Consider the following 461,373-nt stretch of genomic DNA (forward strand, 5'->3'; position numbering starts at 1 on the left):
CAAACCAAGTTTATTGTCGGTTTATTTGAGATTCAACGCTTGGTTATAGCGTTAAAAAGGGAGCTTGTTCAACTAATTGCCGGAAATTACAGCAATTAGTTATTCAGCTCTGTGAAAATTCGTATTGATAGCTTAGTATTGATTTGAGTTTTGTCTTTTGCAGAGAAGCGGAGAATAAAAGTGGTTGTAGAAACCGATGGTTACCTAGCGCTCATTGAACATCTATCTTTCAATCTAGATGTGTTTACCGATGAGGGTGACACGGGTAAAGAAAGTGTGGAAGATGTGGTCACTGACATGGTGGCAAGTAATATCATGGCCATTTTTGAGCAAAACCCAGAATTGCATTCCAGCGTGCGTTTTCAGTTATTGAAAGAAGCTGATATGGTGGTTGCAGATTTAAGTGAAGTGTTGGCGGGTGTTTGGGCCAAATACGCAACGAACCAACAAATTATTTTTCTTGATGAGTACATCGCCTTATTGAAAAATCTGTTTGATTCAGCGGTCGCCACTTACGACTAAAGATGACGTTAGCGTACTGTGTAAGGGCGAGATATCCTGCGAAATTGCCAAAATTTACTCGCCCAGTACGGATTATCCAAACGGGATATAATCACGCCCTTTGATGATGAAGCGTGCATAAAACGTTGATTGCCAATATACACACCTACATGTTCTAAGGTGCTATTGATTCTAAAGAACACCAAGTCACCGTAGTGAGCATCTTTTCGGTTAATCTTTTTCCCAGTATTGCTTTGGCTTTTTGTGGTGCGGGGTAATGAAATTTGCCACGCATCTTGAAAAGCAATTTGAACAAAAGCAGAACAATCCACACCAGATTGCGTGTTTCCTCCCCAACGATAGGGCACACCTTCCCACTGCTGATAAACGTCAAATAACGTTTGCTCATGGTGCTCGTTAAGTTGATGCGCTTGATTTTGGGGAGTGACGAGGGGGATTTCTTGAGGCTCAGATGCACAGCCACTCAAAACTATCCCTAGTAGTATAGTGGAGAGGTAGAGATGAACATCGCGATGTTGAAATAGCGCCTGTGTTACGAATGGTCTTTTTAACATCTGTCCTTTACTCATCTCATCATATCTACTGGCATATCACGCAATCAGGCAGTAAAATCGCCGCCATTCATTATCTTGCGACTATCTAACATGCGAATTCACGGTTTTCATCAACTTTATCAACATCGTTTGGCCTTGTCGACTCGACCTTTTGCGGCGCGTGGCGCAAAGATCGATCGTTGTCCTTATTGTCGCGTCGAAAAACGTGTGTGTTTATGTCCATATCAACCCAATATTGATACCAACATCGCGGTGTTATTACTGTTATCGGATAATGAAGTATTTAAACCGAGTAATACTGGGCGCTTGATTGCCGATACCGTCAAGGAGACTTATGTATATCAGTGGAGTCGGACGAATCCCCAGCCAGATATGCTGTCGTTACTCAATCATCCAGACTATTTCCCAGTGTTGGTTTTCCCGGCAGAAAATGAGCAGGCGCAAGCACGTACCATTGAACCTTCACAACTGTCGGTTGATGGCCATAAACCGCTGCTGATTTTTATCGATGGTAGCTGGCGCGAAGCGAAGCGAATTGTCCGTAAGTCGGCATATTTAGCCTCTTTGCCTATGATTTCTGTTCATCCGACAACCTTATCTGAATATGTGATGCGTAAATCAGACAACGAGCAGCACCTCGCGACAGCAGAAGTCGCCGCTTTGGTATTTGACAGTGTTGGTGAACATCTTGGGGCGAAAACGCTACACTTTTGGTTTGAAGCGTTTAAAGAGAGCTACATGATGGGGAAAAGCCGTATGGCTCATGATGCAGAACGTCCAGCTTTGCAGCGCTACTTAACATTAGAGGCTCATTGAATGCCTAGTGTAGCGTAAGACGAGGAATAACCATGTATTACGGGTTTGATATTGGTGGCACAAAAATAGAGTTCGGTGCTTTTGACGAGCAATTTACACGAATCGCGACTGAAAGAGTCGCGACTCCCACAACAGATTATGCCGAATTTATTGCCCTTATTACTGACATCGTGCACCGTTATGATGTTCAGTTTGCGTGCCAAGGGAAGGTGGGATTGGGAATTCCTGGAATCGAAAGCAGAGAAGGCACGTTATTAACTGCCAATGTACCTGCTGCGTTTCATCAACCCTTTCGTCGAGATATCGAAACTGCATTGTCCAGAACTGTGCAAATTGAAAATGATGCTAATTGCTTTGCGTTGTCTGAGGCGTGGTCGCCACAATGTGCAGGACAGTCATCGGTATTAGGACTGATTTTGGGAACCGGTGTGGGTGGTGGTTGGGTTCACAATGGCAAAGTGTGTTCAGGCTACAATCATGTTACTGGTGAAATAGGACACACGCGCTTACCTGTTGATGCATGGTTAGCATTAGGCGATAAAATGCCTTTATGGCAATGTGGTTGTGGGCAGAAAGGCTGTATCGAAACGTATCTTTCTGGGCGTGGGTTTGAACGTTTGTACCACCATATTGTTGGCGAGGCTTTAACGGCACCACAAATCATGGAGCGTTACCGTGCTCAAGATAAAAAAGCTATCGAGTATGTCGATCGATTTCTTAATGTTCTGGCGCTAACCTTGGCCAATTTGCTAACAGTGCTTGATCCCGATGTGGTAGTGTTAGGTGGCGGTCTATCGAATATTGAATTGCTTTACCAAGAGTTACCAAAACGAATCCGCCCTTACTTGCTGTCGGTGGCCCAGTGTCCACCGATTGTACACGCCTGTTATGGCGACGCGGGCGGTGTGCGAGGCGCGGCACTGCTAAATTATACGCCTGCAGTTTAAGACGTTTTTACCGCAATACGTCATTGGGGAATAAAAGCTATTAAAGCTATTAAAGCTATTAAAGCTATTAATAAAAGCCGTTGCTTAACACTGAGACAATAAAAAAGAGAAACCGTGGTTTCTCTTTTTTATTGCTTGGTTTAATGACAAATTACTCTTTGGGCTTTTTACCCACACCAAAGTTTTCTTTCGCCATCAAGGTGATTTTACCAAAACCCAGTTTCTTAAAATGGTTATCACGATAGTTACGTACGGCTTTACTGTCTGAAATGGCTTCAATCTGTTGCTCCATTTGCAAGTAGGCAGTTAAATCGATGCCTTCAGCTGCTGCCACTGCTTCATGAATATTACGAAACTTTTGGTAGGTAAATGGCAGTGTTTTTTCTTCATCTTTGTACGTATAAATAATAGTGCGTGACATGTTACTTCTCTTGTCTATCGTCAGTGGCTAGATTCTGCCTTGAAGCGGGATGATTGTCACGCTTTCGCCGGCTTTAATCGTATCAATGTGAGGGCCAATTTCGATTAAACAGTTGGCTTGCGACATCGAATGCAATAACGCCGAACCTTGATGCCCCGTGGATTTTACCGTGAGCTGCCCGTGATCATTAACTTGATAGATACCGCGAGTAAATTCCGTCCGACCTTGTTTAGAACGCAAATCAACTTCGGCTACTGCGATCGCTGACATCGGTTGCCAATGCGTTTGTCCCTGCATTTTTGCAATAGCAGGTTGGACAAATTGAATGAACGATACCATCGCAGCGACCGGATTCCCCGGAAGACCAAAAATTGGGGTTTGGTGAATAGAACCAAAGGCAAGAGGGCGCCCTGGTCGCATATTGATTTTCCATAACTCAATGTGTCCCAGACTTTGCATTACCTGTTTTACGTAATCCGCATCCCCAACCGATACGCCGCCGGAGGTGAGAACCAAATCAGCATGACCACTCATCTCTTCTAGTGCTTGACGAATTTTTTCAGGATCGTCGGGTAAAATCCCCATGTCTAACAGTTCGCACTGTTGCTGTTGCAACAAGCCGCGTAAGCTATAGCGGTTAGCATCATAAAGCCCTGAAGTAGAGACTTTAGAGCCGGGCTCAAAGACTTCATCACCAGTGGAGAAGATAGCAACCTTTAATGGGCGTAACACCGAAATGCGTTTAAGCCCCAACGCAGCCAACATGCCTTGCTCTGGCGACTGAATCAACTGACCTTTGGCAAAGACAGCTTGACCCATCTTCAAGTCTTCACCGGGATGACGAACATTTTGTCCAGCTGAAATATGGGCGTTGGGAAAGGAGACGTAGCCGTCTTGTTCAATGGCTTCTTCTCGCATAATTACGGTATCCAACTGTGCCGGAATGGGGGCGCCAGTCATTATCTTGACTGCTTGACCGGCTGCAATGTTCCCTTCAAAGCCATGTCCTGCTAGAACTTGCCCTACTATTTGCCAACGACCTGAGCAAAGGTCGTTATACGCAATAGCATAACCATCCATCGCTGAATTACGAAAGGCGGGTACATTGATTGTTGATGTGACATTGTCACTTAATATCCGTTGTCCAGCGTCCTTTAAATCAACCGTTTCACTGTCTGCTACCGCTCGCACGGCTGAGACTATTCGCTGGCGCGCTTCTTCGACGGAAAGTGTATTAGGATGAGCAAAACTATCACAGCTTGCGCCCTCAACTTTCATTTTTCTTACACGCTTTGACATACTCTGCACATAATCAATCACAAACTGAGCAATGCTGTTGATGTCATTAATATTGAGTTGGGGAAGTTCTGCATCACAATGTGTGTCTGATGCAATGGCGATAATTTCTGCATCATTAGGGTAGAGCCAAGGCTTGCCGGTCGGCTGGCGATGCAGCTCAATTTTAGGAAACGCAATGTTTTTACAGCCTTCAACTAAGATAAGGTCAAGCTCGTCTTGATTAAATTGCTTGATGAGTTGTTCAAACGCAGGTTCGCTCTCTGGTGTCTCGGTAATTTTAGCAAACCGTAATCGCGATGCGATGAGCATTTGGCTTGCACCCGCATGGCGTAATCGGTAACTGTCTTTACCTGGCTTATCTATATCAAAATCATGGTGGGCGTGTTTGAGCACACCAATTCGTAAACCCGCTTGCGTAAGTTTGGGCAATAAGGCTTCAAGAAGAGTTGTTTTGCCAGTGCCTGAATAAGCAGCAAAGCCGAGTAGTGGAACAGAAGAGGAAATCATGAACGTAATTCTCCAAAGTGTGCAAGCTCATCTGGCGTATTTAGATTGAGAAAGCAGTCTGGAGAGTCACTGAAATCGACTTCTATGGTGTGGCATTCGCGAATAAACCACATGAGCTTGCGTTCACTCCGATTGAGGAAGTCGGTTAGTGAAGGTAACAAAGAACGGTTTAGTAGCGTAAATACTGGCTGCTGACTTTCGCCATCATGAGCAACTAATAAGTTGCAATTAGCCGTCGCGGTTTGACAAAAGCGATCAACGAGATCGGTATTGATCAAGGGGCTATCACAAGGAACAAAGCCTACCCACTCTTTTGTACTATGGGTTAAGCCACTGTGCATACCTGCGAGTGGACCGGGGTAATTATCAAACACATCGGAAATGACAGGCGCATATTGTTGGTAGATGTGTTGATTGCGGTTTGCGTTGATCCAAATGTCATTGGTTTGCGGTGTTAACCTCTCTAGGACATGTTCGATTAATGGTCGGCCATTAAGTTTGATAAGACCCTTATCATTTCCATCCATACGACTGGCTTGTCCACCCGCGAGAATAATCCATTGGGTTTGGGAAGGAGTGAGCATGCGGCATAAACCTTATTTAACTATGTGCAACTCAACAGGTTGCTATAAAAAATATCCCATTAGATTACTACGATTGCTTACGGGAGGAAACGTTGTCTCTCATCGATAAAGTTCGTTTAACGTCTGGGTAAGATACTGTTTTCACAAAGACTACTTGACGGAAACCATCCCCATATTGAGCTAAATCAGGCTATCTTTGATTGCCCAAGAATTTTCGATAAAACCATATAGGACAAAGAGTTACACCAAAGAGGTATGGTGTGTTGAGTGGTTGCTGATAGACTCTAACCGTGAAGATAGCGAAAATCCTACACAATTATTCAAACAAATAACGTTATCTCAGCACTGTTAATGGCATGCGAATAGCCCTCGCTACTTATTAATGGATACGTCAAATGGCCTCTACCTTTAATTCGATATTGTTATCTTGCTATGAGATTGATATGAGCTTAGGAACTGAGACCAAACATTTACCTCTCTACCATGCGTTCTCTGTACTGGTTATTCACGGTGAATCAGATGAACTTGGTGGGCTACTTAGAACACTCGATACTTGGTTTACAACGGTTGATTGTGCGGAGACCTGCTTACAAGCACGCAAACAAGCGCATCAAAATCATTATGATTTAGTTCTTGTCGATGTAGGCCTGTTTACGAGCGAGCCTTCACTGTTAGAAGAGCTATCCCATTGGCATCAAAACCGTTCCGACGTGCTGCTTTTAGTGCATCAAAACGAATTGGACCTCGCTATAGCTGCGTTTCGTCATGGTCTGTTTGATTTTGTGCTTAATCCTGTTCACCCAGAGCAAATGGCTCATACAGTGAGACGTTTTATGGATAAGCGTTTAAAAGAACGTCGGCTGTGTGCGTTGCAGCGAGATTTTTCGCGTCATAGTTCGACCCAAATGATAGGTCAATCTGAAAAAACCAAATTGTTACGCCAACACATAGAGCAATATGCGCCATCAAAAGCAAGTGTGATGATTGAAGGGCAACCTGGGACAGGTAAGGAGTTGATTGCTCGAGAGCTCCATGAGCATAGCCACCGAATCGGTCCCTTTGTTCCGTTCAGTTGTACCAAGTCGTCACCGGAGACAATTGAGAAAGATCTCTTTGGTGAGGTCATTACATTAGAAAACGGTAGCCGAAAATTCAATGAAGGCGTGTTTAAAGTCGCCAATGGTGGAACGATCTATCTTGATGAAGTGGCTCATCTCCCAATGCGAATTCAAGAGCTATTGCTCAGTATGCTTGAAGAGAGAACTATTAAGCCAGTGGGAGCAAAATACGAATTTCCGATTGATGTTCGGGTCATTGCTGCCACCAATCAAAACCTCAATGTGTTGGTTCAGCAAGGAAAATTTAGGAGCGATCTTCTCTATCGTTTAAGTGTGCTGAAAATTGAAGTGGCACCGCTGAAAGAGCGTAAAACCGATTTGAAAGAGTTGGTGCCTTTTTTGGCCAATCGTCTCTGTCACGATTTGTGTTTGCCTTTGCCTCGCTGGACTGATGAAGACATCGCTATTATTCGTGACTACGAATGGCCAGGTAATGTGCGTGAGCTGCGCAATTTGATAGAAAATTGTATTCTGCTAGGTAAGTCGCCCTCGGAATACTGGCGTAATCGTAACCACATTAATAGTGGAACACCCATTACCGTCACTGTTTCACATGGTAATCAGATTCCATACTACGATGAAAAGCCTGCTCAGGTGAAACAAGAAGGTTATCCCAATTCATGGACACTACGAAAAGTAGAGCGTTGTCATATTGAACAAGTGGTGTTGTTTCACGATGGTAATAAATCTGCCGCAGCGAGAGCACTTGCTGTGTCACGCAAGACACTCGAACGTAAGTACAAGGAGTGGGATAGCAGCGATGATGATAGTCGCTACACAGAATAATCACTTCCCATAGAGGCCATCAAGGACGATCGCCTTAATTTTGTGCGCCCCAATATGATCCATTGATATCATTTTGGTGCAACAATTGCTTACAATCTCGCCTAGATCAAATTTCTCCCGAAATCTTTCAATTATTAACTCATTGTTATGTAAGGTTTTTACATTTTACTTCGCTTGTATTTCATGATGGGTACGTTTTTTGCCTAACAAAGTGGAAAACAATAAATCACCAATTTGGTGAGTTGATAATTCTAAGTGGCACAGGATTGGTGCGCACAAAACTGATGGAGTAAAACGAGAATGAATCAGACCATGAACCAAATACAAGGAGCTGTTCAGACGCTTACTCAAAGCTCTGACACTTTATTCTTGCTGTTAGGTGCCATCATGGTATTTCTAATGCACGCGGGTTTCGCGTTTTTAGAAGTCGGTACTGTACGTCGCAAAAACCAAGTCAACGCGTTAGTGAAAATATTGGCCGATTTCGGTATTTCTACCATTGCCTACTTTTTCATTGGCTATTGGATTGCTTACGGTCATCATTTCTTTGGCAGTGCAACAGAGCTCGCTCGGGGGAATGGCTATGAGTTAGTGAAGTTCTTCTTCCTACTGACCTTTGCGGCTGCTATACCCGCTATTGTTTCGGGTGGGATTGCAGAGCGCGCGCGCTTCTATCCCATACTTATGGCCACATTTTTTACCGTTGGTGTTGTATATCCTGTTTTCGAAGGGATCATCTGGAATGGTAACTTTGGTCTACAAAACTGGTTTAGCCACCGCTTTGGTGCGCCTTTTCATGATTTTGCAGGTTCGGTCGTAGTGCATGCCGTCGGTGGTTGGATTGCTTTGATTGCAGTACTGTTTCTTGGCATGCGTAAAGGGCGTATTCGTGCTGGCAAACATACTAACTTTGCACCATCTAACATCCCATTTCTTGCCTTAGGTGCGTGGATTTTATGTGTTGGTTGGTTTGGCTTTAATGTGATGTCAGCTCAAACGTTAAACGGCATTAGCGGGTTGGTGGCAATGAACTCATTAATGGCCATGGCTGGTGGTATTTTAGCAGCGTTAGTCGCGGGTAAAAATGACCCTGGTTTTATTCACAATGGTCCGTTGGCTGGTTTGGTGGCCGTGTGTGCAGGTTCTGATTTAATGCATCCTTTAGGCGCTTTGGTAACAGGTATCGTGGCTGGTGTGCTATTTGTATGGTTATTTACTCATTTGCAAAATAAAACCCGTATAGATGATGTGCTTGGTGTATGGCCATTACATGGTGTGTGTGGTGCATGGGGTGGTATTGCCGCGGGCATTTTCGGGCAAAGTAGCTTAGGTGGTATTGGTGGAGTCAGTTTCACTGTTCAACTAATGGGCACGATAGCCGGCATTATTGTTGCAGTAGCAGGGTCGTTTGTCGTTTATGGCACGCTGCACAAAGTAATGGGGCTACGATTGTCCGAAGAAGAAGAGTTTAACGGCGCAGATCTTGCGATTCACCGTATTTCTTCCACCAGTGAAGATTAAGGTTAACTCATTGCACGAAAGCGCATCTTCCGTTATTCAATAGAGCGCGCTTTAGCGCACAGAATAGAATAGCCCACACGAAAAGCGAAGCAGTCTTTGGGCTGCTTCGCTTTTACTGAGTAATAATAGGCATATCATGACCGTGATTGGCATAACACAGGTCACTAAATTTCATCTAAGTCATTCAACTCTATACTATGGTCTAACGCACAGCACTACAGCTCTTGGGGCACAAGTGTTAAGCTGTCAGTAAATCAAAGGAAAGGGAAGTGTCATGAAATTTCCATATTGTAATATCGTGGTTTTAACCGGGGCGGGGATTTCTGCAGAATCAGGCATTCAAACTTTTCGTAGCGAAGATGGGCTGTGGGAGAATCATCGAATAGAAGATGTCGCTACGCCCGAAGGGTTTCACCATGATCCTGACTTAGTCCAAGAATTTTATAATCAACGACGCCGAGATCTTCTCTCCGAACATATCCGCCCTAATGCTGCCCACGTTGCTCTAGGACGCCTAGAAGCAGAGTTAGAAGGGCGGGTCACTATCATTACGCAAAACATTGATAACCTCCATGAGCGTGGTGGCAGTAAGAATATTATTCATATGCATGGTGAGTTACTTAAAGCGCGCTGTGTTGAGTCAGAACAAGTTGTAGAGCAGTTAACCGACTTGCACACTGGCGACTTTTGCCATTGTTGTCAGATTCCGTCTCAGCTAAGGCCACACATAGTCTGGTTTGGGGAAATGCCTTTGCGTATGGGAGAAATATATCAAGCTTTACAAGAAGCGGATCTATTTATCTCTATTGGTACTTCAGGGGTAGTTTATCCAGCAGCAGGCTTTGTTCATGATGCTAAGATGTATGGTGCCCATACCATTGAACTGAACTTAGAACCAAGTGCGGTACAAAGTGAATTTGAAGAAAAACGCTATGGTAAGGCGAGTGTTGAAGTGCCGAAATTGGTTGAAGAAATTCTCGCACTACAAAATGAGTAAATGAACAGAAAGCAAAAAACCACAGCAAATGCTGTGGTTTTTTATTATCAGTAGATGTCTTTACTTATTGATTAACTTTAAGTTTTTGGAAAAGTTCTTCGTAAAGTTCAGCTTTATCACCAACATCATCTTGCCATGCACCATTGTCCATCACATCTTGTGGAGGGAAAATGTTGCTGTCTTCATGGAATGATTTAGGCAAATATTTGTACGCTGTTTTCACTGGTGTAGGGTAGCCGATCTCTTTCGCGATTTTTGCTGCATTTTCAGGGCGTAGTAGGAAGTCGATCATCTTATGAGCCGCTTCAATGTGTTTAGCACCTGAAGGGATCGCTAGGCTGTCCATCCAGAAAATAGCGCCTTTCTTCGGCCATGCAATTTCCACTGGAGCACCTTCTTGGCGCGCCATGTAAGCAGAACCATTCCAAAGCATACCAAGGCTTACTTCACCCGCGATATATGGGTTTGCAGGGAAGTCTGAGTTGAATACCAATACGTTCGGCATCAATTTTTTCAGTTCTTCGTACGCTGCTTGGATCTCTTTAGGGTCTTGCGTATTAGGTGAGTAACCTAATTTGCTTAGGGCAATATGGAACACTTCACGAGCGTCATCCATTAGCAATAGTTGACCTTTGTATTTAGGATCCCATAGATCGCCCCAGCTAGTAAATTTAGTTTTGTCGTAAAAGTCTTTATTTACACCAATACCCGTTGCACCCCAAATGTATGGGATAGAGTATTTGTTTGCTGGGTCAAAAGATTTGTTTAAGTAGTTTGGATCTAAATCTTTAAAGTGGCTTAGTTTAGTGTGGTCGATTTCACGTAACATGCCTTCTTTACGCATCTTTGATACGAAATAAGTAGAAGGAACAACTAAGTCGTAACCGGTGCCTTGAGTTTTCAATTTAGCATACATAGTCTCGTTAGACTCGTATGTTGAATAGATAACTTTAATACCTGTTTCTTTAGTGAAGTCTTGAAGAACCTCTTGAGGAATATATTCTGACCAGTTGTAGAAATACAACTCGTTATCGTCAGCCATCGCGTTTCCGCTAAACAAAGCCACTGCGCAAAGTGCGCTCGCATACAATTTTGTTTTCATTACTTTTCCATGTTTTTATGCAAGAAACTCACTTGGAGTAATTGTACCGATCATCGCAAATTCAAATTGAGAATTACGGTGAGGAGTATTACGAAATGCAATAAGGCACGCATTATAGCAATAAATAAAAAAATAGGCAGCTATTGCTACCTATTTTATTGAAACTATTGAACTATTGTCCCGCTTTTAGTTTTAAAAAGTACTGTTCGTATTTCACGTTTTTATCGCCAACTGCAGCTTGCCATTCAACACGATCCAAATCTTGTTGAGAAGGGAACAGGGCTGGAAGGTCTTTGAATTTGGCATTGGACTCTTTCACACCAGTAAGATAACCTGTGCCATTAGAGATGCGTTCAGCAATATCAGGGCGTAATAAGAAATTGATCATCTGGTGTGCTGCGTCAATATGAGTTGCTCCAGAAGGAATGGCAAAGTTATCAACCCAACCGATACCCCCTTCTTTAGGGAACACGAGTTTAAGCGGTAAACCTTCTTTTTGCGCAGCTGCAGCAGACCCGTTCCAAAGCATACCAACGCCAACTTCACCACTTAGGTAAGGGTCTGCTGGGTTGTCTGAGTTAAATACTAATACGTTCGGCATCAGTTTTTTTAGCTCTTCGTAGGCTTCATCGATCTGTTTTTCGTCGGTCGTGTTACCTGAATAACCCAACTTTTTCAGTGCGATATGGAACACTTCACGCGTATCGTCCATCAACATCAATTGTCCTTTTAGCTCAGGCTTCCATAGATCGGCCCAGCTTTGGAAATCTTTTGGATCGTACATATCCGTGTTAACAGCAAGACCTGTAATGGCAACAACGTGGGGAATAGAATAATTGTTGTTTGGATCAAAAGGCTTGTTTAAATAATTTGAGTCCAAGTTCTTGAAGTTAGGTAGCTTTGATTTATCAATCTTTTGTAGCATACCTTCATCACGCATTTTTGAAACAAAATAGGTAGAAGGAACAACCAAGTCATATCCATTGTTATAGGTCTTCATTTTGGCATACAAAGTTTCATTTGATTCATAAGTTGAATAAATAACTTTAATACCCGTTTCCTTTGTAAAGTCCTCGAGAATATCACTGCTTAGGTACGGTCCCCAGTTCATGAATACGAGTTCTTTGTCCTTGGCCAACGCAGAACCTGATGCCATTGTGAAAGCACATGCTGTTACTGCTAATGCTGCCCATTTTTTCATTATGTTTGATACTCCAAACCATTGCCTAATGGCGATGAGATAGAAAAACAGAATGACTAAGAAAGCCATTCTGTTTCGTGGGTTAAAATAAACTAAAGAAGTTTACTTTATTTTTTCCTTTGCTAACAACTGAGAAAGAACAACTAATATTAAAGATATGATCAGCATTACAGTTGCTAAGGAATTGACTTCTGGTGAAATGCCAACACGTACCATTGAATAAATTTTCAAAGGTAATATTTCGTATGTTGGACCAGTAACAAAAGAGCTAATAATGACATCGTCTAATGACAGAGTGAAACTTAATAGCCAGCCAGCTGCTACTGCAGGTTTTGCTAATGGTAAAATAATACTTTTTAGTATTGTCCACTCGCTTGCCCCTAAATCTTTTGCGGCCTCGAGCATTTTTACGTCAAAACCATTAAGGCGACTGTATACGGTGATAACCACAAATGGCAAACAAAAAGTAATGTGTGCAATCAAAAGGGTTAGTAGACCTAAATGTGCGCCTAAAACCAAAAATAGAGCGAGTAGGGAAATGGCCATAACAATATCTGGCGACATCATTACGATAAACAGCATGGTGCTGACCATCTTTTTCCCTTTAAACTCATAGCGGTATAATGCGACGGCCGTCAAGCTACCGATCAACGTTGCAGCTGTTGCAGAGATAACGGCAACAGTAAGAGAGTGACCAGCCGCTTGAATGAGACTGTCGTTGTTCATCAACGAGTGGTACCACTTTGTTGTAAAACCACCCCATTTAATACCGAATTTATTGTTATTGAACGAGTTTGCAATCAGCACAATAATAGGTAGGTATAAAAAGAGATAAACCAAACCCATAAAACTGAAGCGAATAGATTTACCCATTAGTCCAGCTCCACGTTTTTATTCATTAACTTACCTGCTCTGTAATAGGCATATAACATGACCGCCATAACAATCGTTAGAGCAATACTAGTAGCAGCACCAAATGGCCAATCTCGAGCGTTCAATACTTGGCTTTTAATCACATTACCAATCAGTGGGTTTTTAGCGCCACCCAATAAATCGGAAATGTAGAACATCCCTAACGCAGGTAATAGAACTAATAAACAGCCGCCAATAATACCTGGCATAGTTAATGGCAGAATTACCTTAGTCATGGTTTGGAGCTTATTCGCACCCAAATCACGAGCCGCCTCAATGTAAGTACCATCTAATTTTTCAATTGCAGAATATAATGGCAGAATCATAAATGGTAACAGAATATAAACCAGACCAATCATTACTGCGGTTTCGGAATACATAATTCGAAGCGGAGTATCAATAATACCAATACTAATGAGTATCTTATTTAGAATACCTTGAGTACCTAATACAATTTTGAGTCCATACGTACGAATCAGCGAGTTTGTCCAAAAAGGCACAATCACTAAAAACAGCATAAATGGGCGCCATTTTTCAGGCATTTTGGCAACACTGTATGCAAAAGGATATCCTACTAATAAGCACAAAATTGTTGCGATGATCGCCATATAAAACGAGTGAGCCACAACTTTTGCATATAACGGATCCAACAAGCGCAGGTAGTTATCAAAAGTAAAGGTGAATTCCAGTAAATTGGTTTCATCACGAGTAAGGAAACTTGTACCAATAATCATCAAGTTTGGTACGAGTACAAACAGGGCCAACCAACCAACGACGGTCAGAATAATGACCTTTTGTAGATTAAATTTGCTGGTCATCATCGAGAACTACCTCCCAGCTTTCAACCCAAGTGATCGCAACTTTTTGACCAATTGAGTGGTCAACATCGGGATCGTCCTCGTTAAAGAATTCACTTACCATGACGGTTTCACCGGAATCAAGCTCAATTAAAGATTCTAGAGTCATGCCTTTATAGGTACGATCGCGAACATAACCGATAATGCCGCTGTTTTCATGTTCTGAAATTTCTTCAATACGTAAGTCTTCAGGGCGTAATAAAACTTGGAGTTTTTTACTAGGTTGAATCTCGTGATCGTAATAGACCACGCTATCGGTGCCATTGATGTCTACAATAATCCGTTTCTCATCTAGGCGCTGCTTAGCAATAGCAGAGAACACGTTGATTTCACCAATAAAGCGAGCGACAAAGAGGTTTTTAGGCTCCTCATAAATCTCCCGTGGTGAGCCGTCTTGTTCAATAATGCCTTCACGCATCACGATAATGCGATCTGACATCGATAGAGCTTCTTCTTGATCGTGCGTAACAAAAATGAAGGTGATACCAAGTTTGCGCTGAAGTTGTTTCAGCTCGCTTTGCATTTGTTTACGTAGTTTGTAATCAAGTGCTGACAGAGATTCATCCAACAACAAAACTTTCGGCTTATTCACAACAGCACGAGCTATTGCAATACGTTGTTGTTGACCTCCAGACAACTGGTGAGGTTTACGTTGCGCCATCTCTTCCAAACGAACCATGCGTAGTGCTTCTAGCACACGAGGTTCAATGTCTGAATTAGGCACTTTTTGCATGCGCAAACCAAATGCCACATTCTCAAATACCGTCATATGCGGAAAGAGGGCATAGCTTTGGAATACTGTGTTGACATACCGCTGTTCTGCTGGAACTTGGGTAACATTTTGAGAATCTAGAATGACGTCGCCTGAGTCGACATTCTCAAAACCAGCAATCATTCTTAATACTGTGGTTTTACCACAACCTGAAGGGCCTAAGATAGTTAAGAATTCACCATGATTTACATCTAGGTTAAGGTTCGAAATGATTTCCTTACCATCGAAACTTTTACTGACACCAGCGAGCTGTACCACTGGTTTTTCAACGGAATGCTGTTCGTTCAACTTCTGTTTTTCTCCCACCTTGGTCTGTAGAAATCAACCTACATTTTTGACCGGTTGTTAAGACTTAATTGAGGCGCGCATCATAATAGGCATAAACGCGATTTCATAGTTTTTTCTGGTATGAAACACAAAAAAAAGCACAGTTACATACCTTAACAATTTCAGAGTGTAATAACAGCCTCTTATATAGAAGAATCCTGTTTTATAACTAAAAAATCGCAGAATATGTCAATTGCGATTTAGGTGCTGGTTGCATTCCAGTATAATGAGCAACTACCTTAAAAGTTATAATAGTTGAAATGGATGACAAGACGTTGACTGAAGCGTCCCAATTTCAGATATGAGAGTGAGAAGACCGTTAGAGCAGTTTATGAGTAATGAAATTGAAAAAGACTTTAATTTAGGGGGAACGGTCGAAAGTGCCCTCAGTGGACAGTATGAACTGAGTGTAACTAAGGTGTTTAAAGAAGCTTGGGATTGCACTATAAAGCATTTTTTCTCTTTTACACCTGCGATTATCCTATTGGCTATCCTGCAAGTTGTAATTTTCTTTATTGCCTTAAATATGCAGGTATTTGATATTACGAGTGTATTTGAACAACTTGCCCAAACAGGAACCATTCCAGCGGGTTTCATGCAGGCACTGTACATTGCAAACTTTAGTTATGAAGTCATCAGTGCGCCGTTTTTTGCTGGGGTATGTTTAATGGCTATGAGCCACGCTGCTGGTCTGAAAACCAAGACTCGACAAATAACCAGTGGCCTACAATTTACCGTTATGATCATTTTTGTGACATTAATTAGCTTGCTCTTACAAGGCATCGCCAATTTGTTGTTACCGGTGATTTCAATTTACTTATCTTTGGCTTTTAGTAATGCTGTGCTTTTAGTGTGTGAAAAGCATGTTCGACCTCTTAATGCGTTGCTTTTATCCTTAAGAGCGGTGAATCGGAAGATTTTTCAAATCGCGATCATCTATGCTGTACTTATGGGATTATTTTTGGCTGCTTTGATGTTCTACGGGGTAGGTTTGCTTTTCGTTTTACCGTTTTACTTTCATGTAAAAGGAATAATCTATCGCAATATGTTTGGAATTAGACTGAAAATTGTCACGACAAATCAGCACAATGGTGATGACGATCAAAACAATAATAGCCAGGTGTTTAATGCATAAGTACTTCATTATTGCAGCCGTATTAGTGATGGCCAGCTGCAGTGTTTACTATGCAAAACAGCATGATAGCTGGGGTATCTCATCATCCCAGCAATACAAACGAATGGCCCCCCCGCCAGCGTTCTCAAAGATAAAAGAGATCTCTGAGCGTAAAAAGGCTTTCCTTGATTATTTGGGTAAAGGCGTTACTAGTGAGAATGCGCGCATTAGAAAGGAGCGCGCAATGTTACTAGGGTTGCAGGAACGTGTGGCTAATAATGCTGTCACATCTCGTGACATCGTTAATGCCAAAGTGCTTGGTGAGCTTTATGGGGTTGAATTCGAAGATAAACAGATCACCAAAGCATGGTTAGATAAAATGTTATTGCGCGTCGATGTGCTCCCCAAAGCTTTGGTACTGACTCAAGCTGCGAATGAGTCAGCGTGGGGAACATCACGTTTTGCAGTACAGGCGAATAACTATTTTGGCCAATGGTGTTATCGCACAGGCTGTGGGTTAGTACCAAGGGAACGCAAAAAGGGAATGACTCATGAAGTGGCTAAGTTTTCATCGGTAAGCGAATCGATTCATCGCTATTACATGAATGTGAACCGTAACCGAGCGTATCGAAAATTACGCGTGATCCGGGCAGACCTTCTAAAACAAGGTATTGATGTCACAACGACTGAGGCTGCAATGAAGATGGTTGAAGGACTTAATAAGTATTCTGAGCGTGGCCAAGATTACGTGCAAGATATACAAGCTATGATTCAGCATAATAAGCAATATTGGGAAAAGTAACGCGTATATTTGGAACTATAAAAAAGCCGCTAATGCGGCTTTTTCTTATGATGGATATTATAAATTTGTCACATCCAATTGTAGACTTGGGTCAAAAGACATCACGTTATCTTCTTCATCTACTGGTTGCTGTGGCATTTCTTCTTTGTCAAAACCAATATCGCCACCATTTATCACACCTGAATCACGGTCGATTGATTTAAAATCAAACAACTCAAAATCCGCTAGATGGCTAGGCACCACATTTTGCATGGCGCGGAACATTGTCTCAATGCGACCAGGGAATTGTTTGTCCCATCCATTTAACATCTGTTTGATGTTTTGACGTTGCATATTCGGTTGAGAGCCACATAAGTTACATGGAATGATGGGATAACCACGCATATCCGAATATTTGATAATGTCTTTCTCACGGCAGTACGCTAAAGGACGAATGACTACGTGCTCACCATTATCTGAAACTAATTTTGGTGGCATGCCTTTCATCTTACCGCCGTAAAACATATTCAGAAATAGGGTTTCCAAAATATCGTCACGATGGTGGCCTAGAGCGATCTTTGTTGCGCCAAGCTCTTTGGCCGTACGATATAAGATTCCACGACGTAGACGAGAACATAGCGAACACGTGGTTTTACCTTCAGGTACTTTGTCCTGAACGATAGAGTAGGTGTCTTCTTCAACAATTTTATACTCAACCCCCAAACTTTCTAAATACTCTGGCAATATGTGGCCAGGAAAGCCCGGTTGTTTTTGGTCTAGGTTGACTGCTACAAGTTCAAATGAGACTGGTGCACTTTTTTGCAAACTCATTAGGATGTCTAGCATGGTAAAACTGTCTTTGCCGCCAGATAGACAAACCATGATACGGTCGCCTTCTTCAATCATGTTGAAATCAGCAATGGCTTGGCCGGTATTACGACGAATACGTTTTTGCAGTTTATTAAAATTATAGTGTTGAGCTTTGGTTAGCTCTTGAGTTTGCTCGGTCATTAGCTTGCAGTCTTAATCTTGAAAACAAAATGAAGTGCGTATGATACGCATAAATAGGACAGATTCCAGTTTTTAGCGAAGTAAAACAAAAAAATCCCCGAGCCAAGGCAAGGCTCGGGGAAGTGTTCGGTTTATTTCGCGTTACCGGGATCTAGCGGGCTAATATAGCCTTGTGGCTTCAGGGCGAGAATGTCGCAGTCAATTTTATCGATAACATGTTCTGCAGTGTTGCCGATAAAAACGGCAGAGAGCCCAGTTCGACCGGTTGTGCCAATAATACACATGCCCGCATTCAATTCTCGGGCAGCCTTGGGTATCACGTCTTCGGGAAGACCTTGCTCAACAAGTGTGGACTCTTCACCTAGGCCATGTTTCTGCCTAAGCGCTTTCATCGCCGTTAGGTGATGACCTCTAACTGCATCGGTGTATGCGGTTGGATCAAACTCAGGCAATTCAATAGTGATGTTTGCGGGAGTAACAGGGTAGGCATTAACCAAATAAGGTTTAGCATCTAAGCGGCTGCTCAAACACTGCAACTGCTCGACCATTCTATCGTTAAGGTCTAAGTGCGCTTCTATTTCCGATGCGACATGCACTGAAGCAATAATACTCGCTCCGTTAGGCCATTCCTCATTTTTGACTAAAAGAACTGGTGTTGGACACTTGCGTAACAGGTGCCAATCTGTTGGAGTGAACAGTACCGATTCCAACACATCATGTTTGCGCGTTCCTTTAATGACGATATCGTGTTCACCGCTAAATACCTCACCAATGATCGCCTCATAAGGGCGATTATGCCAAACCACCTTAACATCAAAGTCAAAATGGTCACCAAGATAAGGTTCGGCAATTTTTCTCATCCACTGTTCACGTTGATGGATCACGCCACGTCTCATCGCATCACGCTCATCAGACGATAGCATAGAGGTCATGTCATAAGAAAAATCGTAAATCGACAGGAAGAGGGTAACGTGGCTTCGTGAGCGACTTTGAGCGGCGAGTTGAGTTGCTCTTGCTAGTGCTGGTTGATCATCACGATTGATATCTGCAACCACTAAAATTTTGCTGTAGATACTCATAACATTCTCCTTGTCATTGGAGGAGGACACTAAGATTACTTTAGCTCAGAACTGAGGATTATATTAGAAATAACGAAAGGAAAGGGAAAGAATTATGATGTAGCTCCACAATGAGCTACATCATTGATAATCTTACTAAGATTCTTTTGTGACGCCTGCCATTTCCATCAGAGCATCGTGGTCGAGGATAGTAATGTATTTACCTTTCACACTTAAAATCTCTGATTTTTGGAAACGTCCAAGTAAACGGCTAATGGTTTCAACCGTTAAACCAAGATAGTTACCGATATCACCACGCGTCATAGTTAAACGGAATTCGCGAGGGCTAAAACCTCGTTGAGAAAAGCGTGTTGATAAATTGTATAAGAATGCCGCTAGACGTTCTTCAGCGTTCTTCTTAGACAATAAAAGAATCATCTCTTGGTCGCCTTTGATCTCGTTACTCATCAAACGCATAATTTGTTGACGTAGCTTAGGCATTTTGCCAGACAAATCATCCAAGATTTCATAAGGAATTTCACAAACCATCGAAGTTTCAAGGGCTTGGGCAAAACTTGGGTGTGCATCCCCCGTGATTGCATCAAAGCCAACTAAATCACCTGCAAGATGGAAAGCAGTAATTTGTTCGTCACCTTGTTCGGTTATAGTGTAGCTCTTAATAGTACCGGAACGAATTGCGTAAAGGGACTTTAGTTCATCTCCCGCTTTGAAGAGTTCTTGACCTTTTTGAATCGGCTTTTTGCGTTCAATAATTTGGTCGAGTTGATCCAACTCTGACTCATTCAAAGTAAACGGGATACATAACTGACTGATACTGCAATCTTGACAGTGAATAGCACAACCACCAGATTGAATGCGCTTCGCAGCAGGCTTCTCAGAAATCATAATAACCTTTCACTAATTGATGTACGTCAATATTTTAGCATTACTAAAACATAAAGCATAGTTAAAATAAAATCCATTAAATTCAATTGGTTATAATGACATTCATGGCGTATCCATTCGATATGCATCTGGTAACTTCCAAATCGTAAATTTTGCTAACTCATCTCCATAACAAAAAGAAAAGAGTAAAAATAACTTTATGTTATTAATAGAGAACCTCACAAAGACATGGCAAATAGGTCTGGACTTCTTTCATCTTCACCGTTGAAATGTAATTGAGCAAATGCAAACCACAAATGATTGCACTAATCAAATTTGGCTAATTTTTTTGCATTTAGAGGTAGGTCAATACTGGTCGACTGTCTTGATCAAGGCTTACCTGATAATATTAACACAGCCAAATAACCTCAAGATGCTGTGTCAGTGCCACAACCAATTGATCGCATTTCGTTATTTTTGGTCGATGTTTTATGAATCGCTGTAGAATCACTATTAAGGGTTAATGAATGGCTGCGGAAAAACTCACTAAACAAAGATTGATTCAAATAGTGTTTATGTTGACGATACTGATCATCGCTTTTGTTTGGCGTACAGTAACGTATACCAATGAAACGATACTTGATTGCAAGGGCGAAGTAGTGTGTAGCGTCACTGTCTCTTCCCACACATTAACGATTTCCAAAATCGCCATGAGTACTTATGAGATTGATGGAATACCTAGTCAATGGGAAATCACCAGTGAAGTTGGTGAACTATCACACTTAGACGGAGGAAAATGGAAATTTGCTCTTGATGTTAGCCAAATGGAACAAAAGCCGACTATTCTCATTAACGGGAACACCCGTATAAATATGACTAGTGAGCAACAATAAAAGCAAAAATTTGCGAGCAATATTGAATCCTTTACAGTTTTAGCTTCGTTTCAATTTGGAAATTAGGGTATAAATGCAGCCAAATTCAATACTTAACAAATCGATGCGTTTTCTAACCTCAGTATCTCACGATCTCGATGAAAGGGTTGCTATTTCTCGTTTGAGCGACCATCTAGCTAAAGCTGATCTTGTATCACTGCTTTGTTACTACACCGAAGATTATGTTCCGGATAAGCTTGTTAACGAATTGCGAGTCGCTTTCCCTGGCATTCCATTTATTGGCTGTTCTTCCTGCAAAGGTGTTATGACGGAAACAGGTTTTCATTTAGGACCTGTGATCGCCTTAATGGGGATATATGACAAACACCCATGTGCATACGGCACTGGCCTCATCAATATGGCCTCTTGTGAGGATAAACATCAAATAGCGACAAAAGCAATCGAGCAAGCTCTTGCTAGTGCTGATCGTATTGGTGAAGTGCCGAGTTTAGTCGTTCTACATGCGACACCTGGTTACGAAGAATCATTTATCGATGCTATCGACCAAAAATTTGGAACTCAGGTACCGATTATTGGTGGTAGCGCGGCAGACAATCATATTCAGCAGCAATGGTCTATTATCAGTGACAAAGGTGTCAGTAATGATGGCCTAACGATGCAACTTTTCTTTCCCTCTAAACCACTAACCACAGGCTTTAGTGCTGGTTATTCACCAACCGAGTTTGAGGGAACAATTACTAAATCGCACAACAGAACGATTTATGAAATAGACGGCAAACCAGCCAAAGATGTCTACCGAAAGTGGATTCAACTGCATGCTGGAGAGAATATTTCTGAGCAATATATCTTCGACCATATCGCTCGCTTTCCTATTGGTCGTATTGCAGGAACCATCTATGAACAACCTTATTATAAATTGACTCACCCTCTGCAGCTAACGCCAGAAGGGGGGTTAGAATTGTTCGCTAATGTTGCGGATAACGAATCAATATGTTTAATGACCGGCTCTTTAGACCAGCTCATCTCTCGAGCGTCTCGCGTTATAAAAGAAGCAAATACGAAAAACTATCATGAATCTTTGGTCTTAGGCGCAATCATTATCCACTGTGGTGGCTCAATGCTACGCTTAGGAGCAGAAATTGAGAAAGTATATGCCAAGTTACTTTCTCAAATGAATGGACAACCGTTTATTTGTCCTTTTACTTTTGGCGAACAAGGACGATTCATTTGTGGCGAGAATGCCCACGGCAATCTGATGATTTCATCAGTAATATTTTATGAATCAGAGTAATTAGCGGGTTATGAACTCAGATAAAGCAGAGCTATTAAATGAAACCTTACTTGAGTTAGAGCGCAGTAAGGAACGCGAACAACGCTTAGCAGAAGAAAACCGAGTAATTCTTGCGGCGTTGTCTGCACTCAGTAATGCCGACAATAAGTACAAAATATTCGACGAGTTAAAAAAAGTACTGAGTCGCTATATCGAGTTTGATGATTTTATTGTTATCTCCAAGAGCAAACATCATTCCTCTTTCTATACCTTTTTGACGTCTAACGTGGCGTTTCAAGGTAAGCAATGGCAGCACACCGATAAATTTCAACGTGTATTAGACGGTGAAGGGATCATTTTGTTTGACCCCTGTGAACAGGATGAATTCCGTCACCTTAGTCGACCATTACAAATTCAAATTGGTACGGCCCTAATGACGGGGATTCGTGCTGAAGCCAGTGATTCAGTACTGCTGTTGATAGGAAGAAGGAAAGGGCAGTTTAGTCTGGAAACAAAAGCGACCCTGTTACGTTTTCGCCCTCTATTAGAACGTGCCATTAGTGATATCGAATATAAAGAAGAATTACAGCAACTGGTTAATATAAAAACCCGTGAGTTGTCGATCGCACAGAGACAAGCCGAGCAAGCTAACCAATCCAAATCGCAATTTTTGGCCATGATGAGCCATGAACTCCGCACTCCATTGAACGCGGTGTTAGGTTTTATTGATGTGCTTCGCCAAGAAAGTAATCAAGAGCAATGTAAACTGCTTGAGCAAATGGAAAGCTCTGCAGAGTTATTGTTGGTGATCATTAATGATATTTTGGATTTGACTCGGATTGAGTCTGGGCACTTTATGTTACAGTGTAACTGGATTAGTTTGGAGAAAAAACTAAGCCATTCATTGATGTACCATAGCCAGTTAGCTAAAGAAAAGGGCATCGATTTCACCGTGAATCAGTCACTGTGTTCGTCTTGTCTCTACTGGCTTGATCCAACGCGTTTAACCCAGATTTTGTTTAATGTTGTGGGTAACGCTATTAAGTTTACCAAGCAAGGCGCTGTTAATGTTGATTTGATTACCGACGAAAGTTGGTTGACTATTGTGGTTAGTGATACGGGTATCGGCATGGACGATGCGCGCATTGAACAACTATTTTCTCCATTTATCCAAGCTGATAACTCCATTACAAGAACCTATGGTGGTACAGGCCTTGGTTTAACGATTACCAAACATCTTGTTGAGCTAATGAAAGGCAAGATTGAGGTAAAAAGCCAGCTAAATGTGGGCAGCTCTTTTACAATTCGCTTGCCACTGAGATCTAAGCAAAGCGCAGAAAAAACGGAAGCGGAACCAGAAGTTAAAGCGTCTCAAAGCGAGATAGCAGAACCAATCCTGTCTAATAACCACATATTGGTTGTTGAAGACACCAAAACAAATCAAATGGTTATTAAACTTATCCTAAATCGTCTCGGATATAATGTTTCGTTAGCCGATAACGGTCAAGATGCCGTTGATTTGCTAACATCCGATGATCAATTTGACTTGGTTTTTATGGATGTTTCAATGCCAATTCTCGATGGTATTCAAGCCACTCAGCAGATCAGAAATAAAGGATTAAAGATTCCCATCATTGCCTTAACCGCACACACAATGATGGAAGATAAAACTCAATGCATTAACGCAGGTATGGATGACTTCATTATGAAGCCAATCCGCACTAAAGATCTTTCCCATGTGCTCGCCAAATACATAGTTCGCTAACACATCAAACACAGTTACGAGTCATTGGTCCTAATAATCATATTTTTAATCGAAGATGATAAATATGATTATTAGGTATTTTATGGTAAATACGATTATGTTCAATAAAGACCACTAGACCAGCCCAAAGAGGGTTATCTAAGGGCTAGTCTTTGTCTTCTTATACCTTATTTAACATAATATACATAATACGCACTAAGGTGTTAGGATTTAACATGGCTTTTTAAGCACTTAAATCGGTTCGATTTTACGTTCATCACACGCAAATCATTCAGTTTAAACATCGTCTTTGCTATCTAACAACAACTATTACCATTCACTAGAATAAGTTCTAACATCTCGCTATCGACCAAATCATTATGACGATTACCACAGAACTTACACTGGTAGCTGATGTTCAATTTTGCAATGGTTAACTAAATAATCTATTCCTTCATATCACAGCAGACTTTAATCATTGATGCTTACTAATGATGATGTTGAACACAATACATGTCAGATCTTATATCGTAATTGCTTGAATGCACGCCATGTATTCACTTTGCCTACCGAATAGCCTTTGCTTGTGATTGAAGTTGAAACTTCATCAGTTAGGAATTTGCAACCAATGACGGTCTCTGGTGTTTTAATCTCTCTGTAAGAATGTGTTAGTCACTTTCTCGATTGGAGATAATCTCATTGCATACTTCATACAAACGTCAAACACTCATTAAAAGTGACACTGTCATGATTTAATCATATTCATTTCATAATCACTGTACTTATGTGTCTTAGTGGCAAACTTACTTTCACAGTTCGTCGCTCGATATAAAGTACAATTGCATTGGCAAATATGTTCAACGTCTCCGAGCTGTTCGCTGACTGTGAGGACATGTGGTGATTTACGATGTTGAGCAACCAACACTTGAATGGTCCGGTGTCGTACTAATAACCCAGATGATCTTGAAAGCTATCTAGATATGAGTGTTAACCAGTAGTTAATTAATCTCCAATAGGTATCACACATCGCTTTGTGTGACATTGTCACTTTCATCACGTAAAATAACTAACATCCCAACTTATTGATTAATAGATATTATTTTTCTTTTTAAGCACAAAACACCCTACTTAATTAGTTGCATCACAAAAGGCCCGCTTTTAGCACTCTCTGCTGCCATGCTAATCAACCTACCTATAGGTTAAACCTTTCACTTGTTACCTGATATATAGGTATTTCCATTAGTAACTAGTGACAGTGGTTGTATTCATGTGATAACCGTTTGCCATTTAACAATATGTCTTTGTATGTGTGGCAAAACGTAGGCTTTTGCTATGGCCTGCCTATCGTTTCTAGAATTCACTAAAGGCTACCGCACAAAATGGCTAATATTTATTTAGCTAGTAAGCACCTTCCACTAAATCCATACAGGTTAAGTAATGATGTAAAGGATAGAAAATCGTGAAGAAGATACGGGGAGAGTTAACCAGCTCTAACCATCCGTTAGTTGCTGGAATAAAAAAAGAGCCCAACAATTGGGCCCTTTTTCAATCACTTAGGCGTAATTAATTGTAAAAGAAAAAATTATTTAACTTGGATGATTTTTTGCAGAAGTTCATTAAATTTGGCTTCTGTTAGGGGTTCCTGTTTGTGAGAGCCTGATTCCCAGGTGCATCCGGCGTCATTTAAAACAAATGAAAAACTTGGGGTATTGTTTGCACCACGAAGTTCCATTTTTTCGCGACTTGCAGAACCTTCAACTACGATGCCCTTTGGTGTAAGGAATGCGGTGTGTTTACCCGCAGTGAACTCTAAGGCATTTAGGTGATAAAGCTCTGATTCAGAATCGTGGAGTGTTTCCTGGATTTGATTTAATTTAACTTTATTGCTTTGAACTAATGGATTGACCCATTGTTTGACTTGAGCGTAGAACTTTTCAACATGCTGTGTGTATTCATCAGTTTGCGCTTTAGCTGTTTCTATATTTTTTTGGATTTTTTTCTCAATATTTCCAAGATCATGAAAACTCATTTGAGGCTCCTTTGTTAACTAAGAAACTGATTCGATTGTAGTCCTTTTAAATACAGATGGTTATCCCCTACTCAATCGGCTTATCACTATTGACACTAAACATATTTAATCGATACTTTTGGACGTAAAATACGATTTCAAACTGGGTGTAAGCATAAGGTGCCTATTCTAGAACACGTATTCGTATGTTTATTGAAGGTTGAGCAGACTTTTTTGTTGAATGCAGCAAAATAAAAAATAACCCGCCGAAGCGGGTTGAGCAGTTATGCACTGAAAAAGGATATCAGACAACGTAGATGCTTTGTCTTCACCAACCAATCTAATGGAGTTATTAACACATGCCCAACATAGTTCTCTCTTTTTTCGAGTCATTTCGCGTTTCTGCTGGTAACAAAATGTCGAAATATCATGATAGGTTGATAGCGCCGAGAGTTATGAAAAAACTCCCCATTATAGGTAATTCGCCTAATAGACTCCTTTGAATCAGATTCATGAGTGGTATAGTAAAAAGCAATGTACAACTCATTGTATATTGGCCATTTTTGATGTCTGAACACCAAAAATCGACCTAGACACCTCAATCATTAGGGCAATTAATCTCATGAAAAAAGTCTTGGAAGAAAAAACTAAACTGTCAGATGGCACTGAACGTTACACTTATACCGATGGTCAGAGTTACCTATTGCACCCAGATGGATCTTCAGAAAACATTACACCGCTCAAATCTATCGAACTGCAAAATGGAGTAACAGCAACATCTGACAATAAAGGTCGAGAATCCACAGTAACAACCCGCTTAGGTTCATTAAGAATTCGTAAAATAACCCTGTCAAACGGAGGTTCCGCAACGATAAAAGTACGAAAAAACGGAACCATTAAAGAGTGGCAAACAGATCACGTACAAGCGTTAGCTAAAAATGGCTGCCTATTTTTAGGTTAACGGATTCGATTACGGTTTCATTACCGAACAATTGTTTAGCAAAAAAGCAAATACTGTACATATAGACAGTGTTTGCTTTTTTGCTTATTTATTATCCTGATATTGAGCAATTACCACACAAAACCTCTATAAATTGTTACGTCAAACCTAAAATCAATATTAAACAATGCTGTACATAAATACAGTATTTAAAAATAAACATCCATTACGGTATTGGTTATTTGATCTAAAATGCATATGAAACGACATCGTGAGCTTATTTGGATATATACCCAAGTAACCTCAAGATGCGGTTTCAGCGAGGATGTATTCGCTTATAGGCAAGGCACCGATTTGAATACCTAGTTATTCTACGTAGAAAATCGGTAACGCAGCATAGGAGCGAATACAACTCGCCCCTTGGGAGCTCATCAACAAGGCCATTTCTGCGCCCAATGACGTTGAAAGGGAATGACCATTCCTGCCGTCATTGAGCTTGACCTGTGCTCGTTGATGAAGCTCTGAAGTCTGCATCTTGAGGTCATTTGGGTATACAATGAGAAACAAAATAGCCCCAATAGGGGCTTATTGATGGTTGATAAAAGAAAATAATAAAATGGTTTATCCCAAATCTGCTTCACGCTCTCTAATCTATATGGCATGTTTCGCAGCAATAGTGGCAAGCTCTACAACGATGATGGAGCCTAGATGCCTTTTCTAAAGCGTTCTGAACCGAACTAAAGTTGCCTAAATAGGTTCTTTCACTAGGCAAAGGCATATGGGTACAACCATCTTCATGAACATGGTATTCACCATTGGTTTGGGCATTTTTATCCAGATAATATACAGGCATATTGTTCACCTTATTGGTTTCTCATACCACTTAAAACGTTAGTCGTTTATCCCGTCATTTAGGGTGATTTAGTTTCCAATATTGGTTGTTAGCAATGTGATGCCCCGCTCGAATTTAAAAAGTAAGTAGGTATTAGAGGATTTGACTGAATTTTTATGTACAGGTTCGATGAAGCAAAAGAATATTTCTATGAAATTAAATATAGTTATAGTGCATTAGGTATGTACAAAAAAGCCTTACTTTAAAGCAAGGCTTGAACATTATCGACTCTTAACTTTCTGATTAACGGTTTTAAACCCTTGATGTGGAAAAACATTACGGATACGTTGTTGCACTTTTTTGGGTACTTGAGCAGAAAATACCAGCTTAGAACCTGTACGTAACTGGTAAACTTTGATCATGCCGCTAAATGGTGAATGTTCGCCAATCTCTTTTAGATGGTGCTTAAACGATGGCGGACAATGCCCTTTTACTGGCCCTAATTTGCCATCTTTAACCTGAATTTTAAGAACAGGACGGTCTAGAACCAACCAAACAATGACAACAACTGCAACAATGATCAAATACCACATGGAATCCCCCTAGTCAGAAAGCAATTTGCTTAAATCTTCTTTTAAGTTGGTAACGGTACGGCTTGCTTTTTCACTTCTTGAGGCTTCACTGAGCAAATATTCAATCGCGTCAGATAAGGTGCACCCTAACTCGTTCGCCCTTTGCGATAATTTTTCCCACACTCGATAATCCAAATCGATCGACTTTTTACGAGTATGAATTTGCTCAGCATTAAAATGACGTTTACGTTTCGCACGAATGGCTTGTTTGAGTTTGTTCTCTAATTCAGGAGCCATATGTTTATCAATCCACTCAAGCACCATGGTTGGCTCATGTTCAATGGATCTTAGCTGTGTAATTGCTAACTCAATTTCACTACGATCAATGTGTTGCGTAATCGCCTCTCCAGCTTTCCACTTATTGACTAAGTATTGCCATTTCCAACCACATTCAAGGTTTTCAAGTTGTTGATATTTCATTATTAACAAGTCCGTATCCGTTGATGGTGACAGCGTAACCCAAGGCAGCAATTGTTGCAATTTAAAAGAGAAAAAACTAGAGATAGATCTTATCCCTTAACGCTATTCGTCAAGCCAATTTTTCTATATAATTTAGCCCCTTTTATTCAGTACATCATTTCAATGACACAAGAAATTTGGCGTGCAGTTACGCCTCAATACGACGATTATGCCGAGCACTTCAACAGCTATTCGTCTTTATCAGAAAAAACGCTGCTTGACGTGCAACCACGTCTTTCCATGACGCTTTCTCAGTTTGTCGAAATGGAAGGCTTTACTCGCCTATTACTGATTAATTCGCCTGATAACACGATCTACCGTGGTGAAATTAAATCCAATCTACAGCAGATAGTTGGAGGAAATACCCCAGTTATCTCAACAGAAACGCTTGATATGAAGACCGTGTTTGGTCAACTAGTCACCGAACATGGCAAAATTATTGATTCAATTCCCGGGCTTCTAGATAAAGCGAACGGTGGTTATCTCATTGTTTCGGCAAATTTACTGTTAATTAGTCCAGCGGTGTGGCCGCTATTAAAAGCAGCGGTGCTCGGTGAGGATACCTACCCGATTCTTAGTAATCCTAAGTCACCGATTGCCGAGATGGCCCCCAAACAGTATCAAGTAAAATTAGTCATCATTGGAGACCGAAATCAATTAGGTGACATCGATTACCTTGATGCAGATATCCATTCAGGCCTGTGCTTATACAGTGAAGTGGAATCGGATTTAAAAATCGATGCCAATTCTATTGTCGATTACCTTAGTTACCTCAAATGGATTTGCCATCAATACGATATTCCTGAGCTTACAATCTCGGGAATTCAAGCACTAATGCGTGCTGGGGCTCGCTATACTGAAGATCAGCACTACGCCCCCCTTTGTTTGATGTGGCATCGTGCCATCTTAGTCGAATGCAAACACAAAGCAGCCGGCCGCACGATTGATGAAAACCATGTAGAGGCGGTGATCAGCGACCGTTACTTCCGAGCGTCATACCTTCCTGAGCGAGCTATTGATGATATTTTGGACGGTCAAGTGATCATTGAAACCCGCGGTGCGCAAATTGGTCAAGTCAATGGGCTTACCGTAGTCGATGTGGCCGGTCATCCTATCTCTTACGGTGAACCAGCACGTATCTCCTGCGTGATTCACTTTGGTGATGGCGATATAGCTGATGTTGAACGTAAAGCTGAGCTTGGCGGCAATCTTCATGCGAAAGGCATGATGATTATGCAAGCATTTGTGAGCAGTGCATTAGATCTCGATATGCCGCTGCCATTCTCTGCCTCAATTGTATTTGAACAATCTTATAGTGAAGTAGACGGTGACAGCGCATCATTGGCTGAGCTGTGTTCATTGGTAAGTGCCCTATCTGGTTTACCGATTGATCAACAAAAAGCCGTTACAGGAGCCGTTGACCAATTTGGCCGAGTTCAAGCTGTAGGCGGTTTGAATGAAAAAATTGAAGGGTTTTATCGCGTTTGCGAACATCATGGTTTCACCGGCAAACAAGGTGTCGTCATGCCGCAAAGCAACCTAAAACACCTTGCATTACATCCAGCGGTTGTAAAAAGTATTCAATCTGGAGAATTTAACATTTGGCCAGTGGCAACCGTTGATGATGTGATCCCACTTTTAATGAACAAACCTTTCCGCGGTGATGACGAAAACAGTGTTTTAAGTCAGATCGCGGAACGTATTGATAGTTTTGAAAAACATGAACAGCCAATGTCACTGATCGAACGCTTGAAAAACTGGCTATTTTAGTACTGATCGGACTTGTTTGGCGTACAGGTGTTCACTAAGATCGACCTGTCAAAAATTGGAGTAATTGATAATGCAGAATAAACGAGATTCATATAACCGTGAAGACCTACTTGCCTCAAGTCGTGGTGAGCTCTTCGGCCCTGGTTACCCTCAGCTTCCAGCACCAAACATGCTGATGATGGATCGTGTAACTAAAATGTCTGAAACCGAAGGCGAACATGGTAAAGGTCTGATCATTGCTGAACTCGATATCACTCCTGATCTATGGTTCTTTGATTGCCACTTCCCTGGCGACCCTGTAATGCCTGGCTGTCTTGGTCTAGATGCAATGTGGCAATTGGTTGGTTTCTTCCTTGGTTGGGTTGGTGGCAAAGGCAAAGGCCGTGCACTAGGTGTTGGTGAAGTTAAATTCACTGGTCAGATTCTACCAACAGCAAAAAAAGTGACTTATGAAATTACGATGAAACGTGTTGTTAACCGTAAACTAGTCATGGGTCTTGCTGATGGACGTGTTCTTGTAGATGGTAAAGAAATCTACGTAGCAAAAGATCTTAAAGTGGGCTTGTTCCAAGACACTTCTGCTTTCTAATTTGCACTGAACTAGAGAAAAGCGGCACATTGTGTCGCTTTTTTATTACCAATGGAATTAGTTATAGTGCGTTACAATACTCTAATAAAGCCCCTAATAAGGGGCTTATTTTCCCAATAAAGGGATCATGATGTGTGCTTGCTGATTGTGGACGTGTTATTTATAGAGACCGGTGTGTTTGTCTTCCCTTGCATCTCGCCAACCACCTAACCAGTACGAACGGGCATCCGTTTGTGTATAGGGACATGTTTCTTGCGACCTGCCATTGATACCTGCTTTATATCCTTGAGATTGAGCTCTTTCTAGGCGATCACGCTTTTGTCTCTTCATAATGGAGTCCTCATACATTACTTTGTATTAAACATCGATTAACGATATGTGGCGTTTTTATGACCACTGTTTAAGAATTACCCATTCTGATGTCTTTCTCAAGCACAAAAAAAGCACAAACTCATTTTTGTGAGTTTGTGCCCTTATTGACAAAAAAACTATTTTCTACGACGGAACCCAAACAGACCTAAAGCAATCAAAGTACCTAATCCTAGAGAGCCACCACTACGTGATACTTCTTGCGTATCTTCGCCACGCTCAGAAATATCGGAAGCTGTCGCACCTGCAATTGGTAATAGCTCAACCGCTACTGTGGTTTCGTCTTGATCACCGCCACCACACGTTGCATTGTAAGCGGTGGAATCATACCCGCCGTCACACTTAAGTGCTGTTGCAGAAATAACCCCTGCATTATTGATTCCAGAGGCATCGATTATACGGAATTCATTGTTAGCAGAAGAATATGTCCCACCATTGGTCAAGTTATCTAACCACCATGCTTGATTACTAAAACGAGCTCGACGGGTAGAATCGGTACCTGTACCACTGTAAGGATAGATAAAGGCACGCTTACGGCGAACTTTACCGTCGTTTTCACGCACATTTTCCGCGTCCACTTGACCAACGATTTCGTTATAATCGTTAATCGCTTCCGCTTTACCACCAGCACCACTAAAGAAGATACCACCAGAGAAATACGTCGCTTTCGGCGATGACGCAGAAACATCGCTCACCACAAACATTCGGTTTGCAGCAGCGCCGTTGGAAGGATGGTTACCATCGCGCTTTGCTTCACCAATGGCCACTAAGTTACTGTTCATAGCCGTTAACTTACTGTTACTGTAGATGTAATCGTCGCCATCTTCTGAGGTCGCGTTAGCAACAGATAGTGTGCTCCAATTACCTGCAGTCTCCCAATCAGTATCGCTTGAACCTGTGTATGCTACCTTAAATACCGCAGCATTCATGTAGTTATTGTCATCATCAAACGTACTATAACCGACAGCATAGATTTCATCATTGGTAGTATCGACGTAAAAATCACGAATACTACCTTGTGCGAGACGGTCATCTTCTTCTTGAGTCACTCCACTCGCCCAACCTAGAGAAACGACACTGCTACCGTCTGCAGACCAGAGAGCAGGCTTGCTCGAATAGTAACTTCCATTGTCGGTAGTCGCATAGGTCGCGATACTGCCAGAAATAAACGTGCCGTCGGTTTTCCATGCGCGAACTTGATCGCCGTTATCATCATCAGACGTTGGATCGGAATATGACGAACTTGAACCATATAAACCCGTTACGTCGTCACGAATGTAACCGCCATCACTGTCAGCGTATTGAACAGATCCCGTCGCCAACTTAATCCCTACAGCATTACCACTGCTGTCTAGGCTATTGACCACCGTGTTATAGGTGTTGCTACTGTCGACTAGCGTTGAATCCACAAACGCAATCGCGTTCGGTGTTGTGCTACCGCTTTTTTCATTATTCCATACGTCCCAACGAACTTGCGCCCAACTTTCACAAGTCGCGTACAAAAGCTCACTGTTACAGTAATCTTCAAAGTCGTCTTGATCTTGTATATAGATAAAGGCGTTATCTAGCCCCCAAGGCACTTCTTCCCGGTAGCTAATACCATCAACAGCTTGTCCCGCGTTAATGGCGACAGTGCGCGTTTCCCCGGCAAAAGCAAAGCTAGTTTCATCACAGTTCGTAGCAGAACTATCAAAACAACCCTGACTTAATGATGCAGAACCATCACTTGCATCTCCCGGTTGAATTGCAACACCAAAGGCGCTTTCATAACCGGAGACAGATGGACTCTTTTCAACCACCTGATATAACGCGGCAGATGCCTGAGTTGAGGCCAGCAACACTGCTGCCGAAACTAATGTTCTTTTAAATGTTTTACGTCTCATATCTATTCTTTAACTATCCTGTTGCATTGCTTCTAGCTCTTCCCATCGCTCAAAAGCAATTTCAAGCTCCTGCTCTGTGGCAGCCAACTTATCTAAAATAGGTTGCGTCGTCTCTACAGGTTGTGCAAAGAAGTCAGCATCGTTCACTTGTTCTTGTAAAGTGCCAATAGCGCTCTCTAATTGTTCGAGTTTTTCTGGTAACGCTTCTAATTCGCGCTGCAGTTTATAAGACAACTTCTTCGACTTCGGCTTGGAAGGTTCAGTTTTGGGACTTTCCTCAACTTCTTTTACCTTCTCTTTACGTTCATCAGGTTTACGTGATGCTTTAACCTGTGCGCGTTGCTGTTGAGCATCGTGATACCCACCAACAAATTCTTCGATTTGACCGTTACCTTCAAAAATCCAACTCGTTGTCACTGTATTGTCGACAAATTCACGGTCGTGACTGACCAACAACAAAGTGCCTTGATAATTGGCAAGCAAATCTTCCAAAAGTTCCAAAGTTTCGATATCTAAATCGTTAGTTGGTTCATCCAGCACCAACAAGTTATTCGATTTAAGGAAAATACGGGCAAGAAGTAGCCGGTTCTTCTCACCACCAGAAAGGGCTTTTACCGGTGTACGAGCACGTTTAGGGGCAAACAAGAAGTCTTGTAGGTAACTTAACGCATGACGGGGTTTACCGCCCACCATGACTTCTTGTTTTCCATCGGCAAGGTTATCAATCACCGTTTTTTCTGGATCCAAAATTTCACGATACTGGTCAAAATAAGCCACTTCTAACTTAGTACCACAATGCAAACGGCCGCTATCTGGCTGTTTCTCACCAAGCATCAGTTTCAATAAAGTACTCTTACCGCAGCCATTTGGCCCGATTAACGCAATACGATCGCCTCGCATCACATTAAATGAGAAGTTATCGATAATATTTTTACCATCAATGGAGTACTGCAAGTTTTCCGCTTCAAAGACAATTTTGCCAGAACGTGCGGCATCATCAATTTGCAGGTTAACCTTACCCTGCACTTCACGGCGTTCACTACGCTCCAAACGAAGCTGTTTTAGCGCGCGTACACGGCCTTCATTACGAGTACGACGAGCCTTGATGCCCTGACGAATCCACACTTCTTCTTGAGCAAGCTTTTTATCGAACTCCGCATTTTGCATTTCTTCAACACGCAATGCTTCTTCTTTTGCAACTAAGTAATTTTCGTAGTCACCTGGAAAAGAGCTCAACTGGCCACGGTCGAGATCGACAATGCGAGTTGCCATTGACTTAATAAACGCACGGTCGTGGGAAATAAAGATGATGGAACCCCGAAAATCCTTTAAAAAACCTTCGAGCCATTCAATCGTACTGACATCTAAGTGGTTGGTCGGTTCGTCAAGTAGCAGTACATCTGGATCACATACGAGCGCTCGAGCTAAAGCAGCCTTACGTTGCCAACCACCAGAGAGGTCAGTTAAACGTGTTTCACCGTCGAGGTGCAGAGCAGTTAACACATTTTTGATGCGATCATCGAAACGCCAACCACCAGAATGGTCAAGTTGCTCTTGAATTTTGGCTAACTTATTGATGTTGCTTTCCGATGGGTCTTCAGCAACACGATCTAACAAATCGTGATACGCTTTGAGCTGTTTAGCCACTTCGTCTTGGCCACCAGCAACGTAGTCGTATACCGTGCCTTCTTCATCACGAGGGGGATCTTGTTCCAGGCGAGACACAACGACATCTTGAGTCACGGTCATTTTCCCGTCATCAAGCAAAATATCACCAGCCAGCACTTTCATCAGTGTGGATTTACCCGCACCATTTCGGCCAACTAAACAAACACGTTCATTTTCTTGCAGAGCAAAATCTGCGTTATCGAGCAATGGATGATCGCCAAAAGCAAGCAGTCCATTATTGATGGTAATCAAAGCCATTATTTTGTAACCATTGAATCAATTCGTTAAAGTTAAAAGGCCAACTCAATTGGGCATCTCGATAACAAAGTACAGGAATAGTGACCCCGTAACGTGAAGACAGTTCATCATCATCTGCAATATCGACTGAATTGACCTGTTGGCTTACGCCTGCTTTCACAAGCAGGTCGTAAGCGTCATCACACAGGTGGCAACCCTGTGTGCCATAGAGGGTAAGAGTAACCATCAAGGACTATCCCTGGTGCGTCACTAACCAGCAGTTATGAATCTGTTTATTGCGCTCGAAATCGAGCGGTAAAGTCTGATTGGAAATGTTTTTCGCTTGTAGGCCAAGCTCCGCAAGAGCATCCAAATCCATCTTAAAATGGCGTTTATTGTTAGAGAACACAATGGTGCCACCTGCGCGAAGAATGCGCTTTAAATTGATGAACAGCTCAATATGGTCGCGTTGTACGTCAAAACTCTTCGCCATACGTTTTGAGTTAGAGAACGTTGGCGGGTCGATAAAGATCAGATCATAATCGCCACGAGCCGTTTCAAGCCATTGTAAACAATCCGCCTGCTCAAAACGATGCTGACGCCCTACTTGACCATTAAGCTCCATGTTCTCTTTGGCCCAGTTAAGGTAGGTCTTCGACATATCAACCGTAGTGGTTGAACGAGCACCGCCACAAGCCGCATGCACAGTTGCAGAGCCGGTATACGCAAACAAGTTAAGAAAATCTTTGTTGTTTGCCATTTCACCAAGGCGGCGACGAGTCAATTTATGATCCAAGAACAAACCGGTGTCCAAGTAATCGTATAGATTCACCTGTAACTTCACACCGTATTCATGCACGACCATGGTCTCTGACTGTTGCGCCAGTTTTTGATACTGTGCAGACCCCTTCTGCTTTTCACGCACTTTAAGCACAACTTTATTCGCATCCATATCCAACACTTGGATAGCAGCACGAATAATATCGGTTAAACGACGCTTCGCTTTCTCTTCTGGTACGTCTTTCGGTGCAGCGTACTCTTGAATCACCAGACTATCTTGATAAATATCGATCGCAACGTTGTATTCAGGTAAATCCGCATCATAAATACGGTAGCAATCTAAACCTTCACGTTTCGCCCATTTACGGACTTTCGCTACGTTTTTCTTCAAACGGTTAGCAAAATCTGGCGCAACCAAACTTTGTTGTTGTTCATTGAGCTGTGATGGCTCACGAACAGAAATTGAGTAATTTTTCTGGTGACACGGTAACGCACCATTGTTCAGTTTAAATTGTTTATCAGCACGCATGCGTAAACAACTGAGTAACTCGTCAGAGCTTGAGAAGATAGAGGCTTGGCAACCACCAAATTCCGCTTTTAATTGCCCACCAAAGGCGGTGTATAACGCAATCAAACCAGGATGTGTGCCTAAACGTTCACCGTAAGGCGGGTTACAGACGATAACGCCGTTTTCAAACCCTTCAGGACGTGTGAGCTTAGCTGCATCCGCTAGACTGAAATCAATCAAGCTTTCAACACCAGCGCGGCGGGCATTATCACGTGCAGTTTGCAAGACGCGCGGGTCGTTATCCATACCGAAGAATTTAGTGTCAACATTTTTGACACCACGACGAGCTTGCACATTGGCTTCAGCTTTAATCTCAGCCCAAAGCTCTGGTTCAAAGTCTTCTAACGCTTCAAAGCCCCACTTTTGACGTTTCACGCCAGGCGCCATGTTCGCAGCCATCATCGCCGCTTCAATCAACAATGTACCAGAGCCACACATAGGGTCGAGCATGGGTTTTGATGCATCCCAGCCACTACGAAGCAAAATCGCTGCAGCAAGCGTTTCACGTAAAGGTGCCTTACCAGCTTCAGGACGATAACCACGCATATGCAAGCCACCACCCACCATGTCGATACCCAAAATGGCTTTTTCTTTATGTAAGCGAACATGAATACGCAGATCAAAACGATCTTTATCGATCGATGGACGAGGTAAGTTTTTCTTAGTGAAACAGTCAACGATACCGTCTTTTACCTTCATTGCACCGTACTGGCTGTTACGAATTTCACGGTTTGTACCGTTAAAATCAACAACGAATTTCTTGGAGCTATGAAAGTGATTGACCCAATTCACTGCAGAGGTTGCGAGGTATAAATCCATATCGTCTTGGCAATTGAACTCACTCACAATACGAACAAAACGTGATGCTAAACGACTCCATAAACAGCAACGATAAGCTTGTTCATTTGATGCAGTAAAACGCACCCCTGCTTGCACAGGTTTTGCGTCAGAAATTCCTAATTGGGTTAGTTCTTCAACTAATAGGTTCTCAAGTCCGTTTGAGGTAACCGCCAGATACTGATTCATAGTGCTCTTTGACTGGTAAAAATGGTCTGTGATTATAACTGACATTGGTAACCATTCCTAAATGTAACTGACGCTTTTTACTAAAAATCCACCCAATCGCTTAACCAAGCATCAATTTTTCCACTTCTCACAACAAATAGGCCTCTCCGATTCTCGTTCAACCATTTAATCGGGCTTAGCAGGTAAGTGAATGCTTATTCACTACTTAATTGGTCTATACCAGATGATTAATTTAGGTGTAATTTACCTACATTTCTGCATAAACGGGGAATTTTAGATGAGTATGAAGAGAAAAAATCGCTGAAAACGTGTCACTTTTGCTGGTGGATTGACCGATTAATTTGCACAAACCTCACACAATAACGAAACAGATGCGACAAAAAATACACAGCTTAGAGCAACCTCAATGCGTTAAGTCCGTAGCATCGACGTTTTTCAGACAAAAAAAATCGGCATAAAGCCGATTGGAAAATAAAACAAAGGAACGAAATGACTTAGGGAAAAGAGCTCAACCTTAGCCGACTAAGGCTATGGTTTGAGGAACAAGTATATGGTTTGCACAGGTCATTCTATCGTGCATGACTTTAATGACCTGACCGAATTCTAGAGACTTACTGCCGTTTAAGCTAAACGATTCCAAATCGACCAAAGCGACCAAACTGGCGTTCTCTCCCACTTCAAGTACGATGAAGTGGCCTTGATTGTAGCCGTTGGTCAAACTCACTACATCGCCCATCTGAGGCTCGTAACCATAGCCTTGGTAGTCAAAGAACCAGCTCTTAGGCTGTACAGGCTTATGGAAGCGCTTAGCAGCAACACAGTAAAGGCCCAATTCAGCTTTACGCGGTTCACTCAAAGGTAAATACGCGATTTGTTCTTTGTAAGTTTGATAATCTGAAGCATCGTCAACGGAAAAAGGATGACGTTCGAAAGCACAATCAACTAATAGATTACGACTGAGGTTGGTTCTAAACACCATATCCTCGTCTAGGTCTAACATCAGATAGCCTTCGCCATCCGAGTAGTACCACGTCCATTTGTCACTGGGTTTAAGCATTGTGCCCTCTCTATACGCTCTTCATTATTAGAATTTAGGTAAACGCTTAATTACCTTTGCCAACGAATAGAGGTAATTTTATTAGTGAGTTAGGAAAAAAAAAGAGGAAATGAATTACTCATTTCCTCTGAAAGTCACCCTGTCACATTTATTCTTCGATCGAATATTGCGCAGGTTTTTTTTTGATGGTCTCTATAAATTGGTTACAATATCGCGAACCAAGCCAGGACCTTTATAGATAAAACCACTATAAACTTGAACTAACTTCGCCCCGGCCATCAATTTCTCTTTAGCCGATACGTAATCATCAATCCCGCCAACGCCAATGATAGGGATCTCTTCCCCTAGCTCTTGGTAAAGACACTTAATCACTTCAGTGCTACGGGATGTAAGCGGACGACCACTCAAGCCACCGGTTTCTGATGCAAACTTCATCCCTTCCACTAAACTGCGATCCAATGTGGTATTGGTTGCAATCACACCGTCAATCTTGTTTTTCAATAGTGACTGACAAATTTGGCGCAATTCGTCATCACTTAAATCTGGAGCGATCTTCAATGCTAATGGGACATATTTGTCGTGCTTTTCAGCTAACTCACTTTGTTTCGCTTTCAGCGCAGCCAACAATTCATCTAAGGCTTCGCCGTACTGCAGCGTACGAAGTCCTGGAGTATTTGGAGAACTGATATTCACTGCAATATAACCAGCAAAGTCATAGACTTTATCCATACAAATCAGATAGTCATCTACCCCATTTTCAATCGGTGTATCTTTGTTCTTACCGATATTAATGCCGATGATGCCATCGTATTTGGCTTTTTTCACATTCTCTACAAGAACATCAACGCCTTTATTGTTGAAGCCCATGCGATTGATGATCCCCTCAGCAGGAATCAAACGGAAAAGACGTGGTTTGTCATTACCTGGTTGTGGGCGTGGCGTAACGGTACCCACTTCAACGAAACCAAATCCCATTGCGCCAAATGCTTCAATACACTCACCGTTCTTATCCAAGCCAGCCGCCAAGCCAACAGGGTTTTTGAACGTTAAGCCCATACATTCAACTGGACGATTAGGGAGATGTTGACGATAGAAAAGATCAAGAGGAGTGCCGGTGAAACGTTTGAAATTTTGGATAGCAAGATCATGCGCCTTCTCTGCATCCAATTTGAAAAAGCCAGTTCTGGCTACGCGGTAGAGCATTGTGCCTCCGATAGAAAAAAGCCCCGATTAAACGGGGCGTTATTATTGACGTATTCGAAGCACAATTCAATTATTATTGCGCAACTTGGCAGTTTAAGTTGAGCAACATCAACTCTCGCAGTGCAACAGAGAATTTTGCAAACTCATGAACTGAGCCAACTTTGAACTCATTGAGTATATTTTCCCACCGGTGTAATGAAGTCTCATTGAGCTGTAACCAATTCTCCAGTGCATTCATCACGTCAAGCTCTTGCATTGAACAACCACACGATAGTACTTGGGCGGTCAATTGACGCTGTTGCCAATCAAGATCTTCACGGAACGCCGCGCGAGCAAGTGCCTGCCAATTATTATCAACTGCTTGGCTATTAATTTGCTTCAAGAACCAATGGAGTGACAAACGATCGCCCAACATGAAGTAAACCAACGCGGTCTGTTCCATGGTTTGGCCGTTCTCTTTTGCAACACAAGAGATATCGAGCGCAGAGTACAAACTGGATAAACGCGCAACATAGTTAGCGGTATCACTGTCTATGCCCTGCTCAACCCAGCGCTTGGCCACTTCGTTATGCTCCGTAACCTCTTCTGCAACCAGAACTTGATCAAGTTTTTGTGTTAGCACGGTTACATCACCGTGGAAACGATCAATCAGCTCTTGAACAGACTGTTTACCCAAACGAGATCGCAATAACCAACGGGTTAAACGTCTCAAGGTACGTCTTACTGAGAACAACACATCATATTGTGCTTGAGTGGTTGCTTGATTATCTACAAGGCGCACTTTTTTCAAAATATCCGCAAAGCTAAATATTTCACGTGCCGCCGCGTAGGCATTCGCAATATCCACCACATTGGCGCCCGTTTCATCATGTAATCGTGTCACAAAATTGCATCCCATTTCATTGACCATCTGGTTGGCCAACGCTGTTGCAATGATTTCGGCACGTAGCGGATGATTCGGCATATGGGCTTGGTAATGTTGGCGCAACTCGGTTGGGAAATAATTCACCAACTGCTGTGCGTGGTAATCATCGTTGGCGATGCCGTCACACGCCAATTCCTCTTTCAGTACCATCTTGCCGTACGCAACCAGCACAGCAAGCTCAGGTCGAGTGAGACCTACCCCTTGCTTTTCACGTTCCAGTAAGGTTTCATCATCAGGAATGTATTCTAACCCACGATCCAGATGGCCCGCTTTTTCCATGGTGTGAATAAAGCGAATTTGCTCTTTCATCACCGATACGCCCTGATGCTCAGTAACAGAGATCGATTCGGATTGGCAATAAGCATCATCTAACACAATAACGCCAACTTCCTCTTCCATTTTTTCCAATGTTTCATTGCGCTGTTTAATGGTGAGGTCACCGTTGGCCACCAACGTATTGAGGAAGATCTTAATGTTGACTTCATTATCCGAACAATCAACACCACCAACGTTGTCGACAAAGTCGGTATTCACACGGCCGCCTTTCAGTGCGTATTCAATACGACCACGTTGCGTCATCCCGAGGTTACCGCCTTCACCGACGACTCGAGCATTAAGCTCTCGTCCATCGATACGTAATCCATCGTTGGCTCGGTCTCCGACATCAGTATGGGTTTCAACCGATGACTTAACATAGGTGCCGATCCCACCATTCCAGAGCAGATCAACCTCCATGCGTAAAATGGCTTTAATCAGATCATTGGGTGCAAGACTTGCCTTCTTCACACCCAACATTTTCTGTACTTCACTCGATAACGGGATCGATTTTGCTTTGCGTGAGAAGATACCGCCGCCTTTGGAGATCAAATCGGTTTGATAATCCTCCCAACTGGATCGTGGCAATTTAAAGAGACGATCCCGCTCTTTCCAGCTGGCTTCAGGGTCAGTTGGATTCGGATCGAGGAATATATGAAGATGGTTAAAGGCCGCGAGTAATTTGGTGTGCTTGGAAAGCAACATACCATTACCAAAGACATCTCCCGCCATATCGCCAACACCAATGGCGGTGAAGTCGGTAGTTTGAGTATCTATTCCCATTTCACGGAAATGACGCTTAACCGATTCCCAGCCACCTTTTGCGGTGATCCCCATCGCTTTGTGGTCATAACCGTTAGAACCACCGGATGCAAATGCATCGCCTAACCAGAATTGGTACTCATCTGAGACGGAGTTCGCCAAATCGGAGAACGTTGCCGTTCCCTTATCAGCAGCGACAACCAAATACGGATCGTCTTCATCGTGACGAATCACCTGTTTTGGCCCCACCACTTCGCCTTCAATGATGTTGTCTGTCACATCCAGCAGCGCTCGAATAAAGCGCTTATAACAACGCTGCCCTTCAGCAAATATCTCATCACGAGTGCTTAACAGTGGCTGTTTCTTACATACAAAGCCGCCTTTTGCACCGACCGGCACAATCACAGTATTTTTCACCTGCTGCGCTTTCACTAGGCCAAGAATTTCTGTACGGAAATCCTCTTGTCTATCAGACCAACGCAGGCCACCGCGAGCGACTTTACCGCCACGTAGGTGAACCCCTTCCATGTCAGGTGCATAAACAAAGATTTCGTAAGCTGGTACGGGCGCAGGTATTTCAGGAATATCACGCGGCTTCATCTTTAAAGCTAACCAAGGCTTGGTCTGCTTATTCTCATCGGTTTGATAATAGTTAGTACGCAAAGTCGCTAAGATCATGTCCATATAGCGACGAATGATCCTATCATCATCCAAGCTTTCCACATTCTCGAGCTGTTCGGTCATTTTCGCGATCAACTCTTGCTGCCCTTTTTGCGACCCTTTGTGTTTTGGATCAAAACGCCGCACAAACAGATCCACCAGCCCTTTAGCTAGATCTGGGTAGTGATTCAGTGTTTCCTCAATGTATTGTTGGCTAAATGGGAAGCCAACTTGGCGCATATAACGAGCATAAGCACGTAAAATAGAGACTTCACGGCCTGTTAATGATGCACTGAGCACAAGACGGTTAAAGCCATCACTCTCCAATTCTCCCGCCCACACTTGCGCAAACGCTTGTTGGAATCGGTCGCGCGCTTCACGAAGATCCACCGACTTATCGCTCTTATGTAACATTGAGAAGTCAAGGATCCAATAAGTTTGTAGATTGGTTTTAACCACTTCATAAGGCGATTCACCAATCACACGTAAGCCTAGGTTTTCCAACATTGGCATCACGTCTGACAAGTGGATAGGCTCTGCACGGTGGTAGAGTTTTAAACGTACCGCTTTGGAGTTTTTATGTTCTTCTTGTGCTCGATAGAACAACATACCTAAACGGTTATTCTCATCAAGAGCTTCTAGACGTTCAATATCTGCCACGGCTGAGCCTGGCATAATGTCTTCTTTGTAGGAGCGAGGGAATGCACGCATGTACTCTTTCGATAGCGGCAAGCCATGACTTTCACCAAAATTGGCGATGATCGCTTCAGACAAACGATCATCCCAGCTGGTGGACGCTTCCATCAAATTCTGTTCGATCTTATTGATATTAATTTCCATATTGTTGTCATCAACCCTGACAATGTAATGGGTACGGGCAAGCGGACTTTCTGAAAAATACGTGGTGAATTCCACATCCTGTTGGCAACCAAAATAGCGCTTAAATATTCGCTGAGTTTGTCGCCGTAGTTCGGTGTTATAACGCTCTTTGGATACATAGACCATACAGCTAAAGAAACGGCCAAATGGATCTCGGCGCACAAACAAACGCAGCATGTCACGATCTTGCATTTGCACCACACCCATGCCCACTTCGAGAAGTTCCTCTTCTGTCGATTGCAACAGTTCATCGCGCGGGTAGTTTTCTAAAATATTATGCAATGCTTTGTGAGCATAAGAGGCTTGACGATACCGACTGGCATCAATAATACGTTGCACTTTTTCACAAATAAGTGGGATGCTCTCTACGCTTTGGTTGTACACCGCTGAGGTATATAACCCCGTGAAGCGATGCTCACCAATGACTTTGCCACTGGCATCGAACTTTTTGATACCAACGTAATCGGTGTACGCAGGCCTATGAATGCGCGATTGTTTGTTGCCTTTGGTCACAATCAATAGATATGGTTTTTGCGCTTCAAGACGAGCGGAGTTAGGGAACTGAGATAACTTAACGCCACGAACATGTTGAGGATCGGAAAACAGGCCAAGTCCAACATCCTTGGTCGGTCTTAACTCACTTTCTCCATCCGTTTCAACTAAATCAAACTCTTTATAGCCCATAAACGTAAAGTTATGATCCCCAAGCCACCGGAGAAATGCCACGGTTTCTGCGAAACGATCATCTTCGATCGGAATCTGTTTTCGTTCTTGTTCTAATTGTTCAATAACTTGGTTAAGACGCCCTACCATTGGTTGCCAGTCTTTCACCACTAAAGCGGTATCCGCTAGAATTGAGAGTAGCTCACTTCGAAGCTCATCCATTTCTTCTTGGGTGTTTAGGCGATCAACCTCAATATGAAACAGCGAATGCCAGTGCCCCTTACTCTGATTAATACTCGTAATCGAGCCACGTTTATTACGTGCAATCTGAGTCGGGCCGTTGAGCATTAGGTGGGATGTTAAATCTAAACGACTTAGCGCCATTTTTATCGAATCAACCAAAAATGGCGTATCGGGAACAACGATTTCAACAATGGTATGAGTGGATTGCCAACCTTGGCGACTGACTGTCGGGTTAAATACCCGAACAGATTGTTCTTCCGGTGATTTTTCATTGATGTGATGCCATAAACTGACAATCGCACCATACAGATCAGACTCGTTCCGTGAGACTAAATCGTCCTGAGAAATATTACTAAATAGATGCTGAGCAAGCTGAGTCACTAAAGGCTGTTGGGCAAGCTCTACACGGTCTTGAATCAGTTGATACACTTTTTCAAGTAAAACCGGCATCAGAGTTTCACGCGCGGTCATAGGCAACTCCAAGATTACAATGACGTTTTGTTATTGGTGTGTTGTAAGCATAGCGCTTACATTGGATTATGCCTGCTTATTGTAAATACTTTATTTACATAATGTTAACCACTTTAAATCATTTGTTAGAACAAATAGTTAAATATGTGCGGTAGATAGGAATTTCTCTCTGGAGTGTACGGGCTAATTATAGAATATCTATCCGTTGAATCTTATTATTTTGGTCAGTAACTAGCCTAAACCGCCCTCTTATACCAAGCTGACTAAGATAAGGACGAAGGCGTGCAGCAGGAAGTTGCAAACGTAAGCCATTTTCGGTAACAACAAGCACTGTCGAAGCTTGGCCTGAATAATGGTTTAGAAACGTTTGGTAAGAAATGTTTAGTGAAAAAAAGTATTGATTCATAAATAAAAAAAGTGGCACCGAAATGCCACTTATTGTACGAAGGAATGAACTAAGCTTCTAATGCCTTAGTCACTTTTTCGAATAGATCGCGAGCTAAGTTATCCATCGCTTTCAGCGTTTCCAACTCTTTTTTGATCAGAGCCTGGCGCGCTTCATCGTAGCGGCGGAATTTTAGTAACGGGTCAATAAGACGAGAAGCCACCTGCGGGTTACTGCTGTTGAGTTCACGTAAGATCTCACCAGCAAAACGATAACCTTCACCAGATTTCGCATGGAAGTTCACTGGGTTATTGTTGAAGAAACTCCCAATCAAACTACGAGTACGGTTCGGGTTCTTCAAACTAAACGCTTCGTGGTTCATGGTTTCTTTAATAGTCTGCAGTGCATTTTCAGCTGGGTTCGTCCCTTGCAAAATAAACCATTTATCCATTACCAAACCATCATGCGCCCATTTCTCGCTGTAGTCCGCCATAATCTCGGCACGGCAAGTTAGTTTCGCATTATTGGCCGCGCTCATTGCCGCCATGGTATCGGTCATGTTGTTAGCTGCTTGGTATTGAGCTTTCACCAATGTGTTACCTTGCTCGGTAAACGCCAAGTAACCTAGGCAAGAATTACGTAGTGCACGTTGACCAATTGCAGCATGATCAATCGTATATTCTGCTTGTTTCAATGTGTGGTACGTGGCGCTAAATTCATCTTCCAACTCAGTCGCAAGTTGAACTTTCATCGCATGCAGCACAGTAGCAATCGCATCAACATCGACACATTTGTACCAACCAGAGACCTCATTGTGACCCGGTAACGCTAGCATTTCTGCCACAAATGCAGGTTCAAGCTCATCGCTTAGTAGTACACCGCGGAACGCATCAACCACGGTTTCAGGTAGTTCAACTGCCTGACCATTTTGTACCTTGATAACATTGCTGCGAATGTATTTTGCAAGCAACATTTGACCAGCATCCCAACGAGCAAACTCGTTACGAGCATGCACCATCAAAAAGGTTAACTCTTCATCTGAGTATTCGTATTCCAATTTTACAGGGGCAGAAAACTCGCGTAACAGAGATGGAATTGGCTGTTCAGCAACATTATCAAACACAAATGTTTGCTTCGCTTCTTTCACATCAAGTACGTTATGCACTGACTTACCGTTACGTTGTAACTCAATAACTGAGCCATCGGCTGCATACAATTCAATGTCGAATGGGATATGCAGTGGCTGTTTATCTTTTTGCTCATGAGTTGGTTCGGTTACCTGCTCAACCGTCAAAGAATACGTTTTCGCTTGTGCATCGTATTGGCTTTGAACAGTAAGCGTTGGTGTGCCTGATTGGCTGTACCACAAACGGAACTGTTTTAGATCAACACCAGAAGCATCTTCCATTGCAGCCACAAAATCTTCACAAGTCGCAGCGGTACCATCATGACGTTCAAAGTACAGCTTCATGCCTTTTTGGAATGCCGCTTCACCCAACAAAGTGTGCATCATGCGAATCACTTCGCTACCCTTTTCGTACACAGTTACGGTGTAGAAGTTATTCATTTCAATAACTTTTTCTGGGCGAATTGGATGAGACATTGGGCTTGAATCTTCAGCAAACTGAGGACCACGAATCACACGCACGTTGTTGATACGATTTACTGCACGAGAACCAAGATCAGAAGAAAATTCTTGATCACGGAAAACCGTTAAGCCTTCTTTTAAGCTAAGTTGGAACCAGTCACGACACGTAACGCGGTTACCTGTCCAGTTGTGGAAATACTCATGGCCAATAACAGACTCAATACCTAAGTAATCACCATCGGTAGCTGTTTGGTCATTTGCCAAAACGTATTTAGAGTTAAACACGTTCAAGCCTTTGTTTTCCATCGCGCCCATGTTGAAGAAATCAACCGCAACCACCATGTAGATATCAAGGTCGTATTCAAGGTCGAAGCGTTCTTCATCCCACTTCATCGCATTAATCAAAGAGACCATTGCATGATTAGCACGTTCTAAGTTGCCTTTATCAACAAACACTTCTAGCGCAACATTACGTCCAGATTTTGTTTGGTATTGATCACGACGAACATCAAAGTCACCCGCAACAAGGGCGAAAAGGTAACATGGTTTTGGATGAGGATCTTGCCATTTCACCCAATGGCGACCGTTATCAGCTAGGCCTTCTTCAATACGGTTACCGTTACTTAGCAAAAATGGATAAGCCTCTTTATCTGCAATAACGGTTGTGGTGTATTTGGCAAGAACGTCTGGTCGGTCTAAGTAATAAGTAATACGACGGAAACCTTCCGCTTCACATTGAGTACAGAACGCACCGCCAGATTTGTATAATCCTTCTAATGCAGTATTCGCTTCTGGATTAATCAAAGTCACAATTGTCAGTTCACACTGCGCAGGCAATTCGCGAATTTCGAGACTTGATTCGTCCGCGGTATAATCTGACCAATCGGCACCGTCCACTTTTAGTGCTTCTAATGTGAGTCCTTCACCATCTAAAACGAGTGTCGTTTCATCACCAAGTTGCTTAACGTAAGACACTGCAGTAACGGTAGTTGCAGTATCATGCAAATCGAACGTCAATTCGATATCGGTGATCGTGTGAGAAGGCTGTTTATAATCTTTTCTGTATTTGGCTTGTGGAGTTTGAGCCATTGCCGTAATCCTTTTGACATAATGAAATGTGACTAAATGCCAACAATCTAAGCACACGATACAAACTACACTAAATGGAGAACGGTATCTAACGATGGCAGGCTTAGATTAAATTGGTAATACCGATCTTAGGCTTGTTGGATTGAATAACAACCCCTAGGCAAAAAAAAACGAGGTATTTTCGCTAAATACCTCGTTCGCCTTGAACAGTGTTTAATCAGTTAGACAAATTTAAAGCTGTTGCATAATCACTATTTCACCCGGTCCATCACCGCAAGCATGGCACCATCTTCCACTTCCAGCGTAAGCTTGTTATCGGTGAGTTTGAAGCGAGTATCATGCTCACCCTGCTCATAAAAAAGGACCAAGTGGTCTTCTTCTGTATAGTAAACGCCTTGATGTACCTTCTCTTCACCTTTGGCATCTGTTGCTCTAAATAAGAAGACAAAGTCAGGCTGAAGTAACAAATCCACTCTAGTGACAGCGTCACTTAAATGATCACCATCACTGGTAACATGCTCACTTGACCACATGCCCGCTAAATTATTCGACAATGCCTTGGTGAAATAGAGACCATTCACATAAAGCATATTGTGGTTACCCTTATATTGATATATTTGCGGAGAATCGTTCCCCATATCCAACATAATAGTGTCTTCCGTTGCGGAATAGAGCCCTTCCCAGTGATCTATTTGAAAATCCTGTTTTTGCACATCAATAGAAAACTGATAATTGGAATGAAAGCTCAACTTGATAGCAACAAACTTATCTGGTGCGTTTTCAGGATCGGGATTAATGAAATACCAATCACCTAGCAATAGGGGTTGGTCAAACTGGGTTAAATCCTGTGAATTATCCTCATGACTCCAAACCAACGGGGAAAAAACCACAATGAAGGTGGATAAGATACGCTTAATCCATTTCATGTCCCTCTCCTTATTTCACAATTTACTCATCTAAGCGTAGGAGAGATACGGTGTAGTGCCCTACACCTTATGGGGGATTTGTGTTTTTATGACTCACAAACAATTATGAAACTGACTGCAATATGAGGAAAATGGAACGAATAAATAAGAAAAAAGCGGGCTAAGCCCGCTTTTTGAATGTTTCAAAACACTTATTTCTGATCGTTTACCATGTCGACAGTGATATCCACCGCTTCATCTAGGTAAGCATCTGGTGCTTGATAATCTTTTGGCACATCTTGCAACGTTTTGAAGGTTGCTTTGCCAGCCGCTTTCTCCCGTTCATTAATACGAGATAGGCGTAATTGATCGGCTTCTTCAGATTGTTGCTTGCGTACCTTTTCGTTAAGAGAAAGCGTGTTGTCATCTTTCTCTGCTTTGTACTTAGCAATATCCTGCGCAATAAAACCGAATTCGCGGTCTTTTGCAATACGTTGCTTATGTTGCGCCGTTAATTCAACAATCAATTTCGACTCATCTTGCACCGGTTGATAGTTCGCTTTATCAATGCTATCCCATGGTAGTGCATTATCTTCAACACTTTCCCCGGTATCTTTTGGATCAATCGGAGTTGGGAATGGAATGTCTGGTACGACACCTTTATTTTGCGTACTACCGCCGTTAATGCGATAAAACTTCTGAATCGTGTATTGAACGTAACCTAGCGGTTGATCAAACAGATCATAAATGTGGTTAAGAGAACGGTGTTGTTGAACCGTACCTTTACCGAAAGAGTTTTCACCAACCACTACGGCTCTGCCATAGTCTTGCATTGCAGCGGCAAAGATTTCAGATGCCGAAGCGCTATAGCGGTTAATCAACACCGTCATTGGCCCGGTGTAACTCTCTTTACCATCTGTATCACTGTTTACATTTACGCGACCATAACTGTCGCGAACTTGCACTACAGGACCGCTAGTAATAAACAGACCGCTCAATGCCGTTGCTTCTGTTAGCGCACCGCCCCCGTTGTCTCGTAAATCAACGACGATACCATCAACATGCTTGGCTTTAAGATCGGTAATGAGCTTATCGGTATCTTTGGCAAGACCAACGTAAAAACTTGGTACTTCTAAAACACCGATTTGCTTACCGCCTTGTTTCATGATCTTCGATTTAACCGCTCGGTCTTCAAGGCGAATCTTATCTCGAACAATTGTGACAACGTGACTTTTTGCATCTTTCCCTTCTGGGATAACCTGCAAGTTCACTTTGGTCCCTTTTGGACCTTTAATCAACTGAACAACATCATCAAGGCGCCAACCAACCACATCGACAATTTTCTCGCCGTCTTGACCAACACCAATAATTTTATCGCCTTCAGCAAGTTGCTTACCCTTTTCAGCCGGGCCGCCTTTCACCAAAGAACGAACAACAGTGTAGTCATCAGTATCTTGAAGAACCGCACCAATTCCTTCGAGAGACAAATTCATCTCTGTTTGGAATTGTTCAGCGCTACGTGGTGAAAGATAACTTGTGTGGGGGTCAATAGAACGAGCGAACGCATTCATATACATTTGGAAGACGTCTTCGCTGTGGGTTTGCGTCAAACGCTTAATCGCATTGTCATAACGTTTGGTTAGCGTCTTTTTGATTTCAGGCCACTCTTTGCCTGCGAGCTTTAGGTTCAACGCATCGTATTTGACACGTTTACGCCATAAGTCATCAAGCTCCGCGACCGATTTTGGCCAAGCCTCTTCAGAACGGTCTAACTCGATTGACTCATCGGTGTCGAACTTAATTTCATGATCAAGCAGTGATAAAGCGTATTGGTAACGCTCAAAGCGTTTTTTCTCAGACAAGTTATACAAATCGAAAGCGATTTGGTTCTCACCTGCCTTAAGTTGATCATCCAGTTCCATCGACCAAGTTTTAAAAGAATCGATGTCCGCTTGAGTAAATATGTTGTGGTTGTAATCCAACATATTTAGGTAGCGATCAAAAATTTTCTTCGAAAACGCGTCGTCGAGATTGAAGTGTTTGTAATGAGAACGGGTGAATCGAGAAGTTACTCGCTTGCTTGCAATTTCATGTTGAGCTTGAGGTGCAAGTACAGGCAGATCTGATTCATGAATGGTGGCTTCGACAGCCTCAGCTGAAAAGGCTGCTAGCCAAACGCTAGCAGCAATCAGAGTCAATTTTGAACGGCATTTCATGCGTAGGAATGTCTCCTTTATGCGCGTAGATGCTCCACTTTCACAACCATTTGTAGGCCGTTGCCAAGTTGAACACGCACATCTTCCTTATTGATTTCAACAATGGTCGCTGCCATGTTGCCTTTGCCCATGTTGACATTCACTTGTTTACCAACGATTACTTCATCAGCATTCAAAGAACGAGTTTCCACTGGCTTTTCTGCTTTAGGTGCTGATTTCGCTTGTGGACGACGAGGCTGTTGAGGCTTTTTCGCTTTTGGCGATTTGGCTTTTGCTTCTTCACGAGCTTTTTTGTTTTGCTCTTTACGACGCGCTTCTACACGTGCTTTGCTTTCTGCAAGAGCTGCTTGAGCATGTTCAACATGTTCTTGCTCTAGCGCACCGCTCTCATTGCCATCTAAGTCCACACGTACAGCACCAGGTTTAACACCATGCAGGTAGCGCCATGAAGAAGTATACTGTCTTAACGCAGCACGCAGCTGAGTTTTACTCACTTTCGGGTCGTCATTTAGGCGATCAGCAAGGTCTTGAAAAATACCAATTTTCAATGGTTTTGCTTCACCTTCTAAAGTAAAGCATTTAGGGAAACATTCAGCAATATATGCAATCACTTCTTTGCTGTTTTTTAACTTTTCAGTGTTTTCCATGAGGATTCCTGGTTCGTGCGGCTTAATATCCGCTAAACATTTTGACAAATATGTCCGGTATTATAGTGACCTGTCTAGGAAAAACCACAGGTAAACACCAATTTATGCGTTGTTAGCGTGTGAATTGAGCAGGTTTTCCACTTCAGTCATCAAATTGGTCAATCCTTGTTGATCAATTTCACTAAATCGGCCAATAGATGGACTATCAATATCCAGTACACCTGCAACTTTACCATTGATAGAAAAAGGAATAACCAATTCAGAGTTACTTGCCGCATCACAAGCAATATGTCCTTCAAATTCGTGCACATCATAAATACGTTGCACGCTATTTGTTGACACTGCTGTACCACACACACCTTTACCAACCGGAATGCGAACGCAAGCAGGTAAACCTTGGAATGGGCCTAATACCAGCTCATCATTGTCCATTAAATAGAACCCGACCCAGTTTAGGTCTTCTAGCTCCATATTTAATAAGGCACTGACATTGGCAAGGTTGGCAATAAGATTAGGTTCAGATTCCACCAGAGAAACCGCTTGTTTGGTTAAGCGTTGGTATTGTTCGATATTCATAAAAACTTCCGATTGAAAAAAACAAAGACTTCACTTCGAGTAGTTCGTACAATGTTGCCTTACTTTTTATAAGGATGCATTCCCCACTCTAATGACGTACTCCAGTGACACTATTAACGGTTCTTGGCTGATAACACAAGCGAAAAGACATAAGTCAAAGCTGATTCTCGCCAACATTATTGCCCTGCTTGCTACCGCAGTAAGCGTTCCTGTTCCACTTTTAATGCCATTAATGGTGGATGAAGTTCTATTGGATAAGCCTGGTAAAGGCTTAGCACTCATGAACCAGGTTCTCCCTGGGGCATGGCAAACCGCGACTGGATACATCTTTTTTACACTGTTTTTAGTGGTTCTCATGAGAACCATAGGACAGTTACTTAACATCTTGCAAAACCGCCAGTTTACGTTGGTTTCCAAAACCATCACGTATCAAATGCGCTGCAAGATGATTGATAAATTGGGGCGAATTAGCATAAAACAATATGAGACTCGGGGAAGTGGTGGAATAAACGCCCATTTGATCACAGATATAGAAACGATTGACCAATTTATCGGCACTACGCTGAGTAAGTTTTTAATTGGCTTACTCACTGTCACCGCCACTGCCGCAGTGCTCCTCTGGTTAGATTGGCGTTTAGGGCTGTTTATTTTATTGGTCAACCCAGTTGTTTTATATTTCTCGCGTAAACTCGGCAGCAATGTTAAGTCGCTTAAAAAACGAGAGAATCAAGCTTTTGAGACTTTCCAAAGCCGATTAGTCGAAACACTAGACGGTATCTATCAATTACGTGCAGCAAACCGAGAACGAGAGTTTCTACACCGACTTAAAGCCCAAGCCAATGATGTGAGAATCAACGCAGATAAGTACGCTTGGCAATCTGAAGCCGCAGGCCGTCTCTCTTTTCTGCTCTTTTTAATGGGCTTTGAGCTGTTTCGCGCCATGGCCATGCTCATGGTGCTGTTTAGTGATATGACCATCGGTCAAATCTTTGCGGTATTCAGCTACTTATGGTTTATGCTCAGCCCAGTGCAAGAGCTACTTGGAATTCAATTTTCTTGGTATGGTGCCAAAGCAGCGCTCAAACGCATTAACGACCTGTTAAGCTTAGAAGAAGAACATCGCCCTCAATCGAAAATCAACCCATTTAATGATGAACGTCACGTGGAAGTTCAAGTGAAAGATGTCTCCTTCTCTTATAACGGTGAGAATACGGTGCTCGATCACTTAAGTTTAACCATTCCTGCCGGACAAAAAGTCGCCCTTGTGGGGGCAAGCGGTGGGGGTAAATCCACCCTCATCCAATTGTTAATCGGTGTTTATCGGCAAAACTCTGGCACCATTCGTTACAATGGTGAAACCACAGACGATATTTCGTTTGATGTCATTCGCGATAAAATTGCGGTGGTATTACAACAGCCCGTACTCTTTAACGATACCCTACGGAACAACCTTACCTTAGGAAAAGATTACACCGAGCAGGCCTTATGGAACGCTTTAGACGTAGCACAGATGAACGATGTTATTAAGCAATTAACTAAAGGGTTAGATACGCAAATCGGTCGAAATGGCATTCGCCTTTCTGGTGGGCAACGTCAGCGTCTCGCTATTGCTAGAATGGTGTTATCTGACCCTCAATTTGTCATTCTTGATGAAGCTACCTCCGCCCTTGATACCGCAACAGAAGCGGCACTGCATCATGCTCTGAGTGTGTTCCTACAAGGACGCACAACATTAATTGTTGCGCACCGTCTGTCTGCAGTAAAACAAGCGGATCTCATTTATGTATTAGAAGATGGCAAAGTGACTCAATCGGGCACACATGGAGAACTGGTCAATCAAGAGGGCTTATACCAAACTCTTTATGGTACAGTACAATCTTCACAGTAAATTGATACCCCATATGGGGGGCGACACAGCAACTTACTAAGTGACATTGTCACTTAGTAAAATTAACTACGGACACTGCTTTGCGCAAGAAAGAAACACCACTATATCAATCCTTTACACCTATAAACACCACGATTCGTTTGTGTCAAAGTTGCGACTTACCCGTTGACAGTCTTGAACTTTCATGCGGAAACAATGCGTATTGCCCCCGTTGTGGCACACAGTTAAGCCGTGGAGGCAGTCCATCGCTATCGGGTAACCTTGCACTTGCCATCACCAGTTTGCTGCTTTTCATCCCCGCCTTTATTTTCCCATTTATTTCGATACATTTACTGGGCGTTACATTTAGTGCCACAGTCCCCGAAGGGGCGTGGAATCTAATGCGGCATGGGTTTCCCCTACTCTCTATATTGGTACTATTTTGCAGTGTCATCGCACCAGTTGTACTTTGTGCAGCACTAGTCTTATGTCACTTTGCTCTGCGTAACCATTGGTTTAGCGGAATGAAACTTGGCACCACTATTATTTATCGCCTTAAACCTTGGGCGATGATCGATGTGTTTTTGGTGAGTGTTGCGGTGGCCTGTTTTAAACTGAATGACTATGCTGACATTATCGTAGGGCCAGCCCTGTATGCGTTGATCGTTCTGCAGGTGCTGTGTGTTATGTTGATCAGCCGTGTTAGCTTGCGGCGCTATTGGGAAGCATGGCGACCAGAATACACCTTTGAGCATCAAAGCAAAGAGCGTCATTGTATCGCTTGCCATCTCTCTCAGCCCATTGGAACGCATTGTCAGCGCTGCCACCAGCCACTGCATTATCGTAAGCCGCGCTCTCTCGAACGCACTCTGGCGTATCTTTTGGCGGCAAGTGTGGCGATATTTCCAGCAAACCTCATTCCAATCTCAATTTTGATCACCAATGGGCAACGTTTAGAAGATACCATCTATTCTGGTGTGGTTTCGCTGTTTAACAGTCAAATGCCGGGGATTGCAATCATTATTTTTGTCGCAAGTATCCTTGTACCAATGGCAAAGATATTAGGGTTAGGATATTTACTATTGTGTGCCCATTGGCGTAAAGAAGGATTTCAACGTCAACGGATGAAAATCTATTTTGTAGTCAAACTGATTGGCAAATGGTCAATGCTCGACCTTTTTGTTATTTCAATTATGTTAACCTTAGTCGACCGTGGTCAGATCCTTGATTTTGTGCCAGGACTCGGCGCCGTTGCGTTTGGTTTAGTGGTTTTTCTCACTTTACTTGCCACTGAAAGTTTAGATTCTCGATTACTTTGGGATAGTCATCCCGATTCTCCTATTCATAGCAGGTCTATTAATGAACGATAATTCCTCATATTCACCTGACATTAAGCGCAGCCGTGGTATTTCTCCGCTATGGGTTTTACCCATTATTACGATGCTGCTTGCTGGATGGTTGGTCTTTAAAGCCGTTAATGATGCGGGAGAACATATTCAGATCCATTTTTCTAATGGTCAGGGGTTAGTGGCAGGTCGCACGACAATTCGCTATCAAGGGCTCGAAGTCGGTATGTTACGGGACATCAAGCTATCCCCAGATTTAGAGAGTATCTATGTTGATGCTGAAATCTATCCAGAAGCAAAGAAGCTTCTCTCATCAGACACCCAATTTTGGCTGGTAAAACCCCAAGCCAGTTTGTCGGGTATATCAGGGTTAGATGCCTTGGTATCGGGTAACTATATTGCGATTCAACCAGGCAATTTAGAAAGTTCTGACCACCCCAAGGAATATCATGCGTTAGATAACGCACCCGCTAATCAAATTTCCCACAGCGGCTTGTTATTAACGCTAAAAGCCCGAGACTTGGGCGGTTTATCAGTCGGTTCACAAATTATCTATCGCAAAATACCGATTGGGGAAGTGTTGAGTTATCAGCTTAACAAAGACAATCAGTCGGTGCTGATTCAGGTATCGATCAAAGATGAATATCAACAAATCATCACCAAACAAAGCCGTTTTTGGAATGTGAGTGGCGTTTCCGCCGATGTCGGATTTGATGGTATGGATGTACGGTTAGAAAATATGAGCGCCTTAATTGGTGGAGCGATTGCCGTGGATTCTCCCGACGGTGGCGAGCCAGTTGTGCAAAATACTCAATTTCGCCTCTACAAAGACGTAAAAACAGCTGGTCGCGGCATCCCTATCACCATTCAATTACCGGATAACAGCCAAGTCAATCCTAAAGGCTCACCGGTTGTCTATCGCGGTATCGAAATCGGTCAGGTGACGGCTATCTCCTTTAGCAAAGATCGTAAACAGCTTATCGCCTCAGCCTCAATCGAACCTGCGTTTAGCGATATGCTCAACAGTGGCACTCATTTTGTGGTAGAAGAACCTGAATTGTCGCTAAATGGGATGCGTAATGTAGCAAATCTGGTCAAAGGTAACTTCTTATCAATAAAACCAGGAAACGGTGAGCGAAGTCGTCAGTTTGTGGCTCAGCGAGCACAACTTACCGCCGACGCTCAATCCATCGACATTACCCTAAAGTCCAGCGATTCTTACGGGTTAGAAGCAGGCAGTAAAGTGCTTTATCGCGGCATTCCTGTCGGTATGGTTTCTTCAGTAACACTTGAAAATGATAACGTGTTACTGCATGTCAGTATTGAAGAACAATATCGCGCTCTTATTCGTCAGCATAACCGTTTCTACATTACAGGTACTGCCAAAGCAGCTTTAGATGAAAATGGTGTGAATCTCACCGTCCCTCCAATGAAATGGCTACTGGCTGGCTCAATAAGCTTTATTAGTGAGGGGAAAGACGGCAAAGAAGATCTTTACACACTTTACCCAAATCAATCATTAGCTGAGTTAGCCCAATTTCAACAACAAGGGTCTCAAACTATCGTAATGACATCGCATGCATTGCCGTCTGTGCAAGTTGGCAGTCCACTGCTTTATCGTAATTTGCAAGTAGGCAGCATTACCCGATACGCGTTGTCGACTAATGGTGTAACTATTGAGGCAAAAATTGACAACCAATATCAGCATTTAATCACGCCGAACACTGTGTTTTGGAACCATTCAGGGGTGAAGATTGATGCCTCTCTTGCCGGCGTTTCCGTGCAAACCGCCCCACTCCAAAGCCTAATAAAAGGCGGTATAGCCTTCGATTCAATTAAAGGAGTCGACAATAAAACAGGTAAACAGTGGCGACTGTATGATAGCTACCAGCAAGCCAGCCAACACGGTCGGGAAATCACATTAACCAGTCACACCAACCCTGGCGTGAAAGTGGGCACCGCTCTTGAGTATCAAGGTATTAAAGTGGGTGAGATCAATCAGATAACACCAAACTTTGCTCAAAACAGCGTTACCTTTACGGCGGAACTCAATCCTCAATACGCCGATGCGATTGCTAAGCAAGGCTCAGTATTTTGGCTGCAAAAAGCTCAAGTGAATCTACAAGGGATTGATCATATCGATAAGTTGTTACAAGCCAGTATTGCCGTACAACCGGGCCAAGGCGTGGCTCTTGCCCACTTTGTTTTACACAAGCAAGCACAGCAACCTAGCGGGGTTCGGTTTGTGTTGCAAAGTCGTTCACGCGGCTCTGTTGTGGTTGGTACCCCAGTGTTGTATCGCGATATTGAGGTAGGTCAGGTGGTGGATGTACGGCTCGGCGAGCTGTCAGATCGCGTCATCACAACCATCAACATTGCCCCTAAATACGCCTATTTAATTCGCAATAATACGCTGTTTTGGAATGCTTCTGGTGTCGACGTTTCCATTGGCCTAAGTGGTGCAAATATCAAATCGGGTACTGTGGACAGTTTACTCCGGGGCGGGATAAGTTTCGCAACTCCACCAGACCTACCACTTAAACCCAAAGCACAAGCCGACAGCAGTTTTCTGCTGCATTCTGAGGTTGAGAGCGACTGGCTTACGTGGCAAACCCCAATACCGAAGCCGTAAAGCCAATTCAATCGATATCATTCGCGTACTTTTGCCTAAAACCACCCATTGCGGTGGTTTTATTTTGCCTGGATAAGCCTGCCACCCAGCTTCGTTTTAGGTATAATGCGCGCCAAGTTCAGTAATCGAGATACCATTTTGCATTCCAATATCCAACTTCCAGATGCTTTTATCGCTGCGATGAAAAACATCATGCCAGCTTCCCTCTCTATGGATGAGTTTATTGCTGCCTGTCAGCGACCTCTGCGCAAAAGTATTCGTGTGAACACGTTAAAAATCAGCGTTGCCGATTTTATGCAACGAGCACAACACAAAGGCTGGCAACTTGAGCCCGTACCTTGGTGCGAAACAGGCTTCTGGATTGAGGCAGATGAATCTCAAGTACCACTAGGCAATACCGCAGAGCATATGGCTGGGCTTTTCTATATTCAAGAAGCCAGCTCAATGATGCCACCAGCAGCACTATTTCTAAACGAAAACGATCAATTTAGTGCGGTGCTTGATACTGCCGCAGCTCCCGGTTCTAAAACCACCCAAATTGCTGCATTAATGAATAATGAAGGCGTGTTGGTAGCCAATGAATTTTCTGCAAGCCGCGTTAAAGTACTGCATGCCAATATTGAACGTTGCGGTGTTCGTAATGCCGCATTAACAAATTTTGATGGCCGAGTATTTGGCGGTTGGTTACCTGAACAATTTGACGCAGTTCTACTCGATGCCCCTTGCTCAGGCGAAGGAACCATTCGTAAAGACCCAGATGCAATGAAAAACTGGAGTATGGATTCCATCCACTCTATTGCTCAAACACAAAAAGATCTTATTGAGAGCGCGTTCCAAGCCTTAAAAGTTGGTGGCGTGATGGTGTACTCCACTTGTACGCTCAGTGTTGAAGAGAACCAGCAAGTCTGCAGCCATCTTAAAGACCTTTATGGTGACGCCGTCACGTTTGAATCCCTAGAGGCTCTGTTTACCGACGCACACAAGACACTGACACCGGAAGGCTTTCTGCACATTTTCCCTCAAGTTTACGATTCTGAAGGGTTCTTTGTTGCCAGAATCAGAAAAAATGCCTCAGTACCCAATCCTGAAGTGAAGAAAAAACTAGGCAAGTTCCCATTCGAAAAAGCCGCTAAAAAAATCGACCAAGCCATTCGCGAGCAATTAAACAACACATTAGGTATTGAGTTGCCAGCAACGGGCCAGATTTGGCTAAGAGACAAAGATGTGTGGCTGTTTCCAAGTGCTTTAGAGCCAATGCTGGGTGAACTTCGCTTTTCTCGTATGGGAATCAAGATTGCGGAAACCCACAAACAGGGGTATCGCTGGCAACATCAAGTGGCAACCTGCCTAGCAAAATGGAATGCGGATCACGGCGTTGAACTAAATACAGAACAAGCTCGAGAGTGGTTTATGGGCCGCGACATTCGTCCTGAACAAGCCGCTGGTAAAGGTGAAGTGATCGTCTGTTATGGTAACGATGTGATTGGATTAGGGAAATGGGTTGGGAACCGCGTTAAGAATGGCCTACCACGTGAATTGGTGCGTGATAAAAACCTATTTTAATCGCCCTTATACCCTAGCGACTTCCCCGTGATCGAAGTCGCTATTTTGGCAGCCTGTACTAAACTTGAGTTTAAGAAACAACGCTTCTTCGTATTAGCGCAGGCTCTTAGGAGCCATTCCCCTAGGCCCTTAACCGGCAAGGTTACGGGCCTCTTTTTTTCTGGGGTATTAGGCAAATTTAGTCAGCTTTGACCAAACGAATCCCATCAGCTTCAATCACAAGTAAGCCTTGCTTATAAAGGGAACCAATGGTCTTTTTAAACGTCCCTTTACTGGTACGGAATTCAGCAAAAATCGCTTCTGGAGAAGACTTATCAGATAAAGGAAGAAATCCCCCTTTCTTTTCTAAGGCTTCAATGATTTTAGAACTTAAATCGTCCATTTTAGCGGTGCCGACTTTTTGCAGAGCTAAGTCAATTTTTCCATCTTCACGAATGTGTTTTATGTAGCCCTTAAGCTTTTTGCCAATAAACAGCTTACCAAATACATCCGATGGAAAAATCATACCCCAGTGACGACCATTAATGATCGCTTTAAAGCCTAATTCAGACCGCTCGGCAATGATCAAATCCACCTGCTCGTTACGGGTATAACGCGCGGGAGTTTTATCCAACCACTTATTGAATTTGGTGGTTCCAACAATGCGTCCTGATGCTTTGTCTGTGTATACATAAACGAGGATATTCTGTCCTACAGACAAACGACCCCGTTGTTCACTAAATGGTATCAGCAGATCCTTGCCTTTGATTCCCCATCCGGCAAATGCGCCTGTGCTATTTACGCCTTCGATTTTCATCAAGCCCCACTCGCCTACTTTAGCGACGGGTTGCTCCGTTGTAGCGGCGATTTGGTTTTCAGAATCGAAATAGAGAAACACATCCACTTGTTGACCAATCTCGATACCTTCAGGAACGAAACGATTTGGTAATAAAGTGGTGCCATACTCTCCAGCATCTAGAAAGACGCCAAATTCAGCGATTTTAACTACTTCCAGGCGGTTAATTTGACCTACATTAATCATCTAAAACTGTCTCACATCAAATTTGCAGAGATTATACGTTATCTCTGTTATGCTTTCTCTAAAGAAAAGAGAAATTTATAAGTTTTTGGGGAGTTTTCTTTGATCACGGTAGATAAGCATGATGCAGTGACGCTAAAAATGGCCACACAAGTATCCGAGAGTAAAGAACTCGATCTTGATGTGTATCTGTTTGTCCCCGGTGAGTTAGGCCTTGGGCCAGATATTCTCTCTGAAGTGGAATTTTATCTCAGTTCCATCCATCAAAAACGTGCGTATTACAGTAACCAAATGCATTTGCCTTTGGTACACAGCCGGCTAGCCCAACGCGGCGGCTTATCCAGCACACAATATCGTGTCAGCTTAAGTTTGTATGCGTATCAATATGTTGTCGCACTTGATAAAGCGGTTAATAATATCAAAACAACCGATGAGGCGGATCTTTCCGATGAAGTCGATACTGTTATCGAATTATCAATAGATATTCTTAAGCGCTTACGCCGCACTATTCCTTACGACGAAAGCTTAAAACGCTACTATGCCAATATCGACAACTATCTTTCGTGGTACACCGAACAAAAGTTTCTCTCTATCGTTTCTGGCTTACCGCGAGATCGCGATTACGCGACCATTAAAGAACGCTTGATAACACTAGCAGAAAAAGAGCAAGCTCACCGTGCGCTTAACCACTACAACAGTGACAAAGCCGACAACGACATTACACGCCTGAGTAATAAAATGCGTTTATTACGCCGCTTAATTGAGCACCCTATCGTGCTCAATGAAAAGATCATCTCTCTCGGTAAAAATGTTCAACGAATGGTCAAAGGTGGCGCAACTGGCTTTATCATGATTTTTGTGACCATTTTAGCGGTTACCGCTCGTGATTACCTCGGAGAGATCACCGCCTCATTTATTATCGCCATGTCGATACTCTATGCGATTCGGGAAATATTTAAAGATGAAATGCGCGAATGGCTCTGGCGGTGGGTGCGTAAAGGCAAACCAAGATGGCGTCGCCACTATTTTGACCCTAGTACCAATAAACAAGTTGGACAAAAATACGAATGGCTAGATTACACTAAGTTAGCAGAGCTGCCTGACACCATTCAGGCCATTCGCAAAAAGCGCATTGTGCAAAGAGAAGAGCAGATTTTACACTATCGCTCTAAGGTCACTATGAGTACATCACGCTTTTTAAGTGGCTATGAACAAACCAAAGAAACCATGTTGTTCGACCTACGTGCCATCACTCGCCTGATGGATAAAGGCTCAAACAAGATTTATGTGCTTAATAAGGGACAAGTCAGTCGTGAAAGAGTGGAAAAACGCCACCTAATCAACTTGATCGTAAAAGAAAATGATCATAACTCGGCTCCCCGTTTTTATCGTTGGAAGGTAGTACTTAACCGTAGCAAAATTGTCGATATCGAAGCGATTCCGTTGCCAGATAACCTCCATCCTATCGACAGCTGACTATCAGCGGCTAAATGTGAGTCTTTTCGGCAAAGGCTGAACGCAGATTCCTCCCCTATGGAGTTTCGCTTTACGAATGAAAAAACCAGAGTGCTCACTCTGGTTTTTGCTACTTAACACACTCATCAGTTTTAGATGTTAAACAGACAGGTGTTTGGCTGATTTTCAAGTAGATAAGCCTGAAGTTTTGGATATTGATCCAATGCTGTAGTCAGAATAACCAGTGGCTTATTTGCCTGTTCTGCCGCTTTGGCTGCCATTTCAAACAGTAAGGTTACGGCTTCACTCTCAGGGTTATACAAATGCTCTAACTCAGGGTTTTGCTTATCAATTCCTAAGGTACATTGTGTTAGCAAATCCCAATCAACAACCACACCGTCAAAGTACTTCAGCATACGATCAGCAAGTAACGCAGCCGAAGGCACATTACAGGTATAAGATACTTTTAACCCTTTCAAGCCACGTGGTAGCCCTTGTTCCGCAAGGCGGTCAATAATGGTGGCGGCATCGCTAAGTGTTCGCACAAACGGCACCACAATTTCAATATCGTGACCTTTATCACGAAGTGTTTTGATCACTTTACACTCAAGCGCAAAGCCAGCTGCATAAGAATTCGATGCGTAACGGGAAACGCCACGAAGACCAATGGCCGGGTTCACTTCACTGTTTTCAACACTTCCGCCAATCAATGCCTGAAAATCATGACTATCTGCCTGGCTTAGTGCCACTCGAATATGTTGTTGTGCTGTAATTGCCTGCTCAATCTTTGTAACTAAGGTATTAACAAAATGCTCTTCTATCGATAAGCCGCCTAATATGGCGTCTAATGAGCTTTTTTCCAGCTCAGAGAGACTGTCAGTTGAACACACTAACGTTGGATGATAGAACACACTCTCTGCAATCAGTTCTGACAGAGAGACAAACAGATAAGGACTGTTACTTGGCTGTTGGTCGCCTAATAAGCTATTGCCCAGAACCAATTGTTCATGGATCATGCTTGGATGCTCAAAACTCATTACTGCTCCGTTGTTATCGTTATGATGATATGAATAAAAATACCTATCCAGCGCGATAAACTCAAGTATAAATTTCAATATTTATTGATTTTTATTGCATAACTTTTCATTTTTACACCAAAAATTATCGCCAATTACACTCAAGAGTTTATTCCTTGCACTAAATTCGCTATCTTAACCGCTTCGTAATAAATGGACAGGCACCCCCATGCCACTGAAAACTGATGAATTAAGAACCCGATCACTGGGTCCTATGCCCACCCCGGCTCAATTAAGTGATACTTACCCAATTTCTGACGTCGTCGCGCAACGGATAGCCAAATCGCGCCATCACATCGAACGCATTCTTACTGGTCAAGATGATCGCCTACTGGTGATTGTCGGTCCATGCTCTATTCATGACCCTGATGCTGCAATTGATTACGGACGCCGTTTAAGTGAACTACAAACTCACTATAGCGAAGAACTCTTCGTGGTAATGAGAACTTACTTTGAAAAACCGCGTACCGTTATTGGTTGGAAAGGATTGATTACCGATCCAAACCTAGATGGTTCTTATGCATTAGAACAAGGCTTAAATATGGCTCGTCATTTACTGCTTAAGGTAAATGAAATGGGACTCGCCACGGCGACTGAATTTCTCGATATGATCACCGGTCAATACATCGCCGATTTAATCAGCTGGGGAGCCATTGGTGCTCGCACTACCGAATCGCAAATACACCGTGAAATGGCGTCCGCGCTGTCTTGCCCTGTTGGCTTTAAAAATGGCACCAATGGCAACGTAAAAATCGCCGTTGATGCCATTCGAGCAGCGCAAGCCTCTCACTATTTTTATTCGCCTGATAAACATGGCCAAATGACCGTTTATCAAACCAGCGGGAACCCTTATGGTCATGTTATCCTGCGTGGGGGTGATACAGGGCCAAACTACTTTGCTGAAGATGTGGCACAAGCATGCCAGCGTTTAGCTGAATTTGATTTGCCGCAGAAGCTGATTGTCGACTTTAGCCATGCAAACTGCGAGAAAAAACATCGTAAACAATTGGATGTTGCTGCAAATATCTGTGAACAAATTCGCTCAGGTAGTGATAAAATCGCTGGTGTGATGGCGGAAAGTTTTATCGTTGAAGGTAATCAATCAATGGACGATTTGCAAAATCTGACCTATGGTCAATCCATCACCGACCCTTGCTTGGGTTGGGAAGATACCGCAACGATGCTAGACATGCTGGCGCAAGCCATTAAAGACCGTCGCACTCGTAACTCACTAACAGGACAAAATTGATTTATGCCTTCTTTTGATATTGTTTCAGAAATCGATAACGTTGAACTACGTAATGCTGTCGATAATGCGAACCGTGAATTGTCGACTCGTTTTGACTTTCGTAACGTGCAAGCCAGCTTCGAGCTGTCTGACAGCACGGTAAAACTAGCGGCAGAAGGTGATTTTCAGTTAACCCAAATGATGGACATTCTGCGCGGTAACCTAGCGAAACGCGGCGTAGACCCACGTTCTATGGAGTCTAAAACTGCGACTCAGTCAGGCAAAAACTGGCATAAAGACGTGGTATTCCAACAAGGTATTGAAACCGATGTGGCGAAGAAAATCGTCAAATTGATCAAAGACGCCAAGCTTAAAGTTCAAGCCTCTATCCAAGGTGATAAAGTGCGTGTGACAGGGAAAAAGCGTGACGACTTGCAGTCGGTTATTGCGTTGATCAAAGGGTCTGATTTGGATCTACCATTCCAATACAACAACTTCCGCGACTAATTTATAATTTAGCGAGAGTTTTATAAAAGAAACCCAGCAAAAGCTGGGTTTCTTTTATCTATTTATCTTTTAGTACTCACACTAATTAACACCAATTTCTTGAGACAACTCTTTAATCTGTTGTAAATCCAATTGATGAACATGAATCATTTGATCCAATTGACTTAACCGTGCTTTGGCTTGGTCTTGCTTGTCACATGAATCGGATGTCGCATCCCAAGAGGTGCCAGCAAGATAGACATCACACTCTTTCTTTAAAGCCGCGATCTTAGGAACCAAGGTGTCTCGCTCTTTTTGTAGCGACTCAAGCTCTTGCTTGGTTTTCAACTCTTTTTGGAATAATTCGCGTGAGCGCTCAAAAACCCCGGCCTGAATATCCGTCTTACGCACAAGTTTTGTATTGGTCGCATCAGCTTTGGCCAATTCCTGCTTCTGATCAGTAACTTTGGTATCTAAAGTGGTATTCACTTTCTCAAGTTCAGACACTTGTTTTTCTAACTGCGCGATTTTTTCTGCCTGCTCTGCTTTTGCCTGTGTCACCGCTTCATCAATTTTGGCTTGCAGGGTTTGATTGGCCTTGTCCAAGTCACTTTGCGCTTGCTGAGTTAGATCTGAATTGGTGCTCGTTAGTTGATGATACTTAGCTTCTAAGTTGTTATAGGCACTTTCCCACTTAGATGAAGTCACAGTTGAACCGACCAGCCCACCGAGTGCGAGTCCAAGTACCCCCGCAATACCGATGTACAAATAGCTGCGTTTATCACGCTGTTCAATCACTACGACATCGTCGTTTTCGTCGATATTGTTTTTTGGGTTCACGTTATTCTCCTAGTTATTGCTCAGTGCAATAACTCCATAATGACCACTGATACTGTATATATAATCAGGCCTGCAACCACAGTAATTACAACCCCTTTTTGCAAGCGAGCATTCGTACCATAACGAACCAATAAAAACGCCACTACGAGTAGTACAGCTATTGCGATGAGTCTGGTCATAATCGATGCTCCCAAGATATCCCCAAGTTACCTCAAGATGCGATTTCATCAATGGCCAAATGCTCATTTATTCCGTCATTGGGCTTGACCGATACACGTTGATGAAACGCTCAATTCCGCATCTTGAGCTCTTTTGAGTTAATAACTATTTTATACCACTTAATGCTTAGAATAGGTCAGAAAAAAGTGGATTAAATGGCAAATTCCCTTGCTATTTTGTGTTTCCCACTAACATTTGACAAAAGTTCAATTTGTAGATGACATCACATTGACTTTTGGTTAGTATGCCCAACGCAAATTATCTTATTTTTAGATAATTGTTCCGTTGAAGACTGCAGGAGAGAGGATGTTAACCTATTTTTAACAATTAGGTTAGGCATACCCGCCGAAGAAGTAAATCTTTCAGGTGCATTATCCTTTTACAAGGATAAGCGAGGACTGTAGTTGGAGGAACCTCTGGAGAGAACCGTTAAATCGGTCGCCGAAGGAGCAAGTCCCAAATCGTGTGGGGTGAAACTCTCAGGCAAAAGGACAGAGGAGAGAAAGGCTATGATCAGCTTGCTATTTTATAGCGAGTTGTTCGATCGTTTTTTTCACGACCTACCTTTCCCTCTTCTCCTTAGATGTTGTTTATTAAGGGGAAAAAATGACAAACCTACAACACATACTGCAAACCATTGACCACTTTGTTTGGGGTCCACCGTTACTAATCTTACTTGTTGGTACTGGTATCTACTTTACATTCCGTTTAGGGATGATCCAATTTCGCCATCTGCCAACCGCGTTAAAAATGGTATTCAGTAAAGAGAAATCGTCTCACGGTTCCCAAGAAGGTGATGTATCCCCTTTTGCGGCATTATGTACTGCTCTTTCTGCGACTATCGGTACAGGTAACATCGTGGGAGTTGCAACCGCTATCAAACTGGGTGGTCCTGGCGCGCTATTCTGGATGTGGTTAGCTGCGCTATTTGGTATGGCAACTAAATATGCAGAATGCCTACTGGCAGTAAAGTACCGCAAAGTAGACGATAAAGGGCAAATCGTTGGTGGCCCAATGTACTTCCTTAAAGATGGCGTGGGTTCTGCCCTACTCGCAAAACTCTTTGCAGTGTTTGCGATTGGCGTTGCCTTCTTTGGTATCGGTACGTTTGCACAAGTTAACGCGATTGTTGACGCTACCAATATCTCTTTCGGTATTTCGAAAGAAGTAACTGCAGTGATACTGACTATACTGGTTGCCGTTGTAACCATTGGCGGTATTAAATCGATCTCTAATGTGGCGAGTAAAGTGGTTCCAGCAATGGCGCTTTTCTACTTCGTCGCCTGTCTGAGCATCATTGTCAGCAATGCAGATCAGCTTGTAAATGCAGTACAACTGGTCCTCACTTCTGCCTTTACGACCACTTCAGCAACGGGCGGCTTCCTAGGCGCTTCAATTATGCTGGCGATTCAATCTGGTATCGCTCGTGGGGTATTCTCGAACGAGTCTGGTTTGGGCAGTGCCCCAATGGCGGCTGCAGCGGCTAAAACCAACTCATGTGTTCGTCAGGGGCTTATCTCTATGACGGGTACATTCTTCGATACCATCATCATATGTACCCTAACAGGTCTTGCATTGATCTTAACTGGTGCATGGCAAAGCGATTATGCCGGTGCATCGATGACAACTTATGCATTTGCGGCTGGTCTTAATGCACAGCAAGTTGGCCCTATGCTAGTGTCTGTTGGTTTAATGTTCTTTGCCTTCACAACCATTCTTGGTTGGAACTACTATGGCGAACGTTGCGTGGTCTTTTTGATGGGCACCAAAGCGGTGCTGCCGTACAAGGTTATCTTTATCTGCTTGATTGCATCAGGTGCGTTTTTACAGCTGGATTTAATTTGGATTATCGCAGATATCGTGAATGGTTTAATGGCAATCCCTAACTTGATTGGCCTTATCCTATTGCGTCATGTTGTTGCTGAAGAGACTCGTATCTACTTTAGTCAGCAGCTAAAAAGTCGCTCAGCAGCGATAGAAACAAACGCGTAATCACACCTTAATGGGGTTAAGTGCACAATTTCAAGTGGCGGCCTTTGGTCGCCATTTTTTATTAACACGAGATGCTGTTTTAACTCGATTTTAGTTGCCTAGCCCTACTCACCGACCTCCCCAATGGCAAAGGCATTTCTCTGTTTCCGCTTGGACCACCAATCTGTCTGCCTTTGTGGAAACCCTCAGAAATAAAGCGAAACATGATTGGGCATGCAGAATATTTCTGTCAGTTCATCCTTCATCGTGCCGCCAACGGGACATCCATTTTGATACCTATTTACCCCAACATAACGAGATAACTCATGTCACAACAAAGAAAGTTACCTCTTAGATCGACAAATTCTGATAGAATTCGCGCGTTCCAGGAATCACGTTGATTGCACTGGCATATCGAAACCTTAGGATTCACTTTGACTAATAACGATGTTTTGCGTCTTGTTCGTTCAGCGCTTTTTATAAAAGAAAATCACATTGTAAAAATCTTTGCCTTAGCCAACAGCAACGTTTCTGCTAACCAAGTGGCTCAGTGGTTAAATAAAGATAATGACAGCAACGCAAAAATGAGCGACAGCAAGTTAGCTTCATTTCTAAATGGCTTAATCATTGATAAACGTGGGGCCCGTGATGGTGAACAACCAAAACCAGAAGCTCACCTGAACAACAATATGATTTTTCAAAAGCTGCGTATTGCGCTGAATTTGAAAACCGAAGACATGCTAAACATTTTAGAAACCGTTGGCATCGAGCTTACCAAATATGAACTGGGTGCCTACTTTCGTAAACCAGACAATAAACACTACAAACAGTGTGACGATGAAACCTTACGTGAGTTTCTGTTTGGCGTAAAACTACAAAGTAATCCAGACGCAACATTAGAAGATTGAGATCCCACTAACGTTGCAAGTGTAGAGACAAAAAAGGCACCGAACTCGGTGCCTTTTCATTGAAGCTCAAAATCTTAGCGGCGCTCTAACATCAATTTAATGCCCAGCGCAACCAGAACAAAACCGGTTGTTCCTTCCATCCAGCTCGTAAAATGGCGACTTCTGAGCAGGTTTTTCGCTTTAGTTAATGCACCAGAAAGCGCGCACTGCCACACCATGGCAATCATAAAGTGCACTGCCGCCATAAACAGCGACTGCAACAACGCCGAATGCTCAGGGCTAATAAACTGCGGTAAAAATGCCAAGTAAAATACAGCTGTTTTGGGATTGAGCACATTAGACAAAAAACCTTCACGCAATGAACGACGCACATTCAGGTGTGTGTTAGTTAACGACTCAACCTGCATTCCATTTGTTTGCCCTTTTATAAGCCCTTTCAAGCTGTTGTAACCTAACCAAATTAAATACGCCGCACCAATCATTTTTACCACCTGGAACAGCTCTGCCGACGATGCCAAAATCGCCGAAATACCAATGGCTGAAAAGGTCGCATGTACAAATAACCCACTACAAATACCTAGGCTCGTAACACAACCGTCGCTTATCCCCGCTCTTGAGGTATTACGAATAACCAACGCAGTATCAAGCCCTGGGGTTAAGGTAAGAATGGTGATCGCGATAACAAACGCTTCAAAGTTTTGAATATACATATCATTCCCTGATAACAGCAAACATGTGGTTTCTCAGTTGGTTATACCGCAAACTCAACCAAATGTCTTGGAGAGATTATCGCTGAGTGGGAAAGAGTTAGTGACCGACATTGAAGAAGCGCAACTAATTCGCCGCCTACGTCATTAAAGCGTCAATTAACTGTGTTGCTGTCTTCACTGCTCTACTCTATTTTTCCTTCCTAAACACTGCCTTTTTAGGCAGATAAGGCGTGCTATCAAATTTCGAGGTTTTATTAAAAACAAGAGTCTGCCCTTGTAGACATAATTTCACACCGGCATATTCGCCTAAAAATGCGTCATATAATGTTGAAGTGTAACACCCATCATTGGATTTAATTAACGTATAACCTTTAGTACCACTTTCATTTATTCTCTTCCCATTCATATATATAAACGAATACTTAATATGTTTTTTATTTTGTATAGTTTTAATATCCAAATTATAAACATTCTTTCCATTGTTAGATTGATACCCCCAAACTCCAGTTATATCTTTAGCCCATACACCAGAAGAAACCGTCATCAATAAAATAAGTACAGATCTCACCCCCCCCCCTCACTAAAAAATGATACCATTTTCAATAGGTAATTTTTTGTATAATTAAAAAATCTGTTTAAATAAAGATGATGCAAATAAATTACAAAACAACCACACTGCTAGTATAAACATTATGATTTCAATAATTATTCACAACCTTATATTAATAACGTAAGTTCTCGAGAATAATAAATATTTTATATCATACATCTAGATTATTTTCTTAGTTGAATTGATTCTTTACGAATCCAACTAGTCACTGTCTTTTTGCCTGAAAAAGTGATATTCAACCAATCACCAAGCTCTTCGTTAATAACTAATAAATCGTCTTTTACAAGATACATTCTACTCTTAACAAAACTTTCATCTTCTTTTTATACAAATATACTTTATCATTTTTTATCTTGGCTAAAATTTTTAAATTTAAATAACCAGTGAGATTAACATATGCTAAATTCTTGAAATTTCCATCAAGAGCATAACAATAGCTATTTCCATTAGGAACTCTTGAATAAACATAATAATAATCTCTTTGATAATGAACAGTGTTGCAATCTTTAGTGTCACTAATGAAATAATTTATTGTTTCATCTGGTGTTATACTTAAAACCTGATCATTAATGACAATCTTTGCAGCTTCATCAACTTGATAGGTAATACCATTATTATCATTAATAACAAACTTATTGCTTTGCATTGTACTATTATCAATACACTCCAAATAAGTACCATTGACAAAATTAAGCCTATGGACGCTATCATAATTTTTACACTCTTCCTCAATATCGTTACTGGCGCAGAAAACACATTGAGAAATAGTGATTAAAATAAACAAAATTATAAACTTCATGACGTTACTCTATTCTTATTCTTACTCTTATGAGCCAATCAACTATTGCCCAAGAGAGAGTCACTTATCTACACAACTCCCTCTTTGACAAAACTGGCTAGGAGGGCTAACTATCATGGATTAGAGATAATTTAAGCAGTTATTTAGATAAAAACACCACACTGTAGTTATGCAAAAACATTATCTTTTTAAATAAACACTTTCATTTAATCGATTTTATCAGTTTAATGTTTAATTCTAAACCACTTACTTTATTATAAAGCTCATTGATAATGAAGTCGGTATATTTCTTACTATTGTAATACTCCAAATATCTTATACTATCAGGAACATCTAATTTAACAAGATAATAATCAACCTCGTCGCTATCAAAAGTTATTGTTGACTCTACATAAATGATATCCGTCAAGATTACTTTTTTGAGTTTTTTAATATAATTATACTTCATCAAAAATTTATACCGAGTCACATCATCTTTGTATGTTTCGATTATAAATGAGTTATCATTATTATAAGAATCTAAGTTAAGCGGGTAGCTAAGTTCTAACATAGGAAATATTTGGTTATTTTTGCTATTTAATAGCAAAAATCTGTAATCAATTTTATTCAAAACCCGAGGGTAGTATTCACTTCTATTAGATTTAATGTCAAATGCTTGAGGCGTAACGTCTACACTCTTGTAAAGCTCATCAAATCTGTCATTGAAGTAAAATTTACCATTTTCGTCTTCTTTGATTAATAATTGAATTTTGTTAGAAATAGACAGCGATTTTACTATGCCATTTTCATACGAAACTGCTGCTCCAGGAAGAAGACAAATAATGAGTAAAAATCTATTTATCTTTGAGAATATCATGTATTTATTAAAATTTTTCACACTCAACCACATCGTATTTGGTTCAAAAATAACCATTTACATACTAAATAATATCTAATCAAGATATTATCTATAAATATTATCCAAATATTTTTCAGTATCAAAAAATGAAATTACATAATTCTTTAAATCATATGTTTTTCGTTCTATTTTAGAGTCAGGTCCATCCATTGCGAGTTTTTCATAAACCTTTTTATCTAAAATTAGATCGTTATATTTTTCATTCCAAGAAAAGTACAACAATGTGTCTTCTCCCCACAGTCCACAATGAAATATTACTTCCCCAGTTTTAGGGTTCTCAATGGACACATCAGAGCAATACTCATTTTTGTATGAGAATTTTTTTGTTATCGTGAGTGAAAAGTTAACTTTACATGTAGTTAATCCAACGACAGTCTTATCACAAACTATGCTGTCTAAAATATGGTCACCATCATAGAATCCCTTCATTGTTATGTCACTGAGTGAAGATGAAGAGTATGCATTAAATGTAAAAACAGGCACAAATAATGACATTATTACCAAAATCTTATTCATCATCTATAACCTTCCAATTTTCTCTCGACAGATGGATTATCGTTTAACATAACAAGTATCACGGAAACTGCATGAATGTTCCCGTCTTCAAGGCTTCCGAGAACCTTACTTAAGTAATTTTCGTCCATCGCGTAGCTCATGGCAGCCTTCCATTCAATTAATACGACCCGACCGATTGGAACTCTTTCAAATTGAGTAAACAACCTCTCTTACTACCCTAACAGCTGACAAAATCCCCGTTGAAAAATCGCCATATTGAGAATATATCTTGTCTCATTTCACCAAAATCAACAATAACTTTTCACAAAATTAAGCAAGAAAGCCTTACTGTGTATTCAATAATCGCTTATAGACATATTTGGGAACTTTGTTTTCCTTTCCAGTAGATTTCATAAGATCAAGATAATTAGCGTAATATTTGTTAGCTTTGTTTTTTTGTCCATCAGACCAATAAGAATCTGCGATATTTAGAAATGCAACGATCCTTTTATTGTCATAGTTAATAACACTATCAAGTACATAAATTGATTCTTTATACATTCCTCTTTTATATAAAAAATAACCAAGATTATTATAAATATATTCATTTTCTTTAGTTAATGGATATACTTCTATTAGTTTTTTGTAACGACTGACCAATATTAGTTTATCTTTAGTGTCATCTTTAGCTCTCTTTATAAAATCACCAAGTGAATCAATAATTTCATATTCGTGAACACATTCCACTTTACTGAAATCAAGAATATTGTTTTCGTAAGTTACTCTGTCATCTAACTTCTTATTAATATTTTTCGTGCAATAATCAACTCGATTATCATAATCGAATGGAAATCTGTGAATTTCTGTAATTTTTGATAAATATAAAGCTCCATTATAAGTAAGGTAAACGTCTAACTCTTGTGTATTACTATTTAAAAAACCATATTTTAGTTTTAAAAAATAAGAGTCTGATGATATAGATGTTAATTTATAACCACCATCAAAAGAAAAATCATTTATATTAGCCAGCAAATTATACCCATCAACTGTATTTAGATAAAAATATAGTTCTTTATCAATCTTCTCTATTTTATCCAAACTTCCATCATTATTTACATCTACAGTATAATAATTAATTTGATTTGCTGACACTGATATACTCATTAAAATGCTAAAAGCAATGAATGTAAAAATATGAAAATTTTTCATATTAAAAATATCTCTAAGTATTTCACAATAATGTTTCCTTTCAGGCTATGCGAACTGCCAAACCGATTATATTATAGGCAAAGCTTGATTATAACGCGGTGTTTATGGTGCACACCCCCTTAAAAATACCTAACAATATAATTTATTATAAGGTGCGTTCTTTTATGTATTTTGGTATTTTATTGCTCTTGTAGTTTTGATTCATGAAATATATGTAATTTCTATACATTCTCTGAGCATCACTAGTTTTGCCTAAGGACCAATATGTATCACCTAAATTTAGATATGCCACAGTTCTTTTGGGGAAGATCTGAAGTACATACTCCAATATAAATTCAGCAGATTTATAATTTTCACCATTATATAAATAATAACCTAAGTCATTATATTTAATTACATTGATATTAGATACAGGGTATTTATCTAAAGTATTCAATAATTTACCAATAGTTATATTGTTTCCCAATTTAGCTAAATCATTCAATTCATCAGGTGTGTTTATCTTATTCTTTTCAAGAATTTTACTTTGTCTTGTATTTTTTTCATCACATATGCCAGTTTCAATTAATCTACTGATTATTTCAGATGATGTAATATATGGGTATATAATCCCACTTTCAGTGGTAACATTGCCTTTATAATCTAAAGCGCCGGAATACATCGCGGATAATGTTGACACTTTATTAGGTTCAAATCTAAGTATTTCATATTTATGCTCCATGTAAGTTCCATAAGCTTTTGAAAAATCGCCATATTTAATCATTATTAATAAAATGAAATTGTTATTTTTATCCACACAGTAATCATATTTTATAAACTGCCCATTAGAAGGTATGTTTTTATATACATATGAAAAATTCCCATCATTTATAATTATTGCTATGTTTTGGGTATCATAAATTGACTGTCCTTCAGAGTTAACATATTCATCCCCACTATCTTTTTTTAGCACTTTTATATTAATATCCCCCTTTGGGGTTACATATAAGACATCATCAAATGATACATGTTTAGTATTCATCAAAGCTAAAGCCAACTCGTTAGATGAAACAATCGATGCGCTAGCATAGGAGCTAAAAATACTCACACTAGTAAAAATTAGAAGTTTTTTCATAAGATACTTAGCTACATTGAAAATATCTAGAGGCACACATAATTAAATAGCTGATTACACCTTAATATCACTGACAAATGATTAAGCAGAACGTCATAAAATAGCTTACGCTATCCGGAGAAAAACTAATAGGAAACAACATTAAATGCTGGCGATAAAATTGAATAACAAACATTTAAAAAGAGCACAACACTAAAGCCACAAAAAACAAATTAAAATCATGCTCTTTTTAAAGAACATGATTTTTAACCATCTTTAAAAAATCATTTAATTAATGTGTTTTTAAATAATTTAATATTTTTTCTTTTGTCTTGTATTCACATTTAAGGATTATATTTCTTTCGATATCTTTACCATCAATACAATTCATTAATTTTATAATTGGTATTTGATTGAAATAAATATCATCATCATCTAAATCATAGATAAATGTATTATGGCTTATACCTTCAATACCTGTACTTTTATCAACACTATTACTAGTAAGAAGGAAAAAACTAATGTTACCATGTTCTTCATTGAAAAAAGCATCCGTCATTTTTCTATCTTCACTAATGTAAATTACATCACGTGCTTTTTTAATGGTGTTTTTACTTTTGTTTATTAGGGATACAACAATTTTGTTTTTGCTTTTAAAATTTTCAAATCTAACTGAAACAAACTCATTCCCTCTGTTAGGAACTTTATATAAGTGATTATTTATTTCACTAGAAAATCCCACATTAGAAAAAAATATGAATACTATAAATATCAAACTGAAATACTTCTTCAACAACATGTGTTCTCCATATTATTTTCAAATGTATAAAACGGAAAAAGTAGGTATCTGTATACACGAAGCCTCACAAAAACTCCCGCCATTCAAGGCTGCCGGGAACCCTACTTAAGTAATTGTCATCCATCGCGCAGCACATTCTCTTACACTAAATTCCAGCTTTCAATAAGTAAAAACAAGCACGACGGGTTCTCGATAATTCCTCCGCTCAATCATCCACTCTGATGCTGCATTTATCTTCTCTAAAAACCACGTGTAATTACCTGTACATTGACACCACTAACCAATAGCTTTTGCTCGCATTATGCTATCTATCTGTATTCGCCCATAATCCGTACGGGCGTTCTAGTGAGAGAAGTTCCACGGAATTAGTGAATCGATGTCAGGCTTAGCTGTCGTCAGATTCAGATAATTGGCCATATAGTCATAGAAAATGTATGTTGCTCTTACGATCTTCTGCATTCAATATTTTCGAACTGATTTAGTTGCGTACTGAGACCTATTCTCTTGCGCACGCTCACTTTCTTGCCTTCCATTAAACTCGATGTCAATTCACTTTTTACCTGCCATTCGTACGAAAAGTCTTCGAATACGCGAAAGTCTCAGTCTTCATTCACCAATAGACATCGCGTCTCTAATCAACCATGGCTTTATCCTGACTTGAGTCGCTATCGCCAAGCTGACGGAATACCCGCTGAAAAATCGCCATAATGATTAAGAAAATCTCGTCTCATTTCACCAAAAATAAACAATGCCTTCCCATGTATCTTGTCCCGATAAAACACCCCAAACCGTCAGCAAAATAATGTCTGATAATTTATGGGTTACTTTCCCTGTTTGTCGGTAATCGGTTAAGGCTGAAAAATGCATAAATGGGTTCGCTAAAGTGGTCATGAAAAGGCTCCGTTTTTTAATACGAAACCATGAGAAAACAATGAGAATGATCTACAAATCGATCCTTTGTAAATGTAAAAACATCCGAGAAAGGTCAATAAAAATCGTAGTGATATAAAGAATTCTGTCCTTAGTTCAGCGCTTTAAAATCAAGGATGTTCATGCGGTTTCCCTGACTATCTGACACCGACTCATGGCCATCAAAACCGTGAACAACTAAGAGATCGTCTTCTAAGCCATCGACTTTTATTTTGTCATTCTGTATTGACAGTATAAATCTTAGCTAGTCATCGAAGACGTTAGTAGATCACCTAATATAAACGGGCTAAACGCCCGCTTATTACCCATTTGAAATCAATATAATTGGGCGTTACTTTTTATCTTCCTTGATTTCATCGACATAATCAAAATCATACTTTTCTGCAGTGATATCATCATATTCACGAATAACAGCTTGAACTATGTCATCTTCCCATCGATGGCCGTTAGCATACAGAGCTCGCACTCGGTCATTGACTTCCTTTAGCACCGGACTCATTGGGACCCAATCAGCTTGTGCTACTGAAGAACATAACCTTTCCAATTCTGCTTTTTTGGGATTTTTTTGCGGCAACACATCATTGAGCAATTCTAAGTACCAGCGAACCCAATAAGTAAATGTAAGAATGTTCACTAAGCGCCACAATAAATAGACAGGTAACACTTTTTCTTTTCTATACTCAGCGATACGTTCTTTATAAAAAGCGAGACTATAACTACTCGCTTTATCTTTTAAATAGTTACCCTGTGATGTTTTTAACCTCTCGCAGCCATTTTCTATATAATCACGAATAAATTCATAGGTTGATAACGCTTCTTCACGAGAAAAAACAGGCATTGACAAACTGAAGAAACCTTCTCGCTTCTCTGGCACCTGAATAAAGAAGCACAATCTATGCATGTTGTTCGTTCCAAAAACATGAAAAGACATTCCAGTCTGATATTCAACTCTAACTTTTTCCCATGGAATTCGAGCCAAACGAATTTCGCTTTCCTTCTTATGTCTTAGTTTATAAAAGTAGACAACCCAAGGTTTAATGGGGAATATGAAAAATACAATACCGATTATGGTCATCACTATCCCAAGTTGAATGTCTCCAGAATTAATATCTTGTAAAACAAACATCATACCAATGAGAAAAAAAACAACGCCAAAAGAAAGCAAAAAAATAAAAAATTTGAGCTAGATAAACTAGGTCTTCTTATGTCATCACTTTCAACCCAAGAAAAGATCACATCCCTCATCCGGCAATCAAAGGTTAATGGGAAGTTATTAATACTATTAAACAAACTGTCTTTAACACTAAAAAACACAGGGCCACCAACAAGCACCCCCATACTGATAAAAAGCCCCCAAATAAACACTATTGAAGAATGAAACCCAATAGAAATGGTCATATACATTGCCATCGACATTATGAAAAAAAATATGAAAAATATAAGAGTAATAGTACCTTCGTACCTAATACACTGCCAGAATTAAAATTTAATTCTAATAACCCATTTTTATTAAAACGTAACATCGCACTTTCTTCTATTATCGGTCTACCATTACTAACCGGTAAAGGAGATAGGCATTCTCTTGAGACGATTCCAGATAGGGACTGACCACAATAAATATTTTTATCCGAAGAAGATGTCTGAAAAGTCATGTAGTGAATACTTTATATATGAAGCAAATTGAAGAGACATTGGACCAATGAAATCTGTATAATAATCAAAATAGTACTCTAACTTACTTTCTGTTGTTTCTAAAATTTCTGGTGAGTTATTATTTTTATTAAAGTTTTTAATATCAAGAATGTAATAAACGATTTTTAACCATGAACAAAAATAAGTAATTACTAGTTAGGCTATCAGATCACAAAATTGTAGTAAGGAAATTTATAACTTTACAATCAATTAACTTATTATGATTTATTTTATAAGGTTAAACCGAACGGATATTAAAAATAAAACTTTTCCATAGGCCTTTAAAAACTAGTGGATTAATGCGGTTTTCCTGACACGCCAGGTAATATTTTTGTTTTCAACGCAGGCAAGAAATGAACCTTATAAATAGCCGCGCTCAATATTAAAAGCCGTCTAACATTGAGCGCGAAGGTAGCTTATTTTGATGATAAAAAATAAGATATCTCTATATCAATCTATCTTCCTATCACTATATACTTTATCCATTTCTTTTTTATTGATAGGAAAAAGTTTCACTCCAAAATAATCCGCTCTTTCTTCTATCTTTTTTATACGCCCAGAATCTTCCCAATCCTTCTTACTATAATTATTGTAGTTTTTTTCTACCTCTTCGGTAGTAACTTGGGCATTAACAAATCGATATTGACCTCCGCAAGATAACCAAATCTTTGTCGTTCCATCAGGGAAGAAACCAAAATCAAAAGTTGTTGGGAAGCAACCTTTGTTATTATAATTAAGCTTTTCATTGTTAGGGTAATACATCATTTTATTAATATTAGAAATAATAACATCATTAACATATAGTATAGTTATAAAAAATCGAGCGTTAACTTCTGATGTCCAATATATAATAATCTTTTCAGGCAAAACTTCGCCGTAATCTCCTTGTGAATATTGTGCAGCGAAAGAATGATATAGTGGTATACCAAAACCGTTATAATCAGGGAAAATCTTTTTAATTTTATCCACATTTGTTCTATGAATACCATCATTTAATCCCATTAATACTTTAGTCCAATCCTGTTGAGTATTTATTGCATGGATAGCTTGAATAGTAGCAGGATATAGTGAAGATGAATATAATTCCACCCCCCAAGGGGCAGCCCCCTCGGGAACAGAAAACTGGTCATTTTTATTAAAAAAATAAAAAGTTAAAGATACAGCAATCAATATTACAATTAAAAATATCAAATTAATTCTTTTATTCATGATCCTTTCCTACACTCAAAAACAGTTCTAACGTATCTTTTTTTAGTTTTATCATATGTTGCTTCGTTAACCATCCCATCAGACGCAGAGTGATGAAATCATATTATGACCATATAAAGCAGACAAAAAATTTCTGAATATAAAACCGGATGAACCTCTTCCGTTATTTTTAGATGCAAAAAATTGAGCCTTCTATCGTCACCTAATTAGCCTTATCCCAACGGCCTGGAATGTAAGAGTCACGGAAACCGCATGAACATCCCCGTCATTCAACGCTTCCGAGAACCTTACTTAAGTAATTTTCATCCATCGCGCAGCGCATTCTCTTGCGCTGGATGCCACCTTTCGTTAGCTCATGACAGTCTTTCATCCAATTAATAAAGGCCGATGGGAATTTTTTCGGATTGAGTAAACCCACCAATCTTGCCACTGTATACCCGCTTAAAAATGTATAAATGGATTCGCTAAACTGGTCATGAAAAGGCTCCGTTTTTTAATACGAAACCATTAGAAAACAATGAAAATGATCTACAAATCGATCCTTTGTAAATGTAAAAACATGGGAGAAAGGTCAATGAAAATCGAGGTGATATAAAGAATTCTGTCCTTAGTTCAGCCCTTTAAAATCAAGGATGTTCATGCGGTTTCCCTGCGTAAATAACATGAACGACCCTGACACGTAAGCTTATTAAAAATGTAATCAATTACCAAGCTTAATAGCAGTTTTATGAATCCAACTGGTGATTGTTTTCTTGCCTGAAAATGTAATATTCAACCAATCACCAACCTCTTCATTAATAATCACCGAATCACCATTGATTAAATACATTCCACTTTTTATAAAAATTCCATTTTCCCGATTATATAAATATTCTTTATTATTTTTTATCTTAGCTGAAATTTGTAAATTTAAATAGCCAGTTATATTTATATGTTCTAATTTTCTAAATTTACCATCTAGAGCATAACAATAACCATTTCCATTTGGTATTCTTGAATATACATAATAGTAATCCCTTTGGTAGGTGGTATTTTTACAATCCTTTGTGCTACTTATAAGATAATTTATTACGCCTTCTGTTTTAGCCGCTAGGATCTGATCGTTAATAACAATTTTTGCTGCATCATCAATTTGATAATCAATACCATTATTATCCTTGATGACAAACTTATTGCTTTGCATCGTACTATTATCGACACACTCTAAGAAAAAACCATTTTCGAAATTAGCACTATAACTGCCATCATAATCACTACATTTACTTTGAATATCAACTCCATTTGCGTAAATTTTTTGTGACATAATTGCAACAACAAAGAAAATTAAAAATCGCATATATTACCTTCTACTATTAATCCTAAGTTTTTATTTTCATGCATAGAAGTATATCCACTTTCTATGATCTTAGTTACTTTTTTGTTAAGAATAGATAGTCGTCTGCTTAAACAATCAGCTCTCCATCGAGTGGAAGCACTTTTCCCTCTTTCAGATACAACAATTTCCAAAAATTCTTTTTGAGTTTTTGGCTCTCGCTCTGATATTCTCTCCATAATAACTTGCTTTGATTTATTTATACTACCTTGCTGAACAGATAAATCAAATAACGCTACAAAAGTAACTAACTCAACGCGTTCAAACAGTTTAGGAAGCTGATCTCTCATCCACTCAATCGCACTTATTGCTGAGTCTGAATATTTTTCAATCCCTTCTAATTGTAGTCTATTAAACAGTTCCACTTCGGATAAATTGTTAAATATCTTCACCCACCGTTCACGTTTATTATTTTGCATATCTATTGCCCAGTTTATTTGTTCTGTAATAGATGAGTTTAGCACCTTATTTAATGAAGCAAGATCTTCTTCTTTATCAAAACACCCATTAAATTGTTCTAGGTCTTTCAATTTCATTTTTCTAAGTAATGGGCCTAAAGTATTTTGACCAAAATTGTATTGAATTATCCCCCATGACATTCCTGCACCATCAAAATTGCCAGCTAATGTTCTATAGCTAGGCTCCTTTCCTTCAAATCCTGCACTAACTTTAAGCGCGATTTCTTTAGCCTTTATTAATGGAATACAATTTTTTGAATAAAATACTGGCCACCAGTTCCAAACCGCTGAACTATCACTAAATATTGACGTATTCTGCATCCAAGCGAGCTGATCTGCACGGTCTTTTTCGTGCTGTAGACGATCATTCACTCCAAAAATTCTGTCCAGCTCCTTAAATAAGAAACTGGTGTCCGATTTGTGGTACCACTCGCTAGTGTGCTGCACTACGGTTAACTGGCTGGCAGCTTCAGGAGTTAATACGGACAACACTTGTTCATCTTCTACCGTAATGCCCTCTCGTTCCTCACATGGCACTTCGGATCTTTTTGCACATAATGCGAGATTTCGAAAGAAGTCGCTCAATCCATTTTCAAGTAAGTAACCATGCGATTCATTGTCAGAAGCAAACTGAAGAGACTCTGCTTTTTCGTCTCCGTAGTATGCCTTTAAGAACGCTTGTGGTGGTTTTTCTAAAGACATAAGTTCGTGATGCAACTGATAACGAGTGGTGACAGCGTAACCCTTCTCAGAATCATTCTCTAACACATCGAAACGGCCAAGATAACCAATTGGTTCACCCGCCCTAATCGAAATAGAAGTTTCCGTTACTGGATTCGCATCATTATTAAAATCCAACGCATCTGTTTTACCCGTGATCTTAATATTGTCATTCGTTATTGCGATCCAGCCTAATGTTATTGGAGAGTTGGCTGCATCATTTTTAAATGCCTTGTCGTTTTTAAACTCACATTTAGCCATCAAATATTTTTGGCCATTAATGGTATAAAACTTTAGTGCTCTTTTTCGTTCTAACGTTAGAGTACAACCCGTCATAGCGCGACCAATTATCTCACCCGCTTCCCCATTAGTACTTGGGTCAGAACGAACATTAATATAGTCATCAGCAATGACTTCAGCCGTCAATTTTTGATAAAACCACGTTGGCTCTGGAGCATTTTCTACTGGGCCACCTTTCACAATAAATTGTGGATTTTGCTCTGATGGTGTGGGGTCGTCTGCCAGCCACAAGTTTGTCCCTACCATCGATAAACTTTTAACTAAGCCACAATTGTCTTTTACTGTGTATTTTCTAAAGGTTAACGTTTGACTACCATTGTCGAACTCTCTTGGCTCTGTTTCTTCATCCAAGATAAGTACAGTACCTTTCTTCAACTTAATAAACGTATTGTCAGCATTCTCAATTTTTGGCTGCACCCGTCCAAACCAACTCTGCGCTAAGACATGCTGAACAGGCTCTTCTTCAACTTCTGACTTTTTATCACCTAGCGCAGCCAAGTGCATGTAAAGACTATAAAAAATAAACGTTTTATTTTGGTCACTCTCATCTTTGTAATCAAATTTATGCTCAATCAAGCAAAAATCATTACTGAACGGCAGAGTTCGACCATCATAAGTCGTCTCGGGATAATCATAATTCAAACGACAGGCTACAATTTTTCCATCTGCTATAGCCCGTATAGGGTATTGATTTCTGACCCATGGTGCATTCTTTTTCGTAAAATGCACACCACCATGAAAAGTTGAATGGCTTGGATTAAATCCATACTGACCTATTGTCTCTTGTTTGAGTATTTTTTCGAATTCTTTCGCATTAGCAAATTCTTTGCCGTTTGATGTTTGAATAGGGAATACAAATTTCATGATAAAACCTTAGGCAGAGAAGATGTAATTAAAACCTTGAGCCGCTGTAGACTCTTTCTCACTTGTTTCTGACTCTGTAGCTGATTGAGTAGTATTGTTAGCAACGTTTGTTGCAGTGGAAGTAGCCGAAGCACTACTACTGTTTGTATTGGCCATTTGAGCAGCAGAAGTAGATGCAGTCGACACAGTGCTTGCCGTCGTGGTTGATGTTGCGCTTGACGCTGTGCTTGTGCTGGTAGAACCAGCAATTGGCGCCTCCGGCATCGTAACATCTTCAGCAGTCCCCTCAGTAACAACACCGTCAGTTGTTGTTTTGGTTGCTGTAACTTCGCCATTAACTATCTCAGAAACGGCAATATCACTGGTTAATTTATTCGGAAGAAGCGCCGCCAACCCACTATACGCCGTGCCACTTCCTGCGCTGCCGCCTGAGTTGAGGTTCACGCCTGCACCTGAAAGGTGAACGCCTGCTGGGTCGACTTTGACAAAGCTACCGCCGGCCGTCACGGTAATTTCCGAGCCAGCTTCGATGACCACTTTTTGGCCTGCTTTAATGTGTATCTCTGTGGTGGATTGGTTTACCCACACTTTGCCTGCTTTGATGTGCAGTTCACCATCCACCTTTAATGTACGATTACCCTTCACGCCAGTGCGGCTTTCTCCCGAAACTGTCGTGTGGCGGTTACGATTAATTTTGGTGAAATGTTTTTTATCTATGGTGAGATGTTTATCATGGTGAATCAAACGGTTGTGATCGTTCTCCACAATTCCATCATAATCTTTCTGCGCATGCAGGTAGATTTTTTCCTGCTCTGATTGATCCTCAAAACTCAGCTCATTGTAACCTTCACCTTGATGGCTTTCGGTGCGGATCACAGTTTTTGTCTTGTTATCCGGTAAAACATACGGCGCGATGTTGTTTGCGTTGTAAGTTCCGCCAGTCACAATCGGCTGGTCTGGGTCGCCATTAAGGAAAGTTACGATAACTTCGTGACCAATTCGAGGCACAGCTACCATACCGTATTGGCTACCAGCCCAACCTTGCGCAACGCGTACCCAACAGGAACTTAAATCGTCACTGTTTGAGTAGCGGTCCCAAGGGAAATGCAATTTTACGCGGCCATGTTCATCACAAAAAATTTCTTCGCCGTCCGGTCCAACAACAACCGCAATCATAGGGCCATCAACTTGGGGTTTGGGTTGTGGCGTTGCCTGCCAAAGCTGCGTGCTTGGGATCAATTCAAATTGATTCGCGTAAGTGGTTCCGCCACTGCCCGCCTCTTCTTCCAGCGCTTGGGGTTGTTGACCTTGGCAGTTGAATCTCACAATCAGATAGTCTTGGTTAAACTCATCGTTAAGATGGTCTTCCAAACTAAACTGCATCGCCCCTGCCATCGCCATGTGGTCGCCCTTGCCATGCCATGTTTTCGCTTCACGGCGCAGGTAGGATAAACGAATATCGTTATACGCTTTACCATTGATATCATCTTTGAAACGTCCGGGGGCATCAAAATGCTCATATTGAGTCAGTTGATAGTCGGCATCTACCGCTTCTGCAGTCTGGGCAAAGCTGTAAGTTGGCTTTTTAAAACTGTAATCTTGCGCCGCAGCGGTCGTCACTTCAAATTGGCTATCCGCAAATAACTCGCTAATGTACTGCGTATCGGAAGCGCCACCAGATAATGCGTTGTAAGGCACACTCTCACTCACATAGGTAAAACTTTCTGTTTTATCTGTAAACAGCAAGGTGTGTTTGTTTTTTTCATGCACAAAACCGTATACCAGCCCTTCTTCAGCGGCGATACGGTGCAGAAAATCCAAATCTGTTTCTCGATATTGCACGCAAAATTCACGCTTAGCGCACTCTCTTGCTACAGCAAAAGCAAAGTTGGTGATTTTCATCTCCTGCAATAAAACAGAGATGATTTCGGGAACGGTCAATTGTTGGAAAATACGACTATTTTGGCGCAGAGCAAGTCGCTCTAACGAAGGCACCAGAGTTAACGAGTAAAAACTGAAATGATGACCAATATCGCCCTGAGTAAAACTACGGACAATACCATTGACTCTGCGTACCAGTTCACCATCGCGATAGAGAGTTAACTCTGCGCCGCGATCAACAATTTGTTCAGCGGTGATATTCGATTGTCGGCTAGCTAACTCAATAATGTAACGAAAACCGTAGCAAGGCTCCCCTTGAAATACACTATCTGACACCGACTCATGGCCATCAAAACCGTGAACCACTAAGAGATCGTCTTCTAAGCCATCGACTTTTATTTTGTAACTTAACGTCGCCATCCTGACCGTTCCTATAATATTTTTATATTTTATATATACGTCAAAACCTTAAGCACAAAACATCGGCTCATTTCGGCGCTGATGCCCTGTGCTTAAGGTTTAATGTATCGCCCACCGTAGTGGGCGATAGTGTCGAAACGTGATTACGCTTCAACTGGTTTACGCCAGTCATCAGCACCTGATGTACCTGCGTTAACGTGATCCCAAGTGATCTTACGGTATGTCATAGATACAGTAAGGTTTTGAGTAAAATCAGATTTCGCTGGATCTTGACAGTGTGGCATTTCACATTCGATGTCAACGATAGACGCGTTTTCCAATTTTGTAGTAAAGAAGTTTTCTTGTTTACCTTCGATTGAAGTACGGTACCATTTCAATTCAACGCTCGACATTTTCTCACCAGCAGCAAGTGCGTTGTACAGAAGAGGAACAGCTTTGTTCAAAGTTACTGTAAATTTGAAAGGTTTGTGTACACGTTGGCCTGAAGGCTGACCAGATTGAGGGTCAGTTGGTACTGTGATGATGTGGTCGAATTGTTGAACCAGCATTTCGTCTTCATGACCTTCAACGTATGAGTCACCAATTGAATCTGAAGTACATGCACCAGCAGTGATAAGACCTTGAGTTTGACCTTCAATTGAGATGTAACATGGAGTTGGCATTATAAATTCCTTCTAACGTTGTTTGTAATAGCGCTTTGCGCTTGTTGTTATGTATAGAGCAAGGTCAATGCCAACAATCACCATTAATAAATTCAATAGGTTATATATAGCTACTTGCAAATAAAGCAACAAACTGCCCGTGCCTGAGCAAAAACTTGCTCAGCGGGCAAAGTTAAGTTCAATCAAACGCTTTGCTCAATGGTGTCTTGTACATCGATTTGCTACTATCGAGTTCTCTTATCCTTTCTTTTATAGGTCAAGTCTATGAGTGCATTTGAAAAACTGGTTAAGCATTCCAAAAAAGTTTCCCATTTCCAGCATCTTTATTCCATCTCAAGTTGGGACCAAGCCTCGGTCATGCCATCTGGTGGCGCAGAAGCCCGTGGCGAAGCGATGGCTGAACTCTCTGTTCATATTCATCAGCTGATGACTCAGCCACAATTGGGCGACTGGTTTGATGCAGCTCAAGACGAATCTCTTGACTCAACGCAACAAGCGATTTTACGCGAAATGAAACAGCAGTGGCAGCAAGCGACTGTTCTACCTGACGAATTTGTCGAGGCGAAATCCCTAGCCGGGTCTAAATGTGAGCACGCCTGGCGCAAGCAGCGCACTGACAATGATTGGGCAGGCTTTGCAAAAAACTGGCAAGAGGTGGTCGCCTTATCCCAAGAAGAGGCACAACGCCGTGCGGATGTGAGCGGTTTAACGCCTTATGATGCCATGCTAAACCTCTACGAACCGGGCACCACCAGCGCATCATTGGATGTTGTGTTCGATGATGTGAAATCCTGGCTACCACAAATGATTGACCAAGCAATAGCAAAACAAGCGACAGACAAGGTTATTCAACCAACGGGAATTTATCCAGCACAAACCCAAAAAGCCCTTGGTCAAGAAGTGATGAAGTTGCTGCAGTTTGACTTTGACCATGGCCGCCTTGATGAAAGCGTTCACCCCTTCTGTGGTGGCGTGCCGACCGACGTGCGCATTACAACCCGTTACGATGAAAAAGAGTTTGTGCAGTCCATTATGGGCATTGTGCATGAAACCGGTCATGCCCGCTACGAACAAGGTCTTCCTCGCGCGCTAGCTGGCACTCGCGCTGGAGAAGCTCGTTCGATGGGGATTCATGAATCTCAATCGCTGTTTTTTGAAATGCAGTTAGGTCGCAACCCACACTTCATTCAGCATCTTGCTGGGCTTACCTCGGGCCGCTTTGCCGATGCAACGCCGGGGCTATTTTCAGTCGAAAACCTGCAAAAACTCTACACTCGAGTGAAAAAAGATTTTATCCGCGTCGATGCCGATGAACTCACCTACCCTGCGCACGTCATTTTGCGTTACGAAATTGAGCGTGACTTAATGAATGGCGCTATTTCTTATAAAGATGTCCCAGAGTTGTGGAATAACAAAATGCAGGCCTATTTGGGTCTTTCAACCCAAGGTAATGATCGCCAAGGTTGTATGCAAGATATCCATTGGACCGATGGCAGCTTCGGTTACTTCCCAAGCTACACACTTGGTGCGATGTATGCAGCCCAGTTTATGGCATCAATGCGTAAAACCATCGATGTCGATAGCGTGTTAGATAGCGGTGATTTATCCCCTATCTTCGCTTGGTTATCTGAGAATATTTGGAGCAAAGGTAGCTTACTCACCACCAATGAAATTTTGACAAGCGCAACCGGCGAGACATTAAATCCGCAATTCTTTAAACAGCATTTAGCAACGCGCTATCTTTAAGCCGTTGAACGCGATTGCCGGTATATCACCCATAACAGATTGAAATTAAGACAAAAAAATAGCCGAACAATATCGGCTATTTTTATCTAACGCTTTAAATCACGTCAGCTTATAGAAGGTTGATAGAAACGGTAAGCGAGTAAGTTTTCGCGTTGTCACCATCGATCACATAGTTCATGAAGTTAGCGCCAACAGAAACAGGGCCAAACACAGCGTAATCCGCGCCTACGCCATACATAGTGTCGTAACCATCATCACTCGTGCCATTGTTGTATGACGCATCCCAACGATGCAAACCCGCTTTACCATAAACCTGAAGAGGCCCAAGGTTAATGCTTGGTTTTAGCGCAACATAGGTATCATCGATCTTCGTATTGCCCATGTCGTCAATATCTTGAAACTTGTTGTAACCAGCTTCAACACCAATAATAGGCAAAAGACCAGTACCCACATGTACGTTGTATGCAGTACCAGAGTTACCTTCTAGGTCAACACTACCTACCGATGCGCCGCCGTAAATCCATGAATCGGCAAATGCAGTTGATGAAGCACCGATCAGTGCCAATGCTAATAACGTCTTTTTCATGATTAACCTTCTCTCAGTTGTACAGCAAGGGAAGTAAACGGCCATCCCTTGCCGCAAGTAGCGCCAAATTATAGTGATATGTCAGTTAGATGCAAATACTATACCTACAATTCACTAACATTCATCAATCGCATTCTTAACTCGTTTATCCGATACTGGATAAGGAGTGCCTAATTGTTGAGCAAAATAACTGACTCGTAGCTCTTCCAACATCCAGCGAATCTCTTTCACTTTGTCAGGAACTGCCATTCCCTTCGGAATTTTATTGAGCAACTCTTTATAGTCATTCGCTACAGACTCAATTTTTAGCATGTGTAAACGGTCTTTATTGGGATCAATTGGCAGTTTTTCCATTCGTCTCTCTATCGCTTTCATATAGCGTAGAATATCTGGTAAACGTTTCCAACCGCACTCGGTGGCGAAGCCTTTAAAAATGAGACCTTCGATCTGTGCTTTTACATCCGAAAGCGCAAACGCCATCGTGAAATCGATTTTGCCTTTCAAACGCTTATTAATGTTAAATGCGGTGGTCAAGATGGTTTCCACCTGCTTAGCGATGTCTACCACGGTGTCACCGAGTTCTGCACGGACGTACTCTTTCAACGCATCAAAAGATTCCGGTTGCCACGCCAAACCACCATGCTGTTCCACCAGCTTGTCCACCCCACAAGCGATACAGTCGTCAATCAAGTCCAACACTTTACCGTAAGGGTTAAAGTACAAACCTAATTTCGACTTGTTTGGCAAGTTCGAGTGCAAATATTTAATTGGCGATGGTACGTTCAGTAAAATCAATCGACGTTGACCTTGGCGCATCGCTTGAATTTGCTCTTGCTCGGTTTCAAACAGCTTAATTTCCACACTGTCTTTATTGTCAACCAAAGCAGGATAAGCACGCACTTCAAAGCCACTGCGTTTTTGTTGATACACTTGTGGTAACTCACCAAACGACCATGTGTGCAGGTCTTTATGCTCAATATCGTCATCAGCGACTTTTGACAGCGTCTCTTGCACTTGCTCTTTCAAGCTCTCTTTTAACGCATAGAGGTCTTTGTTCTCTTTGATCTTGCGTTGTTTATGGTCCGTCGCGCGGAAGGTCACTTTTAGGTGCTCCGGCACTTGGTCCCATTTCCAATCGTCACGTAAGATTTCCACACCGCTCATACGACGCAGCTCTTTTTCTAACGAATCGAGCAACGGCAACTCCATTGGTGTCGCGCGCGATAAAAAGGCTTCCGCGTAGTTCGGCGCTGGCACAAAGTTTTTACGCAAAGTTTTCGGTAGTGACTTAATCAAACTCATCACCAACTCTTGGCGTAACCCCGGAATCTGCCAATCAAACCCAGCAGGTTCGATTTGGTTAAGGATAGGCAGCGGAATATGTACAGTGACACCGTCACTATCTTCACCCGGTTCAAATTGATAGGTGAGCTTGAGCTTAATACCGTTCTGATACCAGAAATTAGGGTAGTCCAAATCCGTAATGTGGCTGGCATCCCCTTTTAACAACATCTCTTTTTCAAACGACAGCAAATCAGGCTGTTTTTGACTCGCCTTCTTCCACCACGTATCAAAGTGACGCCCAGAAACCACATCCGTCCCAACACGTTGATCATAGAACTGATACAGCTCTTCATCATCGACCAAAATGTCACGGCGACGAGATTTATGTTCTAACTCTTCCACCTCATGCAGCAACGCGCGGTTTTGTTTGAAGAAGTCGTGTTTGTTGTCCCAATCCCCTTCAACCAGCGCACTGCGGATAAAGATTTCACGGCTCACCACTGGGTCAATATTGCCGTAGTTAACCAAACGTTTTGCGACAATCGGAATACCAAACAGCATCACTTTCTCATACGCCATCACGGCAGCACGTTTTTTCGACCAATGCGGCTCACTATGACTGCGCTTGATAAGGTGCCCAGCCAAAGGTTCAATCCATTCAGGTTGGATTTTCGCCACCACGCGAGCCCACAATTTTGAAGTTTCCACCAACTCGGCAGACATCACCCATTTAGGCTGCTTTTTAAACAAACTAGAGGCAGGAAAGATGTTAAAACGAGCATTACGCGCGCCTTGGTAATCGTTCTTTTCCTGATCTTTTAAGCCGATATGCGAGAGCAAACCGGTCAAAATCGCAGTATGCACACCTTGGTAGCTACCCGGTTCCGAATTCAGTTTGAAATTCATCTCGCGCATCGCTTGGTGCAATTGCGTGTAAACGTCTTGCCATTCGCGAATACGCAAATAGTTCATGTATTCTTCTTTTACATGACGACGGAACTGGTTGTTACTCAACTCTTTTTGTTTTTTCTGCAGGTAATCCCACAAGTTAACAAAGGTTAAGAAATCGGAGTCTTCATGGAAGAAGCGGCGATGCTTATCATCGGACGACTGCTTTTTGTCGCTTGGGCGTTCTCGAGGGTCTTGAATCGACAGTGCCGACGCAATGATCATTACCTCTTTTAAACACCCCAGTTTTGGTGCTTCAAGTACCATGCGAGCCAAGCGGGGGTCAACAGGCAGGTTAGCCAGTTGACGACCCATCGCGGTGAGCACTTTGACTTTGCTCCCTGCTTTGGTTTTTTCATCAATGGCACCAAGTTCTTCCAGTAGGCGCACACCATCTTGGATGTTGCGCTTATCTGGCGCCTCAACAAACGGGAACGCTTCAATATCGCCCAGCCCCAGCGAGGTCATTTGTAAAATAACCGACGCTAAGTTAGTGCGCAGAATTTCTGGATCGGTAAATTCTGGACGTGAGTTGAAGTCTTCTTCTGAATAAAGACGAATACAGATACCCGCTTCCACACGACCACAACGACCTTTACGCTGGTTAGCACTGGCTTGAGAAACGGCTTCGATCGGCAAACGCTGTACTTTAGTACGGTAACTGTAGCGGCTAATACGCGCGGTACCAGGGTCAATAACGTACTTGATACCCGGTACGGTTAACGACGTTTCCGCCACGTTCGTTGACAGAACAATGCGACGCCCAGCATGCGGTTGGAATATTTTATTCTGTTCCCCTGCCGATAAACGCGCATAGAGTGGCACCACTTCGGTATCACGCAATTTCAATTTGGTGAGAACATCCGCAGTGTCGCGAATTTCTCGCTCACCACTCATAAACACCAAAATATCGCCTAATCCTTCATCACAAAGCTCATGTACCGCTTGAACAATGCCTTCCAGTTGATCATGGTCGCTTTCAGAATCTTCCGTACCACCCAATGGACGATAGCGGGTTTCCACAGGATACGTACGACCAGACACTTCAATAATCGGAGCATCATTAAAGTGCTTAGAGAAACGTTCAGGGTCAATCGTTGCCGACGTGATGATCACTTTGAGATCAGGACGACGCGGCAATAACTGTTTTAAATACCCCAAAATAAAATCGATATTGAGGCTACGTTCGTGGGCTTCATCGATAATGATCGTGTCGTACTGATTGAGGTAACGGTCATTTTGAATTTCCGCCAGCAAAATACCGTCGGTCATCAATTTCACTTGAGTTTGATCAGACACCTGATCACTAAAGCGCACTTTATAACCAACAAAATCCCCAAGGGTCGTTTCCATCTCTTCAGCAATACGATTGGCAACCGAACGGGCAGCCAAACGACGAGGCTGAGTATGGCCAATCAAACCGTATTTACCCCGGCCTAATTCTGCACAAATTTTCGGTAACTGGGTTGTTTTACCTGAACCCGTTTCCCCTGCCACAATCACCACTTGGTGCGATTCAATGGCTTTGGCGATGTCGTCTTTTTTCTGGCTGACCGGCAACAATTCAGGATAAGCAAGCTTCACTTGACGTTCCTGACGCTGCTCTACAACCAGCATAGATTGCGCAATATCCAGAGCGATTTCGTCAAACACAGCATGGCGAGCTTTGTCGTTTTTAATTTTACTGGCTCCGCTGATGCGTTTGTTTAGGCGAAAACGGTCTTTAATCAAACATTGGTTTAATGCTTTTTTCAGTGCACCAGCACTGTTTTCCTGCGCTTTCGCAGGAGAGCCTGAGTTGACCTGAGATTGAGTCAAAGCGTTTCCTATTGTTTCTTATCTTAAAATACTGCGCGGATTGTAACACAGACTGAAACGAGCAGAACCACCCTAGTAAGGTTCACACCATGAAAGCGCCATTAAAATTTGTCTCTTGTACCTGTGAATTACATTTTCTTACCTACTTTCTGAGGGTTAACTGATTTCATTAGTCACAAATGCCCATTGTTCGTATTCATTCGATTTTTTTGAACAAGTTAAGCAACTTTACCTACTTAAGCTCCTGCTAACAGACCGCTAATATGAACCTATCGAACAAGACCCCATTCAACGGATAAGGAAACTCTCTATGTCTCGCGTACTTGCACTTAAATCAAGCATCCTTGGTGACTACTCACAATCAAGCAAACTTCTTGATGAATACATCGCAAAATTCGACCAAGAACAATTAACAGTGCGTGATTTGGCTGCAAATCCACTTCCTGTTCTAGACGGTTCTGTTATTGGTGCTTTCGGCGCAGCAGCAACAGGTGAATTGGCTGCTGATCAACAAGCGATTGTTGATCTATCAAACACGCTAATTGAAGAGCTTAAAGCAGCAGACACTGTGGTTATCGCAGCGCCTATGTACAACTTCACAATTCCAACTCAATTGAAAAACTGGTTCGACCTAATCGCTCGTGCAGGTGTAACCTTTAAATACACTGAAAACGGTGTTCAAGGCCTGATTGAAGGTAAAAAAGCGGTTGTTATCACAACTCGCGGCGGCATCCACAAAGATGCACCTCAAGATATCGTCACTTCTTACCTAAAAACCATCCTAGGTTTTATTGGTGTCACTGACGTTGAATTTGCTTACGCAGAAGCGCTAAACATGGGCGACGAAAACAAAGAGAAAGGCCTTGATACCGCGAAACAACAACTTAACTCTATCGCGTTATAATCAGCCGAATTAGTAAGCTCAACACGCTTATGGTTAAGAGTCATCTTCGGATGGCTCTTTTTTTATCAGATTCTTCCTATACATTGCCGATATTTTCGCCACCGTTACCTATTTTGTAGAATTTATCACGCAAAGTTTGCTCAAATGAACGATTAGAGCTTATGTTTATTGAGTTAAAGTCGATACAATGTGTCTTCTCTTATTAAGTAAGCCCAATAATGTGAAAGCCTCTGAACTTAAAATGATTTTAAATACCATTCCATCTGACCAAGACCCAGAATTGGTAACGGGAGAATGGTGGCTGCCTGAACAATTGGTCAATGCGACTCACCATGAAGAATATGTGTTCCTTGACTTTGATAACGCCCCAGAAGAAGACCAAGGCGACGAAGAAGGCCGGGGGTTTGTTGAACACGAAATGGACCTTATTCGCCAACAAATTGCGCAAATATTACATGAAGATAGCGGACAACACGCTAAAACTGAGGCACTATTAGCATTAATGATAGTTGCTCATGAACGTTCAAGTTCTGAGTTTATTGAAATGTTAGGTGCTGTGCTAGATGAAGATGACTAACCGATTCTAGGCCCTCACCGCTAGGGAGGAAGTGTTGTCCCCAGAGACCAATCAATCTTTACCATTCTTGTTGGCTGGCCCCATTGTTAGAAAATGTACGCAACAACAGGTCGCCATCTGGTTGGTAACGCGCGAACCACTGCAAGGACAATTTCATTGGTGGAATCCCCAAAACGGCGACAATAAAACGCTCGACCTTTCGTCCGTTACCCAATATCAAGTCGGCACTCACGCTTGGGTGGCCCTCATAGAGTTGCGTGGTAAATTCTCGACTGGCATCTATCAGTATCAAATCGACACTCCCTATGGCAACTTAATCGACCTCTACCCCCAGCTAATCTACCAAGACGAAACGGCGTTATCAGTTCACCTCTCTGGTGAGGCTAACTACGTCATGCATGGCTCTTGTCGAAATCCTGGCGATCCTTGTAAAGATGCGTTAGCTACGGCAAGTCGTAAGGTGGCACAGCAATCCATAGAGCAGCGCCCCCATCTACTGATGATGAGTGGCGACCAAATCTACGCCGATCACGTAGCTGGGCCATTACTTGCTGCCATTCACCACATCATTGAATGCCTAGGCCTATATGATGAAGAGTTTAGTGAAGCCCCTGTCACTAACAGTCAAACACTCTACGCCAGCCCACATTGCTACTATGGCCGTGACCAGTTATTACCTCAGTTTGATACATCCCAAACACCACTTGCTCGTTCATTTATAGGGCGAACCTTGCTGCGTCAAAAACAGCAAGTCGACATTTTCACTTCGACCGATGCAGATAACCACCTCATTAGTTTTGCTGAATTTGTCGCTATGTATCTGTTGGTGTGGTCGCCAACCTTATGGCATGAATGTCAATTACTGGAACGTACTAACGCCTGCCCAGCACAAGTCGCTCATATGCGCTCACAGTGGGACACAGAGTGGCAATACATTCAGGATTTTGTTACTGGCTTAGATGATGTACAAGCAATGCTAGCGCATTTACCCACCTACATGATGTTTGATGACCATGACGTCACCGACGACTGGAACTTAACCGTCGGTTGGGAATATGCAGCCACAACGCACCCTTTTTCAAGGCGTATTATTGGTAACGCCCTGTTAAGTTACTGGCTTTTTCAAGGCTGGGGAAACGAACCCAACCACTTTGATGACACTTTCCATCAAGCCATGAGCTTATTTTGTGCCAATCCGAGCACAGAGCATCACAATGCGCTCATTGATGGCCTGTATCAGTTTGAAAAATGGCACTACACCACCGAAACGACGCCAAAAATGATAGTGCTCGATACGCGCACCCAACGCTGGCGTTCCGAATCAAACATGAATAAACCTTCCGGTCTTATGGACTGGGAAGCATTGATGGAGTTTCAACAGGAAATCTTGAATCAAGATAAGGTACTGATCGTTTCACCTGCTCCGATATTTGGCGTGAAATTCATAGAAACTCTGCAACGAGTCATGACTTGGCTGGGTAAACCTTTAATGGTGGATGCAGAGAACTGGATGGCCCATCCCGGTAGTGCCAATACCTTACTGAGTATTTTTACCCATAGTCGAACGCCAACCAATTTCGTCATTTTATCGGGGGATGTGCACTACTCTTTTGCCTACGACATTCAACTGCGCTCTCGTAAATCGAGTCCGAATATCTTTCAAATCACCTGCAGCGGGTTCAAGAATCAATTTCCAGAGCCATTATTGACCTACTGTGATTATGCCGACGGATTACTCTACGGGCCGCGCTCACCACTTAACTGGTTTACCAAGCGCAAACGCCTTAAAATTCGCAAACGTCACCCACAAGATAAATCTGTACGTCATCTCGTCAATCAAGCTGCGATAGGAGAAGTCACCTTGCATCCTGATGGCACGCCCGATGTCGTGTCCATTTTGGCCAGCGATGGCACACAAGTATTTTTCCCGGCGACAAAAGCAGCAAATCGGTCAGGATCCCGTTAAAATATTGCCAAACTTATTGCAATATTCGTCTGGAGCCTCTATCTAAATAACAATGGGTCACGTTTTAGCACCCTATGTCCACTTAACCAAGCAAAAGGGTATCGTTTTATGTTTAACGCCTTACATTCTCTCTTTAAACAGCTTCTCGAGGGAACCGACCTTAGCCAACAAACACAGAGCCCGAATTTTGCGATTGCTTGCCTACTCGCTGAAGTGGCAGGGGCCGATCACGACATCAGTGAGCAAGAGCATCATGCCAAGCATGCGCTATTGCAAAAACTGCTTAATATTGATGAACAACAAGCTAACGACCTACTGATTCAAGCCGATGAACAAATCAAACATTCAGCGTCTTTATACGAATTTACTACTCAGTTACGAGAGTTGTCACAAAGCGCGCGCTTTGACTTAATTAAAGCAATGTGGGAAGTAGCGTTAGCCGATGGTGAGATTGATCCATTAGAAGATGCGGTTATCCGTAAAGCGGCAGAGTTATTGTATGTTGACCACAGTGAGTTTATTCGCGCAAAATTGATGGTAACAGAGAAGCGCTAATTATTGCCCCAACAAGCGCAAAGCTCAACTCTTGATAGAGCGGTTATACCGTCTTAATCGATAGAGATAAAAAAAGCGAAAGTGCATGATCAGTGCACTTTCGCTAAAGCCAGTAAATGGGATTTTATTATAATGTCACTCTGACGAGATGTAGTTACGATAACGAGCCACTGTGTCGTTTTAATTAACGTAACAAGTCATTTTAGTGACACTATTTGTGTCGGTAGTAACAAAACACCGATTACAAAATCTTCAACGCTAATTTAGCCAGATTATACGCATCAACATAAGCACTATGTTGACGCCCTTCCCACTCAATACCTAAGTTTTCTTGCGCAGCACGATGACCAATGCGTTTATCTTTCAAACGGTGCTGAATTCGATACAAGGTCGCTAAATTTAAAAATTCTTTAAAGGGCATATCAATGCCTTTATCACGACACTCTTTGGCAAAAATAAGGTCATCTCTTCCCCAGCTAGCATAGATTTTTTTCGAGCCACCAAAGTTTTTGATCATCGATTGAATCACTTCGGCAATCGGTCGACCTTGCTTCTCGATTTTTCTCGGGGTAATTCCGGTGAGTTCCACGCAAAACATCGAAATCTCATCGTGATCTGGCTTAACGTAATATTGCGCACGCTTTACGATTTCACCTTTGCCCAAATCGATTTCAGCCAAACCGACTTCAATGATTTCTCCCGTGCTACCCACTCCGTTTTCATTCCAACAGCACATTTCTAAATCGAAGCATACAACACGGTTATGATTCATTGGTGAATTCATCCCTTTACAACGTTACAAAAAAACACGTTATGTTACCTGACACGAGCCAAATCGCCAATGTTGAGTTGGCTCAATAATACTAACCACTGGCTTTCATGCCGAGTAAATACACAATAGTGAGTAACAAATGATTAAAAGATACCCTATCAACTGAATTTCGTCAGGTTCTCGTGAATTTCTCCACTTCGTTTCACTTGATTATGGTAAGATCGACGCAATTCTATGTGTAATTTAATTCTATCGAGACCAGTCGTATTATTACGACGGGCAGAAAGAGATCTTTTAGAGAATTCCAAATGACCTTCGATTTAAATACCATCCCCGCTACCTTTGACATGCTGCACGCAGGGCTTGCTGCTTCTACCGTGGCTCTATTCATCTTCGCTTTGACCCGTAAAGGCAAAGTGGTTGAGAAAGTCATAGAAAAGCCAGTGGAAAAAATTGTTGAAGTTGAAAAGCCAGTCGAAACCATTGTCGAAGTAGAAAAAGTCGTTGAAGTTGAGAAAGTCGTAGAAAAAGTGGTTGAGGTTGAATCTAAACTCGCAACAGCTCCGACAGATTCAGCGCTGCAATTGCTGGCTCTGTTCCAACACGATGCAAGACTGATCGACTTTCTACAAGAAGACGTTAATCAGTTTAGCGATGAAGAAGTCGGCGCAGCTGCACGTGTGATTCATGCTGGTGGCAAGAAAGTGCTGAATGATTACTTTACCCTCAGCCCAATTCGTCAAGAAGATGAAGAATCACGCATCACAATTGACGAAGGCTTTGATCCACAAGCGATTCGTCTCACCGGTAACGTCACCGGCCAAGCACCATTTAACGGTGTACTGATTCACAAAGGTTGGAAAGCCGACTCTGTAAACTTGCCAAAACTGGCTGAGCAATACGATGCCTCAATCGTGGCTCCAGCAGAGGTAGAGCTGTAATGGATCAACAAGCAAAATTCAGTGTGGGTATCGACCTTGGTACCACTCACTGCGTACTCTCTTATCTCGATTTAGAGCAAGAAGACGCAACCGTTGAAGTGATGAGCATTGCCCAGATGAGTGCACCAGGCACCGTTGAGAGCTACCCGCAGCTGGGCTCATTTCTTTATCAGCCACACGAACATGAAATGTCGCCAAGTTCGCGTCGTCTGCCTTGGACCGACCAACCAACAGCGCTTGTAGGTGCTATTGCGCGTAACCTAGGTGCTAAAACCCCGATTCGCTTGGTATCAAGTGCGAAATCTTGGTTATGTCACGGTGGTGTTAATCGTCGCCAAGCCTTCTTGCCGGCAGGCAGCCCTGAAGACGTAGCAAAAGTATCGCCAATTCGTGCCACAGAGCTGTATCTTGATCACCTGCAACAAGCTTGGAATTACAGTAATCCGCAAGCGCCGTTAGCAGAGCAAGATGTCACCATTACTGTGCCAGCATCGTTTGATCCCGCAGCGCGCGATCTCACCGCAGAAGCCGCTTACAACATCGGTCTAACCAATATTACCTTGCTTGAAGAACCTCAAGCTGCGCTTTACCACTGGATCGATCACACCCAAGATGCGTGGCGTGAACAAGTCAACGTAGGTGAAGTGGTACTGGTTATCGATATTGGTGGTGGTACTACCGATTTATCTTTGGTTGAAGTGACCGAAGAAGACGGTAACTTAGTACTTAATCGCATCGCCGTAGGTGAACATATCCTACTTGGCGGTGACAACATGGACCTTGCCCTTGCCTATCGCCTAAAAATGAAGTTAGCGCAAGACGGTAAAGAGCTGCAACCGTGGCAAATCCAAGCCATGTCCCATGCGTGCCGCGATGCAAAAGAAACCCTATTAAGCGCCAATGATGTTGAATCTGTGCCAATCGTAGTACCAAGTCGTGGCTCAAAACTGCTTGGCGCAACGCTAAAAACTGAGCTGACTCGCCAAGAAGTGGAACAAACTCTCGTTGATGGCTTCTTCCCTCAAGTGACCGTTACCGATCACCCAATGCAGAAACCGCGCGGTGCTCTAACGCAAATGGGTCTGCCTTATGCACAAGATGCTGGTATTACCCGCCATATCGCTGCGTTTTTAACCAAACAAGCCAATGCCCAAGGCCAAGAAACTCAAGACAGCATGCCCTTCAACATGCCAGGCATGCCAGTCGCACCGGCTGAGTTTATTAAGCCAAACAAAATATTGCTTAACGGCGGTGTGCTCAAGTCTGAGTTACTTGCTGAGCGCCTACTGAACACCATCAACCAATGGTTAACGGATGCACAAACCGAATCTGCGACATTACTAGAAGGATCAGACCTTGATCTGTCCGTTGCGTGCGGTGCGGCCTACTACGGCGCAGTGCGCAAAGGCGAAGGCGTTCGTATTCGAGGTGGTATTGCAAGCGCTTATTACGTGGGTATTGAAAGTGCCATGCCCGCCATTCCGGGAATGCCAATGCCAATGGAAGCGTTGTGTGTCGCTCCGTTTGGTATGGAAGAAGGCACAGAATGCAATGTACCAAGCCAGCAATTTGGTTTGGTGATTGGTCAACCGGTGCATTTCCAATTCTACGGTTCAACCGTTCGTCGTGATGATCTTGCTGGCACTCATTTAGATTATTGGACACCACAAGAGCTAGAAGAATTACCAGAGATTCAAGTGACTCTGCCAGTAAGCGAAGGTCGTCGCGAAGGTGAAGTTGTTCCTGTAACGCTTCAATCACGAGTGACTGAATTGGGCACATTGCAACTGCACGCGATTGCGGCAGACAATGGCCAACGTTGGCATGTTGAATTTGATGTGCGCGACGGCCACTCTGATTCTGATGAATCTTCTTCAATCAGCGAATAATCATCGCCCTATTAACGGCGCCTTTCTAGGCGCCGTTTGTTTAAATATCATTCCCTAATGATATTGCAAGCGACCCAACACAATAGCGCTTGCCTAACCCTGATGAGGTCTTCATGTCCAAACCACGTTATCTTGTCGGCATTGACTTAGGAACCACGAATACCGTTGTCGCATTCTGCGAGCTTTCTGAACCACTCAATCAACAACCGATTGAACTGTTTGCCATTGATCAATTAAAAGGACCGGGAGAAGTGGTTCGCAAACCGCTTTTACCCTCATTCCGTTATCACCCGGCGCCAACACAATTTTCTGCATCTAACATGACACTGCCTTGGGAAAACCAAGTTGTTGAAGGTGATATTCCCCATGCCATCATTGGTGAGTGGGCGCGTGACTTAGGCGCGCGCAGTGAAGGACGCCAAGTGTCTAGTGCCAAAAGTTGGTTGTCTCACACTGGCGTGGAGCGCACGCAAGAGATCCTGCCATGGGCTGGTGCACAAGATGTTGAGAAAGTCTCTCCTATTATTGCCAGTGCCAGTTACCTCAATCACATCCGCCAATCGTGGAATCATCGCCACCCAAGCCATCCCCTTGAGGAACAAGATGTGGTGGTCACGGTGCCCGCCTCTTTTGATGAATCGGCACGCAAGTACACCTTAGAAGCCGCTACCCTAGCAGGTTTACACAACATCGCGTTATTGGAAGAGCCCCAAGCCGTGTGTTACGACTGGTATGCTCGTCACCAAGCCAGCGCTGCGAAAGAACTCGCCGAAATTCCACTTATTTTGGTGTGCGATATCGGCGGGGGGACCACAGATTTAAGTTTAATCAGTGCCGCCACCACCTCAGAACAGTTGGCGCTGAATCGTATTGGTGTTGGCGACCATCTTATGCTCGGTGGCGATAACCTTGATCTGGCGTTAGCCCATTTAGCAGAAAGCCGTTTTAAAGGCAGTAATGCGTTAAATGCTACCGCGTTAACCAAGCTAATTCAGCAAACCCGCCAAGCAAAAGAACAACTGCTTTCAAGCCAAGCTCCCGATGAAGTAAAAGTGACATTGCTAGGGAGTGGTTCAAAGCTGCTCGGTGGCACGCGTAGCGTCGCCATTACTAAACAAGAAGTGCACCAAATTGCGTTGGAGGGATTTTTCCCACTCAGCCTCTTAACAGACACGCCAGATCAACGTCGCAGCGCAATGGTGGAATTTGGTTTGCCATACGTAGCAGATCCTGCAGTTAGTAAACATATTGCCCAATTCCTCGCTCAGCACCAAGCGATTGCGCGCCAAGCAGCAGGCCAAGACGGTGATGCGCCATGTGTGCCAGTGGGATTACTGCTCAATGGGGGCGCGTTTAATAGCGACCTCATTACTGGGCGTATCACGCAACTGCTCGAAAATTGGCGTGGATCACCGATTACTCTGCTCGATAACCCGCACCCTGATTGGTCGGTTGCGTTGGGTGCGGTGGCTTATGGCAAAGCTCGCCGCGGCGCACAACTAAAAATTGGCGGTGGTTCACCTCGCTCCTATTTCTTGCATCTGCCAGAAAAAAATAAACGTTCAAAAGCTCTCTGCCTGTTAGCAAAAGGAACTGAAGAGGGACAAGAGATTCGTCTTAGCAGCCGTCGCTTTTCGCTAACCTTGGGAGAACCGGTACGCTTTATGTTGCTTACCTCTCCCTACGACGAGCTTGCGCCCGGTACAACCATCCGTAACGGATTGCTAAGCGACATTGACCCAGAAAAGTTTGCCGCACTTCCGCCTTATGTCACAACCTTAGCAGGTGACGACAACGTTGAACTTGCCGCTAACCAGAAGCAACGCGTTGAGGTGATATTGGCAAGCCAACTCACCGAAGTAGGCACTCTGCAACTTGAATGCGTAAATGGTAACGATGATAGCCAGCGTTGGACGCTAGAATTTGATGTGCGTGGCCAAACACAAAGTACGGAGAATCATAACGATACCAATACCGTATCGAAATCACTCTCAGACTCTCTGCAGCTTATTAGCAAAGCGTACAGTGGCAATAAAAATAGCACTGAAGCCGATACCATCAAAACGCTGACCAAATCCCTAGAGAAAAAGCTAGGCAAACGCGATCAATGGGATTTCGACACATTAAGACAGCTGTATGATGCTTTCGCCCTTGGCAAAAAACGTCGTCGACGCTCCATGCAACATGAACAAACATGGTTACGTTTGACTGGCTACGCGATGCGTCCTGGCTTTGGCGCGCCAACCGATTCATGGCGTATGGAACAACTATGGCCGATATACCAGCAAGGCATCCAGTTTTCCAGCCATGCAACATGGAGCGATTGGTGGACCTTTTGGCGGCGCGTGGGCGGCGGTTTAAACCAAGAACAACAAGAAACCATTCTGGCTGATATTGCGAAATATTTGCATCCTGGTTCTGCGCGAGCAGCTAAAAACCAACAGGAATCCCATGACCGAGGTTATGAAGCCATGGTGCGCCTAGCTGCCTCGCTTGAACATCTTCACCCCGACGATAAAGTATTACTGGCGACATGGTTTTTGAAAAAGGCCACCAGCCAAACCGATTTTGTGTCTGCCCATTGGTGGGCACTGGGCCGTCTTGCCTCGCGCGTTCCGTTTTATGGCAGCGCCCATAATGTGGTAAGTAGAGAACAAGTTCAGCAATGGCTGCCTAAGCTTCTTAGCGAGGATTGGAATGCAGAGCCAATGGCCGGCTTTGCTACCATGATGATGTGTCGTAAAACCGGAGACCGCACCCGCGATATTAGTGAGGATTTGCGCGCAACGGTTATCGAAAAATTACGCAGCAGCAAAGTACCTGACTCATGGGTCGGATTAGTCGCAGAAGTGACACAACTCTCAGAAAGTGAGTCAAAACGAGCCTTTGGTGATGCTTTGCCCAATGGGCTTATTTTAATCAACTAGAAGACCAAGCTCTGCCACTATTCGATTTATCATGCTCGATAAAAACCGCCAAACTGATTCAGTTTGGCGGTTTCTTTATACCAACTTCAAACGCAAACCGTAGTTAACTGACCGTAACTAACTGGTTGCGACCTTCCGCTTTGGCTTGGTAGAGCGCTTCATCTGCTAACCCAAAACATCGGGTTAAGTCGTGCGCTCCTTCCAATTGGGAAACACCAATACTCACCGTGATCTGGAGACTGATGTTGTCTAACATAAACTTATGTTTTGCAACGGATTTACGAAAGTGAGATAACTTAGCAAACACTTTATCGCGACTCTGACGGCAAAAGAGAATCGCAAACTCTTCGCCACCAAAACGGGCCACTAAGTCATTATCGAAAGCGCTTTGTAGGAGAAAAGAAAGTTCTTCAAGTATTTTGTCACCCTGAAGGTGGCCGTATACATCATTCACTGGCTTGAAATGGTCAATATCAATAATCGCAATAAAATAAGGCCCTTGTTCTCTTTCAAACAACAATGCTGATTTATCTTCAAAGAAACGGCGGTTATAAAGCCCGGTCAATTTATCGCGTATCGCTCGCTGATAGTGCCACTCTATCTCATCGAAAAACAGTAAAGATAAAATGGCCCCTAATTGGACAAAAGTCACCACGTTTTGAGCTACGACTATGCCGCTAATAAAGAAAATCATACGCTGGGATAAATCGTAACAAATTGCCGGAACAAAACTCGCAGCAGCCGAGAAAAACAACCCAGCTATCAATAACCTATCGCCTATTTTACCGCGAGTACGATGCTGAATAGCGATATACGTAGCAAAGAGAAAACCGAACGACAAGCTCACCGCGGCGATATTTGCTCGTAATGCAAATGAATCAGGAACATATAACACAAGCCAGTACATTAAGGCAGTGTAGGCCACAATATGAACTGCAGCGAAAATTTGCACGCTGCTGGTTAAGCGACGTTGATACCACTGCATTACCCCAAACAACATCAGATACGTCACCGACTGATAAGTAAAGTTATTTGCCAGCACAATAAAGCGAATATCAAACCAACCTCGCGCCAAACTGATCGCGTAACCGGCACCAAAAAACAGGCTATAAAGCATAAACCAATTAGCTGCGCGTTTTTTGTTCAGGGTGAGCTGATTCCTCGCCATAAAAAGAAACAAAAAGGCGATAAAGCAACATATCAAGTTATTGATAATTGTAGCTAACCGTAGGATATCGATATCAGCGGCGTTCATGAAGATCTCATCAAACAAATGGTTTAGGTGTAGAAGTTCAAACGAAACGGTTGAAAAGCAGGCTAATCATACACGAAAATATGACACCCAATCCATTTAATTTGTTTTTTATTGCAAAAATTATCAATAAAGGCACACTAATAAAGAGCAGGATTGATTATCATTATCTTTAATATACTTTAGGTGACTTGAAGATACTACGTTAGAAACACAATCGCCGTACAGTTTTGTGGGAACGTTACCGATAACAAAAGTGATCTCGTCGGTGCTTTAACACCTTTGAGCCTAATCCGACACAAAAATAAACGTTTGTTTACTCGCAATTTCATGAGTAAACAGTATAGAATGTGCGACCTTGCTCACACCGAGCAAATGAAACTAAGTTAGAATGGGAACCTTAGGCACATATGCCACTCTCATTACTCACAAATTATAAAATGTAATTAAAATGGCCTTTGTCTTTCTGATAAGGGTGTACCGTTTATTAACGATAAAACAAATCCGTTGTAGCCAATGAGTCCAGATAAATTTACCAACGTCTATCGCTTACCAGGCTCCATTCAAGTGCGTATTGCTAAATGGCAAGCAACCTTTCGTGGAACCTCTGATTTAGTGCTTCACAAAGCCCTAACCGAGCGTAACAAACAATATAGTAATCGTGACTTCTTGCCTAAAGGATGGTGTTTAGTCCCTTTTGCGAATGACGATATTTCTATCACGCACCATGGTCGGTATATTCAAACCACTATATTAACCATGCAAGACAGAAAAGTCGCATACAAACGAATCTACTTATCTCGTTTACCATTAGAACAAGCCGAACCGGCTCTATTAGCATTTAAACAAGAGTGGATGGGGAAATATAATCGCGTCGTAAAACGCTATAACCAAATTAAGAAAAAAGAATTTCTTAATCTCGCTCGTGAAGAATTAGAAACGCTCTACCCCTCTATTCCAAAGGGAGAGTTTGACAAAGAGTTATGGAACCGCTTGGTGTTAAGTGAACTAGGGCCTGCAAAAAAATACAGTAACCCTTATTTTGTCAAAAAAGCGGATATCTAACGAACCAACCATACTGATAAGTAGCAGAGTTTCATTTTCTAAGTATCATTTTGGAGATCATCCAAGTTTGATCTCCTCTTCGAGTTCATCCATCAATGCACAACAACAATTTCCTTCGATCTTCATCTTAGCTTGATACATTGCTTTGTCGGCAACACGAATTAACGATACTGCGTCATGTCCTTGAATGGGGTAAAGTGCAATACCTATGCTAGCTCCAACTGATACTTCACAACCATCATCCACTGTTATCGGCTTGCTAAGCACATCGATTAATTGCATTGCTTTCTCTTTAACGCCGCTAAAATTGGTGAGTAAATCGAGACAGACAATAAACTCATCACCACCAAACCGACCACAAAAATCAGACTCTCGTAGATTTTCTCGTAATCGTTCTGCAATCGTTAGAATCACTCTATCGCCAGCATCATGGCCAAAACTGTCATTAATCTGCTTAAACTTATCAAGGTCGATAAAGAGCACTGCTAATTTAAGATGAGTTCGCCTTGCTTGGGTTATCGCTTGGTTAAGATGTTCTTTCAGTGCACGACGATTTAGCAACCCACTTAATGCATCTTTTTCTGATAAGAAACGTAACCGCTCTTTCTGTTTTTTCAATTTGGAAGTTTGGCGTTCAACTTCACTTTGCAATTCTTCTTTACTGTATGTGGTATCTTGCAATGAGATTTTCATCTGGTTAAAGAATTTCGCCAAAATAACAAATTCACTGTCCAAGTTATGATGGGATAAACGACTATCTAAATCACCACGAGCAAGATCTGAGATCCCCTGCTTCATAAGACTGAAACCCCGCTTTTGCCGCTGCAAAATAATGTACGCTATCACACCGACGATCAGGGCAAATACCACTTGTTGAACCAAGGCACTGATGATGGAAAATTGTTGGTTTGAGGCACTTTCATCCAAGACGAGACGTTGAATATAAGACAATTCTTCCGTCATATTCTGCACCAACATGTTGTAACGGGAGTGGAGCAACTCTCTAGCGCCAACAAAGCGGCGTCCAGAGTTGCTTAACAATACTTCATCTTGCTCTGTCAATGCTCTCTCTTGAATTAGCAGAGCGGCAAGATTGCCGTTCATTTTGATCAGGTTATCGACTCTAAATTCAACGTCAGTGGTATTTTGCAGTAAACTCGCCAATTTCTTTTGCGCAAGATAGACCTGCTCTAAACTCTTCTCATCATCATATTGTAAAAACACCCACAGCTGACTTCGTAAACCATCAACACTATGTTGAATCTCGGTAATGCTATGTATCTCGTTTTGCGTTTTCTGCTGTTGCTGCCAAAGTTCAAAAAGAGACAAAACAATAAAGCCAACCAAAAGAGCTGTAGCAGCCAATAACAATGTTAATTTACGTGTAGTAGAGTTAATCATTTGGCAGGCTCCTCAGTCTGAAGAACTTTGGATAAGGCCTGCGAGTCAAAAAAAGAACGATAGTCTGGCATATTTCCCTTTACCAATTTGTTATCTATTGCCCAGCGAGCTTGCAGTTCTAAGTTGGCTAAAAGTGCATTTCCCAAAGAGAGACGGAAAGAATAGTCGTGCCAAGACCATTCTAATTGATGCTGCCTAATGCCTAGATCAGCCGCAATAATCTGCTGTGCTTTATCGGGATACTGATTAATCCAAATAATGGCCGCATGTAATGCTGCTAAAATTTTTTGATGTTGCTCCTTGTGTTGTTCGGCATAACTTCTCATGGTCATCAAATTAAACGAAAGATCATAAATACCGACGAGACCTAAGTTGATTACATCCGCATTTGCTCCCATCTCAGTGCGGTAACCCCATGGCTCCCAGACTGAAATCGCATCCACTTTATGACTAAATAACGCTTGATCCATTTTATCCGGCGCATAGTAGACTCGTTCGACATCTGCTGGGTTTAATCCAGATGCAATCAGAACAGAATCTAAGTAGAACTCGCTAGAACTTGCCTTCACCACCCCTACTTTTTTCCCTTTAAGCCCTGTTACACTTTTGATCCTACCGCTTGATAATGTCAACAATTTCATATCATTATCGGAAGACACAAAGCTCGACAATAAAACAAAATCGTTACGCTTAAAACTGCTAAACATAGCGACAGATTCTGAAGCGGTCGCGTAGTCTACTTCTCCTTTAAACATATCATTACTGCACACCACCCCGCCGTTGCACGGTATTAAGGTGACATTAAGACCTTGTAACTTAAATAGACCCAAGTTACTTGCAACGATCAATGGTGAGGAAAGTGGTGTTTGAGACACGCCTATCCGAACAACACTATTTTGTGCTGTCACTTTGTCACTTGCTGAAGACTCAATCGTGTCTTCCTTTATATTGACTGCTATCAGTGCAACAAGTACAACCGCAGCAAGCCAGCCTAGCTTCGACACGCTCCGCCTATTCATTCACACCTTGCCCCCATAGCAAACATGAAGTGACTTTTATATGCAAAGTGTAGTATTGAATTGGTAAACCGCTACTCCTTAAGAGGCAGATAGGCAAATCTTACGGAACTGAATACGAAAAATAAGACAGATATGCAGAGATAATCACATAATATGTAAAGCCAGTAGCAAATTTGCTACTGGCTCAATTTGACCATTAACGACGTAACACAAGTTAGTGTTCCGTACCGGAAGGATTATCCCCAAAAGCGGCTTTTTCATAGATATCCGCCATGGATTTAGGTTTGGATTTGCGCGCTTGAGTTCGGCGCGTAGATGATTTGTGCGAGTGATTAGGTTCAAATTCCTGCTCAACAAATTTGAGCGTTTCTTCATGCTCTTTTGCTGCAGCAAGGAATTCCGGATTGGACATCGCCTTTTGGCGCAGGCGGTTAACGCGTTCCATGGTTTCCCACAACATAAAGTTACCTCCTCAACCACTGTATATATGTACAGAATACTACTGGACATCATATTGTCAACTAAAAAGCTGTATAAAAAAACAGTATGAATAAAAGGCATCTGTATCCAAAGTGGGTCAATAATGACAAAGCCTTACTCGGGATACACTCTAAGTGTAGTAGTTATAAAGGAATTTTCCAGAATCTCTATTTTCTACGTAGAATAACTACGTATTCAAATCAGTGCGTTACCTAAGAGCGAATACATTCTCGCTAAAACAGCATCATGAGGTGACTTGGGTATACCGAGGAAATGGTAGGGTTGAGGTAGATCTGCGTTTCGCATTTACCTCATTGGCTCACAGCGCAGAACCATGATTTAGTCGTAACAGTTCGTCTAAGAAAAAGCAGGAATCACTCTCATGATTCCTGCTGACGTCAGTCATTATTGGCTGTAATAGAGATTAGAAATCACCGGTTACCAGACCAACAATGCTTTGATCCAAACCACAACAACTGTGCGGCTCGTTATGACGCGTCACATGATCTAGAGTGCCTTGCCACCAAGACCACTCTTCTTCACTTACCGTACTCAGTAACCAATGTTGACAGACATGGTTTGGTATCGTCAAAGCACTTGGCATGCGCTGCTGCGCCGCCTCAATTCGCAGTAACGCCTCAATATCTTGGGCTGTTGGCCACGCTTTCATTTGGCAAGCTTTGGTCGGTTTGGCAGCAATCAAAGCGGCATCCAGTAGCTCAATACGTTGCTGGTGATCCAACGTCAGAATATCCCGCTCCGTTATCCCCAATACCCAACCAAGTTTTGCTAACCGATTGCACCAGTGAAGAATCACCTCAACCATGGTGACATCTTGTCCCCTCGTATTGTCGTCACTCTCCGTTGCTGCGACACGATCCAGATAGACTTGAGGTGTCGTATCAACATGCTGAGCGATCGTCGCGCCTAATTGGGCAGCAACCCAAGCCTGACTGCCGGCTCCCATGACATGCACGGTAGCTTCTGGTTGGATATAGGACTGAATCGCTTGCCAATAATAGTGCGCCGCCGCCTCGACCGTTGTGTGTGGCACATTTAGGCCATTCAAACCACGTGGGCGTAGTGCCAACACGAGGCAATCTTGTCCCCAATTCGACAAGTGCGGACGACGATTGAGCAACAGATCTGTGCTATCAAGTAGGTACAGCACCACATTTGTGACATTGTCACCTTGATGAAGTATTTCAACTGCTGACTCAAAATGCGCGTGGGTAAACGTGTGACCTTGCTCATATTGTGCTTGGCGTGCCAAGATGCCTTGCGACATCGCTTCTGCCATATAACCAATGTATGGCTCAACGAACACATGGTAATGATTGGTCTCTTTGATCATGGCAACCGTGATCTCCTGCGTAGGCATGAAGCGGTCCCAACCTAGATAAGCTGCCATTTCAGCGGATTCTCCCACTGGGCGCTCTTCTGCAATCAATAGATCCATCGCCATCGGCAGAGCTTGATAGTGATAATCGGCCGCTAGAATACCTTCGCGATGCAATAACCATTGACGGTAATACTGCTCACTCCAACCGCTTGGCAGCATTCCCATAGCACTTGCTTCTCGGTAGTAGTCATACCAAGAGATAGAAGGATCTTCCGGCGTCAACTCTTGGTTGAGACTCAAAATATCTGCCGCCAAACCATCAAAGACTTCTTTACTCATCGCCGTCAGTTGCTGCTCATCACTCATTTGTTCGCGCAATTGATGACGTGCTACCTGAGGTTTTACCGCCGATGTATCAACAATACCAACGTATTCCACTTGCTGATCTTGGCCTAGTAATTGTTGGGAAATTTCCCAAGCCAACGTGCCACCAAGGGAAATGCCAGTTAAGCGATATGGGCCTTGAGGCTGGACTTCACGCATCAAACGTGCAAAACGCGCTGCAGCCGCTTCAATGGTTTTAAACGGCGCCTCGTTACGATCCGGTGCCGACAGACCATAAACAGGTATTGCAGGATCAATATAACTTGCCAGTAGTGGCGCATACATCATCTCGCCACTGGCTTCAGGCACAATAAACAGCGGCCGTTCATCCTCTTTTGCTGCACGTAGTGCCACCGCCATATCCGCTTGCTCGCCATGACGCGCAATCATATCGGCAATGTCAGCCAAACGTGATGAGGTAAAGAGCGCCGATAAACTTAATTCATAACCATGCTGACGCGCCTCATTTAAAAATTGCACCGCCAACATCGAATGACCACCCAGTTCAAAGAAACTGTCTTGGCGGCCAATCTGCTGCACTCCAAGCAAACGCTGCCAAATCGATGCGATGGTTTGCTCTATCTCTCCCTCAGGAGGAAGATACGCCTGCTGCGCAAGATCTTGCTGCTGCGGAGCGGGCAAGGCACGGTAATCCACTTTGCCATTCGCCGTTAAAGGCAGAGCATCCAATTTCACATAGGCAACCGGCACCATATATTCTGGTAATCGCGCCGCCAAATAGACTTTCAGTGCTTGAGGCTGCGCTTGCCCAACATAGTACGCCACCAGCGTGGTGTTTTGCTCACAGTTCACCGTCACAGTTGCTTCACTCACGCCGCTGTGAGTATTGAGGCTAGCGCTAATTTCTCCTAGCTCAATCCGGAAACCGCGAATTTTCACTTGGCTATCATTGCGCCCCAAATACTCTAACGTGCCATCTTGACGCCAGCGCCCCAAATCACCACTGCGATAAAGCCGCGGAATCACAGCGCCCGGCTGTTTGCTTATCTCTTGGGTTGTAAACGGATCAGCGATAAAACGCTGCTCGGTCATCTCAGCAAGTTTAAAGTAGCCGCGCGCCACGCCCGTTCCGCCAATATACAGCTCTCCAACCACGCCATAAGGCACCAATTGACCGTAGCTGTCTAAAAGATGGATCTGATTACCTTTTATCGGTTGGCCGATATCAATGACGCTAGCATCACTGATAATGACGCCAGATGTAGCCACCACAGTGGTTTCCGTTGGACCATAGTTATTGACTAATTGGTAAGAGGCATCTGCTGCCGGCACTCGATTGAGGCGATCGCCACCAACCAATAAGTAGCGCAGTGTTGGATGGGTTAACTTACGCTGTATAGCCAGTTCAGCAATCGGAGTCGACAAAAAGCCCACTTCAATCGGGGTATCTTGCCACCATTGCAATAACTGTTCGGGATCTTTTGAGATGGATAAGTTTGGCAGATGCAATTGTGCTCCCACGCACAGTGGTGGCCAAATTTCCCATACGCTCGCATCAAATCCGACTCCCGCAACTGCAGAAACTGGAGTGTGGCGAGTAACGCCAAACGCCGGATTGTGCCAATCGACCAAATGCAATAATTGAGCATGTTCAACCATCACGCCTTTCGGTTTCCCGGTCGAGCCTGAGGTATAAATCATATAGGCAAGCTGATTCCCTTTAATGGTGTTGACCACAGGTTCACTGCTTGCCAAACGCCAGTCGGTCTCTTGCATCAGGTTCCAGACCTTATCGGCTTGAGCATGTAAACGGCTGTCAGGTGACATCGCCGCCAATACGGGTGCAAAATCAACAATGCCATCAGTGAGAATCAAGGTCGGTTCGCTGTTTTCGACCATATACGCCAAGCGCTCTAAAGGATAGTGAGGATCCATAGGAACATAAGCTCCACCCGCTTTTAACACCGCCAACATCGCAATAATGCTATAACGAGTGCGATCAAAGCAGAGCGCCACACGTTGCTCAGCGCCCACGCCAGCGTGAATAAGCTGATGTGCCAATTGATTGGACGCCTGGTCCAATTCACCATAGCTCATTGCTCCAAGTGTATCGAGCAACGCCCTATCGTCAGGATAACGATGAGCATGAGTAGTAAAACGTTGCACCACATTGTCATGTGACTGACACGCCACCACCGAATGACTTCCACCTCGCGCAAGTTTTTGCAACTGCTGCCATTCAGTGTCAGGCACCACATTCAGCTTGTGAATCGGCTCATTAGCCACTTGCGGATCAACCAGATTCGTCAACGCCGTCACCATCATAGCGCCAACCCGCTCACTGCCAACCCGCTTTGCAACTTGAACATCAAGTGAGAAACCGCCTAAGCCGTGATCATTAATTGATAACACCATCGGATAGTTGGTTCGCTCTTCTGCGTACAACAGATCCAGAGATTGTGCTTGAATCTCAGTTTGGCGACTGCCACCATCATAGCGATAATTGATCAGTGCAGTAAAAAGAGGGCTTTGCTTCGCCACGCTGCTGCACTGTTGGGCAAGAGAGAGCGACGCGTGTTCGTAATCCAACATTTCAGCCAAATGCCCTTGGGTTTCGTCAATGGCACTGGCCACCGATTGTGTGCTTAAACTCAATCGCAATGGCAAGGTATTAAGAAACATCCCCAATACACGATTAGCGCCATCGCCGGCCGCCATACGACCAAACAGTACCGTACCAAACACCACATCATCACGACCTGTCGCCGCACGAATCACCAATGCCCATGCAAGATGGAATACCGTGGCAGCGCTTACACCGTGATGTTTGGCTAGCGCGCGAATCTTATCTGCTAAAACCGCCTCTAATGGTAAGTGGTATTCCGTGGTATCACTGCCATCGCCTTGGACATCCAATAATTGAAATGGCGCACATGGCTCATCGATATCCGCAAGGCGACGAGTGAAATAAGCACGTTGCGCTTCAAGATCAACCTGTTGGCGACTTTCGTAAACAAAATCACGAAACGGCAGTGGTGCCGGTAACAAATCCTCTTTGCCGAGCAAATGGGCTTGAACCTCTTCCATCATCAGCTCTAAGGTGGTGTGGTCAAAGCAAAGGTGGTGCATCATCAAACAGAGCAACCAACGTTCATGGGCCGCATCTTCGGTCGCGGCCAGTGCCATCATCGGCGCACGATGCACATTAATGCGTGTTGTTTCAGGAGCAAAATGCGCTTTTAACGCCTCAACTTTGTCTTCCTCAGCCAATTCAAGCTGCTGGACATGCAATGGCGCTTCACGCCAAACCACTTGGACCGGTTCAGGCAAACCTTGCCACAAAACGCTGGTACGTAAGATATCGTGTCGATTGATCACCGCTTGCAAAGCGGCGACAAAACGCTGCATTTCTTGCTCTGTGGTAAACGCTTTGATGGCTCTTGTGATATAAGGGTCGCCCTCTTGCGCAAGCATATGGTGGAACAAAATCCCTTCTTGCAGTGGCGCTAATGGGTAAATCTCTTGGATGTTACTTACCCCACCTGTGGTCTGTGCAACAATCAAATCAATATGCGACTGCTCTAACTCTATGAGCGACAACTCTTGTGGAGTCAATTGGCTCAAGCCAAGGGATATGCGGTTGTGGGGAACTCGAGAACGAGATGGAGCCGCCGTTGAAGAGGCACAAAGTGCCTGACTAAGCTTTGCTAACGTAGGATGAGCAAACAAGGTTTTGATGGTTAATTCAATACCACTCTGACGTAACTGTTCGATAAGCTGCACTGCAAGCAGTGAGTGTCCACCCAGTTCAAAAAAGTTGTCTTGGCGACCAACTTGTTCCACACCAAGCAGTGTTTGCCAAATGTCAGCAAGCAACCGCTCTTGTTCATTTTGAGGCACTTCATAGGTGCGATGAATATAAGCATCAGCACTTGGATGAGGTAAAGCGCGATAATCGACTTTGCCGTTTGCCGTTAAAGGCAATTGCTCTAAACAGACAAACGCACTGGGCACCATATAGATGGGTAAGGTAGCTGCAAGTTGCTCGTGCAGTTCTTCAATCCTAACGGAAGGATTGAGGTCGCTTTGCGCATTCCGCTTTGCCTCTGTGTAATAGGCAACGATGCGTTGATCATTTTGCTCTTTGAGAACTTGGACTGCGGCCATCTCCACTCCAGCGCACTGTTGCAGAGCATGAGCAATTTCGCCCAACTCAATACGGTAACCACGAATTTTCACTTGGCTGTCATTACGACCTTGATAAATCAAGGTGCCATCGTATGCAAACGAAGCAACATCGCCTGTCCGGTACATACGCGCATTCGGTAACGTCGAAAATGGGTCGCAGACAAATCGCTCGGCGGTCTGTTCTGGCAAGTTAAGGTAGCCACGAGCCACCCCAGCACCACCTATGTAGATTTCCCCCGTTACGCCCCACGGTACACGCTGTTGCTGTTCATCAAGCAGGTAAATCTGGGTGTTCGCAATCGGTTTGCCGATGTGTAAGGTTTGAGCACCATTCATCTGCCCAGAGGTGGCCACCACAGTGGTTTCGGTTGGACCATAGTTGTTGACCAAGGTGTAATGGGCATTTTCTGGCACATTGCGATTGAGTTTATCACCGCCCACCAAAAGATAACGCAAGCTCTTTGGCGCAATTTGTGCAGCAAACGCTAATTCAGCGATCGGCGTAGGTAAAAAACTCACTTCAACGTCTTGCGCTTGCCACCAAGCCAATAAGCGCTGCGGATCCCGAGTTGTGGCAAGATCAGGCAAACATAACCGTGCTCCTGTTGCTAACGGTGGCCACACTTCCCATACCGCCGCATCAAATCCCATCCCCGCAACGCTCGAAGCAACACTGTGCTCATTGAGCGAGAACGCTTGGTTATGCCAATGGATTAAGTTGGTCAAAGTATGATGCTCAACCATAACCCCCTTGGGTTTACCGGTTGAGCCGGAGGTGTAAATCACATAGGCTAAATCTTGAGCTGTAGCTGCACGGTGATCGAGGTTGTGCTCACTCTCTTGGTTCCATAAAAGCCTATCTTGCGTAAGATGCACTAACGTCACTGAGTGTTCAAAATTGGCTAAAGCGTCCGCAGAAAAATCGAGAATACCATCGGTCAGCAGCACTTGAGGTTGGCTGTCTTGCAGCATATATTCAATGCGCTCTTGCGGATAAGCCGGATCAATTGGTACATAAGCGCCACCCGCTTTAAACACCGCTAACAATGCCGTAATCCATTGCTCACCTCGGTCGCAACATACCGCGACTTTGCTCTCAGCACTGATACCTAAACGACGTAAATAATGAGCAAGTTTATTGGCTTGAACGTTAAGTTTTGCATAAGTGACATTGTCACTCTCGGTACTGACCGCAATCGCATTCGGAGACACTTCAGCCCGATGTTCAAAAAGCGCGTACGCCGATTGAAACGCGCCAAAGTCAGCTTGCGTCGTATTGCTAATTACCCAATGTTGCTCGTCATCAGCGGTAAGCAAGGGAAATTGACCAACTGGCAAAGATAATTCTTGTTTAACCACTTGCTGATAGAAATTCATTAAGCGCGCAAAGTGGCCATCCAGTTCAGCATCGCTATACAGAGCACGGTTTGCATCAAGACACAGCTCTAGTCCCTTATCTTCTCCACGATCACAAATGTTGATCGCCAAATCATCAATGGGTCCAAGCGCTAAGTTATGTGATTGAACCGCATGACCGGCAAACGTCATGGTGTAATCAAACGGCAAAATATTAACGTGAGTAAGGCATAACACATCGTCGCCATTCACCAAACCAAGGTCAGCGGACAACGCTTCACCACGATAGGCCTGATGGCGTACCGCACTCATCACTTTGCCTTTTACTTGATCCACCAACTGAGCCAAGGTACTCAGTGGTGCAAAGTTGAGCCTTAATGGGAGTACATTCGACATCATACTCGGGCATTGGCGTGCTACTTTATTGCGTCGCCCTGTCATTGGGCATCCTATAACCAATTCTTGTTGACCAGTCATGCGCGCAAGATAAAGCGCATTTAGCGTGATCAGCAGTTGCGGTAACGGCGTGTGAAGTGTGTGTGCTAGAGACAGTAATTGTTGTTGAACGGAGGTGGGCACGTAAGCCTGACGACGCACTATCTCAACACAAGAGGATTGACGAGATGCAAGGCTGATTGGCGCTGGCCTTTGCTTCATTTGCTCACACCAATAATCTTGGTCTTTGCTGTATTGCTTGCTTTGTTGATACTGCTGCTCAAGTTCCAACACACTCGCGAGCGAGGTAAAGTCAGTATGTGGAACCGCCTCCCCTTGGGCTAATGCGGTATAAATATCAGCGACACGAGTTGAAAAAAGTCGCGCACCAAATCCATCGATGACGAGATGGTGGGCCGAAGAGAAGTACCAATAACGATCTTCACTTAACTTTATCACGGCAAATGAACAGAGCGGACCAAACAACGGGTCAAAACGGCGCTCGCTTTCATGCGCGATCCATTCAAGGGCTGCGGCCGCTGGATCGGGCGCTTGACTCACATCGACTTGCGGAACCAAACAACTTCTTGGCGCGTACACTTGGTGCACCTCACCGTGCGATCCCATTTCAAAATTAAACTGAAATGCATCGGTTTCCTGATGGGTTTGAACAATGGCCCGAACCAACAAATCAGAATTAATATGGCCATCAATGTCCATATATTCGATAACTTTGAAGACTTTGGCATTGGCTTCATTATTTAATTGCTGAGCAAACCACATGCCTCTTTGAGCGGCGGATAAAGGTAATACAAGGTTCTGCTGTTCACCGGCATAAATTGATGAACGATTCAGATCAATCATAGATATAAACTCTCTATTACACACACGTAAATATAGCCCTCTACAAATTTAAAAGGCCGCAAATGAACACAATTTTTAACAAAATAAATACAAAAATAAAAATAACCCTATAATGGGAATTACAGGGTTAAGTTTTTAAAAATCAACAATAAAGTACATTCGAAAAAATGAATCTAATAATCAAAATACGTTAATAAGGAACCATATCAGTGAAGTTAACACTCACCACATAAGCAGACTTAACCTTTAAGAAAAGGTATAATACGGTACAATTTAATTGATAGACTACTCCAATTAGGCACTGATTAATACTTGAACTGATGATTATTATTTAGAATATTTGTTTTTGGGATGAATATCCCACTACAATTTAATATTTCATGAAACATGAATATTAGTAAATTATAAAATATCACATCCATTAAAAACCAAGAGCCTAATATAACAATTAGATTCGCACTGTATATACACCAATAGCTAACCTTGAATTATCTGCCATTAAAAACATTGATATTCATTTTTTACAAAGTCGATATTTAAAATATATCAATACTTAATATGAATCAGTTCCATTAATTGATGAACATGGTTTTTCTTTAACAACTGCATATGATTCACAGCTGAATGCGCCACCTCTAATTTGGGTAAATGTTTTAACCAGAGTGTTTGCTCAGAACCAAGCTTGGTTGAATTCAATTGTGCCTCACTCGTTTGGCTCGAGAGTAGCAGCTTAATCGGAGCAGCTGGCCACTGTTCAGGTTGATAACCAGTTCGCAAGTTAGCAGCGAACACACGCACTATCCCAGCAAATTGTGCTGGCGTAGTGTTGGCAGGCAACACACCTTTACTTACCAACTGTTGATACACTTTTTCGATCCGCATCGCAGGTTCTAAGGTTTCTAAGATCTCCCAAGTCATCGGCAGTGAAACCCCGTGCATCTCCATTAACCCCGCCAAATAGGCGATCACTTCTAGGTCGGTATATTCCCGTTGCACGGCCTGTGGTGGCTGAGTATCCGCCATCACCAATTCAACTACCTCAACGCCCTTGGCTTCCAACAGTTGCGTTAATTCGAGCGCAACCCATCCCCCAAAAGAGTGACCAATAATATGAACTTTGCGCCCTAGCGTTTTCTCTCCAATTCCTTGGTCTTTCACTAACAATGGCAAAATGGCGTTAAGGTAACAGTGAGCTGCTGCTTGCACTTGCGTGTGTGCTGGCAAATCGCCCCATAATCCCCGCGGCTGTAATCCATACACCGACATGGCGTTATCCATTTGCTCCACCAGATCAATAAAAGCAAATACATTGTCGCCACCACCAGGAATACAAATGGCAATATCGCCATCACGCGTCCCCGTTTGCAATGGAATCAATGGGTCATAATGGGGTAATCCTGTCACAACAGGCCCATCCAACAAATCACGGTTTAACTGCTCGGCAACTTGATTTGGCGTGATATAAGCCGCGTTCGCGCTACCGATCGTCAATGCCAATTCTGTTACGGCATAATAGTGTTCCCAACCGAGAGTACTGTCAGTGGCTCGCGAAACAAACAGATTTAACGAGAGAGGTAAACGATGAATCTGATATTCATGCTCAATCCAAGCCTGCCCGGTATGAGCATTCAGTAATGGCACCACAGAAACTGGTGAATGTTCGCTAAGACGCAATTGCTGTGCTTGAGTTGTCGCGGCCCAACAATCAATCAGACCTAAGTAACGAACCTCTTGATCCACCCCCATCAGCTGTGTTGCCACTTCATAAGCAATCATTCCTGCTGCACCGCGGCCAATCAATTGATATGGCCCTTGGGGCTGGCACTGACGAATTGCGAGAACGTAGTACTCAGCCAGTTTTTGCAACGTATTCAGTTGGGGCAAAACTTGCTCACCACAACGCAAGCGATAAACCGGAACGCGCGGGTCAAGGGCGATACTCAATTGCTCAAGCCAAGCCTGATTTTCATCATCATCACCGAAATAAAATAGCGGCGTTTGCGTGCCATTTTCACGCATGGGCAAAACCAATTGAGTGAGGTAATCGGGGTGACGATAGCGCTCATGTAAGGCAAGTAATGGCTCTGCTGCCTGTTCAGCGCGCAATCGATGCTGAAGAATGTCTTTTTGTAACGGAGTCAACTCATTGTGCTGGGATGGCTCCAGAACGTCTGGTTGATCGGTATCAAGGCCCTCAATGACCGTCGGATCTAGCACAGAATTATTCACCTGCGTGGCCAATTGCGCCAACGTTGGGTGAGTAAACAGTGCCTTAATCGACAACTCATCACCATGCTGGCGCAGTTGGTCAATCAATTGCACCGCCAGCAGTGAGTGCCCACCTAATTCAAAGAAGTTGTCTTGACGACCAACCCGGTTTACGCCCAGTAAGTGTTGCCAAATCTGCGCCATGCGCAGCTCAACCTCACCCTGTGGCGCTTCATATTCACGCTGAATAAACGCCCCTTCAGTCGGTTTAGGCAGAGCGCGATAATCGACTTTTCCGTTCGCGGTCAGCGGCATCTGCGCCAATTCAACATAAGCCGAAGGCATCATGTAACTCGGTAGTTTTTGTGCCAGCTCTTGATGGAGAGCATTAGGTGTTGGCGTCGACTCGATAGCTTGATTAACGGTAAAATAAGCAATAATACGCTGATCTTGAGCTTCTTTTTCTACCGTGACCACGGCAAGCTCAACGCCTTGACAGGCTTGTACACTATGAGCAATCTCGCCAAGTTCAATTCGAAAACCGCGGATTTTCACTTGGCTATCATTGCGACCACGATATTCCAGCGTGCCATCAGGGCACCAACGCGCTAAGTCACCGGTACGATACATGCGCGCGTAAGGCAAATCAGCAAACGGATCAGGCAGGAATCGACTGGCGGTCTGCTCTGGCAAATTAACATAGCCACGCGCAACACCAGCACCACCAATATAGATTTCGCCGGTCACACCACAAGGTACACGTTTGTGTTGCTCATCTAACACATAGATGCGACTGTTAGCGATAGGTGCCCCAATATGCAAAATATCCGCATTGGTCATGGCACCTGATGTCGTCACCACTGTGGTTTCGGTCGGACCATAGTTGTTCACCAGTTCGTAATGGGCCTCGGGCGGCGCATTGCGTGTCAACTTATCGCCCCCCACCAGTAAAGTTTTCAACGTGGCTGGTGCGACATTCTGCGCAAACGCCAGTTCAGCAATCGGAGTGGGCAAAAAGCTCAATTGAACCGGTTGATTCACCCACCAATTCAATAGTTGTTGCGGGTCGCGCGTTACCTCAAGTTTGGGCGCACAAAGCTCACCGCCAACACAAAGCGCAGGCCACACTTCCCAAACCGTCGCATCAAACCCCATACCAGCCACGCTCGACACTACGCTTGCAGAGGTCACCGCGAATGCTTGGTTATGCCAATGAACCAAGTTGGTTAAGGTGCAGTGTTCCACCATCACCCCTTTCGGTTTACCCGTCGAACCCGAGGTGTAAATGATGTAGGCGAGATGATTAGCTTCATACTGTTCATGGCTTGGGTTTTCTTCACTGCCAAACATCCATAACACTTCATCATCGGACATGTGCAGCACTTCAACCGGGCTTTGCTGCTCTTCAAAGGACACCACGCCATCAGAGAGTAAAAACTGCGGCGCACAATCTTGCATAATGTAGTCGATGCGTTCCATTGGATAGGCAGGGTCAATCGGCACATACGCGCCGCCCGCCTTCCACACTGCAACCATGGCAATCAGCCAATCCCAACTGCGATCACAACACACAGCCACTTTCACTTCAGGGCCTACGCCCCGTTCACGCAAATAGTGCGCCAATTGGTTAGCTCGTCGATTGAGCGCATCGTAAGTGAGCTGCCCTTCTTCAACGGAAAGTGCGATGGCGTGGGGCGTTTGCTCAACTTGTTGTTCAAAAAGACGAAACACCGGCTGATGCGGACCAAAATCTTGCACAGTGTCATTCCAGCGCTGCCATTGAGCTAAGTCTTCGCGCATCATAATCGGGTAGTCGGCTAAACTTGATTGCTGCGATACTTTGGTCACTGCGGTGTAAAAATGCATTAAGCGCTGAAAGTGTCCATCCAGAGTCGCATCATCATAAAGCGTGCGATTAGCATCGATGCACAGCTCTAATCCGTGCTCTGCGCCGCGGTCACAGACGTTGATTGACAAGTCATCGAGAGGCCCCAATGAGACGTTGTTGGCTTGCACAGGCAAACCAGCAAAGGTCATGTCGTATTCAAACGGCAAAATATTAATATGAGTGAGCACTAAGGCGTCGTCGACCTTAGTTAATCCTAACTCCTGACTAAGCTCTTCCCCACGATAATTTTGGTGACGCACCATACTTAAAACACGCCCCTGAACTTGCTCCACTAAATCAGCTAAAGTTCCATTAGGATCAATCGCTAAGCGCAGCGGTAGCACATTCGACATCATTCCTGCATAACGGCGGGCGACTTTGCTACTGCGCCCTGTCATTGGACACCCTACCAGTAGATCTTGCTCACCCGTTATGCGATACAAAAACAGCGCAGTCAAGGCGATAAGCAGTTGTGGCAGAGGCGTACCAAGGTCAGCGGCTAAGCGGCGCAATGCTTGATGTGTTTCTTCAGGCAAGTATGATTGACGGCGAACAATGCCCGTGCACACTGCACGGCGTTCACACAAACTCAGTGGTGTCGGCATTCCCGCCATCTGATCGAGCCAATATTGACGATCTTTCTGGTAGGCATTACTAGCACGATAACGTTCTTCGCTCTCTAACACTTTGCTGAGCGAGGTAAAATCACATTCAGGAATAGGCTCATCAGCCATCATGGCACTGTATACCTGTGCTACGCGAGATGAGAGTAATTGAGCGCCAAAACCATCAATAATCAAATGATGGGCACAGGCGAAATACCAAAAACAGGTTGGACTTAATTTCAACACCGCGAGAGAAAACAGGCGGTCGTAATCCCAATCCCATGCACTCTGGCTTTCATTCTCCACCCAATCGCGGGCCATTTGCTGCGGATCGGCGGCCTCACTGCAATCAATGACTGGAATAACGTAGGGCTGATGAACGACCGTCTGCTGTAACGGCCCCATTTTGCCTGTGTAAAAAATACGTTGGAAAGATTCGGTTTCTTTGAGCGTGTGTTGAAAAGCATTGAGAAGAACCGATACCTCGACTTCTCCATCAATTTGCAAATATTCGGTGATTTTAAACACTTTGGGATTGGCGTCTAAATTCAATTGCTGAGCAAACCACATTCCCTGTTGAGCAGAAGACAATGGCATAGCTAACGTCTCATCACGTAATAGTGACAAACGGTGTTGTTTTTCCATATTTAATAACCCGCATTTTACAAATTATAATGGGCCTTTTTGTATGAAACAAAAAGACAAACAATCAAAGCCTAAACGTTACTTTCAAGTGATGTGGATAACCAAATATTTGGTTATCCATTATTGTTATTTTATTTACATTTATTTACGAAAATATTGGGTCAAAATTAACTTTACTTTCTGACAAACGAATATCCTCAACCAAATGGCCACTTTCGAAGCGCAATAGCTGATCAGCTAATTCAAAATATTTATCATCGTGTGTAATTACTAATACAAGTTTATTTTGACGTTTTAATTGCGGAATAATTTCAGTATAAAAAAGCTCTCTATATCTTGGGTCTTGGTCTGCTGCCCATTCGTCATATAAACAAATCGGACAATCTTCAATATACGACATAACTAACGCCAAGCGTTTCTTCTGGCCTTGAGACAAAGCCGTCGATGAGAAACACCCGTGATACGTAGAAACCTTATTATCCATCTCTAACTGTTGTAGAAACGGCACAATATCTTCGTCTTTTGCCAATTCACCATTTGGTGCAAGCACATGATTAAAAAGATGAAAATCTGAAAATATTGCTGAACATAATCCTTGATAACTCTGCAGTTCATCCACCTGACGTATTGGCTTATCATCCAAACTAATCGTACCGCTGGTGGCTTGATACAAGCCGAGCAGTAATTTAGCGAATGTGGATTTTCCACTGCCATTACCGCCAGTTAAATACACTGCTTCACCCCGTTTAAGTTGAGTTGTAATAGGCCCGACAGAAAAATGATAATCATCAAGACCGCTATTTTCATACTCAAAACAAAGTTGGCTTATTTTAATTTCATTCCACTGTTTTATATCAACTGTATTTGCATCATTCTGGATACGTATCGCAAAATTAGATGAATTATTTAAATCCAGATTTTCGATATTGCGATAAGAAGCAGAGAAATCACTCATTTGATTTAAAGATCCGACCACACTCTCCAGAGGATTAATCATATATAATATGGTTAATACAAAGCTAACTATCGTATTGAGTGATATTTCTGACCAATAATTAGCCGCCCCAAAGACAATCACACCAATCACAAAGAACACTAACGTTGATGCCATGCTATTTAACATCGTAAACAGCACTGAGACTTTAATACTGCGCTCTTTAATATCGGCGAAATTACGTAGCAAAATACTTTGGTAAACAAATTTGCGCCGTTTGGCATTAATGCTGAGTTCCTTCGCGCCATTAACAAGCGTCGTTAAACCATCAAACAGTTCATCTTCATGACCACGTAAGATACGGTAGTGGCGCAAACCGATTCCCAAGAACAGGCGAGCCAGTAACACAATGGCCGTGATCAGCACAAACACCACACTAAACAGTTGCCAAGAAAGAAAGACCAAATAGCCAAGACAAAGCAACACAGTAACAAAACTGTAGATGAAGCCCGGCATGATCAGCAGCCCATCAGAAAGCTTAGCTGCATCGGTTTTCATCGCGGCAAGGATACGATGTCCACCAAGGCGTTCTATGGTCGCATATTGAGTACAGAGTAAGCGTCTAGCTAACTCATCACGAAACTCATACACCACTTGAGCGCTCAATTTCGCCAGCAAGTAACGCGAACCCAACCCAAACAGCAGCACGCCCAGTACCGCAGAAACAAACAGAGCAAAATCATTCCAGTTGATGTGATGAGATTCACTGAGCGCCGCAAGCTGAGTAGTAATAATCTTCAACATCCCTAGGCCCGCTAACGCGCCCAAAATGCTGAAAAACGTTGCCGTTAAAATCGGCCATTTAAAACGTAATAAAATGGATTTAAACATCTTTAACCTCGGTGTTTATCCATAAGGTGCCATAAGGCAACCTCAATGATGGCAACGCTGCCCAGCACGCTGGGCAGCCATAAGCTCGCCTATAACGCAATCAGCTGAGCAAGTTGTTGAACGTAAGGCGCTTTTAACAAACGCACATGATTAGCAAGCGACTGTTCTATCTGAATAGTTGGGTGCCAAGTGAACCAACCCTGATGTTGTCCTTCGGTCGCTTCTTGAGAAAGCAGTAGCCCTATAGGTGCTTGGGGCTGACGTTCAGGCCAATAACTGGTACGAATATTGGTTGCAAAAACGCGGAATATCCCCTCTAAATGCTCAATTCTTGAGGTCGTAGGCATAACACGCTGAGCGATCAAACTCTGATGTACTCGGCGTAAACGCTCACGAAACGACAGTGACTCCAAAATTTCTGCCGACAAATGCAGTTCAACGCCCTGCATCTCAAACAGAGAAACCAATTTCATCATCGCCGCCACATCGGTGTACTCTTGCTGCTTCGGATTGGGTACGCGAGAATCTGCAATGGTCAGCGACGCAACAGCAATGCCCATCGCCTCTAACTGATTGACCAGTTCTAATGCCACCCAGCCACCAAACGAGTGACCCACGATATGCAGCGGTTGATCGCTAAGATGTTTTTGTAACGCGTGACAGTAGAATCTAGCGGCGGCTTCCACTGAGGCATGCGGAGCTTCTTTGCCCCACAAACCGCGCGGTTGCAGACCATAGATACTCACGTCATCGCCTAATTGTTGTGCTAAGTCCATAAAACTAAACACATTATCGCCAGCGCCTGGAATACAGAACACCTGAGCGCAATCGCCTTTACCGAGTTGCAATTTCACCACCGGATCATAGGTGTGATTCGACTGCGCATCTTTGTGATTGGCACGAGCCTGTATGGCTTGGCTAATCGCAGCACCAGTGGTTGCGACATAAGGCTCAGAAATGAGCAATTGGTGTTCTCCAGCTAATGGCATGACGCGAATTGCATCGCTAGGCAGTACCTGATCCCACGCCAGATAAGGATCGTGCAATCCTTGCTCTTCAACGGGGCGTTGCTGGGCAACAAATAGGTCGAGAACCACAGGTAAACTTGGTGCCTGATAATCTGCATGGAGCAAATCTCTTCGATGAATCAGCCAGTTATAATAATATTCTGCATTCCAATCCGCCGGTAAGATACCCATTTTTTGTGCCAGACAGAAATGGTCCTGCCATCGTTCACTTTCCGTCAGTAGCACACGAATGTCCTCGTCGCAGACTCCTGAATAAGTGCCGTTAACCACTTGATATTCGACAATCTCACGACTCATAAAGGCGATTTCTTGCTCAATATCGGCAAAGCGCATGCCTTGGTGATGATCTCGTTCAAACTGCGGCGCTATCGCCCAGCGGTCGATGATGCCCAAAAATTCAATCTGCTCATCTTGACCAATCAATTGAGCGGCAATTTCGTACGCCATGGTGCCGCCAAATGACCAACCCACTAGGCGATAGGGACCATGGGGCTGAGCTTGACGAATCGCGCGAACATAATGCTCTGCCACTTTTTGCACGGTTTTTAGCGACGGCTTGCGGCGATCTGGCGCGACCAGACCATAGACAGGGATCTGCTCATCAATATGAGCCGTTAGCAGCGGGCCATAGAGGGTTTCACCACTCGCTTCCGGCACGATAAACAGCGGAGTCTCATTGCCAGTATCACGAAATGCGATGGTTAAACGATCGCTACCCGCTGGGTTTTGGCTCGCTTGCTCTTGATGAGCCAGTCTCTGTGCTAATTCACTCATCACTGGCGTGCTAAACAAGGTCGCTAAATCGAGATTTAGCCCGCGCTGTTGCAACTGATTGACCAGTTTTACCGCCAATAAAGAGTGCCCGCCCAGTTCAAAGAAATTGTCGAAACGCCCCACCTGCGCAATGCCCAATAGCTCTTGCCACACAAGTGCTAGCATCAATTCCATCTCGGTTTGCGCTGCCACAAATTGCTGACGCACAAACGCCTCTTCCGCTGGCTCTGGCAACGCTTTGCGATCCATTTTGCCGTTTGGCGTCAGTGGAATCGTCTCAATTTGCATCAGTGCCGCTGGCACCATGTACTCTGGCAAACGCTCGCCCATCTGCGCTTTAATCGCTTCAATTGAAAGCACTTGCTCAGCAGTAAAGTAACCCACCAGCTGCTTGTTGGCACTGGTTCCACGAGCAATCACGACCGCTTCGAGCACATCCGCGCATCCTTTCAAGGCAGACGAAATTTCGCCCAGTTCAACACGGAAGCCGCGGATTTTCACTTGGTCATCGTTACGCCCTTGATACTCAATGGTGCCATCCGCCAGCCAGCGTCCAACGTCACCGGTTTTGTACATGGTGGCATTAGGATCTGTAACAAACGGGTCACGCACAAAACGCTCAGCGGTTAAGTCGTCACGGTTCAGGTAGCCACGCGCCACTTGCACGCCGCCGATAAAGATTTCACCTGCTACGCCCAGAGGCGCTGGTTGACCCTGGCTATCAAGAACATACATTCGCGTATTAGCAACCGATGAACCGATAGAGACTCTATCGCCGACTAAATCCCGCGGACAATGCCATTGGGTTACATCGACTGCCGCTTCGGTTGGGCCGTAAAGGTTATGCAGCTCAACATGAGGCAGTGTTTGGTAGGTGCGGCGAATGGTTTCAGCGGGAAGCGCTTCACCACTACAGAACATCAAACGCAGGCTTGGACAACGTGATTGTTCCGTGCCTTCCAAGAACATCTGCAGCATCGGTGGTACAAAGTGCAAAATCGACACATGACGACGTTCAATCAACTCACGCAGATAGCTTGGGTCTTTGTGACCTTCCGGTTTGGCCATCACTAACGTAGCTCCAACCCACAGCGGTGCGAAGAATTCCCACACCGACACATCAAAGCTAAATGGGGTTTTCTGTAAAATCACGTCATCACGGTTAAAGCCGTAGTCATCCACCATCCAGCTTAAACGGTTCACCACGCCGCGATGCTCGTTCATCACGCCTTTGGGTTTACCGGTCGAGCCTGAGGTGTAAATGATGTACGCCAAGTGACGCGATGTAAGTCCCAGCGCGTTAGGGTCGAGGTTCTGCTGTGACTCATTTGCCCACGGTAATTCACCCGCAAAATTAACCACTTGTACCGATGCTGGAATCGAACCTAGGCGGCTACGCAGTTCATTGGTGGTAATCAGCACCACCGGTTGGCTATCTTGCACCATGTATTCCAAGCGATCTTCTGGATAACCGGGATCCATCGGTACATACGCGCCACCGGCTTTTAAAATTGCGACTAACGCCACCACCAATTCGCTGCTGCGCTCAAGTGAAACCGCCACGCGGCTATCGGGACGAACGCCCAGCTTCACCAGCCAGTGAGCCAGTTGGTTAGCGTGCGCGTTTAGCTCAGCAAAGGTTAACTCGGTTGGCAGTGTAAAACCTTGCTCGCTCTGTACCGCCACTTGGTGCGGCAGACGAGCAACGGTCTCTTCAATGCGCCGCTGAATGCAAGTTTCGGTTGGGTAGGCTTTGTCGGTTTGGTTAAACCCTTCTAGCACCCACTCACGTTCTGTCTGCGCCAGCACTTGAATTGATTCAACAGGAGCGGATGTATCGGCAACCAGCTGTTCAAGCGCCGTGATCAGCATTTGTCCAACGCGCTGCGCGCCAACTGAGCGTTCAACGTGCACATCAAGAGAAAAGCCTGCACCAATATGATCGTTGATGTTCATGCTCACTGGATAGCTGGTGCGCTCTTCGCTGAAGATCACCTCACTAGCGAAAGAGGCATCGTTTTGCTCATCGGCAGCCGCTTGGTAACGGTAGTTAACCATGCTGCTAAAGAGCGGCGTTTTCGCCGGCAAACCACTGCATTGCTGCGCTAATGAGAGCGGTGCATGTTCATGTTCTAACAGCTCCGCCAAGGTTTGATGCGTCGCTTTAAGTGCGTGCGCGATACTTTGCCCTTGCAGGTGTAAGCGCACCGGTAAGGTATTTAAGAACATCCCCAAGGCTTTATCGGCCGATTCGCCCGCATTCATCCGGCCAAACAGTACCGTACCAAACACCACTTCATTGCGCCCCACCGCATGGGACAGCACGATACCCCACGCTAAGTGGAACAGAGAGGCGGCACTGATGTGCTGCTCGCTCACTAAAGCGCGAATACGCTGAGCCAAATCGTCGGGCAGCTCGATATGCTGCTGCGTCTCTTGGGCCAGATCCGCCTCAAGCAAACCAAACGGAGCGCATGGCTCATCGATATGGGCGAGTTCACGACGGAAATAAGCTTGATGCACTTCGTCTTCTTGCGCCATGCGCGTACGCGCCACAAACTGACGAAATGGTACAGAAGGAGTCAGTTGCTCTTCTTTGCCACTTAAGATCGCCATCACTTCAGCCACCATCAACTCTAGCGTTGTGTGGTCGTTACACAAATGGTGAATCAACAAGCAGAGTAACCAACGTCCATTGGCTTTATCTTCAACACGATAAGCTTGAATTAACGGCGCGTGATGCAAGTCCATCCGCGTAAATTCTGGAGCAAAGTGACGTTGCAGCGCCAGCGCCACATCCTCTTCACCATCGAGCACCAGGTCTTGAATCGTGATTTCAGCGCTACGCCATACCACTTGTACTGGCTCTTGCAGACCTTCCCAAGCCATTGCCGTACGTAAAATATCGTGACGCGCGACCACTTGATTCAGTGCGCTAACGAATTTTTCCAGTGACTCCTGCTGTGTAAACGCTTGAATAAAGCGACTGACATACGGGTCACCTTGGGTTGCCAACATATGGTGGAACAGCATCCCTTCTTGCAGTGGCGCGAGTGGGTAAATATCTTGAATATTGCTCATGCCGCCAGGCACCTGTTTAGCGATCTGATCGATCTCTTTTTGTGACAATGTCACTAATGGCAGCAGATCCGGCGTAATGTAATGGCAAGTCTGCGGAATCAAGTTCTCGGCGATGACCACTTGTTGGCACTGAGCCACCAAGCTTGTTGCTACGTCGGCCAATACTGGTTGACTAAAGAGCGCCTTGATTTTCAGCTCCCAACCTTGACGGCGCAAGTTTTCAATCAGTTGAATCGCCAGCAATGAGTGCCCGCCCAGTTCAAAGAAACTGTCAAAGCGCCCCACTTGTTCAATACCCAGCAGTTGTTGCCAAAGTGACGCCAATAAGTGCTCTTGCTCGCCTTGCGGCGCAACATAAACCCGGCGCACAAAGGCTTCTTCCGCTGGCTCTGGCAATGCTTTGCGATCCATTTTGCCGTTTGGCGTGAGTGGAATCGCCTCGATTTGCATCAGTGCCGCTGGCACCATGTACTCTGGCAAACGCTCGCCCATCTGCGCTTTAATCGCTTCAATTGAAAGCACTTGCTCCGAGGTAAAGTAACCCACCAGCTGCTTGTTGGCACTGGTGCCACGAGCAATCACCACGGCTTCGAGCACATCCGTGCATCCTTTCAGCGCAGAGGAAATCTCGCCAAGCTCAACACGGAAGCCGCGGATTTTCACTTGGTCGTCGTTACGCCCTTGATACTCAATGGTGCCATCAGCCAGCCAGCGTCCCACATCACCGGTTTTGTACATAGTGGCATTTTCATCAGCCACAAACGGGTCACACACAAAACGCTCCGCAGTTAAGTCGTCGCGGTTAAGATAGCCGCGCGCCACTTGCACGCCGCCGATAAAAATTTCCCCCGCTACGCCCAAAGGCGCAGGTTGACCTTGGCTATCAAGCACATACATGCGGGTATTAGCGACTGAGGAACCGATAGAGACTCTATCGCCGATTAAATCCCGCGGACAATGCCATTGGGTCACATCGACCGCCGCTTCGGTTGGGCCATAAAGATTATGCAGCTCAACATGAGGCAGTGTTTGGTAGGTGCGGCGAATGGTTTCAGCAGGTAACGCCTCACCACTACAGAACATCAAACGCAGGCTTGGACAACGGGGATGTTCCGTGCCTTCCAAGAACATCTGCAGCATCGGTGGTACAAAGTGCAAAATCGACACATGGCGACGTTCAATCAACTCACGCAGATAGCTTGGGTCTTTATGCCCTTCCGGTTTGGCCATCACTAACGTGGCACCTACCCACAGCGGTGCAAAGAATTCCCACACCGACACATCAAAGCTAAATGGGGTTTTCTGCAAAATCACGTCATCGCAATTAAAACCGTAATCATCCACCATCCAACTTAAACGGTTTACCACACCGCAATGTTCGTTCATCACGCCTTTGGGTTTACCGGTCGAGCCTGAGGTGTAAATGATGTACGCCAAGTGACGGGACGTAAGTCCCAGCGCGTTAGGGTCGAGGTTCTGCGTCGATTCACTCGCCCACGGTAATTCCCCTGCGAAATTCACTACTTGGACAGATGCTGGAATCGCCCCCACACGGCTGCGCAGTTCATTGGTGGTAATCAGCACCACCGGTTGGCTATCTTGCACCATGTATTCCAAGCGATCTTCGGGATAACCGGGATCCATCGGTACATACGCGCCACCGGCTTTTAAAATCGCCACGAGTGCCACCACCAATTCGCTGCTGCGTTCGAGTGAAACCGCTACACGGCTATCGGGACGAACGCCCTGTTTCACCAGCCAATGAGCCAATTGGTTAGCGTGTGCGTTTAGCTCAGCAAAGGTGAGTTCAGTTGGCAGCGTAAAACCTTGCTCGCTCTGCACCGCCACTTGGTGCGGCAGACGAGCAACGGTCTCTTCAATGCGCTGCTGAATGCAGGTCTCGGTTGGGTAGGCTTTTTCGGTTTGATTAAAACCTTCGAGCACGGTGTGCTTTTCTTGCTCATCAATCAGCAGCATCTTAGCCACGGTGAGATGTTCACTATCGGCCACTAGTGCATGCAATAAACGCTGCCAACATGCGACATAACGCTCGATCGTGGCACGAGTAAAGAGCGAGGTCGCAAAGTTCAAGAAGCCGCTAATTTCACCCTCGTGCTCATTAAGCATTAAGCTCAAATCAAATTGCGCACTGCGCAGGTCGCTATCGATTGGGGTAACCGTCAGCCCCGGCAGATCAAACTCGCTGCGCGGAAGGTTTTGCAAGCCAAACATCACCTGAAAAATCGGGTTATGCGCCAAACTACGACTTGGTGCGACCGCTTCCACCACTTGTTCAAACGGCAGATCTTGATAATCTTGCGCGCCCACCAAAGTAGCTTTGACTTGGGCAATCACATCGCTGGCAGTGAGGCTATCAGCCACATTGACGCGAATCGCTTGAGTATTAGCAAACATGCCAATCAAAGGCTCCACTTCGGTGCGAGTTCGTCCCGCAACAGGCGTGCCAATCACCACATCATCTTGATTGGCCAGTCTGCCCATTAAGGCAGCCCAACTTGCCATCAAGGTCATAAACAGGGTTGCGCCATGGCGTTTTGCCACATTGTGCAGCCCTTGAGTGAGTTGTGCATCTAACTGCACGGCCACATGGTCGCCTTGGTATTGCTGCTGCATAGGACGAACGAAATCGCTTGGCAGAGTTAAACACTCCGGCGCACCACTCAATTGCGCCACCCAATACTCTTGCTGCGCAGTCAGCTGTTCACCACTCAAATAGTGTTGCTGCCACAAGGCAAAATCCGTGTACTGAATTGCCAGTGGCGCTAGTGCTGCCACCTGTCCACGCAGGTGCGCCTGATAACCTTGGGTCAATTCCGAAATCAAAATGCCCATCGACCAGCCATCGGCAATCACATGGTGTATCGCAATAAAGAGATGATGTTCTTGGTCACTCACTTTGGCTAATTGCGCTGCGACCAAATGCCCTTTATTAAGGTCAAAGTGAGGATTAAACGTGACATTGTCACCTTGCTCCACCACCAGCAAAGGAAACTCTCCTGCCAGCGGATCAACCACTTGCACGGCCTTGCCATCACGATAGTCAATACGAGTACGCAAAGTGCCGTGACGCTGCATAATATCGTTCAGAGCTTGACGTAATGCCATCATGCTCAGGTTACCCACCAAACGTACTCCACCGGAAATGGTGTAAGCCGCTTGCGACTCTGGCTCCATTTGCGCAAGGAACCACAACCGCTGCTGAGCTAATGAGAGCGGAATATCACCCTCATGTGCTGCAGTGAGTGGGCGAAGTGCTAACGAAGTAGCCTCTTGCAATTGATGATTACTGAGCGCCAGTTCGCTCGCTAACGCACTTAATTGGGGATGCGCAAACAGCGTGGTCAACGACAACTCCAACCCAAGCTCACTGCGAATGCGCGCCGCCAATTGCGTCGCCATTAACGAATGGCCACCCAATTCAAAGAAGTTATCCTCACGGCCCACTTGCTCAACACCGAGTAGCACGCTCCAAATCGCAGCCAGTTGACATTCCAGTTCCCCTTGCGGCGCACTGTAGGCGCGGCGCACAAACGCAGAATCGTCCGGTTTAGGCAGCGCTCTTTTATCTATTTTGCCGTTGGCAGTCAGTGGCATGGTGTCGAGTGCGACAAAGGCTGCCGGCACCATGTAATCGGGTAACACCTCATCCAAGGCGCTGCGCAACTCATCAATGTCGAGCTGGCGAGCGCCATCGCCATTGTTAGCAGTAAAGTACGCTACTAGGCGTTGCTGTTGACCGTCGCTTCGCGCCACGACGACCGCTTCTTCAATACTCTGTTGCTGCTGCAATACGGCTGCAATTTCACCCAGTTCAATCCTAAAACCACGGATTTTCACTTGGTCATCGTTACGACCAAGAAATTCAAGCGTGCCATCTTGGTTCCAACGTGCAAGGTCGCCACTGCGATACATGCGGGCATTGGGTTTATCGCTAAATGGATCGACAACAAAGCGCTCGTTAGTCATGTCGGGGCGATTGACATAGCCGCGCGCCACGCCAGCGCCACCAATGTAGATTTCGCCCACCACTCCACGCGGCACCAATTGACCATAAGCATCCAGTAAATAGACGCTGGTATTGGTGAGCGGACGGCCAATTGGCAAACTGCTCTGCTGCGCAGATATCAGGCCAGAGGTGGCAACCACGGTCGTCTCGGTTGGACCATAGTTATTAAACAGCGAATAGGTCGCACTGGCTGGAGCAAGGCGATTAAGCTTGTCCCCGCCAACGAGCAGCGCACGTAATTTTTGAGGTTGAACCTCGCGAGCGAACGCCAACTCAGCAATCGGCGTCGATAAAAAGCCCACTTCAATGGGCTGTGCCTGCCACCAGGTCAGCAGCGCTTCTGGATCTTTCGAGACCGCGAGCGTTGGCATCGTAATGCACGCCCCTGCCGTCAATGATGGCCAAATTTCCCATACCGCAGCATCAAAGCCCATACCAGCTAAGGCAGATGTGCAGGTGCCAGCGCCGACTTGGAACGTCTCTTGGTGCCATTCGATCAAATTATTGAGCTGACCATGTTCAACCATGACCCCTTTCGGTAACCCAGTCGAACCAGAGGTATAAATGATGTAGGCCAAATTATTTGGCGTTAAACCTTCAACGCTCAGATTCTCTTTGCTCGCATGTTGCCAAAGCGCGGCGTCAGTCGTGACATTAACCACTTTGCCGCTAAAGCGCTGTTCCGCATCAGATGCCTGTGCATTGGTAGTCAGCATCTGCGTGATATCCACATAGCCATCGCTCAGCACCAACTGTGGCTGGCTGTCACTGAGCATGTAAGCGATACGCTCTGCCGGATAAGCTGGATCCATCGGCACATAACCTGCGCCCGCTTTGAGTGTCGCGAGCATCGCAACAATCCACTCACAACTGCGGTCAAAGCAGAGTGCCACGCGGCTTTCGCTGCCAACACCTTGTTGAACCATCCAGTGCGCAAGCTGATTGGCGCGCGTGTTCAAATCACCGTAAGTGAGATGGTCATTGTCGGTCATTACCGCAACCGAATCAGGCGATTGGTACGCGTAACATTCCACCTTTTGATGAATCAGTTGCGCGTTTTGTAAAGGGCGAGACAGTGGATTGAGATCACTAAGTAACTGCTGCTTTTCGTTTGCAGAAATAATGGTTAAAGATTGCACTGGCGCAGTAGCGTCGCTTACCATCGCCACCAAAAGCGCTTGCCAATAACCAACCAAACGCTGGGCGGTTTCTGGCGTAAAGAGCGCGCTAGCAAAGCTAAGTTGACCGACTATTTGATCGTCCTGCTCGCTCACTACTAAGCTTAAATCGAACTTCACGGTCGTAACCGGTTGTGCCAATTCACTGATGGTTAAGCCAGGCAAAGTCACTTGCGCTTGCGGCAAGTTTTGCAGGGCAAACATCACTTGGAAAATAGGGCTATGCGCTAACGAGCGCTGAGGTGCAATCGCCTCAACCACTTTTTCAAATGGCAACTCTTGATGGCTTTGCGCCGCCACGGTGGTGGCTTTCACTTGCGCAAGCAGCTCTGCTGCTGTTACAGGCTGAGAAAGATCAACACGCATCGCTTGCGAGTTAACAAACATACCCATCAAAGGCTCGGTTTCTTCGCGCATACGGCCGGCAATTGGTGAGCCGACCACAATGTCATCTTGTCCAGAAAGGCGGGCTAACAGCGCTGACCAACTCGCCAGTAGCGTCATGTATAAGGTGCAACCTTGCGCCTGCGCCAAAGATTTGATGGCGTGGGTTAACTGGCTATCGAGCGCCACATCAACCACCTCACCTTGATAATTTTGCACTGCGGGACGAGGAAAATCGGTCGGTAGAGATAAGCAATCCGGAATGCCCGCAAGCTGGTTTTGCCAATAAGCTTGCTGCTCCGCTAACGCATCTTGACGCGACTCTCGTTGCCACAAAGCAAAGTCACCATATTCAATCGCAAGTGGCGCCAGTTGCGGCGCTTGATTCATTACCAGTGCGCGATAACACTCATTCAGTTCACCGGTAAAAATGCTCATCGACCAACCATCGGAGATGATGTGATGCATCGCGATCTGCAGCCAATGCTCATCTTGTGCGTGCTCATCTTGCTCAATCGTGACTAAACGCGCCGCCACTAATGGCCCCTGCTCCAAATCGAATTTTGGGGCAAACGGCGTCGCTAACGCCGCTGCACGACTCATTTGGATTTGCGTCATTGGAAACTGACGCAACTGCGTATCGATTTTTTGCAGCGGCGTGCCATCGCATGTTTCGATGCGGGTTCTTAAAGCACTATGGCGAATTAGCACCTGATCGAGCGCTGCTTGCAGCGCTCCTTTATCCAACTCACCTTGCAGGCGAATGCCGCCTTCAATTAGGTAGGCACTGTCGCTGGCATCGCCCATTTGTGCCAAAAACCACAAACGCTGCTGCGCCATAGACAAAGGATAGGTATCCAAGTGTGCAGGAGCGATAGCATTTTCTTGCTCCAGTTCCATTTCGGCTCCTTGGCTTTCTAATTGCTCAAGCAGCGCCATCATCTCTTCTGGTGTGAGGTTCTCAAGATCAAAATCGGTCATATCAGCCATTGATTTTCCCCTTAAACAATTTTTGTGCCGCAGAAGCCAGATCCTTCTGCTTAAAGGCAGATAACTTAATCAGTGCCATACGTGTTGCGAGTGCTTTTAATGTTGGATGGTCAAAAAGATCCGCGATCGTCAGTGGGATCGCAGTTTGGGTTTTCACGCGAGAAATCAGTTGAACCGCCAGTAAAGAGTGGCCGCCCAGTTCAAAGAAATGGTCATCACGCCCTACTTGTGGCGTCGCCAGCAACTCACACCAAATGGCGGCTAACTGCTGCTCTAACGCCCCTTTCGGTGCTTGATATTCATGGTGTGCCAACGCATTATCGTCTGGCTCAGGTAAGGCTTTGCGATCGACCTTGCCATTCGCCGTCAGCGGCAACTGGCTAAGCTCAACAAAAGCACTTGGCACCATATAAGCAGGCAGATGCTGTTGCAGCGCCACTTTCAGTTGATTGCTGGTCAGCGCTTGGTGTGGCGTTTTGGTGAAATAGGCAATCAAACGTTTGTTGGCGGCGCTTTCACCTTGGGCAATCACAATCGCATCATCGATTTCAGGCAAGGCTTGCAGCGCTGCTTCAATCTCACCCAATTCAATACGATAGCCACGAATCTTGACCTGAAAATCGTTACGGCCAAGAAACTCTATCGTGCCATCAGCTAAGCGTCGGCCCAAATCGCCACTGCGATACATGCGCGCGCCCGGTTGTTGGCTAAATGGATTCAACAAGAAGCGTTGCTTAGTCAGCTCCGGCTGGCCTAAATATTCCAACGCTACCCCTTCACCCGCGATGACAATCTCACCCACACTACCCATTGGCACTGGATTTTGGTGCTCATCCAGCAGATACACTTGGGTATTGCCAATCGGTTTGCCTAGCGGAATTGAACGGTTTACATCGGTAACTTGCGTGATCTCATGAGTGAGCGCAAAGGTCGTTGTTTCTGTTGGACCGTATCCGTTAAGCAGGTGTTTTGGCGCATGTTGAGTCAGTACGTCGCGAATGGTGTGCGGATCAAGCACATCACCACCGACCATCAAATAGCGCAGTTGAGCAAACGCTTTGCCTAGAGCGCTGGCGTATTGATTAAACAGCCCAACGGTTAGCCACAAGACCGATACTCCTTGTTCGACCAAATGATCAGCCAGTGCATCAGGATTAAGCAGTCGCTCTTTACTGATCACCACAACCGCCGCCCCATTGAGCAGTGGTCCCCAAATCTCCATGGTGGTGGCATCAAATGCTGGGTTAGCAGCTAACGCGACGCGGTCATGGCTACTGAATTCCAAATAACCATTGTTAAGCACCAAACGGCTAATGGCGCGGTGCGGCACAACCACCCCTTTCGGCTGCCCGGTCGAACCTGAGGTGTACATGATATAGGCTGGCGCATCGCCACTGATGGCCGTTGCTACGTTGGCAAAATTGCCCGCACTTTGGGCACTCAGTTGACGACTGACCACCAGATGATCGATGGCTAATTCAGCAGAAGGCAACGGCTGCGTTTTGTCGGCGGGTTGTTCTGCGACCAACAACAATCGTGCGCGGCTATCGCTCACGATAAACTGCTGACGATCCAATGGCGCATTGATGTCCATCGGCACATACACCGCGCCACATTTGACGATAGCCAGCTCGGCAATCACCAATTCAATCGAACGCTCCATACACACTGCCACGGTATCGCCAGAGTGGATACCACGTTGCAACAAGCGATGGGCCAGTTGGTTGGCAAGCACATTCAGGGTTTGATAGGTAAGACGCGTCTCCTCTTCCACCAGCGCAATCGCATCGGGATAACGATTCGCTACGTTTTCAAACCGCTGTGCAATGGAAATCGCGCGGCCAAACTCATGAGTGGTTTGATTGTATTGATAAAGCACCTGTTCGCGCTCAACACTATCCAACATCGGCAAAGCGGTGATTGGCGTATGCGGCGCGGCAAGCATACCTTGCAGCACGGTTTGCCAATAACCAATCAAACGTTCAATGCGCGCAGGGGCAAACAGTGCCGTGGCGTAGTTGAGCTGACCACGCAGTTCTCCTTGCTCTTCACTCACCAGCAGGCTCAAATCACACTGCGCGGTCGTGACGGGTTCATTGAGTACGTCCAGGGTTAGCCCTTTTAGCACAGCACTGGCTTGCGGCATATTTTGCAAGGCAAACATCACTTGGTAGATCGGGCTATGGGCTGGGTTACGCTCTGGAGCCACCGCTTCAACCATTCGCTCAAACGGCAAATCTTGATGCTCTTGCGCATTAAGTGCAGTGGCTTTAACTTGGGCAAGTAACTGCTGCGTGGTGATGGCGCTATCGATGGCCACACACATAGGCTGAGTGTTGACAAACATCCCTAGCAGCGCTTCGGTTTGCGCCGAGCTACGCCCAGCAATAGGCGTACCGATAATCACTTCATCTTGATGCGCCACGCGTGCCATGACCGTTGACCATGCCGACAACAGCACCATGTACAAGGTGCAACCTTGCTCGCGGGCAAATTGGTTAAGACGTGCCGTCAGTGCTGCATCCAGTACCACTGGGCGACTCGCGCCAGCAAAATCTTGTTTTTCTGGACGCGGATGATCGGTTGGCAGATCAAGATAGTGCGGATAGGCAGCGAGCTGTTTTACCCAATAGGCTTGCTGCTGCGCTAACGTCTCTTGCATGGCATCGCTGTGCTGCCATGCGGCAAAATCGCCATAGTTAATCGTCAGTTCTGGTAGGTTAGCCGTCTGATGCTGCACATGCGCTGCATATAAGGCACTCAATTCCGCAATGAAGTTCGCCATTGACCAACCATCGGCGATGATGTGATGCATCGCAATACGCAGTTCGTGGTGTGTCGCATCTAGAGCGCACAGCTGCGCGGCCACCAAATGTCCGGTGGCCAAATCAAAACGAGGGGCAAACTCAGCGCGGCCCTGAGTGATGATCAGCGGGAACGTTTGACGCTGCGTGTCCACTTCTTGATACGCCACACCGGAAACTGAGCTAAAGCGTGTACGCAAACTATCATGACGCAGGTAAAGGGCATTTAATGCCGCTTCGAGCGCAGCAATATCAAGCTGACCCTTAATAGCGACGCCGCTTTTAATCACATAGGCGGCACTAATGGTGGCATCCATTTCACACAAGAACCAAATGCGTTGCTGAGCCAGTGACAATGGCGCACGGCTCTGATCAGCGCGCGGCGTGATCACTTCGCTGCCACCAGCTTGTGTCCGTGTTGTTGATTCAGTCACATCCAACTGCAGAGCAGTAACCAAATCACTGAGGACCGGATGTTCGAACAAGGCGCTAAGACCAATCTCTAATCCGTGCAAGCTACGTGCACGGTGCGTCATTTGCACTGCCAGCAGTGAATGACCGCCAAGTTCAAAGAAGTTATCGCTGCGCCCGACTTGGGCCACGTGCAATAGCTCACTCCACAGATCCGCCAGTGCTTGTTCCGCTTTGCCCTGTGGTGCTTGATACGCATGACGCACCAGCCCACCTTCGCTAGGCTCAGGCAAGGCGCGGCGATCCAGTTTGCCATTGCTGGTCAGCGGTAAACGCTCTAATGCCATCCAAGCTGCTGGCACCATGTAATTCGGTACTACGCTGGCAACGTGATCGCGCAGCGCTTCAATCTCAATATCATCACCAACAAAATAGGCCACCAAACGCTGGTCACCATTGGCGGTTTTTTGCGCCACGACTGCCGCATCGCGAATGTCACCAAAGCCACGAACACAGGCTTCAATTTCGCCCAACTCGATCCGAAAACCGCGGATTTTTACTTGATCGTCGTTACGGCCAAGATACTCAATCGAACCATCGGCTAACCAACGCCCTAAGTCACCGGATTTGTACATGCGGGTAAGGCCATCGTTCACAAACGGATCAAGCAGAAAACGTTCTGCTGTTAACTCAGCGCGATTAAGATAACCGCGCGCCACCCCAGCGCCACTCACATACAACTCACCGGTTACCCCAACAGGTACAGGCTGTTGATGCTCATCCAATAGGTACAAACGCAGATCTTTTAGGCCGCGTCCGATGGGGCTTGCGCCAGTGCGCTGAACATCGTCGGCTGAAAGCGGATAGTACGTGGTATGCACCGTAGTTTCGGTAATGCCGTACATATTGACCAGTTGCGTTGCCCCATTATCAGAGCGAGCATACCAAGGGGCTAAGGCAGAAAGCTCCAAGGCTTCCCCACCAAAAATTACGTAACGCAGCGCATGCTGTGCATCGCTTGGGGCAAACTGCTGCTGTGCGCTAATCAGTTGACGAAACGCACTTGGCGTTTGGTTCAGCACGGTCACTTTTTCGGCACACAACAGTTGATAGAAGGCTTCAGGTGCTCGGGAAATGAGATGCGGTACCACCACCAAACGACCACCAAACAGCAGCGCGCCCCAAATTTCCCACACCGAGAAATCAAACGCATAAGAGTGAAACAGCGTCCACACATCGTGCTCGTTAAATTGATAATCCGCTTGGGTTGCTTCCATCAAGCGCAGCACATTGTGATGTTCAACCATCACGCCCTTCGGTTTACCCGTTGAGCCGGATGTGTAGATGATGTACGCCATGTGCTCAGTCGTCAGCCCCATCGCCTCTGCATCGACGTTAGCTTGAGATTCTTGTTGCCATTGCGGCTTATCAAGCAGAGCTAAAGTAGCGTCTTTTGGCAGTTCGCCAAGTTTGTCGATGAGTGCTGTGGTTGTGATCACCACCTGCGGCGCGGAATCTTGCAATGAGTAGTCCAAACGCTCTTTGGGATAGTTCGGATCAAGCGGGACGTATGCGCCACCGGCTTTCAATGTGGCTAGAATCGCGACCAGTAATTGCTCACTGCGATCGAGGGCAATCGCCACGCGGCTATCTGGACGAACACCCTGTTTTTGTAACCAGTGCGCCAGTTGGTTAGCACTGGCATTAAGCTGCCCATAGCTCAAATGAGACTCACCAAAACTGACTGCAATACGTTGTCCATAGCGAGCTACGCACTGCTCAAAACGCTGATGAATCAGTTGGTTAACCGGTAGAATCTGCTGATTTTGGTTGAACGTTTGCGTTACCAATTCTCGTTCACTGGCGCTGAGCCAATTAACCGCATCGACCGCTTGTTGGTCATTTGCCATCCATTCATTCAGCAGTTGACGCCAACACGCCAGATAACGCGCCATGGTGTCTGGGCGAAATAGCGCAGCAGCAAAACGTAAATCCCCTTCGATGCAGCCGTTATTCCAACCAAGAGAGAGAGAAAGGTCAAACTGAGCCTGAGTCTGCTCGCCATGAATATCAAACACCTTGGTGCGTAGATCACCCAATTGCAATTGCGCTGAGTTGGCATCATGCCAAGCGAACATCACTTGAAACAGGGGGGGGTAAGCCAGTGAGCGGTTCGGTTTTAGCTGCTCAACCACCTGATCAAATGGCAAATCTTGATTGGCCTGTGCTGCGATATTGCGTGCTTTCACTTGCGCCAAATAGTCACTAACGCTTTGTCCCTGCGGATGGGCAATGCGCAGCGCTAACGTGTTGGCGAAAAAGCCAATTAAGCCTTCCGTTTCGCGGCGCGAACGGTTAGCAATCGGCGAGCCAATCACCACCTCTTCTTGCCCAGACAAACGCGACAACAGGGATGCCCAAGCTGCCAGCATAACCATGTAATCGGTCATGCCGTGGCGCTGGCTAAACTGATGCAGTTGCGCGGAAAACTCAGCATCAAACACCACTGGCAAACGACCACCTTGGTAGCTCTGTTTTTCTGGACGAGGAAAATCGGTCGCAAGCAACAGTTGCTCTGGCGCCTCCGTTAAGGTGTCACGCCAAAATTCACTCTGTTTCTGTGCTGCCGCACTTTGTAACCATTCACGTTGCCATACCGCATAGTCCGCGTACTGACACGCCAGTTCCGGTAAGGCTTGGTGGTCGGTGTTGCTTGTCGCTGCTTGCGCATAGAGAGCGCTCAACTCTTGAAAGACAATGCCCAACGACCAACCATCGGCAATCGCGTGGTGCATGCACAAAAACAGCACAGGGTCGCCAGTCGGTGTGGATAACAAGGCGGCGCGAATCAAACGCCCATGCTGTAAATCAAACGGTTGCTGTTCGAGGCGGGCAATCTCATCTAATAGCGCTTGCTCATCCGCGCAATAGAGCCGCTCAAACGGCATACCACTGTCGCTTGGCAAAATATGCTGAACCGGCGCTTCACCCTGTTCAGGGAATTGGGTGCGCAGCACTTCGTGGCGCGCGACCAGTTGGTTCAGCGCTTGGCTGAACGCCGCTTCGTTAAGTGCGCCTTGCACAGTAACTGCGCCACTGATGTGGTAAGCCGACGAAGCGGCTGGGTTCAGTTTTTCAATAAACCACAATCGCTGCTGTGAGAATGAGAGCGGTAACGCTTGCTCGCGACTGACGGCAGTAATGGTTTGTCCTAAGGTGCTTTGGTCGGTTGAGGATGGCGTTTTTTTACCAGCGACAGCGCGTTTTTGCATCATCTGCATCAACGCGGCTAGTTTCTTATCTTGAGGAGTATTCATATTTGTTATTCAGGGGGCTTGCGCCCCCTTTATCCCTATTCGTTATCGGCTAACTGAGCTAACACAAGGTCAAGTTCGGATTCGTCATAGCCAGCAGCACGTGCCATGGCTTTGAGTTCTTCCATGTCGATATCGGCCATGCTTTGCTGCAAAAGATGCTGCGCCAAAGTGCTTAATTCTGGCATCGCAAACAGGTCGCTAATGGCGAGTTCGATTTGGAATGCATCGCGGATGCGGGTAATCAATTTCACGGCGAGCAGTGAATGGCCGCCCAATTCAAAGAAGTTGTCGCTGCGACCAACGCGTGCCACGCCAAGCAGTTCTTGCCATAACTCGGCTAGCTGCTCTTCCACTTCCCCTTGCGGAGCTTGGTAATCTTGCGTAACAAACGCCTCTGGCTCGGGCTGCGGCAGGGCTTTGCGATCGATTTTACCGTTCGCTGTGAGTGGTAAACGGCTCAATACCACATAGGCGACAGGCACCATGTATTGTGGCAATTGCGCCGCCAATTCCATCCGTAAATCGCTCGGTTTAACCGTGCCAACCACATAAGCAACCAAGCGTTTATCCCCCGCTTTGGTGCTTTGTGCCACAACCACCGATTCCACCACGCCGGCACAGCGTTTTAACGCCACTTCAATCTCACCCAGTTCAATGCGGAAACCGCGGATCTTGATTTGATCGTCGTTACGTCCTTGATATTCCAAGGTGCCATCGGGCAACCAGCGGGCTAAATCGCCTGTGCGATACATTCGCGCGCCACTATGAGCACTGAATGGATCCGCCATAAATCGGTCTTGGGTGAGATCTGGACGATTGAGATAACCGCGCGCGACACCTAATCCGCCGATGTAAAGTTCACCGGTCACGCCGCGTGGCACCAATTGTCCATGCGCATCAAGAAGATAGATTTGTGTATTGGTGATTCCGCGACCAATGTGCAGCTCGTTACCGCTAATCACACCCGATGTGGCAACCACGGTGGTTTCCGTTGGACCGTAGTTATTCACCAGCTGATAAGGCGCGTTGGCATGAGGTCGACGAGTCAGCTTATCGCCCCCGACCAGTAAGGTTTTGAGCGTATTAGGATGCACACCGCGGGCAAAGGAAAGCTCTGCCACTGGGGTCGACAAAAAGCCCACTTTAATTGGCTGCTCAGCCCACCATGCCAATAGCTGCTCAGGATCGCGACTAATGGCAAGGCTTGGCAAGGTCAAATAAGCGCCCGCACATAGCGGTGGCCAGATTTCCCATACGGCAGCATCAAAGCCCAGCCCTGCCACACTGGAGACACAATCACCCGCGCCAATATTGAACGCATGGTTGTGCCATTCAATTAGGTTAACTAAGTTGCGATGTTCGACCATCACCCCTTTCGGTTGCCCAGTCGATCCTGAGGTGTAGATGATGTACGCCAATTGCTCGCTGCTATAGGTACTGGTTGGCAAGTTATCGGCAATGCAGTCGGCCCACAGATGACGCCCTTGCAACACATTCACTTCCCGCACGCAAGGAACCGTTTCACCCCACACGGGCACCATGTCGACCGTGCCATCGGTGAGCAACAATTCAGGTTGGCTATCGCGTAACAAAAACTGTAAACGCTCGGCTGGATAAGTAGGATCAAGGGGCACATAGCCAGCACCCGCTTTAAGGACTGCTAGCATCGCCACAATCAGGGTTGGCGTACGGTCAAAACAGAGTGCAACGCGACTTTCGATCGTGATGCCTTGCTGTTGCATCCAATGGGCTAACTGGTTTGCCTGAGCATTAAGTTCGGCGTAGGTCATGCTGCGCTCGGCGCTGGAGAGCGCAATGGCATTAGGATGACGCGCGGCTTGACGCTCAATCAATTGATGAACACAAGAGACTTGATCGACCACTTGCTGCGTCTGATTTAAGCCATTGACCAATTGAGCATATTCGTCATTAGGCAACACGCACAGTTGCTCAACCGGGCGCTCTACCCCAGAAATCAGCTGTGACACCATCTGTTGCAAAGTCGCCAACATCATAGCGCCAAGACGCTCGCTACTGATGCGCTCATCCATTTGCAAATCCAGGGAGAAATCGATGCCTTGATGATCGTTGACCGAAATCGTCGCTGGATAGTTGGTATGCTCTGCGCTGTAGAGAATATCCATCTTACCTGTGCTTGCGCTGCTCAGTTGAGCGCTACCACCGTCATAGCGATAGTTAAGCAAGCTGCTAAAGAGTGGCGTAGAACCCGCAAGACCGCTGCACTGCTGAGCGAGCGCTAGCGATGCGTGTTCGTAATCCAACAAGTTCGCCAGTGCTTGATGAGTACATTGCAGCGCTTGCTGCAGTGACACCTGCGCCAAATTAAGTTTGAGCGGCAAGGTATTAAGGAACATCCCCAACACGCGATCGGCCCCTTCACCGGCCGACATGCGGCCAAACAGCACGGTGCCAAACACCACATTGTCGCGACCAGCCACAGCATCATCGCTCACACTGGCGGTGCTGCTACCCGACACAGCGCGTAGCACGAGGCCCCAAGCTAAATGGAATACACTGGCTGCGCTCACACCTTGGCGTTTTGCCACTGCGCGCAGCTGCTCGCTCAAATGTCTTTCGAGTTCAACATGCTGCACATTCACTTCGTAGTCGTCGCTGCGCTCAATCACACCAAATGGCGCGCAAGGTTCATCGAGCTCTGCAAACTGTTCAGTAAAGAAGCGCTTATGCCCTTCACTGTTAGCATTGAGACGACTGGTCGCAACAAAATTACGAAACGGCAGTGGCTTAGGAAGCGACGCTTGTTTGCCATCAATGTGAGCAAACACCTCTTCTACAAGCAGTTCCATCGTAGTGTGGTCGCTATTGAGGTGGTGGTTAACCAAGCACAATAGCCAACGTTGCTGCGCAACATCTTCGGTTTGATACGCCGCCATCAGCGGTGCACGGGTCACGTCCATCTGGGCGTATTCGCCATTGGCGCGATCAATTAATTCTGCCAACACATCTTGACTGTGGATCTGTAGCGTTACCGCGGCCAAAGGTGCATGGCGCCACACCACTTGCACCGGTTCTTCCAAACCATCCCACGCCATTGACGTGCGCAAAATGTCATGACGATCAATCACCTGCTGCAACGCATCGGTAAACTGGCGCACACTCTGAGCCGAAGAGAAAGACAAAATCACTGGGCTAAGGTAAGGATCGCGCTCTTTAGCCATACGGTGATGGAACAAAATCCCCTCTTGCAGCGGCGCCAACGGGTAAATGTCTTGAATGTTGGTCATGCCTCCATCCACGCCCGCCGCAATGTGGTCCAACTGCGCTTGGGTTAACTCGACCAAGGGCAGCATCTCTGGTGTGATGCGTTCACAACTTGGCGCGATTTGATAGTCCGGCACTTGCCAAGCGCTGTCTTGAGTTTCGGTCAGTAAGTTGGCGAGTTCGCACAGTGTTGGCGATTCAAAGAGCGCTTTGACTGCCAATTGTGTGCCCTGCTGGCGCAGTTTTTCAATCAGTTGAATCGCCAGTAATGAGTGACCACCCAGTTCGAAGAAGTTATCGTGACGCCCTACCTGCGCTAGGCCAAGTAAGTTTTGCCACAACGTAGCAAGTTGCACTTCACGTGGACCTTGCGGCGCAACATAAGTATGACGAACAAAGGCTTCTTCCGCTGGCTCTGGCAAGGCTTTGCGATCCATTTTGCCGTTTGGCGTCAGTGGAATCGCCTCAATTTGCATCAGTGCCGCTGGCACCATGTACTCTGGCAAACGCTCGCCCATCTGCGCTTTAATCGCTTCAATTGAAAGCACTTGCTCAGAAGTAAAGTAACCCACCAACTGCTTGTTAGCACTGGTGCCACGGGCAATCACCACGGCTTCGAGCACATCCGAGCAGCCTTTCAGCGCAGAGGAAATTTCGCCAAGCTCAACGCGGAAACCGCGGATTTTCACTTGGTCATCGTTACGCCCTTGATACTCAATGGTGCCATCAGCCAACCAGCGACCAACGTCCCCGGTTTTGTACATAGTGGCATGAGGATCTGTGACAAACGGGTCACGCACAAAGCGCTCAGCAGTTAAGTCGTCGCGGTTCAGGTAGCCGCGCGCCACTTGCACGCCACCGATAAAGATTTCTCCGGCAACGCCTAACGGCGCTGGTTGACCTTGGCTATCGAGCACATACATACGGGTATTAGCGACTGAGGAACCGATAGAGACTCTATCGCCGACCAAATCCCGCGGACAATGCCATTGGGTCACATCAACAGCCGCTTCGGTTGGGCCGTAAAGGTTATGCAGCTCAACATGAAGCAGTGTTTGGTAGGTGCGGCGAATGGTTTCTGCTGGCAAAGCTTCACCACTACAGAACATCAAACGCAGACTTGAACAACGTGATTGTTCCGTGCCTTCCAAGAACATCTGCAGCATCGGTGGTACAAAGTGCAAAATCGACACATGGCGACGTTCAATCAACTCACGCAGGTAGCTTGGGTCTTTGTGACCTTCCGGTTTGGCCATCACTAACGTGGCACCTACCCACAGCGGCGCAAAGAATTCCCACACCGACACATCAAAACTAAATGGGGTTTTCTGCAAAATCACGTCATCACGGTTAAAACCGTAGTCATCAACCATCCAGCTTAAGCGGTTGACTACGCCGCGATGTTCGTTCATCACGCCTTTGGGTTTACCGGTCGAGCCTGAGGTGTAAATGATGTACGCCAAGTGACGCGATGTAAGTCCAAGCGCTTTAGGGTCGAGGTTCTGCGTCGATTCACTCGCCCACGGTAATTCCCCTGCGAAATTGACCACTTGGACCGATTCTGGAATCTCCCCTAGGCGGCTACGCAGTTCATTGGTGGTGATTAGAACGACCGGTTGGCTATCTTGCACCATGTATTCCAAGCGATCTTCTGGATAACCGGGATCCATCGGTACATAAGCGCCACCGGCTTTTAAAATCGCCACGAGTGCCACAACCAATTCACTGCTGCGCTCTAGTGAAACCGCTACACGGCTGTCGGGACGAACGCCCTGTTTCACCAGCCAATGGGCCAGTTGGTTAGCGTGCGCGTTTAGCTCAGCAAAGGTTAACTCGGTTGGCAGCGTAAAACCTTGCTCGCTCTGCACTGCGATTTTATGCGGCAGATTAGCGGCAGTCTCTTCAATGCGCTGGTGAATACAACTCTCGGTTGGGTAGGCTTTTTCGGTTTGGTTAAAATCTTCTAATAGCAACTCACGCTCTTCTCGCGTCAGTATTTGCCATGCAGCATTTGGAGTGGCGAGTGCTGTCGCAGCGGTGCCGTTTAATGCTTCACGACTTAAGCCATTGGCAAGACCAGTTAATGCATTGATCATCATCTGCGCAACACGCTCACAGCCAATCACTTTGGCGACGTGCACGTCAACGGAGAAACCGCCGCCGATAAAGTCGTTCACATCGAGGCTGATTGGGTAGTTTGTTTGCTCTGCGGAGTAAACCAAATCGACGCGTTTAAGGATATCAGCTTGAGTTTGACTGCCACCTTGATAGCGGTAGTTCAGCAAGCTAGTAAATAGCGACATTTGTGCGGCAACGCCGCTTTGTTGCTGCGCTTGAATCAAAGACGCATGCTCGTAATTGAGCAGTTCCGCGAGAGCTTTATGGGTTGATTTCACCGCTTGTTCGAGGGAATTCGCGGCACAATTGATACGCAGTGGCAAGGTATTGAGGAACATCCCCATGGTGCGACTAGAAGCGTTGCCAGCCCCCATACGGCCAAACAGCACAGTGCCAAACACCGCATCTTGTTGACCTGTGGTGGCTTGCACCACTTTGCCCCACGCAAGATGGAACAAACTAGCGGTGCTAACGTTAAGTCGTTTAGCCTGTTCGCGCAAAGTCGCAGCCACGGAATCATCAAGGGCAACGGTGAGCATCTCAACGTCGGTGGTTGGGTTATCAAGCTTAAGCACGCCAAACGGAGCGCAAGGCTCGTCAATATCCGCTAACTGAGCAGCAAAGTAGTCACGGTCTTGTTGCTCATCTCGCTCTTGAGCCAGTTGCGCGATAAATTGACCAAAAGGTACAGGCTGAGCAAGGCTCTCCTGCTTACCATCCATATGGGCGAACACTTCTTCCACCAAAAGTTCTAAGGTGGTGTGATCGTTAATTAAATGGTGAATCAGCAGGCACAAAATCCAACGCTGATTTCCCTTATCTTCCACGCGATACGCTTCAATCAGTGGCGCTTGCGTCACGTCAATACGAGTGGACGCAGGATCAAAGTGCGCTTGCAATTGAGTGACAACGTCACCTTGTACAGAATCCTCAGCAGAAAGTGTCAGTGTCTCCACCTTCATTGGCGCCTCGCGCCACACCACTTGCACTGGCTTCTCGAGTCCTTGCCACGCCATCGCAGTGCGCAAAATATCATGACGGGCAATGACTTGCTGTAACCCATCGATAAAGCGATCCATTTCCTGTTGAGAGCCGAACGCGGTCATCAAACGCGTTAAGTACGCATCCCCTTGTTGCTCCAGTAAGTGATGGAACAAGATCCCTTCTTGTAGTGGTGCTAACGGGTAGATATCCTGCACGTTCGCCGCCCCACCCTGTACTTTCGCGCATATTTGCTCAATTTGAGTTTGGCTAAGTGCCACCAATGGCAACATCTCTGGGGTGATGTGCTGGCATGGCTGAGGAATGCCTCGGGTGACCGATAATTGCTCTTGATTGCTGCCTAGTGGAGTCGCCTCATTATGGCTTAATGTGGTCGCTAACGCTGCCAAGGTCGGTTGGTTAAACAGCGATTTCACTGCCAGCTCATACCCTTGTTGACGAAGTTGATCAATCAATTGCACCGCCAGCAGTGAGTGTCCACCTAATTCAAAGAAGTTGTCGTTACGACCGACTTCGGCAACACCGAGTAACTCGCTCCATAACGCAGCGATCGTCTCTTCGGCTTTACCTTGCGGCGCAACAAACTGCTGCCGCAACAGGCCATCTTCACTTGGCTCTGGCAATGCGCGACGGTCGAGTTTGCCATTACTGGTTAGCGGTAATACCGCCATTGGCATCCACGCCGAAGGCACCATGTAACTTGGCACCAAATCAGCGACATGGTCGCGCAGTGCATCAACCGCAATCGGGTTTGCCGCATCACTGGATACGAAGTAAGCCACTAAACGGTGATCACCATTGGCGCTCTTTTGTGCCACCACGGCGGCATCGGTAACACCAGCAAAACTGCGCACACAGGCTTCAATTTCGCCAAGTTCGATACGAAAACCGCGGATTTTGACCTGATCGTCATTACGACCTAAATATTCAATTGAACCGTCTGCTAGCCAGCGACCTAAGTCGCCCGATTTGTACATGCGGGTGTGACCATCATTGACGAACGGGTCAGCTAAAAAGCGCTCTGCGGTTAAATCGTCACGATTAAGATAGCCGCGCGCAACCCCTGCTCCACTGACGTACAGTTCACCTGTTACGCCAATCGGCACCGGTTTTTTATGTTCATCAAGGATATACAAACGCAGGTCTTTGAGGCCTTGACCAATTGGGCTTGCCCCAGTATGGCTGACATCTTGCGCACTGAGCGGATAATAAGTGGTGTGTACCGTAGTTTCAGTAATACCGTACATATTCACCAGCTGAGTTGCCTCATTTTCAGCGCGGGCATACCAAGGTGCTAGCGCAGAAAGCTCTAATGCCTCTCCACCAAAAATCACATAGCGTAAGGTATGTTGCACCTTCGCTTGAGCCAGTGTTTGTTGCGCAGCGCTCAACTGACGAAATGCGCTCGGTGTTTGGTTGAGCACCGTCACTTTTTCACGGCACAGCAAGTGGTAGAACTCATCGGGCGCACGAGAAACGAGGTGTGGCACCACCACTAAACGGCCACCAAACAGCAAGGCACCCCAAATTTCCCAAACCGAGAAGTCAAACGCATAAGAGTGAAATAGCGTCCACACATCCTGTTCGTTGAACTGGTAATCCCCTTGGGTAGCCGCCATCAAACGCAGCACGTTATGATGCTCGACCATCACCCCTTTCGGTTTACCGGTCGAACCTGAGGTGTAGATGATGTAGGCCATATGATGCGCGGTTAAACCGATCTCATCAGCATCGATGTTGGCGCGTGATTCGTCCAACCACTGCGGCTTATCTAGCAATGCGAGTGTGGTTTGCTCGGGCAGTTGTCCCAGTTTTTCGCAAAGGTTAGAACGGGTAATCACTACCTGCGGCGCTGAATCTTGCAGCGAATATTCCAAACGCTCTTTGGGATAATTAGGGTCGAGAGGAACGTAAGCACCACCGGCTTTTAGAGTCGCTAAGATGGCAACCAGTAACTGCTCATCACGCTCTAGTGCAATGGCTACACGACTGTCTGGACGCACGCCTTGCGCCCGCAGCCAATGAGCAAGTTGGTTAGCACTGGCGTTCAATTCAGCGTAGGTTAAATGCGACTCACCAAAGCTGACGGCGATGCGCTCTGCAAACTGCTTAACTTGATCTTCAAAACGTTGCGCTATGGTGTGATGCGCAAAGAAATCCACTTTATCACGGTTAAAGCCTTCGACGATTTGTGTCGTATCACGCTCGTTGAGTACAGGCAGCGCCATAATCAAGGCATTAGGTTGCGCCAGCATTTGACGCAATAAGGTTTTCCAATGGGCAACATAGCGACGCACTGTCGCCTCATCAAATAGAGACGTGGCGTAATTCACATACCCTTCTAAGCGCCCGTCCACTTCACTCAAGCCGATACTTAAATCAAACTGAGCGGTATCGCTATCACCAGGTAAAAGATTGAGCTCCACTTGTTCCATGTTGGTCAGTTGATCTGGCGTATTGTGCAGAGCAAAAATCACTTGGAAAATTGGGTTATGCGCCATGCTGCGATTAGGCGCGATCGCTTCAACAATCTGCTCGAAAGGAATGTCTTGATTAGCCTGTGCAGCGAGCGTTGTCTCTTTAACTTGTTCAATCAATGAGACAATATCGCTATTGGGATTAAGCTGAACACGCATCGCTTGGGTATTAACAAACATACCGATCATACTTTCCAGTTCGGTGCGGCTACGCCCCGCAACTGGTGTGCCAATCACCACATCGTTTTGCTTAGCTAAACGTCCCATCAGCAGCGCCCACGACGCCATTAACGTCATGTACAAGGTGCTGTGATGCTGAGCAGAGAATACCTTTAACGCTTGTGTGAGATCCGAATTTAATGCGATAGAGAAAGTACGCCCATCGTAACATTGTTGCTCTGGTCGTATGTGATCCTGTGGAAGTGTTAAACAGTCTGGAACACCATCAAGTGCATCAATCCAATACGCTTTTTGCTCTTCAATCCACGGTCCTTTAACGTGGCGTTGTTGCCAGAGCGCATAGTCTCCATACTGCACGCTTAATGGTGCAGGGAAAAGCTCCGCTCGGTCCGCGACGATAGCGTTGTAATGCTCAACAATATCATTGAGTAAAATACGTACCGACCAACCATCAGCGATAATATGGTGCAACGCCAAACCAAGTTGCCACTCCTGTTCACTTTGCTGGGCTAGACAAACGGAAAACAGATAGCCTTGGGTAAGATCAAATTCAGGCTGCCATTCGCCCAGTGTTTCCGTACGCTCAATCGGAAACGGGGTTAAAACAGGTTGAATCTTCTGTACAGGCTTACCATCAACCACCACGAACTGAGTGCGCAATGGAGTATGGCGTTTGACCACCAAAGTCATTGCATCGGTTAATGCATCCAAGTGCAATGGACCGGTTAAAGCAAGATGATGACGCATCACATACGCCTTCGCTGCGTTGGTATCCAACTGCTCGAGCAACCACAAACGCTGCTGCGCTGCTGAGAGCGGAAACTGAATACAATACTCTGCAGCTTCAATCTCAGGCAAGACATCAGCTTCGGTACGATTGGCAATAAGATTCGCCATACGTTCAAGAGTCGGATGATTAAACAAATCAACCAACTGTAACTCTTGCGCAAAATGATCGCGAATACGCGACAACAATTGCGCCGCCAACAGTGAATGGCCACCCAACTGGAAGAAATGGTCGTAACGACTTACTTGACCACAACCAAGCAGAGCTTGCCAAAGGATCGCCAACCGCTCTTCAAATCCCGTTTGCGGTGCAACGTAATCAATGCGTACTTCACTTAACTTTTCAGGTTCTGGGAGAGCACTGCGGTCGACCTTGCCATTTTGTGTCAAAGGAATGCAGTCAAGCTGGACCAGCGCATTTGGCAACATGTAATCAGGCAATGGCTGAGATAAATGTGCCATGATAGCTTCATGAGTGACGTCGCCATCGGTTACGGTGTAATAAGCCACCAGACGTGTCTGTTGTTCATCGGTTTTCGCGACGACCACAGCACTGTCGATACCGGGACACTGTTGCAACGCCGCTTCAATCTCCCCCAGCTCGATACGAAAACCTCGCACCTTCACCTGAAAATCATTGCGACCAAGAAATTCAATGTTGCCATCAGGCAGCCAACGCCCCAAATCGCCAGTGCGATACATGCGAGAATTTGGTTCAGCGCTAAATGGATCAGGAATAAAGCGCTCTTGGGTCAAACCTTCGAGGTTAAGATACCCACGGGCTACCCCCTCACCACCAATCACAATTTCTCCAACCACACCAATTGGGGCAAGCGCTTGCTGTTCATCAACAATATACACTTGTGTGTTACTTAATGGTTTACCAATGTGAGCAGCAAACGGCTGATGGCGGTCCATCATCACAAAGGTGGAATAGGTAGTGGTTTCGGAAGGTGCGTATAAATTACATAACTTTGGCACAGCCGTTTCAGCAAAAAGACGTTCAGCTAAACCACGTTTTAATGGCTCGCCCGCCACGTTAATCACCTGTACCCCACTTGGAATGGCATGATGTTCCAACAGTGCCGCTAGCGCGGAAGGCACGGTATTAATCAAGGTAAGATCGTAATGACCTTCAAGCAGACTCAAGGCATTTTCAACAATGACCAGAGTACCACCACAGCTCAAGGTGGTGAATATTTCAAAGATGGAAAGGTCAAAGTTAAGAGAAGTAGAAAACAGCGTACGGTGCAATGTTGCGGGCTGATATTCGTTGATTGCCCATTCGACTAAATTCACCGCGTTACGATGCTCAAGCATCACCCCTTTCGGTTTGCCTGTCGAACCAGAAGTGTAAATCAGATAGGCCAATTGGTGCGACGAGAACTCGCTCGCCACCAAGTCTTCGTCACTGTAGGCGCTGCAAGCTCTCAGAACGCGATCAAATTCCACCACCTGACATGGAAACGAAAACTCTTGACGATTAAGGTCAGACTCCTTGGTGGTAAAAATGATGCTCGGTTGGCAATCTTCAACCATATAGCAGCGGCGGTCGAGCGGATAATTGGGGTCCATGGGCACATAAGCGGCCCCAGTTTTCAGCACCGCCATGACGGCAACCAGCAATTCATGATTGCGTGGCAAGGAAAGCGCGACACGACTGTGTGCGCTAACACCATGATCGGCAAGCCAGTGAGCCAATTGATTCGCTTGCTGATTTAGTGCGGCATAAGTCACTTGTGTTGTGCCAAATTCCAACGCTATCGCATTCGGTGTTAAGGCCACTTGCTGCTCAAAAAGATGATGCAAACCAAACTGTTTAGCGAAATACGCTTGTGTCGCATTAAATTCTTCCAGCATGGTAGTACGTTCATGCGGCAGCACCATATCCCATTGATTAACTTGAGCATCTGGCTTATTAACGACACTTTGTAAAAACAGTACCATTCGTGCGAAATGGGTCTCAATGTCATCAAAACTATAAAGAGCACTGTTGGCATCTAAGCAAAGTTCCAATCCCGCCGATTCACCGCGGTCACACACGGTAATTGACAGATCGTCAGTTGGACCAATAGACAGGTTATGCACTAAAGCAAGTGCGGAACCAAACTGCATGTTGTACTCAAAAGGAATGATATTGATCAGCGTAGAAAACAGTGGTTGATGATCACCCAGTAATCCTAAATCGGCTTTGAGACGTTCGCTGCGATAACCCTGATGTTTTAATGCCCCATGAATATTACGTTTAGCTTGATCTAACCCCTCTGCGAGGCAGGATGTGGCACCAAAATTCAACTGAATAGGCATGACGTTTGTCGCCATGAAAGGAACGTTACGTGCTGCCTTGGTACGGCGCCCAGTCACAGGAAAGCCTAATGCTAAAGTTTCTTGTCCTGTCATGCGATACAAGTAGAAACCAAACAAGGTCACTAACAATTGCGGTAACGTCACATTAAGCTGTAGAGCTAAACTGCGAATTTGTTGACTTAACGATGCAGGCAAATAGTTTTGTTGGCGATTCACTTCGACGCATAATGCGGAGTCACGACTCAACGAGGTTGCCACTGGTGGCTTAGACCAACGTTCTAACCAGTATTGACGATCTTTTTCCCACCTTGGGGAACTCAAATAGGTGTTTTCGTCACACATAACATCAGTCAATGAGGCAAAAGAACATTCCGGCAGTTGAGCTTGTTGGCAAATGGCATTGTAAAGCGAGGCCACACGCTGCATGAAAAGATGACTTGCATAACCATCACTAATAATGTGATGAAAGCATTGATAAAGGTAATAACAATCTGGTGCTATTTTGAACAAAGCGAACGAAAATAAAGGGCCATGCTCAAGAGACATATCGCAATTGAGATCTTGCTGCATCCAATCAACAGCCATACAGTGCGGATCTAATGCATCACTGCAATCGATAACGGGTAGTGACCAGTGAACCTCCTGCAATGTAGTTTGCATAGGTCCTTGGTCAGAAGCATAAAAACACACGTTATAGGCTTGTGTATCTGCAATCGTGTGACGTAGTGCTTGCTCCAACGCTACAGATTCAACCACATCATTAATGACCAGATATTCGGCAATTTTAAACACCGAGTTAGCTGCGGTTGGGTTCATCTGCTGAGCAAACCAGATACCCTGTTGCGCCGCAGACATGGGAAGTGAAACCTGAGTATTACCTTGAGAAGCCTCTTTAGGGCTTTTGTTACCGTGCATAAATCCACCACTGATTTATAAAATTGTAGTACCGACTTTTTTTGGGCAAAGCAAATCCGTCCTCAAATTAATGAGGAATAAATTTTTCATGTGAGCAAATAAACACTCTTTACTGTAATGTTACGATTACGTTATTAATAACAAAAATTACAACCATTCAAAGAACAAATAAATTTAGATTTAAAAAAGTGATATTTATTCAATAAGGAATTTACGACGAATATAACAAGAAATGATAAATAAACAAGTAATGAGCTATTTAATAATTAAACGCCATGTGTGATATTGGTCCAAAAAACAAAATGAATCACTGTAACACTTCCCATTTATGGAACCGAAAAGCTATGTCATGGAAGTTTTAAATATAGGTCAGAGTAATCAATACTTTTTTAAATTTTAGATGCATGCTAAATATCTTCATAGAGTAAATATTCTAATTTCCTTCATAAGTATAAATATCATTATTAATAATAATTATAGTGCATTGCTTACTCATACATTCCAATAATGATAATGATTATCAGTACGCAGTGCAGTTAAAGATAATACTTACTCATCAAAAACAGTGACACAAAAGGAACATTTCACTACAAAAAGGCAAATAGACCACATCTATGATGTAAAGAAAGGTAATGAAGCGTTATAGCGCAATAGAAGCATCACAAAGTCCTTTGATTTCTTCACATATAAAAATTGTGGTTATATTGAAGCCAATATATCATAAGGACAAATAACGACCCCAAAAAGGACATAAATTGAGTCATGTTTAAATAGGCATGAAAATGAATAAAAATACACATAGAATAGCCACATCAAACAAAATACTGTTCGTTATATTTTTATAATTAAAATTAAATATAAGATTAATATAATTTTGATATTAATTTAATTCATGTACGTATGTACAAATAGAATCTTCCACAAAGAAATAGCTTACTGTTATTTCTTCTACACCGTTTAATATTTTCTGTAGTTCTACAGAAAATTTAAATTCCATGAAATTATTTTCTAAATCAAATTTATTAATACTAACTACATTAAAGTCTAAGATTTTTTCTATCTGAGGATAGATAGCTTTATAGATACTTTCTTTGGCAGAAAATAAGAGAGAGATAAGGTAGTTGAAAGGTAAAGCACATTTGGACAGTAACGATAACTCGTTGGGTTGAGCAATCATGGTCGAGATTTGCTGTGCGGTCTCCATCGTCATGATGTCTTCACAATCAATCCCTAACCATTTCGCGTGTTGGCTGACAATCGCGACTGCCCAATCCTGAGAGTGCGCTATCGAGCCGACCACAGATGATGGCCACAAAGGTTGACCATGCCTCCCCTTGCCTATTAAAAAGCTTCGCTCTGTGTTAAACAGCGTTTGCAAAGCGCGATTAGAACAGTAGCGACCTGCGAGATGCTCAATTTGGCGTTGCTTTACTGAGTTGAACACCAAATGAGGTTCTACATACGGACACTCCTCCAGCATGTGCGGCTCAAAGTGCTCAACACAATAACGAACCATTGTTCCGTTGACACAGGTGTTAGGCAATAACAGACTGAATTCTTGGCTAAACAGCGTGCTTGTATCCAGCTGAGACTCGAGCAAAATGATAAAATGCCCCACTTATTGCTTATGAAATTGGGAGCACATTAGCACTATTTTTTAATTTTTCATGCTAACTCTGTCTCATTTGTGCAACAGATCAAAAATATTGAACAAGAAACCGCTTATATAGACAAACGCCACTTTATGATATGAGATTTCATGCGTATTTAGTGTAGTAATTAGCTAATCGTTAGCCAAAATAATAAGAGAGGATGCAGGAAGGTGCCACCGAACACTATGCACTGAGTATCGGTGGCAAAAAGAGATTTAAACGGCTACGTTATCGTACACTGGCGTTCCCGTTAGCTGGGTCACCTCATCGATATATTGACGCACAATGCTAGGAAACTCGATACCTTTTACTACTGTTAGATTACGTAGGAATGGATAAAGGTTAATGTCATCATAGCTGAGTTGTTGGTTACGAACCGAAGGTAACTCTAACCAAGTCAGTTGAGTTAGTGCACTGTTTACCTTAGTCAAAAACTCAGGAGTGCGAGTGAGCGCTTCTTCAAAGCTCATTGAAATTAATGCAGTTTTGTTCTTAGTAAACCAAGCTGTGGCTTCTGAAGATTGAAACTCCGGCAACTCAATTTCTAGCCAACGCGGATAAAGTAATGGCGAAATTAACGGCATACTGTCACTCAACCATTGCTTAATTTGCTGGTCATGCTTTGCTGCCGCGATCGCAGGCACTTGAGAATTAGCAGCATCTAAATAAGCAACAATATCAAGGCTTTCTGCCATGTAACTGCCATCATCTTTTTGCAGAATGGGCACCATGTTTGCCCCTACTTTTTCAATACGAGCATCAACATCGTGGTTTTGTAAAAATACCCACTCTACATCCAGTTTTTTATAACCCGCTGCCATCATTGCTTTAACACAAAATGGGCAGTGGTGGAAAAGAAACAGTTTCATTGATAAATCCTTATAGGTTGAGCATAAACGCAGTCTACTCAGTTGCTCCAAAAACAACAAGCGATTATACCCAAGTCCCCCTTATCAATTTTGTTTCTGCTTTGCCACTAAAGACGACATCACATCATCTTTGTGATGCAGGTAATCATCTAATCCCGCCTTACGCAGCTTACATGAAGGACACTCACCACAACCGTCGCCCACAATACCGTTGTAACATGTCAGAGTGTGAGAGCGAACTAAATCCAAAGCTTGGTTTTGGTCTGCAAGGGCCCACGTTTCTGCCTTATTTAACCACATCAAAGGAGTACGGATTTCCAATTCACGGTCCATACCTTGTACTAAAGCACTGTTCATTGCTTTAACAAAATCGTTGCGACAATCAGGGTAACCAGAAAAATCGGTTTCACACACACCAGTTATCACGGTTTGTGCACCAATTTGATAGGCGTAAATACCCGCCAGAGTCAGGAACAGAATGTTGCGCCCAGGAACGAATGAGTTCGGTAAACCATTTTCTTGCAGCTCGCCAGACACTGGAATGTCATCACGAGTCAGTGAGCTTATCGCTAACTCATTAAGCAACCCCACATCCATGACTTTGTGCGCGGTAACACCTAACTGTTTTGCCAGTGCTTGTGCCACTTCAATTTCCAACTTATGGCGTTGACCATAATCGAAAGTGATCGCATGCACTTCATCGAACTCTTTTAGTGCTTGTACTAAACAAGTTGTGGAATCTTGACCACCACTAAACACAACAACGGCTTTTTTCATCACTATGAATCCTTACGCAATACTGAGGTATTTATGAGTTTGAATCGACAAGCGCCAGTTACGAGCAATACAAGTATCAATACATAACTGAGTTGCTCGCGGCTTTTGACTGATCGGCTGCAGCGCAACAACGGTTTCTGCCGACACACGAGCACGCAGTAACAGTTCATCAAGATTCTCAATATCAGAATCGGTCGCCACCGGATGCTTAATTTCATTCGCGCGTTGCAATGCACTGTCCAGCACGGGCAATTTACCTTTCATTGCGACTTTTGGTGACACTGTAACCCATGTATTTGGTGAAGTAATCACTTCACTAGTACCACTAGTTTCAATTTGACAACGGCAACCATGGGCTTCAAAGGCTTCAGTCAGCGGGCGGAGATCATAAATACACGGCTCACCACCAGTAATAACGATATGTTTTGCCGTATACCCTTGCGCTCGATATCGTTCAACAACCTCTTGTGCGGTTGCCGAGCACCATGTCGGACTATCGGCAGTTTTGGTTAAGATACTATCAAAAGAACGTTCATTTTGAGGGGTAGCATCCCAAGTCTGTTTGGTGTCACACCAAGCACAACCTACCGGGCATTCTTGAAGACGAACAAACACTGCGGGAACGCCGGTAAAAACGCCCTCGCCTTGAATCGTCTCAAACATTTCGTTTACTTTATACAAGGTGATTTCTGCCTAACTTATCAATTACAAAAAATGCAGGGAGCAGACCTTAATAGAAGCGTGTGAAGAGGTCAAATTAAACCTGCATTTAAGGCTCATTTTATCCTCTTTCTTACCTCGTTCCTATTATATCCCCAAGAAACCTCAAGATGCTGTTTCAGCGAGTATCTATTTGCGATAAGGCAAGGCACTGATCGGGGTAGACATAACGAGTAACACTAAACACACTGCGTTGTTGGAATTGCGTAGCAGTTACATGTAATATGGAAACGTTTTCTTAATGTCATATGTTTGGTTGTTTTCAATTGGTCACAACCCTCTGATACCCTTTCAATTTCGTTCAGTTTAGTTATTAGGTTTACTATGTATAAAATTATCGCTCTGGATATGGATGGCACCCTGCTTAACAGCCAAAAGCAAATTACACCAAGAACTAAAGAGGCTATCACTAAAGCTCGTCAACAAGGTATTCGCGTGGTATTGGCAACTGGCCGCCCACTTGAAGGGATCGTTAACCAACTTAAAGAGCTAAATATCCAATCCAATGACGACTACGTGCTATTTTACAACGGTTCGATCGTACAAAACGTGGGAACTGGTGAGGTGATTCATCAAGATATCATCACAGGTAAAGACGCCAAAGACATCTATCACATTGCACAAAAACTTGGCGTAAATACCCACGCATTCAGTCAACCATTAGGTCTGATCACACCAAAAAACAGTCGCTACACTGAAGTGGAAGCCACTATAAATGGCATCGGCATTACCGAAATGGACTTCGACACGCTGGAAGATGAACACCCAATCATCAAATCGATGATCATTGATGAGCCAGAAAAACTGTCAGCCGCGATTGCACAATTACCTGCAGAGTTTCATGAACGTTTTACCATAGTGCAAAGCTCACCCTACTTCTTGGAATTCTTAAATCCAAACAGCAATAAAGGTGTTGGCCTTAAAGCGATTGCCGACCACCTAAATATTCCAGCAAGCGAAGTGATCAGTATGGGAGATGCAGGAAACGATCTACACATGCTTCATTACGCCGGTTTAGGCGTTGCGATGGGTAACGCAATGGAAGAAACCAAAGCCGCAGCCGATGTCATCACTCTATCTAACGATGAAGATGGCGTAGCGGTTGCGATTGAAAAATACGCATTGGTTTAATCGCAATATTTGAACCACGTCATTCTTCACGGCTAACTAAAAAGAGGGGCTAAGTATTAGCCCCTCTCTATTTCTGTGTTTCTGTTCTGCGTCCCTATCACTGGCTATGCCCGATTTACGCTAATCGCTCACTCGCTAAGCCGATAACTCGTTGACCCGACTGCAACAGAGCATACGCTTGTGTACCTTGAGGAATGAAAATAACAATTCGCTCTTCTTGTTGCTTAAGTTCCTCTAGGCGCTGACTTAACTCCGTTTCATCACTGAATAATTCGCGCTCTGCATCACGGCGACACAGATCAATAAAATCAAACGGACACTGCTTCGGATAAAGGACACGTTCTGCCTGCTGCATAGTACGCAGCGCTTTAAGAGAGAGACGTTCAACATCTTGAGCAAACTCTACCCACACCACTTCAAGCTCACGTGGCTTATCTTGTTTGAGCAGCTCACTATACGCTTGTTCTAAAACATCGCGGCTGGTTGCCTGCTTCACTGCAGTCAAGGCAAAGAAACGTTCCCAAAATTGACGACGTAAATCCACACTCGGTAACGCTTCTTTTATAGAGTTACGTTTAGATGAACCAAACTCAGCTAGCAGCCCCAGGTTACCGGGTAATACTCCTTCAATCGTCTCGCGTAGATTGCGGACTAAGACAGGGGAAGCACCACCGCTGGAAATCGCAATTTGAATCCGCCCACGGTCAATCATAGAAGGAGTGATAAAATCACAATAGGGTTGGTCATCAACCACATTGACCAATAAACCACGCTGTTTTGCTTCTTTGTGGACTTGGTGGTTTAGCTCTGGATTGTCGGTCGTGGCCCAAACTTGAATAAAAGGTTGGTCTAACACTGCTGATGAATAAAAATTCTTCACCCAGACACATTTGCCATCCTTGACCAAAGACTCAAGGTAAGGTGCAACTTGTGGCGACACGACGGTGACATAGGCTCCAGCCCTTATCAGAGCGTCTATTTTGCGGCATGCAACCTCCCCTCCGCCAACGACTAAGACTGGTTTGTTGTTCAAATCCATAAACAGAGGAAAATATCGCATTTAAATTAACTCACTTCGATCATTCGCTAGAAAACCATTTCGACCTATAAAGGTGCACCAAAATTAGAGAAATAGAAAAATGAAATAATTTATCACTGTATTTTTACTAATATACAGTGATTCATTCCACATCATCACTTTTACAGTGAACTGTACACTAAGAAAAAAGTGAGCAAGAAATATCCATTCTGTTGCACCAAAATCGAGCATAATTGCACTATTTACAATAGCATAACATTTCGCCATTCTAACCACAGTGGCGGTAAGAAAGAATAAACGAAAATCTTTTTAAATTATATGTTTGAGAAAAACTAAAACCTTACCTACGCTTATAAATAGTTGATTTATCAATAGTCGTTTCTTGGTAAAAGCAACGTAAATAACGAATAAAACGCAATATTTTCTGAACCTTGCATCAGGGAAACCTGATCAATCATGGATCATACAGGAAGGATACAAATGGCAAATAAACTAACACTTCTTGCGTCAGCAATAGCGGCTTCTACTGCCCTCGTTGCAACTTCGGCGTCAGCAGCAGACAGTACTTTAGATAAAGTGTTGGCAAAAGGAGAACTGACTTGTGGTGTGAGTACTGGTCTTCCAGGCTTCTCTAACCCAAACGCCAAAGGTCAATGGGAAGGTATCGACGTTGAATATTGTCAAGCAGTGGCAGCAGCCGTACTGGGAGACAAAACCAAAGTTAAATACGTACCACTTACCGCTAAAGAACGTTTTACCGCGCTACAATCTGGTGAAATCGACATTCTTTCTCGTAACACCACATGGACTCTACAACGCGATACCGCACTGGGTCTAAACTTCGCTGGTGTTACTTACTATGATGGTCAAGGCTTCATGGTTAAGAAAACTCTTGGCGTGAAAAGCGCTAAAGAGCTAGATGGTGCATCAATCTGTGTTCAATCAGGCACCACAACCGAACTTAACCTTGCTGACTACTTCCGCAAAAATGGCATGAGCTACAAATCTGTAGTATTCGATACTTCTGCGCAAACAGTGAAAGGTTTTGAATCTGGTCGTTGTGATGCACTAACTACTGACCAATCGGGTCTATACGCTCTTCGTCTAAATCTTGCCGACCCATCAAGCGCTATGGTTCTACCTGAAATCATTTCGAAAGAACCGCTAGGTCCTGTTGTTCGTCAAGATGACGACAAATGGTTTAACGTAGCGAAGTGGGTTCTATTCTCCATGATTAACTCTGAAGAATATGGCATCACTTCTAAAAATGCTGATCAAATGCTGAAATCTGACGATCCAAACATCAAACGTATTCTTGGTGTTGATGGTCCTAAAGGTTCTGGCCTAGGCATTCGCGACGATTGGGGCTACCAAATCGTCAAGCAAGTGGGTAACTATGGTGAGATGTTCGAACGCACTGTTGGTAAAGGTTCTCCACTACAAATTGCTCGTGGCGTAAACGCATTGTGGAATGCGGGCGGCTTCATGTACGCTCCACCAGTCCGTTAATAGAGCCTATACCTAACCATTAATGAGTTGTGGCTAACGAATTAGCCACAACTTTATTTCAACGAAGGTATAACAGGAATGATTTTTCGTTCCTATATCGAAAATGGATATGAGGTTATCGTTGTATGAAACCTACTAATAGTGCGATGAGCAAGCCTTCGGCAAGCTCAGGGAAGAGCACAAATCTATTCTATAATCCAACCTTTCGATCAGTAGTTTTTCAGTGTCTAACTGTCGCTGCTCTGGTCTATTTTTTCTACAGCATCATCAGCAATGTAATGACCAACCTAGACGCACGTGGTATTGCAACCGGTTTCGGTTTCTTAGACCAACCTGCGGGTTTTGGTATTGGTTTAAGTTTGATTGATTACAATGAAACTTATTCCTACGGTAGAACATTCATTGTTGGTTTGCTTAACACAGCCCTTGTATCTGTGCTTGGTATTATCTTTGCCACAGCGTTAGGTTTTGTTATGGGGGTTGCTCGTCTGTCAAACAACTGGCTAGTGAGTCGCTTAGCCGCTGTCTACATCGAAATTTTCCGTAACATCCCGTTGTTACTGCAAATTTTATTTTGGTACTTCGCCGTTCTTCAAGCGCTGCCTTCTGCACGTCAAAGCTTGCACATTGGTGAAAGCGTATTTTTAAACGTACGCGGATTGTACATCCCAGCCCCTGTTTTCGGCCCCGGTAGTGGTTTTATCTTTGCCGCATTTATCATTGGCGTAGTCGCAACCTTTGCGATTGGTCGTTGGGCAAAGAACAAGCAGAAACTGACGGGTCATCAAACACCAATGCTGCCAGTCGGTTTAGGCTTAGTTATCGTGTTCCCTCTCGTGGTTTACTTTCTTGCTGGTTCACCTATTTCGGCTGAATATCCACATTTGAAAGGGTTTAATTTCCGCGGAGGCTTAGCCATCATCCCGGAATTGGTTGCTCTGTGGTTTGCACTCTCTATCTATACAGCAGCTTTTATCGCAGAGATAGTTCGTTCAGGCATTAACGCCGTGAGTTATGGTCAATCAGAAGCCGCCATGTCTTTGGGTTTACCAAAAACGAAAACATTGAAGCTGGTGATTATCCCGCAAGCCATGCGCATCATCATTCCGCCATTGACCAGCCAATACTTGAATTTGACCAAAAACTCATCCCTTGCAACCGCTATTGGTTATCCGGATTTAGTCTCAGTATTTGCTGGCACAACAATGAACCAAACCGGTCAAGCCATAGAGATTATTTCTATGACCATGGGGGTTTATCTCGCATTGAGTATTATCACCTCAATTTTGATGAACTTGTATAACCGCAAAGTAGCCTTGGTGGAGAGATAATATGAAAGCGCAGAAAGTACATCAATTTCAGCCAAGTCTGCCGCCACCAGTAAACACGACCGGTGTTGTCGGTTGGCTTAGAAAGAACCTATTCAATGGCATCATCAACAGCATTGTGACCATTATACTTGCACTGCTTGCCATTCGCGGTATTTGGGCTGTACTCGACTGGGCCGTAATAAAAGCGGATTGGGTTGGAGCTACCCGTGATGCTTGTACCCGCGACGGCGCTTGTTGGGTGTTTATCCGCGTACGTTGGGAACAGTTCATGTATGGTTTCTATCCAGCAGACGAACTGTGGCGTCCACGTGTATTCTTCGCTTCATTGGCGGTACTGATTGCCGCGATGGCTTATGAGAAAACGCCAGGCCGTAAATGGATTTTTGGATTTTTTATTCTGATCTACCCATTCCTTATCGCAGGTCTCCTATTCGGTGGCTACGCAGGTTTACCTGTAGTAGAAACCCACAAGTGGGGCGGCTTGATGGTAACGCTAGTGATTGCACTGGTCGGCATTGTGGTATCACTTCCTATTGGTGTCGTGTTGGCACTGGGCCGTCGCTCAACCATGCCTTTAATCCGCACCCTAAGTACGGTTTACATTGAAGTTTGGCGAGGTGTACCCCTGATTACAGTGCTGTTTATGGCATCGGTCATGATCCCACTGTTTCTAAGTCAAGGTCACGACATCGACAAACTATTACGAGCCTTGATTGGGGTTGCCCTGTTTAGTGCAGCTTATATGGCGGAAGTGGTCCGTGGTGGCTTGCAAGCCATTCCTAAAGGCCAATACGAAGCAGCAGACGCCTTAGGCTTAAGCTTCTGGAAGAAAATGGGGCTGATTATTTTGCCACAGGCATTAAAGATCACCATTCCTTCCATCGTAAACACCTTTATCGGTCTTTTTAAAGACACCAGCTTGGTGATGATCATCGGTATGTTTGACGTACTGGGTGTGGGTCAATCAGCGACTACCGACCCTGCTTGGTTGGGCTTTGCAAACGAAAGTTATGTTTTTGTCGCGTTAGTGTTCTGGGTGTTCTGTTTTGGTATGTCGAGATATTCAATCTGGCTCGAAAACCGACTCAATACCGGCCACAAACGATAAGCAAGATTCAAGGAACGTATTATGACGCAACAAGATACTGATTTAATGATCCAGTTGAAGGACATGAACAAGTGGTACGGTGAGTTTCACGTACTGAAAAACATCAATCTGAACGTAAAAAAGGGCGAAAAAATCGTTATTTGTGGCCCTTCAGGTTCAGGTAAATCGACCATGATTCGTTGCATTAACCGTTTGGAAGAACACCAAAAAGGGCAAATTATTGTCGCGGGTAATGAGTTAACGGAAGATCTAAAAAACATCGAATTGGTGCGCCGTGAAGTAGGAATGTGTTTCCAACACTTTAACCTCTTCCCTCACCTCACCGTTTTGGAAAACTGTACGCTAGCACCAATTTGGGTGAAAAAAATGCCAAAAGAGGAAGCGGAAGCGATTGCGATGAAATATCTCGAACGCGTTAAGATTCCTGATCAAGCGGATAAGTTCCCTGGGCAGTTATCAGGCGGCCAACAACAACGTGTTGCGATTGCTCGCTCACTCTGCATGAGCCCACAAGTCATGTTGTTCGATGAACCAACATCGGCTTTGGACCCAGAAATGGTGCGTGAAGTACTCGACGTTATGGTTGAGCTTGCGGAAGAAGGTATGACCATGCTGTGCGTAACGCACGAGATGGGCTTTGCCAAAGAAGTGGCCGACCGGGTTATCTTTATGGACGCGGGTGAGATCATTGAAGAAAACAATCCAAAAGATTTCTTCGAAAATCCACAATCGGATCGCACGCAAAACTTCCTAGCACAAATATTGCATCACTGATTTCAGTATGCTCCAACCAAAGAAAAGAGGCTCTATGCCTCTTTTCTTTTGCTTATTATATAGTTAACCGTATACTGCCCCTATGGTTTAAAGATGTTTTATCCAATACAGCGTACAAACCATGACATATAGTGTTACAACTTGGTCATACGTTTGTTACCTGAATTTTATTATGATTAAACCGATAAATTTGTTGCCGAAATGGGCTAACCACTTTAATAGTGACGACTGGACATTTATCCTACAATCAACTTGAAAAAGTGTTAAATGACCCCAATTTAATTCGGAAACAGGTGCACTTGCACGGTAGCAGTGCCACACTAAGGCCAGCAATAACAAATAGTTGAACTTTTTGTTGTGGCATGGTCTAAAAAATAAATGGTAACCCTTTAACGAGGAAGAATATGAATAGTCCTATGTACTCACGCTCAAGCACACAAGAAAGTGCTTTGCAAACGAACAAGGTGCTGAGAAATACTTATGCACTACTGTCAATGACTCTACTTTGGTCAGCGATCGTGGCAGGCGTCTCCATGGCGATGAACCTTCCTCGACCTGGCATCATCATCACACTAGTTGCTTTTTATGGTTTGCTTTTCTTAACAGAAAAGAACCGCAACAATGGCATGGGCTTAGTGTTCACGTTCTTGTTTACGGGCTTCCTTGGTTATACCTTAGGCCCAATTCTGAACTATTACGTGGGCGCAGGCATGGGTGATGTAGTCATTACTGCCATTGGCGGTACTGCACTTGCCTTCCTAGGCGCATCAGCGTATGCCCTTACCACCAAACGTGATTTATCGTTCATCGGTGGCTTATTGATGGCAGGTTTTGTTGTACTTCTAGTCGGTACGGTAATTAACCTGTTCTTCTTTATGCCAGCGCTTTACCTAGCAATGAGCGGCTTATTTATACTGTTCTCTACAGGCGCAATCATGCTAACAACACAGCAAATCGTTCGTGGTGGTGAAACTAACTACATCTCAGCGACAGTTACTTTGTTCGTATCGATTTACAACTTGTTCATCAGCTTGCTAAGCATTCTTGGCATCATGAACGACGACTAAACGATAAGAGACAGCAAAAACAGCCCAGGAATTTCCTGGGCTTTTTTATTTTCTGCTTGAGGCAATTACTGCTCTTGGGTACCCTATCGCCCATTACGATTGGGGACACTAAAAATGATTCAATACCAAGGCAAATCAATCGACACGGATCAAGAAGGCTATCTGTTAGATTCTTCTTTATGGGAAGAAGAGATGATTGCAGTGCTTGCAGAAGCAGAAGGCATCAACCTAACCGACGCTCATAGAGAAGTGATCCTGTTTGTTCGTCACTTCTATGAAGAGTTTAATACTTCACCAGCGATTCGTATGCTCGTGAAAGCAATGGAAAAAGAGTACGGCAAAGAGAAAGGCAACAGTATTTATCTGTTTAAGCTATTTCCTAAAGGCCCAGCGAAACAGGCAACAAAATTAGCAGGCTTACCCAAACCAGCGAAGTGTTTATAAACCTTGTAGGGCGCTCTGCCCTACAATATTTCAAAACCGGTATATTCAACGTCACAAGAAACCGCTTCACGTATCACATTATCCACCACAGCGGTTCTTGGCCCTTTAATTAGAAATGTATGTAGTGCATCGAGCTGTTCAGGGCTACCATGCGCCACCACCTCCACACTGCCATCAAACAGATTTTTCGCATAGCCAGTTAAACCTAGCTTCAAACACTCATGGGCGGTGAAATAGCGAAATCCAACAGCCTGCACCACACCTGAAACGGTAAATCTTTCACATGTCATGATGTTCCCTCATAGCCATTTCGTTTCAATCCATTACTAAATTTGTTCATAGATTCTACCTGTGAGCTAACAGAAGAAACCCAATCCAGATCCCAACTTATTAGACGTTGTTTCTTCTTTCTCATATTCATTCGGGTTCGCTTACATTGGTTAATATTCCAGTTTTTTTTAAATTGTTAGCATATTCATCTACCCACAAAGGGTTACATACGTTCAGTGTTGTTTTTTTTAACTCATGCATTAATACAGCTTTTTTATGCGGGTTCATTTGCTTTTCCCTAGCAGTTACATGACAATATCGCCCTTTATTAAATAGCGATATTGAGTAGCGTAATGACTCCTGCAATCTATCTGGCTAAAGGCCGTGACAAATCTGTTCTGCGCCGTCACCCTTGGATCTTCTCTCGTGGCATTCAAAAGGTGGAAGGTGAACCTCAATTAGGTGAAACAGTCGATGTTTACTCTCATGAAGGACATTGGTTAGCGAAAGCCGCGTATTCTCCTAATTCTCAGATTCGTGCCCGTATTTGGAGCTTTACCAAACAACCTATCGACAAAGCGTTCTTTATTGAACGTATCGAGCAAGCGCAAAGCTTACGTGATGAACTTATTGCACGCGATGGCCTAACCGGCTACCGTTTGATTGCGGCAGAATCAGATGGTCTGCCAGGCATCACTATCGATAAATATCAAGATTTCTTAGTGTGTCAGTTGCTTAGCGCTGGTGCTGAATACTGCAAAGAGACGCTTATTGAAGCATTAGTGCACTGTTTCCCTACTTGCTCAATCTACGAACGCTCCGACGTTGCGGTACGTAAGAAAGAAGGTTTGCAAGAGCGTGTTGGTCTGCTGCACGGTGAATTGCCACCAAAATCCGTCGTGATTGAAGAGAATGGCGTGAAAATCAGCGTTGATATCGTCGGAGGTCACAAAACGGGTTTCTACTTAGACCAACGTGATAGCCGTTTCCATTCTATGAAATACGTGCAAGACAAAGAAGTATTGAACTGCTTCTCTTACACTGGCGGTTTCGGTCTTTATGCCCTGAAAGGCGGCGCAAAACGCGTGATTAATGCCGACGTATCTCAACCTGCATTGGATACCGCGAAATTTAACGCCGAACTTAACGAATTTGATATTTCGAAAAAACGCGCTGTATTCCTCAATGCGGATGTGTTCAAACTGCTACGCGAATACCGCGACCAAGGTACGCAATTTGATGTGGTTGTTATGGACCCACCAAAATTTGCCGAATCAAAAGCACAATTGAACGGTGCTTGTCGTGGCTATAAAGACATCAACATGCTCGCAATGCAAATCATCAAACCAGGTGGCACATTACTGACCTACTCATGTTCTGGTTTGATGGATCAAGTGTTGTTCCAAAAAATCATCGCAGATGCTGCAGTAGATGCGGGTCGTACTGTTAAGTTTGTTGAACGCTTTGAACAAGCTGGCGACCATCCTATCGATACGGCTTACCCAGAAGGTTTCTACCTAAAAGGCTTTGCTTGCAAGGTATTATAATTGCAATCACCGTTATCAAGTAATAAAAAGACCAAGCAACTTGCTTGGTCTTTTTATCATTACGCTCCTAACATCGTGATCACTACTTCTAACCACCATTCCTAGTGACCATTCTTAGTGACACGAATCTCCTTCGGTAGCTTCTGTGATGGTGTGATTGACATCCATAACAAGTCCCTATCGCGCACCCTCTAATTGCACATTTAACTCTTTCATTACATCAAGTTTCTGTTAAAAAAACTCACACCGCCAACTACCTCACTACTTCATCATCATTTAGGCATACAATGCATATGAACACGCTTTAATAATAAAAGGAAGTTTATATGAAAATTAGTTTTACTGGCAAAACCGCGCTTGTTACCGCCTCAACTGCAGGTATCGGCTACGCTATTGCCAAATTACTTGGAGAAAGTGGCGCGCAAGTGATCATTAATGGTCGATCAGAAGAGAGCGTTAATCGCGCAATGGACCGTCTCCACACCGAAGTCCCCACTATGCATGTGAAAGGTATCGCCGCCGATCTGAGTAACGACGCTGGTTGTCAGCGTTTAATTGATGCAGCAGGTCAAGTGGATGTATTGGTTAACAACGCGGGCATCTATGGACCTGAAGATTTCTTTGCCACCAGTGATGCGACGTGGGAACAATATTGGCAAACCAACGTCATGTCGGGCGTACGTCTTTCCCGTGCCTTTTTGCCAACCATGGAACAACGAGGCTGGGGACGAGTAGTATTTATCTCATCTGAATCTGCGCGCAATATTCCTGCAGACATGATCCATTATGGCGTATCAAAAACGGCGCAGCTCTCTTTATCTCGAGGTCTAGCTAAACGTGTTGCAGGCACGGGGGTCACCGTCAACAGTGTGTTACCTGGGCCAACACTCTCTGATGGTTTTCGCGACATGGTGAAAGAAGAAATGGAAAAAACCGGCTTAAGCGCCGAACAGATCGCGAAAAACTTCATTCAAGCCAATCGCCCAAGTTCGGTGTTACAACGCGCCGCCACCGTTGAAGAAGTGGCTAATATGGTGGTTTATGTTTGTTCAGAACAAGCATCCGCAACCAGTGGTGCGGCTTTACGTGTCGACGGCGGTGTGGTTGACGACATTTTGTAATTCACTTTATCAGCGAAAAGGAAGTAGAAAATGAAACAAGTAACATTAGGTACAACCGGTTTTGATATTGTGCCTTTGGTCTTCGGTGGCAACGTGTTTGGTTGGACCATCGACGAAAAAGCCAGCTTTGATATTTTAGATACCTTCGTTGATCTTGGCTTCAACGCCATCGATACGGCAGACGTTTACTCCGCATGGGCCCCCGGCAATAAAGGTGGAGAATCCGAAACCATCATTGGCAACTGGCTCGCTTCGCGACCCGCCATGCGCGACAAGGTGAAACTGTTTACCAAAGTGGGCGCTGATTTAGGTCAACCGGGCAAAAAAGGCCTCTCCAAAAAATGGATCATACAAGCGGTTGATGAATCCCTCTCTCGCCTAAAAACCGACCACATTGATTTGTACTTTTCCCACTGGCCTGACGAAGAAACCCCATACGAAGAGACGTTGAGCGCGTATCAAGAACTATTAAAACAGGGCAAAATTCTTTCCATTGGCGCATCCAACCTCAACGCCGCTCAACTGGGCAAATCGCTTACTGCAGCCAAAACGCATCACCTACCCGCTTACCAAGTGCTACAGCCTGAATACAACCTATTTGACCGAGATGGTTTTAATAGTGAACTGCAAACCTTGTGTCTCAAAGAAAACATCGGTGTGGTAACCTACTACAGCTTGGCATCTGGCTTTTTGTCCGGCAAATACCGCACTAAAGATGATCTAAGTAAAAGTGCCCGCGGTGAAGGTATTGCAAAATACCTCAACGCCAAAGGTGAACGCATTCTTACCGCACTTGATCACATTGCAGAACAGCACAACGCAGAACCCGCTCAAGTGGCTCTGGCTTGGCTTATTGCAGAAAAAGCAGTAACCGCCCCAATCGCCAGCGCAACCAAACGTACTCATGTAGAAAACTTCCGTAAAGCGATTGAACTCTCGCTCACTGCGCAAGAATTAGCCCTCTTAACTGAGGCAGGAAAAGCCTAACTAGCTGTTCCCCAATGTAAATCAATTAGGCAAATGCTGAACGAGGATTTGCATAACCCCCTCCATGGGACTCTGATGAGTAAAAATGGAGCATAATTAGGAACGGTTATTTAGTATATCCACTATACCGCCACCTCCCTTCAGGTGGCGGCCTTCGCCTATTTAGTGACAACTCTCTTTGGTCGCGATGACTGACTGTTTACCCTACTAAGCAATGCAGCGCCTGACGCTTTGACAAGAACTACCAATACCAATACCAATACCAATACCAATACCAAAAATAGTCATCTCTCATTTACTATCAGTCAATCGTCATTTTTTGAATCCGAATCATGAGCCGACTTTTTAAACCACACTGGCTAGAACGAGCTTAATATCAGATAGTTAATCAAAACGCCAATTATACCCAAATGACCTCAAGATGCAGACTTCAGAGCTTCATCAACGAGCACAGGTCAAGCTCAATGACGGCAGGAATGGTCATTCCCTTTCAACGTCATTGGGCGCAGAGATGGGCTTGTTGATGAGCTCCCAAAGGGCGAGTTGTATTCGCTTCTATGCTACGTTACCGATTTTCTACGTAGAATAACTATGTATTCAAATCGGTGCCTTGCCTATAAGCGAATACATTCTCGCTGAAACCGCATCTTGAGGTTACTTGGGTATACTAACTGTTTTATCACCAACATAACTTCAAAAAATAACAAACTCAAAAGGGAAGATTTACCTCTAAAGAGCGACTCCAGTGCGACAAAATGGGTCTAAATTAAGTATTGATAAATTTTGGTTACTTTTTTAACCAAATTCTCATTAATAAGACTTAATGATCGACTGTCACTAATCAGGGAATATACGAGGTCGCTATGGCGCTGAAGAAACATGTATCGTCACAGGAATTTGCTACGAAGCTATCCCCCACTCCATCTGCTGCAGGTCAACCGAAAAAAGAGGCAGACGAGTTACGTAAACAAGCTAGAACTTTAGCGCGGAAGCAGCAAGCCGCGGAACGTATTGCTGGTGCAACTGCCGAGCTACTTGCCGGACTTGAAGAAAACTCCTCGGCAATGAACCAGCTACGTTCATCGATGGAGCAAATTGCTGTTGGTGCCGAAGAGTCATCCTCTGCAACCAAACAAAGCGAAACAGCCGTTTCTCAAATGAGCACCTTCATTAGCGAGCAGGCCTCTTACGCTCAGCAGTCCAAGACGATCATTACGTCGGTAGAGCAAGACATTATCTCAGTTGCACAAAAAATTTCAGAAATGGTAGATAACGTGCAACTCTCTTCCGAGCGCCAAAACGACTCCGTAAAACGCATGGAAGATTTAACTCAACAAGCAGCCAAAATTGGCGATGCGGTTAAACAGGTTATTCACATTGCTGACCAAACTAACCTACTCGCACTCAATGCAGCCATTGAAGCCGGACGAGCAGGCAAGCACGGTAAAGGTTTTGCGGTGGTCGCAGATACGGTCCGAACCTTGGCTGAGAAGGCGGAAACCAACGCCGCTAATATTGAAAGTTTGATTAAAGACATTTCAGACGGCGCATCCATGGTGTCTCAAGGGGTGAAATCGAGCTCAGAAAAAGCGGCTCAAGAGGTAGAAAAAGGCAAAGTCGTCAGCAATCAGTTGTCTGAAATACGTAACGAAATGGGCGATTTAGTACGCGATTCTGACCTTCTTCTCAACGCTGCCAACGAAATGTCAACTGCGGCAGAAATGGCATTGAAAGGGGCAGAATCTGTCTCTCATTCGGCTCAAGAACAATCAGCCGCTTGTGAAGAGAGCTTAAAAACGCTCGATCAACAACAAATGGCTCTTGATGGAGCAGTCAATGCCGCTCAAGCGCTTGATGAACTTGCTGACGACCTTCGTACCTCAACCGACATGGAAAAATCTGCCGAAGAAGTTGCCTCAGCAGCAGAAGAGCTTTCCGCCAGTATTGAAGAGATCAGCCGTGCATCCTCTGAAATCATGGGCGCATTACGCCAAATTAACGATGGTGCAAAAGTCATGTCATCCAGCGTTGAAGAAGGCATCACAAGCCTGACTCAAATCGAGCAAGGGGCAAAACTGGGTAAAGAACGTGCTACTAGCGGTCTCACCTCATGCGAATCAATGCTTGAAAGCATCAATAGCAACAAAAATACGGTTGATGAAATGATTTTGGCGATAACCGAATCAACCAATGCAGCCCGTGAAAACTTACGTGAAATGGCCAATATGGAGCGTATTTCACGTCAAATCGACAAAATCGTTGATGGTATTTCCAACGTATCGATTCAAACCGCAATGCTAGCAGTTAATGGCGCGGTAGAAGCCGCACGTGCGGGTGAGTTCGGTAAAGGTTTTGCGGTGGTATCTACCGACATTCAAAACCTAGCTAATGATGCAGCAGAAAACGCCGAGCAGATCAAAGACCAAGTGAAAAATATCCAAGATCAAATCAATGCGGTACGCAAAGATCTATCCGAGATTTTGAATTCCGTCTTAGAAGAAGCGAATAAAGCCGCCCTTACCACCAAACAACTCGAAACGGTAAAAGAGAGCATGAATGGTGTGGTAGACGGTAGTATGAAGATCTCACAAAGCGCAGACGGAATCGAACAATCGATCAACGAAGCTCGTGGTGGCATGCAACAAATTGGTTCTGCGGCAGAAGAAGCCTCACAAGCGACCAATGAAGCATCGGCAGCCGCAAGACAACAAAGTTCAAGCACCGATGAATTGGCTTCAGCCATTGAGAACATTGCCGCCGTTGCTGATGAATTGCAATCCTTCTAATCGAGGTGCTCTATGATAGAACAGACTCAAGAAGCGATCGTGGAAAATGAAGAACACTTCACTCAATACGTCAATTTTGTATTGGGTGACGAGTTTTTCGCTGTCCCCATGAACGACGTAGAAGAAATTATTCGCCAACCGCTGACCTTTACCGTGCCGTTAACACCAGACTACCTTACTGGGTTATCGAACCTTCGCGGGCAAATTTTGCCCGTATTGTGTTTACGCGCCATTTTGGAGCAGCCAGCAACTGAGTTAACGGATGCAACACGCGTTATTGTGATGAATATTGCCAATACTCAAGTCGGCTTTACTGTCGACCGAGTGTTGAATGTCGCAACACCCGAGCCAAGCTCGATAAAAGAGACCAATACCGCCGGTGGCAACATTGACGCAGAGCTCATCACCAACACCATCCATACCGATGACAATATCATCCAAGTATTGAACTCAGAGAAACTGCTGGGCGATTCAATGCAAGGTGAAATTGACCGATGTTCGAAACGTTTTGGTAATGCGGCAATGCAAGCCCACAGCGAAACCGACGTGGATGAAGACGACACCTCAATGCGTCAACTGGTGTGTTGCGTGGTCGACGAACAGGAATATGCATTTTATCTTGAAGACACTAAAGAGATCGTGCGTATTCCAGAAAGTATCACTCGCGTCCCGAAAGCCGCCCCAGCGATTTTAGGTCTGATGAACCTGCGTGACAAAACCTTGCCTTTGGTCAGCTTACGTACCCTTTTTGGTTTACCTCAGGTCGAGTTTAACGAAAGCCATCGTGTACTAGTGGTCAACTTCGTTAATGAAGGACAGCTTATTCCAATTGGCATTGTGATTGACGCGGTACGTGAAGTGATTCGCTTACACGACTCCCTTCTTGATCCAGTGCCAGAAATCATGAAATCGATGGGGAAATCGACCGACATCAGTGCCATTTGTAACTTAGATAATGGTGAACGCACACTAAGCGTGGTGGATGTCAGTAACCTGTTTGACTCCGACACCGTTGGTTCATTGACGGATGTAGTGAAGCAAGAGGGAATAGAAATGAATGACATGGAAGACGATCTGTATAGCTCAGACGATGACAGCACCGATACTCAACTGGTTATTTTTAAGTTGGATAAAGAAGAATTTGGCATCTCCATTCACGCGGTGCAAGAGATCATCCGTATTCCATCCAATATTAGTCGCGTACCACGTACCGATGACTTTATCGAAGGCGTGATCAACCTACGCGGTAATGTATTACCCATCGTTGATTTACGTAAACGCTTTCAACTTGAAGAGATGGAGCGACACGACCGTCAGCGGATTTTGGTCGTGAACTTCGACCGGGTTTCCACCGGATTTGTAGTGGATTCTGTCAGTGAAGTGTTACGTATTCCAGAGTCACAGTTGGAATATGCACCGACACTCAGTGAAGAGCAAGCAAATCTAATGAAGCAAGTTGTTAACTACAATCAGCGGATGATTGGCGTGCTATCGGCAGACCAACTTCTCAGTAACACAGAAATGTACAAACTCTACATGGCAGCCAATGAGGCTGACGGTTTAGACACATAGTCGTTGTTATTATCTCAGGGAGAGAGCCATGAAAATCCTTGTCGTTGATGACTCTGCGTTGATGCGCTACACCATCTGTAACATTTTAAGTGGCATTCCTAACGTGCAACTACAAACGTCACGTGATGGGTTGGATGCTTTGGAAAAATTGCATTCGTGGCAACCCGATGTCATTACGCTTGATATGAACATGCCGAAGATGGATGGTATGACTTGTTTAAGCCATATTATGTCTGACCGTCCGACACCAGTCGTGTTACTTTCCTCTTTAACTGAGGAAGGCGCTTTGGTGACCTTAGAAGGACTCTATTTAGGCGCTGTAGACTTCATATGTAAACCAGGCGGCACCGTATCTAACGGCTTGCATAGCCTCGAAGAAGAGCTGCGCTCTAAAGTCATTCAAGCCGCAGGGAAACAACGCGCGGCAGTACACGCAACAAACAGCCCGCATAGCGAACCTCTTCCTGCCAAAGAACCTAAACCTATTAAGGTGAGCTACGATAAGGCTCAAGGCGTCACTATCATTGGCGTTTCAACCGGTGGACCTGGCTGTGTGGAACGCTTGGTTAGGCAACTACCCGCGGATTACCCTCAACCAGTTATCATCTGTCAACACATGCCAGAAACTTTCACTGCCGCCTTTGCTAAACGCCTTGATAAGGTGCTTGATTTGCCCGTATTGGAAATTACGGGCGCAACCGAACTCAAAGAAAGCCATATTTATGTCTGCAAAGGTGATCGCGACTGCATCATTAGCGAGCGTGGTGGCAAACTTGTCGCAATGCCAACCCCTCTCGATGGCCGTTTTGTCTGGCATCCCAGTGTATCCAAGCTGGTTGAAAGTGGACAACGTACGCTTGGCGGGAAAAATCTTAATTGCGTCATGATGACGGGGCTTGGCAACGATGGGGCGCAAGAAATGGCCAAGGTTGCCTCCCAGCACGGTTTAGTGTTGGCTCAATCGCCTGATTCATGTGTGGTAGATAGCATGCCGAAATCGCTGCTGACGCTGTGTCCAGACATAACCCAAGCACCACCGGAAGAGCTAGGACGCCTACTCTATCACCGTATCCATCGTTTTCCGAAAGAGGTAACCAATGGTGTTAATTAAACAAAACAAAACTTTGGTAAACGAAGAGATTGAACTCGAAGACGTGCAACTTGCGCCCTTAACATCCGTAGCAAACATTCAACCTCAGCTAAAAAATGGCACAGAAGAGGAAAAAATTGCGGCGTTGCATGACCTTGATTTGTTCGATAGCCAAGCTATTTTGCCTCTCCTAGATGACATCATTACGTTGATTGAAAATGAAGAGTCAAATTACCTCGGTGAAGTGGCGTTTTCTTCGTTGCGAAGTCACCTGTGTGACGAAGTCGTGCAGAAACTGACAGGGTTTCTAGCCTCAGAAAGCCCATTTATTCGTAATCAAGCGATAGAGCTTCTACAGAACGCGCCAGAATTGCTCGCACCATACATGAGTGATTTGATACACAACAGCAATCCCGATGTGCGCATTTTTGCCGTCGATATCTTGGGGCTACTTCCTCATGATGGAGTACCAAACTGGCTGAGAGAGATTCTAAGAAAAGAAACTCACGTCAACGTGATCGGTGCCGCTATCGACCGCATCACCCAATTGGCGGATCCCTCGTTGCTAGAGGATGTAAAACAAGCTCAACAACGATTTTCTGCTGTTGCTTACATTCAGTTTGCCTGCAAAGTGGCAATTGACCGGCTAACAAGTGAAGGATGAACCCTATGAATGAGATTCATCTAACAGAAGCAGATTTCTTCCGGTTTCGAGATTTTTTCTATCAAAAAACCGGCATATTCTTTGAAGACAACAAACGTTATTTCGTTGATAAACGTATTGTTCAGCGCATCGAAGAAACGGAACACCATAGTTTTCGTGGTTATTTTACTTTCTTACGCTTTCAATCGAGTGGCGAAGAAATGCAAGCATTGATAAATGCCCTAACCGTGAACGAGACCTACTTCTTCCGTGAAACCGCTCAACTGGAATCACTCGTGGAAGAGACATTAAACGAGTTGGTGCGTGACAACCCGAATCAACTACTTCGGATTTGGTCGATTCCTTGTTCGAGTGGTGAAGAGCCCTATTCCATCGTACTTTATCTTTTGGAGCATTGGCCAAAACTTGAAAGTGTTGACATCGAAATTATTGCTTCAGATATCGACACTGAAATTTTAAAACGAGCACATCAAGGTCGTTTTAGTGCGCGAGCGGTGAAAAACCTCTCGCCAGCGTTGTTAAATCGCTACTTCAAGTTACAAGAAGATGGCTTTTATCAAATCTGTGACGAGATTCGTGAATCGGTTCGGTTTACCAAATTTAACTTAAACAATCGTTATGAGGCCAAAAGGCTTGGCCAAATGGACGTTATTTTTTGCCGCAACTTACTGATTTATTTTGATGATATATCTCGCCGTAATGCCATAGAACTTTTCTATGAGCAACTTAATCCTGGCGGCATATTATTCCTCGGCCATTCAGAATCAATGAGTCGAATTTCATCATCATTTAAGGTTAAGCGCTTTAAAAAATCGACGGGTTACATCAAACCGCTTAAGGAGAACGTGTCATGAAAAAGGTAATGGTCGTAGATGATGCTTCGACAGTTCGCATGTACCACAAGGCCTTACTGGACGAAATTGGCGCGTTTGTCATTGAAGCAGCAAATGGTGTAGAAGCCTTAGAACGTGCTTTGGAGCAAAAGGTGGATCTGTTTTTAGTTGATATCAATATGCCGAAAATGGACGGTTTTACCTTAGTGAAAGAGCTGCGTAGCCGTGAAGACCTCGCGGACATTCCTGTCATCATGATTTCAACAGAAGCGCAAGAAGATGACCAGGTCAAAGCCATTGATGTCGGCGTTAACCTTTACTTGGTTAAACCGGTTAATCCTGAAGAACTGCAACAAACTGTGACTTTAATGTTTGGGGGTCTGTAATGAATCCATTGATGCAAAACTTTATCAATGAGAGCCGAGAACTGCTTGAACAAGCCACCAAAACGTTTCTCGATTTGGAAAATAGCCCTGGCGATGCCGCTATTATCAACGAACTGTTTCGTGGTATTCACACGGTTAAAGGGGCTTCTGGCGTCATTGAGGGAATAGAGCCTTTTACCCAACTCACCCACAAGATGGAAGATTTACTGCAAAAAATCCGCGACGGTAAAATGAGTTTATCAAGTGAACTCATTGACCTATTTTTGGGCGGCTGCGACCAATTAATGCTGTGGATTGACGATCTAGAAAGCCAAGAAAAGCTTGATGAACAAGCAACTTCCATAAGCCAAGCCATGATTGCTCAATTTAAAAACATCAATCATATCGACACCGTCGTGGATACCGAGCCGTCAGGAACAGATGTCGATACGGTTACCACTGTTGCGGTAAACTGGTTAGCCGAACAACTTGGCCGCGACCAACTGTCAGACATCGATAACGTTGAGCAATATGACGATGCCCTGCTCATTGTCTATAAACCGGATCGCCAATGCTTTTTCTCCGGTGACGATCCGCTGGCGTGGATGAAAAGCGTACCTCAAGTGGTCTGGAAGAAAGTGGTGTTAACCCCAGACACAGAGCCGTTCGATATTTATCAATCACAGCTCACCTTTTATGTATTAACGCAAAGTGATGTGGAAGCAGTCACAGCACAACTTGAACCGATTGAGAGCCAATATCAGCTATATCGATTTGCAGAAGAAACGACATCCGATAACACCGTCGATAAGCGTATCGATTACGTTAAGCACATCGTTTCTCATCAAATCCGCTTATTAGAAACCGAGCAAAGCGCTCCAGAGATTCGCCTTGGCACCATTCGCTCTGTCATTCGAGTTTATCGCTCTTTAGCATGCCAGATCATCGACCGCCCAGAGCCCGTCGATGAAACCATGCCACCAGAGCAGATAATCACGTTGCTACAACGTATCATTCAATCGTTTGACGACCATAAAGCGGTGATTGAAACCGAGCAACTTGAACCTACAATTCCAGCCACAACTTCCGTTAACGATCAAATTGAGAAGGTGAAGAAAAAACAGATCAAAACCCTCAAAGTTGACCAAGACAAAGTCGATCTTTTGATGGATTTGGTTGGCGAGCTCATCGTCGCTAAGAACTCGATGCAATACCTTGCTTACCGAGCAGAGAATGAGTTTGGCGTACGCAAACTGGCACAGGACATCAAATCAGAACAAACCGTTATTTCTCGTTTAGCAGAAGATTTACAGTCGGTTGTAATGCAAGTGCGGATGGTACCTCTAGCAACGGTATTCCAACGTTACCCGCGTTTGATTCGCGATATCTCGAAAAAACTGGGTAAACAGGTTGATTTGATTATTGAAGGGGAAGAGACCGAAGCGGATAAAAGCATCGTGGAAGATCTCTCCGAACCATTAGTACACCTGATTCGTAACTCCCTCGACCACGGCATAGAAATGCCAGAAGATCGCGTACGTAACGGTAAAAACCCAACCGGAAAAATCACCTTAAGCGCCTACACGCACGACGACTCTGTGGTCATTAAAATCAGTGATGATGGTAAAGGCATCGATGAGCAACGGGTACGTGCCAAAGCGCTTGAGCGTCAATTGGTTGATGCCAGTAAGCTTGAGCGCATGTCCCAGCAAGAAGTCATTAACCTAATTTTTGAAGCGGGTTTTTCCACTGCCGAACAAGTGAGTGACCTTTCTGGTCGTGGTGTAGGGATGGACGCCGTACGTTCAGCGATTGAGCGCAACGGTGGCACGCTTACGCTCACCTCTGAGGAAGGGAAAGGCAGTGAAGTGACCATGGTGTTGCCTCTGTCGATGACCATTTCACGCGTGATGATGTTTGAATTGGCAGAACAATCATTTGCTATTCCTGTCGAGTCAGTGATCCAAACACTTAAAATCGACCGTAATAAAGATATCCGCCGCGTGAAAAGTTTTGACACCTTTATTCTACGCGGCGAAACCGTGCCCGTTCTCTACCTTAAAGACGTCTTTAATATGGGAGAGCCAAGCGATAAACCCGATATTCAACCGGTACTTGTCGTGCGCGTTGGCGAAGACATTTTGGGATTAGCCGTAGATAAGCTGCAAGAAGGCCAAGATGTCATTATCAAACCATTAGAGGGGGCCCTTGCACCATTTTCAATCTACCGCGGAGCAGCCATCATGGGTGATGGCCGTGTACTACTAGTACTCGACACAGAGGAGGTTATCCGTCATGCCCGTTGAATATAAGACTCGTGTAGCACATTTGATTGACAGTGTTTCAGTAGAGGAAGCTCAAGAGCTTTTTGAGTGGCTAGAGTCTACTCCAGCATCTAGTATTAATTTTAAGCGATGCACTCATATTCACACTGCAGTGTTGCAAACCTTAATGTTTGCCAAGCCCAAAATAACAGCTCTACCCAGCGACGATCTGTTTCTTAGTTGGTTGAGTGCAGCGGAAATTGTTGTACCTGAAGGAGAAAGTAATGGCTAAAATGGTATTTATTATTGATGACTCTAGTACAGTGTTAATGAGCGTTGAATCGATTCTTACTCGCCTTGGTTTCAATGTAGAAAAAGCACGTGATGGTGAGGAAGCACTTAGCAAATTAAATAATGGCCTGCGCCCTAACTTGATCATAACCGATATCAATATGCCACGTATGGATGGCATTACCTTTATAGGTAAAGCTCGTACTTTAGGTGCCTGTCGGTTTACCCCTATTTTGGTGCTAACCACCGAACAAGAACAACAAAAAAGGAATGAAGCTCGAGCGAAAGGCGCCACTGGGTATTTAGTTAAACCCGTTGCAGCTGAACAATTGAAAGCTGTCATTAATCAAGTGTTACCGGGAAGTATTGCGTGAGGTGTTTATGAAGCATCACCTATTCAACTGGCTAGATAAAAAAAATAAAGCAAAGCTTATCGTGTTTTTAGTGACAGGTAGCATAGCGTGTAGCTTAGCTATAGTGTGTGCCGTACCTCTATTACCTGTTTGGGCCTATCTTCCTGTATCGATAGCCGTCGTTTTACTGTTTTCGACCACACTGGTTTTACAAGCAGGTTCAATGGCGATTAGTGCAACCCAACAAGATCATCGCGTTGAGATGGAAAAACACTTTGAAACTGTCTCTTCCATTTGCGATTGGGTTGAAGAATATCGAGACTTAAATCGTGTGGTAGCAGATCACATCGAAAACGTGAACGGAGATGCACAACGAGCTACTGAAGACATTCTCAATCACATAGCCAGTTTAGATGATGCAGCAGGAAACTTTACTCATTACCTTAAAGACATGGAGTTTGATTCGAAAAGCATGGTAGAAACGCTGGACGAACACACCAATGTTATTTCTCACCTAGCAGATAACACGCGCAGTTTGATGGACAATATTAAAACTGAACGTGAAGAAGTGAACAACGTGCTTAACCGCGTGTTGGGTTTGAATGAAATCACGGAGGTCATTTCAAATATCGCCAATGAGACTAACTTACTGGCACTCAATGCCGCTATCGAAGCAGCACGTTGTGGTGAGGCGGGCCGTGGGTTTGCCGTGGTCGCGGATGAAGTGCGTGAATTAGCCCAGCGTGCAGGCAAAGCGGCTGAGCAAATTACCAAAGAAATCGAGAGCTTACGAGAAGATGTTACGACTCGTTTTGAAAATGCGACCAAAGAGAGTTGCGAACAGTCCGACAAAGCCGACCAAATGATCGAGTCGGTACAAAGCTTACGCGAGAGTTTTGGTGCTGTGCGTGAATTGAGCGAAAACCAAATTACCCAAATTATGCTTTATACCAATGATCTAGAGCGAAACATTAGCGGTAGTATGGCTTGTACCCAGTTCCAGGATATTGTGCGTCAAAAGCTAGACAGTATCGAGCATTTAATGCGTGAGCAGCATCTTTTAGTTGGCGACCTATTCAATGGCATGCGAATCAATGACATGCGAACTCGAGAGCTAGAATACACCGAAACATTGCGTAAACTGGCTGACGAATACAAACATGATTTTGAACGCCACTGTAACTATGTTGATAATGGATTTGAGGCAGCCGGATCGACCACTTCAACAAATGGGCTACCAAAAGTCGAATTATTTTAGTCAAAATTTAACCTAAGCAACACTTTCTCTAAACCACCTTAACATGAGGTGGTTTTTTATTTAGGCTAATCCACTCACTGAGTTAGATAAACTATTTGCTTAGTGATTAGTGAAATTAATTTCTATGAAGATTAAATCACTCTTAAATAGATACATCATATTTCTGTCATAAAGAGTCATTATCGTCTTGCCTTAAATAAACACATTGAAGTGGTATAAATGAAAAAGCAGTCTTTATTATTTTCGGCACTTGTTGCCGCGTCTCTATTATCATCACCCTCTTTCGCTGCTCAATCGAGTAATATTTGCCAAGCTAAAAGCTATGAAATGGCACTGCGTTATCAACAGCAGTCTGCTGAAATTGCGGCTCTGCAACTGCAAACTTACCATTTTGCCGAGCAACGCCTTGCAAATATTATCGAAAAAAACAAAGCACCACAAAAACTTGCGGTAGTCATGGACCTAGACGAAACCGTACTTGATAACTCGCCACTGTTGGTGCGTGACATGCAAAATTGCCACGATTACACCAGTTGGGATACTTGGTCTGATTGGGAAAGAAAAGGCAACCCAAACCTGATTCCGGGTGCAAAAGAATTTACCCAATACGCTAACCAACAAGGTGTGGCTATTTTCTACGTATCGGATCGCTACAACGAAAATAAAGCGTACACACTCAAAACTTTGGCTGCTTTAGGTTTGCCTCAAGTAAAAGAAGACCATGTTTTGTTATATGGCACATCAAAAGAAGATCGTCGTAATAGCATCAGCAAACACCACAAAATAGTGATGCTAATGGGTGATAGCCTACCGGATGTTTCCGCTCAATTTAAAAATAAGAAAGACACCCAATATAATCGCGACTTAGTTGAAAAAAGCCGTCAGCATTTTGGTGAAGACTGGATTGTCTTTCCTAACGCCAGCTACGGCGCTTGGACAAAAGCACCGCTAACTACTTGGCAAGAAAAGTAGCAAGTCAGTCAAGGCTCGGGCTCAATAGCCCGAGCTAATCGCAAAATTAAACGTATTCTCTATCCAGTTCTCCCCCTAGCTTTTTCAGGGGGGAGTTGGAGGGGGATCCTGCACACAAGCCAAAAAATCCATCAGAATCATTACCTAAGCCTAAACTGATTTACATCATACTTTTTAGGGAAAACTGCATACCGGGCTAGCGATCGACTAGAGCCAAGCGTATATTGCCCTAAACCATATGAAATAAGTGGTTATTAGGAGACAGTCTTCTCTACTCTCGCAGAGGATGCCAACGCACCTCTACCCTAGTACTTATCACGCTTTTACTGCCCTCTAATAGCTCAGTTACAACGACTTAGAGGTGAATGCTAGTGTCTCACTGCTACTCAACGCGAACCCGCGCCCGTTTACTACTGATTGGCCTTGCGCTGCTCAATGCTGCGATTTGGATCTGGGCATTTTCTGTCTTTGGCGATCATCCCACCTTGATTGGCACTGCGGTGCTCGCATGGACCTATGGCCTACGCCACGCGGTCGATGCCGACCATATTGCCGCGATTGATAACGTAACCCGTAAGATGATGCAACAAGGCAAAGAGCCAGTTGCGGTGGGAGCGTATTTCTCACTCGGACACTCTTCGATTGTTATATTGGCATCCCTTTTAGTTGGCCTTGCCACCGCCCAATGGCGTAACGAACTCAGCTGGTTTCAAGATGTGGGCGGCACAATTGGCACCTCCGTTTCGGCGCTGTTTCTGTTGATTTTGGCGTTAATCAACTTTCTGATCTTTAAAGATGTCTGGAAAAAATATCAGCAAGTCAAACAAGGCAACACCAACGTATTGAGCCATGAGTTAGAAGAGCCATTAGGCGGCGGAATGATGACATGGATTTATCGCCGCCTGTTTCGCTTTATCAACCACAGCTGGCAAATGTACTTAGTCGGCTTTCTGTTTGGCTTAGGCTTTGATACCGCTACCGAAGTCGGGCTGCTGGCTATCTCCGCCACCAGCTCATCCAATGGTTTACCCCTGAGCACCATTATGGTCTTCCCTGCTCTGTTCGCAGCCGGCATGGCGTTTGTTGATTCCGTCGATAACGTCATTATGGTGAAAGCCTACAGCTGGGCATTCGAACAACCGTTTCGTAAGCTCTATTATAACCTCACTATTACCGCGTCATCATTGATTGTCGCCTTGGTGATCGGCGGCTTTGAAGCGTTAGGATTACTTGCCGAAAAAGGCCACTGGCACTCCACTTTCAGCGATTGGGTAATGAACGCCAACGACCAACTCGGCGATATCGGCTTCTGGATTGTCGGCATTATGATCGCCTGCTGGGTGGTGTCGCTGCTGAACTATCGATTGCGCGGGTATCATAGGTTGGTGGGGTGAGGTTTTGGTTGGGGTTTTGGGGAAGGTGAAGCTGGGGCTTCACCTTTTTTGTGGGTGTAAATTGTTTTATAGGGTGATTACAGTTTGTTGTAAGTAGTTTTTGGACATTTCCGTGTTATATGCACTGCTTAATTAGCATTTAGCGGATTACTTGAGGTATAGCAAAACCTCTAATGTAGTGGCCAGAGTCACTATGCCACTACATTAATTACTGACTCCCCACTCAATAATCTACTTTTAAAATATGAAGTTCGCTAACTTTCCATCAAATCCAGGGTAACAATACACACACAGCTTGAATGGTTAATTTAAACACTATATATTGTGTTTATGTCCATCTCCATGCGTACATATGGGCTAGTGAATAGCGTACTGGAGATTTACGAAAAGGTTGTATCTGTTTCAAAAAGAGGAATAACCATATGTCTACAAGAAAGAACCAGCACGTTGTGAAACATCCAGACGGATGGGCAGTTAAAGGCGCAGGAAACAACAAAGCGACGAAAGTTACTAAAACACAAAAGGAAGCGATTGAGAGAGCAGAAGAAATTGCCCGCAATCAACGCACTGACACCAAGATTCACGGTCGCGATGGAAAGATTAGAGCTGGCAATAGTTATGGAAACGATCCTCATCCACCGAAAGACAAGAAATAAGAAGAAAATATGGCTATTACAGAGATGTTCCGTGATTTCTTGCAAAATTTGAAGATCGATAATTCAGATAAGATCAGTAACCGTTACGATGAAATCACAGTTAGCCTCAACAAGAAATTTCGTGATACTGAATCTAAAAAAGCTAATAGTCTCCAAGTAGGCTCATATGGCCGCTGGACAGCGATCAAAGGCATTTCTGACCTAGATATGCTGTATATCATGCCCAAAGGAAAATGGGATTATTATAAAGATGGAAAACAGTCCCAACTCCTCAGCGATGTTCGTGATGCAATCAAAGCTCGATACCCAACAACTGATGTTCGCGTAGATAGACTCGTTGTTACAGTAACATATACGAACTTTCATATTGAAGTTCAGCCAGTGTTTGAACAGGATGATGGCAGTTTCAAATATCCTGATACCTATAATGGCGGTAGTTGGAAAATCACTAAGCCCCGTGAAGAAATCGCTGCAATGACGGAGTTTAGTAGAGAAAAGAACAACAACTTGCGTAATTTATGCAGAATGGCCCGAGCCTGGAAGAATAAGCATGGTGTTGGTATGGGAGGGCTGCTTATAGATACGCTTGCTCATAACTTTCTGAAATCAACAGACTACTATGATGATAAAGGCTTTCTTTACTATGACTATATGAGCCGAGACTTCTTTGAATACCTCTCAAAGCTCCCCAAGCAAGATCGCTTCGCTGCATTAGGTAGTGGTCAGCATGTAAAAGTGAAAAAACAGTTTCAACGTAAGGCCAAAAAAGCTCACGAGTTATGCCTTAAAGCCATTGATGCAGGTGATGCTTCTCACGAGAAATGGAAAAAGGTTTATGGTCGTCCATTCCCAGTAGCAGCAACAGTTACTAAAGCAGTTGCTGAAGCTTTAGAAAGCCGCTCCACATGGCGTAATACAGAGCAATTTATCGAAGACCTTTTCCCAATTGACATTCGCTACCCACTAAGCCTTGACTGCGAAGTGTCTCAAAGAGGCTATAGGGAGCACTTTTTAACGGACATGCTGGCACACAAGATCCCCCTACTCGTAAATAAAAAACTCTTGTTCACTGTTTCTGACATTCAAGTGCCAGAGCCATACCAACTTAAATGGAAAGTTCTAAATCGGGGAGCTGAAGCACAGAAGAGAGACTGCATTCGTGGTCAGATTTTTGATGACGACGGTTACAAAAGACGCAATGAATCAACCAGTTTCAAAGGTGAACATATAGTTGAATGCTATGCCATTAAAAATGGTATCGTTGTAGCAAAAGACCGTATTCACGTCCCGATTCAATGAGATATTTATGAACAAAGATGAGTTGCTAAAGAATATTGCCACAACTGGCTATAACGTCGGTTTTGGGGCTAAAAAGCACTTGGCCACTTATGACATTGTGAGCAAGACCCCTGGATTGATTAGCTTTTTCTCCATGGTATTTGGTATCTATGCTCTTGTTTTAGATGGGCTATCAACTAAATTTTTATCTGCTACATTCATCATCCTTGGTATTGTCAGCCTGTACATTACTATGTATGACTCACAAAAAGATAAATACGAAGAAGCAGGCGTAAAACTAACTCAATATTACAACAAATTGAGAGACTTATATTGTCGTGTGAAATCAGACAATGGCACTGACACTTCTGCTTTTGAGCAAGAGCTATCTGAGATAGAGTCTAGCTACTACAGCGGCAACATTAGTAAACAGATCCTCTTTAGCGATTGGTACGCACACTATAAGTTTTTCTGGCAACACCAGATTGAGTGGGTGGACGAGCAGAAAAATTTCTCACTACTTAGAGACAAACTACCTTTGTCTTTCACTCTGACTATCTGTGCCGTTTTAATTGGAGGGGGTATTGTTCTGAAAAATTGGCATGCCGATAGCAATATGAGCACAGAGCAAGCACTTCCTGAAACAACCACTACTTGCTTCTTAGTTACCGTAAAAAGTCTAGACTCAGCCAACGCTCAGACTCATCGCTGTGAACTCCCTCAACCAACAGAGCCAGGACACTAATCCTGATGCCAAATAGTCAACAAAGGGATGAGACATTCATCCCTTTTTCCCCTGTCATTACTATACTGATATCAATTATGCTCTAACTCATTTGGGGGCACTTTTGCGTTAGAAAGTGCCCACTGTGAAGGTTCTGGACAGAAATGAGCTAGAACTAATGCTCTAAATCGTTTCCGTCAGATTGGGTCAAGTATATAGAAGCCATACTCGTTTGTATGTACTAAAATTCCTCGCGAGTATCACGCTCTTCATATTCTGGGAAATCAATTTCGATGAGGCCGTCATCATTAAGGACAAACAATACGCTTTCATTCATTCATATCAGAGCAACCACGATAGACTTCCCAATCGTATGAATAATCGAGTTGATATTGATTACAGCCCACAAAAGAAATGTTTTCGACTTCTATACCATTAACATTGTGAGCCATATGATCTATATGAGATAGATCCGGGATAAGTTTCTGTTCAAAGTCACTTTTGCTTTCAGATAGAAATCTAGTTAACTCTTCGCACAAGTGAACGCCGTTAACTAAGGGTTGGGATGAACTAGAAAAAAACACTTTCAAATACTCCGAAACCTAATTTAATTTTGGTACTAACGCCGCAAACAGTGGCGCTAACACCAATGCCGCAACAACAAAAAACCTTTAAACCACACACACCCAAGCATTAAGCGTCCATTCATTTGCTTGTATGTCTGTACTTACGGCAAGTCTCTTAACTTTCTAGCCGGATTTCCTGCATAGATCCCTTTCTTGGTAATGTCCTTAGTCACAACACTACCCGCACCAATAACTACGCCTTCGCATATGCTAACTGGCAACACTGTCGCATTAGAGCCAATTGTAACGTTGTTAGCTATCACTGTACGCTCCCAATTATCTGGATTTGGGTCTGGTTTGCCATTCTTGAAAAGATCGTTTGCAAACATAACCCCATGACCGATGAAGCAATCGTCGCCAATGGTGACATACTCACAAATAAAAGTATGTGACTGTATTTTTGTCCGAGCGCCAATTACGGAGTTCTTCTGGATTTCAACAAAAGGGCCAATAAACACGTCATTCTTCAGCTCGCAACCATAAACATTAGAAGGCTTGATAACCGTTACATTCTCGCCACAGATAATATCTTTAACTTGAACTTCTAAAACTTTTGGACTTGGCATTCTACCTCCGAACGCTATAAGACTTTTGTTCACTTTTCACACTCCTATCATGTAACCTTTCCAATCAAAGTTCAATTAATAATCAATAGGTTAATAAGAAATTATGGATGTTAAATTTCAAAATGACGCAGAAGTTCTAAAAAGCTTACGTCGACACTCCCTCAGATAACTACAGGTAAGGCAAACGTACAATCACAGATTATGAGTAAACTTTCGAGCTGAGAAGGAATGGGGCAATTCCGTGCTAGCAAAGATTTCAAAGTAAGCAGAAAAAACACGTTTAAAAGGTTGTTTATGACTAATGTAAAGATGTGTCTTTTCTTTGTCGTTTTTATTAGCAGTGGTACGGATAGTCCATTTGCTTGGCAATCTTAATTCGCGCATCCTTTCCGGCTAATCGCTCAACCAGAAATAATCCCAAATCAATAGAAGACGACACTCCCCTTCCGGTCACTACATCACCTTCATCCACTATGCGGCTATCATGTACAGTTTTGCAGTACGGTGCTAACTCTTCGAATGCGTTAGGGTGCGTGGTTGCGCACTTATCAAAAAGAAAGCCAGCAGCTCCTAATAAAAGAGCACCAGTACAAACCGAAACCTTTAACTTTGCAGACTGACTTGTTCTTAACCATTCAATAAATCCACTATCGTATTGAAGAGTGCGAGTTCCAAATCCACCAGGGACGTAAATCAAATCGTACCCTGCCAATGACATACCAACCTTGGTGGGAATAAAAGCGAGCCCCTTATCATCAGCAATGTCTTGTGTATACGAGCACATATCCCATTCTAAATCAGGCAAAATATTCATAGATTTTAAACGAGTGATCGCATCATAAGCACCGATAAGATCTAATGCTGTCATTTGATTAAAAATGATAAAGGCAACTTTCATAGATATATCCTTTAATCTTGAAATAAACACACGTCATTGGCGTTATCTACTTGCTCAAATCCTGTTACAGCGGCTAAGGCATCGATACGTCTGGCTTAGTTGAGGTCTGATGATGTTGTATTGCTTAATCGTTGGGAAATAGTCCGCCTTTCCAACACCATATACAACTCATATCATAAATAATGTATGTTCATCATCTATCAATCTGATTTCAAAGTGATAAGACTCTTCAGACTGACAAAAAGCACCTAAATAACTTACCTTCAGCGCAAATTCTTTGGCTTCCCCCCTCTAACTCCCCCCTGGTTTGGCGACATCGTCAAACGGGATTTTATTGCAGGGGGGAGAACGGGGTTTGCGCTTGGGGTATAAACACCGAGAGGAAATCAGCAAGGCAGAGTGTGTAATCAAAAGTCAGGACTAGGCTCGTCATCATAGTGAAAGCATACAGCTGAGCATTCGAACAACCGTTTCGTAAGCTCTATTACAACCTCACCATTACCGCGTCGCCATTGATTGTTTCCTTTGTGATCGGCGGCTTTGAAACGCTAGGATTACTTACCGAAAAAGGCCACTGGCACTCCACTTTCAGCGATTGGGTAATGAGCGCCAACGACCAACTCGGCGATATCGGCTTCTGGATTGTAGGCATTATGATCGCCTGTTGGGTAGTGTCGCTGTTGAACTATCGATTGCGCGGGTATCATAGGTTGGTGGGGTGAATAAGCACTTTCCGTTGAAATTTACTGATGGAAATAAGAAGTTAAATTCGGGCCAAATTGATGGTGTTAAACGTTATTTTAATATGCAAGAACAAGCTATTGAACTTGGTCTGTAATCTCTTGAATCGACTCTAAAGGACTATCACCATGTACTTTTATTGTAACGTGTAAAATGCTAACCGGAGATATATCGGAACGCCATTATTGATATTAAAACGATTAATCGAGATTTTTAATACAATTATCACGAGAAAGAAAAACAAGCCAAATATAATTAAAATAAAGGTATTAAAAAAGAAAAATAAATAAATTATGCCTAAGTAATGGATGGCAATAAAGTTGTATCATATAGTCTAAGGTGATATTTAAAATTAGAAACACCAACAATCCTTCAAACAAGATTTATAGCATTTCTAATTCAAAAAATTCAGTTGACTGATTGTTGTAAAAATAATTGGCCTTTTATCAATAATTAATAAAGTTTGGATTAATTTACCTAGATGATTTAGGGGATAAATAATGAACACTCTCCAATTGGATAACATTAATTCTCTTTCCAAATATTTAACCGTAAACTAATTAAATTCACTCACATTGCCATCCACTACAACCTTCATAGTAACTGTATAATTTTCAACTCTAGCTTTAATATTTACTACACCTCTTGATATTGCTGAAATTTTGCATCCACTGACTGAATCTTCTAATAATACTATTTCATTTGCATTTTTTCCCTTTGTTATTGATGTTGGTAATAATTCTAAACATTTTGGTCTCATGTAGCCTTTATATCCATCTGAATATTTCAAAAGTATGTTAGGAAAATCCTTAGACGTTTGACCATTTTCTATAGAAGAATATATCCCCATAGTATCAAAATTAATACGTACACTCATCAGTTTAGATTTAACATGAGTGTGATCAATATCAATAATATTTGATTTGTAACTTTTTCCGTTTATAAATGCTATTGCGTAGAATTTTGTAGTTCCAATCAATAATTTATTTGAATTAATTTCAAAAGCATATGGCTTATAGGTATCTATATAATCAAATCCACTATTAGTCGATAGGAACCTAACTATAACACCATCTGGTATTTTTCCTCCGTCATTATCTATCAATAGGTTAATCTTTACCACTTCATTGTATGAATACGTTTTCTTTTCTGATTCCAGATTTAGAGAAATAGCATTTGAATAACAACTTATAAAAACCATTATAAATAAAATATGTTTTTTCATTTAATATCAATCCACTGATAACGAGGGTCAAGTCTCGCATTTTGATAATCATAACTTTCCGTAGGGCAATCCTATACTAACAAGGTATTCATTAACGATATCGCTAACTTGAAATGTGTAATTCTGTGCGATCGAACATCTCAAATTAAGCAGAAAACACGTTTAAAAGGTTGTTTATGACTAATTTAAAGATATGTGTTTTCTTTATTGTGTTTGTTAGCAGTGGTACGGATAGTCCATTTGCTTGGCAATCTTAATTCGCGCATCCTTTCCGGCTAGTCTTCAACCAGACTAACTCCCCTCTAGTTTGGCTACATCATCAAACAGGATTAGGCACAGTTCCGGTATTAGTGTTAAAAATAGCAACGCTAAATACAAAAATACACCACCTGATAGCAGGTGGTGTAGCGTATTTATCTACAAGGCGGATATTTAGCCTGAATGAATTTCACCATCAGTATGCCCGCAGGGAAATCTTTGAACTTTTGTTGCGCCGGCTGACGTACCCAATCGTACATTTCATCAAACTTTTGCCCCAAGTTCAGTTGGTTATATTGATCATGGCAGTATGACTCAATGGCTGCCGAGGACAACCCCGCTTCAACGCCCCAGAAAAATAGCCTGCCAGAATCGGGATCACCCTTGGAGAGATCCACCCACTGCCCGAATGTCACGCCTATCGCCGACGATGAAAATGATGCAGAACATAGTGATAGCAATAGAACAAACTTAACCAATTTTGAATAAATTTTCATAACAACCTTAACAAAACCTATTTAACTAATTTTTATATTTCAATTACCAGATGAGGAATTAGTATTAATATTCTTCAGGGTTATTAAAAGTAAACGAGTTGCATAGCAAGCGTCAATTACATAATTTAAATTCAATCAGTTAAATACAAGGCAAGCAGAAAACACACCAACATAATAAGACTCTTCGAAAGCCCCAAAATATCTTACCTACAGCGCAAATTCTCTAGCTTCCCCCTCTAACTCCCCCCTGGTTTGGCTACATCGTCTAACGGGATTTTATTGCAGGGGGGAGAACGGGTTTTGCGCTTGGGTTGTAAACACTGAGAGTAAATCAGCAAGATCCCCTGCTTGTTCATCCAACCATAAGGTTCTAGTGACAGTAAGGTCGATTAGCAGGACAGACACCTCAATCAACGGTCAAAGACAACAGACGCCAATTTATAAATTCGATCTAAGATTTCTCTCTTCAAATCCAACCGTGCTGGCTTTTCTTACCAATCAGCGATTTATTTCTGGTTGGAAAAGGGTTATAGATTAAGCACATGAGTTAGTTCACCAGCAAGTTCGATTATGCCTTTAGATTTTTCAGCTTCAATTTGGATTGCCCTCGCCTTGGCGATCATTTCGGTTTTTGTTCGTAAAAATGGCGTCGCCTTGGGTTTACTGGGTGTTGTGTTGGTTTTGGCTGTGCTCTTTGAGCGCCTTACGCTATCAACGGGATTGGGGGTTGGCGTCATACTGTTAGGTGCATGGAAACTGGGTCACCTCGCGCCGCGCTATGCGGTGCCCAGCGCTATATTGGTGATTGTTTGCTGTCTCGCCTTATTTCCCCATCATGTTCCCGGATTTCATAACCTGCTTGTGCTCGATAAGGTGATAACAGGGCCACAAAGCCGACCTTTCACCATGTATTTAAACCTCGATAAACCTTTGGCACTGTTTATTTTGCTATTGGCTTATCCCCAAATTCTTGGTCAACGCGCAGCGCCTAACCTCAGAGCTATCGCGCTCACTGCCCTTTTGCTCTTCTGTTTACTGCCGATTGCGGTATGGTTAGGCGCGCTTAAATATGAATTCTCATTGCCAACATGGTGGTGGCTCTTTGCCATCAATAACTTACTGTTTACGTGCGTGGCTGAAGAAGCGTTGTTCCGCGGCTACCTGCAACAGCAACTTTGCAGCAAATTGGGGTTAGTCGCAGGCATTGGTATCGCTAGTATTCTGTTTGGACTTGCCCACTTTGCCGGAGGACCACTATTTGTGATATTCGCAGCCTTAGCCGGCCTCGGCTATGGCTTGATTTTCTATTGGTCACAACGCTTATGGGCAGCAACTCTGGCACACTTTGCTTTTAACTTTCTGCACTTGGTGTTTTTCACCTACCCGATTGCGATCGGTTAGCACTTCTAGAATTACGTACAAACTTTACAACGTGTACATTGTACACCACCGCATTTATTGCTCAGTTTAATTAACGAAGAAAAAGCCAAACTAAAGCAACTTGTTCTATTAATCAAAGGAGAGGGAAAATGAGCATTTTTAACGAACTTCAAGCCTCCCTTGAAGAAGCTGTAGATATTAGACAAGGTAGAAAAAGCCGGCTCGCGTTACCCGTTACAACGTCGCTGATGTCAAAGCAATTCGTGAGGATTTGCTCAAAGTCACGCAAGCTGAATTCGCAGCAACAATGGGTGTGAGTGTCGATACTATAAAAAGCTGGGAAAGCAAGCGCCGTAATCCAGCAGGACTTGCAGCTAAAGTGCTAGCGACAATAAAAGATAACCCTCAAATCTATTCATCTCTGGCTGCACACTAGTCGTAGCCATGTGAAAAATAACTGATTGTTCGGACCCGAAAGGAGCGCTGCATTTAATTGATGCAGTGCTCCTTTTTATAATGCGCGAACAGTACACACACTTAAAAACTATGAGCGAATACGTTCTCTCTGAAACAGCATCTTTAGGTTACTTGAGTATTAAAGCTCAAAGATAGTTTTCGCTGTTGGGATATCTAAACACAAGAATTAAAAGTTAGGCTTATATTCAAAAGCACTTGCGGCCTTACTATCAAAAAACTCTTTAATATATTTTTTTCTCGTTAGGATAGCATTAACCAGATTATTGGGGAAAACCTGAATACCGGTATTAAAATGCTGAACATTTGAGTTGTAAATTCGAATTGCTGCCCCAACATTTTCTTCTTGCTCACTGATTTCCTGCATCAGAGAGCTATAAATATCGGTAGCTTTTAATTCTGGATAAGCTTCAAAGGTCGCGGTTAAGCCACCTGTCAATGAGTGTGTTGCACTTCGTACCTGTTTCAATAGGTCTGTATTAAACTCTTCGTCTTTACCACTGATATTGGTAAGTGCAGTACGTAACTGGGTGATATTCTTCTGAAGTGAAGATTCAAACTGTTTATACTCCTCACACAACTCAGTTAAGCGCGGTAAAATATTATCTTTTTGACGTTCTTGTGCAATGATATCAGACCAAGCTTGTTTCGCACGGTTATACCTACCAACAATGTCATTGTGAACACCGACTACAAACACCACAAAAACAATGATAATGGCCAAAATGATCAACATATTGCTTCCTTATTTTGTGAAATTATTATCCCAATGTCGAATTAAATCATCGTGCAAATCGAGCAACGGATATAACTCATATAGAGAGGTTTTTCCGGATAATTCCTCGTAAAACTCATTCGGTTTCGACAACCCATACTGAGTTTCTTCTGTGTTAAGTACATCCTTTTTAAAACTAATACACATTAAGCCATTATTTGAAATTTCAATGTTTAAACCGGTATAACGTCGGCTATATCTCATTAATAATTCCATCACCGCTGGTTTTAATAACTTCGCAGCCTCATGATCTGAATTAGCACCAATGTGAAAACGCTCACTAAATTCGGTGTATGATGGGCTGTAGGTAACTGGGTTACCTACGCTACCATCAGTCATCACCGCAAGACCTGCGCCATACTCACAATCAAACACCAGTCCGTATCGGTAATGGTGGCACTCAACAGTCTCCGTGACTCTTTCTCCATCTGCATTCGTGCGATTGCGCTTTTCTTTGACGGTATAATAAAATTTATAATAGTGAAAACTATGGCTGTTACCTTCCATAGAATGGTACAGTTTAGCTATTCCACGCTTATCGGTACTAATACCTCTGCGAAATTCACGAAATTGAGAAATCAGCTCGTTAGATAACGAACATTTAGAATTAATTTCTTCTATAAGATTATCAAGCAAGAAATCCCGTTGAAACAGTTTCTTGCTCAGCTCATTCATGGGTGCTGCACGTAAAGCTATAACTATCAACGGAATAATGAACAGCGCTAAAAAGATGGCATAAATAAGGTAGCGATCAGCTGGAAAAACAAAAATAATCTCAAAATACTGCAATGCCAAAAATATCAAACCACCAAAAAAACCAAGTGCCATTAGCCGACGCATAGCACGATGATCATAATACAACTCACCGTCGAAATCTTTGGCTAGTTGCACTAAAGAAAGTATATCATCATGACTGGTAATGTTTTTCTCTCGTTCAGTCATAACTTTAATCAATTGAGTTAGTTTCTCGTTATGAGTCATACAGTTCACACTTTAGTTAAAACCTATCTTGCATCTTTGCGGCATAGTAATAGGTCGATAAAATAAAGAAAAGTCGCGATTACATCTACTCAAACTATGACTGAGTTTTCTGGAGCAAGTTGGCGTTTTCATAGCTTGCTATACATTTTCTTTCATTCAATTTTTCTAACTTTTTCCTAAAATTACCAGGATACACATCATAAGTGCCAATGTGACAACTTCGCACCGCTCTCAATTACTTTTTAAATATCAATAAGATAAGCATTAATCAACAAAAGATAGTGCGGTAAGAAATTAAGCAGGACACACATCTTAAATGCCAAAGTGACAATTTCACACTTATTTCAATTACTTTATAAATATCAATAGAATAAGTATTGATCAGCGAAAAATAGTGCGGTGTATAACATAACCTTCAGCGTAAATTCTTTGGCTTCCCCCCTCTAACTCCCCCTGGTTTGGCTGCCTCGTCAAACGGAATTCCATTGCAGGGGGAGGATCGGTTTTGCACTTGGGGTATGCCTCGAAGGCTACAATTGGCTGCGCATTTAGTTACAAGAGAACTGCTGAGCTAAAAAGGACAGCCACTCTAAAATGACTTAACTACTTTATAAATATCAATAACATAAGCATTAAGTAACGAAAAATAGTGCGGTGTATAACATAACCTTCAGCGCATATTCTTTAGCTTCCCCCCTCTAACTCCCCCCTGGTTTGGCTGCCTCGTCAAACGGGATTTCATTGCAGGGGGGAGGACCGGTTTTGCATTTGGGGTATGTTCCGGAGGCTAAAATTGCCCTCGCATTTAGTTAAAAGAGAACTGCTGAGCTAAAAAGGACAGTCACTCTAAAAAAACTTAACTACTTTATAAATATCAATGACATAAATCTTGAGTAACCAACAGTTAAAAACGATATGCAGGACAGACACCTCAATCAAAGGTCAAAGACAACAGACACTAATTTATAAACTCGAAGCAAGATTTCCCTCTTCAAATCCAACCTTGCTGGCTTTTCTTACCAATCAGCGATTTATTTCTGGTTGAAAAAGGGTTATAGATTAAGCACATGAGATAGTTCACCAGCAAATTCGATTATGCCTTTAGATTATTCAGCTTCAATTTGGATTGCCCTCGCCTTGGCGATCGTTTCTGTTTTTGTTCGTAAAAATGGCGTCGCCTTCGGGTTACTGGGTGTTGCGTTGGTTTTGGCAGTGCTCTTTGAGCGCCTTACGCTATCAACGGGATTGGGGGTTGGCGTCATACTGTTAGGCGCATGGAAACTGGGTCACCTCGCGCCGCGCTATGCAGTGCCCAGCGCTATATTGGTGATTGTTTGTTGTCTCGCCTTATTTACCCATCACGTACCCGGATTTCATAACCTGCTTGTGCTCGATAAGGTGGTAACAGGGCCTCACAGCCAACCTTTCACCATGTATTTAAACCTCGATAAACCTTTGGCACTGTTTATCTTGCTATTGGCTTATCCCAAAATTCTTGGTCAACACGGAATACCTAACCTCAGAGCTATCGCGCTCACTGTCATTTCTCTCTTCTGTTTACTGCCGATTGCGGTATGGTTAGGTGCACTTAAATATGAATTCTCATTGCCAACATGGTGGTGGCTCTTTGCAATCAATAACTTGCTGTTTACGTGCGTGGCTGAAGAAGCATTGTTCCGCGGCTACCTGCAACAACAACTTTGTCGCAAATTGGGGTTAGTCGCAGGCATTGGTATCGCTAGCATTCTGTTTGGACTTGTCCACTTTGCCGGAGGACCACTATTTGTGGTATTTGCAGCCTTAGCTGGCCTCGGTTATGGATTGATTTTCTATTGGTCACAACGCTTATGGGCAGCAACACTGGCACACTTTGCTTTTAACTTTCTGCACTTGGTGTTTTTCACCTACCCGATTGCGATCGGTTAATGCGCCGTTTATGAGAAGAATTTGTGTATCACTGAATAATTGCGTTGTCGTTTGGGTCACAGAGCACTAGGGCTAGCGTTATCTGCTAGCCCTGTCGAATTGCAGTTTAATGACAATGATAAGGTTTAGAGCCAGCATGACATCCATTCTTGTCAGTGCCACCAGAATGAGCGATTGCTGGCGAAGACATGATTAAAGCGATAAAGAGTAAACCAAGTGACTTTTTCATAGAGATCCTTTTACCAATTAGTTGTTTGTAAGCGTTATTCACAACTGTTTTCGAAAATAAAAATCCAGTTGCATATTAGCTATAGCGGCACTTGGAATGTATGAGCCAACTTCTTAATAACTTTATTGTCAGCATTGTGCGTATAATCACTATTAATATGAAACCAATACAATCATTACTAATGATTATACATTTAACGTAAAACTCGATAGGTACATAACAGCGCGCTGATTCTTTAGCTTCCCCCCTGATTTGGCTACATCGTCAAACGGGATTTTATTGCAGGGGGAGAACGGAATTTGTGCTTATTGGATGTTCAGTTGACTAAGGTTGGCAGCCAGGGCGACCGCATGAGTGTTTAATTTTTGCTCACTGAGTTTAAACCAGCATTAAGGACAGCTTCCAACATCGATGTATTCATCATGCAGCGTTTTTGTTTTCCCACAATGCTCAGTTTGGTTGGCTCAGAGCGCAACATATTTAGACTAATATGACGTAAGCAAGAGAGATTCTCTGCTCCGTGGTCCTTGTAAACCTGACAAGCATCCTCGGCCATGGTGACATCTAAAACCCAATGCATTGACTCTATGCCCCAATGCTCTCTCACTGCATTTGCTGCTTGCTCTGCACTTAGCTGCTTTGAACTAATGTAGTAACGATATTCAAGCTCTGCTGTTTTGCCTTTTGGATAACGGAAATTTTCTACCATCACAATAGATTTTAGTCCCTTCCAACGTGAGAAATTGCCATCGAGAGCTTCACTATTTAATACGTATGCTTGACGAACTTCTATACGACCGTGACCTTGTTCAACCTTTATGCGCTCTGGCGTTGTTGCACGTTGAGTGGCAAAAACGGCTTCAATGGCTTTACGTAATTTACCTTGGTTATTTTTGACCGCAAGTAAGTAATCTGCCCCTTGTCCGACGATTGTTTTCGCTATCTCGGTTTGACATGCCATTGCATCGATAGTGACCAAAGCACCTTTAATATCGAGCAGTTTTATAAGCTCAGGTATCGCTGTGATTTCATTGCTTTTCTGTTCTGTTTTAAGTTGTCCAAGGACTAACTTGTTTGAAGAGGCATACGCACTAATCATGTGGATAGTGCTAGCACGGTCATCTCTGTTGTACGAACCTCGAAGCGTCTTGCCATCAATAGCAACGATTTGACCATCCGTTAATGAATACACCGCTGACATCCAGTTAATAAAGCAGGTGTGAAACGAGTCTGGGTCAATTCTCGATAGGATGCGGGCTATCGTATCATCGACAGGAATATCATTAATAAACATACCATTACGCTTAAACCAATCATGATGACCAAGAATGTATTCTCGAATATCAAACCACCCTTTTGCTCCAGCGATAACGGCACATAAAGAGCCAAACAATACCTCAAATAAACAATAAGTTACCTTGGCAGATTGGCGTTCATCTGTGACTGCGTGGAAATACTCTTTAAACTCGTCAATGTGCATGATGGGAAGCGCTCTAATTTTAAAAGAGCGTATATGATCACAGGTAAATATGATCGTCAACTCGATCATTTCAATCGTTCAAAAAACGTTCGCGATCTTACCCTGGGTTGGCAGCGCATGTCCTAGCAATTTTACAGTTCATTCATAGTCATTCTTCGATTAACGCCAAAATGCAAAAAATTGCATCAAGTTTACCTAAGAGTTAGTTGTCTTTTATCTACTGACTCTTTTACTGCTCTTTAAAATCATTTTATAAATCGCAGTTAAGGATTAAATATTGATGTCATAGCTTAAATGAATCTGTGATTCACAAGCCTTAATATTTATACATAACCCGAAAGTTGATAGACCGAAAACAAAAATGTAGGGATTGCAATTACAGAAAAAGCGAATAATGCGCATCCATTATTAAGTTGCCGAGCTCGTGCTTCACTTTCAATTTTGACTTCCTGATTGTATAACGCCGCAAAATTATCTCTTCGAACTCGGATATCCTCTAATGAAGCTATTGCTTCGCTTTCCGATTCTAAAGGTAACTTCTCAGTGACCAATGCCAGTTCTGCGGTATATGAGTGGACAGAATAACGATAATTTCCTGAGCGAAAGGTCTCTTTTTCATATTTCAGACTTAATATGGCATTCGCTCCGACCTTGTCAGCCAATCCTCTCAAGTGCTTTTTGGCATCTTCCAAATCTTCAAAAAATCGAGTTGCGATGGTAGCTTGATAAACAACATCCCCATATTTAGGTTTACTTGCTTTTGTGATAAAGAAGTCAACTGGCTTGGATGCAAAAAATACTGAAGAAATCGACACCTTTTTAGCAGATAATCCCTTCGGGGTGGGACAAGGCTCAAATTCAACCATAATACCTTTAACAAGCTTTGATTCGTCACTTTTATTAACTAAGCCAGAAGCATGCAAAAAGTAACTTTCACCATCCTCGCCGTTAACGAAACCATATTTTTTACTGGTGACATAGGAAACTAGTCGTCCTTTCACAAAAAACCTCAACCATTACTTGCAGAAAATCATGTAGTTATATCAAATATTGACACTCAATACATTCATAATTTCAATTAATAGGATGAGTTCTGTACTTAAGGTATGTTCAGTTGGCTAAATTAGCCGCACATTTATTTAAACAGAAATTAAGCAGGACACACATCATAAATGTCAAAGTAGCAATTTCACACTTATCTCAATTACTTTATAAATATCAATAATATAAGCCTGAGTAACGAAAAATAGTGCGGTGTATAACATAACCTTCAGGGCAAATTCTTTGGCTTCCCCCCTCTAACTCCCCCCTGGTTTGGCTGCCTCGTCAAACGGGATTTCATTGCAGGGGGGAGGACCGGTTTTGCACTTGGTGTATGTTCCGGAAGCTAAAATTGGCTGCGCATTTAGTTAAAAGAGAACTACTCAGCCAAAAAGTGAGCTAAAAAGGACAGTCACTCTAAAATGACTTAACTACTTTATCAATATCAATAACATAACTATTGAGTAACGAAAAATAGTGCGGTGTATAACATAACCTTCAGCGCAATTTCTTGGCTTCCCCCCTCTAACTCCCCCCTGGTTTGGCTGCCTCGTCAAACGGGATTTCATTGCAGGGGGGAGGACCGGTTTTGCACTTAGTGTATGTTCCGGAGGCTACAATTGGCCTCGCATTTAGTTAAAAGAGAACTGCTCAGCCAAAAAGGACAGCCACTCTAAAATGACTTAACTATTTTATAAATATCAATAACATAAGTCTTAAATAACAAAAGATAGTGCGGTGTATAACATAACCTTCAGCGCAATTTCTTTGGCTTCCCTCCTCTAACTCCCCCCTGGTTTGGCTGCCTCGTCAAACAGGATTTCATTGCAGGGGGGAGGATCGGTTTTGCACTTGGTGTATGTTCCGTAGGCTACAATTGGCCTCGCATTTAGTTAAAAGAGAACTGCTCAGCCAAAAAGTGAGCTAAAAAGGACAGTCACTCTAAAATGACTTAACTACTTTATAAATATCAATAATATAAGCCTGAGTAACGAAAGATAGTGCGGTGTATAACATAACCTTCAGCGCAATTTCTTTGGCTTCCCCCCTCTAACTCCCCCCTGGTTTGGCTGCCTCGTCAAACGGGATTTCATTCCAGGGGGGAGGACCGGTTTTGCACTTGGGGTATGCCTCGGAGGCTACAATTGGCTGCGCATTTAGTTACAAGAGAATTGCTGAGCTAAAAAGGACAGTCACTCTAAAATGACTTAACTACTTTATAAATATCAATAACATAAGCCTTAAATAACAAAAGATAGTGCGGTGTATAACATAACCTTCAGCGCATATTCTTTGGCTTCCCCCCTCTAACTCCCCCCTGGTTTGGCTGCCTCGTCAAACAGGATTTCATTGCAGGGGGGAGGATCGGTTTTGCACTTGGGGTATGCCTCGAAGGCTACAATTGGCCTCGCATTTAGTTAAAAGAGAACTGCTGAGCCAAAAAGGACAGTCGGCAGCTAAAAAGGACAGTCACTCTAAAAGTGAAGCTAAAAAGGACAGTCGCCTTAAAAATCGAACTGATATTAACTTTGGCGATTAAGTAATCATCGCCAAAGTTAAAAAAAGCACCGTCATATGTTCATTAACGAGGGAGAGATATAAGATGAATCGTTTCGCTTACACCGCTAACTCGGCAAAGCGTTCATAGCCCAGTTCGCTAATATCGATCGACGGGGTTTCGTCGTTGGCGAGTTCGGCTAATACAGTGCCGACGGAAGGGGATATACCAAAGCCGTGACCAGAAAAACCGCAGCCGAGAATTAAGCCCGGTAAATCATCGACTTTGCTGATCACAGGCACTTTGTCTTTGGAATAGTCGATAATCCCTACCCAACTGCGCACGACCTTGGCGTGTTTTAAGGCGGGAAGATAACCGAGGATGCCGCGACACGTTGCTGAGGTGGCTTCAATCGGCGTGTGATCAGAGGCTTCATTTACTAAGCTGGCATCCAAGGGGGAGCCGCCGCCAAAGATAAACGATCCGTGAGTGGTTTGATGCCCGTAGAAATCGGCCATTGCTGTGCCGAGCATTTGGTAGAACATTGGTGGCTGTGCGTCGGTGATCAACGTATCCAGTGCAACAGCAGAGATCGGCACATCAATGCCAACGGTTTGAATAATAGGGCGACTTGCTAATCCAGCGGCGACGACAATTCGGTCGGCTTCAAATTCACCGCTTTGCGTCACGACTTTTCGTACTTTGCCGCCAACCATCACCAGCTTTAACACGCTTTGTTCAGTGTAAAACTGAACGCCACGTTGGCGCGCCGCGTTATGAAAAGCGAGTGTGGTTTTGAGCGGGTTGGCGTGACCATCGGAAGGGCACCAACTTGCGCCAATCACTTCATTGGACAGATGCGGACAAATTTCACGTACGTCAGCGCCGCTCACCATGGTCACATCAAGTCCCTGCCCGACCGCCGTGGCGGTTAACCCTTTTAAGATATTGATATGATCGTCGGTTTTGCCTAAACGCAAATTCCCTTGTTGGTAATACTCGACGTCGGTTCCGAGTTCTTCAGAGAGATGCGGCCAGAGATGTTTCACGCCGTACATAGCCAGTGCCAATTCGCGTTTATCGCGCCCCGACTGGCGAACGCCACCACCATTGCGACCCGAACCACCGTAACCAATCACTTTTCCCTGTTCTAACACAATGACTGAGCGACCTTTTTTCGCCAGATAATAGGCGGTTGCACAGCCGATAATTCCTGCGCCAATAATGATGACATCTGCGTTTTTTTTCATTGTCGTTCTCTCTGCAATGCGGCGAAAACCATGCCTAGCTCCTACCATTCCCTATTGCGATTTCGTCCTTGGCAATTCAGCCTTCAGCAATACCATGCTGATACAACTAACCGATTAATTTTTCTCGCTAAATTGCATGGTAGCGTACTGTTCAATACTCAATGGTTTGATTGGCGTACGAACGTGTAGCGTTCCGACCTCTTTGATATCGATGTTGCAACTTGCCGCAATCATTTCTGTGAGCGTAGCGCCACACATTCGGCCTTGGCATGGGCCCATTCCTGAGCGAGTTTTGCCTTTGATTTGCGCTGGATGACGAGCTCCTTGGGCAATTGCCTCACGGATTTGTCCGGCAGTGATCTCTTCACAACGGCAGACTAAGACGTCATCATCCACGGGATTCAGTGTCTGGCGATTAGGCGGGAAAACGTGGTCTAAAAATGGGCGAATCGAGCGATCCCGTTTGAGCTGTTTACGATGTTCAACCGCTAGGCTCTCGCGTTCTTGAGCGGTGATTTTACCAAGTTGGTATGCGGTATTAATCGCCGCTAAATGCCCTCTCGATGCAGCGATAGGACCGCCGCCAATACCCGATGCATCACCAGCAATCGATACTCCATCGACACTGGTTTGACCCCATTCATCCAGTTTTGGTTTCCAGTAACGCTGCGGCTCATACCATTCATGTTCGCAATTAAGAGCTTGGCTCAAACGTAAATTAGGCACAACGCCTTCATGAAGCAGCACAGATTGAGCCACAATTTCATGAGTTTTACCGCGACAGCAAAAACGAAAGCCTTCCGCCTGCTGATCGCCTATGACCTCAAGGTCGCGACAACCTATATAAAGCGGAACGCCTGCACGTTTGAGCTTTAGTCGCATCTGTAAGCCTTTGATAAGGTAATTAACTCGCGGCCAGGCTTGATGAAGAAAAGGCGCTGCTTTCAGGTAATCTTTAAAACTTGCCGTTTCGACCATGGCAGCAATGTGCGCGCCATTATCAACAAGATGGCAAGCCGCAAGCAGCAGTAGCGGACCGCTACCTGCAATCACCACGGGACCTTCGGGAACCATATCCGCTGATTTAAATAGAATGTCGGCCGCCGCCGCGCCCATTACGCCGGGTAGCGTCCAGTTTTTCATCGGCACAGGGCGTTCAACCGCGCCAATGCTGACTATCATGCGCTTACTACAAACTCTATGAGTAATCCCTTTACACAGCAAATCAAGCTCAAACTGATTGGCAATATTAAGCACTGTCGTGCTTGGCATATAGGTCGCATTGGAAGCGCGAAACATCTCCACCAGCGGCTTTCCAGCAAAATAGTCTTTGCCTAATGTATCGATATTTTCTGCTCGGCTACGTTCCATCGAACGATAAATCTGACCGCCCGGCTCTGGCTGTTCATCCACCACCAGTGTATCGAGCCCTAAGTTAGACGCAGTGACTGCCGCAGCCAGCCCGCCGGGGCCTGCACCGATGACGATAAGGTCGTACATTTTATCCATTAGCGGCCACCTTTTTCCCGATCTGACGGTTCACCACCATGCCATCGTGAACTAAGGTGTTACACGCTTGCTGATTAGGAACGCCGTCGATTTCCATCAGGCATTCAAAGCAGACGCCCATCTGGCAGTAACCCGCACGATGCGCGCCGCTGATAGGCGAAGTTCGGTTATATCCCATCCCAGCCGCCATCACTGAGGCTAAAACGGTTTCACCTGCCGGGACTTGCAGCGCTTGACCTTCAAAGGTAATCGTCACCAGCTCCGCTTCAGGTCGATTTTTATGAATTCTTTTCAGCATACTCAACTCCTCAACGCTCCAGAAGAATCCTTATTTCTTGGACTATTCGCTACAAAGTTCGCAGCCGATCATCGCTTCAAGTTCAATTTCAACCAATTGACTAGGGCGATTAAGTTTGGGAGTTTCGACCATGGTAAACAGTGGGCGAACGTCTTTAAAAACCGCACTGTAAGCTTGCGCAACGTCTTTGCCCAAAGCCATATCAGTAATGTAAGCCTTTATTTTGTAGACATCTTTTGCTTCGGATCCAGCGCGTGCTAGTAGCCCAATGAATTTTTCGAAGATAAATTGCGCTTGTTCAAACGCGGTAGAACCGGATACAGAGCCATCTGGCAACACGGCGGTTGTGCCACCAATGTGGATTTGATTACCCACTTTGACCATACGCGAATAACCAGCGATCTCTTCTAACGGCGCACCAGATGAATAGTTAATACGTTGCATAATCTCTTCCCTTATTTGTGTACAGCTCATCCATGATGATTCCACCAACGCGAAAAACATCAGCGCACTCATGTCAAACACGTTCTTATTAACATCGATACTAGGGAGCCGGGTTATGCGTGTATTGTATTTTTGCGACATCTAAGGCTTGTGACGAATTCAAAATTAGCTGTTGAGGTTATGTAACCAGCTGAGCAAAGAAGCGATATTTCCTCAAACGAAACTAATCAATTTGCATATCCAAACTTAACAGCATAGAGTAAATTCAATGAGTTACATCAAAGAGACTAAGGAAGGAATCATGAGTGAATATGGATGCCAATTGATGGCTGAGCCAATGACCCGAGTATTAATGCGACGCCCGGGCAAAAGCCTGTTAGCTGCAGACAAAACGACTTGGCACTACAACGACTATTTCGATGCTAAAAAAGCCATTGTGCAATTTAATGAGTTTGCCAAGTTAATTGAAGCGACTGGCTGTGAGATTTTGTGGTTAGACGATAACGATGATGGACTTGCCGATGCCATGTTTACCCGTGATTCGTCGCTGGTCACCAAGGCAGGAGCTATTGCACTACGTATGGGTAAAAAACTGCGTGCTCCAGAACCTCAAATGCACAAAGACTTTTACGAAACCGCGGGCATTCCGATGTTAGGTGAACTCACTGGTGTAGCGCGTATTGAAGGTGGTGACCTGATTTGGTTAAACGAAACGACACTGCTTGTAGGTATGGGTTTTCGTTCGAATGAAGAAGGGGTAAAACAGCTGAATGCTCTATTAAATTCCCATGGCATTCAAGCGTTAGGATTTGATATGCCTTATTGGACAGGCGAAGATGCCTGTTTGCATTTAATGTCGGTAATCTCTCCTTTAACCGAGACTAAATATCTTGTTCATCCTCCTCTGATACCAGCACGTCTGTGGCGTATACTTCAAGAGCTTAATATTGAACTGGTTATCGCACCAGAAGATGAATTTGCTGATTCTTTTGGTCTTAACCTGAATGTGCTTCCTACCTCACCCGATCACTGCATCATGATTGAAGGTTTTCCTAAAACTAAAGCGGTGGTGGAAGCGCATGGAGTTACGGTAACCACCTTTGCCGGAGATGCCCTTTGTATGGCATGTGAAGGCGGTCCAACCTGCTTAACCAACCCACTCGTGCGCAGTTAATCGACTCCCCGACTAAAACAGAAACAGCAAAGCGACTCTACGTGCTTTACTATTTCCCCCTGAGAAGGGGGATTCTCAAAATCATAAACAAGTTCCTCAAGCGACTACTTATATAGGAATTTTTATTCATCTTTACCCATCAAAGAAATGATATCGATGTGGGGAATAAACCATTAGTGCATAGATGGAAGGAGCGAATATACCATAACGTCCCTACTCAAAACTTACTTGATTATTTCAGATGAAATTGCTACGAGCATCACGCGTAAGGTGCCTTAAAGTTACACGACACAAAAGCAATTGCTCTACTATTAACAAATATATCGTGTAAAAAGGTCATACTTTATGTTAAAGAAAATATTGTGTGTGTCCTCGTTAGCATTATTATCAACTCCCATTTTGGCCGCAATTAATGTGGATCATGAGAGCATCCTAGGAAACAATGACTGGTATGTGTCTGGTGGACTTGGTATTACAATTCCCTTAAATGCTGATTTTTATAATAATGTTGGTAACCGAGGAACATTTGACTTAGATAATTCAGCGAATTTTTCTGCATCTATGGGTTATAAAATCAATAGGTTATTTCGAGCAGAAAGTGAACTGTCGTATAGAAAGAATGATATCAGTCGTGCTAGTTATTCAGGCATTGGTTCTGGCTCTTCTTCAGGTGATATTGCTACCTATATACTGATGCTGAATGGATACTATGACATTTTAACTATCAACCATTTTACTCCTTATGTTTCTTTAGGTTTGGGGATTTCACGCCACCATATTAGTTCAACTCAAGTTGACATTTCTGGAGTAACAGACGGTAAAAGTGATTCGGATACCGCTTTTGCCTATCAATTCGGTCTAGGTGTGAATTACCAACTGTATGATGACCTGCTATTAACTGCAGGCTATCGATATTTGACAACAGAAAATCCAAAATTTGATGTAGGGAATGATGTCGATGTTAAGGCGGATTACGATATCCATGAAATAAAAATCGGTATTATATATGCTTTCTAATTTCGAGATTATAATTATCCTCAAATATAGATAGTTATTAATTTAATAACTATCTATATTTTCAGACTCATGGGCTCTTCCTCTCTTGGGGTCTGCAAATCTCCACCAAAATTATTGACGTAGTCTTTCACCGTTTGATTTGAAAGTCGTTCTGGTAATGACTTTCACTCAGTGTATTGTCCGATCTTCAAATCACTTACTGGCGACGATCTCGCTCAGTGCAATAGTGCTGTACAATTACGGCTCGATTCGTTGGTCATCATCGCCTAAAATAGTGGCTCATTCACATGTACCGAGCGGCAGTTTATCTGCTCGCGCTAAGGTTTCATCATACGCTAAGGAATGCTTTGCAGTTATCCAGCTTTAAACACAAAACCCGCAAAGGCCCCGACTATCGCTTTGGTGAGCAGATGTCGTTTATCGATATTCGTGACACCTTTGGTATCGGTAGCATCCGCGTGGGGAAATGGGTGAACAGTGAAGAGAAAGATCTTGCTGCGAATCTGATATTTGATTCATTGGCCGATCTTGCTTATCTGCTTGCTATTCCCCCATCTGCGATAGGTTTGCGGGGCAATTTAAATCTCGCCTTTGGTACTGGTGGACGTAAAGGTGTACAAGCCCACTATGCGCCGAATTTGCGGGAGCTAGCGTTAGCAAAGAATGCCGGAGCCGGTGCCCTCGCCCATGAATTTTGGCACGCGTTTGATCATCACATCGCGGAAAAGGCGTTTGATATTGGCGACCGTTCCGGTCCGCAGCGGCAGATTCTGTTTGCCAGTGATTGTTGGCTGCACAATGCCAAGCCTTTTGTGCACCCGCTTAACGAAAAGCTGTTTAAAATTTTTGATGTTGCCTTACTAAGCAGTGATGGACAAGAAGTGCACGACTATGTCGCCCGCAGTGTCAAAGCGGATAAAGCCGCTGGTATTCAATACTTTTCTACACCCACAGAGATGATGGCACGCGCCTTTGAAGCCGTCGTGGAATCTTGTTCGGGTATTGAAAATCCCTATCTTGTCGCAGGAACCACCAAAGGCGAGATGCTTCCTGTTTATCCCGACTTACACCACCGAACCCTTATCCATCAAGCGCTACAAGACTATTTTCGCCCTTTAGGTGAAGCGTTAAGTCGTTAGTAAAACAGCCAAATTACCCCTAACACATGTAATGCTTTAACTGTTCACTATCACCATCATGAATCTTTCTCATGTTTCACATTAAGTAATACCATTGTTAATTCTGTAGCACGCCAGTTATAAATTCATCATCGAATTTAAACACAGATGATGACAAATTCATCTAGGCAAAATGGACTCAGGCTATGACTCAGAATTTTACATTTACTATTAAAAGCACTTGTCTTGATGAAAACTACCACCCATCAGACAACACTCGTATCACAACGAACTTTGCAAACTTGGCTCGTGGCGAACATCGTCAACAAAACCTGCGCAATGCCTTGAACATGATTGATACGCGCTTTAACGAGCTAGCTTCTTGGGATAACCCAACCGGCGATCGTTACTCGGTGGAACTGGAAATCATCTCTGCTGACATTGAACTGGATGGAAAGACCATCCCTTCGATTGAAGTATTGAAAACTTACATTGTTGATAACAAAACCCATCAACGCATTGAGGGCATTGTAGGTAACAACTTCTCCTCCTACGTTCGTGATTACGATTTTAGTGTGCGCCTGCTGGATCACAATAAAGATAAGCCTGGTTTTTCTGTACCAACGGATTTTGGAGACTTGCACGGCAACATCTTTAAATATTTCGTTAATTCAGAAACCTATGCACAAAACTTTGCGAAAAAACCTGTTATTTGTTTGAGTGTTTCCGACAGCAAAGTGTATAGCAGAACAGAGAACGAGCACCCTATTCTTGGTTTTGAATACGAGCCAAATGAATCGTCACTAACAGAACAATACTTCAAAAAAATGGGCTTACAAGTGCGCTATTTCCAACCGAAAAACAGCGTAGCGCCGTTTGCTTTCTACTTCTTTGGTGACTTGCTAAACGATTACACTAACTTGGAATTGATCAGCACAATTAGCACCATGGAAACATTCCAAAAAATCTATCGTCCTGAGATCTATTTCGCTCATGAAGTTGCAGGCAAGCAGTATCAACCAAACTTGAGAAATAGTGAACACTCTTTAACAGACATTGTTTACGACCGTGAAGAACGTACTCAACTTGCGATTAAACAAGGGAAATACGCTGAAGAAGTCTTCATTAAACCTTACCAAACCATTCTAGAGCAATGGTCAGCTCAGTACGCTTAATCCTAAACGAGACAATTTAACGGTAACGAACATGACAAAACTATTCCCAACTTCGACTGCAGGTAGCCTGCCAAAACCAACGTGGCTTGCTCAACCAGAAGTGCTTTGGTCTCCATGGAAATTGGAAGGACAAGAGCTGATTGATGGCAAACACGATGCTCTACGAGTCGCATTGCAAGAGCAACTTTTAGCAGGCACCGACATCGTAAGTGATGGCGAGCAAACGCGTCAGCACTTTGTAACTACCTTTATCGAACACTTAAATGGCGTCGATTTTGAAAACCGCCAAACGGTAAAAATCCGTGACCGCTACGATGCGAGCGTACCAAGCGTGGTTGGCCCAGTATCACGTCAAAAACCAGTGTTTGTTGAAGATGCCAAATTCTTACGTTCGCAAACCGACAAGCCAATCAAATGGGCGCTTCCTGGGCCGATGACCATGGTTGATACCCTTTACGATGCGCACTACAAAAGCCGTAAAGAACTGGCGCTTGAGTTTGCTAAAATCCTGAACCAAGAAGCAAAAGAGCTAGAAGCCGCTGGCGTCGACATCATCCAATTTGATGAACCCGCCTTTAACGTGTTCTTTGATGAAGTAAACGATTGGGGTATTGCTGCACTTGAAACAGCGATTGAAGGGTTGAAGTGCGAAACCGCAATTCACATCTGTTACGGCTATGGCATCAAAGCCAACACCGATTGGAAAAAGACATTAGGCAGCGAATGGCGTCAGTACGAAGAAGCGTTCCCGAAACTACGCGAATCGAACATCGACATCATCTCTCTTGAGTGTCACAACTCAAAAGTACCAATGGAACTGCTGGAATTGGTGCGCGGTAAGAAAGTGATGGTCGGCGCAATTGATGTGGCAACCAACGACATCGAAACGCCTGAAGAAGTAGCTGCAACTCTGCGCGAAGCGTTGAAATACGTCGATGCCGACAAACTTTACCCATGCACCAACTGTGGTATGGCGCCGCTTTCACGTGAAGTGGCTCGCGCCAAACTGCACGCACTGAGTGCAGGTGCTGAGCTGGTACGTAATGAGTTTCTAGCCAAATAAACGCGCCTATTTTCTGCCATTCTATTTGGCAGAAAAACAGACTCAATTAAAAAAGGTTACCGGAGAAATTCGGTAACCTTTTTTTACTCAACAAACTTAGCTAAATGCGTTCTAGACCTACGCCATCACTACCTTATGACGCAGACCCGCCGTCATCGCCAATTGCCCATCGGTGGTGATAACAATGGCGTCCATTCCTTCAATTTGCGTCACCGCGTGCAAAATGGCGCGTGGCTCTAAACCAAATAGCTTAGTGGTGTAAAGATCGCAGTCTAAAGAGCTATCCGCAATAATCGTCAGCGAAGCGACACTGTTTTGTACCGGATAGCCAGTTTGACTATCAAAAATGTGGTGATATTGCTGCCCATTATGCTCAAAGGTGCGTTCGTAAATACCCGAGGTCACTACCGATTGATTGGCTATTTTTACCGAGGCCACACAATGCCCTCTTGGTAAAAAAGGATTTTGAATACCCACATCCCAATCCAAACTTTGCTTAGGGGATTCGCCATAGACCAGCAGGTTACCGCCGATATCCACCATTGCAGAAATGGGCAACTTTTGCTTAAAAAACGCCATGACTTTGTCGCTAAAATAGCCTTTGGCGATTGCGCCTAAATCGATTTCTAGTCCCGGCTTGGTAAAGAATATCGAACGTTCTTCATCGTTTAAAATCATGTCAGCAGGATTTAAGCGCTCTAACACCGTATCGATTTCCGCTTGAGTGGGCACTCGCGCCTCTTTAAATCCCACCCGCCACAGTTTAACCAACGGCCCGATAGCAATATTCAAAAAACTCTTTGGATCGACACTATGTTGATGGCCGATTTTGATCAATTCGTATAAATCAGCATCAACCACAACAGGATGATTAGCCGCATTTATTTTCACATCGGCAAGCTGTGATGCATCGCTATTTGCGCTAAACACTTGCTCATAACGCCGTAACATGGCACAAGCTTGCTCGAGACATTGCTCTGCATGTTCGCCTTTAAAATAAAGGCGAATTTTGGTGCCCATCAGTTCGATGAGTTGGTGTGCTTCGGTCATGTCATCTCTCTTACTTTTCAGCATGCGCGCGGTTGTCGTCAGTAGCTTTGCTCATTGATAGCAACATTCTTAATATTCTGCCGTATCTTTATAGCGCATAAAGGCATCCACCAGCCCTTTATCCATCTCAGTGAGATCACGGTTGTAGTGGTGAGCAATAAAATAGTCCGCGTTAAGTTGCTCAACGGGCAACATGTAAATGTTATAGTTTTCTGCACATGGTTCAATCATCAAGCTTTCCGGCACAAACGTCACTCCGGCATCTGCCATGGCCAGATTTTTTACGGTTGCTATCTCGCAGCTCTCTAGCACGATATCAGGCTTTATCTTATAAATATCAAGCAGGTGGTCGACCTGTGTCCGAATTACCGACCCTTTTATCGTTAGTACCAACTTTTGGCTAAGTAACTCATCCATCGCAATACTGCCTTGGGGAATCATCGCTGTGCCTTTTTGGTAGAGTGCGCTCGATTTAGGTATCACCGCATAGTATCGATGGTTTCCCCATGACACCGCTCTAAGATTAGGGTCAAGATGCCTTGAATTTTGTCCCACCCAAAAATCGACTTCACTTTTTAACAGTCTCTTCTCGTTGTTATCTGGCATATCTTCCACCAACTCAATTTGACACAGCGGATAATTCGCTAAAAATTTGGGCAGAAACAAAGGCAAAAGATAAGAACCAATGCTTGGCAAAATACCTATCTTGATGGTCGTTTTATCCATATCGGTGATAGCAGTGATATTACGGCGCATATTGGAATACACCGTTTCTATCGAGCCCAGATAATCGTAGTAAATCTTGCCCTGCTCAGTTAAACGATATGGCAACTCACTACGGTTGATAATTTGGCAATTAAGCTCACTTTCAATCCGTTTGATCACTTGCGTAAGATAAGGTTGCGAAATTTTAAGGGAATCGGCTGCCTTACTGTAATTGCTGAATTTGAGTAACGCATCGATGTAATAGAGGGTGTTTTGACTGCGATATTTTGACATTGCTCAATCTCACTATGCGCTTAAGTGCATTCCTATAACAAATTACTTATCAACCCTTATTTTATAGCTATTAGATAGCAATTGCATACTGTGATACAACTGAACACAGAATTTAATTATGGCTATGACAATTTAGGGAAACCTCTACTATGAACTACTTAGCAATTGTTGGCACCAACTCCAAGGTGTCAACAAATCGTATGTTACTGCAATTCATGAAAGAGCATTTTAAAGACGAAGCCCAGCTTGAACTTTTTGAAATAAAAGACCTGCCCGCTTTCTACGAACCTGACGATAACCAAGCCCCCCAACAAATTGTTGAACTATCAGCAAAAATTCTTGCCGCAGATGGCGTTATTATTGCCACGCCGGAGTATGACCACACCATTACTGCCGCACTAAAAAGTGCGTTAGAGTGGATCAGTTACACAACGCAAGCACTGACGGATAAACCCGTTTTGATCGTGGGTGCTTCCCATGGTGCTTTGGGTTCTTCTCGCGCTCAAGCTCACCTTCGTCAGATTCTTGATTCCCCAGAATTGGCCGCTCGCCTTATGCCGAGCAGCGAATTTCTCCTTGGTAAATCGCAAGCTGCTTTTAATGCTGGAGGGGCTTTAATCTATCCAGAAAAGGTCACAGAACTCGATGAAATTTTTAGAGAATTCATGTTATTTACCGACCTTATTACAAAATTGTTATCAGAGAAGCCCGCAACTCGTAAAGGTAAGAAATTCGCTTGGCAAACTCAGGAGGCAAAATAACATGAAATTTGCAGCTATCGTTGGAACTACGTCTCCAAAATCATACAACCGTACTCTACTTCAATTCATGCAAGCGTATTTCAAAGACAAAGCGGAAATTGAACTGTTAGAGATCAACGACGTTCCTATGTTTAACCAAGATTTGCCATCAAACAACGCGCAACTCTTAGCCATCAATGAAAAAATCAACGCCAGCGATGGTGTGATCATCGCAACACCTGAATATAACCATTCGATTCCATCTAGCCTAAAAAGCGTGCTGGAATGGCTTAGCTATGAGCTACATCCATTGGATGGCAAACCTGTAATGATTATTGGTGCCTCTATTGATTCTCAAGGCTCTTCACGCGCGCAGCTACACCTTCGCCAAGTATTAGATGCTCCTGGTGTTAACGCCAACGTGATGCCGGGTTACGAATTTTTACTCGGTAACGCCAACAAAGCCTTTGATGAAAACGGTAATCTTAACAGCGAAGGCACCATCGACTTCTTAGAAAGATGTTTCTTACGCTTTATGCGTTTCGCCAAAATTTCTAATCAGCTCAACGAAGAAGAGGAATTTTCATTCACTCCGGGCACTTATGATGTTCACGCTCTAGGTCACGGTGGCGCGTTACCGATGAAAGTGGCGTTCAGTGAAAAGCGCATCGAAAGCATTGATATCGACACCGCTGGCGAAACCGAAGGTTTAGCAGACGTGGTATTTGTACGCATTCCAGACAAAATCATTGAAGGCCAAACCCTTAATGTAGATGCCCTATCCGGCGCATCCGAAACCAGTAATGCCGTGCTTGATGGCGTAGCAAAAGCAGTGAAACTGGCTGGTGTAAACCCAGATATTTTAAGAAAACGACCAAAACCAGCAAGCAGCATCAATCAAGGCGATGAAGAGTACACCTGTGATGTGGTTGTGATTGGCGGCGGCGGTGCAGGTTTAAGTGCAGCCGCAACTGTATTACAACAAGGTAAAAGCGCGATTGTTTTGGAAAAATACCCAGCGGTTGGCGGTAACACTATTCGTACTGGTGGCCCAATTAACGCTGCCGATCCAGAATGGCAACGTACCTTCGATGAAAACCCAGGTGAACGTCATACTATTCAACATCTTCTTAGCATTGATGAAAAGGACATTCACCAAGAGTACCTTGCAGATTTTCGCGCCCTTAAAGATGAGTTTGCCAGCTACGAAGCGCAATTTGGCGAAGGCAAAGGTTACCTATTTGACTCACCACTGCTGCACCGTATGCAAACTTACTTCGGTGGTAAGCGTACCGATTTATTGGGTAATGACATCTACGGTCAATATGACTTAGTGAAAATCCTAACTGACCATGCCCTCGAAAGTGTGCAATGGTTAGAAGAGATTGGTGTGGAATACGATAAATCCATCGTGTTTGCCCCAGTGGGCGCGCTATGGCGTCGTGGTCATAAACCAGTGAAAAAATACGGCACGGCTTTTGTGCTGGCATTGAGTCAATACATCGAAAAAATGAACGGTAAGGTCATTACCGATACTCCAGCACAAGAGTTTTTGATTGAAGATGGAGAAATCAAAGGCATTATCGCCACTGGCGTGAATGGCCAGAAAGTGACTGTTCGTGCTAACGCGGTTGTGCTGGCAACGGGTGGTTTTGGTGCCAACACTAAGATGCTTCAACAGTACAATACTTACTGGAGCAGCATTCCTGATGATGTGAAAACCACCAACTCTTACGCAATGACCGGTGATGGTATCGTTCTTGGTCAATCAGTTGGTGCTGGGCTAACCGGTATGGGCTTTACCCAAATGATGCCAGTAGCCGACCCAATTACTGGTGAGCTGTTTAGTGGCCTGCAAGTACCGCCAGAAAACTTCGTGATTGTGAACAAACAAGGTAAACGTTTTATCAACGAGTTTGCTGGTCGTGATGTTTTGACCAAAGCAGCATTGGCAGAAGGTGGCCTGTTCTATCTCATCGCCGATGATGAAATCAAGAAAACCGCAGCAAACACAAGCCAAGAGAAAATCGATCGCCAAGTGGCAGCAGGCACGTTATTTAAAGCCGACACCCTTGAAGAGTTGGCGCTAAAAGTCGGTATGGACCCAGCAACACTGGTCGACACCGTCGCTAAATACAACAGCTATGTTGAAGCGGGCGAAGATCCAGAGTTCCATAAAGATACCTTTAGCTTGAAAGTGGAAAAAGCGCCGTTCTACGCCACTCCACGTCAACCGGCGGTTCACCACACTATGGGTGGTTTAAAAATTGATACCGCAACTCGCGTACTTGATGAGAACAATCAACCAATCAAGAACCTATACGCGGCAGGTGAAGTAGCCGGTGGTATCCACGCTGGTAACCGCCTTGGCGGTAACGCACTTGCTGATATCTTCACGTTCGGCCGCATTGCAGGCAAAACGGCGATGGCAGAAATGGACTAAACCATTCGTTCTCTACGCCGATGATTGTTCGGTAGTAATGAGCAAATGAAAGCCCAAGACCAACCGCAAGGTTGGTCTTTTTACTTTCACCGATTAAATTACTTTCACTGAATAAATTACGCTCACCGATTCAGCAAAGTAAATAACACGACGCCCCGCTATTTGGCTGGATAGGCTGGTGCGACTGACGATGAGCGCGATTGAGTTTTCATAGACAAAGCCAGCAGCACAAGCGTGATAGTGGCAAACATCGTCATCACGCAAGCCATCGAGATCAAGCTGTTCTCGCCAACCAAACCAACCGCCGCTGCCGCAATAGCGCCAAATACCATTTGCAGAGACCGTTGCAGTGCTGCCGCACTACCCGCCACATTACCCAGATCTTTTAAAGCGTGATGGGTCGCAGTTGGCATAATAACTCCTGCGCAGAAATTGCTCACCACAACCAAAGTGGCGCATAAAGCAATGGATTGAACCCCCAGCAACGCAAGCGCTAGTAGTGTAACTGAAGCCATAAAACAGCCCAGTACAGCCACACACAACAAACGCTCAGCGCCAAAACGCGGCGCAAGACGAGCGTTACATGCAGCGCCAAGAATTTCCCCAATCGCGGTTAAAGCAAACAGGCACCCAAATGTTGTCGCAGAAGCGCCAAAGAGGTTCATAAATACCGATGAAGAGCTGGAGATATAAGCAAACATAATGCCGAACGTCGCAGAAAAAAGCCCCGTGGCGATAAGATAGTTGCGATTGGACAACACCTGTCGATACGACCAAAGTGCCGAGCGAAGTACCGTATTTTCCGTTTGCACACGCGAAGCCGTTTCTTGGTAACCCAACCAAACCGACATAAACAAAATAGCCCCAACCACCGTCAGTGCTTCATAGATAGAACGCCAATCGCCAAACGATATTATTGCCGCACCAACAAGTGGGGCAATCAGAGGTGTCACGGCATTTACCATAGCCACGTACGATTGGCGATTTAGTGCCATTTCACCACGAAAGACATCACGCACAATCGCCGCCGGAAGAGAAGCCGCAGCCCCCGCCCCTATCCCTTGAATCACTCGCAGAACGAAGAGGGTTTCAATGCTTGGGGCAAACGCACAGCCTAGCGCCGCAAGGGAAAAAAGTGCAACCCCAAAAAGAAGAATGGGCTTACGCCCGTAATGATCAGACAAAGGACCAAACAGAACCGGACCAAACGCGAAGCCGACCAAAAATAGCGTCAATGTTTGGGTGGCTTGCGCCAGTGTGACATTTAACTCAGCCTGCATATTGGGAATCGCTGGCAACCCAACATCGATACCAAAAGGAGGCAATGCCGACATAAGACCAAGCATAACAATATAAAAGAATGATGTGACGGGAATAACTAAACGTGACATGATAACCAACCTAACCACAATGCAATACACGAAGTGTACCACAATGCGGTACAGAGGCAATAAATGAAAAAAGACTCCGACAAAGGCATTCAGGTAATTTCTCGTGCATCCGCTATTTTGCGCGAAGTCGTCGCCAATTCAGATGGAATGAGCTTGGGACAATTGGCCACAGCAACTGGCCTTGCTCGTTCAACCGTGCAACGAATTGTTGATGCGCTGGAAATCGAGTGTTTAGTACAGGCAGGAGCTGGCGGCGTAAGGCCCGGCTGGGGATTGCGTCGTTTAGGCGATTTAGCTGGACCAAGTATCGCATCTCAACTGCGACCACAACTGTTTCGTTTATTTGAAGCGACAAACCAAACCGTCGATTTGTCGACACTTACCAGCACAGAAGTTCTTTTTCTTGATCGTTTTCTCTCAGAGAACAGTGTCCGGGTAGTACCGGATGCGGGAGAGCATTATCCCGCCTATGCGATGGCAACAGGTAAAGCGCTTTTGGCGGGGCTAACTAATGATGACATCTGCGCCATGTATGGTAACAACACATTGGAACGCCTTACTCCAATGACAATTTCAACCGTCGACAAGCTCATAGCCGAACTTGATACCATCAGATCTGGCGGCTTTGCCTATGATGTTGAAGAGCACGCATTAGGATCATGTGCTATTGGCCTTCCGGTCGGTATTTTTGGTTCCACTCAACTGGCGGTTTCTGTGGTCATTCCAACAGAACACTATGCCGCCCAAAAGGACGCCATTGAGCAAGCACTACGTGTGAGTGCCCGTGATTTTGTACAACGAATTGATGTATTGAATGGGTTAACAGGGTCCAGTAACTGATTGAAAAATTAGATATTGTGGAACAGTTTCAATATCTACAGGGATGAGACGTCAACGCCTCATCCCTGTTTTCATTACTAAAAAGATCACTCTTTAAAATCAGTTTACTGCACGGGTGCTTAACTTAATGCGTAATACGCCAAATCCACCTAACAATAACAACCAAAAGATAGAAAATGCGCCACCTGAATGATCATCAGATGAGCTATTTTGAGTGGATAAGCTTTCAAGTTTAACAATTTGAGCTTCTAATTTATCAAGCTGCTTGTTCAACGTGTCAATGGTTGTTACCTGATCGACATAGACTGTCATCTGCCCTAAAGCCAACACATCAATATCATTGAGTGCGTACGCGATATTAACTAAACGACGGCGTTGATCTTCCATTCCAACACTCACGTTAGCATCGCTAGCGGTTGAATTAAAACCAAGCGCTATCCCGCCATCATTAATGCTCGCATCTTCCAGTAATTTTACACCATTCTTCACCGGTACCGGAGCTGTGGATGTGCCACACTGGGGAGTTTTAATCGGCTCACCTCGTGGAATAACACCATCTGCATTAACATAAACTATGCCCGAATCGACCAGCGATTGATTAACATTATATACTTCAGCGTCATTCGTGTAATAAAAGCATCGATAATTAACAGCAGTACCATCACTTAATAAGGTGGGTGTCTTACTATAGGATTGTTCGAGTGCGAAATAGTTTTGCCCACCATTTGCCGAATCATTCGCGTCGAGGTTCCAACTATTACCGAACTCCGCTATATAGTAATAATCTGAGGAATGAAGTTCGATACTTTCAGCGTTTAACGTGCTGACTTCTAACTTTATCTTTAGATTATTTTCCTTCAACACTAAAGGCGGAGTCGTGAATGTCATATTGCTCGAACAGTCATTGCCAATACAAGTATTATCTTGAATGATACCGTCGTCGGTATAAACCGTATCCGCCACACAAATGAATGAAGCAGAGAGACAAGCAATGAAAAAGAAGATGACTTTTAACATGTCGTCTACCCTATTCTAAGTTTTCAGCTAACGCTTCAACACGGCTAGTCAAATCGTTGATTCTTTTTTGTAATGCCGCCACTTGTTTTTGTACCGTACTCGTTTCAGAGTCCAAATTTAATGTAGCGACATAACTTTGAAATTGCCCAAGCGTCACTGCATCCGTGGCATCAACACCATCCGCAACGTAACTTATACGACGCTCATAACCAGACGAACCAAAAGAAATTGCTCCATCAACCACTTCAGAGCCGCCACCTAACGCAACATCGCCATCAGATGAAATTTGCAATACGTATTGCCCAGCCGTCGAATTCTCAATAAAAAACGCACCAGGATCGTCACTACTACTGCCTTGAACGCCAACCTGCCAGTCAACATTCGGAAATGAAGATGTAGAGCTAGTATCATCAAATACAATCTGTGGAGCATCACTCTTTAATTTTAACGTGTCATAATCAAATACTTCATCCACTTCACAAGATGGACCAGCACATAACGATCCTGGCACGATTAAATCATCCGTAATGACAGTATCTGCATGAGCCACAGTACTAAAATTAAGAAAAATAAAGCTTATTAATGCCTTTTTAATTGTAAGTTTCATATTTACCAATTTAGTCAAGAAAGAGTGAGGCGGCATTCTAGTAATAACTTGACCAAATTAACAACCATACCTATTTAGAGTTATGGTTTATTTTTATATATTAAAAATATTTTCTATAAATTTAAACCATTAAATTAATATAAATATAATTTACAAAACAACCCAAAAATCAAAGTGCGACAAATAGTACCATTTCGTATATTTTTTGGTTAAGTGATGAATTATATGCGTATTTATACACTTCTTATGGTTTCGTAATATTAGTTATGTCGATAAATAGAAAAATCCGGATATCTATGATACCCGGATTGGCTTTTTATCCGATTATATTGCGGCGTTGGCCTTATTTAGATTCAAAAGAACCTAAGTCTGGTGCACTACCGTTGTAATCAAGACCCACATTGGTACCAGCATCAATAAGGTCACTGCCTGATTTCAAGTGGAAAGACTTAACGACTGGCAAACTACCATCGCTTTGGCGGTCAGCCAGTAAGCCATCAATACTTACGCTATTGAAGTCAGATGATGAAGCTGAAAGGCCATTCTGCCAGCTGTTGTTAGAAATGCTGGTTGAACTGCCGCCAAATTTGTCGCTGTTATCCCCACCCAAAGAAACGCTGTTTTTGATAGTCAGTTTCTTCAATTGACGAGAGCTGCCATCACCCAAACCAAAGTTACGGTCATTATCATACGCAACTGCGTTGTAGATAGTAACAGTGCCTCGGTTACTGTTTTGGTCATAGCCATCTGCTGTGTTACCAGCAGAAATAGTATTGATGTACAGACCGTTGTGAGCTAGATCTTTATCGTCACTACCACCGGTTTTAAAGCCGTTACCATCACCAGCACCTTTCACACCATTTTTCTGATAACCGTTTCTGATCATCCAAGTGTATTCTAGAGTGGTGGTTACAGAGCTACCGTTATCACGTAGGTAACCATCAAAACCATCATCTAGGTTATTCCATGCACGACAACCGTAGAAGTAGTTACCAGTCCCTACCGTTAATTTAGCGGCAAAGCCGTCAGCATTTTCAAGTGATGAGTCGGCATTGTAGTAAGAGTCTGAGTTTTTGATAAAGTTATACGCCGCGCCACTGCTGATCTGTAAACCGGTATCGGCGTTTTCATAGAACTTCATAAACTCAATGGTATTGTGAGACCCTGTGAGGTACATACCATTATCGCCTGCTTTAGTGATATCAATACCGTAGATATGCCAGTAATTTGCACTCACTTGGAAACCACGGTTAGAGCTCTTTTCAGACATTGCTTGGAAATTAAATACCGGGTGATCGTCTCCAGGATACACACTCAGTACGATAGCTTTAGATGACGTACCACTGTTTTTTATCTTAATGGTGTCTGAAGGATAGTAAGTACCTTCACGAACGTAGATAACATCGCCAGCGCTGGCGTCATCAATCGCCTCAAGTAAACCAGCCAAGCTAGAGACTACCGTTGCACTGGACTTCTTACTTTTAATAAATGAAGGGTATCCGTTGGTCAAAGGTTCACTGTTCGCCCCAGCACTTTTAGCTGCAGATGCGGTAGGCGCAGCAGAAGAACTTGAGATATCAACAGTTGACGAGCTACCAGAATCAGAATCGGATGAACTGTCTGAATCAGAACTTGTAGAACCACAGGTTCTGGTCACAGGTTCAAGCCACCAGCGCTGAGAACTGCCACCGGCATCGGAGTTTTGATAAACATCAGAACCTTCTGATGAACCCGCAACCGTCATAAGCAAATCGGACTTGGCATTGATGATTTTATACGCCCCTTTATAGGTGCCAGATGTTACCTGCTCCAATTCCCACTCTTGACTTGTCGAACCACTGAAAGGCTTTTGTTGAATGGTGGCACCATTACTTTTCGACCCACCTTCCACCGTGGCAGCATAATCGGTATTAGAAGCCTGAATCGCCCAATATCCATTGCTCTGCTTATTTAAGTAGAATCGTTGCGAATCACTGCCCGTGTTTTTTTCTATCTCTACGTTTGCTTTTTTCGCTGTCGATTCAGCGGCAACAAGCATATCTACACCGGTACTAACAATTTTGTACACGACCCCATCAACAGCCGCATCGGTACAATAATCTGCTGCGTAAACTTGGCTACTGACCATAGCGGAGCCCATTATTCCCGCAATAACAATGGGCAAAGTTTTCATATTGTTCACTTTCACCGTTTTGAGTCCTTCTAGATTCAACATATAAAGTAACACTTTCGATTGTCCATCAGCGATATATCACAACTGCTTGTTGCTGATTCGAATCAATGCTATCAAACTAATTGACCATCAAAATAAAAAGAATTGAAGAAATGGATGGAAAACTAATAAATGAAATAACGTTTTATTTTGTTGAAAATCTTTAGCAGAGTTCACAAAAATATTATTAACAATATGGTATTAAATTATGTAAATGTGTGATTACCGTTCGAAAAATTAATTTGGCAAATAAATGAATTTTGGAAAACCGAACTATAGGATAAATAAAAACAGCTAAAAATGCGTATAAAAACCCAGAATTAAAAATGTGCTCACCTCGACCTTAAGAACTAACACCTAGCGAATGCAATGCATGAAAAAACACTATAAATTAACACCTTAATGACACTCAAGGCAAAAAGTCTTAGCGAGTTTTACATAACCTGCGCTTAATTTCGCCATTAGCACACCTATTTTTCATATCAATTTGGTTTTAAAAAAATTGAAAAACCAAACAATCTATTTGTGTAAAACTAATATTTAACATAATTAACAATAAGAAATACCAGCTCAAAAATTCATACTTTTGTTGTATCAGAATGGACATAAAATGAAGTTATCAAATCAACTATCTTTAATTGTAGGTATCGTTGCAGTAGGTTTTACCATACTGTGTGTTGTCGCTTTAAATTCCCTCAAAACAAACTTGGTTAACGGTTACCAACATGAAATTGAATCGGTATTAACTTACGCCAAAAATCAGTCGATGATTTACATCAACCAATCAGAAAAAGGACTCATTAGCAGAGAAGAAGCCGAGAAAAAAGTTGTCGAGGTACTTTCTGGTGTCCGTTCAGGCACCTCTTACCTGTGGGCCAATGACAACAATGCCAACACTCGCGTACACATCAAAACCCAAAAACTTGGTACATTTCAAAAGTCATACGCGCCAGACTTGGCAAAAATCCAAGCCTCTAAAACAGGCTACGATTTTGATGTTAAATTGAACGCCAAGCCCGGACTCGATCATAAAGTCTATAAAATGAATGGTAAGACTCTCCTTCCTAAATGGAACTGGGTTATCGGCATCGGCGTTTATATGGATGATGTAGATAACGCCTATTGGAGTTTTGCGACGCAATTTATCGTGATCGCGGGCATTATTTTGATCGCCATTATTGGTATCAGTGTGGTAATGGTTCGCACCATACTCAATAAGTTAGGCGGCGAACTCAACTATGCGGTTGAAGTAACACAATCCATTGCCAAAGGTGAATTGGCTAAAACCATCGAAGGCAAATTCAAACCAGACAGCCTATTAGGCGCGATTTCTACCATGCAATCGTCATTAAAGCTTATGGTTGCGGATATTCAAAGCGGGGCTACCCAACTTCGCACGGCGAGTAATGATTTGAACCAACAGTTTGAGAACATCGCGAAGGATTCAAAAGCCTCATCCGATGCCTCTATTTCTACCGCGACCGCAATCACTGAGCTATCTAGCTGCATTAATGAGATTTCGCAAAACTCTTTACTGTCGGAACAAAACTCAGAAAAATCCTCACAACTATGCATTAGTGGCGAAGAACTTGTTCATCAATCCAATGACGTCACCAATGATATTTCGAATCAAATTTCGACCTCAATCGACAATTTCAAAAAGCTTAAACAAAAATCAAGCAGCATTGGCAACATCGTCGATGTGATAACAGAAATTGCCGAACAAACCAACCTACTAGCACTCAACGCCGCCATTGAAGCCGCTCGAGCAGGCGAACAAGGCCGAGGGTTTGCGGTTGTCGCTGATGAAGTAAGAACACTGGCGTCACGCACCGCCCATGCAACAAGGGAAATTACGTCCACCATTCAAGAGATGCAATCGGAAACCGACTCCGTAGAACACTCGCTTGAGTCCATGATACCTAAAGTAGGGAAAAGCGTTGCCAGTGCCGACGAAGTGACCAACATGCTGATCGACATTCAACAAAGCTCGTCTGACACGCTTAACTTAATTCGTGGTGTCGCCAGCTCAACCTCGGAACAGAAGCTCGCCGCCGATGAGTTATCAGAACATGTCGAAAAGATATCGAACATGGTAAAAAGTACCGCCGACGCCATCGCAAGCTGCAAAGAAACGGTTTCCTATCTCGATCAACTGTCGCACAAGCTTACGCAAAATATTGGGTACTTCGCATTGAAATAGAAACATCGATGTTTCTTATCTCAGGCCAAAGTCGCTACTTGATAAACGGAGTGAGCGGCTTGGCCCTTTCACCATACGTTGTGATGAGTGAAATAGCAGCAAGAGAAATAAACACTTAGATCATATCATTGCCTAAGCTCTGCCCCAAAATCGGTTACTTTCCCTGATAACGCAGTGTATTGACCAATGCCTGAAAAGCGGGAGAATCCTGCCTGCGATGAGGATAATATAAATAGTAGCCATCAAAATAGGGACACCAGTCGAGCATAAAAGCAACCAGTTTTCCTTGCTGCAAGTACTCCTCGACATAATACTCGGGCAAATAGGCAACACCTATCCCATCTAAAGCCGCAGCAAGAACATGTGGATTACTGTTCGCGGTGTATTGACCTTTTACTTTTAAATTGAGCTTTTTATCCCCTTTTTGAAATTCCCATGCATATAAGCCACTTTTATCTGAGTAGCGAATATTGATGCAGTTATGACTTAGCAAATCTTCTGGCTTTTTAGGTGCACTGTGGTTACGCAAATACTGCGGGGAAGCCACCAGAACCTGTCGCCAGTCTGGGCTGATTTTTACAGCAATCATGTCATTATTGAGATCTTCACCTAACCGAATGCCCGCATCGAAACGATCTTTAACGATATCTGTCAGGGAGTAATTCACTGAAACCTCAATGTTAACCTCTGGATATCGGCTTAAAAAACGAGGTAACTTAGGCTGGAGAATATACTGTATAGCATCATCTGCAGCGGTGATGCGAATATTGCCCGCAGGTTTATCTTTCAGTTCATTGAGCCTTAGAATGGCATCATCGACTTTGTCAAACAAAGGCGTTAAATCATCAATGAGTTGCCTGCCCGCCTCTGTCGGTGAAACGCTCCGAGTGGTTCGAGCAAATAGTCTCACCCCTAACCGCTCTTCAAGCACTTTTAATGTATGGCTTAAAGCCGAGGGGGTCACACCGAGTTCAGCAGCGGCTTTGGTTAAGCTGCCGTGACGTGCAATCACAAGAAATGCTTTTAATTCATCCAACTTAGCTCTCCTTTTTCGTCGCCGAAGTATAGCATTCGATATTGCTATCGAGACCTCGTGATTCATGAATATTACTAACAAATGAATGAAATTTCAGACTATTAATCTGCAGGTCTCTATTTGGTAGATTAGCTATTGAGTGGCAAAAAATGGAGAACGTAACATATGTTCAATATTTTCATAATGTTAAGAACATAAGCCCACCATTACAAACCCAATTGGCTTGAGCCATCACAGCACAAAAACACGGTATCTATTCGTCACCATTATTGATAACCCAGTATGGAGAAATGGGCATGAATGAAGAGACAGATAAACAGAGAAGAAAAGTATTAAAACTCACAGGAGCGATAGGCGTTGGCGCAATGCTCGCAAGCCCTTTCAATGTTTTCGCCAGCGAGCCGAATCGGCGAATTCCATCGCGTGGTTACGCAGCGTTTGATGAATCTGGTGTACTAAAACCTTGGACCTTTGAACGTCGACCTGTGGGCGATAACGATATTCTTATCGACATCAAGTTCGCCAGTATTTGCCGCTCCGATATCCACCAAGAAAAGGGGCACTGGGGTAAACAGCAATACCCACAAGTACCCGGCCATGAAATCGTCGGCATTGTCTCTGCGGTAGGGAAAAACGTTTCAAAATTCAAAGTGGGTGATCGGGCTGGCGTGGGTTGTATGTGCGGAAATCACTATCACCACCATGCTACCGATGAAGAACAATACAACGCCGATACTCTATTTACCTATGGTTTCCCCGACGATCGCTCGCCGACTGGCATCACTCAAGGCGGGTACTCCAACAATATCGTGGTCGAAGAAGAGTTTGCGGTACACATTCCGCAAAGTGTTAGCTTTCAAGAAGCCGTGCCGCTACTTTGCGCAGGCATTACCACCTACTCACCACTGATGCGTGCCGACATTAAACCTGGCATGAAAGTGGGCGTCGCGGGGATTGGTGGCTTAGGCCATCTTGCCGTGAAAATTGCCGTATCTAAAGGTGCGGAAGTGTACGCGTTCACCACCAGCCCAACCAAGGTCAAAGACATTCTTGCCTTTGGTGCCAAAGAGGCCATCGTGGTCGACGACCTCTCCAAGCTCCAGCCATACCATGGGCAACTGGATTATGTCATCTCCACTATCCCTTACGACTTTAACGTTGCTGCCTATGCAGCTGTGGTGAAACCGTACGGAACATTTACACAAGTTGGGATGCCGATCAATTCAGAAGTCACCATGAACGCACTCTATTTGGCCTTTTCCCGCGTTAATTTCAATGCGTCATTAATTGGCGGCATGAAAGAAACCCAAGAAGTGGTGAATTACTGCGCCAGCCATAATGTGCTGCCGAATATTGAGATGATCAACGCTAACCAAATTAACCAAGCATGGGAAAACGTTGTCGATAAAAAAGCCCGTTATCGATATGTCATTGATGCGAGCACTTTTTAGTTAGCTAGAAAATAAGGAAGGCGAAATGTTTTCCTTATTTTTTTATGACCAAAACTTTTGATTTTGCGTGATTCGGGCGGAATCGGTAATCACATCTCGATAAATCACTGCTGCGCCTGCTCTTCGTTACAAAGCCTATTACTTTTTAACCCAATAATTTCATTCAAAATCGATTATCCCTAACGTTGCGTGTCACTGGTATTTGTGAATTTCACTAACAAATAAATCAAATTTGTAGCTATTAATTCCTCGACGCTTGCTTGGTAAAGTCTTTCTCAACGAAGGCAAAAGGCAAATGCGATGTTTATGAAGCCTCTTTGCCTTTTCATTTTCTTAGTTTCAATAGGTTACTCAATGGAAAACTTCATCTTTCATAATCCGGTTAAGGTGCTATTTGGCAAAAATCAAATCGCACAAATTAATAACGAAGTTCCACAAGACAAGCGTGTCATGATTGTCTATGGCGGCGGCAGTGTGGTGAAAACGGGTGTTCTGCAACGCGTTAAAGATGCATTGCAAAACGACATTATTTTCGAATTTGGCGGTGTTGAAGCGAACCCTCATTACGAAACACTGATGCGTGCCGTTGAGATCGTAAAATCAGAAAAAATCGACTTTTTGCTTGCTGTCGGTGGTGGCTCTGTTATTGACGGAACCAAATTCATTGCTGCCGCAGCAAAATATCAAGGTGATGCTTGGGAAATTGTCAAAAGCTACGGCAATGTTGTGCAAGATGCGCTGCCGATTGGCTGTGTGTTAACCATCGCAGCAACAGGCTCAGAGATGAATAACGTGGCTGTAGTCACCAAAGCGGAAACCAAAGACAAATTGTTCTTTGGCTCTCCTTATGTGCTGCCAAAATTCTCAGTTTTAGAGCCAGAAATTACCTTTACGCTGCCTAAAAATCAGACCGCAAATGGTGTGGTAGATGCATTTATCCACATTCTGGAGCAATACATCACCTACCCTGTTAATGCCAAAATTCCTGACCGCATTGCAGAAGGTCTGCTTAATACGCTAAAAGAAGATGGACCAAAAGCGCTGACCCAACCTGATGACTATGAAGCGCGCGCCAATATTATGTGGTCTGCCACCATGGCATTAAACGGCGTACTAAGCACAGGCGTTCCTGCCGACTGGGCAACACACATGATCGGTCAAGAAATAACTGGGCTTTATGGACTTGATCATGCCCAAACGCTAGCAATCGTATTGCCTGCGCTGTGGACTTTCTGCAAAAAAGAGAAATCCGCGAAGCTTGCCCAATACGCTGCTCGTGTATGGGACATCCCAGTGCAAGATGAACTGGTGATGGCGGAAAAAGCAATTGCATGCACTACTCAGTTCTTTGAATCCATGGGGATTAAAACCCATCTATCCGACTATGGATTAGGTGAAGACATCATCCCGATCGTCGTGGCGAAACTGGAAGAACACGGTCATGTGAATATTGGTGAAAACCAATCCATCACCGCTGAAAGTGCAGCCGAGATCCTTAAACTCGCACTCTAACATTAAGCAAATGGGGGAATGCGTTTGCTAGTGTTAAGAAAATATTTACCGGCATCGTTTCCCCTTATTGTTCAGCCTTCATTAAAAAAGGGAAGTTAATCATGGCACGAATTTTCGTTTCGGGTTCAACAGATGGGCTCGGTTTAGCTACCGCTACAAGCCTATTAGAACAAGGCCATGAAGTCCTTGTTCATAGTCGAAATAGTGAGCGGCTTTCTCAAATTCAGCCCCTATTAAATAAAGGAGCCAAAGCCGTTATTGGTGATTTATCGCAGCTAGCACAACAAATTTCTGTTGCCGAGCAAATCAATCAGCACGGACATATAGATGTAGCCATTCACAATGCAGGAACTACGAACCAACAGGATCTTTTTTCAGTGAACGTGCTCGCTCCCTATGTTTTAAGCGCTTTGGTACCGCAGCCTACTCGCCTAATTTATCTCAGCAGTAGTATGCATTTTGATGGTAGGAAAAACTTAGAGCTTGGGAGTGCAGAACTCACCTACTCCGATAGCAAATTACTTGTTACCACATTGAGTAATGCCATCGCTAACAGATGGCCAGATTCCTACTGTTTCAGTGTTGATCCCGGCTGGGTTCCCACCAAGATGGGCGGCGCTCATGCACCAGATGATTTCATTGAGGGTTATCAGACCCAAGTTTGGCTGGCTACAACTAACATATTAACTTCTCTAACAAGTGGAACTTATTGGCACCACAGACAGTGTGCTAAGCATCATATTGCGGCGGAAGATGAGCAGTTTCAAACACAGCTTCTTAACCATTTAGAAAAGATAAGTGGGATTGTCTTACCTTAACGTTAAGTATCGCACTCCCCATCCATAACCTAACAACATCAATAATTATTTTTACAACAACAAAGTGAGGAACCCTTCGATGGATAACTTTACCCACCATTCACCAACGCGCGTTATAGGTTATCCGGCCTAATTCATCCAAATGATAGTCCCTACTGCAATAAATAACGGACTACTCGTTTCAACTTCATCATAACATTCATTACTGAAAGAGCATGGATTGCATGCTCTTAAAAACACGATTACCTATTTTCGAGATATCCATGACAAAACATGAAAAACCAATGCCTTATATGGCGTTGCTCGCCTTTGCCATGACGGGTTTTATCTGCATTATGACAGAAACTATCCCAGCAGGTTTGCTTCCAGAGATAAGCCATGAGTTGGCGATTCCACTATCGACAGCAGGCCAGTGGGTCACCGCCTATGCATTAGGTTCACTGTTTGCCGCGATTCCGTTAACCATTGCCACCCGCGCTTGGTCTCGCCGCACTGTACTACTTACCACTGTGCTTGGTTTTATTCTGTTTAATAGCTTAACGGCATTATCAACCAACTTAGTGCTCACTTTCACTGCTCGCTTTTTAGCTGGAGCCTGTGCGGGATTAGCTTGGAGCTTACTGGCGAGTTATGCACGCCGCATCGTCGAGCCTTATCAACAAGGCAAAGCGATGGCAATCGCAATGGTGGGCACTCCGATTGCCCTTTCCGCTGGTGTTCCTTTAGGTACTTGGCTTGGGCAAGTTCTGGGCTGGCGTTTAACCTTTGGTGCAATGTCTTTGCTGTCTGCGTTACTGATTGTTTGGATCATCGTGTGCGTACCTAACGTTGCAGGCCAATCAAAACAGATGAAATTGGAATTTAGCAAAGTACTGCATATTAAAGGGGTTAAACCTGTATTGGCGGTGGTGCTGACATGGATGCTTGCGCATAACATTCTTTATACCTACATCGCGCCATTTGTTCAGCCATCGGGAATGAACAGCCATGTGCAGTGGGTCTTGATGATCTTTGGTCTCACCTCTTTAGTTGGCATTATCGTCACTGGTAAATTGATCGACAAATACTTGCGCAAAATGGTGTTGATTTCACTGGCGTGCTTCTTCCTTGTCGCGGTCATTTTCAGTCTATTTATCAAAAGTTCCGATGTCATTCTGATTGGAACCGCCATCTGGGGATTAACCTTCGGCGGCGCGGCCACTCTACTGAATACCGCATTAGCTGATGCAGCAGGCGAATGGGCTGAACTGGCAATGTCTTTAACCGTAGTGAGTTGGAATAGTGCCATTTCCCTTGGCGGAATCGTAGGCGGCGTGCTGCTGCAATTCTATGGCACATCATCACTACCAATGACGTTAGCTGGGCTACTGTTCGTCAGTTTGTTGATCGTAAAAATCAATTCGACGTACGCGTTTCCTCACCGTCGATAAGGCAGTTTTTATCGACAAATACCCACTCGGTTTCACCGTCTTATACAAGATTAAGAGGAACACTCTGGTTATTCGCGTCAATGTGAAACCGTTTATTTAACCATCATTCATTATCAATAGAGGTATCTATGCAAAATATTAAAGATAAAGTCGTTGTCATCACTGGTGCTAGCTCTGGTCTGGGCGAAGCGACCGCGAGATTGCTCGCCGCAGAAGGCGCAAAAGTGGTGCTTGGCGCTCGCCGCGCAGAAAAGCTCGAAGTTATCGTAAAAGAAATTGTTGATGCTGGCGGCATTGCAACTGCGGTAACTACTGACGTCAAAAACCATGAAGAGGTTAAAAAACTGGTCGACACTGCAGTAGAAAACTACGGTCGCGTTGATGTTCTTCTTAACAACGCAGGGTTGATGCCACTCGCTCCGTTTGAACGTTTACAAATTGCGGAATGGAACGAGACGATTGATGTCAATATTAAAGGCGTTCTGAACGGTATTGCTGCCGCGTTGCCACACATGCAAGCGCAAAAATCCGGCCACATCATCAACGTTTCGTCTGTATATGGTCACATTGTTGCTCAAGGTGCGGGGGTTTACTGCGGTACTAAATGGGCGGTTCGCGCAATTTCAGAAGGTCTTCGTCAAGAGGTGAAACCTTACAACCTGCGCACCACCATCATCTCTCCTGGAGCTGTCAATACTGAGTTGCTTGAGCATATCAGTCAGAAAGACATCCAAGAAACCGTGAAGAAAATCGTCGGTGAATTTGGTCTTTCTCCTGATGCCTTTGCGCGTATGGTGGCGTTTGCGATCTCACAACCTGATGAAGTCGATGTGTCAGAAATCTTATTCCGCCCAACAGCGCAGCCGGAATAATAGACATCATTCAATCGCTTAGCTGTTGAATAAATAATCCACTTCAATAATAAAGGGTATCGCCTTGCCCGGGATACCCTTTTCTCCAGCAGATACTATGACTAGACCGACTCTGTATTGACACCACGGCGCTGTGTGAAAGAGATCAAACGAGGTAACAGTAAACCACTAAGAACGACTCCAATCCCGAGTAATTGTATTCCTGTCACGGGTTGACCTAATGCCAAAGAAGTGACAACAGAAAAAATAGGCACCAGATTAAAGAAAACCGAGGCATTTGCAGAGCCCATACGTTGAATACCGCTCAACCAAAGTAAATACCCTAGTACGGTCCCAAATAGTCCGATGTAACCCACCTCCAACACGCTGAACATGGATGCCAGCTTTAGTTCATAGATCGGATGAACAGAAGGTAATGCGAAACAAACCATACCCGTCACTACAGCGCCACTGAACATACCAACGAACGTATAAACACTCGGTAACATCCAACGGCTAATACTCTGACTGAAATAGGTGTAAATACTCCAAGAAAACATGCCACAGAGTATTAATTGATCACCCCAATTAAACCGAAAGGAACGCAGTGTTTCAATATGTCCATTCGTGATGGCTATTAAGACCCCCACAAAACTTATTACTAAGCTAACGCATTGAATCTTTGATGGTAATTTACGTACAGCGACACTGGCAATAACGGAAGTCACTATCGGGCTTAATGCCATAATCAGAGAACCATTGGTTGGGCTGGTATAAGATAAACCAACAAAAACGATGAGGTTGAAGCCAGCAATACCAGATGCACTGATCGCCACCACCCAAATCCATTGATCGAGCCGCAAGCGTGGTATCGGCGTTCGTACGGCACACAAATATAAAATCAAGCAGGTAGATGCAATCACAAATCGCCAAAAGACTAAGGTAAACGCACTCATCTCCTCTAATGCGGTTTTACCTATGGGGTAACAACTTCCCCATAAAAAGGTACAAATAATAAGTGGAACAATGGCTTTCATAATAGAGTTGGAATGCATGATTACTCCAAGCAACATCAAGGATGAGGGTCGTAAATAGGAATGTTTTAATCCCGATCAATCACTTAATGACTGACCGGGATTTCGCTAAAGAGTGGGTATAAAAATATTTAAAGTTGATCAGTTTGATAAGGTAATTAACTCAGACAACTTCTTGATTTGATGACAAAACTCATCAAAGTTATTAGGTTCAAGCCATGCTTGATACGCGGATTTAATGGCATCATATTCGCTATCGAGTAATGCAAACCATGCAGTATCTCTGTTGCGACCTTGAGTAACCTGCAGTTGACGGAAAATACCTTCAAACGTAAAACCAAAGCGTTGTGCGGCGGCTCTTGAAGGTTCATTTAAAGAATCACATTTCCATTCTAAACGGCGATAGCCCAACTCTTCGAAAACATACTTGGATAACAGCGCCATAACCTCTGTTGAAAGCGGTGTTCGTTGCATGCGGGGGGAATACACCACATGACCGATTTCGATTACACCATTGGCGGTATCAATACGCATAAGTGATACCGTACCAACCGCTTTGTTAGTCGAACGGTCAATCACGGCATAGTGAAAAGGATCGCTTAGCCCTTCCATCGTCAGTAAAAACTCTCGGTACTCATCACTTGAGTGAAATGGGCCATAAGGCAGATAAGTCCAGTGGCGACCATCGGGACTATCTTGAAATGCTTCATACAGCTCTTCGGCATGTTGAGCAACATTTAAGCGTTCCAAGCGGCAAAAGTGCCCAGATAACGTTGTTTTTTCTGGCTGCTTTGCTGCCGTCCATCCAGTTAAATCGAAACCAATAGGTTGCTGAAATTCATTAAGTCGTGCAGTCACTTCACTTTCCTGTTTTGTTGTAACAATGCAACTAACATAGAAAAATACTGGTATGATAAAAAGCACCAGTCAGCGCAAATTTTATGGTACCACCTATGATTGATATTACCGGCGTTCTCGACCCTAATGCTAAAACCTCATCGGGTGACAAGATCTCCCTACATAAACAATTAGTCGAGCGATTACAGCAGGCGATTTTATCGGGAAGGTTACCCGCAGACACAAGGCTCAGTTCTTCACGCACTTTGGCTACCGAGCTTGGGGTGTCGCGTAATACTGTTGTTCTTGCTTACGAACATTTAGCCGCCGAGGGCTATATTATTGCCGACCAGCAAGGCACAAAAGTTGCCAGTTTAAGCGCGCAATCTGCTCGCATACGTTCGGTGAAAAAGGCCCAAACAACACCAGTAACCCTCGCTAAGCGGTGGCATAATTTAGCAGATTCAAAACCCACTTCAGATATAAAACAGGCCTCTCTTACTCCGGGAATGCCAGCGCTTGATCATTTTCCCATTGCCGCTTGGCGTCGCTCGTTGGAACGAACGACCAAACAACTTCATCGCCAATCACTATTGAGTCATGAGCCACTTGGGGTTCCAGCGTTAAAGCAGTCAATTGCCAATCATCTGCACATTGCACGAGGAGTAAAATGCGAACCCAACCAAATCGTGATAACGGCCGGAGCACAACAAGCGCTTGATCTCTGCCTTGCTTTAATCACAAATCCAGAAGAGACGGTTTGGATTGAAGACCCATGCTATTTTGGAGCTAAATCGGCACTTAACATTCGCGGTTTAACTGTCGTCTCAATCCCAGTGGATAAAGAGGGAATTGATGCAGTTAACGCAACACAGGCCACCCACACTCACCCACCGAAATTGATATTTACCACCCCGGCTCATCAATACCCAACTGGGGCGGTACTCTCCGTTGCGCGGCGTTTAGCACTTATTGAATATGCTCAGAAAATAGGGGCATGGATCATCGAAGATGATTACGATGGCGACTTTCGTCATTTCGGCTCTCCTATTGCCAGTATGCAAGGGTTAATCGAAGATGCGCCTGTCATCTACATTGGGTCGTTTAGTAAAACCCTATTTCCTGCATTAAGAATCGGTTTTATGGTGCTACCGAAAAACCTCATGAATCAAGCCAGCCCCATATTGGAAACCATGTTAAGCAGCGGTAATCAACTTCAACAACTGGCGTTGGCGGACTTTATGACATCCGGTGAGTTTGGTCGCCATTTAGGACGGATGAGACGGGTTTATCGAGAGCGGCAGAAAGTATTAAAAGCCGCGCTTGTCCAATACTTCCCTCGTGACTGGATTCTTGGTGGCAGCGCCGGCATGCATCTTACTCTAACGCTTTCAGCAGATTTAAACGACAAATCCATAGCAGAGGAGGCAAATCGACAAGGCATTGGCGTGACAGCCCTATCGATCTACTACAGCAACACGCCCGCAAAACGTCATGGGCTGGTTATCGGTTATGGCTACACAGATAAAGAGAAGATCATTCAATCTATAGCCACACTTGCCAAAATAATCCAAGCTCACAGCAGTCATTAGGCTATGAGCCTAATGACTTGTTAACAAGAGCTTACCCCCGGAGCTTTCGCTAGATAGGTATCGCTCTCAATTTGGTCAAACATAAATTTGGCAAGATCTAAGCGACTAAGCGCAAGTTGATGACGAGTTTTGCCATACACGCCGACATTAATGCCTTTTGAATCACTTCGGTTAGTTAAGAAACCCGCTCTCACCATTGTCCAATCACGATCGGATTGGCGAATCACCTGCGCTAGTGCCACGATATCTTGGTAAATACTCGGCATTAGGTACTTAATCAAAATGGCTGGCAGACGAATCTTCATATCATAGCGATCATCAGGGTCAGCAGCTGTCCCAGTCGAAACGGCAATCAAACGCCTCACCTGAGCTTGCGCCATGATGTCTATCATAGCTTGCGTTGCATGAGCAATCGGCTCACCTTTCGGATGAGGAAATTGCGTTGGACCCAGCGCTGACAGCACAGCATCCGCGCCGTTAATCGCTTCATACAGATCAATAGCATCAGTGAAATCGCCGCGTACAATACGCACATTTTCGTAATCAAAGCTACTGGACTGGCGCGCAAATACCGTGATCTCATGGCCTCGCTTCAATCCTTCTTCAATAAGATAAGGACCCGTTTTGCCAGTCGCCCCAAACAACGTAATTTTCATAAAACATTCCAATAATCAGAGTTATGGGTTTAGGGAGCCCGAAAATTTTGGGCTCCTGGGCATGGTTATCGAGCACTATCTATGAGCAAGCCACCATCCGGTGTCATACTGTATCCGGTCATATACTGTGAATCTTGGCTCGCTAAGAATAGCACCACAGGTGCGATGTCTTCCTCGGGTGAACCATAGCGTCCTAACGGGCAAGCAGGCGGCGGAAGCTCTACATCATCGCCCCATGTTTTGGCAACTGGCATCATATTATTCACGGTGATGTTATCTACCGCCCATTCACGAGCAGCGGTACGAGTTAACGCTCGCACTGCTTCTTTAGCCATGTTGTAAGGAGCATACCCTGTTAATCCAGTGACGCCAGCCATCGACCCAAAGTTGATTACTCGACCCGAACCACTCTTTTTCAAATGCGGGTAAGCGGCCTGCATCCAACGTAAATAGGCAATTGGACCGATTTCAAAATTACGTTGTAACTGCTCAACCGAAAGTTCAAGCACGGAAGAAAATGGCGCAGAGGGATCAAACGCATTGTTCACAAGAATGTCGATGCCACCAAAGGTATCAACCACTTGTTGTATTGCGACCTGGGTTTGAGTTAGGTCGCTAATATCGCAGGCAATTGCCAGAGCTTGACCACCTTCTGCTGCAATTTCGTTTACTACTGCATCGACATTGTGTTGAGAACGAGAAACTACAGCTACTAACGCTCCTTCAGCTGCAAACAGTTTGGCCGTTGCACGACCAATGCCCTTGCTACCACCCGTGACAATGGCTACTTTTCCAATTAATCTATTCATGATTTTTTCCTACAGTTTCAGTAATGAAAGAGGCCCCAGCACTATTGGCTGACGGTAAGTTTCGTGCCGCATTCTGGGTCGTAAATGACGCCGCAATAAGCAGAACGCCCACTATGGCTGGTAACGCTTCTTTGGGCTTTTTCACCCCCCAATGCGCTCCAATGGCTAACATCAAATGCAATGTCATCGCCGCATAAGTGAAATCGGTTAAGCTGGCGTTAAACCGAGAAATCACCACGATCACGGCTAACGTCTTACAAAAGATCAAAGGTTTTACTAAATAACTCGGATAACCAAACGCCGTGAACTGCTCCTTTACCCAATTGGTTTTTATTGTGTAAAGGGTTGCTGATGCTAAATACAGCAATGAGAGCAAGGTGGTGCTTATCCAATAGGTGTATATCGTGGTCATAAATCGCCTTAAGTTGTTCGACTTTGCAGCGATAATGTTATGTAATAGAAAAATTAACAAGTAGGATGAATTTCAATGGGTTGGTATTATTTATATGACTAATGAACAAAATCAACGCAATATGCACGAAGAAATGCGCAGAGCATTTTCGCTGTTATCGGGAAAGTGGAAGCTGGAGATTATGTGGCTGCTCAATCAACGCATTTATCGCTTTGGTGAACTACGTAAAGCGATCCCTGGGATAACTCAGCACATGTTGACAACTCAGCTTAGGGAATTGGAAGCCGATGGTTTGGTTTCTCGTACCATCTATCCTGAGGTACCACCACGAGTCGAATATGAGATTACCGACAAAGCGCGCGGCTTAGGGCCAACGATGGAAGCATTGACCAAATGGTGGGAACAATACGGTGATTCATTGCCACTGAGAAATGAAACCAGAGGACGTAAGCCGAACCAAAATAAGTAGGCTTGAATAGAAAAGGAACGATACAGGTAAAAACGCTTCCCCTACTCAACATCAACCACGGTTCGTCCATCGGTTAAACGCTCTTCAATACCAGCACCTTTGAGTTGCATGCCTAGTGGCGATTGGGGCGTAACAACCACCATCTTGCCATCGCTTAGTTTAGTACCACCGCAATCGGGCAAGAGCCAATACATGGAATTGTCATCGAGGGTAATAATTGCTCCAATGGCAATTTCATCCTCTTCGGTAAAATCTCGTAATACCAATGACTTGATACGCGCGATGATCGCATCGCATTCGGCGACTCGCTGCGACTGCCCATGGGCAAGATACGCCGCTTCTAAACCCACGGTATCGTATTGCGTTTCCGGTTTACTTTGCTCGTGAGTGGCTAAATCATGGGCACTGCTTGCCGCATCAAAGGCAATTTGGCGCTGCGCCGCGAGAAGTTCGAGAAGTTGCTGACGTAACAAAGTTTTATCTATCATGACGCTGTCGTATTACCCATTGAAAAATCGCGAAGGAGTCTATCATAGTTCACCAAACTGGCGCGAATGCTGAGCTTCATTAACACCATCACCCACAACGTCTCAGCACTCTACCAACTCTCTTTTCAAAAGAACCCAATCGGCAAATAAAAGTCGAGTTCAAACTGCTCATTTTCATCCAGAAAGTGATTTTTATGATACTGCACATAAGCGGGTGTCGAACGTAACTTAAAACCAGATTTGGGTAACCAATCTTCAAGTATGGCGCTCAGTTGCGGTAAAAGCTCACCATAAATGCCACGCAGTCGAAAAACCGCGTGTAATCCACCGGGGATAACAAATTGGTTCACGACTCCACGTAACGAAATGGGTCTATCGATTTCGATGCAAGCCACATAACGGCAATTGTCCAACGCAACCCAAGCGGGATTGGAATGGTGCAGCCCATATTGAATGGAAAAATCACGCCCTTCACTCATAGCCCACGCCTTCAGTAACAACCATGCATGGGCGATGGAACGGTTATAGCCAGTGTGGCGAACATACGCCGAGGTACGACTTGGCACTTCCACAATTTTGGGATTAGGCAGGAGACGATTTGCGACGCGTTGATATCCATTGGCAATCTCTGGGTCTTTTAGATAGGGCTTTTCACCCATCTGTAAATCGTGTTTACGCCAATCGCGCGGCGACATCGCAAACACACTTTTAAACGCGCGATTAAATGAGGAGGCTGAGCTAAATCCGCACTTATTGACGATATCGATCACGGGGGTATGTGGGTCAAACATCAACTGGTTCGCTGCATATTCCATCCGAATGCGCCGAATGTATTGGTTAACCGATTCGCCAACAACCTGTTGAAAAGTGCGATGAAAATGCTGCTCTGAATAAGAGGCGACATTAGCTAACACGCGCGCCGTTAAATCTCGACTGATGTCTTGATGGATATAAAACAGCACGTCGTTTATCCGTGACTGTTGGAGCTTGTTCATTATTCACACCAAATAGCATAAATGGACATGTTAGTGAGCATATATGGACCGACTTGGTTTGCCAATAGTCATTACTATGACAAAACCATCCACATTCACCATTTGAGAGTTTTATGGAAATTGCACAAGCGGTTCAACAGATACAGCCCTCTTATATAAGAGAAATCCTCGCAGCAGCCAGCGATAAAAAGGTGATTTCATTGGCAGGCGGATTGCCCGACGAACAGACTTTTCCCCTTCATCTGATGAAGCCCACCATTGATGCTTTAACTACCCTGCGCGATGTCTTTCAATATGGGCCGACTGCGGGCTATCCACCACTTATCGAATACTTAACGGCGGCGTATCAACTGCCAGACACACATCAAGTGATCACCTGTACCGGTTCGCAGCAAGGATTAGATCTCATCGCGCGTGCTTACGTTAATCCCAACGATACCGTGGCCATGGAAGCGCCGTGCTATCTAGGAGCCATGCAAGTATTTGGCCTAGCCCAAGCCAATTTAGTTACTGTATCGCAAGATAGATGGGGTCCTAACATTGAGGAGTTAGAGCTCTGTTTTAAAACCGCAGCACCAAAGATGTTCTATGCGGTGCCTGATTTTCACAACCCAACCGGGGTAAGTTGGTCGCTGGAAAGACGCCAGCAAGTGGCAAAGCTGTGTAACCAATATCAGGTTGTGTTCATTGAAGATGCCCCTTATCGAGAGCTACGTTTTGCTGGCACACCTCTTCCTTTAGTTTCTGATTTTTGTCCAGATCTCTCGATTGTCTTACGTTCCATGTCGAAAGTGGCTTCACCTGGCCTGCGCTTTGGCACAGTCAGTGGTAAAAGAAGTTACATCGCGCCACTGATTAAAGTAAAACAAGGAGCTGATTTGCACTCTAGCCTGCCAGTGCAAGCCATCATTTTGGGGTTATTACAACACCCAGAATTTGCCGACCATATTGGCAAAATTCGCGAGTTATACCGTTCTCGCTATGACACGTTGTTTGAGGCGCTGCAAACGTATTTGCCACAAGGATGCCACGTTAACGCGACAGAAGGCGGAATGTTTGTGTGGGTCACCCTACCGCAATGCGATACTTTTGCCTTGGCGAAAACCTTACTCGCGAATCAAGTGGCCGTCGTACCCAGCCCGGTGTTTTATCCACCGTCGAGCCAAGCACCATCGGCGCTGCGCCTTAATTTTACCAATGCCAATCCAGAGGAGCTAGTCACCGCAGTACAGAGGATTGCTGAAGTGTTGGATAAGACAACATTTCCCTTTGCCATCTACTGAAAATCCAACAGGTCTTAACCATGCGTTATTTTATATAATGATTTGAATTTTATAGAGAATAAAAGAGCCTAAAAAAACATAGGCCCTACGTAGAAACAAAAAACGGTAAGGATCGTGTTGCTGCATCTATCGCTGATGAAACATCACTAATAGTGCTGCCACATTACGTGCCGTCAGTTCGAGGTTACTTGACGCATTTTGCAATGCTCCTTGTAGATCGGTTGCCCCAGGTACAACATCGAAAACGGCATCGATACCGTAGTCATGAACAACGGCACAATCAGGAGACAAGCAGCCAGCAATACCTATCACTGGAATGTTGGCGGCTTTACATACCTTAGCGACACCGCTTGGTGTTTTGCCATGAATCGTTTGGCTATCAATGCGGCCTTCACCAGTGATCACCACGTCAGCACCTTGAATCGCTTGTTCTAATTGAGTCGCCTCAATCACAATATCAATGCCCGGTTTCATGGTTGCGTTTAACAAACCGTAAAGGGCTGCACCAAGACCACCTGCAGCACCAGCGCCTGGAATATTTTTCACATCAACGCCCAGTTGCTCTAGAACCACATCAGCAAAGTGAGCAAGGTTGGCATCGAGACGAGTAATCATCTCGGGCGTCGCCCCTTTTTGAGGGCCAAACACATGAGAAGCGCCAGTAGGACCACATAGCGGATTGGTGACATCACATGCAACTTCTAAGGTCACATTGGCTAAGCGTGGATCAAGATTAGAGAGATCAATTTTGTCAAGTTTATCTAACTCACCGCCGCCATAGCCTAATGAGTTTCCTTCTTTATCAAGAAATTGAATGCCTAATGCTTGGCACATGCCCATACCAGCGTCATTGGTTGCGCTCCCACCGATGCCGAGAATCAGGTGATTCACTTCCAAATCTAATGCAGCTTTAATCAACTGACCTGTACCAAAGGTTGTGGTAATCAGTGGATTACGATTTTCAGGCTCTGCAAGATGGATACCAGACGCAGATGCCATTTCAATCACAGCCGTGTGTGAATTGCCCATCAAACCAAAATATGCTTGAACCTGATTACCCATAGGACCAATCACTTTCGCTTTCACAATCGTTCCTTGACTGGAGTCTATCAGCGACTGAACCGTTCCTTCACCACCATCAGCCATAGGAACTTTAACGATCTCTGCATTTGGGATGACTTTGCGAATGCCACGTTCAATACTGTCTGCCACTTGCAACGCGGTTAAGCTCTCTTTGAATGAATCAGGTGCAATAACAATTTTCATCTTTTTCTCCACTCTTACAGGCCAAACACGTTAAATACGCCAAACAGTAATACCGATACAAAACTGATCATTAAGCCGACCAATGATTCATAAGGGACAAGTTTCAATCGTTGACCAATACTCATGTTTACCGCCCCACCTGTTGCATGGAAGAAGCTGCCGTGTGGCATGTGATCCAACACCGTAGCACCCGCATGAATCATCGCCGCACCAGCCAATGCCGGCACGCCCAATTCAAGAATAGTCGAACTGAATACATTTGAAGCGACAGCGGTCCCAGCGGTTGTTGATGCTGTAGCAAGTGACATCAAAGCACCTGAGAAAGGGGCTAATAAGTAACTTGGCAAACCCAAGCCATTTAATGCCTCAATAAGACCTGCCTTTAACCCTGAGTTGGCAATGATACCCGCCAAAGTACCCGTACCGAGCAGCATAATCGCCACGGGTGCCATGCGTGATAGTCCAGACACCGCAAAGTCATTAATCTCTTTGGTACGTTTCATCGCAAGTGCCCCAACAATACCGCCTAAAGGTAGCGCAATCATGGGGTCGACATTGATACCCGCTAAAGGACGAAGAGCCAAGGTGACAATCGCAACGATAGGCGCAAGAATCGCGCACGCAAAATGAGGTAAAGCGCCTCGACTGTGGTTAATGACTTCATGCTCTTGAACTTTGTCGCCTTTGTTAACCAATTTTCTTGCTAGCCAATACGCAAAGACCAAACCGCATAAACCCGGAATAATACCTGCCATCATGACAGAGGTAAGTGGCACATGAAACGCATCCGATGCTGCAATCGCATTTGGGTTAGGTGACATCACGTTCCCTGCTTTACCACCGCCGATCATTGCCAATAAAATCGCTGTTTTAGATAAGTCTGCACGACGACCAATCGCCAGAGCGATTGGCGCTACAGTGATAACAGCTACATCAACAAATACGCCAACCGCGGTCAAAATCATGGTCGCGATAGCAAGCGCCAATAATGCTCGTGTCTCTCCTACTTTGTTGACGATGGTTTCTGCAATCGAAGTGGCTGCGCCTGATTCAATCAATACGCCAGCCAAAACACCCGCCGCAAGAATACGTAACACTGCAGTGACAATACCTTGGGCACCATGAATCATCAGTTGCACTGTATCAATCAGTGACACACCGCCCACAAGCCCGCCAATCAGCGCCCCCAGAATCATTCCGTACGCAGGCGGAACTTTTTTCAATATCAAAACAATCGCAACGATAAGGGCCGTGAAAGCACCTAGTGTTGATACTTCTATCATGGTTATTCCTTTTATGGTGTAGGGTTTTATGCGATGCATGATATTGGGCAGGCCTAAAAGTGCTCAATGTTCAAAGTGACATACACGGACATTCAAATGGCCAAATATTTTGTGTGGTTGCACAAATTGCATTGTGCTTATGCATAATAGTTAATCGCTGCATACATCTTGAACAAGTCACTTAACTTATTGAAATCTAATGATGTTATTTCACCAATGCGTGTTAAACGATATCGAAGTGTATTTCGATGAATACCTAACTTCTTGCACGTTTGTTGCTGATCACAATTCTGCATTAAGTACGTCTTGATTGTGAGAACCAAAACCAAGGTGGGATCGACACTTTCAAGCTCTGTTAATGGATGGCGTAACTGCGCTTTCACCCAAGGTGCATTCTCTAAAGTGCCAAATTGATACTTCACAATATCATCGCTATAACAGACCACTTTTTTACGTGCATCCATGCGGTTTTCGATTGCTAGACGGGCTGTTTGGTACGAGAGCGCAATGCCATCTAACTCAGGGAATCCCCCACCTAACGCCGCTCGTATGGCTAACCCTTTATGATTTTCCATGTAACGCACGAGGTCTTTAATCCATAATGTATTATTTTTATCGCTATTTTTAAGTACTACAATTTCCCGCTTAAACATAGAGAATGTACTCACTAACAATCCTTTATCGTACATGTATATTTCATCAATCAGTTCTTGAAATAATGTTGCCGTCATTATTTCCACATTGCTAATTTTTATAATCCCCACCACTTTATTTCCAGTTAAATCATATTTAATAAACTGAGAAAGATTATCGATGTAATCATTATCTGGATGATTTGGTTTGATAAGCAACTCGAGTAGATCCTCTTTATACTTTCGGTCAGTATGTAATTTTGACACTAGGTCGAGGTTTTCCAATATGAGTTCAGTTGCCATATTGACTAATTGAGCTAGCTCTTCCACCACCTGTATCGGGCCACCAACGCCAATAACTCCGATTATTTCATTTTGAAAGACAATCGGAATATTAATGCCCTCTTTCGCTCCTTGGATAAGTTTTGCAGCCGCCTTATCCAGCTTAACCACATTGCCGGTACGCAACACTTCTACCGCGCCATCATGCACGGTATTAATGCGTTCCAGGTCAGACGAAGCCACAATAATTCCTTTATTATTCATTACATTAATCGGAAAACCAACGATAGCGTAAGAACGTTCAACAATTTTCCCAGCCGTGTATTCATTAAGCTGCATACCCACCTCTCATACTTGTTAAAACAGACTAGAGATACCCTAAAAACAACTTGGATATCATTCAAAATCCATGTTTAGATTGAAGCTTGATTTTTGCGGGGGTGGATAATATACATTCGAACCCATGATACCAAACATATTTACAATGAAATTATAAATATGAAATCTAGATCTCACTTTGTGATTGAAAAAATTAACATGCAAAATAACACAAATATTAACGCACAAAACAGTTATGATTTTAATCAAAAACAACTTGTTATAAATAATCAAAAACAGTAAAGATAATATTATTAATAATACAAATCCGATAAATAAAAAACAATAATAAGATAGACATAAACTCCTAAAATAATAACAAATACTTTTACTTGATTAATATCAGATTGCTTTTTTACAACAAAAAAAATCCCCGCATACAATTATGCAGGGATTAAAAATATTGAACTGAAATAAACTTATTTTGCTTTACGCTGCTGCTCTTTACGGGCCAATTTCTCTTGGCGACGCTGCAAAATCACATCATCGGCGGCACCGCCTACATGCACTTCACCGCGTTGAGTAGCCAATTGCACTTGCTTTTCACGTTCACGAAAACGGGCTTTTTGCTCATCAGAGTGCTTATCAAAGCAGTGTGGGCAACTTACCCCTTTCTCATATTTAGGTGACAAGGTGTCTTCATGCGTAATTGGCAAACGACATGCGTTACACATATCGTAATCGCTTTTCTCAAGCTGATGATTGACCGCTACGCGTCCATCGAACACATAACAATCCCCTTTCCATAAGCTCTCTTCTTCTGGCACTTCTTCAAGATATTTGAGAATACCACCTTCTAAGTGATACACCTCATCAAAGCCCTGCTCTTTCAGAAAAGCGGTGGATTTTTCGCAGCGGATACCACCGGTACAGAACATCGCAACTTTCTTGTTTTTGCTCGGATCCATATGTTCAGCAACATACTGAGGAAACTCACGAAACGATTCTGTTTTAGGGTTGACTGCGTTTTGGAACGTGCCAATCGAGATTTCATAATCGTTACGTGTATCAACCACAAATACTTCTGGATCAGAAATCAGTTGATTCCATTCTTTGGGTTTTACATATGTTCCAACCACATGGCGAGGGTCAATGCCTTCTACACCTAGGGTAACGATCTCTTTTTTCAGTTTTACTTTAGTACGGTTAAATGGCTGCTCTTTATCGAATGACTCTTTGTAAACGATGTCAGCCAAACGAGAATCGGATTTAAACCATGCCAGCAAAGCATTAATACCCTCGCGGGTTGATGCTACTGTGCCGTTAATGCCTTCATTAGCCAGCAGCAAAGTACCGCGGATTTGATGCTCTTCCATCAATGTTTTCAGTGGCTCACGAAGTTCAACATAATCTTCAAGACGTACAAACTTGTACAACGCGCACACTACGTAATCTGTCATTTTCTTACCTATTCGTGCACAGGATATACCGTCCCATGCTCTTTATTTCATTATGGCGAAGTATAGCGTAGCAATGCAGAGACAAACACGGACAGTTGTTAAGGGTAAAGCTTGTCTTTTTATACAACCTTCATTTAAGTCCATATAAATTAGATAGTTATATTTTCTACGTAGAATAACTATGTATTCAAATCGGTTCCTTGCCTATAAGCGAATACATTCGCGCTGAAACAGCATATTGAGGTTACTTGGGTATAAAATGATAACAATTCAGCAAAAAGACATAAGAACTGCACTGAATAGACAGGAAATAAAAGCGAAGGGAGATCGCCGCTCAGAAAAGCGGCGATGTTAATTAGTTAAGAGTTACCCCTTCTTTATTGGTCACAGTAAGATGCACATCGCGTTGTGGGAATGGAATAGACAAGCCCGCTTCTTCAATTTTGGGTTTAACCTGACGCTGAATACTCCAGTACGTATCCCAGTATGTATCGACCGTACACCAAGCTCGCAATTGCAGATTCACTGAACTGTCGGCCAACATTTGTACAAGCACTTTTGGTGCAGGATCTTGGAGTACAGCTTCGTGGCTCAGAGCCAGTTCTTTTAGTACATTTAAACCCGTTTCAATGGAATCTTCGTATGAAATCCCCACCGTGATGTCCATACGGCGACGACTATTACGGGTGTAGTTTTTAATTGTTGCCCCCGATACGACACGGTTTGGACTCGAAATGTAGAGGCCATCCCCCGTTTCCAAAATAGTCGTGAACAAACCAATATCACGTACGGTACCGGAAAAACCCGCGTATTCAACAAACTCACCTTTTTTGATTGGCTTAAGAATCAGCAGCATAATACCTGCAGCAATATTACTTAACGTATCTTTAAGCGCTAGACCTATTGCCAAGCCTGTTGCACCAACTAAAGCCACCAAACTTGTCGTATTTACACCAAAAAGATCCAAAATGATGACCAGTGCCAATAGATAGATGGCATATGACGCTACACGAGCAAACAGTCGAGATACAAGTTCGTCACCGTTGCTAATTTTCATAAAGCTCGCCATAACGCCCTTGCGTACCAACTTGGCCATTACAACAGCGATAAACAAAATCACCACCGCCAAGACTAAGTTCCTTAGCGTCTCGACAATCACCAATTGGTGATTTGTATAAAAATCGATTATTGCGTCCATATTTTCTCCGGTAAATCCTCATAATAAAACGAAGCTTCATCCATAATGCTCGAACGCTTCGCTAACGATTCAACAACACAATATTAAGCATATCTGATATAGCAATGGATAAACACCACAGGTTTCGAGCGGTTATACTTAACGCCAGTAAAGCCGACTGTTTTTCTCCCTCAAACTGTCATTTATTCATCCAGTTTTGTATTAAAGAGTTTACACCTTAGGTATAACTCAAAATGGCATTAGCCGATTTTCTCCGTTGTGATTCGGTTAACATAACCAGTGTTTAGGTAACAAATTACCCTAGAGTAAAGGAATGAACTTTGAAGCAGACAGCATCAAAGTAGCAAGACAAACAGGAGTGACAATGAGCTTGAGTCAAAGTAAATTGGCCATTATCGGTATGGGTCATGTGGGCTGTGCCTTGGCACACCATCTCACCATCGGCAATCTTTGTGATGAATTGATACTGATCGATCACCTCAAAGAAAAAGCTTGGGCGGAAGCGGAAGATTTAAAACACTCACTAGGCTTCTCTGAAAACCGCATGAACATTTATGCGGGTGATTACAGTGACTGTATAGATGCCGATATTGTGGTTCTTTCCGTTTCAGCGCCCAATGTTGGCGTCACTACTCGCCTTGATATGCTTGATAAAGCATCACGCATCGTAAGCGATATTGTTCCGCAAGTGATGCAAAGTGGTTTTGCTGGCATCTTTATCGTTATTACCAATCCCGTCGATGCTATTTCCTACTTGGTGCACAAACTTTCAGGCTTGCCTCCCCACCGAGTCATGGGAACAGGAACATCGCTAGACTCCGCTCGCTTAAGGCATTTTTTGGCAGACACCATGGGCGTAGATCCGCGTAGCGTGGAAGCCATGTGCTTAGGTGAACACGGCGATTCACAGATGATTCCATGGAGCCAAGTTACCGTCGGTGCCAAGAAATTTAGTGAAATCCTGCATGACAATCCTGAACGTTTGCAAGGGATTGATATCCACAAAGTGCAACAGGAAATAAGCCAAATCGCCTATAAAATTGTGCATGCTAAAGGCGCTACTAATTTCGGTATAGCGGCAGTAGCAGCACGAATGATAAAGGCAATTGTGCGCGATAGTAATACCGTCATGCCTGTATCGGTGATGCTCAATGGCGAATATGGTGAGTCTGATGTCTACACTGGCGTCCCAGCAGTAATTACCTGCAACGGAATTAAAGAACTGGTCACCTACCATCTTGAAGAACATGAGCTGGCGGAATTCAAACAATCGCTTCAACTACTTAAACGGGTGAATCAGCAGATGATGGCCTCATTCAATAATGAAGAACTGTGCGAGTAATCATACTTGCACGAAAAATCCACTAAAATAAAAGAGAACCCACTTAGGTTCTCTTTTTTAACTAGTTGAACGTTCAATTTGTTCGCCTTTTCAAAAAGTTAAATCTCTATGGAAAGCAAACAAAATAGCGCGGCAGGAAGGCTAGAAAGAAACAACTTTAAACAGACATTAAGATGAAGATGAGCCACTTGGCGCAATTCATCGATTCTTTGTACCGTACTGTCACCGGCAATTTGAAATGTACTACTTGTACCCGGCTGAACCAGATAGAACATCGTGGTAAGAACCCAAAACCAAATCATTAGCACAAACGAATAATCCGCGGCATGGGTCAAAGTCAGTAGCGTTGTATAATGTGTGATGGTCATCAGTGCCAATAATGAAATCACATTCGCCACACAGATAAACAAAACAACCTTTACCGCCAAATTTTTCATGCCACTCATTCACTCTACTATTTCGGATTTATTGAAAATCATCCAACCGTTTTTTACTACAGCACTGGCATCCAAGCCGATTCTGGTAATAGATACACACCAGGGTCATAGTCTGATCCAACACCAACAATATGGCCGATCCCTGATGCCATAACAGCCAACGTCACATCAAAGGCGTTGAGGCTATCGCCAAAACCAGCGGTCAAATTAAACATGGATCCATCGGCGAGTAAGTAAACGGTTTTACCATCCAAACAATAGGCGTTGATATATGGCATAGGCTCACTATGAACCGCGTGTGATTTGAGATAACCGACATCAATCTCTTTTGCTACATGGCCCACATTAAGAATAAATACGCCATCTGGCATTGCGTCTAGGTGCTTCGCTGTAATCACATCATGTGCGCCAGTTGCAGTAGCGAACACATCACCGTATTGAGCGGCATCACTCATCTCGACCACTGACCAACCATCGTATTTCGCCTGAAGAGCTCGAGCTGGATTGGTTTCCACGATTTTGACCTGTCCACCATAAGCTTTCGCGGCAGCCGCTGTTCCTTGACCTACAAGACCATAGCCAATCACGATCACCACTTTTTCATGTAGTGTAAGGTGCGTAGTTTGGAAAAAGGTGTGCCAGGCGGTTAATCCCACCATATGACGATTGTGCAAACCTTCTTTCACCGGAAGATCATCCCAGTTAAAAATAGGATAGCGCGGGTGAACACTACCAAGACGACTGATACCTGACCCAGTGGCTTCTAAGCCGGCAACAATGGTTGGGCCATCGGCCTTTTCATGCAATCGTGTGGTTAGGTCTGCGCCCATTTCGCAAAGATGTGTAGGCTGCCATTCAAGTGCAAGATCAAACGATTTAGACCACTCGTCATCTTCCATATCACGCCATGCGTGTCCTTGTGCTCCTTTACTTTTAAGGTATGCGACTACTTCATCTTGCACTGTCGTCGGATTGCACGTGGTGAGATAAATACTCGCCCCTTTATTAAGTAACCCTTCGACTAAAGGAATCATCTTTAAATCTAAATGCATATTGCAAGCAAGGCGAACTCCTGTCAGATCAGGCAGTTCATTTATGGCACGTCGAGTGCGAGTCATGTGCAATGCAGTCCAATTGAGTTCCGCTGCAAAATCCTTATACATGAGGGCTCCAATCAAATGACTTATCATACCAAACTAGGTAATTAAATCGCTTTCAAATCAATTGATTGCATAATACCGCACTTTTAAGCGTCGCGCAGCATACTCGCCAAAGATTGTGATGCAAATGAAGGCAACCCGACCACTCGAGATCTTTAACAGTAAAGTAATAAGGCTGAAACATTAGCTCATTTTTTAGACAAAGAAAGTGCGCTAGAAGCATCACGCATTGATGATGGATAAATCATCACAACAAAACAGGAATTGAAGAAAAGAACTTACCAATGAGGAAAAGCAGCGTCGCTGTTGTTAGCGTCTTGATTAAGACTGTCTGCAGGCTCGTCAAGCTGTTCTAGCTCTTCTCGAGACATAGAAAAGTAAGCAAATGTCTGCTCAATAAAACGTTGAGTGTCGACATTCACATTATCAATTTCGTTATTAGAAAATAAAACCATACCCATATACTCCTTTTAATATTTAGTTTCGTGGGTCAACAAATACTCCTTCTCAAAAATATTTTCGTTGAACACCGACTATTATACAGATTAGGAGTTATTTTGCCAGTAAAAATAACTTACTCAATAAAACGCAATGAAAAACATCATGAAGGCAGCATTGTAAGTTGCTGATATAAATGAATTAAAAAATTAATGCAAATTAATAAACACGTCTATTAGTAAACAGAAGTAATATTTATGGCAGCAAGATCTTTTGTTTATTATTACTTTAATCTGACCAATAAATGACAATTAACCCTATAAATAAAACGGAGTATTTTCTATTTTCTTAAATCAAAAACCAACTATTTATTGCATATCAATAGGACACACAGTCTCACACGCTCCCCCTCCTTGGCGAAGAGGGGCTGCTTATCAGCATCTACCTGATGAGTAAAATTAGAGCATCATTAGGAACGGTTATTTAGAGGAAAAAACTTTATTTAACGAGCAAATCAACTGTCAGTTTATGTCGCAATCCCGACAATGTACCGTAAGTACCTCCTAATCTTACGGCATCACTATACAATTACGTTGAACTCTCGTAATTGAGCTTAACCTTTACTCATTGATGAAGCTCTGAATTCAGCATCTTGAGGGCATTTGGGTGTGTACCCAAATGTCCTTATCTGTTTTGGCATGAAACATGAAACGGCATGGGTTAGTCATCTCACATTACAAAAGGAAAACAGTATGTCTAATACAACGATTGAACAAGATCTTACTAAAGCGCTAAAGCGTGCCAAGCGTATTGTTGCAGAGCGTGCTGGAGAATTACACGATTTAGTAGAAGAGCGCCTACCGGAAGATTATGAACAGCTCCCTATCCTCAGCCAAGCTTGCTATGAAGCCTGTTTAGAATGGGCAACACTAAAAGAACAGATACGCAAACTCGCTGATTAACGCCTGCTCGCTCTTATTACTTTAGTGGCGCAGACGATCAACAATACCGACAAATCTAGAGACGCCAGCACTCACATCTTCTAAGCCATGTTGTACCGAGTGAATGCTGTCTTCTCCTTGTAATGCGACGAGATTTACCGAATCAAGATGACCATCCATTTCCCCAATCAAACGTGTATTTTCCGACACAACCTCGGTAATTTCATCAGTCGCCGCAGATGTTCGAGAAGCCAATTTTCGCACCTCATCGGCAACCACCGCAAAACCACGACCCGTTTCCCCAGCTCGCGCTGCTTCTATTGCCGCGTTGAGTGCTAAAAGGTTCGTTTGGTTTGCAATTCCATTAATGGTGGTCACTATCTCATTGATATTTTTTGACTGATTCATCAGCTCACCGCCAAGCTCACTAGCTCCCTTCACTCTTGCCGCCACCCGATGAGACGTTTCAACTGCATCATTTAACACATGAATCGCGGAATCTGTAATTCTTGAAGTTTCCTCAGAAATTGAAGCAGCCATCTCCACTGCTTGAAGAGCTAAATTGACACGTTCGGTAATGTCAGACGCAAATTTGATGACTTTATATACTTCACCTTTACGATTAAAGATTGGATTATAGGTCGCCTCTACCCAAATGGTATTGTCGTGCGCATCTTTGCGCTGAAAGCGCCCAGTAAAATGTTCTCCCCGTTGTAACTTAAGCCAAAAATCAGGATTCTCGCTATAGAAATCAGGGAAACAAAACATTTTATGGTGCTTGCCCTCTATCTGCTTCAGCTCATAACCCATAACATTAAGGAAGTTTTTATTCGCTCGTAGAATAGTGCCATCGGGAGTAAACTCAATAACCGCAAGGGAGCGATCCAGCGCTTCCAGAATTGCGTTTTTACTAACGAGTTTCTTAGACTCCTCCGTCACATCAGTACATATTTTTACGACTTCAACGACACGCCCAGAAGCGTCTTTTACCGGAAAATAGTTAGCAGAGAGGTAAAGAATGTCACCATTTTTTGTGTAACGCTGAAAAATACCTTTACGTCCATGACCATTCGCGAGATCGCTCCAAAATTCGCGATATTCGGAAGAGTTAGCCAAGCTACTATCACAAAAGATACGGTGATGCTGACCGGTAATTTCAGCTAATGAATAGCCAGTTGCAGCTAAAAATAGTGCATTTGCATCAATGATGGTGCCATCTGGTTTAAATTTGATATAAGCGGTGTGCTCTTTAATGGATTGCAACTCAAGTAAGCCTCGTTCACCTTCCAACTGATTAGCCTGCTCACCATCATCCGTCATGTTTTTGTGCTTAAACCACATGTCACTATCCCTTCTTTAACTATTAAATTGACTATCGCAAGATAGGCGCGAGTCAAAATCTCTTTTCTAACTCCAAAGAGTCATATCATTAAATATACATGCTGTTGAGTAACTTGCTGGATTTTTCCTAACTATCGTTGAGATCTAAGCTAGATTGAGATCTGAGTTACATTGATGCGAGAAAGAAGCCCATGAGCCGACTGAATAACGGTTGCCAATTATGCTCAAACTTTGATAATCAGAAAGGTGTTAATTAAGGTCCCTGCTTTACCGTAAAGACATTCTGAACAATAAAAGCTGTCTACTCTATTGTACCGACGCGCCACAAGGGATAATGGTTGGAAACCAAATTAAAAAAAGGCGAAGCTGCTATCAACTTCGCCTTACACTGTTTACTACTTATGAAAGCTATTTTTGTGTGAGTGCGTTATTGCGAATCAACTCTTCATACCAATAAGAGCTTTTCTTACGCAAACGACCAAGATCTTTCAAATCGAATTCATCACGATTGACATAGATAAAACCATAACGCTTACGACACCCTTGGTGAGTGGAAATCAAATCAATCGCAGACCATGGCGTGTAACCAAACAGTTGTACTCCATCGGTGATCGCGAGTTGCATTTGTTCGATGTGGGCTTGCAGGTATTCGATACGATAATCGTCATTCACTTGACCTTGCGCATCCACTTCATCAAAAGCTCCTAGCCCATTTTCTGTGATCATTAACGGCAAGTGGTAACGGTCGTTAATTTCACGCAATGTGCTGCGCAAGCCAATAGGGTCAATCTCCCAGCCAAACTCATTGGTTGGTAAGAATGGGTTGTGATGACCACGATACACACCACGTTCACCAATCGTAATATGTTGGTCTTTACCACTGCGTGGCACAGCATCGCTATCGTCGTTGTGACTTGCTTCTACGGTTTGGGAGGTGTAGTAGTTAAAGGCGATGAAGTCGGGTTTCGCACTGGCCAAAACATCAATGTCACCCTCTCTTATTTCCGGTAACCAGCCCTTTTCTTCCATAAATGACCAAGCCACATCGTTGTAGCGACCGCGTACCGCAGCATCAAGATAGAGCCAGTTACGAATCGCGTTATAGTTAAACGCTGCCATAATGTCATCGGGTTTTGAGCTAGCAGGATAGATCAATGCAATGTTTGGCGCAGGGCCAATTTTATTCTCTGGATGTACTTCATGAGACAATGCCATTGCTTTGGCTTGTGCCACCAGCATGTGGTGGTTTTGTTGATAAAGGTCTTTCTGACCACCATCTTTGTCATTTGTACCGATGGCATTACCGTGCAAAATCATCATGTTCTGTTCATTGATAGTCAGCCAATATTTCACTTTGTGGCCGTATTCGTTAAACAGTAATTGCGCGTAATCAGCAAACCACTGGATTGAATCGCGATTGCTCCACCCGCCCATTTCTGCAAGCGCTTGTGGTAAATCGAAATGGTACATAGTGACAATCGGTGTGATCCCCGCTTCAAGCAGCTCATCAATTAAACGGTGGTAGAACTCAATGCCTTTAGGATTCACGTCACCAATACCGTTTGGCATAACGCGGCTCCATGAGATAGAAAAACGGTAAGATTTAAAACCAATCTCTTTGAACAGAGCAACGTCTTCTTTATAACGGTGATAATGGTCACTCGCCACTTTAAAATCCGTAGTTCCTTCTGGGTATTTTTCACGAACGTCAATCACGGATGGCCCTTTGCCATCTTCGTTCCATGCACCTTCAACTTGGTAAGCAGAGGTCGCAGCTCCCCATAGAAAATCATCAGGAAAAGGTTTTAAGGTTTTGTGCAGCATGTGAGCTCCTTTGTTTTTTATTTTGTTTCACTTTCTTCACCCTACGATGGAACCGGTTCCATTACAAGTTGCAAAAAAGACAATCCATGAATATCTGAAAAAGATCAAATAAACACACCATCACAATTAACAATAACATCAACAAAAAGAAATAATATACACCGACTCCGCTACATTCTACGTAATAACGGCTAGGAGACAGACGGCAGCCAAGAAAAATAAAAGCCACTGATTTCAGTGGCTTTTAATGATGGGAATGTTGGAGCATAAAACACGGCGCTAGAGAATTATCTGTAGAGAAGAGGCAGCTTAGTGCCCGCTAGAAAGATCATCATCTAGCGATGGCAGTTGAATACTGAGCGTGCTGAATACACATCCAGCAAGCAGGTTAATAGCGGGGGTCGAATCTTCTGTCTGCTCAGAAATTTCTTCCGCGCAAGGCTCTGCAGCTGCCATACACTGTTCTGGGGTAATGGTTTGACCACTGGTAAAGGTTTTATTTTCCCAAAGTTCGGTGTTATTACACAAAGATTCAATATCATTTTGAGTTAAATCTGCTGCATTAGCAGATGGCATAGTATAAAACAGCGCCACCAAAAGAATGGAGAAAAGCTGTTGTACTCCAAAACATGCTTTTATATTGAGCAAAAAATTCGTTCGCGATAACATCGTTCGCTGCATACTACTGCCTCCGGATTGACCGTATTCAAGCGCACCCCACGTGCATAATTCTGGGTAAATAGTAGTCAATGGATTATTTACTCTGTCAATTGTCTGACAAATCTATTAACAACAGACCTTATGCATCACTGTTTCTGGATCAACATCAAGTTATGACCAAACACCCCCTATTTACTCTAGCTGAATTGGCGAAAAACACCTGAAAATATGGTACAAAATGACCCATGCGTGACATTGTCACTAATTAATCAAAGCAGAACTCATCATTAGTGAGTTTGACAATATTGACCATAGGTTCTTCCCAACCGAGCACTGCTTTAAGTGCTTTGACAGTTAACTTAACTTGGTCTCGTTCAACATTGATTTCAATTTTTAACAAAGGATAGCGTTCCACTTCTCCTTTACCGCCAAAAACCGGATTCGCCCCTTCTAACGCACGATGAGAACCCTCATAGGTGGTGATTGCCCAGCAGTGATCGTACTGACCGATACGATCAACGCCAAGTTCATGCAAAGTACTCAATACCAATTCTTGTTGTTCTGGCTTACAAAAAATGCTCAATAGATACACACTAGCCTTCTTTTATTTTTCAATTTTTCAATATGTTACAAAGAACGAAAAGGAGCAAAAACATCATCAACCCACTTAACAATCGGCAACGCATCACGCTGAATCACTTGAGCAATACGCTCCTGGGTTGGTTGTTCTGTTTGCCATAGGCCCACGATAGCTTCGATTGCAGGTGCGCATTGAAGTGAACAGGTTCGAATCGCTGCGATAATGTCATCCAATGAGACATACCAACTGCCGTGTTCAACCGCGATAATCGTGTATACGGTGCGTAATATTTTTTTGGCCACTTCTCTCCCGACACGCGCGGCGCTACCGTAATTAAGCATGCCTAGCCGCTGCTGCAGGAAATCCGACAAATCCCCGTTAAGGGCATAAGCAATCGCCAGAGATGGCTTTTGCCAGGCAAACTGTCGCGAAAGATCTTCGCCATAAATGCAACAGCAGCAGTGTTTGAGCCAAAAATGCCACCGATACTTCTCTTCTGGAAGCAGCACTTGATGAATAATACCGGGGTCAAAGTCAATTTTGGTGACCAAGTCATAACGCTGCTCAGTGGTACGTTGAATGCCCTTCACAGCGTGTTGCTCTTGCTCGGTTAATTCTTGATTAAAGACCAGAGAGAGATCAAGGTCCGACTGATACTGGCGAGCCTCCCCTCTTGCAACACTACCGTAAAGATACACGCTGTGTAATTTGTCGCCGAGGCAAGTTTGCAACTGACACAAAAGGTCGTCGATGAGCTTACGGTAGTCGGCAGTAATGTACTCAACCTTACATGGGTTAACGATAAAACCCTCGTGATTAAGGCCATTATCTATGTTTTTCGTTTGAATCATAGCGTTCCCATTATGATCAGTTAAGCCAACAATTTATAGAAATAGACCGTCGCACTCAGCTCTCCTTGCGAGCTCATTGCATAGTTTGGGATCTGACCTGCTTCGATGTAGCCAACTTTACGATACAAAAGAGACGCTACGTCACCAACTCGGGTATCAAGCACTAACAAGCTTTGCTCACGACGCATTGCTTCTTGTTCCAACGCATTAAGTAACTGGGTAGCAATGCCTTTCCCCCTTGCATTGCGATGCACCATCAGTTTTTCGACTTCGCCGCGATGTCGACCGTTGGCTTTCTTGCACAAGGCAAGTTGCACGCGGCCTAATACTTCGCCCTCATCTAATGCAACAAACAGAACTCGCTCTTGATCTGCTATGCCCTGAGCCACATTTTGCCAATAGCTGTTTACTTCGTTATCGCTTACAGGATCAATAAATCCGACCGATGCGCCACTTGCTACACAATCTTTTAATAACTGAGCAAGTGAATTATTGATATCTGACAGGTCGTGAATCATGGTTATTTGCATGCGTTTCCCTTGCAGTAAATCGCCTTTTCAATAAGGCCGTACTAAAAATTCACCAAAACCAACACATTATGTGCTGCCTTGCTTTAAGCTACTTTGGCGTAAGCCATTAAATTCGTCAATATATACCCAAGTAACCTCAAGATGCGGTTTCAGCGAGAATGTATTCGCTCATAGACAAGGCACCGATTTGAATACATAGTTATTTTACGTAGAAAATCGGTAACACAGCATAGGAGCGAATACAACTCGCCCTTTGGGAGCTCATCAACAAGCCCATTTCTGCGCCCAATGACGTTGAAAGGGAATGACCATTCCTTCCGTCATTGAGCTTGACCTGTGCTCGTTGATGAAGCTCTGAAATCTGCATCTTGAGGTCATTTGGGTATAATACGGTTATTATTTTTCAATGAGTTAGCCTATAAAAAAAGAAGCTCGCCATCTGCATGGCGAGCTTCTTTAAAATAAAAAGGTCAATCTGATTTAAGCTAAATCACTGCCATTGGAAGCGATGACTTTTTTATACCAGAAGAAGCTCTTCTTACGGCTACGATTACGAGTACCTTGACCACAGTCATCTTGATCGACATGGATAAAACCATAACGCTTGGTGATTTGGTTGGTGCTGGCACTGATGATATCGATTGGTCCCCACCAAGTGTAACCAAACAGGTCGACCCCATCGGCAATCGCTTCTTTCATCTGTTCGATGTGTTGGCGCAAATAGTCGATACGGTAATCATCGTCGATAGAACCGTCTGGATTCACCGTGTCACCAGTACCTAAACCATTTTCCGCAATGAATAATGGTTTATGATAGCGCTCGTACAACTGGTTTAGCGCTAAACGCAAACCTTTCGGGTCAATCTGCCACCCCCAATCGCTGCTTGGCAAGTAAGGATTTTTAATTCCGCCCGTAATGAGGTTACCTTGTGCCCCTTCCAGATTTTCTGGATGAGCACTTACTGTGCTCGACATGTAGTAGCTAAATGAGACGAAATCGACCGGATACTGCGCCAAAATTTCATCATCACCCACTTCTTTTTTCAGTACCACGCCTTTCTCTTTAAATAGACGGTCTGCATAAGCCGGATAACGCCCAGTCGCTTGAACGTCAGAGAAGAACAACGAAACACGCTGTTGTTCTAAACAGGCTTGTACATCATCGGGATGACAAGAATAAGGGTAAAGCATCTGGTAGCTGATCATACAGCCCACTTGTGAGCCAGGGATGATCTTATGGCATGCTTTGGTCGCTAATGCACTAGCAACAAATTGATGGTGCGCCCCTTGGTATTTACCTTGTTCTAGATGTTCATAATCTTCTTCAATAATGCCAACACTCACGTAAGGGTGGTGTTTAACACAGTTGATTTCATTGAAGGTCATCCAATATTTAACCTTTGTGCGATAGCGTTTGAACACCGTTGTCGCAAAGCGTAAATAGAAATCAACCACTCGGCGGTCGGTCCAGCCTTCGTACTCTGTGATTAAATGCAATGGCATTTCGTAATGTGACAGTGACACAATCGGAGTGATGTTGTGTTTGATCAAACAGTCAAATACACGGTCGTAAAACGCCAAACCTTCTTCATTTGGTTCCAGTTCATCACCATTAGGGAAAATACGGGTCCACGCCAGAGACATACGAAAACACTTAAAGCCCATTTCAGCAAACAGTGCGATGTCTTCTTCATAGCGGTGGTAGAAATCAATACCAAAGCGTTTAGGATAAAAACGTTTGGATTGTGGGTCTTGCGCTTCTTTCACTTGCGCATGAGTCATCATAAACCATTGATCAGACCAATGTTCTTTCGGAGTATTAGGGTCAAAAAGATACACATCTGAAGCCGAAAGCCCTTTACCGCCTTCGTCACTACCGCCTTCAATTTGGTTTGCTGCGGTCGCGCCACCCCACATGAAATGCTCAGGAAATGCATTGAATTCTTTCATGATATTATCCTTTAAAAATGAAACGCCTATTCATCAGTCGTCTTTGAACAGGAAAGAGAACTAAGCCAACTGCGCGTTGAGCTTAATCACATTAAATTTGGGCTCTGCATGCCCTTCGTCACAAACATCGACCTGCTTAAAATCGTCACTGTTGGTGACCACCATAATCACGCTGTTATCAATGCCCTCTTTCTCAATGGCCTGATAATCAAACTCAATCAGTGACTGTCCAACTTGAACATGTTCACCTTCAGCCAAATCACATGCGAAATATTTACCGTTCAATTTAACGGTATCGATACCGACATGGATAAGAATTTCAGCGCCCGCATCGCTAGTAATCGCAATGGCGTGTTTGGTTGGGAAAATGGAATTAATGACACCATTGACTGGAGATACCACCGTGCTCGATTCAGGCTTAATTGCAATCCCTTTACCAAAGGTTTCGGAGGCAAACACAGGATCACTCACTTCTGATAGTTTCACTAACAGGCCTTGAACTGGCGCGTGAATTTCTTCATTTACCGCTGGTAGCGAGTTTGCAATAGACGAAGCTGTTGCTTGTTTATTTAATTCCGCAGGTTTACTGGTTGGTGATGTCTTACTTGTTGATTGAGCATTAGGTTCTTCAAAGCCAAGGACCACAGTCACGGCGGCTGCCACCACAAAACTCACCAACAAACTGGCCATCGCATAAAGGAAGGTAGGACCAGCCAAAGCCGGAATACCGGGTAAGCCACTCATGGTGAATGCATACGCTTTAACACCAAAACTCACGGCTAATGCACCACCTAAACCACCACCAATCAATGCAGCAAGAAACGGCTTTTTAAGGCGCATGTTCACACCATACATCGCAGGTTCTGTAATCCCCATTGCAGCAGAAAAACTTGTAGACAATGCTAATGATTTCAGTTTCTTATCACGGCTACGCAAGAAAACACCAAACGCAGCACCGGCTTGGCCTAAGTTGGCAACAAAGAACAGGATCTTAATTGGGTCGTACCCCATAGTGCTGACGTTATTGACCATCACAGGCACCAAGGTGTAATGCATACCGGTAATAATAATCAACGACATGGTTCCGCCGATGATTAAGCCCGCAACACCACCAAGGTGACTAAGTAGCCAAGTGACGCCACCTGTTAAACCATTACCTAGGAACAGTCCTATTGGACCTAAAGCACTTAGCGTAATCGGGGTCACAATGATCAAAGTAAACAGAGGAACGAACATGGTCTTCAACGGCCCAGGCATAAAACGATCGATAAATCGCTCCACAAAGGACATCAACCAAATAGCTAAAATAATCGGTACCACTGAAGAAGCATAGGATGCGGGAGTAATTGGTAAGCCAAAGAAACTAAGCGCATCGCCAGATTTCAAACTCTGCTGAAATAGCCCAGTGATGGATGGGTGGAATAACACCGCAGCCATCGCTACTGCGACATATGGGTTACACTTGAAGCGTGTTGCACAGCTATACGCTAACACCAAAGGCAAGAGATAAAAGACGCCATCGCTGATGGCATACAAGATTTGATAATTGGCTCCGGATTTATCCATCACCTCAAAGGTAAGCAGCAGCGCCAAAATCCCTTTAAGAATACCTGCGCCAGCAATTGCCGGAATAATAGGTGAAAAAATACCACTAATGGTCTCCATCAAACGAGCCAAGAGATTCTTTTCGCTTTTCTTTTGTTCTGCTTGTGGGGAACCTATTTTAGCATCATAGGCTTCTTTTAAACGGGGAATTGAACTTAGAATTTCATCGCAAACATCATCAACTTGGTTACCGATGATAACCTGAAATTGATCGCCTGAGACATTAACACCAAAGACTCCGTCAAGTTGAAGAATGGATTCTTGGTCAACTGCGGAAAGATCGTTTAGATTAAAGCGTAAACGCGTAATGCAGTGAAAAAGGAATGTGATATTGTCTGCGCCGCCAACGTGTTCCACGATTTGACGCGCTAAGGTTGATGTATTCATCATCTTCTCCAGAAAGAAATTTGTCCTGACGATAAATCGCCATTGGGATCCCTCTGGTGTTTGCCTGATTTAACAGTAACAAGCCGATTGGATTACAAAATCATATAAACGTAATAGGTAGATGTTCTCCTTATCTTAATCTCATTGAGATATCTCATATCAAAGGCCGCGAGCGAATTCGTTTTCACCTACGACATTGCCAATATGAATCACAAGGTAAAGTTTTTCAGAATCACTCATCTTGTGCCCATAGTTCTTTTCCATAAACTCAGCAATAATCCCTACACAAGCAAATGTCTTCGTGTGTTTTTTATGAATAATGTCAACAAATTCACTGTCGTGATTATTAATCACTTCTTTATTGTGAACGCGTTGCGCAAAAAACTTCAAATGGGTAATAAACCTTTGGTAATTTGTGGTTTCTTCATCCACTTTGATTTTAAAGTAATACTTCACTATGCTCTGAATTTGAAAAACAATTTTAGTGACTTCCTTAACATCACTAATATGTTGTCTATCCAACGCATTAATAATGTGAAGCGCAACGTTACATGCTTCATTTTTAGGTAACAAGGTATTATAACGAACTAAAATATGTTCTATCATCTCGCAAGCAAACTGATACTCGCGTTTATAATAGTTTTTTACTTCCCAATCCAGTGGATTTTTAATCTCAATCCCCTGTTCAGCTCGCTTAACTGCACAATCTAAATGGTCGGCTAACGCAATGAAAAGGCTATCATTAAAGTCAGTAGAGAGTGTTTCTTTAGCTCGTTCAATGATATCACTGGTCATTTGAACTATGCTGAGCGGCAAGCTTTCAATTAACGTTTTCAATCGTTCCGAAACCGCATCTCCTGCTTGCAGGCAGAACACTTTTTCTACTTTGTTAAGATCCACTTCACTACCGGTGCGAACAGCAAACCCTAACCCTTTTCCGGTTAAAATCACTTCCATCCCGTCACTAGCGACAGCGCTAACAACGTTATTATTTAATATCTGGACGACTTTCGGGTCTTTTAACGTCACCATCTTTATCTTTTCTTTCTCTATCTACGATTTTATTACGCCAAAAACGCAAAAAGGCGATTCTGTAGCACACAACTCCGGCAATTTAGCGGTTCATTGTATACACAGTCTCGCCCACTTAAGGTAACAATCTGTTCTTGGTTTAGATTATCCTCTAAATCTAAAACATCTAGTCACTTTACTAAAAAATGTGAAGATTCTCTTAAAAGTAAATAAAGAAAGAAAAGCCAAAGCTATTGAGAGCATCAATCTGTGCTCATGGCTGCTGCGAGCTTTTCTGTTGGAATACGCCCCGAGTCTAACACCATATCAATAGGAAGAGGGGCCACATAAGCGGTTGATTCACTGTCACTAAATATGTTTAAGCCGTAGACAAATGACATGATAACCACGGCCATAATCGCTAAATAAATTGTACCACGTTGTTTATTATTCATTTTTCTATCACTTATTACGGATAAATACATCAGTTATTTAAAATGGGAATGGACAACAGATACATCATCCCACAAATAGAAAAAACACGTCGTCTTAAATATGAGAATACAATAATGAGACACATAAAATAATGCCTAAACGATCAGTAACAATATATCCTTACACTTACTAATGTATTATTTATTCCCATACAAAAAACATGTTCAATCTATTTTTGCCAATCGATAGATATGATCATCATATATACCCAAGTAACCTCAAGATGCGGTTTCAGCGAGAATGTATTCGCTTATAGGCAAGGCACCGATTTGAATACATAGTTATTCTACGTAGAAAATCGGTAACGCAGCATAGAAGCGAATACAACTCGCCCTTTGGGAGCTCATCAACAAGCCCATTTCTGCGCCCAATGACGTTGAAAGGGAATGACCATTCCTGCCGTCATTGAGCTTGACCTGTGCTCGTTGATGAAGCTCTGAAGTCTGCATCTTGAGGTCATTTGGGTATACACTTTTCCGCAGATCGAGTAATTCTGTGGTACTACTTCAGCTAACTGAAAACCGCACTTACGCAATACTGATTCAGAAGCAACATTACCTTCGGTAACAACCGCTTCAAATTCATGAATACCGAGTTCGATACTGCTCCACTCAAGCAAGGCCATCAAACTCTCCGAACCGTAACCAAACCCAAAAAATTTGGGTAGAAAGAGATAGCCTATTTCAGCTACACCATCTTTGTAACAAAATCCGGTTATTCCAACTGGCTCCCCAGTTGCGATTTCAAACACAACGAGTGTAAGCCAATCACGGCTCTGCGTTGTCCACGGCTGACAGCGTCGCTCAAAGCGTGCTTCAATCTCATCAGTAGGCATGGGATCGAAACATTTGGCAATCACAATCGGGTTAACATGAAGTTCATGGAAAAAATCCCAATCTTGAACTTCAACTTGCCTCATTGCCAAACGAGAGCTTGAAAATTGATTCATAACACTCCTTCACACTAGCGCTGCTTCTATGTATTCAAATTAGAGCTTCGCCTGAGATCAAATACATTCTCTTTGAAACAACATCTTGAGATTATTTGGCTATCTCTATTAAAGAGCCATCACTTGTCACCGTTTATAACAAGCTAACAATAACGTGCGTTAACTACCAGCGTTCTGTTTCTTTAAATGGAATAATTATCAGTTGTTTTCTCAAATTCTGGTGCAAGATCAAACTTTATCCTCCTTAGGTATAATTGTTGTTTACTGTGACATCGGTATAGTCCGAGACAACGTCACGCTAGGTACAACATCATGAAAATCATTCATTCTCCGCTGCTCTTGCTAGGAATAATCAGCTTCAGCGCCTTAGGTGTAGAGGTTCACTCGCCCCCCTCCCATGCCTTTATCAGCCAAATGTCAGATATCGATTCAATTCAGCAAAAGCAGCCAAATGCTGAGGCTGAGCAATTGACTTTTGTTACGGCATCGGAATGTAACAATCAAACGTTACTCATGAACGCTAACTCATTGAAAAAAGAGAGCGTTGCTTATCATCAATACGTTGAAGAACTCTGGCAGCGGGCATTAAACAATGAATATTTTTATATTCAGACCCAAGGGTGCCCAATGAGTACCGATGAGTGGATAAGCAATATCCTACCGTGCAATGAAGCATTGTGTGGTAAACAATACGTCGCAGATAAACACGTTATTTGGCTCAATGCTCACCTAGAACCATCAAATCTACGTCAAGCGACTATCGGGATACGCACGCCTCTACTTTTTGATCAAGAGCGCCAACTTTGGCAAGTGACTGGCTACTTTGTCGAAAAAGGGAAATTGAGTGATCGTATCGCCTTGCAAGGTTTTACCGCCGAGTCATCATTAAAAAACAGTGAGTTTGTTGATGAATTATCATTGTTTTTCCCTAATGGCTCATTACGCCAAGTGTCTCATTTCAATCAACAAGGCAAGAAAAATGGCACTGAGCATCGCTATTATAAAACGGGGCAAATTCATCAAACCGCACGCTACTTAGATGGGCAGCTTAACGGCTCCGTTTTGACCTACCATGCGAACGGCAATATTGAAAGTAATGTGAACTTTATTCATGACGAACATGCCGATGGAGAATGCCTTCATTACAACGCCGAAGGAAATTTATCTCGTAGCCATACATTCAAAAAAGGCGATTTCGACGGTAAATACATCGATTACTTTGATAATGGCTTAGTAAAAACAGTTATTCAGTATGATAACGGCGTTATGATGCGCCGAGAAACCTTTCATGCTAATGGTCAACCAGAAAGCCTATACCAACTAAATAACAAACAAACCATTTCATTGCGCTATAACGTGCAAGGTAAGTTAATTAACCGCGATAGATTTGCCAAATACGCGTATGGAACTTATCCCCTAAGCCATGAAACTTGGTTCAGCAATGGCAATCGTTCGATTGAGGAAATATACGACGAGCGAGGACTGCGTCATGGAAAAATGCAGAGCTGGTATCAAAATGGTCAAACAAAAGAACTCGCAATATATGAGCATGGGCATCTTACTGAACAAAAACGCTTTTCACCTCAAGGCAAACAAACAGAAACAATAGCCTATTTACAGGATAAGAAAAACGGTCCACATAAAAAGTGGTCAGCTGAAACAGGCAAACTGATTTATGAACTTACCTATTCCATGGGCTTACCAGCCTCGGCAGAAAAACACTATGAGGCGCACTCTGGAGAGTTAGTTGAAATTAGGTATCTTGATAAAAACGGTCAACCACTGAATCATTTGTTCAACGGTCAAGCTCCAATCCAACGTTTTACACACGGCTCTCTGACATACATGCGCTGCGGGCAAGATAATTACTTGAGTGATGTCGACCAGTTAATGGCTAAAGCAAAAAACAATGATGGAGTGGCCCAATACGCCTTGGGACTCTTTTACCATCAGTGTAACGCAAAAGAACAAACATTAAACTGGTTAACTCAAGCCGCTGAAAACAATAATATCGATTCAATTCAGCTTCTTATTTCAATCTATCGTACTGCTGATGGAAATCAGCCTCAAACCAAAGGTGACCATATTGCTTGGCAATATATGCTTAAAGCGGTTGAGCTAAAACAACCCAACGCGCTATTTGAAGTGGGCTTTCACTATTTACCGAAAGAATTTGCTCAACACCTTTTTCAGGACTGGACGCAATACGATTTTGTCACACCGAATGAAAACTTAGCCTTTGCATATATAAAACAAGCCGCCGATCTAGGTAACCCCAAAGCTATATATGCGACCGGATTAATGTTCCAGTATGGTATTGGTGTCGATGCTTCTGACGAAATCGCATTACGTTACTTCCATAAATTACAAGACGTGTTACCTGATCTGGCACAAACGCTGATCGCCGCGCTGCCAACAGTAGAAGATAACTTACAATAATCTTGTGCGGAGAGTCTTACCGCTAACATCGAGTGATCAAAGGCGTTGTGTCGGAAGCCAACAACGCCTTTACTTTTTAAGCTCTGTCGACAACGTTTTAGAAAAATAGATTCTCTCACTGCCAAGCACGGGGAAATGACGTAAACGCCCCGTTTCATTAAAGCCCAGTAAGATATAAAAATTCGGCGCTTGTCCGACAAACGTATCAACGAAAAGGTGCGTTATCCCTTTCTCTTTGACCGTTGTTTCAAGGTGCAACATAAGTGCTCGCCCCCAGCCCATACCCCGCAGATGAGGTTCAATCCATAAATATTGAATATAAAGGCTGGTTGCTAACATGGAACCGCAAACACCTCCAACCACGCGCTCGCTATCATCGTGTAAAAAACACGCAACGTTTTGCTCTTTAAGATTGGGGAATTGTTGCTCATGCAGGGACATCAGTCCCTGATAAAGCTTGCCTATATCAGTAGAAGAAGGTTGAAATGTCGTGACGGTTTGCATCGCAATATTTATCCATGTTGATAACTCCACTCCAGACTAAGTGGTGGATAACTGCTGCAAGTTCCTTACAACCATTGATAATGGCAGACAAAAAAACGCAAGAGGGAAAGTTTACAAGTGAAGCTCGAGTGCAGAAGGAGTTAAGCCACTTGGTAACTCATCATAAACTCCCCTACGGGTTCATTATCGACTTGATATCGTTCTGGGATATAACTAACTTCCACGAAACCCAATTTGCGGTAGAGTTGAATTGCTGGCAGATTGGTATCGAGTACTTTGAGGTCGACCCAATTAATGCGCTGATTTTGTTTAGCGACATCTAATACCATAGAAAGTAACTGCTCACCAAGCCCATGGCCACGATAGCAATGAGCAACCCCAATCCCTAACCACACTCGGTCGTTATCATCATCAAATTCGTCGCGGCGTAAACTCACATCACCAATAATCTCTTTTTGCTCGTTTCTCGCTAACCATAGACGACGCCATGTTGGTTGATTTTGAGCAGCAGTAAGGCCTTGTTTATAAGCCTGTTTCAATGACTCTCCCCAAACCGATGTCCCCGGCGCATCTGGCATAAATAGTGGCGTATTACCCATGCCATTGGTGTCAAACTGTTGCTGTGCGTATCGATAAAACGCATCCAAATCTAAAACAGTCGCGGGAGTAATGAAAACCGAAGAGAGCCTAGCCATGCTCTATCTCATCAAGCGCTTTTGCTTTTGCCCTAGCGCCAAGAAAGTCGAAATCAAGGCCCTGTAAAGCCAACAGGCTATCAATGGCAGGGTATAGGTCTCCCAGCGTATCACTTAAGGAACTGCGCAGTGTTTCAATCACTTTCTGACTGCCCCGCTCTATTTCCACATTAAGCCAATCGCCAACAAACTTCTGTCCAAAAACACTCATTTGAGATGCAGTATTAGCCAAAGAAACGGTAAAGACATTTTGCTCTTGGTCCACCTCTAAAACAGATACACTGGCACCGTTTAACGCGACCCGACAGCCAACCACCAGATAACGATGCCACATGTTAGGAAACGACAATTGGTAAACTCGCTGCTGATCTCGCATATCTACATCATTTATTTGGGCTTTAAAGTCGATATTCCCGGTCAACCGATGGCCATAACGATCCTTAGACTGCTGATCTGCACAGGTGAGATGAACAAAAGCCCCAGGTTGCACCGAAATAAGTCCGATGTCATTCTCTTGATATCGTTCCGCTTGTAATACCAAAACATCATTAGCTTGGCACTGAGTGACGCAAAAGCGACCCCCATCCACACAAACCCACTGACCTGCCGCTACCTGTAAGTAGAAGTCATGATGGCAACGCAACGAAATTTCTCTAGACGAGTCTTTTTCCGCACTAGTCAACACTTTACCTAACGATTGAACCACACCTGAGAACATCTTTTATTGCCTTTACTGTAATTAAGTTCCGTGAACTAGTCCATTTGCAATTCGACTACCATTCACTACAAAAATGGATGGGCATATTTAATTTAGAGTAGATATACTAATCAAATGCATTAAAAAAATCTAATACAAGATTCACAAGAATATCCTTTTTAAATCAATATTATTACGCCATAAAGACAGAAGAGTAGACACAATTTTTCCACTTGAGAAAAGTGAAATTAAGTTCACAACCAACTATTTTTACCAATGTCGCTCTAATGAGACAAATATCAGCCACTATTTACTTAGTTATCATAAAGATGCGTTAGCTATAATTACCAATTAGCCAGTCCCATATAGACCTCTAAGCCCTCCTATCAGTTGTAACTCATTCGCCATAGTGATAAGCTCGCGCGAATTTACTTCGTATAATCCCAATAATAAGGTTTGGGAGTTTCTACCAAGAGCCTCAACTCTTGATTATGAAGTCTGTAACTTTATGTCCTCATTTTGTAAAGGTAGAGACTGATGAACTATCACAACCTTCCAAAAATAGACCTCCATTGTCATTTAGACGGTAGCGTACGTCCTGAAACCATCATTGATTTGGCTCGAGAACAAAATATCACTCTACCAAGTGACGATATCGAAACCATTCGCTCTTTAATGATTGCTCCTGAGACTTGCCCAAACCTTGGCGAGTATCTATTACGTTTCGAATTACCCCTTTCCGTAATGCAAACAGCGGAAGCGATAGAACGTATCTCATTTGAAGTATTTGAAGATGCCGCAAAAGAGAACGTCAAATACCTTGAAATGCGCTATGGCCCAATGTTACACCTCAATCAAGGGCTGACACTTGACCAAGTAATCAGCAGTGCAGTGAAAGGCATGAAACGTGCAGAAGAAATGTACGACATCAAGGGTAACTACATTCTCTCTATTTTGCGTCACATGCCAAAAGAAACCATTAAGTCGGTTCTTGATGCCGGTGCAAAATATCTCAATGACGGAGTGGTTGCTTTCGACTTAGCCGGTGGTGAAGCGGACGGTTTTTGCCATGAATTCATTCCATATGCGCAATACGCGATTGAAAAAGGTTATCGAGTCACCATTCATGCTGGCGAACAAGGTTGCGGACAGAATGTCTATGACGCCGTGAGCCTCTTAGGTGCTGAGCGTGTTGGACATGGTATTCATATTAAGAACCACGCCGATGCGTATCAGTTGGTGAAGCAAGAGTCTATTACATTAGAAACGTGCCCAAGCAGTAACGTACAAACCAAAGCAGTGGATAACTTAAGTAGTCATCCAATTAAAGCGTTCTATAAAGATAGTATTCTTATCACAATCAATACCGACAACCGCACGGTTTCTAATACCACAATGACAGACGAAGTCCGTAAGGTGTTTGAGCAATTTGAGCTGACTTTCGAAGATTACGCGGCAATTTACAAAACCAGCGTCGCGAATGCGTTTGCCACAGACGAGGTAAAACAGCATCTACTAAGTTTTATATAGATATACCCAAATGACCTCACGACACGGTTAAAGAGTTAAGGGAAGTATTACTTCCCTTTTTTATTGAATTTATGGGATCGTTTCCAACACTTAAGCTGATTCATTTATACTCAGCAAATTGCAATGCTATTAACTTTATATTTTATTTACCAATCAATAAGTGGTAAAGTTAGCATTAGTTTTTACTTAAATTCACTATTATCTCCATGCGAATCTTTCTTTGCACTTTTTTACAATAAAGTTCAAAGAAAGATTTTATTTTTTAGTGAACTCATTGCAATGACTCTATCGACTGGTGTCGGAATAAGAATCTCATTGCACTTTTATTCAAAACAATTTGGTCGATTAACGCTTATTAAAATGCTCTAACTAATCGGTCAAGAATTAGTTTTGAATTCTTTATTGAATGCTTAAGATATATCATGCACAGGTCCTTAAATGTACAAGACTGAACGTCTGAAAGTGTTTTCAGCGAACTTGCCTTTTTTAGTTTCAGTAAACATAGGTATCTCCACCATTTTGGTGATTAGTGGGATCTATGACGGCATCAGCACAGACAAACTTTTTTGGATGTTCTCTATCTACGCCGTCTCAGCGTTACGGCTCTTTTTTCATTACGGTATTAGTTCGACCAATCCTCATAAGTTAGATTTCCATTTTTTTGGTGTGGTCCTCGCAGGTGTTGTTTGGGCCAGTTACCCCTATCTGTTCCACCAGAACTTTACGATAAAGCAAGAGATGGTTGCACTTATCATCTTTTGTGGCATGTCTGGCGGTAGTGCCAGCTTGCTGTCCGCTGATTTACGCTCTTCAATCGCCTTTACGACTATTACGGTGATTCCCTTCTGTTTAGTGCTAATGGGAATGGGACCGGATGAAAAAGCGATTGGCATCATGGGGATTGGCTATGCCATTGCGCTTTGCCTTAGCGCAGTACGTAGCTCAACCTTTATCATCAACTCGATTCGTAGCCAGCTTCATGTCGAGAGCTTGGTTGCTAACTTAGAAAGTGAAGTAGAAAAACGAACGGCAAAGATTTTAACCCTTGAACAGAAAGATATGCTCACCGGATTATATAACCGGACTAGCTTCACAACTAAAGTTGAAATGGTTCAAGATCAAGCTTTTGAACAACAAAATAATATCGAAACTTTTATCCATATTAATTTGGAAGCCTTTCATATTATTAACGATAATTACGGCCATGAATTTGGCGACTTAGTATTAACTCTTATTGGTAAGCGATTAACTAACATAGATAAATATTACGGTTCAGTTTCTGCTCGTTGGGGCAACGATGAGTTTATTATTTATCTTTCAACTCAATCGACCTATACCGTAAATGAGTATATTGATTTAGTAAGAGAGAAACTTTCTGAGCCAATTCAGCATAATAATATTCGCGTATCTCTCACCTTTCACATTGGTTATTTTGACGGCAGTGAACCAATGCCAATATTGAGAGCAATTAAAAACGCGCAATTGGCGATGAGCGATGGAAAGAAAAACCATATTCGTGTTCGAGCATTCGATCAAGATATTCAAGATCAATATGAACGCAAAGAATATTTAAGATCAGAAATGCTCAAAGCCATTGAAAACCAGACTTTTTTCATGAATTATCAACCGATTGTTGATATAAAGACACAACGCATCCATAGCTTTGAAGCTCTCGTACGTTGGAAAGTCGCGGGAGAGCCTATTGCCCCAGACGAATTTATTGCAATAGCAGAAGAAAACGGCTTGATCACAGATCTGGGTAAGTTAATCATGAAAATGTCGTTGATGGCTCTTAATAGAGTGAATCAACGCCATCCTCAGGTCGCGATATCGATAAACGTTTCCGCCATAGAATTTGAGCATGATGATTTTATTAATTATCTTGATTTTCTCATTCATCAATATTCTATCATTACTCAAAATATTCATTTAGAAATTACGGAAACCGCGATGATTTCTAATTTGGCTCGACTGAGCAATGTGATCAAACGCCTAAAAAATAAAGGTATCATGATTTCAGTAGATGATTTTGGAACTGGCTTTTCATCCATTTCTGTTCTTAAGAACTTAAGTGTCGATTTCATTAAAATCGACAAAACTTACGTTGACGATATCTGCAATAATGAAAAGGACCAAAGCATCGTTTCTGCTGTTACTAAGATGGCGCACACCATTAACAGTAAAGTGATTGCTGAAGGTGTAGAGTTACCCGAACAACTCGCGATTCTACGTTCAAGTGATGTCGATTTTATTCAAGGATACTTGTTTAGCAAACCAGTATCGTTTGAAACCATGCTCACGCAACTGGCTTACGAATAACCGTAATTTACGATAGCATGGCTTGTTTATCTCTGATTTAACAAGCTATGCTACTGCTTGTCTAGAGCGATAAAGAGCAGAATGAGCAAGAGTGTAATCCCCTTGTATCTCTTGTTGAATATGCGCTCCATATAATTGTTCAAGTGGCTTGCCGTAAGCATACACTTCTAGCTCCTCACCCGTCACTTGTTCAATGACCGTCAGTTCAACACGACGATAACCATCAGCGACATCAATGCGTTCGAGCACATCCATCTCACCTAATACGCCATCATCAACAAGAAAAACTTGTCCCTGAACCTGATGGCCGAAGCCGCGATTTAAAATCAACCAAGGTGAATAACGTTCCCCTACCAAATAAAGAGGGTAACGATTCTTCGTTTGAAAGTTTCCCGGGTAACGCACACCTTTATTGATGGCAAAGTTCGGAAAACCTTCTTTTAATGTCCCAAAGACAAACACCTTATGCATGGAAATATCCTTATTTCTGTCGGCAGAAAGATGTACCATTCTCGGTACACTCAAAAATGTCATAGAGCCACCGCATACCATTTAGTCCAACCTACCAAAAGAACCGCGGCAAAGGCGCCCCACACTAACGTTGCTAAAGTCAATGTCCACATCAAGTTGTAGCGATAGCTAAAATAATAAACAGCGACCAAATATGCCGCGTAAGGAAGCAGAGAATAGAGCCCGAATAAGACTGTTGACCGTAATTCTTCCATTGTTCGCTCAGAACCAACAATGTAGTGAGCAATCAACGCGAAGGTAGGAAACAGTGGCACCAAACCTGAAATATAGAAACTCTTACTCTTCGACAATAACGCAATCAGCAATACAGCCAACGCTCCTAAACTGCACTTGGCAAATAAAGCGACCACTCATCTATCCCTATATGAAACGTATCCCTTAACCATTGTGTATGCGCATTATGCTCATAATTATGCGTTAAAAACCAGCTTCAATTTTGGACATTTTCTTTTTAGTTGAGAATCATTACCAGATCATTAAGCGAATTGCCTACAGATAAGGTGCTTAAATGATATGGCAGATCTCACCCAAACGATTGAACGAGAACGACCGACAAAAACCATGATGCGTAATGAGTAACCTCTGCTCTAGTGAGTTGAAGTACTCTGCAATTCAACAAAATGGTTTATCGCTGGATAAGTTACGCTGGTACAATTACTTGGCAGAGTATCGAATGGGTACCAACGTATCTCTCTGCACAAATGAGGCTCAGCGTTATGTAATTCACCTTGCCACTCATGGCAATAGAACACGTAATGGCACAAACCGTCATTTTCATCAAAGATATCGCAAATCAGTGATAACGATGTGACTTCAACGCCGACTTCTTCTTTTGCTTCTCGAATGGCCGCTTGAGCCGGAGACTCATTGGGTTCAACTCTACCGAACGGCAGCCCCCATAAATCACTTAGATGACGAGTATTCTCCCGATAACCAAGTAATACATGGTTATCTTGCGCAAAAATAATGTGTACTACATCCACAATAAGCTCTCCTTTTCCGTTTTTATGGGGGGCGAACTATCTTACTCAGATTAATGTATGTTGATTGATTTAATTTGATCCACTCCAAGCCCTAATAGAGTGCCGAATATCAAGCCTAGTGCCATGTTTCCCATCGACCATCCTACTAAAGTGCCTAATCCTAATCCCCAGGCATAAAACTTGCCATTACCTGTTTTCATGCGCATCATTTCTTCCCTGTTTTTGTGTTGTGTACATCTGTTTTGACTCTGCTCTTTTATGGCAGGTTAGTTTCAGATTACCTCTTTGACGTAAAGTTTCAATCTCCAAATTGACAAAGTTAGACATTAATTTCACAGAGGTTATGTACACAAAAACCTGCCATTATCATTAACTCATTGAGCATTCACATCACAAATAAATATCAAAAAAATGGAGCTAAGAAGAATCTTAGCTCCATTTTGCTTAGCTCAGTGGCATGACACTCTTTGGTGCCGATTATTATCATTTTGCTCACTGATAAATAGCCAACCCTTTGCGGGTCTACCTTCTAACTCTCTGACGTCGTTAGTAAAGGATTCGTCGTTTGATAAGTATCATAGCGACGAGGCCGTTATCGTGAGAATCGTAAACTTACAAAATTCCGCTATGTCAGAGCCATACTGAGTTAATAGCGCCAAAATGCCTTAGAAAAGATGATGAGAACGGGGAAAATTTCCAGTCGGCCAAATATCATAGCTAAACACATTAACCATTTAGCAGGGTCTTTTAATGGAGCAAACCCAGCAGCCGTTTCTCCCCACCCTAATCCCATGTTATTTATACAAGCCGCGACCGTACCATAAGCCGTCTTGAAATCGTGCCCGATGGCGACCAGCCCCCAAATAAAGAAGCAGGTAAAAAAGATCCATAGGAAAAACAGCCCCCAAACTGAGCGCATTACACGATCATTGACCTTCTCTCCCGCCACTTTAGTGGTCAATAGTGCATTAGGACGCACTAGCTGGTGTATCTCTGTCCGACCTTGGCGAAACAATAACAAAAAACGCATCGCTTTAATGCCACCACAGGTTGAACCAAAGCAGCCACCAAAGAAACTGGCTCCCATTAAAAGTAACACCACCGCATCTGGCCACTGCGGGAAACCTGCAGCACCTAAGCCATTATCGGTCATAACCGATACGGCTTGGAAAAAACCGTGCACAAAGGCATCTGATAAACCAAAAGTGTGGGTACGTATCAGTTCTAACCAAGTAATCAATACCACAATACCCATGATGAGCATCATGAATTTGAATTCCGAATTACTCCAAATCGGTTTCAAACTGCGTTTCATGATCGCCACATAGTAGAGTGAGAAATTGACCGCAGCGAATATAGAAAATACGCCTCCAACCAATTCTATGGCAACGCTATTGTAATACCCCAAGCTATCGCCATGTGTAGAAAAACCGCCCAGTGAAACCGTTGATAGACTATGACAAATGGCATCGAACCAGTTCATACCTGCCCAGTAATAGGCCAACGTTGTTACCACAGCAAGTAAACTGTACAAGCCCCACATGCTGCGTGCCGTATCGGCCAAACGCGGCGTGAGTTTTTCCTCTTTCATTGGTCCCGGCATTTCAGATTGATAAAGCCTTGCACCACCAATCCCTAGAAAAGGCATGATGGCAACGGCCAATACGATGATCCCGAGACCACCGAGGAAATTGAGCTGCGCGCGAAAAAACAATATCGACTTAGGCAAGCTATCAATATTCGCTAGCACCGACGCCCCTGTTGTGGTGATACCGGAAACCCCCTCAAATAACGCATCGGTAAAAGAGAGGTCGAGACGACGATCGAGATAAAATGGCATTGCACTCATGATGGAGAAAATCAGCCAAAATAGACAGGCCACCATAAAACCATCGCGCTTTTGTAAATACTTATCCTCGCTTTTATTCGTGAGCTTCCAACCGATTAAACCAATCACTAACGAAACAACACACGTGAGGAAAAAGGGCGTGATATAACCATCGCGATACAGCCAAGCAACGCCCATAGGCACTAACATGGTTAAGCTGTAAATGATGATCAGAAAGCTACAAAGATGCAGCACGGTTCCCACCCTTGAGTGAGAGCGTAAATATGAGTGAATGTTCATGATTTGCAGAAAGATTACTGTTTGGTTAAGACCTGAGTAAGCAGCCGGTAACCTAAGCCAGGTTCCGTTTTTAGTAGCTGCTGTTCATCGACACTGTCGCGCAACTTGCGCCGTAGTTGGCTAACCAACACTCTCAGGTAATGAGTATCTTCGGTGTGGGTGGCTCCCCAAATATTTTTTAGAAGATCGGTTTGTTTGATCAGTTTGTTCGGATGTTTGGCTAACATGCACAAAAAGGCGAATTCCTTTTTAGTTAATGCCAGTTCTTGCTCATCAAGCCAAAGCTGATGACTGTTTTGCAGCAAACGAATTCGTCCACAGTGCAATTCATCTGCCCCTTTTGTCTCATCAACTAAATCCCGGAGTAACACTTTAATGCGGACCATTAACTCTCTGATACCAAAAGGCTTACTCAGATAGTCGTTTGCCCCAGCTTCGAGCAACCGTATTTTTTCGTCTTCTTCATCACGGGCGGTCAAGATCAACACCGGAATACGGCTCTGGCTTCTTAGGTGATCAAGTAAACGAATACCATCACCATCAGGTAAACCTAAATCCAATACCACGGCATCAATTCCGCCTTGCTCCAACATAACCATCGCTTCAGCAATAGAGTGCGCGCCGCAATATTCTAATCCCTCAGCCACCAGCGAGATACGAATAAAGGTATGAATTTGCAGCTCATCATCTACCACTAAAATTTTATGCGCCACAATGTGTTACTCCCGATTGAATCGGTAAGGTGATCCGAAATGTGCTGCCCTCTTGCTGAGCAATCGCCTCAATTGAGCCTTGGTGAGCTGCAATCAAACCTCGAGCAACCGCTAACCCTAATCCGGTACCACTGTCGTTATGTTTAAGCCCTTTTTGCGAGTAGAATAGCTCAAACATTTGCTCCGCTTGTTCTGGTGAAAATCCAATACCTTGGTCTTTTACATCCAAAATAACTGCATTCCCCTCCAGATAAAGTGACAACGTCACTATAGAGTCGAGCGGAGAATAACGCAGCGCATTATCCACCACATTAAACAGCGCTTGTGAGATCAAACTAGAACTTAACGACAGCATAGGCAGAGGCTGCTTGTTATCCACTACCACTCGCGACGCTCGCTCGCCTAAGCGTGCTAATACGAGGGAAACGACCTGTAACAGCGACTCTTCTTCCTTATTGACTTTCAAAGCACCGTGTTGCAGCTTGGTCGCTTGCAACAAGTTTTCAATGTACTGATGAAGGCGATGACTCTCTTGCGTGGCGCTGTCGAGCAACTCATCGGTTTCCACTTTCGAGAGCAACGCTTGATACTCTTTCAAAGTACTTAACGTGCCAATAATGGTCGCCAAAGGAGTGCGCAAATCGTGAGAGACAGATAAGAGTATCTGGTTGCGTAACTGCGCTTGTTTTAACGCATCTTGTTGACGCTTATACCGCTCCGCCAATTGGCTGGTCAATAAGGCGACACCAATAAACACTAGGAGATTAATAATGTCATCTTGTCGCCACATCACCAAAGAAAAACGCGGAATCGTAAACAAGAAATTAAAACACACAGCCCCGATAATAGCCGCAATAAATGCGTATTTACCATCGCAGTAAAAAGCGACCAGCACCACCGCAAGTTCTAATAACAATAACACGGCAACGGCCGACTCTAATGCGACATCAAGTCCGTAGCTGCAAACTAATGCAGTCGATACAATGATTGCGGTAAAGAGCCAACGCTGACCAATTGTTGTCGGTGTCATGGAGATCGTCATCTTGTTCATCAGTGGCGGCACTCTATCAAACCCTTATTTTCTTGGCGCGTAAAAAAAGCGTAAAAAAGCACGTCAATAACGTGGTTAGTTTACGCTTCTCTGGGCATTTTTGCGTCTAAGTTAGGCTTCAACCTCTAATTGGCGCAATAATTTTGCCGGGTTGCCGCCAATCACCACATTATCGCCAAAGCTTTTGGTTACCACGCTGCCGGACGCGACCACCACGTTATTGCCCAAGGTTACTCCTGGGTTAATCGTTGCATGACCGCCAATCCAGCACTCGTCGCCTATGGTAATCGGCTTGGCAAACTCAACCGATTTACGCAGCGTTAAATCCAGAGGATGACCTGCGGTATAAATACCAACTTGCGGGCCAATTAAACAGTTGTCCCCGATAGTCACAGGCGCACAATCCAAAATTACACCATCCGTATTCATGTAGAAGTTTTCCCCTACCCGAATATTGTGGCCATAATCGCACGCAAAACGGCCACTGATATGAAAACGTTCACCAACTTGACCGAACAATTGACGAATGATTGCATTGCGCGCATCGCCTTCCCGACTGCGTAACTGATGGAAATCGTCTAACAAATCACGAGCTCGTGCGCGCAGCGCAACTAAGGTGTCATCTTCTGAATAGTAGTTTTCACCATCACACATCGCCACCCACTGACTATCATCACCATTTAGTAAAATATCGGAAAAAGATGGATACGCCACAATCAAAGCCTCTTATGATTTGAATACTGTTCGAGTCTACCGTATTCATCGTGTTTCTCAATCATTGCCTCTGTTTATTCCTAACTTCCTAGCAGAATTGGAAAAAAGCACATACAAAGAGGTTGGTCATTCACATCCCCTCTGAGCACAATATCAGCAAATAAACGTATACCCACTGATTTCACAAGATTATTTCCGTATACTTCGCCAAGTTACTTATTTCATTAGGACCTGACTATGTTTCAACCCGCTAATACCGTTGTCGTACTTGACTTTGAGACCACGGGATTATCCCCGAATATGGGCGACCGTGCGATTGAAATTGGCGCGGTCAAACTGGTTGATGGGGTTAAGGTTGGCTCCTTTCAGCAGTTGATGAATCCTGGTTTTCCCGTTAGCCCATTCATTTCTTCTTTTACGGGTATTACCAATTCCATGCTTTCTCATGCACCTAAAGCAAAGGAAGTGATGCAAGAATTTGCCGAGTTTATTGGCGACAGTCCCCTTGTGGCGCACAATGCATCATTTGATAAACGCTTTCTGGATGCCGAATTTGAACGGATAAACGCGCATTATCCGGGGCCATTCGCCTGCTCGATGCTCATCGCAAGACGCCTTATCCCCAATGCACCAACTCATAAGCTGGGTGATTTAGTGCGTTTTAAGCAGATTGAAAATGACGGTACATTTCACCGGGCCTTAGCCGATGCGGAGATGACAGCCAAATTATGGCTATTGATGCTCGATGAACTTGCCGAGCAAGGTGTGATGTCGCCAAACATAGCGTTAATGCAGAAGATCAGCCGGACTAATAAAGCTGCCATTCCGGCCTTACTCTCAAAAGAGATAGGATAAAAACACTTAGGCGCACTCACACAACACTCATTCGCAATGAATCCGAGCGCGCCTAATGCGGGTAAAACGGATATCTAATTCGTCACCAATGCTATTGTGGCTCAATGTCCTTATCCAACCCAATAACTCTCCATACCATTGATGACTAAGCTGAGAGCATTGCTATACCAATCGTCGCCTTTAACTATGCAGATAATGGCGGCAAAGGATAGTAATGCAACGTCACCCTAAATTTGGCTAATACGTTGAATATGGGTAATAGCAACATGGCCATCTAAGTTACGATACATATTTACAATCGCTGGGTAGCTTGGAGCGCCGGGATAAGTCACTTGAGCGTTACAAAAGAACGAGTAGTTCATTCCAGCGACGATTTGATGAGCCACGGCTAACGGCTTGTAATCGACTCCCATCAGACCTTCTATCCCATCAGCGAAGACGTGTTGAGTTTCATCTGTTAGTTCTTCATAAGGGCTCCAATTGCCCACACTAGCCTGTACCATTTTTAACTCCTTTTCATATTGTTTACGATTTAAACAATATGAGCGTAGTTTAATACAAGAATAGCTCCATAACATTAGCCGAAAGGGCAATAAATGTGCGGCATTAAGACATTCGAGGTCCCCAAAAAGAAAACCAAAATGAAATTTGACAGGCATATTGCAAAGATAAGAGCGCTCGGTCATGTCAAACTTAATTGTCACCAAGCAGAGGCAAACTTGCGAGCATGTTCTTCATGGCAATCGCATCCCAGGGAAGGTGTTCTGCTACGCCTAAACCAACCACATCAGCAACTTTTGCTACATCACGCAGCACATTTACCACCTGCTGCATCGTAAGTTGGCCTTGTGCGATGCCGTCAAACTCATTTGGCTCCGCATCCGGTTTGCTAAATAGCAGACCGCGGAAAGTTGTTGGGTCAAGCACATCCAAATCAAGGTGCACCGCTAAATGTTTAGCGCCGGTGGATTTAAACCAGTCAACGACCGCTTGAGTACCTTTTTCAGCCAGTTCAGCGGGAGAGATGTTCTGCAAGCCTAAACGTTCCATTTCGTGGGTTTCCCACTCTGTGGTATTGTTCACACCAACATAGCAAACATTGCTTGCTTTAACCGTTTGTTTTACGTGAGCGGTAAATTCGCTATCACCTTGGCCAAGTAGGTTGCCAAGCACATGTGCGTGGGCATGTTCAAACTGCTCAGGTCCCATGATATCTGGGTGTGCATCAACCCATAAAATAGCCAATTCACCATCGTAACGTTCGTTAAGATAAGCAAATGGCGCCAAATCGACTAAGCAATCACCACCGATGACGATGATGCTGTCTGGTTGATGTTTGTCGATCTTCGCACGAGCATCCACTAATTGCGCTAGCAATGCTTTCCGTCCAACAATCCCTTGTTCATTGCTTAACCCTTTTGATGTCGGCTCAGCGACCTTCACTTCTTCAACCGGCCCGGTTGGATCAGGAGCTAACCAATTGAGTAATTGCGCACCAAAATGGTATGGCGGATTATCCCCACCCTGCCATTGGGGAAAAAACAGACGTAACGGTTTCTTTTGTGCTGAATCAGCCATAAAACATTCACTCCTCAATACTCAGCCCATAGCTGAACATTCAAAATTGTGTCGGTGTTTAATCGACACTCATTATGGAAGCACGGAGAATGAATCCGTTAGTCTGAGGAGGACAAATGCTTTGCTGTGAGCGCCATGCTCAAAGATTAAAGTGGGCTCTTGTTATTGAGGAGCTGCTTGGCCGTAATCCCGTAAGTTTCTTTAAACAAGCGACTAAAATGCGTCATGTTAGAAAAACCAAAAGTAAATGCAGTTTCGGTGATGGTACTATAGCGGCGACTCAGCAACGCTTTATAACAAGCACTCAAACGCTGTTGCCATAACCAACGCATCACGGTGGTTTGTTCCGCAGCAAACAACCGATTAAGCGTGCGTGCCGACATATTGTTGTCTTTAGCAATTGATTCAATGGTTAATGACGAATCATCAATTCTATCAAGCAAATATTTTTGTACTTTATACAGTTTCTCGTTGGCTTTTAAAGACAGTGGTTGGCCATTTTCCGCGTCGTATGCCGAATCCAACATGGTTAACATCGATGAAATCATCTTGTCACCCACAGCAGACTCTTGCTCTTGAACTTGCCAAATGCTTTGCATTAACGAAACCGAGACGTTGCCTAACAATGAGTGGCTTGGCAATACCTGATTAATCACCTTATCAGGCTGATTAAAATGCGATAAAAACAACCCGCGTGGAATCGACATGACCATTTGATCATCGCCACTTGGGAAATGGCAAGAGAATGACTGGGCACTGTCATACACCAAAATGTCCCCTGGCTTTTGCTCAAAAGTACGACCATTTTGGGTTAAAATTGCCCGCTGGCAAAAAGAGAGAGCAACCAAAATATTGTCATTTTGATCAGGGCGATAATCACAATACTCAATTGGTGTGGATTTGATTCGCGTGAACAATGAACCACCAAAACGTTTCACTTCCAGTGATCCATCAAATCCTTCACTGCTCAAACGACGGTTATAGGTGGGCGTGTAATAGGTTGATTCAATTAGCCCTTGCCAATAATCAAAGCGTTTAGAATCTACAATGTTATGGGTTGAAAAGCGTTTCACCATACATTTTTATCCTTTCAAAAACATCACACTTTCTGTGTCTGGGTTAATTGCCATTGTCCCTATAGTACAAGCTTAGTTGGCGCGACAAAAGTCGCCTCCCCCCCAAATAGCACTTCAGTATCAGTCGATGCCTATCTCTATACCCAAATGACCTCAAGATGCAGACTTCAGAGCTTCATCAACGAGCACAGGTCAAGCTCAATGACGGCAGGAATGGTCATTCCCTTTCAACGTCATTGAGCGCAGAAATGGGCTTGTTGATGAGCTCCCAAAGGGCGAGTTGTATTCGCTTCTATGCTGCGTTACCGATTTTCTACGTAGAATAACTATGTATTCAAATCGGTGCCTTGCCTATAAGCGAATACATTCTCGCTGAAACCGCATCTTGAGGTTACTTGGGTATATCTCAACCCAGATCCCCCGACTATTTTTGTGATTGAACTTGCCAAAATGTAATGTTATAACATTTCTAGTTAATCACAATGGCGCTAACCATGATAAGAAAAAATTCATCCGGCGATTTATCCGTTATCTCACCCGACGCTGATGAAGTATACAGTAATGGTGAAGTACAACCTATTCCTGTTGTTATCCTAAGCGGTTTTCTCGGCTCGGGTAAAACCACCTTATTGCGTAACTTAGTGATTCAAAGTCATCAGCAAAATAGATCAATTGGTGTGATCGTCAATGAACTCAATGGGTTCGATGTCGACGGTACCTTGGTGGAAAACGTTGATGTGGTCGACAAGAAACACCACAGCCTCATTTCAATCGCTGGCGAGAGCCTTAGCACACCTGCGGGAATCGAGAAGTTAGATGGCGCTATATCAACCTTATTGACGCACCACACGCCGCAACTACTGATTATCGAAACCTCCGGAAGCGCGCATCCACTGCCGTTGATTGATTACTGTCGTCAGCAAAGTCGAATCAAGTTAACGGGCGTACTCTCCCTGATGGATAGCGTGATGTTAGCGCAAGATTTTTCATATGGTCAGAACCTAGTTACCGATCTGCAAGCCAATCTGATACAAGGGAAACGAGACATCAACAATCTGTTGGCCGAACAGGTGCTCTTTGCCAGCCATGTAATCCTGACCAAAACCGAGCGCTTAAACGCAGAACAAGTTCAACAGATTGGCCAAGCTTTGCAAAAGATAAACCCGTACGTGCCCATCTTAGCGGTTTCGTGGGGCAAGTTGGCATTTGCAGAGCTGATGCAGTTACCCACCTATCGTTTTTCCTTAGTAGAGCAACTGATTGACGAACTTAAAGACGTCGTTGTACAAGACAGTGCAAAATCATCTCTATATCAAATGGAAACGATGCTCATTGAAGATGACCGCCCTTTTCATCCGCAGCGGCTTTGGGATACTTATCATCACTATTTAGGTAAACAAATCTATCGCAGTAAAGGCTTTTTCTGGCTAGCCACACGCACTTCCCATGCTTTGCTGTGGAATCAGACTGCGGGCAGTATTGGACTTGAGCAAATAGGCACTTGGCGCTCTGCCATATTAGAACAAGATGATCATGGGTTAACACTAGACGAGCAGCGTATCCTGCAAGACAAAATCGAAAAGCACAACGGTCGATTTGGCGACCGTCGCTGTAGATTAATCGTCATCGGTGATAAAGCTCAGCTCACCACCTTCACTAAGGCCCTGAAACGCTGCTTTTTAACTGACCGTGAAATTCGAGATTGGCAGCAAGGCATCTCATTTCCCGACCCATGGCCGAAAACCACAATAATACAATAGCCATGGATTTCTCTTTACCAAGAGGCGACTGGGTACACAGTAATGTATTCGCAGGATGGGATAAATCTTTGAAGAAAAATGCTTAGAAACAACAAAGCCCGCTAAAAGCGGGCTTTGTTTTAAATTTTGGTGCGTCCAAGTGGACTCGAACCACCGACCCCCGCCATGTCAAGGCGATACTCTAACCAACTGAGCTATGGACGCACATTGTGATGTTCCAAGATATTTGGTGCGTCCGAGTGGATTCGAACCACCGACCCCCGCCATGTCAAGGCGATACTCTAACCAACTGAGCTACGGACGCACTGCTTGGGAACGAGATGGATATTAGCGACTGTTTTAGAGTCGTGCAAGTGCAAATTCTTACTTTTTGAATCAATTGGCTTTTTCGCGATCATTTTGGTTATTTTTTATTCCATACTGCCTACTTTGGTGCAAATAAACCCAAATCGAGCACTGCATCACTTTTTGTGAATCTGATTCAAAAATCCTATGTACTAACAGTGAGAAATGGGTATGATGACACTGTATAAACAATAACCATAAAATCATTAACTTGGCTAGTTCGCATGGATGCAAAACTTTTCGATCACTCTCACACCATTAGAGCATCGTTACTTTCTGGAGTCAGTCTGTTTTCAACAGCTGTATCAGCCTGTCTCGCGCTTTTCTATTTGATCCAACTGGACTCTATTTTGACCGGCGCAATTCATCTGGTCTTTTGCGCTTACTCTTTGCACATCTACTTTTTGGCAAAGAAAAACCAGCATACGGAAAGAAACGTACGCAATTTTGTTTATCTTATTATTCTCATCATTACTTATGGGAACGCCTGTCTACCCTTAGATAACTATAACCTTCTATGGATAACATTATGTCCACTGCTTATGTATGCATTATTAGGTCGCAGGCATGGCTTTTATGCTTCAATTGCAATCTTTGTACTGCAGCTATGTATTTTGGGGTACAGAGTTTTTCACGTAGGCGACCATTCTGTAGCAGGTTTACTTGTAAACTTAATCAGTAGTTATTGTACAGTTTGGCTAATTTCGCATATCTATGAAGGTAACCGCAGAGACGTAGAACAAACTCTAAGTAGCCTAGCCTCACGCGATGCACTAACAAGTACACATAATCGGCTCGCATTGACGACAGCATTTGGGCATTTTGAGCGCCATCGCCACGATGAATCGCTCAGTTTATTGATTATTGACTTGGATTTTTTCAAATCAATAAACGATCGATATGGGCATGACGTGGGTGATAAGGTTTTAATTGAAACCAGTCAATTGATTATGCAAATTGTTGGGGACGATAATCTGTATCGTATTGGTGGTGAAGAATTCTGCGTCACACTCTTTAATCAATCTGTCGACCACGCCGAAACCGTTGGTGAGAGAATTCGCCATTTAGTCGCCAGTAATCCTTACGTCTATAACGATCAACACATTCACCTTACACTGAGCGTCGGTATCTGTAGCTATCAGCCGGGTCATCACCTTGGGGATTTGTTGCGTATGGCCGATAAAGAGCTATATCGCGCAAAGGAGTGTGGTCGTAATCAGGTGCGTTTATGTTCTGTTCCAAAAGAGGAGTTACCAACAACGACAGTATCTCCTCAACAAGAAGCACATCTCTAAGAATCTATCTCTTCATCATCGAAAACAACATTGTAGTTTTCGGTGTAGGTACAATGGGGCTGACGGCTACAGGTAAAAAAGCGTCGCCCTTTAAATTCCCCTTGAGTTGCCACTTTAACCACCATTGGGCTACCACAACGTTTGCAAAAACGTACTTCTTTATCTGATTCAATCAAATCAATATGAGCTGCCAACAAGCGGCGAAGTTTTCCCACCTGATAGCTGTATTTAATATTCGCACCAATTAATGGCAGCCCCGCCGATTTACACACTTGCATGATGAGCTTCTGGCGATCAATTTTTCCTTTATCCAACTCTCGCCCATTGTCCAACTCGATAATCACTCGAGGTTCAAGCGTGCGAGCATCACACACAACATAATCGAAGTAACTTTTGGCAATCTGATTGTTGGCAATAAACCACTCTTTTTTGTTCTTAGTTTTATGCGGAACAAGCACGGTTCCCATGGCCACTTTCGATAAAATCACACCATGCCCGCCCACTGCAGCGACTAGTGCATTGTAAAATGCGCCTTCCGACATATTGAGCAAGGGGCCTTTTTTGCGATATTGGTATTCTGCTGTATTTTCTTGTTTCAGAAGATATTTTTGAGCAAAGTAAAAAAAAGCAACCAATACAACAACGACAATAAATATGTTGACCATGGTGATAAAAGCTCCACACAGATGAGAGTACATAATTAACGATATTTTAAGGGAATTACCAGAGGCAATCCAAATATTTGCGCTATGATGCTGTTAAAAGAGCAAAGCCGCGACTATGTGAGTTGTGATTGGTATGTCCCTACTACAAAATAAAAACGGCTCAAATAAAAACGGAGCCATCTCGGCTCCGTTCAAATCTATTGTTTTTAGTTAAAAAACAAATTTATCCATCAAGGTAACCATCTTACCGATCTCTGGTTTGGTAATCGTGTCATTTGCCCCCAGAGCCAACGCTTTTTCACGGTTATCATCACTCATTAACGACGAGAACATAACAATAGGTAACTCTTTATACGCCTCACTATCACGAAGACGCTTCACTAAGTGCATACCGTCCATGCGTGGCATTTCTACATCGGTCACGACCGCATTAACAAAATCATCGGTGGAAACACCTTCCGATTTAGAATGGTTAGCAATCTCGGTCAATTTCTCAAACGCCTCGCCACCATCTTTACAAGCAATGATGTTGTAACCTGCTGAGCTTAGCGTGTCTTGAATCAAGCTACGAATAAAGGCGGAATCATCCACAACCATAACGGTTTTCCCGTTACGTTTGGCCACCATTTTGCGGTTAAGATCGACTGTACGGTCCACTTTAACGTCGTATTTTTCCATGCTGAGTTCAGGGTTGATGTCAGCAATGATTTTCTCAAAATCCAGAATCATAATTAGCTTATCGTCTTGACGAACAACCGCAACCACACAGTCTTGTTCGCCCGCTTCAAGAAATTGACTCGGGGACTCAACATCATTCCAAGAAATACGATGAATTCGACTGATACTGTCGATTAAAAAGCCATTTGTCATGCGGTTGAAGTCGGTGACGATCACATATTTTTTGTTGATGTCAGGACTCACTGGCACTCCCAGCCACCCTGCCAAATCAACTAAAGGCGTCAGTATCTCCCGGGATGAGAACACACCAATCATGTGAGGTTGAGCATTAGGATAATCGGTGGTTTCAGGCACTCTAATGACTTCACGTACTTTGGCAACGTTAATACCGTAGTAACAGGTTTTCGTCTTACCATTTGGTAACACCTTCTCGAGATGGAACTCAATGATCTCAAGTTCATTGGTGCCACTTTCTAGTAAGATTGAACTGCTTGCTTTACTCATAATTATCACATCGTCCCGGGATGAATGTTTTTGCCACGCTCACGGCATCAAGCCGATAAATCACTGTCGTTGCTCATCAAGCGCAAAAGCGCCTCCTTGTTGAGCGACTCTACTATACCGTAATCTATTAGTATAAGCGTCTACTTTATCAATAATTTAGCTCAAAAATTCTTAGCTTATCAATTTATTTCTCTAGGCTAGACTTTGATAATGCACTTTTGAATTTCAAAAGCCATAACGTCACTCTAAGCCATTATTTTATCATTAATTTATTCTTAACTATGGCGGCAGATTGGACTAATACTTTAATAATTGAAACCAATTAATCCTCCCAATAGCATTTTCCTCTTCACGACTCAGTGATACCACAAACTCGAGATAAACTTTAGATGCTGATCTTATAGTCGTCTAGCGATAGCTCTATCAATTGAGTTTCACTTCACTATTTTGTGGTTTACTAGATGCCATGGATAATCCAACAAATGAATCAAATTGCAATGCACAAATGGCGTAGCTCGGAAGTGAAAAATATCAAATTTTGCACTCAATTATGTATGGCACAAATCACAAAGATTTTCATTCTAACGTCCTGTGAGCTTCTATACTTATGGATAGAACACGGAAGTGAAACGTTTTAACTCATTGATCTAACACAACGTAAAGGAGGACGCCATGAAACGTGACGATTTAGGGATCTGTTTAAACCGCAACATGCTCTTTCATCATTTACAGTCCACTTTTACTTGTATTCGTGCATACGAAGTTGATTCTGACGCTCACGAAGACGTTCACGTAATGCTTTCTTTCCCCCAAATGTCTGGAAAAGAAGTGCTTTTTAATATGCTTGGTACTGAGGACTTAGAATGGCGTGCAGAGCATTATTGCCCTTCCCATTCCAGAGACTAACGCAACGTTATCACTGCCGCCTCTCATTTAGTTTATTTTTTTACCGCTAGCGTTAAGAAACGAGATGGCACTCATAGACATGAAGAACAATAGTATAGAGTATTAACTCTAAACAAACCTGATTGGGATTGTCATGCTCAAAACTGTCCATGTCTTTCTGTGGTGTTCGCTTTGTTATGTGGTCTCAGCTAACGCCGCTCCTATCTCCTTTGTTCAAGCGTGGGATTTGCTGCAACGGGAAAACAACTCTCTCGCAGCAGAGCATGCTAATGTCGAACGTTATCGTCATTTAACTGAAGCCACCTCTAGCCTCAACTTACCACAAATTTCCATTGGTGCGAATTACACCCGTTTAGATGACAACATAACTCTTACCGGGGATAAAATATTCGGCAATACCAAGTCTAACATTTCCTCCTCCCTTGCTGCTGTATTGGCAGGACTCAACCTCGATCTTAGTAGCCTATCCGGCTTTACTACAACCATCAGTCAGCAGGATATTGTTACCTCATCGGTACGAGCTATCTGGCCTATTTTTACTGGAGGAAGAATCACTGCAGCTCAACAAGGAGCCGAAGGTAAACAACAAGAAGCAAGTGCTCATTTTAAAATGGAAGTACTGGCTCGCTATGAAGATTTGGCAAAATACTATTTTAGCGTGGTCCTTGCTAAGGAGGTCGTACAAACCCGCCAAGCCGTTGTTAAAGGCTTAACGACCCATAGAGATAACGCTGTAAAATTAGAACAACAAGGGCAAATAGCCCATGTTGAGCGGCTGCAAGCAGATGCGTCTCTGGATAAAGCGGTAGTAGACTTAAAAAAGGCCCAAAAGAATCTCGATATTGCGCAAAATGCTCTCACCAAAATTCTTGGTCAAACCACCTTAGTCGAACCTAGTGGGCAGCTGTTTATTAACACCACTCTACCACCTATCAGTGTATTTGATGGACAAACTCAGCAAACCTATCCTGGCTTGGCCATTTTGGATGCCAAGGAGAAGCAAGCGAAAAGCTTAGCCAAAGCAGAAAAAGGAAAATACTTTCCTCAAGTCTATTTGTACGGCAACTACAACCTCTATGAAGAGGACTCTATTGCTAGCCAATTGCAACCCGATTGGATGGTGGGTATTGGCGTTAGTATTCCAATCACGGAAAACACAGGCCGTGGTGACCAGTTACAAGCTGCCAGTAGCGCGATAACCCAAGTGCGCTATCTTAGAGCGCAAGCCCTGCAAGACCTCTCTGTATTAGTACAAAAAACCTATTTAGAAGCCGAACAAGCCATTGAAGAAGTTCAAGGACTGAAATCAAGTTTAGCCTTAGCTAAAGAGAATTTGCGGTTGCGTGAAACCGCCTTTAGTCAAGGCTTATCCACCTCCGTTGATGTGGTGGATGCGGAGTTATATCAAGCGAGCATTCGCACTCAACAATCCGTCGCTGGATTCAATTATTTAATTGCCCTGACCCGCCTATTAGCCCTTAGCAGTGAAATGAATTCGTTTGAACACTATCACCACAGCGCGATTTTTCTCAACACTGCGCAAGCATCGCCAACGCATCCCTAAGGAGACAGTATGAAGTCATTAAAATTATCGCTGGTTGGCCTAATCGCAATAGGGATTATCGGTTGGATAACCTACAGTTTCTATCTTGCCTATCAACCACAGCCTATTCGTTTGCAGGGGCAAATTGAATCGCAACAATACAGCATCTCTTCTAAAGTGGCTGGTCGAATTGATCAGGTGTTCGTGCGAAAAGGCGATCAACTTGAAAAAGGACAACTGGTATTTACCATCCATAGTCCTGAAATTGAAGCCAAGCTAGAACAAGCCATCGCAGGACAAAAGGCGGCTGGTGCATTGGAAAGTGAAGCCAAAAATGGCGCTCGCGAACAACAGGTACAAGCAGCTAAAGACCAATGGTTAAAAGCACAAGCAGCAGCTCAACTGGCGGAAAAAACCTACCTAAGGGTCAACAACCTTTATAAAGATGGTGTCGTATCTGAACAAAAACGCGACGAAGCACAAACCCAATGGCAAGCGGCTAATTACACCGAAAGCGCGGCAGAGCAAATGTTTAAACTCGCCAAAGAAGGTGCACGCAAAGAAACCATTCAAGCCGCAACAGAAAAAGCCAAAGCAGCGGCTGGCGCTGTTGCAGAGGTTGAAGCCTATGCGGCCGATACCAAAATCAACAGTTGGTTTAACGGCGAAGTCTCTCAAGTATTACTGCACAGCGGTGAGTTAGCCCCCCAAGGCTTTCCCGTCGTCACCGTTATTGATACTCAAGACACTTGGGCGGTATTTAACGTGCGTGAAGATTACCTTAAGCACTTTCCCAAAGGCGCAACCATCAAGGCATATGTTCCAGCCTTACAGAAAACGCTCGATTTCACAGTGACTCACATTGCGGTGATGGGCGATTTTGCTACGTGGCGCTCCACTGATGCCACTCAGGGATTCGATTTAAGAACCTTTGAAGTGGAAGCCCGCCCCATCACAGCCAACAGCGCATTACGCATGGGAATGAGCCTAGCGGTAACGTTAAATCCATAAATCTGATGAGACGCAGCAAATATGTGGAAACAACAGTGGCAGTTAATCAGACATCATAAATGGTTACAGTGGAGCATTATTTGGCTTCCCCTACTGCTTGCTGCATTTTTGTGGTGGATCTTTTCCGCAGCGATTGTGCGCGATTTACCAATTGGCGTTGTCGACTTATCCCACAGTTCGCTATCCCGAACTTTAATTCGCGATGTCGATGCCACATCAACACTGGCGGTGACACGACATTATGCCTCAATAGATGAAGCCAGCACCGACCTTATTAAAAGTGAGATCTACGCTTATATCGTCATTCCCTACCATTTTTCGCGGGACATCACGTTAGGTCACCAACCAGCGGTAACCACATTCTATAACAGCCAATATATTTTAACCGGGCGCTTGGTCAATTCCGCCGTTGCCGCAGTGCAAGCCTCTTTCAACGCCAAGGTCGATTTGGTCAAAAACTTATCCCGCGGTCAACAAACTGCTTTAGGTGCACTAGCAAATGCGGTTCCCATCCAAACGCAAATGACGCCGTTGTTTAATTTGAATATGAACTACGCGCAGTTTCTACTTTCAGGAATCATTCCCGCCTTGTGGCAAATTATTATCGTGGCAAGTGTGATCATGGTATTAGCCACCTATCATGAGCACACAAAACAAGATTCCCAGTGGCAGCAAACACCGCTTATCCAGTTACTAAAAGCACTGGTTCCTTACCTGCCTTGGTTTGGATTACAAGGTATGGCTTATTTGTATTGGTTCTATTACGCACTTGATTGGCCCAACCATGGTCATGTCATTATGCTCATTGCGGCGCAATGGCTCACTATTGCAGCCTGCGTCGTGATGGGAACGCTGTTTTATCTCATTACCTTGGATGCAGCACGCAGTTTAAGCTTTGCTGCCGCCTATACTGCGCCAAGTTTTGCTTTTATGGGGGTGACGTTCCCAGCCACTAACATGGGGACATTGGCAACCTTGTGGCGCGATATTCTACCAATAAGTCACTACATTGAAGTGCAAGTTCAACAAGTCAATTATGGGCTTTCTTCATGGCACTCTCTACCGACACTTCTTTCGTTGCTCTGGTATCTTATTCCCTTGGTATTGGTATGCTGGCTTGCTCCCAAACGTCTTGGCTCAAACAGCTCAGAAACGGAGGAAATTCAATGCTAAAGCTGATCCTGCTTGAATGGCGTGCTTTAAGCCGTAATGCGGTGGTCGTGTTAACGGTATTTGGTGGCGTCTTCTTCTATTCGTTTCTCTACCCATTGCCTTATGAGCACCAGATTCCACTCAAACAACCCATTGCTATTGTAAACCTAGATAAGAGTGCGATTAGTTATCGGTTGGAGCGAATGGTCGATGCGACCCCGCAACTTGCCGTCACTAAGCGTTTATCAACCATTGTCGATGCAAAACACGCCTTTTTAGCGCAGCAGATTACTGGCTTTTTAGTGATTCCAGAGCACTTTTATCGTGATTTGATGCTGGGCAGTCGGCCAACACTTTCCTATGCGGGTGATGCCTCTTATTTTCTGGTTTATGGCACGATTGCAGAAGGTCTAGCCAAAGCCGCAGGAACGTTATCGGCACAAGCCAAAGTCTCTCGGTTACTGGCGAGCGGTCAACCCCTTGTGCAAGCACAATCAAGCTATGCCCCAACTCGCACCAATCTAAAACCCACCTTTAATGCACGCATGGGTTATGTGGATTACGTGGTGCCCGCCGTCTTTGTATTGATTCTACAGCAAACATTAGTCATGGCGGCGGGTCTGATTGGCGGAACACAAAAAGCAGATGCCCAAACAAGTACCTATTGGTGGAGCGTCTCGACCGGAAAAATACTGGTCGTCCGAACATTCGTTCTCACCAGTGTGTACTATCTACTCAGCGCTTATTATTTTGGCGGCAGCTTCGATTATCACGGCGTTAATACTCTAGCCAAACCCCTAGAGTTAATGACATTACTGCTGCCATTTCTACTCAGTTCCATTTTCATTGGCATCGTTCTTGGCGCCATCACACCAAAGCGGGAATACGTTACCCTTGTGGTATTGGTCAGTTCTATGCCACTGGTTTTTTCCGCCGGTTTTATCTGGCCAATAGAAAGCTTACCCACCCCACTTGCCTACTTCGTCGATTTGTTGCCGAGCACACCGGCGATTAAAGGATTTTTAGCACTTAACCAAATGGGCGCAAGTTGGCATCAAATCGCAACACATTGGAGCCATTTGTGGTTATTAACGTTAATATGGGGCGTTTTTGCTTGGTTTACCTTTGAGCGTGCACAGCAATCGATGATATTTAAGTACGTAGAGTTGGAAACCAAGTAACATAAAGATATAGCGAGCTACTTGGTGAATTTGTTTTGGGGGTGTTCTTGCCACTGGCGGCGCATTTTCGCAATGGTTTTTTCATCCACACCATGAACATTACGGTACTGCTCACGGCATACCAATATGTTCAGTGTTGCGCGATATCTTTTTGCCAATTTACGATAAAAGGCCATTTCCCACTGCCGAACAAATGTGTTCGATACCACAATATCGCATCCCTGTGAAAGCCAGTAATCACTCTGTTCCTGACACCATTGGTGGGCTTGCTTGATTGACTCAGGACGAAATTGATATTCACCTTGTGGATTAACAAAGAACATGTCCGCTTCCAGATGAATGCCCGGTAATGTTTTTGCGAGGGTAGATTTCCCCGATCCAGGCAAACCTCTTATCAAGGTAATCGTCAGCGACATAATAATTTAACTCTTTGTTGTTATTAGAAATAGATTCCCATCCTACTCATTGATGGGAAGAGAGAAAGTTTACTGTTTTCTCTGTTTTAGGGTAACTTATTTTTATTGCCAACGCATTTTGCTCTCGACATCATTCCGCAGTTGAGTTATAAGTCTAGATGTATAGACGTCCATAATTATCGCTTAGGGAGAAAGCAGTGCCTATTAAGATACCTGATCAATTACCGGCTGGAGATGTATTACGACATGAGAACATCTTTGTGATGCCAGAGTCTCGTGCTTCCACGCAGGAAATTCGACCACTCAAAGTGTTGATCTTAAATCTTATGCCCAAAAAGATAGAGACTGAGACTCAATTCTTACGTTTATTGTCGAATTCACCTTTGCAGATCGATGTTGAACTGCTTCGAATTGACGATCGTCCAAGTAAAAATACACCAGAAGAGCATCTCAATGCCTTTTATCGCCAGTTTGAAATGGTGCAAAACCGTAACTTCGACGGCTTGATCATCACGGGTGCACCTCTAGGCTTAGTCCAATTTGAAGATGTCGTGTATTGGGATCACCTAGAACGCATTATGGATTGGGCAAAAAGCCACGTCACATCAACACTATTCGTTTGTTGGGCAGCTCAAGCCGCATTAAAGTTACTTTACGATCTACCTAAACGTACTCGAGAAGATAAACTATCTGGGGTGTATCAACATGAGATTCGTCAGCAATTTCATCCACTATTACGTGGTTTTGATGATACTTTCTTAGCACCTCATTCTCGCTACGCTGATTTTGATCCAGAATACTTAGCCGAACATACCGATCTCGACATTCTTGCGACATCAAAAATCGCTGGGGTTTATCTCGCATCAACCAAAGATAAACGTAACGTCTTTGTGACCGGACATCCCGAATACGACGCCCTAACCTTACACAACGAATACATCCGTGATGTAAAAGAAGGCCTAGACCCTGTAATGCCAGTTAATTACTATCCAGATAATAATGCGGAAAATCAACCGCATGCAAGCTGGCGTAGTCATGGGCATTTACTGTTTGCTAACTGGCTCAATTACTGTGTTTACCAACAAACACCGTACGATCTCGATAACTTTAGCGAAGATAAGTTCACCAAAGACGAAGACTAATTTGTTATTGTTATTGTTTAAACATATGGGTCACGCAAGTGACCCATATGCATTGTTCAAAACCTATTTTGCTAAGTCAGTCGCACGCTTAAGGCGTACATCTTCTTCTACACAGCACCTCTTTTTATGATATGCGCTCTATGTTTGAGGAGCACATCCATGCCCAAACTTCCTGTTAGACTGTTACTACTGCTCTGCTTTTTAAGTGGTTGTGTCCACCAATCTTCACAAAATAAAGCTCACGATCCGCAGGCTATCGCAGCGGCCCGAATTGCCCTCGGTCTGGCTTACTTAGCTCAAGGCGATAACGTAAGGGCTAAACAAAACATCGACCGAGCCTTAGAGGTGATGCCTAACTCTCTTTCAGCCCAGCTTGCGTTAACGTATTACTATGAAAAAGTGGGAGAAATAGACAAAACCAAACGTGCCTTTGCGACTGCACTTAAACGTCACCCCCACAGTGGCGATTTACTCAATAACTACGGAGCATTTCTTTGTCGACAACACCAATATGCTGACTCGCTGTATTACTTTGACCAAGCACTGGTCACCCCTAACTACCCCGACTTAGCAGCCACATACGAAAACGCAGCTTTATGCGCTTGGCAAGGTAATATCGATTCAAAAGCACAGCATTATTTTATTCAAGCGAAGCATTACTTGCCTCAAAGTGAGCGTTTAGCACGTAACTTCATACGCTGGAATATAGAAACAGAGCGATGGGAAGAGGGACAAAAGGCCATTACTGACTATCAGCGTCAATTTGGTGAAAACCTTTTTAGCGTTGAAGCACAACGCACGATAGATAAAGGAGCTCATAAATCTTAGACGGGATAAGTTACTGAATGACCAATACACTTCCCGACAAACTGCAGATTAAACTCATTGATAAAAGCTACTTTACGTTAGTTGGACGTCCATTTCGGCCACCTTTTCGGTCGCGGTAATGGGTTCGACGTAAACGCCGCGTTTTTTTCGCTCGTTGCATCTTCTGATACTCGCGAAATAACATCCGACCAAACAAAAACAGCCCCACCAGTAACAGCAAGGTGAACACCGACATAAAGGGCACACAAAGCCAATCAGGTTGACAAGGTACAAAAAATGCAAAATCCATATCAACTCCTTTCAGCAAGACGAATTAATAGTGTTACTTACAATACTAATGAATTATCCTGCTCAAAAAATTAACATTTCTGCTTCAACCAGTCTTTGCGCTGACTAGCATTTTGAAAACTCCATGCAATAAAACGGCTGATTTTTTGACCTTGCGCCATTTCTACCACTCGGGCATCAACGGCACCGACTTGCTCCAGCTGCTTTCTCATCCAACGGACATTTTCCTTTTTAGAGATAAGTGAGCTAAACCACAGTACTTGATCTTTAAAGAGCGCACTTTCTCGAGCCATTTTCTGCAAAAATGCCGCCTCACCGCCCGGACACCAGAGCTCTGCTTTTTGTCCACCGAAATTAAGCCCCGAGGTAACGTTTGGCTTTGCTTTAGCGCCAGAACGTTTCTGCGCGTTGTTCGCTAAATTCACTCGTTTTTGCTCAGTCCCTTTTTGCGCTTCTTCTAGAGAGCGATGAAAAGGAGGATTACAAGTGGTAAGCACAAACCTATCATTGCCCCCTATGATGCCAGAAAAGATAGACTGGCTATTTGTCTGTAGTTGACACTCAATTTTGCCTTTTAATACAGAATTGCTTTGTACGATTAGGTTGGCTTGCTTAACCGAAATAGGGTCGATATCCGAACCTTTCACCTGCCAACCATAATCGACGGCGGCAATAATCGGATAAATGCAGTTTGCTCCTACACCAATATCCAACATGGTCACTGCAGACAGCTCCAATTCTGGCGACTCGTTTTGCAGCAGTTCGGCCGCACGATGAATGTAATCTGCACGACCAGGAATCGGTGGACACAAATAACCTTCAGGGATATCCCATTGAGTTACCTGATAATGATGAGCTAACAGCGCTTTGTTGAGACATTTCACAGCGTTCGGATCGGCAAACGCGATCGTATCCTGTCCAGCAGGATTTTTGACCACATACTGGCGAAGCTCAGGTAACGCCTGACACAGGGCAGCAAAATCATACTGACCACGATGGCGGTTACGTGGGTGCAAACCTTGGCTAGAGGTAATCACCTTCACATTAAGGGACGATTTACTGCGCTGTGCTTGTTTGGTTCTCTTGCCTTTTGCCGCCGCCCTCTTCGCCCGTTTTTGTGCTTGCTTTTGCTCGTCACTGAGCGACTCACCCACTAAAGTTTTGCGCTTTTTTTGTTTCTGCTTAAAAAACTGGTCAGCAGGAATTCCATTGATTAGCGGTGAACGACTCATGCTGCAGCTCCTTTTAACTCTTGTACCATCATAAAAATACGCGCATCCAACTCTAACTGATGGTACTGCGGCTCCATATGACAACACAGTTGATAAAAGGCTTTGTTGTGTTCCTTTTCTCTTAAATGAGCAAGTTCGTGCACCACCAACATGCGAAGTAAAGGCTCGGGGGCTGATTTGAAGATTTGTGCAATCCGAATCTCATTTTTGGCTTTGAGCTTATTGCCATGCACTCTTGATACGTATGTGTGCAAACCTAACGCGTGATTGATCAAATGAATTTTGCCATCCCACACCACCTTACTCAGCGGGGCTGTCTTTTTCATGAACTGATTTTTCAGTGCCATCGTGTATTGAAATAGCGCTTTTTCACTTTGAATATCATGACGCTCTGGATAGCGCTGTTCAAACCAAGTGACTAATTGGTCATTGGCAACTAGCCGTTCTACAGATTCGATAGTATTCGTCGGATAACCTTGAATGTATTTCAATACAGGATGTGTCATGGGCGGTGTAAATTGACTCAATCAGCAAAAGGGCGCTAAGTGTAGCCCAAAGCGCACTGCGATTCATCTGTTGTGTCGTCAGGTTTGCAACTCATTAGCACCACAGGTAAACTCTGCGCCCCGAGAAAAATACTACGAGTAAGCACCATGAAACGAGTTGTTCTTTACATAAAAGACAAATGCCCGCACTGCAAAGATGCCCAACGCTATTTAGATAGCAAGCAGATTCCATATCGTCTGTGTAATGCCAAAATGCAGCGTGGTCGCAAAGAATTGGATGCAATCGGCGCGCGTAGTGTTCCGGTATTGAAAATTGGCGACCGCATTATGATTGGCTGGAATCCAAAAAACTTTGACCGCATGTACGGTGGGAAGTAATCGAAACAGGCTCATTAAATTAAACGTACTTCTTAACGTATTCAATAAACGTTTTATCGGCATGGGAAAGATAGCCCTCTTTACGCCATGCCAATGCCAAATCTAACCACACAGGTGGATCAAACGGCACCGCCACCACATCCGGTTCTTTATCCGTCACCAATTCCAATAATGCGGTAATAGCATACTCATGCTTTACAATGCTTAAAATCATTGGCAACAGGTTGGTTTCAAAAGAGAATCTAGCTTCAAGCTTGTGCTCCTTACATACCTTATCAACAAATTCTCGGTGGAAATAACCGGTTTTAAACATCACCAATTCGTGTTCAAAAAAAGTTTCAAAATCAATCGATTTCGCGGTCGCCAATTCATGTTGATGTCCAACGGTCGCCACCATTTGTGATGACAGTATTGGGTCGACATCTAGCTCTGGTGGAATATCTTGATTTAGGATAACCCCTATATCTAACTCTCCAGCAAGTAACATTTGGCGAATCGACTGAGTCCCTGCTTCGACCACCGTCATTTTCAAATTTGGGAATTGGCTTTTAAACGCCATGATGATTTCTGGTAAAAAGTAAGAACCCATCATGCTTGGCGTACCGAGTCGCACCTCGCCTTTTACTACGCCTTTCAATTCATCCATGGCCAATTGTGCATCATCGAGTTGTCGTAAAACTCGTAACGCATGTTCTAGTAACACATCCCCCTCATGGGTAAGAGAGACTTTGCGTTCATCGCGTTTAAATAAGGTGACCCCGAGCTGCTGTTCAAATTTCTTTATTGAAATACTTAACGCTGGCTGAGCAATATGCAGCTGTTGTGCAGCATGAGTAAAACTGCCCTGCTGGGCAACGGCCACAAAATGGCGTAGATGACGAGTTTCCATAGTCGATAAATTTTAGATATGGTGGTGATATAGGTAATATATTTTATTAATTAGCCAGACACTGATAATTTGATCACGTTGTTAATGATTGAGTTGTTATTATGATTGAGCTGCACACTCCACAATACCGCAAAGTGACCTTCGCTTTAGCCTTTGGCTCATTTTTGGTTTTTTCTAATCTGTATTTGTTTCAACCCATGCTGCCCTATATGGCAGAGCACTTCGCTATTTCTGAGACCCAAACCAACTGGATCTTTGCTGCATCTACCTTAGCGTTATCTGTCTCTTTAGTTCCCTGGGCTATTAGTTCTGAATCGTTTGGTCGACGAAAAATAATTTTAATCGGCCTTTTTGCTATGCCAATCATTAGCCTCCTGATGCTGTTAACGACACAATTTTGGCTACTTGTTATGGCTCGTGCAGCAATGGGGATCGCTCTAGCCGCATTTACTTCGGTTGCTGTGGCTTACATGGTTGAAGAACTCTCTGCCCCAGCGTTTAGTAAAGCCATTGGCAGTTACATTGCAGCCAATTCACTAGGCGGTATCGCGGGACGTATTACCGGTGGAATGTTGACCGATGCGCTAGGTTGGCAACAGGCGGTTGTGGTCATGGCGGTCTTTACGTTACTAGGCACCCTATGGGTAACATACACACTACCGGTACAACAGCACTTTGTGGCCCAGAAAGGGCGCTTTCGCGAACATAACCGCTCAATGTTACACCACTTACGTACCCCTTTGTTGTGGCTAGCCATGTTGATTGGATGTGCCAACTTCGCACTATTTGTAAACCTGTATTCGGTAGCAGGATTTAGATTGGTCGCCGCACCATACTCACTTCCTGTGGGATTGGCATCTTTGATCTTCCTTTGCTATCTCGGTGGCACGCTAAGTTCACGATTAACATCATTGTGGGTTAAGAATCACTCATCCATAAGCGGAATGATCTTGGGCACTATCATTAGTATGCTCGGCATGTGGATAGCCCGGATAGAACAGCTACCAGCCATCTTAATCGGTTTAATGTGCATTAGTTTTGGCGCGTTTTTTACCCACACATTGGCGTATTCTTGGGTAAGTCGTAAAGCAACCCAAGCGAAAGCCACAGCCACCGCGCTCTATTTGGTCCACTACTATATCGGCGGCAGCTTAGGCGGATTTTTTCTACTTTATTGCTGGCAGCACGGCGGATGGGATGGCGTGATAGAAGGCGGTATGGTGCTCTATTTGGCCATTTTTGGCTTGTGTTGGATGCTCAGTAAACGTAACCGTTCCCCGGTAACTGAGCCAAACCGTGGATTTGTTAAAACGTCCCGGTAACAGTTTGTGCTATGCTTGCGGCAAATTCACAATAACAACGAAATACACTATGAGCTCAACCACAGATACCAAAGCCATTGCTGCTACAGTTAATCAATGGCTCGATGATGTTGTCATCGGTCTTAACTTGTGCCCTTTTGCCGCTAAACCACAGCGCAATCAACAAATTAAAATTTTTGTCAGCCTTGCAGACACAGAAGAGCAACTCCTAGAAGACATCCTCGTCCAATTCACCATTTTAGAGGACACTCCCGCTAGTAAGTTAGAAACCACGCTCGTTGTCGTACCGAACATGTTGGAAGATTTTTGGGACTACAATCAATTCATTGACTGGGTGGAAGCCCTCATTCAACAACAAGGCTGGAATGGTACGTATCAAGTCGCCACTTTCCATCCAGATTACTATTTTGCGGGTACAGACCCAGACGATGCAGAAAATCTCACCAACCGAGCCCCTTATCCGATTTTCCATCTCATTCGCGAAGAGAGCATGGAAAAAGTGTTACGCCACTACCCCGATCCTGAAGCGATTCCAGAAAACAATATCGCGCTCGTGTCTGCGCTAACGGAAGAAGAACGTCTTAAATTATTCCCTTATTTGTTTCGAAAATAGGCAAGTTGAGATACAGCCTTAATGCGCTTATCAACCAAGCTTGATTGCGTACATAAGTGCAGCAACTAGCGAGGGAAACCAAAAATCTTCATGGGCTTTGGTCCTTGAAAGTGCTACCCTAGCGGCAGCATTTTCTATGAGAGAATAACATGAGCAAATTAACTGCAGACATCCAAGCAAACCTTGATCTTTTCGTAGCAGAAACAAAAGAATCTCAACTGGTTTGGGGCCTTCGCAATGAAGAAGGTTGGTTGTCTTGTGAATCAACCGAATTTGAAGAAAGCGAAGTGATGCCTTTTTGGTCAAGCAAAGCTGACGCTGAAATCCACAACGTTGAAGAGTGGGCTGATTTCGAAGTCGTTGAAATCCCGCTAGATATTTTTGTGGAAGATTGGCTACTCACTCTAGCCGAAGATGGCGTACTGGTTGGTACCAACTGGAACGCGCAACTTGAAGGTAAAGAGCTAGAGCCTTCTGATTTAGCCAAACTTTACGTTTAAGTTATCGCTAAACGCCATTGAACAAGACGCAGCGATGCGTCTTGTTTGTTTTCAATCTACAAGCCCCAATCGGACCGAATCCATGCAATTAAGTAAGCTAACGCAAGAAATTTTTGATCATCTGTATCGCGACATTACTGAATTCCGTTCAACTTTTGATCTTCCTGTTGCTCAACCAGAGACACTAAACGAACAGCAAGATAGCCTGCACACATCTTTGATTGTGGAAGAGATGACAGAGCTTGCAGAAGCACCGGATAAAACTGAACAAGCCGATGCAATCGTCGACAGTGTATACGTCTTAATGGGCCGTTTAGTGCATCTTGGTAACGACAAAGTATCGGATAACTTAGCAATCAGTTACCTTATCGACATTCTGCTAAACGTTGCAGTCAACCGCGGTATCGACTTTATTCCATGTTGGGATGAAGTACACAGCTCAAACATGAGCAAAGTGTGCCGTAACGAACAAGAATACGCAGAAACAGAAGCGTTTTACGTCAAACAAGGCGTGAAACTGATGGCCGTAGAAAAAGGCGGTTACATCATCGCTAAATGCGCAGAAGATTTTGTTTCTGAAAGCAAAACCATCAAAAAAGGTAAAGTGCTGAAATCGGTTTACTACCGCCCAGCAGACCTAGCCCCATTAACCAAATAATGGCGTGCGCCAAAGCCTAGCACCGCTGGGCTTTGGTCTTCCGCTCTTTAAAAGGACACACACTTTTCAATTGGGACACACACCCACATTTATTTCACATTTCAGTTTACGACTTTTAACTCATCCCAATTGTTTCTTTGAAGCGTCTCGAATAATCGCTGCGTCACTCTTACGCTCACTTCAGTAAATCGTCACGCTAAGGCTTTCTACTTTCTCGGAGCCGCAATTCGTGACAACCGCTCGCTCTCAGCTTATTTGTCCAGACATCACGCCGTACTATCACTGTGTTTCTCGTTGTGTTCGTCGTTCGTATTTATGTGGCGTTGATAGTCTCACAGGAAAATCGTATGAGCATCGCCGTGATTGGATTGAACAGCGTATTCTTAGCCTCGCCTCTGTTTATCTCATTCAAATTTGCTCTTACGCGGTGATGAGCAATCACTACCATCTCGTTGTACGTATTGATAAAGAAGGTGCTCTTGCTTTGTCTGATTTGGAGGTGGTTAAGCGCTGGAACGCAGAGCACCAACTGCCATTAATTATTCAACGTTGGTTAGCGGGAGATATTCGATCTGAGTCAGAAAAAGATGCGTGCAATCAATTCATCTGCAAGTGGCGAGAGCGACTTTATTCCCTCAGTTGGTTTATGAAAGAGCTTAATTATGATATTGCAGTTCAAGCAAACAAAGAGGATCAATGTACAGGCCGTTTTTGGGAAGGCCGATTCAAATCTCAAGCTCTACTCGATGAAAAAGCGCTTCTTTCTGCTATGGCGTATGTCGATCTAAACCCGATTCGAGCCAAGATAGCCGATACGCCTGAACAATCAGATTTTACCTCAATAAAAGCGAGACTAACAAGTTTAGAGAAAGGGGAAACCACCACATCATCGCTCGCCAATTTCATGGGCTACGAGCACCAAAATAAATCGCGAGGTATCCCTTTTAGACTCAGTGACTACCTTGAGCTAGTGGATTGGGTTGGCCGACAAATAAGGCCAGATAAGCCCGGTTATATCGAAGATTCGCAGCCTAATATACTCAGGAGGCTCTCGTTAACCCAAAGTGATTGTTTAGCTCTTTGCACCAAGCTAGAGAAAAAGCCTCGCGTTTGGGTAGGAACCAAAGCGCGTTTACATGACGCCAAAATGGCATTAAACAAAAAGCGGATGGTCGGTCTGCATATTGCTTAATATCTAGGAGCCGCATTATCTCTCTCGCCCCCCCCTTTTGACTCCCCTACAAACAAATCTAACCTGCTAATCAATTTTGTATGCAAGTTCGGAATCGGTTGGCACAAACAAAATTAACTAACACAGCAGAAAAATAATACATTTTTAATGTCTATTGAGGTCTGTTCTCGTAAAGGTGACTGTCCTTTTAGGAAAGAGTGTGTCCTCGTTAAGGAAGAGCCAAACGATAGATAAAAAAACGCCACCCTGATAGACAAGGTGGCTAAGGAGACTATAAAAAGCCTAACAAGAACGAGAATGTATCGATCTTATTAATGCCAATTGCGTGCCAACTTTTAAAAATATCCTAAGTTATTGATTTATATAGATGTGGTTAAAATGGCATTTTGGGCGGTTTCAGTTAATGATCCACATTTGTGCTTTCTGCACCAAAACTACTCGAAGAGCAGTATAGATTTTCCATCAAAATCAACGAGCTTGACGGAGGTGTTGAATACACACGCGAGCATCTCTTCAGTTAATACCTCTGTCGGTAAACCAATGCTCTCCACGACACCTTTTCGCAAAAGCACGACTCGGTCAGCGTGGCGTAGTGATCGGTTTAAGTCGTGGTTTGCCATCACCACGGTGATCCCCTGCTGTTTGACGTACGCAATCAGTTTATAAAGCAAAGCCTCTTGTGCGATATCGAGAGGCGCCGCTGGTTCATCCAAAATCAACATCTTTGCATAGGGATTGAGTGTCGGCCAAATCTGTAAGCAGCAACCAGCCAGTCGTACGCGCTGCCATTCACCGCCAGAGAGCTGATGAATGGAGCGATGCAATTTGTCGCTGATATTTAAAAGTTCACTCAGTTCATTGACCACCGGCAACACTTTCTCATCATGAACGTCAATACATGCCGGCAATGACAAAGCCAGATATTGAAAAACATCGAGATTAAAGGAAGGACGCTGCGCTTGTGGTAAAAAAGCGCGTTTGAGCGCAAGGTCAGGCAGTGATAGATCACTAATAAGTACATCATCAAACCACACTTCCCCTTGGCACTCTGTCATACCCGCTAGTGCTCCGAGCAACGTACTTTTACCGCAACCATTTGGCCCCAAAATATGCAGCACTTCTCCTGCTTCACACTCAAACGATAGTGGCAATAAACGATGGCCCACTTGTAAGTCTTTAATGCGAATCATGATTTTTCACCAGCATCCAGATAAATACTGGAGCTCCTAACGTTGTGGTCACCACTCCGAGTGGCAGCTCCGCTGAATTAAGCGCTAATCTGGCCACTAAGTCTGCTGCTGCTAACAGCAACGCGCCACCTAATGCCGATAATGGTAGCAGCATTTTATTTTCTGAACCTAAGGTTAAGCGCAGTAGATGTGGGACAACTAAGCCAACAAAACCAATTACGCCGCCCAGAGCGACCGCTCCGCCAACCAATATTGACACCGCCAAGATAAGTTTCCAGCGCAGTTTATGGATATCCACACCTAACTGGCGAGCGACCTCTTCACCGAGCATCAGCTTATCGAGTTTTTTACCTTGCAACACCAACCATCCAATCACCGGAATGGTCACTACACTGAGCCAATGCTGCTCCCAAATCACACCACCAACACTGCCCATCAACCAATACATTAACTGGCGAAGGCTCATATCATCACTGAAATAGAACGCCCACGTCACCACTGCGCCTGATAAAATTCCCAGAGCGACTCCAACTAACAACAATCTTGTTGTCGTTAGCCTTAACGTTTTCGCCATAGTGACTAATATGGCAGTAAACACTAAAGCACCTGCCATAGCTGATAGCATAAACACTTGTGGTGTGGCTGCAAAAGGGAAAAAGAACAACACTAACACCATGGCGACACTGGCTCCGCCGGAAATACCGACCACACCGGGTTCAGCGAGTACGTTACCCAGTAACACTTGTAATGTTGCCCCAGCAACGCCCAGTGATGCACCAATTATCAATGCAGCTAATAACCGTGGAATACGTAATTCGAACAATAACCGGGCTTTGAGCGTTGTCATTGGCTCAAATGGCGAAATGTAAAGCCCACCTAGCACTAAATAAAAGCCAGCCAAAAGCAATAGAGCTAGCCCCAGAACCCACGCGGCTCTAACCCACCGTTTTTGTTTACGTAAAAGGAGCTGATTAAAATCCATAAAGTGAGAACTATAAACAAGAATGGCTTAACGATAACGTTAAGCCATTTAAATAGAAAGAGAGATTTACCGTTAATCAGTCGTAAACGACTTGATCATTCTCATATCGAATAGAAACGCCGCACACCATGAGTGCCGCTCGTTGGCCAATCGCCACTTTATGATTAGGGAAGACAATCGCTTCCCCTTCATTTTGTGCCATAAGCGGTTTATCACCGTCATGACCAAATACTTCACCATGCATAAAAGAGGTGAAGTTTTCGACTGAATCATCAAACAAAAACTCAAAGTCGTCATGTAAACGTACAATCGTACGACTTACTCGATATGTAATTAACTCATTGGTAGGCGTCGGTAATACATCACCAGCGATTTTCGCTTTTAGTGCATCACTAAACCCTTTGAAAGAATTGAGATCATTCTCCCCTAACCGGGCAACTTTGCCCAATTCCACGGTCACTGCTTGAGCACCATGCAGTTCGGCGCTGTACCAACTAAAGGTGCTTGATGGAGCATTAGATAGCATTAATGCTTCCACCTGAGCAGCATTGAGAAAATCGATCAATGCTCGGCTTCGAGTTGCATGGCGAGAGCGAGGGCTAACCGCAAATGAGAGATGTTTAGAACCACGAATGGCGCAATGCAAATCAAAATGCCAACGTGATTCGACCTTTGTCCCACAGAAAAAATCACTCACTGTAATTTTTAAACTATCGGCGATACCCAGCTCTAACGATGGCTCTTGCGGCTTTTCGTCAAATAGGCGATTAAGATTAACATCGACAAAACGCACATGTGCATTGGTTGCTTTAGGGTGCGCCAATATAAACAAGCAGCGCTCTTTTACCGCTTGCTTACCAGACAAAATGTCACTAACCCACTGATCCACCAACTCTAGAGGTGCGGTTTCATCACCATGTATGCCAGCAGATATAACCAAGTGCTGAGTATTGGGGGTTTGCTGAGCAGGAATCACCTCTAGCACACCACGTTGATGTAATTTTAACGTGACACCATCTGCATTTTTAACGGCATTCGGAACGATTTGAGAATACGTATCCAATGTGTCAGTCAAAAATGACTGATGAAACAGTGACGTCATGCATTACTCCTTTATTGCACAGTAACAATACCAATGGTAGTTAATATCTATTACACCGGTAACGATCATCATTTAGACGAAGATAATCAATCGGCTGATAAAATACCTTACCTTCCAACAAGGTAACTCTGAACTTGGTAAGTTTACCACCATCAGAGGAAAACTCTCTATCTTCAATTAGTTCTTTACCGTACACAAAGAGCTAATTCTGACTTGTATCACGTAAATATAACTAAGGATCGTCACTCCTATCACTCTTTGACGAGCCACACCGAGACTAATAAATTATTACACCGTTACACCAGCTTCAGCAAAACTGGCCATGGTGTTATAGAACTCAGCTGCCGCTTTAACCATAGGTACAGCAAGCGCAGCGCCTGTGCCTTCACCAAGGCGCAACCCCAATTCCAACAACGGTTTCGCGTGCAGTTTGTCCAGCACAACTTTATGACCCGCTTCATGTGATTGGTGAGCAAAGATCATCACTTCTCGACTGTCTGGTTCAATAAGAGTGGCAATGTATGCCGCCGTGCTCACAATGAAACCATCAACTAAGACTGGAGTGTTTTTTTCGTACGCGCCAAGGAATGCTCCAACCATCTGTACGATTTCAAAACCACCGACTTCGGCTAATACTGTCAAAGGATTTTGACCTTGGCAGCGAGCGACACCTTGCGCGACAAGAGCCACTTTTTTCTCATATTGCGCTGGTGAAATACCCGTTCCCATACCAACACAAGTCTGCGCACTTTCGCCTGTTAGTGCCGCCAGTAATGCTGCCGCACTGCTCGTATTGGCAATACCCATTTCACCAAACATCACCAAGTTTGAGCCTTGGTCAATAATGTTTTGCACAAAGGATTTGCCTAAATCAATACCGCGAGTCACCTGCTGCGCCGTCATTGCCGCCGATTCGGCAAAGTTAGCAGTGCGGTCACCAAGACGCTGGATGAAAAAATCAGGATGATCGGATTCAACAGGGAATAAAATACCTGTATCGACCACTTTAATATCAATTTGGTTAGCACGGCAAAAACAGTTAATCGCGGCACCACCATTTAAAAAGTTAAGCACCATCTGTTGTGTTACTGCACTTGGGGCAATACTAACACCGGAGTCAGCAATGCCATGGTCACCAGCAAATACAATCGCGGTGGGCTTTTGGATTTCAATCTGATTCACAGCATTCGTTTTTCCTTGGCTTTGAATTAAAGCCAACTGAAAAGCCACTTCTTCTATTTGGCCCAAAGAACCAACGGGTTTGGTTTTTTGGTCAATCCGAGTTTGAATTGACTCAGCGTATTGACGATCTAGCATGCTCAATTATCCTTACAGTCATCAGCTACTTATATGACAGCACACCTGAACTTTTATAAGTGACACTACACCGCACCGAAGAGTGCTAGGTAGCTGAATAATTTACAAAATTAATCTGAGTGTACTCGCAATTTTACTGATACTCCAAACATAAACCAGTACTTAGCCAAAGTTCAACATTGGTGTTAATCATCGATAACGAACGGTGTCTGTTATATTTACAAAACCACAACGATTAATAAGCACTTTGTTGCAATCTATTCAACTAAGCAATATAGTCAAAAGCTAACTTATTGACGAAATGAAGCGTATATAGTGATATTCCTCGCGAAATCGTAGGTTATTCTCTTTTATCAAATCTGTATTTTATATACGCTACGCACTTCTGCGTTAGGTCAAAACATAATGATAAATAAAGACTTTCCCTTAGCAAACGACAGCGACTTTTACGTAATGATCGCCGGAGCATCCGGACTGGTAGGCTCTCAAGTACTCAAGCATTTGCTCAATCAGTGTCATCTTGGCGGTGTATATACCATGGTCAGGCAACCGCTTGGTCAGCAACACCCTAAGCTAGTTCAGGTTCTTGACGGGCAACTCTCTGTTTTCCCTGAAAATGCCAAAGGTAAGGTACGCTATGGTGTGATCGCGTTGGGAACAACCCTGAAACAAGCAGGCTCCAAAGAGGCGTTGAAGAACGTTGATCTTGATCTGGTTGTCGAGATAGCAACACGGATGAAAGCCTATGGTATTACCCATGTGGCTGTTGTTTCGAGCTTTGGTGCTAATCCTAAATCTCATTCGCACTATTTATGCTGTAAAGGCGTGATGGAGCACAAACTCATGCGACTAGGGTTTGAACACCTTTTGATTATGCGTCCTGGGCCTTTAGTCGGGGCGCGTCAAGAAATCCGTCCCGGTGAGATATGGCTTCAACGATTAATGAAAGTGGGTCAATATGCCCTATTTGGTCAATTACGAAATATCATTCCGATTGCAGCACAAGATGTTGCTAAAGCGCTTCTGAAAACACTCTTCGAAACAAACGATCAAAAAGTAACCATACTTAATTCAGTCGATATGCTGCAAAGGCTCAATAAACCCCTCAAGAATAAATAGTCTTTTCTCTATGAGCAGACTGTTGCCTTTTATCACAGTCCAAACAAAGGCACAGGATTGCTCATAATCTTCTTTATCATATTAGAACAGAAACCTCACCTTGCTCTGACATTAATTCAACGCCTAACTGCTTAAATTGTTAAGGTTTTGATCCAAAACCACCCTCACTATGATAGGCGAATTAGCTCGCCTTCCACTATAAAACCAGCCCCATATTTACCATTCTTTCGTTAGCTCACAAGCTAACTATTTTCAAGTGCCTGCAATATATTATTATTAAAAAACATGTTTATTTAGTAGAAAGTTTGGATTCACATTCCAAAACAGTGTGTGGTGATAATTTAATAGCGAAAAGTATTGTGAAGGGTGTTCCATTTTTCTCCGTCACCCATAGGCGAGACTATTCGGATGGATATAATGGGCCCCGCAAACGTCACACAAGTGAAACGTAAGCGTCACGCTAAGACGGCGTGATCGTCACAAACTTGTAACTAGGTAAATAGGAAACAAAATGACTAACAAACTAAAACTTTCAGCAGCAGCAGTGGCCCTAACTCTTCTAGCAGGTTGTTCATCTTACAATGCAAGCCAACCTACTTCAGGTCTTGTAGCTAACGTTGAATCATCTGTTAAAGCAGACATTAAAGTTGGTGGCAAAATCTCTGGTGAAGCTACTGCAAATGTTCTTATGGGCGTAATCAACTGGGGCGCTGGCGATCACTTTGTTGATGGCGTAGACTACGGTACAGGTGGTGCTCTATCTTTCGCAGACGCTTCAGCTTCTGCTAAATCTGCAGCTGCATACAACGCTGTTAAAGCTTCAGGTGCTGACCTAATCGTTGCTCCTCGCTACGAAATCACTACTGAAGACTACGTAGTATTCAAGAAAATCCACGTGAAAGTAACTGGTTACAAAGGTACTATCACTAGCGTGAAATAATTCACAGTGAATTCTCGAAAGAAAGGCTCCCATGGGAGCCTTTCTTTTTTGTAGTCTGATACTTCTCTCTCATAACGTTATAGTTATCACCACCCAACAGTTTACCCCTTAACTGCGCTAATTATTCTCAACCAGAACATTTTACAATCCACATTAAAACTTTTGGTTATAAGACATAACAAAACAGCATTGTTTAGATAACAATTCTTATCATCATCATCCCCAACTCAGCATATCATAGTCACAAATACTTATTTTTTAGTCTTTAGTTAAGGAATTTACTATGTCACTAGCAGTTATCGCTGCTCTCGCGATATTTGTTGGCATTCTGGCGGTTTTATTTTACCAACAGAAGCAATCACATACCCTTTCACGCCTTGTATTGATCGGCCTAGTACTAGGTAGTCTGTTTGGCTTAGGCCTGCAGCTTATCGTTGGTGAAGGTCAGCCTGTTACCGCACAAGTACTCTCTTGGGTCGCGATCGTCGGTAACGGATACGTTGGACTACTCAAGATGGTAGTGATGCCACTTGTTTTAGTATCAATGATTTCTGCCGTTGTACGTCTAGACAAAAATGGGTCTCTGGGCAAAATTTCAACACTCACTATTGCCGTCTTATTATTTACGACGGCCATTGCGGCTTTAATCGGTATCCTCATGGCACAAGCGTTCGGCTTAACTGCTGAAGGTCTCACCGAAGGTGCACGTGAAATGGCACGCTTAGACACGCTAGCGACTAAAGCGACAACCGTTGCTGGGCTGACTATTCCTCAAATGCTCCTCAGCTTTATTCCAACTAACCCGTTTGCAGATTTAACAGGCGCCCGATCTACTTCTATTATCGCTATCGTGATCTTTGGTGTGTTGGTTGGCGTAGCTAGTCGCAAAGTCATGATGGAAAAAGAAGATCTTGAAGCACCAATCCGTACTTTTGTTGAAGCGATTCAATCGATTGTCATGCGTCTGGTGAAAATGATCATGGCGTTGACACCTTACGGTATCGCAGCGCTTATGGCTAAAGTAGTGGCAACTTCTAGCGCAACAGACATTTTAAAGCTGCTTGGCTTTATCGTTGCTTCTTACGTAGCTATCGCAGCCATGTTCTTAGTACATGCCTTACTTGTCTCTTTTGTTGGCGTGAGTCCTAAGGCCTACTTCCAAAAAATTTGGCCAGTACTTACCTTTGCGTTTAGTTCTCGTAGCTCCGCCGCAACCATTCCATTGAATGTGGAAGCACAAATAAACAAGCTTAACGTTCCACCAGCAATTGCTAACCTAGCAGCCTCTTTTGGTGCCACTATCGGTCAAAACGGCTGTGCGGGTATTTACCCTGCAATGCTAGCAGTAATGGTTGCGCCAACCGTTGGTATCAACCCAATGGACCTGCACTTTATTCTGTCATTGATTGCCATTGTGACGATCAGTTCCTTTGGTATTGCTGGTGTGGGCGGTGGCGCGACCTTCGCTGCGTTAATCGTTCTTCCAGCAATGGGGCTACCCGTAACAATTGCTGCACTCCTTATTTCGATTGAACCACTGATCGATATGGCTCGTACCGCTCTAAATGTGTCGGGCGCAATGACTGCTGGAACTATAACTAGCCGTCTGCTAAATCAGGTACATCAGCCAGAAACACAAGCGCAAGAAGCTTAACTCTCCCGATTTACCCTTTAAAAAAAGCCAAGCAACTTCAATTGCTTGGCTTTTATTTTTGGAATCACAGAAAAACGCCAATTATGTTAGCACTGCTTCAAAACTCTAGAGTGCAGTTGATTGCCTAAAATGCCACCGAGTAACAACACAATAAGGAATACCCAACCAGAAAGAGAGAAGTTGGCAATAGGAGTGAATAAAGCCCCAACATTACAACCATTGGCAAAACGGGTACCAAGCCCCATCAACAACCCACCAAACGCAAATAAAGAATAATGGCGCACTGTGTAACCGGGTTTCAGGTTAAACGCTCCCTTACCTAGCAGTAATACAGCAATAAGAGTACCTAACAAAATCGCAAAGTTTTGTACTGTTACATTATGTTCAAGTAACGGTAGCGTATATATGGCTTCAGGTTTATGGGAATATGCGGCGACATCTTGCACATTCATACCTAAACTTATCAATAGCTTACCAAACCACAACCCAAACGGAGTGGATGCTCCCCAGCCAGCGCCAGTTGTAGCCATCATAATGCCAAAGATAATGGCGATCACCAATGCTGTGCTCCGCATTTGCCAAACGTTGCCTAGCCATTGTTGATAGTTTTCTTTACTCCAAACTCGATAATCAACTGATGGAGCCACTGCTGCTTGCTGTTGGCGAAGGATTTCTCCGTCCACTCCGTAAAACGTGCCACCAGCTTGACGAGATGCTTGATAGCGTTTTGCACGCCAACTCACGAAAAGTGCTAAGCCAGCAGTCACGATTACCGACCAGAAGTAACCCTGTAATGGTCCACCAAGCAAGTCTGGTAAAAATACACCTTTGCCACTATAACTGGAGGTCGAGAACCAAGTTTGACGAATCCAAGTCTGAGTTGCTTGTAAAGGGAACCCCAGAAAAACACCAAAACCAAAAAAGAAAAGGGTAATTAAAGCGCGGGGAATATCCCCCACCATTTCGACCATCACACCTGTTGCACAGCAGCTTGATAAGCTCATGCCAGCACCAAACATTAATCCACCGATTAGTAAACCAGCATTGATCGGATTAACCCACAAGTGGTAATCACCTGGCTTAGCATTCAATAGTAGACCCGCACTAACAACCGAGGTTATAACAAACATAAACATCAGTGTTTGCAGTAGCTGAGTTGACCCACGACGATATGCTCTATTTACGCTGCCCGCAAAACCGATCGAGCCTTTAGTTAAGGCGAAACCTAATGCTAAACCCAGCAAAAGACGCAGATAGAGAGCATCACTCTTTAAATATAAGGCCCCAAATACCAAAGTTGCTACAGCGACACCTAAAGCCCACCAAGCCTGTTGCTTATTCATTTACCACACCATTTATTCGCATACGAACTCAAAACGCTGCAGGTTAACATGTTTGATACTTGTTATTGAGTTATTCATTTATAACATTTAGTTCTAGCTTAAATGTGATTTTCAAAATATATGCGATCGGTATAATATACCCAAGTAACCTCAAGATGCGGTTTCAGCGAGAATGTATTCGCTCATAGGCAAGGCACCGATTTGAATACATAGTTATTCTACGTAGAAAATCGGTAACGCAGCATAGGAGCGAATACAACTCGCCCCTTGGGAGCTCATCAACAAGCCCATTTCTGCGCCCAATGACGTTGAAAGGGAATGACCATTCCTTCCGTCATTGAGCTTGACCTGTGCTCGTTGATGAAGCTCTGAATTCTGCATCTCGAGGTCATTTGGGTATAAAAATAGATAATCAATTTTATTGTCAAAATCGGGGGCACTGATATTATCACCGTACTTAAAATAAATGTTAGTTGGCTACGAACTATTATGACTGAAGAAATTAAAGAAACAGTATTACAACCATTAACCACAAAAGAAGCTAAAGCAAAATCGAATGCTCTTATTGCCTATGGCTTGATGGCATTTGGTTCAGTTATTATTATCACTTGGTTTATTGGAGCCATTTGGGCTATGGTGAAAAAGTCTGAGGCTGCTGGTACTCGCTTTGAAGATCACTACAAAAATATTATTCAACTGTTCTGGTATAGCCTTGTTCTAATTATTATTGGCTTCGTCACCAGTTTATTTGTTATTGGTTACTTTATTTTACTTGCCACGTGGATTTGGATTATTTTCAGACTCGTGAAAGGCTTTGCTAGAATTTTAACCGACCAATCGTACAGTTAAATACATCCATATATCTAAGACAGGGCCACTATTGCTTGCGGGATTAAGCTTGGCTAGTCCCTACTGATGATGCACTGAAAGGCCATTTGGGTATAGGTATACGTTAAGCACGCATAGCTCTATGCGTGCTTAACGCTTCTAGCCTTACTCTTACATCTTTATCTTAACAAAATCTGTTGCTTAGCAACTTTTCAAGCATTGGCACAGCGGGTATCCTTGCCTCACTCCAATTTGCAGCTAGCATTGATAAAAAAAGCCTCGCTTTCATTATCGGGTTAACGCAGCATGGTCATTATTTGACAAACCATTTCTGATAGATAATTGACCGACACACAATTCAGAGGACGTATCCTGAACTATGCTTAGGTTTTCAACATCACTCAGCCTGACACAAATGCAGCATTTACGTAGCATTCTGGTTATTTTGGGCTTTGTTTTCGCAGTCTTAATTGCCTATTCTAAAAGTCAGGCATTAACCTACGGTGCGATTCGATTTGATTTTGATGCCACAGCAGCCTCAGTAACAAAGATTGATGTTAATCATCGTCACAACGACATTATTTTCGTTCATTACACTTTTTTTTCAGAAAAATCAGAGCCCTACGAGGGAAGCTACGAAGTTCACTCATCGAAAGAGAATTACCCTTACCCTGTGGGCAGCCGATTACCGATCGTTTTCGCAAAACATTTCCCAGAGATCAATACATTGGAAGAAATGCATCCACAGATGCGTTTTGCGTTTTACCTATTTGTTGCCTGTTTTATTTTGATGCCCATCGATGTAATGGTTGCTCTCTGGTATTCGGTGAAAATTCAACAGCGGCGCGATAATGAAATGAATCTGCCTTTCTAGATAGAATCCACGGGGAACAAGTGTAATCACCTCGGTATACTCTCCTCGCTTTTAGTTCGCCCCACTTTTTGGCAACCACACTTTTTAATTCAGACCAAATCAACAACAGGACATTAAAACCAGATGCATAATCGACAATTTACCGCTCAAGAGCAGCAAACCCTGCGTGAATTGATCATGTTAAGACGTGATATTCGTGGCAATAATTTCTTAAGTGATCCTGTCTCTGATGAACAAATTCACGAACTATTAACTGCAGCAGCACTTGGGCCATCAGTTGGATTCTCTCAGCCATGGGAATTTGTCGTCATTCGCGACAACGCAACCAAACAACGTGTTCATCAGGATTATCAAATCGAGACCGAGCGCGCAGCCGGTGAGTTCACGACAGAAAAACAAGCCATTTATCACCAATTAAAACTTGAAGGCATTTTGGAAGCCCCGGTAAATATCGCCGTGTTTTACAAACCAACAACTGGCCCTGTCCTTGGACAAAACTCCATGGCAGAAGCGGGTGAATACAGTGTGGTGTGCGCTATTCAAAACATGTGGTTAATGGCGCGCTCGATGAACTTAGGCATCGGTTGGGTCAGCATCATTAACCCTGAGACCATTGCTGAGATCCTCAATGCACCTAAAGACCGTAAGCTGGTTGCCTATCTGTGCGTTGGTCATGTCAAAGAGTTCTACTCCGTTCCCGAGCTTGAAACATTAAAATGGGCACCACGCAAACCTATCGACAGTTTTGCCTTCCAAGAAGGTTTTCCAGAGTCGATTTAAGTGTTTTGCACAACATGCTGTTGGCGTTTACACATTAGTCGATAGAAGAAAAAAGAGGTAAGTTGCCTGGCAACTCACCTCTTGTTTTATTTATCGCTATTTTTGCTTATGGCTTGTGACTAGCGAAAACAGATTTGCGCCCAACGCGCTAGCCCCGCCGTCACCGAACCAAAGTCGTTACCGCTCACCACTTCCACACCCGGAAGTACTTGCTCCACCGCCGCTTTCAAGATAGGTGATTTGGCTGAGCCACCGGTCATGTAAATCACATCCGGTTTTGTATCACCTTGCTCTAATGCATCACTCACTAAGCGCATCATCTTCGCTTTAGGCACTTCAATGGCATTCATCATATCATTTTGTTGAATATCAAGCTCAACCACATCGCGAAGGAAATCCAGTGTCGCGCGATAAGTAGCTGCGCTGGAAAGCCCAATTTTTGCCTCTTCAGCACGACGCACCACTCCATGACCTAAGATCTCTTGGTAGACCTCAATCAAACGGGCCAGTTTTTCTGGCTGCTGCGCTTCTTTATGCAGCATTCTTAGCGCCGCCATATTCTCTTTAGCGTAGAAATCGGTTTGCGCTGGCAAGTCGTTAATGGCAACTGGGTTCCAAAACTGGGTAATGGGCATTTCAATGCCTGACAGCATCTTTGAGCCAAAACCAAGCGCTGGCATCAACTGGCGAAAGGCGATGTGAATATCCAAATCGTTCCCCCCAACTCGCTCACCAGTGTGCGCCAGTAGCGAAGCAGAACGGTCACTTTTGTCTTTCCAAGAAGGCCCCATTTGCAGCAATGAACAGTCGGTTGTACCGCCACCGATATCCACCACCAGTACATTCTTGTCTTCGGTTAGAGACGCTTCATACTCAAGACCCGCCGCAACAGGTTCAAATTGAAACTCAATATGACGAAAACCCGCTCGGCTTGCCGCTTGGCGCAAAATGGTTTCCGCTTGACGGTCCGATTCCACACCACCACGACCTTGGAAGTGAATAGGACGACCAATCACTGCATCGTCAATGGTTTGCCCTAAACGCGCTTCACCTTGGCGTTTGATGTTAGCCATCATGGCGCACACCAAATCTTCAAAGAAGCGAATCTGAATGTCGCGCAATCCCATACTGCCGAGGAAAGATTTTGGCGATTTCACGTAATAGGTAAATTGCGGATCTTGCAGGTAATGATTTAGCGCCGCTTGACCAAAATTCACATCACGCGCTTCCAGCTCAATACCTTCATCGTGGTTAAACGCTAGCGCACGACGCAGCAAGTCTTCACCGATTTTATCGCTCGGTTTTATCTGACAAAAACGAAACAGATACTCTGTTACGGATTCTCTCGTGGGTGCGGATAAGGTGGAAGGAATATAGATATTGTCGCCTTCCACTGCCACTGGAGTAGGAACGCCATCCAACATATGCGCGATGGAACAGTTAGAGGTGCCGTAGTCAAACCCGATATACATAGCTCGTTTTCGCCTTGGTAAAAAAAAGGTTGCATAACATACAGCAACTGCTGCAACAACTCCAGCGCTTCTTCGCTGGATCACTCACAAAACTGTGCCTTACGCCACACTGAGATGATTGATGTAGTGAGGAACTCTCTTTGCAAATTCGCCACGTATACCCTGCACGATCGCCACTTTAGGTGGAGCCCCTTGTGAACAACAACGATCATGACAACCCATTATAAGGATAGAAAACATGCTGCAAGCCAGTTTAAACATCGGTGCATCCCAATCTGACCTATTTAGCTCAGATGGGCAAAATAGTGCGCTCTCCTCGCAAAACCAAGGAAGCGGTAATGACAGCTCCATCGATCAACTCGCTCAACTGTTTGTAGGTCTCCTCATGGCAGCGGCTGCCTTATCCGGCCAAGGTCAAAATAGCGATTCCACCGGCGGTAATTCTAACGGTGGCTCAAGCTTGGGAGGGACGCAAGGACAAGGCGACAGCAGCCTAAATGAGATGATGAAAACACTACTAAGTGCACTCACTCAAGGTGATTCAGGAAGTAACCCATCCGCTGTTGGTGCCAATCAAGCTAGCAGCACAGGAACCACCGGACAACTGGCAGCGCAAAGTGACCAACTGCTCAAAGACGCGGGCACAGGTTCCATGCAAACTGCGTTGGCTCCAACAGCAGACGGTGGCGCACAGCTAAACAGCAGCGCTCAATCGGTCTCACAAAGTGTGTCTGGATTGATGGATCAGCACCCAGAGAGCTTTGGCACACCAAGTAATCCAGGAGCTTTAGATTCTCAAACCCAAGCCTCACCAACGGCAGTGACACAAACCGGCGCAGCAGAAACGCCGGCAGCACAACCTGCGGTCAGTGCTCAGACAGAAACCAGCGCAGCGGACACCAACACTGCATCTAGCTCACATGTGATGCCACAAGGAATGCGCAGCGTACCATCGGATACCTCTAAACCGATTATCGATGCTGAATCTGGCGCACGTGTTCGCGAGGCGACCACCAGCAAAACCACAGGGGCAACCGTCAAACCGCTTGAACCATCAGACAATCCTAACGTGGTCAATGACACGATTGTGGTGAAAGCCGGTGAAACCTTTGACGGTAAAGGACAAACCTTCACCGCTGGCTCAGCCTTGGGCGATGGTGGTCAATCGGAAAACCAAAAACCGATTTTCCAATTGGAAGATGGCGCCTCACTGAAAAACGTGGTGATTGGTGAAAACGGCGCAGATGGCGTGCATGTTTATGGCGATGCAAAAATTGATAACGTGCACTGGTCAAACGTTGGTGAAGATGCCCTAACCATCAAGCCAAGTGAAACCGGCAAAACGCACAATGTCGAGATCACTAACAGTAGCGCTAAGCACGCCCACGACAAAATCTTCCAGATGAACGATAACGCCAACATCAAAATCGATAACTTTGCCGCAGATGACTTCGGTAACTTCTTGATCAGTAACAACCATCAGCAAGGTCAATGGAACATCGATATGAGTAATATTTCGTTGAAAAACGGCAATTACTCGGTGGTGAACAGCTTCAATAAAGAGGGCACCACAGTCAACCTTGATAATATTTCGATGGAAAATGTGAAACGCACTTACATCCTGACCGATGGAGCAAAAATGAACGTGGCTTAAACGAGCCTTAGTGATGATAATGGACAGCCAATGCTGTCCATTTATCCATTGATATTTAGGGAAAAGAGTCCACTTAAGAGCGTGGCACAACGCCTTGCGGGATTGGACACAGGTACGGAGCGCGTTGTAACTCTTGCTCCAACTCAGCTTTGGCTTGCTGAATATGAGTCGGTTCGAGCAGCAAATCGAGCGCCGTGGCCGCCATGACTTTCGCCGCATGCACCATCCCTTTGTAACCGACTGACGTATTACCTTGTGATACCGCTTGCCACGTATGCAATGGCGTACCAAAAGCATAACAGGGTGCGTAACATTGCACTGTCGGCACCACCCAACTCACATCCCCCACATCTGTTGAACCATAAAGCGGTTCAAAACACGCTTTGTACGGCATGGGTTGATGCATCACTGCATCATCATACAAATATCCCATCGATGACGGTGACACTTCCCTATTCATCGCACACAAATGATCGACGGTAGCCTTAATGTCTTCTTTGGTCAGCGTGCCGCGCATTTCCTCTAAATAGGCATGCTCTGAGTCGGTGTAGCTTGGCATGCCAAGCGTTTCGATATGCCGGGCCATCAACGATTCCAAATAGCGATTTGGCTGATAGCTTGAGCACGCTTTGATAAACTCAACATCCACGTTTGTACCCGCCATCAGTGCTGCGCCCTGCGCTATCGCTTGAATGCGAGTATAAATATCTTGCACATCAGCAACCCGCGGTGAACGCATCAAATAGAGCACCGAAGCCTCCGATTGCACAACATTAGGCGCTAAACCGCCAGATTGAGTAATCGCATAGTGCAGGCGAGAATCTTGCGGAATGTGTTCACGCAAGTAGTTCGCCCCAACATTCATCAGTTCGACTGAATCGAGTGCACTGCGACCAATATGAGGCGCAGCCGCGGCGTGAGACGCCTTACCATGGAAATGAAATTCCGCCTGAATATTGGCTAAAGTCGGAGTATTAAACACCCCAGAAAAAGAGTGCGGATGCCAAGTAATTGCCGCATCTAGATCGGCAAATACGCCATCACGAACCATAAACGTTTTGCCTGAACCGCCCTCTTCCGCCGGACAACCATAGAAGGTTACTGTGCCTGAAAGTTGATGGGTTTCCAGATAGTGTTTAATCGCCAAAGCCGCTCCGACTGAGGCTACGCCCAACAGATGGTGACCACAGCCATGCCCGTTGCCGCCTTCTACCACACAATGAGGCGTCGCTTCCCCAGCATGCTGACTCAAACCAGACAGTGCGTCGTACTCACCTAAAAAGCCAATGTGCGGTTCACCCTGACCAAAGGTGGCAGTAAACGCAGTTTCAATTCCAGCAACTCCAGTGGTTACGGCAAAATCGTTGCGTTGGAGAAAGGACCGAATCGCCTGAGCAGATTGAAATTCTTCAAAGCGAGTTTCGGCAAATCCCCAGATCTGCTCACTTAGCTCAGTTAATGGTGTTTGATGTTGGTCGATGCTGTGCCAAAGCAGCTCATGCTCTGGCATAGATTGATGGTTATCTGTGCACTCCATTGCGCTTCCCTTGAAAATGGGTTGATGATGCCCAATCTATTAAGCAAGGCGTGGTTAGACAAGATAACCAATTGTTTAGGGTAATGACTTTTAGTTATCGTCTCACCTGTTATACCCAAATAACCTCATGTTGGTAAGGTCTGTTAGTAAAAACTGTACGTAAAACTTGTTTGTAAACCAAGGTTGCACAAAGACTCTGCTCCTCACTCATTTTGAACCTTGTGACATTTTTGCAGACTAACTTACAAAAGCTATCCATCCGCATTTACAGAGGTGAAGATATGGATACCAATACAAAACAGATCATTGATGGCCTATTTGAGCGTCTTGCTCAGGCGGAAAAACAGAACAGCAATCGCGATAGAGAAGCGGAATCGCTCATCGAAAAACACGTGGTTGCGCACCCAGCAGCGCCTTACTACATGGCACAAACCATGGTGATGCAAGAGGCCACTATCAAGCAGCTTCACGCGCAAGTTGAACAACTTAAAACCGAGTTAAACCAAGCTCAAGCACAGGCTCAACCCAAAAGCTCCGGAGGTTTCCTTTCTGGGCTATTTGGCGGCCATAAAAACCAGAGCAACCAGCAATGGCAAAACAACCCTCAAGGCAACCGTTTTAACGGTGCTAATGGCTTTGGCCCCAACAATGGTTATGGCAATCCTGGTTCCGGTAACAATGGTTTTAGTAATAGCGGTTTTGGCAATAACGGTTATGCGCAAAATGGCTACGGCAACGGCGGTTACGGACGTGGTAACAGCTTCTTAGGTGGCGCACTGCAAACAGCAGCAGGTGTCGCAGGCGGTGTCGTATTAGGTAATATGATGATGAATATGTTTAGTCATCACCAGCCAGAAGAGATCGTCAACATCATTAACGAAGATCCAATGCAACAAAATATGGATGGCATGGGCAGTTCATTTATGGACAGCTCGTACATGGATAACCAATTCTCTGATGCCAGCGGCTTTACCGATGGTCAAAGCGATGCCGATTTCACCAACGGAGGTTTTGATACTGCCGCAACGGATAGCAACGGTTTTACCGAAGGTTTTGGTACAGGAGGTTTTGACACCAGCACCTTTGATAATGGCGGTTTTGCCAATACCGATACTGGCACCGACCCATTTAGCAATGGCTTTGGTAGCGATAGTTACGACGACCCGTTCTCAGGTGGTTTTGGTGGCGGGTTTGACGACAGCGGCTTTGATGACTTCGGCGATCTAAGTTAGATAATGGATTGCTAATAATAAGCAAAGGCAGGGCTTTCCCTGCCTTTATTGCTAAAAATCAATTTCCTCACACATCCTCCCTCTTTTTATTTGGTCTCTATTTAAATGAATCAAATAAATTTTATAAAACTAAAGTTTTTTTTAATAAATACCTTGAGTCTCGATATCAAAAGCGTATGTTAAATCTAACAAGCTCATACAGTTGCTTATGTTCGATAAGGATAGGCAACTGTGCTCCACAGTAGTTCACTCCTTCGGAACAAGGCATTATGAATAATCGACCTCTCATTATCTTTGCAGCCGGTAGCCTCAAAACAGCTTTTCGTGAAATGGCACTCTCAACTCAATATACCCAATGACGTTGAATAGGAATGACCATTCCTGCCGTCATCGAGCTTGACCTGTGCTCGTTGATGAAGCTCTGAAGTCTGCATCTTGAGGTCATTTGGGTATAACATTTGTTCGCTCACCGCCATTGTATTTTTCCTTATTCAATGGTGAGTCATAAAACGGAAGGCCTGTCCATTAACGCCGAATGAGCAAAAAACAGCCACAAAGTGTTACAAAATAGACTACAAATCATGCAATTATATAGATAACACTCACAATTTACGCCCTAAACAAATGCGTCTGACATTAGTATGGTTATACTTCAACTGGTATAAATTTACGGCGGGTGGGTCATGTATTACTATTTGTATGCGCTACGACAGTTTCGCAATTTTCACGGTCGTGCACGACGCAAAGAGTTCTGGCACTTCTATTTGATCAATATCGCTGTTGGTCTGATTTTATCTCTGCTTGATGGTCTATTTGGTACCATCAATCCTGTCAGTGGCGCAGGCATGTTAAGCGTGGTTTACGCCTTAATCATTATTATCCCTTCTATCGCACTGTTCGTAAGGCGCATTCACGATACCGGACGTTCAGGATGGTGGCTACTTCTGCTATTTGTGCCTGTTATTGGTTTCATCACTTCGCTTTACTTTGCGCTCAAAGACAGCCAACCATACGAAAATGAGTATGGTCCAAACCGCAAACATCTTAGTTGGTGATCGTTACCTTCATTGTTTGCTAATGGTATAAAGTTTGCTAATGGTATAAATCAAATGAATAAAGAGCGCGATTGCGCTCTTTTGTTTATTGGCTCTGATAAGTGGTTTTCTGTTTGTTCGAAATTGACCAACGCCGCCACTATTCACTGATTTAACGGCGGCTTGGAAAATGGTCACTTGGCACAATAAGAAAGGGAAGAAAAAAGGTTAACCAAGTAACAACTCACACTCGATAGGCAGATAGCGTGTCGCCGAATTCATCAAAGAAAATGCCGTAAGAGAAGGTACACCATACACTTCCGTTGCACAGCCGTAATCTTGATAGATTTTATCGAGTAACAAACTGAAATCACCGTCACCAGAAACCAATACCACCGTATCAGCCTGTTTGGAGTATTCCATACCATCAAGGGTAATACCCACATCCCAATCGCCTTTGGCAGTACCATCAGAACGCTGGATAAACGGCTTGGTTTTTACTTCAAAGCCAATTGCACGCAATATATTTTGAAACTGACGTTGCTTCTCATCGCCTTTATCGATGGCATAAGCTATCGCTTTGACGACTTCACGATTTTGCGTCACCTGACGCCAAAAAACGTTGTAATCGAAATTGCGTTTATATGCCTGCCGCGTAGTGTAATAGACGTTTTGGACATCCACTAGGATGACTACTTTTTCCATAACGATTCCATTTAGCCATAAAAGCCGCATCCTATCACAAAGTGATGCATAAAGGGACTCTAGGCCAGCGCCTAACCTAAGCGGCTATTTTTAAACTCTTTAGCTTCCCCCTACTACGCTACGTACAAAACGCAATAAGGTTGACCCGTTATTCTGATAACGCAGAGTTTGCGCACTGCTGTATACCAGAGAATCTCCTGCCACTAGCAAATGCGTACCATCGCTTAGCTCTAAAGTCAGCTCGCCATCGATAATATGGAGCAACTCGTGCCAACCTTCAGGATCGGGTTCTGCTAGATAACCATCATTAGGCGCAAGGCTCCACATCCATAATTCCACTTGTTGGGTGGTGGTAAGCGAGCAGCACAGCACCGCTTTACTCTCAGGATGGGTACCACGCCAAGTTAAGATATTACGATGGTGTGACTCGGTTTCACTTGGGCTGACTATCTGCGCAAAACTGACCCCCAGCACCGCAGCCAACTGAGCTAATTTGGCTAAGCTAATGTTGGTGCTACCATTTTCTAACCCCGCCACCATTCGGCGACTAATGCCGGACTTATCGGCTAACGCCTGCTGACTTAAATTATGTTGTGCTCTTAATCGCTTTACATTTGCCGCAACGTATTCAAGTACGCCATCTGTTTCTTGCGTCATGGATAAAACCTTTTGTGCAGTATATTGCACCATTGTAAATGTCGTGATACTTTGTGCACTATATTGCACTAACCTTGAAAAATGACAATCAAAATGAACCAAATATGGGCACAAAAAATCATGCCAAGAGCACCTCATATCGCGATGATATTCGTTACTATGTTATGGGGAACTACCTACCTTTTAGTAAAAGTAGGCTTAACATCCAGCTCGCCGATGTTTTTCGTTGGCTGTCGCTTTGCCGCTGCGTTTGCTGCTATCGGTTTGTTTTCATTTAAGCATTTGATTCGTTGTACCAAATACGACCTTTTTGCTGCCGCCGCGATCGGTTTTTCCATTACGATTGGTTATGGGTCACAAACCATAGGCCTACAGTACATTACTGCTTCGGAATCCGCTTTCTTTACAGCCCTTTTTGTTCCGTTCGTGCCCTTTATCATGTGGTTGGCGTTTCGCAAAATTCCCAGCAAAATGAGCTTATTAGGAATCGTGCTGGCGTTTATCGGTTTGGTATTTCTTTCCGGAAATAGTTTTACCGCTATTTCACTCAACTTTGGTCAATGGATTACAGTGTTGAGCGCCTTTGCGGTTGCAACCGAGATCATTCTGATCAGTTATTTTTCGCCTAAAGTGAATTTGAAAAGCGTGACGGCATTGCAACTGATGTTCGCCTCGCTGTTTGCGTTTTTGTCGATGCCTTTCGTTGGCGAAACCACCATTCCATCATTCTCGACCACGTTAGTCACCTTAACCGTTGGTTTGGGGATCGCGAGTGCGCTTATTCAATTGGTAATGAACTGGGCACAGCGCGTGGTTGCCCCATCCACAGCAGCCGTTATTTATGCAGGGGAACCCGTTTGGGCAGGGATTTACGGACGCATGTTCGGTGAAATACTTTCGCCTTCAGCCCTGTTAGGCGGAACATTGGTGGTCATCAGCGTGTTAGTCAGTGAGTATCGGCCGAAAAAACGCCGCAAAACCAAAAAGGCAACCGCTCAATAACATCCTAATATGGCACAGTGAATAGACTCAACTAATGGCTGAGTTCATTATCGATCATCGTCACTAACAGTTTCAAAAAGGCACTTGGCGCCTTACCCAATTGACGGCCCAAACGCGTGATAATATGCGTTTGGGTCTGATTTAATTGGGCATTTTTAACTGGTAAACAGTTAAGTCGTGTATCCCACTGTGGTTGGCTTTTGATAATAAAGCCAGGAATTAACGTCACTCCACCATTCGCTGCATAGCAGTGCAATGCGGTGAGATTATTACTGATGATATTCGGCGTTAGTGTGATATTTGTGTCGTTCTCTACCGCTGAAATGATCTGGCGAATACCGTGCGCAGTATCGGGCAATGCGATTGGATACGGCTTTAACACACTCATTTTCAGAGGCAATGGCTCATCATTTAACGGATGGCTTTTATCCACGACCACTGTTAAGGGGTGCAAGCAGTGATAATGACTGCGAATTTTCGGATGTGGTGGTGGATTGAAAATCACCCCGATATGGGCATTATCTTCGGTGATTTTACGCATTACATCGTTGCCGCTGTGAATCGAGAGATGAATTTTCACGCCGGGAAACTGCTGAGAAAACTGGCTCATCACATGGGTAACCAAATTGATGTACCCCTCCCCAATCGCCAATTCTATGGTTCCCGATTGCAGTCCACGTAGCGACTTTAAGTTATCGAGTAGCAATTCCTGCTGTTGCAGATAACTTTTGTAATAGGTCAAAACCTCGTGACCAGCTTCGGTAGGCTTTATACCACGTCGATGCCGTTCTATTAATACCGTATCAAGCTCTTGTTCTAAGTGACTAATTTGCCGGCTCACCGCCGAGGGAGCCACATTGAGATAATCAGCAGCCGCGCGCACGCTACCGTGCTGTACCGCTTCAAAGAAGAATTTTATTCGGTTTTCCTGTAAATAGCTCATGACCAATCCTTTGGTATGTGTGTTGCCCAAAACGCAACAAAGTTACGAGATCCGATTATTGTTCACAACAAAGCGCCTGTCTATACTCGCCAAGGTAGGCAAACAACTTATTAATTTATGTGCCACATGCTTAGATAAGGGCTCGCTAAGTAAAGAAAATAACATCACTCTCATGTACGAGTGCTACTAACAGCCCTATCACATCGGGTCAAACAGGATTATTGACCCTCACTTGAAAAAGGATTGAAAATGAACATCGGTGTAATCGGACTGGGCAATATGGGCTCAGGCATGGCGGCTACTCTGGCCAAAAAATCTTTCTCTGTCTTTGGTTACGATCTCTCATCACAAGCGCTAGAGGCTATCGCGGCGCAAGGTGTCACACCCGTGGCCCGCTTTGCAAAATTAGTTGCAGTTTGTGATGTGGTGATTTTATCTCTGCCTAAAGCCCTCCATGTAGAACAAGTATGTTTAGGCCATCACCAAAGCACCGAGAGCATTCTCGCCTTGGGCAAACCGGGGTTGATCGTCATTGATACCACCACATCAGAGGCACAAACCAGTCGTAAAGTGGCAACTGAATTGGCTAAGCAAGGTATCGAGTTTCTAGATGCGCCCGTATCCGGCGGACCAGCCGGCGCAGCTTCTGGCACCATGAGCATGGTGATAGGCGGGAAAGCGAGTACCTTAGCCACCGTTATGCCCATTTTGGCAGCGATGAGCACTACCCAAGTGCACATTGGCGATGTCGGTGCGGGCAATATTGCCAAAATCGCCAATAACTTACTGTGCGCGGCGCACCTTATCACCACCGCGGAAGTGGTGAGCCTGGCTCAGCACGCAGGAGTCGATGCCGAAAAAGTTCTCGCTGGCATTAACGTAGGTTCAGGACGCAGTGGCGTTAGCCAAGTGAACTTTCCTAAATGGATTCTCAACGACACCTACAATTCAGGCTTCACCATGGGGTTAATGCGCAAAGACGTAGGTTTAGCACAAAACCTCTGCGAGTCGTTAAATATATCCCTTCCTCTGAGTGAAACCGTCATGGATTTGTGGCGACAAAGCAGCGAATCGTTAGCCGATAACGAAGATTTCAATACCATCGTAAAACTCACCGATAGCCAACTCTATTAAAAGGAATCAATAACATGGAAAAGTTATTTACCACAATGCTCGACCTTTTACACACCGATACCATAGGTAGCTGGGTGAATGGCCGGATTGAACTGGGTAACGGTGAGCTGATTGAATTAATCAACGCCGATGACGAAACGGTGATGTTGCGTTATCAAGATGCAGACCCTGCGATTGCGGCCACCATTGATGAAGCGGCGCAACGCGCACAAAAAGAGTGGTGGGCCATGCCTGCCAAAACTCGGGGTCGCATCCTGTATCAAATCGGCGCTGAAATTCGTAAACAAGCCGAGGCATTAGGTTGGGTAGAATCGCTCTCCACCAATAAACCGCTGAATAATGCCAAGGCAGAGATTCTGATCGTCGCAGAAATGTTTGAATACTATGCGGGTTGGGCGGACAAACTGCATGGCGAAGTGATTCCAGTACCAACCACCCATCTCAACTACGTCAAATACGAAGCGATGGGCACCATTTTACAAATGACACCATGGAATGCCGCTTTCTTTACCGCTGGTTGGCAAGTTGCCCCTGCGTTAGCAGCCGGGAACGCCGTGATTTTAAAACCCTCGGAGCTAACGCCAATCACCTCTTTGATGCTCGGCGCACTGATTGAACGTGCTGGCGCACCGAAAGGCTTAGTCAACGTCGTCGCTGGCTACGGTCACACCATAGGTCAAACCTTAATTGCCAAAGCCAACATTCGCAAAGTGTGCTTTGTCGGCTCACCAAAAACGGGCGCCCATATCGCAGCGGCAGCAGCCAAACGCTGCATTCCATGTGTCTTAGAGCTGGGCGGCAAATCTGCCAACATTGTGTTTGCCGATGCGAACTTAGATCAGGCAATGAAAGGGGCAATGGCCGCTATCTTTGGCGGTTCAGGACAAAGCTGTGTATCCGGCTCGCGTCTGCTTGTCCAAGAAAGCATTTTTGAAAAATTCGTCGCTTCGGTGGCGAAAGCAGCGCAGCAAATTCGTGTTGGTCATCCACAACATGCTGATTCAGACATCGGCCCAGTCAATAACCGTAAGCAATATAACCACATCTGCAATATGCTGGCCATTGGCGAACAAGAAGGTGCCAAAGTGGTTGCGGGCACCACACCGATTCCTGAGCGCAATGGTTTTTACATTAACCCCACCGTACTCGCCGGGAACAACCAAATGACGGTCGCCCAAGAGGAGATCTTTGGCCCTGTTGTTGTGGCTATTCCGTTTAAAGATGAAGCCGATGCAATTGCTCTTGCCAATGACAATCAGTTTGGATTGGCTGGCGCAGTCTGGACCAATGATGTTGCGCGCGCGCATCGCGTTGCTGACCAAGTGAAAGCCGGGACATTTTGGATCAACAGTTACAAAACCATCCATGTCAGCTCACCTTTTGGCGGCTATCGTAACAGCGGTTACGGCCGTTCATCTGGCTTGGAAGTATTACGAGAATACAGTGAAGTGAAGAGTGTCTGGGTTGAAACCTCAGCACAACCAGCCTTTAGTTTTAACTACGGAACAGTAGAAGGATAAAATATGACGATTGCTCAGTCGTTACTCACCGAAGTCAAAGCATGGCGTCGTGATTTACATCGTTACCCAGAATTGGGCTTTGCCGAACATCGAACTTCCGCTCAAGTGGCAGCGCTATTAGAAGAATTTGGCCTTGACGTTCATACCGGTCTTGGTGGTACAGGGGTCGTTGGCACATTGAAAAACGGGGATGGACCAACCATAGGTCTGCGCGCCGATATGGATGCCCTACCCTTTACTGAACTTGGCGACATCGAACATAAATCGTGTCATCACGGCGCCATGCACGCCTGTGGTCACGATGGACACACTGCCATTTTGCTCGGTACAGCGAAACTTCTTGCCCAAACCCGTCGCTTCTCTGGGACGGTCCATTTTGTTTTTCAACCGGCGGAGGAGAACTTGGGCGGCGCACTCAAAATGGTCGATGATGGACTGTTTACCCTCTTTCCTATGGACGCGATTTATGGCCTACACAACTGGCCGGGCTTGCCTGTAGGTACGCTTGCGGTCAATGAAGGGGCTATGATGGCATCACTCGATACCTTCAAAATCACCTTAACGGGCAAAAGTTGCCACGCCGCGATGCCAGAAAATGGTCACGACCCAATCGTGGCTTCTGCAGAACTGGTCACTGCGCTGCAAACCATCACCGCTAGACGACTCTCTCCTTTGCAGGCAGCGGTGGTCAGCGTGACTAAGATACAAGGTGGCGAAGCGATCAACATCATCCCTGAGAAAGTGGAGCTAGAAGGCACCTATCGCTGCCTAGATAAGGGCGTGCGCGCCAAAGTAAAATCCCTGATCGGAGAGCTCGCCAACTCAGTACCGGCTGCGCACCATGTGCAAGCACAGGTTGAGTTTTTTGATGGGTATTCAGTAACAACCAACCATGCTGCTCAAGCGCAACAGGTTCGCGATGCGGGCATTACCGCTCTTGGGGAAAGTAAGGTGCATTGGAACATATTGCCTTGCATGGCGTCGGAAGACTTCTCTTACATGCTCGAACACTGCCCAGGCGCCTATTTCTGGCTTGGAGCAGACGGTGCTACACCATCCAAACCGCTGCACAATGCCTATTACGACTTCAATGATGACATCATCGAAACTGGGATGACTGTTTGGCAAGAATTGGTAGAACGCCTGCTTAAATAAACACCACTATTTAAATCATCTTTTTTGATACCGCCTATCTGGGCGGTATTTTTATATAAAACTGGTTCATTATCATAAAGATTCCTCACTAAGCGACAAAATAAGTAGTTTTGTTCTACAAGCTTGTTAGAACCATGTCTAAATCGACTCTAGTCTTTACTCAAACAACGAGATAACACCCTGTTTTCTAATGAGTCACCTCATTCTTTCTATGAATATAAGAAAGCAGCAACACCCGTGACTCATTTTGATTTACACGACATCATTCAAACTTAATCAATTGATTTTAAATTACTTTCTGTGTTGCCTTTTCGGTAACGATAAAGCGATATAAATAGAACACTAACTATGCTGTAATGCTTTAGCAACAATGGAATGTCATGGAATGAACTTTTACTCAAGGAGAGTAATGATGAGTAACCATTATTCAATTAAAGCGCTATTAGATTGGCGACTACACCTTATTGTATTAGCAACAACTGTTATTTCTGAATTAATTGGCATTAAAAGCATCCCGATTGGTTCAGCAAAATTGTTATTTTTACCCCTTTTTTACTCTTTTCTTTTATGTTTGCTGTTTAACCCAAACATCACTCGTTTTTCGAGCAAATTAATTACCAAAAAGCAGGCTTCGATTGCCACGTCCATCATCGGCATTGGTATTTTGCCGTTCATCGCTAAGTTCGGCACTCTGATTGGCCCAGCATTACCAAAAATCTTAAATTCTGGTCTAGCGATGATTTTGCAAGAAGCCGGTAACCTTGCCACCATGTTAATCGCCATGCCCGTTGCCGTTGTGCTATTTAAAATGGGACGCGAAGCCATTGGGGCAACTTACTCCATCGCTCGCGAACCGAATATCGCGGTGATTTCCGATCGTTTTGGTTTGAAAAGCAGTGAAGGCGTTGGCGTTATGGGGGTTTACGTGATGGGTACCATGTTTGGCACCATCTACTTCGCTTTACTAGCGGGCTTTTTGGCATCGACACACTGGTTTGACCCACGAGCGCTAGCGATGGCCTGTGGTGTTGGCAGCGGCAGTATGACCGCTGCTTGCTCGGGCACTTTAGCCGCCGCTTACCCCACCATGAAAGATGACATTCTCGCTTTTGCGGGGGCAAGTAACTTACTAACCAACGCTACAGGCTTATACGTGGCTATCTTTATCGCCCTGCCTTTTGCTGAGTGGTATTACAAAAAGCTCAGTGGCACGAAATCATCAACCGCAGTGACGTCTAACCCAGTGGAAAGTGGAGAATAAGCCCATGAACGTACAAGAAATGGATTTACGCGCCGAAGAAGAGAAAGTACTTGGCTTTAAAGAGAACGTCATTTTAACGTTGATTTTCTGTGGCATTGCCTCGATGAGTAACTGGGCAGGAACAGGACACAGCTTTGCCCAAGCACTACCCGGCATGCTGATTCTGTTTGTGATGATTCTTATCGGCATGGGTTTAAAAGAATTGATCAAAGGCCCGATTCCAACTGTAGCTTGGGTTTCGCTAGTGAGCGTTGTCGCGACGTTGCCAGGTATGCCGTTTTCCGCTCAACTCTTAGGCGAACTGCAAAACCTAAGCTTTTTATCTTTAGCAACGCCAGTGCTAGCGTATGCAGCCATGGCTGTCACGCACATGGAAGTCAAATTGTTTAAACAGTCTGGGTTCAAAATTGCGATGGTCTCTTTATTGGTATTCACAGGTACGTACATCGGATCGGCGGTTGTCGCTCAAGCCTTTCTGTAACCCCAGTAGCCATACCGATATGTGACATTGTCACTTAAGTTCCTCCCTGTAGGACAGAGACTGCATACAATGTGCAGTCTTTTTTTGTTCTATTTTCTCCTTTATATCACCGTCTAAATTGGAACGTCCTGTCCCTAAAGCATCAATATCCAACAAGAACAACTGCTACTAATGGTATATAATTAAGTAAATCATTAACTTAACTATTCTTATCACCCATTTACCATTTAGAGACATTATGAGTCATCGCTTACAAACATCTCAGCCCGTTTTAGGGAAGAACGGCATGATGTTCTTCCTCATTATTATTAGTGCCTTCCCACCTTTGACTATCGATCTCTATTTACCAGCACTGCCGGAAATGACCCATGTTTTTGATACTCAACAGACGTTGGTCAATTTGACGCTAAGTGGCTATTTTGTCACGTATGCGGTTGGCTTACTGATTTGGGGGCCACTAAGTGAGAAATTTGGTCGTAAGCCAATATTGCTTTGCGGGCTTTTCATTTACATGGTCGCCAGTCTTTGCTGCGCTTTGGCAGGTAATATTGAACAACTGATCGGCGCTCGGGTGTTGCAAGCACTTGGTGGCAGTGCTGTCACCGTGGTATCGACTTCAATAGTGAAAGACCTATACTCCGGGCGGGAACGGGAGCGCGTGATGGCAACCATTATGTCGCTGGTTACCATTGCACCTATGGTTGCACCAGTATTGGGTGCCTTTATTTTGCAAGTCGCGTCATGGCGCATTGTCTTTGTTGCCTTGGCTGTGTTTGGGGCCTTCGCCACCTTATTGGCGCTTTGCTACAAGGAAACGCTAGTAAGTCGCTACTCAGGCTCAATTCTCTATTCTTGGGGTAGATTGGCCGTAGTCATCAAAAATCGTCATTTCGTAATTTTGTTGGCGATTTTTTCCATCACGCCGATGGCGATGATGGCTTTCTTGGCGGCTGGATCTTATATCTACATTAACGACTTTGGTTTAACCGAACAACAATTTAGCTATGCGTTCGCATTCAATGCGTTATGCGCGTCGTTTGGCCCGACCATGTACATTAAAATCTCGCGTCATGTTCAAGTAACGAAACTGATCACCTATAGCTTTTTGCTACTCTCGTGCGCAGGGGTGCTGACTTTAACGGTGGCGCATCTGTCGCCTTGGTTCTTTGCGTTTATCTGTGCTCCAGCGACCTTAACCGTTATTATGGTGCGAGTGCCGGGGATGAATTTAATGCTGGATCAACAAGAACACGATACAGGTTCTGCGGTCGCACTAATTCAGTTCTTTGGCATGATTTCAGGATCAATTGGAATGGTGCTGGTGTCATTAAAACCAGACAGTTTGATTAACAATCTTGGCGTTATTCAGCTTTGCGTGGGGATTGCCGGCGGAGCCATGTGGCTACTCGCTCGTAACCGGCCTTTTGTTACAGATAAGCTTCCAAAATAACGGCTGGGGATGGTGGCGAAACCCGTCGCCATCCACGCTCATGATGTCAATGTCCATATGCTTTTATCTCCTATTTTTGTGTTAAGGAGAAGCTTTGGTTAAGGAAAAAAAGGACCTCATCGGCTTCTAATGTGCCATCGAGCGACAGCGTAATCCAATGTTCTTTATTCATATGATAAGCAGGAAAAAAGCCTGCAGATGAACGTAAACTCAACACCTGTTCTGCAGGACATTTTATGTTGAGTATATCCACCATCTCCTCACTTTCTAATCCCAACTTAGTTTTGGGTATAGTCATCAGCAATCCAAACCATTTGCGACTATTGCTATGTCTAAAAACGGCAATATCTGGATATTTAGCCCATGGGAAGTCAGGACTAATCCCATATTGGCTTTCAATGTATACCCAAGTAACCTCAAGATGCTGTTTCAGCGAGAATGTATTCGCTCATAGGCAAGACACCGATTTGAATACCTAGTATTCTACGTAGAAAATCGGTAACGCAGCATAGGAGCGAATACAACTCGCCCTTTGGGAGCTCATCAACAAGCCCATTTCTGCGCCCAATGACGTTGAAAGGGAATAACCATTCCTGCCGTCATTGAGCTTGACCTGTGCTCGTTGATGAAGCTCTGAAGTCTGCATCTTGAGGTCATTTGGGTATAATTGGTTAACTCTACTTTATTTATCATATATACCCAAATGACAGTCGGCATATTGAACTCTGACAATCCCCGTCTAATCGCGTTAATTCGCCCAAAAATCATTGCATTCAAATGACATTCATCAATGAACTAGAGCCAATACTAAAGTTGCTAAGACGATTCTAAGTTTAAAACTAACGTCTTAATAAGCAACGTAATGGAAACGTTGTCACTTGTTACACACGTAACTTACCGACAAAATAAGAAGGTATTCAAATGAAAACTAAATTCGCCTTTACTCTTCTCGCCAGCATAATGAGTGGTATGTTGGCTCAAAGTGCATTTGCTGATGTTTATGTCGGTGGTCGGGCTGGTTATTCATTCTTAGATGATGCCTGTCACCAAACTAGCGACTGTGATGATGATAGTGGCGCTGCCGGCCTCTTTATGGGATACCAAGCCAATGATTGGTTAGGCGTTGAGCTAGGTGCCGATTGGCTAGGAAAGCAAGACATTAACTATATGAAAAATGGCTCTTTACATCATGCTGACCATAATTTATCCGCCATTTCTCTAGCGCCTAAATTCTCTTACCCGATTAACCAAGATGTTGATCTATTTGCCAAAGTTGGTGCAGCTTACATGCAGTATGGCAATGCCAACGATGTGGTACCAACAGGCGCGGTTGGTGCGGAATACCATATTTCGAAAAAATGGGATGCGCGCGTTTCTTATCAACGTTACCAAAATATGGACGACGGCGTATTTGACGGCATGGATACTAACTTAGTCAGCGTCGGCTTCAGTTACAAACTGGGCCAATCTAAACCAGAAGCACAACCTGTAGCGCAAACCGAACCGGCTCCAGTTCAAGAAGCGCAACCTGAACCACAAGTGGCACCAGAACCTATTCCAGAACCCGTTCCTCAAACCAAATGGGTCGTAAAAGAACACGGGCTTAAAAACGATCAGGGCCTTTTTGAACTGAACAGTGCCAAACTGACAGCAGATGGCAAAGACGCCTTTAACCCTCTTGTCGCAACACTGCTTAAATATCCTGAAGCACAAGCCACTATTACAGGTTATACCGATTCAACAGGTTCAGAAAAATACAATTTACAACTATCTAAAAAACGCGCTCAGGCAGTTGCAAACTATTTAATAGAAAGTGGCGTAAACCCAGACAAATTGACAGTTAATGGTCTTGGTGAAAAAGATCCTATTGCCACCAACAAAACCCTTGATGGCCGTAAACAAAACCGTCGGGTAGAAATCACCATCCCTCAATTCAAATATAAAGTTAAAGAGACCGTAACGTCAGCAACAACACCAGCGGCCGTTTAATGTCATTGCCATGGCTCAGGTCGAGTCATGGCATTCCTTCTAAAAACTGTCCACCAATTGGTTGTTATACAGCCATAAACGGTTGTGGTTCACATCATTAAGATTACGTTTTACCGCAGCATTACCGTTAAATGCTCGATTTGTTGTCGCAGCGGCCCCCCACGGACGCTTCAGGTCATAACAAGTCTCAATTTGACTATTGGTAATTAACAATTGTCCATTTGCCGTTTTGCCGGGTAAATACCCCGTTTTACTCGCACCTTGCTCCCAAGCTCGTCCTAACTTAGGCGCAAACTGGGTAAAACCCAAATCACATGAGAGTTTGCTTCGTGTGATAAGAAAACCGTAACGAGAGTTCGGCAAAGTATCAGGGGCAAACACATACGCGGAAGAAACATTACGCGAAGAAACAGTATGAAATTCCACTCCATCGAACACCGCTTGAGCACGACCAAATACATAATCCACATCTCCTTCAATATAGCTATTGTGGATGTACACACGGGTATGACGTGATGTGTTGTACTGGTTATCCTTATCGGCATTATTGACAAAAAATGTATCTTGGCGACCAAGCAATCGAACATGCTCTAACACCACTTTATCCCCATCAGTACGCAATGCTACACCTTGATGTGTACCAGGCCCAATACCGTCTAATAAGCTGTTCTCTATGGTTAAATTGGCCAAGTTAAAATGGTCACTTTGGCTCCACATAACGGCAGAACAAACGGTTGTGACAACCTTATTCGGCGTTTTGGCACAGTTTTGATACATATACCATGCAGGATCATTCGGTTTATATTCACCTTGGCTACTGACTAAGACTTGATATGCCTGAGGAGAAATCATCGAATCAATCGCCAAGCTCAGCACAACCGAACTCGCCTTGTCTCCCGCACCATAGATGGTCATTTCTGGTGCATTTTGTGGAATATACACCGTACCGATATAGCGTCCGGGTAGCACTTTAATTGCAATGGGGTCATCCCCTTTGTGCTCACTAAGTGCTGCATTGATGGCTTGCTGAACCGAATGATAAGGAGCAGAACTGCGTTCATTCCCAACCACATATTCAGTGGGAGCCATTTTAACCGCATTCGGCGTCCACTGTTCTTGTTCAATTGTGAGGTATCGAGCAGCAGTAAATGGCGTTTGTTCTGCAACGGTTAATACTGGATGTTCTGGCGAATTCACAAAATCGCTGCTGTCTGCAGCTTGGACTCCAGCGACCAAAAGCGCGGAAGCGATAAGAGAAGCAAGTGACTTTAGCATAGCGTCCTGTCCTTAAAGAGGAATCACTATTTTACTCCCATAAAGATGGGAAAAACGCCAACAAACCCATATTTTAAAACACTGTTTTAAAAATAAACATCAACTTGGCATCAGGATCGCAAATGAGATTAACTTTAAAGAGAACAAACATAAGTCACTCTACAATCATTCACCGTGACAGCCTTACTGAGATATCTTATCGACAACAAAAAGGGCAGCCTATGCTGCCCTTACCTATTGTTTTTTTTCTAAGCGCTTAAGACATAAAACGCGCGCGGAACGATTTGCCTTTCATCTTACCGTTAGTGATTTTTGATAATGCTAATTTAGCCTTAGGACGCTGCACCGCAACATAAGCCCAAATATCATGCACCTGGATCTTACCCACATCCGCACCAGACAACTCTTTACCCGCGGTAAGGGCACCAAGAATGTCACCTGGGCGTAATTTCTGCTTTTTACCACCTTCAATACGAATACAGGTCATTGCCGCTTTGGCAGGAAAATCCTCAACTTCATTTGGTGAAGGAAGACGAGTGAAAGACTGCGGGCCAAAACGATCTTCTAATAAAGAAAGCTTCATATCATCCTTTGGACCAACATAACTTAATGCCAAGCCTTTCGCTCCCGCTCGCCCAGTACGCCCCATACGGTGTACGTGGGTTTCAGTGTCATGAGCTAAATGATGGTTGATCACCAAGTCCAAAGCATCAATATCCAAACCACGCGCCGCTACGTCAGTTGCTACCAGCACATTGACACATTTTAGCGCAAACAACGCCAATGCTTGATCGCGTTCGCGCTGATCTAAATCGCCGTGTAACGCTTTGGCATCAAAACCCACATCACTTAAATAATCCGCAAGCTCTTGGGTTTCGCGTTTGGTATTACAAAATACCACGGCACTTTCTGGTTGGAACTGGGTAAGAAGCACGCGGGTCGCTTCTTGACGACTTTGCGCATCGGTCACTTGGTAAAATTTCTGTTCGATATTGGCTTTATCTTCAGTGCTTTCAATCTTCACGGTGACAGGTTCATTGAGCATGTCTCGCGCCATTTCTTCAATTGGCGCAGGGAACGTTGCACTAAACATCAGGTTTTGACGCTGCATTGGCATATAGCGCTCTATGGTTTCTAGTGCTTCAGAAAAGCCCATTTCTAGCATTCGGTCCGCTTCATCCAAAACAAACTGTGTTAGGTTGTCTAAATTCAAACGCCCCTTGTCCAAGTGGTCTAATACACGCCCCGGCGTACCGACAATGATGTGAGCTCCGTGCTCTAGCGAGCCAATTTGTGGACCAATCGCCACACCACCACACAATGTTAGGATCTTGATGTTGTGAATACCACGGGCAAAACGACGCAATTCACTGGCCACTTGATCCGCTAGTTCACGAGTTGGACACAACACTAACGACTGCACACGAAAACGCTTTACGTTCAAATGGTTTAGAAGACCCAAACCAAATGCTGCCGTTTTACCCGAGCCTGTTTTCGCCTGTGCCAACACGTCTTTCCCCGCCAAAATATGCGGTAAAGATTGGGCTTGAATTGGTGTCATTGAGGTAAAACCTAAATCATCAAGCGTACTGAGCAGTGAAGGCTTAAGTGCGAGAGAACGAAAATCAGTCTTGGTTTGCAAAATTTTTCCCATGGCCAGAAACTGGCGGATAACAAAATTGAAAGGCGCGATTGTAGCAGTTGCGCACGGTACTGGGTATCACTAAATAGCTGTTCCTAAATGTAAGTCATTTAGGCAAATGCTCAACGCAGACTCGCTTAAAACCATCCATGGAGCTTCTTTTTGCCATCCTTAGCAAAGAGGGGCTGCTTATCAGCATCCGCCTGATGAGTAAAGCCGGATCGTAATTAGGAACAGTTATTATCTTTAATTCACCATTTCCACTGGGCTGTCAGATGTTTTTATTTAATTCTGGAGCCATATCATATATTCAAATTACCACTGAGATTGTGCCCTAGCCTAACGTCGGTATAGTGATAGCGCTGCGTAAGACAGCACTACAAAAAACAATGGCTAGGAACATTCTATATGAAATATGCTCTTTCGGGTGTCGCGTTGGCGCTACTCATCAGCACAACTGTGTCTGCAGAAACCCAAAAACCAGACCATTTTATTGGTCAAATTTCAAAAATCGACCTTAATCGAACGGCTATCGGAGCCGATCGTCAAATGATTCGCGCCGAGCGCTTAACCTTTAACCAGTTCACTAACTGTGAACATATGACAACCAACATGACCCCCGACTCCGTTGGCATGTCGATAAAAGAGTATAAACAGTTTTTGCAAAAGACGTGGGAGCTAGCACAGAACGAAGAGTTCTTTTACATCAAAACCACTTCTTGTGATGGGCCTGCCACCGATTTAATTACTCAAATTACACCATGTACCGCCGACCTCTGTGGCGCCGAGTATGTTTCTGACCATAGCATCAAATGGTTTAACAGCGAATTGGATCCTAGCTATAAAAGCTCTGCGGCGATTGGGATAAAAACACCACTCCCTTATGATAAAAAGAAAAAGCAGTGGCACGTGGTCGGTTATTATGTCAAAGATGGGAAACTGTCCAAACATAAAGCGATCGATGGTTATACCAGCAAAGAAAAGCTAACCACGCTTAGCTTTGTAGGTAAACAAACGACCTATTTTCGTAGTGGCGAAGTTAAAAAAATCAGCCATTACAACAATAAAGGTGAGTTAGATGGCGTAACAACTCACTACTTTACTAACGGTAAGGTTCATCAAACAGTTCATTACACTAATAATGTGGTTAATGGCGAGGTCAATACCTTTCATAAAAATGGCCGTCTAGAGAATAAAGAGTTCTTTATTCTTGGCAAACATAAAGATGGCGAGTGTAAACACTATGATGAAAACGGAAAACTGTCTCGTATCCATAGTTATAAAGACGGAAACTATGATGGTGAATATATTGATTATTTTCTAAATGGAAAGAAACAGACAGTAGCGACCTACCACATGGGCTCCCCATTAAAACGAACCACCTACTTCGACAATGGCAAAGTGAAAAGGACGTACGTTAAAACCGATAAAAAAACCATCTCCGAAGATTTTAATGCTCAGGGCATAAAAATACGCCGTCAAGTGGATATAAAAGTCAAAAATGGAACACAAATGGCTGAACGGGAGTTATGGTACGACGACGGTCAACCTCACACTACGGAATATTACGGGCCTGGTTTTAAAAAAAATGGCACCTTTAACGATTGGTTTAAAAATGGTCAACTGCGTTCTGAAGAAGTATTTATTAACGGTAAGCCTGTTTCAGAAAAAAGCTGGACCATCAAGGGAAAGCTTGTCAAGGAACACTACTATAAAGAAGGGAAATTGCACGGTACACAACGTCGCTGGGATGATAAATCTGGTCACTTGATCGAAGAAGAAAACTATCAGTTAGGCAAAAAAGATGGATTGCAACGAGAATGGAACAGAAATACGGGATTCTTAGTTGATGAAGTCACGTATAAAAACGGAACGCCTTCTTCGATTAACAAGACCTACGATGGTGAAACAGGCGAACTGCAACTGCTGCAATATATCGACGCCCGCGGTTTTCCATTAAAAACCTTGGTTAATGGTGAGGCCCCGGTAAAACGATATCACAAAGGTAAATTCGCATCAGAAAGCTGCGGTTACAGCACACTTTACGATCCAGAGGAAACCCGCCAAAAGGCAAAAAACAACGATGGTTACGCCCAGTTTCAAATAGGTAAGTTCTACCAAGGCTGTAATGCCGTAGAGCAAACTATGTCGTGGTATAAAAAAGCGGCGCAAAACAACGATCTTCATGCGATAGGTAAGTTAATTGAGATTTACCAATCTGGCGATGGTGCCTTTGCCTCAGTGAAAGACCGCAAAAAGGGTTGGCCGTATAAAGAACAAGCAGCTGAGTTAGGCTCAGTCGACTATCAACTTGATGTGGGGTTTGAATACCTTCCGCCTGACTTTGCCAACTATCTATTTGAAGATTGGAAACAGGACGGTTATGTCACCCCTAACCCAACCAAATCGTTAGGTTTATTTGAAAAGGCAGCCAAACAAGGTAGCGCTCGCGGCATCTTTGCAGCAGGTTTGATGCATCAATATGGTATTGGCACAACGGCATCTAAAGAAACGGCAAAGTCCTACTATTTGCTCTTACAAAAAGCAATGCCTGACTTTTCAGCAGAGCTGATTAAACAGTTAGAACAACAAAACTAAGAACATGCCCGCATCAAGCGGGCATTTTTTTAGGTTCAGTATGCGCTTTTTCGCAGAACGTATCTGTTTAGCAAAACGTATCGATGTAAAGCGCTTCCACTTTATCTCTAGCCCACTGGGTTCGGCGTAAAAACTTTAATGACGATTTGATCGATGGATCGTTATAAAAGCAATTCACATTAATTTCCGCATACAGACCGCGCCAGCCGTAATGTTCGACCAAGCGGGTTAGGATTTTTTCCAAAGTGAGACCATGGAGCGGATTGTTCGGTTGTGCTTGACTCATCGCCGGTGCCTTAAACTTGCGTTACGTAGTGACTAACATTATGACTAACATTTGATGTGCGCCACTTTAACCGAATTTTTCACGAAAGCCAGTGCTTCAAGCCGTAATGCACTTAAAATAGCACTAAATTTGCCCCAAGATACGCACCAGAAACTTCTGTTTTCATCTCACTGTGGTGGTCACCGAAGGTAGCGAAATCCACTTTTGAATAGCGATAAGCCGCAACGATTTCGATATCGGCGATATCAAAATTGATTGGAAACTTTAAGCCCGTTGAATAGTCTGTCGCTCCATTACCGCCAATTAAATGAGCAAAACCGCGCACATAACCGGTATGCGGCCCAACCACCAGCGACGCATAATAGTGCGGTTCAATCTCATTAAGGCTCTTACGTTGCGTAAGATTAAGGTGTCCAGCCGTTTGCGTCCAACCCCCACCCATGCCTAGCTGCACCCATTCTGTGGTTATTGGCTCGATAAAGAAAGTGATGTCATCTTTATCATAGGAATAACGTGCCGATGCGATTTTCGTTGTGTATCCGCGTAAACTTGGCAAAAAGACTGTATCGGGTCGATAGATAAAACCATACTGATTCGCTGAGGAATCATTACCTTGTTCATGCCCATTAACTTCATAGTGTTGTAACCAACGTGCATACTCAAATTCAGTGCCCGTTTTTAATGCTGCGCTTGCTGCATTAACGCCATTCACTGCATCTAGCACAGATGCACCACTCATCGATGAAAAGAACGCCAAACTACCCAAGGCTAAGCGACCCATTAACTGTTTTTTCATTCTGAACTTTTTCCTAAATACAACAACACTCATCCCACCAACGTATATACTGATTTTCTACGTAGAATAATTTTCGGATGGGATATTTCTTTTTAATATAAGGCACGCAGTGTACACGAAAAACAGAAATAATAATTCACTAAACAATATCGCTAACGAATTCAAACCCTGCCTAATTTAGCCAAACCTAAATAAATAAAATGTAAATATGTGAAAAGACACGATACCTTTGTCACTTAATGAAATAATTTTCTTGTAATACTTAAGTGTTATTTTGTGATCGATTTCATTGTATTAAGAAATTTGCCGCGTAAAGGCATTAATAAAAATGTATATCTATATAGTTCTCAACACTGACCATTTCAAAAGGATAAAAAATGAGTTGGCGAGTATTGTCTATTCGAAGTCGCATGTTCATTGTGACCGGGCTGATGTTGGTAATTTTTAGCCTAATATTCACCGTTAAACAAACTGTTACTAACCTAGACCAACAACTAGGGCAATTACAAAACGAGACATTGCCTACCTATTTACAAAGCCTTTCTGCACAGATAAGTTCGGAGATAAAACCCTTTATCACCGCCTCACAAATGATGGCGAACGATCAATTTATTCAGCAATGGATCGATAATGGTTCTTCCGATGATAACTTGTCATTAATTGAGCAACATCTGAAAACCATTCGCTCTTCCATTGGCAGTGACGTAACGTTTATAACCGTCAACTCTCCTGAGGGTACTGAATACTTGCAATACAATGGTCAGTTTTCTCATCCACTATTAAAGGACTATCAGTTTAAAGATTTTTACCCCAATTTCTTAGCAACGGGTAAAGACTATGAACTTAATATGGAAAACTATAATGGTGAATTTGTTATTTTTATCAATTACCGCAGCCAAGCTATTAATAATAAAACCCAAAAGCCTTACGCTGTAGCTGGTTTAGGATTAAAAATCGATAAATTAATTGGGATGATCACCAAGCTTAAACTGGGCGAACATGGTCGTGCCATGCTGGTTACCGAGCAAGGCTATATTCAAGTAAAACCTAAAGAAAGCAGTTTAGATGCGATTCAAGACCAACACGTTAGTGATTTGATTACGGATAAAAACCAGATCAAAATTGTTACTAAAGAAATTCAAGGGCAAACCTATTACATGGGTTCGCTGTGGGTCCCTACTCTGGCGCGCTTTTTGGTGTTGGAGGTTCCTGCTAAACAAATTACTGCACCTATCTATGGACAACTGGTGAGCATTATTACCTTTGTCGTTATCTTTATAGCCATCGCATTAGTATTGCTACACTTTGCGGTAAACTCATTGACTAAACCGCTATCGTCAATCGTCGTGAAAGTAAACCAAGTAGCCAATGAACTCGACTTAGGCCATAAAATTACCAGCGAAGACCAAGCCGAAATCGGCCAATTAGCTAAAGCCATCAACACGCTATTGGTTACATTAAAAGAGTCGATGCGTACGGTAAATGAAGCCGTCGTCACAACCGACAGCTCGGTTGTCGTTCTCAATCAACAATCCAAAGAACTGTTCCAAGCCGCGGCCGCAGAAGATGAATCGGTACAACGCATTTTCACTGCGACACAAGACATTACTCAACAGAGTTTGCAAATGGCGCAATTGGCAACACAAGCAGGAACGCTCTCTGATCAAGGTAATCAGGATCTAAGTAATGCCAATGAACAAGTTCAACACAGTTTGAATTATTTAGGTGAGTTAGAGTCGGAGATGAGCAGCAGTAAAGCCAGCCTCGAACAACTCAACACGCACATTGAAAAAATCCTGACGGTACTTTCCGTCATTACTTCTATATCCGAGCAAACCAATCTTTTAGCGCTTAACGCAGCTATTGAAGCTGCTCGGGCCGGAGAGCATGGCCGCGGGTTTGCCGTTGTCGCCGACGAAGTCCGTATGCTTTCGCAACGTACCAATGAATCAACCGTTGAAATCCAGAGTATCATCAATGAGCTTCGCAACTCTTCTCAAGATGTAACCCATCGAATCGACGTGGCGAATCAAAAGAGTGTAGTGACCTTAGAAGGTCAACAAGCGGTAGCCACTAAAATGACCGACTTAGACCAATTTATGCATCAGCTCTTTTCTTTAACCCAACAAGTGGCAGAACAGGCCGAGCTGCAAAATATCGCTGTATCTGAAATCAATCAACAACTTGAAGCGCTTGGTGCTCAAAGCGAACAGACCTCTCGTTTATTTGAGTTAAGTCGTCAAGCAACCAACGCAATAGGCGATGAAATGGGTAACCTGAAAAAACGGGTTTCCCTCTTTAAAGGCATATAGCCGAATTACACTTCAGCGTTACTGCTCAGACAGACGGTAAAAAGTAGACAAGATGTCCACATTTTGTCTGCTTTTTAGTTCTCTTTGTCTACTTCGAAATTAATGAGGAAGGATATTTACCAACGTCACTTGGGTAAATTTCAAGTGATGAAAATACTCTCTAAAAATAAGCAGTTGGGAGTAAAACAGTGGCGATATATCAGGTTCATATGAACGCGGAGGCCGCCCCGTAACTATCTCGGCATATTCGCCAAATAACCGCTCTAACGAGGTGCGTGGCAACACCATGATGTCTGCCTCTTTGACAAAACAAGCTAACGCCAATTGCCTGAGATAGGAATTGAAACTGATAAGTTGGTAACCGTTACCTTCAAGGGGGATCAAAGCCGCCACTTTTTCAATTTCATCTTCAATATCGTTAATGGCATATTCAATATCATCATACGTTGGCGGTGTATGAGGGAAATGACGCTTAGCTATCATTTCAGTGCCAATCGGCAGCACGACTTGAGTTAACGCACTCACTTGCCAAAAAGAAAACCGCGACTCACATTGACCAATATCCATAAGAACAGAGTTTCGATGCGCTGATAGATACCGCTCCAACTGATCATTTTGACTGACAATATCATTCGTTTTCATCGTTCACCAACCTAGTTAACTCGCTGATGGTAAACCCGATTATGTTCACTTGTCTAATCACATTCGAGCATAAGGCAGAACAAGATGTTCTGCCTTACCTAGGCGACCACTAACCTATTTAGTTACTGCTAGGTTGAGCAGAAGTGGTGGTTGCCATCATAGGGCAGTTACCTTGGTTACCATGATTACCTTGATGACCTCGTTGTCCATGATGTCCCTTACCATTCATTGCTGTGGTTTGACCATTCATGTGATTTGTATGTTGCTGCTGCATCCATGCTTGGCGAGCTTCTGGGGTCATATTTTGCATTTGCTGCATCGTCGTGGAATTATAACCACGCCCCATCATGCCGTTTCCCATAGCTGCATAAGCTCCAACAGAAGCCACTAGTGTACCGATAACAAGTAAGGTTTTGGTTGCTGTTTTCATGATATTTCTCCTCTCGCTTAGAACACCATAATTACAACAAAAAACACCTTGGTTTGTGTGTCGCAATCTTCTTCTTATCTGACAAAACGTGACAAACTGACCTTTTGACAAACTTTGCCACACTTTCCGACACAATCTGGTTATAGTAATAAAGAGGTCATTGGGGTATATACCCAAATGACCTCAAGATGCAGACTTCAGAGCTTCATCAACGAGCACAGGTCAAGCTCAATGACGGCGGGAATGGTCATTCCCTTTCAACGTCATTGGGCGCAGAAATGGGCTTGTTGATGAGCTCCCAAGGGGCGAGTTGTATTCGCTCCTATGCTGCGTTACCGATTTTCTACGTAGAATAACTAGGTATTCAAATCGGTGCCTTGCCTATAAGCGAATACATTCTCGCTGAAACCGCATCTTGAGGTTACTTGGGTATAGCTAAGAGGTTGAAATGGAAAGAGCTTATCAAGTGCTTGTGGTTGACGATCACAAAGACATTCGCGATTTATTGCAGCGTTTTTTACAGCAGCATGGGCTACGCGTTGCCACCGCTGCAGATGGTAACGCAATGTATAAGCACCTTGCAGCTCAACGTTTTGACCTAATCATCTTAGATCTTATGTTGCCGGGCAAAGATGGCATTACCTTATGCCGCGAGTTACGTTCAGAAAACAATATCCCGATCATTATGTTAACCGCTTTAGGTGAAGAGGTTGACCGCATTGTGGGATTGGAAGTAGGCGCAGACGACTATTTAGCCAAACCTTTTAATCCTCGTGAACTGTTAGCCAGAATTAAATCGGTGTTACGCCGTCACTTTGCAATTCCCAACGTAGAAGAACACGTGCAGGGCAGCCCCACAAACTACCACTTCAATCAGTGGGTGCTAAATACCACTACACGAGAGTTGTTTGACCCAAACACAACGTTAATCCCACTAACCTCAACCGAATTTACCATGCTATTGGCGCTACTTACTCATCCTAATGTGGTGTTAAGCCGCGAAGACCTGTTAAAGCTCATCCAAGGACGAGGCGCTGATGTCTACGACCGATCCATCGACACCTTAATCAGCCGTTTACGTAAAAAAATAGAACAAGACCCCAAACAACCTAAGCTCATTAAAACCATTTGGGGCGGTGGTTATCAGTTTAGTTGTGAGGTTACCTATGACTAGGTTATCGCGTCCCCGCTGGCATCCTCTCAAATGGTATTTTTCCCGTAAACTGATTCACCAAATTGGCTTGGTGATTTTACTGGGATTCAGTTTGAGTTTCTTGCTCACGCTGTCGTTACTCTCCTACGACAAATCAGAACGGCTCAGTCAACTCTCGGTATCTGGTGCTTTGCAACGGGTCATTTCTGTCGCTTATACCTTACAGCAAACGCCCAGCACACTACATGATTCCATTCTTCGCGCCGCCAGCTCAGCCGATTTATCCCTATCTCTAACCAACCATCCTCGAATTAATGAAGATCAACAAACCAGCAGTGTTGAACAAGCCATTGTGGAGCGCCTAACGAATTTGGGGCTGGGTAATGCGCATATTGTGCTGGTCAACCAAACCGACCGCCCCGTGCTGGATCTCGACCCCAATATGAACGTCATGCACCGAGAACAAATGGGCAGCTCCATGATGGGGGCAGGTATGATGAATAATCATCATGGCTATTCAGTCAGAACCAATCGTGTCGCCTATCGAGCCACTATAAACGGATCGATCCCCCTCGCTTCCGGACAGTGGTTAAATTTTTCATCCGGTCTCTCTGACGATGTGGCTCACTGGTCAACGAGTGTCTTATTTGCCTTGCTTGCAGTGATGATTCTCACTATCTTTGGGTCATTACTGATCATTCGCCGAGCTTTACGCCCCGTAACCGAGCTGGGGCATGCAGCTCAAGCTTTCGCACAAAATAAGCAAGTTTATCAGGTCGATAGTACCCAAAGCCCACAAGATCTCACCCACACCATTACCGCATTTAATGACATGCAAAAAGAAGTGGTCGATTACATTAAAGAACGCACCCAACTGCTGGCCGCGATTTCTCACGATCTGCGAACCCCACTCACCAGCTTACGACTACGTTTAGAATTTTTTCCCGACAGCGATGATAAAACTCAGCTACTACATACTTTGACTATCATGGAAAAGATGCTGGCAGCCACATTACAGTTTGCCAAAAGCGACAGCCACCAAGAAGCACGGCAACCTTGCCAACTGGATCAGCTTTTAGCTGATATTATCCGCGATTATGATGAAAAAGGGGTTGAGCTGGAACACCAGCCGATTCCACAAATCACCTTGCCCCTTCCTGTTGTGAGCGTGAGACGAGTTATCGACAACCTCATCAATAATGCCATTCAATACGCCGGCAATGAGGCAACCATTGAGCTAAGTGCCTCAGTGAGCAAAGAACAACTGACCTTGTGTGTTGCCGATACAGGCCCGGGCATTAATGATGAACAACTAGATGATGTGGTAAAACCCTTTACTCGCCTAAATGCAGAACGAGATACGGCAAGTTCAAACGTGGGATTAGGACTTTCTATTTGTCAGGCGATTGCAGCAGCCTATGGTGGTAAACTGACACTAAGTGCCAACAAACCGCATGGCCTGCGAGCAGAAGTTACGTTCTCGATACCAACACAATCTCTGTGAGAGGTGCAAGACCGTTTGCAGCCCTATTCGACAGAATTAAATAGAAAATAAGCAATTCAAAAAACGGATTATGCCAGCTTTTGAATCCACTCTTTGGCCGCTTCATCAATTGTTTGAAACGCTAAACGAAAAGCAAGCTCTCCTCGATTAAAAGGGTCTTCAATGGTAATGCCCCCTTTCCACAAACCAAACAAAAATACTTTGTAATTGGCGTCAGGGTAGTATTGGCAAAAACGCTCTAACTGCTCTCTTTCCATCACTAAGATAACATCGTAATTTTCAACTAAAGCATCACTAAGCTGAGTTGCTTGATGCTCACGTAAATCAACACCGTACTCACGGGCGATTCGAATCGCGACTTTGTCAGCAGTTTTGCCCTCAAGTCCGTGAGCTGTCACGTCCAACCCCGCAGAGGCAATATCAAGATAAGGACACAATGTACGAAGACGACTGGCTGCATAAGGCGAACGGCATAAATTTCCCGTACACACCACTAAAACACGTTTATGCACTTTGCACCTCAATCATCAATTACAACTCACTTTCACGCTCTTTAATCAACTGTTGTAACCAGCGTTTTTCAACAAGTCGATTCGGCTCTGGCTCGGATGGTAATACACTCTCATGCTTCTGTTCTTGCGGTTTTGATACTCGCTTAGCATCATCATTGCTGGGGTGAGTGTTTCGTCCACTCTCTACTGAATCATCACTATTTGATAGCAATTTGCGTTTTTCTCGAATCATCCGATCCAACTGTTTGATAGACAAAATCTTACGTGCGATAACATCATCCAGTACTTTATTCACCTCTGCCAAAATCTTATGCGTATGCTCAACTTCAATGTCATAACCTTCACGAGTCAGTCCATGATGCATCGAAGATACCGTATTCGCATTCTTCGGAGCAGTGATTTGAGTTGTGGGCTGTAATCCCCCCGAAAGTTCACTCCCCATTTCATCCATTACACAGCGTACCGCCGTTTCATCAACCTTGCTAAGGTTCTCCATAAAGGCATACAGAAAGAGACGATCCATAAAAATATTGATCTTTCTTGGCACACCGCCAGTGTATTGACTAATAAGGGGAAATATTGAATTCGTTAACTCAGGAAGATGATCCCATCCCACTACGCCAAGACGGTGCAAAATGTACTCTTGGGTTTGCGCAGTATTGAAAGTTTCTAAATGACAAGACGCAATAATACGTTGTCGAAATTGCTCCATTTCGGGTAATTCAATAATAGGTTTGAGCTCTTCCTGACCCAACAAAAAACTTTGAATAAGTGGCTTATCATCCACCTGAAAATTAGACAACATCCGCAACTCTTCAATCGTTTCCGACGGCAGGTTTTGTGCTTCATCAATCACCAACAGCGCCCGCTTTCCTTGACGATGCAAACTATGCAAAAAACCATCAAGCCGTTTTAACGTTTCAGATTTGCCTAGACCTTCGACTTGAAGACCAAAGTTTGATGCAATCATATTGATCAGTGCATCGGGTGTTAAATGAGTGGTCACGAGTTGAATTGCCGTTATCGACTCATCAAGGGAATTTAATAGACTGCGGGCAATCGTCGTTTTACCCGTTCCTACAGGCCCAGTGACAACAATAAACCCCTCTCCCGACTCTAAGCCATAACGAAGATAAGATATGGCTTTACTGTGATGCGGACTGCCATAAAAAAAAGTCGGATCAGGGCTGAGTTTGAAGGGTTTTCCCGATAACCCAAAATGCGATTCATACATAACTAAAGCTCTTTCCTTACGTTGAGGCTTACCCGATTTTCTTGATAAGCAGCGCTGCTTGAGGTCGAGGAGCGATCTTCATAAGAAAGCTCAAAGTCTACCGATAAATCCGCGGCAAATTTTTTGCTTAACTCGAGATCCCATTTGCGATAGTAATCTTCTTGGTTGCTCTCATTCTGGTTATAAAACTTGTAATGCTTGAACTGAAACCCTGGTGTCAGCGTCATGGAACGAGTCAATTTATGCTCAAGGTTAAGCTTCGAACTGTAGGTCTCTACCTGAGTATCATTAGCGATATTACTCATCGATTGCTTCTTATCCGATGAAATTATCAGCTTGGCAATCGTGCGTTTAAATGCCAATTGGCTTTCCCAGCTAAACGTTTTTGTTAAAGATAACTGATTAATTTCAGCGCCTTCGATATACAAACTTCTATCGTAATTCGATACCGATTCTGTGTAGCTAACCGTGTTGGTTAATCGGTGATGGGTATGTTTAAACGATAGTGTGTAGGCATCACCATAAAAACGTTGTTTATAATCGGCATCCAGCGATGTGCGAGGAGAAGGAGCCCAATGGGCCTTTGCGCGCCATGAGTCAGAGTCGTCCTCCTTTAAAGTAAAATCGTAACCAACTTCAATATAAGAACTTTTGGAAAAATAATAACGAACCCCAGGTCCTACACTGGCTGAATCTTGGCTATCTGAGCGCCCCTGCCCTTGGTAATTTTCATAATAGGAATGTACTAGAGGGCTGATCCCGCTCTCGGTACGCCAACCAAACTCGTTTTCAGCTTCTGTTGATTTGGTGTTCTTATCCTCACTTTGCCCTTGCGTTAACTCATAGCGATCAACGCTGGACCAAAACAGAGTGTGTGCAGCTTGTCCTTGTTGTAAATTCAACGTGCCAGTATAAGAGTGGTTATTCCCTACACTGTCTTCATTGTTGGTGACGCTAGCATCAACTTTCGTATTAAGATCAAACATACCCGCAGGATTACTCTGATAAGAGAGCCCAGCTTGCGCATTACGTGATTCAATGGTGTTGCCATTACTGACATCGTTATTCGCGTTTATTTCTAAATTCCGAGAAACATTGGAAATTGACGCAGCCACATTGCCACGCACATTCGTAGTAGAAAATAGCCCTTTATCGGCATTAAACGAGAGCGAATTAAATAACTTATTTTTTTCCGAATCGTATGAATACACCAACTGTTGCAACGTATAATCGAGCGACAATTGACCATCATTGCCTTTCGCCTGAACACTCAGCCCACCTGTAAAATAAGTAATAGAACTGGTCTGTTCATTCGTTGCTACGGAATTAACATTATCCGTATATACGAGTTTAGTTTCGAGGCTAGGCGTTACCAATACATCAGCGGCGAAACTTGTCTTAGTCATAACAAGGATAAAGCTCAGTGAGTAAACACTACTTTTTATTATCCTTCGAACCATAGCCATATCCATAGCCGTATCCATAACCATGCCCTGCTGTTTGCACTGCTTTATTAATCACGAATCCAGTATCAATTTCGCTGTTGAGAAGCGCCACCGCCTGTTTGATATCACCTAATTTCGTTTTATTTTGCTCTACCACTACGATCGCTTGTCCGACTAAATTAGACAGAGTCACCGTTTCCACAACGCCAAGCAGCGGTGGGCAGTCTAGCAAAATGATGCGGTCACTATAGCGGCTTGCAATTTCTTCCATTAACGCCGCCATTTTGCCACTCGATAGCAATTCATAACTCATATTGTTAGAACTGCCTGCCGGCATAACGCGAAAATCAGGTACTGTCGTCGGGTAAATAATATCGCTTAAATCACCGACATTACCCAAAAGATAATCGGTTAAGCCCGGCATATCATTATCAAACCCTAACGTGTCACCAATACTTGGGCTTAATACATCGGCATCGATTAACAGTACAGTCTTGTCCTGTTCACTGGCTATACTCAAAGCTAAGTTAATAGAAACAAAGGTTTTGCCTTCATTCATATTGGGGCTGGATACCATGATAAGGTTACGTTTATTGGCTGAAGGCTTATGTTCCTCTTCCGGAGTAAAGGCTTTCTTAAGTAACTTATGCTTGATTAGACGAAATTCATCTTTTATCTGACGTTCCGATTCGTTAGACCCATTATTGATCATTCCTAAACTCTCTAGCAGAGAGTTGTTAATAGGGATAATACGACTGCTGTCTTTAAACGGCTCTTTTTTACCTTCTATTTTCGTCACGGCAGGCTGAGATTCTGCCCCTGACAGCGCATCCGCTGAACTCTTTAGTGCCTCAGCTGCATTACTTTTTGGGGACGTATGGCGAAGTTCACCCATCGCTTTTTCAATTGTACTCATGACTTCTCCCCGTCTTTAAATCAAGCTGTCTTGAATAGAAGGAACCACACTAATTGCCACGATAGTGGCAAAAAGCAATATCAACAGCACATTCGATAAAATAAACAACTTGGTTTTTCTTTTTTCCCATGTCGAGATACCTGACACGTGTGTCGCGGAGACTACGCCATAGGTACTAAAACCGGTGAGATTCAGTAATTGATTCGTCGATGAAACTACCGGCGATATTTGACTTAGTAAGAATGACAAACCGATACCCGCCCCTACTCCAACCAACAATACTGCACTAAACCAAAGAGGCCGCATTGGACCTGAGGGTTTTTCCGGTACGCGAGGCGGATCGATAATGCGGAATTTGATATCATCAGCAGAATTACCAACGCTTTGCGAAATACGTGCACTCTCTTTACGAGACAGCAACTGTTCATATTTCTCTTTGGTAATGTTGTAGTTACGAGTTAACGATGTGAGTTGCGCTTCCACGCCGGGCACTTTATCTAGATCTTTTTGTAACTCTGTAATCTTATCTTGATAATTGTCTACACGTACTTTCAGAGACGCGACATCACTTTCAGATTCGCTGTAACTCCTTTTAAGATCTTGATAAACCGGATCATTAGCCAACGCATCTTCTACGGTGTAGGTATCAAGTTGCTTTTTACGTAGCGCCTGTAAATCGGCTAGCTGATTGCGCGTTTCAATGACATCCGGATGCCTCTCTGTATAACGAAACAGCAGATCATCCAGTCGCTGTTGCAAAGAGTTTATTCGATCATCATAGTCCGTTTTTCCCCGCAGAACAGCGCTGTGAGCAGACTGCTCTTCCTTACGCAGTTGACGAGAAATAGATTTCGATTTGGTTATTGCCTCATTAAGTGCTAGCCGGGCACTTTCAAGGGCTGCTTTATTCTTTTCTAACTGGGCGTAATAACCAGAGTCGCTACCAGGTAAAAAACCTTGATATTTACGCTTAAAATCCGCCAGTTTCGCTTCGTCATTTTTTAACCGAGATTCATATTCAGTAATCTGCGTGGCAATGATCTGACTGGCATTATCGGTATCTATACGCTGCTCGGAAAGCGTATTTTCGACAAACACATTCAGTGCTGCTTGCACAACATTTTTCGTGTAAACAGGGTCTTCACCTTGATAACTAATGACATACAAGTTTTCTCGCCCACCAGAGCTTATATTGATATTGTTTTCTAAATTCTTGATGATAGCTTCATATTCCGCGCTATTTTTCGCCCGCACATTGGCATCCACGTTTCTGGCAATGATCTCCAAATTGGAACGACTCAACAGCGTTTTTACCATCAATTGCAGCTCTTTAGAGGGATCGACCTCTACCGCTAAACCACGAAGCAATGGTTTTAGAATTGAGCGAGTATCCGCGTACACTCGGGCCTCAGCCGTATATTGGTCTGGCATGATTGCGACAAAAATCCACCCACAAATACACACTAGCCAACTGACAATCACTATATAGCGCTTTTTCAGCCACACACCGCGAAGATACTGAATGATCTCTTCAAACATTTCCTGCATTATCCGCTACCCCAAATTAAAACCAAGATTCTGGGATAATGATGATATCCCCAGGTAACAAGTCGACATTAGCTTTGATATTTCCATCCTCAAGCAACTCGTCAATATTCAATCCATACTGCACTTGTTTCCCATTAACGACTCGAATTAAACTGGCGTTATTGCCATTGGCATACTCTGTTAAACCACCAACTTGAATCATTGCATCAAGTAAAGTCATATTCTTGGTGTAGCTAATTGCTTTCGGTTCAGAGGCTTCGCCAATCACTCGCACTTGTTCACTAAAAGGACCGACGAAACCGTCTACGATGACGGAAACAATAGGTTGACGAACATAGTTAGCGAGCTTTGCTTCAATTTCTCTAGCTAGCTGAGTTGGGGTTTTCCCTGACGCGTGTATATCTTCCACTAATGATGTGGTAATCATGCCATCAGGTCTTACTTTGTATGTCCCTGACACTTCAGAATTGCCCCACACAAATACATTCAAAGAATCACCAGGACCAATAAGATAGGAATAATCACTAATATTTTTAGTCAGTGATGGATGTACTGTTGCTGTGGGAAGATCTGGCAAAGAACTAGTACACGCAACAATAAACATCGAATAAAAAACCACGCCTAAGCGTGAAATAAAAATTAAGAACTTACCCAAGCCATTCATAGTTACACCCACCGTATGTATATCCAACCATCCCTTGTTTCAGGTATTAACTTCATTTTCATAAGTAAATATCATAGAAAATAAAGTTGAAGTAAGGCAGTTATAATTTATAACCAATTGCCAATTATAAACAGCTATCTATTTATTTATCTTGGGTAATTTACCCAAGTGGTTAATAATCAAAACAACTGTTTCAATATTGAGACAATAGTTCATTGAATTACTAACCTTCTGAACTAGACTATCGAACGGTAATAATTTAACAAAAAGGTGAAGCATGTTTATAAATATAGACTACTATCTTGACCCGGCACGTAAATTAGGACAAAGTGATAAACAAAAGATAGCGTCAAAACCGGCTTAATTTATATATAACTTTACACGGCGCAAATAAAAACACAACTATCAATAACAATAAGAACACAGCTACAAAAAATGGAATAAGGCTATGATATTTAATTGAATTATTGCATCAGCGCCTTTTAAATTTTTAGTTGATTCAGAATGAGCAGAGAATGGCATTGTATTTAATTATCTATTTATAATTAGTCAGTTATATAATGCTAGAACATGAACGAGATGCACAATAAGCATCGGTTCAGTTTATCTCTGGAGCTAGGGATAAAAAATGAACAGCACACTTTTAAATGGCATAAAAGCCAGTAGCCTAGTGGTGATCATCACTGACTATATAGCCATAGTTGGCGCGTATTTCTTGTGCTACTACATGGTGAATTATTATTTATCATCACAGATCCACATAGTGATAGTTAATCAATGGGTTCAACCGATAATATTCGCAATAACCACCTCTATTTTTATACTCTCTGTTGGATTATACAATATAAAATTAAGAGCAACATTTTCTGGCATCGTTGTTAGAATATTTGTTTGCGTATTACTAGCTTATGTTATTGATAAATTAGTTTACTTATTGACAAGATTTAACCAACCAGAACATTTTGCAGAGTATTTCGCTATCATCACATTTTGTACGTTGGTCGTTACTCGTTATTTACTGAGTAAAACCGCCTACCAGCGCTTAGGTGAACGTAATATTCTGGTGTTAGGTTCAGGTGAACGAGCAAAAGTCATTGAACAATACATGCGACGTAAAACTGACCGAATTGGGTTGAACTTTATTGGTTTTATAGTCATGCAAGGTGACTCCACTGATGGGATAAAAAACGAGCAAAAACTGGTCCTTGAGGAACCTTTAGACGTATTTGCCGTTAAAAACCGTATTGATGAAATTGTTGTTGCTTGTGATGAACGCCGTAATGTATTGCCAAATGAGAGCCTCGCCATTTGTAAACGCCAAGGCATTAATATCAAAAATATTGTCGATTTTTTCGAGCATGAAACGGGCCAAGTTGTTGTTACCCAAGTTTATCCATCATGGATCATTTATGGACCAAGCCATCGGTACAATCAATTACATAAAACCTTAGATTGGCTGTTCAACGCCTGCATTGCACTCGCTATTTTCTTTATCACTTGGCCATTTATGCTCATCGCAATCTTGGCAATAAAAGTTGAAGATGGTTTCAGTGCTCCCGTTCTCTACTCCCAAACTCGAGTGGGGTTAGACGGTAAACTATTTTCAATCTACAAGTTTCGCAGCATGAGTCTTGATGCAGAAAAAGATGGCGCGAAATGGGCTCAAGCCGCAGACCCTCGAGTGACAAAAGTAGGCAACTTCTTACGCAAATACCGAATAGATGAATTACCCCAACTCTTTAATGTCCTAAAAGGTGATATGGGGTTTGTTGGTCCAAGACCTGAACGCCCTCAATTTACGAAACAATTTGAGATAGACATCCCCTTTTATAATCAACGCTACAGTGTACGCCCAGGTTTAACTGGTTGGGCACAGCTCAAGTACCCTTATGGCAGCAGCGAAAAAGACGCTATAGAAAAGCTTAAATACGACCTGTATTACATCAAATATCGTGGTTTTTTATTCGACCTATTAATCCTACTCCGGACCACTGAAGTAGTGCTATTTGGTAAGGGTCGTTAATTTACTGTGAGTATAGAAATGCAACATGTTGATAGCGCAAGGAGCAATGACTGATGAGTCAACGATGCAGCAATGCAATGACAGTAGATGTGGAAGATTATTTTCAAGTGGCTGCATTTGAAAACCAAGTTCAGTTTGCTGACTGGGGTAAAAAATATGAAGTACGCGTCGAGCGCAATACAGAACGTTTATTGGCGCTATTTGATGAACACCAAGCTAAAGCGACTTTTTTTGTTTTAGGCTGGGTGGCCGAGCATTGCCCACAACTCGTGAGAAGAATTGTTGAACAAGGTCATGAATTGGCTAGTCATGGCTATGCACATCAGCGAGCGAATACCCAATCTAGAAAGGTATTTCACGAAGATGTCTATCGAGCTAAATCCTTTTTAGAACAAACCAGCGGGGTCGCGGTTAAAGGCTATCGGGCACCGAGTTTCTCGGTAAATGCAGATAACGAATGGGTATTTGAAGTACTGGCGGAAGTCGGATTTACCTTTAGCAGTAGTACGTATCCCGTAAAACGAGACCTCTATGGCGCGCCCGATTGGCCCCGTCTGAAATATCGTCGTCCTGAAGGCATTATTGAGATTCCCTTACCCACCAACACCAGTACGGGATTCAAACTCCCTATTGGTGGTGGTGGCTTTTTTCGACTTTATCCTTATCAGATGAGTAAGTTATTGATCAATCGCTTTATTACTCAAACCGAACAGCCTTTCTGTTTTTATTTCCATCCTTGGGAAATAGATGCCCAGCAACCACGTATGCAAGGCATACCTATCAAATCTCGGTTTCGTCACTACTTAAATCTAGGTCGTATGGAACAACGTCTTGTCCATCTATTGAATGACTTTGAATGGAATACCGTCAGTCATGCCTATCAACTCAATGGCTTATCAAATGAACAAAACAATTTTAATTAAACCTCTTGCTGAGGGTGAATATGCACGTTGGGACCAGTATGTTGACAATCATCACGAAGGTAGTTTTTTTCACTTATCGGGGTGGATTCGCATTGTTACTCAAGTATTCCATCACCGCCCACACTATTTGATGGCAATGATGGGTGACAAACTCGTTGGGGTGTTACCTCTGGTTGAACAACGAAGTCTATTGTTTGGTCATGCTTTAATATCGACGCCATTTTGCGTCTATGGAGGCGCAATTGCAGACAATGATGAAATTCGTTTTAAGTTAGAATCAGAAGCTTATCTATTAGGTTGTGAACTCAAAGTCGACTATGTAGAACTGCGAGATCGCTACGCACATGAATCCAAAGAGCTCTGGCAAGCACACTGTCACCACTCAACATTTTCTTGTCCTATTGCCGATAAGCCAGAGACCATTCTTACCTCAATTAAACGTAAACAACGTGCTGTAGTGCGTCATTCTCTCGCAAATGAACTGAGTTGGGATAACCAAGATAATCCCGATCTTTGTTATGACGTTTATGCCGAAAGCGTGCGAAACCTTGGCACTCCGGTATTTGATAAAAAACTGTTTCGCACTTTAAAAGAGACTTTCGGCGAGCGCTGTAACACCCTTATTGTCCGAGATAAACATAACCACCCCGTCTCCAGTGTGTTGAGCTTCTATTACAAAGACACCGTTTTGCCCTACTACGGCGGCGGCAAATTTGAAGCACGAGAACTGAAAAGTTATGACTATATGTACTATCAGTTGATGTGTATCGCTCGGGAAAAAGGAATAACTCAATTCGATTTTGGCCGGAGCAAGCACGACTCTGGCTCATACAGCTACAAGAAAAATTGGGGTATGCAGGAAGAACCCTTGCACTACAAAGTTGCGTTAGTAACCAGTAATTCGCTGCCGAACCTATCACCTAACAATCCTAAATATAAGCTTTTTATCAATCTATGGAAGCGCATGCCGCTGAGTGTCAGTCGTGCTATTGGCCCTAATCTATCGAAATATCTTGGGTGATCGTATGAAAGAGAAACTGCTATATCTGTGTCATCGGATTCCTTTTCCTGCCAACAAAGGCGATAAGATTACCACCTGTAATACCCTCAAATTTTTGAGCCAACATTACGATATCTACCTTGGATGTTTTATCGATGACCCTTTTGACCATCGTTATATCAGCGATGTTGAGAGTTACTGTAAAGAGACGCTGTTTATCGATCTCAATACACAGCTAGCCAAGGTGAAAGGGCTTAAAGCGTTTCTTACCGGCAACCCCATCACTTTGCCCTACTATTACCACCCAAAGATGCAGAAGTGGGTACAAGATACCGTGCGTACCCAACAAATTCATAAAGCCTTTATTTACTCAGGCTGCATGGCGCAATACGTGCTAGGCAACGAAATGAGCTCGCTGCATAAAGTGATTCAGTTCGCCGACATCGATTCAGATAAGTGGCGTCAATACGCAGAAAAAACGCGTGGAATCATGCATTGGATTTACCAACGTGAACACCGAACGCTGGCCAAGTTTGAACGTTATGTCGCTGGTAAGTTTGCTGTAAGCTGCTTTATTTCCGATAACGAAACCCAATTGTTTCGCGAGATGGTAGCGGACAAACCCGCCTTACATGATCATATTCAAACGCTGAGCAATGGCATCGACTGCGATTTTTTTTCACCTCATGCAAAAACGCAACTAGATGAAGACTACCCATTAGCACAACAAAACTACGTTATTTTTACTGGAGCGATGAACTACTGGGCCAATGCGGATGCGGTCACTTGGTTTGTTGAAACCATCTGGCCGAAGGTACATCAAGCCTTACCCGACAGTAAATTTTACATCGTTGGTTCATCACCCACCAAAGAAGTTCAAGAGTTACAACATATTCCCGGTGTCGTAGTCACAGGACGAGTAGAAGATGTGAGACCGTATTTGCATCACGCCAAAGCTGCTGTTGCCCCCATGCAAATAGCTCGAGGCATTCAAAACAAAATTTTGGAAGCGATGGCAATGGAAAAACCGGTGCTCACAACAGGGCTCGGCATTGAAGGTATCGAAGAGTATCCTGAGAAAGATGTGTTTGTCTCCGACTCTCCCCAAGAGATAGTGTCGTGGGTGACTAACAAGCTGACCGATAATATCTATCAAGCAACGCAATCACGCACTTGGTTGGAATCGACCTACAGTTGGCCTGCCAAACTTAATCCGCTGCTGGGTTATTTAGGATCTCACCATGATTAAGAAAGGGATTTTGAGGTTTGGGCTACCGTTAATGGCATGGGGAGCACTGTTTTACCCGTCATTAGCCAACATGGTGGGAGTATGGGGACAATCTAAAACCTACGAACACTGTTATCTCATTATTCCGATCTGCATTTGGCTATTGTGGCAAAAGAAAGATCAATTGCACCAAGTATCGATAACTACAGCACGACTTCCTGCCATATTGCTGATATTTCCATTAACGCTATGGGTTATTGGTAAGGCAACTAATATCGCATTTTTTGAACATGTTGCAGCTATTACCAGCCTGCAACTGATTATTTGGTCCTTGATTGGTACGCCAGCCACTAAAAACACACTTTTTGTTCTCTGCTATTTATGGTTTCTGATTCCATTTGGAGAGGAATTAGTGCCATTTTTACAACAAATCACGGCAGATATGTCGGTTTTTTTAATTAGGTTGTTTGGTGTCCCTATCTATCGTGAAGGATTCTATTTAACGGTTCCCAGAGGGCAATTTGAAGTCGCTGAAGCGTGTTCAGGCATTCGCTTTCTCATCGCCAGCTTGGCACTTGGAACGCTTTTCTCCCACGTCTTTTTTCAAAAACAGTGGAAGTTTTGGTCGTTTGTGATCTTTTCATTTATTTTCCCAATCATTGCCAATGGGTTGCGCGTGTTTGGCATTATTATGATTGGTAATTTTATTGATATGAAATACGCATCAGGCGTTGACCATCTTGTCTATGGCTGGCTCTTTTTCAGCTTCATTACCGTATGTACTTTTTTTATTGCCTATACCATGCGCGACAAGGAGTTAACCACACTGCCCCCCACTACGGTCGAGACACCCACTGCACCATCACAATCGCGCCATGTTGCACAAATGCATGGGGTCATTATTCTGTTCATCGTGATTGCCTATGGTTGGGCTAGTGTTAGTGCAAAACCTGTTGTACCAGACGCAGTTGTGGTTCCAACATTACTCCCGAATAACTTTCGCGTGATTAGTGAATCACCATGGAAAATTCATTTTCCTCATGCGGACCATACCATAATGGCCATCGCTAACAATGGCGCCAGCGAATACTTCACTGCTCAGTACTTTAAAGGAAAAGAAAATGCTGAGCTCATTAGTAGCAGTAATAAATTCTACAGTGAAGATCTCTGGACACTCAGCCAAAAACGTACAATAACGGTCAATCAGCATCCTGCTCAGCAGCTTTCCTTGGTTAATAGCCTCGGTCAGTATCGGACCATCGTTTTCTGGTATCGAATTAACCAACACTATTCAGCTAATCCACTCAAAATAAAGCTCTGGGAGCTTTACTACCGGCTAAGTCGTCGACCGGTGATCTCTGAACTAGAAGCTTTTTCGAGCGTTTACCTTAATGCGGATGATTTAAACCAATCTATTGCTCAATCTGCAATGCAACCACTGTGAATAGGGAGAATTAACCATGTGTGGAATATCAGGTATTTTCAACATTCATCAAGCTCCTCCAGTGGACAAAGCGCTGTTGCAAAGTATCAACCGTTTGCAGAGCCATCGCGGCCCCGATGATGAAGGCTATTTCTTTGATCGCAATATTGGCCTTGCTCACCGACGCCTCTCCATTATCGACCTTTCGGGTGGTCATCAGCCGGTATTTAATGAAGCCCATTCGGTCTGCGTGGTGTTTAACGGTGAAATTTATAACTTCAAATCGTTAGTGACTGAACTGGTCAATTGTGGTCACCAGTTTGCCACCTTATCGGATACCGAAGTAATTGTGCATGCGTGGGAACAGTGGGGCGTGGAATGCCTATCTCGGTTTCAAGGGATGTTCTGTTTCGCCTTATGGGATCAAATGAGCCAGCAGCTCTTTGTCGCCCGTGATCGCCTCGGTAAAAAGCCTCTCTATTATGCGCAAACCGAGCGGGGTCAATTTATCTTTGGTTCCGAACTCAAGGTGTTAGTGGGCCATCCCGATGTGGACAAAACCTTACGTCACGAAGTGGCTGAAGAGTTTTTAATGTTTGGCTACCTACCCGACCCTTACACCGCGTACCAAAACATTTTCAAATTAGAACCCGCCCATTATCTGCTGCTCTCGCCGGGAAGCGCAGTTCGTCCCGTGGAATACTGGGACCTACCCACTCCGCAGGCGATTCAAACTTGGGATGAAACCCAGCAATCGTTGATTGATCATCTCAAAGCCGCAGTAAATATCCGCATGATGGCCGATGTGCCATTAGGTGCCTTTCTCTCTGGTGGCGTTGATTCCAGCGCAGTGGTTGCCATGATGGCGCACTATCAAAATGAGCCTATCAATACCTGCGCCATCGGTTTTAATGAAAGCCAATACGATGAAAGTGATTACGCCGCGCAAATCGCCAAGCGCTATGGCACCCATCACACGTTAAAAGTGGTCTCTGGTGATGAATATGACCTGATTGATAAATTGACCGATATCTACGATGAGCCCTTTGCTGATAGCTCCGCACTGCCTACTTATCGGGTGTGTGAATTAGCTCGTCAATCGGTGAAAGTGGCCTTAACGGGTGATGGCGGTGATGAAGTGTTTGCTGGATATCGTCGTTATCGCTTGCAGCTTGCCGAGCAACAATTGCGCGGCTCGCTGCCTTATGCGGTACGTAAACCGATCTTTGGTTTGCTGGGGAAAGTCTACCCGAAAGCCGACTGGGCACCGCAGTTTCTGCGCGCCAAAACCACCTTTCAATCTCTGGCAATGAATCCGATTGAAGCTTATGGCAACACCATGTCGCGGCTGCGTCACGATCAAAGAAAGGCGCTGTTTAGTACGCAATATACAAAGTCGCTTAATGGCTATTCGGGGCTTGAAATCATTAAACATCACGCACAAAAATCGCCTACGGACGACCCTTTAAAACGCATTCAATATCTGGATATCAAAACTTGGTTAGCCGGTGACATTCTTACCAAAATTGACCGAGCCAGCATGGCAAACTCGTTAGAAACCCGAGCGCCGCTGCTGGATCACAAGCTGATCGAATGGGCCTATTCGATTGCCAACAGCTCGAATATCCATGGCAATCAAGGCAAATACGCCTTCAAAAAAGCCCTCGAACCTTATGTTGACGAGAACATTCTGTATCGCCCCAAAATGGGCTTTAGTATTCCGATGGCGCAATGGTTTCGCGGACCACTACAAGAAAAGTTACGCCACACCGTGCTCTCAGAACGCATGTTCGATAGCGGTTATTTCAAACCAGAAGCGCTGAAACAGCTAGTGAGCAGCCATATCAGTGGGCGAAGTGATCATAGCGATGCGCTATGGTGTCTTTTGATGTTCGGTCAATTTTTAAATCGGCAGGCTTAGTGATGAAAATCCTCACAGTCACGACTCTTTTTCCCCATGTTAACAACCCCAAACATGGTGTTTTTATTGAAACGCGCTTAAGGCAGTTACGCCGTCAGTATCCCGATGTGGAGATCAAAGTGATCGCCCCGATCCCTTATTTTCCGTTCAAACACCCTCTGTTTGGTGATTATGCTCAGTACGCCAACGCGCCAGATTGTGAAGTGCGATTTGGTATGGAAGTGTATCATCCACGCTACTTTGTGGTACCTAAAATAGGCATGACACTCACACCGCAAACGCTGGCTTATACGGTATTACGCCAAGCCAAACGCTTGCTGGCAGAAGGCTTCAATTTCGATCTTATTGATGGTCACTATTTTTACCCTGATGGAGTGGCAATAGCCAAAGTCGCCAAAAAGTTGAACAAACCTTTTACCGTGACAGCCCGAGGAACGGACATCAATTTGATTCCCGAATTTACCAAACCAAGACGGCAGATGCAGCAAGTGTTCAAGCAGGCAAACCACACCATGGCGGTGTGTGAAGCACTGCGTCAAAGCATGATCAATTTAGGTGCCGAGCCGACTCATGTGTCGACTTTACGCAATGGGGTCGATCTCAATTTGTTTGCCTTTCAAGATGAGCACCAACAAAAGCTGCTACGACAAAAGCTTGCACTGCCTGAGCATTCTCCGGTCATCATATCAACTGGTCATTTGATCGAAAGAAAAGGTCACTATTTGGTGATTGACGCCGTGCAATCTCTCACCGATGTCACCTTACTCATCGCTGGAAGTGGCCCAGATGGTAAAACGTTGGAGCGTCAAGCACACAAAGCTGGCATAACCGAGCGCGTGCGGTTTTTGGGCAGTTTAAGCCAAACTGAATTAGCAGAATATTATGGCGCAGCGGATCTTTCCGTGCTTGCTTCAAGTCGCGAAGGTTGGGCTAACGTGCTCTTAGAATCCATGTCTTGTGGCACGCCTGTGGTGGCAACCAATATTTGGGGAACCCCCGAAGTGGTGCAAACGCTCGAGGCTGGCCGACTGGTTAAACGCACGGCCAATGATTTGCGCCAAGGCATTATTGACCTGTTGGACACCCTGCCAGTACGAAGCCAAACCCGAGCCTATGCCGAGCAATTTACTTGGCAAAGCACATCGAAGGCGCAGTATCGCATCTTCAATGCCATTGTGAACCATCAACCCATTCCCGTATTAACCGCTGAGACTGTGCAATGAAAATACTCTATCACCACCGCATCGCCTCTAAAGATGGACAGTATGTCCACGTGGAAGAGGTCATTAATGCTCTGACTCGTCAAGGACATGAGGTCATTTTGGTCGCACCTCAAATAGCGCAAACCGCCGATTTTGGTAGCGACGGCGGTTGGATGTCGAAACTGCGCGCCATGTTGCCGAAAGGATTGTCTGAACTAATGGAGTTTGGCTACGCGTTTTTGGCGTTTTTTAAGCTCTGCATGGCGATCAAACGCTATCAACCCGATGCGATTTATGAACGGTATAACCTATTTTTGCCCGCTGGGATTTGGGCGAAGACCCTGTTTCGCTTGCCTCTGTTACTGGAAGTGAACTCACCGCTGTACGATGAACGCAAGAAATATGGCGGCATCGCGCTCGAGAAATTTGCTAAGTGGACCGAGTATTATGCTTGGCGTCACGCCGACCACGTTTTGCCCGTTACAGAAGTGTTGGCTCACTATATTGAGCAAGCTGGTGTGCCGCGCGAGCGCATTACCGTGGTGCCTAATGGCATCGACCTAACTCGCTTTAGCACTCACTCATCTATCCCTCGTGATGCCAAGTTTGCCAACAAACGGGTGGTGGGTTTTGTTGGCTTTTGTCGTGAATGGCACCATCTTGACCAAGTGCTGGAGCTGATTGCTCAGCAAAATAATCCAGACCTCATGTTACTTATCATTGGCGACGGCCCCGTCATCAACGCACTTAAACAGCAAGCTAAGCAGCTCAATATGGAAGATAATTTCCACAGCACCGGACTGGTTGAACGCGATGCCATGCCCTATTGGTTGGCGCAATTTGATATTGCCCTACAACCCGCCGTTACCCCGTGGGCCTCGCCACTTAAGGTGCTGGAATATATGGTCAGCGGCAAAGCCATTATCGCCCCCAATACGCCCAATATTCGTGAACTGCTGAGCGACCAACACAACGCGCTACTGTTTGACGACCAGTACCCAGAAGCCTCCCTACTCGCCTGTTTAGAAACGCTCATCCAATCACCGCAGTTAATGCAACAGCTAGGTAATGCTGCGCAAAAAACTATTCAACAGCGCCAGTTAACCTGGGATGCCAACGCCGCAACCATAGTGCATGTACTTCGCGCACAAGCAGAGAGATCATCATATGCTCACTAAACTGGCTTATCGTTTAGCACAAACGATAAAATGTGAAGTAGAACTCGTAAAATACCATGCTCAACCCACCATTCCAGTTCGCTACTTTAGCGATGTGAAAAACTGGGGAGACTTACTTAACATTGATGTCATTGAATACATGACTCAAAAAAAGGTTATTCACTGTGCCATGGGACACCGCCTTCATATTTTAGGAATAGGTAGCGTGCTTGCTGCAGCCAATAGCAAAAGCGTGGTTTGGGGATCGGGATTTATTTCTGAGCAACAACAATTACAACAAAAACCGCATAGAATTTGCTCGGTGAGAGGTCCTCTTACTCGAGCCAAGCTGCTAGAGCAAGGGGTTCATTGTCCAAAGGTTTTTGGTGACCCTGCCCTTTTGTTGCCCGAGATTTATCCTTTAAAACCGCCCGCCAAAACAAAATACCGTTTAGGTCTTATTCCACATTACGAACACGCCACCCATCCATGGATAACCAGTGCACTGAATAATGAGGGAGTCACACTGATCGACATTCAACAATCTGACTCACCCACTTTTATTAGACAACTGCTGGAGTGCGATTGCATAGCATCTTCATCGCTACATGGACTGATTGCATCCGACGCATATAACATCCCAAATTGCCGACTCATTTTTAATGAAATGCGTTCATTTAAGTTTGATGATTACTATGCTGGCGTCGGTATTACTGACTACCCGTCTATTCACATGGATAACGATTCGCAATTGAGCGTAGAGGAACTTATCAAAACCTGCACCGTAAAACAGCTCGACTTTGATGTAACAAAACTAAAAGACGCCTTTCCAAGAGAACTTTTTAGTTAAGCCTGATTGTTGATAACACACGGCTTGGTTTTGGACCGATTCTGTCACGGACAAGAACAATTTAAATTCGGCTCGAATGCGAAAATCTATGCTGAAACTATATCCTTGAGGTTAATTCCGATAAATTACTACACCAGAGTCTATTCACTACTTTAATGCAAAATTATGTAGAGCTTCTCCGGTTAAGCGATAAATTCGCCACTCAGATTGCTCTTCTGCACCAATGTGATGATAGAAATCTATAGCTGGCTGATTCCAATATAAAACAGACCATTCAAAGCGACCGCATCCTTTTTGAATAGCTTTATTAGCTAGTGTTTTCATTAGTAATTTCCCCGCACCAGAAGAACGGTAGGACGGAGTCACGTACAAATCTTCGAGATAAAGGCCGTTTTTCCCCAACCAAGTGGAATAATTATAAAAATAGACTGCGTAGCCTACGGGGCTGTTATCAACCTCACAGATAATGGCCTTTGCCGTAGAATGCTCACTAAACAAGCTTGAAACAATATCTTCTTCAGTTGCGTTAACGCAATGTAGCGCTTCTTCGTATTCAGCTAACTCTTTAATAAAATGTAAAATAACGCTTGCATCTGTTTGTTTTGCTGGTCGGATATTCATCATATTTTAGGGCCTTATATACTGTAATGTTCGCAGTATACTGATTGACTTGATATGATTTAAGTGCATTGTTTGCATCATTAACCTGTATTATATTCATGATGAAATTTGAAAATATCGACCTTAATCTAATGAAGGTCTTCTACTACATCTATAAAACACAATCTGTTCACCAAGCAGCAGACAAACTTAGCCTAAGCCAATCTGCATGCAGCCATAGTCTTTCTCGATTGAGAGAGCGTCTCAATGACGAACTATTTATTCGCATTAGTGGCAGAATGATACCGACTAAACAAGCAGAACTGCTCGCAGAATCCATTCTTCCAGCAATTGACTTATTATATTCAGGGCTCAAAAGTGCCATTCCTTTTAATCCAAGTGTTGGTCAGCATCACTTCGTGATTTCCGGTTATGACTTTAGCGCCTGGTGTTTAATGCCCAAGTTAACCGCTCATCTCGCTAAATCGTTTCCTAATATCAGCGTTCGATTTGTACAAAGTGGAGAGCAAATACCAGCTAAGCAACTCGAATCAGGAGAAATTGATATCTCGCTTGGTTTTGATCATGAGACTGAACAATCAAGTCATATAGGAAATGCAACCTGGTTGTGCGGGAAATATAGTATTGCGATGGACAACCAACACGAAGTGTTGAGAAACAATGTCTCGCTTGGGCTAAAAGCGTTTCTGAATTATCCGCATATCCTCGTAACCCCCTGGAACGAACAACGCGGTATTGTTGACTGTACTCTTGGTAAGTTAAACAAGAAAAGAAATGTCGCCATTACATTACCAAGTGTTCTTAGTGCTCCCTACTTACTCAAAAATACAGATTATTTTCTCGCGATTCCTAAAATATATATAAAAACATTAGCGGATACTTTGCAATTAGCCTATGTAGATCCCCCATTCCCAATACCGGATTACCAAATAAAATTCTATTGGCATAAGGTCAGGGAGACAGAGCCTAAAGTAAACTGGTTGATTAAACTATTACTTAGCCTATCGTGCGCTTGATTTTTAAACTAGCGATATCAATAAGATAGATTGTAAGCGCACCACAAACCCCACATTCTAAACAGGCTTTGCCCACTCTATGATCACATCTCCAATCCAAAGGAGATGTGACATGAATAAACGACGCACCGACCAAGAATGGCTTTCGCTGATTGAGCAATGCCAAGCCAGTTCGCTCACACAACAAGCTTTTTGCCAAAAACACGACATTAGCGTATCGACGTTTTACGCTAAGCGGCAGCAGTTGAGTGTTAACCCATCCCCAACTCAGAGTGGCTTCGTTAAGGCCGAAATTATTGAAAAAACCACCTGTCGCAAGGTGACCCAGACGTGGGTAGCCAACATGACTTTGATGGTAAATAACGTCGAATTGAGTATTCCTCAAGGCACGCCACCACACTATCTTGCAGAGTTGATTGGAGCCTTGTCATGAAACGCATGATGACCGCGCCAGTGGTGTATTTATACCGTGAGTTTGTCGATTTCAGAAAATCTATCAATGGTCTGGCGCTGTTGATTGAATCTGAAACCGACCTCGAATTGGGCTCAGGGGCTTTGTTCCTCTTCACCAATAAACAACGCGATAAAATCAAAGTTCTGTATTGGGACCAAACGGGTTATGCGCTCTGGTATAAACGCCTCGAAAAAGCCAAGTTTAAGTGGCCAACACAAGAGAAAAACACGGTGTTTACCTTAACGCAATTTGACCTCGACAGGCTGCTTTCTGGCTTCACAATAATCGGCCATAAACCGGTAAAAATCGACAGTTTTACAATGGGTTAATGGCAAAAAAAGTCAGATAAACCAAGCCTTTTTTATCGGTATAAAGTACAATAACCACCATGAAAAAGACGACCCCCGACATCAATCCAGACAGCCAAAACATCGCGGAACTTCAAGCGATGGTGAAGGCGTTGATGTCTGAGCAAGCCGCTTGGCAGCAAAAAGAATCGCAGTGGCAACAAGAGCGCCAATCCTTAATTGAGCAGTTCAAACTGGCACTTGACCGTCAGTTCGCCAAACGCTCTGAAGCGTTAAAACCGTATAACGAAGCTCAGGGCGACTTCTTTAATGAAGTGGAATGCGAAGCGGAGAACGTCGAGGAAGAAGTGGTGACCACGACGACCACAACAAAGCGCCGTGGTAAACGCAAGTCATTACCGAAAGACTTACCTCGCGAAACCGTGGTGCTTGACCTGGATGAGCACGATAAAAATTGTCCTTGCTGCCAGCATTCTCTGCATCAAATCGGGGAAGACCGTAGCGAGAAACTGGAGTTCACGCCTGCAGTCCTCAAAGTTATCGAATACGTTCGTCCTAAATACGCGTGCCGTCATTGTGAGCAACACAGTGAGACTAACCCAGTTCACCAACAGCCAGCACCCGAGAGCATTATCCCGAAAAGCTTCGCCACAGAAAGCTTGCTGGCCAATATCATCTTGGGTAAATACCAGTACGCATTGCCGCTTTATCGACAAGAAACCTTGTTCACGCAATCGGGTATCGATTTATCAAGAACCACTATGGCTCGCTGGGTTATCCAAGTCAGTGAGAAGTTCCAACCCTTGTACCAAGCCTTAAAAACGCACTTACTTGAGCAAGTGGTGGTTCATGCCGATGAAACCCCGTTGAATGTTCTTCAAGAAGAGAAGCGCAGTTACATGTGGCTTTACTGCTCAGGAGCTGACTCTCCGCAAGCTGGTTTACCGGATATGAAAAACATCGTCTTGTACGACTATCAAAACAGTCGCGCGAGAGCGTGCCCAATGGACTTCTTGGGAGATTACTCGGGTTACCTGCAAACTGATGGTTATGCGGCGTACGATGGTCTCACTCAAGTGACGAATGTTGGTTGCTTCGCTCATGCTCGCCGTAAGTTCATGGAGGCAAAAAAGATTCAGGGAAAAGGCAAGACTGGGAAAGTGGATATCGCGCTAGCAAAAATCCAAAAACTCTATGCGCTTGAAGCTCGCTTAAAACAGTCGTCAGCTGAAGAGCGTTGGTCAGAAAGACAAACACACGCCAAACCAATATTGGACGACCTGTATCAATGGCTCACGACACAGAAAGTGTTCGAATCCAGCCCACTGGGTAAAGCGATTAAATACACCTTGGGTCAATGGCCAAAGTTGGTGCGTTATGTGGATGATGGGCACTTATCCATCGACAACAATCGAGCAGAACGTGCGATAAAATCAATGGTCATTGGCCGAAAAAATTGGCTCTTCGCCAACACATCAAAAGGTGCTGATGCTAGCGCATTACTCTATAGCATCATCGAGACGGCTAAAGCCAATGGGCTCATTCTCTACGATTACATGGTCAAGTGCATGAAAGAGCTGGCGAAAGCAGAGCCCGACATTGACTCACTTCTTCCGTGGAACTTCTCACATTAAAACGCCCCGTGTGTTCATGGGGCGCTTACGATAGATTCACTATAATGAGAAAAACAATCCGAATATCAGCGTAAAAAAGCTGTGTTAATTTTATTGTATAAAAAGATTAGGAACACAAACGTGTCATTCGTGATCGTGCTAGCACGGCTCTAGACGGAAACGTTTAGGACTGATGCTCTAAAGCGTTTCTGTCGATTAGGAAAAGTACCTTGAAACTTTAAGTGTTTGTCAGATTTGTGATTTCCACATCTTTAGATAATAACTTTCCGCGCCATTATCCACCGTTTCAGCCATTGTAAAACTCCGAGATAAATAGAACTCAGTGGCATTGTCATTTTGACTAAGGCACTTGAGATTTAAGCTTGCACACCTTGTTTGGCGAGCTCTAGTCGTTTTAACCCCGCACCGCCACTTAAGTTACGAGGACTCACAAACAGATAGTGGTATTTAATGGTGCGCTTCCTAGCTAATATGCATTAAGGCGCTTAATAATGAAGTCGTCGAATATTATGCTGACCCATAATCAATATGCGTCCTTTTTTTTATAAAACTTTCGTTTACTACTCACATCTCTCCAAAGTATCGGAATGATAATAAGCGACAAAACCAAATTCGATAGTGGCACACTTAACCAAATCCCATCAATTCCAAACCAGTTAGGTAGAAAATATAGGAAAGGCAGCTGAATCATCATGTTACAAACAGATATTGCCAATGCTTTTCCACCTTGATCTACTGAAACAAAATAGACCGATGCAACAAAGATAAAGCCATCTAACGCTAAACCAAGTAGATGTATTTTCATGCCATGAACGGCAGCCTCTAGAAGATTTGGGTCGCCTTGGCTAAAGAATCCAACAATGAAATCCGGAAACATATACAACACTATCACTACTACAATACCTAAGGTCACAACGGATTTTATTGCTATGGTTAATACTGAAATTACTTTATCCCCTTGCGTTGAGCCGAAGAAGTAACTCGCTAGTGGTTGCATACCATTCGCAATACCCTCTGCGGTAAGGTAGTAAATCACACCAATGTACACAATTACTGCAAATGCACCGACATGGACAGGAGTACCGTAGTGCAATAGCAGCTTGTTGTGAATAGCCGAAATAAAACTGAAATAGAAGAACATCAGCAGGCTTGATGAACCAAGAGTGATGCTTCGTATCGCCACTTTGCAATCGAAGTAGCAACCACTCAGTTTAAGACGTGTTTGAGCATACTTAGAAAAAAAATATTTCAAGGCAATGATTATCACAATGGATTGAGAAAGCAATGTCGCAATCGCGGCACCTTTAAGCTCTAGTCCCCAAACTCCTATAAATAGGTAGTCCAATGCAATGTTGATTAATGCTCCTATCGCCATTATTGCCGTCGCAGTGTTCGGGCTATTGTCATTACGAATAAGCATTGGCAATGCGGCTGAGACCACTGTAAATATCGCCCCCCAGGAAAATACCGACACATACTCAGCCCCAAGGCGAAGCACCTCGTTTTCAGCCCCTTGCAACTGCAACACATCTACGCCAAAAAAGTACACTATTATGGATATCAAGATTCCTAGAAAAACAGATAACCATAGACTGGTAGAAACGGTTAAGCGAGATTTCTCATAATTAGCTTCTCCGCGGGAGATCGATATTAAGCTCCCTCCGCCCATACCAATCATCATGCCCATTCCCGCGATAATACCTATCAATGGCCAAGCAAGGTTGACTCCTGCCAATCCTTGATAGCCAATATAGTGACCAACAAACATACCATCAACAATCTGATATAAGCCGTTGACAACCATCGCGGTGACAGAAGGTATCGCAAAACGCCAAAATACTTTAGCTATCGGCTCATTTGACATGATATTTTGTTCGCTGTTGTTCATTTTCTGCCTCAATGTATATTAACTAGAGGCATATTATGCTTGCTGGCAGGATTGGTGAAAGCTAATATCTATCCGATAATCGGATAGGTGAATAGAATGAATTGGACGCTAGATCAATTAGCTGCTTTTGTAACCTCAGCAAAAGCTGGCTCTTTTTCTGCCGCAGCTAGACGGCTTGGAAAGGCTCAATCACGCATTAGTACAGCAATTGCTAACTTAGAAGCGGATCTTGATATTGAACTTTTTGATCGTTCATCAAAACTACCCACGCTGACACCAGCCGGTAAAGAGATGTATAAGGAAGCGGAAGCTATATTACTTCAGTGTCAACGGCTAGATGCTCGTGCTTTTAGAGCCAGCAGTAGACAGGAGATATCTCTGACAATTGCAATGGATGAAGCTGTACCTATCGGTATATTTGAATGTTTTTTCGAGCAGTTTGCTAACAAGTTTCCTCTACTAAAGTTGACCATTATCAATGGTTCTCAAGAAGATATCGCCCAGTGGGTCGATGAAAAAAGAGCAGACTTAGGTATTCTGTTTCATGTTAATACCCTTCCTGACAGCCTTGACTTTGTCTCAATTGGGCAGTTCCAGCATTCACTTATCGTAAGTAAAAATCACCCACTTGCAGAATGCCCAGAACCGAGCCTGTCTGAACTTAATCAATATAAGCAGTTGGTAATTTGCGACCGTATGGGGAATTCCAAAGGTCAAACCATTTGCCCTGACCACTGGTTTATAGATAGTTATTATTATATCACTGCGCTAGTGATGAGAAACATTGGTTGGGCACTGGTGCCAGAGCACTTAGCCAAATATGAATTCTACTGTGATGATATCGTTGAACTAAGCACAAAATATATCCCCTTACCGCTACTTGTAGAAATGGGAGTGGTCAAACGAGTCGATAGAGGTGATAGTGACGTGATCAATTGGATTTATGAAAATATCTCAAACAAAAAATTACAACAATTTGCTAGTGACTTTGCTAAATTAACTACTCATGAATAACCACAAGTAAAGAAAACCCCTTAATTCAGAAGCCAATTTTTGCAGTAAGGGGCGATTTTTCTATATGAACTTATTCTATATGAACTTAGATTCTTGATAGTTTGATTAAAATAGTTATGAGTAATGGGATAAGTCGAGTAAAACCGGAAGAGTGCTTCACTATGCAAACTCGGACAATTTCAAGAAATCCAGCAATAAGAAGATAGAACCAAGGCATAATTAACATCATGATAATGCTAAATTATTAAGCAATGATGCTAGCTCTTTTCTTTCCTGCCCCTCTAATGCTCTAAGTGGTAAAGGCAAGCAAGGAGGCTTAACTAAGTTCTGAATCTCTGCCGCCGTAGCCACAACACGAAGGCTTCCTCCATTACGTTGGAACAGTTCCCACATCGGAGCTAAGCGTTTTGATAGACGCAAAGCTTCTTCTGCATCCCCTTTTTGCGCTGCTGCTGTGAGTGATTGAGCCACTTTAGGAAATAAGCCACCAATGACTGAATACCAAACGTCACATCCTGCGTTCAATCCAGTTGCAGCACAAGAATCGCCGCTAATACCTATGGATACATGCTTCGGAATTAAAGCACGAAGGCGGTTTACCCGGTCTAAAGCGGCTTGCGATTCCATTGGTACCCCAGGAATTTTTATTGACCTGACATTGGGTAACTGAGCGATACGCCCGTGCAGTTCATCACTGAAGTTAAAATGTGTCGTGCCCGGGTTATCGTAGACACACAGAGGCACCGATAACTTAGAAGTGACCACTTCATACAACTTATACACTTCATTTTCTGTCAACTTTTGATACGACATTGGCGCTAATAAAACCGCACTCGCACCAGCTGTTTGAGCATCTTCGGCGTTTAGAAGTACATCTCTTAGGCTTAAAGCGCTAATACCAACCATGACAGGTATTTTTTCAGCGTGTTGAACCGCTATCTGCGCGACTCTTTTTCGCTCTTCTCTTGCGAGGTAGGCATAGTTGCCAGTCGACCCCAATACCCCAATAGAATCCACCTCAGCATTAACCAAGCGCTGAATAAGACCTATAAACGCTTTTTCATCGACAGAATCATCGTACATTGGTGTTAATGGAAATGCAGAGAGTCCAAAAAACATAAAATTTACCTTTTGAAATAAAATGAGCTGCATGGAATAAAGTATTAGCGCGACGTTCTATATATATTGACTTATCAAGGTAAGGTAATACCGCTCATAACAAACGTTCAAGAAATTAACATACTTTTCCTAATCTGACTGAAACGCTATAGCGCATCAGTACTAAACGTTTCTGTCCAAAAACGTGCTAGGTTGACTTCGCCTAGCAAGAAGCAGCCCCATTGTTACCTGGGGCTAGTACTAAGCTTGTTAGGTATCTTCCATCGTATAACGCCAGAGATCATTAACGACACTAGTCATAGCTTCAACAATTTCAAGGACATACACTTGTGTAACTTCAAGGTGAACTCTAGCAAATTGATGCGAATTTAAATTGAGGTTTTTAGCAACAATTCTAAGTTGTTTACTATGTAGTTCTTCATCTAAATGCCCTGCATTGTGCACGATGACATTCCTAATATCTCTCGCTTCAATGACTTTGCTCCAAGAGAAAGTGCCAGTAGGGACTTCAATTTTAGCAACTTTACGCAAGTAGTTTTTTGCTCGCTCTAGACCTGAACCACTGTAGTCTTTTAAAGTACAACTCAAACCCTTTTCGAAATGAAAACTGTGGCACAACTGGTTAAGGTAGTCTTCAAAAAACGATACCAACATGAGCAAAAAGGATTGTTTCTGATATTGAGGAAAAACTTCATGGAAGTGCGCGCTTAAATCATTTCGATACTTGTACCTATCCCAGCAAATGAACTCATTCGTTTCTAAATCAGATTCGTTGTACTTGATTAATTCTTCAGACCAGTGGCGTTCTGATAGTTCGACAAAGATCCGAAACTTCTCTAAGTCAGACAGAAAATATAAAGAAACTTGATCAGTTTTCTGCATCTTACCTCCTGATTACTAACGTTTTTCACATGGCGCACAGCCACGCTTTATACATAGATAATGCGGTACTCACTTCGAAGGTTCAACATAAAATCAATAGATTAAAAAATCTAATGGGTTAGATCGCTTTATGTAGCATAACTTCTAGGTTTGCTGAACTTGGATAACTTTTAATAGGGAAAGATATGAATTAAGCAACAATCGGTCATACCTGCTGTAGCTCATTCGCCTGCCACTTCATGTCCTTGTCAGTTATCATCAAACTAAATCGCTAACTGATATTTCTTTACCAAAATGTTGAATCACGTGCCGACTAAAGTATTGCTTCTGCTCAATAGTAAAGGCTCCGGTGGCTTCAGTAACAACATACGTGTTATAACCTAAGTCATGTGCTTGTCGAAGTGTAGACTCGACACAAACGTGAGTAGCAAAGCCTATCAGTACAACATTATCTATCCCATTATTTCGTAGAAATATATCAAGATTACTCCCCGAAAATGCACTAGAACCGACGCTTTCGTTAATCAAGTGTTCGTTAGAAAGCGGTACAAAATCGGGATGTATTTCTCCCTGAAAGCCTAACCACGTTTTCTTTTCTGGAATGACATGCCGCATACCATACTTAGCTTTACCAAAAGCGAGATAGTTCATATCTGGTTGTAATGTCACATGAATAATGAAGAATCCCTTTTCTCGAGCTAATGAGAGTACAGTTTTTGAATGCAAAATAGCGTCTTCAAATTGTGCCAGATCCACAACCATATTATTACGTAAATACCCTTGTTTACTCACCCATTCATTTTGGTATTCAATCAACACCAAGGCTGTCTTTTCCGGGAATAAGTGGAATTCATCCATGTCTACGTTCCTTACTCAATTATTTTGAGGAAGAGAGTAAGACAGCGCGAAATGTAATTCCTTATCAAATGTTAAGAACGGGGCTTCAGACGAGAATAGGTTACCGGACTCATGCCCAGATAACTGGCTATGTGGTAATCGTTAATCCTGTTTATTACTTGTGGCTCATTGTCAATAATGTTACGTATCAACTGATTTTTATTGAGCGTAAGGAATCGATGTTCCCGCCGAATTTTTGTATCTACCAACCATTCAAGGTAGGTTAAATAAAAAGGTTGCCAAATATTCATAGCCACCAAATACTGTTTAAACTCAGTAAAAGGCATATGCAATACCAATGATGACTCGCAAGTAATAATCCCAAACAGACTAGACTGATTACGTGCAACCGGAGCGACTGGAAATACGATATTATCTTCAAAAAAGAACAACTTATTACTTTCTTCACCTTCAGGCGTTAAATAATAGCAACGAACTGCTCCCTGCTTAACAATCAGCACCTTGTCAAATTGGTCACCAATATTCAATATAGTTTGATCTTTATCTAACGTACTAGGACGAAAGCAGGAAACAAGATGATTAAGCTGAGCAGCGGTCATTCCTAAATCGGTTAACACTACTCTATATTTGGGATACCCCATAACTAACCTTTAAGAGAGGAACACAAAATTGGACATAAGATAAAATAACACATGATCTCATTTCAAAAATGTCATGAGCAAGAATTCTAACTCGTTTCGGGGCAGCTTCGAGCTAGGCGACGTCAATCTGGTACGCCCATGGTCACAAACGAGTCGAAACCAATTATATTCAGTTCTGTTACGACATTTCGACTTATGGTTCTGAAGCTACTACGCGTTCATTCTTTCTTATGTACGTTAAATGATTAGAGTAAAACTCATGTTCTCCACAACCATGTTGCAGTGCTTTCTTATATATAGAAGCTACAAAGATATCTGCTAGACTGAAATCGGCACCCACTGCATAACCAGACTGTTTACATAAGCTAGAACTTAAAGTATCAAGGCTCTTTATTATCCAATCACCACGGAGTCTTTGCTTTTCAACCTCATCAAGTTGTGGACGTAGAAACTTAAGTACTTTTCTATTTTGAGGAGAATGAATACTCGAATTAACATATTCACAAATACACCTAATGCGGGTCTTTTCGTTTAGATTTCTACTTAGTAACGGACATCTATCAAATCGTTCATCTAAGTATTCAGCAATAGCCATCGACTCAGAAAAAATAAAACCGTCAACTGATATAGACGGTACGTAACCAAATGGGTTTATAGCGAGGTAAGTTGTAGATAATTCATCTGAACTGACCTCAACTCTTTGGTATGGAATAGATTTGAAATTGAGCACCCATTCCACTCTTTCTGAGCTGTTTGAACCTTTGGCGCTGTAAAGAAAAATTTCCATATTTTCTCCTACTAATAAAAGATGTAGATATTTTATCTCATACTTAATGCATTAAATTCAGAGAATCGTTTAACATGCGAGATCTAGCAAGGTTTGGGGCATTTTCGTGCCAGCTAAGATCAATCTGACACGTTGATGGACAGAAACGCTTTAGGTCAATTGCTCTAATTAGTATCTGTCGATTAGGAAAAGTATGTTGAGGCCTTAGGCGTTTGTAAAGTTTCCGTTTGCTGAACGAACTCCTAAAATACGATTTAGGACGTCCTCGATCGTGTTTTAGGTCTCGTAATATCTAGCCTTGACGCATATTAGCTCCACTAACTTCAATTGGAGCTAACCCCATGAAATGGGCAAATTTATTGTTTACATCCTTACTTTTTCTTTCTAGTAATGCCATCGCCTCTGGTGTCGGGTTCACTCAAATCACCTTAACAGACGATCCTAAACGACCTCTAAATACTGCTATTTGGTATCCCACTCAAGAGGTTTCAAATACAACCTTGATTGGTGATAACCCTGCCTTCGTCGGTACGAAAATTATCAAAGACGCTCAGATCCAATCTAGCACTTTCCCTGTGGTGCTGTTATCGCATGGCTACCGAGGAAATTGGCGGAATCAAAACTGGTTAGCGACCGAAATTGCTAAGCGTGGCTATATAGTGGCGGCTGCTGACCACCCTGGAACCACCACCTTCGACCACTCTCTAAAACAAGCAGCAAAGTGGTGGGAACGACCTCGCGATATGTCGCGAATTCTCGATCACTTGTTAACCTCAGCGCGATGGAAGCAGCATGTGAATGCCGACAATGTCACCGCGATTGGTCATTCATTAGGTGGCTGGACTGTGATGCAATTGGCCGGAGCTAAAGTTGACAGGCAAACCTTCAAATCTCGTTGTTTGATATACCCGAACCCACGAACTTGTGGTCTTGCTGAAGAGTTAGGGCTAGCGAAAGTGCAAGCTCATGAACCAAGCAGCAAAGATCTTTCAGATCCGAGAATCAAACGTGTGGTTACTCTTGATTTGGGGCTTGCTGGTAGCTTTTCAATTAACAGCTTAAATGACATCACAGTGCCGACTCTAATTCTAGCTGCAGGAATTGATATAGGGGATCTACCACAAGCATTAGAATCTGGTTACATTGCCGAACACATACCTCTTTATTCAAGACGGTACAAGGTCTATGAAAACGCAACACATTTTAGCTTCATTCAAGACTGTAAACAGGGAGCCGAAGTAATACTTGAAGATGAAGTGCCGGGTGATGGTATTATTTGTAAAGATGGTGTAGGCACATCACGCGAAGAACTGCATCAACTGATATTAAATGATATTGTCAGTTTTCTAAATCGATAAATGGGAAGATATTACACTCAATCTAACACTGGCGGCGAACTTCGAAACTCACTCGGAGTTTGCCCCGTTACCCTTGAAAATTCGCGATTGAAATTAGACTTAGTGTGAAAACCTGAACTAAGGAAGACTTCTGTTATCGACTCGTCATTTTGCTTAAGTAAGGTCTTAGCGTGCTCAATTCGATACGTATTGATCACCTTAGAAATATTCTGATTGTAAGCTTGATTAACCGCTGACGATATTTTACGAGCCGGAATACCTAACTTTCTCGCCAGTTTGTTAAGATATAAATCTGGGTCCCTGAATATTTGCTTTTCTCTCATTAAGTTATCGAACTTAGTAATGATTTGCGTTACTTCTTCCACTTGATCTTCATCTAAGCCACCCGCTAATTTAATTGGCCTATCGACGTCGTCAAGATAGTAACCTGACGTTGAAGATACAACCTGCGCTTTAGAGTGCTTTTCGTTGGGAGGTGTACTTATACTTACCACCATCACAGAGACCACAATTGCAGGAATAAAGACAAGGTATCCCATCGACAATATCAGGTTGCTATGCTGGGCGTCTAACAACAAGATATCGTAAGAGAGCACACTATCAACTAAAGCGGAAAACAGAAGAAATCCACCTGCAAGTCGTTCAGCAACGATCACCCTCGGTACATCGGTTAACCGGACTTTTTCTGGCGTACTAAACGATGACTTCAATAACAAACTACCGTAGGCGAAATATAATGAGTTGACCAGTATATCAACGAGTCCAACCCAGATATGCCCATACAATAATGAGCCAATCAGAACAGTGATAGGACCAAACCAATGTAATTTTAAGTTTGGTTTATTCTTATGTTCCCCCGAAAAGCAGAGCCAAGCCACCACTGGTACACTCGCACCGAGAATAGGCTGCAGGAAACGAAACAACGCAATATCTAGTGTCCACCGTAACCCCACTATAGTGATCATTAATGCACACAGAATGGTAAACCAAAATGACTTCTGACTAGTTTGTGGATATTTGTATCGAAGTAACACTCCAGTCATCAATAACAACAATGCAGCGATAAATGGTAAAGGAATGGCGAGCATCAAAAATCCGTATAAATTCGATCAAAGACCAATAAAATAAATTACTTAATTATAAAATTCACTGAACAATCTACATGAAAAATGTTGAATATCAATCTAGATAAAATAACTTTTTATAGGTCTATATGTACATTAACTGAGTATGGATAGCTTTTACTTCAGCTAAATATGGGACAACACTGAGCTAACTGTACTAGTTAGCTCAATGATACCGATGCTAAATATTTCTTTTTTAGCACCTATATATTTAAATGCTTTCGGCAAATCCAGATTGCTTCGTCTTAGCTATATCAGTGATAGCACCAAGCTCCATTGCATCTTTAAACTCAGCTTGCTTGCGTAATGCTTTGGTTTCATTGAAGTCCTGTGCTACTGCAGTTTCAATGAATTCAGCATCATCAATATCGAAATTTATAACAGCTTGTTTGATATCAGAAAGGTCTACTTGGAAAAACTCTTTACGACGGTTCACCATGTTCAGGCGGTTACTATCGAATACTCGATGCAACTCTTTCTCAAGAGAAGGCGCGTCATTGGTGTGAATCATGGCATGAACATCAAAACTGAATGGTACTGAAGCGTCACCCAATTCCCTCACACGATCCATTGGTTCGAGTCTGCGGGTCATACCAATCTTATAAACGTTTTCTCCAAACGAGCCAATATTGCTAATAACGTAAACGTGACCTTGCTTGGTTTGCTCTGCCATACTTTGTACTCTTTGATGTTTTTGCTCCGCTACTTCAAGGTCAGCCTGTAGCTGTGCAATCTGCTCTTCCAGGTTACTACGGGCTTCATCATTCGCTGACTCAAGCTGTTTTCGGGCGGTTACAAGAGCTTTAGAGAATCGGGCTTCTTCTTTGATAGCTTCTTGTTCTGCTTTCTTGATCTCGGCTTCAACCTTGGCTTCTTCACGCATTTGAGCCTTAATTTCAGCCTGCTCTTCTTTCTCTCGTTGTTTCTTCTCTTTGTACTCGTGAGTCAGGCGAAGTTCCTCAATTTTAAATTGAAGATACTTATTTGAAATGATAATCATGTTGGACTCGTTAAGTTTATTAATTGCTTCAAAGGCCTTATTGATTCTGGCTTCCATCTTGGTGGCATTTTTCCATGTACAGTTTGCGATGGCGGCTTCACATTCATTGTTGAACGCGCGAGCTGTAAGTCTAATGCCTCGATCAGTCATCTTCTTACCTTCGACTTTTGAGTTACCTACCGTCCACTCAGTAGTGCAGTAAATAGCTCCTGAGGTATTCTTCAGACGAAGAAGGCCTTTTTGACGTTCCTTACACTCGCGGATTTTCTCTTTAAATTGCTCTGAAGTGTCAAAGTCAAAGTGCGATTCATAGAAGCCTAGCTCTAGCAACTCAATGTCATCATCATAAATGCCAATATGATGGATGAGTGAGTCATATATGCCTTTCTTCTCTCTATAACTCGCTTGGATCTGCTCAATATCATTTGTGATCTTGAGAAAAACTGCATTAGCTTCATCTTGGCGTAATTTGGATGCTTGGTTTCGAGCATTGATCTCTTCATCTAGGTTAATGATTCCAGAGTATTTCTTCTCGTAATCAGAAAGTGCTTGAGAAGTTTTTGCGGTTTCTTGTTTGGAATCTTCGAGTTCTCGCTTTATGGATTTCAGTCGAGCAATAAAGATAAAAAGCAGCACAACTAATAGTGCAGAGCTCACTATAAATGGTAGCGTTGGTAAATTATCGAATGCAGATTGAGGCATTATTACTCCTTTTTAATAAAATTTATGGCGTAATGTCGCAGGGTAATTCGGAGGTGTTATCTCTCTTTACACAATTGTATTTTTAATGGTTAGAAAACAAGAGATAAGGCAATAAGGTTATATCTTGCGTATTACCACTCATTACTTTTTTGTATGTCAAAAATCGATGCCTATCTAAAGCGCCCTTAAAACTGAAACAAATTTCGGAACACAAACAATCCCTCCACCCCATACCAACCAACCAAAATCTTCAACCTTAATCTCTTCACTTAAACTAACTTTCCCGCTTACCTTCCCTTCGAATTGATCGTGCAGCAATTAAATCAAACAGCACGTTTGAGCTGAGCCAGCGGATAGATAACGTATCGATTTGCGAAGCGTATTTAGGCATAACGCTAAGACCATCGCGTTTTAACTTCGGCACAATGCTGCTTTGCTGCATGTGGCGTTTTGAGTAACGAACTCGGCGGCGCAAGTAGAGTTTGATGTCCTGCCAGTGCCATGGGTTGAGCGGTTCGTAGTTAAATACGGCGTCGGTACACACGCCAATATTCTCTAATGGTGTATCTTTGCCACTGCACAAATCGGTGGCGGTAAGAAAGCCCAACATGCTGTCATCCCCTATTAGCCCCGTAGGTAAACGAACATTGTTCGCCACAATTCGCTGAATATAGGTCGGAGAAAGCAGGTAGAGATTGCCGGTAAATTGATGCTCACGCAGCAGCGTACTGCGCCACGCTTGCGCGCTACGCCCTTTAAGACAAGGGAAACTAGACACCGCCAAAAAGTGCGGATTGTTTAAGTGGTAATCCACCAGTTGAGCGATAGCCAATTCGGCAAAAGTCAGGTCGCCATCGGCAAACACCGCAATTGACTCGCCATCATAATATTGATGAACGAAGGTGTTCCACGCGTTGGATTTATCCCCCAGAGTAATTTCAATCGGATAAACATTGAGGTATCGCTTGGCAAATTCACTAACAACGCTAAGGGTGTGATCACGACAGCCATTGATCATCACATAAACCTGCACGGGATACTCGCCGCAACAGGTCAATAAACTGTTGAGCGAATCGGCAATGGTCGACTGCAAATTGTACGCAAATACACAAATTTGAATATTAGGCTTCATGATGCCCCCCCATTAGCCACTAACACCGATTGATTCTTTGCTCGGGGGGATTTTTTCTCATTGGCAACGCTTCGCTTCATTACTTGGTCAAGGCACACCACCATCGCCAAAATCGCGTAAAACATTTCCAAGTAAGCAAGAGAAAGCGCAGCTCCCGATACACAGTAAGCCATGAGTGAGATTTTTGTCATACCCGCCAGTAAGCAAGGCCAACTTTCTTTACCCTCATGCCTTCGAAAATAACGTTCAATGGATGAGAGACGGATAAATGTCAAAGAGATAAAAAGCAAAAACCAAAATAGCCCCAGAAATCCTTGGTCACCTAACACTTGGAAGTAGATACTATGAGCGGCCCACCCCTTATCACCCGGCGGAGGGGTAGGAATAAAATCGAACTTATCAATATCCACGGCCAATATCCGCCACATGTAACTCACCTGTGGGCCTTTAAATCCCCCGCCAATGAGCGGACGCTCAAGGGCCATTAAGGTATGAATTTTCCACGAATTGATTCGAGTGGTAAACGAGGCACTTGCCATGGCATTGTCGATGGATGCCATTCGGTTGTACCAACTCTGTGGCAAAAAGCTATATGCTAGAATCGCAGCAAAAACGAGAATAAAGACAGTGCGGAGTTTATGACGACTTTTGAGCCAGAAGTACCCCAAAATAATGATTAGCCCAATCAAGCCGCCACGAGAGAAAGTGCCCGTTACCGCAAGGATACACATGATCAACATCAGGCGGAGACCAAACTTAATGAGCTTCTCTTTGGTTTCCCCAATGAGATAAATAATAAATGGGATGGTCATACACATGGCCACCGCCATATGGTTGTTATCAGATAGAATATTACCAGAAGGACCTTTAATTCTATGTCCACCAGCAGAGGCAATAAATTTTAAGCCTTCGACAAACCCCATAAAACCTATCGAAAGAACAATCATCCACAAGAATAAACGAAAGTGGTGCCTATCTCTTAATATTAAACTAATAAATACAAACAGTAGAATTGCCTTAAAAAATTCCGACAAATCTGTTTTAACCATAACATCCGGTGCCATTGCAAAGATGCTTGTTATACAAGTATGAATAAAAAACAAGATAACAAATATAAAAATGGGATTGACTTTAAATTTAGACTTATGAGTAGAAAAGATAAACCCAATAATGGTTACTGCAGCAAACACACTGTTATAACTAATATGTGAGGCAAAACCATATAACCAGTGTACTGGCACAAATAATCCGCTCCACAGCCATAAACAAACCGCAATATAGGGCCGGCGTAAAGCAAACACGAGCAATATCAGAAAAGCGGAGAAAAAAACCAGATCACGCATTTATTCGCCCTTGCTCTGCTTATCAACATCAAGTGACTGTTTGACAATATAAATAAGCAGGCCCAAACACCCCGTAAAAAGTAACCCTTCAATCACTGTGCTTGCCTCTCTAGGTATAGGGCTTGGTATGCCGCTACCATATCGCGCTGGCTAAAGTTCTGCTCGATTTGCTGACGCGCTTTTTGCCCCATGGTTTCACGTAGCTGTTGAGAGCTGTACAGCTTGATCAGCCCGTTCACGTAGCCGTCATGATCACCACTGGCGACCGCTAGTCCCGTCTCATTGTCTATAATCACTTCACCAATCCCCCCTACTTTGGTCACCAAATGGGGAATCGACATCGACATTGATTCGATCAAAGTCATCGGGATACCTTCCGCAAAGGATGACATAAGAAAAACATCAAACTCTTTATAATAATCAATTACTTCTGTTTTAGAACCGGTAAAAAACACTCGTTCTTTCAACCAGTAATCACCACGAACAAAGCCCTCTAACTGCGTTTTGTCTGGTCCATCCCCCACAATCAACAAGACACTATCCTGAGCAAAATCTCTGTTTTTTTCACACGCATCGCGAAATGCTTCGAGCAAAAAGGGTTGGTTTTTTATCTGATGTAACCGCGCCACATGCCCAAACACACATTTGTTGTGGCAAAAGGGTAAATGATGTTGGGCATCGCTCGTAGATTTCACGTAATGCTGGGTATCTACCCCATTGATAATCAGTGACACTTTGTTCTGCGGAACCCCTACCTCATCGATCAGCCATTGGTGCAAATCGGCAGACACTGCCACCATATGATGAATAACATGACTGGAAAGGCGTCTTAACCAACGGTATTTTTTCACTGTACCATTTGGGTCATAGCTATCACGGCCATGCTCTGCATGAATTCGCTGTGGCACTCGAGCTAACCAAGCCACCCACTGGTATTCAATTGTGCCTAAATTATACGTATGGATCACATCTGGATGTAATTTATTAAGTAATTTGTAAAGTTTAAAATAGACAGCAATATCATTCCCTTCTTTTTTATTTAAAGAAAAACACTCTATTGGAATATCTATCTCAGAATAAAAATCACCTATTTTTGTCAATGAGACAATTACATGACAAAAATTATCACTTTTGAGATTATTTATACAATTTACGATAATCCTTTCCAAGCCACCCACATCGAAACTATATACTAGATGGCAAATACATATTTTTTTCTTAGCCATAGTGTGATTATAAAATTAACAATAAGAACCTTATCAAAATAAGGTTTGAATAAGATTACTTTAATTCAATTATCTCTATAGTAGAAATGAAATTTGTATTTTTTCAATCGAATAAAATAATTTTTCAATAGACTGTGAAAAAGGTGTGTCAATATGATTGTTAGATCGCGATCTCCTCTACGTCTTGGATTGGCTGGCGGCGGAACCGACATTTCGCCTTATTGTGATACCTATGGTGGCTCTGTATTAAACGCAACCATAGATATGTACGCCAACTGCACCATTGAGCTGGTTCCTGAACACGACGGAATTACCTTTATCGCGCAAGATATCCATCAGCAATATCACACACCTTTAGCGGCACGCATTCCACTGTCTGGGGAATTACTACTGCATAAAGCCGTCTATAACCGAATCGTACGAGACTTTAACGACAATCAACCGATTGCCATGAAACTTTACACGTTTTCTGATGCACCTCCCGGCTGTGGCTTAGGTTCATCGTCAACCATGGTGGTCACTATTCTTAGTGCCTTTAAAGAGTTACTGAAACTTCCTCTCAGTGAATATGATGTAGCGAAAATGGCGTATGACATTGAAAGAATTGATTGCGGCTTTTCAGGCGGTAAGCAAGACCAATACGCGACCACCTTTGGCGGTTTCAATTATATGGAGTTTTATGAATGTGACCGCGTTATTGTCAACCCACTTCGAATTCGAGATAGCATCATCAATGAATTAGAAAGTCAGATGGTTTTATATTTCACTGGTGTTTCTCGCTCTTCTGCGAAGATCATTGATGAACAAATTAAAGAGACTCAATCTCCCCACAGCGCTTCGCTAGAAGCAATGCACCAAGTAAAGCACCTATCGTATGCGATGAAAGAGTGTTTATTGAAATCGGATATTGATGGTATGTCATCACTTTTCAAAGAAGCATGGCTAGCAAAAAAAGGCATGTCGAGCTCCATCTCAACAGCCAGTATTGATGAAATAGAAGACCGCGTACTAACAGCTGGCGCAAAATCAATGAAGATCACAGGGGCTGGTGGTGGTGGCTTTATGATGCTGTTTGTTGACCCGATTCATCGCCTTGAAGTTGAGCACACCCTGAAAACATTAGATGGTCGAATTCAGCCATTCCATTTCACTCAGCAAGGCACACAATCATGGACGGTGTAATCCACTCAGTTGTTCAATGGGTTAACCATTTAACGGGAGGCGTTTAATGGTTTCATCACATACTGCCACAGCCATTATTTTGTGTGGCGGCATGGGAACTCGCCTGCACGCCATCACCAAAGATCAAACCGCTAAACCTATGGTCGAAGTGGCTGGCAGGCCGTTTTTGCAATATTTACTCGATTATTTAATTCAGCAAGGGATATCTCAGGTCGTTCTTGCCGTAGGACATCACAAATACATCATCATGGATTACTTTGGTGAACGATACGAGTCTCTTACCATTCGCTATTCAATCGAAACCAACCCTTTAGGTACGGGCGGCGCCTTAAAACAAGCTATGCAAAATCCAGCAGTGCAGCAGTCTGAATTGGCATTAGTGCTAAATGGCGATAGTTTTATTGGTTTCGATTTGCAAGATATGATTAAACAACTGACGCAACATAATGCTGATTTAGTAATGGCACTCCGGGAGATGGACAATACAGGTCGGTATGGCCGTGTCACCGTAGACCGTAATAGCAAACTCACCGCTTTTGAAGAAAAAAAAGGTGGCCAACCGGGTACTATCAATAGTGGTGTGTATCTTATGCGCACTTCTCTACGCGAACGCTTTCCCGTTCAACCTAGTTTCTCATTTGAAACCGACTTTCTCGAAGTTCAAATCAGGAAAGCCGCTTTTTATGGATACCTTAGTGGCAGCTATTTTATTGATATAGGAACACCAAGCGATTATAAACAAGCTCAAACCGACTTTGTGAACAAGATAAACACGCAGCAAACATGCCCCACGCTCACTTAGTCACACTTGAAAAAAAGCTCTCATAACAATCGGTCACACGCCCGAGATTACTTTTAAACACAGCATCTGTGCTAAGTTGTGGCTTGCCATGTTTGATGATTTTCTTCAGTTGTAAACGCACGTTTTTTTCTTTTACACTCGTAATAAGACGTTTGCTTATACGATGATCTGAAGATGGCCACAAGCTCATCAACTTCGTTGGTTGGTATTCAAGGCCAATGGTACTGCACCAATCATTCCATTTAAACGTATTGATCTTTTCTGCACTGCTCACCGCAATCCAAGGAATGCGCAGCGCGTCTGCAACAATAGCACCATGCATCGCTTCTACCATTACCCACTGGCAGGAGAGTAAATCGTCCATCACTTCTTGGTATGACCGTCGTGGGTCAATGTACTTAAGTCCTAAATCTTGGCACACACGCTCCCAAAGCCGGTTAGCAACCCCATGATGCGGCACATACCCCACTCTGCCTTCAGTCACGTTATAAATGTTGTCTTTATTCGCAAGAAGAATCGCGGGATCGGTCATCACCTGATGACTCTCTAACCCTAGCTTTTTAGCCGTTAAATGCCCTCGAACGAATTTGACATCCCATTTTTCATTGATCAACGCAGGTTGCCCATACCCATACCCCGCGCCCAATACGATTTTTTTCCCTCGCGCAGGAACGAGCTCGTTCAAAATGGTACCAATGGCAACCACAAGGGTGTCGTTCTCACTAACGTCATATTGTCTATCAACATTGAGAAAAACATTGCCCTGAAATTGGTTTCCGAGACGATGTTGAATCAAGACTTCATTTAAATCATCTCCGAAATTCCCCGGAGACACTCGATATATTTTGACCATGCTAAATACCTATTCTGCCAAGACAATCATGGTTGGTTAAGACTGCACGCGATGCTGAAACGCTATCAACATCGGGCGAATGAACGTTTTATATAAGAAGTCATACTCATCACTAAATGGCTTAACATAATAGATGAGCAGCAAAGTCGAGCCACAATACACCAGCGCTCCTCCCACAATATTGATAGCCAAATTAACTAACACAATAGAGCTGATAGTGAATGATTGGGCTAGAGACAAAACCAGCAGCATGCAAGATGAACTCAATAAAATCGGCGTCAATAACAGCACCGTTTTAAACAAGGAAAGCGCCATGATACGGTTCAATACCCAAAATAAGATGAGTAGCATTAAATAGGCAATGTACATACGGTAGAAGGCAAAATCGTAAAGATTGACCGACGATATCGCGACAATAATAATGAGAAAAACAATGGACGTAACTGCTTCATAGTAAAACTGCTTTTTCACTTCGCCCAACAAAGTAAACACATCGGTGAGTACCCCAACTAACATCCCAGAAAAGGTCATAACCAAAAAGGCTTGAAATAGAGGAATGGCCTCAACCCATTGTGGACCAAATACCGCGGGAACAATACTATCCGCTAGGTAGCTTCCACCAAATACGATTGGCAGATAAAGAGAGCACAACACCACTATCGATTTATAAACCTTATCTAACAGTTGCTTCCTATCATGCACATAACCAGAAAGACTGGGATAAAGCACCTTGTTGATTGGTGTGATAACAAACTGTTGCGCCGTTACTGAGGCTTCATTCGCAAAGTTATATAACCCCAGCTCTGCCACTGAATAGAACTTCGCGATGATGATTTTATCAAAGGCCACTTTGATATAATTGATCACCCCTTTTAACAGCACCCATTTGGAAAATTGCCACTGCTCGCCCATGTTGCTCAGAACAAAGGTTAGCTTTCTTCGAACAATGAATTGGCTACCAAGGGAATACAACCCATTGTAAACCAGCGTGCCTATCACCACCGCCCAGTAAGTCTGAAAAACAAGCGCAATAACCACCGATGTTGTACTCGATATTGACTTAGTGACGATTTCTAAAATGGAAAGCTGACCATAATCCAGATTTTTCACCTTAAGATTGATAGCAGGACTCTGTAAACCAATAAAAATGACGCCTAACGACATAACCTTTAACACTAACGCCATTTCTGGTATCTGCATGTAGTCTGCCGCGATACCTGAAAACAGAAAAATCAAAATGGCAATGGCGAGGCGTGAGAGAAAGTTAATGGTCCAAGCAGCATTAATATCATGCTCGGAAATGTCACTTTTACGAATTAAATATTGATTACTTCCAACATTCGCCAGAACATTAAAGAAGCCTTGCACAATATAGCAGCCAGCCAAAATACCAAAGTCATACTTGCTCAAGTTACGCGCCAAAATAATGATACTGACCGCGGACAGAAAGCGAGAGTACCAAGAAACCAAAAGCAGCAAGAGCGATGCCTTTAATATTTTCTGTGTTATTCCAGCCATTCTCGTTTTAAATCCCTTTAACATCAGAGAGCTGCACAAAGCTCTCCTTGCCAAGCAATATCCTTAAATGCTTTTTAAGTAACGTATAGAGCGACTTATCCTGTGGGGTAAAATCGCGCCAAGGCGTGAGCGCTAAGTATTCAAAATACTTGCGTTGATAAGGATGATTACAAGAGTAAAACCAAGGTCTAGCCAAACCATTAAAATGGACAATTTTCGCTTCGTGGCGAATACGAACCAACTCATCGTGCCCCAATTGTTGATACTCTGAACGGCGAAAATACGGCGTTATCACATTATAGGTCGAGTCTAAAGTCATGCGATTTTGATAGAGCACCCCATTAAGAGCGTCCTGATCAGGGTTTGTTGCAATCTCCTTATTTTCAATAAGAAAATTCAAAATATCATCACGGCAGTGCTCTTTCCGCCAGCGAGGTATATTGAAGAGCAACACACCGGAATTAAAATAACCATACTCAAGTGGTAAATGACATCGATGGTGGCAATCAGCAAAGGGAATATCGACGGCACCAATCACAAAATCATCAAAGTTACGGTTGAATAATTCATCAATGGTATCGACCACGAGCGTATCCACATCCAGATAAAGCACCCGTTCAACATCTTCAGCAACAAATTCATCAACCCAAAGGCGCAGATAGATGTTTTTTCGATACGCACCAATTTGAGGGAACGGTTCAAGCTTTTTCTCGTCAAAATCGACTAATTTCAGTGTGCCGTTAGGAAAGTTAAGCACGCATTGCTCAAGCTTTTCTCTCGCTTGCTGACTCAACCCCATCACAGCCACAGTGATTTCAAATTCCGTTTGAGGGTTGTTTTTCAGCAAAGAAACAATACAAACACCGCAATGCTGAGCAAAGTTTTCATCGGTCGTTAATAAGATATGATTCATTGTGCTCCCTTCTTCTCTCTATTGCTGTCGCCGATATTTATTTACGCCAAACCGTCTGACACCAAATTTTTAGCATGCCTGCAGAAAGCTTCCATCCAAGTGATTGTTTTGCCATACGATATGCCAACGCATAATTCTCCTGATTCATCGCCCATTCAGCGATACGCCCAGCAGCATAGCTACCATGAGTGGTAGCAAATTGGAGGAGCCGTGGATCGCGGTTTTCTATCAACATCTTGTCGAAGATATAGAGCCGCGACAGTTGTTTGTGGCAATCACTCATTTGGGTTGTCACGTTTTCTTCAAGGCATGGATTGGGAATATGATGACGACTAACGACTCGGTCGTAATACATCAAGTTATCAACATGCCCAATGAAACGATGAAACAGTTCGAAATCTTCTTCGTAATCCAATCCTTGACAAAATCCACCAACCCGTTGGATTAGCTTGGTTTGATAAAGCGTGATATTAAGATGGGGAAAACCACCATGCTCATAGAAATACTGCGGCATAACGTTATAAAAGTGCTCGGTATCGAGCGGTTTTGCCTTGGCAAGCAGTTGCGCTCGGGTAAACCAATGCTCACTTTGTAGTGAACCATCAGCACGCATTGCCTGTTGATCAGCAAATAATATTGCTGGTTGGCATTGGCTCAACACCGTACTTATCGCGGATAAATAATGCTCATCCGTCCACTCATCATCATCATCGCAAAAAGTGACATAGTCACCTTTCGCGTAAGCAAGACCAATATTGCGCGCTACAGAAGGCCCAACACCGACAGAGTGTTGTGAACACAAGTCTACATAATCGATACGATGTTCAATAGAACTAAACAGTTCTTTATAACGAGCTTGGTTTTTAAGCGAAGAACCATTATTCACAACAATCATCTGCGTTGCTTCAAGCGATTGTTCTAAAACTCGACAGACGGCTCGATAGGCTAAATCAGGTCGATTACACGTCGCGATAATGACCGAAATCACCAGTGATTTTGACGATATTTGCGCCGGCCTAACGGTCGGTTTCTGCATCACTTGTTCCACCGTATATCCCCCTTGAACGTCGTTCTCCTTGAGAACTTAGTTCTTTATTCTCTTCGAACTCAACCGCGCGAATCAGACGTTATCAACATCGACGGTAAAACCGTCTTGCCACAAAATTCACTGGTAAACATGACCAAATAGGTTTCAATTGTCTGGACAAACCGAGCAACATCTTCATCTGATCGAGTGTATGGTGTTAAGCCCTGTTTCGTTGTTGGTGAATGAAAGGACATAATAAAATCCTGCTGCCCTACCGCCAATTGAGCCTGAGTTAGCTGTGCCATTTGTTTGGCGGTAAACCCTTCAGGTGACAAGCGATAACGCTTCACCCGCAGAAACTTACTGGCCAGACGAAACCAACGGTGTTGTTGAATCCAAGTGAATGTCTCTGGCCGACGATTAAGGTAATCACGTAGCGGCGGCAGCACAGCCAATATCGAGCTGGTGTGCGGTAAATAGGTGAGCTCATTTTGTTCAAAACGACGATTAGAGTAACGGCTAAAATCAGGCCCTTGCTGATGGCGAAAATCACAGTAAGCGCTGATACTGAGGTCCACTTGATACCCTAACGCTTTGATGATCTTTGGCGTATTTGGCCCTACCCCATAGCGCCCCGCTAAATAGGTTTTAGGTCGCACACCTGAGACTTGTTCAATCGTTTCAGTCAGCACCTTGAGTTTTTCATATTCAATGTCATAGCTAAGGTTGCCAGGATAAGAAGCCTCGTTGGCCACTTCATCTCGGCCATCTTCAAAGGGAGGGTTAACCCAAGGATGTAAATGCGTGGCAAATTCAATGCTCTGCCCATGCTGGGCGCGGTAGCGATTTACGACCTTTTGTCCGCCCATACTGGTAATAAAGGGATAATCCATTGCTAACGTAATTTTACCGCCCAGTTCAATAATACGGTCCATTACGCTTATCAAATGGTCAGCGTGAGTAACATCCATATTTGAACGATAGAATCCTCCATCCCAATCAAACTCTTCCTCTGCGTGAATCACAATCACTAATTGGCGGCTCATGAGTGTACTGCTCCTTTGTAGACTTTAAGTAACCCTGAAACCGAGTTAGATATTTCTGTATAACATTCAACGACCCCCTCCATTCCTCGTCCATAAGGATCATCAATGGTAGAAGCGTGAGGAAATTGATCATCCAGTAAGTCAGCGGCACAGAAGGCGTGGTTCACTTGATAATAGGCTCTAAGCTTGCCTCGGTTTTGCTGATCAAAATAGATAACGATGTCTGTCTCGTTTAGGTCGTACTGACTTAACCACTTAGACTGATGATGAGAAAGATCTTCTCCAAGCTCTAACGCCGCTTGAAAAGCCGAATCGGGGCAAGCACGCTGCTCAATAAGATGGAATCCAAAAGAATCCCAAGCTAAGGGAATATCTTGCTGCGTAGCTGACTCTTGAAAGCAAACTGCAGCAAAGGGACTACGCATAATATTGCCATAACAAACAAACAGAATTCGTCGCTTAGGGTTGTGTTTAAATAACCGAGTTAGAACTCTGTTGGTGCGCCAGCGGCGCAGTTGAATGAACCAAGGTAACTTAGCTAACTTCGATAGAAAAAAGGCGTTGAACAAACCCAACATTTCAGCATAAAAAGGGCCTAAGTCATTGAGCATAAATGTATCAATTGTTTCTCTAGGTGTAAGGCTGTTCACTAATTGAAATAAGCGTTTGATTAGATGCTTTCTTGCAGACCAAGACGATGAAGTCGCATTTAGCTGCTCATACTCCCTTTTCATTTCATAGATGTCTGCAGTTAAGGCACGGGCTAAAACTGGTCGATAATGGTTATATTTTTTCTCTGGCTTTTGGCGAGTCACCAAATAATCTGCGTACAGGCGAGGAAAATCGACATGAGCATAAATCGCTAACGGGAGTGATCCCCAAAAGCGAGCATTGACTTCGACTAAGATCCATTGTTCTTTCTCACCGCGGCGAAATTCAAACATCGCCACTCCGGTTAAGTTCGTCGCTCTACATATACGCTGCGTTGCAGCCAATAACTCTTCGTCTAAAGGAATGCTTTGTCGATAAGAGCTTCCCCCGCCAGAACTGGGTTCTGCAACTCGGATATGGGCAAATGCAGCATAAACGTCTCCTTCTATCGCAAATACCGAAAGCCCTTCGCCTCTACCGGAAAAAAAAGCCTCAATCAAAAACTCACGCTGGTTATCCACCCCCAAGCAATAATCATTAAACTCGCTTTCATTGTGAATAATCGCCACTTTTTGTCTTTGACTCAGTTTAGTTTCTTCAAACGACTGTAAAGGCTTAATCACAAATGGGAGACCATAGAGCTGGTGTAAATGAGTAAAGCTTGCCTGTTCAAGGCATTCGGTATGACCCTGGGCAACAGAGACATCGCAATTGATCGCAACTTGTTTGGTCTTCCATTTGTCAAACAGGCAATCCAAGGCCTCTTGATTAGCGATAGCCAACTGAGTATGAGCAGGCAGACGACTTTTCGCTGACCACAAAGGGTAAATAGCTCGCTCATCACAAGGAATAATGAGATCAAATTGATAACGTTCAATCAAGGCCAATACGCTGCTTAGCCAATCTTCCGCCGTGAGCGCTTGATAGTTATAGTACTTGGCCGTTGTCACATACTTACTTGCCAGTGCAGGACTGGTTTGATCGTAGCAAACCACATGAACTTCATAACCTGCACGGCCTAGCGACCGAACAACCGACAGAAAACTGCGAGTATCTTCTCCTAATACCAAAGCGGATACTCGATTTTCTGTGATACTTTGCTGCATACTAATCACTCGCTTCTCATTTTAAAATTGAACATTAGCGGTAAAAACAACCATCACATAAAACCTATTGCGCCCCCCACCGGTGACGTAAAACAGCACTGGTTATTAAACCCAACAAATAATCGTATTCAGGCACCTTCTTCCTAGCTAAAGCCATCAGCCCTCCCATAAAAGAGGCAAAAACCAATACACCAACCACGACCAACACCAACAAATTAATCACCGGTATTGATGCAAGCATTGGTTTTATTTCAGAAAGAACCGCACACATAATGGCGCTAGGAATCACAGGTAATAACATCACAGGTATCACTCTGCTAAGCGGTACGCATAACACTCTTTTGTAAACAAGCAACAATAAACCTATAAACAACACCATGAGCACAGTCCGCATTAAGGTGTAGGTTGCTAGTAAAGTGATATGTTGTTGATAGAGGATGAAAAAACTGCTGGCTATTGCCACAATCATCACCACATCCATCCATACCAAATAACGCAGTTTGTCTAAGTGAGTCAGTAAATTTTGCAGTGCTATGTTTAACGGCATAGAGAGCATGAGAAAGCTCAGTAACCCCAATACAGGGGCTGCCGCCATCCACCTCTCTCCCATAACCACAAGCACAATATTGTCCTGCAGTGCATAGATACCAAACATAGAGGGCACCACCAATAAATAGGCTAACGCCAAATAACGAGTGAGTTGATCCGTTAGCGCCGGTTTGTTATCGATCAGTTGGGTGAGTCCGGCATAGAATGAACGGGTTGCTGGCGCAATCATTTCTGAAAATGGCAGCCAAGCAAACTCTTGACTCACTCGAAATAAACCGACCGAATTCACAGGTAAAAAACGACCAAGCAAAAACGCATCCACTCTTGAACGCAAATAGCCTGTTGTGGTTGATAGAAGCATCCACTTGGAAAAATTCCACTGTTTTGACCACTGTTGTCTCGACCACCGAGGCCGGTATGGGTGAATCCAATATGAGCCGATAACCGAAATCATCTCACTAAGCAATACGCCAATCATCAGTGCCCAGTAGTTCTTCAATACAATAGCCAAACCGATAGTGATAGGAAATACGATCAATTTCACTAACACTGACAGTTTCGTTAATGGGCGATAGTTTAATTCACGTTCAAAATGAACGATGCCTATATTTTTAAACGCTCCAATAAAAGGAATAACGCTACACGCTAATAATACATTTCTTAATATAGGTTCATGCATAAAATCAGCGATATAAGATGATAATATTGCAATAATAACGCCACAAAAAAACTTGAGAGTAATATTCAAAGACCAAGCACTATTGAGTAGTTCATCGGTGCAATTTTGAGACTTTATGACATATTTATCTGACCCAACCTCAGATAACATCACAAATAAGGCCATAACAATATTTGCTAAAGTGGCCACACCAAAATCGACTGGACTCAATATTCGGATTAATATCAAGGTACTGATCACACCAATAAAGCGTGTAATCCATTTCGATACCAAATTCCATAAGTATCCAATGGCTATTTTTCTATTGACACTTTCAATCATCATCTTCGACCATCAGAACCAGAGCACCATTATTTAAAATCGATGTTTCATTTTTCTAGCAAAGCTTTCCATGCTTAAAAAGATATTTGGGTTACTGTAATGAGAAACCACTAAGTTGCCTTCTTGATTGGAGAACGTCGACTTGTATCGCGCTTTCCCCCCCATAAAGTCATAAGCACAAGCACCATCATCCATGGCCTGATTTATCAACAAATAGTGAGAAACTAAGCCAGGTTTAAAATGCGTGCTTTTATGGCAATAGTTCAGCGCGCCTAAATAGAAATAGACCACGCCACGGTAATAGAAGTTATAAATAATACCGATTGTCTCAGCACCCGCAGTGATGTGATAGAGCTCTATCTCTCCAGTTGCCATCCCTTTTTGGATCAGCTTTTCATGAAATGCTAAAAATAGAGGATTAGCCATGCCGCTACCATTGGCACCACTTCCCCACCGTGCAATGTGGAGCGGTTTAGCCATCTTCAATAACGCTAACCCTTCATCCAACGTTTGGGCTTTTCTCACCACAACATCGCCTATCTTTTGGTATTCTCGCAAACTGCGCGTTATGCTGTAACGAGCATTACGTGACAAATACTGAGATAGTGTCAGTTTGCTTTCTCTTAACTCATTCAAATTGAGAAAATAATTATTGGTTTCCCATACCGTTCTTTCTGTTAAGCCTAAGGTACTTAATGTGTGAAATTTGTCCGCAAGACTGGCACCGACAATGAACACATCATGAATGTCAATCCAACTGAGAACGCTTGCGCACATGGCCTCTCGAATTGCATTATGTTCTTGGTCAGCTATCAAAAAATCATTGTATTCAATCCATATTTGGTCTTCTTGCTGCGACCCCGTGCGATGCAAAAAGTGCTGTTTGCGCCACCACCGGCTCGACAACATGTGACGTTTGGTAACCACAATACCCAAACCGACTGTTTGACCATCTAGCTTGGCTTCAATGAGCGTGAACTCTTTCACAAAGCAGTCAAGCCAAGTGCCAATCCATAGCCAACTTAAGAAAAAATTAGCCGAAGAACGACTTTCCAAATCGAGCCACGCACGAGCCAACCACGCTCTATCCGGATTTTTGTACCACTCAACTTGTACACCAAAGCGATCACTAAGGAGCATGACTTATCCTTTCGTTATTACCCGCCACGCTCCATCTCATTGCCGAGAGGTTTGACGCACGCTTCACCGTCTCACCAATGAGATAATGAAAAAATAATCCCTAATGGGTGACGATATCAATACTATATACCCAAATATCGAAACAATAACAGCGTAAGTATTTAAAGTGGTTGAATAATTAAAAAAATATCAGAAATATCAATCTTTGAAATCCTTTATAATAAATACCATAGAAATAATTGATTTATCTTCTCAAAAATAAGACATGGTTTAATAAAAACATTACAGCACTGAAATTTTAACCGAGTTATTATGGTATATCTGTGAAATTTATATCGATAAAAATAATATTAAACAAATGCATTATCTTCATTTTTAACGATAAAAATTCATACTTTTAGAACACAGTTAAATACATTTTTGGTTTTTATTGTTTTTTGACTTATTACCTAAAGAGCGTAAAACTGACTATCACCGCCAAAGATGTTATGGATATTCACTTAAAAGCAGGGAATTGTATGTTCCAGCATAAGCCTAACATGATTAGAGCCTTACTTCGCTCTAGTCTCGCATCATCTTTTCTGTTGCTTGCGGGTATAAGCTACGCAGACGACTACATCAATAGTGCCCAAATTTATCTCAGCAAAAACGACTTCAATTCTGCGACGATTGAACTGAAAAATGCGATTCAGTCGTCCCCTAAAGATGCCACTCCACGCTTGATGCTCGGCAAATTGTATCTGCAACACGGCAACTTTCCCGCCGCTGAGCAGGAATTATCGCGCTCATTACAATTGGGTGCCTCGAAAGCACAAGTGCTTCCCCTACTCGCTAGAACACTGGTAGCAATGGGCCGTAATGACGATGCCGCCGAACTAGTTAGTGAATCAACAGTATCAGAACCGAGTGCCAAAGCGGATTTAATCGGCTTACAGGCGATTGCTGAGTTAAATTTGCGCCGCGAAGAGAATGCCAACAAGTTGATAGCCGATGCCAGAAAATCCGTCGACAGTAAGATATTAAATCAATCGGTCTATTTTAATTTGGCCCAAGTACGTCAATTGAATGCCCAAAACAAAACAATTGAAGCGCAAACACTGCTCGACCACACCCTAAAAATCGACGAAAACAACAGTGACATATGGCTCCTTAAAGGTCATATGGCTCTGGCTCAGAAAGAGTTTGAACAAGCCACTCAGGATTATAAAAAGGCTTACTCAATATCGCCTTCCGCCAATTTTTATTCTATTTTTGTTGCCAACGCGCTCGTGCTTTCTAAACAGTTTGAGGAAGCAACCCCGTATGTAGACAGAATCTTAAAAGCCATTCCTAATTATCCCGTTGCCAACGAGCTGAAAGCCACGATTCTCTACTCCGAAAAAAATTATGAAGGGGCAAAAGATGCAGCAGAAAAAGCCATCAATAATGGTTCGAACAACGCAGCAACCCTATTGATTTCAGCCGTATCGTCCTATCAACTCAAACTTTATGAACAGGCGAACCGCCGCCTAAAACAAGTGTTACCCAGATTACCGGCTAACCACTTTGCAAATCGCCTTTATATCGTGACCTTGATGAAACTGGGCTACATCAACCAAGCGGTTGAGAAGATGGAGAGCATGGATACGGCCAGTGAAGAAAACAGTAACTTCTTATCCCAAATGGGTTTGACGTTATCCAAATTGGGACGCAACGATGATGCCCTCTCCTTGGCGACCAAGGCCTACGACAGTACTAAAAGTGCCAGCAACGAGTTGATGCTCGGCATGGTTAAGCTAGCCGATAACGATGAAAGTGGTTTAAAAGAGTTACAATCCGCCATTGCCGAACAGCCCGATCAGCGCAAAGCCGCAATCGGCGCTGCCTATTACTATCTGCAACTGGGCAAATTGGACGATGCTAAAGCCGTTGCTGATAAATGGTTAACCAAAGACGCCAAAGATGTCGATGCGCTTGGTTTACTAGGTCAAATCTCTATGGTTAAAAAAGAGTACCCTGAAGCTGAAAAGACTTTTCGTACCATTCTTTCTATTTCTCCTGATCTTCCCAGAGTGCAAGAGTTACTTGCTCGCACGTTGTTTTTACAGAAGAAATATCAAGGCGCTTATGATCTCGCCTATAAAGTGAAGCAAAACATCCCAAACAGTATCCCAGCCATTCAAATTCTGTTTGCCAGTGCGCAAAAACTTAACAAGATGGACGATGTGCTTGGCCTTATCGAAAAGCAAATCAACGCCAATCCAACGGATATAGCACTCCTCCATCAGAAAGCTTTTGCACTGATCACTGAAGGGAAAAATGAGTCTGCGTTAACACTATTGGAAAACATTCCGAATGAATCCAAAACAGGCGAAACATGGTCGTTGATTGGTAACTTGTACGCTCTAAAACGCTCGTGGATTGATGCCGATCGTGCTTATCAACATTGGTTGAAGCTTTCTCCTAATAACGTCAATGCTTACCTTCGCTCTTTGCAAGTGTATGAAGAGTGGAAAAAATACCCAAGGGGTGTGACGCTGGCAGAAAAAGCTCTAAGTCAATTTCCTGAAGATACTCGTTTTGTGATCATCAAGGCTAACATGCAGCTCAAATCAGGTGACTCAAAGTTAGCGCAACAAACTCTCGATACGTTGCCTGAAGCAGCAAAAAATTCAGTGTACGCGCTGACCTTACAAGAATCGATTTACGCGGCTAACCGTGATTTGAAACGTGCCCTACCACTGCAAGAAAAAATTCATCAGATGGTTCCGGGACTGACCACGGCGCGTGAACTCGCCTCATTGTATGAAGCAGCAGGTCAGCGGGATAAAGCGATAAAATTCTTGGAACAAGAGATAGCAACACATTCGAAGAAAGCACGTCCACTCCAAATTCTTCTGGCTGACATTCAAAGTAGAGCTAATCCGGATAAGGCCATTGATGAATACTTACAGATCATTAAGCGTGAACCATCAAACGTCATTGCGTTAAACAACATTACTTGGCTTTACCTTGATAAAGGCGATTTTGGCCAAGCATGTAAGTTTTCAGGTCAGGCTTATAAGATTGCGCAGCAAGAGCCCGTCATTGCTGATACACATGGTTACTGCTTGTTGAAATCTGGTGACGTCACCAACGCGCTGCCAATTTTGTCTCAAGCCTATGAAGCAACCAAAACACGCAATAATGCCGAAATTGCTCTGCATTACGCAGAGGGCCTAATTAAAAGTAAACAAAAATCACAAGCACAAACTCTGTTAAACACTATTCAAATCCCCGCTAACAGCAAACTGGCTGCAGATAAAAGCAACTTAGTTCAACTGGTTAAGAGTATTTGATAAGTAGCGAAAGTCAGTAAGTTCTTTCGAGTTTACTGACTTCCATTCCCAGAACAGGTTATACAAAAGTAAACATGGAGCGTTCAACCTATGGGAAATCCAACGATAAAATCTCTGTTCAAAGCATTGTTATCGTGCGGCCTACTGTGGTTATGCTGGGCTCACTTTAGCTATGCCTCTCTTCCCGATACGATTGATAAAGTTCGCCCCTCGATTGTGGGCGTGGGCACGTATAGTCGTTTATCTGACCAACACTCTCGCTACCTTGGCACCGGATTTATCATTCAGGACGGTCGCTATGTGGTTACCAATGCCCATGTCATTCCTGAGCTGCTCAATAAGGAGATTAAAGAGCGGCTTGTGGTCTACATTGGCCGAGGTTCTCATCCTCACATGCGAAATGCCGTGGTGATCGCCATTGATCCCATATACGATATTGCGATTTTAAAAATTCCCGGCCCAGCGCTGCCAGCATTGACGCTCTCAGAACATAACGTGCGTGAAGGTGAAGATATCGCCTTTACCGGTTATCCTATCGGCGCAGTGTTAGGGCTCTACCCTGTCACACACCACGGCATACTATCGTGCATTACTCCGGTTGTCGTGCCAGCGAGAACCACTAAAGAACTGACGGTTAAGCAGATAAAACAGCTGAGAAACCCCTACATGGTGTATCAGCTTGATGCCACAGCCTATCCTGGAAACAGTGGCAGCCCGGTTTATCTTCCTGAAACCGGCGAAGTAATTGCTATCGTCAACAAGGTGCTAGTCAAGGCGACTAAGGAAGCGGCGTTAACCAACCCAAGTGCGATTACCTATGCCATCCCGATTCAACACCTCAAGAATTTGTTAAGTGAAGTACGCAACAAATAGCAAGGATGACTGAAATGCAACAAAGGGTTAAAAAGGTCGCGTTAGTCGGTTATACCGCTTTGATTGGCTATGTTTCTCTCGCAAAGGATTCATCACCAGACCGTGTGCTTCCCGATCTCAATAGCTATGGCGTAACGGATCTCGACAAAATGGCCCACCTTGGGGCGTATACCCTATTTGCAGTGATTGCTATTTTGGCGTTGGGCTTGAAGTCGCTAAAATCCATCGCCATATGCGCGGCTATCATCGCTGTATACAGTGGCGTACTGGAGGGGCTGCAAACATTCGTGCCATTACGAGAAACCTCTTGGCTCGATTTCTTTGCTAATAACATTGGGATTATATTGGGGTCACTACTTATGCAGTGGTGGCTTTATTCCCCAAAGGCAGAACGAAATAAATGGCGTAATTGAAAAATTTACCCATGCTCAAACACACGCGGTGAGGTATTCAACCTCACCGCGCTTCATTTAAACAGCTTTTATTCATATCGCTAGTCACGTCATATCGTCAGTCTTATGCGATGCTATTGAGTAATGCTCTTGAGCAAAGCCGCCTTTTGGTCGGAGAATTTGCGCGCAGCTAAGAAGCGTTTTAAACGTTGCAATGGACCTCGGTTCCCCCAATGCAATTTGCCTTTACGATACAGACACCGATAAGAATCGAACTGCATGAAATAGGGGGCGGCCATCGGCTGGCGTTTATTAAGCAGAATGATCAGAACCTCTGAAGTCAGAAGGCCTGTGGCAATATTACAAGCGCAGGCCAGTGATGGACCAGCATGGTCGGAGGAATCGACTTTACTGGTGTCCATATACCGCCAATGTGTTCCGCGTGGCGCAACGCCGACAGTAAAAGCAATCAACTGCTCGAACAGATCCATATCGTCATTGATATCAAAATATTCATCAAAACTCATGCTATCTGGTGTAAACACATTCATAGTGCCAGAAAATCCTAATGGAGCTGCGAATACCACCGGTTTACCTAGTCTACGGGCGGTACGATAAAGCATACGCCTTGCTGACATCGAAAAAAAATCGATCGCATCAACAATCACATCCGCGTTAGCGACGAAGTCCTCAACATTATCTTGAGTGATTCCTTGAGCAAACATTTTGATATCAACGCTGGGATGAATGTCTTTCGCCATTTCCGCCATCACCTCCACTTTAGGGCGGTCAGCCGTAGAGGACATAGCTCCGATTTGCCGATTCACATTTTTAATACTAAATTCATCAAAATCAGCCAGATTGAACGCTCCAATCCCCATACGTACTAGGTCAATGAATTCTCGACCACCTAAACCACCACACCCTGCAACTGCAACTCTCGAATGTTGTAACTTATCTTGTTCTTGCTCTGTCACCAAACCAATGTTCCGTGTCACTGCCAATCTGTAATATTCTTGACTATCCATTCTTTTTACCTTTTCACTATGTCATACGTACTGCCTGAAGTCTGTTCAACTATCTGGTCAGCCTAAAAAGGAAATTCTTGATCTAACCTTTGGTATTCATCACGAAGAAGTGACAAGTCTTTCTCATCTAGAGAACGAATGTAGTCTGTGCGCTCTGCAAGAAAGTACTGCAACAGTTCAGAGGAGAGCGGCCGCCCTTCGCCTTTTTTACGGTTGTAGTTTTCCGTAAAAAAGAAGCGGTGCAGGTCTGCATCAAACTCACGTCCGGAATAAAATTCTTCTGCTTTACTATTCGCTTGAGCAATATTTAAACGGTGACCTTGCACTCTACGCTTGTAGGCTGCGGAATACGGGACTAGCTCACCCAACGGTTCAAATAGGCAAATCTTCTGGTAAAAACGACAGTGCCGTTCAGCCACTGAACAACATAAATCGGTGACTCCTTTTAATTCAGCAAATTGAAATAATAATTTGAACAGGTGAAGGAATACTTTGTATTTGGTGTAATTAGGGTTAAGTGCAAAGGCTGTTACTTCAGCCACTTTGCCGCCTTCTTCTCTAATATTGTTGATTTGATCACCACAAAATTCTTCCATTGGAAGTCCCATGGGACTATCAAAAATAATCGAAACGGTCCCTACCACATTAGTGGATTCCTTAAAGTGACTTGGTGTTCCCATCTCCAATTCATCGTGGAAATTGGCAATAAAGATCCTAGTGTCAGGTAGTAAGTGATATTTGGTAAACCTAATTCCTTGTTGGTTATCTTTTTGCAATCCAGCTTCAACGTAGTTGTCCCACACCAAAGTAAATGCTCGTTCAATTTCTTCTTTATCCACCGCTATTTTATAGGTCACCGCCCTTGAACTTTGATCGATATCGCTACCCTCTTTTGCGATACGCACTTCCTTACGCCTCTCCACAGGCACTGTTCTGCCATTCAATTTAGTGAGTGGGGCCTTTTCTATGATCGCCATGTGTTCGCCTCCGATCTAGCATGAGTGCCAAGTGACTTGAGTTTGGTGATTATTCGAGTTTTCGCATACAAAATGCACAGAAACTCGTCTCCAATATGAACGGTAGCGTATATTTTTTGAAATAACGGCTTAAAAATAGAAAAGAATAAAAATAATTTACTTAAGTTTTAAATAAAAGAAATATTACATCATATCGCTTTAAAAACTGCTAAAAAGAATTATATAAAATCAAGTAAAACCCTTACTAGCTCAATTAACCCAACGTTGAATTTATGAAAAATCACAATGTTAAAATCTAGATATCGATATTTTTTACAAAAATAAAAAACATTAATAATAAAAAAGATATTATAAATAACTGTTTTTATTGATTTTCAACCACACAAACAAATTTCTAAATACAAAAGTTAATTTTTCATCAAGCCATATGTCAGTCTATTTTACACTTTTGCAAAATCAGTATTCTATATAACATATCACGCAAACTAATTATTTGAAAAACAATAGTATTATTTTTAAAAAGACAAACACAATATTAATGTCGACGTAGCGATTATTAAATAACGACCCTGTATACCCAACACCTACTCCGACTCGCCAAAATCTAAAGTACCCCCTTTTATTTATGTTACGCAAAGTCAATAAAAACACGTCTATTTTATTTACATTAACTCTATAGTTATATTACTTTCAATTAGTTATATAACTAGATTAGTAATTTACCGCATTAGTGTCAGATTGTTTTACAACGTAACACATAGCGTATTAGATTATTTAATCTATATATTTCATACACTTGTAGTGACAAACATAACATATTAATCATTCTGTTATTTTAAGTGACTAAATTTATTACAATATCAGGCTGCACACATATACACCAGATGACACCAATTTATACACCTAAATGCTCGCACGTCATTTATCATCATATAAGTCAATATAAGCAATTAAATTACCTAGCAAAATAAAGTTGGCATTATCAATGCTTTATAAGTCTTGGTAACAAACCTTAACGGACAAAGGTAAATAAAATGAAACTATTTAAAAAGCTAGGTCAATTGCTGATGCTCTGTTTATTTATCGGGGTATCAACTCAGGCTTATTCGTCTACACTCGACCTCACCAACATGGTATGGGGTATTGACTATGATCACGATGGCAACCCCGACAACACGACGACTTATACGAACGACCTTATGGGGTTCTTTGGGTACACTCTAGTTGAGTTTGATAGTCCATCCACTGCAGGAACTCTCAGTGACGGAGATACGTTCACAGACTACAACTACCTAAAAGATACCACCTCAGGAAGTGGTATTTACACTACAAATACCATGACAGGTAAACTGGCTGACACGACTGGTACTAGCATTGTTTATAGTACCGCTGAATTTGATGCTGGTTCCACAATGACTTGGTACGACGCCAATAATAGTAATGCGAGCATTTTGACTTTAGATGTTTATGAGGGCAGTTCAACACTAAAGTTGGATGATGGCATATTAACCATTGATCAAATTAAATTACTGTTATCAGTAACATCTGTTGCAGAAGATTATTTCTATGTAAAAGTTAATGATAAGTGGGTAGATTTATACGATATCCTTAATGGCGATAGTTACAGCGAAATTTATCTTTACGTTTTAGTCTCTTCTGACGTTCCCTCCTCAATTGAAGATGCGGATACCCTTACTGATTATGTTAATGATCAAACAGGAAGTGATTTAGACAATTTGGATGGCTATCTAACGGATACAGCAGAAACCACAGAGGTAGATTTGTCACAAGCTGCAGAAAATAACGGCAATGGCGGCTATAGCTATATGATAGTTAACAACGGTACTTCAATTGTTAGAAAACGTGTACCAGAACCAGGCATGCTCTCTCTAATGGGTCTGGCATTCTTAGGTTTAGCTGGCTTACAACGCCGTCGTAAAATGCAAAGTGGCACAAATACTAAGCTTAACTAAGTTATTATCTTCGTCCTAGATGGCGACTTCCTATACAGCAATGCCTTGTGTAGGAAGTCACCTCTAATAGGCGCTTCTGTTACCTTCTCTGGTTATCAATTCCATCACTCCGTGTTTTATCGTCAATCCCGATTCTTACTTTTTAGATCAACAGCAAATCGAACATTTAGCGCGATACTCTTTACAGAAACTGCTCAATAATAGAGTTAAACTTTGCTGCATAAAATGACGAGCATTAGGGAATTATGTCGAATTTATTATTGAATGCCACTGGCTATGGCATTGTGGCTCTTGGTTTTCTCTTTCTATTTATTCTGTTACTCGCAGCCAAACAAAAAACACTCCAACGCAGCCTATTACTGATTGCGTCCTTGACCAGTGCCATTTGGGCGTGCGTGGCCGCGTTAGCGATACATCCCGTTGTTGAGCTAGTGTTATTACCTATCGAAACTCTACGTAATATCAGTTGGTTGCTGCTTATTATGGGTACGCTGACCGTGCAAACCCAATGGCATCATTTCCTCCGTGACGACCCTATGGTCAAACGCACTTTAGCCGCACTGTCATTCGTGCTGATCATTGAGCTATCGAGTACGCTGCTTTTTTGGCTTCCTTTTCGTTATTTATTACTGATTCATCTTGGCGAATCGGCAGTCGGTTTGTGGTTTATCGAACAACTTTATCGCCGCACTGATAAACAAGATCGTTGGACCATAAAGCCTATCACGCTTGGCTTGGGTATGACTTTCGCCTACGATTTTGCGCTGTATGCAAACGGGGCACTGACCAACAGCATCGATAATGGTTTTCTGCTGGCTCGAGGATGGATCACTATCGTCACAATCCCACTAATTGCCATGACCGCAAGACGTATAAAAAATTGGTCCACTCGGATATACGTTTCAAGGGATGTTGTTTACAGCAGCACATTGCTAACGATTGCTGGTGGTTATTTGCTTTTGATGGCTGTGGCAGGATATTACATTCGCTATTTAGGAGAGAATTGGGGGAGCGTAGCCCAATACGTGTTTTTTGCCCTTAGCGCACTACTTCTTGCTAGTCTATTTACTTCCGAATCACTCCGACGCAAATTAAAAGTTTTTATCATCAAGCACTTTTATGCCAATAAATACGAGTATCGTGAAGAGTGGATGAAATTTGCCGCCATTTTGGAACAAAACGTCCATGAGCCTTACCAGATCGCGCTAGACGCCATTATTCAGCCGTTTGATTGTGAAGCAGGACTTTTAGTGAGGGTAAATGGCGATAAGTTCACTAACAAAACCAGTTATAACCTCAAAGCAGGCTACCCAGAGAAGGATGAAGTTCTGTTACCTTTGGCTAAAGCTGCTATAGAGCATCAATGGATCATTGATATTAAGCAGCTTACTAATCACGATACGAATACCCCTTTTACTTATGACCACCAGCAAGTTTCGACCATCCGCACTTTTGATTATATAGTGCCGATCATTAACCACAGTGGTGACAGCCATGTCTGCTTCATTTCAAAACCTCACGCGACGGAGTCGATCAATTGGGAAGACCGCGACCTTATGTTTGCAATCAGTAAACAGCTTGCCGTATATCTCAACTTGTATCATACCAATCAAATTTTGGCGGAAAACCAACAGTTTGATGCATTTAATCGCATGTCGGCATTTCTCGCTCATGACTTAAAAAATGTACTGGCACAATTACAGCTTCTTGCCAAAAATGCCCAAAAACATAAACATAATCCCGAATTTATTGAGGACGCATTTGATACTGTAGATTCTGCGGTCGAAAGACTGAGCAAAGTAGTTAATCACCTGAAAAAAAAGGAGATGACATCCCATACTGGCGAAACATTTGCTGTCGATACCTTAGTAAAGATGAGCTGCCATGAACGAGAAAATACGTTGCCTCCTCCTCAGTTTAACGGTTCTAGCACGCAAACATTTACAATGAATACGGATAAAGAACGTTTTCGCAATATGATATTGCACCTCATTCAAAATGCCCAAGATGCAACCGATGACGATGGTGTAGTCCAAGTCACTACATCAATAAAAGACAACTACTACACCATTGAGATTAAGGACAATGGATGCGGCATGACTGATCACTTTATTGAAACACGTTTATTTAAGCCCTTTGATACAACCAAAGGTAACTCTGGAATGGGGATTGGCGCTTATGACGCTCGTAAATTCATCGAGCAGTTGGGTGGCTTTATTGATGTAAAATCAAAAGAAGGACAAGGCTCTCGCTTCATTTTATATATTCCACTAAGTTTGCAATGTTCATCGTCTTAAATTTAAGAACAATGACATAAAATCTAGCGCACTCCTACCACAAGCTTCTCTTTTTAAAGTCAGCGTTATAGCCTATTACAATCAAGAAATTAGTGGTTTATTTATCAAAAAAATATATTTTTCAATGTGACGATGTTCTTTTTTAATCATTAATAAAAACATGTTACACCACCATTGATACTATAATCACACGATACAAAAGGAAAGTTAGCTTAAATTACAACAGGTCAAAGGTAATTATTTGTTCAGTGATATGGGTAAGAACCATTCCAATTAAAAATTTCAATATACCCAAATGACTTACCGCTCTGATTCCCACTGACTTTGCTAACGATGGAAAATAGGATCCCAGCGGATGAGTCTGTGTTCAGTATTTGCCCAAAAGACTCAAGTTTAAAACTGTTATTTAACATTGGTAGCAAAATAAAAATAGCTAATATTTCAAACGTTATTATTGATAGGTGACTTCATTACAATGTATTGCGTTATACCCAAATGACCTCAAGATGCAGACTTCAGAGCTTCATCAACGAGCACAGGTCAAGCTCAATGACGGCAGGAATGGTCATTCCCTTTCAACGTCATTGGGCGCAGAAATGGGCTTGTTGATGAGCTCCCAAGGGGCGAGTTGTATTCGCTCCTATGCTGCGTTACCGATTTTCTACGTAGATTACTAGGTATTCAAATCGGTGCCTTGCCTATAAGCGAATACATTCTCGCTGAAACCGCATCTTGAGGTTACTTGGGTATATCTTTGCGACCTATTAAAACTAACAAAAACCAATTATACAAAAGCAGATTAGCCGGATGCCTCCCCAAAACATGTAATAGGCCATCACTGCTCACTGTAAACAAAAAGGCACCATTCTTAATGGAAACACTACTTATTATTGAAGATGATCGTGGTATCCAGAATCAACTAAAATGGGCATTTGATGACTACACTGTAATTCCAGCCCACGACAGAGACTCGGCATTAATTGCCTTGCGTCGCTATGAGCCTAAGGTCGTTGCTTTAGATTTAGGTCTTCCTCCAGATCCGGACAATAGCAGTGAGGGATTTAAGATCTTGCAGGAGATTCTATCCATAGCGCCAAAAACTAAAATTATTGTCATGACAGGTAACGATGAAAAAGACTCGGCTCACCAAGCGATAAAAATGGGTGCTATTGATTTTCATCACAAACCTCTCAATGAGTCCGATCTATCCGTCATCATCAATCGGGCTATGTTTATTGCTAATTTAGAGATAGAAAATGAAACACTGAAAAAACACTCGCTCGAACATAACGGCTTTATCGGTCACAGTCCAAAGATTCAGCGTGTTTGCGAATTGATTGAACGCATCGCGCCGACTGATGTTAGCACGCTTTTACTGGGCGAAAGCGGCACGGGTAAAGAAGTACTTGCTCGTTCAATACATGAATCAAGCGATCGTAAAGACCAACCATTTATCGCGATTAACTGTGCCTCAATACCCGAGAACTTACTCGAAAGTGAACTGTTTGGTTACGAACGGGGCGCTTTTACTGGTGCAGTAAAGATGACGAAAGGTAAAGTAGAATGCGCCGAAGGTGGCACTCTATTTTTGGACGAAATTGGCGATATGCCCTTAGCATTGCAAGCCAAAATCTTACGTTTTTTACAAGAAAAAGTTATTACCCGTATTGGCGGTCGACAAGAGATCTCCGTTAACGTTCGCATTGTCTGCGCAACCCACCAAAATTTGCCAGAGATGGTGACTGAAAAATCATTTCGTGAAGACTTGTTTTATCGTATCAGTGAAATGACTATCAATATTCCACCGCTGCGAGAACGTGATGAAGACATCATCTTAATTGCACGTGCTGCGCTACAAAAAAACTGTGAACAAATGGGTAAGCAGATCAATGGCTTTACTGAAGATGCAATCCAAGCACTGATGCAATATCCATGGCCTGGTAATGTCCGCGAACTACAAAACCGAGTAAAAAGTGCCTGTATTATGGCCGATGGAAAAAACATTACTGTGCAAGATTTGGCGCTACCCATCACACAAGACACACCAACATTAGACATTAATTTAAAACATGTTCGCGAAGCAGCAGAGAAACAAGCGATCTGTCGAGCGCTATCAATGAGTGATGGCAACATGTCTAATACTGCTGGACTGCTAGGCATCACTCGGCCCACTTTATATGCGCTACTGGATAAATTCTCTCTTCGTAAAAAGAGTGAGTAGTAAGAGGTGAATAGCTACCAATAATAGTAAGTCAATCGACAAGCACAATGATGATAGGAATGGCAAAGTGGAGCCCCATGGATTGGTTTATGTGGCTCTGTATTCAGCATTTACCTAAATGAATGACTTACATTTAGGCACAACTAGTTAGCGATTTTTTCTGACGATTATTAGGGTAAACGGAGGAAATGATGCATCAACACGATAAAGGACGGCTATTGCGGCCTGATGTTTGGTTACAGCGCCTAGTGTCTACACCGCTCATTTCTCTTGGTGTGATTGGCTTGTTGATCATCATTGCTTCCATTGGCATTAAAGATTTGCAGTTTCGAGGCGATTACAACATCTTCTTCGATAAAGGTAACGAGCAACTGCTCTCCTTTGAACGCATTCAAGCGGAATTTGCAAAAACCGATAATTTAGCGATTTTGGTGGCACCCGATAATGGCAATGTATTTACTCCCAAGATCCTGACTCTCATTCAAGACCTTACTGAAGCCGCATGGCAAACGCCCTACTCTAGCCGAGTCGACTCACTGACCAACTACCAACACACTCAAGCAAATGCCGACGATATTGTTGTGCATGATTTAGTGGAAAGAGGAATACCTTTCACTGCCAAGACAATTGAAAATATTCGTCAAGTTGCCCTTAATGCACCAGAAACACGCAACGCCATTGTGTCACAAAATGGCGATATCGCTGTAGTTAACATCACAGTACAACTGCCTGAAAAAAATAAAACAGCAGAGATCGCCGAGGTATATCAATTTGTCACTCAAACGATTTCTCAGTTAAAAGCGAACTATCCGGACGTGCAGTTTTATCGCGCGGGTTTAGTTGCAATGAATTACGCCTTGATGCAATCGGCACAACAAGACATTACTCATTTGGTGCCAGGAATGTTTTTGGTGATTTTAGCTGTATTAGTCATTCTGCTGCGATCTGCTCTGAGTGTGTTTGCCACTCTGATTTGTATCATTGCTGCAGTCACTTCCACAGTGGGGCTTGCGGGTTGGTTAGGACAGTCCATCAATGTCGCGACAGTCAATATTCCCACGCTGATCTTAACCTTATCGGTGGCCGACTGCGTCCATATTATCGCGACGATGCGTCATCAGATGCAATTAGGGCAAGGTAAGTCTGCAGCCATTGTGCATAGCATGAAGATGGATGTGATGCCTGTTATCATTACATCGGTCACAACCGCAGTTGGCTTTTTTATGATGAATATGTCCGACTCTCCGGTCCTGAGAACTTTCGGTAATCTTGCCGCAATTGGCGTACTGATCGCTTGTTTATTTTCGCTTACATTATTACCAGTGTTACTCCAATTGCTGCCGATTAAAATTGGCTCAAGAACCACTTCACAAAGCACGCTCTTTATCGACAAAATTGCCGACGTCGTTGTGAAATATAAACTTATGCTCCTTATCGCATCCTCAATGGCAATTGTTGGAGGCGCATTCTTGATCCCTTCTAACACCATCAATGATGATTCAGTTAAATATTTTAATAAAGGCAATGACTTTCGCCAAGTCGCTGACTTTATGCAGGAACATATTAGTGGAATGGGAACGATTAGTGTCGTGGTCAACTCAGGACAAGACCAAGGTATTGTTGACCCTGAGTTTCTCAATACGGTTGACGATTTCACAGCATGGTTGAGACAACAACCAGAGGTCGACCATGTCGCTTCGCTAACTGATATTTTAAAACGCTTGAACAAAAACATGCATGGTGATGATGCCAACTATTATCGCTTACCAACAAACCGAGAACTTTCCGCACAATATTTGTTGATGTATGAGATGTCGTTACCTTACGGCTTGGATTTAAATAACCAGATCAACGTGGCGAAATCGGCGATTAAAGTACAAGTGACCACGGAAAATTTAGGTAGTCAGCAATTCATTGACTTAGAAAAACGCATCAATCTTTGGTTTGAACAACACAATCCTAACAACAAAATACACAACATTGCTCAATCAAGCCCTTCACTTATGTTCGCTCATATTGGTGCAAAAAATATGCGTAGCATGCTGATTTCATTACCCATTAGCTTAATTATGATCTCTGGATTGCTGGTGTTAGCTCTGCGCTCATTCAAACTTGGTTTGTACAGTATCATTCCAAATATGGCTCCGGCACTGATTGGCTTTGGTCTATGGGCTTTAATATCAGGCGAGATTAATTTGGCTTTGTCTGTGGTCGCCTCCCTGACTCTGGGGATTGTGGTAGATGACTGCGTTCATTTCCTCACCAAGTACCAGTTGGCTCGTAAACAAGGTCAGTCGGCAGAAGACGCAGTCCGCTTTGCATTCCATAATGTCGGGCGGGCACTTTGGATTACGAGCGTCGTATTGATCGCTGGATTTTATGTTCTCACTCTGTCGACATTCCGTCTTAATTCAGACATGGGGATATTAAGTACCCTAATCATCTTTTTAGCTCTGGTGATCGATTTTGTTTTTCTCCCCAGTTGCCTCATGTTTTTTGATAAGAAACCAACGACGAATACTGTTCATGTTGTCAAACCCATACAGAAATAACGGCGCGATACCAGTGACTAAGGAGTCTTAAAATGAAACCTGTGGACACACCATACTCCACTGCGATTTGGCCTAACAAAGGTTGGGTTACGGCCATTCTATGCACGCTTGCTTTCTTCAACAGTGTTTGCAATTTCGCTTATGCGTCCAACTCAGATAGAGGGATCGCAATTGCCACCGAACGTAAGGCGCGCGACAAGGGATGGCAAGACAGTACTGCCGATGTCGAAATGATTCTGAAGAATGCTCAAGGAGATCAAAGCATTCGAATCATGCGCACAAAGACACTAGAGGTCAACAATGATGGAGATAAAGGATTAACCATCTTTGATGAACCTAGAGATGTAAAAGGCACCGTATTTCTCTCCCATTCCCACATAAAAGGGAGTGATGACCAATGGCTCTATCTGCCCGCTTTAAAACGAGTTAAACGGATCGCATCACAAAACAAATCAGGTCCATTTATGGGCAGCGAATTCTCTTATGAAGATTTAAGTTCTTTTGAAATTGGGAAATACACCTTTACCTATCTGCGCGATGAATCTGTTAATGGTACGCCTTGCTTTGTCGTCGAACAGATTCCGATTGATCGTCAATCCGGCTACACCAAAATCATTGCCTGGATAGATAAAATCGAATATCGCCCAATGAAAACTGAATACTATGATAGAAAAAAGGCGTTATTAAAAACATTAACCCTATCCAACTACCAGATGTACTTAGATAAGTACTGGCGCGCTTTAACCCTTGAAATGGTGAATCACCAAACCGGTAAGAGCACCCAACTCATTACTCACAATATTCAATTTAAAACGGGGTTAGCTGCACGAGACTTTAATCAAAATATTATGACTCGGATGAGATGAAAGCTATGCAACACTGTAAGCTCACATCCGCTATAAAAACCGCTCTCTTAAGCAGTTCACTTTTTTTTCTCTATCAACCGGTATGGGTTATGGCCACCCCATTACTTCATCCTGATATGAGAGGACAAACTGCCTTAGAATATCGGCAATTTTTTCAAACGGGTGTCGATGGGCAACGTAATGGCCAGATCTCGATAGCGATTGAGCCGCAGTTTTACTGGGATATTGGTGATACGCAGTCGAGCATCACTTTTACCCCATTTTATCGTTACGATGAAATGGATAGTGAACGAACTCATGGTGATATTCGGGAACTGTTTTATCTCAACTATTGGGGTGATTATGAAATTAGAGCTGGCATCAACAAAGTGTTCTGGGGGGTGACAGAGGCGGAGCATTTGGTGGATGTGATAAACCAAATTGATTCCGTTGAAGCAATCGATGGAGAAGACAAACTAGGACAACCTATGTTGCAGCTCACCTCGATTAAAGATTGGGGGGTTACCGAACTCTATTTGTTACCTTATTTTCGCGAACGGACCTTTGCAGGCCATAATGGACGACTAAGAACGGTAGTCCCCATAGATACAGACCACGCTCAATTTGAATCCTCTGCTAAGCAGAATCATGTAGATGTTGCCGCGCGTTACACCAATACTTTTGGCGATTGGGACCTAGGATTAAGCTATTTACAAGGAACAGATAGAGAGCCCTATTTAATTCCTGCAGGTACAAAAATTATTCCCTATTACGCCCAGATGAAACACGCAGGTCTTAGTGTACAAGGCACGAAAGGAAACTGGCTATGGAAACTGGAAGCCAGCTATAAAGATAGCTACCAAACCTATACTGCAACCGATATAGGCTTTGAATACACCCTATTTGGTATAGGCGGTTCGAATTATGACTTGGGCCTGTTAAGTGAATATCTCTATGATTCCAGAGGCCCTGCAACTCTAGCCGTTGGACAAAATGACCTGTTTTCGGCTGTACGTTTATCACTTAATGACGAGGCAAGTACTCAAGTGCTCTTGGGAGTAACCCAAGATTTAGACGATAGTGACATCCGTTTATTAAAAATCGAAGCCTCGAAACGTTTAAATAATGCTTTGAAACTTAATCTAGATGCCTGGGTAAGTCATAACCACACTCCGACGGACTCGCTCTACTCCATCCGCCGAGACGACTTCGTTAAACTAACGCTTGAATACTACTTTTAAATCTTTCATATGCTGCTTCTCTAAGTGAGCAGAGCGACTACTTCGTTGGATAAAAACACCCCGAACTATTTTGAAAAGCCCCAACAAACTTCTGCTTATGCGCAATATCGTCACCACAAAAATCTGCAACTTTTTCATTATCCTGTAATGGATAAGGAGTGGCACCTTTAGAGAGGTCGATCGCCTGATCAACATAGGTAAAGTTGCCCGTTTCTGGAGAAACAAACAGATTATTTAGCGCTTCCTTGTTGGTAAAAAAGCCTCGTGGATAAATTCTATTCCCTGATTGGGAAATGATTTTGGCATCGTCTCGCACCCGTAAGTGACCACTAAAAATATTATTGACTATCATCGCACTGCTTTCAGCGAAACGCAGATCGACACCAGTGGTGTTATACAATGTGTTGTTGTTGATAAGCGTATCTCTTCCTGCATTTAAGTAGATTCCAACATCGCTGCAATGAAAGACAATATTATTACGAATAATGAGCCTATTGGTTTGATAAGTCACACCATCGCGGCTATTTACCATTCCCCCGCCACCCGCGGAAATACCGATTGACGAGCCTGCATAGTGCCGTTGCGAAGTATTACACATCACCAAGTTGTCTTCGATGATGCCATTGTTAGCCCCCCCTTTCATAAAAACACCGTAACTTACCTTATTTCCTCCATTCTTAATAAAATCTCGAATGATATTATGAGAAACAAGCCAACTATTGGCATGGTCAATATTAATTGGGGTTACTGAGTATTTTGTTTCGCGAGGCTTTGTAGAATAAAAGTGGTTATATAAAACTTTTCCATGATCGGGATACATCCCTGAATTACCATTGACTTTTATTGCTGCATTAAAGTCAACAAACTCATTATTTACAATTTGAACATTATTCGCTTCACCTACTATATGGATAGCATGTTCACAAAAGCTATGATTCGAGCATTGACCTATAAACTTAAACCCAGTCAATGTCCAAAAAGGACGAGAAATATAAAAACCTTCAAGTGATGTCATGAGTAACCTAACTTTACCCGGATGCTCTGCCTTTAATACAATAGGATTGTATTTTGTTGGTTCATCATTGCTGGTTTCAAATCGTTTGCCTTGCAGAACGTAATCTCCATCAGCAACCACAATTGTGGTCCCTGGTTTAGCAAAGCGAACTGCATCAATTAATTCATTAGAATTAACGACATAAAAGCTTTTTTTGGGTTCTACACCAACACTTGGTGGTGATGCATAGTCTGGTCCTACCGTTGGCCATTGTTGTCGGTCAAAGGGCTTCCAGTAATAAACCGGGGTATCTAACATATTGCCAATAGACATAAAAACATCGCCCACAGAACGTGTCGATGTGTGAGCCGTCAATTTACCCGCAACTTTAAAAAAGACTCCGGGAACAGTTTGGCCGTCAAAAAGCGCATGACTAAAAGAATAAACTGAGTACAGAAGCCCAACATTTAATACTAAACCGCAAAAAATAAAATACCGTTTGAAGAACTTCAACAGCATAACTTCTATCCTTATAATCACCCTTTAAGGGAAAAATAACTGTCTGGCTATATACCTATACCCAAGTAACCTCAAGATGCAGAACAACAGTTTGAGGTTACTTGGGTATAATATTTATAATACATAGCTGAGATTGCTTTTCCTGACTATTTTCACAAATCTTTCGTAAAATGAATTCAATTCTCTAAAATAAGAAACAACGCTATTTGAAGTGTTCACATCCCCCCGAGTAACCTCAATATATCCCCAAGTGACCTCAATATAGCGAGTTGGCTGTTCCCCATTACGCTCCAATTCTGTAAATCAGGCAGATGAAGATAAGCAAACCATAAGTGAGTACGTCTCTAACCATTAAAGCCTCTAGATCCGTTGCTAAGTGTTGGCTGCAGTGGTCTAATAGCGGGGAATCATAGATAATTTTGGTAATTAAACATGCAACAGCAACACCAGCCTACTTTCTTTTTCTTTGACTATGAGACTTGGGGTACTAGCCCAGCCAAAGACAGGCCAAGTCAGTTTGCTGGCATTCGTACCGATGCAGACTTCAATATCATCGGGGATCCTTTGGTCATGTACTGTCGATTACCAAGCGATTATCTACCAGGACCAGAAGCTGCCTTGATAACTGGCATCACACCACAAAAAGCCATGAGCCAAGGGGTGTCTGAGCCGGAATTCATTGGTCGAATTTATGAAGAATTGTCACGTCCTAACACCACCAACCTAGGCTATAACAGTATTCGTTTTGATGACGAAGTCACTCGTTATACCTGTTATCGTAACTTCTTTGATCCATACGAATGGAGTTGGAAAAACGGTAATTCTCGTTGGGATCTACTCGATGTATTACGTGCCTGCCACGCTCTCCGTCCCGAAGGGATTGAATGGCCAGAAAATGATGAAGGGTTCCCTAGTTTTAAGCTAGAACACCTCTCAAAAGCCAACGGTATTGAACACGATAACGCGCACGATGCCTTAGCCGATGTGATAGCGACCATTGAAATGGCGAAAAAGGTCAAAGCGGCGCAACCTAAATTGTTCGACTATTTCTTCAGCATGCGTAATAAACGCAAATTAACGGATCTGGTCGATATCGTTAATATGACGCCGCTAATGCACGTCTCTGGCATGCTCGGTCGTGAGTGCCAATACACCAGTTGGATTGTGCCTGTCGCATGGCACCCAACCAATCAAAATGCTGTGATTACGGTGGATCTGGCCAAAGACCCAACGCCGTTACTGGAACTCTCCGCTGAAGAATTGCAGACTCGTCTCTATACTCGTAAAGACGATCTTGCCGATGATGAACTGCCCGTTCCGGTCAAACTCGTGCATTTAAACAAATGCCCTATTTTAGCACCAGCGAAAACATTAACTGCAGAAAACGCCAAAGTGATTGGCATCGATCGTGAGCAATGCTTGGCGAATTTGGCGACCTTGCGTGAACATCCAGCTATTCGAGAAAAGCTCATCAATCTGTTTAGTCAAGAACGTGAGTTTGCGAAAGATGAAGATGTGGATACGCAGTTATATCAGGGATTCTTCTCACCTGCCGATAAGGCCGCCATGGAAATCATCCGTGAAACAAATCCAGATCAATTGGCCTCATTAGAATTGGAATATAGTGATAAGCGCATTGAACCTTTGCTGTTTCGATACCGTGCTCGTCATTATCCTTGGACACTCAATGAAGCAGAACAACGTCGCTGGGCAAATCACTGCCGCGAATATTTTGAAAGCCACATTGAGTCTTACATGCTCAATTTGGAAAATTTAGTCCATGAACATGAAAGCGATACTCAGAAAATCGCAATATTAAAAGCCGTTTATCGGTACGTAGAACAACTCGCCTCTTAATTTGGTTTGTCTTTCTTTTGATGTGACATTTTATGATAAACACACTTCTAAAATATGTTGTTTCCTTCGCTTTAATCTTTATCTGTTTAGCGATCGGAAACTGGATACAGCAAATGCTGGGCGTTGCAATTCCTGGCAGTATCTTCGGTATGCTCCTATTGTTTACGCTCCTTGCCAGCGGTTTCGCACCCGTTGACTGGGTTCGTCCAGGTGCTCATCTTTTTATCCGCTACATGATGTTGTTATTCGTACCAATCAGTGTTGGCTTAATGAACCACTTCGACATGCTATTAACCAATGCATGGGCAATTCTCGCCAGCGCAATCGGTGGCAGTGCAATTGTTATGGTATCTCTTGGCCTCATATTGGATCGTTTTTTAAACGCAGATAAAAAGCGCATTGACGTAAAAAAGAACATAAAAACAGACGCTAACGGCGTTAAGGGGAAAGCATAATGTGGCTGGTTCTCACTTTGGTGGTCTTTTTTATTTGTCGCTGGCTTGCCACTAAAATTCATTCGCCGGTCGCCAACCCACTGCTCATGAGTATCGTGGCCTTGATTGTTATTTTGATGGTATTTGGCATCGACTTTGATACCTATTATGCCGACAACATCTACATCAGCGATTTACTTGCCCCCGCAGTGGTCGCGTTAGCATTCCCACTGTATGAACAGTTACCACAAATTCGTGCGAACTGGCGCATCATTATGCTGGCTTGTAGTATCGGCAGCTTAATGTCCATGGTGACTGCAAGCATCATTGCGGTGGTCATGGGCACCAATTTAACCCTTATCGCATCACTTATGGCAAAATCGGTCACCACGCCTATTGCGATGGAAGTGGCGCGAAACTTAGGGGGAGAACCCTCTATCGCCGCGATTGTCGTCGTATTAGTTGGCTTATTTGGCGCAATTTTAGGTTACCCGATTTTCAAATTGCTCAATATTACTCACCCTATCGCACGTGGCCTGACAATGGGGTCGGTATCGCACGCCCTAGGCACCGCAACCTGTGCCGAACGTGATGCCCAAGAAGGTGCATTTAGCTCACTGGCATTAGTTTTATGTGGGATTATTACATCGATCTTGGCGCCTATTGTATTTACGGCAGTAGTATGGCTTCACCACATTATCGCAGGATAACTTGGGGTTCACGGATGAAGAGAAATACTGTTTAAGATCAATAGTAGAGGTTTAGTCGGTATACAGGCGCAATTTGCACCCAAGTAAAGAAGCGGGTTGCTGAAAAGCTAATCCGCTTTATTTTATCAGTTGCATTGATGTAATCGATAACAAGTGTGATCTCACTCTCCTTATGTAACATAATTAAATCGTTTCATTTTAAATGTGATATTGATCACATCGTTATTTTGAGCGTCTCTTACACTACTATTCCATAAACAAACAAGGACAGCTTATGAAAGGCCGTATTCAAGAGGCACTGAACAGCTTACCAACGCAGATCGCTGAGTATCTGACGCCTATCGTGTTAGCTCAAGACTTTGACGCAACTATCTCTGCAGAACAATTCAGCCAACTTATTGACATAACGGGTTATCAAGACGCTGATTTGCGAGTCTGTTTACTGCCATTAGCCGCGGCTTACGCCTATGTTCCTATTTCTAATTTTTATGTAGGGGCTTTGGTTCGTGGTTTAAGTGGTCGCCTCTACTTTGGTGCGAACATGGAATTCTATGGCGCTCAACTCGGTCAAACGATTCATGCAGAGCAAGCAGGTATTAGCCATGCATGGATGAAAGGTGAAGTGGGCATTATCGATGTAACAGTTAACCACACCCCTTGTGGTCATTGTCGTCAATTTATGAATGAGCTGACCACCGCGAAGACCATGAAAATCCAATTGCCTGCTCGTGTTGGCCAATCTTTGCAACACTATTTGCCAGAGTCATTTGGCCCAAGTGATCTTGATATCACAACTCTACTAATGGGAACGATCGACCATAGTTACAGTAGTGACAGCGACAACGAGTTAGTTCAGTTGGGTGTACAAGCCCTCAATCGCAGCCACGCGCCTTACACCCAAAATTTCAGTGGTGTTAGCCTAGCGACCAGCACAGGCCATCGCTACAGCGGTGCATATGCAGAAAACGCGGCGTTTAACCCTAGCCTACCGCCACTGCAAGTCGCCCTAGTACAGCTACGCATGGGAGGCGATGAATTTTCGTCGATTACCCAAGCAGCGCTTGCCGAAATGGCCACTGCATCAATCAGTCATTTGGCCTGCACACAATCCACTCTCGATGCCATTAACCCTGATATCGAGTTAGATTACGCAGCGCTTTCGTCATAACATCCCCAAATAACCTCAAGATGTTGAATTCTGCATCTTGAGGTTATTTGGATACAATTAGCGGCAACAGTGTGTTTGAGACACTATTGTCGCTGTTCAAAACCTCTTATCGACTATTCGCTTGATTTATCGTTAAGTTCTCTTTTTTTCTTATCACTTCACCGCATAATAGTTGTGCGATACGTTATGGTTCAATGACATAAAGGCGTCATTTATCCAGCGTAAAGTCATCGGCATTATTTCCATAGTAGCGGCACGCAAACGTTTGCTTTTCTGTTTTTTTTGCGTATCATTGCCGCAACTTCACAAAGTGATACAAACGTAATAAGGATTTCCGTATGTTGGGGACTGCTACCCGAGCAAATGCTACTCGTGTTTTACTTCTTGGTTCTGGTGAGCTAGGCAAAGAAGTGGCGATTGAATGTCAACGCCTAGGCCTAGAAGTGATTGCCTGTGACCGATACGCTGATGCGCCCGCGATGCAAGTGGCACATCGCAGCTATGTGTTCAATATGCTTGATGGCGAAGAGCTACAAAAAGTCATTGAAGCAGAAAAACCACATTTTGTGGTCCCTGAAGTTGAAGCTATCGCAACCGCTAAATTGGTTGAATTGGAACAGCAAGGTCTTAACGTGGTGCCTACAGCGAATGCAACCCGTTTGACCATGAACCGTGAAGGCATTCGTCGCCTAGCAGCAGAAGAACTGTCTCTACCAACATCACCTTACCGTTTCGCTGATAGCTACGAAGACTTTGCAGCCGCTGTTGCAGAAGTCGGCATCCCTTGTGTGTGTAAACCTGTCATGAGTTCATCGGGTAAAGGCCAAAGCGTTATCAAAACCGAAGCAGATGTTGATAAAGCTTGGCAATACGCGCAAGAAGGTGGCCGTACCGGTGCAGGCCGAGTGATCGTTGAAGGCTTTATTGATTTTGATTACGAAATTACCCTACTAACAGTTCGTGCAGTTGATGGCGTGCATTTCTGCGCTCCTATCGGCCACCGCCAAGAAGATGGTGATTATCGTGAATCTTGGCAGCCGCAAGTGATGTCTGAAAACGCCTTAAAAGCCGCAGAATATGTTGCAGAGCAAGTAGTTAATGCCCTAGGTGGTTACGGAATCTTTGGTGTAGAGCTGTTTGTTAAAGGCGACAAAGTTATTTTCAACGAAGTATCTCCTCGCCCGCACGACACTGGCTTAGTTACTCTTGTTTCTCAAGACATGTCGGAATTTGCGCTGCATGTTCGTGCCTTTACAGGCATGCCAATAGGCAAGATCACGCAATACGGCGCTTGTGCATCCGCAGCAATTCTCGGTCAAGGCACTTCACAGAATCTTGCGTTTTGTGGTTTAGAAGACGCTCTATCGCTCCCACAAACGCAAATTCGTTTGTTTGCTAAACCAGAAATCAACGGCCGCCGTCGCCTAGGCGTAGCGCTTGCTCGCGGTAAAGATACCCAACAAGCGGTTGATAAAGCCATTGATTGCGCAAAAGCGGTAAAAATCGAATACTAAAACTCGATACATATGTTTTCATAAAAGTAAAAAGCACGTGAATCACGTGCTTTTTTTTTACGAACTAACTCTCGATCAACCAAACTGTTTCAGCAAATCTTGAAAGGCCTTTTTTGGCTCTTTGTGGTCCTTTTGCTGATTCCTCATTGCAATCAAGTAAAGTCACTTTTAAACCATCAAATAGTTCACAGATTTCCTGCTCAGCGACACTAAATGGTGGCCCAGCCAACTCCTCTTGTGGGTAATCTAAAGATACAAGCAACATCCGGCCGCCAGGCTTGAGTAATAGCTTAATACGTTCGGCATAAGCAACACGCATCTCTGGCGGTAAAGCAACTAATGCGGCGCGATCATAAATTAAATCCACTTTGTCGACTGGAGCAGTAAAAAAGTCTCCGGTATACAGTGAAAGCTCATCAAACTGATAGAGCTCATGATGATTCCCTAATTGAGTCACTAACGGTGTATAAAAGTGTTCCGCGAAAAAAGCGCGCACCGCTATTTGGCTAAGCTCTACTCCAACGACCTCATTATGGCGCTCTGCGAGCCATACTAAGTCCTCACTTTTACCGCACAAAGGTACCAGTACACTCTCTTCACGTTGAGGTTCTAGAACCGACCAGAACTGAGTTAATAGCGGATTAACATCATGGAGGTGGAAGCCAATTTTATTGCTGGCCCATTTGTTGTGCCAAAATTCAGGGTCATTCATTGTGTTTCTCTCGCACGTCTTTGGAGGGCTCAGACTACCTGATTCCATTTTGTAAAGGTAGCCATTTTGTATCAAGCTTTGACACTTTTCGTTACATTCTCACTTGGGAACCAATTAGCTACGTAACAGTCTGATTAAATGTAGCTTTTAATATTGCTCACGCCAATAGACTGTCAGATATAGGTCAAGAGGATTGTAATCGATTTAGTGAGCCCCATATCTTAAGAGCAACATACTCGAACTCCGAACGCCTTGGTGTCATAGAAACTTTTTGTTCCCATTCTGACCCAATAGCGTAAGCTAAGGAGAGTAAATGAGCCTATTATTACGCACCACCGCGATCATGCTGTTATTGTTCAGCCGTGCGCCTGCATTTGCAGCCACCTCTGTCGATACCAGCGCCAAGGAAGATCGTAGCGAATCGCAAAATGAAATTAGCTCAAGTGTCTTTCGTCATAGTTTGAGTGGTCTTTACGGTATTCAAAGCAACAACACTCGAGTGATTCAACCCTATAACGACTTTACTGTGCTCTATAGTAAAGCTCACCAAGCACAACATGAATTGGAAAGTTTGTGTAAAAGTGCTGCTATGCAAACCACCACATCCGTGCATTTCTCCGGCGTGAAATCAGAGCAACGAGCTTTAGATAAAATTGATTCCGAGTTTAATGGTCAAGCAGAACGTATCACCGACCTTGCTCGCGCAACGATTGTTGCTGACGATGTACCAAGCCTTGTGCGCGCCTACGAAGTTCTTAATCGACAAGCGACTATTGTAAAAGTAAAAAACCGCTTCAAACACCCAGCACCATCAGGTTACCGAGATTTGAACGTGTTAGTTCGTTTGCCAAAAACACAAATCATTGCAGAAGTCCAGTTGCACTTGAAAGACATCGCAGAAGTAAAGAATGGAGCAGAGCATAGCATCTACGAACAAATTCAACAGATTGAACGCAAAGCATTAAACGAGGATAGAGCGCTCAGTTCTATGGAAATGGCGCAAATAGCGAGAGTGAGAAAACAATCCCAGCAGCTTTATCAGCAAGCCTGGCAACCTTATATTACTACTCAGCTGCAGGCCGCTTAACCTGAAATTCCCTATCAGAATAAAGCATATAGACCATGTCTTAAAACATGGTCTTATGCTCGGTCCTTATTTTTTGACGTCTTTTAAGTTCTCGACACGGGCTTTCAGTTTTTGCCCTGGGCGGAACGTTACGACACGTCGTGCGGAGATAGGAATATCTTCCCCTGTTTTCGGATTACGACCTGGACGTTGATTCTTATCACGCAGATCGAAGTTACCGAAACCAGAGAGTTTTACCTGTTCGCCGCCTTCGAGTGCTCGACGAATTTCTTCGAAAAACACCTCAACCGTTTCCTTGGCATCGCGTTTGCTGAAACCTAATTTTTCAAACAGGCTTTCTGCCAAATCGGCCTTTGTGAGCGCCATAAAACTTCCCTCAAAGCTTAAGTTAATCTTGCTGTCTTGAAGACAGCGCCTTTGCAGCATTTTGCTACTTTTTTGCCTAGCCGAATCAACAACATATCGGCCGCACCTGAAAAGTGTATGCCAAGCTCATGATTTTCGCCAACTTTTTTCAACGATGAAAATCGCACTCTGACAAAAACTAGACGCATATAATTTGAAAAAGACCAAAATTTGACGTCAAAACAGAGCTCATACGGTGCATTAACTAGATTATAATACTTAAAAATTAATATTTTATAGTATTTTATATCATTTAATGGAAATGTAAAAATTTTCCCACCCAGATCAAATTTTTAAATTCTCTAAAAAATCATGATGTTAGTTTACCTCATTCTAACAAAAAGCGACTAGAAAGCGGCAAACTTGGCAAAAAAAAGAGGCTTCCATAGGAAGCCTCTTTTGCAAATTTGCGGTATAGCTAACAAATTTAGTCGCGTAGAGTTGCGCCAAATTGTTCGCCAATTGCGGCAACGATAGCATCAACAGAAGTAGAAATATCTGCTTCTTCGAGTGTGCGTTCTGTTGACTGTAGGATAAGAGCGATAGCAAGGCTCTTCTTACCTTCTTCAATACCTTTACCTACATAAACATCAAACAGGTCCGCTTCTTTAAGTAGCTCACCACCAGCTTGTTCACAGGCTTTAACAATCACATCCGCAGCCACTGCTTCATCCACCACTACCGCGATATCACGACGGTTTGCAGGGAACTTAGACAAAGAAACCGCTTCAGGAATCACGCGAGTCGCGATCGCATTCCATTCAATTTCAAATACGATAGTGCGACCATTCAAGCCGAATTTGCGCTCTAGCTCTGGGTGAACAGTGCCAATGACACCAACTTGCTTGCCATCAACAATGATTGCTGCAGATTGGCCAGGGTGCAATGCTGGATGTTTCACAGCAGCAAAACTGTAAGCACGACCGTTAGCCGTTAGGTCTAGAATGGCTTCTAGATCACCTTTAAGGTCAAAAAAGTCAACGGTTGTGGTAGTCAGGTTCCAGTGCTCATCGTTTACCGTACCAGAGATCACGCCTGCTAGCATTGGTTCTTGGCGCATGCCGTTTTCTGCTGCTTGATCAGGAGTGAAACGCAGACCATACTCAAACAGACGTACACGTGGTTGTTGACGTTTTTGGTTACGAACCACTGTATTTAGCAGACCTTGAATTAGGCTCAAACGCATCGCTGACATGTCAGCCGAAATTGGGTTTGGTAACACTAGAGGTTCAACATCTGGCACAATCAGTTTTTGTTGCTCAGGTTCAACGAAGCTGTAAGTAATTGCTTCGTGGTAACCACGGTCAACAAGCAAGTCACGTACACGTTTAAGCGGCATGTTTGCCTCTTTGTGTAGGTTCATACTCAAACCAGCAACTGGCGCTTGATTTGGAATATTGTCGTAACCGTAGATACGACCTACTTCTTCAATCAAATCTTGTTCGATTGCGATATCGAAACGCCAGCTAGGAGCTTTTGCAGTCCAACCTGACTCTGTCGATTCTACAGTCATACCCAGACGCTCAAGAATTTCTACCACTTCTGCATCTTCAATATGGTGACCAAGTAGATCGTCCAATTTAGTGCGACGTAGAGAAACCACGTTTGCTTTTGGTAGGTTTGCTTCTGATTCAGCCGTCACAACAGGACCTGCTTCACCACCACAGATCTCTAGCAATAGCGCAGTTGCACGTTCGATAGCAGACGCTTGCAATTCAAAGTCCACACCACGTTCGAAACGCATTGATGAATCAGTGTGTAGACCGTATTCACGTGCGCGACCACGAATCGCAGCGGGAGTGAAGAATGCACACTCAAGTACCACGTCTTTTGTTTCAGAGCTCACACCTGAGTGTTCGCCACCGAAGATACCAGCAAGAGCCAGTGCTTTGTTGTGGTCAGCCACAACAAGAGTGCCGTCTTTAAGTTCTGCTTCAGTACCGTCAAGAAGCGTCAGTTTTTCGCCCGCTTCTGCTAGACGAACCACGATACCACCTTCAACCTGTGCAAGATCAAATGCGTGCATTGGTTGGCCTTGCTCAAGCATCACGTAGTTGGTCACGTCAACGATTGGATCGATTGAACGAATACCACAGCGGCGCAAGTTCTCTTGCATCCACATTGGTGTTGTCGCTGCAACGTTTACGTTCTTAACTACACGGCTTAAGTAACGAGGACACGCTTCTTCTGCTTTCACATCGATAGACACTTGGTCAGAGATGGTTGCAGCAACAGCTTCGCTTGCAGGAGCCGTTACGTCTGCGCGGTTTAGTACACCTACTTCACGAGCCATACCACGGATACTGAAACAGTCTGCACGGTTTGCTGTTAGGTCTACGTCTACAGTCACGTCATTCAGTTTTAGGAATTCGCGGAAATCAGTACCGATTACTGCATCTTCTGCCAACTCCATGATGCCGTCAGATTCTACATCGATACCCAGTTCAGAGAATGAACACAGCATACCGTATGAAGGTTGACCACGTAGTTTCGCTTTCTTAATTTTGAAATCGCCTGGTAGCGTTGCGCCCACAGTAGCAACCGCTACTTTAAGACCTTGGCGGCAGTTTGGTGCACCACAAACGATATCAAGCAGTTCTTCTTCGCCCACGTCTACTTTTGTAACGCGTAGCTTGTCAGCGTCTGGGTGTTGTGCACATTCGACAACTTTACCCACTTTCACGCCGTTAAATTCGCCAGCCACAGGAAGAACGTCGTCTACCTCTAGACCAGCCATAGTGATTTGATGAGTTAGCTCGTCAGTTGTTACCGCAGGGTTAACCCACTCACGAAGCCATGATTCACTGAATTTCATAGTGTTTCTTTTCCCTCTTGGGGCCCCTGATTACTTAAACTGTTTTAGGAAACGTAGATCGTTTTCGAAGAATGCACGTAGATCGTTTACGCCGTAACGCAACATAGTCAAACGCTCAACACCCATACCGAATGCGAAACCAGAGTATTTTTCAGGGTCGATACCAACGCTGCGAAGTACGTTAGGGTGAACCATGCCACAACCTAGTACTTCTAGCCATTTGCCGTTCTTACCTTTCACGTCTACTTCTGCTGAAGGCTCTGTGAATGGGAAGTAAGAAGGACGGAAACGCACTTCCAAGTCTTCTTCGAAGAAGTTGCATAGGAAATCGTGCAGAATGCCTTTTAGCTGTGCGAAGTTCACTTTTTCGTCAACCAACATACCTTCCACTTGGTGGAACATTGGGGTATGAGTTTGGTCATAGTCGTTACGGTAAACACGGCCTGGTGCGATGAAACGCAATGGTGGCTGGTTGTTCTCCATCGTACGGATCTGTACGCCAGAAGTGTGTGTACGAAGCATCAACTTAGGATTAAAGAAGAAAGTATCATGGTCAGTACGTGCTGGGTGATCCGCTGCAATGTTTAGCGCATCGAAGTTATGGAAATCATCTTCGATTTCAGGACCAGACTGAACAGTAAAGCCCAACTCACCAAAGAAGCTTTCAATACGTTCGATAGTGCGAGTGACTGGGTGAATACCACCATTCTCAATGCGACGACCTGGCAAAGTAACGTCAATCGTTTCTTCTGCTAGTTTCGCTTCAAGTTCTGCACGTTGTAGTGCTTCTTTACGAGCAAAAATGGCTTTTTGCACCACTTCTTTCGCTTTGTTGATCTCTTGACCAGCAGTACGACGCTCTTCTGGTGGTAGTTTGCCTAGGCTTTGTAGTTGAGCAGTTAACTCACCTTTTTTACCCAGATACTGAACACGCACTTCATCAAGTGCGACTAACGACTCTGAAGCCTCAATGGCAGCGGCCGCGTTAGCAATAATCTCTTCTAGATGTTGCATTGTTTCCTCGTCTGCTATGCAGCAGTTTCCTTTAGGAACTCAAAAGGAATTCCAAGGGTCCTGAATGGTTATTCATACAGGTACCCGCTAGATTGACCTTAGGGATTCTTGGGGTATTTCAAATAGCTTTACATACTACCGAAAGCCGCTGTTAAAGCCAAATGAAATGCACTGTTCAAAGCAAGTTCGCGTATTTGTTCACCAAGTTTTCTTTTGACGAATTCAAATTGCTTTGACAAAGTGGGCTCAACTAACCAAGCAACTGGTTTTACGAGGTTTTCCTATTGGAGAAAATATGCAAGCACAGATAGTACCTATTGATTCACATCACGATGAGGCAATGTGCCACATTATCAAAACCGTGGGCGCGGAATTTGGCGCAATCGGCGACGGCTTTGGCCCATCCGATGCTGAAGTTTTGCACATGAGCCAGCACTATTCCGTTTCTGATCACAGTGGCTATTTTGTTATCGAACAAAACGGGGTTGTCCTCGGTGGCGGCGGAATTGCCCCATTTGCAGGCTCAACAGAACGCTGTGAGCTGAGAAAGGTCTTCTTGTCACCTCAAGCTCGTGGCCTAGGGATGGGAAGACAGTTGGTGGCGTATTGCCTTCAGTTTGCTCGAGAAATGGGATACGCGCACTGTTACCTCGACACCTTACATACCATGTCCGGTGCGATAGCCCTCTATGAAAAACTGGGATTTGAGCATCTTCCAGCACCATACTCCGGCACTGAGCATAATGGGTGTGATGTATGGATGGAGTGCCAGCTTTAACCACGCGGCTAGGTTTAATAAAGCGTAGCAACGAAAAAGCCCCGACGGTTAAGTCAGGGCTTTTTGAATTCGTTGTGTTTTACCGCACAAATAGATGGTGCCCCGGGCCGGACTTGAACCGGCACAGCGCGAACGCCGAGGGATTTTAAATCCCTTGTGTCTACCAATTCCACCACCAGGGCAACGCAATTATGCGATGGGTAAGACACCATCTGTTCCAACACTTTCGTCGGGAACAGGTGTAATGTACCCTATTCTCTTAATAGATCAATAAAAATATTCGCAATTTCAATCAACTGAACAACAAGCCACCTTTTAGATCATTTCAGACCCAACTTGCGAACACTTTACCACCAACCAAAAAATCCCACATCCCGACATAATATTAATCGTCATCAGATGATAAGGAAAAAGTCGACACACGAGGTTCCCTTTTTATAGCCTTGGCGTGACCTCAACCTTGGCAAGGAACTCCGCCTAAATCAGCGCGGTGAATTTTGAAAGTACGCAGAAACAAAAAAGCCCTGACTGTTAAGTCAGAGCTTTCTTATTTGGAGCGACACACGAGGTTCCCTTTTTATAGCCTTGGCGTGACCTCAGCCTTGGCAAGGAACTCCGCCTAAATCAGCGCGGTGAACTTTTCATGTACGCAATAACAAAAAAGCCCCGACTGTTAAGTCAGAGCTTTCTTATTTGGAGCGACACACGAGGTTCCCTTTTTATAGCCTTGGCGTGACCTCAACCTTGGCAAGGAACTCCGCCTAAATCAGCGCGGTGAACTTTTCATGTACGCAATAACAAAAAAGCCCCGACTGTTAAGTGAGGGCTTTCTTATTTGGAGCGACACACGAGGTTCGAACTCGTGACCTCAACCTTGGCAAGGTTGCGCTCTACCAACTGAGCTAGTGTCGCATGAAATACGAAATTTTGTATTTCGAAATAGATGGTGCCCCGGGCCGGACTTGAACCGGCACAGCGCGAACGCCGAGGGATTTTAAATCCCTTGTGTCTACCAATTCCACCACCAGGGCACACAAAACTGGTTTGTGATGCCTTTACAGAAAGAGTAAAACACCATCTTGATACCGAACATGAGTTCCATATCTTAAAATTTGGAGCGACACACGAGGTTCGAACTCGTGACCTCAACCTTGGCAAGGTTGCGCTCTACCAACTGAGCTAGTGTCGCAAATGGAGGCGCGTCCCGGAGTCGAACCGAGGTCCACGGATTTGCAATCCGCTGCATGGCCACTCTGCCAACACGCCTCTGTAAGTTCAGAACCCAATCGGTTAACACCGTTGTTCCTGACTACGGGGATGCATTCTACGGATTCGATGCAGCGAGTCAACACTATTTTTTCCAATTTTGTATCGTTTGGCTATTTAACATTCAAACCGGGCTTTTTTGGCTAAATTAGATACAAAAATATCGATTTTTCCGCGAGATAAATCACACCAAACAAGAAAATGCACTAAATACTCATTTCTAGCGCCATGAAATAGAAAAAGGCAGGAGATCCCTCCTGCCTTTTCTTCGTTCGCTATTCGATGTGGCTACATGCTCTCTTCACTGAGCAAATCATCTTTTGCCGCCATCAAGTATTGCACCATCGACCAGTAAGTGAGTACGGTCGCAATGTAAATTGCTACGTAACCAACCCAAACCATCCAGTCGTCATAGTGCCAAATCAGCACCCAAAGTGAGAACATTTGAGTTAAAGTTTTAACCTTACCAATCCATGACACAGCAACACTGGCACGTTTGCCGATTTCAGCCATCCATTCACGCAATGCGGAAATGATAATTTCACGTGCGATCATGGTCACAGCGGGTATGGTAATCCAAATCGTGTGATAGTGCTCGGTGATAACAATCAATGCCGATGCTACCAGTACTTTATCGGCCACTGGGTCAATAAAAGCACCAAAACGGGAAGTTTGCCCCAGTTTGCGCGCTAACATTCCATCCAACCAATCGGTAAATCCAGCAACCCAGAAAACCATCGCGGCAGCAAATGGCGCCCAACTGAATGGAAGGTAAAATGTCACGACAAATACAGGTATTAGAAAAAGTCGTATTAAAGAAAGAATGTTTGGAATGTTAAAACGCATAATTATAAGCTCTTATCGACGGCGCGTTTATGGTGCGGCATTTTTCCTATTGTTTCAATGCCTGATAAATGTTTTCTGCCAAAGAATAACTGATTCCCGGCACTTTGGCGATTTCTTCTACAGTTGCTCGCTTAAGTTCTTGTAATCCCCCCATATATTTTAACAATGCTTGGCGACGTTTCGGCCCAACACCTTCTATTCCTTCTAAAGAACTGGTACGGCGAGTTTTACCACGCTTGGCCCTATGACCTGCAATGGCATGATTGTGGCTTTCATCACGAATATGCTGAATCAAATGCAGCGCTGGCGCATCACTTGGTAGATGCGACTCTTCTCCATCCGTTGTAATTAACGTTTCTAGCCCAGGCTTACGGGTCACCCCTTTTGCAATGCCAATTAAGCGTGGTCTTTTCGGCCAGTCACCCCAGCATTGCTGTAATATCTCATGGGCGCGATTGAGTTGCCCTTTACCACCATCAATAAAGATAATGTCAGGGATTTTATCGACATCGAGTTGTTTAGAATAACGCCGCTCTAATACCTGCCCCATCGCGGCGTAGTCATCGCCACCAGTGATGCCAGTAATGTTGTAACGACGATACTCTTGTTTTACTGGCCCTTCCTGATTAAAGACCACACACGATGCAATCGTGCTTTCACCCATGGTATGGGAAATATCGAAACATTCCATACGGAGAATCGACTCCATATCGAGCACCTCTTGCAACGCCTTAAAGCGCTGGCCAATGGTCATCTTATGGTTAATCTTGGTGGTAATCGCCGTGAGTGCATTGGTATTGGAGAGTTTTAAATACCGGCCTCGAATGCCATGAGGGTTTACATGGAAATGAATCTTACGACCTGCGACGTCTGTCAACGCGGCTTGCAATGCTTGAGTATCGTCAAACAAGCCTTCGTTCAAAATAATTCTCGTTGGAATAGTACGAGCTTCATTATGACTCAGATAGTATTGGGTCAAAAAGCTCTCAAACACCTCTTCACGGGAAGTATTGTGTGGAATTTTAGGGAAATGACTCCGACTACCTAATATTTTCCCCTGACGAATCATCAAAATATGGACACAGGCAATACCATTTTCTTGCGCAAACCCCAAAACGTCCATATCTTCCATTGAATCATCAGAAACATACTGCTGCTCTTGCACACGGCGAATTGCGTGAATTTGATCTCGAAATTTCGCCGCCTGTTCAAATTTCAGCTGTGCACTTGCCTGTTCCATTTTGTGGATCAGCGTTTCCAACACTTGCTGATCTTTACCCTGCAAGAACAAGCGAACGTAATTGACCAGCTCTGCATAATCAGCATCGGAAATAACCGATGACACACAAGGCCCGGCACAACGGCCAATTTGATACATTAAGCACGGCCGAGTACGGTTACTGTAAACCGTATCTTCACACTGACGAACAGGAAATATTTTCTGAATTAAATGTAAGGTTTCCCGCACCGCTCCTGCATCAGGGTAAGGACCAAAGTACTCCCCTTTACGCTTTTTGGCGCCCCGGTGCATAGATAATCTTGGATGCTTGTGTCCACTAACAAAGATATACGGGTAGGTCTTATCATCGCGCAATAATACATTGTATTTGGGTAGGTATTGCTTGATGTAGTTATGTTCGAGAATCAAAGCTTCCGTTTCAGTATGGGTTACTGTCACGTCTATTTTGGCGATATTGCTCACCAAAGCTTTCGTCTTCTCACTGTCTATTTTTTTACGAAAATAGCTAGAAAGACGTTTTTTTAGGTCTTTTGCTTTACCAACATAAATAACAACAGCCTCGGCGTTATACATACGATAAACGCCAGGCTGATGAGTCACAGATTTTAGAAAAGAGATGGAATCAAACTCAGGCACTACAATTTCTCTGTATCCAGCATTCCATGTCGAATAGCCAAGTGAGTCAGTTCAACGTCACCGCTGATGTCTAACTTAGCAAACAAACGGTAACGATAGCTGTTGACCGTTTTAGGACTCAGATTCAATTGTTCCGAAATATCGGTAACTTTCTGCCCTTTAGTGATCATCATCATGATCTGTAATTCACGTTCAGACAAATCAGCAAACGGATTTTCAGAGGCAGGCGAAAATTGGCTTAAAGCCATTTGCTGTGCAATCTCTGGCGAGATATAACGTTGACCGCTGTTCACCATGCGAATGGCATTCACCATTTCGTCGGGTGCAGCTCCTTTTGTCAGATAGCCTGCCGCTCCAGCTTGCATGACTTTCGTCGGGAACGGATTCTCTGTATGAACGGTTAAAACGATGATTTTAACGTCTGGATTAACTCGTAAAATTTTCTTAGTCGCTTCTAAACCACCAATGCCCGGCATGTTCATATCCATTAGAACAACGTCGGCATGGTTACTACGACACCATTTTACGGCTTCTTCACCACTATCAGCTTCCCCTGCTATATTCATTCCACGGACGTCTTCAATAATACGTCGTATCCCTGTGCGCACCAGTTCGTGATCATCTACAAGGAAAACACTTATCAAACTTGTATCTCCACGCTTATCTATCGGCTCTGCGCCACCTAGCAAGAAAGTGGTCAGCAGGATGGATGCTTAGTCAGTCATCATTATCTAATCTTGCATTCTACGAATATGTGCTTAAACGCAAACTTTCGCAAGTACTTATTGGGCTCAATTATCTTAAAGAGAGAATTGATATTAACTTCAATTAGTTACTTCTCACTTATTGAGAATTTTTTTTCAACTTTGCGGAGAGAAAAACAAGATATACAACAAATAACTCAAAGAAACACTAAGCTAACTCCATTGAATACACTAAAACGGACAAAATAACAAAGGTTACGCGATACTTTTCTTGAATATGATAGGAGAAAAGTCAAAAATGACGGCCAGTATCCATACTCAACATTTGCTATGATTGATTGAGTATTTTTAAAATGAAACCCTCTTTAGCTTCTCTATGCAATGAAACGGAATAACCATTTGACCCTTCACTCCGGATTTCTCCTCACACGCCAAGCTCGAGATCGACAAGGCCAAACCCAAATCGAACTGTGGCTAGCGACAGAGCACGGCCCGACGCAACTTTTGATCCGTGGTGAAAAACCGGTCTTTTTTATTCCTGCGGCAAAACAGCAAATAGCACAAGAATTAACAAGCCAAACATCGGGTTACATCGAGTTTCGCCCACTTGAACTCCAATCGTTTGATCAAGAGCCATTAGTAGCAGTCTACTGTGCAACTGTGCAGCATTCGTTACAAATAAAAAAACGCTTAGTGGATGCAGATATTTTAGTTTTAGAGGGAGACATAAAGCTAGCCGATCGCTATCTTATGGAGCGTTTCATTCAGGGAAGCCTTGAATTTACTGGGGATATTAAGCAATACGACCAACATATTCGAGTCGACAACGCCAAATGTCGCAAGGGTGAATATTTACCCACTTTAAAGGTCGTCTCCCTCGACTTGGAATGTTCCGAAAAAGGCATCCTATATTCAATTGGCTTAGACAGCCCGATGGACAGCCGCGTGATCATGATTGGTGAGCCACAAGATGCCGAAACACCAATCCAGTGGGTGACCGATGAAAAAGCCCTACTGGTTGCCTTGGTCGATTGGTTTAACCAATTTGACCCCGACATCATCGTCGGTTGGAACGTCATTGATTTTGACTTTCGATTACTCCATCGCCGTGCACAATGGCATCAAATGAAGTTGATGCTAGGCAGAGGAAATCAAGCCAGCTATTTTCGGAGCGCAGAGCAAACTCAGCAAGGCTTTATTACCATTCCAGGCCGGGTGGTACTCGATGGAATCGATACACTAAAAACAGCCACCTACCATTTTCGTTCTTGGTCGCTTGAATCGGTATCGCAGGAGTTACTTGGTGAAGGCAAAGCGATTCACAATGTGCATGACCGCATGGACGAAATAAACCAAATGTATCGCCATGATAAACCATCACTCGCTAAGTACAATCTACAAGACTGTGTACTGGTAAATCGCATTTTCGCCCACACACACCTGCTTGAATTCGCCATCCAGCGTTCGCTGTTAACCGGGTTAGAGCTGGATCGCATCGGTGGTTCCGTGGCAGCGTTTACCAACCTCTATCTGCCGCAGTTGCATCGTGCTGGCTATATCGCCCCTAATCTGCACTCGGAGAACTGGTTAGCAAGCCCCGGTGGCTACGTGATGGATTCAATTCCAGGCCTGTATGATTCGGTGCTCGTTTTAGATTTCAAAAGCCTTTATCCATCCATTATTCGCTCATTCTTGATCGATCCACTCGGGTTAATTGAAGGTTTGAAATTGGAAATAGGTCCGCAAGACAACCAAGCTGTGCCCGGTTTCCGCGGTGGGCAATTTCACCGTACTCGCCATTTTTTACCACAGATGATCGAACAGCTTTGGGATGCGCGCGACCAAGCAAAGCGTAATCAAGAAAAAGCGTTTTCGCAGGCGATCAAAATCATTATGAACTCATTTTATGGTGTTCTTGGCTCATCAGGTTGCCGCTTTTTCGATACGCGCTTAGCTTCAAGTATCACCATGCGCGGCCATGAAATCATGAAGCAAACCAAGCAATTAATTGAAACGCAAGGTTATCAAGTTATCTATGGCGACACCGACTCCACCTTTGTATCACTCGGTAAAGAACACACTCAAGCGCAAGCCGACCTTATCGGTAAGCAGTTAGTCGAACACATCAATCAGTGGTGGAAAGAGCATTTAGCTCACACATACCGTCTCAATTCTATCTTGGAAATTGAGTACGAAACCCACTATCGCAAATTTCTTATGCCCACTATTCGTGGCGCTGAAACAGGTTCGAAAAAACGCTATGCTGGATTGATAGGCGAAGGTGACAATGAGCAGATGGTTTTCAAGGGGCTAGAGAGTGCACGTACTGACTGGACGCCTCTCGCTCAACGTTTTCAGCAAGAGCTGTATCTTATGGTCTTTCATGGTGAAAGCCCCGATGAATATATTCGTCGCATTGTGGAGCAAACCCAAAATGGCGAACTGGATGGTGAGCTCACTTATCAAAAACGCCTAAGACGCCGTCTGAACGAATATCAAAAGAACATTCCACCACAAGTACGAGCAGCGAAAATGGCCGATGAAATCAATGAACGATTAGGTCGACCGCTGCAATATCAAAATAAAGGTACTATTGAATACGTGATTACAGTGAATGGGCCAGAGCCGAAGGAATACGCGCAAAGCCCACTGGATTATCAACACTACATTGATAAACAGTTGCGCCCGGTTGCTGATGCAATCTTACCTTTCATTGGTCTACAGTTTGACCAAATGAACGCGCCACAGCTTGGGCTGTTTTAGTACAAGCTTATTACCCGATACGAAACTCGGTCTTTTCATACTGCTTAGCCAGCCAAGGTCCAAAACTATCGATAAGACCAATTACCGAACGTTTAGGGATAAGCTTTCCTTTTAGTAAAATGCCTAAACGTTCCACTTCCACTTGTTTCTCGGGGTGATAACGTAAAAACTCAGCACCACACTTTATGGGATCGTCATACCACCGTTTATCACGATACATAACAAGTGAATAGGCTGCGCGCAAAAGCTTTTTGCCCACTTCGGTTTGAGCTCGAATCTGTTCTTCAGCTTGCTTTGCTTTGGCAATTTTTGCGCGATAATACGCCACACGGTAACCCACATCCATATTCCAATGTTTGGCGATTTCCCAGCTTGGCTCGTAATCACCAAAGCATTCACGCAAATCATCACCATAAACACAGAGACTGCAATGGCGCAGTAAAAATCCCCAAGAAAACAGGCTATCGAGCGAAGCCACCTCTTTCGCTAGAGCGGTCTTTACATTCACGTCAGTAATAAAGGCATAACTACGTTGAAAACGATACCGTATCGTATTGACTAACGTCGCTTTATTCTCTTCAAATGGTTGATGTGTCACCAAAATAATATCGACATTCGAACGACCCGGACGAGCACTACGCCGCGCTACGCTACCATAGATGTAGATACTATGTAGGTTGCTTCCCAGCCCCGCGCGAAAAAATTTCACAAGCTCCCCTACTGCGGGAGCATACTGAGATTGAAGAGGCTGTTCGGTTGATAACACACGCAATGGCATAAAAAATCGTGCTCCTGTGGATAATGCGTCTCGAAGAAAACAGCGTTATGTTCCCCTATCACGGGATATGAATCAATATGTGTTATCAGCGAAAAGGCGTTCTTTGGCAAGAATTTCTGTTCTCGCTCATTTAGCGCTCATTAAGTACCTCAGTAACCTAAGATGCAATGTTCTGCACACAAATATTTTTTTCCCTCGCGACCTTCGCTATAATGCAGCCACTTTATGTATGAAGGAATCTTTCCATGCCAAAGGCAAGTGAATTAAAAAAAGGTTTTGCAATCGTTACTGGCGGTAAAACTCTGCTTATTAAAGACATCGAAGTAACCACTCCAGGCGGTCGCGGCGGCTCAAAAATTTACAAACTACGTTGTACTGACCTAGCAACAGGTGCTCGCGTTGACGAACGTTTCAAATCTGACGATTTTCTAGATACCGTTGATATGAACAAGCGCTCTGTGTCATTCTCTTATGTTGATGGTGATGATCAAATCTTCATGGATAATGAAGACTACTCACAATTCACGTTCAAAACTGAAGAGATTCAAGAAGAACTATTGTTCATCACTGAAGACATCAAAGGCATGCAAGTTGTTCTCGTTGACGGCAAAGCAGTTGCCTTAGAACTACCAGCATCTGTTGAGATGGTAATCGAAGAAACTGACCCATCCATCAAAGGCGCTTCAGCTTCTGCACGTACGAAACCTGCACGTTTCGCAACAGGTCTTGTTGTTCAAGTTCCTGAGTACATCGCAACAGGTGAACGCGTAGTGATCAACACTACTGAACGTAAATTCATGAGCCGAGCATAAGAGACGAATGACTGATTTAATTTCTTACGACGATATTATCGAAACTGCCTATGACATCTTTTTAGAGATGGCACCTGATAACCTAGAGCCAGCAGACGTCATTCTGTTTACAGCCCAATTTGAAGATCGTGGCGCGGCAGAAGTGGTCGAAATTGGTGAAGATTGGGTGGAACATGTAGGTTTCGAAATCGACCAAGAAATTTATGCGGAAGTTCGCATAGGGCTAGTCAATGAAGAGAACGATGCGCTTGACGATGTGTTTGCGCGCCTACTTCTAAGCCGCGACCCAGATCAGAAATTCTGTCATATGCTTTGGAAGCGTGACTGATGTTCAAAAGCCAACCTCACGGTTGGCTTTTTTGTTGCGATACCTTAACTGAACTCAACGAGGGTTAACAATATGAAAAGTCAACACATACAGCTCTTCAACTCCAGGATAAATCTCATCAATTACCCGTTTTAATTCAGGTAACGTCATATTTTCTTGCTGAGCATGAAATTCCGTAAGTTGTGAGAAACCGACCGGCTTAACCGACTCAATTTCAATGGTGCAGAAATAGCGATTGTCTTCAAACGTCGCCACTCGAACTACATCACCTGTTTGGTAGTCTTTCTCGCTATCGTCACGGATGGTGATAACCTTTTTACCCGCTACAATATCCGCTTCAAATCGTTCAAAAAATGTAATGTGCTTCATGATATTCGTATGCTTATCTTTTGCTTTGAGTTGCTATGTTAACGTGTTCTTGCCGCAGGCTCATGCATTTCTTTACATGACGAAAAAATACAAGCTGGATCAGCTCTCCAGGCCGCCAACCCATATAACGTGACTATTCTTTTATTCAACAAAGAGAAAAATTGAATCATTCCATACAAAATAACTACCTACAACTAACGAATAATTAACCTAACCGTATTAATTATTAGAGATCGATAGATTTATTTCACTGGATAGACCATTTATGGCAATTTGTCGGGTATAATGCCGCACGGTTTCGATGACGTAGCGTATATTATGTTTCTAACTCCTTATTTTTCATCTCACGATGCTCAAATCCAGTTTACTCGCCAACAAGCGAGCCACTTTGCTAAAAAAGTAGCTGGTGACTTTAACCCAATTCATGACGAAGACAGCAAACGTTTCTGTGTTCCTGGTGATTTGTTGTTTGCGGTACTGCTTCAGCAGGAAGGCATCAGCCAAAAAATGCGTTTCGACTTTTCTGGTATGGTGAGCGATGGTGTACTTCTACACATCGATAATCGTAACGAGGAAGAAAGCGCTGTTGTTGACGCTGCTGGCAAAGAATATCTGCACCTAAACCGCTCTGGCGAAACCAGTCACAATGCTGATTTTATCGAACATGTTGTGACAAATTACGTACGATTTTCTGGCAAAAATTTCCCACACATCATGGTTCCTCTAATGGAAGAGAAACAAATGATGATTAACTGCCAGCGCCCACTCGTCATTTACGAAAGTATGGAAGTCGAATTCGATCGCCTAGACCTAACTCATCCAGAAGTTGAATTTACTGGTGCAACATTTGATGTTGATGGTAAACGTGGGGTGGTTACCCTAAACTTTGCCTTTAAAGAAGATGGCATTGTGATTGGCAAAGGGGTGAAACGTATGGTAGCCAGCGGCCTGAAGCCATACAACCAAGAAGATATCGATGACCTAGTGGCTCGCTTTAACGAACGTAAGAACGCTTTTCTTACAGAGCACTGTTCAGCAGTAGCGTAACAGGCAATAAAAATTTTAACAAAAAGCCCAATCTCTGATTGGGCTTTTTTGCATAGACTCTTCACTAAACAAGCTATAACCAACGTCTTACTTTAGCTTGGTAATCACGATAGACATCACCAAAATGTTGAACCAAAAAACGCTCTTCAGGTTCAATTTGAAAACGTTGTAGATACAAAACAAACAGCCAAACCACCACCAACGCCGCCACATTCTGTAAATAATAGGCAATCCCAAGCAACAAAAACGCTAAGCCTACATACATAGGGTTACGACTAAATCGAAATACTCCCCCGGTCACCATAGTGGTCGTTTTTTCTAAGCGAATCGGGTCAACCGTAGTTTTTGCGACATAGAAAGCCCACACACCGCCTAAACCGAAACCAAGCGAAAACAGCAAGCAAACACCGTATCCTATCAGAGGAAATGGCCAGAATACGGTAAGGTTTTCAAACCATTGCAACGAAAAATATTGTGCAGCGAGTGCAATCACAAACAAGATGACTGGTGGTATTTTTCGTTCTAGTGGATGATGTTGCATGCGTAAACCCCCTCGCCCGCCAAACCATCTACATTATACCCAAGCCCCAAAAAGGACAATAAAAAGCTCGACAACACGTCGAGCTTTACCTATCTGAGGCAATATATCATGAGGGTTTTACGCGCCATTAAACCAAATTCAACAGTGCCTGCAGCGGATGTTTAGGTTTGATATGCTCAAATCGTTTTACTTGACTTCTGCAGCTATAACCGGAGATCAAGCAACGATCTGTTGGTAACTTGTTGAGATTTGGTTTCCAACTTAACGCATAGATATCTTTGGACATCTGTAACTTATCCACTTCATGGCCAAAGGTCCCAGCCATGCCACAGCACCCAACTGGTACAGATTGTAGTGTGGCACCAAAGTGGTTAAAAATAGCCCCCCACTCTTTTTCTGTATTGGGCAGTTTTGTCTTTTCGGTACAGTGTGCAAAAAGATACCAAGGCGCACTATCTTGTTGCGGCGCTTTGGCGGTAAATTGCGCTAGACGTGGCATCAGCCATTCATGAACCATTAAGACATTGAACTGGCCAAGTCGGTCACCGAGTAGCTCAGCGTATTCATCTCGATAACAGAGCACTAATGCTGGATCCACCCCAACCATGGGAATACCAAGTTGAGCCACTTCATTTAAAAAAGCAGCAGCCGATTCTGCAGTAGATTTAAACTGCTTTAAGAACCCTTTAATGTGCTGTGCCTTACCATTAGGCTTAAACGGCAACAACACCGGCTTCTTACCCAGTTTGACCAACAGAGCAATAAAATCTTCGACTACATCTGCTTCGTAGTAACTGGTAAACGGATCTTGAACAATAATGGTGTAATTATCACGCTCTTGCTCTGACAAAGCAGCGAGGCGCTGCATGTCAAAGTTTTCTAGAGGATGTCGACGAATCCTTTTGGCTAATGTTGGGACCGAAAGCAGCGGTGCATCGACATACCCAACCGTCGAAGCAGTCAGGTTCTTCACCCAACCTTGTTCAAGCATGGCATTAACCACTTTGGGCACACGAGCCATTAGTGGCAGCATGGTTTCAATATTCGCCACCAAATAATCTTTCATCGGGCGCTGATAACGAGAGTGGTAAATATTAAGAAAACGAGAGCGGAAACTTGGCACATCGACCTTAATTGGGCATTGGCTAGCGCATGCTTTACACGCCAAACAACCATTCATTGCCTCATAAACTTCATGAGAAAAATCATACTCATGCCGTTTGTTGATTCGATTACGAACACGGTCAATAAGCCCTTTTATTGAGGCGTTATTCTGGTAGGTTTCTTGTTCCAAACTGAGGATATCTACCCCTTGTTCGGTTAATTGACGCAGCCATTCACGCACCAGACCAGCACGACCTTTCGGCGAATGGCGTCGATCCGCCAACACTTTCATTGAAGGACACATTGGCGAAGCAGTATCGTAGTTAAAGCACAAGCCGTTACCATTACATTCCATTGCTTGTTTAAAACTATCACGCACTTGAACGTCGATTTGACGGTCATAATGACCACGCATCACACTGGCCACTTTCACCAACTCTGCGTCGGAATCAAGAGGGGTACAAATTTTACCCGGGTTCATTTTATTGCTTGGATCAAATGCAGCTTTAACACGGCGCAGCTCTTTATATAACTCTTCACCAAAAAAAGCGGGGCTGTATTCAGAACGGTAACCTTTACCGTGCTCACCCCACATCAAGCCGCCATACTTGGCAACCAGCTTGACTACTTCATCGGAGATTTCGAGCATCATACGCTCTTGCTCTGGGTCACACATATCCAACGCTGGACGAACGTGCAACACCCCGGCATCCACGTGACCAAACATCCCGTAGGCAAGGCCTTTAGAATCAAGCAATGCGCGAAATTCGACAATGTAGTCCGCCAGATGCTCCGGTGGAACACAAGTATCTTCAGTAAATGGAATCGGTTTAGCGCGACCTTTTGCTGCACCAAGAAGCCCCACAGCTTTCTTACGCATGCCGTAAATACGATTGATACTTGGCAAGTCATCACACACTTGATAGCCGATAATACCCGCTTCGCCTTGCGCTAATGTCTCATCAAGCGATGCCACCAGCTTACTTACCAACTCATTGACTTGTGCTTGATCTTGATCTGCAAACTCAACAATGTTGATCCCCTGCATCTCTTTGCCCGGGACATCAGTAATCAACTCTTTCACACTGTGCCAAACAATATCCTGTTTAGCTAAGTTAAGTACTTTAGAGTCGACCGTTTCCACTGACAATGCGTTGGCTTGCACCATGAGAGGCGCATTGCGCAGCGCTGAATCAAAACTATCGTATTTGATGTTAACCAACGTACGGGCTTTAGGAATGCGGGTTAAATTAAGTTTGGCTTCTGTAATGAAGGCCAGTGAACCTTCTGCACCACACAAGACTCGCGTGATATCAAACCGATCACTTTCTTCATCGATCGCATTTTTTAGGTCATAGCCCGTTAAAAATCGGTTTAATGGCGGAAATTTATCCACAATTTGCTGGCGTTTGTCACGGCACACTTGCTCAGTGACATCATAAGCTTGTGCTGCATAGCCCTCAGTGGGGTGCCCCGCAGAAAGATCCGTTTCCAAAATCGAACCATCAACAAACACGGCTTGTAAAGAGAGAACATGATCAGAGGTTTTACCGTATTTCAATGAACCCTGACCCGATGCATCCGTGTTAATCATCCCACCTAATGTCGCGCGGTTACTGGTGGAAAGCTCTGGGGAGAAAAAATAGCCGTAAGGGCGAATCGCATCGTTTAACTGGTCTTTAATCACGCCAGCCTGAACACGAACCCAACCATCTTCTTCATTTATTTCAAGAACTTTGTTCATATGTCGCGACAAATCAACGACAATACCTTTAGTCAGGGATTGTCCATTTGTTCCCGTACCGCCACCACGAGGTGAAAAAGTGATCGCCGAAAAGTTCGGTTTTGAACTAATCTTTCCTATTAAGGAGACGTCCTCGGTGGTTCGCGGATGAATCACTGCCTGAGGGAGTTGTTGATATACACTATTATCAGTGGCAACCGAGAATCGACTTGAATATTGAGTCTCGATGTCACCAGTAAAGCCAGCAGCTTCCAGTTCGTGCAAATACGTATGCACGACCGGGTCAATATCAGATTGGTGGTGAAGTCTTGGTAACATGTGCTTCCTGCCCCTACATCGCTGATCCAATCAGCCGTGGGTGATGGGTTAATTTATAAATTAATCTTTGAGTTTGGTCACTTTACAACATTTAAAAAGGTGTTCAAAACAGAATCTGAATGACAGAATGAATTGAAGCGAAAATTTATGCTACAAATACGTTGTCTATTTCGTTTCTCATAACAGTTTTTTTTGACGGATTAAAATAATGAGTAAAAACAAGACCATCACTACCGAAGACATTTTGTTGAAATTGTGTCAATCGGTTTCAACCGTGCTAAGCTCAGCAACAGGTGAGAGAATCACCTATTCTGCCATGGTACAAAAAATCACCAAAACGTCGCTAAAGCCAGATTTCGGTTGTTTCGTACTCTTTGATGGCGGATTCTCAGGTCTGGTTGTCATTAACTTTACCTCTAAAGCCGCTCTTGAACTTTACTCCAGTTACATGCGTAATATGGGTATTCCTGAAGAAGAATTAGCGGTATTACACACATCCGACGAAGTGGGCGATGTGCTTGGGGAACTGATGAACCAATTGGTCGGCGATTTCACAAACAAAGTGCGTAAAGAACTGCAAACCAATATCACCCAAAACCAACCTAAGATGTTGTCTTTAAACAAACAAGTTAATTTGTCGGTTGACACCAATCTAGACCGTCCTCAAGCTCGTCGAGTTACCTTCTCAACTCAAAACAACAACATTTTCTATCTTGAGTTAGCGATGGACAAAACCGAGTTCATCCAGTTGGAAGATTTTGAAGTTCGTGAAGACGAAAGCCCTGATGCAATCTTAGAAGCCGCTCGCAAACAAATGTCACAAGACAAGCCAGCGCCAGCCGCAAGCGATGATTCAAACGATGATTTGCTCGACTCACTCGGTATTTAATTCACTTTTCTTTGGCTATCTCGCACAGAGATAGCCTCTTCCCTTTCTATTTTTTCCTAAAAACGTTAAAATAACGGACTTTTCCAAACGCCATAAATCGTTTTTTCGCATGCCTATAGATAAACAAAAAGCGCTCAAGAAAATTGCTAAATGTCTTGAACTGGGTAATTCAGCTAACGTAAACGAAGCGGCGAATGCCATAAAAATGGCACACCGTTTGATGATGAAATACGGTCTCGATAAAGACGACATCGAATTCATCAAAATGGGTAAAACGCAATCTACCCATCTACTCCCCGCCAATATTGGTTCTAACATCCTGCGCATTATTCGTGGTATCAACACGAAATTTGGTGTTGAAGCGGTGCTTCTCAACCATAAAGGACTCAAACGCGTTGAGTTTATCGGTGAAGCGGATCGTGCCATCTTCGCAGCTTTTGCCTTTGATATTATTTATCGTGAGATGAATGAGCAAACCGGTCAATTTCGTAACAGTTTTGCGGGCAGTGGCACCTCGTCGACAGAAGTTACTCGACGAGTGAACTCCTTCCTCTCCGGTTGGATTGAAGGCGCGCTTGAGAAATTACCAGAAATCGCACCCGATGAAGACTCAGCCAACAAAATCAATAGCTATATTGATAAAGAGTTTGAAAACATCGACCGTGAAACCTTTAAACAACAAATGCGTGAAGCAATAAAAAACCTCACAGAAGATTACGAAGTGGGATTAAAAAAAGGCCGCCGCGTTTCAGTTAGCCGCCCTATTGATGGTGCGCAAGCGCCTAAAATGCTTAAGTAACAAACAAGTTTTAGTGAAGGTGTTATTAAGTGGTGTGGTAATCCACACCATTTGCCTCTATTCTTTGTAGTGTCTATCCAGCAGACAAAACTCGTGGCTTATCCATGCATTGCTTTACATCAAACGTGCGTGCACAGCCCTGTAATTTGCATGTTGGCATATCGATAGACAAGATCTCATTTTCCGTTCCAGCGGTTGATTACCACCGCACGTTAGCGTGTGTAACACCCTTTTTCATCATGGATTGACGACTGTGTTGCGATTGTTTGTTCTGTTAGCTCTGTTTTTCACTCCTTTAACTCACGGTGCCGATATATCGGTGCTTCTCACTCAAGCTCAAGCCAATAGCGTTCAGGCCCAATATGCCCTAGGTTTAGCCTACCAACAGGGAAAAGACACGACTCGCAGCCTTCCCGATGCCTTTTACTGGTTTGAGAAAGCCGCAGAGCAAGGTCATAACAAAGCTATAGAACAAGTCGCGGAGGCGTATCTCTACGGTTTGGGAACAGACAAAGATCCGCAGCAGGCCGTCTATTGGCTCACTAAACTTGCCACATTGGGACAAACCACCGCGCAAGCAACATTAGGTGACTACTATCAAAAGCTCGGAGCCCAGCGTATCGACGCGCAAGATTTAGCCCAGGTTTGGTATCGCATTGCCAGCGCAAAAGATCCTCAAGCCGAGGCGAAGTATACAAAAATCCTAGAAAACAAGTTCAATCAACAGCGTGCTAAGCAAGTCGCATCGATTAAACAGCTAGAACAAGCGATTCCAACTCCCTCACAAAACGACACCGAATTATTAAACAACGCTCAACCTAGCGCATCGTCAGATGATATTCCCAATGGCAGTGGTTCTGTTGCTAGTGATTACTTACTTTTGGCGGGCCTATTAATTATTATCTTCTCCTCAATGTGGAGTATGACTTTGTGGCGACGTCGGAAACAGAAAAAAGTACAGCATCAACAAGATGAAAAGCACGCACAACAACAGCTATTCAATCAACAAAAAAAGCAACTGAAGAAGCAGAAACAGCAGTTAGAAACCCTATTTAACGAGGTTTCTCGCTTACAAAGTGACAAACAAAAGCTAACCCGATTATTAGCAAAAAAGACACAAACACCTCCCTCACCACAATCACCGCCTCAAACCAATCAAAACCTCGCCGTGGCATGCGCGCTATTTGGCTTTATGCCTAATCAGATTCCTGATGAAAAGGCGATTAAACTGCGCTACAAACAGCTCTCAAAAATCTACCATCCTGATATGAAGGGCTCTGAAGAAGAGATGAAACGCCTCAATAGTGCAGTCAAGATAGTCATGGCCCATCGCAAGCGATAATTTGAAAATAGCCCTAAAGAAGAAGTGTTTTTCCATCAAAACGTAACATAATGGCAGTACGCTTAAGCAATCAATTTCTGTTCCAGTTCTGTCACAGTTGCGAAGAACCCCTTTGGTCACTTCGCCTTTTATGAAATAATACACATAACTATTAACGCCTTAGTTCAAGGTGGGAGAGAAAAAATGATACTCAAACAACGGGTATGTGATTGGTGTAAACGCCCGGGTCAATTAACAAAACACGAATACTTTGATGGCAAAGCGTTCTACGCCTGTGAAGGATGTAATGAGCATGCGCGTTTAGACGTACGCCAATATAACTTAGAAGAACTGGCCTTTCGCCAGCAAGTGAAAAACTCACCTTCAGCCCCGACATTATAAGTACACATTTTGAAGCACTAAGCGCCTTTGATGGCGCTTTTTTGTTTTCTGCCTTTGCTCCACCAGTGGTTGAACATCATCAGTAATGAGCAGAAAATAGTGGTAACCACTGTATAAACCACGAACAAAAAACGTGCAGAAAGTCACAATCCAAACCGTTCTCTCACTCAGTAGCACAAAACCGCTATTATTTTATTTAACTATTAATTCAATTAGTTAGCTCGACAAACCTCAATCAAAAATAGCAACTTGTGTAAATTACGCACAAATAAACACTTGATCAGCTACCTGTATAGATATACTGTATACACATACAGCATGTGTAAAAGGACAGTATTATGATTCACCTAAATCGTTCTCTCCCCTCATTGGCTCAAGAGCACTTTGTTTCTTCTTTTGTTAATGCCAACACCAGCCTCAACATGATGACGCGTCTAGAACGTTTGTCTCAGCAGCAACAATGGATTCTGTTTACTGCCGAATGCCGCCGCCCTCGAGTGAATGAGCTGGCAGCCTATCGTATTCGGTGTGAAAAAATCATCCATATGAAGCCTTCTCAATCGCGTGATGAATTATCGATTGCCATTCAAGCCATTGAAAGTGGTAATGCTAGTGCGGTGGTTGTCTCGAAAGCAATCCGCGAGGCAGATCGAGAACGCTTAGTCCAACTGGGCCGACAATACCAATGCGAAGTCTTTTTTGTTGATTCACAAAGTAGTGCGCTTCACTAAATTCACTGCCCTTTGCAACACATTTACTGTAACTTTCTCTCCTACTATGCTGTAGACAACGCTCATATACGCATGAGTTTGTCGTAGGAGACTTTTTCTTCAAGCCATACACGACTCAATGGCGATTGAGACTTACATCATCCCCTCTTAAAAACTGCGCTAACGCATCAAAACAGTGAAAAAATTCATTAATTAGGCAAACGTTTGCTTTTTCTCTGGCGGCGCAGGACAGTTCTGGTATCATGCACGCAGTAAACGATATCTCTCCTGTTTGATATCTCTTCTCAACGACGTTTGAAATAAGATAGGAATGTCTAAATGAGCCTTGCAGATCAAGTCCTTGCCGTCAACGACGACCTCCCAATTCGTACACACCAACCCGTTCATAGCGGTAAAGTTCGTTCAGTCTATTGGCTAACTGAAGAAGATAGCCGCCGTCTGATCCAAGAAAAAGGATATGACGTAGCACCCGATGCCCCGCTTGCCATCATGGTGATCAGTGACCGTATCTCTGCGTTTGACTGTGTGTGGCATGCAGAAGGTGGCCTTAACGGTGTTCCAGGCAAAGGCGCAGCATTAAATGCTATCTCTAATCATTGGTTTGATCTGTTTAAACAAAATGGTTTGGCTGACAGCCACATTCTGGATATTCCACATCCATTTGTTTGGATCGTACAAAAAGCCAAACCCGTAAAAGTTGAAGCAATTTGTCGCCAGTACATCACCGGCTCAATGTGGCGTGCCTACACGAAAGGTGAACGCGAATTCTGCGGCATCCAATTACCTGAAGGCTTAGAAAAAGATTCTCGCCTGCCTAATTTGCTGATGACGCCATCAACCAAAGGCATCCTTCGCGGCATTCCTGGAGTTCCTGAAGCAGATGATGTAAACATCACTCGCCAGGATTTGGAAAACAATTTTGCGGCGTTCAACTTTAGCAAAGCAGCGGATATCGATTTGTATGAAACCCTGCTTCAACAAGGTTTCAACGTGATCAGTGATGCTCTAGCGGCAATTGATCAAATCTTCGTTGATACCAAATTTGAATTTGGTTACGTTTCAGATGCCAAAGGCGTTGAAAAACTGATCTACATGGATGAAGTTGGCACTCCGGATTCTTCTCGTATTTGGGATGAAGCGGAATACCGCAACGGTAAGATCGTGGAAAACTCAAAAGAAGGCTTCCGCCAGTTCCTACTCAACTACTTCCCAGATCCAGATATTCTGCTTAACAAAGAACGTATGCCTGAACGTGAAGCACTCGCTCGTGATAATGCACTACCGCTTGAAGCTTTGATGGATATTTCGCGCACTTACTTGGGTATTGCTGAAAAAATCATTGGTAAGCCAATTGAACTCAGTAACAACCCTAAACAAGAAATCATTGATATCTTGGATAAAGAATACGGACTAATTGCCCACTAAGCACTTAACCTTTCCAAAGATCGAGAACGGGGCTTGTGCCCCGTTTTTTTTACAAATAGATTATCTAAACAAAGAGCTCATCTGAACAAGGTTGTTCCTCAATCAAGACTCGCGCTTGAAGTAGATAGTGGTCTCAATAACGTGATTAGCCCCACTATTCTGCCGCTTCTAAATGGCTCGACACTTCCACCACAAATTCATCACTTGCGGAACAATGAATTCGCACCTTGCCTTTTTGCTCGATGATATCGATCTGCTGCTCTTCTAGTGCGTAAGGCATAATCAATTTAATTTGGTCGATCCCCTCTTGGCGAGCAAGACGGAACAAGTTAATCAAATTCGACTCATCACTACGTCGACTGGAAAGCCGATCTAATGCGATATCCCATAAACGTTCTTCTGGATCTTTTTGACTGTTAGGCACATGTTTAACCATTGCCCCAGACAATGGATACAGCGAGCCGAGCACATCGGCAAAGGTCCACTTTTTAGTGCACGACGCCCCTAAAAAGCTGGTGTAATCAAATGTTGCATTTATTTTCTTATGCTCTTCCATGTTGCCTCCGACCTAATGACGTCCGACATCATTAAATATTGAGCAATTAGGTGCTTATAGCAATGTGATATTAGAAAATGGTCTGATATGACGATTAAACCTATCTAAGAGCTATTAAAGCCACAGCTTAGCAACATCCAGTGTACAAACCCATCATAAGTGTTGGCTATTTTATTAATAAGCACACGAACGAATTCGCAATTCATTGGCAAAACAGGAATAAATAACAGAAATGACCACCATGCTTTATCCTAAGCATGCTTTAAAGGCACAACAGATAGTTGATGTAGCGCTCCATTTTAGCTCAGCAAATGGGTCATCACGCCCCCGAGGCAAATGACTTCAAGTACAATCTCAAAAATTGGCTTATTTCTCATCGATCTAACGCATAAAATACCCACTCAAATTTGCCATAATTCATTGAAAAGTGTTTAATTCTAATTAATTACGAATTGTTGAGTTAGGTGTTATGGCCACCATTAAAGATGTCGCGAAAGCGGCCGGCGTTTCAGTCGCTACCGTGTCACGCGTGATCAATAAATCTCCCAAAGCCAGTGCTTCTTCTATTGAAGCCGTTACCAAAGCAATGAGCGAACTGGGTTACCGCCCAAACGCTGCTGCGCGCGCTTTAGTTAATCAAAGCACAGAGACAATGGGAGTCTTGGTCTCAGATGTGTCTGACCCTTTTTTTGGTACCTTGGTCAAAGCCGTAGATATGGTTGCTCATCAAAATGGCAAACATGTTCTGATCGGTAATGGATACCACAACGAAGAGGGTGAACGCCAAGCGATCGAACTGTTGATCAACAACCGCTGTGATGCATTAGTCATTCACTCCAAAGCATTGAGCGATGCCGAGTTAATTGAGTTTGCCAAAGAAGCAAAAGGAATGGTGCTGATTAATCGCCATATTCCTGAAATCGCTCACCGTTATATCTCCTTAGATAACTTCAAAGGAGCCTATTTAGCGACGGAATTTTTGATTCGTAGTGGTCACAGGCATATTGCGTGTATCGCTTCAAATCATCCAATTGAGGACGTCGACCAACGTATCAATGGCTACAAAGCCGCATTAGCTGATAATGGTATTGTCCTTTCCGAAGACTATATTGATTATGGCGCACCAAGTTTAGAAGGTGGCGAAGCGGCCATGACCAATTTGTTAACTAAATCCATCCCAATCACTGGCGTGGTGGGTTATAACGATTACATGGCGGCGGGCGCACTCTCTATTTTGGATGAAAATGGCATCGCGATTCCAGATCAAATGTCCATTGTTGGTTTCGATGACGGATTAATTGCTCGTTACATGAAACCAAGGCTAACTACCGTGCGCTACCCAATTAGCATGATGGCCGAAAAAGCCGCTTTGTTAGCGTTGCAGTTATCACGAGATGAAGCGATTAACCCTGATATTTCAACTCGCTATTCTCCAACCATGGTCAAACGTGACTCCGTAAAGCCGTGCTAAAGAATTGAACAGATAAAAAAACACCGTGATATCACGGTGTTTTTTTATGCTTATTATGCGTTATCCGATAATCACAGTGCCAGATCCAACAGCGATAGTCCCGCCACAATCGACAGCATCACCAAGACGCGCAGCCGCAACACCGTTAATTTTAACTGTACCAGACCCCGCAGCGACACTGCGCCCATGAAGGCCGTGAGGTGTTTTGGGACATGGGCAAGAATGCAACTGCAGTGGGTCACCTACACGCGCTGCCGCAATACCATCGATAAAAACATCACCACTACCCGCTGTAATCGCGGTGGGAGGAAAACAGCCGTGCCCTGTATCGATATCACCAACTCTTGCTGCTCCAGGCATAGAAACTCCTAAATCCTAATCTTTATCAACCAAAGAGAAAACTATCCTCTTTATAAAGCCTTCAGCTGGCATATAAGTAGATAGCTCATCATAAGTGTTGTTTAAAGTATGCAATATACGCACCGAACAACACCTCGCTTAATATCAATAAGTTAGCATTAAACCATAAGCAATAATTTACCCAGCGAGCAAGTTGTTGCCTATCACTCCGTTTAGTGGGCAAACAATCGACATCCCCAAAAAGCAACGTTCTATTGGCTACAGGTTAGTCAAATGAAATAGATTACTCCACAAACCCACAAATAGAGAAAAATATACTGCATATTGCGATTTTATATCAAAACAAAGCAAAACATTTCTCAAGTAGGGTCGGTATAGTTTTACCTTAACCTAAGCTGGAAAATAAGGATAATCGATGAAAACGCAAGCATGGGAAAGTTTACTCTCCGTATTAAAAAAAGAAGTGGTTCCAGCATTAGGTTGCACTGAGCCTGTTTCAGTGGCGCTGGCGGCAGCAAAAGCGCGTACTTTATTGCCTAATCCCCCACGCTTTATCGATGTGTTTGTTTCTCCTAACCTAATGAAAAATGGCATGGGTGTTGGTGTTCCGGGAACCGGCACTGTGGGTTTGCCCATTGCCGCTGCAGTTGGAGCTTTAGCAGGCAATTGCGAAGCTGGATTAGAAGTTCTAAAAGCGATCACCCCTGACGATGTTAGCGCGGCTAAAGCAATGTTGGATCAAGGTGTGGTTCGCGTTCAGGTTGCTAGCGTTTCCAATATTCTCTATGCCAAAGTGGTCCTATCTGACGGTGAAAATACCGTAACCGTCACCATTGCCGACAGCCATACCCAAATTGTCTCTATCGAAGAGAATGGCATCACTACTTATCGTCAAGCGCTGGTACAACAAAGTGACACTGAACAGGTCTCCACTAACCCATTCGAGTCGCTCTCTGCACAAGACGTGTATGAGTTTGCACTCAATGTGCCACTTGAAGACATTCGCTTTATTGAACAAGCAAAAGTGCTCAACGATGCCCTGTCTCAAGAAGGTTTATCTGGTCACTATGGTCTGAGAATCGGTGCCACCTTTGCTCGTAACGTAGAGCGCGGTCTGCTGTCTGGCGGCCTATTAACCGACATTCTTGCAAGAACTTCAGCGGCATCCGATGCTCGTATGGATGGTGCGATGAAACCAGCTATGAGCAACTCTGGTTCAGGGAACCAAGGTATTGCGGCCACTATGCCCGTCGTCGTTACCGCCGATTTTCTCAAATCGAGTGAAGAAGAGACCTTACGTGCATTGGTGTTGGCAAACTTGATGGCAATTTACATCAAAAGCCACCAACACAAACTTTCAGCTTTATGCGGTGCAACAACTGCATCAATGGGCGCAGCTGCTGGCATGACCTATCTGCTAGGGGGTAATTTCGCCCAAATAGGGCAAACGATCAGCAGTATGATTGGTGACATTGCTGGGATTATTTGTGATGGAGCCAAAACCAGTTGCGCGATGAAAGTCTCTTCCTCTGCAGGTGCAGCAGTGAAAGCCTCACTCATGGCTTTAGATGGCGTGTTTGTAACGGGTAATGAAGGGATTGTAGCGAACGATGTGGATACCTCAATCCGCAATTTATCGGCCTTAGCAAATGGTTCTATGACCCAAACCGACGTGCAAATTCTGGATATTATGGTGCGTAAAACCGCTTAATTAAGTTGTACTGCTTAAATCATGACGGGAACAACAACATAGTCCCGTCATGAGCTAATCAACAGAGCAATATCATCATCTAGGCAGATAACACATGCGCTGCACACAATTTATTACCAAACGGGTCGCGTAAGTAAGCAAGATATAACTGACGTGTACCGTTTACACGCAATCCTGGTGGGTTTTCACAAGTGGTGCCGCCATTGGCGATACCTGCCGCATGCCAAGCATTTACTTGCTCTTCTGATGTCGCAGCAAAACCGATGGTCATGCCATTACCATAAGTGGCCTTTTCACCATTGATGGGTTTGGTGATCATAAAGCGTCCGCCGTTGCCACTGTAGGCAATACGTCCTTTGGCATCAATAACACCTGCTGGGTAACCTAACTCTTGCATAACCGCATCGTAAAAACGCTTTGACTGCTCAATATCATCTGAGCCCAACATAATATGGCTAAACATGTAAATCCCTTATTTTAAAAAGATATGGTCTTATGCTGCGCTTGCTACACAGCGGCTTGCTTTAGCAAATCAGGTAAGCACTTTCTCTGTGCGAATAGGCTAAAGTCCACCACCACATTAACGCGCTATATCGAATTCGTCACCTAATAAACAGGATGAACCAATAAAAAAACTGGCCCAACTGGACCAGCTTTTATTGGCATTAGATCAATTAGTTAGGCAACCAGACCTGCCCCATCCGTTGCATGACAGACGTAGATGGTTTCTTTTAGGCCAGTTTTCGCTTCATACTGAGCAGCAATCGCACCTTTTACATCATTCACCAATGCAGGTGGCACCAACGCAACCACGCAACCACCAAAACCGCCGCCTGTCATACGCACGCCACCTTGAGTACCAACAACTTCCTTAACGATATCGACTAAGGTATCAATCTCTTTTACGGTGATTTCGAAATCATCACGCATTGAAATATGAGATTGCTCCATAAGCTCAGCCATACGCTTCATATCACCTGCAGCTAAGGCTTGTGCGGCTTCTTCAGTACGGTCATTTTCGGTGATCACATGACGAGCACGTTTAGCCACAACAGGATCAAGCTCGTTTTCTTTCATCACAAACTGCTCGATGCTAACGTCGCGCAGTGCTTTAACGCCGAAGATACGCGCAGCTTCTTCACATTGCTCGCGGCGAGTGTTGTATTCACTATCCACTAAGCCACGTTTTTTGTTGGAGTTAATAATCACAACCGCCATATCTTCAGGCATAGAAACCGCCGTTGTTTCAAGACTACGACAATCAATCAATAACGAGTGATTAGCTTGCCCTTCAGCAGAAATAAGCTGATCCATGATACCGCAGTTACAACCCACAAATTGGTTTTCCGCTTGCTGACCATTCAAAGCAATTTCAGCTTGGGTGATATTCAAGCTGTAGAGTTCTTTGAATGTTTGGCCAATCACCACTTCCAACGCAGCTGAAGAACTCAAACCAGCACCTTGAGGTACGTTGCCAGAAACAGCGATATCCGCACCATTAAATTGGTAGCCGCGCTCAATCAAAAACTTCACAACGCCACGGATGTAGTTCGCCCACAGTTTGTTTTCGATAAACTCGATCGGCGCATCTAATGAAAACTCATCTTGTGCATCTTCGTAGTCACACGCGACAACACGCACGATACGATCGTCACGTTTCGCCGCAGCCACCACCGTTTGGTAGTTAATTGCACATGGTAAAACAAAACCGTCGTTATAGTCGGTATGTTCACCAATTAGGTTAACGCGGCCAGGTGCTTGAATACGATAATCAGGTTGGTACGCAAACACACGTTCAAAAGAATTGTTCACATTTTGCATAGGTTCAGACATGGTCATTTACTCTTTTTATCAAGACTCAAGACAGCGCTTAAGTCTATGGTTGTAGGGTTTATTGTTCTTTAAAGTGAATGTCGCTGACATCACGAAGGCGCGCTGCTGCTTGTTCTGCGGTTAAATCACGTTGTGATTCCGCCAACATTTCATAGCCCACCATAAATTTGCGCACCGTTGCACTACGTAACAGAGGTGGGTAGAACAGTGCATGTAGCTGCCAATGGTCGATATTGGTGCCTTCATCAAAGAAAGGCGCATAGTGCCATCCCATTGAATAAGGGAATGAGCATTGGAATAGGTTGTCGTAACGACTGGTCAGTTTTTTCAGCGCAACAGCCAGATCATCACGTTGCGCTTCGGTGAGCTCGCTCATGCGGCGCACATGAGTCTTAGGTAATAACATTGTTTCAAACGGCCATGCTGCCCAATAAGGCACTACTGCCAACCAGTGTTCGGTTTCGACTACGGTGCGTGAACCATCTTTCAGCTCCGCATTCACATAATCCACCAGCAAGTTAGAACCTTGTTGATCGAAGTAGGCTTTGAGATTTTTCTCTTTGCGTTCGATTTCATTTGGTAAGAAGCTGTTCGCCCAAACTTGACCGTGTGGGTGAGGTTGAGAACAGCCCATGGTCTCGCCCTTGTTTTCAAATACTTGAACCCAAACATACTCTTTACCTAGCTCTTCAATCTGGTCATTCCAAGTATCAATCACTTGGCGAATGGCTGGCACTGGTAGTTCTGGCAAGGTTTTGCTGTGATCAGGAGAAAAACAGATCACTCGGCTTAAGCCACGTGCACTTTGGGTACGAAACAGCGGATTGGTCGATTCAGGCGCCTCAGGTGTATCTTCGGTCAACGCAGCAAAATCGTTACCAAACACGTAGGTGCCTTGATAATCTGGGTTAGCATCACCCGACACACGCTTATTGGTTGGACATAAAAAACAGTGTTCATCGTATTTAGGCAGTACCTTGATTGCAGGTTTTTCATCTTGGCCACTCCAAGGGCGTTTAGCACGGTGTGGTGAAACCAAAATCCACTGCCCCGTTAATGGATTGTATCGACGGTGTGGATGATCAACAGGATTAAACGTAATTTCAGACATTCTCATTTCTCTCAATATTCGGTAAACAGCACAGCCTATTTTTCGTAGCCGTTAGGATTATTGGATTGCCATAACCATGTATCTGCAGTCATCTGCGCAATGGTACGTGTCGCTTTCCAGCCTAATTCGGCTTCTGCTTTTTCGGTACTTGCCCAACACTCTGCAATGTCACCCGGACGGCGTGGGCAGAGTTTGTAAGGCACATCATGACCACACGCGGTGGCAAAAGCGTGCACCATATCAAGCACACTCGACCCTTGACCTGTGCCGAGATTGTAAATATGCAAGCCAGCTTTCGAGCCTACACTGTTGAGCGCAGCAATGTGCCCATCGGCCAAATCAAGCACATGGATATAGTCACGAACGCCCGTGCCATCAGGGGTTGGGTAATCATTACCAAATACGGCTAACTCGGCGCGACGACCGACCGCCACTTGGGCAATAAATGGCATCAGATTATTAGGGATGCCTTTCGGATCTTCCCCCATGGTGCCAGATGGATGCGCGCCAACCGGGTTGAAATAACGCAGTAGTGTGATGCTCCAATCAGGCTCAGCCTGGAACAGATCACTTAAACACTGCTCAACCATGTACTTACTGCGTCCGTATGGATTGGTAGTATTGCCAGTGGGAAAAGCTTCGGTAATTGGCACAGAGGCTGGGTCGCCGTACACCGTTGCAGACGAGCTAAAGACTAAGCTTTTGACGCCCGCTTTACGCATTGCACGAGCCAACACCAATGAGCCATTAACGTTGTTATCATAATATTCAAGAGGTTTTGCGACCGATTCGCCAACCGCTTTAAGCCCAGCGAAATGAATGACTGCGTCGATCTCTTGTTCGCTAAACACGTGATCGAGAAAAGCTTCATCACGTACATCACCTTGGTAAAAAACAGGAGTTACATCCGTTAAAGCTTGAATTCGGTTTAACACTTCTTTATTGGCGTTACACAGGTTATCGACAATCACTGGCGTAATTCCAGCTTGGATCATTTGCACACATGTGTGACTACCGATATACCCCATACCACCGGTGACAAGTACGTTCACATTCCACCTCTCAATTCAGTCAGTTTAAGCACCAAAGTCCGTATGTTTGCACAATTAGGCGCTCTGAAATTGAGCTCAGTTTAGCAACCTCTTAGGCTTTCTTTCTGTGATATTTGACACATTGTGTAAACGTTACCACTAAAAATCTTATCATCACCTTAATCAACTTCTCAATAAACAAGTTAACCTATTGGTTTAAATAAAATATTTGGTTTTTTACATTAAATTAAACGTTTACATTGATTAACAGGCAGCACTCAATAATCCCTCAATCAGGTCAAGTAGCTTCTTTTTTACGTGGAACCGTTTGCGTATGAGTTTGCTTAATTAGAGAAAATTGATGTAAATCGTTATGAAAAGATTACATAAATATGATGAATAATGTCTTATTCGTTAAGGCTTTCTATTTACAATAACAAGTCTAATCCGTATCATTTTTGGGTCTTCTTTCACCCCTACTAAGGCCGAAAATGAACAACGACAAACGTCCTCTATATTTACCGTATGCTGGGGCAGCTCTAATGAGTACCCCACTACTGAACAAAGGCAGTGCGTTTACTGCTGACGAACGCGCAACATTTAACCTTGAAGGCCTTCTGCCAGAAGCAACCGAAACCATCCAAGAACAAGTCGTACGTGCTTACCAACAATATTGCAGTTTCGAAAGTGATATGGATAAACATATCTATCTTCGTAACATACAAGACACTAACGAAACTCTTTTCTACCGCCTTGTTCAAAATCACATCTCTGAAATGATGCCTATCATTTACACTCCAACAGTGGGTGCAGCATGTGAAAACTTCTCTAATATTTATCGCCGTGGACGCGGTCTTTTTGTTTCTTACGAAAACCGCGATCGTATTGATGACCTACTTAACAACGCAGCGAACCAAAACGTAAAAGTCATCGTTGTAACCGATGGTGAACGTATTCTTGGCCTAGGCGACCAAGGTATTGGTGGTATGGGGATTCCAATTGGTAAACTGTCTCTGTATACCGCTTGTGGTGGTATCAGCCCAGCTTACACTCTTCCAGTCGTTCTTGATGTAGGTACTAACAACCCGCAACGCCTAGCTGACCCAATGTACATGGGCTGGCGTCACACTCGTATCGAAGGTGCCGAATACGACGCATTCGTTGAAGAATTCATCGAAGCAGTTAAACGTCGTTGGCCAGATGCTTTGATTCAGTTTGAAGACTTCGCGCAGAAAAACGCGATGCCTCTACTACAACGCTACAAAGACCGCGTATGTTGTTTTAACGACGACATTCAAGGTACTGCGGCGATTGCAGTAGGTTCTTTGCTAGCAGCATGTAAAGCCGCTGGAACAAAACTGTCTGATCAACGTATTACCTTCTTAGGTGCAGGCTCTGCCGGTTGTGGTATCGCAGAAGCGATCATCGCGCAAATGGTGTCGGAAGGCATCAGCGACGAAAAAGCTCGCTCACAGGTTTACATGGTAGACCGTTGGGGACTACTGGAAGAAGGTATGCATAACCTTCTCGATTTCCAACAACGCCTAATGCAGAAGAAATCCAATACCGCAGATTGGACAGCTGAAGGCAATGGCTTCTCACTACTTGATGTAGTTCGTGAAGCAAAACCAACCGTGCTCATCGGCGTTTCAGGCGCTCCTGGTCTATTCAGCGAAGAAGTGATTAAGACCATGCACGCCAATTGCCCTCGTCCAATCGTGTTCCCACTGTCTAACCCAACTAGCCGTGTTGAAGCAACACCTGCTGACATTCTACGTTGGACGAATGGTGAAGCGCTTGTGGCAACCGGTAGCCCATTTGATCCAGTACAATTGGATGGTAAAACTTACCCAATTGCACAATGTAACAACAGCTACATTTTCCCAGGTATTGGCCTAGGCGTACTTGCGGTAGGTGCTCGCCGTGTTACCGATGAAATGTTGATGGTATCAAGCCGTGCATTAGCAGAAACCTCGCCATTAGCTATCAATGGCCATGGTGCACTACTGCCACCACTTGAATCTATTCACTCAGTATCGAAGAAAATTGCTTTTGCTGTCGCGAAAGTCGCAATCGAACAAGGTGTTGCACCAGCTCGTACTGATGAAGCCATTACTGAAGCGATTGAACAACATTTCTGGCAACCAGAATATCGTCGCTACAAACGTACTGCGTTTTAAGCCATACTTAAGCCCCTACTTCAGGGGCTTTTTTATTTTGTGATTATGATGACTTTATTCCATTATTTTGCGCCAGCTGGCCAGTTTATCGCACCGTACCTTTCTGATATTTCAATCGCTTTTATCGCTTGTTTGTTAGTGATGCTAGGCGGAGAAATCAATGCGGCGATTCGTCGCCTTATGCGCCAACAGCATTTTTTGGTTCGCACCCTAATTTTTATTCTTATTAACGCGTTTGGTTACGGATTAATCATCGTAAAAGCAAGCCCTTACCTAGCTCGGACACTAGCCCAGCTTGAAAGAGGCATGATGTTCCTTATCGTGGTAATCAGCTTTATTGTTATTGGCCTATGGGCACAAAGAAATCGTCAAATCTAAGTCGTCAATCGACTCAACTCTCTCGTTTCTCGCGTTTTAAACGTGCGCTGCGCCGCTGCGTATTGCTCAGTGGCGTTGCGGTCATAGCAGGCGGCGCTTGTCTTATCGGTGTTGATAGATGGATAGCTTGGCAAACCCAAAACAACATTATGACCGACATTGATGATGTCTCGCATTATCAAGTTGCCGTGGTGCTGGGCACCAGTAAATATCTCGGCAAAACCCTTAACGACTACTATATGAATCGCATTAACGCAGCGATCAAGCTTTTTCATGAGGGGAAAGTCAGTAATTTTTTGCTTAGTGGGGATAATGCTCACCGTTCTTATAACGAACCGTGGACGATGAAACGCGATTTGCTCAAAGCAGGGATTCCTGAAAGTGCTATTCATCTCGACTACGCCGGTTTTCGCACCTTAGATTCCATTGTGCGAGCCAAGCGAATTTTCGATACCAGTCACTTTCTCATTATTACTCAAGGCTTTCACTGTGAACGAGCACTCTACATCGCCCATTATCACGACATCCAAGCCTCTTGCCTTGCTGTTGCTGGTCCAACACATTTTTCCGGTATGAGCGTCCGTGTAAGAGAAGTCTTTGCGCGCGCAAAAGCCTTTGTTGACCTCTATTTATTGAATACTCAACCTAAATTCCTCGGCCCTAAACAGCCCATCACCCCACTAAATGAAGACAACAAAGAACCGTCGCTCGAAGCAAGTGAACCAGAGATGACGAATGCCAATCCGTGACCTCAAATAAACCCGTGACCACAAATAAAAAGTGCGCTAGTAAGCCTGCGCACTTTTTTACCAAAACTACTGTGCCAGCCTCTTATCTCGCACAGGCAAACCCAATGAGATAATAGTGGTCAGCAGAATAAAGGCGAAGGAGACCCATAAACACTCTGCCATACCGTAGCCTTGAAACACCCAACCAGATAACACCGTGCCAATAAGGCGTCCCATGGCATTCGCCATATAGTAAAAGCCTACATCCAACGACACCCCATCGCCTTTCGCATAACTAACAATTAAATATGAATGCAGTGATGAGTTGACCGCAAATGCCGCGCCAAACACCATTAAGCCAATCACAATAACCCATTGCGGATGCCATGCTTGACCGATGGCCAATGCAATGCCTGCCGTAATCACTGCCAGTAAACTTGCCCATTTGACTGCACTTCGACCATCGGGGATCGTATCTGAGCGACTTCCGGTTACTTTAGGTGCAACACCTTGCACAACGCCGTAGGCAATCACCCATAACGCTAGAAAGCCCCCCACCGCACTGTGATCCCAACCAAACACCGTAGCCAAATAGATAGGCAGTGCCACCACAAACCACACATCTCGTGCGCCAAACAAAAACAACCGCGCCGCAGATAGAATGTTAACTGAGCGAGACTTAGAAAACAGCTCGCCAAACTTTGGTTTGCTTTTGGCTTTACCCAAATCCCCTTTTAAGCTGACGATGCTGCCAATAAACACCAACAAGAGAACAGCCGCCATCAATAACACGGAATAACGAAAACCAAGCAGTGATAAAAGTGCCCCACCAAGGAAAAAACCAACGCCTTTGAGCGCGTTTTTTGATCCTGTCAGTAAAGCCACCCAACGAAAGAGCGCACCTTGTGCGTTCTCTGGCACTAAGGTCTTAATGGCGCTTTTCGCACTCATTTTATTGAGATCTTTCGCAATGCCTGAGAGGGCTTGCGCGAACATGACCCAAGGAATAGAGAGCATGGCAATAGGAACCGCTAGCATCAGCAAGGCAATGATTTGCATACCAAGACCGATGTTCATCGTCCGGTTAAGCCCTAAATGCGCCCCAAGCCAACCACCAATCAAATTCGTGACCACACCAAAGAATTCGTAAAACAGAAATAGCGATGCGATTTCGAGTGTTGAATACCCTAAATCATAAAAATAGAGCACCACCAACATGCGCAGTGCACCATCGGTTAAGGTGAAGTTCCAGTAATTAAACGTCACCAACATGTATTGGCGAACGTTAGCATTTAGCTGCGACAACATAGTGATTATTCAGCTCTCAGTAGTTGGTGAACATACTCAATCTGCTTGGTTTTGGTAAACGCACCGGGACGCAGAGCTTGAACTTCCGCTATCACTTTATCTACAGGCCAATCTTGCTCACCTAATAGATGAGCCGCGAGTAAACCGGTTCTTCCTGAACCTCCCATACAGTGCAGTGCTACTTTTTCGCCCAGCTTCAGAGCACGATGTAGGTTCGGAGAAGCCAAATGCCACAGGCGAGCAAATTGTGCATCAGGCACATCATCGTCTTCAATGGGTGCACTAAACCACTGTAAGCCTTGAGCCGCGACAACATTAGGTAGGTCACCGACGCCAGCTTGCTCCATTTCTATGCCACTCAAGGCGGTAACGACAACCGTCACGCCTTGCGCTTTCAGTTGCTCGATACTCTCTACTAAAGAGACCCCTTTGGTGCCCGGGCATGGGGTAAGCACAAGCCCGGCACTATTATCGAGTGGTAATAACCACGTTGGATGCTCCATTCTTTGCTCCTTTATTCACAACGCCTTAGGACAAACCGACTTGACGAACCAGCTCTGCGGTTCGAGTGGCGTAGCCCATTTCGTTGTCATACCACGCGTAGATTTTCACCATGCGTTTTCCAACAAGCATGGTCGACAATGCATCGACAACCGTTGAACGTTGATCGCCTTTGTAATCGATAGAGACCAATGGTTTTTCTTCAAAACCTAAAATACCTTTGAGCTCGCCTTCAGAGGCCTCTTTGAGCAGTTGGTTTACCTCATCAACCGTAGTATCGCGTTTTACATCAAACACAATATCGGTTAACGAAGCATTGGCGAGGGGCACTCGCACCGCATGACCATTAATCTTGCCAGCCAAATCAGGGAAAATTTCGATGATCGCGGTGGCAGAACCCGTCGTGGTGGGAATTAAGCTCATACCGCATGCACGAGCACGACGCAGATCTTTATGTGGCGCATCCAAAATAGTTTGGGTATTGGTCAAGTCATGAATGGTCGTAAATGCCGCCTGTTCAATGCCCAATTTTTCATGAATGACTTTTACAATTGGAGCAATACAGTTCGTCGTGCATGACGCCGCCGTCACAATGCGATGAATACTAGGATCGAATATACCGTCATTCACGCCAACCACAATATTCGCTACGCCTTCCGCTTTCACCGGAGCAGACACCACCACGCGTTTTACGCCCTGAGCAAGATATTGATTGAGCAGGTTAACGTCACGATGCTTACCTGTCGCTTCAATCACCACATCGCAACCAGACCAATCCACAGCATCAATGGCTTTTTGTTGTGTTGTTCGTATCGCTTTACCATCAATGATGATGGCTCCGTCCTTGGCAGACACACTGTGATGCCAACGGCCTTGAATAGAATCAAACTCAAGAAGGTGCGCCAAGGTTGCTGCATCACCTGCCACATCATTAATCTGAACAAACTCCAACTCAGGCCAATCAAAACTTGCACGCAGAGCTAAACGTCCGATACGACCAAATCCATTAATTCCTACTTTAATTGCCATGTTTTTTTCCTATGCTTGACAACAACTTGAGTGCTCACGCGCAGTGGCGTATCGCTCGATATCTTGCTGGTACTCGCGGGCTAAACATTGCGAATCGACCAGACCTTGA

379 protein-coding genes, 7 tRNA genes, 4 pseudogenes and 2 riboswitches (1 of these 392 running past the window's edge) are annotated in these 461,373 nt (G+C 43.8%); of the genes and pseudogenes, 173 read left to right on the forward strand and 217 right to left on the reverse strand.

Features of this window, described 5'->3' with window-relative positions; genetic code table 11:
- The first annotated feature begins 180 nt into the window (after positions 1 to 180).
- Positions 181 to 522: a DUF3802 family protein gene (locus JCM16456_RS07550; protein WP_068713635.1), complete on the forward strand. Its 342-nt coding sequence runs from the start codon at positions 181 to 183 to the stop codon at positions 520 to 522.
- Between the two features lie 8 nt (positions 523 to 530).
- Here JCM16456_RS07550 and JCM16456_RS24400 read toward each other — a convergent pair whose 3' ends face one another.
- Positions 531 to 1,091, reverse strand: coding sequence for a C40 family peptidase (locus JCM16456_RS24400; RefSeq protein ID WP_331710527.1), 561 nt, complete (start codon positions 1,089 to 1,091; stop codon positions 531 to 533).
- 75 nt (positions 1,092 to 1,166) lie between these two features.
- Here JCM16456_RS24400 and JCM16456_RS07560 point away from each other — a divergent pair, with 75 nt between their 5' ends.
- Both JCM16456_RS07560 and nagK read left to right on the forward strand, forming a co-directional pair.
- Positions 1,167 to 1,892, forward strand: a complete 726-nt coding sequence (locus JCM16456_RS07560; protein WP_068713636.1) for a tRNA-uridine aminocarboxypropyltransferase — start codon at positions 1,167 to 1,169, stop codon at positions 1,890 to 1,892.
- Between the two features lie 32 nt (positions 1,893 to 1,924).
- On the forward strand, positions 1,925 to 2,839 hold the full coding sequence (nagK, locus tag JCM16456_RS07565; protein WP_068713637.1) for an N-acetylglucosamine kinase: 915 nt from the start codon (positions 1,925 to 1,927) through the stop codon (positions 2,837 to 2,839).
- Between the two features lie 151 nt (positions 2,840 to 2,990).
- Here the strand turns inward: nagK and JCM16456_RS07570 are convergent, their stop codons facing one another.
- From JCM16456_RS07570 to mobA, 3 genes are read right to left on the reverse strand one after another with little or no spacing between them, the layout of a single operon-like run.
- Complete coding sequence (locus JCM16456_RS07570) at positions 2,991 to 3,260, reverse strand: DUF2960 family protein (RefSeq protein WP_068713638.1); 270 nt, start codon at positions 3,258 to 3,260, stop codon at positions 2,991 to 2,993.
- A 27-nt stretch (positions 3,261 to 3,287) separates the two neighbouring features.
- Complete coding sequence (locus JCM16456_RS07575; protein WP_068713639.1) at positions 3,288 to 5,066, reverse strand: bifunctional molybdopterin-guanine dinucleotide biosynthesis adaptor protein MobB/molybdopterin molybdotransferase MoeA; 1,779 nt, start codon at positions 5,064 to 5,066, stop codon at positions 3,288 to 3,290.
- Entirely contained in the window at positions 5,063 to 5,650 is a 588-nt protein-coding gene (gene mobA, locus JCM16456_RS07580) for a molybdenum cofactor guanylyltransferase MobA (RefSeq protein WP_068713640.1), read from the reverse strand. Before mobA ends, JCM16456_RS07575 begins: the two co-directional genes overlap by 4 nt.
- Positions 5,651 to 6,093: 443 nt before the next feature.
- On the opposite strand from mobA, the gene JCM16456_RS07585 reads away from it, so the two are divergent.
- The 3 genes from JCM16456_RS07585 to cobB all read left to right on the forward strand — a co-directional run bounded on the left by JCM16456_RS07585 (position 6,094) and on the right by cobB (position 10,072).
- The gene (locus JCM16456_RS07585) at positions 6,094 to 7,554 is read left to right on the forward strand and encodes a sigma-54-dependent transcriptional regulator (RefSeq protein WP_068715964.1); all 1,461 of its coding nucleotides are present in this window, start codon (positions 6,094 to 6,096) and stop codon (positions 7,552 to 7,554) included.
- A 300-nt stretch (positions 7,555 to 7,854) separates the two neighbouring features.
- The gene (locus JCM16456_RS07590) at positions 7,855 to 9,075 is read left to right on the forward strand and encodes an ammonium transporter (RefSeq protein ID WP_068713641.1); all 1,221 of its coding nucleotides are present in this window, start codon (positions 7,855 to 7,857) and stop codon (positions 9,073 to 9,075) included.
- 274 nt (positions 9,076 to 9,349) lie between these two features.
- A complete protein-coding gene (gene cobB, locus JCM16456_RS07595; RefSeq protein ID WP_068713642.1) occupies positions 9,350 to 10,072 on the forward strand; it encodes a Sir2 family NAD+-dependent deacetylase in 723 nt (240 codons plus the stop codon).
- A gap of 64 nt (positions 10,073 to 10,136) precedes the next feature.
- On the opposite strand, the gene JCM16456_RS07600 is transcribed toward cobB, so the two are convergent.
- From JCM16456_RS07600 to potA, 5 genes are all read right to left on the reverse strand, one after another.
- Positions 10,137 to 11,174 carry an extracellular solute-binding protein gene (locus JCM16456_RS07600; protein ID WP_068713643.1) on the reverse strand — a complete coding sequence of 346 codons (1,038 nt, stop codon included), beginning with the start codon at positions 11,172 to 11,174 and terminating at the stop codon, positions 10,137 to 10,139.
- A gap of 172 nt (positions 11,175 to 11,346) precedes the next feature.
- Entirely contained in the window at positions 11,347 to 12,375 is a 1,029-nt protein-coding gene (locus JCM16456_RS07605; protein WP_068713644.1) for an extracellular solute-binding protein, read from the reverse strand.
- Positions 12,376 to 12,477: 102 nt separating this feature from the next.
- Positions 12,478 to 13,248, reverse strand: coding sequence for a spermidine/putrescine ABC transporter permease PotC (gene potC, locus JCM16456_RS07610; protein ID WP_068713645.1), 771 nt, complete (start codon positions 13,246 to 13,248; stop codon positions 12,478 to 12,480).
- Positions 13,248 to 14,105, reverse strand: a complete 858-nt coding sequence (gene potB, locus JCM16456_RS07615) for a spermidine/putrescine ABC transporter permease PotB (RefSeq protein ID WP_179946800.1) — start codon at positions 14,103 to 14,105, stop codon at positions 13,248 to 13,250. The genes potC and potB overlap by 1 nt, the downstream gene beginning before the upstream one ends.
- Positions 14,089 to 15,204 carry a spermidine/putrescine ABC transporter ATP-binding protein PotA gene (potA, locus tag JCM16456_RS07620; RefSeq protein ID WP_068713647.1) on the reverse strand — a complete coding sequence of 372 codons (1,116 nt, stop codon included), beginning with the start codon at positions 15,202 to 15,204 and terminating at the stop codon, positions 14,089 to 14,091. The genes potB and potA overlap by 17 nt, the downstream gene beginning before the upstream one ends.
- Before the next feature lie 370 nt (positions 15,205 to 15,574).
- Here potA and JCM16456_RS07625 point away from each other — a divergent pair, with 370 nt between their 5' ends.
- Entirely contained in the window at positions 15,575 to 16,378 is an 804-nt protein-coding gene (locus JCM16456_RS07625; protein ID WP_068713648.1) for a DUF2189 domain-containing protein, read from the forward strand.
- Positions 16,371 to 17,159, forward strand: a complete 789-nt coding sequence (locus JCM16456_RS07630; protein ID WP_068713649.1) for a glucosaminidase domain-containing protein — start codon at positions 16,371 to 16,373, stop codon at positions 17,157 to 17,159. Before JCM16456_RS07625 ends, JCM16456_RS07630 begins: the two co-directional genes overlap by 8 nt.
- Positions 17,160 to 17,216: 57 nt before the next feature.
- Here JCM16456_RS07630 and ttcA read toward each other — a convergent pair whose 3' ends face one another.
- From ttcA to JCM16456_RS07645, 3 genes are all read right to left on the reverse strand, one after another.
- The gene (gene ttcA / locus JCM16456_RS07635; RefSeq protein WP_068713650.1) at positions 17,217 to 18,149 is read right to left on the reverse strand and encodes a tRNA 2-thiocytidine(32) synthetase TtcA; all 933 of its coding nucleotides are present in this window, start codon (positions 18,147 to 18,149) and stop codon (positions 17,217 to 17,219) included.
- A 131-nt stretch (positions 18,150 to 18,280) separates the two neighbouring features.
- Complete coding sequence (gene uspE, locus JCM16456_RS07640; RefSeq protein ID WP_068713651.1) at positions 18,281 to 19,228, reverse strand: universal stress protein UspE; 948 nt, start codon at positions 19,226 to 19,228, stop codon at positions 18,281 to 18,283.
- Between the two features lie 135 nt (positions 19,229 to 19,363).
- Positions 19,364 to 20,113 carry an FNR family transcription factor gene (locus JCM16456_RS07645; protein WP_068713652.1) on the reverse strand — a complete coding sequence of 250 codons (750 nt, stop codon included), beginning with the start codon at positions 20,111 to 20,113 and terminating at the stop codon, positions 19,364 to 19,366.
- Positions 20,114 to 20,619: 506 nt separating this feature from the next.
- On the opposite strand from JCM16456_RS07645, the gene JCM16456_RS07650 reads away from it, so the two are divergent.
- The 3 genes from JCM16456_RS07650 to JCM16456_RS07660 all read left to right on the forward strand — a co-directional run bounded on the left by JCM16456_RS07650 (position 20,620) and on the right by JCM16456_RS07660 (position 24,020).
- Entirely contained in the window at positions 20,620 to 20,985 is a 366-nt protein-coding gene (locus tag JCM16456_RS07650; RefSeq protein ID WP_068713653.1) for a hypothetical protein, read from the forward strand.
- 73 nt (positions 20,986 to 21,058) lie between these two features.
- Positions 21,059 to 22,276, forward strand: a complete 1,218-nt coding sequence (locus JCM16456_RS07655) for an FIST signal transduction protein (RefSeq protein ID WP_408068374.1) — start codon at positions 21,059 to 21,061, stop codon at positions 22,274 to 22,276.
- A 10-nt stretch (positions 22,277 to 22,286) separates the two neighbouring features.
- Positions 22,287 to 24,020 (forward strand): response regulator, encoded by a 1,734-nt coding sequence (locus tag JCM16456_RS07660; protein WP_068713654.1) that lies wholly within the window; start codon positions 22,287 to 22,289, stop codon positions 24,018 to 24,020.
- A gap of 1,561 nt (positions 24,021 to 25,581) precedes the next feature.
- Here the strand turns inward: JCM16456_RS07660 and JCM16456_RS07665 are convergent.
- Positions 25,582 to 26,028, reverse strand: coding sequence for a hypothetical protein (locus JCM16456_RS07665; protein WP_068713655.1), 447 nt, complete (start codon positions 26,026 to 26,028; stop codon positions 25,582 to 25,584).
- Between the two features lie 601 nt (positions 26,029 to 26,629).
- On the opposite strand from JCM16456_RS07665, the gene JCM16456_RS07670 reads away from it, so the two are divergent.
- Complete coding sequence (locus JCM16456_RS07670; protein ID WP_068713656.1) at positions 26,630 to 26,968, forward strand: hypothetical protein; 339 nt, start codon at positions 26,630 to 26,632, stop codon at positions 26,966 to 26,968.
- Positions 26,969 to 27,313: 345 nt separating this feature from the next.
- On the opposite strand, the gene JCM16456_RS23620 is transcribed toward JCM16456_RS07670, so the two are convergent.
- The 3 genes from JCM16456_RS23620 to matP form a co-directional block, all read right to left on the reverse strand.
- A complete protein-coding gene (locus tag JCM16456_RS23620) occupies positions 27,314 to 27,481 on the reverse strand; it encodes a hypothetical protein (RefSeq protein WP_156430474.1) in 168 nt (55 codons plus the stop codon).
- Positions 27,482 to 28,060: 579 nt separating this feature from the next.
- Entirely contained in the window at positions 28,061 to 28,372 is a 312-nt protein-coding gene (locus tag JCM16456_RS07675) for a DUF3634 family protein (RefSeq protein ID WP_068713657.1), read from the reverse strand.
- 9 nt (positions 28,373 to 28,381) lie between these two features.
- Positions 28,382 to 28,831: a macrodomain Ter protein MatP gene (gene matP, locus JCM16456_RS07680; protein WP_068713658.1), complete on the reverse strand. Its 450-nt coding sequence runs from the start codon at positions 28,829 to 28,831 to the stop codon at positions 28,382 to 28,384.
- Between the two features lie 162 nt (positions 28,832 to 28,993).
- On the opposite strand from matP, the gene JCM16456_RS07685 reads away from it, so the two are divergent.
- Positions 28,994 to 30,640 carry a S16 family serine protease gene (locus JCM16456_RS07685; protein WP_068713659.1) on the forward strand — a complete coding sequence of 549 codons (1,647 nt, stop codon included), beginning with the start codon at positions 28,994 to 28,996 and terminating at the stop codon, positions 30,638 to 30,640.
- A 70-nt stretch (positions 30,641 to 30,710) separates the two neighbouring features.
- Entirely contained in the window at positions 30,711 to 31,229 is a 519-nt protein-coding gene (gene fabA, locus JCM16456_RS07690; RefSeq protein ID WP_068713660.1) for a bifunctional 3-hydroxydecanoyl-ACP dehydratase/trans-2-decenoyl-ACP isomerase, read from the forward strand.
- A 156-nt stretch (positions 31,230 to 31,385) separates the two neighbouring features.
- On the opposite strand, the gene rmf is transcribed toward fabA, so the two are convergent.
- The 14 genes from rmf to JCM16456_RS07750 all read right to left on the reverse strand — a co-directional run bounded on the left by rmf (position 31,386) and on the right by JCM16456_RS07750 (position 52,344).
- Entirely contained in the window at positions 31,386 to 31,559 is a 174-nt protein-coding gene (rmf, locus tag JCM16456_RS23260; RefSeq protein WP_082712251.1) for a ribosome modulation factor, read from the reverse strand.
- Positions 31,560 to 31,717: 158 nt separating this feature from the next.
- Positions 31,718 to 33,481, reverse strand: coding sequence for a DUF3466 family protein (locus tag JCM16456_RS07695; RefSeq protein WP_068713661.1), 1,764 nt, complete (start codon positions 33,479 to 33,481; stop codon positions 31,718 to 31,720).
- A gap of 9 nt (positions 33,482 to 33,490) precedes the next feature.
- Positions 33,491 to 35,407 carry an ABC transporter ATP-binding protein gene (locus JCM16456_RS07700; protein ID WP_068713662.1) on the reverse strand — a complete coding sequence of 639 codons (1,917 nt, stop codon included), beginning with the start codon at positions 35,405 to 35,407 and terminating at the stop codon, positions 33,491 to 33,493.
- Positions 35,385 to 35,633: a glutaredoxin family protein gene (locus JCM16456_RS07705; RefSeq protein ID WP_068713663.1), complete on the reverse strand. Its 249-nt coding sequence runs from the start codon at positions 35,631 to 35,633 to the stop codon at positions 35,385 to 35,387. Before JCM16456_RS07705 ends, JCM16456_RS07700 begins: the two co-directional genes overlap by 23 nt.
- 6 nt (positions 35,634 to 35,639) lie before the next feature.
- On the reverse strand, positions 35,640 to 37,760 hold the full coding sequence (gene rlmKL, locus JCM16456_RS07710; RefSeq protein WP_068713664.1) for a bifunctional 23S rRNA (guanine(2069)-N(7))-methyltransferase RlmK/23S rRNA (guanine(2445)-N(2))-methyltransferase RlmL: 2,121 nt from the start codon (positions 37,758 to 37,760) through the stop codon (positions 35,640 to 35,642).
- Positions 37,761 to 38,274: 514 nt separating this feature from the next.
- Positions 38,275 to 38,817 (reverse strand): cell division protein ZapC, encoded by a 543-nt coding sequence (locus tag JCM16456_RS07715; RefSeq protein WP_068713665.1) that lies wholly within the window; start codon positions 38,815 to 38,817, stop codon positions 38,275 to 38,277.
- A gap of 192 nt (positions 38,818 to 39,009) precedes the next feature.
- Entirely contained in the window at positions 39,010 to 40,020 is a 1,011-nt protein-coding gene (pyrD, locus tag JCM16456_RS07720) for a quinone-dependent dihydroorotate dehydrogenase (protein ID WP_068713666.1), read from the reverse strand.
- Between the two features lie 73 nt (positions 40,021 to 40,093).
- Positions 40,094 to 44,938 carry an NAD-glutamate dehydrogenase gene (locus tag JCM16456_RS07725; RefSeq protein ID WP_068713667.1) on the reverse strand — a complete coding sequence of 1,615 codons (4,845 nt, stop codon included), beginning with the start codon at positions 44,936 to 44,938 and terminating at the stop codon, positions 40,094 to 40,096.
- 187 nt (positions 44,939 to 45,125) lie between these two features.
- Complete coding sequence (locus JCM16456_RS23265) at positions 45,126 to 45,344, reverse strand: DUF2835 domain-containing protein (RefSeq protein ID WP_082712326.1); 219 nt, start codon at positions 45,342 to 45,344, stop codon at positions 45,126 to 45,128.
- A 49-nt stretch (positions 45,345 to 45,393) separates the two neighbouring features.
- Positions 45,394 to 48,000 (reverse strand): aminopeptidase N, encoded by a 2,607-nt coding sequence (pepN, locus tag JCM16456_RS07730; protein WP_068713668.1) that lies wholly within the window; start codon positions 47,998 to 48,000, stop codon positions 45,394 to 45,396.
- Positions 48,001 to 48,251: 251 nt separating this feature from the next.
- Positions 48,252 to 48,926, reverse strand: a complete 675-nt coding sequence (locus JCM16456_RS07735; protein ID WP_068713669.1) for a hypothetical protein — start codon at positions 48,924 to 48,926, stop codon at positions 48,252 to 48,254.
- A 191-nt stretch (positions 48,927 to 49,117) separates the two neighbouring features.
- Complete coding sequence (prc, locus tag JCM16456_RS07740; protein WP_068713670.1) at positions 49,118 to 51,121, reverse strand: carboxy terminal-processing peptidase; 2,004 nt, start codon at positions 51,119 to 51,121, stop codon at positions 49,118 to 49,120.
- 17 nt (positions 51,122 to 51,138) lie between these two features.
- A complete protein-coding gene (gene proQ / locus JCM16456_RS07745; protein ID WP_068713671.1) occupies positions 51,139 to 51,768 on the reverse strand; it encodes an RNA chaperone ProQ in 630 nt (209 codons plus the stop codon).
- A 102-nt stretch (positions 51,769 to 51,870) separates the two neighbouring features.
- Positions 51,871 to 52,344, reverse strand: a complete 474-nt coding sequence (locus tag JCM16456_RS07750) for a GAF domain-containing protein (protein WP_068713672.1) — start codon at positions 52,342 to 52,344, stop codon at positions 51,871 to 51,873.
- Positions 52,345 to 52,435: 91 nt separating this feature from the next.
- Between JCM16456_RS07750 and JCM16456_RS07755 the strand changes: the two genes are divergently transcribed.
- The 4 genes from JCM16456_RS07755 (at position 52,436) to rsmF (ending at position 59,752) form a co-directional block, all read left to right on the forward strand.
- Positions 52,436 to 54,232 carry an ABC transporter ATP-binding protein gene (locus JCM16456_RS07755; protein WP_068713673.1) on the forward strand — a complete coding sequence of 599 codons (1,797 nt, stop codon included), beginning with the start codon at positions 52,436 to 52,438 and terminating at the stop codon, positions 54,230 to 54,232.
- An 80-nt stretch (positions 54,233 to 54,312) separates the two neighbouring features.
- The gene (locus tag JCM16456_RS07760; protein ID WP_231894390.1) at positions 54,313 to 55,581 is read left to right on the forward strand and encodes a paraquat-inducible protein A; all 1,269 of its coding nucleotides are present in this window, start codon (positions 54,313 to 54,315) and stop codon (positions 55,579 to 55,581) included.
- Entirely contained in the window at positions 55,571 to 58,189 is a 2,619-nt protein-coding gene (locus JCM16456_RS07765; RefSeq protein ID WP_068713674.1) for an MlaD family protein, read from the forward strand. The genes JCM16456_RS07760 and JCM16456_RS07765 overlap by 11 nt, the downstream gene beginning before the upstream one ends.
- A gap of 138 nt (positions 58,190 to 58,327) precedes the next feature.
- A complete protein-coding gene (gene rsmF / locus JCM16456_RS07770) occupies positions 58,328 to 59,752 on the forward strand; it encodes a 16S rRNA (cytosine(1407)-C(5))-methyltransferase RsmF (RefSeq protein WP_068715970.1) in 1,425 nt (474 codons plus the stop codon).
- 178 nt (positions 59,753 to 59,930) lie between these two features.
- Here rsmF and JCM16456_RS07775 read toward each other — a convergent pair whose 3' ends face one another.
- Positions 59,931 to 60,773: a CvfB family protein gene (locus JCM16456_RS07775; RefSeq protein ID WP_068713675.1), complete on the reverse strand. Its 843-nt coding sequence runs from the start codon at positions 60,771 to 60,773 to the stop codon at positions 59,931 to 59,933.
- Between the two features lie 99 nt (positions 60,774 to 60,872).
- On the opposite strand from JCM16456_RS07775, the gene JCM16456_RS07780 reads away from it, so the two are divergent.
- Complete coding sequence (locus JCM16456_RS07780; RefSeq protein ID WP_068713676.1) at positions 60,873 to 62,246, forward strand: hypothetical protein; 1,374 nt, start codon at positions 60,873 to 60,875, stop codon at positions 62,244 to 62,246.
- Positions 62,247 to 62,377: 131 nt separating this feature from the next.
- On the opposite strand, the gene JCM16456_RS07785 is transcribed toward JCM16456_RS07780, so the two are convergent.
- Positions 62,378 to 63,262, reverse strand: coding sequence for a putative PEP-binding protein (locus tag JCM16456_RS07785; RefSeq protein WP_068713677.1), 885 nt, complete (start codon positions 63,260 to 63,262; stop codon positions 62,378 to 62,380).
- Between the two features lie 208 nt (positions 63,263 to 63,470).
- Between JCM16456_RS07785 and JCM16456_RS07790 the strand changes: the two genes are divergently transcribed.
- Entirely contained in the window at positions 63,471 to 64,550 is a 1,080-nt protein-coding gene (locus JCM16456_RS07790) for a 3-deoxy-7-phosphoheptulonate synthase (protein WP_068713678.1), read from the forward strand.
- Between the two features lie 3 nt (positions 64,551 to 64,553).
- The gene (locus JCM16456_RS07795; RefSeq protein ID WP_068713679.1) at positions 64,554 to 65,036 is read left to right on the forward strand and encodes a YajQ family cyclic di-GMP-binding protein; all 483 of its coding nucleotides are present in this window, start codon (positions 64,554 to 64,556) and stop codon (positions 65,034 to 65,036) included.
- Between the two features lie 81 nt (positions 65,037 to 65,117).
- On the opposite strand, the gene JCM16456_RS07800 is transcribed toward JCM16456_RS07795, so the two are convergent.
- A complete protein-coding gene (locus JCM16456_RS07800) occupies positions 65,118 to 65,855 on the reverse strand; it encodes an HlyD family secretion protein (RefSeq protein WP_068713680.1) in 738 nt (245 codons plus the stop codon).
- 20 nt (positions 65,856 to 65,875) lie between these two features.
- Positions 65,876 to 66,034 (reverse strand): hypothetical protein, encoded by a 159-nt coding sequence (locus tag JCM16456_RS24035; RefSeq protein WP_169795767.1) that lies wholly within the window; start codon positions 66,032 to 66,034, stop codon positions 65,876 to 65,878.
- A gap of 446 nt (positions 66,035 to 66,480) precedes the next feature.
- Positions 66,481 to 66,579, forward strand: a riboswitch (glycine riboswitch).
- Between the two features lie 101 nt (positions 66,580 to 66,680).
- Between JCM16456_RS24035 and JCM16456_RS07805 the strand changes: the two genes are divergently transcribed.
- Positions 66,681 to 68,066 (forward strand): alanine/glycine:cation symporter family protein, encoded by a 1,386-nt coding sequence (locus tag JCM16456_RS07805; RefSeq protein WP_068713681.1) that lies wholly within the window; start codon positions 66,681 to 66,683, stop codon positions 68,064 to 68,066.
- A 413-nt stretch (positions 68,067 to 68,479) separates the two neighbouring features.
- Positions 68,480 to 68,953 (forward strand): YehS family protein, encoded by a 474-nt coding sequence (locus JCM16456_RS07810; RefSeq protein WP_068715972.1) that lies wholly within the window; start codon positions 68,480 to 68,482, stop codon positions 68,951 to 68,953.
- Between the two features lie 74 nt (positions 68,954 to 69,027).
- Here the strand turns inward: JCM16456_RS07810 and JCM16456_RS07815 are convergent, their stop codons facing one another.
- From JCM16456_RS07815 to JCM16456_RS07885, 16 genes and pseudogenes are all read right to left on the reverse strand, one after another.
- Complete coding sequence (locus JCM16456_RS07815) at positions 69,028 to 69,663, reverse strand: LysE family translocator (protein WP_068713682.1); 636 nt, start codon at positions 69,661 to 69,663, stop codon at positions 69,028 to 69,030.
- Between the two features lie 187 nt (positions 69,664 to 69,850).
- The gene (locus JCM16456_RS07820) at positions 69,851 to 70,231 is read right to left on the reverse strand and encodes a hypothetical protein (protein WP_156430476.1); all 381 of its coding nucleotides are present in this window, start codon (positions 70,229 to 70,231) and stop codon (positions 69,851 to 69,853) included.
- Positions 70,232 to 70,553: 322 nt separating this feature from the next.
- Positions 70,554 to 71,072: a hypothetical protein gene (locus JCM16456_RS07825; protein ID WP_068713684.1), complete on the reverse strand. Its 519-nt coding sequence runs from the start codon at positions 71,070 to 71,072 to the stop codon at positions 70,554 to 70,556.
- A gap of 202 nt (positions 71,073 to 71,274) precedes the next feature.
- Positions 71,275 to 71,985 (reverse strand): hypothetical protein, encoded by a 711-nt coding sequence (locus tag JCM16456_RS07830; RefSeq protein ID WP_068713685.1) that lies wholly within the window; start codon positions 71,983 to 71,985, stop codon positions 71,275 to 71,277.
- 30 nt (positions 71,986 to 72,015) lie between these two features.
- Positions 72,016 to 72,489, reverse strand: a complete 474-nt coding sequence (locus JCM16456_RS07835) for a hypothetical protein (protein WP_068713686.1) — start codon at positions 72,487 to 72,489, stop codon at positions 72,016 to 72,018.
- Positions 72,490 to 72,810: 321 nt separating this feature from the next.
- Complete coding sequence (locus JCM16456_RS07840; RefSeq protein ID WP_068713687.1) at positions 72,811 to 73,674, reverse strand: tetratricopeptide repeat protein; 864 nt, start codon at positions 73,672 to 73,674, stop codon at positions 72,811 to 72,813.
- A gap of 145 nt (positions 73,675 to 73,819) precedes the next feature.
- Complete coding sequence (locus JCM16456_RS07845) at positions 73,820 to 74,695, reverse strand: tetratricopeptide repeat protein (protein ID WP_156430477.1); 876 nt, start codon at positions 74,693 to 74,695, stop codon at positions 73,820 to 73,822.
- A gap of 364 nt (positions 74,696 to 75,059) precedes the next feature.
- Complete coding sequence (locus JCM16456_RS07850; RefSeq protein ID WP_068713689.1) at positions 75,060 to 75,566, reverse strand: hypothetical protein; 507 nt, start codon at positions 75,564 to 75,566, stop codon at positions 75,060 to 75,062.
- Positions 75,567 to 76,240: 674 nt separating this feature from the next.
- Positions 76,241 to 76,457: pseudogene (locus JCM16456_RS07855) on the reverse strand (transposase family protein); the annotation flags it as partial.
- A gap of 370 nt (positions 76,458 to 76,827) precedes the next feature.
- The gene (locus tag JCM16456_RS07860; RefSeq protein ID WP_156430478.1) at positions 76,828 to 77,625 is read right to left on the reverse strand and encodes a hypothetical protein; all 798 of its coding nucleotides are present in this window, start codon (positions 77,623 to 77,625) and stop codon (positions 76,828 to 76,830) included.
- Positions 77,622 to 77,894 carry a hypothetical protein gene (locus tag JCM16456_RS23625; RefSeq protein ID WP_156430479.1) on the reverse strand — a complete coding sequence of 91 codons (273 nt, stop codon included), beginning with the start codon at positions 77,892 to 77,894 and terminating at the stop codon, positions 77,622 to 77,624. The genes JCM16456_RS07860 and JCM16456_RS23625 overlap by 4 nt, the downstream gene beginning before the upstream one ends.
- A gap of 744 nt (positions 77,895 to 78,638) precedes the next feature.
- On the reverse strand, positions 78,639 to 79,397 hold the full coding sequence (locus JCM16456_RS07865) for a DUF2931 family protein (RefSeq protein WP_068713692.1): 759 nt from the start codon (positions 79,395 to 79,397) through the stop codon (positions 78,639 to 78,641).
- Between the two features lie 700 nt (positions 79,398 to 80,097).
- Positions 80,098 to 80,733, reverse strand: a complete 636-nt coding sequence (locus JCM16456_RS07870) for a hypothetical protein (protein ID WP_068713693.1) — start codon at positions 80,731 to 80,733, stop codon at positions 80,098 to 80,100.
- Positions 80,721 to 83,111 carry a hypothetical protein gene (locus tag JCM16456_RS07875; RefSeq protein ID WP_068713694.1) on the reverse strand — a complete coding sequence of 797 codons (2,391 nt, stop codon included), beginning with the start codon at positions 83,109 to 83,111 and terminating at the stop codon, positions 80,721 to 80,723. The genes JCM16456_RS07870 and JCM16456_RS07875 overlap by 13 nt, the downstream gene beginning before the upstream one ends.
- Positions 83,112 to 83,120: 9 nt before the next feature.
- Positions 83,121 to 85,412, reverse strand: coding sequence for a type VI secretion system Vgr family protein (locus JCM16456_RS07880; RefSeq protein ID WP_068713695.1), 2,292 nt, complete (start codon positions 85,410 to 85,412; stop codon positions 83,121 to 83,123).
- 143 nt (positions 85,413 to 85,555) lie between these two features.
- Complete coding sequence (locus JCM16456_RS07885; protein WP_068713696.1) at positions 85,556 to 86,074, reverse strand: Hcp family type VI secretion system effector; 519 nt, start codon at positions 86,072 to 86,074, stop codon at positions 85,556 to 85,558.
- A 264-nt stretch (positions 86,075 to 86,338) separates the two neighbouring features.
- Here JCM16456_RS07885 and JCM16456_RS07890 point away from each other — a divergent pair, with 264 nt between their 5' ends.
- The gene (locus JCM16456_RS07890) at positions 86,339 to 87,820 is read left to right on the forward strand and encodes a carboxypeptidase M32 (RefSeq protein WP_068713697.1); all 1,482 of its coding nucleotides are present in this window, start codon (positions 86,339 to 86,341) and stop codon (positions 87,818 to 87,820) included.
- A gap of 109 nt (positions 87,821 to 87,929) precedes the next feature.
- On the opposite strand, the gene JCM16456_RS07895 is transcribed toward JCM16456_RS07890, so the two are convergent.
- Together JCM16456_RS07895 and hrpA are read right to left on the reverse strand one after the other, a co-directional pair.
- Positions 87,930 to 88,406: an outer membrane beta-barrel protein gene (locus tag JCM16456_RS07895; RefSeq protein WP_068713698.1), complete on the reverse strand. Its 477-nt coding sequence runs from the start codon at positions 88,404 to 88,406 to the stop codon at positions 87,930 to 87,932.
- 114 nt (positions 88,407 to 88,520) lie between these two features.
- Complete coding sequence (gene hrpA / locus JCM16456_RS07900; RefSeq protein ID WP_068713699.1) at positions 88,521 to 92,456, reverse strand: ATP-dependent RNA helicase HrpA; 3,936 nt, start codon at positions 92,454 to 92,456, stop codon at positions 88,521 to 88,523.
- A 310-nt stretch (positions 92,457 to 92,766) separates the two neighbouring features.
- On the opposite strand from hrpA, the gene JCM16456_RS07905 reads away from it, so the two are divergent.
- The 4 genes from JCM16456_RS07905 to JCM16456_RS07920 all read left to right on the forward strand — a co-directional run bounded on the left by JCM16456_RS07905 (position 92,767) and on the right by JCM16456_RS07920 (position 96,458).
- Positions 92,767 to 93,360: an FMN-dependent NADH-azoreductase gene (locus JCM16456_RS07905; protein WP_068713700.1), complete on the forward strand. Its 594-nt coding sequence runs from the start codon at positions 92,767 to 92,769 to the stop codon at positions 93,358 to 93,360.
- Positions 93,361 to 93,580: 220 nt separating this feature from the next.
- A complete protein-coding gene (locus tag JCM16456_RS07910) occupies positions 93,581 to 93,937 on the forward strand; it encodes a VC1380 family protein (RefSeq protein ID WP_068715973.1) in 357 nt (118 codons plus the stop codon).
- A 31-nt stretch (positions 93,938 to 93,968) separates the two neighbouring features.
- Positions 93,969 to 95,903 carry an alkaline phosphatase D family protein gene (locus tag JCM16456_RS07915; RefSeq protein ID WP_231894391.1) on the forward strand — a complete coding sequence of 645 codons (1,935 nt, stop codon included), beginning with the start codon at positions 93,969 to 93,971 and terminating at the stop codon, positions 95,901 to 95,903.
- Positions 95,904 to 96,011: 108 nt separating this feature from the next.
- Positions 96,012 to 96,458 carry a tellurite resistance TerB family protein gene (locus tag JCM16456_RS07920; protein ID WP_068713702.1) on the forward strand — a complete coding sequence of 149 codons (447 nt, stop codon included), beginning with the start codon at positions 96,012 to 96,014 and terminating at the stop codon, positions 96,456 to 96,458.
- 241 nt (positions 96,459 to 96,699) lie between these two features.
- Here JCM16456_RS07920 and JCM16456_RS07925 read toward each other — a convergent pair whose 3' ends face one another.
- Entirely contained in the window at positions 96,700 to 97,230 is a 531-nt protein-coding gene (locus JCM16456_RS07925) for a 3'-5' exonuclease (RefSeq protein WP_068713703.1), read from the reverse strand.
- A gap of 308 nt (positions 97,231 to 97,538) precedes the next feature.
- On the opposite strand from JCM16456_RS07925, the gene JCM16456_RS07930 reads away from it, so the two are divergent.
- The 3 genes from JCM16456_RS07930 (at position 97,539) to JCM16456_RS07940 (ending at position 102,987) form a co-directional block, all read left to right on the forward strand.
- Entirely contained in the window at positions 97,539 to 98,171 is a 633-nt protein-coding gene (locus JCM16456_RS07930) for a DUF2760 domain-containing protein (protein ID WP_068713704.1), read from the forward strand.
- Positions 98,171 to 100,060: an Hsp70 family protein gene (locus JCM16456_RS07935; protein ID WP_068713705.1), complete on the forward strand. Its 1,890-nt coding sequence runs from the start codon at positions 98,171 to 98,173 to the stop codon at positions 100,058 to 100,060. The genes JCM16456_RS07930 and JCM16456_RS07935 overlap by 1 nt, the downstream gene beginning before the upstream one ends.
- A gap of 113 nt (positions 100,061 to 100,173) precedes the next feature.
- Positions 100,174 to 102,987 carry an Hsp70 family protein gene (locus JCM16456_RS07940; RefSeq protein ID WP_068713706.1) on the forward strand — a complete coding sequence of 938 codons (2,814 nt, stop codon included), beginning with the start codon at positions 100,174 to 100,176 and terminating at the stop codon, positions 102,985 to 102,987.
- A gap of 103 nt (positions 102,988 to 103,090) precedes the next feature.
- Here the strand turns inward: JCM16456_RS07940 and JCM16456_RS07945 are convergent, their stop codons facing one another.
- On the reverse strand, positions 103,091 to 104,242 hold the full coding sequence (locus JCM16456_RS07945) for a GGDEF domain-containing protein (protein ID WP_068713707.1): 1,152 nt from the start codon (positions 104,240 to 104,242) through the stop codon (positions 103,091 to 103,093).
- 513 nt (positions 104,243 to 104,755) lie between these two features.
- Here JCM16456_RS07945 and JCM16456_RS07950 point away from each other — a divergent pair.
- Positions 104,756 to 105,304, forward strand: coding sequence for an MSHA operon transcriptional regulator (locus JCM16456_RS07950; RefSeq protein WP_068713708.1), 549 nt, complete (start codon positions 104,756 to 104,758; stop codon positions 105,302 to 105,304).
- Between the two features lie 57 nt (positions 105,305 to 105,361).
- Here the strand turns inward: JCM16456_RS07950 and JCM16456_RS07955 are convergent, their stop codons facing one another.
- The 13 genes from JCM16456_RS07955 to queE form a co-directional block, all read right to left on the reverse strand.
- Positions 105,362 to 106,705, reverse strand: a complete 1,344-nt coding sequence (locus JCM16456_RS07955; RefSeq protein WP_068713709.1) for a GGDEF domain-containing protein — start codon at positions 106,703 to 106,705, stop codon at positions 105,362 to 105,364.
- Entirely contained in the window at positions 106,702 to 107,724 is a 1,023-nt protein-coding gene (locus JCM16456_RS07960; protein ID WP_082712252.1) for an ABC transporter substrate-binding protein, read from the reverse strand. The genes JCM16456_RS07955 and JCM16456_RS07960 overlap by 4 nt, the downstream gene beginning before the upstream one ends.
- A 214-nt stretch (positions 107,725 to 107,938) precedes the next feature.
- Entirely contained in the window at positions 107,939 to 108,184 is a 246-nt protein-coding gene (locus JCM16456_RS07965) for a hypothetical protein (protein WP_068713710.1), read from the reverse strand.
- 444 nt (positions 108,185 to 108,628) lie between these two features.
- Positions 108,629 to 116,734 (reverse strand): non-ribosomal peptide synthetase, encoded by an 8,106-nt coding sequence (locus JCM16456_RS07970; protein WP_068713711.1) that lies wholly within the window; start codon positions 116,732 to 116,734, stop codon positions 108,629 to 108,631.
- Positions 116,735 to 117,280: 546 nt separating this feature from the next.
- On the reverse strand, positions 117,281 to 122,080 hold the full coding sequence (locus tag JCM16456_RS07975; protein WP_068713712.1) for a non-ribosomal peptide synthetase: 4,800 nt from the start codon (positions 122,078 to 122,080) through the stop codon (positions 117,281 to 117,283).
- 145 nt (positions 122,081 to 122,225) lie between these two features.
- The gene (locus JCM16456_RS07980) at positions 122,226 to 123,905 is read right to left on the reverse strand and encodes a cyclic peptide export ABC transporter (RefSeq protein WP_068713713.1); all 1,680 of its coding nucleotides are present in this window, start codon (positions 123,903 to 123,905) and stop codon (positions 122,226 to 122,228) included.
- Between the two features lie 89 nt (positions 123,906 to 123,994).
- The gene (locus tag JCM16456_RS07985) at positions 123,995 to 135,367 is read right to left on the reverse strand and encodes a non-ribosomal peptide synthetase (RefSeq protein ID WP_068713714.1); all 11,373 of its coding nucleotides are present in this window, start codon (positions 135,365 to 135,367) and stop codon (positions 123,995 to 123,997) included.
- Entirely contained in the window at positions 135,360 to 141,899 is a 6,540-nt protein-coding gene (locus JCM16456_RS07990) for a non-ribosomal peptide synthetase (protein WP_068713715.1), read from the reverse strand. The genes JCM16456_RS07985 and JCM16456_RS07990 overlap by 8 nt, the downstream gene beginning before the upstream one ends.
- Positions 141,900 to 141,934: 35 nt before the next feature.
- Positions 141,935 to 154,927 carry a non-ribosomal peptide synthetase gene (locus tag JCM16456_RS07995; protein WP_068713716.1) on the reverse strand — a complete coding sequence of 4,331 codons (12,993 nt, stop codon included), beginning with the start codon at positions 154,925 to 154,927 and terminating at the stop codon, positions 141,935 to 141,937.
- Between the two features lie 880 nt (positions 154,928 to 155,807).
- A complete protein-coding gene (locus JCM16456_RS08000; RefSeq protein WP_068713717.1) occupies positions 155,808 to 156,545 on the reverse strand; it encodes a 4'-phosphopantetheinyl transferase family protein in 738 nt (245 codons plus the stop codon).
- A 249-nt stretch (positions 156,546 to 156,794) separates the two neighbouring features.
- Positions 156,795 to 157,448, reverse strand: coding sequence for a glutaredoxin 2 (gene grxB / locus JCM16456_RS08005; RefSeq protein ID WP_068713718.1), 654 nt, complete (start codon positions 157,446 to 157,448; stop codon positions 156,795 to 156,797).
- 84 nt (positions 157,449 to 157,532) lie between these two features.
- Positions 157,533 to 158,225, reverse strand: a complete 693-nt coding sequence (gene queC, locus JCM16456_RS08010; protein WP_068713719.1) for a 7-cyano-7-deazaguanine synthase QueC — start codon at positions 158,223 to 158,225, stop codon at positions 157,533 to 157,535.
- Between the two features lie 12 nt (positions 158,226 to 158,237).
- A complete protein-coding gene (gene queE / locus JCM16456_RS08015) occupies positions 158,238 to 158,888 on the reverse strand; it encodes a 7-carboxy-7-deazaguanine synthase QueE (RefSeq protein ID WP_068713720.1) in 651 nt (216 codons plus the stop codon).
- Positions 158,889 to 159,269: 381 nt separating this feature from the next.
- Here queE and yidA point away from each other — a divergent pair, with 381 nt between their 5' ends.
- On the forward strand, positions 159,270 to 160,076 hold the full coding sequence (yidA, locus tag JCM16456_RS08020; protein WP_068713721.1) for a sugar-phosphatase: 807 nt from the start codon (positions 159,270 to 159,272) through the stop codon (positions 160,074 to 160,076).
- 115 nt (positions 160,077 to 160,191) lie between these two features.
- Here the strand turns inward: yidA and JCM16456_RS08025 are convergent, their stop codons facing one another.
- Entirely contained in the window at positions 160,192 to 161,136 is a 945-nt protein-coding gene (locus JCM16456_RS08025) for a precorrin-2 dehydrogenase/sirohydrochlorin ferrochelatase family protein (protein ID WP_068713722.1), read from the reverse strand.
- Between the two features lie 459 nt (positions 161,137 to 161,595).
- Between JCM16456_RS08025 and JCM16456_RS08035 the strand changes: the two genes are divergently transcribed.
- The 6 genes from JCM16456_RS08035 (at position 161,596) to JCM16456_RS08060 (ending at position 167,348) form a co-directional block, all read left to right on the forward strand.
- A complete protein-coding gene (locus JCM16456_RS08035) occupies positions 161,596 to 162,624 on the forward strand; it encodes an amino acid ABC transporter substrate-binding protein (RefSeq protein WP_068713724.1) in 1,029 nt (342 codons plus the stop codon).
- 125 nt (positions 162,625 to 162,749) lie between these two features.
- Entirely contained in the window at positions 162,750 to 163,955 is a 1,206-nt protein-coding gene (locus JCM16456_RS08040; protein ID WP_068713725.1) for an amino acid ABC transporter permease, read from the forward strand.
- A 1-nt stretch (position 163,956) separates the two neighbouring features.
- Positions 163,957 to 165,063: an amino acid ABC transporter permease gene (locus JCM16456_RS08045; protein ID WP_068713726.1), complete on the forward strand. Its 1,107-nt coding sequence runs from the start codon at positions 163,957 to 163,959 to the stop codon at positions 165,061 to 165,063.
- Between the two features lie 21 nt (positions 165,064 to 165,084).
- The gene (locus JCM16456_RS08050) at positions 165,085 to 165,837 is read left to right on the forward strand and encodes an amino acid ABC transporter ATP-binding protein (RefSeq protein WP_068713727.1); all 753 of its coding nucleotides are present in this window, start codon (positions 165,085 to 165,087) and stop codon (positions 165,835 to 165,837) included.
- Between the two features lie 404 nt (positions 165,838 to 166,241).
- Positions 166,242 to 166,904: a Bax inhibitor-1/YccA family protein gene (locus tag JCM16456_RS08055; RefSeq protein ID WP_068713728.1), complete on the forward strand. Its 663-nt coding sequence runs from the start codon at positions 166,242 to 166,244 to the stop codon at positions 166,902 to 166,904.
- A gap of 114 nt (positions 166,905 to 167,018) precedes the next feature.
- Positions 167,019 to 167,348, forward strand: coding sequence for a TusE/DsrC/DsvC family sulfur relay protein (locus tag JCM16456_RS08060; RefSeq protein WP_068713729.1), 330 nt, complete (start codon positions 167,019 to 167,021; stop codon positions 167,346 to 167,348).
- 20 nt (positions 167,349 to 167,368) lie between these two features.
- On the opposite strand, the gene yccX is transcribed toward JCM16456_RS08060, so the two are convergent.
- On the reverse strand, positions 167,369 to 167,638 hold the full coding sequence (yccX, locus tag JCM16456_RS08065; RefSeq protein ID WP_068713730.1) for an acylphosphatase: 270 nt from the start codon (positions 167,636 to 167,638) through the stop codon (positions 167,369 to 167,371).
- Between the two features lie 333 nt (positions 167,639 to 167,971).
- Between yccX and JCM16456_RS08070 the strand changes: the two genes are divergently transcribed.
- The 19 genes from JCM16456_RS08070 (at position 167,972) to JCM16456_RS08155 (ending at position 187,794) form a co-directional block, all read left to right on the forward strand.
- Positions 167,972 to 169,165: a class I SAM-dependent methyltransferase gene (locus JCM16456_RS08070; protein ID WP_068713731.1), complete on the forward strand. Its 1,194-nt coding sequence runs from the start codon at positions 167,972 to 167,974 to the stop codon at positions 169,163 to 169,165.
- Between the two features lie 326 nt (positions 169,166 to 169,491).
- The gene (locus JCM16456_RS08075) at positions 169,492 to 170,286 is read left to right on the forward strand and encodes an SDR family NAD(P)-dependent oxidoreductase (protein ID WP_068713732.1); all 795 of its coding nucleotides are present in this window, start codon (positions 169,492 to 169,494) and stop codon (positions 170,284 to 170,286) included.
- Positions 170,287 to 170,316: 30 nt separating this feature from the next.
- Positions 170,317 to 171,273, forward strand: coding sequence for an aldo/keto reductase (locus tag JCM16456_RS08080; RefSeq protein ID WP_068713733.1), 957 nt, complete (start codon positions 170,317 to 170,319; stop codon positions 171,271 to 171,273).
- 421 nt (positions 171,274 to 171,694) lie between these two features.
- Complete coding sequence (locus JCM16456_RS23635) at positions 171,695 to 171,862, forward strand: hypothetical protein (RefSeq protein ID WP_156430464.1); 168 nt, start codon at positions 171,695 to 171,697, stop codon at positions 171,860 to 171,862.
- A gap of 274 nt (positions 171,863 to 172,136) precedes the next feature.
- Complete coding sequence (locus JCM16456_RS08085; RefSeq protein WP_068713734.1) at positions 172,137 to 174,059, forward strand: methyl-accepting chemotaxis protein; 1,923 nt, start codon at positions 172,137 to 172,139, stop codon at positions 174,057 to 174,059.
- Between the two features lie 12 nt (positions 174,060 to 174,071).
- Positions 174,072 to 175,631: a chemotaxis protein CheW gene (locus tag JCM16456_RS08090; protein WP_068713735.1), complete on the forward strand. Its 1,560-nt coding sequence runs from the start codon at positions 174,072 to 174,074 to the stop codon at positions 175,629 to 175,631.
- Between the two features lie 28 nt (positions 175,632 to 175,659).
- The gene (locus tag JCM16456_RS08095) at positions 175,660 to 176,742 is read left to right on the forward strand and encodes a chemotaxis protein CheB (protein ID WP_068713736.1); all 1,083 of its coding nucleotides are present in this window, start codon (positions 175,660 to 175,662) and stop codon (positions 176,740 to 176,742) included.
- Positions 176,729 to 177,385, forward strand: coding sequence for a HEAT repeat domain-containing protein (locus tag JCM16456_RS08100; protein ID WP_156430481.1), 657 nt, complete (start codon positions 176,729 to 176,731; stop codon positions 177,383 to 177,385). Before JCM16456_RS08095 ends, JCM16456_RS08100 begins: the two co-directional genes overlap by 14 nt.
- A 5-nt stretch (positions 177,386 to 177,390) precedes the next feature.
- The gene (locus JCM16456_RS08105; protein WP_068713738.1) at positions 177,391 to 178,239 is read left to right on the forward strand and encodes a CheR family methyltransferase; all 849 of its coding nucleotides are present in this window, start codon (positions 177,391 to 177,393) and stop codon (positions 178,237 to 178,239) included.
- The gene (locus JCM16456_RS08110) at positions 178,236 to 178,604 is read left to right on the forward strand and encodes a response regulator (RefSeq protein WP_068713739.1); all 369 of its coding nucleotides are present in this window, start codon (positions 178,236 to 178,238) and stop codon (positions 178,602 to 178,604) included. Before JCM16456_RS08105 ends, JCM16456_RS08110 begins: the two co-directional genes overlap by 4 nt.
- 11 nt (positions 178,605 to 178,615) lie before the next feature.
- The gene (locus tag JCM16456_RS08115) at positions 178,616 to 180,889 is read left to right on the forward strand and encodes a chemotaxis protein CheA (RefSeq protein WP_068715977.1); all 2,274 of its coding nucleotides are present in this window, start codon (positions 178,616 to 178,618) and stop codon (positions 180,887 to 180,889) included.
- Positions 180,879 to 181,139 carry a hypothetical protein gene (locus tag JCM16456_RS08120; protein ID WP_068713740.1) on the forward strand — a complete coding sequence of 87 codons (261 nt, stop codon included), beginning with the start codon at positions 180,879 to 180,881 and terminating at the stop codon, positions 181,137 to 181,139. Before JCM16456_RS08115 ends, JCM16456_RS08120 begins: the two co-directional genes overlap by 11 nt.
- A complete protein-coding gene (locus JCM16456_RS08125) occupies positions 181,132 to 181,512 on the forward strand; it encodes a response regulator (RefSeq protein WP_068713741.1) in 381 nt (126 codons plus the stop codon). The genes JCM16456_RS08120 and JCM16456_RS08125 overlap by 8 nt, the downstream gene beginning before the upstream one ends.
- A 7-nt stretch (positions 181,513 to 181,519) precedes the next feature.
- The gene (locus tag JCM16456_RS08130) at positions 181,520 to 182,749 is read left to right on the forward strand and encodes a methyl-accepting chemotaxis protein (protein ID WP_068713742.1); all 1,230 of its coding nucleotides are present in this window, start codon (positions 181,520 to 181,522) and stop codon (positions 182,747 to 182,749) included.
- 219 nt (positions 182,750 to 182,968) lie between these two features.
- A complete protein-coding gene (locus JCM16456_RS08135; RefSeq protein WP_068713743.1) occupies positions 182,969 to 183,721 on the forward strand; it encodes a 5'-nucleotidase, lipoprotein e(P4) family in 753 nt (250 codons plus the stop codon).
- 365 nt (positions 183,722 to 184,086) lie between these two features.
- Positions 184,087 to 185,115: a HoxN/HupN/NixA family nickel/cobalt transporter gene (locus JCM16456_RS08140; RefSeq protein ID WP_068713744.1), complete on the forward strand. Its 1,029-nt coding sequence runs from the start codon at positions 184,087 to 184,089 to the stop codon at positions 185,113 to 185,115.
- 422 nt (positions 185,116 to 185,537) lie between these two features.
- Positions 185,538 to 185,771, forward strand: a complete 234-nt coding sequence (locus JCM16456_RS08145; RefSeq protein WP_068713745.1) for a DUF2188 domain-containing protein — start codon at positions 185,538 to 185,540, stop codon at positions 185,769 to 185,771.
- 9 nt (positions 185,772 to 185,780) lie between these two features.
- Positions 185,781 to 187,070 (forward strand): nucleotide-binding domain-containing protein, encoded by a 1,290-nt coding sequence (locus JCM16456_RS08150; RefSeq protein ID WP_068713746.1) that lies wholly within the window; start codon positions 185,781 to 185,783, stop codon positions 187,068 to 187,070.
- A gap of 7 nt (positions 187,071 to 187,077) precedes the next feature.
- Entirely contained in the window at positions 187,078 to 187,794 is a 717-nt protein-coding gene (locus tag JCM16456_RS08155) for an SLATT domain-containing protein (protein WP_068713747.1), read from the forward strand.
- Positions 187,795 to 188,014: 220 nt separating this feature from the next.
- Here the strand turns inward: JCM16456_RS08155 and JCM16456_RS08160 are convergent.
- From JCM16456_RS08160 to JCM16456_RS08170, 3 genes and pseudogenes are all read right to left on the reverse strand, one after another.
- Positions 188,015 to 188,357: pseudogene (locus JCM16456_RS08160) on the reverse strand (hypothetical protein).
- Positions 188,358 to 188,500: 143 nt separating this feature from the next.
- Positions 188,501 to 188,965, reverse strand: coding sequence for an acyltransferase (locus JCM16456_RS08165; protein WP_068715979.1), 465 nt, complete (start codon positions 188,963 to 188,965; stop codon positions 188,501 to 188,503).
- A gap of 334 nt (positions 188,966 to 189,299) precedes the next feature.
- Positions 189,300 to 189,863, reverse strand: coding sequence for a DJ-1/PfpI family protein (locus tag JCM16456_RS08170; RefSeq protein ID WP_068713748.1), 564 nt, complete (start codon positions 189,861 to 189,863; stop codon positions 189,300 to 189,302).
- Between the two features lie 512 nt (positions 189,864 to 190,375).
- Between JCM16456_RS08170 and JCM16456_RS24450 the strand changes: the two genes are divergently transcribed.
- Positions 190,376 to 190,585 (forward strand): HoxN/HupN/NixA family nickel/cobalt transporter, encoded by a 210-nt coding sequence (locus JCM16456_RS24450; protein WP_408068367.1) that lies wholly within the window; start codon positions 190,376 to 190,378, stop codon positions 190,583 to 190,585.
- A 575-nt stretch (positions 190,586 to 191,160) separates the two neighbouring features.
- Here the strand turns inward: JCM16456_RS24450 and JCM16456_RS08175 are convergent.
- Both JCM16456_RS08175 and JCM16456_RS08180 read right to left on the reverse strand, forming a co-directional pair.
- The gene (locus tag JCM16456_RS08175; RefSeq protein WP_068713749.1) at positions 191,161 to 191,829 is read right to left on the reverse strand and encodes a hypothetical protein; all 669 of its coding nucleotides are present in this window, start codon (positions 191,827 to 191,829) and stop codon (positions 191,161 to 191,163) included.
- A gap of 413 nt (positions 191,830 to 192,242) precedes the next feature.
- The gene (locus JCM16456_RS08180; protein ID WP_068713750.1) at positions 192,243 to 192,584 is read right to left on the reverse strand and encodes a hypothetical protein; all 342 of its coding nucleotides are present in this window, start codon (positions 192,582 to 192,584) and stop codon (positions 192,243 to 192,245) included.
- Positions 192,585 to 193,154: 570 nt separating this feature from the next.
- Between JCM16456_RS08180 and JCM16456_RS08185 the strand changes: the two genes are divergently transcribed.
- Positions 193,155 to 193,985, forward strand: coding sequence for a CPBP family intramembrane glutamic endopeptidase (locus JCM16456_RS08185; RefSeq protein ID WP_068713751.1), 831 nt, complete (start codon positions 193,155 to 193,157; stop codon positions 193,983 to 193,985).
- A 250-nt stretch (positions 193,986 to 194,235) separates the two neighbouring features.
- A complete protein-coding gene (nadS, locus tag JCM16456_RS24170; RefSeq protein WP_231894395.1) occupies positions 194,236 to 194,400 on the forward strand; it encodes a NadS family protein in 165 nt (54 codons plus the stop codon).
- 207 nt (positions 194,401 to 194,607) lie between these two features.
- On the opposite strand, the gene JCM16456_RS08190 is transcribed toward nadS, so the two are convergent.
- The gene (locus tag JCM16456_RS08190) at positions 194,608 to 195,174 is read right to left on the reverse strand and encodes a LemA family protein (protein ID WP_068713752.1); all 567 of its coding nucleotides are present in this window, start codon (positions 195,172 to 195,174) and stop codon (positions 194,608 to 194,610) included.
- A 9-nt stretch (positions 195,175 to 195,183) separates the two neighbouring features.
- The gene (locus JCM16456_RS08195; protein WP_162266531.1) at positions 195,184 to 196,155 is read right to left on the reverse strand and encodes a DUF3137 domain-containing protein; all 972 of its coding nucleotides are present in this window, start codon (positions 196,153 to 196,155) and stop codon (positions 195,184 to 195,186) included.
- A 1,134-nt stretch (positions 196,156 to 197,289) separates the two neighbouring features.
- On the opposite strand from JCM16456_RS08195, the gene JCM16456_RS08200 reads away from it, so the two are divergent.
- Positions 197,290 to 198,120 carry a CPBP family intramembrane glutamic endopeptidase gene (locus JCM16456_RS08200; RefSeq protein WP_068713754.1) on the forward strand — a complete coding sequence of 277 codons (831 nt, stop codon included), beginning with the start codon at positions 197,290 to 197,292 and terminating at the stop codon, positions 198,118 to 198,120.
- Between the two features lie 106 nt (positions 198,121 to 198,226).
- Here JCM16456_RS08200 and JCM16456_RS23640 read toward each other — a convergent pair whose 3' ends face one another.
- The 7 genes from JCM16456_RS23640 to JCM16456_RS08230 form a co-directional block, all read right to left on the reverse strand.
- A complete protein-coding gene (locus JCM16456_RS23640; RefSeq protein ID WP_156430482.1) occupies positions 198,227 to 198,349 on the reverse strand; it encodes a YHYH domain-containing protein in 123 nt (40 codons plus the stop codon).
- 358 nt (positions 198,350 to 198,707) lie between these two features.
- Positions 198,708 to 199,829 (reverse strand): ISAs1 family transposase, encoded by a 1,122-nt coding sequence (locus JCM16456_RS08205; RefSeq protein ID WP_068713755.1) that lies wholly within the window; start codon positions 199,827 to 199,829, stop codon positions 198,708 to 198,710.
- Positions 199,830 to 200,152: 323 nt separating this feature from the next.
- On the reverse strand, positions 200,153 to 200,830 hold the full coding sequence (locus JCM16456_RS23280) for a cold-shock protein (protein WP_162266532.1): 678 nt from the start codon (positions 200,828 to 200,830) through the stop codon (positions 200,153 to 200,155).
- A 1,657-nt stretch (positions 200,831 to 202,487) separates the two neighbouring features.
- Positions 202,488 to 203,618 carry an NAD(P)/FAD-dependent oxidoreductase gene (locus JCM16456_RS08215; RefSeq protein WP_068713756.1) on the reverse strand — a complete coding sequence of 377 codons (1,131 nt, stop codon included), beginning with the start codon at positions 203,616 to 203,618 and terminating at the stop codon, positions 202,488 to 202,490.
- 114 nt (positions 203,619 to 203,732) lie between these two features.
- A complete protein-coding gene (locus JCM16456_RS08220; protein ID WP_082712255.1) occupies positions 203,733 to 205,127 on the reverse strand; it encodes an FAD/NAD(P)-dependent oxidoreductase in 1,395 nt (464 codons plus the stop codon).
- Positions 205,120 to 205,425: a (2Fe-2S)-binding protein gene (locus tag JCM16456_RS08225; protein WP_068713757.1), complete on the reverse strand. Its 306-nt coding sequence runs from the start codon at positions 205,423 to 205,425 to the stop codon at positions 205,120 to 205,122. Before JCM16456_RS08225 ends, JCM16456_RS08220 begins: the two co-directional genes overlap by 8 nt.
- 42 nt (positions 205,426 to 205,467) lie before the next feature.
- The gene (locus JCM16456_RS08230) at positions 205,468 to 205,869 is read right to left on the reverse strand and encodes a Rid family hydrolase (RefSeq protein ID WP_068713758.1); all 402 of its coding nucleotides are present in this window, start codon (positions 205,867 to 205,869) and stop codon (positions 205,468 to 205,470) included.
- 301 nt (positions 205,870 to 206,170) lie between these two features.
- Here JCM16456_RS08230 and JCM16456_RS08235 point away from each other — a divergent pair, with 301 nt between their 5' ends.
- The 5 genes from JCM16456_RS08235 (at position 206,171) to JCM16456_RS08255 (ending at position 211,416) form a co-directional block, all read left to right on the forward strand.
- On the forward strand, positions 206,171 to 207,043 hold the full coding sequence (locus JCM16456_RS08235; protein ID WP_068713759.1) for a dimethylarginine dimethylaminohydrolase family protein: 873 nt from the start codon (positions 206,171 to 206,173) through the stop codon (positions 207,041 to 207,043).
- A gap of 345 nt (positions 207,044 to 207,388) precedes the next feature.
- Positions 207,389 to 208,060: an outer membrane protein gene (locus JCM16456_RS08240; protein WP_082712256.1), complete on the forward strand. Its 672-nt coding sequence runs from the start codon at positions 207,389 to 207,391 to the stop codon at positions 208,058 to 208,060.
- A gap of 347 nt (positions 208,061 to 208,407) precedes the next feature.
- The gene (locus JCM16456_RS08245; protein ID WP_068713761.1) at positions 208,408 to 209,199 is read left to right on the forward strand and encodes a CLCA_X family protein; all 792 of its coding nucleotides are present in this window, start codon (positions 208,408 to 208,410) and stop codon (positions 209,197 to 209,199) included.
- Between the two features lie 185 nt (positions 209,200 to 209,384).
- On the forward strand, positions 209,385 to 210,353 hold the full coding sequence (locus JCM16456_RS08250; protein WP_068713762.1) for a DUF1852 domain-containing protein: 969 nt from the start codon (positions 209,385 to 209,387) through the stop codon (positions 210,351 to 210,353).
- Positions 210,354 to 210,384: 31 nt separating this feature from the next.
- Positions 210,385 to 211,416 carry a methionine synthase gene (locus JCM16456_RS08255; RefSeq protein WP_068713763.1) on the forward strand — a complete coding sequence of 344 codons (1,032 nt, stop codon included), beginning with the start codon at positions 210,385 to 210,387 and terminating at the stop codon, positions 211,414 to 211,416.
- A 117-nt stretch (positions 211,417 to 211,533) separates the two neighbouring features.
- On the opposite strand, the gene JCM16456_RS08260 is transcribed toward JCM16456_RS08255, so the two are convergent.
- Positions 211,534 to 212,466 (reverse strand): FAD:protein FMN transferase, encoded by a 933-nt coding sequence (locus JCM16456_RS08260; RefSeq protein ID WP_068713764.1) that lies wholly within the window; start codon positions 212,464 to 212,466, stop codon positions 211,534 to 211,536.
- Between the two features lie 69 nt (positions 212,467 to 212,535).
- Positions 212,536 to 213,465, reverse strand: a complete 930-nt coding sequence (locus JCM16456_RS08265) for a LysR family transcriptional regulator (protein WP_068713765.1) — start codon at positions 213,463 to 213,465, stop codon at positions 212,536 to 212,538.
- Positions 213,466 to 213,614: 149 nt separating this feature from the next.
- On the opposite strand from JCM16456_RS08265, the gene JCM16456_RS08270 reads away from it, so the two are divergent.
- A complete protein-coding gene (locus tag JCM16456_RS08270) occupies positions 213,615 to 214,226 on the forward strand; it encodes an NADPH-dependent FMN reductase (protein ID WP_068713766.1) in 612 nt (203 codons plus the stop codon).
- 1 nt (position 214,227) lies between these two features.
- The gene (locus tag JCM16456_RS08275; protein WP_068713767.1) at positions 214,228 to 216,648 is read left to right on the forward strand and encodes a flavocytochrome c; all 2,421 of its coding nucleotides are present in this window, start codon (positions 214,228 to 214,230) and stop codon (positions 216,646 to 216,648) included.
- Positions 216,649 to 216,806: 158 nt separating this feature from the next.
- On the opposite strand, the gene JCM16456_RS08280 is transcribed toward JCM16456_RS08275, so the two are convergent.
- The gene (locus JCM16456_RS08280) at positions 216,807 to 218,039 is read right to left on the reverse strand and encodes a multidrug effflux MFS transporter (RefSeq protein ID WP_068713768.1); all 1,233 of its coding nucleotides are present in this window, start codon (positions 218,037 to 218,039) and stop codon (positions 216,807 to 216,809) included.
- A gap of 63 nt (positions 218,040 to 218,102) precedes the next feature.
- On the opposite strand from JCM16456_RS08280, the gene JCM16456_RS08285 reads away from it, so the two are divergent.
- Complete coding sequence (locus JCM16456_RS08285) at positions 218,103 to 218,879, forward strand: IclR family transcriptional regulator (protein WP_068713769.1); 777 nt, start codon at positions 218,103 to 218,105, stop codon at positions 218,877 to 218,879.
- A gap of 99 nt (positions 218,880 to 218,978) precedes the next feature.
- Here the strand turns inward: JCM16456_RS08285 and JCM16456_RS08290 are convergent, their stop codons facing one another.
- From JCM16456_RS08290 to JCM16456_RS08300, 3 genes are all read right to left on the reverse strand, one after another.
- Positions 218,979 to 219,896, reverse strand: coding sequence for a GlyGly-CTERM sorting domain-containing protein (locus JCM16456_RS08290; protein WP_068713770.1), 918 nt, complete (start codon positions 219,894 to 219,896; stop codon positions 218,979 to 218,981).
- 10 nt (positions 219,897 to 219,906) lie between these two features.
- Positions 219,907 to 220,503: a hypothetical protein gene (locus tag JCM16456_RS08295; protein ID WP_162266533.1), complete on the reverse strand. Its 597-nt coding sequence runs from the start codon at positions 220,501 to 220,503 to the stop codon at positions 219,907 to 219,909.
- Positions 220,504 to 220,846: 343 nt separating this feature from the next.
- A complete protein-coding gene (locus JCM16456_RS08300; RefSeq protein WP_068713772.1) occupies positions 220,847 to 222,718 on the reverse strand; it encodes an RICIN domain-containing protein in 1,872 nt (623 codons plus the stop codon).
- A gap of 607 nt (positions 222,719 to 223,325) precedes the next feature.
- Between JCM16456_RS08300 and JCM16456_RS08305 the strand changes: the two genes are divergently transcribed.
- Entirely contained in the window at positions 223,326 to 224,918 is a 1,593-nt protein-coding gene (locus JCM16456_RS08305) for a methyl-accepting chemotaxis protein (protein ID WP_068713773.1), read from the forward strand.
- 154 nt (positions 224,919 to 225,072) lie between these two features.
- Here the strand turns inward: JCM16456_RS08305 and JCM16456_RS08310 are convergent, their stop codons facing one another.
- Positions 225,073 to 225,954 carry a LysR family transcriptional regulator gene (locus tag JCM16456_RS08310; RefSeq protein WP_068713774.1) on the reverse strand — a complete coding sequence of 294 codons (882 nt, stop codon included), beginning with the start codon at positions 225,952 to 225,954 and terminating at the stop codon, positions 225,073 to 225,075.
- A 296-nt stretch (positions 225,955 to 226,250) separates the two neighbouring features.
- Here JCM16456_RS08310 and JCM16456_RS08315 point away from each other — a divergent pair, with 296 nt between their 5' ends.
- The 5 genes from JCM16456_RS08315 to JCM16456_RS08335 all read left to right on the forward strand — a co-directional run bounded on the left by JCM16456_RS08315 (position 226,251) and on the right by JCM16456_RS08335 (position 232,037).
- The gene (locus JCM16456_RS08315; RefSeq protein ID WP_068713775.1) at positions 226,251 to 227,405 is read left to right on the forward strand and encodes an NAD(P)-dependent alcohol dehydrogenase; all 1,155 of its coding nucleotides are present in this window, start codon (positions 226,251 to 226,253) and stop codon (positions 227,403 to 227,405) included.
- 354 nt (positions 227,406 to 227,759) lie between these two features.
- Positions 227,760 to 228,917 carry an iron-containing alcohol dehydrogenase gene (locus JCM16456_RS08320; RefSeq protein WP_068713776.1) on the forward strand — a complete coding sequence of 386 codons (1,158 nt, stop codon included), beginning with the start codon at positions 227,760 to 227,762 and terminating at the stop codon, positions 228,915 to 228,917.
- Positions 228,918 to 229,018: 101 nt separating this feature from the next.
- Positions 229,019 to 229,735 (forward strand): SDR family NAD(P)-dependent oxidoreductase, encoded by a 717-nt coding sequence (locus tag JCM16456_RS08325; RefSeq protein WP_068713777.1) that lies wholly within the window; start codon positions 229,019 to 229,021, stop codon positions 229,733 to 229,735.
- Positions 229,736 to 229,998: 263 nt separating this feature from the next.
- Positions 229,999 to 231,165: an MFS transporter gene (locus tag JCM16456_RS08330; RefSeq protein WP_068715985.1), complete on the forward strand. Its 1,167-nt coding sequence runs from the start codon at positions 229,999 to 230,001 to the stop codon at positions 231,163 to 231,165.
- Between the two features lie 128 nt (positions 231,166 to 231,293).
- Complete coding sequence (locus tag JCM16456_RS08335; protein ID WP_068713778.1) at positions 231,294 to 232,037, forward strand: SDR family oxidoreductase; 744 nt, start codon at positions 231,294 to 231,296, stop codon at positions 232,035 to 232,037.
- 101 nt (positions 232,038 to 232,138) lie between these two features.
- On the opposite strand, the gene JCM16456_RS08340 is transcribed toward JCM16456_RS08335, so the two are convergent.
- Together JCM16456_RS08340 and JCM16456_RS08345 are read right to left on the reverse strand one after the other, a co-directional pair.
- On the reverse strand, positions 232,139 to 233,071 hold the full coding sequence (locus tag JCM16456_RS08340) for a DMT family transporter (protein ID WP_068713779.1): 933 nt from the start codon (positions 233,069 to 233,071) through the stop codon (positions 232,139 to 232,141).
- Positions 233,072 to 233,191: 120 nt separating this feature from the next.
- Positions 233,192 to 233,908, reverse strand: a complete 717-nt coding sequence (locus JCM16456_RS08345) for a GNAT family N-acetyltransferase (protein ID WP_068713780.1) — start codon at positions 233,906 to 233,908, stop codon at positions 233,192 to 233,194.
- Positions 233,909 to 234,003: 95 nt separating this feature from the next.
- Here JCM16456_RS08345 and pdxR point away from each other — a divergent pair, with 95 nt between their 5' ends.
- The gene (gene pdxR / locus JCM16456_RS08350) at positions 234,004 to 235,479 is read left to right on the forward strand and encodes a MocR-like pyridoxine biosynthesis transcription factor PdxR (RefSeq protein WP_068713781.1); all 1,476 of its coding nucleotides are present in this window, start codon (positions 234,004 to 234,006) and stop codon (positions 235,477 to 235,479) included.
- A 20-nt stretch (positions 235,480 to 235,499) separates the two neighbouring features.
- On the opposite strand, the gene JCM16456_RS08355 is transcribed toward pdxR, so the two are convergent.
- From JCM16456_RS08355 to JCM16456_RS08365, 3 genes are all read right to left on the reverse strand, one after another.
- Positions 235,500 to 236,135, reverse strand: a complete 636-nt coding sequence (locus tag JCM16456_RS08355; protein WP_068713782.1) for an NAD(P)-dependent oxidoreductase — start codon at positions 236,133 to 236,135, stop codon at positions 235,500 to 235,502.
- A gap of 65 nt (positions 236,136 to 236,200) precedes the next feature.
- Complete coding sequence (locus JCM16456_RS08360) at positions 236,201 to 236,944, reverse strand: SDR family NAD(P)-dependent oxidoreductase (protein WP_068713783.1); 744 nt, start codon at positions 236,942 to 236,944, stop codon at positions 236,201 to 236,203.
- Positions 236,937 to 237,356 (reverse strand): DoxX family protein, encoded by a 420-nt coding sequence (locus tag JCM16456_RS08365; protein WP_068713784.1) that lies wholly within the window; start codon positions 237,354 to 237,356, stop codon positions 236,937 to 236,939. Before JCM16456_RS08365 ends, JCM16456_RS08360 begins: the two co-directional genes overlap by 8 nt.
- Before the next feature lie 94 nt (positions 237,357 to 237,450).
- On the opposite strand from JCM16456_RS08365, the gene JCM16456_RS08370 reads away from it, so the two are divergent.
- Entirely contained in the window at positions 237,451 to 237,825 is a 375-nt protein-coding gene (locus JCM16456_RS08370; protein ID WP_068713785.1) for a winged helix-turn-helix transcriptional regulator, read from the forward strand.
- Between the two features lie 41 nt (positions 237,826 to 237,866).
- Here the strand turns inward: JCM16456_RS08370 and JCM16456_RS08375 are convergent, their stop codons facing one another.
- Both JCM16456_RS08375 and JCM16456_RS08380 read right to left on the reverse strand, forming a co-directional pair.
- A complete protein-coding gene (locus JCM16456_RS08375) occupies positions 237,867 to 238,313 on the reverse strand; it encodes a hypothetical protein (protein ID WP_068713786.1) in 447 nt (148 codons plus the stop codon).
- A 125-nt stretch (positions 238,314 to 238,438) separates the two neighbouring features.
- The gene (locus JCM16456_RS08380) at positions 238,439 to 239,308 is read right to left on the reverse strand and encodes an AraC family transcriptional regulator (protein WP_068713787.1); all 870 of its coding nucleotides are present in this window, start codon (positions 239,306 to 239,308) and stop codon (positions 238,439 to 238,441) included.
- A gap of 113 nt (positions 239,309 to 239,421) precedes the next feature.
- Between JCM16456_RS08380 and JCM16456_RS08385 the strand changes: the two genes are divergently transcribed.
- Positions 239,422 to 240,591, forward strand: a complete 1,170-nt coding sequence (locus JCM16456_RS08385; protein ID WP_068713788.1) for an aminotransferase-like domain-containing protein — start codon at positions 239,422 to 239,424, stop codon at positions 240,589 to 240,591.
- A 126-nt stretch (positions 240,592 to 240,717) separates the two neighbouring features.
- Here the strand turns inward: JCM16456_RS08385 and JCM16456_RS08390 are convergent, their stop codons facing one another.
- The 5 genes from JCM16456_RS08390 to JCM16456_RS08410 all read right to left on the reverse strand — a co-directional run bounded on the left by JCM16456_RS08390 (position 240,718) and on the right by JCM16456_RS08410 (position 247,030).
- Positions 240,718 to 241,857, reverse strand: a complete 1,140-nt coding sequence (locus tag JCM16456_RS08390) for a glycerate kinase (protein ID WP_068713789.1) — start codon at positions 241,855 to 241,857, stop codon at positions 240,718 to 240,720.
- Between the two features lie 14 nt (positions 241,858 to 241,871).
- Complete coding sequence (locus JCM16456_RS08395; RefSeq protein WP_068713790.1) at positions 241,872 to 243,140, reverse strand: GntP family permease; 1,269 nt, start codon at positions 243,138 to 243,140, stop codon at positions 241,872 to 241,874.
- 137 nt (positions 243,141 to 243,277) lie between these two features.
- Positions 243,278 to 244,393 carry a CdaR family transcriptional regulator gene (locus JCM16456_RS08400; protein WP_068713791.1) on the reverse strand — a complete coding sequence of 372 codons (1,116 nt, stop codon included), beginning with the start codon at positions 244,391 to 244,393 and terminating at the stop codon, positions 243,278 to 243,280.
- Between the two features lie 458 nt (positions 244,394 to 244,851).
- The gene (gene trhO, locus JCM16456_RS08405; RefSeq protein ID WP_068713792.1) at positions 244,852 to 245,832 is read right to left on the reverse strand and encodes an oxygen-dependent tRNA uridine(34) hydroxylase TrhO; all 981 of its coding nucleotides are present in this window, start codon (positions 245,830 to 245,832) and stop codon (positions 244,852 to 244,854) included.
- Between the two features lie 355 nt (positions 245,833 to 246,187).
- Positions 246,188 to 247,030 carry a mechanosensitive ion channel family protein gene (locus JCM16456_RS08410; RefSeq protein WP_068713793.1) on the reverse strand — a complete coding sequence of 281 codons (843 nt, stop codon included), beginning with the start codon at positions 247,028 to 247,030 and terminating at the stop codon, positions 246,188 to 246,190.
- A 313-nt stretch (positions 247,031 to 247,343) separates the two neighbouring features.
- Between JCM16456_RS08410 and JCM16456_RS08415 the strand changes: the two genes are divergently transcribed.
- Positions 247,344 to 248,372 carry an L-lactate dehydrogenase gene (locus JCM16456_RS08415; protein ID WP_197655201.1) on the forward strand — a complete coding sequence of 343 codons (1,029 nt, stop codon included), beginning with the start codon at positions 247,344 to 247,346 and terminating at the stop codon, positions 248,370 to 248,372.
- 98 nt (positions 248,373 to 248,470) lie between these two features.
- Here the strand turns inward: JCM16456_RS08415 and JCM16456_RS08420 are convergent, their stop codons facing one another.
- From JCM16456_RS08420 to JCM16456_RS08430, 3 genes are all read right to left on the reverse strand, one after another.
- Positions 248,471 to 248,818, reverse strand: coding sequence for a hypothetical protein (locus JCM16456_RS08420; protein ID WP_156430483.1), 348 nt, complete (start codon positions 248,816 to 248,818; stop codon positions 248,471 to 248,473).
- Positions 248,819 to 248,865: 47 nt separating this feature from the next.
- A complete protein-coding gene (locus JCM16456_RS08425; protein WP_068713796.1) occupies positions 248,866 to 249,972 on the reverse strand; it encodes an adenosylhomocysteinase in 1,107 nt (368 codons plus the stop codon).
- Between the two features lie 275 nt (positions 249,973 to 250,247).
- Complete coding sequence (locus tag JCM16456_RS08430; RefSeq protein ID WP_156430484.1) at positions 250,248 to 250,424, reverse strand: hypothetical protein; 177 nt, start codon at positions 250,422 to 250,424, stop codon at positions 250,248 to 250,250.
- 735 nt (positions 250,425 to 251,159) lie between these two features.
- On the opposite strand from JCM16456_RS08430, the gene JCM16456_RS08435 reads away from it, so the two are divergent.
- A complete protein-coding gene (locus JCM16456_RS08435; RefSeq protein WP_068713798.1) occupies positions 251,160 to 251,369 on the forward strand; it encodes a CCE_0567 family metalloprotein in 210 nt (69 codons plus the stop codon).
- 21 nt (positions 251,370 to 251,390) lie between these two features.
- Here JCM16456_RS08435 and JCM16456_RS24455 read toward each other — a convergent pair whose 3' ends face one another.
- From JCM16456_RS24455 to JCM16456_RS24190, 14 genes and pseudogenes are all read right to left on the reverse strand, one after another.
- Entirely contained in the window at positions 251,391 to 251,888 is a 498-nt protein-coding gene (locus JCM16456_RS24455) for a methyl-accepting chemotaxis protein (RefSeq protein ID WP_404819187.1), read from the reverse strand.
- A gap of 30 nt (positions 251,889 to 251,918) precedes the next feature.
- Positions 251,919 to 252,689: pseudogene (locus JCM16456_RS24460) on the reverse strand (PAS domain-containing protein); the annotation flags it as partial.
- A 408-nt stretch (positions 252,690 to 253,097) separates the two neighbouring features.
- On the reverse strand, positions 253,098 to 254,513 hold the full coding sequence (locus JCM16456_RS08445) for a glycoside hydrolase family 1 protein (protein WP_068713799.1): 1,416 nt from the start codon (positions 254,511 to 254,513) through the stop codon (positions 253,098 to 253,100).
- A gap of 309 nt (positions 254,514 to 254,822) precedes the next feature.
- Positions 254,823 to 255,194: a hypothetical protein gene (locus JCM16456_RS08450; RefSeq protein WP_068713800.1), complete on the reverse strand. Its 372-nt coding sequence runs from the start codon at positions 255,192 to 255,194 to the stop codon at positions 254,823 to 254,825.
- Between the two features lie 244 nt (positions 255,195 to 255,438).
- Positions 255,439 to 255,765, reverse strand: coding sequence for a hypothetical protein (locus JCM16456_RS08455; protein WP_068713801.1), 327 nt, complete (start codon positions 255,763 to 255,765; stop codon positions 255,439 to 255,441).
- A gap of 35 nt (positions 255,766 to 255,800) precedes the next feature.
- A complete protein-coding gene (locus JCM16456_RS08460) occupies positions 255,801 to 256,604 on the reverse strand; it encodes a nucleotidyltransferase domain-containing protein (RefSeq protein WP_068713802.1) in 804 nt (267 codons plus the stop codon).
- A 20-nt stretch (positions 256,605 to 256,624) separates the two neighbouring features.
- Positions 256,625 to 257,134 carry a GNAT family N-acetyltransferase gene (locus JCM16456_RS08465; RefSeq protein WP_068713803.1) on the reverse strand — a complete coding sequence of 170 codons (510 nt, stop codon included), beginning with the start codon at positions 257,132 to 257,134 and terminating at the stop codon, positions 256,625 to 256,627.
- A 199-nt stretch (positions 257,135 to 257,333) separates the two neighbouring features.
- Entirely contained in the window at positions 257,334 to 257,501 is a 168-nt protein-coding gene (locus tag JCM16456_RS23645) for a hypothetical protein (RefSeq protein ID WP_156430485.1), read from the reverse strand.
- A 113-nt stretch (positions 257,502 to 257,614) separates the two neighbouring features.
- On the reverse strand, positions 257,615 to 259,084 hold the full coding sequence (locus JCM16456_RS08470; RefSeq protein ID WP_068713804.1) for a glycoside hydrolase family 1 protein: 1,470 nt from the start codon (positions 259,082 to 259,084) through the stop codon (positions 257,615 to 257,617).
- 60 nt (positions 259,085 to 259,144) lie between these two features.
- Positions 259,145 to 261,079, reverse strand: coding sequence for a beta-glucoside-specific PTS transporter subunit IIABC (locus JCM16456_RS08475; protein WP_225251047.1), 1,935 nt, complete (start codon positions 261,077 to 261,079; stop codon positions 259,145 to 259,147).
- A gap of 156 nt (positions 261,080 to 261,235) precedes the next feature.
- Positions 261,236 to 262,108, reverse strand: coding sequence for a BglG family transcription antiterminator LicT (gene licT / locus JCM16456_RS08480; protein WP_068713806.1), 873 nt, complete (start codon positions 262,106 to 262,108; stop codon positions 261,236 to 261,238).
- A gap of 242 nt (positions 262,109 to 262,350) precedes the next feature.
- Complete coding sequence (locus tag JCM16456_RS08485) at positions 262,351 to 262,542, reverse strand: hypothetical protein (RefSeq protein ID WP_068713807.1); 192 nt, start codon at positions 262,540 to 262,542, stop codon at positions 262,351 to 262,353.
- Positions 262,543 to 262,863: 321 nt separating this feature from the next.
- Positions 262,864 to 263,031 carry a hypothetical protein gene (locus JCM16456_RS24185; RefSeq protein WP_231894451.1) on the reverse strand — a complete coding sequence of 56 codons (168 nt, stop codon included), beginning with the start codon at positions 263,029 to 263,031 and terminating at the stop codon, positions 262,864 to 262,866.
- A gap of 77 nt (positions 263,032 to 263,108) precedes the next feature.
- Positions 263,109 to 263,531 (reverse strand): annotated as a pseudogene (locus JCM16456_RS24190) (GNAT family N-acetyltransferase); the annotation flags it as partial.
- A gap of 312 nt (positions 263,532 to 263,843) precedes the next feature.
- On the opposite strand from JCM16456_RS24190, the gene JCM16456_RS08495 reads away from it, so the two are divergent.
- On the forward strand, positions 263,844 to 265,970 hold the full coding sequence (locus tag JCM16456_RS08495) for an SEL1-like repeat protein (protein WP_068713808.1): 2,127 nt from the start codon (positions 263,844 to 263,846) through the stop codon (positions 265,968 to 265,970).
- A 69-nt stretch (positions 265,971 to 266,039) separates the two neighbouring features.
- On the opposite strand, the gene JCM16456_RS08500 is transcribed toward JCM16456_RS08495, so the two are convergent.
- From JCM16456_RS08500 to JCM16456_RS08510, 3 genes are all read right to left on the reverse strand, one after another.
- Positions 266,040 to 266,474: a GNAT family N-acetyltransferase gene (locus JCM16456_RS08500; protein WP_068713809.1), complete on the reverse strand. Its 435-nt coding sequence runs from the start codon at positions 266,472 to 266,474 to the stop codon at positions 266,040 to 266,042.
- Between the two features lie 140 nt (positions 266,475 to 266,614).
- Positions 266,615 to 267,169, reverse strand: coding sequence for a GNAT family N-acetyltransferase (locus tag JCM16456_RS08505; protein WP_068713810.1), 555 nt, complete (start codon positions 267,167 to 267,169; stop codon positions 266,615 to 266,617).
- Complete coding sequence (locus JCM16456_RS08510) at positions 267,162 to 267,887, reverse strand: riboflavin synthase (RefSeq protein ID WP_068713811.1); 726 nt, start codon at positions 267,885 to 267,887, stop codon at positions 267,162 to 267,164. The genes JCM16456_RS08505 and JCM16456_RS08510 overlap by 8 nt, the downstream gene beginning before the upstream one ends.
- Positions 267,888 to 268,279: 392 nt before the next feature.
- Positions 268,280 to 268,378: riboswitch (purine riboswitch) on the forward strand.
- Between the two features lie 25 nt (positions 268,379 to 268,403).
- On the opposite strand from JCM16456_RS08510, the gene add reads away from it, so the two are divergent.
- Entirely contained in the window at positions 268,404 to 269,396 is a 993-nt protein-coding gene (gene add, locus JCM16456_RS08515) for an adenosine deaminase (RefSeq protein WP_068713812.1), read from the forward strand.
- Positions 269,397 to 269,834: 438 nt separating this feature from the next.
- Positions 269,835 to 271,715 carry a putative bifunctional diguanylate cyclase/phosphodiesterase gene (locus JCM16456_RS08520; RefSeq protein WP_068713813.1) on the forward strand — a complete coding sequence of 627 codons (1,881 nt, stop codon included), beginning with the start codon at positions 269,835 to 269,837 and terminating at the stop codon, positions 271,713 to 271,715.
- 45 nt (positions 271,716 to 271,760) lie between these two features.
- Here JCM16456_RS08520 and JCM16456_RS08525 read toward each other — a convergent pair whose 3' ends face one another.
- From JCM16456_RS08525 to JCM16456_RS08555, 8 genes are all read right to left on the reverse strand, one after another.
- Positions 271,761 to 272,186 (reverse strand): gamma-glutamylcyclotransferase family protein, encoded by a 426-nt coding sequence (locus tag JCM16456_RS08525; RefSeq protein WP_068713814.1) that lies wholly within the window; start codon positions 272,184 to 272,186, stop codon positions 271,761 to 271,763.
- A gap of 59 nt (positions 272,187 to 272,245) precedes the next feature.
- Positions 272,246 to 272,596 (reverse strand): GlpM family protein, encoded by a 351-nt coding sequence (locus JCM16456_RS08530; RefSeq protein WP_068713815.1) that lies wholly within the window; start codon positions 272,594 to 272,596, stop codon positions 272,246 to 272,248.
- A gap of 237 nt (positions 272,597 to 272,833) precedes the next feature.
- Positions 272,834 to 273,229 (reverse strand): NUDIX domain-containing protein, encoded by a 396-nt coding sequence (locus tag JCM16456_RS08535; RefSeq protein WP_231894396.1) that lies wholly within the window; start codon positions 273,227 to 273,229, stop codon positions 272,834 to 272,836.
- Positions 273,230 to 273,279: 50 nt separating this feature from the next.
- Complete coding sequence (locus JCM16456_RS24000; protein WP_162266518.1) at positions 273,280 to 273,429, reverse strand: hypothetical protein; 150 nt, start codon at positions 273,427 to 273,429, stop codon at positions 273,280 to 273,282.
- Positions 273,430 to 273,875: 446 nt separating this feature from the next.
- Positions 273,876 to 275,312, reverse strand: coding sequence for a TrkH family potassium uptake protein (locus JCM16456_RS08540; RefSeq protein WP_231894397.1), 1,437 nt, complete (start codon positions 275,310 to 275,312; stop codon positions 273,876 to 273,878).
- A gap of 59 nt (positions 275,313 to 275,371) precedes the next feature.
- Positions 275,372 to 276,070 (reverse strand): response regulator transcription factor, encoded by a 699-nt coding sequence (locus tag JCM16456_RS08545; RefSeq protein WP_068713817.1) that lies wholly within the window; start codon positions 276,068 to 276,070, stop codon positions 275,372 to 275,374.
- Positions 276,060 to 277,121 (reverse strand): sensor histidine kinase, encoded by a 1,062-nt coding sequence (locus JCM16456_RS08550; protein ID WP_408068368.1) that lies wholly within the window; start codon positions 277,119 to 277,121, stop codon positions 276,060 to 276,062. Before JCM16456_RS08550 ends, JCM16456_RS08545 begins: the two co-directional genes overlap by 11 nt.
- Positions 277,122 to 277,232: 111 nt before the next feature.
- Positions 277,233 to 277,775: a sugar O-acetyltransferase gene (locus JCM16456_RS08555; RefSeq protein WP_068715990.1), complete on the reverse strand. Its 543-nt coding sequence runs from the start codon at positions 277,773 to 277,775 to the stop codon at positions 277,233 to 277,235.
- 297 nt (positions 277,776 to 278,072) lie between these two features.
- On the opposite strand from JCM16456_RS08555, the gene JCM16456_RS08560 reads away from it, so the two are divergent.
- Positions 278,073 to 278,690: a 3'-5' exonuclease gene (locus JCM16456_RS08560; protein ID WP_068713818.1), complete on the forward strand. Its 618-nt coding sequence runs from the start codon at positions 278,073 to 278,075 to the stop codon at positions 278,688 to 278,690.
- A gap of 227 nt (positions 278,691 to 278,917) precedes the next feature.
- On the opposite strand, the gene JCM16456_RS08565 is transcribed toward JCM16456_RS08560, so the two are convergent.
- From JCM16456_RS08565 to JCM16456_RS08575, 3 genes are all read right to left on the reverse strand, one after another.
- The gene (locus tag JCM16456_RS08565; RefSeq protein WP_068713819.1) at positions 278,918 to 279,193 is read right to left on the reverse strand and encodes a hypothetical protein; all 276 of its coding nucleotides are present in this window, start codon (positions 279,191 to 279,193) and stop codon (positions 278,918 to 278,920) included.
- A gap of 190 nt (positions 279,194 to 279,383) precedes the next feature.
- Positions 279,384 to 280,268 (reverse strand): arginase family protein, encoded by an 885-nt coding sequence (locus JCM16456_RS08570; RefSeq protein ID WP_068713820.1) that lies wholly within the window; start codon positions 280,266 to 280,268, stop codon positions 279,384 to 279,386.
- Positions 280,269 to 280,414: 146 nt separating this feature from the next.
- A complete protein-coding gene (locus tag JCM16456_RS08575) occupies positions 280,415 to 281,344 on the reverse strand; it encodes a helix-turn-helix domain-containing protein (RefSeq protein ID WP_068713821.1) in 930 nt (309 codons plus the stop codon).
- A 158-nt stretch (positions 281,345 to 281,502) separates the two neighbouring features.
- Here JCM16456_RS08575 and JCM16456_RS23650 point away from each other — a divergent pair, with 158 nt between their 5' ends.
- Together JCM16456_RS23650 and JCM16456_RS08580 are read left to right on the forward strand one after the other, a co-directional pair.
- The gene (locus tag JCM16456_RS23650; protein ID WP_156430486.1) at positions 281,503 to 281,670 is read left to right on the forward strand and encodes a hypothetical protein; all 168 of its coding nucleotides are present in this window, start codon (positions 281,503 to 281,505) and stop codon (positions 281,668 to 281,670) included.
- A 168-nt stretch (positions 281,671 to 281,838) separates the two neighbouring features.
- Positions 281,839 to 283,104 carry a CobW family GTP-binding protein gene (locus JCM16456_RS08580; protein WP_068713822.1) on the forward strand — a complete coding sequence of 422 codons (1,266 nt, stop codon included), beginning with the start codon at positions 281,839 to 281,841 and terminating at the stop codon, positions 283,102 to 283,104.
- Positions 283,105 to 283,231: 127 nt separating this feature from the next.
- Here the strand turns inward: JCM16456_RS08580 and JCM16456_RS08585 are convergent.
- Positions 283,232 to 283,308 (reverse strand) — tRNA-Val (locus tag JCM16456_RS08585).
- A 23-nt stretch (positions 283,309 to 283,331) separates the two neighbouring features.
- Positions 283,332 to 283,408 (reverse strand) — tRNA-Val (locus tag JCM16456_RS08590).
- 265 nt (positions 283,409 to 283,673) lie between these two features.
- On the opposite strand from JCM16456_RS08590, the gene JCM16456_RS24195 reads away from it, so the two are divergent.
- Positions 283,674 to 284,744 carry a GGDEF domain-containing protein gene (locus JCM16456_RS24195; protein WP_068713823.1) on the forward strand — a complete coding sequence of 357 codons (1,071 nt, stop codon included), beginning with the start codon at positions 283,674 to 283,676 and terminating at the stop codon, positions 284,742 to 284,744.
- Here the strand turns inward: JCM16456_RS24195 and JCM16456_RS08600 are convergent.
- Together JCM16456_RS08600 and JCM16456_RS08605 are read right to left on the reverse strand one after the other, a co-directional pair.
- Entirely contained in the window at positions 284,741 to 285,409 is a 669-nt protein-coding gene (locus JCM16456_RS08600; protein ID WP_068713824.1) for a DUF2726 domain-containing protein, read from the reverse strand. The genes JCM16456_RS24195 and JCM16456_RS08600 overlap by 4 nt on opposite strands.
- 210 nt (positions 285,410 to 285,619) lie before the next feature.
- A complete protein-coding gene (locus JCM16456_RS08605) occupies positions 285,620 to 286,591 on the reverse strand; it encodes a chemotaxis protein CheV (RefSeq protein WP_068713825.1) in 972 nt (323 codons plus the stop codon).
- Positions 286,592 to 287,263: 672 nt separating this feature from the next.
- On the opposite strand from JCM16456_RS08605, the gene JCM16456_RS08610 reads away from it, so the two are divergent.
- The 5 genes from JCM16456_RS08610 (at position 287,264) to JCM16456_RS08630 (ending at position 292,384) form a co-directional block, all read left to right on the forward strand.
- The gene (locus JCM16456_RS08610; protein WP_068713826.1) at positions 287,264 to 287,497 is read left to right on the forward strand and encodes a hypothetical protein; all 234 of its coding nucleotides are present in this window, start codon (positions 287,264 to 287,266) and stop codon (positions 287,495 to 287,497) included.
- Positions 287,498 to 287,630: 133 nt separating this feature from the next.
- On the forward strand, positions 287,631 to 289,061 hold the full coding sequence (locus tag JCM16456_RS08615; protein WP_068713827.1) for a TolC family protein: 1,431 nt from the start codon (positions 287,631 to 287,633) through the stop codon (positions 289,059 to 289,061).
- Between the two features lie 9 nt (positions 289,062 to 289,070).
- Positions 289,071 to 290,051, forward strand: coding sequence for an HlyD family secretion protein (locus tag JCM16456_RS08620; protein ID WP_068713828.1), 981 nt, complete (start codon positions 289,071 to 289,073; stop codon positions 290,049 to 290,051).
- A gap of 21 nt (positions 290,052 to 290,072) precedes the next feature.
- On the forward strand, positions 290,073 to 291,224 hold the full coding sequence (locus JCM16456_RS08625) for an ABC transporter permease (RefSeq protein ID WP_082712261.1): 1,152 nt from the start codon (positions 290,073 to 290,075) through the stop codon (positions 291,222 to 291,224).
- Positions 291,218 to 292,384: an ABC transporter permease gene (locus JCM16456_RS08630; protein WP_068713829.1), complete on the forward strand. Its 1,167-nt coding sequence runs from the start codon at positions 291,218 to 291,220 to the stop codon at positions 292,382 to 292,384. The genes JCM16456_RS08625 and JCM16456_RS08630 overlap by 7 nt, the downstream gene beginning before the upstream one ends.
- A gap of 17 nt (positions 292,385 to 292,401) precedes the next feature.
- On the opposite strand, the gene JCM16456_RS08635 is transcribed toward JCM16456_RS08630, so the two are convergent.
- Positions 292,402 to 292,800 carry an AAA family ATPase gene (locus JCM16456_RS08635; RefSeq protein WP_068713830.1) on the reverse strand — a complete coding sequence of 133 codons (399 nt, stop codon included), beginning with the start codon at positions 292,798 to 292,800 and terminating at the stop codon, positions 292,402 to 292,404.
- Between the two features lie 197 nt (positions 292,801 to 292,997).
- On the opposite strand from JCM16456_RS08635, the gene metA reads away from it, so the two are divergent.
- Positions 292,998 to 293,942, forward strand: coding sequence for a homoserine O-acetyltransferase MetA (metA, locus tag JCM16456_RS08640; protein ID WP_068713831.1), 945 nt, complete (start codon positions 292,998 to 293,000; stop codon positions 293,940 to 293,942).
- A gap of 159 nt (positions 293,943 to 294,101) precedes the next feature.
- Positions 294,102 to 294,770 (forward strand): type IV pilus biogenesis/stability protein PilW, encoded by a 669-nt coding sequence (gene pilW / locus JCM16456_RS08645; protein ID WP_068713832.1) that lies wholly within the window; start codon positions 294,102 to 294,104, stop codon positions 294,768 to 294,770.
- Positions 294,771 to 294,837: 67 nt separating this feature from the next.
- Here the strand turns inward: pilW and JCM16456_RS08650 are convergent, their stop codons facing one another.
- The 3 genes from JCM16456_RS08650 to JCM16456_RS08660 form a co-directional block, all read right to left on the reverse strand.
- Positions 294,838 to 295,059: a hypothetical protein gene (locus tag JCM16456_RS08650; RefSeq protein WP_068713833.1), complete on the reverse strand. Its 222-nt coding sequence runs from the start codon at positions 295,057 to 295,059 to the stop codon at positions 294,838 to 294,840.
- Positions 295,060 to 295,129: 70 nt separating this feature from the next.
- On the reverse strand, positions 295,130 to 296,290 hold the full coding sequence (gene rlmF / locus JCM16456_RS08655) for a 23S rRNA (adenine(1618)-N(6))-methyltransferase RlmF (RefSeq protein ID WP_082712264.1): 1,161 nt from the start codon (positions 296,288 to 296,290) through the stop codon (positions 295,130 to 295,132).
- Positions 296,287 to 296,796, reverse strand: a complete 510-nt coding sequence (locus tag JCM16456_RS08660) for a M48 metallopeptidase family protein (RefSeq protein WP_068713834.1) — start codon at positions 296,794 to 296,796, stop codon at positions 296,287 to 296,289. Before JCM16456_RS08660 ends, rlmF begins: the two co-directional genes overlap by 4 nt.
- Positions 296,797 to 296,943: 147 nt before the next feature.
- Between JCM16456_RS08660 and JCM16456_RS08665 the strand changes: the two genes are divergently transcribed.
- The gene (locus JCM16456_RS08665) at positions 296,944 to 297,174 is read left to right on the forward strand and encodes a glutaredoxin family protein (protein WP_068713835.1); all 231 of its coding nucleotides are present in this window, start codon (positions 296,944 to 296,946) and stop codon (positions 297,172 to 297,174) included.
- A 19-nt stretch (positions 297,175 to 297,193) separates the two neighbouring features.
- Here the strand turns inward: JCM16456_RS08665 and JCM16456_RS08670 are convergent, their stop codons facing one another.
- Positions 297,194 to 298,063 carry a LysR family transcriptional regulator gene (locus JCM16456_RS08670; protein ID WP_068713836.1) on the reverse strand — a complete coding sequence of 290 codons (870 nt, stop codon included), beginning with the start codon at positions 298,061 to 298,063 and terminating at the stop codon, positions 297,194 to 297,196.
- A gap of 101 nt (positions 298,064 to 298,164) precedes the next feature.
- On the opposite strand from JCM16456_RS08670, the gene JCM16456_RS08675 reads away from it, so the two are divergent.
- The 5 genes from JCM16456_RS08675 to JCM16456_RS08695 all read left to right on the forward strand — a co-directional run bounded on the left by JCM16456_RS08675 (position 298,165) and on the right by JCM16456_RS08695 (position 302,348).
- Positions 298,165 to 299,385 (forward strand): MFS transporter, encoded by a 1,221-nt coding sequence (locus JCM16456_RS08675; protein WP_068713837.1) that lies wholly within the window; start codon positions 298,165 to 298,167, stop codon positions 299,383 to 299,385.
- A 49-nt stretch (positions 299,386 to 299,434) separates the two neighbouring features.
- A complete protein-coding gene (locus tag JCM16456_RS08680; protein WP_068713838.1) occupies positions 299,435 to 299,998 on the forward strand; it encodes a DUF1415 domain-containing protein in 564 nt (187 codons plus the stop codon).
- Positions 299,999 to 300,147: 149 nt separating this feature from the next.
- The gene (locus tag JCM16456_RS08685; RefSeq protein WP_068713839.1) at positions 300,148 to 300,498 is read left to right on the forward strand and encodes a DUF2750 domain-containing protein; all 351 of its coding nucleotides are present in this window, start codon (positions 300,148 to 300,150) and stop codon (positions 300,496 to 300,498) included.
- 82 nt (positions 300,499 to 300,580) lie between these two features.
- Positions 300,581 to 301,156: a nucleoside triphosphate pyrophosphohydrolase family protein gene (locus JCM16456_RS08690; RefSeq protein ID WP_068713840.1), complete on the forward strand. Its 576-nt coding sequence runs from the start codon at positions 300,581 to 300,583 to the stop codon at positions 301,154 to 301,156.
- A 229-nt stretch (positions 301,157 to 301,385) separates the two neighbouring features.
- Positions 301,386 to 302,348, forward strand: coding sequence for a transposase (locus tag JCM16456_RS08695; protein WP_068713841.1), 963 nt, complete (start codon positions 301,386 to 301,388; stop codon positions 302,346 to 302,348).
- A 434-nt stretch (positions 302,349 to 302,782) separates the two neighbouring features.
- Here JCM16456_RS08695 and btuD read toward each other — a convergent pair whose 3' ends face one another.
- The 4 genes from btuD to cobT all read right to left on the reverse strand — a co-directional run bounded on the left by btuD (position 302,783) and on the right by cobT (position 306,939).
- Entirely contained in the window at positions 302,783 to 303,538 is a 756-nt protein-coding gene (gene btuD / locus JCM16456_RS08700; protein WP_068713842.1) for a vitamin B12 ABC transporter ATP-binding protein BtuD, read from the reverse strand.
- The gene (btuC, locus tag JCM16456_RS08705) at positions 303,525 to 304,520 is read right to left on the reverse strand and encodes a vitamin B12 ABC transporter permease BtuC (RefSeq protein WP_068713843.1); all 996 of its coding nucleotides are present in this window, start codon (positions 304,518 to 304,520) and stop codon (positions 303,525 to 303,527) included. The genes btuD and btuC overlap by 14 nt, the downstream gene beginning before the upstream one ends.
- Positions 304,521 to 304,596: 76 nt before the next feature.
- Entirely contained in the window at positions 304,597 to 305,622 is a 1,026-nt protein-coding gene (locus JCM16456_RS08710; protein ID WP_068713844.1) for a succinylglutamate desuccinylase, read from the reverse strand.
- Positions 305,623 to 305,910: 288 nt separating this feature from the next.
- Positions 305,911 to 306,939: a nicotinate-nucleotide--dimethylbenzimidazole phosphoribosyltransferase gene (cobT, locus tag JCM16456_RS08715; RefSeq protein ID WP_068713845.1), complete on the reverse strand. Its 1,029-nt coding sequence runs from the start codon at positions 306,937 to 306,939 to the stop codon at positions 305,911 to 305,913.
- A gap of 405 nt (positions 306,940 to 307,344) precedes the next feature.
- Here cobT and JCM16456_RS08720 point away from each other — a divergent pair, with 405 nt between their 5' ends.
- The 3 genes from JCM16456_RS08720 to JCM16456_RS08730 all read left to right on the forward strand — a co-directional run bounded on the left by JCM16456_RS08720 (position 307,345) and on the right by JCM16456_RS08730 (position 310,652).
- The gene (locus tag JCM16456_RS08720) at positions 307,345 to 308,058 is read left to right on the forward strand and encodes an NAD(P)H-binding protein (protein WP_068713846.1); all 714 of its coding nucleotides are present in this window, start codon (positions 307,345 to 307,347) and stop codon (positions 308,056 to 308,058) included.
- Positions 308,059 to 308,569: 511 nt separating this feature from the next.
- Complete coding sequence (locus tag JCM16456_RS08725) at positions 308,570 to 308,998, forward strand: hypothetical protein (RefSeq protein WP_068713847.1); 429 nt, start codon at positions 308,570 to 308,572, stop codon at positions 308,996 to 308,998.
- A 283-nt stretch (positions 308,999 to 309,281) separates the two neighbouring features.
- Complete coding sequence (locus JCM16456_RS08730; protein WP_068713848.1) at positions 309,282 to 310,652, forward strand: L-cystine transporter; 1,371 nt, start codon at positions 309,282 to 309,284, stop codon at positions 310,650 to 310,652.
- An 86-nt stretch (positions 310,653 to 310,738) separates the two neighbouring features.
- Here JCM16456_RS08730 and JCM16456_RS08735 read toward each other — a convergent pair whose 3' ends face one another.
- Both JCM16456_RS08735 and JCM16456_RS23655 read right to left on the reverse strand, forming a co-directional pair.
- Positions 310,739 to 311,995, reverse strand: coding sequence for a YeeE/YedE family protein (locus tag JCM16456_RS08735; RefSeq protein WP_068713849.1), 1,257 nt, complete (start codon positions 311,993 to 311,995; stop codon positions 310,739 to 310,741).
- 213 nt (positions 311,996 to 312,208) lie between these two features.
- Positions 312,209 to 312,376, reverse strand: a complete 168-nt coding sequence (locus JCM16456_RS23655; protein ID WP_156430489.1) for a hypothetical protein — start codon at positions 312,374 to 312,376, stop codon at positions 312,209 to 312,211.
- A 108-nt stretch (positions 312,377 to 312,484) separates the two neighbouring features.
- Between JCM16456_RS23655 and JCM16456_RS08740 the strand changes: the two genes are divergently transcribed.
- From JCM16456_RS08740 to bluB, 3 genes are all read left to right on the forward strand, one after another.
- The gene (locus tag JCM16456_RS08740; protein ID WP_068713850.1) at positions 312,485 to 312,844 is read left to right on the forward strand and encodes a DUF4870 family protein; all 360 of its coding nucleotides are present in this window, start codon (positions 312,485 to 312,487) and stop codon (positions 312,842 to 312,844) included.
- Positions 312,845 to 313,238: 394 nt separating this feature from the next.
- On the forward strand, positions 313,239 to 313,697 hold the full coding sequence (locus tag JCM16456_RS08745; protein ID WP_068713851.1) for a hypothetical protein: 459 nt from the start codon (positions 313,239 to 313,241) through the stop codon (positions 313,695 to 313,697).
- Between the two features lie 123 nt (positions 313,698 to 313,820).
- Positions 313,821 to 314,477 (forward strand): 5,6-dimethylbenzimidazole synthase, encoded by a 657-nt coding sequence (gene bluB / locus JCM16456_RS08750; RefSeq protein WP_068713852.1) that lies wholly within the window; start codon positions 313,821 to 313,823, stop codon positions 314,475 to 314,477.
- 119 nt (positions 314,478 to 314,596) lie between these two features.
- Here bluB and yegD read toward each other — a convergent pair whose 3' ends face one another.
- Positions 314,597 to 315,949, reverse strand: coding sequence for a molecular chaperone (yegD, locus tag JCM16456_RS08755; protein WP_068713853.1), 1,353 nt, complete (start codon positions 315,947 to 315,949; stop codon positions 314,597 to 314,599).
- Between the two features lie 238 nt (positions 315,950 to 316,187).
- Between yegD and JCM16456_RS08760 the strand changes: the two genes are divergently transcribed.
- Positions 316,188 to 317,603 (forward strand): pectate lyase, encoded by a 1,416-nt coding sequence (locus JCM16456_RS08760; protein ID WP_068713854.1) that lies wholly within the window; start codon positions 316,188 to 316,190, stop codon positions 317,601 to 317,603.
- A gap of 73 nt (positions 317,604 to 317,676) precedes the next feature.
- Here the strand turns inward: JCM16456_RS08760 and JCM16456_RS08765 are convergent, their stop codons facing one another.
- Positions 317,677 to 319,140, reverse strand: a complete 1,464-nt coding sequence (locus JCM16456_RS08765; RefSeq protein WP_231894399.1) for a M20 family metallopeptidase — start codon at positions 319,138 to 319,140, stop codon at positions 317,677 to 317,679.
- 281 nt (positions 319,141 to 319,421) lie between these two features.
- Between JCM16456_RS08765 and JCM16456_RS08770 the strand changes: the two genes are divergently transcribed.
- From JCM16456_RS08770 to JCM16456_RS24465, 3 genes are all read left to right on the forward strand, one after another.
- Positions 319,422 to 320,372 (forward strand): DUF2076 domain-containing protein, encoded by a 951-nt coding sequence (locus JCM16456_RS08770; protein ID WP_068713855.1) that lies wholly within the window; start codon positions 319,422 to 319,424, stop codon positions 320,370 to 320,372.
- Positions 320,373 to 321,055: 683 nt separating this feature from the next.
- The gene (locus JCM16456_RS08775) at positions 321,056 to 321,427 is read left to right on the forward strand and encodes a DUF805 domain-containing protein (RefSeq protein WP_068713856.1); all 372 of its coding nucleotides are present in this window, start codon (positions 321,056 to 321,058) and stop codon (positions 321,425 to 321,427) included.
- A 58-nt stretch (positions 321,428 to 321,485) separates the two neighbouring features.
- The gene (locus tag JCM16456_RS24465; protein ID WP_156430555.1) at positions 321,486 to 321,554 is read left to right on the forward strand and encodes a sortase B protein-sorting domain-containing protein; all 69 of its coding nucleotides are present in this window, start codon (positions 321,486 to 321,488) and stop codon (positions 321,552 to 321,554) included.
- Positions 321,555 to 321,634: 80 nt separating this feature from the next.
- On the opposite strand, the gene JCM16456_RS08780 is transcribed toward JCM16456_RS24465, so the two are convergent.
- Both JCM16456_RS08780 and JCM16456_RS08785 read right to left on the reverse strand, forming a co-directional pair.
- Positions 321,635 to 322,111, reverse strand: coding sequence for a LabA-like NYN domain-containing protein (locus tag JCM16456_RS08780; RefSeq protein ID WP_068713857.1), 477 nt, complete (start codon positions 322,109 to 322,111; stop codon positions 321,635 to 321,637).
- 99 nt (positions 322,112 to 322,210) lie between these two features.
- Positions 322,211 to 322,768, reverse strand: coding sequence for a helix-turn-helix domain-containing protein (locus tag JCM16456_RS08785; RefSeq protein ID WP_068713858.1), 558 nt, complete (start codon positions 322,766 to 322,768; stop codon positions 322,211 to 322,213).
- A gap of 93 nt (positions 322,769 to 322,861) precedes the next feature.
- Here JCM16456_RS08785 and JCM16456_RS08790 point away from each other — a divergent pair, with 93 nt between their 5' ends.
- Positions 322,862 to 323,770 (forward strand): DMT family transporter, encoded by a 909-nt coding sequence (locus JCM16456_RS08790; protein WP_068713859.1) that lies wholly within the window; start codon positions 322,862 to 322,864, stop codon positions 323,768 to 323,770.
- A gap of 31 nt (positions 323,771 to 323,801) precedes the next feature.
- On the opposite strand, the gene JCM16456_RS08795 is transcribed toward JCM16456_RS08790, so the two are convergent.
- Positions 323,802 to 324,713 (reverse strand): LysR family transcriptional regulator, encoded by a 912-nt coding sequence (locus JCM16456_RS08795; protein WP_068713860.1) that lies wholly within the window; start codon positions 324,711 to 324,713, stop codon positions 323,802 to 323,804.
- A 249-nt stretch (positions 324,714 to 324,962) separates the two neighbouring features.
- Here JCM16456_RS08795 and JCM16456_RS08800 point away from each other — a divergent pair, with 249 nt between their 5' ends.
- The 6 genes from JCM16456_RS08800 to JCM16456_RS08825 all read left to right on the forward strand — a co-directional run bounded on the left by JCM16456_RS08800 (position 324,963) and on the right by JCM16456_RS08825 (position 331,714).
- Positions 324,963 to 325,847: an NAD(P)-dependent oxidoreductase gene (locus JCM16456_RS08800; RefSeq protein WP_068713861.1), complete on the forward strand. Its 885-nt coding sequence runs from the start codon at positions 324,963 to 324,965 to the stop codon at positions 325,845 to 325,847.
- 14 nt (positions 325,848 to 325,861) lie between these two features.
- On the forward strand, positions 325,862 to 327,367 hold the full coding sequence (locus JCM16456_RS08805; RefSeq protein WP_068713862.1) for an aldehyde dehydrogenase family protein: 1,506 nt from the start codon (positions 325,862 to 325,864) through the stop codon (positions 327,365 to 327,367).
- A gap of 3 nt (positions 327,368 to 327,370) precedes the next feature.
- Positions 327,371 to 328,522, forward strand: a complete 1,152-nt coding sequence (locus tag JCM16456_RS08810) for a M20 aminoacylase family protein (protein WP_068713863.1) — start codon at positions 327,371 to 327,373, stop codon at positions 328,520 to 328,522.
- A gap of 409 nt (positions 328,523 to 328,931) precedes the next feature.
- Positions 328,932 to 329,783: a DUF3100 domain-containing protein gene (locus JCM16456_RS08815; protein WP_231894400.1), complete on the forward strand. Its 852-nt coding sequence runs from the start codon at positions 328,932 to 328,934 to the stop codon at positions 329,781 to 329,783.
- A 4-nt stretch (positions 329,784 to 329,787) separates the two neighbouring features.
- Entirely contained in the window at positions 329,788 to 330,264 is a 477-nt protein-coding gene (locus JCM16456_RS08820) for a hypothetical protein (protein ID WP_068713865.1), read from the forward strand.
- Positions 330,265 to 330,502: 238 nt separating this feature from the next.
- On the forward strand, positions 330,503 to 331,714 hold the full coding sequence (locus JCM16456_RS08825; protein WP_455570273.1) for a multidrug effflux MFS transporter: 1,212 nt from the start codon (positions 330,503 to 330,505) through the stop codon (positions 331,712 to 331,714).
- A gap of 70 nt (positions 331,715 to 331,784) precedes the next feature.
- Here JCM16456_RS08825 and JCM16456_RS08830 read toward each other — a convergent pair whose 3' ends face one another.
- Together JCM16456_RS08830 and JCM16456_RS23665 are read right to left on the reverse strand one after the other, a co-directional pair.
- Positions 331,785 to 332,147 (reverse strand): MmcQ/YjbR family DNA-binding protein, encoded by a 363-nt coding sequence (locus JCM16456_RS08830; protein ID WP_082712265.1) that lies wholly within the window; start codon positions 332,145 to 332,147, stop codon positions 331,785 to 331,787.
- Between the two features lie 42 nt (positions 332,148 to 332,189).
- A complete protein-coding gene (locus JCM16456_RS23665; RefSeq protein WP_156430490.1) occupies positions 332,190 to 332,360 on the reverse strand; it encodes a hypothetical protein in 171 nt (56 codons plus the stop codon).
- Positions 332,361 to 332,635: 275 nt separating this feature from the next.
- On the opposite strand from JCM16456_RS23665, the gene JCM16456_RS08835 reads away from it, so the two are divergent.
- Positions 332,636 to 333,703, forward strand: a complete 1,068-nt coding sequence (locus JCM16456_RS08835; protein ID WP_068713868.1) for an OmpA family protein — start codon at positions 332,636 to 332,638, stop codon at positions 333,701 to 333,703.
- A 39-nt stretch (positions 333,704 to 333,742) separates the two neighbouring features.
- Here the strand turns inward: JCM16456_RS08835 and JCM16456_RS08840 are convergent, their stop codons facing one another.
- Both JCM16456_RS08840 and dbpA read right to left on the reverse strand, forming a co-directional pair.
- The gene (locus tag JCM16456_RS08840; protein WP_082712266.1) at positions 333,743 to 334,978 is read right to left on the reverse strand and encodes a putative acyl-CoA thioester hydrolase; all 1,236 of its coding nucleotides are present in this window, start codon (positions 334,976 to 334,978) and stop codon (positions 333,743 to 333,745) included.
- Positions 334,979 to 335,234: 256 nt separating this feature from the next.
- Positions 335,235 to 336,632, reverse strand: a complete 1,398-nt coding sequence (gene dbpA / locus JCM16456_RS08845; RefSeq protein ID WP_068713869.1) for an ATP-dependent RNA helicase DbpA — start codon at positions 336,630 to 336,632, stop codon at positions 335,235 to 335,237.
- A gap of 396 nt (positions 336,633 to 337,028) precedes the next feature.
- Between dbpA and JCM16456_RS08850 the strand changes: the two genes are divergently transcribed.
- Positions 337,029 to 339,218 (forward strand): hypothetical protein, encoded by a 2,190-nt coding sequence (locus JCM16456_RS08850; RefSeq protein ID WP_068713870.1) that lies wholly within the window; start codon positions 337,029 to 337,031, stop codon positions 339,216 to 339,218.
- Between the two features lie 67 nt (positions 339,219 to 339,285).
- On the opposite strand, the gene JCM16456_RS08855 is transcribed toward JCM16456_RS08850, so the two are convergent.
- Together JCM16456_RS08855 and JCM16456_RS08860 are read right to left on the reverse strand one after the other, a co-directional pair.
- Complete coding sequence (locus JCM16456_RS08855; RefSeq protein ID WP_068713871.1) at positions 339,286 to 339,504, reverse strand: VF530 family protein; 219 nt, start codon at positions 339,502 to 339,504, stop codon at positions 339,286 to 339,288.
- Positions 339,505 to 339,616: 112 nt separating this feature from the next.
- Positions 339,617 to 340,300 carry a porin family protein gene (locus JCM16456_RS08860; RefSeq protein WP_068713872.1) on the reverse strand — a complete coding sequence of 228 codons (684 nt, stop codon included), beginning with the start codon at positions 340,298 to 340,300 and terminating at the stop codon, positions 339,617 to 339,619.
- A 377-nt stretch (positions 340,301 to 340,677) separates the two neighbouring features.
- On the opposite strand from JCM16456_RS08860, the gene JCM16456_RS08865 reads away from it, so the two are divergent.
- Positions 340,678 to 342,612 (forward strand): methyl-accepting chemotaxis protein, encoded by a 1,935-nt coding sequence (locus JCM16456_RS08865; protein ID WP_068713873.1) that lies wholly within the window; start codon positions 340,678 to 340,680, stop codon positions 342,610 to 342,612.
- A 99-nt stretch (positions 342,613 to 342,711) separates the two neighbouring features.
- Here JCM16456_RS08865 and JCM16456_RS08870 read toward each other — a convergent pair whose 3' ends face one another.
- Both JCM16456_RS08870 and JCM16456_RS08875 read right to left on the reverse strand, forming a co-directional pair.
- Positions 342,712 to 343,254, reverse strand: coding sequence for a hypothetical protein (locus JCM16456_RS08870; RefSeq protein WP_068713874.1), 543 nt, complete (start codon positions 343,252 to 343,254; stop codon positions 342,712 to 342,714).
- Positions 343,255 to 343,372: 118 nt separating this feature from the next.
- Positions 343,373 to 343,684: a hypothetical protein gene (locus JCM16456_RS08875; protein WP_068713875.1), complete on the reverse strand. Its 312-nt coding sequence runs from the start codon at positions 343,682 to 343,684 to the stop codon at positions 343,373 to 343,375.
- Positions 343,685 to 343,872: 188 nt separating this feature from the next.
- On the opposite strand from JCM16456_RS08875, the gene JCM16456_RS23670 reads away from it, so the two are divergent.
- The 3 genes from JCM16456_RS23670 to JCM16456_RS08885 all read left to right on the forward strand — a co-directional run bounded on the left by JCM16456_RS23670 (position 343,873) and on the right by JCM16456_RS08885 (position 346,341).
- The gene (locus JCM16456_RS23670) at positions 343,873 to 344,040 is read left to right on the forward strand and encodes a hypothetical protein (protein WP_156430491.1); all 168 of its coding nucleotides are present in this window, start codon (positions 343,873 to 343,875) and stop codon (positions 344,038 to 344,040) included.
- A 92-nt stretch (positions 344,041 to 344,132) separates the two neighbouring features.
- Positions 344,133 to 344,858 carry a response regulator gene (locus tag JCM16456_RS08880; RefSeq protein WP_068713876.1) on the forward strand — a complete coding sequence of 242 codons (726 nt, stop codon included), beginning with the start codon at positions 344,133 to 344,135 and terminating at the stop codon, positions 344,856 to 344,858.
- Complete coding sequence (locus JCM16456_RS08885; RefSeq protein WP_068713877.1) at positions 344,851 to 346,341, forward strand: ATP-binding protein; 1,491 nt, start codon at positions 344,851 to 344,853, stop codon at positions 346,339 to 346,341. Before JCM16456_RS08880 ends, JCM16456_RS08885 begins: the two co-directional genes overlap by 8 nt.
- A 68-nt stretch (positions 346,342 to 346,409) precedes the next feature.
- Here the strand turns inward: JCM16456_RS08885 and JCM16456_RS08890 are convergent, their stop codons facing one another.
- The 6 genes from JCM16456_RS08890 to JCM16456_RS08915 are packed head-to-tail and all read right to left on the reverse strand — an operon-like array spanning position 346,410 to position 352,660.
- Positions 346,410 to 346,853, reverse strand: coding sequence for an arsenate reductase/protein-tyrosine-phosphatase family protein (locus tag JCM16456_RS08890; protein ID WP_068713878.1), 444 nt, complete (start codon positions 346,851 to 346,853; stop codon positions 346,410 to 346,412).
- A 19-nt stretch (positions 346,854 to 346,872) separates the two neighbouring features.
- On the reverse strand, positions 346,873 to 348,087 hold the full coding sequence (locus tag JCM16456_RS08895) for an XrtA/PEP-CTERM system-associated ATPase (protein ID WP_082712268.1): 1,215 nt from the start codon (positions 348,085 to 348,087) through the stop codon (positions 346,873 to 346,875).
- A 2-nt stretch (positions 348,088 to 348,089) separates the two neighbouring features.
- A complete protein-coding gene (locus tag JCM16456_RS08900) occupies positions 348,090 to 349,493 on the reverse strand; it encodes a TIGR03016 family PEP-CTERM system-associated outer membrane protein (protein WP_068713879.1) in 1,404 nt (467 codons plus the stop codon).
- A gap of 28 nt (positions 349,494 to 349,521) precedes the next feature.
- A complete protein-coding gene (locus JCM16456_RS08905; protein WP_068713880.1) occupies positions 349,522 to 350,448 on the reverse strand; it encodes an AAA family ATPase in 927 nt (308 codons plus the stop codon).
- 15 nt (positions 350,449 to 350,463) lie between these two features.
- Complete coding sequence (locus JCM16456_RS08910) at positions 350,464 to 351,996, reverse strand: XrtA system polysaccharide chain length determinant (RefSeq protein ID WP_068713881.1); 1,533 nt, start codon at positions 351,994 to 351,996, stop codon at positions 350,464 to 350,466.
- Between the two features lie 16 nt (positions 351,997 to 352,012).
- Positions 352,013 to 352,660, reverse strand: a complete 648-nt coding sequence (locus JCM16456_RS08915; RefSeq protein WP_068713882.1) for an XrtA/PEP-CTERM system exopolysaccharide export protein — start codon at positions 352,658 to 352,660, stop codon at positions 352,013 to 352,015.
- 628 nt (positions 352,661 to 353,288) lie between these two features.
- Here JCM16456_RS08915 and JCM16456_RS08920 point away from each other — a divergent pair.
- The 9 genes from JCM16456_RS08920 to JCM16456_RS08960 are packed head-to-tail and all read left to right on the forward strand — an operon-like array spanning position 353,289 to position 364,387.
- Positions 353,289 to 354,683: a TIGR03013 family XrtA/PEP-CTERM system glycosyltransferase gene (locus JCM16456_RS08920; RefSeq protein ID WP_068713883.1), complete on the forward strand. Its 1,395-nt coding sequence runs from the start codon at positions 353,289 to 353,291 to the stop codon at positions 354,681 to 354,683.
- 53 nt (positions 354,684 to 354,736) lie between these two features.
- A complete protein-coding gene (locus JCM16456_RS08925) occupies positions 354,737 to 355,606 on the forward strand; it encodes an XrtA system polysaccharide deacetylase (RefSeq protein WP_068713884.1) in 870 nt (289 codons plus the stop codon).
- Positions 355,584 to 356,627, forward strand: coding sequence for a FemAB family XrtA/PEP-CTERM system-associated protein (locus JCM16456_RS08930; RefSeq protein ID WP_068715998.1), 1,044 nt, complete (start codon positions 355,584 to 355,586; stop codon positions 356,625 to 356,627). The genes JCM16456_RS08925 and JCM16456_RS08930 overlap by 23 nt, the downstream gene beginning before the upstream one ends.
- A 4-nt stretch (positions 356,628 to 356,631) precedes the next feature.
- Entirely contained in the window at positions 356,632 to 357,855 is a 1,224-nt protein-coding gene (locus JCM16456_RS08935) for a TIGR03087 family PEP-CTERM/XrtA system glycosyltransferase (protein ID WP_068713885.1), read from the forward strand.
- Positions 357,848 to 359,278: an exosortase A gene (gene xrtA, locus JCM16456_RS08940; protein WP_068713886.1), complete on the forward strand. Its 1,431-nt coding sequence runs from the start codon at positions 357,848 to 357,850 to the stop codon at positions 359,276 to 359,278. Before JCM16456_RS08935 ends, xrtA begins: the two co-directional genes overlap by 8 nt.
- Positions 359,279 to 359,294: 16 nt before the next feature.
- A complete protein-coding gene (locus JCM16456_RS08945) occupies positions 359,295 to 361,178 on the forward strand; it encodes an XrtA/PEP-CTERM system amidotransferase (RefSeq protein WP_068713887.1) in 1,884 nt (627 codons plus the stop codon).
- Positions 361,179 to 361,180: 2 nt separating this feature from the next.
- Complete coding sequence (locus JCM16456_RS08950) at positions 361,181 to 362,401, forward strand: glycosyltransferase family 4 protein (RefSeq protein WP_068713888.1); 1,221 nt, start codon at positions 361,181 to 361,183, stop codon at positions 362,399 to 362,401.
- Entirely contained in the window at positions 362,398 to 363,558 is a 1,161-nt protein-coding gene (locus JCM16456_RS08955) for a glycosyltransferase family 4 protein (protein ID WP_068713889.1), read from the forward strand. The genes JCM16456_RS08950 and JCM16456_RS08955 overlap by 4 nt, the downstream gene beginning before the upstream one ends.
- Positions 363,548 to 364,387 (forward strand): polysaccharide pyruvyl transferase family protein, encoded by an 840-nt coding sequence (locus JCM16456_RS08960; RefSeq protein ID WP_068713890.1) that lies wholly within the window; start codon positions 363,548 to 363,550, stop codon positions 364,385 to 364,387. Before JCM16456_RS08955 ends, JCM16456_RS08960 begins: the two co-directional genes overlap by 11 nt.
- A gap of 147 nt (positions 364,388 to 364,534) precedes the next feature.
- Here the strand turns inward: JCM16456_RS08960 and JCM16456_RS08965 are convergent, their stop codons facing one another.
- Positions 364,535 to 365,011, reverse strand: coding sequence for a GNAT family N-acetyltransferase (locus JCM16456_RS08965; protein WP_197655202.1), 477 nt, complete (start codon positions 365,009 to 365,011; stop codon positions 364,535 to 364,537).
- Between the two features lie 95 nt (positions 365,012 to 365,106).
- Here JCM16456_RS08965 and JCM16456_RS08970 point away from each other — a divergent pair, with 95 nt between their 5' ends.
- From JCM16456_RS08970 to tnpC, 4 genes are all read left to right on the forward strand, one after another.
- Complete coding sequence (locus JCM16456_RS08970; protein ID WP_231894401.1) at positions 365,107 to 366,024, forward strand: LysR family transcriptional regulator; 918 nt, start codon at positions 365,107 to 365,109, stop codon at positions 366,022 to 366,024.
- A 112-nt stretch (positions 366,025 to 366,136) separates the two neighbouring features.
- On the forward strand, positions 366,137 to 366,457 hold the full coding sequence (gene tnpA, locus JCM16456_RS08975; protein WP_068713891.1) for an IS66 family insertion sequence element accessory protein TnpA: 321 nt from the start codon (positions 366,137 to 366,139) through the stop codon (positions 366,455 to 366,457).
- Positions 366,454 to 366,807, forward strand: coding sequence for an IS66 family insertion sequence element accessory protein TnpB (tnpB, locus tag JCM16456_RS08980; protein WP_068713892.1), 354 nt, complete (start codon positions 366,454 to 366,456; stop codon positions 366,805 to 366,807). The genes tnpA and tnpB overlap by 4 nt, the downstream gene beginning before the upstream one ends.
- A 59-nt stretch (positions 366,808 to 366,866) precedes the next feature.
- Complete coding sequence (tnpC, locus tag JCM16456_RS08985) at positions 366,867 to 368,420, forward strand: IS66 family transposase (RefSeq protein ID WP_068713893.1); 1,554 nt, start codon at positions 366,867 to 366,869, stop codon at positions 368,418 to 368,420.
- Between the two features lie 523 nt (positions 368,421 to 368,943).
- Here the strand turns inward: tnpC and JCM16456_RS08990 are convergent.
- Positions 368,944 to 370,308 carry an MATE family efflux transporter gene (locus JCM16456_RS08990; RefSeq protein WP_068713894.1) on the reverse strand — a complete coding sequence of 455 codons (1,365 nt, stop codon included), beginning with the start codon at positions 370,306 to 370,308 and terminating at the stop codon, positions 368,944 to 368,946.
- A gap of 96 nt (positions 370,309 to 370,404) precedes the next feature.
- Here JCM16456_RS08990 and JCM16456_RS08995 point away from each other — a divergent pair, with 96 nt between their 5' ends.
- Positions 370,405 to 371,322 carry a LysR family transcriptional regulator gene (locus tag JCM16456_RS08995; RefSeq protein WP_068713895.1) on the forward strand — a complete coding sequence of 306 codons (918 nt, stop codon included), beginning with the start codon at positions 370,405 to 370,407 and terminating at the stop codon, positions 371,320 to 371,322.
- Between the two features lie 85 nt (positions 371,323 to 371,407).
- On the opposite strand, the gene JCM16456_RS24470 is transcribed toward JCM16456_RS08995, so the two are convergent.
- From JCM16456_RS24470 to JCM16456_RS09020, 6 genes are all read right to left on the reverse strand, one after another.
- Entirely contained in the window at positions 371,408 to 371,551 is a 144-nt protein-coding gene (locus JCM16456_RS24470) for an SMR family transporter (RefSeq protein ID WP_082712271.1), read from the reverse strand.
- The gene (locus JCM16456_RS09000) at positions 371,548 to 372,441 is read right to left on the reverse strand and encodes a dihydrodipicolinate synthase family protein (RefSeq protein ID WP_068713896.1); all 894 of its coding nucleotides are present in this window, start codon (positions 372,439 to 372,441) and stop codon (positions 371,548 to 371,550) included. The genes JCM16456_RS24470 and JCM16456_RS09000 overlap by 4 nt, the downstream gene beginning before the upstream one ends.
- Positions 372,442 to 372,690: 249 nt before the next feature.
- On the reverse strand, positions 372,691 to 373,323 hold the full coding sequence (locus JCM16456_RS09005) for a hypothetical protein (protein ID WP_068713897.1): 633 nt from the start codon (positions 373,321 to 373,323) through the stop codon (positions 372,691 to 372,693).
- Between the two features lie 258 nt (positions 373,324 to 373,581).
- On the reverse strand, positions 373,582 to 374,181 hold the full coding sequence (locus JCM16456_RS09010) for a cysteine hydrolase (protein ID WP_068713898.1): 600 nt from the start codon (positions 374,179 to 374,181) through the stop codon (positions 373,582 to 373,584).
- Positions 374,182 to 374,252: 71 nt separating this feature from the next.
- Complete coding sequence (locus JCM16456_RS09015) at positions 374,253 to 374,780, reverse strand: Crp/Fnr family transcriptional regulator (RefSeq protein ID WP_162266535.1); 528 nt, start codon at positions 374,778 to 374,780, stop codon at positions 374,253 to 374,255.
- Between the two features lie 235 nt (positions 374,781 to 375,015).
- A complete protein-coding gene (locus JCM16456_RS09020) occupies positions 375,016 to 375,609 on the reverse strand; it encodes a glutathione S-transferase family protein (RefSeq protein WP_068713900.1) in 594 nt (197 codons plus the stop codon).
- A gap of 341 nt (positions 375,610 to 375,950) precedes the next feature.
- Here JCM16456_RS09020 and JCM16456_RS09025 point away from each other — a divergent pair, with 341 nt between their 5' ends.
- Positions 375,951 to 376,967 carry an alpha/beta hydrolase family protein gene (locus JCM16456_RS09025; protein WP_068713901.1) on the forward strand — a complete coding sequence of 339 codons (1,017 nt, stop codon included), beginning with the start codon at positions 375,951 to 375,953 and terminating at the stop codon, positions 376,965 to 376,967.
- A 17-nt stretch (positions 376,968 to 376,984) separates the two neighbouring features.
- Here JCM16456_RS09025 and JCM16456_RS09030 read toward each other — a convergent pair whose 3' ends face one another.
- From JCM16456_RS09030 to JCM16456_RS09050, 5 genes are all read right to left on the reverse strand, one after another.
- Complete coding sequence (locus tag JCM16456_RS09030) at positions 376,985 to 378,058, reverse strand: helix-turn-helix domain-containing protein (protein ID WP_068713902.1); 1,074 nt, start codon at positions 378,056 to 378,058, stop codon at positions 376,985 to 376,987.
- Between the two features lie 244 nt (positions 378,059 to 378,302).
- A complete protein-coding gene (locus tag JCM16456_RS09035; RefSeq protein ID WP_068713903.1) occupies positions 378,303 to 379,793 on the reverse strand; it encodes a DUF4041 domain-containing protein in 1,491 nt (496 codons plus the stop codon).
- 274 nt (positions 379,794 to 380,067) lie between these two features.
- On the reverse strand, positions 380,068 to 380,925 hold the full coding sequence (locus tag JCM16456_RS09040; RefSeq protein ID WP_068713904.1) for a glycosyltransferase: 858 nt from the start codon (positions 380,923 to 380,925) through the stop codon (positions 380,068 to 380,070).
- Entirely contained in the window at positions 380,922 to 382,268 is a 1,347-nt protein-coding gene (locus JCM16456_RS09045) for a putative O-glycosylation ligase, exosortase A system-associated (RefSeq protein WP_068713905.1), read from the reverse strand. Before JCM16456_RS09045 ends, JCM16456_RS09040 begins: the two co-directional genes overlap by 4 nt.
- 92 nt (positions 382,269 to 382,360) lie before the next feature.
- A complete protein-coding gene (locus tag JCM16456_RS09050; RefSeq protein WP_082712272.1) occupies positions 382,361 to 383,494 on the reverse strand; it encodes a glycosyltransferase in 1,134 nt (377 codons plus the stop codon).
- Between the two features lie 153 nt (positions 383,495 to 383,647).
- Between JCM16456_RS09050 and JCM16456_RS09055 the strand changes: the two genes are divergently transcribed.
- Together JCM16456_RS09055 and JCM16456_RS09060 are read left to right on the forward strand one after the other, a co-directional pair.
- Positions 383,648 to 384,676, forward strand: coding sequence for a GHMP family kinase ATP-binding protein (locus JCM16456_RS09055; protein ID WP_068713907.1), 1,029 nt, complete (start codon positions 383,648 to 383,650; stop codon positions 384,674 to 384,676).
- Positions 384,677 to 384,722: 46 nt separating this feature from the next.
- Complete coding sequence (locus JCM16456_RS09060; RefSeq protein WP_068713908.1) at positions 384,723 to 385,478, forward strand: nucleotidyltransferase family protein; 756 nt, start codon at positions 384,723 to 384,725, stop codon at positions 385,476 to 385,478.
- Here the strand turns inward: JCM16456_RS09060 and JCM16456_RS09065 are convergent.
- The 8 genes from JCM16456_RS09065 to JCM16456_RS09100 all read right to left on the reverse strand — a co-directional run bounded on the left by JCM16456_RS09065 (position 385,471) and on the right by JCM16456_RS09100 (position 395,281).
- Entirely contained in the window at positions 385,471 to 386,331 is an 861-nt protein-coding gene (locus JCM16456_RS09065; protein ID WP_068713909.1) for a polysaccharide pyruvyl transferase family protein, read from the reverse strand. The two genes, JCM16456_RS09060 and JCM16456_RS09065, sit on opposite strands and share 8 nt — an antisense overlap.
- A 36-nt stretch (positions 386,332 to 386,367) precedes the next feature.
- Positions 386,368 to 387,849, reverse strand: coding sequence for an oligosaccharide flippase family protein (locus JCM16456_RS09070; RefSeq protein WP_162266536.1), 1,482 nt, complete (start codon positions 387,847 to 387,849; stop codon positions 386,368 to 386,370).
- Positions 387,850 to 387,856: 7 nt separating this feature from the next.
- Positions 387,857 to 388,762, reverse strand: coding sequence for a glycosyltransferase family 8 protein (locus tag JCM16456_RS09075; RefSeq protein WP_068713911.1), 906 nt, complete (start codon positions 388,760 to 388,762; stop codon positions 387,857 to 387,859).
- Between the two features lie 37 nt (positions 388,763 to 388,799).
- On the reverse strand, positions 388,800 to 389,798 hold the full coding sequence (locus JCM16456_RS09080; protein ID WP_156430492.1) for a glycosyltransferase family 2 protein: 999 nt from the start codon (positions 389,796 to 389,798) through the stop codon (positions 388,800 to 388,802).
- A gap of 71 nt (positions 389,799 to 389,869) precedes the next feature.
- Entirely contained in the window at positions 389,870 to 390,835 is a 966-nt protein-coding gene (locus JCM16456_RS09085; RefSeq protein ID WP_068713913.1) for a polysaccharide deacetylase family protein, read from the reverse strand.
- Positions 390,832 to 392,592 (reverse strand): arsenate reductase/protein-tyrosine-phosphatase family protein, encoded by a 1,761-nt coding sequence (locus tag JCM16456_RS09090; protein ID WP_156430493.1) that lies wholly within the window; start codon positions 392,590 to 392,592, stop codon positions 390,832 to 390,834. Before JCM16456_RS09090 ends, JCM16456_RS09085 begins: the two co-directional genes overlap by 4 nt.
- Before the next feature lie 64 nt (positions 392,593 to 392,656).
- The gene (locus JCM16456_RS09095; protein WP_068713915.1) at positions 392,657 to 394,144 is read right to left on the reverse strand and encodes an oligosaccharide flippase family protein; all 1,488 of its coding nucleotides are present in this window, start codon (positions 394,142 to 394,144) and stop codon (positions 392,657 to 392,659) included.
- 30 nt (positions 394,145 to 394,174) lie between these two features.
- Complete coding sequence (locus JCM16456_RS09100; protein ID WP_068713916.1) at positions 394,175 to 395,281, reverse strand: GNAT family N-acetyltransferase; 1,107 nt, start codon at positions 395,279 to 395,281, stop codon at positions 394,175 to 394,177.
- Positions 395,282 to 395,799: 518 nt separating this feature from the next.
- Between JCM16456_RS09100 and prsT the strand changes: the two genes are divergently transcribed.
- From prsT to JCM16456_RS09115, 3 genes are all read left to right on the forward strand, one after another.
- Positions 395,800 to 398,598 carry an XrtA/PEP-CTERM system TPR-repeat protein PrsT gene (gene prsT / locus JCM16456_RS09105; protein WP_162266537.1) on the forward strand — a complete coding sequence of 933 codons (2,799 nt, stop codon included), beginning with the start codon at positions 395,800 to 395,802 and terminating at the stop codon, positions 398,596 to 398,598.
- Positions 398,599 to 398,688: 90 nt separating this feature from the next.
- Positions 398,689 to 399,471, forward strand: coding sequence for a S1 family peptidase (locus tag JCM16456_RS09110; protein WP_068713918.1), 783 nt, complete (start codon positions 398,689 to 398,691; stop codon positions 399,469 to 399,471).
- Between the two features lie 14 nt (positions 399,472 to 399,485).
- On the forward strand, positions 399,486 to 399,884 hold the full coding sequence (locus JCM16456_RS09115) for a VanZ family protein (protein ID WP_068713919.1): 399 nt from the start codon (positions 399,486 to 399,488) through the stop codon (positions 399,882 to 399,884).
- A 113-nt stretch (positions 399,885 to 399,997) separates the two neighbouring features.
- Here the strand turns inward: JCM16456_RS09115 and JCM16456_RS09120 are convergent, their stop codons facing one another.
- On the reverse strand, positions 399,998 to 400,891 hold the full coding sequence (locus JCM16456_RS09120) for a ThiF family adenylyltransferase (protein ID WP_068713920.1): 894 nt from the start codon (positions 400,889 to 400,891) through the stop codon (positions 399,998 to 400,000).
- A 62-nt stretch (positions 400,892 to 400,953) separates the two neighbouring features.
- A complete protein-coding gene (locus JCM16456_RS09125) occupies positions 400,954 to 401,868 on the reverse strand; it encodes an N-acyl amino acid synthase FeeM domain-containing protein (protein ID WP_068713921.1) in 915 nt (304 codons plus the stop codon).
- Between the two features lie 1,034 nt (positions 401,869 to 402,902).
- On the opposite strand from JCM16456_RS09125, the gene JCM16456_RS09130 reads away from it, so the two are divergent.
- The 7 genes from JCM16456_RS09130 to JCM16456_RS09155 all read left to right on the forward strand — a co-directional run bounded on the left by JCM16456_RS09130 (position 402,903) and on the right by JCM16456_RS09155 (position 412,997).
- Positions 402,903 to 403,841: a PEP-CTERM sorting domain-containing protein gene (locus JCM16456_RS09130; protein ID WP_068713922.1), complete on the forward strand. Its 939-nt coding sequence runs from the start codon at positions 402,903 to 402,905 to the stop codon at positions 403,839 to 403,841.
- Positions 403,842 to 404,086: 245 nt separating this feature from the next.
- A complete protein-coding gene (gene prsK, locus JCM16456_RS09135) occupies positions 404,087 to 406,138 on the forward strand; it encodes an XrtA/PEP-CTERM system histidine kinase PrsK (RefSeq protein WP_068713923.1) in 2,052 nt (683 codons plus the stop codon).
- A gap of 506 nt (positions 406,139 to 406,644) precedes the next feature.
- The gene (locus JCM16456_RS23675; RefSeq protein WP_156430495.1) at positions 406,645 to 406,815 is read left to right on the forward strand and encodes a hypothetical protein; all 171 of its coding nucleotides are present in this window, start codon (positions 406,645 to 406,647) and stop codon (positions 406,813 to 406,815) included.
- Positions 406,816 to 407,009: 194 nt separating this feature from the next.
- Positions 407,010 to 408,359 (forward strand): PEP-CTERM-box response regulator transcription factor, encoded by a 1,350-nt coding sequence (prsR, locus tag JCM16456_RS09140; protein ID WP_068713924.1) that lies wholly within the window; start codon positions 407,010 to 407,012, stop codon positions 408,357 to 408,359.
- Between the two features lie 188 nt (positions 408,360 to 408,547).
- A complete protein-coding gene (locus JCM16456_RS09145; protein ID WP_179946779.1) occupies positions 408,548 to 410,911 on the forward strand; it encodes an efflux RND transporter permease subunit in 2,364 nt (787 codons plus the stop codon).
- 32 nt (positions 410,912 to 410,943) lie between these two features.
- On the forward strand, positions 410,944 to 411,777 hold the full coding sequence (locus JCM16456_RS09150; protein WP_068713926.1) for an outer membrane lipoprotein-sorting protein: 834 nt from the start codon (positions 410,944 to 410,946) through the stop codon (positions 411,775 to 411,777).
- A gap of 89 nt (positions 411,778 to 411,866) precedes the next feature.
- Positions 411,867 to 412,997, forward strand: coding sequence for a hypothetical protein (locus tag JCM16456_RS09155; RefSeq protein ID WP_068716003.1), 1,131 nt, complete (start codon positions 411,867 to 411,869; stop codon positions 412,995 to 412,997).
- 37 nt (positions 412,998 to 413,034) lie between these two features.
- Here JCM16456_RS09155 and JCM16456_RS09160 read toward each other — a convergent pair whose 3' ends face one another.
- A complete protein-coding gene (locus JCM16456_RS09160; protein WP_068713927.1) occupies positions 413,035 to 414,510 on the reverse strand; it encodes a right-handed parallel beta-helix repeat-containing protein in 1,476 nt (491 codons plus the stop codon).
- A gap of 432 nt (positions 414,511 to 414,942) precedes the next feature.
- On the opposite strand from JCM16456_RS09160, the gene sbcB reads away from it, so the two are divergent.
- The 5 genes from sbcB to purT all read left to right on the forward strand — a co-directional run bounded on the left by sbcB (position 414,943) and on the right by purT (position 420,193).
- Positions 414,943 to 416,367 (forward strand): exodeoxyribonuclease I, encoded by a 1,425-nt coding sequence (gene sbcB, locus JCM16456_RS09165; RefSeq protein ID WP_068713928.1) that lies wholly within the window; start codon positions 414,943 to 414,945, stop codon positions 416,365 to 416,367.
- A gap of 32 nt (positions 416,368 to 416,399) precedes the next feature.
- Entirely contained in the window at positions 416,400 to 416,822 is a 423-nt protein-coding gene (locus tag JCM16456_RS09170; protein ID WP_068713929.1) for a CidA/LrgA family protein, read from the forward strand.
- On the forward strand, positions 416,822 to 417,511 hold the full coding sequence (locus JCM16456_RS09175) for a CidB/LrgB family autolysis modulator (RefSeq protein WP_068713930.1): 690 nt from the start codon (positions 416,822 to 416,824) through the stop codon (positions 417,509 to 417,511). The genes JCM16456_RS09170 and JCM16456_RS09175 overlap by 1 nt, the downstream gene beginning before the upstream one ends.
- A gap of 274 nt (positions 417,512 to 417,785) precedes the next feature.
- A complete protein-coding gene (cdd, locus tag JCM16456_RS09180; RefSeq protein ID WP_068713931.1) occupies positions 417,786 to 418,679 on the forward strand; it encodes a cytidine deaminase in 894 nt (297 codons plus the stop codon).
- A gap of 338 nt (positions 418,680 to 419,017) precedes the next feature.
- Positions 419,018 to 420,193, forward strand: a complete 1,176-nt coding sequence (gene purT / locus JCM16456_RS09185; protein ID WP_068713932.1) for a formate-dependent phosphoribosylglycinamide formyltransferase — start codon at positions 419,018 to 419,020, stop codon at positions 420,191 to 420,193.
- A gap of 64 nt (positions 420,194 to 420,257) precedes the next feature.
- On the opposite strand, the gene JCM16456_RS09190 is transcribed toward purT, so the two are convergent.
- The gene (locus JCM16456_RS09190) at positions 420,258 to 420,905 is read right to left on the reverse strand and encodes a thiopurine S-methyltransferase (RefSeq protein ID WP_068713933.1); all 648 of its coding nucleotides are present in this window, start codon (positions 420,903 to 420,905) and stop codon (positions 420,258 to 420,260) included.
- A gap of 313 nt (positions 420,906 to 421,218) precedes the next feature.
- Between JCM16456_RS09190 and JCM16456_RS09195 the strand changes: the two genes are divergently transcribed.
- Entirely contained in the window at positions 421,219 to 421,992 is a 774-nt protein-coding gene (locus JCM16456_RS09195; protein WP_068713934.1) for a RelA/SpoT domain-containing protein, read from the forward strand.
- Positions 421,993 to 422,058: 66 nt separating this feature from the next.
- Here JCM16456_RS09195 and ihfA read toward each other — a convergent pair whose 3' ends face one another.
- The 3 genes from ihfA to pheS all read right to left on the reverse strand — a co-directional run bounded on the left by ihfA (position 422,059) and on the right by pheS (position 426,226).
- Positions 422,059 to 422,358, reverse strand: a complete 300-nt coding sequence (gene ihfA / locus JCM16456_RS09200; protein ID WP_068713935.1) for an integration host factor subunit alpha — start codon at positions 422,356 to 422,358, stop codon at positions 422,059 to 422,061.
- A 466-nt stretch (positions 422,359 to 422,824) separates the two neighbouring features.
- Positions 422,825 to 425,212, reverse strand: a complete 2,388-nt coding sequence (pheT, locus tag JCM16456_RS09205; protein WP_068713936.1) for a phenylalanine--tRNA ligase subunit beta — start codon at positions 425,210 to 425,212, stop codon at positions 422,825 to 422,827.
- Between the two features lie 30 nt (positions 425,213 to 425,242).
- A complete protein-coding gene (pheS, locus tag JCM16456_RS09210) occupies positions 425,243 to 426,226 on the reverse strand; it encodes a phenylalanine--tRNA ligase subunit alpha (RefSeq protein ID WP_068713937.1) in 984 nt (327 codons plus the stop codon).
- A 295-nt stretch (positions 426,227 to 426,521) separates the two neighbouring features.
- On the opposite strand from pheS, the gene JCM16456_RS09215 reads away from it, so the two are divergent.
- A complete protein-coding gene (locus JCM16456_RS09215) occupies positions 426,522 to 427,004 on the forward strand; it encodes a GNAT family N-acetyltransferase (RefSeq protein ID WP_068713938.1) in 483 nt (160 codons plus the stop codon).
- 95 nt (positions 427,005 to 427,099) lie between these two features.
- Here the strand turns inward: JCM16456_RS09215 and JCM16456_RS09220 are convergent.
- From JCM16456_RS09220 to uvrY, 8 genes are all read right to left on the reverse strand, one after another.
- Positions 427,100 to 427,186: transfer RNA gene (locus tag JCM16456_RS09220), tRNA-Leu, on the reverse strand.
- Positions 427,187 to 427,840: 654 nt separating this feature from the next.
- A tRNA-Gly gene (locus tag JCM16456_RS09225) sits at positions 427,841 to 427,916 on the reverse strand.
- A 32-nt stretch (positions 427,917 to 427,948) separates the two neighbouring features.
- Positions 427,949 to 428,035 (reverse strand) — tRNA-Leu (locus JCM16456_RS09230).
- Positions 428,036 to 428,117: 82 nt separating this feature from the next.
- Positions 428,118 to 428,193 (reverse strand) — tRNA-Gly (locus tag JCM16456_RS09235).
- A 3-nt stretch (positions 428,194 to 428,196) separates the two neighbouring features.
- Positions 428,197 to 428,270, reverse strand: a tRNA-Cys gene (locus JCM16456_RS09240).
- A 288-nt stretch (positions 428,271 to 428,558) separates the two neighbouring features.
- The gene (pgsA, locus tag JCM16456_RS09245) at positions 428,559 to 429,116 is read right to left on the reverse strand and encodes a CDP-diacylglycerol--glycerol-3-phosphate 3-phosphatidyltransferase (protein ID WP_068713939.1); all 558 of its coding nucleotides are present in this window, start codon (positions 429,114 to 429,116) and stop codon (positions 428,559 to 428,561) included.
- A 46-nt stretch (positions 429,117 to 429,162) separates the two neighbouring features.
- Positions 429,163 to 430,992, reverse strand: coding sequence for an excinuclease ABC subunit UvrC (gene uvrC / locus JCM16456_RS09250; protein ID WP_068713940.1), 1,830 nt, complete (start codon positions 430,990 to 430,992; stop codon positions 429,163 to 429,165).
- Positions 430,992 to 431,636: a UvrY/SirA/GacA family response regulator transcription factor gene (gene uvrY / locus JCM16456_RS09255; RefSeq protein ID WP_068716005.1), complete on the reverse strand. Its 645-nt coding sequence runs from the start codon at positions 431,634 to 431,636 to the stop codon at positions 430,992 to 430,994. Before uvrY ends, uvrC begins: the two co-directional genes overlap by 1 nt.
- 441 nt (positions 431,637 to 432,077) lie before the next feature.
- Between uvrY and JCM16456_RS09260 the strand changes: the two genes are divergently transcribed.
- On the forward strand, positions 432,078 to 434,459 hold the full coding sequence (locus JCM16456_RS09260) for a DNA polymerase II (protein WP_408068369.1): 2,382 nt from the start codon (positions 432,078 to 432,080) through the stop codon (positions 434,457 to 434,459).
- A 10-nt stretch (positions 434,460 to 434,469) separates the two neighbouring features.
- Here the strand turns inward: JCM16456_RS09260 and JCM16456_RS09265 are convergent, their stop codons facing one another.
- A complete protein-coding gene (locus tag JCM16456_RS09265) occupies positions 434,470 to 435,237 on the reverse strand; it encodes a nucleotidyltransferase domain-containing protein (RefSeq protein WP_068713941.1) in 768 nt (255 codons plus the stop codon).
- A gap of 245 nt (positions 435,238 to 435,482) precedes the next feature.
- Between JCM16456_RS09265 and yeiP the strand changes: the two genes are divergently transcribed.
- Both yeiP and JCM16456_RS09275 read left to right on the forward strand, forming a co-directional pair.
- Entirely contained in the window at positions 435,483 to 436,049 is a 567-nt protein-coding gene (yeiP, locus tag JCM16456_RS09270) for an elongation factor P-like protein YeiP (protein ID WP_068713942.1), read from the forward strand.
- A gap of 7 nt (positions 436,050 to 436,056) precedes the next feature.
- The gene (locus JCM16456_RS09275) at positions 436,057 to 436,377 is read left to right on the forward strand and encodes an HI1450 family dsDNA-mimic protein (RefSeq protein ID WP_068713943.1); all 321 of its coding nucleotides are present in this window, start codon (positions 436,057 to 436,059) and stop codon (positions 436,375 to 436,377) included.
- A gap of 54 nt (positions 436,378 to 436,431) precedes the next feature.
- On the opposite strand, the gene yqfB is transcribed toward JCM16456_RS09275, so the two are convergent.
- A complete protein-coding gene (yqfB, locus tag JCM16456_RS09280) occupies positions 436,432 to 436,746 on the reverse strand; it encodes a N(4)-acetylcytidine aminohydrolase (protein WP_068713944.1) in 315 nt (104 codons plus the stop codon).
- A 318-nt stretch (positions 436,747 to 437,064) separates the two neighbouring features.
- Between yqfB and JCM16456_RS09285 the strand changes: the two genes are divergently transcribed.
- Positions 437,065 to 437,793, forward strand: a complete 729-nt coding sequence (locus JCM16456_RS09285; protein WP_068716009.1) for a DUF3581 domain-containing protein — start codon at positions 437,065 to 437,067, stop codon at positions 437,791 to 437,793.
- Between the two features lie 73 nt (positions 437,794 to 437,866).
- On the opposite strand, the gene JCM16456_RS09290 is transcribed toward JCM16456_RS09285, so the two are convergent.
- Together JCM16456_RS09290 and ydiJ are read right to left on the reverse strand one after the other, a co-directional pair.
- Positions 437,867 to 438,334: a methyltransferase family protein gene (locus tag JCM16456_RS09290; RefSeq protein ID WP_068713945.1), complete on the reverse strand. Its 468-nt coding sequence runs from the start codon at positions 438,332 to 438,334 to the stop codon at positions 437,867 to 437,869.
- A 127-nt stretch (positions 438,335 to 438,461) separates the two neighbouring features.
- Positions 438,462 to 441,500 (reverse strand): D-2-hydroxyglutarate dehydrogenase YdiJ, encoded by a 3,039-nt coding sequence (gene ydiJ / locus JCM16456_RS09295; RefSeq protein ID WP_068713946.1) that lies wholly within the window; start codon positions 441,498 to 441,500, stop codon positions 438,462 to 438,464.
- 208 nt (positions 441,501 to 441,708) lie between these two features.
- On the opposite strand from ydiJ, the gene JCM16456_RS09300 reads away from it, so the two are divergent.
- From JCM16456_RS09300 to JCM16456_RS09325, 6 genes are all read left to right on the forward strand, one after another.
- Positions 441,709 to 442,389, forward strand: coding sequence for a DUF3334 family protein (locus tag JCM16456_RS09300; protein WP_068713947.1), 681 nt, complete (start codon positions 441,709 to 441,711; stop codon positions 442,387 to 442,389).
- A 115-nt stretch (positions 442,390 to 442,504) separates the two neighbouring features.
- Entirely contained in the window at positions 442,505 to 443,188 is a 684-nt protein-coding gene (locus JCM16456_RS09305; protein ID WP_068716011.1) for a DUF2786 domain-containing protein, read from the forward strand.
- Between the two features lie 253 nt (positions 443,189 to 443,441).
- Positions 443,442 to 444,530: a J domain-containing protein gene (locus JCM16456_RS09310; protein ID WP_068713948.1), complete on the forward strand. Its 1,089-nt coding sequence runs from the start codon at positions 443,442 to 443,444 to the stop codon at positions 444,528 to 444,530.
- A 183-nt stretch (positions 444,531 to 444,713) separates the two neighbouring features.
- Positions 444,714 to 444,911, forward strand: a complete 198-nt coding sequence (locus tag JCM16456_RS09315) for a hypothetical protein (protein ID WP_068713949.1) — start codon at positions 444,714 to 444,716, stop codon at positions 444,909 to 444,911.
- 338 nt (positions 444,912 to 445,249) lie between these two features.
- On the forward strand, positions 445,250 to 445,642 hold the full coding sequence (locus JCM16456_RS09320) for a hypothetical protein (protein ID WP_156430497.1): 393 nt from the start codon (positions 445,250 to 445,252) through the stop codon (positions 445,640 to 445,642).
- Positions 445,643 to 445,960: 318 nt separating this feature from the next.
- Positions 445,961 to 447,067, forward strand: a complete 1,107-nt coding sequence (locus tag JCM16456_RS09325; protein ID WP_068713950.1) for a phosphoribosylaminoimidazolesuccinocarboxamide synthase — start codon at positions 445,961 to 445,963, stop codon at positions 447,065 to 447,067.
- 154 nt (positions 447,068 to 447,221) lie between these two features.
- Here JCM16456_RS09325 and JCM16456_RS09330 read toward each other — a convergent pair whose 3' ends face one another.
- Positions 447,222 to 447,623, reverse strand: a complete 402-nt coding sequence (locus JCM16456_RS09330) for a transporter (RefSeq protein WP_068713951.1) — start codon at positions 447,621 to 447,623, stop codon at positions 447,222 to 447,224.
- A 469-nt stretch (positions 447,624 to 448,092) separates the two neighbouring features.
- Between JCM16456_RS09330 and JCM16456_RS09335 the strand changes: the two genes are divergently transcribed.
- A complete protein-coding gene (locus JCM16456_RS09335; protein WP_068713952.1) occupies positions 448,093 to 449,094 on the forward strand; it encodes a substrate-binding domain-containing protein in 1,002 nt (333 codons plus the stop codon).
- Between the two features lie 60 nt (positions 449,095 to 449,154).
- Here the strand turns inward: JCM16456_RS09335 and JCM16456_RS09340 are convergent, their stop codons facing one another.
- A complete protein-coding gene (locus JCM16456_RS09340) occupies positions 449,155 to 449,454 on the reverse strand; it encodes a type VI secretion system PAAR protein (protein ID WP_068713953.1) in 300 nt (99 codons plus the stop codon).
- A gap of 415 nt (positions 449,455 to 449,869) precedes the next feature.
- Here JCM16456_RS09340 and JCM16456_RS09345 point away from each other — a divergent pair, with 415 nt between their 5' ends.
- Complete coding sequence (locus JCM16456_RS09345; protein WP_068713954.1) at positions 449,870 to 451,165, forward strand: L-cysteine desulfidase family protein; 1,296 nt, start codon at positions 449,870 to 449,872, stop codon at positions 451,163 to 451,165.
- Between the two features lie 79 nt (positions 451,166 to 451,244).
- Here the strand turns inward: JCM16456_RS09345 and JCM16456_RS09350 are convergent, their stop codons facing one another.
- The 4 genes from JCM16456_RS09350 to galE form a co-directional block, all read right to left on the reverse strand.
- On the reverse strand, positions 451,245 to 451,628 hold the full coding sequence (locus JCM16456_RS09350; RefSeq protein WP_068713955.1) for a VOC family protein: 384 nt from the start codon (positions 451,626 to 451,628) through the stop codon (positions 451,245 to 451,247).
- A 215-nt stretch (positions 451,629 to 451,843) separates the two neighbouring features.
- Positions 451,844 to 452,998, reverse strand: a complete 1,155-nt coding sequence (gene galK / locus JCM16456_RS09355; RefSeq protein ID WP_068713956.1) for a galactokinase — start codon at positions 452,996 to 452,998, stop codon at positions 451,844 to 451,846.
- A gap of 58 nt (positions 452,999 to 453,056) precedes the next feature.
- Positions 453,057 to 454,109, reverse strand: coding sequence for a UDP-glucose--hexose-1-phosphate uridylyltransferase (locus JCM16456_RS09360; protein WP_068713957.1), 1,053 nt, complete (start codon positions 454,107 to 454,109; stop codon positions 453,057 to 453,059).
- Between the two features lie 35 nt (positions 454,110 to 454,144).
- A complete protein-coding gene (gene galE, locus JCM16456_RS09365) occupies positions 454,145 to 455,161 on the reverse strand; it encodes a UDP-glucose 4-epimerase GalE (protein WP_068713958.1) in 1,017 nt (338 codons plus the stop codon).
- Between the two features lie 470 nt (positions 455,162 to 455,631).
- Between galE and JCM16456_RS09370 the strand changes: the two genes are divergently transcribed.
- From JCM16456_RS09370 to JCM16456_RS09380, 3 genes are read left to right on the forward strand one after another with little or no spacing between them, the layout of a single operon-like run.
- Positions 455,632 to 457,320 carry an NAD-dependent malic enzyme gene (locus tag JCM16456_RS09370; RefSeq protein WP_068713959.1) on the forward strand — a complete coding sequence of 563 codons (1,689 nt, stop codon included), beginning with the start codon at positions 455,632 to 455,634 and terminating at the stop codon, positions 457,318 to 457,320.
- Between the two features lie 48 nt (positions 457,321 to 457,368).
- Positions 457,369 to 457,698: a DUF3392 domain-containing protein gene (locus JCM16456_RS09375; protein WP_068713960.1), complete on the forward strand. Its 330-nt coding sequence runs from the start codon at positions 457,369 to 457,371 to the stop codon at positions 457,696 to 457,698.
- A complete protein-coding gene (locus JCM16456_RS09380) occupies positions 457,671 to 458,447 on the forward strand; it encodes a SanA/YdcF family protein (RefSeq protein WP_068713961.1) in 777 nt (258 codons plus the stop codon). The genes JCM16456_RS09375 and JCM16456_RS09380 overlap by 28 nt, the downstream gene beginning before the upstream one ends.
- A gap of 66 nt (positions 458,448 to 458,513) precedes the next feature.
- Here JCM16456_RS09380 and arsJ read toward each other — a convergent pair whose 3' ends face one another.
- The 4 genes in view from arsJ to JCM16456_RS09400 are tightly spaced (at most 25 nt apart) and all read right to left on the reverse strand, a layout consistent with a single transcriptional unit that may run on beyond the window.
- Positions 458,514 to 459,740: an organoarsenical effux MFS transporter ArsJ gene (gene arsJ, locus JCM16456_RS09385; protein WP_068713962.1), complete on the reverse strand. Its 1,227-nt coding sequence runs from the start codon at positions 459,738 to 459,740 to the stop codon at positions 458,514 to 458,516.
- Entirely contained in the window at positions 459,740 to 460,237 is a 498-nt protein-coding gene (locus JCM16456_RS09390) for a cyclin-dependent kinase inhibitor 3 family protein (protein WP_068713963.1), read from the reverse strand. The genes arsJ and JCM16456_RS09390 overlap by 1 nt, the downstream gene beginning before the upstream one ends.
- 25 nt (positions 460,238 to 460,262) lie before the next feature.
- The gene (locus JCM16456_RS09395; protein ID WP_068713964.1) at positions 460,263 to 461,264 is read right to left on the reverse strand and encodes an ArsJ-associated glyceraldehyde-3-phosphate dehydrogenase; all 1,002 of its coding nucleotides are present in this window, start codon (positions 461,262 to 461,264) and stop codon (positions 460,263 to 460,265) included.
- Positions 461,265 to 461,273: 9 nt separating this feature from the next.
- Positions 461,274 to 461,373: the final stretch of a metalloregulator ArsR/SmtB family transcription factor gene (locus JCM16456_RS09400; RefSeq protein ID WP_068713965.1), read on the reverse strand. It continues 245 nt past the right edge of the window; 100 of the gene's 345 nt are visible here — the last part of the coding sequence; its start codon lies beyond the right edge, outside the window; its stop codon occupies positions 461,274 to 461,276.

The organism is Vibrio tritonius, assembly GCF_001547935.1.
GTDB classification, from domain to species: Bacteria; Pseudomonadota; Gammaproteobacteria; order Enterobacterales; family Vibrionaceae; genus Vibrio; species Vibrio tritonius.

Bases quoted from the DNA above. Each gene is read 5' to 3' on its own strand.
- JCM16456_RS24400 (WP_331710527.1), bottom strand. From the start codon at position 1,091: ATGAGTAAAGGACAGATGTTAAAAAGACCATTCGTAACACAGGCGCTA.
- JCM16456_RS07560 (WP_068713636.1), top strand. From the start codon at position 1,167: ATGCGAATTCACGGTTTTCATCAACTTTATCAACATCGTTTGGCCTTG.
- nagK (WP_068713637.1), top strand. From the start codon at position 1,925: ATGTATTACGGGTTTGATATTGGTGGCACAAAAATAGAGTTCGGTGCT.
- JCM16456_RS07570 (WP_068713638.1), bottom strand. From the start codon at position 3,260: ATGTCACGCACTATTATTTATACGTACAAAGATGAAGAAAAAACACTG.
- JCM16456_RS07575 (WP_068713639.1), bottom strand. From the start codon at position 5,066: ATGATTTCCTCTTCTGTTCCACTACTCGGCTTTGCTGCTTATTCAGGC.
- mobA (WP_068713640.1), bottom strand. From the start codon at position 5,650: ATGCTCACTCCTTCCCAAACCCAATGGATTATTCTCGCGGGTGGACAA.
- JCM16456_RS07585 (WP_068715964.1), top strand. From the start codon at position 6,094: ATGAGCTTAGGAACTGAGACCAAACATTTACCTCTCTACCATGCGTTC.
- JCM16456_RS07590 (WP_068713641.1), top strand. From the start codon at position 7,855: ATGAATCAGACCATGAACCAAATACAAGGAGCTGTTCAGACGCTTACT.
- cobB (WP_068713642.1), top strand. From the start codon at position 9,350: ATGAAATTTCCATATTGTAATATCGTGGTTTTAACCGGGGCGGGGATT.
- JCM16456_RS07600 (WP_068713643.1), bottom strand. From the start codon at position 11,174: ATGAAAACAAAATTGTATGCGAGCGCACTTTGCGCAGTGGCTTTGTTT.
- JCM16456_RS07605 (WP_068713644.1), bottom strand. From the start codon at position 12,375: ATGAAAAAATGGGCAGCATTAGCAGTAACAGCATGTGCTTTCACAATG.
- potC (WP_068713645.1), bottom strand. From the start codon at position 13,248: ATGGGTAAATCTATTCGCTTCAGTTTTATGGGTTTGGTTTATCTCTTT.
- potB (WP_179946800.1), bottom strand. From the start codon at position 14,105: ATGACCAGCAAATTTAATCTACAAAAGGTCATTATTCTGACCGTCGTT.
- JCM16456_RS07625 (WP_068713648.1), top strand. From the start codon at position 15,575: ATGAGTAATGAAATTGAAAAAGACTTTAATTTAGGGGGAACGGTCGAA.
- JCM16456_RS07630 (WP_068713649.1), top strand. From the start codon at position 16,371: ATGCATAAGTACTTCATTATTGCAGCCGTATTAGTGATGGCCAGCTGC.
- ttcA (WP_068713650.1), bottom strand. From the start codon at position 18,149: ATGACCGAGCAAACTCAAGAGCTAACCAAAGCTCAACACTATAATTTT.
- uspE (WP_068713651.1), bottom strand. From the start codon at position 19,228: ATGAGTATCTACAGCAAAATTTTAGTGGTTGCAGATATCAATCGTGAT.
- JCM16456_RS07645 (WP_068713652.1), bottom strand. From the start codon at position 20,113: ATGATTTCTGAGAAGCCTGCTGCGAAGCGCATTCAATCTGGTGGTTGT.
- JCM16456_RS07650 (WP_068713653.1), top strand. From the start codon at position 20,620: ATGGCTGCGGAAAAACTCACTAAACAAAGATTGATTCAAATAGTGTTT.
- JCM16456_RS07655 (WP_408068374.1), top strand. From the start codon at position 21,059: ATGCAGCCAAATTCAATACTTAACAAATCGATGCGTTTTCTAACCTCA.
- JCM16456_RS07660 (WP_068713654.1), top strand. From the start codon at position 22,287: ATGAACTCAGATAAAGCAGAGCTATTAAATGAAACCTTACTTGAGTTA.
- JCM16456_RS07665 (WP_068713655.1), bottom strand. From the start codon at position 26,028: ATGAGTTTTCATGATCTTGGAAATATTGAGAAAAAAATCCAAAAAAAT.
- JCM16456_RS07670 (WP_068713656.1), top strand. From the start codon at position 26,630: ATGAAAAAAGTCTTGGAAGAAAAAACTAAACTGTCAGATGGCACTGAA.
- JCM16456_RS23620 (WP_156430474.1), bottom strand. From the start codon at position 27,481: ATGCAGACTTCAGAGCTTCATCAACGAGCACAGGTCAAGCTCAATGAC.
- JCM16456_RS07675 (WP_068713657.1), bottom strand. From the start codon at position 28,372: ATGTGGTATTTGATCATTGTTGCAGTTGTTGTCATTGTTTGGTTGGTT.
- matP (WP_068713658.1), bottom strand. From the start codon at position 28,831: ATGAAATATCAACAACTTGAAAACCTTGAATGTGGTTGGAAATGGCAA.
- JCM16456_RS07685 (WP_068713659.1), top strand. From the start codon at position 28,994: ATGACACAAGAAATTTGGCGTGCAGTTACGCCTCAATACGACGATTAT.
- fabA (WP_068713660.1), top strand. From the start codon at position 30,711: ATGCAGAATAAACGAGATTCATATAACCGTGAAGACCTACTTGCCTCA.
- rmf (WP_082712251.1), bottom strand. From the start codon at position 31,559: ATGAAGAGACAAAAGCGTGATCGCCTAGAAAGAGCTCAATCTCAAGGA.
- JCM16456_RS07695 (WP_068713661.1), bottom strand. From the start codon at position 33,481: ATGAGACGTAAAACATTTAAAAGAACATTAGTTTCGGCAGCAGTGTTG.
- JCM16456_RS07700 (WP_068713662.1), bottom strand. From the start codon at position 35,407: ATGGCTTTGATTACCATCAATAATGGACTGCTTGCTTTTGGCGATCAT.
- JCM16456_RS07705 (WP_068713663.1), bottom strand. From the start codon at position 35,633: ATGGTTACTCTTACCCTCTATGGCACACAGGGTTGCCACCTGTGTGAT.
- rlmKL (WP_068713664.1), bottom strand. From the start codon at position 37,760: ATGAATCAGTATCTGGCGGTTACCTCAAACGGACTTGAGAACCTATTA.
- JCM16456_RS07715 (WP_068713665.1), bottom strand. From the start codon at position 38,817: ATGCTTAAACCCAGTGACAAATGGACGTGGTACTACTCGGATGGCGAA.
- pyrD (WP_068713666.1), bottom strand. From the start codon at position 40,020: ATGCTCTACCGCGTAGCCAGAACTGGCTTTTTCAAATTGGATGCAGAG.
- JCM16456_RS07725 (WP_068713667.1), bottom strand. From the start codon at position 44,938: ATGACCGCGCGTGAAACTCTGATGCCGGTTTTACTTGAAAAAGTGTAT.
- JCM16456_RS23265 (WP_082712326.1), bottom strand. From the start codon at position 45,344: ATGAATCAATACTTTTTTTCACTAAACATTTCTTACCAAACGTTTCTA.
- pepN (WP_068713668.1), bottom strand. From the start codon at position 48,000: ATGGCTCAAACTCCACAAGCCAAATACAGAAAAGATTATAAACAGCCT.
- JCM16456_RS07735 (WP_068713669.1), bottom strand. From the start codon at position 48,926: ATGAAATGGATTAAGCGTATCTTATCCACCTTCATTGTGGTTTTTTCC.
- prc (WP_068713670.1), bottom strand. From the start codon at position 51,121: ATGAAATGCCGTTCAAAATTGACTCTGATTGCTGCTAGCGTTTGGCTA.
- proQ (WP_068713671.1), bottom strand. From the start codon at position 51,768: ATGGAAAACACTGAAAAGTTAAAAAACAGCAAAGAAGTGATTGCATAT.
- JCM16456_RS07750 (WP_068713672.1), bottom strand. From the start codon at position 52,344: ATGAATATCGAACAATACCAACGCTTAACCAAACAAGCGGTTTCTCTG.
- JCM16456_RS07755 (WP_068713673.1), top strand. From the start codon at position 52,436: ATGACGTACTCCAGTGACACTATTAACGGTTCTTGGCTGATAACACAA.
- JCM16456_RS07765 (WP_068713674.1), top strand. From the start codon at position 55,571: ATGAACGATAATTCCTCATATTCACCTGACATTAAGCGCAGCCGTGGT.
- JCM16456_RS07775 (WP_068713675.1), bottom strand. From the start codon at position 60,773: ATGATTAATGTAGGTCAAATTAACCGCCTGGAAGTAGTTAAAATCGCT.
- JCM16456_RS07785 (WP_068713677.1), bottom strand. From the start codon at position 63,262: ATGAGTTTTGAGCATCCAAGCATGATCCATGAACAATTGGTTCTGGGC.
- JCM16456_RS07790 (WP_068713678.1), top strand. From the start codon at position 63,471: ATGCCACTGAAAACTGATGAATTAAGAACCCGATCACTGGGTCCTATG.
- JCM16456_RS07795 (WP_068713679.1), top strand. From the start codon at position 64,554: ATGCCTTCTTTTGATATTGTTTCAGAAATCGATAACGTTGAACTACGT.
- JCM16456_RS24035 (WP_169795767.1), bottom strand. From the start codon at position 66,034: ATGACCAGACTCATCGCAATAGCTGTACTACTCGTAGTGGCGTTTTTA.
- JCM16456_RS07805 (WP_068713681.1), top strand. From the start codon at position 66,681: ATGACAAACCTACAACACATACTGCAAACCATTGACCACTTTGTTTGG.
- JCM16456_RS07815 (WP_068713682.1), bottom strand. From the start codon at position 69,663: ATGTATATTCAAAACTTTGAAGCGTTTGTTATCGCGATCACCATTCTT.
- JCM16456_RS07825 (WP_068713684.1), bottom strand. From the start codon at position 71,072: ATGAAGTTTATAATTTTGTTTATTTTAATCACTATTTCTCAATGTGTT.
- JCM16456_RS07830 (WP_068713685.1), bottom strand. From the start codon at position 71,985: ATGGTTATTTTTGAACCAAATACGATGTGGTTGAGTGTGAAAAATTTT.
- JCM16456_RS07835 (WP_068713686.1), bottom strand. From the start codon at position 72,489: ATGATGAATAAGATTTTGGTAATAATGTCATTATTTGTGCCTGTTTTT.
- JCM16456_RS07840 (WP_068713687.1), bottom strand. From the start codon at position 73,674: ATGAAAAATTTTCATATTTTTACATTCATTGCTTTTAGCATTTTAATG.
- JCM16456_RS07845 (WP_156430477.1), bottom strand. From the start codon at position 74,695: ATGAATACTAAACATGTATCATTTGATGATGTCTTATATGTAACCCCA.
- JCM16456_RS07850 (WP_068713689.1), bottom strand. From the start codon at position 75,566: ATGTTGTTGAAGAAGTATTTCAGTTTGATATTTATAGTATTCATATTT.
- JCM16456_RS07860 (WP_156430478.1), bottom strand. From the start codon at position 77,625: ATGATGTTTGTTTTACAAGATATTAATTCTGGAGACATTCAACTTGGG.
- JCM16456_RS23625 (WP_156430479.1), bottom strand. From the start codon at position 77,894: ATGACCATTTCTATTGGGTTTCATTCTTCAATAGTGTTTATTTGGGGG.
- JCM16456_RS07865 (WP_068713692.1), bottom strand. From the start codon at position 79,397: ATGAATAAAAGAATTAATTTGATATTTTTAATTGTAATATTGATTGCT.
- JCM16456_RS07870 (WP_068713693.1), bottom strand. From the start codon at position 80,733: ATGCGATTTTTAATTTTCTTTGTTGTTGCAATTATGTCACAAAAAATT.
- JCM16456_RS07875 (WP_068713694.1), bottom strand. From the start codon at position 83,111: ATGAAATTTGTATTCCCTATTCAAACATCAAACGGCAAAGAATTTGCT.
- JCM16456_RS07880 (WP_068713695.1), bottom strand. From the start codon at position 85,412: ATGGCGACGTTAAGTTACAAAATAAAAGTCGATGGCTTAGAAGACGAT.
- JCM16456_RS07885 (WP_068713696.1), bottom strand. From the start codon at position 86,074: ATGCCAACTCCATGTTACATCTCAATTGAAGGTCAAACTCAAGGTCTT.
- JCM16456_RS07890 (WP_068713697.1), top strand. From the start codon at position 86,339: ATGAGTGCATTTGAAAAACTGGTTAAGCATTCCAAAAAAGTTTCCCAT.
- JCM16456_RS07895 (WP_068713698.1), bottom strand. From the start codon at position 88,406: ATGAAAAAGACGTTATTAGCATTGGCACTGATCGGTGCTTCATCAACT.
- JCM16456_RS07905 (WP_068713700.1), top strand. From the start codon at position 92,767: ATGTCTCGCGTACTTGCACTTAAATCAAGCATCCTTGGTGACTACTCA.
- JCM16456_RS07920 (WP_068713702.1), top strand. From the start codon at position 96,012: ATGTTTAACGCCTTACATTCTCTCTTTAAACAGCTTCTCGAGGGAACC.
- JCM16456_RS07925 (WP_068713703.1), bottom strand. From the start codon at position 97,230: ATGAATCATAACCGTGTTGTATGCTTCGATTTAGAAATGTGCTGTTGG.
- JCM16456_RS07930 (WP_068713704.1), top strand. From the start codon at position 97,539: ATGACCTTCGATTTAAATACCATCCCCGCTACCTTTGACATGCTGCAC.
- JCM16456_RS07935 (WP_068713705.1), top strand. From the start codon at position 98,171: ATGGATCAACAAGCAAAATTCAGTGTGGGTATCGACCTTGGTACCACT.
- JCM16456_RS07940 (WP_068713706.1), top strand. From the start codon at position 100,174: ATGTCCAAACCACGTTATCTTGTCGGCATTGACTTAGGAACCACGAAT.
- JCM16456_RS07945 (WP_068713707.1), bottom strand. From the start codon at position 104,242: ATGAACGCCGCTGATATCGATATCCTACGGTTAGCTACAATTATCAAT.
- JCM16456_RS07950 (WP_068713708.1), top strand. From the start codon at position 104,756: ATGAGTCCAGATAAATTTACCAACGTCTATCGCTTACCAGGCTCCATT.
- JCM16456_RS07955 (WP_068713709.1), bottom strand. From the start codon at position 106,705: ATGATTAACTCTACTACACGTAAATTAACATTGTTATTGGCTGCTACA.
- JCM16456_RS07960 (WP_082712252.1), bottom strand. From the start codon at position 107,724: ATGAATAGGCGGAGCGTGTCGAAGCTAGGCTGGCTTGCTGCGGTTGTA.
- JCM16456_RS07965 (WP_068713710.1), bottom strand. From the start codon at position 108,184: ATGTTGTGGGAAACCATGGAACGCGTTAACCGCCTGCGCCAAAAGGCG.
- JCM16456_RS07970 (WP_068713711.1), bottom strand. From the start codon at position 116,734: ATGATTGATCTGAATCGTTCATCAATTTATGCCGGTGAACAGCAGAAC.
- JCM16456_RS07975 (WP_068713712.1), bottom strand. From the start codon at position 122,080: ATGGAAAAACAACACCGTTTGTCACTATTACGTGATGAGACGTTAGCT.
- JCM16456_RS07980 (WP_068713713.1), bottom strand. From the start codon at position 123,905: ATGTTTAAATCCATTTTATTACGTTTTAAATGGCCGATTTTAACGGCA.
- JCM16456_RS07985 (WP_068713714.1), bottom strand. From the start codon at position 135,367: ATGGCTGATATGACCGATTTTGATCTTGAGAACCTCACACCAGAAGAG.
- JCM16456_RS07990 (WP_068713715.1), bottom strand. From the start codon at position 141,899: ATGAATACTCCTCAAGATAAGAAACTAGCCGCGTTGATGCAGATGATG.
- JCM16456_RS07995 (WP_068713716.1), bottom strand. From the start codon at position 154,927: ATGCACGGTAACAAAAGCCCTAAAGAGGCTTCTCAAGGTAATACTCAG.
- grxB (WP_068713718.1), bottom strand. From the start codon at position 157,448: ATGAAACTGTTTCTTTTCCACCACTGCCCATTTTGTGTTAAAGCAATG.
- queC (WP_068713719.1), bottom strand. From the start codon at position 158,225: ATGAAAAAAGCCGTTGTTGTGTTTAGTGGTGGTCAAGATTCCACAACT.
- queE (WP_068713720.1), bottom strand. From the start codon at position 158,888: ATGTTTGAGACGATTCAAGGCGAGGGCGTTTTTACCGGCGTTCCCGCA.
- yidA (WP_068713721.1), top strand. From the start codon at position 159,270: ATGTATAAAATTATCGCTCTGGATATGGATGGCACCCTGCTTAACAGC.
- JCM16456_RS08025 (WP_068713722.1), bottom strand. From the start codon at position 161,136: ATGCGATATTTTCCTCTGTTTATGGATTTGAACAACAAACCAGTCTTA.
- JCM16456_RS08035 (WP_068713724.1), top strand. From the start codon at position 161,596: ATGGCAAATAAACTAACACTTCTTGCGTCAGCAATAGCGGCTTCTACT.
- JCM16456_RS08040 (WP_068713725.1), top strand. From the start codon at position 162,750: ATGAAACCTACTAATAGTGCGATGAGCAAGCCTTCGGCAAGCTCAGGG.
- JCM16456_RS08045 (WP_068713726.1), top strand. From the start codon at position 163,957: ATGAAAGCGCAGAAAGTACATCAATTTCAGCCAAGTCTGCCGCCACCA.
- JCM16456_RS08050 (WP_068713727.1), top strand. From the start codon at position 165,085: ATGACGCAACAAGATACTGATTTAATGATCCAGTTGAAGGACATGAAC.
- JCM16456_RS08055 (WP_068713728.1), top strand. From the start codon at position 166,242: ATGAATAGTCCTATGTACTCACGCTCAAGCACACAAGAAAGTGCTTTG.
- JCM16456_RS08060 (WP_068713729.1), top strand. From the start codon at position 167,019: ATGATTCAATACCAAGGCAAATCAATCGACACGGATCAAGAAGGCTAT.
- yccX (WP_068713730.1), bottom strand. From the start codon at position 167,638: ATGACATGTGAAAGATTTACCGTTTCAGGTGTGGTGCAGGCTGTTGGA.
- JCM16456_RS08070 (WP_068713731.1), top strand. From the start codon at position 167,972: ATGACTCCTGCAATCTATCTGGCTAAAGGCCGTGACAAATCTGTTCTG.
- JCM16456_RS08075 (WP_068713732.1), top strand. From the start codon at position 169,492: ATGAAAATTAGTTTTACTGGCAAAACCGCGCTTGTTACCGCCTCAACT.
- JCM16456_RS08080 (WP_068713733.1), top strand. From the start codon at position 170,317: ATGAAACAAGTAACATTAGGTACAACCGGTTTTGATATTGTGCCTTTG.
- JCM16456_RS23635 (WP_156430464.1), top strand. From the start codon at position 171,695: ATGCAGACTTCAGAGCTTCATCAACGAGCACAGGTCAAGCTCAATGAC.
- JCM16456_RS08085 (WP_068713734.1), top strand. From the start codon at position 172,137: ATGGCGCTGAAGAAACATGTATCGTCACAGGAATTTGCTACGAAGCTA.
- JCM16456_RS08090 (WP_068713735.1), top strand. From the start codon at position 174,072: ATGATAGAACAGACTCAAGAAGCGATCGTGGAAAATGAAGAACACTTC.
- JCM16456_RS08095 (WP_068713736.1), top strand. From the start codon at position 175,660: ATGAAAATCCTTGTCGTTGATGACTCTGCGTTGATGCGCTACACCATC.
- JCM16456_RS08100 (WP_156430481.1), top strand. From the start codon at position 176,729: ATGGTGTTAATTAAACAAAACAAAACTTTGGTAAACGAAGAGATTGAA.
- JCM16456_RS08105 (WP_068713738.1), top strand. From the start codon at position 177,391: ATGAATGAGATTCATCTAACAGAAGCAGATTTCTTCCGGTTTCGAGAT.
- JCM16456_RS08110 (WP_068713739.1), top strand. From the start codon at position 178,236: ATGAAAAAGGTAATGGTCGTAGATGATGCTTCGACAGTTCGCATGTAC.
- JCM16456_RS08115 (WP_068715977.1), top strand. From the start codon at position 178,616: ATGCAAAACTTTATCAATGAGAGCCGAGAACTGCTTGAACAAGCCACC.
- JCM16456_RS08120 (WP_068713740.1), top strand. From the start codon at position 180,879: ATGCCCGTTGAATATAAGACTCGTGTAGCACATTTGATTGACAGTGTT.
- JCM16456_RS08125 (WP_068713741.1), top strand. From the start codon at position 181,132: ATGGCTAAAATGGTATTTATTATTGATGACTCTAGTACAGTGTTAATG.
- JCM16456_RS08130 (WP_068713742.1), top strand. From the start codon at position 181,520: ATGAAGCATCACCTATTCAACTGGCTAGATAAAAAAAATAAAGCAAAG.
- JCM16456_RS08135 (WP_068713743.1), top strand. From the start codon at position 182,969: ATGAAAAAGCAGTCTTTATTATTTTCGGCACTTGTTGCCGCGTCTCTA.
- JCM16456_RS08140 (WP_068713744.1), top strand. From the start codon at position 184,087: ATGCTAGTGTCTCACTGCTACTCAACGCGAACCCGCGCCCGTTTACTA.
- JCM16456_RS08145 (WP_068713745.1), top strand. From the start codon at position 185,538: ATGTCTACAAGAAAGAACCAGCACGTTGTGAAACATCCAGACGGATGG.
- JCM16456_RS08150 (WP_068713746.1), top strand. From the start codon at position 185,781: ATGGCTATTACAGAGATGTTCCGTGATTTCTTGCAAAATTTGAAGATC.
- JCM16456_RS08155 (WP_068713747.1), top strand. From the start codon at position 187,078: ATGAACAAAGATGAGTTGCTAAAGAATATTGCCACAACTGGCTATAAC.
- JCM16456_RS08165 (WP_068715979.1), bottom strand. From the start codon at position 188,965: ATGCCAAGTCCAAAAGTTTTAGAAGTTCAAGTTAAAGATATTATCTGT.
- JCM16456_RS08170 (WP_068713748.1), bottom strand. From the start codon at position 189,863: ATGAAAGTTGCCTTTATCATTTTTAATCAAATGACAGCATTAGATCTT.
- JCM16456_RS08175 (WP_068713749.1), bottom strand. From the start codon at position 191,829: ATGAAAAAACATATTTTATTTATAATGGTTTTTATAAGTTGTTATTCA.
- JCM16456_RS08180 (WP_068713750.1), bottom strand. From the start codon at position 192,584: ATGAAAATTTATTCAAAATTGGTTAAGTTTGTTCTATTGCTATCACTA.
- JCM16456_RS08185 (WP_068713751.1), top strand. From the start codon at position 193,155: ATGCCTTTAGATTTTTCAGCTTCAATTTGGATTGCCCTCGCCTTGGCG.
- JCM16456_RS08190 (WP_068713752.1), bottom strand. From the start codon at position 195,174: ATGTTGATCATTTTGGCCATTATCATTGTTTTTGTGGTGTTTGTAGTC.
- JCM16456_RS08195 (WP_162266531.1), bottom strand. From the start codon at position 196,155: ATGACTGAACGAGAGAAAAACATTACCAGTCATGATGATATACTTTCT.
- JCM16456_RS08200 (WP_068713754.1), top strand. From the start codon at position 197,290: ATGCCTTTAGATTATTCAGCTTCAATTTGGATTGCCCTCGCCTTGGCG.
- JCM16456_RS23640 (WP_156430482.1), bottom strand. From the start codon at position 198,349: ATGAAAAAGTCACTTGGTTTACTCTTTATCGCTTTAATCATGTCTTCG.
- JCM16456_RS08205 (WP_068713755.1), bottom strand. From the start codon at position 199,829: ATGCACATTGACGAGTTTAAAGAGTATTTCCACGCAGTCACAGATGAA.
- JCM16456_RS08215 (WP_068713756.1), bottom strand. From the start codon at position 203,618: ATGAAAAAAAACGCAGATGTCATCATTATTGGCGCAGGAATTATCGGC.
- JCM16456_RS08220 (WP_082712255.1), bottom strand. From the start codon at position 205,127: ATGGATAAAATGTACGACCTTATCGTCATCGGTGCAGGCCCCGGCGGG.
- JCM16456_RS08225 (WP_068713757.1), bottom strand. From the start codon at position 205,425: ATGCTGAAAAGAATTCATAAAAATCGACCTGAAGCGGAGCTGGTGACG.
- JCM16456_RS08230 (WP_068713758.1), bottom strand. From the start codon at position 205,869: ATGCAACGTATTAACTATTCATCTGGTGCGCCGTTAGAAGAGATCGCT.
- JCM16456_RS08235 (WP_068713759.1), top strand. From the start codon at position 206,171: ATGAGTGAATATGGATGCCAATTGATGGCTGAGCCAATGACCCGAGTA.
- JCM16456_RS08240 (WP_082712256.1), top strand. From the start codon at position 207,389: ATGTTAAAGAAAATATTGTGTGTGTCCTCGTTAGCATTATTATCAACT.
- JCM16456_RS08250 (WP_068713762.1), top strand. From the start codon at position 209,385: ATGACTCAGAATTTTACATTTACTATTAAAAGCACTTGTCTTGATGAA.
- JCM16456_RS08255 (WP_068713763.1), top strand. From the start codon at position 210,385: ATGACAAAACTATTCCCAACTTCGACTGCAGGTAGCCTGCCAAAACCA.
- JCM16456_RS08260 (WP_068713764.1), bottom strand. From the start codon at position 212,466: ATGACCGAAGCACACCAACTCATCGAACTGATGGGCACCAAAATTCGC.
- JCM16456_RS08265 (WP_068713765.1), bottom strand. From the start codon at position 213,465: ATGTCAAAATATCGCAGTCAAAACACCCTCTATTACATCGATGCGTTA.
- JCM16456_RS08270 (WP_068713766.1), top strand. From the start codon at position 213,615: ATGAACTACTTAGCAATTGTTGGCACCAACTCCAAGGTGTCAACAAAT.
- JCM16456_RS08275 (WP_068713767.1), top strand. From the start codon at position 214,228: ATGAAATTTGCAGCTATCGTTGGAACTACGTCTCCAAAATCATACAAC.
- JCM16456_RS08280 (WP_068713768.1), bottom strand. From the start codon at position 218,039: ATGTCACGTTTAGTTATTCCCGTCACATCATTCTTTTATATTGTTATG.
- JCM16456_RS08285 (WP_068713769.1), top strand. From the start codon at position 218,103: ATGAAAAAAGACTCCGACAAAGGCATTCAGGTAATTTCTCGTGCATCC.
- JCM16456_RS08290 (WP_068713770.1), bottom strand. From the start codon at position 219,896: ATGTTAAAAGTCATCTTCTTTTTCATTGCTTGTCTCTCTGCTTCATTC.
- JCM16456_RS08295 (WP_162266533.1), bottom strand. From the start codon at position 220,503: ATGAAACTTACAATTAAAAAGGCATTAATAAGCTTTATTTTTCTTAAT.
- JCM16456_RS08300 (WP_068713772.1), bottom strand. From the start codon at position 222,718: ATGTTGAATCTAGAAGGACTCAAAACGGTGAAAGTGAACAATATGAAA.
- JCM16456_RS08305 (WP_068713773.1), top strand. From the start codon at position 223,326: ATGAAGTTATCAAATCAACTATCTTTAATTGTAGGTATCGTTGCAGTA.
- JCM16456_RS08315 (WP_068713775.1), top strand. From the start codon at position 226,251: ATGAATGAAGAGACAGATAAACAGAGAAGAAAAGTATTAAAACTCACA.
- JCM16456_RS08320 (WP_068713776.1), top strand. From the start codon at position 227,760: ATGGAAAACTTCATCTTTCATAATCCGGTTAAGGTGCTATTTGGCAAA.
- JCM16456_RS08325 (WP_068713777.1), top strand. From the start codon at position 229,019: ATGGCACGAATTTTCGTTTCGGGTTCAACAGATGGGCTCGGTTTAGCT.
- JCM16456_RS08330 (WP_068715985.1), top strand. From the start codon at position 229,999: ATGACAAAACATGAAAAACCAATGCCTTATATGGCGTTGCTCGCCTTT.
- JCM16456_RS08335 (WP_068713778.1), top strand. From the start codon at position 231,294: ATGCAAAATATTAAAGATAAAGTCGTTGTCATCACTGGTGCTAGCTCT.
- JCM16456_RS08340 (WP_068713779.1), bottom strand. From the start codon at position 233,071: ATGCATTCCAACTCTATTATGAAAGCCATTGTTCCACTTATTATTTGT.
- pdxR (WP_068713781.1), top strand. From the start codon at position 234,004: ATGATTGATATTACCGGCGTTCTCGACCCTAATGCTAAAACCTCATCG.
- JCM16456_RS08355 (WP_068713782.1), bottom strand. From the start codon at position 236,135: ATGAAAATTACGTTGTTTGGGGCGACTGGCAAAACGGGTCCTTATCTT.
- JCM16456_RS08360 (WP_068713783.1), bottom strand. From the start codon at position 236,944: ATGAATAGATTAATTGGAAAAGTAGCCATTGTCACGGGTGGTAGCAAG.
- JCM16456_RS08365 (WP_068713784.1), bottom strand. From the start codon at position 237,356: ATGACCACGATATACACCTATTGGATAAGCACCACCTTGCTCTCATTG.
- JCM16456_RS08370 (WP_068713785.1), top strand. From the start codon at position 237,451: ATGACTAATGAACAAAATCAACGCAATATGCACGAAGAAATGCGCAGA.
- JCM16456_RS08375 (WP_068713786.1), bottom strand. From the start codon at position 238,313: ATGATAGATAAAACTTTGTTACGTCAGCAACTTCTCGAACTTCTCGCG.
- JCM16456_RS08380 (WP_068713787.1), bottom strand. From the start codon at position 239,308: ATGAACAAGCTCCAACAGTCACGGATAAACGACGTGCTGTTTTATATC.
- JCM16456_RS08385 (WP_068713788.1), top strand. From the start codon at position 239,422: ATGGAAATTGCACAAGCGGTTCAACAGATACAGCCCTCTTATATAAGA.
- JCM16456_RS08390 (WP_068713789.1), bottom strand. From the start codon at position 241,857: ATGAAAATTGTTATTGCACCTGATTCATTCAAAGAGAGCTTAACCGCG.
- JCM16456_RS08395 (WP_068713790.1), bottom strand. From the start codon at position 243,140: ATGATAGAAGTATCAACACTAGGTGCTTTCACGGCCCTTATCGTTGCG.
- JCM16456_RS08400 (WP_068713791.1), bottom strand. From the start codon at position 244,393: ATGCAGCTTAATGAATACACGGCTGGGAAAATTGTTGAACGTTCTTAC.
- trhO (WP_068713792.1), bottom strand. From the start codon at position 245,832: ATGACAGATTACGTAGTGTGCGCGTTGTACAAGTTTGTACGTCTTGAA.
- JCM16456_RS08410 (WP_068713793.1), bottom strand. From the start codon at position 247,030: ATGGACGCAATAATCGATTTTTATACAAATCACCAATTGGTGATTGTC.
- JCM16456_RS08415 (WP_197655201.1), top strand. From the start codon at position 247,344: ATGAACTTTGAAGCAGACAGCATCAAAGTAGCAAGACAAACAGGAGTG.
- JCM16456_RS08420 (WP_156430483.1), bottom strand. From the start codon at position 248,818: ATGAGTGGCATGAAAAATTTGGCGGTAAAGGTTGTTTTGTTTATCTGT.
- JCM16456_RS08425 (WP_068713796.1), bottom strand. From the start codon at position 249,972: ATGTATAAGGATTTTGCAGCGGAACTCAATTGGACTGCATTGCACATG.
- JCM16456_RS08430 (WP_156430484.1), bottom strand. From the start codon at position 250,424: ATGGTTTTATTTTCTAATAACGAAATTGATAATGTGAATGTCGACACT.
- JCM16456_RS08435 (WP_068713798.1), top strand. From the start codon at position 251,160: ATGTCTAATACAACGATTGAACAAGATCTTACTAAAGCGCTAAAGCGT.
- JCM16456_RS24455 (WP_404819187.1), bottom strand. From the start codon at position 251,888: ATGGCTGCTTCAATTTCTGAGGAAACTTCAAGAATTACAGATTCCGCG.
- JCM16456_RS08445 (WP_068713799.1), bottom strand. From the start codon at position 254,513: ATGCTGCACAAAACCTTAAAACCTTTTCCTGATGATTTTCTATGGGGA.
- JCM16456_RS08450 (WP_068713800.1), bottom strand. From the start codon at position 255,194: ATGCAGCGAACGATGTTATCGCGAACGAATTTTTTGCTCAATATAAAA.
- JCM16456_RS08460 (WP_068713802.1), bottom strand. From the start codon at position 256,604: ATGATTCAAACGAAAAACATAGATAATGGCCTTAATCACGAGGGTTTT.
- JCM16456_RS08465 (WP_068713803.1), bottom strand. From the start codon at position 257,134: ATGCAAATAACCATGATTCACGACCTGTCAGATATCAATAATTCACTT.
- JCM16456_RS23645 (WP_156430485.1), bottom strand. From the start codon at position 257,501: ATGCAGATTTCAGAGCTTCATCAACGAGCACAGGTCAAGCTCAATGAC.
- JCM16456_RS08470 (WP_068713804.1), bottom strand. From the start codon at position 259,084: ATGAAAGAATTCAATGCATTTCCTGAGCATTTCATGTGGGGTGGCGCG.
- JCM16456_RS08475 (WP_225251047.1), bottom strand. From the start codon at position 261,079: ATGATGAATACATCAACCTTAGCGCGTCAAATCGTGGAACACGTTGGC.
- licT (WP_068713806.1), bottom strand. From the start codon at position 262,108: ATGGTGACGTTAAAAGACCCGAAAGTCGTCCAGATATTAAATAATAAC.
- JCM16456_RS08485 (WP_068713807.1), bottom strand. From the start codon at position 262,542: ATGAATAATAAACAACGTGGTACAATTTATTTAGCGATTATGGCCGTG.
- JCM16456_RS24185 (WP_231894451.1), bottom strand. From the start codon at position 263,031: ATGCAGACTTCAGAGCTTCATCAACGAGCACAGGTCAAGCTCAATGAC.
- JCM16456_RS08495 (WP_068713808.1), top strand. From the start codon at position 263,844: ATGAAAATCATTCATTCTCCGCTGCTCTTGCTAGGAATAATCAGCTTC.
- JCM16456_RS08500 (WP_068713809.1), bottom strand. From the start codon at position 266,474: ATGCAAACCGTCACGACATTTCAACCTTCTTCTACTGATATAGGCAAG.
- JCM16456_RS08505 (WP_068713810.1), bottom strand. From the start codon at position 267,169: ATGGCTAGGCTCTCTTCGGTTTTCATTACTCCCGCGACTGTTTTAGAT.
- JCM16456_RS08510 (WP_068713811.1), bottom strand. From the start codon at position 267,887: ATGTTCTCAGGTGTGGTTCAATCGTTAGGTAAAGTGTTGACTAGTGCG.
- add (WP_068713812.1), top strand. From the start codon at position 268,404: ATGAACTATCACAACCTTCCAAAAATAGACCTCCATTGTCATTTAGAC.
- JCM16456_RS08520 (WP_068713813.1), top strand. From the start codon at position 269,835: ATGTACAAGACTGAACGTCTGAAAGTGTTTTCAGCGAACTTGCCTTTT.
- JCM16456_RS08525 (WP_068713814.1), bottom strand. From the start codon at position 272,186: ATGCATAAGGTGTTTGTCTTTGGGACATTAAAAGAAGGTTTTCCGAAC.
- JCM16456_RS24000 (WP_162266518.1), bottom strand. From the start codon at position 273,429: ATGAAAACAGGTAATGGCAAGTTTTATGCCTGGGGATTAGGATTAGGC.
- JCM16456_RS08550 (WP_408068368.1), bottom strand. From the start codon at position 277,121: ATGAACAAGATGACGATCTCCATGACACCGACAACAATTGGTCAGCGT.
- JCM16456_RS08555 (WP_068715990.1), bottom strand. From the start codon at position 277,775: ATGTGTGATGGTGAAAACTACTATTCAGAAGATGACACCTTAGTTGCG.
- JCM16456_RS08560 (WP_068713818.1), top strand. From the start codon at position 278,073: ATGTTTCAACCCGCTAATACCGTTGTCGTACTTGACTTTGAGACCACG.
- JCM16456_RS08565 (WP_068713819.1), bottom strand. From the start codon at position 279,193: ATGGTACAGGCTAGTGTGGGCAATTGGAGCCCTTATGAAGAACTAACA.
- JCM16456_RS08570 (WP_068713820.1), bottom strand. From the start codon at position 280,268: ATGGCTGATTCAGCACAAAAGAAACCGTTACGTCTGTTTTTTCCCCAA.
- JCM16456_RS08575 (WP_068713821.1), bottom strand. From the start codon at position 281,344: ATGGTGAAACGCTTTTCAACCCATAACATTGTAGATTCTAAACGCTTT.
- JCM16456_RS23650 (WP_156430486.1), top strand. From the start codon at position 281,503: ATGCAGACTTCAGAGCTTCATCAACGAGCACAGGTCAAGCTCAATGAC.
- JCM16456_RS08580 (WP_068713822.1), top strand. From the start codon at position 281,839: ATGATAAGAAAAAATTCATCCGGCGATTTATCCGTTATCTCACCCGAC.
- JCM16456_RS24195 (WP_068713823.1), top strand. From the start codon at position 283,674: ATGGATGCAAAACTTTTCGATCACTCTCACACCATTAGAGCATCGTTA.
- JCM16456_RS08600 (WP_068713824.1), bottom strand. From the start codon at position 285,409: ATGGTCAACATATTTATTGTCGTTGTTGTATTGGTTGCTTTTTTTTAC.
- JCM16456_RS08605 (WP_068713825.1), bottom strand. From the start codon at position 286,591: ATGAGTAAAGCAAGCAGTTCAATCTTACTAGAAAGTGGCACCAATGAA.
- JCM16456_RS08610 (WP_068713826.1), top strand. From the start codon at position 287,264: ATGAAACGTGACGATTTAGGGATCTGTTTAAACCGCAACATGCTCTTT.
- JCM16456_RS08615 (WP_068713827.1), top strand. From the start codon at position 287,631: ATGCTCAAAACTGTCCATGTCTTTCTGTGGTGTTCGCTTTGTTATGTG.
- JCM16456_RS08620 (WP_068713828.1), top strand. From the start codon at position 289,071: ATGAAGTCATTAAAATTATCGCTGGTTGGCCTAATCGCAATAGGGATT.
- JCM16456_RS08625 (WP_082712261.1), top strand. From the start codon at position 290,073: ATGTGGAAACAACAGTGGCAGTTAATCAGACATCATAAATGGTTACAG.
- JCM16456_RS08630 (WP_068713829.1), top strand. From the start codon at position 291,218: ATGCTAAAGCTGATCCTGCTTGAATGGCGTGCTTTAAGCCGTAATGCG.
- JCM16456_RS08635 (WP_068713830.1), bottom strand. From the start codon at position 292,800: ATGTCGCTGACGATTACCTTGATAAGAGGTTTGCCTGGATCGGGGAAA.
- pilW (WP_068713832.1), top strand. From the start codon at position 294,102: ATGCCCAAACTTCCTGTTAGACTGTTACTACTGCTCTGCTTTTTAAGT.
- JCM16456_RS08650 (WP_068713833.1), bottom strand. From the start codon at position 295,059: ATGGATTTTGCATTTTTTGTACCTTGTCAACCTGATTGGCTTTGTGTG.
- rlmF (WP_082712264.1), bottom strand. From the start codon at position 296,290: ATGAGTCGTTCACCGCTAATCAATGGAATTCCTGCTGACCAGTTTTTT.
- JCM16456_RS08660 (WP_068713834.1), bottom strand. From the start codon at position 296,796: ATGACACATCCTGTATTGAAATACATTCAAGGTTATCCGACGAATACT.
- JCM16456_RS08665 (WP_068713835.1), top strand. From the start codon at position 296,944: ATGAAACGAGTTGTTCTTTACATAAAAGACAAATGCCCGCACTGCAAA.
- JCM16456_RS08670 (WP_068713836.1), bottom strand. From the start codon at position 298,063: ATGGAAACTCGTCATCTACGCCATTTTGTGGCCGTTGCCCAGCAGGGC.
- JCM16456_RS08675 (WP_068713837.1), top strand. From the start codon at position 298,165: ATGATTGAGCTGCACACTCCACAATACCGCAAAGTGACCTTCGCTTTA.
- JCM16456_RS08680 (WP_068713838.1), top strand. From the start codon at position 299,435: ATGAGCTCAACCACAGATACCAAAGCCATTGCTGCTACAGTTAATCAA.
- JCM16456_RS08685 (WP_068713839.1), top strand. From the start codon at position 300,148: ATGAGCAAATTAACTGCAGACATCCAAGCAAACCTTGATCTTTTCGTA.
- JCM16456_RS08690 (WP_068713840.1), top strand. From the start codon at position 300,581: ATGCAATTAAGTAAGCTAACGCAAGAAATTTTTGATCATCTGTATCGC.
- btuD (WP_068713842.1), bottom strand. From the start codon at position 303,538: ATGATTCGCATTAAAGACTTACAAGTGGGCCATCGTTTATTGCCACTA.
- btuC (WP_068713843.1), bottom strand. From the start codon at position 304,520: ATGGATTTTAATCAGCTCCTTTTACGTAAACAAAAACGGTGGGTTAGA.
- JCM16456_RS08710 (WP_068713844.1), bottom strand. From the start codon at position 305,622: ATGACGTCACTGTTTCATCAGTCATTTTTGACTGACACATTGGATACG.
- cobT (WP_068713845.1), bottom strand. From the start codon at position 306,939: ATGCTAGATCGTCAATACGCTGAGTCAATTCAAACTCGGATTGACCAA.
- JCM16456_RS08720 (WP_068713846.1), top strand. From the start codon at position 307,345: ATGATAAATAAAGACTTTCCCTTAGCAAACGACAGCGACTTTTACGTA.
- JCM16456_RS08725 (WP_068713847.1), top strand. From the start codon at position 308,570: ATGACTAACAAACTAAAACTTTCAGCAGCAGCAGTGGCCCTAACTCTT.
- JCM16456_RS08730 (WP_068713848.1), top strand. From the start codon at position 309,282: ATGTCACTAGCAGTTATCGCTGCTCTCGCGATATTTGTTGGCATTCTG.
- JCM16456_RS08735 (WP_068713849.1), bottom strand. From the start codon at position 311,995: ATGAATAAGCAACAGGCTTGGTGGGCTTTAGGTGTCGCTGTAGCAACT.
- JCM16456_RS23655 (WP_156430489.1), bottom strand. From the start codon at position 312,376: ATGCAGAATTCAGAGCTTCATCAACGAGCACAGGTCAAGCTCAATGAC.
- JCM16456_RS08740 (WP_068713850.1), top strand. From the start codon at position 312,485: ATGACTGAAGAAATTAAAGAAACAGTATTACAACCATTAACCACAAAA.
- JCM16456_RS08745 (WP_068713851.1), top strand. From the start codon at position 313,239: ATGCAGCATTTACGTAGCATTCTGGTTATTTTGGGCTTTGTTTTCGCA.
- bluB (WP_068713852.1), top strand. From the start codon at position 313,821: ATGCATAATCGACAATTTACCGCTCAAGAGCAGCAAACCCTGCGTGAA.
- yegD (WP_068713853.1), bottom strand. From the start codon at position 315,949: ATGTATATCGGGTTTGACTACGGCACCTCTAACTGTTCCATCGCGCAT.
- JCM16456_RS08760 (WP_068713854.1), top strand. From the start codon at position 316,188: ATGCTGCAAGCCAGTTTAAACATCGGTGCATCCCAATCTGACCTATTT.
- JCM16456_RS08765 (WP_231894399.1), bottom strand. From the start codon at position 319,140: ATGGAGTGCACAGATAACCATCAATCTATGCCAGAGCATGAGCTGCTT.
- JCM16456_RS08770 (WP_068713855.1), top strand. From the start codon at position 319,422: ATGGATACCAATACAAAACAGATCATTGATGGCCTATTTGAGCGTCTT.
- JCM16456_RS08775 (WP_068713856.1), top strand. From the start codon at position 321,056: ATGTATTACTATTTGTATGCGCTACGACAGTTTCGCAATTTTCACGGT.
- JCM16456_RS08780 (WP_068713857.1), bottom strand. From the start codon at position 322,111: ATGGAAAAAGTAGTCATCCTAGTGGATGTCCAAAACGTCTATTACACT.
- JCM16456_RS08785 (WP_068713858.1), bottom strand. From the start codon at position 322,768: ATGACGCAAGAAACAGATGGCGTACTTGAATACGTTGCGGCAAATGTA.
- JCM16456_RS08790 (WP_068713859.1), top strand. From the start codon at position 322,862: ATGAACCAAATATGGGCACAAAAAATCATGCCAAGAGCACCTCATATC.
- JCM16456_RS08795 (WP_068713860.1), bottom strand. From the start codon at position 324,713: ATGAGCTATTTACAGGAAAACCGAATAAAATTCTTCTTTGAAGCGGTA.
- JCM16456_RS08800 (WP_068713861.1), top strand. From the start codon at position 324,963: ATGAACATCGGTGTAATCGGACTGGGCAATATGGGCTCAGGCATGGCG.
- JCM16456_RS08805 (WP_068713862.1), top strand. From the start codon at position 325,862: ATGGAAAAGTTATTTACCACAATGCTCGACCTTTTACACACCGATACC.
- JCM16456_RS08810 (WP_068713863.1), top strand. From the start codon at position 327,371: ATGACGATTGCTCAGTCGTTACTCACCGAAGTCAAAGCATGGCGTCGT.
- JCM16456_RS08815 (WP_231894400.1), top strand. From the start codon at position 328,932: ATGATGAGTAACCATTATTCAATTAAAGCGCTATTAGATTGGCGACTA.
- JCM16456_RS08820 (WP_068713865.1), top strand. From the start codon at position 329,788: ATGAACGTACAAGAAATGGATTTACGCGCCGAAGAAGAGAAAGTACTT.
- JCM16456_RS08825 (WP_455570273.1), top strand. From the start codon at position 330,503: ATGAGTCATCGCTTACAAACATCTCAGCCCGTTTTAGGGAAGAACGGC.
- JCM16456_RS23665 (WP_156430490.1), bottom strand. From the start codon at position 332,360: ATGCAGACTTCAGAGCTTCATCAACGAGCACAGGTCAAGCTCAATGAC.
- JCM16456_RS08835 (WP_068713868.1), top strand. From the start codon at position 332,636: ATGAAAACTAAATTCGCCTTTACTCTTCTCGCCAGCATAATGAGTGGT.
- JCM16456_RS08840 (WP_082712266.1), bottom strand. From the start codon at position 334,978: ATGCTAAAGTCACTTGCTTCTCTTATCGCTTCCGCGCTTTTGGTCGCT.
- dbpA (WP_068713869.1), bottom strand. From the start codon at position 336,632: ATGGGAAAAATTTTGCAAACCAAGACTGATTTTCGTTCTCTCGCACTT.
- JCM16456_RS08850 (WP_068713870.1), top strand. From the start codon at position 337,029: ATGAAATATGCTCTTTCGGGTGTCGCGTTGGCGCTACTCATCAGCACA.
- JCM16456_RS08855 (WP_068713871.1), bottom strand. From the start codon at position 339,504: ATGAGTCAAGCACAACCGAACAATCCGCTCCATGGTCTCACTTTGGAA.
- JCM16456_RS08860 (WP_068713872.1), bottom strand. From the start codon at position 340,300: ATGAAAAAACAGTTAATGGGTCGCTTAGCCTTGGGTAGTTTGGCGTTC.
- JCM16456_RS08865 (WP_068713873.1), top strand. From the start codon at position 340,678: ATGAGTTGGCGAGTATTGTCTATTCGAAGTCGCATGTTCATTGTGACC.
- JCM16456_RS08870 (WP_068713874.1), bottom strand. From the start codon at position 343,254: ATGAAAACGAATGATATTGTCAGTCAAAATGATCAGTTGGAGCGGTAT.
- JCM16456_RS08875 (WP_068713875.1), bottom strand. From the start codon at position 343,684: ATGAAAACAGCAACCAAAACCTTACTTGTTATCGGTACACTAGTGGCT.
- JCM16456_RS23670 (WP_156430491.1), top strand. From the start codon at position 343,873: ATGCAGACTTCAGAGCTTCATCAACGAGCACAGGTCAAGCTCAATGAC.
- JCM16456_RS08880 (WP_068713876.1), top strand. From the start codon at position 344,133: ATGGAAAGAGCTTATCAAGTGCTTGTGGTTGACGATCACAAAGACATT.
- JCM16456_RS08885 (WP_068713877.1), top strand. From the start codon at position 344,851: ATGACTAGGTTATCGCGTCCCCGCTGGCATCCTCTCAAATGGTATTTT.
- JCM16456_RS08895 (WP_082712268.1), bottom strand. From the start codon at position 348,087: ATGTATGAATCGCATTTTGGGTTATCGGGAAAACCCTTCAAACTCAGC.
- JCM16456_RS08900 (WP_068713879.1), bottom strand. From the start codon at position 349,493: ATGACTAAGACAAGTTTCGCCGCTGATGTATTGGTAACGCCTAGCCTC.
- JCM16456_RS08905 (WP_068713880.1), bottom strand. From the start codon at position 350,448: ATGAGTACAATTGAAAAAGCGATGGGTGAACTTCGCCATACGTCCCCA.
- JCM16456_RS08910 (WP_068713881.1), bottom strand. From the start codon at position 351,996: ATGCAGGAAATGTTTGAAGAGATCATTCAGTATCTTCGCGGTGTGTGG.
- JCM16456_RS08915 (WP_068713882.1), bottom strand. From the start codon at position 352,660: ATGAATGGCTTGGGTAAGTTCTTAATTTTTATTTCACGCTTAGGCGTG.
- JCM16456_RS08920 (WP_068713883.1), top strand. From the start codon at position 353,289: ATGAACAGCACACTTTTAAATGGCATAAAAGCCAGTAGCCTAGTGGTG.
- JCM16456_RS08925 (WP_068713884.1), top strand. From the start codon at position 354,737: ATGAGTCAACGATGCAGCAATGCAATGACAGTAGATGTGGAAGATTAT.
- JCM16456_RS08930 (WP_068715998.1), top strand. From the start codon at position 355,584: ATGAACAAAACAATTTTAATTAAACCTCTTGCTGAGGGTGAATATGCA.
- JCM16456_RS08935 (WP_068713885.1), top strand. From the start codon at position 356,632: ATGAAAGAGAAACTGCTATATCTGTGTCATCGGATTCCTTTTCCTGCC.
- xrtA (WP_068713886.1), top strand. From the start codon at position 357,848: ATGATTAAGAAAGGGATTTTGAGGTTTGGGCTACCGTTAATGGCATGG.
- JCM16456_RS08945 (WP_068713887.1), top strand. From the start codon at position 359,295: ATGTGTGGAATATCAGGTATTTTCAACATTCATCAAGCTCCTCCAGTG.
- JCM16456_RS08950 (WP_068713888.1), top strand. From the start codon at position 361,181: ATGAAAATCCTCACAGTCACGACTCTTTTTCCCCATGTTAACAACCCC.
- JCM16456_RS08955 (WP_068713889.1), top strand. From the start codon at position 362,398: ATGAAAATACTCTATCACCACCGCATCGCCTCTAAAGATGGACAGTAT.
- JCM16456_RS08960 (WP_068713890.1), top strand. From the start codon at position 363,548: ATGCTCACTAAACTGGCTTATCGTTTAGCACAAACGATAAAATGTGAA.
- JCM16456_RS08965 (WP_197655202.1), bottom strand. From the start codon at position 365,011: ATGATGAATATCCGACCAGCAAAACAAACAGATGCAAGCGTTATTTTA.
- JCM16456_RS08970 (WP_231894401.1), top strand. From the start codon at position 365,107: ATGATGAAATTTGAAAATATCGACCTTAATCTAATGAAGGTCTTCTAC.
- tnpA (WP_068713891.1), top strand. From the start codon at position 366,137: ATGAATAAACGACGCACCGACCAAGAATGGCTTTCGCTGATTGAGCAA.
- tnpB (WP_068713892.1), top strand. From the start codon at position 366,454: ATGAAACGCATGATGACCGCGCCAGTGGTGTATTTATACCGTGAGTTT.
- tnpC (WP_068713893.1), top strand. From the start codon at position 366,867: ATGAAAAAGACGACCCCCGACATCAATCCAGACAGCCAAAACATCGCG.
- JCM16456_RS08990 (WP_068713894.1), bottom strand. From the start codon at position 370,308: ATGAACAACAGCGAACAAAATATCATGTCAAATGAGCCGATAGCTAAA.
- JCM16456_RS08995 (WP_068713895.1), top strand. From the start codon at position 370,405: ATGAATTGGACGCTAGATCAATTAGCTGCTTTTGTAACCTCAGCAAAA.
- JCM16456_RS24470 (WP_082712271.1), bottom strand. From the start codon at position 371,551: ATGATGTTAATTATGCCTTGGTTCTATCTTCTTATTGCTGGATTTCTT.
- JCM16456_RS09000 (WP_068713896.1), bottom strand. From the start codon at position 372,441: ATGTTTTTTGGACTCTCTGCATTTCCATTAACACCAATGTACGATGAT.
- JCM16456_RS09005 (WP_068713897.1), bottom strand. From the start codon at position 373,323: ATGCAGAAAACTGATCAAGTTTCTTTATATTTTCTGTCTGACTTAGAG.
- JCM16456_RS09010 (WP_068713898.1), bottom strand. From the start codon at position 374,181: ATGGATGAATTCCACTTATTCCCGGAAAAGACAGCCTTGGTGTTGATT.
- JCM16456_RS09015 (WP_162266535.1), bottom strand. From the start codon at position 374,780: ATGACCGCTGCTCAGCTTAATCATCTTGTTTCCTGCTTTCGTCCTAGT.
- JCM16456_RS09020 (WP_068713900.1), bottom strand. From the start codon at position 375,609: ATGGAAATTTTTCTTTACAGCGCCAAAGGTTCAAACAGCTCAGAAAGA.
- JCM16456_RS09025 (WP_068713901.1), top strand. From the start codon at position 375,951: ATGAAATGGGCAAATTTATTGTTTACATCCTTACTTTTTCTTTCTAGT.
- JCM16456_RS09035 (WP_068713903.1), bottom strand. From the start codon at position 379,793: ATGCCTCAATCTGCATTCGATAATTTACCAACGCTACCATTTATAGTG.
- JCM16456_RS09040 (WP_068713904.1), bottom strand. From the start codon at position 380,925: ATGAAGCCTAATATTCAAATTTGTGTATTTGCGTACAATTTGCAGTCG.
- JCM16456_RS09045 (WP_068713905.1), bottom strand. From the start codon at position 382,268: ATGCGTGATCTGGTTTTTTTCTCCGCTTTTCTGATATTGCTCGTGTTT.
- JCM16456_RS09050 (WP_082712272.1), bottom strand. From the start codon at position 383,494: ATGGCTAAGAAAAAAATATGTATTTGCCATCTAGTATATAGTTTCGAT.
- JCM16456_RS09055 (WP_068713907.1), top strand. From the start codon at position 383,648: ATGATTGTTAGATCGCGATCTCCTCTACGTCTTGGATTGGCTGGCGGC.
- JCM16456_RS09060 (WP_068713908.1), top strand. From the start codon at position 384,723: ATGGTTTCATCACATACTGCCACAGCCATTATTTTGTGTGGCGGCATG.
- JCM16456_RS09065 (WP_068713909.1), bottom strand. From the start codon at position 386,331: ATGGTCAAAATATATCGAGTGTCTCCGGGGAATTTCGGAGATGATTTA.
- JCM16456_RS09070 (WP_162266536.1), bottom strand. From the start codon at position 387,849: ATGGCTGGAATAACACAGAAAATATTAAAGGCATCGCTCTTGCTGCTT.
- JCM16456_RS09075 (WP_068713911.1), bottom strand. From the start codon at position 388,762: ATGAATCATATCTTATTAACGACCGATGAAAACTTTGCTCAGCATTGC.
- JCM16456_RS09080 (WP_156430492.1), bottom strand. From the start codon at position 389,798: ATGCAGAAACCGACCGTTAGGCCGGCGCAAATATCGTCAAAATCACTG.
- JCM16456_RS09085 (WP_068713913.1), bottom strand. From the start codon at position 390,835: ATGAGCCGCCAATTAGTGATTGTGATTCACGCAGAGGAAGAGTTTGAT.
- JCM16456_RS09090 (WP_156430493.1), bottom strand. From the start codon at position 392,592: ATGCAGCAAAGTATCACAGAAAATCGAGTATCCGCTTTGGTATTAGGA.
- JCM16456_RS09095 (WP_068713915.1), bottom strand. From the start codon at position 394,144: ATGATGATTGAAAGTGTCAATAGAAAAATAGCCATTGGATACTTATGG.
- JCM16456_RS09100 (WP_068713916.1), bottom strand. From the start codon at position 395,281: ATGCTCCTTAGTGATCGCTTTGGTGTACAAGTTGAGTGGTACAAAAAT.
- prsT (WP_162266537.1), top strand. From the start codon at position 395,800: ATGTTCCAGCATAAGCCTAACATGATTAGAGCCTTACTTCGCTCTAGT.
- JCM16456_RS09110 (WP_068713918.1), top strand. From the start codon at position 398,689: ATGGGAAATCCAACGATAAAATCTCTGTTCAAAGCATTGTTATCGTGC.
- JCM16456_RS09115 (WP_068713919.1), top strand. From the start codon at position 399,486: ATGCAACAAAGGGTTAAAAAGGTCGCGTTAGTCGGTTATACCGCTTTG.
- JCM16456_RS09120 (WP_068713920.1), bottom strand. From the start codon at position 400,891: ATGGATAGTCAAGAATATTACAGATTGGCAGTGACACGGAACATTGGT.
- JCM16456_RS09125 (WP_068713921.1), bottom strand. From the start codon at position 401,868: ATGGCGATCATAGAAAAGGCCCCACTCACTAAATTGAATGGCAGAACA.
- JCM16456_RS09130 (WP_068713922.1), top strand. From the start codon at position 402,903: ATGAAACTATTTAAAAAGCTAGGTCAATTGCTGATGCTCTGTTTATTT.
- prsK (WP_068713923.1), top strand. From the start codon at position 404,087: ATGTCGAATTTATTATTGAATGCCACTGGCTATGGCATTGTGGCTCTT.
- JCM16456_RS23675 (WP_156430495.1), top strand. From the start codon at position 406,645: ATGCAGACTTCAGAGCTTCATCAACGAGCACAGGTCAAGCTCAATGAC.
- prsR (WP_068713924.1), top strand. From the start codon at position 407,010: ATGGAAACACTACTTATTATTGAAGATGATCGTGGTATCCAGAATCAA.
- JCM16456_RS09145 (WP_179946779.1), top strand. From the start codon at position 408,548: ATGATGCATCAACACGATAAAGGACGGCTATTGCGGCCTGATGTTTGG.
- JCM16456_RS09150 (WP_068713926.1), top strand. From the start codon at position 410,944: ATGAAACCTGTGGACACACCATACTCCACTGCGATTTGGCCTAACAAA.
- JCM16456_RS09155 (WP_068716003.1), top strand. From the start codon at position 411,867: ATGGCCACCCCATTACTTCATCCTGATATGAGAGGACAAACTGCCTTA.
- JCM16456_RS09160 (WP_068713927.1), bottom strand. From the start codon at position 414,510: ATGCTGTTGAAGTTCTTCAAACGGTATTTTATTTTTTGCGGTTTAGTA.
- sbcB (WP_068713928.1), top strand. From the start codon at position 414,943: ATGCAACAGCAACACCAGCCTACTTTCTTTTTCTTTGACTATGAGACT.
- JCM16456_RS09170 (WP_068713929.1), top strand. From the start codon at position 416,400: ATGATAAACACACTTCTAAAATATGTTGTTTCCTTCGCTTTAATCTTT.
- JCM16456_RS09175 (WP_068713930.1), top strand. From the start codon at position 416,822: ATGTGGCTGGTTCTCACTTTGGTGGTCTTTTTTATTTGTCGCTGGCTT.
- cdd (WP_068713931.1), top strand. From the start codon at position 417,786: ATGAAAGGCCGTATTCAAGAGGCACTGAACAGCTTACCAACGCAGATC.
- purT (WP_068713932.1), top strand. From the start codon at position 419,018: ATGTTGGGGACTGCTACCCGAGCAAATGCTACTCGTGTTTTACTTCTT.
- JCM16456_RS09190 (WP_068713933.1), bottom strand. From the start codon at position 420,905: ATGAATGACCCTGAATTTTGGCACAACAAATGGGCCAGCAATAAAATT.
- JCM16456_RS09195 (WP_068713934.1), top strand. From the start codon at position 421,219: ATGAGCCTATTATTACGCACCACCGCGATCATGCTGTTATTGTTCAGC.
- ihfA (WP_068713935.1), bottom strand. From the start codon at position 422,358: ATGGCGCTCACAAAGGCCGATTTGGCAGAAAGCCTGTTTGAAAAATTA.
- pheT (WP_068713936.1), bottom strand. From the start codon at position 425,212: ATGAAATTCAGTGAATCATGGCTTCGTGAGTGGGTTAACCCTGCGGTA.
- pheS (WP_068713937.1), bottom strand. From the start codon at position 426,226: ATGCAACATCTAGAAGAGATTATTGCTAACGCGGCCGCTGCCATTGAG.
- JCM16456_RS09215 (WP_068713938.1), top strand. From the start codon at position 426,522: ATGCAAGCACAGATAGTACCTATTGATTCACATCACGATGAGGCAATG.
- pgsA (WP_068713939.1), bottom strand. From the start codon at position 429,116: ATGCGTTTTAACATTCCAAACATTCTTTCTTTAATACGACTTTTTCTA.
- JCM16456_RS09260 (WP_408068369.1), top strand. From the start codon at position 432,078: ATGAAACGGAATAACCATTTGACCCTTCACTCCGGATTTCTCCTCACA.
- JCM16456_RS09265 (WP_068713941.1), bottom strand. From the start codon at position 435,237: ATGCCATTGCGTGTGTTATCAACCGAACAGCCTCTTCAATCTCAGTAT.
- yeiP (WP_068713942.1), top strand. From the start codon at position 435,483: ATGCCAAAGGCAAGTGAATTAAAAAAAGGTTTTGCAATCGTTACTGGC.
- JCM16456_RS09275 (WP_068713943.1), top strand. From the start codon at position 436,057: ATGACTGATTTAATTTCTTACGACGATATTATCGAAACTGCCTATGAC.
- yqfB (WP_068713944.1), bottom strand. From the start codon at position 436,746: ATGAAGCACATTACATTTTTTGAACGATTTGAAGCGGATATTGTAGCG.
- JCM16456_RS09285 (WP_068716009.1), top strand. From the start codon at position 437,065: ATGTTTCTAACTCCTTATTTTTCATCTCACGATGCTCAAATCCAGTTT.
- JCM16456_RS09290 (WP_068713945.1), bottom strand. From the start codon at position 438,334: ATGCAACATCATCCACTAGAACGAAAAATACCACCAGTCATCTTGTTT.
- ydiJ (WP_068713946.1), bottom strand. From the start codon at position 441,500: ATGTTACCAAGACTTCACCACCAATCTGATATTGACCCGGTCGTGCAT.
- JCM16456_RS09300 (WP_068713947.1), top strand. From the start codon at position 441,709: ATGAGTAAAAACAAGACCATCACTACCGAAGACATTTTGTTGAAATTG.
- JCM16456_RS09315 (WP_068713949.1), top strand. From the start codon at position 444,714: ATGATACTCAAACAACGGGTATGTGATTGGTGTAAACGCCCGGGTCAA.
- JCM16456_RS09320 (WP_156430497.1), top strand. From the start codon at position 445,250: ATGATTCACCTAAATCGTTCTCTCCCCTCATTGGCTCAAGAGCACTTT.
- JCM16456_RS09325 (WP_068713950.1), top strand. From the start codon at position 445,961: ATGAGCCTTGCAGATCAAGTCCTTGCCGTCAACGACGACCTCCCAATT.
- JCM16456_RS09330 (WP_068713951.1), bottom strand. From the start codon at position 447,623: ATGGAAGAGCATAAGAAAATAAATGCAACATTTGATTACACCAGCTTT.
- JCM16456_RS09335 (WP_068713952.1), top strand. From the start codon at position 448,093: ATGGCCACCATTAAAGATGTCGCGAAAGCGGCCGGCGTTTCAGTCGCT.
- JCM16456_RS09340 (WP_068713953.1), bottom strand. From the start codon at position 449,454: ATGCCTGGAGCAGCAAGAGTTGGTGATATCGATACAGGGCACGGCTGT.
- JCM16456_RS09345 (WP_068713954.1), top strand. From the start codon at position 449,870: ATGAAAACGCAAGCATGGGAAAGTTTACTCTCCGTATTAAAAAAAGAA.
- JCM16456_RS09350 (WP_068713955.1), bottom strand. From the start codon at position 451,628: ATGTTTAGCCATATTATGTTGGGCTCAGATGATATTGAGCAGTCAAAG.
- galK (WP_068713956.1), bottom strand. From the start codon at position 452,998: ATGTCTGAACCTATGCAAAATGTGAACAATTCTTTTGAACGTGTGTTT.
- JCM16456_RS09360 (WP_068713957.1), bottom strand. From the start codon at position 454,109: ATGTCTGAAATTACGTTTAATCCTGTTGATCATCCACACCGTCGATAC.
- JCM16456_RS09370 (WP_068713959.1), top strand. From the start codon at position 455,632: ATGAACAACGACAAACGTCCTCTATATTTACCGTATGCTGGGGCAGCT.
- JCM16456_RS09375 (WP_068713960.1), top strand. From the start codon at position 457,369: ATGACTTTATTCCATTATTTTGCGCCAGCTGGCCAGTTTATCGCACCG.
- JCM16456_RS09380 (WP_068713961.1), top strand. From the start codon at position 457,671: ATGGGCACAAAGAAATCGTCAAATCTAAGTCGTCAATCGACTCAACTC.
- JCM16456_RS09390 (WP_068713963.1), bottom strand. From the start codon at position 460,237: ATGGAGCATCCAACGTGGTTATTACCACTCGATAATAGTGCCGGGCTT.
- JCM16456_RS09395 (WP_068713964.1), bottom strand. From the start codon at position 461,264: ATGGCAATTAAAGTAGGAATTAATGGATTTGGTCGTATCGGACGTTTA.